401 protein-coding genes, 3 tRNA genes, 1 other RNA gene, 5 pseudogenes and 2 riboswitches (2 of these 412 only partly in view) are annotated in these 460,234 nt (G+C 60.9%); of the genes and pseudogenes, 216 read left to right on the forward strand and 194 right to left on the reverse strand.

Annotated features, from left to right (window positions below; translation table 11 throughout):
- Positions 1–1,345, reverse strand: partial view of an ABC transporter permease gene (locus SGN16_RS08510; protein ID WP_210643529.1) — the 5' portion only. 1,160 nt of this gene lie to the left of the window's left edge; the window shows 1,345 of its 2,505 coding nt (coding positions 1–1,345); the start codon lies at positions 1,343–1,345; its stop codon lies off the left edge, out of view.
- A complete protein-coding gene (locus tag SGN16_RS08515; protein WP_210643530.1) occupies positions 1,345–2,028 on the reverse strand; it encodes an ABC transporter ATP-binding protein in 684 nt (227 codons plus the stop codon). The genes SGN16_RS08510 and SGN16_RS08515 overlap by 1 nt, the downstream gene beginning before the upstream one ends.
- A gap of 10 nt (positions 2,029–2,038) precedes the next feature.
- Between SGN16_RS08515 and SGN16_RS08520 the strand changes: the two genes are divergently transcribed.
- From SGN16_RS08520 to SGN16_RS08530, 3 genes are all read left to right on the forward strand, one after another.
- Positions 2,039–2,644 carry an arylesterase gene (locus SGN16_RS08520; protein ID WP_210643531.1) on the forward strand — a complete coding sequence of 202 codons (606 nt, stop codon included), beginning with the start codon at positions 2,039–2,041 and terminating at the stop codon, positions 2,642–2,644.
- Between the two features lie 55 nt (positions 2,645–2,699).
- A complete protein-coding gene (locus SGN16_RS08525; RefSeq protein WP_003183788.1) occupies positions 2,700–2,993 on the forward strand; it encodes a hypothetical protein in 294 nt (97 codons plus the stop codon).
- 227 nt (positions 2,994–3,220) lie between these two features.
- Positions 3,221–4,192, forward strand: a complete 972-nt coding sequence (locus SGN16_RS08530) for a L,D-transpeptidase family protein (protein ID WP_210643532.1) — start codon at positions 3,221–3,223, stop codon at positions 4,190–4,192.
- Positions 4,193–4,314: 122 nt separating this feature from the next.
- Here SGN16_RS08530 and oprI read toward each other — a convergent pair whose 3' ends face one another.
- A complete protein-coding gene (gene oprI, locus SGN16_RS08535; protein ID WP_003199355.1) occupies positions 4,315–4,566 on the reverse strand; it encodes an outer membrane lipoprotei OprI in 252 nt (83 codons plus the stop codon).
- 636 nt (positions 4,567–5,202) lie between these two features.
- Between oprI and SGN16_RS08540 the strand changes: the two genes are divergently transcribed.
- Positions 5,203–5,484 carry a GNAT family N-acetyltransferase gene (locus tag SGN16_RS08540; RefSeq protein WP_003183779.1) on the forward strand — a complete coding sequence of 94 codons (282 nt, stop codon included), beginning with the start codon at positions 5,203–5,205 and terminating at the stop codon, positions 5,482–5,484.
- 80 nt (positions 5,485–5,564) lie between these two features.
- Here SGN16_RS08540 and SGN16_RS08545 read toward each other — a convergent pair whose 3' ends face one another.
- Entirely contained in the window at positions 5,565–6,641 is a 1,077-nt protein-coding gene (locus SGN16_RS08545; protein WP_210643533.1) for a 3-deoxy-7-phosphoheptulonate synthase, read from the reverse strand.
- Between the two features lie 268 nt (positions 6,642–6,909).
- On the opposite strand from SGN16_RS08545, the gene SGN16_RS08550 reads away from it, so the two are divergent.
- The 4 genes from SGN16_RS08550 (at position 6,910) to cysB (ending at position 10,472) form a co-directional block, all read left to right on the forward strand.
- Entirely contained in the window at positions 6,910–7,863 is a 954-nt protein-coding gene (locus SGN16_RS08550; RefSeq protein WP_210643534.1) for a putative 2-dehydropantoate 2-reductase, read from the forward strand.
- A 21-nt stretch (positions 7,864–7,884) separates the two neighbouring features.
- A complete protein-coding gene (locus SGN16_RS08555; RefSeq protein WP_210643535.1) occupies positions 7,885–8,790 on the forward strand; it encodes a 5'-nucleotidase in 906 nt (301 codons plus the stop codon).
- A 96-nt stretch (positions 8,791–8,886) separates the two neighbouring features.
- Positions 8,887–9,387: a universal stress protein gene (locus tag SGN16_RS08560; RefSeq protein ID WP_210643536.1), complete on the forward strand. Its 501-nt coding sequence runs from the start codon at positions 8,887–8,889 to the stop codon at positions 9,385–9,387.
- A 110-nt stretch (positions 9,388–9,497) separates the two neighbouring features.
- Positions 9,498–10,472, forward strand: coding sequence for an HTH-type transcriptional regulator CysB (cysB, locus tag SGN16_RS08565; RefSeq protein WP_210643537.1), 975 nt, complete (start codon positions 9,498–9,500; stop codon positions 10,470–10,472).
- 11 nt (positions 10,473–10,483) lie between these two features.
- Here the strand turns inward: cysB and SGN16_RS08570 are convergent, their stop codons facing one another.
- Positions 10,484–10,966: a GreA/GreB family elongation factor gene (locus SGN16_RS08570; RefSeq protein ID WP_210643538.1), complete on the reverse strand. Its 483-nt coding sequence runs from the start codon at positions 10,964–10,966 to the stop codon at positions 10,484–10,486.
- 2 nt (positions 10,967–10,968) lie between these two features.
- Positions 10,969–11,355, reverse strand: a complete 387-nt coding sequence (locus SGN16_RS08575; RefSeq protein WP_210643539.1) for a hypothetical protein — start codon at positions 11,353–11,355, stop codon at positions 10,969–10,971.
- 121 nt (positions 11,356–11,476) lie between these two features.
- On the opposite strand from SGN16_RS08575, the gene earP reads away from it, so the two are divergent.
- Both earP and SGN16_RS08585 read left to right on the forward strand, forming a co-directional pair.
- Positions 11,477–12,610 carry an elongation factor P maturation arginine rhamnosyltransferase EarP gene (gene earP / locus SGN16_RS08580; RefSeq protein ID WP_210643540.1) on the forward strand — a complete coding sequence of 378 codons (1,134 nt, stop codon included), beginning with the start codon at positions 11,477–11,479 and terminating at the stop codon, positions 12,608–12,610.
- A 48-nt stretch (positions 12,611–12,658) separates the two neighbouring features.
- Positions 12,659–13,228, forward strand: coding sequence for an elongation factor P (locus SGN16_RS08585; RefSeq protein WP_003199385.1), 570 nt, complete (start codon positions 12,659–12,661; stop codon positions 13,226–13,228).
- A 107-nt stretch (positions 13,229–13,335) separates the two neighbouring features.
- Here the strand turns inward: SGN16_RS08585 and SGN16_RS08590 are convergent, their stop codons facing one another.
- The 3 genes from SGN16_RS08590 to SGN16_RS08600 all read right to left on the reverse strand — a co-directional run bounded on the left by SGN16_RS08590 (position 13,336) and on the right by SGN16_RS08600 (position 15,643).
- Positions 13,336–14,349, reverse strand: coding sequence for an alpha/beta hydrolase (locus tag SGN16_RS08590; RefSeq protein WP_210643541.1), 1,014 nt, complete (start codon positions 14,347–14,349; stop codon positions 13,336–13,338).
- A 27-nt stretch (positions 14,350–14,376) separates the two neighbouring features.
- Complete coding sequence (locus SGN16_RS08595; protein ID WP_335945343.1) at positions 14,377–14,796, reverse strand: organic hydroperoxide resistance protein; 420 nt, start codon at positions 14,794–14,796, stop codon at positions 14,377–14,379.
- A gap of 385 nt (positions 14,797–15,181) precedes the next feature.
- Positions 15,182–15,643: a MarR family transcriptional regulator gene (locus SGN16_RS08600; protein ID WP_335945344.1), complete on the reverse strand. Its 462-nt coding sequence runs from the start codon at positions 15,641–15,643 to the stop codon at positions 15,182–15,184.
- Positions 15,644–15,790: 147 nt separating this feature from the next.
- On the opposite strand from SGN16_RS08600, the gene SGN16_RS08605 reads away from it, so the two are divergent.
- Complete coding sequence (locus tag SGN16_RS08605; protein ID WP_210643544.1) at positions 15,791–16,540, forward strand: sulfite exporter TauE/SafE family protein; 750 nt, start codon at positions 15,791–15,793, stop codon at positions 16,538–16,540.
- Here the strand turns inward: SGN16_RS08605 and SGN16_RS08610 are convergent.
- Positions 16,530–17,384 (reverse strand): LysR substrate-binding domain-containing protein, encoded by an 855-nt coding sequence (locus SGN16_RS08610; protein ID WP_185045843.1) that lies wholly within the window; start codon positions 17,382–17,384, stop codon positions 16,530–16,532. The genes SGN16_RS08605 and SGN16_RS08610 overlap by 11 nt on opposite strands.
- 97 nt (positions 17,385–17,481) lie before the next feature.
- On the opposite strand from SGN16_RS08610, the gene SGN16_RS08615 reads away from it, so the two are divergent.
- Positions 17,482–17,700: a DUF1127 domain-containing protein gene (locus tag SGN16_RS08615; RefSeq protein WP_210643545.1), complete on the forward strand. Its 219-nt coding sequence runs from the start codon at positions 17,482–17,484 to the stop codon at positions 17,698–17,700.
- Between the two features lie 64 nt (positions 17,701–17,764).
- On the forward strand, positions 17,765–18,994 hold the full coding sequence (locus SGN16_RS08620) for a winged helix-turn-helix domain-containing protein (protein ID WP_335945345.1): 1,230 nt from the start codon (positions 17,765–17,767) through the stop codon (positions 18,992–18,994).
- Between the two features lie 133 nt (positions 18,995–19,127).
- Here SGN16_RS08620 and SGN16_RS08625 read toward each other — a convergent pair whose 3' ends face one another.
- Positions 19,128–20,474, reverse strand: coding sequence for a 3-deoxy-7-phosphoheptulonate synthase class II (locus SGN16_RS08625; protein ID WP_335945346.1), 1,347 nt, complete (start codon positions 20,472–20,474; stop codon positions 19,128–19,130).
- A gap of 154 nt (positions 20,475–20,628) precedes the next feature.
- Between SGN16_RS08625 and SGN16_RS08630 the strand changes: the two genes are divergently transcribed.
- Positions 20,629–21,384, forward strand: coding sequence for a spermidine synthase (locus SGN16_RS08630; protein WP_210643548.1), 756 nt, complete (start codon positions 20,629–20,631; stop codon positions 21,382–21,384).
- A 489-nt stretch (positions 21,385–21,873) separates the two neighbouring features.
- Positions 21,874–23,547 (forward strand): DEAD/DEAH box helicase, encoded by a 1,674-nt coding sequence (locus SGN16_RS08635; RefSeq protein ID WP_210643549.1) that lies wholly within the window; start codon positions 21,874–21,876, stop codon positions 23,545–23,547.
- Between the two features lie 184 nt (positions 23,548–23,731).
- Here the strand turns inward: SGN16_RS08635 and SGN16_RS08640 are convergent, their stop codons facing one another.
- Positions 23,732–24,499 (reverse strand): class III extradiol ring-cleavage dioxygenase, encoded by a 768-nt coding sequence (locus SGN16_RS08640; protein ID WP_335945347.1) that lies wholly within the window; start codon positions 24,497–24,499, stop codon positions 23,732–23,734.
- A 103-nt stretch (positions 24,500–24,602) separates the two neighbouring features.
- Between SGN16_RS08640 and SGN16_RS08645 the strand changes: the two genes are divergently transcribed.
- On the forward strand, positions 24,603–25,256 hold the full coding sequence (locus SGN16_RS08645; protein ID WP_335945348.1) for a thiopurine S-methyltransferase: 654 nt from the start codon (positions 24,603–24,605) through the stop codon (positions 25,254–25,256).
- Positions 25,257–25,449: 193 nt separating this feature from the next.
- Here the strand turns inward: SGN16_RS08645 and htpX are convergent, their stop codons facing one another.
- Together htpX and SGN16_RS08655 are read right to left on the reverse strand one after the other, a co-directional pair.
- Positions 25,450–26,337, reverse strand: a complete 888-nt coding sequence (htpX, locus tag SGN16_RS08650) for a protease HtpX (protein ID WP_186636836.1) — start codon at positions 26,335–26,337, stop codon at positions 25,450–25,452.
- 302 nt (positions 26,338–26,639) lie between these two features.
- A complete protein-coding gene (locus SGN16_RS08655; RefSeq protein WP_210643552.1) occupies positions 26,640–27,851 on the reverse strand; it encodes a pyridoxal phosphate-dependent aminotransferase in 1,212 nt (403 codons plus the stop codon).
- A gap of 220 nt (positions 27,852–28,071) precedes the next feature.
- Between SGN16_RS08655 and msrB the strand changes: the two genes are divergently transcribed.
- From msrB to SGN16_RS08670, 3 genes are all read left to right on the forward strand, one after another.
- The gene (gene msrB, locus SGN16_RS08660; protein ID WP_210643553.1) at positions 28,072–28,467 is read left to right on the forward strand and encodes a peptide-methionine (R)-S-oxide reductase MsrB; all 396 of its coding nucleotides are present in this window, start codon (positions 28,072–28,074) and stop codon (positions 28,465–28,467) included.
- Between the two features lie 150 nt (positions 28,468–28,617).
- Positions 28,618–29,103, forward strand: a complete 486-nt coding sequence (locus SGN16_RS08665; RefSeq protein ID WP_210643554.1) for a glutathione peroxidase — start codon at positions 28,618–28,620, stop codon at positions 29,101–29,103.
- A complete protein-coding gene (locus tag SGN16_RS08670; RefSeq protein WP_335945349.1) occupies positions 29,100–29,564 on the forward strand; it encodes a MarR family transcriptional regulator in 465 nt (154 codons plus the stop codon). The genes SGN16_RS08665 and SGN16_RS08670 overlap by 4 nt, the downstream gene beginning before the upstream one ends.
- Here the strand turns inward: SGN16_RS08670 and SGN16_RS08675 are convergent.
- Positions 29,545–31,866 (reverse strand): response regulator, encoded by a 2,322-nt coding sequence (locus SGN16_RS08675; RefSeq protein ID WP_335945350.1) that lies wholly within the window; start codon positions 31,864–31,866, stop codon positions 29,545–29,547. The genes SGN16_RS08670 and SGN16_RS08675 overlap by 20 nt on opposite strands.
- Positions 31,867–32,029: 163 nt before the next feature.
- On the opposite strand from SGN16_RS08675, the gene SGN16_RS08680 reads away from it, so the two are divergent.
- Both SGN16_RS08680 and SGN16_RS08685 read left to right on the forward strand, forming a co-directional pair.
- Positions 32,030–32,920 carry an ATP-binding protein gene (locus SGN16_RS08680; protein WP_335945351.1) on the forward strand — a complete coding sequence of 297 codons (891 nt, stop codon included), beginning with the start codon at positions 32,030–32,032 and terminating at the stop codon, positions 32,918–32,920.
- Positions 32,917–33,399, forward strand: coding sequence for a GAF domain-containing protein (locus SGN16_RS08685; protein WP_210643558.1), 483 nt, complete (start codon positions 32,917–32,919; stop codon positions 33,397–33,399). Before SGN16_RS08680 ends, SGN16_RS08685 begins: the two co-directional genes overlap by 4 nt.
- Here the strand turns inward: SGN16_RS08685 and SGN16_RS08690 are convergent, their stop codons facing one another.
- The 7 genes from SGN16_RS08690 to SGN16_RS08720 form a co-directional block, all read right to left on the reverse strand.
- Positions 33,400–36,348: an HD domain-containing phosphohydrolase gene (locus SGN16_RS08690; protein ID WP_335945352.1), complete on the reverse strand. Its 2,949-nt coding sequence runs from the start codon at positions 36,346–36,348 to the stop codon at positions 33,400–33,402. It lies immediately after the preceding gene.
- Positions 36,349–36,464: 116 nt separating this feature from the next.
- Positions 36,465–40,085, reverse strand: coding sequence for a transporter substrate-binding domain-containing protein (locus SGN16_RS08695; RefSeq protein WP_335945353.1), 3,621 nt, complete (start codon positions 40,083–40,085; stop codon positions 36,465–36,467).
- 11 nt (positions 40,086–40,096) lie between these two features.
- Positions 40,097–40,723 (reverse strand): response regulator transcription factor, encoded by a 627-nt coding sequence (locus SGN16_RS08700; RefSeq protein WP_123342045.1) that lies wholly within the window; start codon positions 40,721–40,723, stop codon positions 40,097–40,099.
- Between the two features lie 459 nt (positions 40,724–41,182).
- Positions 41,183–42,511, reverse strand: coding sequence for a deoxyguanosinetriphosphate triphosphohydrolase (locus tag SGN16_RS08705; RefSeq protein WP_210643561.1), 1,329 nt, complete (start codon positions 42,509–42,511; stop codon positions 41,183–41,185).
- 148 nt (positions 42,512–42,659) lie between these two features.
- Positions 42,660–42,995, reverse strand: coding sequence for a hypothetical protein (locus tag SGN16_RS08710; RefSeq protein WP_210643562.1), 336 nt, complete (start codon positions 42,993–42,995; stop codon positions 42,660–42,662).
- Complete coding sequence (locus SGN16_RS08715) at positions 42,992–43,381, reverse strand: phage holin family protein (RefSeq protein WP_025212640.1); 390 nt, start codon at positions 43,379–43,381, stop codon at positions 42,992–42,994. The genes SGN16_RS08710 and SGN16_RS08715 overlap by 4 nt, the downstream gene beginning before the upstream one ends.
- Positions 43,382–43,383: 2 nt before the next feature.
- Positions 43,384–43,698, reverse strand: a complete 315-nt coding sequence (locus tag SGN16_RS08720; RefSeq protein ID WP_210643563.1) for a YqjD family protein — start codon at positions 43,696–43,698, stop codon at positions 43,384–43,386.
- 339 nt (positions 43,699–44,037) lie between these two features.
- Here SGN16_RS08720 and SGN16_RS08725 point away from each other — a divergent pair, with 339 nt between their 5' ends.
- Positions 44,038–45,246 (forward strand): ammonium transporter, encoded by a 1,209-nt coding sequence (locus SGN16_RS08725; RefSeq protein WP_335945354.1) that lies wholly within the window; start codon positions 44,038–44,040, stop codon positions 45,244–45,246.
- On the opposite strand, the gene SGN16_RS08730 is transcribed toward SGN16_RS08725, so the two are convergent.
- Complete coding sequence (locus SGN16_RS08730; RefSeq protein ID WP_210643565.1) at positions 45,243–46,955, reverse strand: monovalent cation:proton antiporter-2 (CPA2) family protein; 1,713 nt, start codon at positions 46,953–46,955, stop codon at positions 45,243–45,245. The two genes, SGN16_RS08725 and SGN16_RS08730, sit on opposite strands and share 4 nt — an antisense overlap.
- 188 nt (positions 46,956–47,143) lie before the next feature.
- On the opposite strand from SGN16_RS08730, the gene SGN16_RS08735 reads away from it, so the two are divergent.
- From SGN16_RS08735 to SGN16_RS08745, 3 genes are all read left to right on the forward strand, one after another.
- Entirely contained in the window at positions 47,144–47,380 is a 237-nt protein-coding gene (locus tag SGN16_RS08735; RefSeq protein WP_210643566.1) for a glutaredoxin family protein, read from the forward strand.
- A gap of 95 nt (positions 47,381–47,475) precedes the next feature.
- Positions 47,476–47,796 carry a transcriptional regulator gene (locus tag SGN16_RS08740; protein ID WP_135844442.1) on the forward strand — a complete coding sequence of 107 codons (321 nt, stop codon included), beginning with the start codon at positions 47,476–47,478 and terminating at the stop codon, positions 47,794–47,796.
- Between the two features lie 71 nt (positions 47,797–47,867).
- Positions 47,868–48,758 carry a pseudouridine synthase gene (locus tag SGN16_RS08745; protein WP_335945355.1) on the forward strand — a complete coding sequence of 297 codons (891 nt, stop codon included), beginning with the start codon at positions 47,868–47,870 and terminating at the stop codon, positions 48,756–48,758.
- A gap of 78 nt (positions 48,759–48,836) precedes the next feature.
- Here SGN16_RS08745 and SGN16_RS08750 read toward each other — a convergent pair whose 3' ends face one another.
- Together SGN16_RS08750 and mobA are read right to left on the reverse strand one after the other, a co-directional pair.
- Entirely contained in the window at positions 48,837–49,058 is a 222-nt protein-coding gene (locus tag SGN16_RS08750) for a YgdI/YgdR family lipoprotein (protein WP_210643568.1), read from the reverse strand.
- A gap of 75 nt (positions 49,059–49,133) precedes the next feature.
- Positions 49,134–49,736 carry a molybdenum cofactor guanylyltransferase MobA gene (gene mobA, locus SGN16_RS08755; RefSeq protein WP_335945356.1) on the reverse strand — a complete coding sequence of 201 codons (603 nt, stop codon included), beginning with the start codon at positions 49,734–49,736 and terminating at the stop codon, positions 49,134–49,136.
- Positions 49,737–49,814: 78 nt separating this feature from the next.
- Between mobA and moaB the strand changes: the two genes are divergently transcribed.
- On the forward strand, positions 49,815–50,354 hold the full coding sequence (moaB, locus tag SGN16_RS08760; RefSeq protein WP_210643570.1) for a molybdenum cofactor biosynthesis protein B: 540 nt from the start codon (positions 49,815–49,817) through the stop codon (positions 50,352–50,354).
- Positions 50,355–50,376: 22 nt separating this feature from the next.
- Positions 50,377–51,564: a gephyrin-like molybdotransferase Glp gene (glp, locus tag SGN16_RS08765; RefSeq protein ID WP_210645161.1), complete on the forward strand. Its 1,188-nt coding sequence runs from the start codon at positions 50,377–50,379 to the stop codon at positions 51,562–51,564.
- A gap of 61 nt (positions 51,565–51,625) precedes the next feature.
- On the opposite strand, the gene SGN16_RS08770 is transcribed toward glp, so the two are convergent.
- On the reverse strand, positions 51,626–51,934 hold the full coding sequence (locus SGN16_RS08770; protein WP_246883089.1) for a hypothetical protein: 309 nt from the start codon (positions 51,932–51,934) through the stop codon (positions 51,626–51,628).
- A gap of 345 nt (positions 51,935–52,279) precedes the next feature.
- Between SGN16_RS08770 and yegS the strand changes: the two genes are divergently transcribed.
- Positions 52,280–53,197: a lipid kinase YegS gene (yegS, locus tag SGN16_RS08775; protein ID WP_335945357.1), complete on the forward strand. Its 918-nt coding sequence runs from the start codon at positions 52,280–52,282 to the stop codon at positions 53,195–53,197.
- On the opposite strand, the gene SGN16_RS08780 is transcribed toward yegS, so the two are convergent.
- From SGN16_RS08780 to SGN16_RS08790, 3 genes are all read right to left on the reverse strand, one after another.
- Entirely contained in the window at positions 53,181–53,840 is a 660-nt protein-coding gene (locus tag SGN16_RS08780) for a response regulator transcription factor (protein WP_210643572.1), read from the reverse strand. The genes yegS and SGN16_RS08780 overlap by 17 nt on opposite strands.
- Entirely contained in the window at positions 53,837–54,730 is an 894-nt protein-coding gene (locus tag SGN16_RS08785) for a sensor histidine kinase (protein WP_210645165.1), read from the reverse strand. The genes SGN16_RS08780 and SGN16_RS08785 overlap by 4 nt, the downstream gene beginning before the upstream one ends.
- A gap of 234 nt (positions 54,731–54,964) precedes the next feature.
- Positions 54,965–55,435: a hypothetical protein gene (locus SGN16_RS08790; protein ID WP_335945358.1), complete on the reverse strand. Its 471-nt coding sequence runs from the start codon at positions 55,433–55,435 to the stop codon at positions 54,965–54,967.
- A gap of 481 nt (positions 55,436–55,916) precedes the next feature.
- Here SGN16_RS08790 and SGN16_RS08795 point away from each other — a divergent pair, with 481 nt between their 5' ends.
- The gene (locus SGN16_RS08795) at positions 55,917–56,840 is read left to right on the forward strand and encodes a chemotaxis protein CheV (protein WP_053120553.1); all 924 of its coding nucleotides are present in this window, start codon (positions 55,917–55,919) and stop codon (positions 56,838–56,840) included.
- 71 nt (positions 56,841–56,911) lie between these two features.
- Positions 56,912–57,721 (forward strand): MOSC domain-containing protein, encoded by an 810-nt coding sequence (locus SGN16_RS08800; RefSeq protein ID WP_335945359.1) that lies wholly within the window; start codon positions 56,912–56,914, stop codon positions 57,719–57,721.
- 106 nt (positions 57,722–57,827) lie between these two features.
- Here SGN16_RS08800 and SGN16_RS08805 read toward each other — a convergent pair whose 3' ends face one another.
- From SGN16_RS08805 to SGN16_RS08830, 6 genes are all read right to left on the reverse strand, one after another.
- A complete protein-coding gene (locus tag SGN16_RS08805) occupies positions 57,828–58,112 on the reverse strand; it encodes a pyrimidine/purine nucleoside phosphorylase (protein ID WP_053120557.1) in 285 nt (94 codons plus the stop codon).
- A gap of 83 nt (positions 58,113–58,195) precedes the next feature.
- On the reverse strand, positions 58,196–58,738 hold the full coding sequence (locus SGN16_RS08810) for an exonuclease domain-containing protein (RefSeq protein ID WP_335945360.1): 543 nt from the start codon (positions 58,736–58,738) through the stop codon (positions 58,196–58,198).
- A 62-nt stretch (positions 58,739–58,800) separates the two neighbouring features.
- Positions 58,801–60,771, reverse strand: a complete 1,971-nt coding sequence (locus SGN16_RS08815) for an acetyl/propionyl/methylcrotonyl-CoA carboxylase subunit alpha (protein ID WP_335945361.1) — start codon at positions 60,769–60,771, stop codon at positions 58,801–58,803.
- A 130-nt stretch (positions 60,772–60,901) separates the two neighbouring features.
- The gene (atuD, locus tag SGN16_RS08820; RefSeq protein ID WP_335945362.1) at positions 60,902–62,059 is read right to left on the reverse strand and encodes a citronellyl-CoA dehydrogenase; all 1,158 of its coding nucleotides are present in this window, start codon (positions 62,057–62,059) and stop codon (positions 60,902–60,904) included.
- 33 nt (positions 62,060–62,092) lie between these two features.
- The gene (atuC, locus tag SGN16_RS08825) at positions 62,093–63,709 is read right to left on the reverse strand and encodes a geranyl-CoA carboxylase subunit beta (protein WP_335945363.1); all 1,617 of its coding nucleotides are present in this window, start codon (positions 63,707–63,709) and stop codon (positions 62,093–62,095) included.
- Between the two features lie 142 nt (positions 63,710–63,851).
- On the reverse strand, positions 63,852–65,642 hold the full coding sequence (locus SGN16_RS08830) for an acyclic terpene utilization AtuA family protein (protein WP_335945364.1): 1,791 nt from the start codon (positions 65,640–65,642) through the stop codon (positions 63,852–63,854).
- Positions 65,643–65,822: 180 nt separating this feature from the next.
- Here SGN16_RS08830 and SGN16_RS08835 point away from each other — a divergent pair, with 180 nt between their 5' ends.
- The 3 genes from SGN16_RS08835 to SGN16_RS08845 all read left to right on the forward strand — a co-directional run bounded on the left by SGN16_RS08835 (position 65,823) and on the right by SGN16_RS08845 (position 68,422).
- On the forward strand, positions 65,823–66,449 hold the full coding sequence (locus SGN16_RS08835; protein ID WP_210643580.1) for a TetR/AcrR family transcriptional regulator: 627 nt from the start codon (positions 65,823–65,825) through the stop codon (positions 66,447–66,449).
- 113 nt (positions 66,450–66,562) lie between these two features.
- Positions 66,563–67,339, forward strand: coding sequence for an ABC transporter substrate-binding protein (locus SGN16_RS08840; RefSeq protein ID WP_210645167.1), 777 nt, complete (start codon positions 66,563–66,565; stop codon positions 67,337–67,339).
- A gap of 69 nt (positions 67,340–67,408) precedes the next feature.
- Positions 67,409–68,422, forward strand: coding sequence for a GNAT family N-acetyltransferase (locus tag SGN16_RS08845; protein ID WP_210643581.1), 1,014 nt, complete (start codon positions 67,409–67,411; stop codon positions 68,420–68,422).
- A gap of 130 nt (positions 68,423–68,552) precedes the next feature.
- Here SGN16_RS08845 and SGN16_RS08850 read toward each other — a convergent pair whose 3' ends face one another.
- On the reverse strand, positions 68,553–69,101 hold the full coding sequence (locus SGN16_RS08850; protein WP_025212663.1) for an RNA polymerase factor sigma-70: 549 nt from the start codon (positions 69,099–69,101) through the stop codon (positions 68,553–68,555).
- Between the two features lie 271 nt (positions 69,102–69,372).
- On the opposite strand from SGN16_RS08850, the gene SGN16_RS08855 reads away from it, so the two are divergent.
- Both SGN16_RS08855 and SGN16_RS08860 read left to right on the forward strand, forming a co-directional pair.
- On the forward strand, positions 69,373–82,359 hold the full coding sequence (locus SGN16_RS08855; protein ID WP_335945365.1) for a non-ribosomal peptide synthetase: 12,987 nt from the start codon (positions 69,373–69,375) through the stop codon (positions 82,357–82,359).
- 199 nt (positions 82,360–82,558) lie between these two features.
- Positions 82,559–83,365, forward strand: coding sequence for an alpha/beta fold hydrolase (locus tag SGN16_RS08860; RefSeq protein ID WP_210643583.1), 807 nt, complete (start codon positions 82,559–82,561; stop codon positions 83,363–83,365).
- Positions 83,366–83,469: 104 nt separating this feature from the next.
- Here the strand turns inward: SGN16_RS08860 and dsbG are convergent, their stop codons facing one another.
- The 3 genes from dsbG to dsbD are packed head-to-tail and all read right to left on the reverse strand — an operon-like array spanning position 83,470 to position 86,821.
- On the reverse strand, positions 83,470–84,237 hold the full coding sequence (dsbG, locus tag SGN16_RS08865) for a thiol:disulfide interchange protein DsbG (protein ID WP_210643584.1): 768 nt from the start codon (positions 84,235–84,237) through the stop codon (positions 83,470–83,472).
- Positions 84,213–85,082 carry a TlpA disulfide reductase family protein gene (locus tag SGN16_RS08870; protein WP_339102086.1) on the reverse strand — a complete coding sequence of 290 codons (870 nt, stop codon included), beginning with the start codon at positions 85,080–85,082 and terminating at the stop codon, positions 84,213–84,215. Before SGN16_RS08870 ends, dsbG begins: the two co-directional genes overlap by 25 nt.
- Positions 85,082–86,821: a protein-disulfide reductase DsbD gene (gene dsbD / locus SGN16_RS08875; RefSeq protein WP_339102087.1), complete on the reverse strand. Its 1,740-nt coding sequence runs from the start codon at positions 86,819–86,821 to the stop codon at positions 85,082–85,084. The genes SGN16_RS08870 and dsbD overlap by 1 nt, the downstream gene beginning before the upstream one ends.
- Before the next feature lie 175 nt (positions 86,822–86,996).
- On the opposite strand from dsbD, the gene SGN16_RS08880 reads away from it, so the two are divergent.
- From SGN16_RS08880 to SGN16_RS08900, 5 genes are all read left to right on the forward strand, one after another.
- Positions 86,997–87,677, forward strand: a complete 681-nt coding sequence (locus SGN16_RS08880) for a response regulator (protein ID WP_210643586.1) — start codon at positions 86,997–86,999, stop codon at positions 87,675–87,677.
- A complete protein-coding gene (locus tag SGN16_RS08885) occupies positions 87,674–89,005 on the forward strand; it encodes an ATP-binding protein (RefSeq protein WP_339102088.1) in 1,332 nt (443 codons plus the stop codon). The genes SGN16_RS08880 and SGN16_RS08885 overlap by 4 nt, the downstream gene beginning before the upstream one ends.
- 167 nt (positions 89,006–89,172) lie before the next feature.
- The gene (locus SGN16_RS08890; protein ID WP_339102089.1) at positions 89,173–89,679 is read left to right on the forward strand and encodes a GNAT family N-acetyltransferase; all 507 of its coding nucleotides are present in this window, start codon (positions 89,173–89,175) and stop codon (positions 89,677–89,679) included.
- 117 nt (positions 89,680–89,796) lie between these two features.
- Positions 89,797–91,209 carry an aspartate aminotransferase family protein gene (locus tag SGN16_RS08895; protein WP_339102090.1) on the forward strand — a complete coding sequence of 471 codons (1,413 nt, stop codon included), beginning with the start codon at positions 89,797–89,799 and terminating at the stop codon, positions 91,207–91,209.
- An 85-nt stretch (positions 91,210–91,294) separates the two neighbouring features.
- Positions 91,295–91,522, forward strand: coding sequence for an MbtH family protein (locus tag SGN16_RS08900; RefSeq protein ID WP_339102091.1), 228 nt, complete (start codon positions 91,295–91,297; stop codon positions 91,520–91,522).
- A gap of 74 nt (positions 91,523–91,596) precedes the next feature.
- Here SGN16_RS08900 and SGN16_RS08905 read toward each other — a convergent pair whose 3' ends face one another.
- On the reverse strand, positions 91,597–92,415 hold the full coding sequence (locus SGN16_RS08905) for a pyruvate, water dikinase regulatory protein (RefSeq protein ID WP_014337326.1): 819 nt from the start codon (positions 92,413–92,415) through the stop codon (positions 91,597–91,599).
- A gap of 176 nt (positions 92,416–92,591) precedes the next feature.
- Here SGN16_RS08905 and ppsA point away from each other — a divergent pair, with 176 nt between their 5' ends.
- From ppsA to SGN16_RS08945, 8 genes are all read left to right on the forward strand, one after another.
- Entirely contained in the window at positions 92,592–94,967 is a 2,376-nt protein-coding gene (gene ppsA, locus SGN16_RS08910; protein ID WP_210643591.1) for a phosphoenolpyruvate synthase, read from the forward strand.
- A gap of 219 nt (positions 94,968–95,186) precedes the next feature.
- The gene (locus tag SGN16_RS08915; protein ID WP_210643592.1) at positions 95,187–96,176 is read left to right on the forward strand and encodes an alpha/beta fold hydrolase; all 990 of its coding nucleotides are present in this window, start codon (positions 95,187–95,189) and stop codon (positions 96,174–96,176) included.
- 126 nt (positions 96,177–96,302) lie between these two features.
- Positions 96,303–96,794, forward strand: coding sequence for a ribonuclease E activity regulator RraA (gene rraA / locus SGN16_RS08920; protein ID WP_210643593.1), 492 nt, complete (start codon positions 96,303–96,305; stop codon positions 96,792–96,794).
- Positions 96,795–96,819: 25 nt separating this feature from the next.
- Positions 96,820–97,815 (forward strand): zinc transporter ZntB, encoded by a 996-nt coding sequence (locus SGN16_RS08925; protein WP_339102092.1) that lies wholly within the window; start codon positions 96,820–96,822, stop codon positions 97,813–97,815.
- Between the two features lie 63 nt (positions 97,816–97,878).
- Positions 97,879–98,124 carry a hypothetical protein gene (locus SGN16_RS08930; RefSeq protein WP_014337331.1) on the forward strand — a complete coding sequence of 82 codons (246 nt, stop codon included), beginning with the start codon at positions 97,879–97,881 and terminating at the stop codon, positions 98,122–98,124.
- A 2-nt stretch (positions 98,125–98,126) separates the two neighbouring features.
- Positions 98,127–98,951, forward strand: coding sequence for a mechanosensitive ion channel domain-containing protein (locus SGN16_RS08935; RefSeq protein WP_047227144.1), 825 nt, complete (start codon positions 98,127–98,129; stop codon positions 98,949–98,951).
- 91 nt (positions 98,952–99,042) lie between these two features.
- Positions 99,043–99,633: an RNA polymerase sigma factor SigX gene (gene sigX, locus SGN16_RS08940; protein WP_042729583.1), complete on the forward strand. Its 591-nt coding sequence runs from the start codon at positions 99,043–99,045 to the stop codon at positions 99,631–99,633.
- Positions 99,634–99,740: 107 nt separating this feature from the next.
- The gene (locus tag SGN16_RS08945) at positions 99,741–100,775 is read left to right on the forward strand and encodes an OmpA family protein (protein WP_210643595.1); all 1,035 of its coding nucleotides are present in this window, start codon (positions 99,741–99,743) and stop codon (positions 100,773–100,775) included.
- Positions 100,776–100,989: 214 nt separating this feature from the next.
- Here SGN16_RS08945 and cobA read toward each other — a convergent pair whose 3' ends face one another.
- From cobA to SGN16_RS08985, 8 genes are all read right to left on the reverse strand, one after another.
- Positions 100,990–101,745 carry a uroporphyrinogen-III C-methyltransferase gene (gene cobA, locus SGN16_RS08950; RefSeq protein ID WP_339102093.1) on the reverse strand — a complete coding sequence of 252 codons (756 nt, stop codon included), beginning with the start codon at positions 101,743–101,745 and terminating at the stop codon, positions 100,990–100,992.
- A gap of 10 nt (positions 101,746–101,755) precedes the next feature.
- Positions 101,756–104,473: a molybdopterin-dependent oxidoreductase gene (locus tag SGN16_RS08955; RefSeq protein ID WP_339102094.1), complete on the reverse strand. Its 2,718-nt coding sequence runs from the start codon at positions 104,471–104,473 to the stop codon at positions 101,756–101,758.
- A complete protein-coding gene (gene nirD, locus SGN16_RS08960) occupies positions 104,473–104,790 on the reverse strand; it encodes a nitrite reductase small subunit NirD (RefSeq protein WP_018605256.1) in 318 nt (105 codons plus the stop codon). The genes SGN16_RS08955 and nirD overlap by 1 nt, the downstream gene beginning before the upstream one ends.
- Entirely contained in the window at positions 104,787–107,240 is a 2,454-nt protein-coding gene (nirB, locus tag SGN16_RS08965) for a nitrite reductase large subunit NirB (RefSeq protein ID WP_210643598.1), read from the reverse strand. The genes nirD and nirB overlap by 4 nt, the downstream gene beginning before the upstream one ends.
- A 428-nt stretch (positions 107,241–107,668) precedes the next feature.
- On the reverse strand, positions 107,669–109,339 hold the full coding sequence (locus SGN16_RS08970; RefSeq protein WP_210643599.1) for a bifunctional protein-serine/threonine kinase/phosphatase: 1,671 nt from the start codon (positions 109,337–109,339) through the stop codon (positions 107,669–107,671).
- A 9-nt stretch (positions 109,340–109,348) separates the two neighbouring features.
- A complete protein-coding gene (locus SGN16_RS08975; RefSeq protein ID WP_003199537.1) occupies positions 109,349–110,560 on the reverse strand; it encodes a nitrate/nitrite transporter in 1,212 nt (403 codons plus the stop codon).
- 490 nt (positions 110,561–111,050) lie between these two features.
- Positions 111,051–111,626, reverse strand: coding sequence for an ANTAR domain-containing protein (locus SGN16_RS08980; RefSeq protein WP_025212689.1), 576 nt, complete (start codon positions 111,624–111,626; stop codon positions 111,051–111,053).
- Between the two features lie 14 nt (positions 111,627–111,640).
- The gene (locus tag SGN16_RS08985) at positions 111,641–112,852 is read right to left on the reverse strand and encodes a CmpA/NrtA family ABC transporter substrate-binding protein (protein WP_210643600.1); all 1,212 of its coding nucleotides are present in this window, start codon (positions 112,850–112,852) and stop codon (positions 111,641–111,643) included.
- 246 nt (positions 112,853–113,098) lie between these two features.
- Here SGN16_RS08985 and SGN16_RS08990 point away from each other — a divergent pair, with 246 nt between their 5' ends.
- From SGN16_RS08990 to SGN16_RS09120, 27 genes and pseudogenes are all read left to right on the forward strand, one after another.
- Positions 113,099–113,830, forward strand: a complete 732-nt coding sequence (locus SGN16_RS08990) for a helix-turn-helix domain-containing protein (protein WP_210643601.1) — start codon at positions 113,099–113,101, stop codon at positions 113,828–113,830.
- A gap of 4 nt (positions 113,831–113,834) precedes the next feature.
- Complete coding sequence (gene sctC / locus SGN16_RS08995; RefSeq protein WP_335944908.1) at positions 113,835–115,490, forward strand: type III secretion system outer membrane ring subunit SctC; 1,656 nt, start codon at positions 113,835–113,837, stop codon at positions 115,488–115,490.
- Positions 115,487–116,593 carry a type III secretion system gatekeeper subunit SctW gene (sctW, locus tag SGN16_RS09000; protein ID WP_335944907.1) on the forward strand — a complete coding sequence of 369 codons (1,107 nt, stop codon included), beginning with the start codon at positions 115,487–115,489 and terminating at the stop codon, positions 116,591–116,593. The genes sctC and sctW overlap by 4 nt, the downstream gene beginning before the upstream one ends.
- A gap of 23 nt (positions 116,594–116,616) precedes the next feature.
- Positions 116,617–118,668, forward strand: coding sequence for an EscV/YscV/HrcV family type III secretion system export apparatus protein (locus SGN16_RS09005; RefSeq protein WP_335944906.1), 2,052 nt, complete (start codon positions 116,617–116,619; stop codon positions 118,666–118,668).
- A 39-nt stretch (positions 118,669–118,707) separates the two neighbouring features.
- Positions 118,708–119,994, forward strand: coding sequence for a type III secretion system ATPase SctN (gene sctN, locus SGN16_RS09010; RefSeq protein ID WP_335944905.1), 1,287 nt, complete (start codon positions 118,708–118,710; stop codon positions 119,992–119,994).
- A pseudogene (locus tag SGN16_RS09015) lies at positions 119,978–120,433 on the forward strand (type III secretion protein). The gene sctN and the pseudogene SGN16_RS09015 overlap by 17 nt, the downstream one beginning before the upstream one ends.
- Positions 120,430–121,323, forward strand: a complete 894-nt coding sequence (locus tag SGN16_RS09020; protein WP_335944904.1) for a type III secretion effector protein — start codon at positions 120,430–120,432, stop codon at positions 121,321–121,323. Before SGN16_RS09015 ends, SGN16_RS09020 begins: the two are co-directional and overlap by 4 nt.
- Positions 121,320–122,243 (forward strand): FliM/FliN family flagellar motor switch protein, encoded by a 924-nt coding sequence (locus tag SGN16_RS09025; RefSeq protein WP_335944903.1) that lies wholly within the window; start codon positions 121,320–121,322, stop codon positions 122,241–122,243. Before SGN16_RS09020 ends, SGN16_RS09025 begins: the two co-directional genes overlap by 4 nt.
- The gene (locus tag SGN16_RS09030) at positions 122,236–122,892 is read left to right on the forward strand and encodes an EscR/YscR/HrcR family type III secretion system export apparatus protein (protein ID WP_335944902.1); all 657 of its coding nucleotides are present in this window, start codon (positions 122,236–122,238) and stop codon (positions 122,890–122,892) included. Before SGN16_RS09025 ends, SGN16_RS09030 begins: the two co-directional genes overlap by 8 nt.
- A gap of 10 nt (positions 122,893–122,902) precedes the next feature.
- A complete protein-coding gene (locus tag SGN16_RS09035; protein ID WP_210643611.1) occupies positions 122,903–123,157 on the forward strand; it encodes an EscS/YscS/HrcS family type III secretion system export apparatus protein in 255 nt (84 codons plus the stop codon).
- 4 nt (positions 123,158–123,161) lie between these two features.
- Positions 123,162–123,968, forward strand: coding sequence for a type III secretion system export apparatus subunit SctT (sctT, locus tag SGN16_RS09040; protein WP_335944948.1), 807 nt, complete (start codon positions 123,162–123,164; stop codon positions 123,966–123,968).
- Positions 123,943–124,977 carry an EscU/YscU/HrcU family type III secretion system export apparatus switch protein gene (locus SGN16_RS09045; protein WP_335944901.1) on the forward strand — a complete coding sequence of 345 codons (1,035 nt, stop codon included), beginning with the start codon at positions 123,943–123,945 and terminating at the stop codon, positions 124,975–124,977. Before sctT ends, SGN16_RS09045 begins: the two co-directional genes overlap by 26 nt.
- Positions 124,978–125,166: 189 nt before the next feature.
- A complete protein-coding gene (sicA, locus tag SGN16_RS09050; RefSeq protein ID WP_210643613.1) occupies positions 125,167–125,649 on the forward strand; it encodes a type III secretion system translocator chaperone SicA in 483 nt (160 codons plus the stop codon).
- 2 nt (positions 125,650–125,651) lie between these two features.
- Positions 125,652–127,421, forward strand: coding sequence for a type III secretion system translocon subunit SctE (gene sctE / locus SGN16_RS09055; RefSeq protein WP_335944900.1), 1,770 nt, complete (start codon positions 125,652–125,654; stop codon positions 127,419–127,421).
- Positions 127,422–127,517: 96 nt separating this feature from the next.
- Positions 127,518–128,819: an IpaC/SipC family type III secretion system effector gene (locus SGN16_RS09060; RefSeq protein ID WP_335944899.1), complete on the forward strand. Its 1,302-nt coding sequence runs from the start codon at positions 127,518–127,520 to the stop codon at positions 128,817–128,819.
- A gap of 13 nt (positions 128,820–128,832) precedes the next feature.
- Positions 128,833–129,930 (forward strand): IpaD/SipD/SspD family type III secretion system needle tip protein, encoded by a 1,098-nt coding sequence (locus SGN16_RS09065; protein ID WP_335944898.1) that lies wholly within the window; start codon positions 128,833–128,835, stop codon positions 129,928–129,930.
- 170 nt (positions 129,931–130,100) lie between these two features.
- On the forward strand, positions 130,101–130,328 hold the full coding sequence (locus tag SGN16_RS09070; protein ID WP_339102107.1) for a phosphopantetheine-binding protein: 228 nt from the start codon (positions 130,101–130,103) through the stop codon (positions 130,326–130,328).
- Between the two features lie 111 nt (positions 130,329–130,439).
- Positions 130,440–131,681, forward strand: a complete 1,242-nt coding sequence (locus tag SGN16_RS09075; protein WP_335944896.1) for a methyltransferase domain-containing protein — start codon at positions 130,440–130,442, stop codon at positions 131,679–131,681.
- 298 nt (positions 131,682–131,979) lie between these two features.
- Positions 131,980–133,239, forward strand: coding sequence for a winged helix-turn-helix domain-containing protein (locus SGN16_RS09080; protein WP_339102095.1), 1,260 nt, complete (start codon positions 131,980–131,982; stop codon positions 133,237–133,239).
- On the forward strand, positions 133,236–133,709 hold the full coding sequence (locus SGN16_RS09085; RefSeq protein ID WP_335944894.1) for a transglycosylase SLT domain-containing protein: 474 nt from the start codon (positions 133,236–133,238) through the stop codon (positions 133,707–133,709). Before SGN16_RS09080 ends, SGN16_RS09085 begins: the two co-directional genes overlap by 4 nt.
- A gap of 117 nt (positions 133,710–133,826) precedes the next feature.
- Entirely contained in the window at positions 133,827–135,005 is a 1,179-nt protein-coding gene (locus SGN16_RS09090; RefSeq protein ID WP_335944893.1) for a PrgH/EprH family type III secretion apparatus protein, read from the forward strand.
- A 3-nt stretch (positions 135,006–135,008) separates the two neighbouring features.
- Entirely contained in the window at positions 135,009–135,272 is a 264-nt protein-coding gene (gene sctF / locus SGN16_RS09095) for a type III secretion system needle filament subunit SctF (protein WP_281728960.1), read from the forward strand.
- 59 nt (positions 135,273–135,331) lie between these two features.
- Positions 135,332–135,640: a type III secretion system inner rod subunit SctI gene (sctI, locus tag SGN16_RS09100; RefSeq protein ID WP_210643620.1), complete on the forward strand. Its 309-nt coding sequence runs from the start codon at positions 135,332–135,334 to the stop codon at positions 135,638–135,640.
- Positions 135,637–136,359, forward strand: coding sequence for an EscJ/YscJ/HrcJ family type III secretion inner membrane ring protein (locus SGN16_RS09105; RefSeq protein ID WP_335944892.1), 723 nt, complete (start codon positions 135,637–135,639; stop codon positions 136,357–136,359). The genes sctI and SGN16_RS09105 overlap by 4 nt, the downstream gene beginning before the upstream one ends.
- Positions 136,346–136,912, forward strand: a complete 567-nt coding sequence (locus SGN16_RS09110) for a secretion system protein (protein ID WP_335944891.1) — start codon at positions 136,346–136,348, stop codon at positions 136,910–136,912. The genes SGN16_RS09105 and SGN16_RS09110 overlap by 14 nt, the downstream gene beginning before the upstream one ends.
- Positions 136,884–137,591 carry an oxygen-regulated invasion protein OrgB gene (locus SGN16_RS09115; RefSeq protein WP_335944890.1) on the forward strand — a complete coding sequence of 236 codons (708 nt, stop codon included), beginning with the start codon at positions 136,884–136,886 and terminating at the stop codon, positions 137,589–137,591. The genes SGN16_RS09110 and SGN16_RS09115 overlap by 29 nt, the downstream gene beginning before the upstream one ends.
- A complete protein-coding gene (locus SGN16_RS09120) occupies positions 137,581–138,018 on the forward strand; it encodes a hypothetical protein (protein ID WP_335944889.1) in 438 nt (145 codons plus the stop codon). Before SGN16_RS09115 ends, SGN16_RS09120 begins: the two co-directional genes overlap by 11 nt.
- A gap of 86 nt (positions 138,019–138,104) precedes the next feature.
- On the opposite strand, the gene SGN16_RS09125 is transcribed toward SGN16_RS09120, so the two are convergent.
- Positions 138,105–139,598 carry a hypothetical protein gene (locus SGN16_RS09125; RefSeq protein WP_335944888.1) on the reverse strand — a complete coding sequence of 498 codons (1,494 nt, stop codon included), beginning with the start codon at positions 139,596–139,598 and terminating at the stop codon, positions 138,105–138,107.
- Positions 139,599–139,819: 221 nt separating this feature from the next.
- Between SGN16_RS09125 and SGN16_RS09130 the strand changes: the two genes are divergently transcribed.
- On the forward strand, positions 139,820–140,839 hold the full coding sequence (locus SGN16_RS09130; RefSeq protein WP_210643626.1) for a quinone-dependent dihydroorotate dehydrogenase: 1,020 nt from the start codon (positions 139,820–139,822) through the stop codon (positions 140,837–140,839).
- A gap of 195 nt (positions 140,840–141,034) precedes the next feature.
- Here SGN16_RS09130 and SGN16_RS09135 read toward each other — a convergent pair whose 3' ends face one another.
- On the reverse strand, positions 141,035–141,250 hold the full coding sequence (locus tag SGN16_RS09135; RefSeq protein ID WP_003223300.1) for a ribosome modulation factor: 216 nt from the start codon (positions 141,248–141,250) through the stop codon (positions 141,035–141,037).
- Between the two features lie 531 nt (positions 141,251–141,781).
- Between SGN16_RS09135 and rlmKL the strand changes: the two genes are divergently transcribed.
- Positions 141,782–144,052, forward strand: a complete 2,271-nt coding sequence (gene rlmKL / locus SGN16_RS09140; RefSeq protein ID WP_210643627.1) for a bifunctional 23S rRNA (guanine(2069)-N(7))-methyltransferase RlmK/23S rRNA (guanine(2445)-N(2))-methyltransferase RlmL — start codon at positions 141,782–141,784, stop codon at positions 144,050–144,052.
- Between the two features lie 143 nt (positions 144,053–144,195).
- Complete coding sequence (locus SGN16_RS09145; RefSeq protein WP_335944887.1) at positions 144,196–146,580, forward strand: diguanylate cyclase; 2,385 nt, start codon at positions 144,196–144,198, stop codon at positions 146,578–146,580.
- 90 nt (positions 146,581–146,670) lie between these two features.
- Here SGN16_RS09145 and dacB read toward each other — a convergent pair whose 3' ends face one another.
- Positions 146,671–148,137, reverse strand: coding sequence for a D-alanyl-D-alanine carboxypeptidase/D-alanyl-D-alanine-endopeptidase (gene dacB / locus SGN16_RS09150; protein WP_210643629.1), 1,467 nt, complete (start codon positions 148,135–148,137; stop codon positions 146,671–146,673).
- 232 nt (positions 148,138–148,369) lie between these two features.
- Here dacB and SGN16_RS09155 point away from each other — a divergent pair, with 232 nt between their 5' ends.
- Positions 148,370–148,714 carry a YggL family protein gene (locus SGN16_RS09155; RefSeq protein WP_025212695.1) on the forward strand — a complete coding sequence of 115 codons (345 nt, stop codon included), beginning with the start codon at positions 148,370–148,372 and terminating at the stop codon, positions 148,712–148,714.
- A gap of 168 nt (positions 148,715–148,882) precedes the next feature.
- Here SGN16_RS09155 and SGN16_RS09160 read toward each other — a convergent pair whose 3' ends face one another.
- Positions 148,883–150,073 (reverse strand): benzoate/H(+) symporter BenE family transporter, encoded by a 1,191-nt coding sequence (locus tag SGN16_RS09160; protein WP_210643630.1) that lies wholly within the window; start codon positions 150,071–150,073, stop codon positions 148,883–148,885.
- Positions 150,074–150,316: 243 nt separating this feature from the next.
- Here SGN16_RS09160 and SGN16_RS09165 point away from each other — a divergent pair, with 243 nt between their 5' ends.
- Positions 150,317–151,081 carry a GntR family transcriptional regulator gene (locus tag SGN16_RS09165; RefSeq protein WP_003183531.1) on the forward strand — a complete coding sequence of 255 codons (765 nt, stop codon included), beginning with the start codon at positions 150,317–150,319 and terminating at the stop codon, positions 151,079–151,081.
- Between the two features lie 135 nt (positions 151,082–151,216).
- On the opposite strand, the gene guaD is transcribed toward SGN16_RS09165, so the two are convergent.
- The 4 genes from guaD to xdhA form a co-directional block, all read right to left on the reverse strand.
- A complete protein-coding gene (gene guaD, locus SGN16_RS09170) occupies positions 151,217–152,521 on the reverse strand; it encodes a guanine deaminase (RefSeq protein WP_335944886.1) in 1,305 nt (434 codons plus the stop codon).
- A gap of 19 nt (positions 152,522–152,540) precedes the next feature.
- A complete protein-coding gene (gene xdhC / locus SGN16_RS09175; RefSeq protein WP_335944885.1) occupies positions 152,541–153,383 on the reverse strand; it encodes a xanthine dehydrogenase accessory protein XdhC in 843 nt (280 codons plus the stop codon).
- Between the two features lie 123 nt (positions 153,384–153,506).
- Complete coding sequence (gene xdhB / locus SGN16_RS09180; RefSeq protein ID WP_335944884.1) at positions 153,507–155,906, reverse strand: xanthine dehydrogenase molybdopterin binding subunit; 2,400 nt, start codon at positions 155,904–155,906, stop codon at positions 153,507–153,509.
- Positions 155,899–157,353, reverse strand: coding sequence for a xanthine dehydrogenase small subunit (gene xdhA, locus SGN16_RS09185; RefSeq protein ID WP_335944883.1), 1,455 nt, complete (start codon positions 157,351–157,353; stop codon positions 155,899–155,901). Before xdhA ends, xdhB begins: the two co-directional genes overlap by 8 nt.
- A 392-nt stretch (positions 157,354–157,745) precedes the next feature.
- Here xdhA and SGN16_RS09190 point away from each other — a divergent pair, with 392 nt between their 5' ends.
- The 7 genes from SGN16_RS09190 to ffs all read left to right on the forward strand — a co-directional run bounded on the left by SGN16_RS09190 (position 157,746) and on the right by ffs (position 167,803).
- Positions 157,746–158,405 (forward strand): GntR family transcriptional regulator, encoded by a 660-nt coding sequence (locus tag SGN16_RS09190; protein ID WP_210643635.1) that lies wholly within the window; start codon positions 157,746–157,748, stop codon positions 158,403–158,405.
- Positions 158,406–158,407: 2 nt separating this feature from the next.
- The gene (smc, locus tag SGN16_RS09195; protein ID WP_210643636.1) at positions 158,408–161,896 is read left to right on the forward strand and encodes a chromosome segregation protein SMC; all 3,489 of its coding nucleotides are present in this window, start codon (positions 158,408–158,410) and stop codon (positions 161,894–161,896) included.
- Between the two features lie 257 nt (positions 161,897–162,153).
- Positions 162,154–162,999, forward strand: coding sequence for a cell division protein ZipA (gene zipA / locus SGN16_RS09200; protein ID WP_210643637.1), 846 nt, complete (start codon positions 162,154–162,156; stop codon positions 162,997–162,999).
- A gap of 157 nt (positions 163,000–163,156) precedes the next feature.
- The gene (ligA, locus tag SGN16_RS09205) at positions 163,157–165,514 is read left to right on the forward strand and encodes an NAD-dependent DNA ligase LigA (protein WP_335944882.1); all 2,358 of its coding nucleotides are present in this window, start codon (positions 163,157–163,159) and stop codon (positions 165,512–165,514) included.
- A gap of 99 nt (positions 165,515–165,613) precedes the next feature.
- Positions 165,614–166,774 carry a putative zinc-binding metallopeptidase gene (locus SGN16_RS09210; RefSeq protein WP_335944881.1) on the forward strand — a complete coding sequence of 387 codons (1,161 nt, stop codon included), beginning with the start codon at positions 165,614–165,616 and terminating at the stop codon, positions 166,772–166,774.
- Between the two features lie 148 nt (positions 166,775–166,922).
- Entirely contained in the window at positions 166,923–167,273 is a 351-nt protein-coding gene (locus tag SGN16_RS09215) for a hypothetical protein (protein WP_210643640.1), read from the forward strand.
- 433 nt (positions 167,274–167,706) lie between these two features.
- Positions 167,707–167,803: signal recognition particle sRNA small type (gene ffs / locus SGN16_RS09220), an RNA gene on the forward strand.
- 186 nt (positions 167,804–167,989) lie between these two features.
- Here the strand turns inward: ffs and SGN16_RS09225 are convergent.
- Both SGN16_RS09225 and SGN16_RS09230 read right to left on the reverse strand, forming a co-directional pair.
- Positions 167,990–168,553 (reverse strand): DUF4823 domain-containing protein, encoded by a 564-nt coding sequence (locus SGN16_RS09225; RefSeq protein WP_335944880.1) that lies wholly within the window; start codon positions 168,551–168,553, stop codon positions 167,990–167,992.
- A 183-nt stretch (positions 168,554–168,736) separates the two neighbouring features.
- On the reverse strand, positions 168,737–169,051 hold the full coding sequence (locus tag SGN16_RS09230; protein WP_210643641.1) for a helix-turn-helix transcriptional regulator: 315 nt from the start codon (positions 169,049–169,051) through the stop codon (positions 168,737–168,739).
- A 339-nt stretch (positions 169,052–169,390) separates the two neighbouring features.
- Between SGN16_RS09230 and SGN16_RS09235 the strand changes: the two genes are divergently transcribed.
- Positions 169,391–171,133 (forward strand): GGDEF and EAL domain-containing protein, encoded by a 1,743-nt coding sequence (locus SGN16_RS09235; RefSeq protein ID WP_210643642.1) that lies wholly within the window; start codon positions 169,391–169,393, stop codon positions 171,131–171,133.
- Here SGN16_RS09235 and SGN16_RS09240 read toward each other — a convergent pair.
- Entirely contained in the window at positions 171,085–171,849 is a 765-nt protein-coding gene (locus SGN16_RS09240; RefSeq protein WP_210643643.1) for a transporter substrate-binding domain-containing protein, read from the reverse strand. The genes SGN16_RS09235 and SGN16_RS09240 overlap by 49 nt on opposite strands.
- Before the next feature lie 143 nt (positions 171,850–171,992).
- Between SGN16_RS09240 and dnaX the strand changes: the two genes are divergently transcribed.
- The 4 genes from dnaX (at position 171,993) to recR (ending at position 176,344) form a co-directional block, all read left to right on the forward strand.
- Positions 171,993–174,062: a DNA polymerase III subunit gamma/tau gene (dnaX, locus tag SGN16_RS09245; RefSeq protein WP_210643644.1), complete on the forward strand. Its 2,070-nt coding sequence runs from the start codon at positions 171,993–171,995 to the stop codon at positions 174,060–174,062.
- 64 nt (positions 174,063–174,126) lie between these two features.
- Complete coding sequence (locus tag SGN16_RS09250) at positions 174,127–174,465, forward strand: YbaB/EbfC family nucleoid-associated protein (RefSeq protein WP_025212712.1); 339 nt, start codon at positions 174,127–174,129, stop codon at positions 174,463–174,465.
- A 172-nt stretch (positions 174,466–174,637) separates the two neighbouring features.
- Complete coding sequence (locus SGN16_RS09255) at positions 174,638–175,675, forward strand: NADP-dependent oxidoreductase (protein ID WP_335944879.1); 1,038 nt, start codon at positions 174,638–174,640, stop codon at positions 175,673–175,675.
- Positions 175,676–175,741: 66 nt separating this feature from the next.
- Positions 175,742–176,344, forward strand: coding sequence for a recombination mediator RecR (recR, locus tag SGN16_RS09260; protein ID WP_210643646.1), 603 nt, complete (start codon positions 175,742–175,744; stop codon positions 176,342–176,344).
- 65 nt (positions 176,345–176,409) lie between these two features.
- Here the strand turns inward: recR and SGN16_RS09265 are convergent, their stop codons facing one another.
- The 20 genes from SGN16_RS09265 to ccoN (SGN16_RS09360) all read right to left on the reverse strand — a co-directional run bounded on the left by SGN16_RS09265 (position 176,410) and on the right by ccoN (SGN16_RS09360) (position 198,603).
- Positions 176,410–176,958, reverse strand: coding sequence for an adenine phosphoribosyltransferase (locus SGN16_RS09265; protein WP_335944878.1), 549 nt, complete (start codon positions 176,956–176,958; stop codon positions 176,410–176,412).
- An 87-nt stretch (positions 176,959–177,045) separates the two neighbouring features.
- The gene (gene fnr, locus SGN16_RS09270) at positions 177,046–177,780 is read right to left on the reverse strand and encodes a fumarate/nitrate reduction transcriptional regulator Fnr (RefSeq protein ID WP_210643647.1); all 735 of its coding nucleotides are present in this window, start codon (positions 177,778–177,780) and stop codon (positions 177,046–177,048) included.
- Positions 177,781–177,874: 94 nt separating this feature from the next.
- A complete protein-coding gene (gene hemN / locus SGN16_RS09275) occupies positions 177,875–179,257 on the reverse strand; it encodes an oxygen-independent coproporphyrinogen III oxidase (RefSeq protein ID WP_210643648.1) in 1,383 nt (460 codons plus the stop codon).
- 259 nt (positions 179,258–179,516) lie between these two features.
- On the reverse strand, positions 179,517–180,200 hold the full coding sequence (locus tag SGN16_RS09280; RefSeq protein WP_025212718.1) for a sulfite exporter TauE/SafE family protein: 684 nt from the start codon (positions 180,198–180,200) through the stop codon (positions 179,517–179,519).
- Positions 180,193–180,411, reverse strand: coding sequence for a cbb3-type cytochrome oxidase assembly protein CcoS (gene ccoS, locus SGN16_RS09285; RefSeq protein WP_092166649.1), 219 nt, complete (start codon positions 180,409–180,411; stop codon positions 180,193–180,195). The genes SGN16_RS09280 and ccoS overlap by 8 nt, the downstream gene beginning before the upstream one ends.
- 24 nt (positions 180,412–180,435) lie before the next feature.
- Complete coding sequence (locus SGN16_RS09290; RefSeq protein WP_335944877.1) at positions 180,436–182,886, reverse strand: heavy metal translocating P-type ATPase; 2,451 nt, start codon at positions 182,884–182,886, stop codon at positions 180,436–180,438.
- A gap of 140 nt (positions 182,887–183,026) precedes the next feature.
- The gene (locus SGN16_RS09295; protein ID WP_210643650.1) at positions 183,027–183,566 is read right to left on the reverse strand and encodes a FixH family protein; all 540 of its coding nucleotides are present in this window, start codon (positions 183,564–183,566) and stop codon (positions 183,027–183,029) included.
- Between the two features lie 11 nt (positions 183,567–183,577).
- Positions 183,578–184,993, reverse strand: coding sequence for a cytochrome c oxidase accessory protein CcoG (gene ccoG, locus SGN16_RS09300; protein WP_210643651.1), 1,416 nt, complete (start codon positions 184,991–184,993; stop codon positions 183,578–183,580).
- A gap of 375 nt (positions 184,994–185,368) precedes the next feature.
- Entirely contained in the window at positions 185,369–186,379 is a 1,011-nt protein-coding gene (locus tag SGN16_RS09305; protein ID WP_335944876.1) for a hypothetical protein, read from the reverse strand.
- A gap of 4 nt (positions 186,380–186,383) precedes the next feature.
- Positions 186,384–190,781: an RHS repeat-associated core domain-containing protein gene (locus tag SGN16_RS09310; protein WP_335944875.1), complete on the reverse strand. Its 4,398-nt coding sequence runs from the start codon at positions 190,779–190,781 to the stop codon at positions 186,384–186,386.
- A 100-nt stretch (positions 190,782–190,881) separates the two neighbouring features.
- A complete protein-coding gene (locus SGN16_RS09315) occupies positions 190,882–191,292 on the reverse strand; it encodes a type II toxin-antitoxin system VapC family toxin (protein ID WP_335944874.1) in 411 nt (136 codons plus the stop codon).
- Positions 191,293–191,547: a type II toxin-antitoxin system Phd/YefM family antitoxin gene (locus SGN16_RS09320; RefSeq protein WP_210643654.1), complete on the reverse strand. Its 255-nt coding sequence runs from the start codon at positions 191,545–191,547 to the stop codon at positions 191,293–191,295.
- 150 nt (positions 191,548–191,697) lie between these two features.
- On the reverse strand, positions 191,698–192,681 hold the full coding sequence (gene ccoP, locus SGN16_RS09325; RefSeq protein WP_210643655.1) for a cytochrome-c oxidase, cbb3-type subunit III: 984 nt from the start codon (positions 192,679–192,681) through the stop codon (positions 191,698–191,700).
- Positions 192,678–192,863: a CcoQ/FixQ family Cbb3-type cytochrome c oxidase assembly chaperone gene (locus SGN16_RS09330; RefSeq protein ID WP_003175465.1), complete on the reverse strand. Its 186-nt coding sequence runs from the start codon at positions 192,861–192,863 to the stop codon at positions 192,678–192,680. Before SGN16_RS09330 ends, ccoP (SGN16_RS09325) begins: the two co-directional genes overlap by 4 nt.
- Before the next feature lie 5 nt (positions 192,864–192,868).
- On the reverse strand, positions 192,869–193,477 hold the full coding sequence (gene ccoO, locus SGN16_RS09335; RefSeq protein ID WP_022643327.1) for a cytochrome-c oxidase, cbb3-type subunit II: 609 nt from the start codon (positions 193,475–193,477) through the stop codon (positions 192,869–192,871).
- A complete protein-coding gene (ccoN, locus tag SGN16_RS09340; protein ID WP_210643656.1) occupies positions 193,477–194,919 on the reverse strand; it encodes a cytochrome-c oxidase, cbb3-type subunit I in 1,443 nt (480 codons plus the stop codon). Before ccoN (SGN16_RS09340) ends, ccoO (SGN16_RS09335) begins: the two co-directional genes overlap by 1 nt.
- Before the next feature lie 483 nt (positions 194,920–195,402).
- A complete protein-coding gene (ccoP, locus tag SGN16_RS09345) occupies positions 195,403–196,356 on the reverse strand; it encodes a cytochrome-c oxidase, cbb3-type subunit III (protein WP_210643657.1) in 954 nt (317 codons plus the stop codon).
- Positions 196,353–196,556, reverse strand: coding sequence for a CcoQ/FixQ family Cbb3-type cytochrome c oxidase assembly chaperone (locus tag SGN16_RS09350; protein ID WP_210643658.1), 204 nt, complete (start codon positions 196,554–196,556; stop codon positions 196,353–196,355). Before SGN16_RS09350 ends, ccoP (SGN16_RS09345) begins: the two co-directional genes overlap by 4 nt.
- A gap of 3 nt (positions 196,557–196,559) precedes the next feature.
- Positions 196,560–197,168, reverse strand: a complete 609-nt coding sequence (gene ccoO, locus SGN16_RS09355; RefSeq protein WP_003183469.1) for a cytochrome-c oxidase, cbb3-type subunit II — start codon at positions 197,166–197,168, stop codon at positions 196,560–196,562.
- 10 nt (positions 197,169–197,178) lie between these two features.
- Positions 197,179–198,603 (reverse strand): cytochrome-c oxidase, cbb3-type subunit I, encoded by a 1,425-nt coding sequence (gene ccoN, locus SGN16_RS09360; RefSeq protein ID WP_210643659.1) that lies wholly within the window; start codon positions 198,601–198,603, stop codon positions 197,179–197,181.
- A 96-nt stretch (positions 198,604–198,699) separates the two neighbouring features.
- Between ccoN (SGN16_RS09360) and SGN16_RS09365 the strand changes: the two genes are divergently transcribed.
- Positions 198,700–199,392, forward strand: a complete 693-nt coding sequence (locus SGN16_RS09365) for an alpha/beta family hydrolase (protein ID WP_335944873.1) — start codon at positions 198,700–198,702, stop codon at positions 199,390–199,392.
- Between the two features lie 171 nt (positions 199,393–199,563).
- Here SGN16_RS09365 and SGN16_RS09370 read toward each other — a convergent pair whose 3' ends face one another.
- The 3 genes from SGN16_RS09370 to acnA all read right to left on the reverse strand — a co-directional run bounded on the left by SGN16_RS09370 (position 199,564) and on the right by acnA (position 205,116).
- Positions 199,564–201,129 (reverse strand): PAS domain-containing methyl-accepting chemotaxis protein, encoded by a 1,566-nt coding sequence (locus tag SGN16_RS09370; protein WP_210643661.1) that lies wholly within the window; start codon positions 201,127–201,129, stop codon positions 199,564–199,566.
- 90 nt (positions 201,130–201,219) lie between these two features.
- On the reverse strand, positions 201,220–202,008 hold the full coding sequence (locus tag SGN16_RS09375) for a CPBP family glutamic-type intramembrane protease (protein ID WP_335944872.1): 789 nt from the start codon (positions 202,006–202,008) through the stop codon (positions 201,220–201,222).
- Between the two features lie 366 nt (positions 202,009–202,374).
- A complete protein-coding gene (gene acnA / locus SGN16_RS09380) occupies positions 202,375–205,116 on the reverse strand; it encodes an aconitate hydratase AcnA (protein ID WP_210643663.1) in 2,742 nt (913 codons plus the stop codon).
- Positions 205,117–205,288: 172 nt separating this feature from the next.
- Here acnA and rlmM point away from each other — a divergent pair, with 172 nt between their 5' ends.
- Together rlmM and tusA are read left to right on the forward strand one after the other, a co-directional pair.
- Entirely contained in the window at positions 205,289–206,362 is a 1,074-nt protein-coding gene (gene rlmM / locus SGN16_RS09385) for a 23S rRNA (cytidine(2498)-2'-O)-methyltransferase RlmM (RefSeq protein WP_210643664.1), read from the forward strand.
- Positions 206,363–206,546: 184 nt separating this feature from the next.
- Positions 206,547–206,798: a sulfurtransferase TusA gene (gene tusA, locus SGN16_RS09390; protein WP_003183455.1), complete on the forward strand. Its 252-nt coding sequence runs from the start codon at positions 206,547–206,549 to the stop codon at positions 206,796–206,798.
- Here the strand turns inward: tusA and SGN16_RS09395 are convergent.
- Positions 206,795–208,198: an MATE family efflux transporter gene (locus SGN16_RS09395; protein ID WP_281728961.1), complete on the reverse strand. Its 1,404-nt coding sequence runs from the start codon at positions 208,196–208,198 to the stop codon at positions 206,795–206,797. The genes tusA and SGN16_RS09395 overlap by 4 nt on opposite strands.
- A 284-nt stretch (positions 208,199–208,482) precedes the next feature.
- Here SGN16_RS09395 and pdxB point away from each other — a divergent pair, with 284 nt between their 5' ends.
- A complete protein-coding gene (gene pdxB, locus SGN16_RS09400; protein ID WP_210643665.1) occupies positions 208,483–209,625 on the forward strand; it encodes a 4-phosphoerythronate dehydrogenase PdxB in 1,143 nt (380 codons plus the stop codon).
- Positions 209,626–209,725: 100 nt separating this feature from the next.
- Here the strand turns inward: pdxB and SGN16_RS09405 are convergent, their stop codons facing one another.
- Positions 209,726–209,905, reverse strand: coding sequence for a PA1571 family protein (locus SGN16_RS09405; RefSeq protein WP_003199629.1), 180 nt, complete (start codon positions 209,903–209,905; stop codon positions 209,726–209,728).
- Positions 209,906–210,162: 257 nt separating this feature from the next.
- Here SGN16_RS09405 and SGN16_RS09410 point away from each other — a divergent pair, with 257 nt between their 5' ends.
- A complete protein-coding gene (locus tag SGN16_RS09410; RefSeq protein ID WP_335944871.1) occupies positions 210,163–211,935 on the forward strand; it encodes an ABC transporter transmembrane domain-containing protein in 1,773 nt (590 codons plus the stop codon).
- 111 nt (positions 211,936–212,046) lie between these two features.
- Here SGN16_RS09410 and SGN16_RS09415 read toward each other — a convergent pair whose 3' ends face one another.
- Positions 212,047–213,975, reverse strand: coding sequence for a transglycosylase SLT domain-containing protein (locus SGN16_RS09415; protein ID WP_210643667.1), 1,929 nt, complete (start codon positions 213,973–213,975; stop codon positions 212,047–212,049).
- 213 nt (positions 213,976–214,188) lie between these two features.
- On the opposite strand from SGN16_RS09415, the gene SGN16_RS09420 reads away from it, so the two are divergent.
- The gene (locus SGN16_RS09420) at positions 214,189–216,102 is read left to right on the forward strand and encodes an ATP-binding cassette domain-containing protein (RefSeq protein ID WP_210643668.1); all 1,914 of its coding nucleotides are present in this window, start codon (positions 214,189–214,191) and stop codon (positions 216,100–216,102) included.
- A 107-nt stretch (positions 216,103–216,209) separates the two neighbouring features.
- On the opposite strand, the gene SGN16_RS09425 is transcribed toward SGN16_RS09420, so the two are convergent.
- Entirely contained in the window at positions 216,210–216,650 is a 441-nt protein-coding gene (locus tag SGN16_RS09425) for a universal stress protein (protein ID WP_210643669.1), read from the reverse strand.
- 109 nt (positions 216,651–216,759) lie between these two features.
- On the opposite strand from SGN16_RS09425, the gene SGN16_RS09430 reads away from it, so the two are divergent.
- From SGN16_RS09430 to SGN16_RS09460, 7 genes are all read left to right on the forward strand, one after another.
- On the forward strand, positions 216,760–217,197 hold the full coding sequence (locus tag SGN16_RS09430) for a hypothetical protein (protein WP_210643670.1): 438 nt from the start codon (positions 216,760–216,762) through the stop codon (positions 217,195–217,197).
- Positions 217,198–217,803: 606 nt separating this feature from the next.
- Positions 217,804–219,951, forward strand: coding sequence for a fatty acid oxidation complex subunit alpha FadB (gene fadB, locus SGN16_RS09435; RefSeq protein WP_335944870.1), 2,148 nt, complete (start codon positions 217,804–217,806; stop codon positions 219,949–219,951).
- A gap of 30 nt (positions 219,952–219,981) precedes the next feature.
- The gene (fadA, locus tag SGN16_RS09440) at positions 219,982–221,157 is read left to right on the forward strand and encodes an acetyl-CoA C-acyltransferase FadA (protein ID WP_210643672.1); all 1,176 of its coding nucleotides are present in this window, start codon (positions 219,982–219,984) and stop codon (positions 221,155–221,157) included.
- Between the two features lie 108 nt (positions 221,158–221,265).
- Complete coding sequence (locus SGN16_RS09445) at positions 221,266–221,502, forward strand: DUF1653 domain-containing protein (RefSeq protein ID WP_135844527.1); 237 nt, start codon at positions 221,266–221,268, stop codon at positions 221,500–221,502.
- A gap of 115 nt (positions 221,503–221,617) precedes the next feature.
- The gene (gene topA / locus SGN16_RS09450; protein WP_210643673.1) at positions 221,618–224,230 is read left to right on the forward strand and encodes a type I DNA topoisomerase; all 2,613 of its coding nucleotides are present in this window, start codon (positions 221,618–221,620) and stop codon (positions 224,228–224,230) included.
- Positions 224,231–224,439: 209 nt separating this feature from the next.
- The gene (locus tag SGN16_RS09455; RefSeq protein ID WP_210643674.1) at positions 224,440–224,964 is read left to right on the forward strand and encodes a DUF6586 family protein; all 525 of its coding nucleotides are present in this window, start codon (positions 224,440–224,442) and stop codon (positions 224,962–224,964) included.
- A 106-nt stretch (positions 224,965–225,070) separates the two neighbouring features.
- A complete protein-coding gene (locus tag SGN16_RS09460) occupies positions 225,071–225,304 on the forward strand; it encodes a hypothetical protein (RefSeq protein WP_122568400.1) in 234 nt (77 codons plus the stop codon).
- A gap of 72 nt (positions 225,305–225,376) precedes the next feature.
- Here SGN16_RS09460 and sulA read toward each other — a convergent pair whose 3' ends face one another.
- Together sulA and lexA (SGN16_RS09470) are read right to left on the reverse strand one after the other, a co-directional pair.
- Positions 225,377–225,850, reverse strand: a complete 474-nt coding sequence (gene sulA / locus SGN16_RS09465) for an SOS-induced cell division inhibitor SulA (RefSeq protein WP_210643675.1) — start codon at positions 225,848–225,850, stop codon at positions 225,377–225,379.
- Between the two features lie 10 nt (positions 225,851–225,860).
- Entirely contained in the window at positions 225,861–226,469 is a 609-nt protein-coding gene (gene lexA, locus SGN16_RS09470; RefSeq protein WP_003199651.1) for a transcriptional repressor LexA, read from the reverse strand.
- A gap of 241 nt (positions 226,470–226,710) precedes the next feature.
- Between lexA (SGN16_RS09470) and SGN16_RS09475 the strand changes: the two genes are divergently transcribed.
- The 3 genes from SGN16_RS09475 (at position 226,711) to SGN16_RS09485 (ending at position 229,342) form a co-directional block, all read left to right on the forward strand.
- On the forward strand, positions 226,711–227,418 hold the full coding sequence (locus SGN16_RS09475) for a TetR/AcrR family transcriptional regulator (protein WP_210643676.1): 708 nt from the start codon (positions 226,711–226,713) through the stop codon (positions 227,416–227,418).
- Between the two features lie 162 nt (positions 227,419–227,580).
- The gene (gene nagZ / locus SGN16_RS09480; RefSeq protein ID WP_335944869.1) at positions 227,581–228,591 is read left to right on the forward strand and encodes a beta-N-acetylhexosaminidase; all 1,011 of its coding nucleotides are present in this window, start codon (positions 227,581–227,583) and stop codon (positions 228,589–228,591) included.
- A gap of 10 nt (positions 228,592–228,601) precedes the next feature.
- On the forward strand, positions 228,602–229,342 hold the full coding sequence (locus SGN16_RS09485; protein ID WP_335944868.1) for an S-methyl-5'-thioinosine phosphorylase: 741 nt from the start codon (positions 228,602–228,604) through the stop codon (positions 229,340–229,342).
- A 205-nt stretch (positions 229,343–229,547) separates the two neighbouring features.
- Here SGN16_RS09485 and SGN16_RS09490 read toward each other — a convergent pair whose 3' ends face one another.
- The 3 genes from SGN16_RS09490 to mfd are packed head-to-tail and all read right to left on the reverse strand — an operon-like array spanning position 229,548 to position 236,279.
- Positions 229,548–232,241, reverse strand: a complete 2,694-nt coding sequence (locus tag SGN16_RS09490; RefSeq protein ID WP_335944867.1) for a DEAD/DEAH box helicase — start codon at positions 232,239–232,241, stop codon at positions 229,548–229,550.
- Between the two features lie 11 nt (positions 232,242–232,252).
- Positions 232,253–232,819, reverse strand: a complete 567-nt coding sequence (locus SGN16_RS09495) for a CsiV family protein (protein ID WP_335944866.1) — start codon at positions 232,817–232,819, stop codon at positions 232,253–232,255.
- 10 nt (positions 232,820–232,829) lie between these two features.
- Positions 232,830–236,279, reverse strand: a complete 3,450-nt coding sequence (mfd, locus tag SGN16_RS09500) for a transcription-repair coupling factor (protein WP_335944865.1) — start codon at positions 236,277–236,279, stop codon at positions 232,830–232,832.
- A 168-nt stretch (positions 236,280–236,447) separates the two neighbouring features.
- On the opposite strand from mfd, the gene SGN16_RS09505 reads away from it, so the two are divergent.
- The gene (locus tag SGN16_RS09505; protein ID WP_210643682.1) at positions 236,448–237,911 is read left to right on the forward strand and encodes a glyceraldehyde-3-phosphate dehydrogenase; all 1,464 of its coding nucleotides are present in this window, start codon (positions 236,448–236,450) and stop codon (positions 237,909–237,911) included.
- A 153-nt stretch (positions 237,912–238,064) separates the two neighbouring features.
- Here the strand turns inward: SGN16_RS09505 and SGN16_RS09510 are convergent, their stop codons facing one another.
- Complete coding sequence (locus SGN16_RS09510; protein WP_210643683.1) at positions 238,065–239,363, reverse strand: MFS transporter; 1,299 nt, start codon at positions 239,361–239,363, stop codon at positions 238,065–238,067.
- Positions 239,364–239,598: 235 nt separating this feature from the next.
- On the opposite strand from SGN16_RS09510, the gene SGN16_RS09515 reads away from it, so the two are divergent.
- Positions 239,599–240,588 carry an FAD:protein FMN transferase gene (locus SGN16_RS09515; RefSeq protein WP_335944864.1) on the forward strand — a complete coding sequence of 330 codons (990 nt, stop codon included), beginning with the start codon at positions 239,599–239,601 and terminating at the stop codon, positions 240,586–240,588.
- Between the two features lie 211 nt (positions 240,589–240,799).
- Complete coding sequence (gene sthA, locus SGN16_RS09520; protein WP_041020652.1) at positions 240,800–242,194, forward strand: Si-specific NAD(P)(+) transhydrogenase; 1,395 nt, start codon at positions 240,800–240,802, stop codon at positions 242,192–242,194.
- 42 nt (positions 242,195–242,236) lie between these two features.
- On the opposite strand, the gene SGN16_RS09525 is transcribed toward sthA, so the two are convergent.
- Together SGN16_RS09525 and SGN16_RS09530 are read right to left on the reverse strand one after the other, a co-directional pair.
- Positions 242,237–242,959: a glycerophosphodiester phosphodiesterase family protein gene (locus tag SGN16_RS09525; protein ID WP_018604880.1), complete on the reverse strand. Its 723-nt coding sequence runs from the start codon at positions 242,957–242,959 to the stop codon at positions 242,237–242,239.
- On the reverse strand, positions 242,956–243,552 hold the full coding sequence (locus tag SGN16_RS09530) for a PilZ domain-containing protein (protein ID WP_335944863.1): 597 nt from the start codon (positions 243,550–243,552) through the stop codon (positions 242,956–242,958). Before SGN16_RS09530 ends, SGN16_RS09525 begins: the two co-directional genes overlap by 4 nt.
- A gap of 94 nt (positions 243,553–243,646) precedes the next feature.
- Between SGN16_RS09530 and SGN16_RS09535 the strand changes: the two genes are divergently transcribed.
- The 3 genes from SGN16_RS09535 (at position 243,647) to SGN16_RS09545 (ending at position 246,896) form a co-directional block, all read left to right on the forward strand.
- Positions 243,647–244,897, forward strand: coding sequence for a lipoprotein-releasing ABC transporter permease subunit (locus tag SGN16_RS09535; RefSeq protein WP_210643687.1), 1,251 nt, complete (start codon positions 243,647–243,649; stop codon positions 244,895–244,897).
- A 7-nt stretch (positions 244,898–244,904) separates the two neighbouring features.
- Positions 244,905–245,588 carry a lipoprotein-releasing ABC transporter ATP-binding protein LolD gene (lolD, locus tag SGN16_RS09540; RefSeq protein WP_162843734.1) on the forward strand — a complete coding sequence of 228 codons (684 nt, stop codon included), beginning with the start codon at positions 244,905–244,907 and terminating at the stop codon, positions 245,586–245,588.
- Between the two features lie 63 nt (positions 245,589–245,651).
- Complete coding sequence (locus SGN16_RS09545; RefSeq protein ID WP_335944862.1) at positions 245,652–246,896, forward strand: lipoprotein-releasing ABC transporter permease subunit; 1,245 nt, start codon at positions 245,652–245,654, stop codon at positions 246,894–246,896.
- 105 nt (positions 246,897–247,001) lie between these two features.
- Here the strand turns inward: SGN16_RS09545 and SGN16_RS09550 are convergent, their stop codons facing one another.
- Both SGN16_RS09550 and SGN16_RS09555 read right to left on the reverse strand, forming a co-directional pair.
- On the reverse strand, positions 247,002–248,354 hold the full coding sequence (locus SGN16_RS09550; RefSeq protein WP_335944861.1) for a heavy metal sensor histidine kinase: 1,353 nt from the start codon (positions 248,352–248,354) through the stop codon (positions 247,002–247,004).
- Entirely contained in the window at positions 248,351–249,031 is a 681-nt protein-coding gene (locus tag SGN16_RS09555; protein WP_025212766.1) for a heavy metal response regulator transcription factor, read from the reverse strand. The genes SGN16_RS09550 and SGN16_RS09555 overlap by 4 nt, the downstream gene beginning before the upstream one ends.
- A gap of 152 nt (positions 249,032–249,183) precedes the next feature.
- Between SGN16_RS09555 and SGN16_RS09560 the strand changes: the two genes are divergently transcribed.
- A complete protein-coding gene (locus SGN16_RS09560) occupies positions 249,184–249,705 on the forward strand; it encodes a cupredoxin family protein (RefSeq protein WP_210643690.1) in 522 nt (173 codons plus the stop codon).
- Between the two features lie 61 nt (positions 249,706–249,766).
- The gene (gene queF, locus SGN16_RS09565) at positions 249,767–250,597 is read left to right on the forward strand and encodes an NADPH-dependent 7-cyano-7-deazaguanine reductase QueF (RefSeq protein WP_210643691.1); all 831 of its coding nucleotides are present in this window, start codon (positions 249,767–249,769) and stop codon (positions 250,595–250,597) included.
- Positions 250,598–250,692: 95 nt separating this feature from the next.
- Here queF and SGN16_RS09570 read toward each other — a convergent pair whose 3' ends face one another.
- Together SGN16_RS09570 and SGN16_RS09575 are read right to left on the reverse strand one after the other, a co-directional pair.
- A complete protein-coding gene (locus SGN16_RS09570; RefSeq protein WP_210643692.1) occupies positions 250,693–250,956 on the reverse strand; it encodes a DUF4404 family protein in 264 nt (87 codons plus the stop codon).
- A 109-nt stretch (positions 250,957–251,065) separates the two neighbouring features.
- On the reverse strand, positions 251,066–251,686 hold the full coding sequence (locus tag SGN16_RS09575; protein WP_210643693.1) for an HAD family phosphatase: 621 nt from the start codon (positions 251,684–251,686) through the stop codon (positions 251,066–251,068).
- Positions 251,687–251,888: 202 nt separating this feature from the next.
- Between SGN16_RS09575 and SGN16_RS09580 the strand changes: the two genes are divergently transcribed.
- The 3 genes from SGN16_RS09580 (at position 251,889) to rssC (ending at position 254,575) form a co-directional block, all read left to right on the forward strand.
- On the forward strand, positions 251,889–252,578 hold the full coding sequence (locus tag SGN16_RS09580) for a VacJ family lipoprotein (protein WP_210643694.1): 690 nt from the start codon (positions 251,889–251,891) through the stop codon (positions 252,576–252,578).
- 333 nt (positions 252,579–252,911) lie between these two features.
- Complete coding sequence (gene rssB / locus SGN16_RS09585) at positions 252,912–254,093, forward strand: two-component system response regulator RssB (RefSeq protein WP_210643695.1); 1,182 nt, start codon at positions 252,912–252,914, stop codon at positions 254,091–254,093.
- Entirely contained in the window at positions 254,093–254,575 is a 483-nt protein-coding gene (gene rssC, locus SGN16_RS09590; RefSeq protein WP_134923527.1) for an anti-sigma factor antagonist RssC, read from the forward strand. Before rssB ends, rssC begins: the two co-directional genes overlap by 1 nt.
- 146 nt (positions 254,576–254,721) lie before the next feature.
- Here the strand turns inward: rssC and tal are convergent, their stop codons facing one another.
- The 6 genes and pseudogenes from tal to SGN16_RS09620 all read right to left on the reverse strand — a co-directional run.
- A complete protein-coding gene (tal, locus tag SGN16_RS09595; protein WP_210643696.1) occupies positions 254,722–255,648 on the reverse strand; it encodes a transaldolase in 927 nt (308 codons plus the stop codon).
- A gap of 178 nt (positions 255,649–255,826) precedes the next feature.
- On the reverse strand, positions 255,827–256,822 hold the full coding sequence (gene dusA, locus SGN16_RS09600; RefSeq protein WP_335944860.1) for a tRNA dihydrouridine(20/20a) synthase DusA: 996 nt from the start codon (positions 256,820–256,822) through the stop codon (positions 255,827–255,829).
- Positions 256,823–256,931: 109 nt separating this feature from the next.
- The gene (locus tag SGN16_RS09605; RefSeq protein WP_335944859.1) at positions 256,932–257,603 is read right to left on the reverse strand and encodes a metallophosphoesterase; all 672 of its coding nucleotides are present in this window, start codon (positions 257,601–257,603) and stop codon (positions 256,932–256,934) included.
- 144 nt (positions 257,604–257,747) lie between these two features.
- Positions 257,748–258,347: a putative adenosine monophosphate-protein transferase Fic gene (locus SGN16_RS09610; protein ID WP_335944858.1), complete on the reverse strand. Its 600-nt coding sequence runs from the start codon at positions 258,345–258,347 to the stop codon at positions 257,748–257,750.
- A complete protein-coding gene (locus tag SGN16_RS09615; RefSeq protein WP_335944857.1) occupies positions 258,347–258,517 on the reverse strand; it encodes a YhfG family protein in 171 nt (56 codons plus the stop codon). The genes SGN16_RS09610 and SGN16_RS09615 overlap by 1 nt, the downstream gene beginning before the upstream one ends.
- Before the next feature lie 136 nt (positions 258,518–258,653).
- Positions 258,654–258,836: pseudogene (locus SGN16_RS09620) on the reverse strand (BrnA antitoxin family protein); the annotation flags it as partial.
- Positions 258,837–259,498: 662 nt separating this feature from the next.
- Here SGN16_RS09620 and SGN16_RS09625 point away from each other — a divergent pair.
- The 3 genes from SGN16_RS09625 to SGN16_RS09635 all read left to right on the forward strand — a co-directional run bounded on the left by SGN16_RS09625 (position 259,499) and on the right by SGN16_RS09635 (position 261,314).
- Positions 259,499–259,774, forward strand: a complete 276-nt coding sequence (locus SGN16_RS09625; protein ID WP_103308880.1) for a hypothetical protein — start codon at positions 259,499–259,501, stop codon at positions 259,772–259,774.
- 381 nt (positions 259,775–260,155) lie between these two features.
- Positions 260,156–260,443, forward strand: coding sequence for a metal-sensing transcriptional repressor (locus tag SGN16_RS09630; RefSeq protein ID WP_335944856.1), 288 nt, complete (start codon positions 260,156–260,158; stop codon positions 260,441–260,443).
- Positions 260,444–260,450: 7 nt separating this feature from the next.
- Positions 260,451–261,314 carry a nickel/cobalt efflux protein RcnA gene (locus SGN16_RS09635; RefSeq protein ID WP_335944855.1) on the forward strand — a complete coding sequence of 288 codons (864 nt, stop codon included), beginning with the start codon at positions 260,451–260,453 and terminating at the stop codon, positions 261,312–261,314.
- 16 nt (positions 261,315–261,330) lie between these two features.
- On the opposite strand, the gene SGN16_RS09640 is transcribed toward SGN16_RS09635, so the two are convergent.
- A complete protein-coding gene (locus SGN16_RS09640; RefSeq protein WP_335944854.1) occupies positions 261,331–262,281 on the reverse strand; it encodes a LysR substrate-binding domain-containing protein in 951 nt (316 codons plus the stop codon).
- A gap of 228 nt (positions 262,282–262,509) precedes the next feature.
- Here SGN16_RS09640 and SGN16_RS09645 point away from each other — a divergent pair, with 228 nt between their 5' ends.
- Positions 262,510–263,805: a dicarboxylate/amino acid:cation symporter gene (locus tag SGN16_RS09645; RefSeq protein WP_210643711.1), complete on the forward strand. Its 1,296-nt coding sequence runs from the start codon at positions 262,510–262,512 to the stop codon at positions 263,803–263,805.
- Positions 263,806–263,815: 10 nt separating this feature from the next.
- Complete coding sequence (locus tag SGN16_RS09650) at positions 263,816–265,303, forward strand: amino acid racemase (protein ID WP_335944853.1); 1,488 nt, start codon at positions 263,816–263,818, stop codon at positions 265,301–265,303.
- A 128-nt stretch (positions 265,304–265,431) separates the two neighbouring features.
- On the opposite strand, the gene SGN16_RS09655 is transcribed toward SGN16_RS09650, so the two are convergent.
- On the reverse strand, positions 265,432–266,349 hold the full coding sequence (locus tag SGN16_RS09655; RefSeq protein ID WP_335944852.1) for an AraC family transcriptional regulator: 918 nt from the start codon (positions 266,347–266,349) through the stop codon (positions 265,432–265,434).
- Positions 266,350–266,598: 249 nt separating this feature from the next.
- On the opposite strand from SGN16_RS09655, the gene SGN16_RS09660 reads away from it, so the two are divergent.
- Both SGN16_RS09660 and SGN16_RS09665 read left to right on the forward strand, forming a co-directional pair.
- A complete protein-coding gene (locus tag SGN16_RS09660) occupies positions 266,599–267,621 on the forward strand; it encodes an alpha/beta hydrolase (RefSeq protein WP_335944851.1) in 1,023 nt (340 codons plus the stop codon).
- A gap of 125 nt (positions 267,622–267,746) precedes the next feature.
- Positions 267,747–268,970, forward strand: coding sequence for an MFS transporter (locus SGN16_RS09665; RefSeq protein ID WP_210643715.1), 1,224 nt, complete (start codon positions 267,747–267,749; stop codon positions 268,968–268,970).
- A gap of 9 nt (positions 268,971–268,979) precedes the next feature.
- Here the strand turns inward: SGN16_RS09665 and SGN16_RS09670 are convergent, their stop codons facing one another.
- Complete coding sequence (locus tag SGN16_RS09670) at positions 268,980–269,723, reverse strand: SDR family oxidoreductase (RefSeq protein ID WP_210643716.1); 744 nt, start codon at positions 269,721–269,723, stop codon at positions 268,980–268,982.
- 48 nt (positions 269,724–269,771) lie between these two features.
- Between SGN16_RS09670 and SGN16_RS09675 the strand changes: the two genes are divergently transcribed.
- Both SGN16_RS09675 and SGN16_RS09680 read left to right on the forward strand, forming a co-directional pair.
- Positions 269,772–270,191: a helix-turn-helix domain-containing protein gene (locus SGN16_RS09675; protein ID WP_335944850.1), complete on the forward strand. Its 420-nt coding sequence runs from the start codon at positions 269,772–269,774 to the stop codon at positions 270,189–270,191.
- 108 nt (positions 270,192–270,299) lie between these two features.
- Positions 270,300–270,557 carry a hypothetical protein gene (locus tag SGN16_RS09680; protein ID WP_210643717.1) on the forward strand — a complete coding sequence of 86 codons (258 nt, stop codon included), beginning with the start codon at positions 270,300–270,302 and terminating at the stop codon, positions 270,555–270,557.
- A 48-nt stretch (positions 270,558–270,605) separates the two neighbouring features.
- On the opposite strand, the gene SGN16_RS09685 is transcribed toward SGN16_RS09680, so the two are convergent.
- Positions 270,606–271,091 (reverse strand): hypothetical protein, encoded by a 486-nt coding sequence (locus tag SGN16_RS09685; RefSeq protein WP_335944848.1) that lies wholly within the window; start codon positions 271,089–271,091, stop codon positions 270,606–270,608.
- Between the two features lie 136 nt (positions 271,092–271,227).
- On the opposite strand from SGN16_RS09685, the gene arsN2 reads away from it, so the two are divergent.
- Entirely contained in the window at positions 271,228–271,659 is a 432-nt protein-coding gene (gene arsN2, locus SGN16_RS09690) for an arsenic resistance N-acetyltransferase ArsN2 (protein WP_210643719.1), read from the forward strand.
- Here arsN2 and chrA read toward each other — a convergent pair.
- On the reverse strand, positions 271,656–273,014 hold the full coding sequence (gene chrA / locus SGN16_RS09695) for a chromate efflux transporter (RefSeq protein ID WP_210643720.1): 1,359 nt from the start codon (positions 273,012–273,014) through the stop codon (positions 271,656–271,658). The genes arsN2 and chrA overlap by 4 nt on opposite strands.
- A 182-nt stretch (positions 273,015–273,196) precedes the next feature.
- Here chrA and SGN16_RS09700 point away from each other — a divergent pair, with 182 nt between their 5' ends.
- From SGN16_RS09700 to SGN16_RS09720, 5 genes are all read left to right on the forward strand, one after another.
- Entirely contained in the window at positions 273,197–273,856 is a 660-nt protein-coding gene (locus tag SGN16_RS09700; protein ID WP_335944847.1) for a ribonuclease T2, read from the forward strand.
- 235 nt (positions 273,857–274,091) lie between these two features.
- Positions 274,092–275,663, forward strand: coding sequence for a GGDEF domain-containing protein (locus tag SGN16_RS09705; protein WP_210643722.1), 1,572 nt, complete (start codon positions 274,092–274,094; stop codon positions 275,661–275,663).
- A 220-nt stretch (positions 275,664–275,883) separates the two neighbouring features.
- Positions 275,884–276,678 carry an exodeoxyribonuclease III gene (gene xth, locus SGN16_RS09710; RefSeq protein ID WP_335944846.1) on the forward strand — a complete coding sequence of 265 codons (795 nt, stop codon included), beginning with the start codon at positions 275,884–275,886 and terminating at the stop codon, positions 276,676–276,678.
- A 101-nt stretch (positions 276,679–276,779) separates the two neighbouring features.
- Positions 276,780–277,604 (forward strand): arylamine N-acetyltransferase, encoded by an 825-nt coding sequence (locus SGN16_RS09715; RefSeq protein WP_210643724.1) that lies wholly within the window; start codon positions 276,780–276,782, stop codon positions 277,602–277,604.
- A 135-nt stretch (positions 277,605–277,739) separates the two neighbouring features.
- Complete coding sequence (locus SGN16_RS09720; protein WP_335944845.1) at positions 277,740–279,260, forward strand: nucleobase:cation symporter-2 family protein; 1,521 nt, start codon at positions 277,740–277,742, stop codon at positions 279,258–279,260.
- A gap of 86 nt (positions 279,261–279,346) precedes the next feature.
- Here SGN16_RS09720 and SGN16_RS09725 read toward each other — a convergent pair whose 3' ends face one another.
- Positions 279,347–279,697, reverse strand: coding sequence for a hypothetical protein (locus tag SGN16_RS09725; protein WP_210643726.1), 351 nt, complete (start codon positions 279,695–279,697; stop codon positions 279,347–279,349).
- Positions 279,698–279,955: 258 nt separating this feature from the next.
- On the opposite strand from SGN16_RS09725, the gene SGN16_RS09730 reads away from it, so the two are divergent.
- Positions 279,956–280,774 carry a shikimate 5-dehydrogenase gene (locus tag SGN16_RS09730; protein ID WP_210643727.1) on the forward strand — a complete coding sequence of 273 codons (819 nt, stop codon included), beginning with the start codon at positions 279,956–279,958 and terminating at the stop codon, positions 280,772–280,774.
- Positions 280,775–280,779: 5 nt separating this feature from the next.
- Here SGN16_RS09730 and SGN16_RS09735 read toward each other — a convergent pair whose 3' ends face one another.
- Positions 280,780–281,427: a DUF480 domain-containing protein gene (locus SGN16_RS09735; RefSeq protein ID WP_210643728.1), complete on the reverse strand. Its 648-nt coding sequence runs from the start codon at positions 281,425–281,427 to the stop codon at positions 280,780–280,782.
- Between the two features lie 132 nt (positions 281,428–281,559).
- Here SGN16_RS09735 and SGN16_RS09740 point away from each other — a divergent pair, with 132 nt between their 5' ends.
- Positions 281,560–282,069 (forward strand): DUF1993 domain-containing protein, encoded by a 510-nt coding sequence (locus tag SGN16_RS09740; RefSeq protein WP_210643729.1) that lies wholly within the window; start codon positions 281,560–281,562, stop codon positions 282,067–282,069.
- 210 nt (positions 282,070–282,279) lie between these two features.
- Here SGN16_RS09740 and sstT read toward each other — a convergent pair whose 3' ends face one another.
- The gene (gene sstT, locus SGN16_RS09745; protein WP_210643730.1) at positions 282,280–283,512 is read right to left on the reverse strand and encodes a serine/threonine transporter SstT; all 1,233 of its coding nucleotides are present in this window, start codon (positions 283,510–283,512) and stop codon (positions 282,280–282,282) included.
- Between the two features lie 285 nt (positions 283,513–283,797).
- Between sstT and SGN16_RS09750 the strand changes: the two genes are divergently transcribed.
- Positions 283,798–284,958: an MFS transporter gene (locus tag SGN16_RS09750; RefSeq protein WP_210643731.1), complete on the forward strand. Its 1,161-nt coding sequence runs from the start codon at positions 283,798–283,800 to the stop codon at positions 284,956–284,958.
- Here the strand turns inward: SGN16_RS09750 and nhaR are convergent.
- Entirely contained in the window at positions 284,955–285,851 is an 897-nt protein-coding gene (nhaR, locus tag SGN16_RS09755; RefSeq protein WP_210643732.1) for a transcriptional activator NhaR, read from the reverse strand. The genes SGN16_RS09750 and nhaR overlap by 4 nt on opposite strands.
- Before the next feature lie 138 nt (positions 285,852–285,989).
- Here nhaR and SGN16_RS09760 point away from each other — a divergent pair, with 138 nt between their 5' ends.
- Together SGN16_RS09760 and SGN16_RS09765 are read left to right on the forward strand one after the other, a co-directional pair.
- A complete protein-coding gene (locus SGN16_RS09760) occupies positions 285,990–286,241 on the forward strand; it encodes a hypothetical protein (protein WP_210643733.1) in 252 nt (83 codons plus the stop codon).
- 26 nt (positions 286,242–286,267) lie between these two features.
- Entirely contained in the window at positions 286,268–287,017 is a 750-nt protein-coding gene (locus tag SGN16_RS09765; RefSeq protein WP_210643734.1) for a TerC family protein, read from the forward strand.
- Positions 287,018–287,093: 76 nt separating this feature from the next.
- Here the strand turns inward: SGN16_RS09765 and SGN16_RS09770 are convergent, their stop codons facing one another.
- The gene (locus tag SGN16_RS09770; RefSeq protein WP_210643735.1) at positions 287,094–287,255 is read right to left on the reverse strand and encodes a hypothetical protein; all 162 of its coding nucleotides are present in this window, start codon (positions 287,253–287,255) and stop codon (positions 287,094–287,096) included.
- 222 nt (positions 287,256–287,477) lie between these two features.
- Here SGN16_RS09770 and SGN16_RS09775 point away from each other — a divergent pair, with 222 nt between their 5' ends.
- Positions 287,478–288,155, forward strand: coding sequence for a peptidase C39 family protein (locus tag SGN16_RS09775; protein WP_335944844.1), 678 nt, complete (start codon positions 287,478–287,480; stop codon positions 288,153–288,155).
- Positions 288,156–288,255: 100 nt separating this feature from the next.
- Positions 288,256–288,462: a DUF6021 family protein gene (locus tag SGN16_RS09780; RefSeq protein WP_210643737.1), complete on the forward strand. Its 207-nt coding sequence runs from the start codon at positions 288,256–288,258 to the stop codon at positions 288,460–288,462.
- A gap of 51 nt (positions 288,463–288,513) precedes the next feature.
- Here the strand turns inward: SGN16_RS09780 and pbpG are convergent, their stop codons facing one another.
- Positions 288,514–289,452 carry a D-alanyl-D-alanine endopeptidase gene (pbpG, locus tag SGN16_RS09785; protein ID WP_210643738.1) on the reverse strand — a complete coding sequence of 313 codons (939 nt, stop codon included), beginning with the start codon at positions 289,450–289,452 and terminating at the stop codon, positions 288,514–288,516.
- 356 nt (positions 289,453–289,808) lie between these two features.
- Positions 289,809–290,663, reverse strand: coding sequence for a bifunctional methylenetetrahydrofolate dehydrogenase/methenyltetrahydrofolate cyclohydrolase FolD (gene folD, locus SGN16_RS09790; RefSeq protein WP_210643739.1), 855 nt, complete (start codon positions 290,661–290,663; stop codon positions 289,809–289,811).
- A 281-nt stretch (positions 290,664–290,944) separates the two neighbouring features.
- On the opposite strand from folD, the gene SGN16_RS09795 reads away from it, so the two are divergent.
- The 10 genes from SGN16_RS09795 to SGN16_RS09840 all read left to right on the forward strand — a co-directional run bounded on the left by SGN16_RS09795 (position 290,945) and on the right by SGN16_RS09840 (position 301,255).
- Positions 290,945–291,021 (forward strand) — tRNA-Arg (locus SGN16_RS09795).
- A gap of 40 nt (positions 291,022–291,061) precedes the next feature.
- Positions 291,062–291,137: transfer RNA gene (locus tag SGN16_RS09800), tRNA-His, on the forward strand.
- A 58-nt stretch (positions 291,138–291,195) separates the two neighbouring features.
- A tRNA-Leu gene (locus SGN16_RS09805) sits at positions 291,196–291,280 on the forward strand.
- A gap of 422 nt (positions 291,281–291,702) precedes the next feature.
- A complete protein-coding gene (gene tig, locus SGN16_RS09810; protein ID WP_210643740.1) occupies positions 291,703–293,013 on the forward strand; it encodes a trigger factor in 1,311 nt (436 codons plus the stop codon).
- A 93-nt stretch (positions 293,014–293,106) separates the two neighbouring features.
- Positions 293,107–293,748: an ATP-dependent Clp endopeptidase proteolytic subunit ClpP gene (gene clpP, locus SGN16_RS09815; protein WP_003183177.1), complete on the forward strand. Its 642-nt coding sequence runs from the start codon at positions 293,107–293,109 to the stop codon at positions 293,746–293,748.
- 107 nt (positions 293,749–293,855) lie between these two features.
- Entirely contained in the window at positions 293,856–295,139 is a 1,284-nt protein-coding gene (gene clpX, locus SGN16_RS09820) for an ATP-dependent Clp protease ATP-binding subunit ClpX (RefSeq protein WP_013692650.1), read from the forward strand.
- A 160-nt stretch (positions 295,140–295,299) separates the two neighbouring features.
- Positions 295,300–297,696 (forward strand): endopeptidase La, encoded by a 2,397-nt coding sequence (gene lon / locus SGN16_RS09825; protein WP_210643741.1) that lies wholly within the window; start codon positions 295,300–295,302, stop codon positions 297,694–297,696.
- Positions 297,697–297,844: 148 nt separating this feature from the next.
- Entirely contained in the window at positions 297,845–298,117 is a 273-nt protein-coding gene (locus SGN16_RS09830; protein WP_003183171.1) for an HU family DNA-binding protein, read from the forward strand.
- A gap of 224 nt (positions 298,118–298,341) precedes the next feature.
- Positions 298,342–300,213 (forward strand): SurA N-terminal domain-containing protein, encoded by a 1,872-nt coding sequence (locus tag SGN16_RS09835; protein ID WP_210643742.1) that lies wholly within the window; start codon positions 298,342–298,344, stop codon positions 300,211–300,213.
- 226 nt (positions 300,214–300,439) lie between these two features.
- Entirely contained in the window at positions 300,440–301,255 is an 816-nt protein-coding gene (locus tag SGN16_RS09840) for a DUF2242 domain-containing protein (RefSeq protein WP_210643743.1), read from the forward strand.
- 302 nt (positions 301,256–301,557) lie between these two features.
- Here the strand turns inward: SGN16_RS09840 and SGN16_RS09845 are convergent, their stop codons facing one another.
- Together SGN16_RS09845 and SGN16_RS09850 are read right to left on the reverse strand one after the other, a co-directional pair.
- Entirely contained in the window at positions 301,558–302,595 is a 1,038-nt protein-coding gene (locus tag SGN16_RS09845; protein ID WP_210643744.1) for an AraC family transcriptional regulator, read from the reverse strand.
- A 2-nt stretch (positions 302,596–302,597) separates the two neighbouring features.
- Complete coding sequence (locus tag SGN16_RS09850) at positions 302,598–303,728, reverse strand: carbon-nitrogen hydrolase family protein (protein WP_335944843.1); 1,131 nt, start codon at positions 303,726–303,728, stop codon at positions 302,598–302,600.
- A 205-nt stretch (positions 303,729–303,933) separates the two neighbouring features.
- On the opposite strand from SGN16_RS09850, the gene SGN16_RS09855 reads away from it, so the two are divergent.
- Both SGN16_RS09855 and SGN16_RS09860 read left to right on the forward strand, forming a co-directional pair.
- Positions 303,934–305,973: an NADPH-dependent 2,4-dienoyl-CoA reductase gene (locus tag SGN16_RS09855; RefSeq protein WP_210643746.1), complete on the forward strand. Its 2,040-nt coding sequence runs from the start codon at positions 303,934–303,936 to the stop codon at positions 305,971–305,973.
- 202 nt (positions 305,974–306,175) lie between these two features.
- The gene (locus SGN16_RS09860) at positions 306,176–307,084 is read left to right on the forward strand and encodes a pyridoxal-phosphate dependent enzyme (protein ID WP_335944909.1); all 909 of its coding nucleotides are present in this window, start codon (positions 306,176–306,178) and stop codon (positions 307,082–307,084) included.
- Positions 307,085–307,091: 7 nt separating this feature from the next.
- Here the strand turns inward: SGN16_RS09860 and SGN16_RS09865 are convergent, their stop codons facing one another.
- Complete coding sequence (locus SGN16_RS09865; RefSeq protein WP_210643748.1) at positions 307,092–307,640, reverse strand: cytochrome b; 549 nt, start codon at positions 307,638–307,640, stop codon at positions 307,092–307,094.
- Between the two features lie 190 nt (positions 307,641–307,830).
- Positions 307,831–309,237, reverse strand: coding sequence for a type VI secretion system tip protein TssI/VgrG (gene tssI / locus SGN16_RS09870; RefSeq protein ID WP_335944910.1), 1,407 nt, complete (start codon positions 309,235–309,237; stop codon positions 307,831–307,833).
- A 219-nt stretch (positions 309,238–309,456) separates the two neighbouring features.
- Here tssI and SGN16_RS09875 point away from each other — a divergent pair, with 219 nt between their 5' ends.
- On the forward strand, positions 309,457–310,161 hold the full coding sequence (locus SGN16_RS09875; protein ID WP_003199952.1) for a YebC/PmpR family DNA-binding transcriptional regulator: 705 nt from the start codon (positions 309,457–309,459) through the stop codon (positions 310,159–310,161).
- 56 nt (positions 310,162–310,217) lie between these two features.
- On the opposite strand, the gene SGN16_RS09880 is transcribed toward SGN16_RS09875, so the two are convergent.
- From SGN16_RS09880 to SGN16_RS09915, 8 genes are all read right to left on the reverse strand, one after another.
- The gene (locus SGN16_RS09880; RefSeq protein WP_335944911.1) at positions 310,218–311,543 is read right to left on the reverse strand and encodes a leucine-rich repeat-containing protein kinase family protein; all 1,326 of its coding nucleotides are present in this window, start codon (positions 311,541–311,543) and stop codon (positions 310,218–310,220) included.
- Positions 311,544–311,751: 208 nt separating this feature from the next.
- Positions 311,752–312,813: an ABC transporter substrate-binding protein gene (locus SGN16_RS09885; RefSeq protein ID WP_335944912.1), complete on the reverse strand. Its 1,062-nt coding sequence runs from the start codon at positions 312,811–312,813 to the stop codon at positions 311,752–311,754.
- Positions 312,814–312,831: 18 nt separating this feature from the next.
- Entirely contained in the window at positions 312,832–313,947 is a 1,116-nt protein-coding gene (locus SGN16_RS09890) for an FAD-dependent oxidoreductase (protein WP_335944913.1), read from the reverse strand.
- Entirely contained in the window at positions 313,944–315,299 is a 1,356-nt protein-coding gene (locus SGN16_RS09895) for an FAD-dependent oxidoreductase (RefSeq protein ID WP_335944914.1), read from the reverse strand. The genes SGN16_RS09890 and SGN16_RS09895 overlap by 4 nt, the downstream gene beginning before the upstream one ends.
- A gap of 49 nt (positions 315,300–315,348) precedes the next feature.
- A complete protein-coding gene (locus SGN16_RS09900; protein ID WP_210643754.1) occupies positions 315,349–315,639 on the reverse strand; it encodes a (2Fe-2S)-binding protein in 291 nt (96 codons plus the stop codon).
- A 7-nt stretch (positions 315,640–315,646) separates the two neighbouring features.
- Positions 315,647–316,441, reverse strand: coding sequence for an ABC transporter permease (locus tag SGN16_RS09905; RefSeq protein ID WP_210643755.1), 795 nt, complete (start codon positions 316,439–316,441; stop codon positions 315,647–315,649).
- A gap of 6 nt (positions 316,442–316,447) precedes the next feature.
- Positions 316,448–317,317 carry an ABC transporter permease gene (locus tag SGN16_RS09910; RefSeq protein WP_335944915.1) on the reverse strand — a complete coding sequence of 290 codons (870 nt, stop codon included), beginning with the start codon at positions 317,315–317,317 and terminating at the stop codon, positions 316,448–316,450.
- Positions 317,314–318,339, reverse strand: coding sequence for an ABC transporter ATP-binding protein (locus SGN16_RS09915; RefSeq protein WP_210643757.1), 1,026 nt, complete (start codon positions 318,337–318,339; stop codon positions 317,314–317,316). Before SGN16_RS09915 ends, SGN16_RS09910 begins: the two co-directional genes overlap by 4 nt.
- 243 nt (positions 318,340–318,582) lie before the next feature.
- On the opposite strand from SGN16_RS09915, the gene SGN16_RS09920 reads away from it, so the two are divergent.
- Entirely contained in the window at positions 318,583–319,419 is an 837-nt protein-coding gene (locus tag SGN16_RS09920) for an IclR family transcriptional regulator (protein WP_210643758.1), read from the forward strand.
- A gap of 119 nt (positions 319,420–319,538) precedes the next feature.
- Here SGN16_RS09920 and SGN16_RS09925 read toward each other — a convergent pair whose 3' ends face one another.
- Together SGN16_RS09925 and SGN16_RS09930 are read right to left on the reverse strand one after the other, a co-directional pair.
- On the reverse strand, positions 319,539–320,291 hold the full coding sequence (locus SGN16_RS09925) for an anti-sigma factor (RefSeq protein ID WP_335944916.1): 753 nt from the start codon (positions 320,289–320,291) through the stop codon (positions 319,539–319,541).
- Complete coding sequence (locus tag SGN16_RS09930) at positions 320,288–320,794, reverse strand: sigma-70 family RNA polymerase sigma factor (RefSeq protein WP_210643760.1); 507 nt, start codon at positions 320,792–320,794, stop codon at positions 320,288–320,290. The genes SGN16_RS09925 and SGN16_RS09930 overlap by 4 nt, the downstream gene beginning before the upstream one ends.
- Positions 320,795–320,950: 156 nt before the next feature.
- On the opposite strand from SGN16_RS09930, the gene SGN16_RS09935 reads away from it, so the two are divergent.
- Together SGN16_RS09935 and SGN16_RS09940 are read left to right on the forward strand one after the other, a co-directional pair.
- The gene (locus SGN16_RS09935; protein ID WP_335944917.1) at positions 320,951–322,033 is read left to right on the forward strand and encodes a catalase family peroxidase; all 1,083 of its coding nucleotides are present in this window, start codon (positions 320,951–320,953) and stop codon (positions 322,031–322,033) included.
- A complete protein-coding gene (locus SGN16_RS09940; RefSeq protein ID WP_210643762.1) occupies positions 322,030–322,566 on the forward strand; it encodes a cytochrome b in 537 nt (178 codons plus the stop codon). The genes SGN16_RS09935 and SGN16_RS09940 overlap by 4 nt, the downstream gene beginning before the upstream one ends.
- Before the next feature lie 101 nt (positions 322,567–322,667).
- On the opposite strand, the gene SGN16_RS09945 is transcribed toward SGN16_RS09940, so the two are convergent.
- A complete protein-coding gene (locus SGN16_RS09945; RefSeq protein WP_335944918.1) occupies positions 322,668–323,819 on the reverse strand; it encodes a M14-type cytosolic carboxypeptidase in 1,152 nt (383 codons plus the stop codon).
- A gap of 493 nt (positions 323,820–324,312) precedes the next feature.
- On the reverse strand, positions 324,313–324,651 hold the full coding sequence (locus SGN16_RS09950; RefSeq protein WP_210643764.1) for a DUF3077 domain-containing protein: 339 nt from the start codon (positions 324,649–324,651) through the stop codon (positions 324,313–324,315).
- A gap of 129 nt (positions 324,652–324,780) precedes the next feature.
- On the opposite strand from SGN16_RS09950, the gene SGN16_RS09955 reads away from it, so the two are divergent.
- Positions 324,781–325,428, forward strand: a complete 648-nt coding sequence (locus SGN16_RS09955; protein WP_210643765.1) for a S24 family peptidase — start codon at positions 324,781–324,783, stop codon at positions 325,426–325,428.
- A gap of 29 nt (positions 325,429–325,457) precedes the next feature.
- Here the strand turns inward: SGN16_RS09955 and SGN16_RS09960 are convergent, their stop codons facing one another.
- Genes SGN16_RS09960 through SGN16_RS09975 form a run of 4 tightly spaced genes read right to left on the reverse strand, consistent with a single transcriptional unit; the run spans position 325,458 to position 331,018 of the window.
- Entirely contained in the window at positions 325,458–327,407 is a 1,950-nt protein-coding gene (locus SGN16_RS09960; protein ID WP_335944919.1) for an acetyl/propionyl/methylcrotonyl-CoA carboxylase subunit alpha, read from the reverse strand.
- A complete protein-coding gene (locus SGN16_RS09965) occupies positions 327,404–328,222 on the reverse strand; it encodes a gamma-carboxygeranoyl-CoA hydratase (RefSeq protein WP_210643767.1) in 819 nt (272 codons plus the stop codon). The genes SGN16_RS09960 and SGN16_RS09965 overlap by 4 nt, the downstream gene beginning before the upstream one ends.
- 13 nt (positions 328,223–328,235) lie before the next feature.
- Positions 328,236–329,843, reverse strand: a complete 1,608-nt coding sequence (locus SGN16_RS09970) for a carboxyl transferase domain-containing protein (protein ID WP_335944920.1) — start codon at positions 329,841–329,843, stop codon at positions 328,236–328,238.
- 11 nt (positions 329,844–329,854) lie between these two features.
- The gene (locus tag SGN16_RS09975; RefSeq protein ID WP_210643768.1) at positions 329,855–331,018 is read right to left on the reverse strand and encodes an isovaleryl-CoA dehydrogenase; all 1,164 of its coding nucleotides are present in this window, start codon (positions 331,016–331,018) and stop codon (positions 329,855–329,857) included.
- 199 nt (positions 331,019–331,217) lie between these two features.
- Here SGN16_RS09975 and SGN16_RS09980 point away from each other — a divergent pair, with 199 nt between their 5' ends.
- Positions 331,218–332,915 (forward strand): AMP-binding protein, encoded by a 1,698-nt coding sequence (locus SGN16_RS09980; protein WP_335944921.1) that lies wholly within the window; start codon positions 331,218–331,220, stop codon positions 332,913–332,915.
- Between the two features lie 641 nt (positions 332,916–333,556).
- On the opposite strand, the gene SGN16_RS09985 is transcribed toward SGN16_RS09980, so the two are convergent.
- The 3 genes from SGN16_RS09985 to SGN16_RS09995 all read right to left on the reverse strand — a co-directional run bounded on the left by SGN16_RS09985 (position 333,557) and on the right by SGN16_RS09995 (position 336,005).
- Complete coding sequence (locus tag SGN16_RS09985) at positions 333,557–334,456, reverse strand: hydroxymethylglutaryl-CoA lyase (protein WP_335944922.1); 900 nt, start codon at positions 334,454–334,456, stop codon at positions 333,557–333,559.
- Positions 334,457–334,546: 90 nt separating this feature from the next.
- Complete coding sequence (locus SGN16_RS09990) at positions 334,547–334,948, reverse strand: MerR family DNA-binding transcriptional regulator (RefSeq protein ID WP_063322105.1); 402 nt, start codon at positions 334,946–334,948, stop codon at positions 334,547–334,549.
- Positions 334,949–335,075: 127 nt separating this feature from the next.
- The gene (locus SGN16_RS09995) at positions 335,076–336,005 is read right to left on the reverse strand and encodes a LysR family transcriptional regulator (protein WP_063322104.1); all 930 of its coding nucleotides are present in this window, start codon (positions 336,003–336,005) and stop codon (positions 335,076–335,078) included.
- Positions 336,006–336,182: 177 nt separating this feature from the next.
- Here SGN16_RS09995 and SGN16_RS10000 point away from each other — a divergent pair, with 177 nt between their 5' ends.
- Entirely contained in the window at positions 336,183–337,412 is a 1,230-nt protein-coding gene (locus tag SGN16_RS10000; protein WP_210643772.1) for an acyl-CoA dehydrogenase, read from the forward strand.
- 230 nt (positions 337,413–337,642) lie between these two features.
- Here SGN16_RS10000 and SGN16_RS10005 read toward each other — a convergent pair whose 3' ends face one another.
- The 8 genes from SGN16_RS10005 to SGN16_RS10040 all read right to left on the reverse strand — a co-directional run bounded on the left by SGN16_RS10005 (position 337,643) and on the right by SGN16_RS10040 (position 345,901).
- Positions 337,643–338,512 (reverse strand): oxaloacetate decarboxylase, encoded by an 870-nt coding sequence (locus SGN16_RS10005; RefSeq protein ID WP_210643773.1) that lies wholly within the window; start codon positions 338,510–338,512, stop codon positions 337,643–337,645.
- A 157-nt stretch (positions 338,513–338,669) separates the two neighbouring features.
- On the reverse strand, positions 338,670–339,704 hold the full coding sequence (astA, locus tag SGN16_RS10010) for an arginine N-succinyltransferase (protein ID WP_210643774.1): 1,035 nt from the start codon (positions 339,702–339,704) through the stop codon (positions 338,670–338,672).
- Between the two features lie 58 nt (positions 339,705–339,762).
- The gene (locus SGN16_RS10015) at positions 339,763–340,779 is read right to left on the reverse strand and encodes an arginine N-succinyltransferase (protein WP_335944923.1); all 1,017 of its coding nucleotides are present in this window, start codon (positions 340,777–340,779) and stop codon (positions 339,763–339,765) included.
- Positions 340,780–340,889: 110 nt separating this feature from the next.
- Positions 340,890–342,239 (reverse strand): APC family permease, encoded by a 1,350-nt coding sequence (locus SGN16_RS10020; protein ID WP_210643776.1) that lies wholly within the window; start codon positions 342,237–342,239, stop codon positions 340,890–340,892.
- Between the two features lie 75 nt (positions 342,240–342,314).
- Positions 342,315–343,067 (reverse strand): N-formylglutamate amidohydrolase, encoded by a 753-nt coding sequence (locus SGN16_RS10025; RefSeq protein WP_335944924.1) that lies wholly within the window; start codon positions 343,065–343,067, stop codon positions 342,315–342,317.
- Positions 343,051–344,403, reverse strand: coding sequence for a glutamine synthetase family protein (locus SGN16_RS10030; protein ID WP_210643778.1), 1,353 nt, complete (start codon positions 344,401–344,403; stop codon positions 343,051–343,053). The genes SGN16_RS10025 and SGN16_RS10030 overlap by 17 nt, the downstream gene beginning before the upstream one ends.
- The gene (locus SGN16_RS10035) at positions 344,400–345,044 is read right to left on the reverse strand and encodes an isochorismatase family cysteine hydrolase (RefSeq protein ID WP_335944925.1); all 645 of its coding nucleotides are present in this window, start codon (positions 345,042–345,044) and stop codon (positions 344,400–344,402) included. The genes SGN16_RS10030 and SGN16_RS10035 overlap by 4 nt, the downstream gene beginning before the upstream one ends.
- 2 nt (positions 345,045–345,046) lie before the next feature.
- Positions 345,047–345,901, reverse strand: coding sequence for a MurR/RpiR family transcriptional regulator (locus SGN16_RS10040; protein WP_335944926.1), 855 nt, complete (start codon positions 345,899–345,901; stop codon positions 345,047–345,049).
- 289 nt (positions 345,902–346,190) lie between these two features.
- Between SGN16_RS10040 and SGN16_RS10045 the strand changes: the two genes are divergently transcribed.
- Together SGN16_RS10045 and cobF are read left to right on the forward strand one after the other, a co-directional pair.
- A complete protein-coding gene (locus SGN16_RS10045) occupies positions 346,191–346,757 on the forward strand; it encodes a histidine phosphatase family protein (protein ID WP_335944927.1) in 567 nt (188 codons plus the stop codon).
- Entirely contained in the window at positions 346,754–347,509 is a 756-nt protein-coding gene (gene cobF / locus SGN16_RS10050; protein WP_210643782.1) for a precorrin-6A synthase (deacetylating), read from the forward strand. Before SGN16_RS10045 ends, cobF begins: the two co-directional genes overlap by 4 nt.
- A gap of 60 nt (positions 347,510–347,569) precedes the next feature.
- Here cobF and ftrA read toward each other — a convergent pair whose 3' ends face one another.
- Entirely contained in the window at positions 347,570–348,529 is a 960-nt protein-coding gene (gene ftrA, locus SGN16_RS10055) for a transcriptional regulator FtrA (RefSeq protein WP_210643783.1), read from the reverse strand.
- A 102-nt stretch (positions 348,530–348,631) separates the two neighbouring features.
- On the opposite strand from ftrA, the gene SGN16_RS10060 reads away from it, so the two are divergent.
- The 4 genes from SGN16_RS10060 (at position 348,632) to SGN16_RS10075 (ending at position 352,207) form a co-directional block, all read left to right on the forward strand.
- Complete coding sequence (locus tag SGN16_RS10060) at positions 348,632–349,066, forward strand: rhodanese-like domain-containing protein (protein ID WP_210643784.1); 435 nt, start codon at positions 348,632–348,634, stop codon at positions 349,064–349,066.
- Between the two features lie 364 nt (positions 349,067–349,430).
- Positions 349,431–350,210 carry an ABC transporter substrate-binding protein gene (locus SGN16_RS10065; protein WP_335944928.1) on the forward strand — a complete coding sequence of 260 codons (780 nt, stop codon included), beginning with the start codon at positions 349,431–349,433 and terminating at the stop codon, positions 350,208–350,210.
- A gap of 103 nt (positions 350,211–350,313) precedes the next feature.
- Positions 350,314–351,426 (forward strand): M14 family metallopeptidase, encoded by a 1,113-nt coding sequence (locus SGN16_RS10070; RefSeq protein ID WP_335944929.1) that lies wholly within the window; start codon positions 350,314–350,316, stop codon positions 351,424–351,426.
- A 64-nt stretch (positions 351,427–351,490) separates the two neighbouring features.
- Positions 351,491–352,207 carry an alpha/beta fold hydrolase gene (locus tag SGN16_RS10075; RefSeq protein ID WP_335944930.1) on the forward strand — a complete coding sequence of 239 codons (717 nt, stop codon included), beginning with the start codon at positions 351,491–351,493 and terminating at the stop codon, positions 352,205–352,207.
- 125 nt (positions 352,208–352,332) lie between these two features.
- On the opposite strand, the gene SGN16_RS10080 is transcribed toward SGN16_RS10075, so the two are convergent.
- Positions 352,333–352,920: a hypothetical protein gene (locus SGN16_RS10080; protein ID WP_335944931.1), complete on the reverse strand. Its 588-nt coding sequence runs from the start codon at positions 352,918–352,920 to the stop codon at positions 352,333–352,335.
- A gap of 35 nt (positions 352,921–352,955) precedes the next feature.
- Complete coding sequence (locus SGN16_RS10085; protein WP_335944932.1) at positions 352,956–353,903, reverse strand: LysR substrate-binding domain-containing protein; 948 nt, start codon at positions 353,901–353,903, stop codon at positions 352,956–352,958.
- 142 nt (positions 353,904–354,045) lie between these two features.
- On the opposite strand from SGN16_RS10085, the gene SGN16_RS10090 reads away from it, so the two are divergent.
- Complete coding sequence (locus SGN16_RS10090) at positions 354,046–354,648, forward strand: NAD(P)-binding domain-containing protein (protein WP_210645179.1); 603 nt, start codon at positions 354,046–354,048, stop codon at positions 354,646–354,648.
- 14 nt (positions 354,649–354,662) lie between these two features.
- On the opposite strand, the gene SGN16_RS10095 is transcribed toward SGN16_RS10090, so the two are convergent.
- On the reverse strand, positions 354,663–355,595 hold the full coding sequence (locus SGN16_RS10095; RefSeq protein WP_210643790.1) for a LysR family transcriptional regulator: 933 nt from the start codon (positions 355,593–355,595) through the stop codon (positions 354,663–354,665).
- A 145-nt stretch (positions 355,596–355,740) separates the two neighbouring features.
- Between SGN16_RS10095 and SGN16_RS10100 the strand changes: the two genes are divergently transcribed.
- Positions 355,741–356,205, forward strand: a complete 465-nt coding sequence (locus SGN16_RS10100; RefSeq protein WP_210645181.1) for a DMT family transporter — start codon at positions 355,741–355,743, stop codon at positions 356,203–356,205.
- Positions 356,206–356,207: 2 nt separating this feature from the next.
- The gene (locus SGN16_RS10105; RefSeq protein ID WP_335944933.1) at positions 356,208–356,660 is read left to right on the forward strand and encodes a DMT family transporter; all 453 of its coding nucleotides are present in this window, start codon (positions 356,208–356,210) and stop codon (positions 356,658–356,660) included.
- Positions 356,661–356,665: 5 nt separating this feature from the next.
- Here SGN16_RS10105 and SGN16_RS10110 read toward each other — a convergent pair whose 3' ends face one another.
- The 3 genes from SGN16_RS10110 to SGN16_RS10120 all read right to left on the reverse strand — a co-directional run bounded on the left by SGN16_RS10110 (position 356,666) and on the right by SGN16_RS10120 (position 359,085).
- The gene (locus SGN16_RS10110) at positions 356,666–356,947 is read right to left on the reverse strand and encodes a hypothetical protein (RefSeq protein WP_135844638.1); all 282 of its coding nucleotides are present in this window, start codon (positions 356,945–356,947) and stop codon (positions 356,666–356,668) included.
- A gap of 128 nt (positions 356,948–357,075) precedes the next feature.
- Positions 357,076–358,092, reverse strand: coding sequence for a purine nucleoside permease (locus SGN16_RS10115; RefSeq protein WP_335944934.1), 1,017 nt, complete (start codon positions 358,090–358,092; stop codon positions 357,076–357,078).
- A 42-nt stretch (positions 358,093–358,134) separates the two neighbouring features.
- Positions 358,135–359,085 carry a nucleoside-specific channel-forming protein Tsx gene (locus SGN16_RS10120; protein WP_210643793.1) on the reverse strand — a complete coding sequence of 317 codons (951 nt, stop codon included), beginning with the start codon at positions 359,083–359,085 and terminating at the stop codon, positions 358,135–358,137.
- A 309-nt stretch (positions 359,086–359,394) separates the two neighbouring features.
- Here SGN16_RS10120 and selD point away from each other — a divergent pair, with 309 nt between their 5' ends.
- Positions 359,395–360,429: a selenide, water dikinase SelD gene (gene selD / locus SGN16_RS10125; protein WP_335944935.1), complete on the forward strand. Its 1,035-nt coding sequence runs from the start codon at positions 359,395–359,397 to the stop codon at positions 360,427–360,429.
- Positions 360,429–361,532, forward strand: coding sequence for a tRNA 2-selenouridine(34) synthase MnmH (mnmH, locus tag SGN16_RS10130; protein WP_335944936.1), 1,104 nt, complete (start codon positions 360,429–360,431; stop codon positions 361,530–361,532). Before selD ends, mnmH begins: the two co-directional genes overlap by 1 nt.
- Before the next feature lie 133 nt (positions 361,533–361,665).
- Here mnmH and SGN16_RS10135 read toward each other — a convergent pair whose 3' ends face one another.
- Entirely contained in the window at positions 361,666–362,340 is a 675-nt protein-coding gene (locus SGN16_RS10135) for a histidine phosphatase family protein (RefSeq protein ID WP_210643796.1), read from the reverse strand.
- Positions 362,341–362,660: 320 nt separating this feature from the next.
- Between SGN16_RS10135 and SGN16_RS10140 the strand changes: the two genes are divergently transcribed.
- The 3 genes from SGN16_RS10140 (at position 362,661) to SGN16_RS10150 (ending at position 365,878) form a co-directional block, all read left to right on the forward strand.
- Positions 362,661–363,359: a glutathione binding-like protein gene (locus SGN16_RS10140; protein ID WP_210643797.1), complete on the forward strand. Its 699-nt coding sequence runs from the start codon at positions 362,661–362,663 to the stop codon at positions 363,357–363,359.
- Positions 363,360–363,587: 228 nt separating this feature from the next.
- On the forward strand, positions 363,588–364,562 hold the full coding sequence (hemB, locus tag SGN16_RS10145; RefSeq protein ID WP_210643798.1) for a porphobilinogen synthase: 975 nt from the start codon (positions 363,588–363,590) through the stop codon (positions 364,560–364,562).
- A gap of 221 nt (positions 364,563–364,783) precedes the next feature.
- Positions 364,784–365,878 carry a DUF1615 domain-containing protein gene (locus tag SGN16_RS10150; protein WP_335944937.1) on the forward strand — a complete coding sequence of 365 codons (1,095 nt, stop codon included), beginning with the start codon at positions 364,784–364,786 and terminating at the stop codon, positions 365,876–365,878.
- 98 nt (positions 365,879–365,976) lie between these two features.
- On the opposite strand, the gene SGN16_RS10155 is transcribed toward SGN16_RS10150, so the two are convergent.
- Positions 365,977–366,801, reverse strand: a complete 825-nt coding sequence (locus tag SGN16_RS10155) for a phage infection protein (RefSeq protein ID WP_339102096.1) — start codon at positions 366,799–366,801, stop codon at positions 365,977–365,979.
- A 193-nt stretch (positions 366,802–366,994) separates the two neighbouring features.
- On the opposite strand from SGN16_RS10155, the gene SGN16_RS10160 reads away from it, so the two are divergent.
- The gene (locus SGN16_RS10160; RefSeq protein WP_210643800.1) at positions 366,995–367,624 is read left to right on the forward strand and encodes a glutathione S-transferase family protein; all 630 of its coding nucleotides are present in this window, start codon (positions 366,995–366,997) and stop codon (positions 367,622–367,624) included.
- A gap of 109 nt (positions 367,625–367,733) precedes the next feature.
- On the opposite strand, the gene SGN16_RS10165 is transcribed toward SGN16_RS10160, so the two are convergent.
- From SGN16_RS10165 to SGN16_RS10185, 5 genes are all read right to left on the reverse strand, one after another.
- Positions 367,734–368,270 carry a PqiC family protein gene (locus SGN16_RS10165; RefSeq protein WP_335944938.1) on the reverse strand — a complete coding sequence of 179 codons (537 nt, stop codon included), beginning with the start codon at positions 368,268–368,270 and terminating at the stop codon, positions 367,734–367,736.
- A 17-nt stretch (positions 368,271–368,287) separates the two neighbouring features.
- Positions 368,288–369,946 carry an MlaD family protein gene (locus SGN16_RS10170; RefSeq protein WP_335944939.1) on the reverse strand — a complete coding sequence of 553 codons (1,659 nt, stop codon included), beginning with the start codon at positions 369,944–369,946 and terminating at the stop codon, positions 368,288–368,290.
- Positions 369,927–370,571, reverse strand: coding sequence for a paraquat-inducible protein A (locus tag SGN16_RS10175; protein WP_210645183.1), 645 nt, complete (start codon positions 370,569–370,571; stop codon positions 369,927–369,929). The genes SGN16_RS10170 and SGN16_RS10175 overlap by 20 nt, the downstream gene beginning before the upstream one ends.
- A gap of 11 nt (positions 370,572–370,582) precedes the next feature.
- Entirely contained in the window at positions 370,583–371,179 is a 597-nt protein-coding gene (locus tag SGN16_RS10180) for a paraquat-inducible protein A (RefSeq protein ID WP_210643803.1), read from the reverse strand.
- Between the two features lie 111 nt (positions 371,180–371,290).
- Entirely contained in the window at positions 371,291–371,731 is a 441-nt protein-coding gene (locus tag SGN16_RS10185; RefSeq protein WP_210643804.1) for a CBS domain-containing protein, read from the reverse strand.
- 347 nt (positions 371,732–372,078) lie between these two features.
- Here SGN16_RS10185 and SGN16_RS10190 point away from each other — a divergent pair, with 347 nt between their 5' ends.
- Positions 372,079–374,442: a DNA polymerase II gene (locus tag SGN16_RS10190; RefSeq protein ID WP_335944940.1), complete on the forward strand. Its 2,364-nt coding sequence runs from the start codon at positions 372,079–372,081 to the stop codon at positions 374,440–374,442.
- Positions 374,443–374,636: 194 nt separating this feature from the next.
- Here the strand turns inward: SGN16_RS10190 and SGN16_RS10195 are convergent, their stop codons facing one another.
- Positions 374,637–375,458, reverse strand: coding sequence for an aldo/keto reductase (locus tag SGN16_RS10195; protein ID WP_210643806.1), 822 nt, complete (start codon positions 375,456–375,458; stop codon positions 374,637–374,639).
- 161 nt (positions 375,459–375,619) lie between these two features.
- Positions 375,620–376,771 (reverse strand): aldose epimerase family protein, encoded by a 1,152-nt coding sequence (locus SGN16_RS10200; protein WP_210643807.1) that lies wholly within the window; start codon positions 376,769–376,771, stop codon positions 375,620–375,622.
- Positions 376,772–377,092: 321 nt separating this feature from the next.
- Here SGN16_RS10200 and SGN16_RS10205 point away from each other — a divergent pair, with 321 nt between their 5' ends.
- From SGN16_RS10205 to SGN16_RS10215, 3 genes are all read left to right on the forward strand, one after another.
- On the forward strand, positions 377,093–377,818 hold the full coding sequence (locus tag SGN16_RS10205; RefSeq protein WP_335944949.1) for a hypothetical protein: 726 nt from the start codon (positions 377,093–377,095) through the stop codon (positions 377,816–377,818).
- A gap of 113 nt (positions 377,819–377,931) precedes the next feature.
- The gene (locus SGN16_RS10210; RefSeq protein ID WP_210643808.1) at positions 377,932–378,717 is read left to right on the forward strand and encodes a sulfite exporter TauE/SafE family protein; all 786 of its coding nucleotides are present in this window, start codon (positions 377,932–377,934) and stop codon (positions 378,715–378,717) included.
- 299 nt (positions 378,718–379,016) lie between these two features.
- Positions 379,017–379,565 carry a DUF4174 domain-containing protein gene (locus SGN16_RS10215; RefSeq protein ID WP_335944941.1) on the forward strand — a complete coding sequence of 183 codons (549 nt, stop codon included), beginning with the start codon at positions 379,017–379,019 and terminating at the stop codon, positions 379,563–379,565.
- 220 nt (positions 379,566–379,785) lie between these two features.
- On the opposite strand, the gene ampC is transcribed toward SGN16_RS10215, so the two are convergent.
- Positions 379,786–380,934, reverse strand: coding sequence for a class C beta-lactamase (ampC, locus tag SGN16_RS10220; protein ID WP_335944942.1), 1,149 nt, complete (start codon positions 380,932–380,934; stop codon positions 379,786–379,788).
- 267 nt (positions 380,935–381,201) lie between these two features.
- On the opposite strand from ampC, the gene SGN16_RS10225 reads away from it, so the two are divergent.
- Positions 381,202–382,080, forward strand: a complete 879-nt coding sequence (locus tag SGN16_RS10225; RefSeq protein WP_210643811.1) for a Dyp-type peroxidase — start codon at positions 381,202–381,204, stop codon at positions 382,078–382,080.
- A 79-nt stretch (positions 382,081–382,159) separates the two neighbouring features.
- Complete coding sequence (locus SGN16_RS10230) at positions 382,160–382,906, forward strand: SDR family oxidoreductase (protein WP_210643812.1); 747 nt, start codon at positions 382,160–382,162, stop codon at positions 382,904–382,906.
- 64 nt (positions 382,907–382,970) lie between these two features.
- Here the strand turns inward: SGN16_RS10230 and mapR are convergent, their stop codons facing one another.
- From mapR to SGN16_RS10245, 3 genes are all read right to left on the reverse strand, one after another.
- Entirely contained in the window at positions 382,971–384,380 is a 1,410-nt protein-coding gene (gene mapR, locus SGN16_RS10235; protein ID WP_210643813.1) for a GntR family transcriptional regulator MpaR, read from the reverse strand.
- A gap of 153 nt (positions 384,381–384,533) precedes the next feature.
- Positions 384,534–385,946 (reverse strand): cytochrome c oxidase accessory protein CcoG, encoded by a 1,413-nt coding sequence (gene ccoG, locus SGN16_RS10240; RefSeq protein WP_335944943.1) that lies wholly within the window; start codon positions 385,944–385,946, stop codon positions 384,534–384,536.
- A 204-nt stretch (positions 385,947–386,150) separates the two neighbouring features.
- The gene (locus SGN16_RS10245; protein ID WP_210643815.1) at positions 386,151–386,387 is read right to left on the reverse strand and encodes a DUF3203 family protein; all 237 of its coding nucleotides are present in this window, start codon (positions 386,385–386,387) and stop codon (positions 386,151–386,153) included.
- A 136-nt stretch (positions 386,388–386,523) separates the two neighbouring features.
- Here SGN16_RS10245 and SGN16_RS10250 point away from each other — a divergent pair, with 136 nt between their 5' ends.
- Positions 386,524–387,024 (forward strand): MgtC/SapB family protein, encoded by a 501-nt coding sequence (locus SGN16_RS10250; protein WP_335944944.1) that lies wholly within the window; start codon positions 386,524–386,526, stop codon positions 387,022–387,024.
- 159 nt (positions 387,025–387,183) lie between these two features.
- On the opposite strand, the gene SGN16_RS10255 is transcribed toward SGN16_RS10250, so the two are convergent.
- Positions 387,184–387,348 (reverse strand): hypothetical protein, encoded by a 165-nt coding sequence (locus tag SGN16_RS10255; RefSeq protein ID WP_335944945.1) that lies wholly within the window; start codon positions 387,346–387,348, stop codon positions 387,184–387,186.
- A 211-nt stretch (positions 387,349–387,559) separates the two neighbouring features.
- Here SGN16_RS10255 and SGN16_RS10260 point away from each other — a divergent pair, with 211 nt between their 5' ends.
- The 3 genes from SGN16_RS10260 (at position 387,560) to glgB (ending at position 395,343) form a co-directional block, all read left to right on the forward strand.
- A complete protein-coding gene (locus SGN16_RS10260) occupies positions 387,560–389,557 on the forward strand; it encodes an alpha-1,4-glucan--maltose-1-phosphate maltosyltransferase (protein ID WP_335944946.1) in 1,998 nt (665 codons plus the stop codon).
- A gap of 195 nt (positions 389,558–389,752) precedes the next feature.
- Positions 389,753–393,097 (forward strand): maltose alpha-D-glucosyltransferase, encoded by a 3,345-nt coding sequence (gene treS / locus SGN16_RS10265; protein WP_210643819.1) that lies wholly within the window; start codon positions 389,753–389,755, stop codon positions 393,095–393,097.
- A gap of 11 nt (positions 393,098–393,108) precedes the next feature.
- Entirely contained in the window at positions 393,109–395,343 is a 2,235-nt protein-coding gene (gene glgB, locus SGN16_RS10270) for a 1,4-alpha-glucan branching protein GlgB (protein WP_210643820.1), read from the forward strand.
- A 185-nt stretch (positions 395,344–395,528) separates the two neighbouring features.
- On the opposite strand, the gene gudD is transcribed toward glgB, so the two are convergent.
- Entirely contained in the window at positions 395,529–396,872 is a 1,344-nt protein-coding gene (gene gudD / locus SGN16_RS10275) for a glucarate dehydratase (RefSeq protein WP_335944947.1), read from the reverse strand.
- Between the two features lie 28 nt (positions 396,873–396,900).
- Positions 396,901–398,247: an MFS transporter gene (locus SGN16_RS10280; RefSeq protein ID WP_210643822.1), complete on the reverse strand. Its 1,347-nt coding sequence runs from the start codon at positions 398,245–398,247 to the stop codon at positions 396,901–396,903.
- 337 nt (positions 398,248–398,584) lie between these two features.
- On the opposite strand from SGN16_RS10280, the gene SGN16_RS10285 reads away from it, so the two are divergent.
- Positions 398,585–399,295 (forward strand): FadR/GntR family transcriptional regulator, encoded by a 711-nt coding sequence (locus SGN16_RS10285; RefSeq protein WP_210643823.1) that lies wholly within the window; start codon positions 398,585–398,587, stop codon positions 399,293–399,295.
- A 517-nt stretch (positions 399,296–399,812) separates the two neighbouring features.
- Here the strand turns inward: SGN16_RS10285 and SGN16_RS10290 are convergent.
- Genes SGN16_RS10290 through SGN16_RS10300 form a run of 3 tightly spaced genes read right to left on the reverse strand, consistent with a single transcriptional unit; the run spans position 399,813 to position 402,405 of the window.
- Complete coding sequence (locus SGN16_RS10290; RefSeq protein ID WP_335943937.1) at positions 399,813–400,994, reverse strand: acetyl-CoA C-acetyltransferase; 1,182 nt, start codon at positions 400,992–400,994, stop codon at positions 399,813–399,815.
- 11 nt (positions 400,995–401,005) lie between these two features.
- Positions 401,006–401,671, reverse strand: coding sequence for a CoA transferase subunit B (locus SGN16_RS10295; RefSeq protein ID WP_003180355.1), 666 nt, complete (start codon positions 401,669–401,671; stop codon positions 401,006–401,008).
- A gap of 35 nt (positions 401,672–401,706) precedes the next feature.
- Positions 401,707–402,405, reverse strand: a complete 699-nt coding sequence (locus SGN16_RS10300) for a CoA transferase subunit A (protein WP_003200117.1) — start codon at positions 402,403–402,405, stop codon at positions 401,707–401,709.
- 142 nt (positions 402,406–402,547) lie between these two features.
- Here SGN16_RS10300 and SGN16_RS10305 point away from each other — a divergent pair, with 142 nt between their 5' ends.
- Positions 402,548–403,438, forward strand: coding sequence for a LysR family transcriptional regulator (locus tag SGN16_RS10305; RefSeq protein ID WP_210643825.1), 891 nt, complete (start codon positions 402,548–402,550; stop codon positions 403,436–403,438).
- Between the two features lie 120 nt (positions 403,439–403,558).
- Here SGN16_RS10305 and SGN16_RS10310 read toward each other — a convergent pair whose 3' ends face one another.
- Positions 403,559–404,398, reverse strand: coding sequence for an NAD-dependent protein deacetylase (locus SGN16_RS10310; protein WP_335943938.1), 840 nt, complete (start codon positions 404,396–404,398; stop codon positions 403,559–403,561).
- A 194-nt stretch (positions 404,399–404,592) separates the two neighbouring features.
- Between SGN16_RS10310 and SGN16_RS10315 the strand changes: the two genes are divergently transcribed.
- From SGN16_RS10315 to SGN16_RS10345, 7 genes and pseudogenes are all read left to right on the forward strand, one after another.
- Positions 404,593–405,102, forward strand: coding sequence for a DUF892 family protein (locus tag SGN16_RS10315; protein ID WP_210643827.1), 510 nt, complete (start codon positions 404,593–404,595; stop codon positions 405,100–405,102).
- Between the two features lie 64 nt (positions 405,103–405,166).
- The gene (locus tag SGN16_RS10320) at positions 405,167–405,439 is read left to right on the forward strand and encodes a hypothetical protein (RefSeq protein ID WP_210643828.1); all 273 of its coding nucleotides are present in this window, start codon (positions 405,167–405,169) and stop codon (positions 405,437–405,439) included.
- A 30-nt stretch (positions 405,440–405,469) separates the two neighbouring features.
- On the forward strand, positions 405,470–405,718 hold the full coding sequence (locus SGN16_RS10325) for a metallothionein (protein ID WP_210643829.1): 249 nt from the start codon (positions 405,470–405,472) through the stop codon (positions 405,716–405,718).
- A 453-nt stretch (positions 405,719–406,171) separates the two neighbouring features.
- Positions 406,172–406,402: pseudogene (locus tag SGN16_RS10330) on the forward strand (general stress protein); the annotation flags it as partial.
- Positions 406,403–406,404: 2 nt separating this feature from the next.
- A pseudogene (locus SGN16_RS10335) lies at positions 406,405–406,549 on the forward strand (general stress protein); the annotation flags it as partial.
- A 260-nt stretch (positions 406,550–406,809) separates the two neighbouring features.
- Positions 406,810–407,691 carry a manganese catalase family protein gene (locus tag SGN16_RS10340; protein ID WP_210643830.1) on the forward strand — a complete coding sequence of 294 codons (882 nt, stop codon included), beginning with the start codon at positions 406,810–406,812 and terminating at the stop codon, positions 407,689–407,691.
- Positions 407,692–407,762: 71 nt separating this feature from the next.
- Positions 407,763–408,692: a ZIP family metal transporter gene (locus tag SGN16_RS10345; RefSeq protein WP_210643831.1), complete on the forward strand. Its 930-nt coding sequence runs from the start codon at positions 407,763–407,765 to the stop codon at positions 408,690–408,692.
- A gap of 27 nt (positions 408,693–408,719) precedes the next feature.
- Here the strand turns inward: SGN16_RS10345 and SGN16_RS10350 are convergent, their stop codons facing one another.
- Positions 408,720–409,127: a YkvA family protein gene (locus tag SGN16_RS10350; protein ID WP_335944283.1), complete on the reverse strand. Its 408-nt coding sequence runs from the start codon at positions 409,125–409,127 to the stop codon at positions 408,720–408,722.
- A 291-nt stretch (positions 409,128–409,418) separates the two neighbouring features.
- On the opposite strand from SGN16_RS10350, the gene SGN16_RS10355 reads away from it, so the two are divergent.
- Positions 409,419–410,438 carry a hypothetical protein gene (locus tag SGN16_RS10355; RefSeq protein WP_210643832.1) on the forward strand — a complete coding sequence of 340 codons (1,020 nt, stop codon included), beginning with the start codon at positions 409,419–409,421 and terminating at the stop codon, positions 410,436–410,438.
- 10 nt (positions 410,439–410,448) lie between these two features.
- Here the strand turns inward: SGN16_RS10355 and SGN16_RS10360 are convergent, their stop codons facing one another.
- Positions 410,449–410,640: a hypothetical protein gene (locus tag SGN16_RS10360; protein WP_210643833.1), complete on the reverse strand. Its 192-nt coding sequence runs from the start codon at positions 410,638–410,640 to the stop codon at positions 410,449–410,451.
- 210 nt (positions 410,641–410,850) lie between these two features.
- On the opposite strand from SGN16_RS10360, the gene glsB reads away from it, so the two are divergent.
- Positions 410,851–411,759, forward strand: a complete 909-nt coding sequence (gene glsB, locus SGN16_RS10365) for a glutaminase B (protein ID WP_210643834.1) — start codon at positions 410,851–410,853, stop codon at positions 411,757–411,759.
- 58 nt (positions 411,760–411,817) lie between these two features.
- On the opposite strand, the gene SGN16_RS10370 is transcribed toward glsB, so the two are convergent.
- Together SGN16_RS10370 and SGN16_RS10375 are read right to left on the reverse strand one after the other, a co-directional pair.
- Positions 411,818–412,147, reverse strand: coding sequence for a hypothetical protein (locus SGN16_RS10370; RefSeq protein ID WP_210643835.1), 330 nt, complete (start codon positions 412,145–412,147; stop codon positions 411,818–411,820).
- A 633-nt stretch (positions 412,148–412,780) separates the two neighbouring features.
- Positions 412,781–414,727, reverse strand: coding sequence for a DNA topoisomerase III (locus SGN16_RS10375; protein ID WP_210643836.1), 1,947 nt, complete (start codon positions 414,725–414,727; stop codon positions 412,781–412,783).
- Positions 414,728–414,970: 243 nt separating this feature from the next.
- On the opposite strand from SGN16_RS10375, the gene SGN16_RS10380 reads away from it, so the two are divergent.
- From SGN16_RS10380 to SGN16_RS10395, 4 genes are all read left to right on the forward strand, one after another.
- The gene (locus tag SGN16_RS10380; RefSeq protein WP_210643837.1) at positions 414,971–415,378 is read left to right on the forward strand and encodes a response regulator; all 408 of its coding nucleotides are present in this window, start codon (positions 414,971–414,973) and stop codon (positions 415,376–415,378) included.
- A 103-nt stretch (positions 415,379–415,481) separates the two neighbouring features.
- Complete coding sequence (locus tag SGN16_RS10385) at positions 415,482–416,003, forward strand: sigma-70 family RNA polymerase sigma factor (protein ID WP_210643838.1); 522 nt, start codon at positions 415,482–415,484, stop codon at positions 416,001–416,003.
- Entirely contained in the window at positions 416,000–416,959 is a 960-nt protein-coding gene (locus SGN16_RS10390; RefSeq protein ID WP_335943939.1) for a FecR domain-containing protein, read from the forward strand. The genes SGN16_RS10385 and SGN16_RS10390 overlap by 4 nt, the downstream gene beginning before the upstream one ends.
- A 95-nt stretch (positions 416,960–417,054) precedes the next feature.
- Positions 417,055–419,532, forward strand: a complete 2,478-nt coding sequence (locus tag SGN16_RS10395; protein WP_335943940.1) for a TonB-dependent siderophore receptor — start codon at positions 417,055–417,057, stop codon at positions 419,530–419,532.
- Positions 419,533–419,573: 41 nt separating this feature from the next.
- Here SGN16_RS10395 and SGN16_RS10400 read toward each other — a convergent pair whose 3' ends face one another.
- Positions 419,574–421,196 carry an MFS transporter gene (locus SGN16_RS10400; RefSeq protein ID WP_210643841.1) on the reverse strand — a complete coding sequence of 541 codons (1,623 nt, stop codon included), beginning with the start codon at positions 421,194–421,196 and terminating at the stop codon, positions 419,574–419,576.
- Positions 421,197–421,401: 205 nt separating this feature from the next.
- Positions 421,402–423,045, reverse strand: a complete 1,644-nt coding sequence (locus SGN16_RS10405; RefSeq protein WP_335943941.1) for a GMC family oxidoreductase N-terminal domain-containing protein — start codon at positions 423,043–423,045, stop codon at positions 421,402–421,404.
- Between the two features lie 129 nt (positions 423,046–423,174).
- Between SGN16_RS10405 and SGN16_RS10410 the strand changes: the two genes are divergently transcribed.
- The 7 genes from SGN16_RS10410 (at position 423,175) to SGN16_RS10440 (ending at position 432,618) form a co-directional block, all read left to right on the forward strand.
- Positions 423,175–424,059 (forward strand): LysR family transcriptional regulator, encoded by an 885-nt coding sequence (locus SGN16_RS10410; RefSeq protein WP_335943942.1) that lies wholly within the window; start codon positions 423,175–423,177, stop codon positions 424,057–424,059.
- A 116-nt stretch (positions 424,060–424,175) separates the two neighbouring features.
- Positions 424,176–424,793, forward strand: a complete 618-nt coding sequence (gene lexA / locus SGN16_RS10415) for a transcriptional repressor LexA (protein ID WP_210643845.1) — start codon at positions 424,176–424,178, stop codon at positions 424,791–424,793.
- Positions 424,793–425,416, forward strand: coding sequence for a translesion DNA synthesis-associated protein ImuA (imuA, locus tag SGN16_RS10420; protein WP_210643847.1), 624 nt, complete (start codon positions 424,793–424,795; stop codon positions 425,414–425,416). The genes lexA (SGN16_RS10415) and imuA overlap by 1 nt, the downstream gene beginning before the upstream one ends.
- Before the next feature lie 7 nt (positions 425,417–425,423).
- Positions 425,424–426,845 carry a DNA polymerase Y family protein gene (locus SGN16_RS10425; protein ID WP_210643849.1) on the forward strand — a complete coding sequence of 474 codons (1,422 nt, stop codon included), beginning with the start codon at positions 425,424–425,426 and terminating at the stop codon, positions 426,843–426,845.
- Entirely contained in the window at positions 426,842–429,919 is a 3,078-nt protein-coding gene (locus SGN16_RS10430; protein ID WP_335943943.1) for an error-prone DNA polymerase, read from the forward strand. Before SGN16_RS10425 ends, SGN16_RS10430 begins: the two co-directional genes overlap by 4 nt.
- Before the next feature lie 210 nt (positions 429,920–430,129).
- Positions 430,130–432,241, forward strand: a complete 2,112-nt coding sequence (locus tag SGN16_RS10435; protein ID WP_335943944.1) for an ATP-binding protein — start codon at positions 430,130–430,132, stop codon at positions 432,239–432,241.
- Positions 432,242–432,336: 95 nt separating this feature from the next.
- Positions 432,337–432,618: a hypothetical protein gene (locus tag SGN16_RS10440; protein ID WP_210643856.1), complete on the forward strand. Its 282-nt coding sequence runs from the start codon at positions 432,337–432,339 to the stop codon at positions 432,616–432,618.
- A 93-nt stretch (positions 432,619–432,711) separates the two neighbouring features.
- On the opposite strand, the gene SGN16_RS10445 is transcribed toward SGN16_RS10440, so the two are convergent.
- Entirely contained in the window at positions 432,712–433,365 is a 654-nt protein-coding gene (locus SGN16_RS10445) for a Pr6Pr family membrane protein (protein ID WP_335943945.1), read from the reverse strand.
- A 285-nt stretch (positions 433,366–433,650) separates the two neighbouring features.
- A complete protein-coding gene (locus SGN16_RS10450) occupies positions 433,651–434,172 on the reverse strand; it encodes a DUF4142 domain-containing protein (RefSeq protein ID WP_210643860.1) in 522 nt (173 codons plus the stop codon).
- A gap of 217 nt (positions 434,173–434,389) precedes the next feature.
- Between SGN16_RS10450 and SGN16_RS10455 the strand changes: the two genes are divergently transcribed.
- Positions 434,390–434,623, forward strand: a complete 234-nt coding sequence (locus SGN16_RS10455) for a DUF465 domain-containing protein (protein ID WP_335943946.1) — start codon at positions 434,390–434,392, stop codon at positions 434,621–434,623.
- A gap of 129 nt (positions 434,624–434,752) precedes the next feature.
- Here SGN16_RS10455 and SGN16_RS10460 read toward each other — a convergent pair whose 3' ends face one another.
- The 4 genes from SGN16_RS10460 to SGN16_RS10475 form a co-directional block, all read right to left on the reverse strand.
- Entirely contained in the window at positions 434,753–435,616 is an 864-nt protein-coding gene (locus SGN16_RS10460; RefSeq protein WP_335943947.1) for a LysR family transcriptional regulator, read from the reverse strand.
- Between the two features lie 63 nt (positions 435,617–435,679).
- Entirely contained in the window at positions 435,680–437,398 is a 1,719-nt protein-coding gene (locus SGN16_RS10465; protein WP_335943948.1) for a hydrogenase maturation protein, read from the reverse strand.
- Positions 437,399–437,616: 218 nt separating this feature from the next.
- Complete coding sequence (locus SGN16_RS10470) at positions 437,617–437,931, reverse strand: SCP2 sterol-binding domain-containing protein (protein ID WP_210643867.1); 315 nt, start codon at positions 437,929–437,931, stop codon at positions 437,617–437,619.
- A 51-nt stretch (positions 437,932–437,982) separates the two neighbouring features.
- Complete coding sequence (locus tag SGN16_RS10475; RefSeq protein WP_335943949.1) at positions 437,983–438,693, reverse strand: histidine phosphatase family protein; 711 nt, start codon at positions 438,691–438,693, stop codon at positions 437,983–437,985.
- 264 nt (positions 438,694–438,957) lie between these two features.
- On the opposite strand from SGN16_RS10475, the gene sohB reads away from it, so the two are divergent.
- Positions 438,958–439,989, forward strand: coding sequence for a protease SohB (gene sohB / locus SGN16_RS10480; RefSeq protein WP_335943950.1), 1,032 nt, complete (start codon positions 438,958–438,960; stop codon positions 439,987–439,989).
- Between the two features lie 270 nt (positions 439,990–440,259).
- Here the strand turns inward: sohB and SGN16_RS10485 are convergent, their stop codons facing one another.
- A complete protein-coding gene (locus SGN16_RS10485) occupies positions 440,260–440,754 on the reverse strand; it encodes a DUF934 domain-containing protein (protein ID WP_053121484.1) in 495 nt (164 codons plus the stop codon).
- Positions 440,738–442,396 (reverse strand): nitrite/sulfite reductase, encoded by a 1,659-nt coding sequence (locus SGN16_RS10490; protein WP_210643873.1) that lies wholly within the window; start codon positions 442,394–442,396, stop codon positions 440,738–440,740. The genes SGN16_RS10485 and SGN16_RS10490 overlap by 17 nt, the downstream gene beginning before the upstream one ends.
- A 504-nt stretch (positions 442,397–442,900) precedes the next feature.
- On the opposite strand from SGN16_RS10490, the gene SGN16_RS10495 reads away from it, so the two are divergent.
- Entirely contained in the window at positions 442,901–444,040 is a 1,140-nt protein-coding gene (locus SGN16_RS10495; protein WP_335943951.1) for an ABC transporter substrate-binding protein, read from the forward strand.
- A 54-nt stretch (positions 444,041–444,094) separates the two neighbouring features.
- Here the strand turns inward: SGN16_RS10495 and SGN16_RS10500 are convergent, their stop codons facing one another.
- Positions 444,095–444,313 (reverse strand): DUF2970 domain-containing protein, encoded by a 219-nt coding sequence (locus SGN16_RS10500; RefSeq protein WP_135844707.1) that lies wholly within the window; start codon positions 444,311–444,313, stop codon positions 444,095–444,097.
- A gap of 54 nt (positions 444,314–444,367) precedes the next feature.
- Positions 444,368–448,078 carry a methionine synthase gene (metH, locus tag SGN16_RS10505; RefSeq protein WP_210643877.1) on the reverse strand — a complete coding sequence of 1,237 codons (3,711 nt, stop codon included), beginning with the start codon at positions 448,076–448,078 and terminating at the stop codon, positions 444,368–444,370.
- A gap of 156 nt (positions 448,079–448,234) precedes the next feature.
- Between metH and SGN16_RS10510 the strand changes: the two genes are divergently transcribed.
- The 3 genes and pseudogenes from SGN16_RS10510 to SGN16_RS10520 all read left to right on the forward strand — a co-directional run.
- On the forward strand, positions 448,235–450,526 hold the full coding sequence (locus SGN16_RS10510) for a fatty acid cis/trans isomerase (RefSeq protein ID WP_335943952.1): 2,292 nt from the start codon (positions 448,235–448,237) through the stop codon (positions 450,524–450,526).
- Between the two features lie 116 nt (positions 450,527–450,642).
- Positions 450,643–451,227: a Fe-S biogenesis protein NfuA gene (gene nfuA / locus SGN16_RS10515; protein WP_109751793.1), complete on the forward strand. Its 585-nt coding sequence runs from the start codon at positions 450,643–450,645 to the stop codon at positions 451,225–451,227.
- A gap of 61 nt (positions 451,228–451,288) precedes the next feature.
- Positions 451,289–451,399: pseudogene (locus SGN16_RS10520) on the forward strand (metal ABC transporter ATP-binding protein); the annotation flags it as partial.
- 29 nt (positions 451,400–451,428) lie between these two features.
- Here SGN16_RS10520 and cobM read toward each other — a convergent pair.
- From cobM to SGN16_RS10540, 4 genes are all read right to left on the reverse strand, one after another.
- Complete coding sequence (gene cobM / locus SGN16_RS10525) at positions 451,429–452,175, reverse strand: precorrin-4 C(11)-methyltransferase (protein WP_335943953.1); 747 nt, start codon at positions 452,173–452,175, stop codon at positions 451,429–451,431.
- 77 nt (positions 452,176–452,252) lie between these two features.
- The gene (locus SGN16_RS10530; RefSeq protein WP_335943954.1) at positions 452,253–452,657 is read right to left on the reverse strand and encodes a cobalamin biosynthesis protein; all 405 of its coding nucleotides are present in this window, start codon (positions 452,655–452,657) and stop codon (positions 452,253–452,255) included.
- On the reverse strand, positions 452,654–453,349 hold the full coding sequence (locus tag SGN16_RS10535) for a CbtA family protein (RefSeq protein ID WP_210643885.1): 696 nt from the start codon (positions 453,347–453,349) through the stop codon (positions 452,654–452,656). Before SGN16_RS10535 ends, SGN16_RS10530 begins: the two co-directional genes overlap by 4 nt.
- Before the next feature lie 11 nt (positions 453,350–453,360).
- Entirely contained in the window at positions 453,361–453,549 is a 189-nt protein-coding gene (locus tag SGN16_RS10540; RefSeq protein ID WP_014338677.1) for a CbtB-domain containing protein, read from the reverse strand.
- A gap of 100 nt (positions 453,550–453,649) precedes the next feature.
- Positions 453,650–453,873, reverse strand: a riboswitch (cobalamin riboswitch).
- 214 nt (positions 453,874–454,087) lie between these two features.
- A riboswitch (cobalamin riboswitch) is annotated at positions 454,088–454,302 on the forward strand.
- A 96-nt stretch (positions 454,303–454,398) separates the two neighbouring features.
- Here SGN16_RS10540 and cobW point away from each other — a divergent pair.
- From cobW to SGN16_RS10555, 3 genes are all read left to right on the forward strand, one after another.
- Complete coding sequence (gene cobW, locus SGN16_RS10545) at positions 454,399–455,463, forward strand: cobalamin biosynthesis protein CobW (protein ID WP_210643887.1); 1,065 nt, start codon at positions 454,399–454,401, stop codon at positions 455,461–455,463.
- Positions 455,464–455,466: 3 nt separating this feature from the next.
- A complete protein-coding gene (gene cobN, locus SGN16_RS10550; protein WP_335943955.1) occupies positions 455,467–459,240 on the forward strand; it encodes a cobaltochelatase subunit CobN in 3,774 nt (1,257 codons plus the stop codon).
- 86 nt (positions 459,241–459,326) lie between these two features.
- Positions 459,327–460,234, forward strand: the 5' portion of a protein-coding gene (locus SGN16_RS10555) for an AAA family ATPase (protein WP_210643890.1). 94 nt of this gene lie beyond the right edge of the window; the window shows 908 of its 1,002 coding nt (coding positions 1–908); the start codon lies at positions 459,327–459,329; its stop codon lies beyond the right edge, outside the window.

The raw sequence follows: 460,234 nt of genomic DNA on the forward strand, positions 1-460,234 counted from the left end.
GCCGCAGGCTCTGGAGCAGCAGCAACAGCAGGCCGCCGAGCACCAGCGCGGCAACGACGCCGCCACCGAGCAAGGCAAAGGTCAGCACCAGGTCCAGGCTCAGGCGCCACATGATCAGGCCAAGGGCACCCAATGCCGCGCCGTAGACCACCCAGGTGCTGGAGGGGATGGGCAGCATGTCCCGGCGCAGCACGCGCAACGGAGGTACCCGGCCCAGCGCGGCCAGCGGCGGCAGGGCGAACCCCGCCAGCGCTACCAGTCCGGTACCGATCCCGGCAATTGCCGGTAGCAGGCCGCCCGGTGGAACGGTGGTGGGCAACAGATCATGCAGCAGCGCGAACAATCCCAACTGGGCGATCCAGCCGAGCAGGGCGCCGCTGATGCTGGCCAGCAGGCCCAGCACCGTCAATTGCAGGCTGAACAGCACCATGGTTTCCCGGCGCGACAGGCCCAGGCAGCGCAGCAGGGCGCTGGCATCGAAACGGCGGGTAGCAAAGCGATTGGCCGAGAGGGCGACGGCGACGCCGGACAGCAACACTGCCACCAGGCTGGCCATGTTCAGGTAGCGCTCGGCCTTGCCCAGGGCGCCCCCGATCTGCCGGTTACCGTCGCGGGCATCCTGCAGGCGCTGGTTGGGCTCAAGGCCCGGTTTGATCAGGTCGCGGTAGGTTTGCAGGGCTGACGCCGGGCCGCGCCACAGGTCGCGATAGCTGACGCGGCTGCCAGGCTGTACCACGCCGGTGGCGTCCAGGTCCTGGAGGTTGATCAGGACTCGGGGCGTGAGGCTGTAGAAATTGCCGGCGCGATCTGGTTCGTAGGTCAAGACCCGGCTCAGGCGCAGGGTTTTGTTGCCGACATCGATGCTGTCGCCGATTTTCAGGTCCAGTGCCGTCAGCAGCCGCGCTTCGACCCAAGCCTCGCCGGGGTTCGGTCGGCCACCGGTTTCTTCCGGGGCGAATGGGGCAGGGGCGCTTTTGAGTTCGCCACGCAGCGGGTAGATGTCATCGGCGGCCTTGACGCTGGAAAGCTGGATGCCGTTGTCGGTGGCGACGACGCTGGAGAACTCCACCACCCGGGCATGTTCCAGGCCCAGCTCGGTGCCACTGCGAATTTGTTCGGGACGGGCAGGCGAGCTGCCTTCGAGTAGCAGGTCGGCGCCGAGGAATTCGGTGGCACGCATCATCATCGCGCCGTTGAGGCGGGCGCCGAAATAACCGATGGCGGTACTCGCCGCCACCGCCACCAACAGAGCAAAGAACAGCACGCGCAACTCACCGGCGCGGGCGTCGCGTAGCAATTGGCGGACAGCGAGACTGAACAGGCGCAACAGCGGCAAGCGTGCCATCAAGGCTCCAGGGGCGCGACCATCTGGCCCGCTTCAAGTCGGATCAGGCGCCGGCAGCGATGGGCCAGGCGTTCATCATGGGTGACCAGCACCAGGGTCGTGCCGCTTTCCTTGTTCAATTCGAACAGCAGATCGCTGATGCGCTCACCGGTGTGGCTGTCGAGGTTACCGGTGGGTTCGTCGGCAAACAGTACGTCGGGTTCGGCGGCAAAGGCGCGGGCGATCGCCACGCGTTGTTGCTCGCCGCCGGAGAGCTGGCGAGGCGAGTGGGTCAGGCGCTGGCCCAGGCCGACCCGTTGCAGCAATTCCGTGGCGCGTTCACGGGCATCCCCACGACCGTCCAGTTCCAGCGGCAGCATGACGTTTTCCAGTGCGTTGAGGCTGTCGAGCAATTGGAACGACTGGAAGACAAAACCGACATGCTCGGCACGAATCCGCGCCCGCTGATCCTCATCCAACGCACTGAGGGCCTGGCCGGCGAGGGTCACTTCGCCGCTGCTGGGCAGGTCGAGGCCGGCCAGCAAGCCCAGCAGGGTGGATTTGCCGGAGCCTGATGCGCCGACGATCGCCAGGCTATCGCCTTTGTTCAGTTCCAGGCTGAGTTCGTGCAGGATGGTCAGTTCACCTTCCGCGCTGGGAACCACTTTGCTAAGGTCCTTCGCGGTGAGAATGCTTGAGCCCATGGAGAATCCGATGCGTGTGTGGTTTTTGAGTGCCGGCCTGGCCCTAATGTGCATGGCCCAGAACGCAGCGGCGGGTACAGTCCTGATCGTTGGCGATAGTATCAGCGCGGCTTTCGGCCTGGATACCCGGCAAGGTTGGGTATCGTTGCTCGAGCAACGGCTCAAGGCCGAGGGTTTCGATGACAAAGTGATCAATGCTTCGATCAGTGGCGACACCAGTGCAGGAGGCCAGGCGCGCCTGCCGGCGCTGCTTGCAGCCCATAAGCCGGACCTGGTGGTCCTTGAGTTGGGAGGCAACGATGGCTTGCGTGGACAGCCGCCAACACAATTGCAACAAAACCTTGCTGCGATGATCGACAGCTCCCGCGCCAGTGGTGCCAAGGTACTGCTGCTGGGCATGCAACTGCCGCCCAATTACGGGCGCCGATACACCGATGCCTTCGCCCGGGTCTACAGCAGCCTGGCCGAGGAGAAACAAGTGCCGCTGGTGCCGTTTTTCCTCAAGGACATCGGTGGTGTTCCCGGGATGATGCAAGGCGATGGCCTGCACCCGTCCGTCGCGGCCCAGGGCAAGTTGCTGGAAAATGTCTGGCCGACGCTAAAACCGCTGCTTTGACCTTTTCTACAGGCGGGCTTTCGGCTAATGTGGCGCCCCCGATTTGGAGCCCCCGATGCCGCGCCCAGCCTGGTCCCTGTTTGCCTACCAACTGATCGAGCCTGACGAACAGCTGGATCTGTTCGCCTGCCAGGAAGTGCGGGTGCATCTGGTGACCCGGCAGTTGGAACTTGGCGGCTCGGCCGACCGAACCCTCTGCGGCAGCTTGCTACCGGCCCAGCCGCGTTGGTCGGGGGTTGATCGCAAGATATTCCAGGACCATCGCCTGTGTTCATTGTGCCGGGCGATCCTGGAGTCGCAGAAACGCGGCACCTCGCCGATCTGGCCTGAGCTGCGCTTCGAGTTGTAATCCTCCAGATTCGCAGCGTGCGCACCTCAGGCTTCAATGCTGGCTGACCCACCGCTTTCGCGAGCAAGCCCGCCCCCACAGGGGATTTGCGTTGAATGCCAATCCGGTGAGCACCTCAAAAAATGCTGCGCATCGGACGTCTTATTGGCACTCTCCCCGAAATAACAGGTGGCAGTGTACAATCGCGGTTTTCATACCCCTCTGTTCGATCTGCGAAGGATTTCTGGATGTTGCCGCGCTTGCCTGCCGTCACCCGCTGCTTGTCTCTCGCCGCCCTGTGTATGGCTGGCCCCGTTGCAGCACTGGAGTTGCCCCTGCCACCGCCGGGTGAAGACATCGTCGGCCAGGTGCAGGTCATCAAGGCCAAATACGAAGACACCTTCGCCGACCTGGGCACTACCTACGACCTGGGCTACACGGAGATGGTCGCCGCCAACCCGGGGGTTGATCCCTGGTTGCCGGGCGCAGGCACCGAGATCGTGCTGCCGACCCGGTTCATCCTGCCTCCGGGACCGCGCGAGGGCATCGTGATCAACCTCGCCGAGTACCGTCTCTACTACTTCCCCAAAGGCCGCAACGTGGTCTACACCTTCCCACTGGGGATTGGTCGGGAAGGCTGGGGATCGCCGATCGCCCACACCAGCATCATCGCCAAGACACCCAACCCGACCTGGACCCCGCCGGCCTCGATCAAGGCCGAGCATGCCGCCGACGGTGATCCGCTGCCCAATGTAGTGCCAGCCGGCCCGGATAACCCGCTGGGCCCGTTCAAGTTCACCTTGGGCACCCCGGGCTACCTGATCCATGGTTCGAACAAAAAGTTCGGTATCGGCATGCGTACCAGCCACGGTTGCTTCCGGATGTTCAACAACAACGTCCTGGAAATGGCCGGCATGGTGCCGGTGGGCACGTCGGTGCGAATCATCAACGATCCGTACAAGCTCGGTCTGAGCGGCGGCAAGGTTTACCTGGAAGCCCATACACCGCTGGACGACAAGGGCAACCCGTCGGTGGTGGACAAGCACACTGCGGTGATCAACGCGATGCTCAAGCGTGAGGACATTACCAATAACCAGCGCATGGACTGGGATGTGGTGCGTGACGTGGTGGCTGCCGAAGACGGGCTGCCCGTGGAGATCGCGGTTCCGAGTACTTCTGCGCCGATGGTATCGAGTGCACCGATCGACCTGCAGCAATAACGGTTGATTAGAACCCGCCGATGTTTCGCTACGTCGGCGGGTTTTTTATCGCCTGGGAAAACACCGGGCAAAAAAAAGCCGACCCAAAAATGGGTCGGCTCGATAACAATCCCGAAGGACTATTACTTGCGGCTAGCTTTGTCCAGCATGCGCAGAGCACGCTCGTTAGCTTCGTCAGCAGTCTGTTGTGCTTTTTGAGCAGCAGCCAGAGCTTCATCAGCTTTACGGTAGGCTTCGTCTGCACGAGCCTGGGAGCGAGCTGCTGCGTCTTCGGTAGCAGTCAGACGTGCTTCGGTTTCTTTCGATGCGCTGCTGCAACCGGTAGCCAGAACTGCGGCCAGGGCCAGAGCAGAGAATTTCAGAACGTTGTTCATCGTGTTCCCCTTCAAGGACTTTCTATTAGTGACTGTCTCCTCAGACTGAGGAGTTAGCCGGCGTACATACTACCCATTACTTGTAGTAAGTAAACTGACGTAGCGCAAGAAGCAAAAAAATTGTAGGCGGTGATTCTTTTTCGAGCAACTTTTCTTAGGGTTGTTTAAAAAATATACAGCCTCGAACCCTTGCCTGGAGCGTGCCGGTGAAGAAAAGTTCCGCTCGCAGGAGCACACTTCGAGCCAGCGCTAACGTCGTTGTTTATTGATTCGGCTACACTTTTGTACAAAATTTGCTCAATGCCCCAGGCATCTTTATTGATTATTGGCGGTGACTTTAATAACGCGCGCTCGTCTCAAGACTCAACAACTGGCGATGTTCAGCTATTGCGCCTTGGCCGACTACGGTGCGACAGCGGCGCTCAATCGATAAACCTGACAGGGTTTGCCCCTGTAATGACAGGCGTGCCTTGAGCATTTGCGTCATTGGTGCCTACTATTCACGACGTGCTCGGGTTTGAGCGGTTGGTTTTTTTGCGCTCGGTGACCAGACAGGCACGGGGTGGCGTAGATGTTCCTTCGCCGGAAAAACATCGGTAAGGTAGGGGTCAGCATTCAGACCCGCGAGGAGTAGTGATGAGCGAGGCGTTGTCCATCCACCATGACCAGGCTGGTCATCAGTTCGAGACCAATGTGGACGGTCATCGTGCCTATCTGACCTATATGGACCTGGGTAAACAGACCCTGGATATCTATCGCACCTTCGTGCCCAACGCCTTGCGCGGCCGGGGTATTGCGGCGGCGTTGACCGAAAGGGCGTTGCAGTACGCCGAAGAAATGGGTTACACGGTGATCCCGTCCTGCTCCTACGTGGAGCGCTACATGGAGCGTCACCAGCGGCACGCGGCGAAGCTCTGAGATAACGGATTCCATAAAAAACGCCGGGCTGAAAAGCCCGGCGTTTTTTTATGCGTTGCTTATGTGTCGAAGCAGGCCGATCAGTTGCGCTGGCGCTTAGGCAGCACGTCCTTGAGTTTGGCGTGCATGCTGCGCAGGGTGTTTTCGGTCGTGCTCCAGTCGATGCAGGCATCGGTGATGGAGACGCCGTACTGCAAGTCGGCGAGATCTTTGGGGATCGCCTGGCAGCCCCAGTTCAGATGGCTTTCGACCATCAGGCCGATAATCGACTGGTTGCCTTCCAGGATCTGGTTGGCCACGTTCTCCATGACCAGTGGTTGCAGCGCCGGATCCTTGTTGGAGTTGGCGTGGCTGCAGTCGACCATGATGTTCGGCTTGATCTTCGCCTTGTTCAGCGCCTGTTCACACAGGGCGACGCTGACCGAGTCGTAGTTCGGCTTGCCGTTGCCGCCACGCAGTACCACGTGACCGTAGGCGTTGCCCTTGGTGGTGACGATCGATACGCCACCTTCCTGGTTGATACCCAGGAAACGGTGCGGGCTGGAGACCGATTGCAAGGCGTTGATCGCCACGGTGAGGCCGCCGTCGGTGCCGTTCTTGAAGCCCACGGCCGAGGACAGGCCGGAAGCCATTTCACGGTGGGTCTGGGATTCGGTGGTGCGGGCACCGATGGCCGACCAACTGATCAGGTCCTGCAGGTATTGCGGCGAGATCGGGTCCAGGGCTTCGGTCGCGGTGGGCAGGCCCATTTCGGCCAGGTCCAGCAGCAACTGGCGACCGATGTGCAAGCCATCCTGGATCTTGAAGGAGTCGTCCAGGTACGGATCGTTGATCAGGCCTTTCCAGCCGACGGTGGTCCGCGGCTTTTCGAAATACACTCGCATCACCAGGTACAGGGTGTCGGAAACTTCCGCCGCCAGCACCTTCAGGCGCTCGGCATATTCGTGGGCGGCCTTGATGTCATGGATCGAGCAGGGCCCGATGACCACGAACAGGCGATGGTCGGTGCCGTCGAGAATGTTGCGAATGACTTCCCGGCCTTTGGTCACGGTGCGCAGGGCAGCGTCGCTCAGGGGGATATCGCGCTTGAGCTGGTCAGGCGTGATGAGGGTCTCGTTGGAGGCGACGTTAAGGTCATTGATCGGTAAATCAGCCATCGTGTTACTCGTCAGGTCACGGGTGCCGGCCGCCAGCGATCCCCGCGCGGCGGTGCACAGCGAATGTTAAGCGCGTCGGGGAGCCGAACCTTATCGCGTTACGAGGTGGCTCGACAATGGGCTGAGACCGGTTTAATGCCCTACAGGCTGGGGAAAAGCCTTGAAGAGGGGAGCAGCAACAGATTCGTGACCAGATGTAATGAAGATTGCATGCCATGCCACTCGCGCTGATAGTGTGCAGGGGCCGTTTACCAGAGGAGTTGCAAAGATGCAGGCAGGCGTTAAACCGCGGATCGGGATGATCGGGACCGGTGCGATCGGCGGATTCTATGGGGTGATGCTGGCTCGTGCCGGTCATGACGTGCACTTTTTACTGCGCAGCGAATTCAGTGCCGTGGCCGAAAACGGCTTGCATGTCGACAGCGCGGTTCATGGCGCGCTGACCCTCAACCCGGCCCAGGCGTATCGCTCGGCCGCCGACATGCCGCCTTGCGACTGGCTGCTGGTTGGCGCCAAGACCACCAGCAATGCCGACTTGGCCCCAGCCATCATCCAGGCTGCCGCGGACGGTGCAAAAGTCCTGTTGCTGCAGAACGGCCTCGATGTCGAAGACGAACTCCGTCCCTTGCTGCCTGATTCGCTGCATCTATTGGGTGGCCTGTGCCTGATCTGCGTGCACCGTGTCGGCCCCGGCGTCATCGCCCATCAGGCCCTTGGCGCCGTCAACATGGGTTACCACAGCGGTCCTTGTAACAGCCAGGCGCAACGCATGGCGATTGTCGAGGAGGCGGCGACGTTGTTTCGTGATGCCGGTATCGATTCCCAAGCCATGCCGGACCTGCAACAGGCCCGTTGGCAGAAACTGGTGTGGAACGTGCCGTACAACGGCCTTTCGGTCCTGTTGGGGGCCAGTACTACGCCGTTGATGGCCAACGATCATAGCCGTACGTTGATTCAGGCGCTGATGGGCGAGGTGGTGCGCGGCGCCCAGGCTTGCGGCCACCATATTGCGCCCGGCTACGCCGAGTATCTGTTCGCGATGACCGAGAAAATGCCCGACTACTGGCCGAGCATGTATCACGATTATTCCCACAAGCGTGCGCTGGAGCTGGAGGCGATCTACGGCCGGCCGTTGGCGGCGGCGAAAGCGGTGGGGTGTGAGTTGCCGAAAATCGAAGCTCTGTATCAGGCGTTGGCGTTTATGGACCGACGCAACCGCTGATCGGGCGAAAGGGGGAATGCCGTGGCAAATAACATCGACGACAAACTGGTGCTGGCAATTTCGTCGCGAGCGCTGTTCGACCTGAGCGAAAGCCACAAGGTGTACCTGTCGAGTGGCGTCGAGGCCTATCGGCAATACCAGATCGAGCATGAAGACGAAGTCCTCGCGCCAGGGGACGCCTTCGCCCTCGTGCAAAAACTGCTGAACCTCAACGAACACCTGGGGCGGGCCCGGGTCGAGGTGGTCCTGGTCTCGCGCAACAGTGCCGACACCGGTCTTCGCGTGTTCAACTCGATTCATCACTATGGCCTGGCGATTTCCCGTGCCGCCTTCGTTGGCGGCCGCAGTCCTTACCCTTATCTCAAGGCGTTCGGCTGTGATCTGTTTTTATCCACCCATGCTGAAGACGTGCGCAGCGCGCTGGACGCCGGGTTCGCTGCGGCGACCATTCTGTCGGGCGGTGCCAGCCGCGCCGCCAGCGAAGAACTGCGCATTGCCTTCGACGGCGATGCGGTGCTGTTTTCCGATGAGTCCGAGCGCGTCTATCAGGCCAGTGGTCTGGAGGCGTTCCAGGCCAGCGAGCGCCAGGCTGCCCGCGAGCCGCTGCGAGGCGGGCCGTTCAAGGGCTTCCTGGCCGCACTCAATGCGTTGCAGCGCGAGTTTCCCGAGGACGCCTGTCCGATCCGCACGGCCCTGGTTACTGCCCGTTCGGCGCCGGCTCACGAACGGGTTATTCGTACCTTGCGCGAATGGGATATCCGTCTGGACGAGTCACTGTTTCTCGGCGGCCTGACCAAATCGGCATTCCTGGAAGCCTTCGCTGCCGACGTATTTTTCGACGATCAGACCGGCCACTGCGAACTGGCCCGTGAGGTGGTCGCCACGGGGCATGTGCCCCATGGCATCAGTAATGAAGTGAAGCTCTAACTGCCCGCTGTTCAGGACGTTACACCGCACGTCACGCTCCTCAAGGCACTGCTAAGCTGAATCAATCTCCGCCATCTTGGCACGCGAGGAGGTCACATGATTCGTTCGATGCTGTATGCCACAGACCTGGGGCTCTACGCCCCCTATGTGATGCAGCATGCCTTGGCGCTGGCACGGACGTTCGAAGCCGAGTTGTATGTAGTGCATGCGGTAGAGCCGATGGGGCTGTTCGCCGAATCGGTGTTGCAAAGCTATCTGGATGAACAGGCGCTGAACGAATTCCATCGCCAGGGTCTGAATACGGTGATGGCCAATATCGAGCAGCGGGTACTCGACAGTTTTCGCGAGGAGTTGGGAGAGGGGCAGCAGGACTTGAAGCTGATCAAGTCGGTGAGGGTGTACCAGGGCGATCCTTCGCAAGTCATTCTCGAGCAGGCTGCGAAACTCTCCGTCGACCTGCTGATCCTTGGCAGTCATTGCCAGGGTGCAAGCGTAGAGAGCCCCTTGGGTAGGACCGCCGCACGGGTATTGCAGTTATCCCGGGTGCCGGTCTACCTGGTGCCATTGGTGCAGCGCCGACGGCAGGGTGAGGCTTGAAGCTAAATGATGGCTTCTTATAAAAAGTTCTAGATTTATTGTCGAAACCTTTCATATAGTTATATACCGTCGCTGATGCCCGTGGCGTCCAACTGCTTTGAGGGATACATATGAAGCTTCAACAACTGCGCTACATCTGGGAAGTGGCGCACCACGACCTCAACGTTTCCGCTACTGCCCAAAGCCTCTACACGTCGCAACCCGGCATCAGCAAGCAAATCCGCCTATTGGAAGACGAACTGGGCGTCGAAGTCTTCGCCCGCAGCGGCAAGCACCTGACCCGCGTGACCCCGGCTGGTGAGCGCATCATCACCACCGCTGGCGAGATCCTGCGCAAGGTCGAAAGCATCAAGCAGATCGCTCAGGAATTCTCCAACGAGAAAAAGGGCACCCTCTCGATTGCAACCACCCACACCCAGGCCCGTTATGCGTTGCCTCCGGTGATCAGCAACTTCATCAAGCAATACCCTGATGTGGCACTGCACATGCACCAGGGGTCACCGATGCAGATCGCCGAAATGGCTGCCGATGGCACGGTGGATTTCGCCATTGCCACCGAAGCCCTGGAGTTGTTCGGTGACCTGGTGATGATGCCGTGCTATCGCTGGAACCGCTGCGTCGTCGTGCCTCAGGGGCATCCGCTGGCCAAGCTGCCCAAGCTGACCCTCGAAGCCCTGGCCGAATACCCGATCGTAACCTACGTGTTTGGTTTTACTGGTCGTTCGAAACTCGACGAAGCCTTCAGCCATCGCGGCCTCACTCCGAAAGTGGTGTTCACCGCCGCCGACGCCGACGTGATCAAGACCTATGTTCGCCTCGGGCTGGGTGTGGGCATCGTGGCGAAAATGGCCGTCGACACCAAGCTCGACAGTGACCTGGTGGTGCTGGATGCCAGCGAGTTGTTCGAGTCCAGCGTGACCAAGATCGGCTTCCGTCGTGGCACCTTCCTGCGCGGTTTCATGTGCGACTTCATCGAGAAGTTTGCCCCGCACCTGACCCGGGAAGTCATGGCCAAGGCCATCCAGTGCCACAACAAGCAGGAACTCGAAGAGCTGTTCGACGGTGTCGAACTGCCGGTGCACTAAGCCCCGCCTTTCTAGATCGCCTCGGTGACAGCGAACTGTTGCCGGGCGCCCGCTACGACGATCTCCACTTCATCCCCTTCGAATTTTCCCAACAGGCCTCGGCCCAGTGGCGAGCGAGGGGTGATGACCGTGATCGGCTGGCCCACTAGCGAAACCTTCAGTCCCGCCGCATCCGGTCCCAGGAACAGCCATTGCTGGCGACCGTCCTCATCCTCCAGCCCGATCAGCGTGCCCACCTGAATGCCACGCTGTGCGTCGTATGGCCTCAGCGTCAGGTTTTGGCAGAGGGCCAGGGCCTGGCGGATTTCTTCCACGCGCCTGGCTTGCCCGGCGGCGAGGTAAGACGCTTCCAGGCCCAGCGTGTCGTACTTGTTCTCGGCAATGTTTTCTTCGTGGGTCGCGGTTTCGTAGGCGGTCTGCGCGGCGCGTTCGGCGATGTCGAGATCAATCTTGAGCTTGTCGAGAATCAACTGGTGGACGGTCTGTTTGTTCATGATCATTCACAGAACTGCAAAACGTTGGCGCGGCTTTTTTCGCTGGGCGCGTTCTGGTCCTGTTGCAACCAGAACTGGCACTTGGGGTTGGACAGGTTGCGCGGGTTGCTACGGGCTTGGTCGAGGGCCTGGCGCTGCTCGTTCCTTTGCAGGTTCTGCTGATACTGCTCGAACATCGGCGTTGGCGGCTCGGGGGGCGGTTGCACGGCCGGTGGTTGCGCCAGTTGATGGACGGCGGCGGCCATTGGGGCCAGTTGTTCGTTGAACAGGAATCTGGACAGCAGCCAGCCGGTCAACACGATGGCGAGGAACCCCAGCCACAGCCCCAGGGCAATGCTGACGGTCAATTGCAGGGCCGTAAGGCGCGAGGGAGTCGAGTGATCAGGCATGGCTGCTTCCTGGCAGGGGCACGGGGAGGCGGTGATTGTCGCATGAAGATTAATCGCCGTCGGCTCTTCTGCATCATCGCTTTATTCGGGACAATCGGGCCTTTGCCACAGGGAGTCGGGAATGACCGTGCGTTGGGATATTTTTTGCACCGTCGTCGATAACTTTGGCGACATTGGCGTTACTTGGCGCCTGGCTCGGCAATTGGTGGCCGAGCATCGTTGCTCGGTGCGGTTATGGGTCGATGATCTGCGAGCCTTCGAACGGTTGTGCCCGCAAATCGACGTCAGCCTCGGCGAGCAATGGCAGCAGGGCGTGCAGGTGCGTCACTGGCCCAAGGACTGGTTGCCTACCGAAGCGGCCGATGTCGTGATCGCTGCGTTTGCCTGCCAGTTGCCGAGCGCGTACATGGATGCGATGGCCGAGCGCCAGACAACGCCGTTGTGGATGAACCTCGATTACCTGAGTGCCGAGGACTGGGTGGTCGGCTGTCACGGCTTGCCATCGGTCAAATACAAGCATGTGCAGAAATACTTCTTTTTCCCCGGCTTCCAGACGGGGACAGGTGGCCTGCTGCGTGAAGCAGGTCTTCTGGAGCGCCGTCGGCAATTTCAGCTGGATGCCGAGGCGCAACGAATGTTCCTGCAAGGGTTGGGCGTCGAGCGGGCGCCGGACACCTGCCTGATTTCTCTGTTTGCCTACGAAAACGCCGGGCTGGCAAGTTGGTTCGACGCCATGGCAGCCGATACCCAGGCATTTCACGTGTTGGTTCCCGAAGGGCGGGTGCTGGGGGATGTCGAGCGTTGGCTCGGGGTCGACGGTCTGAAGGCCGGTGCGCTGCATAAACGGGGCGCCTTGACGGTGCAGGTGCTGCCATTCGTCCGACAGGACCAGTACGATCAGCTGTTATGGTGTTGTGATTTCAACGCCGTGCGTGGCGAAGATTCTTTCGTGCGTGCCCAGTGGGCTGCTCGACCGCTGCTCTGGCACATCTACCAGCAGGAAGAAGACGTTCATCTGGAAAAGCTCGAGGCATTTCTCAGGCTCTATACCCAGGGGCTTTCGCAGGCGACGCAAAAAGCGATCAGCGGTCTTTGGCGAGCCTGGAATGCCGGGCAGGACATGACCGAACACTGGAAAGACACCCGTCAACAGCACCAGGAACTGGCTGAACATGCCCAGGCGTGGTGTCTGGAGCAGGCCTCGCGACCCGATCTTGCCGCAGCGCTGGTGAAGTTTTATGGAAATTGGATATGATACGCGGCCTAGATTTTTGTAAATCCCATCCAAATTCGGATATTCGCAATGAAAACTGGTAAAGAACTGAAACCCGGGACCGTGATCCGTCTCGAAAACGATCCTTGGCTGGTTCAGAAAGCTGAGTTCACCAAGTCGGGTCGTAACAGCGCGATCATGAAGACCAAGCTGAAGAACCTGCTGACCGGTTACAAGACCGAGATCGTCTACAGCGCCGATGACAAACTGGACGACGTGATCCTCGACCGCAAAGAAGCGACCCTGTCCTTCATCAGCGGCGACACCTACACGTTCATGGACACCACTGACTACACCATGTACGAGCTGAACGCCGAAGACATCGAAAGCGTTCTGCCGTTCATCGAAGAAGGCATGACCGACGTCTGCGAAGCCGTGTTCTTCGAAGAGCGCCTGGTTTCCGTAGAGCTGCCGACCACCATCGTGCGTCAGGTTGACTACACCGAAGGTTCCGCTCGCGGTGACACTTCCGGCAAGGTGATGAAGCCTGCCAAACTGAAGAACGGTACCGAGCTGTCGGTTGCTGACTTCATCGAAATCGGTGACATGATCGAGATCGATACCCGCGAAGGCGGTTCCTACAAAGGCCGCGCTAAATAAGCGAAGTCTTGTGTATGAAAAAGCCCGACCATTGAGTCGGGCTTTTTTATTTCCGCTGGATCAGGTTGGTTCGCTGCAATGCCAGAGCCTGTGGCGAGGGAGCCCAGTCATTTCAGGTGCTGCTTGAGCTCTTCGGACGCCTGCAACATCGCCGAACGCACCGCCGGCACCTGGCTCACCACGTTAAGCAGACCGTAGTCGTGGATCATGCCGTTGTAGCGCACAGCGGTGACGGGCACCCCGGCCGCGTCCAGTTTGCGGGCGTAGGCTTCGCCCTCATCGCGCAATACATCAGCCTCGGCGGTCTGCACCAGCGCCGGCGGCAGGCCTTTGAGTTGTGCTGTCGTAGCGCGCAGAGGCGAGGCATAGATCTCGTTACGCTGCCCGGCATCGGTGGTGTAGTTGTCCCAGAACCACTTCATCATGTTTTTGCTGAGGAAATGCCCTTCGGCGAACTGGTTGTAGGAAGCGGTCTCGAAACTGGCGTCGGTCACCGGCCACAACAGCGCCTGGAAGCGGATCGCCGGCGTGCCTTTGTCCTTGGCCATCAGCGCCACGACCGCGGCCATGTTGCCGCCGACGCTGTTGCCTGCCACGGCCAGGCGCTTGCCATCGACATTGATTTGCTTGCCGTGCTCGGCCACCCATTTCGTCGCGGCGTAAGCCTGGTTGATCGCCACCGGGTAATGCGCCTCGGGTGAAGGCGTGTAGTTGACGAACACGGCAACAGCGCCCGATCCCGCCACCAGATCCCGAACCAGTCGTTCGTGGGTCGGGAAGTCACCCAAGACCCAGCCACCGCCATGGAAGAACATGAACGCGGGCAGCTCACCCTTGACCCCGGCCGGCCGGACGATGGTCAGGTTGATCGATTGGCCATCGACCTGGATGGTTTTCTCGCTGACGTCGGCCTTGGGCAAGGTCAGTTTCACCCCTGCTTGGGCACCGACCAGTACGGCGCGGGCGTCCTTGGGCGATAACTGCTCCAAGGGTTTGCCAGTGCCGGCATTCAGCGCATCGAGAAACGCCTGGGTGTTGTGTTCGACGATTCCGTCGGCGAAGGCGCTGCTGACGCTGAGCGCCAGAAGAGTGCCGGTCAGGGCTTTGCTGAGCGTGTTCATGTTCATCTCCTTAAATTTGGGGGGGGGTTAGACGGTGACGTGCAGGCGCACGTCAACGTTGCCGCGAGTGGCGTTGGAGTACGGGCAGACCAGGTGAGCCGCGTCCACCAGGCTTTGTGCGTCGGCCTGGTCCAGGCCTGGCAGGCTGATGTGCAGATCGATGTCGAGGCCGAAACCGCCGGGGATCTGGCCGATGCCGACATGGGCGGTAATCGACGCGTCATCCGGGATCTTGCGTTTGCTCTGGCTGGCAACGAATTTCAGCGCGCCGATGAAGCAGGCCGAATAACCGGCGGCGAACAGTTGCTCAGGGTTGGTCGCCGCACCGCCGGCACCGCCGAGTTCCTTGGGCGTGGCGAGTTTCACGTCGAGAACGTTGTCGCTGGAAATGGCACGACCGTCACGGCCGCCAGTGGAGGTTGCGATTGCGGTGTAGAGCGTTTGCATGGTGAGCGCCTCGGTTTCGGGTTGGTTTTCTGCGCTAAATGTTTGCGTGCTAAGTAGGTGTGAAGAGAATGTATAGCGCTAATATTTTGCGCGCAAGATAAATTTTTGAGGCGAATGGGATCTGCGAAGCTGAAAGGGCGTGGAACCCTTGAGCTAGAGCGTTTCAATGAAGTAAAAAATTTTTTGAGGCGGTAGGTTAACGGGCGATAGGACTGCCGCCATCGCGAGCAAGCTCGCTCCCACACTTGATCTTCAGTGGCTCTAAAAGCTGCGCTCGACGCAATCTAATGTGGGAGCGAGCTTGCTCGCGATAGCGGTGGGCCAGATGGCGGTGATGTTGGCTGTGCTGCCGTCTTCGCGAGTAAGCTGCTCCCACAGAAGGAAGTCAGAGACTGTCCTGCAAATGCCCGCGCAGTGCCTGCAGATCAAGCTGCAGCTTCTTCAACTGCTCCAGGGTCTGGCCGCTGGCGGCGAGGATGCACTGGGGGATGTCGAGGGCTTTTTCGCGCAGGGTACGGCCCTGTTCGGTGAGTTCGACAATCACCACGCGCTCGTCTTCACGGCTGCGGGTGCGGCTCAGCAGGCCTTCGGCCTCCAGGCGCTTGAGCAGTGGTGTCAGCGAACCGGGGTCTGTGAGCAGGCGCGTGCTGATTTCACCGACGGTCAAACCATCCTTTTCCCACAACACCATCATCGCCAGGTATTGCGGATAAGTCAGGCCCAGGGCCTGAAGCAGCGGCTTGTAGACTTTGGTCATCAGCAGCGATGTGGAGTGCAAGGCGAAACAGACCTGGTTGTCGAGCAGCAGGGCTTCGCAGGCTTCGGGGGTATTGCGCTGGGTGCTCATGGCAAAAACCTTCAATCAATGATCGTGACAAATCTAGCGGGCAAACCTTTAATGCGCCAGATAATTCTTGTGTTCTGATCAGATGTTGCGTTCCCCCGCTGGCGTCGACTGCGTAGGATAAGCGTCCTGATGAAAGGGGAATCGTCTGTGATTGAATTTGTAATTTTTGTGGCGTTCGGTGCCGTGTTAGGCACCCTTGGGGGATTGTTCGGCATTGGTGGCGGGTTGATTGCAATTCCGGTGCTGGGCGTATGGTTCGGCCTCGACCAGCAACTTGCCCAGGGCACGGCCCTGGTCATGGTGGTACCCAACGTGATGCTCGCGTTGTGGCGCTATCACCAGCGCAATCGCATCGAGTTGCGCCATGTGCTGCCGTTGGCTTCCATGGGTTTTTGCTTTGCCTGGTTGGGTTCGATCTGGGCCGTGGGTATTGACGCAGAAAGCATGCGTATCGGCTTCGTGGCGTTCCTGATTGCGTTGACGATCTACAACCTTGTGCGAATGTTCGCGGCCGCTGGCCCCGTGTCGGCGCAGATGCGTTATGGCTGGCCATGGCTCGCGGTGTTGGGAGCGGCATCCGGGACCATGGGCGGTTTGTTTGGTGTGGGTGGGGCCGTTGTCGCGACACCGATCCTGACCAGTGTGTTCGGCACCACCCAGGTGGTTGCCCAAGGCTTGTCCCTGGCGCTGGCCTTGCCTAGTACCGGTGTGACCCTCGCTACTTATGCGTTTCACCACGAGGTGGACTGGAGCATCGGCCTGCCGCTGGCCGTGGGTGGCCTGCTGAGCATCAGTTGGGGGGTGAAAGTCGCCCACGCACTGCCGGAGCGGCTGCTGCGCGGGCTATTCTGTGGTTTCCTGGTGCTGTGCGCGGTGTTGCTCGCCCTTAAAGTTTGAAGCCTTCGACGATGTGCTCGGCCAGGCATTCGGTGATCGGCGACGGATTATGCAGGTTGCGGATCAGCATGATGCTGGCCTCGGGCAGTTCCGGCAGGTCTTCGGCTTCGCCCAGCACGCGCATGTCCGGCGGCAGCAGGCTTTCCAGTTGCGCGGTGATCGCCAGGCCCGCGCCAACCACCGCCATGAGCGCCGAGAGGCTGGAGCTGTTGTACGCCACGCGATAATCGCGGCCCATGGCATCCAGCGCGTTGCAGGCCCATTGCCGGCAGAAACAGTCACTGTTGAACATCGCCAGCGGCAGCGGTGTTTTTTCATGGACGTTGAAACACGCCGCTTCAGCCCAGACAAAGCGCTCCTTGCGCAATAACTGGCCAATTTCGTCCCCTGGCTTGCGAGTGACGATGGACAGGTCCAGGTCCTGGCGCAGCAACAACTGTTTGGACGATTCGCAGTGCACTTCAATTTCGATCAGCGGATAGAACTGGGCGAAGCGCTGCAGGATCCCCGGCAGGAACCGCATCACATAATCGTCCGGCGTGCCAATGCGTACCGTGCCGACCATGTGCGGTTCGCGTAGGGTGTTGAACACCTCGCTGTGCAGCTTGAGGATCCGCCGGGCGTAACCCAGCAACACCTGGCCTTCAGCGGTGAGCTTGACCTGGCGCCCGTCACGCTCGAACAGCCGTCGCTGCAATACATCCTCTTCCAGCCGCTTCATCTGCATGCTGACGGCCGACTGCGTGCGATTGACCAACTCGCCAGCCCGAGTGAAACCGCCTTGGTCAGCGATGGCGACAAAGGTGCGCAGCACTTCGGTATCGATACTCGGGTAACTCGACAATTGATCAATCTCCGAGATGTATTGCATAAGAAACATTCGTTGGATTGATCTTAGCGTTGGCGTGAGACTTGAGCCATCCCCAACGGAGGACATCACGATGAAAGGTCAAAAAGGATATTTACTGATAGACAAGCTCTCCCACGGTTTTTCCATCAGCGCCCTGATGCACAAGTTTAGTCGCTGGTACGAATTGCACCATGAACGCGAACTACTTGCTGGAATGAGTGACGAGGCGCTCAAGGATATCGGCGTCAGCCGTGCCGACGTGGAGCAGGAAGTGGTTCGGCCATTCTGGGATGACCCAATGCACAAATGAGCCATCCTTTCCTACACAAACCCCTTATTGGTGAGGTAGGTTGCGAGCAGAGAAGGAGATCTCCATGCCCGCGACTCTGTCCTTTACCCTCAAACAGGCCCGGCGTCTGGCGTTGGCCGCCCAAGGATTCGATGGGCGGTCGCCGCCGGCTTCGGTGCAACCCTCGCGTCTCAACCGTCTGATCGAACGCCTTGGCGTCCTGCAGATCGACTCAGTCAATGCATTGGTGCGCTCGCACTACCTCCCACTGTTTTCCCGTCTCGGTCACTACAACCCCGATTTGCTCGATCAAGCCGCCTGGAGCCAGGGGCGCCGTCGCACGTTGTTCGAATATTGGGGCCATGAGGCGTCGCTGCTACCCATCTCAATGTACCCGCTGATGCGCTGGCGCATGAATCGTGCGTCCCGTGGTGAAGGTATCTATCAGCAGTTGGCGCGGTTTGGTCATGAGCGTCAGGACGTTATCCGCCGCGTTTTGGCTTCGGTGCAGGAGCAGGGCGCCATTGGTGCGGGCAGCTTGTCCACGCGCAAGGAAAAGGCCGGGCCCTGGTGGGACTGGAGTGTCGAAAAACATGCGCTGGAATGGCTGTTCGCCGCAGGTGAAGTCACGGTAGCGGGGCGGCGGGGGTTCGAGCGGCTCTACGATTTGCCGGAGCGGGTACTCCCGGCCTCGGTCCTGCAACAAGCGTTACCGGATGAGGCCCAGGCCCAGCGCGGCTTGTTGCTGCATGCCGCCGACGCCTTGGGTGTTGCTACCGAGAAAGACTTGCGCGACTACTTTCGCCTCGATCTGGCTGACTGCCGTGGGCGACTGGCCGAGCTGGAGGAGGCCGGTGATCTGTTGCGTTGCCAGGTGCAGGGCTGGAAGCAACCGGCGTGGTGTCGGCCCTGCGTGAAAATCCCGCGCAAAGTGACGGCCAGCGCCTTGTTGTCGCCGTTCGACTCGTTGGTCTGGGAGCGCAGCCGTACCGAGCGGCTATTCGATTTCCGCTATCGATTGGAGATATACACCCCAGCCGACAAGCGGGTGTATGGCTACTATGTCTTGCCGTTCCTGCACAACGAACGCATCGCAGCGCGGGTGGATCTGCGGGCGGAACGAGCCTCGGGGCGACTGGCGGTGCATGCTGTGCATGAGGAGGCGCCGGGGCTGGACGAGGAGGGGATACAGGCGTTGGCGATCAACCTGCGGCGCATGGCCGACTGGTTGGGGTTGGAGCGGGTCCAGCTCAATTGCCAGCGGGTGGGTGGGGTTCGGTTGGCGGTGGCGTTGGCCCAGTCAAGTGGTGACTGACCCGACGCTATCGCGAGCAAGCTCGCTCCCACATTGACTGCGTCGTTCACAAATATTGTGTTCACCAGAGATCAAATGTGGGAGCGAGCTTGCTCGCGATAGCAGTCCAACAGTCGACGAATGCCTTACTGACTCAGCGCCGAACCTGCTTCAACGTCTCGGCAATCAAGAACGCCAATTCCAGCGACTGATCGGCGTTCATCCGCGGGTCGCAGTGGGTGTGGTAGCGGTCCGACAGTCCATCTTCGGTAATCGGCCGTGCACCGCCGATGCATTCGGTGACGTTTTGCCCGGTCATTTCGATGTGAATCCCTCCGGCGTATGTGCCTTCGGCGGCGTGGACCTGGAAGAACTGTTTCACTTCGCCGAGGATCTGCGCGAAGTCCCGGGTCTTGTAGCCGCTGCTGGCCTTGATGGTGTTGCCGTGCATGGGGTCGGAGCTCCACAGCACCTGCTTGCCTTCGCGCTGCACGGCGCGCAACAGCGGCGGCAGGTGCTCGCCGACCTTGTTCGCGCCCATCCGCGCGATCAGGTTCAACCGGCCCGGGTCGTTGTCCGGGTTGAGCACGTCGATCAGGCGGATCAGGTCGTCAGGGTCCATGGTCGGCCCCACCTTGACCCCGATCGGGTTGTTCACCCCGCGCAGGAATTCGACGTGGGCACCGTCCAACTGACGGGTGCGGTCGCCGATCCACAGCATGTGGGCCGAGCAGTCGTAGTAGTCGTTGGTCAGGCTGTCACGGCGCACGAAGGCTTCTTCGTAATTGAGCAGTAGCGCTTCGTGGGCGGTGAAGAAGCTGGTTTCGCGCAGTTGCGGCGAGCTGTCCATGCCGCAGGCGCGCATGAAGGCCAGGGTTTCGTCGATGCGGTCGGCCAGGTGGCTGTACTTTTCCGCCAGGGCCGAATTGGCGATGAAATCCAGGTTCCACTTGTGCACCTGGTGCAGATCGGCGAACCCGCCCTGGGCGAAGGCACGCAGCAGGTTCAAAGTAGCGGTGGACTGGTGGTAGGACTGCAACAGCCGCTCAGGGTCCGGCACGCGGCTCTTTTCGTCGAAACCGATGCCGTTGACGATGTCGCCCCGGTAGGCCGGTAGGGTCACGCCATCAATGGTTTCATCGTTGGCCGAGCGCGGCTTGGCGAACTGCCCCGCCATGCGTCCGACCTTGACCACCGGGCAACCGGCGGCAAAGGTCATGACGATCGCCATTTGCAGTAACACCTTGAAGGTGTCGCGGATCTTCGCTGCCGAGAACTCGGCAAAGCTTTCGGCGCAGTCGCCGCCCTGCAGCAGGAAGGCCCGGCCCTGGGTCACCTCGGCGAACTGACGGCGCAACTCCCGGGCTTCGCCGGCAAACACCAGTGGCGGATAACTGGCCAGGGTCTGCTCCACCCGCAGCAGGTGCGCCGCGTCGGGGTAGCGGGGTTGTTGCTGGATCGGCAGGGCGCGCCAGCTGTCAGGGCTCCAGGGTTGGCTCATCATGATCTCTAGGTGGTTTACGCTCGGACCGCCATGTTATCAGCAAATTGTGCGTGACCTGTTTGCGTCGCTTCGCGGACAATTGCTCCTTTGCCCAGTTTGCGCACAGGTTCAGCGCGTTGCCGCAGCCGTTTGGCGGCCATCAGGAGATGAAATGACAGAGGAGCGCGTCGAGCATCTGCTCGCCGAAGTGCATGACGAGTTCGGCATGATCCGAGTACTCGAAGTGGCCGACTACCGGTTTCTTGAATTCGGCGATGCCATCGAGCAGAGCTGCGTGTTCACGGCTGATCCGAGCTGGCTCGAGTATGACTACACCCGTGCCATGCTGATCGGTGCGTTGTGCCACGAGCAGCCGGAGAGTGCGCTGTTCCTGGGCTTGGGGGCCGGGACATTGACCCAGGCCTGTCTCAAGTTTCTGCCGCTGGAAGACGTCGAGGCCATCGAACTGCGCCCGGATGTACCGCGCCTGGCCATCGAATACCTGGGGCTGGACGACGATCCTCGGCTGTACATCCGTGTCGGTGATGCCCTGGATCTACTTGAAACCGCCGAACCTGCGGACCTGATATTCGTCGACCTTTATACCGATGTCGGCCCAGGCGTCGGGCACCTGGCCTGGGGTTTCCTGGAAAACTGTCAGAAACGGCTCAACCCGGGCGGTTGGCTGGTGATCAACCAATGGGCCACCGACGACGGCAAACCGTTGGGCGCGGCGCTGTTGCGTGGCCTGTACCATCGCCATTATTGGGAGCTGCCGGTGAAGGAGGGCAATGTGATCCTGATCGTGCCGGCGGACCTGGATCAGGAACTGGACATGCAGGGACTGGTCGCCAGGGCCGAAGGGCTGGCACCGCGATTGGGTTATTCGTTGCAGTCGTTGATCAAGGCGATCCGTCCGGCGACTTGAAACACGTCCAGGGTGAGACAACCCCACTGTGGGAGCAAAGCTTGCTCGCGATGAACTCAACTCAGTACTTGCGGGAATCGCAGTGTCTGCATCGCGAGCAAGCTTGGCTCCCACAGGTAAAGATGAACCGTTTTAGCATCCCGCCCCCGCAGCGCCGGGCCTTTGCGAAACAGACCATTTTGCAGTGATACACAAAGCCAGTGGCAGAGAGCCACGTACTGGTGCTTTGCGATAAAAAAAGCTCCCTTTTTGGGCGAATTCCGGTATAGTGCGCGCCGGCCTTTAGCCGGGCCGCGTCAAGGTAGCGCAATTCCCCGAAGCCAGCTTCGGTTGCATGTCCGCACAACGGATGCTTCCACGACGTTCTTTTTCATTCATTCGTTTTCGCAAATCCCCGCCGACAAAGCAGCCAGGGCGACTCTTGAGTCTCAACACGGCACGCGCAGCTTTGGAGCATGGGTCTTTGCGGATGCACTTAGAGGCAGACCCATGACCCAGGAAACCGGCGGCTTCGCCGCTTTTAATCTTAATCCGAACATTCTTGCAGCCGTCACAGCGACCGGCTACGAAGAACCTTCGGCTATTCAGCAGCAATCGATCCCGATCATCATGGCCGGCCACGACATGATTGGCCAGGCGCAAACCGGTACGGGTAAAACCGCTGCGTTCGCTCTGCCGATCCTGCATCGCATCGATCCTGCCAAGCGCGAGCCGCAAGCCCTGATCCTGGCGCCAACCCGCGAGTTGGCGCTGCAAGTAGCAACCGCTTTCGAAACCTACGCCAAGCAAATGCCCGGCGTTACCGTTGTGGCCGTCTACGGTGGTGCCCCGATGGGCCCACAACTGAAAGCCATCCGTAATGGCGCCCAGATCGTGGTCGCCACTCCGGGCCGTCTGTGCGACCACCTGCGTCGTGACGAAAAAGTATTGGCTACCGTGAACCACCTGGTTCTCGACGAAGCCGACGAAATGCTCAAGCTGGGTTTCATGGATGACCTGGAAGTCATCTTCAAGGCCCTGCCAGCGACCCGTCAGACTGTATTGTTCTCGGCCACCCTGCCGCAGTCGATCCGTGCCATTGCCGAGCGCCACCTGCGCGATCCGCAACACGTGAAGATCCAGACCAAGACCCAGACCGTTACCGCGATCGAGCAGGCTCACCTGCTGGTTCACGCTGACCAGAAGACCTCGGCTGTATTGAGCCTGCTGGAAGTCGAGGATTTCGACGCCCTGATCATGTTCGTACGCACCAAGCAAGCGACCCTGGACCTGGCCAGCGCCCTGGAAGCCAAGGGCTACAAAGCCGCTGCGCTGAACGGTGACATTGCCCAGAACCAGCGTGAGCGCGTGATCGAATCCCTCAAGGATGGCCGTCTGGACATCGTTGTGGCTACCGACGTCGCTGCCCGTGGCCTGGACGTTCCGCGCATCACCCACGTGTTCAACGTGGACATGCCGTACGATCCGGAATCCTACGTTCACCGTATCGGCCGTACCGGCCGTGCCGGTCGCGAAGGTCGTGCACTGCTGCTGGTCACCCCGCGTGAGCGCCGCATGCTGCAAGTGATCGAGCGTGTGACTGGTCAAAAGGTTGCCGAAGTTCGCCTGCCGGATGCCCAGGCCGTTCTCGATGCGCGCATCAAGAAACTGACCAACAGCCTGTCGCCGCTGGTGGCTGACGCCGAATCGACTCACGGTGATCTGTTGGATCGCCTGACCGCCGACATCGGTTGCACCCCGCGTGCCCTGGCCGCTGCACTGTTGCGCAAGGCCACCAACGGCCAGGCGCTGACCCTGGCGGCGATTGAGAAGGAACGTCCTCTGGTGCCGAACAGCGCGCCGCGTGGCGACCGTCCTGAGCGTACCGGTGATCGTCCGGACCGTGGTGATCGTGAGCGTCGTGCGCCGATCCCGCTGGCCGAAGGCCGTGCTCGCTGCCGTACCGCGCTGGGCGCTCGTGATGGCATCGCTGCCAAGAACCTGCTGGGGGCCATCCTCAACGAAGGCGGTCTGGCGCGTGAAGCCATCGGTCGTATCCAGGTGCGTGACAGCTTCAGCCTGGTGGAACTGCCGGAAGATGGTCTGGAGCGTCTGCTGACCAAGCTGAAGGACACTCGCGTGGCCGGCAAGCAGCTCAAGCTGCGTCGTTATCGCGAAGATTGATCGGCTTGCGGGCTGATTGATCGAACATAAAAAATCCCCGACTGGTTCGGGGATTTTTTATGCCTGTCGTTTGATGTTTTTTCAGGGAGAGCGGGGGGAGTCCAATCGCGAGCAGGCTCGCTCCCACAGGGGTTCAGGTCCAATGTGGGAGCGAGCCGCTCGTGATTGAGGACGACTCGGTCCATCAGTCAAACCGATAGATGTCCATCCCCAGCGTCCCCATCGTGAACCCTGTATGGGCAACGCTGAATTTCCCACCCGCCCCCCGGGCGAAATACAGCGGCAACAAATGCTCGTCACTGGGGTGGCTGCGCACAGCGTTCGGCGCCTGGTGCCGGTAGTCATGCAGCGCGGCCTCATCGTCGGCGGCCAGCTTCTCAACCATCCAATCGCGAAAGGCTTTCGCCCAGGGCTCGATGTTTGCGGGGCTGGCGTGCCAGTCCAGATCGCGCAAGTTATGGGTGATGCTGCCGGAGCCGATCAGCAGGACACCCTGCTGGCGCAGGCTCGCCAGGGCATGGCCAACCTGCGTCTGCAATGTCGGCCCCTGGCGACTGGGCAAGGAAACCTGCACCACCGGGATGTCGGCTTCGGGGTACATCAAGGACAGTGGCACCCAGACGCCATGATCGGACGGCCGTTGAGGGTCGAGGCGGGCCGGTAGATGTGCGGTATTAAGCAGGTCTGCCACTTGCGCCGCCAGTTGCGGATTGCCTGGCGCGGGATACTGCACCTCGTACAGTGCCGGTGGGAAGCCGCCGAAGTCGTGCCAGGTGGACGGTTGCGGGTTCGCGCTGACCAACAGTTCACTGCTTTCCCAGTGGGCGGACACGATGACGATGGCGGTGGGGCGGGGCAGTTGAGCGGCTAGGCGAGCCAGTGCCGGGCCGCTGTCGCCGGGTTCCAGGGCCAGCATGGGTGAACCATGGGAGATAAACAGGCTAGGCAGCATGAACGGACTCCTGAGCGTTAAGATGTGGTCATCTTCCATCAGGGCAATGATCTAAATCTAATATAAGTTTTAACCCGTTTTGATCGAATTTTTGGAGTGAATCATGGAGCCTGAGTTCTGGCACAAGCGCTGGTCATCGAACCAGATTGGCTTTCACTTGCCGCAGGTGAACCCCTACCTGCAACGTTTCTGGCCATCATTGGGGTTGGAGCGGGGCAGTCGAGTATTGGTGCCCTTGTGCGGGAAAAGTCTGGATTTGTTGTGGCTCGCCCATCAGGGATATTCGGTGCTGGGCGTGGAACTGTCGGAAAAAGCCACGGCTGATTTTTTCCTTGAGCACCAGCTTGAGCCGAGCGTGAGTGAAGAAGGTGCGTTCAAGGTGTTTCGGGCCGGGGATATCGAAATCCGCTGCGGTGATTTCTTTGCCTTGGGTGCTGCGGACGTGGCCGATTGCGCGGCGTTGTACGACCGCGCTGCATTGATCGCCTTGCCTGTGACGATGCGAGAGCGGTATGCGGCCCATTTGCAGAAGATCTTGCCCGCGTGCGTTGGGCTGTTGATTACCCTGGATTACAACCAGGATGAAATGCCCGGGCCACCTTTCTCCGTAGGAAATGATGAGGTGCTACGGCTGCTGGGTAATGCCTGGCGGCTGGAGGTATTGCAGGAACAGGATGTGCTGGGAGAAAGCTGGAAGTTCTTGCAGGCTGGGGTGACGAGGCTGGATGAGCGGGTGTATCGGGTTTCCAAAGGTTGAAACGTTGTTTGTACTGGCACCATCGCGAGCAAGCTCGATCCCACAGTTGATCGGCTGTGAACAATGAACCCGTGTCCACCGAAGATTCCTGTGGGAGTGAGCTTGCTCGCGATGGCGTCAGGCCAGGCGCACCTAAACCAGCAGACAAAAAAAGCCCGCATTTCTGCGGGCTTTCTCTTGATGCTAGAGCCTGTCAGCCGCGACGACGCAGGGCGTCGATGCGCTCTTCCAGTGGCGGGTGGCTCATGAACATGCGAGCCAGGCCCTGCTTGACGCCGCCGTTGATGCCAAAGGCGTTCAGGGTGTCGGGCATGTGAACTGGCAGGCCTTGCTCGGCACGCAGGCGTTGCAGGGCGCCGATCATGGCGCTGGTGCCAGCCAGGCGTGCGCCGGCGTCGTCAGCCCGGAACTCGCGCTTGCGCGAGAACCACATGACGATGGCGCTGGCGAGGATGCCCAGTACCAGCTCGGCAAAGATGGTCGCCACGTAGTAGGCGATCCCCTGGCCTTCTTCATTCTTGAAGATCACCTTGTCGACGAAGTTGCCGATGATGCGGGCAAAGAACATTACGAAGGTGTTCACCACGCCCTGGATCAATGCCAGGGTCACCATGTCGCCGTTGGCGACGTGGCCGATCTCGTGGGCCAGCACGGCCTTGACTTCATCGGGTGAAAACCGCTCGAGCAGACCCTGGCTGACTGCGACCAGTGCGTCGTTCTTGTTCCAGCCGGTGGCGAAGGCGTTGGCCTCGTAGGCCGGGAAAATCCCGACTTCCGGCATTTTGATACCGGCTTCGCGAGACAACTGTTCGACGGTCTGCAGCAGCCATTGTTCATGGCGAGTGCGCGGCTGGCTGATGATCTGGGTGCTGGTGCTCATCTTCGCCATCCACTTGGAGATGAACAGCGAGAACAGGGAACCGGCGAAACCGAACACCGCACAGAAGATCAGCAGCTGATTGAGGTTGAGGTCAACCCCGTTGGCCGCCATGAACCCGTTGAAGCCAAAAAGGCTCAGGGTGATGCTGGCAATCAGCACGACCGCCAGGTTAGTGGCCAAAAACAGCAGGATGCGCATCATGGTGGTGGAAATCTCCTCATGCTAAAAATGTAGCGTTATGCGGGGTATATAAGGTGCTGCCGCAGGCTATTCAACTCGTCGACTATTTCAAACTGTGTCCTACAGGCGTCCTAAATGATTGAAAGACTTTTCTGAAAGTGACCGTGGAAAAGAAATATGGCGCCTATCCCCCGTGAACGTTGAGCCCGGATGCCCGGCGGCTGCTCAGCCCCTAGTGTAGAAGGCTTGCCAAAAGCGGCGCAGCGGATATGTTGCTGAATCAAACAGCGTGCGAGGCGAGGACTTCTCGCACGCTGCCCGGCTTATTGGCGATAGGATTTGAGGAAGTTGCCGATCCGGCCGATGGCCTGGTCCAGGTCATCGACCCGCGGCAGGGTCACGACGCGGAAGTGATCCGGCCACGGCCAGTTGAACGCGGTGCCTTGGACCACCAGCAGCTTCTCGGACAGCAGCAGGTCGAGTACGAATTTTTCATCGTTATGGATCGGGCAGATCTTCGGGTCGATCCGCGGGAAGGCATACAGCGCGCCCATCGGCTTGACGCAACTGACACCGGGAATGTCGTTGAGCAGTTCCCAGGTGCGATTACGTTGTTCCAGCAGGCGGCCCTGGGGCAGGACCAGGTCATTGATGCTTTGGTAGCCGCCCAGCGCCGTCTGGATCGCGTGCTGGCTCGGGACGTTGGCGCACAGGCGCATGTTGGCCAGCATGTCGATGCCTTCGATATAGCTCTGGGCGTGATGCTTGGGGCCGGTAATGACGATCCAGCCTGAGCGGAACCCCGCTACCCGATAGGATTTGGACAGACCGTTGAAGGTCAGGCACAGCAGGTCCGGCGCCAGGGATGCGGTGCAGATGTGCACGGCATCGTCGTAGAGGATCTTGTCGTAGATCTCGTCGGAAAACACCACCAGGTTGTGCTGACGGGCCAATTCCAACATGCCCAGCAGCACTTCCCTGGAGTACACCGCGCCGGTCGGGTTGTTCGGGTTGATGATCACCAGCGCCTTGGTATTGGGCGTGATCTTGGCCTTGATGTCCGCCAGGTCAGGAAACCAGTTGGCTTGTTCATCGCACAGGTAATGCACCGGGTTGCCGCCGGACAGGCTTACGGCGGCGGTCCACAATGGATAGTCCGGCGCCGGCACCAGCACTTCATCGCCGTTGTTGAGCAGGGCCTGCATCGACATCACGATCAGCTCGGACACGCCGTTACCCAGGTAGATGTCCTCGATGCCGACGCCTTCGACCTGCTTCTGCTGGTAGTACTGCATCACGGCCTTGCGGGCGCTGAACAGACCCTTGGAGTCGCTGTAGCCCTGGGCGGTCGGCAGGTTGCGGATGACGTCCTGGAGAATTTCATCGGGCGCTTCGAAACCAAAGGGTGCCGGGTTGCCGATGTTCAGCTTGAGGATGCGATGGCCTTCCTCTTCCAGGCGTTTGGCGTGCTTGAGCACCGGGCCGCGAATGTCGTAGCAGACGTTGGCGAGCTTGTTCGATTTGCTGACCTGCATGGCGATGTGTTCCCGAAAATGAACGATCCAGGCGGCGTATGAACTACCGTACTGGGGATCCTGCGTCTGTGCCCAGGCCTGACGCGGTACATGCGTCACAATCCGTTTGAATGCGCATGACGTGACTGCCAGACTGGCGCCTGACGAGGCGCAATCATACGTGCCGCCCGATCTGCGGAAAAGCGTCGGATCGGGCTTTTTCAATTGCCGAGGTAGGACGATGGAAAAGTTGCAGAAAACCCTTGAAGAATGGCGGGACATGCTCGACCCGGAGCAGTACAACGTCTGTCGGTTGAAGGGCACTGAGCGGCCATTTTCCGGTAAATACAACGCGACCAAGACCGACGGTGTATACCACTGCATCTGCTGCAACGAGCCGCTGTTCGATTCGCAGACCAAATTCGATTCCGGCTGTGGCTGGCCGAGTTTCTACGCGCCGATCGAAGGCAGAGCGGTGGTGGAAGTGCGCGATGTCAGCCACGGCATGATCCGCACTGAAGTGGTCTGCGCCAAATGCGATGCTCACTTGGGCCATGTCTTCCCAGACGGCCCGCCGCCTACTGGGCTGCGTTACTGCATCAACTCGGTATGCCTGGACCTCGTGCCCCGCGATTGAGCCCTGTGGCGAGGGGTAAAGCCCCTCGCCACAGGTTTGTGTTGGTCGGCAGATCAACGGAGCCAACGCTGTCGCTTCAAACAATTAAATTGCACGCAATTGAATCGTTCGCTATCTTCGGCGTCCATCCCATGACTGCCGAGCCTTGCCATGAGCGACAACCTGCTGAGCATCCCGTGCACCACCATCACCGGTGAGCAAAAGACCCTCGCCGATTTCGCCGGCAAGGCTGTACTTGTCGTCAATACCGCCAGCCAGTGCGGGTTCACCCCTCAATACAAGGGCCTGGAGGCGCTGTGGCAGACCTACAAGGACCAGGGACTGGTCGTGCTGGGCTTTCCCTGCAATCAGTTCGGCAAGCAGGAGCCGGGCAACGAAGGGGCGATATCCGAGTTCTGTGAACTGAACTTCGGCGTGAGTTTCCCGCTGTTCAAGAAAATCGAGGTCAACGGGGCCAATGCCCATCCCCTGTTTGTCCAGTTGAAGCGCCGGGCGCCGGGCGTGCTGGGCTCCAAAGGGATCAAGTGGAATTTCACCAAGTTCCTGATTGGCAAGGACGGCCAGGTGGTCAAGCGTTTTGCCCCAACCACCAAGCCTCAGGAACTGACTGGCGAGATCGAAGCGCTGCTCAAATGAATGAGATGTCAGTCGATTCGCTAAAGCTTGACAGCCAATTGTGCTTCAAGCTGTACGCCGCGTCCCGGGCGGTGATCCGTGGCTACAAGCCGATGTTGGATCAGCTCGGCCTGACTTATCCGCAATACCTGGCGATGCTGGTGCTGTGGGAGTGGCAGGAGATCGCGCCGGAACAACCAACGGTCAAGGCCCTGGGCGAGCGGTTGTCGCTGGATTCTGGCACGTTGACGCCGCTGCTCAAGCGCCTGGAACAACTGGACCTGGTGCAGCGCCAGCGTTCGGCCCGCGACGAGCGGGAGGTGCACTTGAGCCTGACGGATGCGGGGCGGGCCTTGCGTGAGCAGGTTGGCCCGCTCAAGGCGCGTCTGTTGTGCGACAGCGGGATCGATCTGGACCGTCTGGGGAGTTTGCGCGACGGTCTCGATCATCTGTTGGGGCAGATCAAAGCGCTGACGTTGTAGGTACCCACTGGTCCAGCAATGCTGCCAGTTCTTCGCGACGGAACGGCTTGGACAAATAGTCATTCATGCCGGCCACCCGGCAGCGCTCGCGTTCTTCCGGCATTGCGTTGGCCGTCAGTGCGACAATCGGCAAGTCCGACCAGCGCCCGCTGCGGCGGATCTGCCGGCTGGCTTCGTACCCGTCCATCACTGGCATGTTGCAGTCCATCAATACCAGGTCGAAAACCCGCTGCTCCAACTGATCCAGGGCTTCGACACCGTGGGAAGCGACGCTGACTTCGCAGCCCAGTTTCACCAACATGCCCTTGGCCACCAGTTGGTTGACCGGATTGTCCTCCACCAGCAATACCCGCCCGCGCTTGGACGGTGCCAGGGTTTCGATCTGTGCGTCATTGATGCTGGTCGTCTCGCTCTGCAGGGCACGGCGCAAAATCTGATGCAGTGCATGGCGCGCCAGTGGCCGGGCCTGTTGGATCAGGGGGGCGAGGGCGGCGGCTTCTTCGCTGGGCATGAAACTGCCGTAAGCGGTCACCAGCAGGATCGGGGCGTCGAAGGTTGGCCGCAGGTGGAACAGGCATTCCGGGCAATCGGTGATCAACACATCAGGCTTGAGGCCCAGCAGGCTGTCATCCACGGAGCGTCTTGAATAGTCCAACCCCCAGCCTGGCAGCAACATGTTCAGCAACTCGGCCAGGCCGCTGCTGCCGGCAGTAATGGCCACGACGTTGCCGCGCAGGGGTTCGAGCGCTACTGCGGGGGTATGGCACGGCAGGGGCAGGTCGGCGCAGAACTGGCTGCCGAAACCGGCTTCGGAGCTGATGGTCAGCCGGCCCTGCATGACTTCGCAAAGGTTGTAGGTCAGCGCCAGGCCTAGCCCGGTGCCACCAAACTGGCGAGTAATACCGGCGCCGGCTTGGGTGAACGGCTGCAAGATTCTCGCTTGAGCCTCCTGGGGGATACCGATGCCTGTGTCACAGACCTCGATACGCACGCCTCCTTCGTAATGGCTCAGTTTCACATCGACCCGGCCGAAGCGCGTGAACTTGAGGGCGTTGGACAGCAGGTTGCTGACGATCTGGCGTACTCGGGTCGGGTCGCCCAGTACCTGCGCCGGGAACCGCGGATCGATCAGGCAGGCCAGCTCGACGCTGGGTGCGGCGTTCTGGGAAAGCAGGTTGGCGGTATCCTCGACCAGCGAGCCGAGGTCGAACGGGATGCGTTCGAGTTCCAGTTGACCGGCATCGAATTTCGACAGGTCGAGAATGTCGTTAAGCAGCTCGACCAAGACTTTGCCCGAGTCATGGGCAATCGATAGCTGCTGCTGTTGTTCGGCTGTCAGGGGCCCATCCAGGGACAGTGCGATCATCCCCAGCAAACCGTTGAGCGGCGTACGGATCTCATGGCTCATGTTGGCCAGGAACGCGGAGCGGGCTTCGGCCATGTCCAGGGCCGTGCGCCGCGCCACTTCCAGTTCTTCGTTGGAATGGCTGAGGCGAGCATTGATCGCCTTGAGTTCAGCGGTGCGTGACGAGACGATGTTTTCCAGTTGCGCCAGGTATTCGGTGAGGCGATTTTCGGCCGTGCGCCGCTGCTGGATTTCAGTGGAGATATTTTCGAACTGCTGGTTGGCGACCGACACCAGTACACCGATTTCATCGGACTGGTGGCCGGAAGGGCATTCCAGGCGATTCTGTTCGCTGCTGCTCGGATCGCGGCTGCTCAGCTCGCGGATGACCCGCACCAAGGGCTTGGTCAGCATCACGTAGAACAGTGCCAAAAGGATACCGGTCAGGATCAGGCTACGGGCAAAACCGTTGAGCAACGTGACCTCGGCGCGCCGCAGGAAGCGGCTGCCGAACGCGTAGGTATCGACATCCAGGCGCAGCACGCCGAGGGATTCGCCGGGCAGGTGGTCCAGGTAAAGTCGATCTTCGAACTGACGCTGGGCGCCAAACAGGAAGTCGCTGATGAATCGGTAACTGCTTTGGAGTTCGGGCCGCTTGACGCTGGCCAGCACGGTATTGTTGTTGTCGATCAGCTCGGCACCAATGATGGCCGGCGAACGCAACAGGCCCATGGACAGTTCCTGGGCAAGTTCGGCGTCGATGTTGTAGGCAATGCGCGAGGCCGGGTTGTGGCTGATTTCCAACAACGAGAGGATTTCACGGTTGATCGAAGCGTCTTCGCTGGCATAATCGATGCCGATCTGCATCAGGCTGAGCAAGGTGCCCAGCACGAAACCCACCAGGACGGTCAGGCGGGCCTGCTTGTAGGACAGCCGTTGGGTGAATCTGATGTCCATTGAGTGATGAACCACTTACGTTTCCCTTCGCCGGTCAAGCATAGCTGATCATCTCTGAATACCGGTGCAACCGGTTTGTGTCGTGTGGGGTAGACCCGCCATTGGATACGGCGTTTCGTTGCTGTAGCGCCATCATTACTGTGAACCTGCCCGAGGAGAAGACGTGGACTCGCGATTGAATGCTTTTCTTGAGCGTGCCGATGCGGTGCTGGCCCGGATCGAGCCTCTGTTGCCGGCTCTGCGGCCCGACATCGATTGGACCCAGACCCTGGCCGCCCGCTGGCAACGTGACGGGCGCAGCGGTTATTTGCTGCCGCTGCAGGTCAGCCTCGACATGCGCCTGTCGGACCTGATTGGCGTGGATCGCCAGGTCGAACAATTGGGGCGTAATACCCGCCAGTTCATCGACGGCATGCCCGCCAACCATGCGCTGCTCTGGGGTTCGCGTGGCACCGGCAAATCGTCCCTGGTGCGGGCCTTGCTGGCCGAACATGCCCGGCATGGCCTGCGGCTGATCGAGATCGAGCGCGATCACCTGGCGGATCTGCCCCGGGTGGTCGAGCAGGTCGCGAAACTGCCGCAACGCTTCGTGGTGTTCTGCGATGACTTGTCGTTCGAGTCCGGTGAAGGTGATTACCGCGTGCTCAAAAGCGTGTTGGACGGTTCCCTCGAGCAAGCGCCGGATAACGTGCTGTTGTATGCCACCTCCAACCGCCGCCATCTGGTCCCGGAAAAGGAAAGCGACAACGAGAACTGGAAACGGGTGGACGGCGAGCTTCATCCCAGCGAAGCGGTGGAGGACAAGATTGCCTTGTCCGACCGCTTCGGCTTGTGGCTGTCGTTCTATCCGTTTACCCAGGAGCATTTCCTCAACGTGGTGGAGCACTGGATTGGTGAGCTGGCGGCCAAGGCTGGCCTGGCCTGGCAGCGCGACGAGGCGCTGGACATCCAGGCGGTGCGTTGGGCCACCGGACGGGGCAACCGCAACGGGCGTTGCGCTTATCAGTTTGCCCGTTATTGGGTAGGCCTGAAACTGTTGGAGGAAAAGGCATGATCGATTTGAAGAGTACCGGCGAAGGCCTCGATGGCTACGGTTTGTTATCGGCACAGCTTGAGTCCTTGCTGGCCGATGAGCGTGATTTCATTGCCAATGCCGCGCAGTTCTCGGCCTTCCTGTTCAGTCAGCTGGATGATCTGAATTGGGCCGGTTTCTACCTCAATCGCAACGAAGAACTGGTGCTGGGGCCGTTTCAGGGCCAGATCGCCTGTGTGCGGATTCCTTTCGGTCGTGGTGTCTGCGGCACCGCTGCGCAGACCCGCCAGACCCAGCGCGTCGAAGATGTGCATGCCTTCGCAGGCCATATTGCCTGCGACAGCGCGTCGAACAGCGAGTTGGTGGTGCCGCTGGTCAAGGACGGGCGCCTGATCGGCGTGCTTGACCTGGACAGCCCGAAACTGGCGCGCTTCACCGAGCATGATCAGGCCGGCATTGAACAGTTGGCCGCGATTTTCCTGCGCCTGAGCGATTGCTGATCATGCCTTCAGTCCCGCTTTGACCAGCAGGCTGTCCGGGTCGACGTCGTCGATCTGGTGCGGGTCGAGGAACTGGCTGGCGTAATCGAGATAGACCTGCGCTTGGATGAACAACCCGAACAGCTCGGGATCGATGTGGGCGTCACGGCACATGGTGGCCATGATGCCCAGGGCTTCGCTGAGTTTCTTCGCTTTCTTGTAGGGACGGTCGGCCGCCGTCAGCGCTTCGAAAATATCTGCAATCGCCATCATGCGTGCCGGCAGGCTCATCTCCTCGCGTTTGAGGCGCTTGGGGTAGCCGCTGCCATCCATCTTCTCATGATGACCGCCGGCGATCTCCGCCACATTCTCCAGATGGCTGGGGAAGGGCAACTGGCTGAGCATCAGGATGGTTTGCACCATGTGATGATTGATGACATAGCGCTCCTCGCGGGTCAGCGTGCCTCGCTTGATGCTGAGGTTATAGAGTTCGCCCCGGTTGTATTTCCACAGCGGCACGTCGAGTTGGAAGCCCCAGGGGTTGTCCGCCGGAATCAGTTCGGCTTCGTGGCGCTCCAGCAGATGCTCGGGTTTGTCCGCCAACAACATTTCGGTGACCGGCAGGGTGGGCTTGGGCGTGCGCGCCTGGCGCCGGTTTTCCTCCCAGGACACCCCCAGGCGATCATCGAGGGTTCGGGTCCATGGGCGACGGGCGATGTGTTGCAAGCGCTGCAGGTCGGCGTCGGCCATGGTTTCGGAGCCCAGATTGCAGCGGGCGACAAAAGCAAAGTCGTCATCCAGGCTAGCCAGTGCCGCGTCGCGCCGCTGGGCCAAGACTGACGGCTCGCCACCCGTCGCGATGGCCTGCCAGTACTCGACCCAGGTGTCGCGCTTGAGCACCTCGAAACGGGTGCGGATCTCGTGGATCCGGTCGTTCAGGGTTTCCAGTTTGGTGGCTTTATCCACGACATATTCGGGCGTGGTGACCTTGCCGCAATCGTGCAACCAGGCGGCGATGTGCAGCGCTTCCCATTCATCCTCCGTCGGCCGGTAGGCTTGGAACGCTGGCGCCTGGCTGGCAGCGGCGGCTTGGGCGAGCATCAGCGTCAAGGCTGGCACCCGCTGGCAATGGCCTCCGGTGTAGGGGCTCTTGGCATCGATCGCGCCGGCCAGCAATTGGATGAATGAATCGAGCAATTGCTTTTGCCTGGCTTGCAGGCGCTGGCCTTCAATGCTCACGGTGGCGGCACCGGACACGGCCTGCAGGAAGGCGATGCGGTCCGGTTGCAGCTTTTCCAGATCGGCTTCGGTGCCGCTGTCGGTAATCAGTAGTACCAATACGCCGACGGTTTCCTGATGACGATTGCGCAGGCGGATACCGATCAGGTGAACCCGCGGAGAATCCAGGGCCAGCAGGACACTGCGCAGGTCGCCGGCCTGCTCGAAGCCCAGGGAGGTCACGAGGTTTTCTGAAACGGTCAGTTGCTGGAGCCAGGGCGGACTGTCGTCAGCGTCAAGCGCATAACTTTTCAGCTCGAAGGCCTGGAGGTCGCGAGGCGTTCCATCGATCACCAGCCCGTACGGCTTGACCCGATCTTCGTCGTTTTCCCGCAGGTAGATCAAGCCGGCCTGGGCCTGGCCGATTTTTACAGTCTCGAACAGCACTCGCTCCAGCAAGGGGGCAAAGCGGGTTTCGGCGCGCAGGCTTGCAGTGATTTCAAAGAAACTCGCCAAGGTGTCTTTCATTCGAGCCATCGAGAGGCTCAACTGATCGACCTCCAGCACGGGGGAGCGACGCGACACCGGGTAGTTGAAATCAAAGCTGCGAATGGCATCGGCCTCCTGCACCAGCTCGCGCAGGGGTTTGACCAGGATCCTTGAGGTCAGCCAACCCAGGGGCAGGCACAGCAGCAAGGTGGTGAGGGTAACGAGCGCGCCTTGCCAGCGCATGCGATAGGCATCGGCCAGCAACTCATCTTCAGGAACCAGCAGTGCCAACTCCAGGCCCTGCGGCCCACCCTCCTGCATGTGGCTGCGAGAAACGATCCACTGGCGCCCGGCGGCCGTCAGGCGTGGGGTATCTGCGTTGTTGTCGAGCGCGGCGGCGATCGCCGGGCTGAGGTCGCGGGCCTTGATCAGGCGTGCCGACTCGCTGTCGGCAATCAGCCGGTCGCTGTCGGGATAGCCCACTGCATTGCCTTGGGGGTCGAGCAATACGATCTCGGTGCCGGCGGTCACTTTGTGTTTGGCCAGGGTCTGGGACAGCGCCGCCAGGGTCAGGTCGGCACCGATGACCGCGTGCTCACCGCTGCGCCGGGCCAGGGTGGTACCGATATGACGGGTGGAAAAAAATGCGTAGGGTTCGGTGGTGATCTGGCCTGCGCTGTCCAAAGCACTGCGAAACCAGGCGCGACTGCGCGGATCGTAGGTTTCGTCGGCGATGTCCTGGCGGGCGATGAGCACCAGGGCCTCGTCGTAAAACAACGACTGGGAGATAACCGGGCCTTGGTTGTTCGCTCGTTCCACGGTCCAGACCTGATAGGCCGCATTGGCCGGCGCCTTCAGGATGGCTTTCAGGGCCGCCGTGCGCAGGGGCCGGACCATCAGAAAGTCGCCGTTGCTGTCGCCCAGGTACAGCGACGCCAGGTTCGGGTTGTCCCGCAGCGCCTGGCTGAAAGGGGGGAGCAGGGCCATGCGCCCGGCCATCTGGGGCGTGCGTGTCGCCGGGTAGTCGGCCAGCAGGCCCAGCAGGTGGCGGATCGGTTCGTAGGTGTCGTACAAATCCAGGCGCACATCCTGTTCAATCCGGTTGAACAGCTTTTCACTGCTGGACAGGATGATTTGCGTGGTTTGTTGGTAGTTGAAAATGCCCAGTACCACCCCGGTCAGCAACAGAAGCAGGGTAAACATCATGCTGATGTGGACGTGAAGGGGAAACCGGCGTTTTTCCGGAGGCGGTGCGCTGGGCATTGCAGTCACTCCAAGTGATAGGGCGCGTTCTCAATCAGTTTTCCGGTGCGTTGAGGCAACTGATTGAGAACGCCCCTGATACGCACTGCTGAGCGAACAGCATAGTAAACGCTGGATTATTTTGCCTTGGCGATCTCTGTTTCCAGGGCCCGTTCCAGTTCCGTCATGGCTTGATCGAGGGCCTCGGCGCATTCGCTCGTTCGCTCAGGCGCCTGTGCCTGATGACACGCTTGTTCCAGTGCCTCACAGCGCTGGATCAACGAGCTCGCCTGCACAATTCGGGCGACGCCTTTTATTTTGTGCGCCGCTTCGATCAATGCCTGCCGGTTGCCGCTGCGGGCGATGCCAAGCAGTTCTTGGCGGTCCGAACGGTTGCTGCTGAGTAACTCGGCCAGCAGGCGTCGTGTGGAGTGTGGGTCACCGCCGGTCAAGGCCTTTAGACTCAGTACATTGAAAACACGTGGTCGGTTGATGGGTTTGACCGTCCTCATCCATTGGCTCAGGGCGCTCAGGCTGATCGGTTTGAACAGGCAGTCATCCATGCCGGCGTCCAGGCAGTGTTGTTTTTCCTCGGGCTGCGCATTGGCGGTAAACCCCAGGATGGTGCAGGGCGGCAGTTGTTGTTCGGACTCTCGTTGCCGAATCGACCTGGCCAGTTGATAACCGCTCATGATGGGCATGTTGCAATCGGCGATCACCAGGTCGAAATGCCCTTCATGCCAGGTCTCGAGCCCTTGTGCGCCATCGAGGGCCACCTGATAGTGATGGCCCAGATATTCCAGCTGTTGTGACATCAACAAACGATTGGCCGGATGATCGTCCACGACCAGGACGTTCAGCGCGGTAGCGGCCGTGTCGATCTGCGGTTCGGCGGGCGCGATAGCCATTGTCGGGGGCAGGACGGTCAGTTGCAGGCGGACCTGGACTTGCGTGCCAGTGCCCGGCTGGCTGCTCATATGCAGGCTGCCGCCCATCATCTGGCACAGGTTGCGACTGATCACCAGCCCCAGCCCGGCACCCTTGCGGGCCATCCGGCCGGTATTGTCGACCTGGGCAAAGGGTTCGAACAGACGTTGCAGGTCCGTCGGGCTGATGCCAATGCCGCTGTCACTGACCTCCAGTTGCATGTGCACGACGTTGTCCTGGGCGGTGCGTGACAGGTGCACCTTGATTTGTACCCGACCTTGTTCGGTGAATTTGAGGGCGTTGCTGATCAGGTTCGAGAGCACCTGTTTGAATCGCAAGGGGTCAATCAATACGTCCGGGTTGCCTTCGCAAGGGTCAAACTGCAGTGACAGCGCCAGGTTTTTCTGTCGGGCCAAGCCTTCGAAGACTCGTATGACCGATTGCAGCATGGCCCTGAGATTGACTCGCTCGGGCGCCAGGCTCAGATGACCTGATTCGATCCGCGCGATGTCCAGGATATCGCCTATCAGTTCCAGCATGCCGGAAGCCGACTCGTACGCGACTTCTATGGCCGAGCGGTCCAAATGCCCCTTTTCGGCATGTTTCAAGGCCAGTTCCAGCATGCCGATCACGGCGTTCATGGGGGTACGGATTTCATGGCTCATGGTCGCCAGGAACGTGCTTTTGGCCCGGTTCGCGTCATCAGCCTGTTTCTTGGAAGCACGCAGCTCCTCGAAGAGCTGGCGCCGCTCGCTGATGTCGATCCAGCCGCCAATGATGCCTTGCACTTCTGCGGTGGAGTTACGGTAGGGGAGGATCCAGTGATAGATCGTCAGCTTTTTGTCTCCAATGTGCAGCGGCCGGTCCACGATCAGGGCGGTGCCTTCGGCCATGACGCGCTGATAGTCCGCCTGGTACTCCTGCGCTTCGAAAGCATTGCTCATGGACCCGGGCATGACATTCTTGCCGATGACGTCTTCGCGTTTGGCCCCGAACGTTTCCAGGTAGCTGTCGTTGCAGCTTTGCAGGAAGCCGTGGCGATCTCTCACGTAAATGGGGTGAGGGGTGCCGTTGAGCAGCGAGTGCATGAACTCGAGCTGGTCGTTGAGGGCCAGTTCGGCCCGTTGCCGTTGTCTGATCTGGCGCTGCATGTAGGCATTCCATGCCAGAGAAAGCAGCAGCAACAGGCCGACGCCTGCGACGATCTGGAAGAACAGACGGTTATAGGTGCGCCAGGTGTATTGCGATGCCGAGACGTAGCCGCGCCATCGGTTGTTGATGACGCCCAGCTCGTCGGGGTCGATGCTGGTCAAGGCCTTGTCGAGAATGGAGTTCAGCTCGATGGCATTTTTCCCGGTGGCCAGTGAGAACATGGCCTGCTGAGTGCCGACGGTGCTGCTGATTTGCAAGGTGTCGCGCAGCGAGTGAGACGAGATGAAATAGTTGGCCATGACCAGGGAATGCACGCTGCCGTCGACCTGGCCCTGGGCGAGCATTTCAATGGCATGCGAGGCGTCGATGGTTTCGATTATCTTGAGGCTCGGGTACTGGTTGCGCAGCCATTCGATGACCGGATTGCCCTTGGCGATCGCCAGGCTCCGGGCCCCGAACTGGTCGAGTGTCGCCGGTGTATCGGATTGCCTGCGGGTCAGCAGCACAAACGAGCTGTCGATGTAGGGACGGCTGAATTTAAGTTGTTGCTGGCGTTCGCTGCTCGGCAAAAGTGCAGCGATCATGTCGGCTTCACCATTCAGCACGGCGGCAATCATTTCGCTGTCGTTCTGGCGCCGCTGGATGTCCAGGCGCAAGCCGGTATGCAGCCGGATCAGCTCCAGCAGGTCGGCGCTGATTCCGCGCAAATCACCGTCCGAATCAAAGAACGTGAAGGGGGCCGCCGTTTCGTTCACGGCCACCCGAACCACCGGGTGCCTGGCCAGCCAGCGTTCCTCCCGTTCAGTCAGTTGTATTTTGTGCTCCGTGAGGAACAGGTCGCTGCCCGCGCTCCAGCGCTTGAAGATGGCCGCTTGCTCGGCGACGGAAATCTGGTTCAGCGTGGCGTTGATGATTTCCAACAACCGGGTGTCGTCGCGCCGCACTGCGAAACCGAACCCGTAGGACTCATGTTTCCCGAAACTGGCCATGCGGATATTGCTCAAGTACCCCTTGCTGATCATGTAATGGGTAGAAATGGTATCGCCGAGAAATACATCGGCCTGGCCGAAGGCAACGGCGTTTATGGCGTTCTGGTAAGAGGGATAGGTGGTGATGAGCGCCTGGGGGTAGAGTTTTTCGATTTCCGGTAGCGGCAGGTAGTGATAGACCATGCTCAGCCGCAACCCCTTGAGGTCTTCAGTCAAGGATCGGCTTTCATTTGTCCGGGTGACGAGCACGGGCTGGTCCACTGCATATGGCATCGACAGGACAATGCCGGGGTTGCGGGCTTCGAAACCGTTGGCGGTCCCCAGCAGGTCGATTTGCCCGTTCTGGAGCGCAATGATGGCCGCCTCACGGGAAGCGAATCGCAGGACCTTCATGGGCAGGCCGGTCGCTTGGGCGATGATACCGGCGTAGTCGGCGGTCATGCCCTCATAGTCGCGCCCGCTGGTGGAAAGATCGAAGGGCGGATAGTCCGGCGCAGAGGTGCCTAGAACCAACTCCCGCCGGCTCTGCAGCCAGGCGCGGTGGGCGTCATCCAGCCTGATCTCGCTAGGAGCCGGGGTTGAACGCCCTAGAAGCGTATAGGCTTCGGGCTCATTCGCTGCCGCCGCGAGGCCCCCTGCATATAATCCGGCGCTCAGCAGCAGGAGACATGCCTTTATGCACTTGAGCATCCTGTTCTTTCTCATACCAGCGCGTTGCGCTTCGCCATTTCAATCAGTTCTACCAGGGATTTGACTTTAAGTTTTTGCATCAACCGTTTTTTATAGGTGCTGACGGTTTTATTACTTAGGAACATACCTTTGGCTATTTCTTTGTTGGTACGGCCCTGGGCAAAAAGTTGCAGTACCATCAACTCCCGATCATTGACACTCTTGAACAGATCCAACTCGATACTGCGCGGGTCATCCTGGCGGACCGGGTTCAGCGCTTGGCTGGGGAAATAGTTGTAGCCGGACAATACGGCTTTGATCGCGCTGACAAGCTCACTGAGGTCTTCTTGTTTACAAACGTAACCAGAGGCGCCGGACTGCATGCATCGGATACCGAACAGCGTGGGAGACTGTGCCGTGAGCACCAGCGTTTTGAGCGGTGTGGTCATGGCGTTGAAGCGTGACAGGATTTCCAACCCGTCAAGCTTGGGAATGCTGATGTCCAGGATCACCAGGTCTGGCATGCATTCGCGCACCATTTGCATCGCGTCGACGCCGTTGTCAGTTTCCCCTACGACCTTATAGCCCTCATGCTCCAGAAGCATGCGAACGGCGAGGCGGATGACCGGATGATCGTCGACAATGAAAACGGAGTTCATGAATAAAGTATCCCTACGAGCTTAAATAAAGCGCGCACCTTAGCCCAGTTAAAGCCAGGGCCGTACGAGGAGAAAGGCATGCCTTCGTAGTTTCAGACGTTTCCTACAAAAAAAGAGGCAGGGTACTACGGTGTGATTGGGTTTTTAGTAGGTGGATGAAATAGGAAGGGGGATCTGATAGCAGTTTATGAAAGGATGTTTCCTTCAATGAGTTGTTTATAAAAATAAGTGAGAAGTGGGAAGGGGGATTCAATATTGCGGGCAGGTTTCACATTTCTTCCTGATGTGAAACTTGCCCGAAAGCCCATTGTTGGAGGGGGCACAGAACCTCGGTACGCAGCGCAACTCATGTGGGAGCGAGCCTGCTCGCGATAGTGAGCGGGCGCATCGCGAGCAGGCTCGCTCCCACAAGTTTTTGTGGCTGGAAGGAACCCCGGCGCACCGCAGCACCCACACAGCTTATTGCCGGGTGCGGCCCGTCATTTCCTGGGCCATTTCGCTGGCGTAACTGTCGGTCATTCCGGCGATGAAATCGATCATTCGCAGGAATGCACCATGCAACGGGCCGTTGGGGTCGGGTGCGTTGTTGCCCAGCAGATCGAGGATGCGGCGATTCTTGAACGAAGGCGTACGGCCCCCGTGCTGTTCCAGAGCCGCGCCACAAAATCCATTGAGCAAGATTTCCAGCGTCGTGTAGGCGCCGATTTCGTGAAGGGTCTTGCGCTTGTCCTGGAATATTTTCTTGCGGGCCATGTCCTTGGCATTCAGTACGCAGCGTTTGGCCGGGCCATGCATGTGCTCCACCAGGTCGCCTGGCAGCGTGCCGGCCAACAACGCCTCCTGCTGCTCGACGAACGCCCTGGCGGCGGCGTTGGTCAGGTGTTCGATGGCCTTGCCCCGCAGGATCGCCAGCTTTCGCCGTCGGGAATCCAGTGGCCCCAGTTGGCGATAGGTGTCTGGAAGATCGTCTCCCACCAGATCCAGGAGCAGCGACTCTACCTGCGGATACTCCAGCAGATCCATCTCCACGCCGTCCTCCAGGTCGATCAGCGCATAGCAGATGTCATCGGCGGCTTCCATCAGGTACACCAGAGGGTGCCGTGCCCAGCGCTGGTCTTCGATTTGGGGCAGGCCAAGCTTGTGGGCGATCTGTTCCAGTAGCGGCAGTTCGCTCTGGTAGCAACCGAACTTGTGCTTCTTATAACCCAGGGAGTCGGCGTGGCGGGCGGTCCAGGGGTATTTCAGATAGGTTCCGAGGGTGGCATAGGTCAGTCGAGTACCGCCGTCGAACTGATGATATTCAAGTTGTGTCAGGACCCGGAATCCTTGGGCGTTACCTTCGAAGTTGAGGAAGTCGTTGCGCTCGGCTTCGCTCATGGCGTCAAGCCAACCGCGGCCTGCGGCTTGCTGGAACCAGTAGCGAATAGCGTCTTCACCGGAGTGACCGAACGGCGGGTTACCGATGTCGTGGGCCAGGCAGGCCGATTGCACGACCATGCCCAAGTCGCTGGGTTCGCACCAGTCGGGCAGGGCGCTGCGGATGGTCTCTCCCACACGCATGCCCAGGGAACGTCCGACGCAACTGACTTCCAGGGAATGGGTCAGGCGCGTGTGGATGTGATCGTTACTGGAGACCGGGTGCACCTGTGTCTTGCGGCCGAGGCGGCGAAAGGCACCGGAAAAGATGATGCGGTCGTGGTCTTTGTGAAACGGGCTACGGCCCAGCTCTTCCGGGCTGTGCAAGGTTTTTCCGAGACGTTCGCGAGTCAGCAGGGTATGCCAATCCAAGGCCGGTTACTCCGTTTGATGAGATCGATACCCTAGCTTCCCGGTTCGTGGCGCGCCCTGCAAGGGCCGTGGGTTCGTGCACAGAGGAGGATGGTCAAGCACAACACCCCTGTGGCGAGGGAGCTCGCTCGCCACAGGGTGTGGGGCTTCAGGGCTTGCGCACGCTTTTGGCCAATTTGATCAGTGGCAGCAGCGTCGTCGCCAGGCGTATCAGGCTTGTCACGCCGCCGGCGCCACCGCTGCGGCTGCGTTTGCCCGTGATGAAGCCTAGCAAGGTCACCGCGGCCACGCCCCAAAGCGGCGCATGCTTGATGCCGAAGCCTTCATGCCAGCTTTGCGTCAAGCCGCGAACCCGTTGCAGCGGTTGCAGCAACTGGCGCGTTTCCTGGCGGATTTCCTGGCGGTGCATTTCCATACGCAGACGCACCAGCGCCTTGCGCATTTCCTGGCGGGTCCGGGCTTGAGGAATATCAGGCAAGCTCATGGCAGCAGGCGCTCCCGATCATTGGCCAATTCTTCGAGGGTGGCATGGAAGGGAGACGATTCGTCATAGATCGCTGCCTTGAGCCGAAGACCACAGAACAGCGCCGCCAGCAGATAAAACAGGCACAGACCGATGATGCCCGCCAGGCGATAGGTATCCCATACCAGGATCAGCACCAGCGCCGAAAGCCCGACCAGCAGCAGCAAACCGAACACCAGCGCAAGCCCGGCGAACAGCAGCAGGCTGACGGTGCGGGCCTTTTGTTCCTGCAATTCGATGCCGAACAGTTCGACATGGCTGTGCAGCAGGCCAAGGAATGCCGCGCCCAGGCGGCGCGCTGTTGGTTGTGTGCCCGCTTCGGACGAGCCCGGTTGTTCGATCCCCATGATCAGCGCCGCGTTGCCAGCAGACCGATCAAAAAGCCCACGCCCGCTGCAATGCCGACGGACTGCCAAGGGTTGGCCTGTACGTATTCCTCGGTGGCGGTGACTGCGGCCTGGCCCCGTTCGCGTACCGAGTCTTCGGTCAATTTGAGGGTTTCACGGGCGCGCAAGAGCGTTTCGTGAATCTGGCTGCGCAATTCATCCGCCTGGTCACCTGCCAGCGTCGCGGTGTGATCCAGCAACCGTTCGGTGTCGCTGACCAGTGTCTGAAAATCTTCCATCAGGATTTCTTGAGCGGTCTTTGCCTGGGTTCTGGCCATGGGGTGAATCTCCGTAAGTGACGTCTGAAGCGTTCGAGTATGAGCCTTGTCGGAAGGTTCAGTGAAAGTGGCTGGTACAACTTTTGCTCAGGCATTGCCATGTACTGGTGCGACACCCTGCACCAGTGCGCTGAAGCTGGGCACAACCCCGCAAAACCTTAACCTAAATAATCAAAACCCGCGAAGCACCTCAAAGCGGGATGTCGTGTTGTCAGTTTGCGCGCACCAAAGCGGGTCATGAGCCTTCGGTAGGCTGGTGAGTCGTTTCAATTTGGTGCGCCGGCAGGGCGGGCGAACCGGTTTGGTGCTTTTTTTAACTTTTTCAGGTCTGCCAACACCATGGAAAATATGCAAAGCGCTGTGGAGAGTCTCCTCCATAGCTCCAACACGTTGTTCATTCTGCTGGGTGCGGTGATGGTTCTGGCGATGCATGCCGGTTTTGCGTTCCTTGAAGTGGGAACCGTCCGGCAAAAGAACCAGGTCAATGCACTGTCCAAGATCCTCAGCGATTTCGCTGTCTCGACCCTGGCCTATTTCTTTATAGGCTACTGGATTTCCTACGGTGTGACCTTTCTGCAACCGGCAGCGGTGCTCAGCGCCGATCATGGTTATAGCCTGGTGAAGTTCTTCTTCCTACTGACATTTGCCGCCGCGATTCCGGCCATCATCTCCGGTGGGATTGCCGAACGTGCCCGGTTTGCGCCGCAGTTGTGCGCCACGGTGCTGATCGTGGCGTTTGTTTATCCATTCTTCGAAGGCTTGGTCTGGAACGGCAATTTTGGCCTGCAAGCCTGGTTACAGGCTCGGTTCGGTGCCGGCTTCCATGACTTCGCCGGTTCCGTGGTGGTGCACGCCATGGGCGGCTGGCTGGCGTTGGCCGCCGTGCTCTTGCTCGGGCCGCGCAACGGCCGCTACCGGGACGGCCGCCTGGTGGCGTTCGCGCCCTCGAGCATTCCGTTCCTGGCCCTGGGGTCGTGGATCCTGATTGTCGGCTGGTTCGGTTTCAACGTGATGAGTGCCCAGACCCTGCCTGGGGTAAGCGGGCTGGTGGCGGTCAACTCGTTGATGGCCATGGTGGGCGGTACCGTGGCGGCATTGATTGTCGGGCGCAATGACCCAGGCTTCCTGCACAACGGCCCGTTGGCTGGCCTGGTGGCGGTTTGTGCCGGATCCGACCTGATGCATCCGGTCGGCGCGCTGGCGACCGGTGTCATCGCCGGCGCCTTGTTTGTCTGGTGTTTCACCGCCGCCCAGGGCAAGTGGAAGATCGACGATGTGCTGGGGGTGTGGCCGTTGCATGGGTTGTGTGGCGTCTGGGGCGGTATCGCCTGCGGCATCTTCGGCCAAAGCGCCTTGGGTGGGCTGGGAGGAGTCAGCCTGATCAGCCAGCTGTTCGGCACGGCGCTGGGCGTTGTCATCGCCCTGGCCGGTGGGTTCGCGGTCTATGGAGTGATCAAGGTCTTGCTGGGGCTGCGGTTGACGCAGGAAGAGGAGTACTACGGCGCCGACCTGTCGATCCACAAGATCGGCGCGGTCAGCCAGGACTAAGGCTCTTTGTCCTGATTGCCCGGATAAAAGCCGTGTAGCAAGCGATAGCGGTCATGCCGGACCTGATCCACATGATGCCGGACCTGCTGCTCGGGCAGGCCGAGCATGATCAAGGCGTGGGAGGCCAGCATGAGGCTCGACTCCAGCAGCTCCGGGACCACTTCGCTGGCCCCGGCCGCCTGCAACTCGGCCAGTTGGCTGTCATCGCGGGTGCGTACCAGGATCGGCACCTGAGGGTTGAGTCGCCGGGCTTCCCTGAGGACGGTGATGGCGATGTCGGTCTTGTCGACCGCAATCACCAGCAACCTGGCGCGGCCCAGGCCGACGGCGACCAGCAGGTCGCCGCGTCGCGAATCACCGTAATGCACGCAGTGCTCCCCGACGGTGGCTTCCCGGATGATCACCGGGTCATCATCCAGGGCGACGAACGCCTGGTTTTCCCGACGAAGAAAGCGCCCGATGGACTGGCCGACACGCCCATACCCGCAAATGACCACGTGGCCCGACAAGCCAGCGTTAAGCGCGCTGATCTGGTCCAGTTGCGCCTCTTCGTTGGGTTTGCGATGCAGGCGCGCGGCGATGTGGGGTGCGGCGCGCAGCAACAGCGGGGTCAGCAGCATGGAACAGAAGGTCGCCGCCAGCAGCAGGCCACTGATATCGGCCGGCATGAGGCGGTTCTGCTGCATCTGCGCCATCAAGGCAAAACAGAATTCGCCACCCTGGGCCAGGGCCAGGCCACTGCGCCAGGCGGTTTCACCGTCGCTGCCGCGCCATTTCACCAGCACGGCGACCACGCAGCCCTTGATGAGCATCAGCGCCAGGGTCAAACCAAGGATCAGCAGACCGTCATCGATGAACAACTGCAGATCGATCAGCATGCCGATGCTGACGAAAAACAGCCCCAGCAGGATGTCGCGGAACGGGCGGATATCGGCCTCGATCTGATGCCGGTAGTGGCTTTCCCCCAACAGCATGCCCGCCAGAAACGCCCCCAGGGCCGGTGACAGGCCGAGCAGGTGTGTCAGCCATGCCGTCAGCAACACGATCACCAGGGCCAGCAGCACGAACAGTTCTGCGGACCGGGACGCAGCCACTTCATGGAACAGTCGGGGCAGTAGCAGGCGGCTGGCTAGCAGTAGGCCACCGAACAAGACCAGGGTCTTGCCCAAAGTCAGGGGCAGCGCCCAATACCAAGGGTGCTCGCTGCTGCCGGCGAATACCGGTACCAGGGTCAGCAACAGCACCGCGACCACATCCTGGAACAGCAGCACGCCGATGGCGTTCTGGCCGTGACTGCTGAAAATCTCCCCCAGACTCGTCAACTCCTTGCTGACAATGGCGGTGGACGACAAGGCCAATCCTGTGCCGAGCAACAGTGCGGCTATCACTGGCGCACCGCAGAATGTCAGTAATGCCGCCAGGAGCGCACCCGAACACACCACCTGCAGGCTGCCAAGGCCGAACACGACCCGACGCAGTTCGAGCATCTTCGACAGAGAGAACTCCAGTCCCAACGAAAACAACAGGAAAACCACGCCGAGCTCGGCCAGGTCTGGCAGTTCTTCGCTGTCATTCACCCAGTTCAGCGCGGTCGGCCCCACCGCCAACCCGACACAGAGGTAGCCCAGTACCGGTGGCAGGCGCAGTCGCCTGAACAAGGCGATGACCACCAGGGACGAGGCAAGAATGATCAGCAGGTTGGCAAACAAGGGGCACTCCGGTTCAAGGTTCTGAGACACAGCGTAGAGGGAAAAAAGTGCTAAGCATCGCCGGAAAAACTTTCGCGTTCAGTGATTTGCATCAGCGTTTTACCGAGACACCCTCAAGAGAGACAGCGGCTCGACGGTTTCCTGGGGCAGGCCTAGAATGACCGTCTCTCTTTTGTGGGTCTACCGTCATGCCTCCTGAATGCAAGCTGTTCAGCACCCTGGGTTGCCACCTCTGTGAAGTGGCCGAAGCGGAGTTGATGCCTTTGGTTGAACATGGACTGTTGGTGGAGCTGGTGGATATCAGCGAAAGCGAAGCGATGGCTGAGGCCTATGGGCTACGAATCCCGGTCCTGCGCAGAATCGATACTGGCGCAGAGTTGGACTGGCCTTTTGATGCCGAACAGGTTGTCGCGTTTCTGCGCTGATAGCCTTTCCACTCATCGTATCTACATGCAGGTCATTGGCGAAAATCGCATTCTTCGGTTACTGTATGCCCATACAGCTATCTGGAGTGCACCCCTTGGTCAATGTCGAACAATTGAAGAACAGCGTGAACCGGATGTCCGTGGACGTTGTGCGCGAGGCTGTCCAGGAGTTACGCCTGGACGGGCTGGTGACCGAAGGCAAGACCCCCTTCAACAAACTGCATTTCAACACCTGCTTTGCCGAGATTGAAGCGTTGTTCCAGCGTGCCGGCTACCATAAGCAGCTGGATGTGGTCGGTTACCAGGGCCTGTTGTACGCATTGTACGATCCGGGGCGCTGGGAGGCGGTGGAAGTGCTGCGCTGGTTGAAAGAATTCACCGAGGCGGCGGCGAAGCCAACGTCGATCCCGGCCTGAAGCAATCACTACTGGGCTGGCTGGCGCGACTGGCAGATAATGCTGCCCTGCAAAATGGCTAAGAGTCTTCAATGTCCGGTTCCTCGTTTTCCGCTGCCCACCATCAAGCCAGTACGTTGTATCTACCCCCCGGTTCCTGGCAGACGGTATTGGAGTGCCTGTGTGAGCATTTCAGTGCTATCAGCCGCGAGCAATGGCTGGACCGCATCGCCCGGGGGCGGGTGCTGGATGGGGAGGGCAAGGCGATCGGTGTCGACTTGCCCTACCGTGAAGGCCTGCGCATCCACTATTTTCGTGAAGTGCCCGACGAGAAGCCGATCCCCGTGCTGGAGTCGATCCTGTATGCCGACGAGCATTTGGTGGTGGCGGACAAACCGCATTTTTTGCCGGTCACTCCGGCAGGCGAATATGTCGAGCAAACCCTGTTGCGACGACTGATCCGGCGACTGGACAATCCCCATCTGGTGCCGTTGCATCGTATCGATCGGCACACGGCCGGGCTGGTGCTGTTTTCAGCCAACCCGCACACTCGTTCGGCTTATCAATCGCTGTTTCCCACCCGGCAGATCGACAAGCGCTACCAGGCCATTGCTCGCGCGCTGCCTGAATTAACCTTTCCTAGGGTGCATAAAAGCCGAATGATCGATGGCGAACCGTTCTTCCGGATGCAGGAAGGTCCGGGCGAACCCAATACCGAGACGACCATTGAGGTGCTGGAAAGAAACGGCGAGCTGTGGCGCTATGGCCTGTATCCGGTTACGGGCAAGAAGCACCAGTTGCGGGTTCACATGAACGCCCTTGGCGCCGCCATCTGTAACGATCCGTTTTATCCTGATGTGCTGCGGGACGCCGATGACGACTACGCCAATCCACTTAAGCTGCTGGCCCAAGGGCTGCGTTTCATCGATCCCGTCACTGGCCAGGAACGTGTTTTTGAAAGCGGCATTACGTTGCAGTGGTAACCGACCTGGCTTTCTGACCGGCACAAAAAAGCCCGCAAATATTGCGGGCTTTTCTGTATCTGGTCGTGGCGTTGAAGATTACAGGTCTTTAACGGTACGAACCTGATCCTTGTTCACGCGAGTGTGCTTGCCGTCCAGTTGCTCGAATTCGTAGAAGCCGCTTTCTTCGTCGTACTTGGGCGTGTCGACGGCCTGGATTTCGCGACCGTCATTCAAGGTGATCACTGTTGGCGATGCGCAACCGGCGAGAGTGGCAAGGCCCAGTGCGAGCATGAAAGTGGCGAGGGTCCGTTGAGTCATGGTGTTTCTCCGAAATGGATTCTTCAAGTTACTAACCTTCAGACGTATACATTGCACGCAAGTTCCTGGCTAGTGTCAATCTGACACGCCATTGTGTTGGGCCAGTAATTCCGGGGTATTCAGATTCGCCAGCCGAGGATCGTTGGCGGGGCATGGCAACGCAACGGCGTGGAGCGTGCGCATGATGCGGCCGGGGCTTCGTTCGCCTTCGCACCAGGCCTGTTCGAAGGCACCTGCCAGCGCCCGCGGAATGACGCACAGCAGCGGTTCCCAATGCTCGCCGTGACGCACCATGAGCGGTCGGTCGGGATGCCGGCTGGCTGTTTCGCGCATGCTGTCGAGCAGGCTTGAGTCGATTTGTGGAACGTCGCATGGCAGCACCAGCAGATATGGATGCCTTGCCGCCTTGAGGCCGGCGCGGATACCTGCCAGCGGGCCGGGAAAATCGCCTTCGTCGTCATGTACCAATTGATCGGCATACAACGCATAGCGTTCCAGATTGCGGTTGCAAGAGATGATCAAGTCATCGCTCAGCGCCCGGGTCTGGCGATGGAGATGGGCAATCAGTGGTTCGCCCTGCCATTCCAGCAGGCCCTTGTCTTGCCCGCCCATGCGTTGCCCGCGCCCACCCGCCAATAGCAGAATGGAACATGATGGCAGAGGAGTGTTCGTGGTCATGGCGTGTCTCCGCACAGGCGAAAAAATGAAGCGCTGTGATATAACACCGGGCTGTTTCCCCTACAACTGGACGAGCCTATGAAAGCCAAGGCTGATGTACCTTTCGTGCCGCTCAATATTGCGGTGCTGACTGTCAGTGATACCCGTACCCTGGAAACCGACACCTCTGGGCAGGTTTTTGTCGACCGGCTCACTGCGGCCGGCCATAACCTGGCGGCGCGGGTCCTGCTCAAAGATGATTTGTACAAGATTCGGGCACAGGTCGCGACCTGGATTGCCGAAGACGTGGTGCAAGTGGTGTTGATCACCGGTGGCACAGGATTTACTGGTCGCGACAGTACCCCGGAAGCCGTCGCATGCCTGCTGGACAAGCAGGTTGACGGTTTTGGTGAGTTGTTCCGGCAGATTTCCGTGGCGGACATCGGCACTTCCACGGTCCAGTCCCGGGCGTTGGCCGGCTTGGCCAACGGCACGCTGGTTTGCTGCCTGCCAGGTTCCACCAATGCGGTGCGCACCGGGTGGGATGGGATCCTCGCCGAACAACTGGACGCGCGGCATCGTCCATGTAACTTCGTGCCCCATTTGAAACAGGCCGCTGCTTGTGAATCCCGTGGGTAAACCGGGCAAGGCTGGCGCCTTGATGGCCGTCGAGGTCGCGTTGGAGCGATTGCTCGAAATGGCGGCGGCCACGCCGATTGTCCAGCGCGAACGCCTACCCTTGGCCGCCGCACAAGGGCGGGTGCTCGCCGAGGATTTGGTGTCGACCCTTGATTTGCCGCCATGGCCCAACAGCGCCATGGATGGCTATGCCTTGCGGCTGGCTGACTGGGACGCAGAACCCTTGGTGGTCAGCCAGCGAATTTTTGCCGGGCAGGCACCGCAGCCATTGGCCTTTGGAACCTGCGCACGGATCTTCACGGGAGCACCTGTCCCGCCCGGCGCCGATTGCGTGCAGATGCAAGAAAACGCTGTGGTTGAAAGTGATCAGCGGGTACGGTTTACCGAACCCATGGTCAGCGGGCAGAACATTCGCCCTCAAGGACAGGAAGCAACCGTTGGCGAGCAGGTCCTGCCTGCAGGTACTCGTCTGGGGCCAATCGAGCTGGGGCTGGCGGCCTCCTTGGGCTGCGCGTCGCTTGAAGTGGTGCGCAAGGTGCGCGTTGCCGTCCTGTCCACCGGCGACGAGTTGGTCGAGCCGGGGCAAGCACTGGGCCCGGGCCAGATCTATAACAGCAACCGCGTGCTGCTCTGTGGCTGGCTACAGCGCCTGGGCTGTGAAGTTGTGGATGCGGGTATCCTGCCTGACGACTTGCCGGCTACTCGCGAACGCCTGGCGAAGTTATTGGATGTCGACTTGATCCTGTCCACGGGCGGCGTATCGGTGGGGGAGGCAGACTTTCTAGGCATCGCATTGCGCGAGGAGGGAGAGTTGGCGCTTTGGAAGCTCGCCATCAAGCCCGGGAAACCGCTGACCTTCGGGCATTTCCGTGGCGTGCCGGTGATAGGCCTGCCTGGAAACCCCGCTTCGACACTGGTGACATTCGCATTGCTGGCAAGGCCCTACCTGCTGCGACGCCAGGGCGTCCAGTCGGTGGCGCCGCTCAAGTTCACTGTGCCGGCTGGGTTTGCCTGGCCGAAGGCAGGCGGGCGACGAGAATACTTGCGAGGTCGCATGGAGAATGGTCGTGCGATCATCTACCGCAATCAAAGCTCCGGTGTCCTGCGTAGCGCAGCCTGGGCTGAAGGGCTGGTCGAGGTGATCGAGGGGCAAACACTGGTCGAAGGTGACCAAGTAGGTTTTATCCCCTTGAGCGAAGTCCTGGGTTAACGCTGCAGCGATAACGTGTTCCGGCCCGAGTCGAATACCCGGGCCTTCATATCCGTTGCCTTTATCGCGAGAGCAGCATCACCACCTGGTCGAAACGACTGTTCGCAATCCACCCCAGCAGACCGAGGACCACCGCTGCCGCGCCGGCCGAATAGGCTAGCCTGTGGCGGATCACCTTGACGTCGGTGCGGATTTCATCCATGTCTTTGCGGATGTATTTGAGGTGGGTTTCCAGTTCAACGACGCGCGGTTCCAAATCAATTCCTCCAGCGGGATTACTGCAACTTTTGCATTCGTTTTGAGTATCTGCCTGCTCGCTTCCAAAGGATGCGAACTGCCGAGGCGAGAGCATGTATTCATGGCTACGCATGGGACGCTTCATCCCTTTGGCCATTACTGTTCGAATCGCTGATCAGGCCCTCGCGAGCCCTGATGTGTCCATCCATGAGTAAGTACATCCTTGTGTAATGAGCGTTTTAACGGTCCAGCACAACAGAATGCCAAGGTGTCTTAATACAGCCAGGGGGTCAATTGACCTGATTCGCCGGGGCTCGTAAGAAAATTCTTCGAATGGAGACGTATGGGTGGATGGGCTGCTTCGCAGTGTCTCCTTGGGGCGCTAGATCGTGTTTTTTTATTGAAATTGAGACGGTCAGGGCTTTTTCGGATGAATGAGCGGTCCCATTTCCAGAACCTTCCAATGACGGAGACAACGATGAGCAAAGGCAAGGCGCTGATGATTTTGCATGGCAAGCAAGCCCTCAACGACGAGGTTCGCGCCGCAGTGATGCTCAAGCGTGAGCAGGGCTGGGACCTGGCGGTACGGTTGACCTGGGAGGCAGGCGATGCCCGGCGATGTGTCGAAGAAGCACTGGATGCCGGCTACACGCAATTGATCGCCGGTGGCGGTGACGGCTCCTTGCGTGATATCGCCGAAGCTATCGTCCACCAGTCGAGCGACGCCAGTCTGGTACTGCTGCCGCTGGGCACTGCCAATGACTTTGCCCGGGCGGCCGGTATCCCGCTGGAGCCGGCCCAGGCACTGGACTTGCTGGACATTGCACCACAGGCTGTTGATGTGGGTGAAGTCGGCGGCCAGATTTTCCTGAACATGGCCACGGGCGGTTTTGGCAGCCAGGTGACGGCGAACACCTCCGAGGACTTGAAGAAGGTCCTCGGAGGCGCCGCTTACCTGTTCACCGGCTTATCGCGCTTCAGTGAGCTGAGTGCGGCCTACGGCGAATTGCAGGGGCCTGGCTTTCAGTGGCAGGGCGATTTGCTGGCGCTTGGCATCGGTAACGGCCGACAGGCCGGGGGTGGTCATGTGCTGTGCCCGCAGGCGCTGGTCGATGACGGATTGCTGGACATCAGCATCCTGCCAGCGCCGCAGGAAGTGGTCAGCACGCTCAAAGACCTGTTGGCTGGAGGCTTGGGTATCGACAATATGTTTGTGCGCGCGCGCTTGCCCTGGGTGGAAATCAAAGTCGCCCAGGGCCTGGATATCAATCTTGATGGCGAACCGTTGCAGGTCGACAGTCTGCGTTTCACTGTGCGGCCAAAGGCATTGCGGGTGCACCTGCCGCACGATTCGCCGCTGCTTGGCGCTTCGACGAGGCTCAATCGTCCAGGCTGATGATCTGTTCGCGCACGGCGAACAGCACGAGCCCGGCCACGTCATGGATTTGTAGCCGCTTCATGATTTGTGCCCGGTGGGTTTCCACGGTCTTGATGCTCAGGCTCAGGCCGTTGGCAATTTCCCGGGTGGACTTGCCGCGTACGATCAGGCGCAGTATTTCCAGTTGACGTGCAGTCAGGTTGTGGGTCTGGGCAGGGTCGGGCAGGTGCTTTTGGACGCGGGTCAGCGCCTGGTTGATCACGGTGTGGGCGATGGCCGGGCTCAGGTAGCGTTCGTTGTTGCGCAATGCCTCCAGGGCGTGCTCCAGCTCGGTGGGCGTGGTGTCCTTGAGCAGGTAGCCATGGGCTCCGGATTCGAGGGCCTGCATGATCAACGCCGGATCGGTGTGCATCGACAGGATCAACACTTTGCTGTGAGGACGCACCTGCTTGAGTTGCCGCAAGGCGTCCAGGCCGTTGGTGTTTTTCATGGAAATGTCCAGCAGCACGATATCGGGGTTCAGTCGCTCTACCAGCTCCAGTAATCGCGTGCCGTCATTGGCTTCGCCGATGACGGCGTAGCCGGGAAGATCCATGACCAGGGCGCGCACGCCGGCCCTGATCAGCGAGTGGTCGTCTACCAGGAGCAGATTACAAATCAATGGAGAACCTTATTCTTACTGGCTCGTTCCAGGGCTCGGGGCGCCCAGGGAAAGCGTGCTTCGATGTGCGTGCCTTTACCGGCTTCGCTGATGACCTTGAGGGTGCCGCCCAGTTGCTCAGCCCGCTCCGACATGCCGGCCATGCCGCGTTGCCCTTCGCGAGCGGGGTGGGCGGCGGGAACAAACCCCTGGCCATCGTCGCTGATCAGCAGCATCAGGCCTTCGGGCAGGCGCTGCAGGCGCACCAGCAGATTCTTCGCCTGGGCATGACGCAAGATATTGGTGACCGCTTCCTGGGTGATTCGAAAGACCGCGACGGTCATTTCCTCGGGAATGCCCGCCATGCGCTGTTGGCAATCGAGGCTCCATTTCACCGGGGTGTTGGCCAGAGTCTTGAGCAGGTGCGCACGCAGGCTGGCTTCCAGGCCCAGGCTGGTCAATTGCCTCGGGTTGAGGATCGCCGACACATCGCGGACTTTGTTGAGGGTTTCGTCGAGGGTTTCGCACAGTATCGTGCATTGCCCCTGCAATTCTTCCGGTATCCGGCGCTTGAGCCATTCGCTTTGCAGTTTCGCCGCGGTCAGCAACTGGCCGATGTCGTCGTGCAATTCGCGGCTGAGCCGGTGGCGCTCGTTCTCCTGGACCTCAAGCAACCGGTTGGCCAGTTCGTGAGGCTGGAACTTGATGGATTTGCGCGACAATCGATGGTGGATCCAGACACAGGTCATGGCCGCGACATTCAGTGCCAGCAGGCCCAGCGGCACCGTGTGGGCAAACAGGTAAGTCAATAGGCAGCCGAGGGCCGAGCAGATGCACAGTAATAATGTGAAGCGGCGGGCATTTTCTCGGGAGGGAGGCCAGGTGATGAATGACTTGAGGCTGGCGTACATAGCGGATGGAGCCAATGAATGTTCGCTGCGGGCAAGCCGGTCAGCGCATCTGACGGGCCGGGTCGGGTAAACGTTTGAGGTCGAAGGCATATTTCAGGTGGCGGCTTTTGCGCCGCAGTCTGAAACAACTGACGCGGGAGATAGTACCACTTCGCAAATCGTTGGTCGCGCTCGGCATGGCAGCAAGAAAGCGCTATGAGGCACGCATATCATCCTGGGCCGGCATCCTCGACATCAGGCTTGTTTTTGGGGATAAGGCACCAGTGTCATTGGGCGCGAGGCTGGCAGTTCCTGGCACGGACTCTGGCCTACCTGGAATGCAAAAGCTTCGATCAGCGAGGTTTGCTCGCTGGTGTCCAGGCCGAGTTGGCCGGTGGTGTGATCGACCAGTTCAAGTTGCCAAGCCATCAAAGTGAAACAATCCTTTAGCGCACCCAAGGCCTGTTCATGCAGTTCCATGTGGTTTTGCGCGTGGCTGAGCAAGCCATGGATATGCAACGAGAACTCCGAAACAGCTTCCAGCGCCAGGGCATCGGCCTTGTTTGCCAGCTTCAACAAAGTGCTGAGCATGCAATCGATGGCGTCTTTGTCGTTGCTGATCAGTTGCAAGTGGCTCAGGCATTCCTCGGACTTGGCCAGAAGCGTCTCGGCTTCGGTCAGAAACTCAGGAAGGCGCTGATTCCAGTTCGTATCGTCGTTCGGCATGCTTATCTCCACAACATCGTGTCAGGCGAAAGAAAATCGCATGTGGCGAACGGCTGGACTTCACCGCCGGTTACGAACGAAGACGCGTCGGCACATCGTTGCCGTTGGGCAATGACTGAATCGCCAACGGTTGCGTTGGCGAGATCGGCCCAGAGGCTGGAAGTCCGAAGTCCTGCGGTCGCGCACAAAGGCCTGACTCCATTCAGCAATGAGAATGGCGTCACATTAATGGCTATTGGATAGCGGGAATATCAGGTTGGACCTGATTGTGCCTAGGGGAATCCCTTACACAGGGGAACCTTGTGCGCAAACCGAGGTCGCGCAGCGGGGAAAAATCACGGATGAAACCGTGAAGCCAGTAAAGCATGATGTTAATGTGACATCAATGCCCCTCGGTCATATTTCATACAGGGGTCAAGATCCGACTGACGCAGCCGATATCCCTTTATAAGATTTATTCGAACAAGCCCAGGAGTCATCGATGGCCGGCATTCTCGATACAGTAGATCAGCGAACCCAACTGGTGGGTGAGAATCGCCTGGAAATTCTCATGTTTCGCCTGGCGGGGCGACAGTTGTTCGCCATTAACGTATTCAAGGTCCAGGAAGTGCTGCAACTGCCGAAACTGACGTTGATGCCACAGCGCCACCCATTTGTATGTGGCGTGGTCAATCTGCGGGGCCAGACGCTGCCGGTGATCGATCTGTCCCAGGCCATCGGCATGCGTCCGCTGGTGCCGGGGGCCAACAGCACCATCATCGTCACCGAATACAACCGTTCGGTTCAGGCATTCCTGGTGGGTGGTGTGGACCGCATTGTCAACATGAACTGGGAAGCCATCCTGCCGCCTCCGACCAGCGCCGGTCGCGAGCACTACCTGACCGCCATCAGCAAGGTGGACGATCAGTTGGTGGAAATCATCGACGTGGAAAAAGTCCTGGCCGAAATCGTGCCATATAACGCCAAGGTCTCCCGGGACAAGCTCGAAGACCCGGTGCTGGAGCGTGCCCGCGGGCGTGAAGTGCTGCTGGTGGACGACTCCAACGTTGCGCTCTCCCAACTGCGCGACACCCTGGGGCAATTGGGTGTGAAAATGCACATCGCCAGTGATGGTTTGAAAGCCCTGAACATGCTCAAGGCCTGGGCCGATACCGGCGAGGTGATGACCGACAAACTGTTGATGATCTTCACCGACGCGGAAATGCCCGAAATGGACGGCTACCGCCTGACCACCGAAATTCGCAACGACCCGCGTCTGCGTGGGCTCTATGTGGTACTGCACACCTCGCTGTCGGGCAGCTTCAACGATTCGATGGTCAAGAAGGTCGGTTGCGACAATTTCCTCTCCAAATTCCAACCGGACAAACTGGTCGATGTGGTACGTCAGCGGTTGATGCTCGACTGAGGCTGATGGTGGTTTGCTTCAATGGCCGGCTCGTATAAGGTGGCATTTTTTCGCCACCAGGGAAGTTGACCATGTTGCGGCTGAGTGCGCTGTATCGCTATCCGTTGAAGTCCGGCAAGGGCCAGGCCCTGCAAGGGATTGGCCTGGATAAGCTCGGGTTGGACGGTGACCGGCGCTGGATGCTGGTGGATGAGGGCACCGGTCGCTTCCTGACCCAGCGCGCCGTGGCGAAGATGAGCCAGCTCTCGGCATTGTGGAACGAAACGGGCGGCCTGACGCTCAGCGCCCCAGGCCACGGTACCATCGACGTGCCGCTACCGCCGGCCGTTGAAGAACAGCGGCGCGGGGTGATCATCTGGCGCGACACCTTGCGCGTGCCGGATGCCGGTGACGAGGCGGCTGCCTGGGTCAGCGAATTCATCGGCAACCCCACCCGCTTGGTGCATGTGCCGGTCGAGCTGGCGCGTACCACCGCCGCCGGTTATGGCAAGGATGACGACAAGGTCGCCTTCGCCGATGGCTTTCCATTGCTGCTGATCGGCCAGTCCTCTTTGCAGGACCTGTCCAGTCGAGTAGGGCGCTCGCTGGAAATGCTGCGCTTTCGTCCCAACCTGGTGGTCGAAGGCAGCGAAGCATTTGCCGAGGACGGCTGGAAGCGTATTCGTATCGGCGATGTGGAGTTCCGGCTGGTCAAGCCCTGCTCGCGCTGCATCATGACCACGGTCGATCCGCAAACTGGCGAGCGTGATCCGAACCGCGAACCCTTCGCGACGCTGCAGCAGTATCGTTCGACACCGGACGGTGCGATGTTTGGCCAGAACCTGGTCAATGACAGCAATGGTCGACTTGAAGTCGGCATGCCGGTAGAAGTGCTCGAATAAGAGACCCTTGAATAAAAATGCCCGTGTCGTTGGACACGGGCATTTTTATTTTCACACAACAGCTCTTGGTCCCGCTGGGCTGCGCAGCAGCCCCTATATCTCAGGCTCAGCCGCGGTATTCACACAGGTAGGCGGTGTCGACGGCGACCTTGAGCTGGAACTTGCTGTTGGCCGGTACATTGAATTGGCTGCCAGCCTGGAAGGTTTCCCAATCAGTGCTGTCAGGCAGTTTCACGGTCAGGGCGCCGGAGACGACGTGCATGATTTCCCGCTGGGCCGTACCGAATTCGTATTCGCCCGGGGCCATGACGCCGATGGTCGCAGGGCCTTCGGCGGTGCCAAAAGCGATCGACTTGACGGTGCCGTCGAAGTACTCGTTGACTTTAAACATGGGCGATTCCTCGAAAAAGGGGCTGAAAAGGGCCGGCCAGTATGCACAAGGCTTCAACATTCGTCATCTGCCGCACCTGCGGCTCACCCTGGAAGCACCAAGGGCAGCAACCGCGCCGTATTGCGCGCATCCTCCAGGGCTCGGTGCTGCTGACCACAAAATTGCAACCCGGCCAGTTGCAGCGCGCCATTGAGACCCAGCGGTCGTTCCAGGCGACGGGCCTTGGCGAAACGCTGTTTGAGGTTCATGTGCGGTATTTGGCCAAGGACACTTTGTAACTGCTGATGTTGCCATTCCTGAAGCAATTGCTTGCGGTCGTAGTCGCCCCAACTGACCCAGCTTTCCAGGTTTGAGTGATACGGCGCCAACCAGCGCTCGAACACGGGCCAGACTTCAGTCAGGGGCGCGGCACCGTCGATGTTGGCCTGGGTGATGTGGGTCAACTCGCGACAGAAAGATGTAAGCAGTGGTCGCCTCAAGGGCCGCACGAAACGCTGGAAATGATCCACCTCGCGACCGTCGCGGTTCACCAGCGAGGCGCCGATTTCGATAATTTCCATTTCGGTTACTGGCCAACCACCTTCATCGGTAGTGGCCTCCAGATCAATCACCAGCCAGTGAGGCATTGCAAGGTTCCCGGTATCGGCGCGCTGATGGATTTGAGCGTAGTCAAACCCGGCGCATCCGCCTAGTGCCCTGTTTCGACCCGCAACAAAACCTGGCGGTTTTTCACCTGGTCGCCTGGCTTGACCTGTAATTGCCTGACGATCCCGTCGATGCCTGCCTTGAGTGGGTGCTCCATTTTCATCGCCTCCAGCACTATCAGCAGTTGGCCCTGGCGTACCGGACTGCCTTCGCTGGCCAGCAGCTCGACAATGACGCCGTCCATGGGCGCCTTGAGCGTGCCATCACTGGTACTGGCCGTGGGGATGCTGGCGGCCTGGGTCCGGTCTTGCAGGTGCAGGCAGCCGGGGCGAGTGAACAGCCATAGGTCGTTGCCGTCGAGGCGCCAGGTATGGCGTTGGCGAAGGCCGTTGATCATCAGCGTGGCACCACATCGATCCATGTCGAGCAGCTTCAGTTCGGTCAAGCCCTCGGTGCTGCGAATGTTTAGCGTCCCGTCGATTTCGGCAGCCAGGGTCAGCGTCCAATTCCGTTCCCCCGCGCCGATCCGATAGTGCAGTGCCGTGCCGGCATTGTTGCGCCATCCGGCCAGACCGGAGGCATGTCGTGCGTGCGAGGCCTGATAAAACAGGGCCGTGGCAATAGCGAGCTGTTCGGTCGAGGGCTCGTGGGGTTGAAGGGCCGCATGACCGGCAAAATGCTGGCCGATGAACCCGTTGTCGAAGTCAGCATCAATGAACCGCGGATGCGCCAGCAACCCCGCCAGCAAACGCTGATTGCTCTGGACGCCGAGCAGCACGCAATCCTCCACTGCTCGCAGCAGTTTGCGTCGGGCCTCTTCGCGGGTGGCACCATGGGCGATGAGTTTACCCAGCAGTGGGTCGTAGAACGGCGTAATGGCCTGGCCTTCCAGCAAGCCATGGTCGATTCGCACGCCGTCGCGGGGGGACGGTTGCCAGCCGATCAGCCGCCCGGTCTGAGGCAGGAAGTCCGCGGCCGGGTCTTCTGCACAAAGCCGAACTTCCATGGCATGGCCGTTGAGCACGAGGTGCTCCTGGCGCAGGGGTAATGGCAGGCCGGCGGCGACCTCCAGTTGCCAGGCCACCAGGTCCAGGCCGGTGACGAGTTCGGTCACCGGGTGTTCGACCTGCAGGCGCGTGTTCATCTCGAGGAAATAAAACCGGCCGTCCGGGGTGAGCAGAAACTCCACGGTCCCGGCACCGACGTAACTGACCGTGCGGGCTGCCTTGAGCGCCATGTCACCCATGGCCTGGCGCAGCTCGGCGGTCATGATTGGGCAGGGCGCTTCCTCGATGATTTTCTGGTGGCGCCGCTGGATCGAGCAGTCGCGCTCGCCCAGATGGATGAGCTGGCCATGGTGGTCGCCGAAAATCTGTACCTCCACGTGCCGCGGATTGATCAAGGCCTGTTCGAGAATCAGTTCGTCGTTGCCGAAGCCGTGCAATGCTTCGGAGCGCGCGGTGCGCAACTGTTCCAGCAGATCCTCGGCCCGCGATACCAGACGCATGCCACGGCCCCCGCCGCCGGCGCTGGCCTTGATCATCAGCGGGTAGCCGATGCGCGCGGCTTCGCGGCGCAGGGTGTCATCGTCCTGGGCGGCACCTTGGTAACCGGCGATGCAGGGGACGCCGGCTTTGATCATGGCGATTTTCGAGCGACGCTTGCTGCCCATCAGGTCAATGGCCTCGGGGCTTGGCCCGATGAACACCAGACCGGCTTCGGCGCAGGCCTTGGCGAAAACGGCGTTTTCCGACAGGAAGCCGTAGCCGGGGTGGATGGCATCAGCGCCGCTGCGCCGGGCCGCATCGAGAATGGCCGACAGGTTGAGGTAGGACTGCTGCACCGCCGCCGGGCCGATCAACACGGCTTCGTCGGCCATGCGCACATGCAGCGCGTCGGCATCGGCCGCGCTGAATACCGCCACCGTGCGATAACCCAGGGCCTGGGCGGTGCGCTGGATCCGGCAGGCGATTTCGCCGCGGTTGGCGATGAGGATTTTGCTGAAGGTGGGCATGGGGTCGCTCCTGGGTTTTGCGGTGGCTGTCAGGGCCTCATCGCGAGCAAGCTCGCTCCCACATTGACTGCGTCCACCGTCCAGTGTGGGAGCGAGCTTGCTCGCGATAGCGGCCAGTCAGGCAAGAAACTCACTTGTTCTTCCCCGGCAAAATCCCCATGAGTTTGCAGATGATGCCCAGCATGATCTCGTCCGCACCGGCGCCGATGGACACCAGGCGCACATCGCGATAGGCCCGTGCCACCGGGTTGTCCCACATGAACCCCATGCCGCCCCAGTATTGCAGGCAACTGTCGGTGACTTCCCGAGCCAGGCGCCCGGCCTTGAGCTTGGCCATCGACGCCAGTCGCGTGACGTCCTGGTCGTTGATGTACTGTTCGGTGGCCTGGTAGACCAGCGCCCGCAGGCACTCGATTTCACTGGCCAGTTCCGCCAGGCGAAAGTGAATCACCTGGTTATCGATCAGGGCGGTGCCGAAGGTCTGGCGTTCCTTGCAGTACTCGATGGTGCGGTCGATGCAATGCTCCAGGCCCTTGATCATGTTCGCCGCGCCGAACAAACGTTCTTCCTGGAACTGCAGCATCTGCATCATGAACCCGGCGCCTTCCTGGCCAATGCGGTTGCGTTGCGGCACCCGCACGTCATCGAAGAACACCTGGGCGGTTTCCGAGCTACGCATGCCGAGTTTGTCCAGGCGCGCGCCAAGGCTGATGCCGGGGCTGTGCATCGGCACCACGATCAGCGATTTGTTGACGTGCGGCTTGTCCTCCGAGGTATTGGCCAGCAGGCAAATGAAATCGGCGCTCGGTGCGTTGGTGATCCACATCTTGCTGCCGTTGATGACGTAGTCGTCGCCGTCCTTGCGGGCCGTGGTCTTGAGCCCGGCGACGTCTGAGCCGGCGCCGACTTCCGAGACGCCGATGCAGCCCACCTGCTCGCCGCGAATGGCCGGACGCAGGAATTCTTCCCGCAACTCATCGGAGCCAAAGCGCGCCAGGGCCGGGGTGCACATGTCGGTTTGCACGCCGATGGACATTGGCACTCCGCCGCAATGGATGGTGCCAAACTCCTCGGCCGCCACGATCGAATAGCTGTAGTCCAGGCCCATGCCGCCAAATTGTTCCGGCTTGGAAATGCCCAGCAACCCCAGCCCGCCGGCCTTGCGGAAAATCTTGTGGATGGGGAAACGCCCGGCCTTCTCCCATTCCTCGACGTTAGGGTTGATGTCGTGGTCGACGAACTGGCGAACGGTACGCCGCAGTGCTTCGTGTTCCTGGGTGAAGATCATGTTCAGTGTTCTCCTGTGAGCCGTGGAGCGTCCTCAGAAACGGGCCACGCCGAAGCTGTTGGGTTGCAGCGGCCGGACCTCGGCCTCGTGACAGATGTCCAGCAGATAGCCCACCAGCGTGCGGGTTTCTCGCGGATCGATCAGTCCGTCGTCCCACAGGTTGGCGCTGCCATAGAGGGCGCTGGACTGGCTGTCGATTTTCTGTGCGGTGGTGTGCTCCAGCAGGTCCAGCATCTTCGGGTCGGGGGTCAGGCCACTCTTGAGCTGTGTGGCCTCGGTGACGATGCGCAAGACCTTGCCGGCCTGGGCGCCGCCCATCACCGCCGTGTGGCTGTTGGGCCAGGCGAAGATGAAGCGCGGGTCCAGCCCACGACCGCACATGGCGTAGTTGCCGGCGCCGTAGGAGCCGCCCACCACGACGGTCAGCTTGGGTACACGGGCGTTGGCCACGGCCTGGATCATCTTGGCTCCATGCTTGATCACGCCTTGGCGTTCCGCCTCGGTGCCGACCATGAACCCGGTGGTGTTGTGCAAGAACAGCAGCGGCGTGCGGCTCTGGTCGCACAACTGGATGAACTGCGCGGCCTTGCTGGCGCCCTTGGGCGTGATCGGGCCGTTGTTGCCGATCAGGCCGCAGGCATGGCCGCGAATGTGCAAGTGGCCGCAAATCGTCTGCGTGTCGAACCCACTCTTGAATGCCAGGAAGTTCGAGCCATCGGCGATGCGGGCAATGATTTCTTGCACGTCGTAGGGTTTCTTCGGATCGTCCGGGATCAGCCCCAATAATTCGTCGGCGGGGTAGAGCGGCTCTGTCCAGCTGCGTTGTGGCAGCGGCGGCAGTTGCGCGTTCCAGGGCAGCAGGCTGACGATTTCCCGGGCCAGGCGCACACCGTCGGCGTCGTTTTCCGCCAGGTATTCGGCGGTGCCCGCCACCTGCGCGTGCATCTGCGCGCCGCCCAATTCCTCTTCGCTGGCGACTTCGCCGGTGGCGGCCTTGAGCAACGGTGGTCCGGCCAGAAACAGCCGCGCCTTGTCGCGCACCACCACCACGTAATCCGACAGGCCCGGCTGATAAGCGCCGCCGGCGGTGGCTGAGCCATGCACCACGGTGATCTGCGGCAGGCCCATGGCCGACATCCGCGCCTGATTGGCGAAGCTGCGCGCTCCTTCGACGAAAATCTGCGCGGCATAATTGAGATTGGCGCCGCCGCTCTCGGCCAGGGTGATGACCGGCAGTTTGTTCTCCATGGCGATCTGTTGCAGGCGCAGGGTCTTGTGCAGGCCGCTGGGGGAAATCGTCCCGCCCTTGATCGCGCTGTTGTTCGCCACCACCAGTACCCGCACCCCGGACACGTAGCCAATTCCCGCGATCAGGCCGCCGCCGGCCTGGCTGCCATCCTTGTCGTCATGCAGTTTGTAGCCGGCCAGGCTCGCCAGTTCGAGGAACGGTGCGCCGGGGTCCAGCAGCAGGTTCAGGCGCTGGCGCGGCAGCAATTGGCCGCGCTGGTCGAATTTAGCCTGGGCCTGGGCGGCTTCGACCAACACGGCCTGTTCGAGTTGGCGCAGGTGTTCGACACCCGCCAGCATCGCCGCGTGATTGCGGGCGTAGTCGGCGCTGTGTGGGTCAAGCTGCGATTCGATCACTGGCATGAGGATTCCTCTTGCTCGAACGGATTAGCGCTACCCCTGTGGCGAGGGGATTTATCCCCGCTGGCTGCGCAGCAGCCCCTAAGCAGTTGATTCAATTTGCCTGACACACCAGATCGCAGGCATTTAGGGCCGCGACCGTCTCCTAGTTGAGCTGATCAGCGATGCTTTGCGGCACCGGTATCTGGATCTCCAGCAACTGCTGGGCGAACGCCTTGCCTTGGGGATCGATGCGCAGGCTCGCGACACCCCCGCCGCCGAGGGCGTTTTCCAGCAGGAAATTCAGGCTATGGGTGCCCGGCAAATACCAGCGTTCGACGCGGCCCAGTAGTGGGTCGAGCACGTGGCTCATCCAGTCGACCATCACCTCCGGCGTCAGCGCCTCGGCGATCCATGGCAAGTATTCGGGCTCTCGGGCGATCACGCCTATATTGCTGTGATTACCCTTGTCGCCGGAGCGTGCCACCGCCAGTTTGACCAGCGGCACACTGGCATCGGCCCGACCTTGGGGCTTGGGCAGATCCGGGGCGCCCGGTAAATCGGCGGTCTCCAGCGGCTCGATGGCGGGCAGGGCGCAAGGATGGTGCTGGCCATCGAGTTCGATATCGAGCCGACAGGCGGTTTTGTCGATCAGGAACGAGAACAGGCGGATCAGCGGCGACACCGTTGGCCGGCCGCCGACCAAACCGGTCAACCCCGGTGCCATGCCAGTGGCGGCCTGGGCGATCTCCTTGGAAAACAGCACCAGCGCCGCTCTCTGCGGGTGTCGCACGGCGATTTTGATCAGCACCTCGCGGCTGTCCTGGCGCCGACCGTGCTGGCCGTAAGTGGCTTCGCTGCCCAGCAGTTCGATGTTCACCTCGCTGAAGGGCGCCCAGCCGCGTTGGCTGAACATTTGCGAGGTCCTGTTGATGATCGCTTGGCTGACCCGTTCGGCCTTGGCCACGGCATCGATGCCCGCGATCAGGCAGGTAGCCGTGCAGCGAAAGCCATCCAGCCAGGTGGCACAGACCTTGTATTGATCGCTGGGCGGCAAGCCCTTGGCGCCGTGGACGCGCACCGTGTGCTTGCCTTGCTGGATCAACTTGACCTGGCTGAAGTCACAGGTCACGTCGGGCAAGAGGTAGCTTTGCGGGTTGCCGATTTCGTACAGCAATTGCTCGCCGACGGTCAGTGGCGTGACCAGCCCGCCGGTGCCTTCGGCTTTGGTGACAATGAACTGGCCGTCGGCGCTGACTTCAATGATGGGGAAGCCGATGTGCTCGTAATCCGCGACTTCCCGCCAGTCGGTGAAATTGCCGCCGGTGCACTGGGCGCCGCACTCGATCAGGTGGCCGGCCAGGGCGGCCTGGGCCAGTTTGTCGTAGTCGTGCCAGGCCCAGCCGAACGCGTGCACCAAGGCGGCGCTGACCACGGCGCTGTCCACCACGCGCCCGGTGATCACGATATCGGCCCCCAGACGCAGGGCTTCGACAATGCCGGGCGCGCCGAGGTAGGCGTTGGTGGACACGCAGGCGGGCGGTAGGGGCTCGCCGCTGAACATCTCGCGGATGCCTTGGCTGGCGAGTTGTTGGAAGTGCGGTTGCAGGTCATCGCCCAGCAGCACGGCGATCTTCAAGGGTACGCCAGCCTGATCGCAGGCGGCTTGCAGCGCCGCGGCGCAGGCTTGCGGATTGACCCCGCCGGCGTTGCTGATGACGCGGATCCGGCCGTCATGCAGGCGCTGGAGCAGTGGCGTAAGTACCTCGACGAAGTCCGTGGCATAGCCGCCCAAAGGGTTCTTCATGCGCGCTGCGGCCATGATCGACATCGTGACCTCGGCCAGATAGTCGAACACCAGGTAATCCAGCGCCGCGGCTTCGACCAGTTGCGCCGCAGCGCTGCAGGTATCGCCCCAGAAGGCGCTGGCGCAGCCGATTCGGATCGTTTTTGGCATGGAGTTCCCTCCCACAAACGAGGTTCGAGACTACCAAGCAAGCGCTTGGTCTGTAAACGACCGTTGGTTCTTCTTCCCGAGCGCTTGCTAGGTTGTTCCGACCAGCTTAAATTGCCCGCGTCACCCCGCCGCTTTGGTGCAGTGGCTGCACGTTGATTGATCGACTGTAGGAGAGAACGGGTGGACGAGCAAAAAGCCCTGAGCGTGATGCGTGAGCTGGTCGATCACGGGCAACTGACCGACCCGGACAGCGCTCGTGGCAAGCTGCTCCAGAGCGCCGCTCACCTGTTTCGCAACAACGGCTTCGAGCGCACCACGGTGCGCGACCTGGCGAGCGCCGTGGGTATTCAGTCGGGCAGCATCTTTCATCACTTCAAAAGCAAGGACGACATCCTGCGGGCGGTGATGGAAGAAACCATCCGCTACAACACCGCATTGATGCGCGCGGCCCTGGCCGAGGCGGGCAGTGTGCGCGAGCGCGTGCTGGCGCTGATCCGCTGTGAATTGCAGTCGATCATGGGCGGCAGCGGCGAGGCGATGGCGGTGCTGGTCTATGAGTGGCGCTCGTTATCCCAGGAAGGCCAAGGGCAAGTGCTGGCTTTGCGTGATATTTATGAGCGCTTGTGGCTTGAGGTCTTGGGCCAGGCCAAGGAGGCCGGGTATATTCGCGGGGACGTGTTCATTACCCGGCGCTTCCTCACGGGCGCGTTGTCCTGGACCACCACCTGGTTTCGCGCCGAAGGCAGCCTGAGCCTCGATGAGTTGGCCGAACAAGCCTTGATCCTGGTGCTTGAAGAAAAACGATGATCCAGCGGCGTCTTTTAGGGGCCGCGCTGGCTAAGCGGCTGAAACCGCCTAGCTTGATGGTATTGACGGGTACTTTTGGGGAGTGGGTTATCTTGACGTTTTCACAGATGGGGATGACCTCGCGTATCGTCTTGGCCGCACTGGCCATGTTCCTGACGTTGCCGGCCAGCGCGGCGCAATTGGTCCGGATCGGCGCCGCTCATTTTCCGCCCTACACCGTTCGCCCCGAGAACGGTGCCGACACCGGCCTGCTGCCGCAAATGGTGGAAGCCTTGAATCGATCGCAAACCGACTACCAGTTCGTGCTGGTACCGACTTCGATTCCGCGCCGTTTCAATGATTTCAAGCAAGGCCGGGTCGATATGGCGATTTTCGAGAATCCGGAATGGGGCTGGCAGGATGTGCCTCATACCTCGGTAGACATGGGCCTGGAAGACGCGGAAATCTTTGTCACCCAGCGCCAGCCGGATCGTCAGCAAGACTATTTCACGGATCTGAGGGGCAAGCGCCTGGCGCTGTTCAGCGGCTACCACTACGCCTTTGCCCAATTCAATGCCGACCCCAAGTACCTGGCCGGGCAATACAACGCCACGCTGACCTATTCCCATGACAGCAACCTGCTGATGGTGCTGCGCGGGCGTGCGGATATTGCGCTGGTTACCCGTTCGTACCTCAGCGACTACGTGTTGCGCAATCCCGAAGTCGGCCCGCAGTTGCTGGTATCCGAACGGATCGATCAGATTTACCACCATTACGCGCTGATCCGGCCGCAGGCGCCGATCTCCGCCGAAGCGTTTGGACAGTTGCTGCAAAAACTCCGGGACAACGGTCAGTTGCTGGCGATTTTCAAACCCTATCAAATTGACCTGGTACCGGCGCACGCCCATTGAGGGCGGCACTAAATTTCCCTTCCTGGCTCACGTCACACGTTGACTACCGACGAATACGTGAGCCCCTTCATGTCCAACCTCAATCACCCGACGACGCTGCCCTTGCCTGGGGGGCGTCGCCTCGGCGCCGATGAAACCGAACGTCACCTGAGCCTGATGCTTGAAGGCGCGCCGCTGATCCGGCTGCGCCTGGAGCGTGGTCCCGAGCTGCATGTGCATTTGCAGGACATCCACGATCGCCCCGTCGGACCGGCGTTATGGGCGGCCTGCTATTGGCTGTTTGCCCGCGATGGCAGCTGTCAGCGCCTGACCTGGCACCTCGACGAACGTCCCGGCGAAGCCTTGCTCAGCGGCCTGCTGACGGGCTCGGAGCGTGCCGGCGAATACGTCTGCGAGCGCACGATGTTCTGGCAATTGCCGCAACCGTGGCTGGGAGAGTCATTCAGCGGCAGTTATCCGCAACAGATGATCATCACCGACGGCAAGCGCCATCCGCGTCGGCCCATGAAACCGCGCGGGGAAGTGTATCGGCGCTTCGATGCACGGTTGGGGGCCTGGGTATCCTTACGCACCTTGGAAATCGAGCAGGACCTGACGCGTTTCAATCGCTGGCAGAACAGCCCGCGGGTGGCGAGTTTCTGGCAGGAGGAAGGCAGCCTGGAACAGCATCGCGAGTATTTGAGCAAGCTGCAGAGCGATCCCCGGGTCTTGACCTTGATCGGTTGCTTCGACGACCAACCATTTGCCTATTTCGAAGCCTATTGGGCCAAGGAAGATCGAATCGCGCCGTTCTATGACGCTGAGAACTACGATCGCGGCATTCACATGCTGGTGGGTGAAGAACAGCACCGGGGCCCGCACAAGGTGGCGAGCTGGCTGTCGGCGCTGGTGCATTACCTGTTTCTCGATGACCCGCGTACCCAGCGCGTGGTGGCCGAGCCTCGGGCCGATAACGCGCGGATGATCGGTCATCTGCACAACCAGTGTTTCCATTGTGCAAAGGAGTTCGATTTCCCTCACAAACGGGCGGCGCTGATGATTCTGGGGCGGGAGCGGTTTTTTGATCGGTGTGGGTTGATGTGAGGGCAGGGGGCGGTCATCAGGCCGCCATCGCGCGCAAGCTCGTTCCCACAATGGATTTGGGTGTTCACCCCCCCTGTGGGTGCGAGCTTGCTCGCGCTGGGACCAACCAAACCACCAAGCCATCGCAAAATCAGCGCCGGGCGAAGGTATCCCCACGCACCCCCGATACCTTGCGGCAATGCACCAGGGCGTCGCGGATCATGAAGTTCACCAGGGTCGGCGAGACCCCCAGTTCCTTGGCGATGTCCTTCTGCGGCACGCCGTGCAGGCGGTACATCTCGAAAGCGTAGCGGGTGCGGCTGGGCAATTCGGTCAGCGCGTCGGCGATGTGTTCCAGCGTGGAAAAGTTGATGTGTGACGTTTCTGGCGAAGCACCCTGGATCACCACGTTCAACCCTTCCTCTTCCGGCCCCGAGTATTTCTGTTCCAGCGCCTGCTTGCGGTAATGGTCGATGGCCAGGTTGCGCACGATCTGGAACAGATAGCTGAGCTGAGCCTTGAACGAGGAGGTGATCTGCGGCGCCGATTGCAGCCGGAAAAACGCGTCCTGCACTACGTCTTCCGCGCGGGACCGGCAGCCGGTGATGCGCGCCGCGATCTTGACCAGGATCATTCGATTGTCGACGAATGCCTGAAGTAACGGTGAGTCGCACCTGCTTGTGGATACTTGTTCCGTCATGGAATTCACCTTGCTGCAAAAAGTTAGCAGGGCGGCCGGATTGCCGGACGCGTCCTACATATCGAGCGACAAATTAGGCTGAATGATAATGATTGTCAATTGAGAAGAAGAATTATTGATGCGCCAAAGTCCAGCATGAGAGGCGCGGCCCATTGCCGCGGGCCGTGGCCGTCAAACGCTTGGGTGCGGGAGGTTGCCGACTAATTATTTGCCGGTGTTATCCGTTCCCATGGGTGACCACTTGCAAGCCGAATTTCAGGCAGGAAACCCCATGACCGACGCGTTCGAACTCCCCAGCACCCTGGCCCATGCCCTCCAGCGCCGCGCCGCGTTGACGCCGGATCGGGTGGCCTTGCGCTTCCTTACCGACACTGCGGAGCGGGGCGTGGTGTTGAGTTATCGCGAATTGGACCTGCGTGCCCGGACCATTGCCGCCGCCTTGCAGGCCGAAGCGGCATTTGGCGAGCGTGCCGTGCTGCTGTTCCCCAGCGGCCCGGATTATGTCGCGGCGTTCTTTGGCTGCCTCTACGCTGGGGTGATTGCCGTACCGGCCTATCCACCGGAGTCCACCCGTCGCCATCATCAGGAGCGCCTGCTGTCGATCATTGCCGACGCCGAACCGCGCCTGTTGCTCACCAGCAGCGATCTGCGCGAGCCGTTGCAAGCCATCGAATCGGCACCGCCGGTGTTGTGCGTCGACACCCTCGACCCGGCCATTGCCGGGCAATGGCTGGCGCCGACCCTGCAGGACGATGACATCGCCTTCCTGCAATACACCTCCGGTTCCACCGCATTGCCCAAGGGCGTGCAGGTCAGCCACGGCAACCTGGTGGCCAACGAATCGTTGATTCGTCACGGTTTCGGCATTGATGTGAACCCCGACGACGTCATCGTCAGTTGGCTGCCGCTGTACCACGACATGGGTCTGATCGGTGGCTTGCTGCAGCCGGTCTTCAGCGGCGTACCCTGCGTGTTGATGTCGCCGGCGTACTTCCTCGCCCGGCCACTGCGTTGGCTCGAAGCGATCAGCGAGTACGGCGGCACCATCAGCGGCGGCCCGGACTTCGCCTATCGGCTGTGCAGCGAACGGGTCAGCGATTCAGCCCTCCAGCGTCTGGACCTGAGTGGTTGGCGCGTGGCTTATTCCGGCTCCGAGCCGATCCGCCTCGACACCCTGGAGCGTTTCGCCGACAAGTTTGCCCCGTGCGGCTTCACACCAGACAATTTCATGGCCTCCTATGGCCTGGCTGAAGCGACCCTGTTCGTCGCCGGTACGCCGCGCCGCCACGGTATAACTTCGCTACGGCTGGATGACGCGGCACTGGCGCAAAACCGCGCCGAGCCGGGGCAGGGCTGCGCGGTGATGAGTTGCGGTGTCAGCCAGCCCGGGCACGCGGTGCTAATCGTCGAGCCGACTACGTTGCAGCCATTGGCCGACAATCAAGTGGGCGAACTCTGGGCCAGCGGGCCAAGCATCGCCCATGGCTACTGGCGCAACCCCGAAGCCAGCGCCAAGACCTTTGTCCAGCATGACGGCAGCACTTGGCTGCGCACCGGCGACCTGGCGTTCCGGCGGGACGGCGAGCTGTTCGTCACTGGTCGCCTGAAGGACTTGTTGATCGTGCGCGGTCATAATCTCTATCCCCAGGACATCGAACAAACCGTCGAGCGTGAAGTAGACGTTGTGCGCAAGGGCCGGGTGGCGGCGTTCGCGGTCAACGACGGCGGTGAAGAAGGCATTGGCATCGCAGCGGAAATCAGCCGCAGCGTGCAGAAGATCCTGCCGCCCGAGGCCTTGATCAACGCCATTCGCCAGGCCGTGGCCGAAGCCTGCCAGCAGGCGCCGAGCGTAGTGGCGCTGCTCAACCCCGGCGCGTTGCCCAAGACCTCCAGCGGCAAGTTGCAGCGCTCGGCTTGCCGCACCCGGCTGGCGGATGGCAGCCTCGACAGTTATGCGCTGTTCCCGTTCGCCGACGTTGAAGGGGCCCGTAAAGCGACCCCGTCTTCGCCGTTGCAAGCGCTGATCGGTCAGGTCTGGTGCGAGCAATTGCAGGTCCAACAGGTCCAGGCTGACGATCACTTTTTCCTGCTGGGCGGCAACTCTATCGCCGCCACCCAAGTGATCGCGCGCCTGCGGGAAGCCCTGGGCCTGGAGCTCAACCTGCGTCTGTTGTTCGAAGCCCCGACCCTGGCCGAATTTGCCGCCGCGGTGGCGAACCAACAGCAGGATGGCGGTCAGGCCCAGGGCGCGATCAGCCTCTTGCCGCGCCACGAAGCCTTGCCGCAATCCCTGGCCCAGAATCGTTTGTGGATTACCTGGCAGCTCGATCCGACGAGCCATGCCTACAACATTCCCGGCGCCTTGCACCTGCGTGGCGAGCTGGACGAAGCGGCCTTGCGCGCCAGTTTCCAGCAGCTGATCGAGCGCCACGAATCCCTGCGTACGCGCTTTCTGGAACGTGAAGGTGTGGCCCTGCAACAGGTCGACCCGGCTGGCGAGTTCAAGCTGCAAGTGATCGACCTGCGCGATGTACCGGCCGACCAGCGTGAAGCCCGGGCGCGGCAGGTTCGGGAAGATGAAGCGGCCATACCGTTCGATCTGGAAAAGGGGCCATTGCTGCGGGTCAGCGTGTTGCGCCTCGATGACGACGACCAGCAGTTGCTGGTGACGCTGCACCACATCATCGCCGACGGCTGGTCGATGAACCTGCTGATCGATGAGTTTTCCCGGTTGTACGCCGCAGCCTGCCAAGGGCAGCTCGCCGTGCTGGCGCCCTTGCCGTTGCAGTACGCCGACTACGGCAGTTGGCAGCGCCAGTGGCTGGCCCAGGGGGAGGCCGGGCGTCAGCTGACGTATTGGAAACAGCAGCTGGGTGACGACCATCCAACCCTGGCGCTGAGCACGGATCATCCCCGTAGCGCGCAACACCTGCGCAGCGCCGCGCGGCATAGCTTGCGCTTGGACAAGGGGTTGGGCGATGCCTTGCGCCAAGTGGCCCAGGCCCATGAGGCCACCCCGTTCATGCTGTTGCTGGCAGCTTTCCAGGCGCTGTTGCAACGTTACACCGGCCAGTCCGACATTCGCATTGGCGTGCCCAACGCCAACCGTCCGCGCCTGGAAACCCAGGGGCTGATCGGCTTTTTCATCAACACCCAGGTGCTGCGCGGGCAGGTCGATTCGCGCCAGCCGTTCGCCGCGCTGCTGGCCCAGGCCCGGGAAGCCACGCTCGGTGCCCAGGCCCATCAGGACCTGCCGTTCGAACAACTGCTCGAAGCGTTTCCCGAGGCGCGTGAGCAAGGCCTGTTCCAGGTGATGTTCAACCACCAGCAGCGTGACCTGGGCGCCTTGCGCCGCTTGCCGGGGCTATTGGCCGAAGAGTTGCCGTGGCACAGCCGCGAAGCCAAGTTCGACCTGCAACTGCACAGCGAAGAGGATCGCAACGGCCGGCTGACGCTGTCGTTCGACTATGCCGACGAGCTGTTCGAAGCAGCGACCATCGCCCGGTTGGCGACGCATTACTGCAACCTGTTGCGGGCCGTCTGTGCCGATCCGCAGCAGGCCATCGGCGATGTGCCGTTGTTGAGCGTCGATGAATACACCCAACAGCAGCAGTGGGGCGCGGCCCCGTGCGCGCCGGCCTGCCAGTGGTTGCCGGAGCTGTTGAACGAGCAGGCCCGGCGTACACCGCAGCGTACCGCGTTGCAGTGGGACGATGGTCGCCTGGATTACGCCGAGCTGCACACCCAGGCCAATCGCCTGGCCCATTACCTGCGGGACAAAGGCGTCGGCCCGGACGTTTGCGTGGCGATTGCCGCCGAGCGTTCGCCGCAGTTGCTCATTGGCGTGCTGGCGATCATCAAGGCCGGCGGTGCCTACGTACCGCTGGATGCCGACTATCCGGCCGAACGCCTGGCCTACATGCTTGCCGACAGCGGCGTCGATCTGTTGCTGACGCAAACCGCGTTGCTTGAACGCTTGCCGGCCTGCGAGGGCGTCAGCGTCATCGCCATGGACGCCTTGCATTTGGAGCAATGGCCGAGCAACCCGCCGGGCCTGCACTTGCACGGCGATCACCTGGCTTACGTGATCTACACCTCCGGCTCCACCGGCCAGCCCAAAGGCGTCGGCAACACCCACGCGGCCCTGGCCGAGCGCCTGCAATGGATGCAGGCCACTTACGCGCTGGATGAAACCGACGTGCTGATGCAAAAAGCCCCGATCAGCTTCGACGTGTCGGTGTGGGAATGCTTCTGGCCGCTGATCACCGGCAGCCAATTGGTGCTGGCCGGCCCGGGTGAACACCGCGACCCGCACCGCATCGCCCAGTTGGTCCAGCAATTTGGCGTGACCACGCTGCACTTCGTACCGCCGCTGCTGAGCCTGTTTATTGACGAACCCTTGAGCGCCCACTGCACCAGCCTGCGCCGGCTATTTTCTGGCGGCGAAGCCTTGCCGGCCGAGTTGCGCAACCGGGTGCTGGCGCAGCTGCCGTCGGCGCAACTGCACAATCGCTACGGCCCGACCGAAACCGCGATCAACGTCACCCATTGGCATTGCACCGAAGCCGATGGCGAGCGTTCGCCGATTGGTCGACCGCTGGGCAATGTGCTGTGTCGGGTACTCGACAGTGAGCTCAGTCCCGTGCCGGTGGGTGTGCCAGGAGAGTTGTGCATCGGCGGCCAGGGCCTGGCCCGGGGTTATCTCGGGCGGCCGGGCTTGAGTGCCGAGCGTTTTGTCGCCGACCCGCTGGGCGCGGCGGGCGCGCGCTTGTACCGCACTGGCGACTTGGTGCGCTGGAGCGCCGATGGGGTGATCGAATACCTCGGCCGCCTCGACCAGCAGGTCAAGCTGCGTGGCTTCCGGGTCGAGCCGCAGGAAATCGAAGCGCGCCTGCTGGCTCAGGACGGTGTCGCCCAAGTGGCGGTGCTGGTGCGCGACACCTCGGCCGGCCCGCAGTTGATTGGCTATTACACCACTGCGCAGGTCACTGAAAGCGAGGATGCCCAGAGTGTTCGGCTGAAAACCGCCCTGGCCGCCGAACTGCCGGAATACATGGTGCCCGCGCAATTGCTGCGTCTGGACGCCATGCCCCTGAGCCCGAGTGGCAAGCTCGACCGCCGCGCCTTGCCCGAACCGCAATGGCTGGTGCGCGAGCATGTCGAGCCGGTCAGTGCCCTTGAGCAGCAGATCGCGGGTATCTGGCGCGATGTGCTGGGTCTTGCGCGGGTGGGCCTGCGGGATGATTTCTTCGCGTTGGGCGGCCATTCGCTACTGGCGACCCAGATCGTTTCCCGCACCCGCCAGGCTTGCGACGTCGAGCTGCCGCTGCGCACCTTGTTCGAGGCCAGTGAGCTTGGCGCGTTTGCTGAACAGGTGCGCTTGATCCAGGCCAACGGCCAGACCAACCGCCAGCCGCCCATCGAGCCGGTCGATCGTAGCCAACCGGTGCCGCTGTCCCATTCCCAGCAACGCATGTGGTTCCTTTGGCAGATGGAGCCGGACAGCCCGGCCTACAACGTCGGCGGCATGGCGCGCTTGCGCGGGGTGCTGGATGTCGGGCGTTTCGAGGCCGCGTTGCAGGCGTTGATCCTGCGCCACGAAACCCTGCGCACCACGTTCCCGAGCGTCGATGGTGTGGCCCGCCAGCAGGTGCACAGCGAGACAGGCCTGCGCATGGACTGGAAGGACTTCTCCATGCTGGCCGCCGACATTCGCCAGCAGCGAGTGCAACAACTGGCGGACAGCGAGGCCCACCAGCCCTTCGACCTGGAAACCGGGCCGCTGCTGCGAGCCTGCCTGGTCAAGACCGCCGAGCAGGAGCACTACTTTGTGCTGACCCTGCACCACATCGTCACCGAAGGCTGGGCGATGGACATTTTCGCCCGCGAGCTGAGCGCACTGTACGAAGCCTTTATCGACGACCGCGAATCACCGCTGGCACCCTTGCCGGTGCAGTATCTGGACTACAGCGTATGGCAGCGCCAATGGCTGGAATCCGGTGAGCGTCAACGGCAACTGGACTACTGGACTGGGCAACTGGGTCGTGAACACCCATTGTTGGAATTGCCCGGCGACCGCCCGCGTCCACCCGTGCAAAGCCATCGCGGCGAGCTGTTGCGTTTTGACCTCAGCGATGACCTGGCAGCCCGGGTCCGCGCCTTCAACGCGCAACAGGGCTTGACCCTGTTCATGACCATGACCGCCGCCCTGGCTGTTTTGCTTTATCGCTACAGTGGCCAGACCGACCTGCGCATCGGCGCGCCGGTGGCCAACCGCATTCGCCCGGAAAGCGAAGGGCTGATCGGTGCGTTCCTCAATACCCAGGTGCTGCGTTGCCAGCTCGACGGACAAATGTCGGTGGGCGAGTTGTTCGAGCAGGTGCGCCACACGGTGATCGAAGGCCAGTCCCACCAGGACTTGCCATTCGATCATCTGGTGGAAGCCCTGCAACCACCGCGCAGTGCCGCCTATAACCCGCTGTTCCAAGTGATGTGCAACGTGCAGCGCTGGGAGTTCCAGCAGAGCCGCATGCTGGCCGGCATGACCGTCGAATACCTGGTCAACGACGCCCGGGCGACCAAGTTCGACCTCAACCTGGAAGTCACCGACCTCGACCATCGCCTGGGTTGCTGCCTGACCTACAGCACCGACCTGTTCGACGAACCGCGCATCGCGCGCATGGCCGGGCACTGGCGCAATCTGTTGGAAGCCTTGCTGGTCGATCCGAGCCGACGGCTGAGCGAGCTGCCATTGCTGGACGCTGGCGAACAGCAACAACTGCTCGACAGCCTCGGTGTCGAACCCGGTGAACATCGCCTGGATCAATGCATTCATGAACTGTTCGACAGACAGGTCCAGGCTCGACCCGACGCGCCGGCCCTGACGTTTGCCGGGCAGACCCTGACTTATGCACAACTGAACAGCCGCGCCAATCGCCTGGCCTGGATGTTGCGCGAGCGGGGTGTCGGGCCGCAGGTGCGGGTCGGCCTGGCTCTGGAGCGTTCGCTGGAAATGGTCATCGGCCTGCTGGCGATCCTCAAGGCCGGCGGTGCCTACGTGCCGCTGGACCCGGAATATCCGTTGGACCGCCTGAGCTACATGATCGAGGACAGCGGCGTAGGCTTGCTGCTCAGCGACCGGGCGATGCTCCAGGCCCTCGGTGCGTTGCCCGCGGGTGTGGGATGCTGGTGCCTGGAAGATGATTCGGCGGCCCTGGCGCAATATCCGGATCACCCACTGCCGTTGATCAACCTGCCGCAGCACCAGGCGTACCTGATCTACACCTCCGGCTCCACCGGCAAGCCCAAGGGTGTGGTGGTGTCCCACGGTGAAATCGCCATGCATTGCCAGGCGGTGATCGAGCGCTTTGGCATGCGAGCGGACGATTGCGAGCTGCATTTCTATTCCATCAACTTTGACGCCGCCACCGAGCGCCTGCTGGTGCCGCTGCTCAGCGGTGCCCAAGTGGTGCTGCGGGCCCAGGGACAGTGGGATGCCGAGGAAATCTGCGGGCTGATTCGCCAGCATGGCGTCAACATCCTGGGTTTCACCCCCAGCTATGGCAGCCAATTGGCGCAGTGGTTGGCGACCCAAGGCCAAACCCTGCCAGTGCGCATGTGCATCACCGGCGGTGAAGCCCTGACCGGCGAGCACTTGCAACGCATTCGCGCTGGGTTCAGTCCGAGCCTGTTTTTCAACGCCTATGGTCCGACTGAAACCGTGGTCATGCCGTTGGCGAGCCTGGCCCCGGAGCAGTTGGAGACGGGCGCGGCCAGTGTGCCGATTGGCAGTGTGATTGGCGCCCGGGTCGCCTACATCCTCGATGCTGACCTGGCGCTGGTGCCGCAAGGTGCCACGGGTGAGTTGTACGTCGGTGGCGCGGGATTGGCCCAGGGTTATCACCAACGCCCGGGCATGACCGCCGAGCGTTTCGTCGCCGACCCGTTCGCCGTCGCTGGTGGACGGCTCTATCGCACTGGCGACCTGGTGCGCCAGCGTGCCGACGGTTTGGTGGAGTACCTGGGACGCATCGACCATCAGGTAAAGATCCGCGGTTTCCGCATCGAACTGGGAGAGATCGAAACCCGCCTGCTGGAGCACGATGGGGTGCGCGAGGCCGTGGTATTGGCCCTCGACATGCCGGGGGGCAAGCAACTGGCTGGCTACCTGCTGACCGACATCGCCGAACAGGACGCCGACCGACAAGCGGCCCTGCGCGAAGCACTGAAAAACCACCTCAAGGCCCAACTGCCGGACTACATGGTGCCCACGCACCTGATCCTGCTGGCGAGCATGCCGCTGACCGCCAACGGCAAGCTCGATCGCCGCGCCTTGCCGATGCCCGATCCCGGACTCAATCGCCAACACTACGTGGCGCCGAGCAATGCCCTGGAACAGACCCTGGCGACGATCTGGTGCGAAGTGCTGAACGTGGGGCAAGTGGGCCTCAACGACAACTTCTTCGAGCTGGGCGGCGATTCGATCCTGTCCATCCAGGTGGTCAGCCGCGCCCGGCAGCAGGGCATCCATTTCACCCCCCGCGACCTGTTCCAGCATCAGACCGTGCAGACCCTGGCCGCTGTTGCCAGCCACAGCCAGCAGGTGAGTGCCGAGCAGGGGCTGTTGGACGGTGAGGCCGCGCTGACGCCGATCCAGCACTGGTTCTTCGACAGCCAGATGCCCAACCGGCATCACTGGAACCAGGCATTGCTGCTGGAACCGGCCATCACCCTCGACCCTCATCTTCTGGAGCAGGCACTGCGCACGGTCTTCCAGCAGCACGATGCCTTGCGCCTGGGCTTCGACGAGCGCGCCGGCCACTGGTGCGCCGAGCACCAACCATTGTCCGAAGCGGCGCTGTTGCAGACAGTATCCGTGGCGAGTGAGCAGGCCAGTGAAAGCGTGTTCGCCGAGACGCAGCGCAGTCTGAATCTGTCAACCGGCCCGCTGCTGCGCGCGGTACTGGCGCAGATGCCCGATGGTCGGCAACGGCTGCTGATCGCCATCCATCACCTGGTGGTCGACGGTGTGTCGTGGCGGGTGTTGATGGACGATTTGCAAACCGTCTACCGCCAGATCGCCGCGGGGCAAGCTGCCCGACTGCCGGCCAAGACCAGCCCGTTGCGGGACTGGGCCGCGCGCTTGCAGGCTTACGCCGGCAGCGAATCCCTGCGCGAGGAGCTGGGTTGGTGGCAGGCTCAGTTGAAAGGCCCGCAGGTGACGCTGCCTTGCGCGCGTCCTGACGGCGGGCTTCAGGAGCGTCACGCTGAAACGGTCAGCGTGCGCCTGGACGCTGAGCGCACCCGGCAGTTGTTGCAACAAGCGCCAAGTGCCTATCGCACTCAGGTCAACGACCTGCTGCTCACGGCGTTGGCCCGGGTGCTGTGCCGCTGCAGCGGCCAGGAGTCGGCCCTGGTCCAGCTTGAAGGCCACGGCCGCGAGGCGCTGTTCGAGGACATCGACCTGACCCGCACCGTGGGCTGGTTCACCAGCGTCTACCCGCTGCGCCTGAACCCGGTGGGTGACGACTTCAGCGCGTCGATCAAGGCGATCAAGGAGCAACTGCGCGCGGTGCCCCACAAGGGCCTGGGCTATGGCGTGCTGCGCTACCTGGCTGATTCGGCCATTGGTGAGGCGCTGGCCGGTCTGCCGTCAGCGGCGATCACCTTCAACTACCTGGGCCAGCTCGACCAGACCCTGGGGCAGGATGCGCTGTTCCAGCCGCTGGATGCGCCGTTGGGCGCAATCCATGATCCCGACGCGCCGCTCCCCAATGAGCTGAGCGTCGACAGCCAGGTCAGCGGTGGCGAGCTGGTGCTGCGCTGGACCTTCAGTGCCGAGCGCCATGACCGACAAGCCATTGCCACGTTGGCCGAAGCCTACCTCGATGAGCTGCAACGCCTGATCGAACACTGCCTGACGGAGGAGGCGGGTGGGCTGACGCCTTCGGACTTCCCCCTGGCGAAGCTGACCCAGGGCCAGCTCGACAGCCTGCCAGTGCCGGCCGGGCAGATCGAAGACGTCTATCCGCTGACGCCGATGCAGGAAGGCATGCTCCTGCACACGCTGCTGGAGCCGGGCACCGGCCTGTACTACATGCAGGATCGCTACCGCATCAACAGTGAGCTCGATCCGCAGCGTTTCGCCCAGGCCTGGCAAGCGGTCATCGCCCGTCACGAAGCTTTGCGCGCCTCGTTCTGCTGGAACGTCGGTGAAGACATGCTGCAAATCATCCACAAGCCCGGTAGCACACCGGTGGATTATCTCGACTGGTCGCAAGTACCCGAAGACGCGCAGGAAGCCAAACTTCAGGCGCTGCTCAAAAACGAGCGCGAGGCCGGTTTCGATCTGCTGAACCAGGCGCCGTTTCACCTGCGGCTGATCCAGATTGGCGCGGGGCGCTACTGGTTCATGATGAGCAACCACCACATCCTGATCGATGCCTGGTGCCGTTCGTTGCTGATGGATGACTTCTTCGAGCTCTACACCGCCCTGGGCGAAAACCGCGAAGCGCAACTGGCCGTGCCGCCGCGTTATCGCGACTACATCGGCTGGTTACAGCGCCAGAGCCTGGCCGAAGCCCGGCAGTGGTGGCAGCGCAACCTGCAAGGCTTTGCGCGGACCACGCCGATCCCCAGCGACCGGCCGTTCCTGCGCGAGCACGCCGGTGACAGCGGCGGAATGATTGTCGGCGACTGTTACACCCGCCTCGATGCCCGGGACGGTGCGCGGTTGCGGGAGCTGGCCCAGGCCCATCAACTGACGGTCAACACCTTCGCCCAGGCGGCGTGGGCCCTGGTACTACGGCGAGTCAGCGGTGAGCGCGACGTGCTGTTCGGCGTCACCGTCGCCGGGCGTCCGGTGGAGTTGCCGCAGATGCAGCGCACGGTGGGGCTGTTCATCAACAGCATCGCCTTGCGGGTGCAGATGCCCGAGGACCACCAGCCATGCAGCGTGCGCCAGTGGCTCAGCGCCTTGCTCGACAGCAACATGCAACTGCGCGAGTACGAATACCTGCCGCTGGTGAGCATCCAGGAGGTCAGCGAACTGCCCAAGGGCCAGCCGTTGTTCGACAGCTTGTTCGTGTTCGAGAACGCGCCGGTGGAAGTCTCGGTGCTGGACCGCGCCCAAAGCCTCAATGCCACTTCGGACTCGGGCCGCACCCACACCAACTTCCCGTTGACGGCGGTCTGCTATCCAGGGGATGACCTGGGGCTGCACCTTTCGTATGACCAGCGTTACTTCGATGAGTCCACCGTCCAAGGCTTGCTCGGCGAGTTCAAGCGCTTGCTGCTGGCGCTGATGGAAGGTTTCCACGGTGATATGGCCGAACTGCCGCTGATTGGCGCCGAAGAGCAGGCTTTCCTGATCGACGGCTGCAACCAGAGTGAGCACGTCTATCCGCTGGAGCAGAGTTACGTCGAGCTGTTCGAGGCCCGGGTGGCGGCCCATCCGCACCGCATCGCCGTCAGTTGCCTGGACACGAGCTACAGCTATGCCGAGTTGAATGCCCGCAGCAACCGCCTCGGCCACGCCTTGATCGCTTCCGGCGTCGGGCTCGATCAGCCGGTGGCGCTGCTGGCCGAACGAGATGCGGACCTGCTGGGCATGATCATCGGCAGCTTCAAGGCCGGTGCCGGTTACCTGCCACTGGATCCGGGCCTGCCGAGCCAGCGCCTGAGCCGCATCATCGAACTGAGCCGCACGCCGCTGCTGGTTTGTTCCCAGGCCTGTCAGGCCCAGGCGCTGGCGCTGCTGGAGGAGTTCGCCTGTGCCGGGCGGCCGAAGTTGCTGGTGTGGGAAGCCATTCAGGCCAGCGCTGTGTCGCAGGAAAACCCCGGCGTCTACAGCGGGCCGGACAACCTGGCCTACGTGATCTACACCTCCGGCTCCACCGGGCTGCCCAAAGGCGTGATGGTGGAGCAGCGCGGCATGCTCAACAACCAGCTCAGCAAAGTGCCGTACCTGGCGCTGAGCGAGGCGGATGTGATCGCCCAGACCGCGTCTCAGAGTTTCGATATTTCCGTGTGGCAGTTCCTCGCCGCGCCGTTGTTCGGCGCCCGGGTCGACATCGTGCCCAACGCCATAGCCCACGACCCGCAAGGGTTGCTGGAGCATGTACAGCGCCAGGGCATCAGCGTGCTGGAAAGCGTACCGTCGCTGATCCAGGGCATGCTCGCCCAGGAGCGTATCGGCCTGGATGGCCTGCGCTGGATGCTGCCCACCGGCGAAGCAATGCCGCCGGAGCTGGCCCATCAATGGCTGTTGCGTTACCCGGACATCGGCCTGGTGAACGCCTACGGTCCGGCGGAGTGCTCGGATGACGTGGCGTTCTTCCGGGTCGACCTGGCCTCGACCCGTGGTACGTATCTGCCGATTGGCACACCCACCGACAACAACCGTTTGTACCTGCTCGACGGCGCGCTGGACCTGGTGCCGTTGGGTGCGGTGGGTGAGTTGTGCGTGGCGGGCACCGGGGTTGGGCGCGGTTATGTCAGCGATCCGTTGCGCACCGCACCGGTGTTCGTGCCCAATCCTTTCGGCGCGCCGGGGGAGCGTTTGTACCGTACCGGCGACCTGGCACGGCGGCGCAGCGACGGGGTCTTGGAGTACGTCGGGCGCATCGACCATCAGGTGAAGATTCGTGGCTACCGCATCGAATTGGGAGAGATCGAAGCGCGACTGCATGAACAACCCGAGGTGCGCGATGGAGCGGTGGGTGTGCAGGAGGGCGTCAACGGCAAACATCTGGTGGGTTACCTGGTGGCCGCCGACACGGCGCTGAACCCGAGCGAACGCCTGGAGCGTATCAAGCAGCGCCTGCGCAGCGAATTGCCGGAATACATGGTGCCGCTGCACTGGTTGTGGCTCGATCGCCTGCCCCTCAACGCCAACGGCAAACTCGACCGCAAAGCCTTGCCGGCCCTGGAGATCGGCCAGTTGCAAAGCCACGACTACCAGGCGCCTGCCAACGAACTGGAGCAGACCCTGGCGGACATCTGGGCCCAGGTGCTGAAAGTCGAGCGAGTGGGGGTGCGGGACAACTTCTTTGAACTGGGTGGTCATTCCCTGCTGGCGACGCAAATCGCCTCGCGGGTGCAAAAAGCCCTGCAACGCAACGTGCCGCTGCGGGCGATGTTCGAATGCAGCACGGTGCAGGAACTGGCCGACTACATCGATGGCTTGGCGGCCAGTGAGATCACTGAGGAGAAGGTGGATCGGTTGAATGATTTGATGGCGGAATTGGAAGGATTGTAGTTTTGCGGCGTCTATAAGGGGCCTCATCGCGAGCAGGCTCGCTCCCACAAGGGATTTGTGATCACTGCGAACCCGGTGTGGGAGCGAGCTTGCTCGCGATGGCGTCATGACTAACACCGCAAAGCCCTAGGTTGACGCCTCACCCTGTACGGCTCAGTCTTCCCAAGGCTTTCCCTCACTCAAAACAAGGAGGTCATCAATGCCCTTTTCAATTATTGACGGACAACCGCTTCATTACCTGGACCAAGGCCAGGGCCCGGTGGTGTTGCTGGGCAGCAGCTATCTGTGGGACCACACCATGTGGGCGCCGCAGATCGAGGTGTTGTCCCGGCATTATCGGGTCATTGCCCTGGATCTATGGGGCCACGGCCAGTCCGGGCAGTTGCCTGAGGGCACGGCTTCCCTGGACGACCTGGCCCGCCAGGCATTGACGTTGATGGACCGCCTGGACATCGACTGCTTCAATCTGGTCGGGCTCTCGGTCGGCGGGATGTGGGGCACGCGCCTGGCGCTGGCTGCGCCGAATCGGATCAAGTCCCTGGTGCTGATGGACACCTACGTGGGCGTCGAGCCGGAGCCGACCCGTCAGTATTATTTCTCGCTATTCGACAAGATCCAAGCCAGCGGCAGCGTTCCCGAACCATTGCTAGACATCATCGTGCCGATCTTCTTCCGGCCGGGCATCGATCCGCAGTCGGCGCTCTACCAGCAGTTCCGCGCCACGCTGGCCGCGCTGCCGGCCGACCGCCTGCGCAACAGCATCGTGCCCCTGGGGCGGATCATTTTCGGTCGGGACGACATCCTGCCACGCCTGCATGAACTGGATGCCAAGCGCACAACGGTGATGTTCGGCGACCAGGACAAACCGCGCCCACCGTCCGAGTCGCTGGAAATGGCCGAGCTGATCGGTTGCCCCCATATACTGATCCCGGAGGCGGGGCATATCTCCAACCTGGAGAACCCGGAGTTCGTGAATCGGACATTGCTGGGGTTATTGCGCAGCTGATCCACCGTCATCGCGAGCAAGCTCGCTCCCACATTGGGTCTGCGTCGATCACAAGTACCCTGTGGGAGCGAGCTTGCTCGCGATGAGTCCCATCCTTGATGGGCTCACTTCGGCCCGAGAATCTTCACCAGTTTGTCTGGCGATGGCGCGCCTTGTTGCTGTTGCAGTTCGCCTTTGTCATCCAGATAGAAAATCGCCGGGGTGGCGGACAGTTCCAGCTCGTCCATCAACTGTTGGTTGGCGTCGAGTTTGGCCTGGATGGCCGCCGGGATGTCCTTGAGGGGCTTGAGCACGCTGCCCTTGCCGGCCTTTTCATGCTCCGCCAGGGCTTTTTCCGGGTCCTTGGCGGCCAGTAAGGCGGCGGATTTACCAGGGCTGTCTTCGCGGATGATGCCGACCATGATGTGGCGTAACTGCACCTTGCCGGCCTTGACCCATGGCCGCGCCTGTTCCCAGAACATGTTGCAGTACGGGCAGTTCGGGTCACTGAACAGGTACACCGTGCGCGGTGCGTCCTGGTTGCCGTCGGCGATCCAGTTGCTCGTCTGCATCTTTGCCCAGACTTCCTTGGCCATCGGCGCATAGACCAGCTTTTGCAGCGGCTCCACGCTCAGGTCCTTGCCGTCGGCATCGTACAGGTTGCCCAGCAGGACGTGCTGGCCATCCGGCGTCAGGTACAGCGCCATGCCGCGGTTCTGGTATTGCGCCGCGTAACCGCGAAGGCCGTCCGGTGCCTCGAAGGTGCCGACGATTTTCGCGCCCTTGGCTTCGATCTTCTTGATGGCCGCAGGCAGTTCTTCGGCCTGTAGCAGCGGGGCCTGCGACAGCGTGGCGGCGACGGCCAGGGTCAGCAGGTGGCGGAGGCGGGGCATGGCGGTTTCCTTGTGGCGGGGTGGGGCGCCGTGGTCGAGCCCGGCGTTTCAAAGTTTTCCAGGGCGCGGGCCAGGCTCGCTTCCGACAGTTCGCCCAGGTGGCTGCCCAGCAGGCGGCCATCGGCGCTATAGAACAGGGTCGTCGGCAGGGCCATGGAGCCGACGGCCTGGCCGAGACGACCACTGCCATCGAACAACACGTTGTCCAGGCTCAGGCCCTGGGTGGCGAGGTAGGTGCTGACGCTTTGCATGCTTTCGGCCTGGTTGACGAACAGGAAGGTCAGGTCCGGGCGCTGTTGTTGGGCTTCTTCGAGCACCGGCATTTCCCGTCGGCAGGGCGGGCACCAGGTGGCCCAGAGGTTGATCACCAGAGGGCCGCCCTGATAATCGGTGAGTTTCACGGTTGCGCCGTCGGCGGTGCGCAAGTTGATGTCCGGCAGCCGAGTGCCTTGCTCATAAATCGTCAACGACATTGTCGCCAGCAGCCAGAACAGCAAGCCGCTGCCAACCCCGAAGCCCAGTGGCTTACGCAAAGCCGGTCGGCGCCGGGCCCAGAGCAGTGCGCCGATCACCAGCACCACGACACCCGGCCAGGCCAGGAAACCTCCGTCGCGCAGGTCGACAATCTGCCACGGGTCATCCTGGTAATGCTGCCAGTAGGCGGCGACAAAGCCGACCCGTGCCGCCAGCAGGCCGAGTAAAAACAGTACGAACAGCACCGATTCGGGGTTCTCGCCACCGCCCTTGGCCACTCGCCAGCCCACGAACGTTGCCAACGCCAGGGCGCTGATCAGCAACAGATGATTGAGGGCGATGGCAAAGGTGCCGAGGGTGAACGTCAGCATCAGCGCGCGTCCCGGGTGATATTCCAGCGCTCCAGGAACACCTTGGCACTGACTTCCCCGGTGATCCGCTGGCTGCGCCGCTCGGTACCGTCCGCGCCGACCCACAGCAGGCTTGGGGGCCCCGGTACTTGGTAACGGCTCAGCAGTTCGCGGCTGGCGGCGTTGTCGGCGGTTACATCGAGGCGCACCAGGCGCACGTCTTTCAAGGCGTCGAGCACCTCGGCGCGGCCGAATACCTGTTTTTCCATGATCTTGCAGGACACACACCAGTCGGCGTAGTAGTCCAGCAGCACCCATTGGCCCTGGGCCTTGGCGGCGTCCAGTTCCCGTTGCAGCGCGGCGGGCTCGCTGACTGTGACGAAGGCCTCGTGGGCACTCACGGGCGCGCTGCCCTCGGTACCGGCGTACACCTTCAGGGGCTGGAAGAAATCATCGCCACCGCCGGCGGCGCCGATCACCAGCAGGCTGCCCCACAGGCCAAACAGCAACGACGCGCTGCCGCAGACATAGGCGATGCGGCCGAAGCCTTCGGTCTGGCGCCAGGCGCTGTAGGCGGCAATCAACAACAGCACGCCCCACAGGCCGACCCACAACGAACCGTCGATGACCGGACGGATCATCAGCAACGCGGTGCCCAGGAACAGGAAGCCGAACACGCCTTTGAGCAGGGTCATCCAGGCACCGGGCTTGGGCAGAAAGCGATTACCCACAGTCACCAGCAGCAACAGTGGCAGGCCCATGCCGATGCCCATGGTGAACAGGATCAGCCCGCCATGCAGCGCATTGCCGCTCTGGGCGATGTACAGCAGCGCGCCGGCCAGCGGGGCGGTCATGCACGGGCCGACCAACAGGCCGGACAGGGCCCCGAGAACGCCAGCACCCAGCAGGCTGCCACCGCGCTGTTGGCGTCCGGCGTTTTCCAGGCGATCGCGCAGGGCGGCGGGCAATTGCAATTCGAAGAAACCGAACATGGGCAACGCCAGCACCACGAATACGGCTGCGAAGGTGCCCAGCAGCCATGGTTGCTGCAACAAGGCTTGCAGGTTGGCCCCCAACAGCGCGGCGAGCACGCCCATGGCGGCGTACACCAAGGCCATGCTGATTACGTAGCTGCCGGCCAATGCCAGGCCGCGCCGCGGCCCGGCACCGCTGCCCACCACCAGCCCGGCCAGGATCGGCAGCATGGGCAGCGAACACGGCGTGAATGCCAGCAACAGGCCCAGGCCGAAGAACACCAGCAGGCTCCAGGCCAGTGCCCGTTGTTGCAGGCCGCTGGCCAGGGCCTGGTCCGGCGCCTCGCTGCTATTGGCGGTTGTGGCTGTTGCGGGTGCGTTGCCGCCCAGGTCGACCACCTGGGTCTGGGGGGGATAACACAGGCCGGCGTCGGCACAGCCTTGGAAGCCGACCTTGATCTTGCCGCTGGCCCCGGCCGGAATCTTCAGCTCCAATGCCTGGCGATAGACTTGCTGATCGCCGAAAAACTCGTCGCTGTGGGCTTCACCCGCTGGCAACTGCGGTTTTTGCGCCTCGGCAAGGCCTTCGAACCTGAGCCGTTTCTGATACAGGTAATAGCCATCGGCGATCTGCCAGAACAGCTGCGTCTCACCGGAGTCCAGGCGTTCGGAGGTAAACACGAACGCTTTTTCCACCGGCAGGAAATCGGGTTTGGTCTCGAAGGGATTGGCGGCCTGGGCCAGGCCCGACATCAGGAGCAGCCACAGCAAAAGCAATCGACGCATGGATAAAGCCTTAGAACGGAGCAAGTGGAAAACACAATGGCGACTGGCGATTAACGGTCGATTAACCCAGCGACGATCGGCAGGCCGCAATGATCGCCCATGTTCGCCGTACTCGTCGCATAATGTCGGCTTAATCGGCCAGCGGCCTAATGTACCTTTTTCCACGGGGCTTACCATGCACGTACTGGTCTGCGAAGACGATGAGTTGATCGCCAGCGGGATCGTCGCCGGGCTCACGGCCCAGGGCCTGACCGTCGAACACGTTGCCACGGCATCGGCGGCGCGGGCGATGGTCGGCGTGGCTGAGTTCGACGTGATGGTGCTGGACCTGGGGTTGCCCGACGAGGACGGCCTCAAGTTGCTCAAGCAACTGCGCCAGCAAGGCCTGGAGATACCGGTGCTGATTCTTACCGCCCGGGATTCGGTGACCGACCGGGTCGACGGCCTGCAGGCCGGCGCCGATGATTATCTGCTCAAGCCTTTCGACCTGCGCGAACTCGCTGCGCGCCTGCACACGTTGCTGCGGCGTGTAGCAGGGCGCAGCGTCAATCTGATCGAGCATGGCCGGTTGACCTACGACCCCAGCAGTCGCGAAACCACGTTGGGCGGCCAACCGGTGGATCTGTCCCGTCGGGAACAGTCACTGCTGCAAGCACTGCTGCACAACCGTGGCCGGGTGCTGTCCAGCGAGCAACTCAAGGACAGCGTCTACGGGTTCAACGACGAGCTGGAAAGCAACGCCCTCAACGTCCATATCCACCACCTGCGACGCAAGCTCGGCAACGGGATTGTCGAAACGGTGCGCGGGCTGGGTTATCGCCTGGGGCCGGCCGATGGCGGGGAATCTTCCAAGTGATGAGCCTGCGACTGCGCCTGAGCCTGACCCTCGGCGCGGCCTTCGCCCTGATCTGGGCCCTGGCCGCGGCATGGATGCTCAGCGACCTGCGCAACCAGATGATGTTTTCCCTTGATCAGCGCCTGGTGGCTTCGGCGCGGATGGTCGCCGGCCTGCTGGAACAGCTGCCGCCATTGTCCAGCAAGGGCGAGGGCACGCATTTGAGCGCTGAGCAATTGAGCATTCCCGGCGGCATGGCCTGCCAGGTCAGCTCCCTGCGCGGCGAGATCCTGGCCCGTAGCCACGGGACCCCGGAGCAAACCCTGGAAGCCGAGAAGATGGGCTTTCATGACCAGATGATCGACGGCGCGCCCTGGCGCAGCTTCACCCTGGCCCGGGGCGATCTGCGCATCACCACCGCCGACCGCCAGATCGAACGCGAAGCCCTGAACATGTCGATACTGCTGGCGGCCTCGGTGCCGGTGGGCGTGGCGCTGCTCGGTTGCCTGTGCTTGTTGTGGCTGGGCATCGGTCAGGGCCTGGCGCCGCTCAATCGTATGCGCGATGCGTTGATGCGGCGCAATGCCGACTCTTTGGAACCCTTGCAGATTCACCCGCTGCCCAGTGAGCTGCGGCCCTTGCTGGAAACCCAGAACCAGCTGTTCCAGCGTATCGGCAAGACCATCGAGCGCGAGCGCCGGCTGACCGGCGATGCCGCTCACGAGTTGCGCAGCCCGCTGACGGCGATCAAGACTCACCTGCAAGTGGCGCGCATGACCGAAGGCGCCGCCCGCGACCAGTCCCTGGCCCGGGCCGAGGAGGGCGCCGACCGCCTGCACCGCACGCTCGAACAGTTGTTGCTGCTGGCCCGGGTCGAAGGCAGCCTGTCGTTCGACGATGGCGTGCAGTGCAACGCCGAGCAGGTCGCCCGGCTGGCGATCCAGGACGCTGCCAGCAGCGATTCCTGGCGAATCAAGCTACATGTAGCCCCAGGGCTGTCCGACGCACCGGTGCAGATGCCCGCGGTGCTTTCCATCGCCGCCTTGCGCAATCTGTTGGACAACGCCCTGCGGCATACCCCGGTGGATACCGATGTGGAATTGAGCCTGGAGATGATCGGCCAGCGCGTGCGTTTCCAGGTCCGTGACCACGGCCCTGGCATCGCTGCCGACGATATCCAGCACCTGACCCAACGCTTCTGGCGCAACGGCCAGAGCACCGGCTGTGGGCTGGGGTTGGCAATCGTCCAGGCCATCGTCCAGCGTTGCGGCTGCGGCCTGCATTTCGACAGCCGTCCGGACGGGTTGCGGGTCGAGTTGACGATGCCGGTGCAGGTAATGCCCGGCTAGATGGATGCATTGTGGCGAGGGGATTTGTCCCCTCACCAAAGGTTCAGGCAAATCCTGAGGGCAGTGCACTTGCGTACATCTGCTGTAACGACCTGCCATTGGCGCGCCCACCTGATCCGGGTCTATGTTTTTTTCAGCTCGACTCAAGGACTGAGGAAAACCGCGCCATGGATACCTTCATTGAAATCAGCACAGCCACGCCCAGCGACGCCGGCATCATCAGCCGCATCGCCGAGCGCTCGATCCGGGTGGGGTGTGCCGCTGAACACCGTAACGACCCGCACATCGTGGCCGCCTGGACCCGCAACAGTGCCCTTTCCCGGATTCAACCGTGGTTGGCCGACCCAAGCCTGCGCCTGACCCTGGCGCGCTTGCAGGGGCGGCCGGTGGGCACGGCCATGGCCTCGGCCGATGGCCGGATCGCGTTCTGCTACGTGCAGCCGGAATGGTTTCGCCGCGGTGCCGGGCAGGCGCTGGTGCGCGACATCGAGGCTTGGCTGCATGAGCGCGGGGTGGTCCAGGTGCGCCTCAACAGCACGCGCACCAGCCATGCGTTCTATCGGCACCTGGGCTTCGAGCAAAGTGTCGAGGCCTTTGCCATTGGCGGCGTCACGGCCATCGCGATGCACAAGTCACTGGTCCGGCCCGTCAGGGAATGTTCGGCCCGAGAGTAAATCCTTGCCGCGTTGATGCGTTTCCACAACAGGAAACCTGCACGTGCGCCCCGACCGGATGCGCACCTGCCCGGTGTGTCATGGGGTCATTACTTCAACGTATTGCGGGGTCGAGAGATGTCAGTCGCCAATAGCCTTATCGAAGCACAGCCGGCCCGGGCCTGCGCCGCGCCGATCGAGACGCTCTACCAGTTCAATGAATCGCCGCTACTGGCCCGCCAGAACCGCCAGGAGTCCAACGCCCGCAGCTATCCGCGGCGTATTCCCCTGGCCCTCAAGCGTGCCCAGGGGCTGTACGTCGAGGACGTCGAAGGGCGAACCTTCATTGACTGCCTGGCCGGCGCCGGCACACTGGCGTTGGGGCATAACCACCCGGTGGTAATCGAGGCGATCCAGCAAGTACTGGCCGATGAGCTGCCCTTGCATACCCTGGACCTGACCACGCCGGTCAAGGACCGTTTCGTCCAGGACCTGTTTGGTTTGTTGCCGGCGGATTTCGCCGCTGAGGCGAAGATCCAGTTCTGCGGCCCCACCGGCACCGACGCGGTGGAAGCGGCGCTCAAGCTGGTGCGTACCGCCACCGGGCGCAGCACCGTGCTGTCGTTCCAGGGCGGTTATCACGGCATGAGCCAGGGAGCGTTGAGCCTGATGGGTAGCCTGGGGCCGAAGAAGCCCTTGGGCGCCTTGCTCAGCAATGGCGTGCAATTCATGCCGTACCCTTACGATTACCGCTGTCCATTCGGGCTTGGCGGGGCAGAGGGGGTGAAAGCCAATCTGCATTACCTGGAAAACCTGCTGAACGACCCCGAGGCCGGCGTGCAATTGCCCGCGGCGGTGATCGTTGAAGTGGTGCAGGGCGAGGGCGGGGTGATTCCGGCTGATCTGGATTGGCTGCGCGGCCTGCGGCGCATTACCGAGCAGGCCGGTGTGGCGCTGATCGTCGACGAAATCCAGAGCGGCTTCGGCCGTACCGGCAAAATGTTCGCGTTTGAGCATGCCGGGATCATTCCGGACGTAGTCGTGCTGTCCAAGGCCATCGGCGGCAGCCTGCCACTGGCGGTGGTGGTCTATCGCGACTGGCTCGACACCTGGCTGCCGGGCGCCCATGCCGGGACCTTCCGTGGCAATCAAATGGCCATGGCCGCCGGTTCTGCGGTGATGCGCTATCTGCTGGAGCACAACCTGCCGGCCCACGCCGCCGCCATGGGCGAGCGCCTGAGCGAGCACCTGCACATCCTGCAGCGGGATTTCCCGCAGTTGGGCGATATTCGTGGTCGCGGGCTGATGCTCGGCGTCGAACTGGTGGACCCGGCGGGTGAACCGGACGCCCTGGGCCATTGGCCGGTGCATGCACGCCTGGCGCCTCGGCTGCAACGTGAATGCCTCAAGCGTGGGCTGATCCTGGAATTGGGGGGGCGGCAGGGCGGTGTGGTGCGTTTCCTGCCACCGCTGACCATCACCGCGGCGCAAATCGACCGGGTCGCCGAGATCTTCGGACGCGCCTTGAAGGCTGCCGTAGCCGACGCCTAATTTTCACCCGGGCCCATACGTTCCTTTACATATCCTGGCTGCGCATATGCCGCAGCGAACCTCGAGCAAAGATGGAGAAACACCCATGACTTCAGTATTCGACCGCGAGGACATCGTCTTTCAGGTCGTGGTCAACCACGAAGAACAGTATTCGATCTGGCCCGACTACAAGGCCGTTCCCGAAGGCTGGCGTACCGTTGGCAAAAGCGGGTTCAAGAAGGACTGCCTGGCCTACATCGAAGAAGTCTGGACCGACATGCGCCCGTTGAGCCTGCGCAAGAAGATGGAAGAGCAGGCGGCTGTGGCTCATTAATGCAGACATTCTGAAAAAACTAATCCCTGTGGGGGCGAGCTTGCTCCCACAGGTTTTGGCGCTAGGCCTCTACATCACTTGAATCGCCGCTCCACCCCTTTCTCCACCAGGATCTTCGCCGAAATCTCTTCCACGGAAAAATGCGTGGAGTTGATGTGGGGAATGTTCTCCCGCCGGAACAGGTTTTCCACCTCGCGCACTTCGAATTCGCACTGGGCATAGCTCGAATAGCGGCTGTTGGGCTTGCGCTCGTTGCGGATCGCGGTGAGGCGGTCCGGGTCGATGGTCAGGCCGAACAGCTTGTGCTGGTGGGCGCGCAGGGCGCTGGGCAGCTGCAGGCGCTCCATGTCGTCTTCGGTCAGCGGGTAATTGGCCGCGCGGATACCGAATTGCATCGCCATGTACAGGCATGTCGGCGTCTTGCCGCAGCGCGACACCCCCACCAGGATCAGGTCGGCCTTGTCATAATAATGCGTGCGAGCGCCGTCATCATTGTCCAGCGCGAAGTTGACCGCCTCGATCCGCTCCATGTAATTGGAGTTGTGGCCAATGGAATGGGACTTGCCGACCGAGTAGGAAGAATGCTCGCTCAGCTCCTGCTCCAGGGGCGCCAGGAAGGTGGAAAAAATGTCGATCATGAAACCATTGGACGTTGCGAGAATCTCACGGATGTCCTGATTGACGATGGTATCGAAGATAATCGGACGAAAACCGTCGGTTTCGGCGGCTTTATTGATTTGCTGTACCATGGCCCGCGCTTTGTCGACATTGTCGATGTACGGGCGTATGAACTTGGCAAAGGTAATGTTTTCGAATTGCGCCAACAGGCTTTGGCCTAGCGTCTCGGCCGTGATGCCGGTGCCGTCGGAGATAAAGAAAGCAGATCGTTTCATTTGCGCCTTGGGCCTTAAGCTAATAACGATTCTTGGATATGATAGGCGCGATTTGCTGGCCGCCAGTGGCCCGCATTCTCACTTATTTTCCAGGTCCAGGCCATATCGCCGACAATCGCTCCCCTGGAGCCGTCGGTGCCCTGAGCTTTTCCAACACAGTTAGTGGAGAGATCACCTTGGTAGAGTACGTAGTTTCCCTCGATAAGCTCGGCGTCCATGATGTGGAGCATGTGGGGGGCAAGAACGCATCCCTGGGCGAGATGATCAGTAACCTCGCCGGTGCCGGCGTATCGGTGCCAGGTGGCTTCGCCACGACCGCTCAGGCTTATCGTGATTTCCTGGAACTGAGCGGCCTGAACAAGCAGATCCACGATGCGCTCGATGCCCTGGACGTCGATGACGTCAATGCCTTGGCCAGGACCGGTGCCCAGATCCGCCAGTGGATCATGGAAGCCGAGTTCCCCGAGAAGCTGAACGCCGAAATCCGTACCGCGTTCGCCAAGTTGTCCGAGGGCAATCCTGACGTCGCCGTTGCCGTGCGCTCCTCGGCCACCGCCGAAGACCTGCCGGATGCCTCCTTCGCCGGCCAGCAGGAGACTTTCCTGAACATCCGTGGCGTGGAAAACGTCATCCGTGCCGCCAAGGAAGTCTTCGCCTCCCTTTTCAACGATCGTGCCATTTCCTACCGCGTGCACCAGGGCTTCGACCACAAGCTGGTTGCCCTGTCCGCGGGTGTGCAGCGCATGGTCCGCTCCGAAACCGGCACCGCCGGCGTCATGTTCACCCTCGACACCGAGTCGGGTTTCCGTGACGTGGTGTTCATCACCGGCGCCTACGGCCTGGGTGAAACCGTTGTGCAGGGCGCGGTGAACCCGGATGAATTCTACGTCCATAAAGGCACGCTGGAAGCCGGTCGCCCAGCCATCCTGCGGCGCAACCTGGGTAGCAAGGCGATCAAGATGGTCTACGGCGACGAAGCCAAGGCCGGTCGTTCGGTGAAGACCGTCGACGTGGACAAGGCCGATCGCGCGCGTTTCTGCCTGACCGACGCCGAAGTCAGCGAGTTGGCCAAGCAGGCGATGATCATCGAGAAGCACTACAAGTGCCCGATGGACATCGAATGGGCCAAGGACGGTGACGACGGCAAGCTCTACATCGTGCAGGCCCGTCCGGAAACCGTGAAGAGCCGCACCCAGGCCAACGTCATGGAGCGCTACCTGCTCAAGGAAACCGGCACCGTGCTGGTGGAAGGCCGCGCCATCGGCCAGCGCATCGGCGCCGGCAAGGTACGGATCATCAAGGACGTCTCGGAAATGGACAAGGTCCAGGCCGGTGACGTACTGGTCTCCGACATGACCGACCCGGATTGGGAACCGGTGATGAAGCGCGCCAGCGCCATCGTCACCAACCGTGGCGGGCGCACGTGCCACGCGGCGATCATTGCCCGTGAACTGGGTATCCCGGCGGTGGTGGGTTGCGGCAACGCCACCGAATTGCTCAAGGACGGCCAGGGCGTGACCGTTTCCTGCGCTGAAGGCGATACCGGCTACATTTTCGAAGGCGAGCTGGGCTTCGACATCAAGAAGAACTCCGTGGACGCCATGCCGGACCTGCCGTTCAAGATCATGATGAACGTCGGCAACCCGGACCGTGCCTTTGACTTCGCGCAGTTGCCGAACGCCGGCGTGGGCCTGGCCCGCCTGGAATTCATCATCAACCGCATGATCGGCGTGCACCCCAAGGCACTGCTGAACTACGACGGCCTGCCGCAGGAAATCAAGGACAGCGTCGACAAGCGCATTGCCGGCTACAACGATCCGGTCGGTTTCTACGTCGAGAAGCTGGTGGAAGGCATCAGCACCCTGGCGGCCGCGTTCTGGCCGAAAAAGGTCATCGTGCGCCTGTCGGACTTCAAGTCCAACGAATACGCCAACCTGATCGGCGGCAAGCTCTACGAGCCGGAAGAAGAAAACCCGATGCTGGGTTTCCGTGGGGCCTCGCGCTACATCAGTGAAGCATTCCGCGACTGCTTCGAACTCGAATGCCGTGCCCTCAAGCGCGTGCGCAACGAGATGGGCCTGACCAACGTCGAGATCATGGTGCCGTTCGTCCGGACCCTGGGCGAAGCGAGCCAGGTCGTCGACCTGCTGGCGGAAAACGGCCTGGCCCGTGGCGACAATGGCCTGCGCGTGATCATGATGTGCGAGCTGCCGTCCAACGCGATCCTGGCGGAAGAATTCCTCGAGTTCTTCGACGGTTTCTCCATCGGCTCCAACGACCTGACCCAGCTGACCCTGGGCCTGGATCGCGACTCCGGGATCATCGCCCACCTGTTCGACGAGCGGAACCCGGCGGTCAAGAAGCTGTTGGCCAACGCCATTGCTGCCTGCAACAAGGCCGGCAAGTACATCGGCATTTGCGGCCAGGGCCCTTCGGACCACCCGGACCTGGCCAAGTGGCTGATGGAGCAGGGCATCGAAAGCGTTTCGTTGAACCCGGACTCCGTGCTGGAAACCTGGTTCTTCCTGGCTGAGGGACAGGCTGCGGTCTGATTGAGTGAAGGGACCTCACCGGTAATGTAAGCCGGGCGACCTTGTGGGAGCGAGCTTGCTCGCGATAGCGTTGGATCAGCAAGATTAGTCTCGGCTGACACTCTGCTATCGCGAGCAGGCTCGCTCCCACAGGTCCGTGGCTATCAAACACCCCGATCCCTTTTGATTGAAGTAGGGCGGGCTCCTCATGGATGCCGCCCTTTTTTGTGCAAGAGCATTATGCAAAGCAGCAGCAACCTTTTTCCTGTCGCTCTGATCAGCGCCGAACGGCGGGGTGATCTGAGCGAAGACGTCTATCGCTTGAAACCTGGCAACAGCCCGGACTACAGCGTTGAGCTGGCCGTCACCCGCCTGGGCATGGCCGACGCCAGCGAAACCCGTGGCGTGCCCGTGATCCTCTTGCACGGCAGCTTTTCCAACCGGCGTTTCTGGTATTCGCCCAAGGGCCTGGGCCTGGGGGCGTACCTGACACGCCTGGGGTTCGATGTCTGGATCCCCGAGATGCGTGGGCATGGGCTGTCCCTGCGCAACCAGGGCTACCGCAACAATCGCGTGGCCGACTATGCTCGCTACGACTTGCCGGCCATCGGCGCCTTCGTGCGTGAGCAGAGCGGCCAAGTGCCGCACTGGATCGGCCATTCCCTGGGTGGCATCACCCTGGCGGCAGCGTTGGGTGGCCACTACCTGGGTGAGCCGGCCGTGGCGTCGGTGGCGTTTTTTGGTACCCAGGTCAGCCGCACCTACTGGCCGCTGAAGATTCCGCCAGTGGAGTGGAGCGGTCGCTTCATCCTCAAGCGGTTTGCCCAATTGTCCGGTTCAAGGCTCAAGCGCGGCCCCGAGGACGAGCCCATCGGCCTGGCCCTGGAGAGCATGCGTTGGTATGGCTTGTTCGGTCGTTTCGGCGATGCCGAGAAGAACTGGTGGGCGGGCCTTGCCGAAGTGCAGGTGCCGGTCCTGGCAGTGAGTGCGGCAGGGGATCACCAGGACCCGACCTGGGCCTGTCGCAAGCTCTTCGAGCAGATCGGTTCCGAGCACAAGCAGTTTGTCTGCCTGGGCCGGGAGCAGGGCTTCAATGGCGATTTCGGCCACGTCGAGATGCTGGTCAGCAAAGCCGCACAGGCAGAGGTCTGGCCTTTGGTGGCGCGTTGGCTGGAGGATCAGCACACCGCGCTGCTGGCAGAACAGCCCCGGCTGGCCGAGGCGGTTTGAAGCGAAGGCTCTGACAAGGGCATTTCGCTCTGGTCGGCTTGCGGCTAAGATATGACGCGTTACGCGGTTCCGGTCACAAACGGTTGCTCTTTCAGTCTGACGTTCCAGCCTTCCAGGAGTTGTTCGATGAACCATTACCTCACGCCCGACCTGTGCGACGCCTACCCGGAGTTGGTGCAGGTGTTGGAGCCGATGTTCAGCAATTTTGGCGGCCGCGATTCCTTCGGCGGCGAAATCGTGACCATCAAGTGTTTCGAAGACAACTCGCGGGTCAAGGAGCAGGTTGAACTCAAGGGCAATGGCAAGGTGCTGGTGGTCGACGGTGGCGGCTCCCTGCGTCGGGCATTGCTGGGCGACATGCTGGCGGAAAAAGCCGCGAAGAATGGCTGGGAAGGGCTGGTGGTCTACGGTTGCATCCGCGACGTCGACGTCATTGCCCAGACAGACCTCGGGGTCCAGGCCCTGGCCAGTCACCCGATGAAGACTGATCGACGCGGCGTCGGCGAACTCAATGTGCCGGTGACCTTTGCTGGCGTGACGTTTCGTCCGGGCGAATATGTATACGCGGACAACAACGGCGTGATCGTCTCGCCGAGCCCGCTGAAAATGCCTGAATGAAGCGTCACAGCTATAAGGGATGAGGATGTTCGAGGAAGAAAACGCGCAATGGGGGCTGGTGCATGCCCTGGTGCTGGACGGTAAAGGCGGCGCGCGTTCCATAGCCCGGACCGAACTCGACGATTTGCAGCTGCAGGCCCACGAAAGCCTGTGGCTGCACTGGGATCGCAGTCATCCGCAAACCCACACCTGGCTACGCAAATCCAGCGGCCTGAGCGAATTCAACTGCGACCTGTTGCTCGAAGAGAACACCCGCCCGCGACTATTGCCGTTGCCCAACGCCGAGCTGCTGCTGTTCCTTCGGGGGATCAACCTCAACCCGGGCGCCGAGCCTGAAGACATGGTTTCGGTGCGGATCTTTGCGTCCGCCCAACGGGTGATTTCCCTGCGTCTGCGGCCGTTGCGCGCCACCGATGAGCTGCTGGTGCAGTTGGCCGAGGGCAAGGGGCCGAAGACCGCGTCGGAACTCATCCTTTATATGGCGCAATACCTCACCAACAAAGTGCAGGATCTGGTCACCTGCCTTTCCGAAATCGTCGATACCGAGGAAGAAAAACTTGATACCGACGAACGGTATACCCCCGAGCACGACGCCATCTTGCATATCCGTCGCAGGGCCGCCGGGCTGAAGCGATTCCTGGCACCGCAACGGGACATCTTCGGTCAGATGACCCGACTTAAATTGCCGTGGTTTGTCGATGACGACGGCGATTACTGGAATGAATTGAACAACAGCCTGACCCGTTACCTCGAGGAGCTGGAATTGACCCGAGAGCGCGTGGGGCTTGTGCTGGAGGCCGAAGACCGGCGTCTTTCGGTGCGCATGAACCGCACCATGTACCGCTTCGGCATCATCACCGGGATTTTCCTGCCGATGAGTTTTCTCACGGGGCTTTTGGGTATCAACGTCGGCGGTATTCCGTTTTCCGCGAGCCCTTATGGTTTCATGGTCGCCTGCCTCTTGATGGTCGGCGTGGCCCTGGGGCAGTGGTGGTTATTCCGTCGTTTGCGCTGGGTGTGATGGGGTTTCATGTGACCCGACGAAATTTGATCGCGTCTTCCACAGACATTACGAGAGGTGCGTATGCACGATCCGTTCGAACAGTCTTTGCGCGATATGCTCAAGGCTTCGCCGTCCAGCCGGGACGACGATGCATGCCTGGGACGCGTGCTCAAAACCGCCAATCGCCAGGTCGGCGCCGGCGATCTGTTCAGCCTGCTGGGCCGTTGGTTGCCCGCGCTGATGATCGCCTTGAATAACGGCTCGGCCCACGTCTCGCCGGTTTCCCGTCGTAAACCTGTTACTCGCACCGCTGATAAGGCTGATTGAATATGGAACTTGATCTCTGGACCCAGAGCCTCGTCACGGCAATGACTGCGTTGTGGACCAAGGTGGCTAACTTCATTCCGAACCTTTTCGGTGCGCTGGTCGTGCTGTTGCTGGGTTTTGTCGTGGCCAAACTGCTGGATACGCTGCTGTCCAAGCTGCTCGCCAAACTGGGCCTCGACCGCCTGATGGGCGGCACCGGCCTGACCAAGCTGTTGTCCCGTGGCGGCATCCAGGTGCCGATTTCGACCCTGGTCGGCAAGATTGTCTACTGGTTCGTTTTGCTTATTTTCCTGGTTTCTGCGGCTGAATCCCTTGGTCTTGAGCGAGTTTCAGCTACGCTCGATATGCTTGCACTGTATTTGCCGAAGGTTTTCGGGGCGGCACTGGTGTTGCTGGTTGGCGTTCTGCTGGCGCAACTGGCCAACGGGCTGGTGCGCGGCGCTGCCGAAGGCGTCGGGTTGGATTATGCCCAGGGCCTGGGGCGAATTGCCCAGGGCCTGGTGATCATCATCAGTATTTCGGTCGCGATCAGCCAGTTGGAGGTCAAGACTGACCTGCTCAACCATGTGATTGTGATCGTATTGATTACCGTTGGTCTGGCGGTTGCGCTGGCAATGGGATTGGGAAGCCGGGAAATTGCCGGTCAGATTCTTGCGGGAATCTATGTGCGTGAATTGTATGAGGTTGGGCAACAAGTGCGTGTTGGCGAGGTCGAAGGCCAGATCGAAGAGATCGGCACGGTGAAGACCACATTGCTGACCGAGGAGGGCGAGCTGGTGTCGCTTTCTAATCGGATCCTGCTGGAACAGCATGTGAGTAGCCGCTAACCCGGCAAACCCTGCTAATGTATGCCGCCGCAAAATGCCCGATATCGCAGGCTGCGGCGCACATTGACCTAGACTGTCGGCCCGACTTGTTTTGAACAAACCCCAATCGCTATCTACGCGCTATGACCCCCGTGATCTCTCCGATGAGGAGTTGGTCGCGCGCGCGCATACGGAGCTGTTTCACGTAACACGCGCGTACGAAGAGTTGATGCGGCGTTACCAGAGAACATTATTTAACGTTTGTGCACGGTATCTTGGGAACGATCGCGACGCTGACGATGTCTGTCAGGAGGTGATGTTGAAGGTGCTGTATGGCCTGAAGAACTTCGAGGGGAAATCGAAGTTCAAGACATGGCTCTATAGCATCACGTACAACGAATGCATCACCCAGTATCGCAAGGAACGGCGAAAGCGTCGCTTGATGGACGCCTTGAGCCTGGATCCTCTGGAAGAAGCGTCTGAAGAAAAGGCGCCCAAGCCCGAGGAGAAGGGTGGACTTGATCGCTGGCTGGTTCATGTGAACCCGATCGATCGGGAAATTCTGGTGCTACGATTTGTCGCAGAGCTGGAGTTCCAGGAGATCGCAGACATAATGCATATGGGTTTGAGCGCGACAAAAATGCGTTACAAGCGCGCTCTTGACAAATTGCGTGAGAAATTTGCAGGCATTGCCGAAACTTAGTTTGGCGCAAATATCTCTTACGTGTAGGCAAGTTCTGATAGACTTGCCGCCGAGTTGTCCCCCGGTTTGCGGGACTGCTTCACAATCACCAGATGGGGATTTAACGGATGAAACTGAAAAACACCTTGGGCTTTGCCATTGGTTCTTTGATTGCTGCCACTTCGTTCGGCGCTCTGGCACAAGGCCAAGGCGCAGTTGAAATCGAAGGCTTCGCCAAGAAAGAACAATTCGACAGCGCTCGTAACTTCAAGAACAACGGCAACCTGTTCGGCGGTTCGGTTGGTTACTTCCTGACCGACGACGTTGAACTGCGTCTGGCCTACGACGAAGTGCACAACGCACGTTCCGACGATGGTCGTAACATCAAGGGCGCTAACACCGCTCTGGATGCTCTGTACCACTTCAACAACCCAGGTGACATGCTGCGTCCATACGTATCGGCTGGCTTCTCCGACCAGAGCATCGGTCAGAACGGCTCCAGCGGTCGTAACCGTTCCACCTTCGCCAACGTTGGTGGCGGCGCCAAGCTGTACTTCACCGAGAACTTCTACGCCCGTGCCGGCGTTGAAGCTCAGTACAACATCGACCAAGGCGACACCGAGTGGGCGCCAAGCGTCGGTATCGGTGTGAACTTCGGTGGCGGCTCCAAGCCTGCTGCTGCTCCAGTTCCAGCTCCGGCTGAAGTCTGCTCCGACAGCGACAACGATGGCGTGTGCGACAACGTCGACAAGTGCCCTGACACCCCAGCCAACGTAACCGTTGACGCTGATGGCTGCCCAGCAGTTGCTGAAGTCGTACGTGTTGAGCTGGACGTCAAGTTCGACTTCGACAAGTCGGTCGTCAAGCCTAACAGCTACGGCGATATCAAGAACCTGGCTGACTTCATGAAGCAGTACCCATCCACCACCACTACTGTTGAAGGTCACACTGACTCCGTCGGTCCTGACGCTTACAACCAGAAACTGTCTGAGCGTCGTGCAAACGCCGTTAAGCAAGTTCTGACCAACCAGTACGGTGTTGAGTCGTCCCGCGTTCAGTCTGTTGGCTACGGCGAATCCCGCCCAGTTGCTGACAACAAGACTGAAGCTGGTCGTGCAGTTAACCGTCGCGTAGAAGCGCAGGTTGAAGCTCAAGGTAAGTAATTACCCCGCAGCTGTAGAAAAGCCCGGCTTAGGCCGGGCTTTTCTTTGCCTGGGATTTATGAAAATGAGAGGCTTTGCCGCAAAACAGTTGGTTAAACACAAACCCTGTGGGAGCGAGCTTGCTCGCGATAGCGGTGTGTCAGCCAGTATTGATGCTGCTGATCCGACGCTATCGCGAGCAAGCTCGCTCCCACATTAGGTTGGGTGTTATTTGTTACTGCGCCGAAGCCTGGACCCAGGCAGGCTGCGACCCTGCGAGTTCAGCGGCCGCTGCAACCGCACCAATCACCAGGATCGCCGGGCTCTTGAGTTGAAAGGTGCCTGCATCGGTCTCCATCGAGGCCAGGTCGCTGCGGCAGTCACGCTGATGGGGCAGGGAAGCATTTTCGATCATGGCCACCGGCGTGTCCGCCGCCAAGCCGCCGGCCAGCAACTGCTCGCGGATCTCGCTCAGCTTCGCTACACCCATGTACACCACCAGGGTGGTGCCGCTTTGGGCCAACGCTTGCCAGTTCAGGCTGCTACCGTCCTGGGTGTGGGCCGTCACCAGCGTCACGCCCCGGGCTATCCCGCGCAGGGTCAGCGGAATATCGCACTGGGTCGCCCCCGCAAGCCCGGCGGTGATGCCATTGACCAGCTCCACCTCGACACCATGTTCGCGCAGCCACTGCGCCTCTTCACCACCGCGACCGAAGATGCACGGGTCACCGCCCTTGAGACGTACCACGCATTTGCCCTGGCGCGCATACCGCAGCATCAGGCGATGGATGAAGGCCTGGGGTGTAGAGCGGCATCCGCCGCGCTTGCCCACGGCAATGATGCGTGCAGCGGGGCAATGCTCCAGCACTGCGGCATTGACCAGATCATCGATCAGCACCACGTCGGCTTCGCCCAAGGCGCGCACGGCTTTGAGGGTCAGCAATTCAGGGTCGCCGGGACCCGCACCCACCAGCCAGACTTTTGCGTTCATAGTGTTTTCCTCACGAGATAGCCGCCAGCGGTTGCGCAGTGGCGACCAGCAGGCGCTTGATTTCTGGTACGCAGGAGCCGCATTGCGTACCACAGCCCAGTTCCTGTTTGAGCCCCTGCAAGTCCAGGCCACGTTCAATGCCCGCGCAGATCGCGCGTTGGCTGACGTTCATGCAGTTGCATAGGGTTTTACTGCCGCCAAGCGCAGCGCCGACGTTGCCCGGCGGCGCGCTCAAGGGCGCCAGCAACCAGCGGCGCAATTGCTCATCGGCACGACCTTCCTGCCACAGGTTCTGCAACCAGTGTCGGGCCAGGGTTTCGCCGGCCAGGCGAATCGCGGTGATGCGGCCGTTTTCGATGCGCACCCGTTTACCAATGGAGCGCCGCGGATCGTCATAAGCCAGTACCGGCCCCTCGATCAGCCCCAATTGCTCGTCGATCGCCTGGAGCACTTGTGGTGCGGGGGCAACAGCGCTGGCAGCGCGAATCAGCAGTGCGGGACGCTCTCGGCCGGTCAGGCTGAGGCTGACGTAGGCAAACGCCTCACACAGCGGCCGTAAAGCCTCCAGGTGCTGTTGAACATCGCCCTCGATCAGGGCGAAAAGTTGCCAGGGCAGGTTCACCGGCTCCAGGCGCACGCCGCTGTGCTTGAGTTCCGGTTGTTTCGACAACGGATCGAAGGCCGGTTGCGTCAGGGTATTGACCCCACCCTTGAGGAACCGGTCGCCCCAGTGCATGGGCAGGAACGCCTGGCCAGGGCGCACGCTGTCGTCGCTGTCCACCGCCACGATCACGCTGCCGCGGCGGCTTTTGAGGCTGACCAGGTCGCCTGCTTGCAGACGATGTCGGAGCAACTCGTCAGGATGCAGGCTGAGTACGGCTTCGTTCACATGGCCGAACAATTGCGCGGCGGTGCCGGTACGGCTCATGCCGTGCCATTGGTCCCGCAGCCGACCGGTGTTCAGGGTCAGCGGGTAGCGGGCATCCCGCAGTTCCTTGGCGGCGCGATAGGGTTCGGCTACAAACCGGGCGCGGCCGCTATCGGTAGGGAATATCCCATCCATGTACAGGCGAGCCGTTCCGACCTTGGCACCCTCGGGGAAGGGCCATTGTTGAGGGCCGAGCTGATCGATCAATGCATGGCTGATGCCGGACAAGTCCAGGTCACGGCCACGGGTCAGCTGTTTGTATTCATCGAACAGTTGGGCCGGGTTATCAAAGGCGAACAGGCTTGGCTGGCCGGGCCGCAGGCGTGTCTCCAGGCGCTGTGCGAAATCCACGGTAATCGCCCAGTCCGCTCGTGCTTGACCCGGTGCGTTAATTGCCCGACGGACGTGGGAAATCCGCCGTTCGGAGTTGGTCACCGAGCCTTCTTTCTCGCCCCAACTGGCCGCCGGCAGTAGCAGGTCGGCAAATGCGGCGGTCTCGGTGGTCCGGAAGGCTTCCTGCAACACCACGAACGGACAGGCTTGCAGCGCTTCACGTACCGCCGTCTGGTCTGGCATCGATTGGGCTGGGTTGGTGCAGGCGATCCACAAGGCCTTGATCTTGCCGCTGCGAACCTGCTCGAACAGCTCGATGGCGCTCAAACCGGTGGTGGCGGGCAGTTGCTCGACGCCCCAGTAGCGGGCGACTTCGGCGCGATGCTCCGGGTTGGCGGCTTCGCGATGGCCTGGCAGCAGGTTCGACAGGCTGCCGGTTTCCCGTCCGCCCATGGCATTGGGTTGGCCGGTCAGCGAGAACGGACCCGCGCCCGGACGACCAATTTGCCCGGTGGCCAAGTGCAGGTTGATCAACGCGCTGTTCTTGGCGCTGCCGGCGGTGGACTGGTTCAAGCCCATGCACCACAGCGACAGGAAGCTCGGCGAGGTGCCGACCCATTCGGCGCACTGATGCAGTTGTTCGACGCTGATGCCACACAACTGGGCGACCATGCCCGGGGTGTAATCGCGCACCAGGTTCTTCAGCTCTGCCAAGTCTTCGGTGTGGGCCTTGATGAAGTCGCGGTCAACCCAGTCTTCCCACAGCAACAGGTGCAAAATCCCATGGAACAGGGCGACATCGGTGCCCGGCAGGATCGCCAGGTGCAGGTCCGCCAGATCGCAGGTGTCGGTGCGCCGAGGGTCGATGACGATGATTTTCATCTGTGGCCGGCGGGATTTGGCTTCCTCGAGACGGCGAAACAGGATCGGATGGGCGTAGGCCATGTTACTGCCGACGATCATCACGCAGTCACTCAGTTCCAGGTCTTCATAGCTGCAGGGCGGGGCGTCGGCACCGAGGCTGCGCTTGTAGCCCACCACAGCGGAGGACATGCACAGGCGGGAATTGCTGTCGATGTTGTTGGTGCCCACCAGTGCCCGGGCGAGTTTATTGAAGGCGTAGTAATCCTCGGTCAGCAGTTGGCCGGAGATGTAGAACGCTACGCTGTCGGGGCCGTGCTCGGCGATAGTCTCGGCGAAGACACTGGCGGCGTGATCCAGGGCGCTGTCCCAGTCTGTGCGCGCTCGGGCCAGGCCTTTGCCCAGGCGCAGTTCGGGGTAGAGGGCGCGTGCGGCGAGGTCGCCGGTCAGGTGCAGGGTCGAGCCCTTGCTGCACAGTTTGCCAAAGTTGGCCGGATGGGCGGGATCGCCACTGACGCCGAGGATGCGCTCGTCGTCATGTTCGATCAGCACGCCGCAACCGACCCCGCAATAACAGCAGGTCGAGGCCGTGGTCTGGCGGTTCATCAGCTTGCGTCCCGTAGGGCCAGTTGCACCCGGCCGTTTTCGACCCTGGCCGAATGATGATGGGCGCAGCCGACATCCGGGGCCTGGGCCTGGCCGCTTTCCAGGTCGATCTGCCAGTTGTGCAGCGGGCAGGCCACACGCTTGCCGTAGACCAACCCTTGGGACAAAGGACCGCCCTTATGCGGGCAGCGGTCATCGAGGGCGAACACTTCATCGTCGCTGGTGCGGAAAATCGCGATATCGCCTTTCGGGCCATTGATGATGCGCGAACCGAGGATATTGATTTCTTCCAGCGCGCAGATATCCAGCCAGTTCATGCCGACACCTCCAGGTTTTTCACGGGGATGACTTCAAACTCTTTTTTCAGCAGTGGCTGTTCCAGGCGCTGTTTCCATGGATCTTGCTCCAGCGACAGGGAAAACTTCAGGCGCTCATGAAGGGCCTTGCGCCGCGCCGGGTCTTCGAGCACGGCTTTCTTGATGTGCTCCATGCCGACCCGCTGCATGTAATGCACGGTGCGTTCGAGGTAGAAGGCTTCTTCGCGGTACAGCTGCAGGAAGGCGCCGTTGTATTCGCGCACTTCTTCGGCGGTCTTGAGTTTGACGAAGAACTCGGCCACTTCGGTCTTGATCCCGCCGTTGCCGCCGATGTACATCTCCCAGCCGGAATCGACGCCGATAATGCCGACGTCCTTGATGCCCGCTTCCGAGCAGTTGCGTGGGCAACCAGAGACGGCCAGCTTCACCTTGTGCGGCGACCACATGTTGAACAGGTCATGTTCCAGCTCGATGCCCAGTTGGGTCGAGTTCTGCGTGCCGAAGCGGCAGAACTCGCTGCCCACGCAGGTTTTCACGGTGCGGATGGACTTGCCATAGGCGTGCCCGGAGGGCATGTCGAGGTCTTTCCAAACGCCGGGCAGGTCCTGCTTCTTGATCCCCAGCAAGTCGATACGCTGGCCGCCAGTGACCTTGACCATCGGCACGTTGTACTTGTCGGCCACGTCGGCGATGCGCCGCAGCTCCGACGGATTGGTCACGCCACCCCACATCCGTGGCACGACCGAATAAGTGCCGTCTTTCTGGATGTTGGCGTGGGCGCGTTCGTTGATCAGGCGCGATTGCGGGTCGTCCTGGGCTTCGCCGGGCCAAGTGGAAATCAGGTAGTAGTTCAGCGCCGGGCGGCAGGTGGCGCAGCCGTTGGGGGCGCGCCAGTTCAGGTAGCTCATGGCGTCAGCGATGGTCAGCAGGTGCTGGTCGCGGATCGCCTGGCGGATCTGGCCGTGGTTGAGGTCGCTGCAGCCGCAGATGGCTTTTTCGCTTTTCGGCTTGACGTCCGCCGCACCGCCCACGGTGTTGATCAGGATCTGCTCGACCAAGCCGGCGCAGGAGCCGCAGGAGCTGGCGGCCTTGGTGTGTTTTTTCACGTCGTCGACGCTGAACAGCCCGTGCTCCTGGATCGCCTTGACGATGGTGCCTTTGCACACGCCGTTGCAGCCGCAGACTTCGGCGCTGTCGGCCATGCTCATGGCTTTGTCCTGGCCCTGGTGTCCTACGTCACCCAAGGCGTTTTCGCCGAACATCAAGTGATCGCGGATCTCGCTGATGCCGTGGTTCTCACGGATCTGGCGGAAATACCAGCCACCATCTGCCGTATCGCCGTACAGACAGGCGCCGACCAGCACGTCATCCTTGATCACCAGTTTTTTATAGACGCCGCCAATCGGGTCGGAAAGGGTGATGGTCTCGGTGCCTTCGCCGCCCATGAAGTCCCCGGCGGAAAACAGGTCGATGCCGGTGACTTTGAGCTTGGTCGAGGTCACCGAGCCCTTGTACGTGGCGAAGCCCAATTGTGCGAGGTGGTTGGCGCAGACCTTGGCCTGTTCGAACAGCGGGGCCACCAGGCCGTAGGCGGTGCCACGGTGGTTGGCGCATTCACCGATGGCATAGATGCGCGGATCGTAGGTCTGCATCGTGTCGTTGACCAGGATCCCGCGGTTGCACGGGATGCCGGATTTTTCCGCCAGTTCGGTGTTGGGCCGGATACCCGCGGCCATCACCACCAGGTCGGCGGGGATGATGTCACCGTTCTTGAACTGGACCGAGCCGACCCGGCCGTTGCCAGCGTCGTGCAAGGCTTGGGTTTGTTCGCTGAGGCGGAATTTCAGGCCACGGTTTTCCAGGGCGGTTTGCAGCAGTTGGCCGCTGGTCTTGTCCAGTTGCCGTTCCAGCAACCATTCGCCCAGGTGCACCACGGTCACGTCCATGCCTCGCAACTTCAGGCCATTGGCGGCTTCCAGGCCGAGCAGGCCGCCGCCGATCACCACCGCATGCTTGTGGGTCTTGGCGGTGTTGATCATGGCCTGGGTGTCGGCGATGTCGCGGTAGCCGATCACGCCTTCCAGGGTGTTGCCGGGGATCGGTAGGATAAAGGGTGTGGAGCCGGTGGCGATCAACAGGCGGTCGTATTCGGCCTCGCTGCCGTCTTCGGCGATGACCCGGCGCTTGACCCGGTCGATCTCCACCACCTTGCGGTTGAGCAGTAGCTTGATGTTGTTGTCCAGGTACCAGCTCAGGTCGTTGAGCACGATCTCTTCGAACGTCTGCTCACCGGCCAGTACCGGCGAGAGCAGGATGCGGTTGTAGTTGGTGTGGGGCTCGGCACCGAACACCGTGATGTCGTACAGCTCGTTACTCAGTTTGAGCAGTTCTTCGAGGGTTCGAACCCCGGCCATGCCGTTGCCGATCATTACCAGTTTGAGTTTTTTCATCAGGGTTCTCCGCAAGTTCAGGCCCGTTTCATCACGGTGATCGGGCTGGCTCGGCAATTTTTTCGAAAACAAAAAAAGGCGTCCCGCTAGTTGCCTAGCGAGGACGCCTTTGTCCTGGTCCCGTTCTCTCGGGAAGCACCGCCTTCATCGTTGGAGGCGTTGCTTTATGTATGGTGAGAGAGGTTATGCAGTGGTTGTGCCAAGTGGCTCTGGGGCGCGGATTTATTGGGGGAGCGGCTGATGGCACGCAGGGAAGAGGGATTTATTGCACCGAATCAAAGCGTGTTGCCCGGTAATGGAGCGTGGTAGCCGATAGCTTGGTAGTGGCAGATAGGCCGCCATCGCGAGCAAGCTCGCTCCCACATTGGATCTGTGGTGGCCACAAAACCTGTGGGAGCGAGCTTGCTCGCGATGGGCGCGACTGGATCTCAGCCATGAAACACCAAAAACAGCAGCACGATGTTCACCACCAAAGACGCCAGCGCCAACGTCCGCCAGACCTTCAGCGGTTCTCTTTCCAGCAGCGGCCGGGGCCTTACGCCCAAGCTGCGGCGTTCGCCCTGTTCCAGCAGCAACAACCATTCCTCGGCGGTTTCAAAGCGCTGCTGCGGATCGGCCTCGACGGCACGTTCCAGGCTTTGCCCGAGCCATTCGGCCAGGTCTGGCCGATAGCGACTGGCATTGACCGGCACGCCAAAGCGCGGGCGCTGGAATGCTTCGATTTCGCCGTAGGGATAATGCCCAGTCAGCAGAAAATACAAGGTCACGCCGACGGCATATAAATCCTGTTGCGCGGTCGGCGCGGTGCCACCGAAGGCTTCCGGCGCTATATAGCTGGGTGTGCCGGGCAGCACGTTGGCCTGGTCTTCGGACAGGCCCGGGCAGTACGCCAGGCCGAAATCCAGCAAACGCAACTCCCCGTCATCGCCCAGGTGCAGGTTTTCCGGCTTGATGTCGCGGTGGTAGATCTGCCTTCGATGCAGCAGGCCCACCGCCCGCACCAGCCGTTGCGCCAACTCCAACCATTGGGCGAGAGGTAGTGGCCCGTCCTGGTTGAACAGCTCGGCCAGGGTCATGCCCGAGTATTCGCGCATCACGTAGTACAAATGCTGACGCTGGGGAACGCCATGGACCTCGGGAAACTGTCGCCCCGCGACCCGTTTGAGAAACCATTCTTCCGACAGCAATGCCTGGCCAGCCCGGGTGTCGTCCCGTAGCTGCCCGGGCAAGGTTTTCAGCAGCCACGGCTGGCCCTGACCGTCGTGTACCCGGTAGAGCAATGATTGTTGGCTCTGGCCGAGCAGGCCTTCGATCTGCCAGCCTTCGAACACCTGGCCCGGTTTCAGCGCCGGCGGCAGGGGCCATTGCTGCAATTGGATCAGTGCATCGCCGATGCTCGCTTCACCCAACGCATCGACTCGCACCAACAGGGCGCTGGCGTTGTCCTGGCTACCGGCCAGGTGCGCGGCGTTGACCAGTGTCTGCGCTGCGAGGTCGAGGTCCGGCTGGTCGCGAAGGATGCCGGCGATGGCCGTGTCCCCCAGGACCGCCCAGACCCCGTCGCTGAGCAGGACGAAGGTTTCGTCGGTGCGCAGTTCGCCGTCGAGAAAGTCCAGGATCAGGTGTTGATCCAGGCCCAGGGCACGCTTGAGCACATGTTGCATGCCCTGTTGTTCCCAGACGTGGTCTTCGCTGACCCGTTGCAACTGGTCGGCGTGCCAGCGGTAGACCCGGCAATCACCGACATGCGCGAGGGTGAAGCGCCGACCGCGCAGGACCAGGGCGCTGACGGTGGTGAGCAGCGGCTGCCCGCCACCGTTGGCCTGCAACCAGCGATTCTGCGCCAGCAACAAGCGGTCCAGCGCTTGGGCCACGCCCCAGGTCTGTGGCGTGGCGTAGTAGTCCAGGGCCAGGGCCTGCAAGGTCGAACGGGCGGCCAGCCCGCCATCGGCGCATTGGCTCACGCCGTCGGCGATGGCGAACAGGTATCCCTTGCTGGCGGCCAGGGCCGGGGCCGGGGTGACCAGGCGCAAGGCGTCCTGGTTCTCTTCCCGTGGGCCGATGGCGCTGGCTTCGGCGAAACTCAGTTGCAGGCTCATGGTTGCAGGTTATACCCGAGCAGCGGTGACAGCGGCCGAACCCCAAGTGGTCCTCCAGCGACGCTTTACACCGTGCAGGCCGAACCAGGCCAGGACACCGAGGCTGGCGAACAACCACAGCGCCAGTTGATAGCTGCCGGTGCTCTGCTTGATCGCGCCCATGCCCGCCGCGAGGGCGAAGCCACCGATGCCGCCGGCCATGCCGATCAGCCCGGTCATCACGCCGATTTCGCGGCGGAAGCGTTGTGGCACCAGTTGGAACACCGCGCCGTTGCCTGCACCGAGACCGAGCATGGTGCAGACGAACAGGGCCAGGGCCGCATAGGAACTTGGCAGGTTGAAGCCCACCGCCGCGATGCAGACTGCCGCTACGGTGTACATGCCGAGCAAGGTGCGGATGCCGCCGAAACGATCGGCCAGGGCGCCGCCTAGTGGCCGCATCAGGCTGCCACCGAAGACGCAGGCGGCGGTGTAGTAGCCGGCGGTTACCGGGCTCAGGCCATATTGGTCGTTGAAGTAGCCGGGCAGGGCACTGGCCAGGCCGATGAAACCGCCAAAGGTCACGCTGTAGAAGAACATGAACCACCAGCTGTCACGGTCGCCCAGGGCCTTGAGGTAGTCGGCCATGGATTTGGCTTTCGGCCGCTCGGGGGCGTTCTTGGCCAGCCAGGCGAAGAGCACCAGGGTCAGCACCAGCGGGATCAGCGCGAAGCCGAACACGTTGGTCCAGCCGAAGGCCACCGCCATGACCGGGGCGATCAACGCGGCGAGCACGGTGCCCGAGTTACCAGCACCGGCAATACCCATGGCCTTGCCCTGATGCTGTGGCGGATACCACTGGGACGCCAGCGGCAGGGCCACGGCGAACGAAGCACCGGCCACGCCCAGGAACAGGCCCAGCAGCAGGGCTTGTTCATAGCTGTGGATGCCCAGTTTCCAGGCGCAGAACAGCGCGCTGATCACAATCACCTGGCCCACCATGCCGGCGGTCTTTGGTGAAATCCGATCGGCCAGCAGGCCCATGAACAAGCGCAATACGGCGCCAGCCAGGATCGGCGTCGCCACCATCAGGCCGCGTTGTTGGGTGGTCAGGTGCAGGTCGGCGGAGATCTGCACCGCCAGTGGGCCGAGCAGGTACCAGACCATGAAACTCAGGTCGAAATAGAGGAAGGCCGCGAACAGTGTCGGGGTATGGCCGGATTTCCAGAAGCTTGAATTCATCGCGCACCTCAGCTGTAAAAGTCTCGAGAAATGAGTCAGTGCTTTGAGCAGTGCGCCGTCTGTGGTCGCACCACCGGCCCCGAGGGGCCAAAACAAAAAAACGCCGCAACCCGGATCGCCAGAGAGGCAAGGAGGGTGTGCGACGTCTTTGTCGTAGGTGGGGCAACCGCCGTTGGTTACCTGTGGGTTTGCTTAAGCGAGATCTGTGCCAACCCGAGAGATTGGGGGGGAGCCTTATCGCGAGCAGGCTCGCTCCCACAGTTGATCGGAGGTGTTCGCAAATATCGTGTTCACCCCCGCAAACCTTGTGGGAGCGAGCTTGCTCGCGATGGCGGCGGGTCAGTCGATATTGATGTTGGATGCACAACCGCTATCGCGAGCAAGCTCGCTCCCACAGTTGATTGGGGGCGTTCGCAAATCTTTTATTTACCCCGTACCCTGTGAGAGCGAGCTTGCTCGCGATGGCGCCAGCCCAGGCGCTACAGGGCTTTCAGCCCAGCAACTCATTCATGGCAATGATCTGTTCCGCCACCTGGATCAGCTTCTGCTGGCGGCTCATGGCCTGGCGGCGCATCAAGGTGTAGGCCTGCTCCTCGTTGCATTCCTTCATTTTCATCAGCATGCCCTTGGCCAGTTCGATGCGCTTGCGTTCGGCCAATTGCTGGTCCCGGGCCAGGAGCTGGGCGCGCAGGGCCTGGTCGCTTTCGAAGCGGGCCATGGCCACATCGAGGATCGGTTGCAGGCGCGCGGCGTGGATGCCTTCGACGATGTAGGCGCTCACGCCCGACTTGATTGCCTGGCGCATCACATCCGGGTCGTGCTCGTCGGTAAACATGACGATCGGTCGTGGTTGGTCGCGGCTGACCAGCACCACTTGTTCCATCACATCGCGCCCGGGTGACTCGGTATCGATCAGAATCACGTCCGGACGCACCGTTTCGACGCGTGCCGGCAGGTCAATGGTCAAGCCGGATTCGTCGATGACTTCGAATCCGGCCTCAATCAGGGCGGCCTTGAGGCGGCCGACTTTTTTCGCCGTGTCGTTGATCAGCAGGATACGCAGCATGGTCGAGGCTCCTGTCAGCGGCTGGCGAGAAGGGGAGCCGCATCGCTCAAGGCGTGCAGTTTGAAGCTGCGGGCGTACCCGGCCGGATCCGAGCCGTCCCAGGTGATGCCGTCGATCAGTTGGCTGCTGCGCATGTTCAGGTGTGGAGCCGCGATGTCCAGCGCCGCGCAGGCTTCACGGTACAGCTTGAGTTGCTGGACCTGCTGCGCCACGGCCAGGTAGTCCGGGTCTTCGCGCAGCAGGCCCCAACGACGGAACTGCGTCATGAACCACATGCCATCGGACAGATACGGCAGGTTCACCTCGCCGTTGCCATGAAAGCGCATCGCGTGAGGGTCCTGCCAGCTGTTGCCCAGGCCATCGGCGTAGATCCCCAGCAGCCGGGGTTCGATGCAATCCAGTGGCGCGTCGAGGTATTCGGGCGCACTCAACAGTTGCGCGGTGCTGCGACGGTTCTCGGGGCTTTGTTCGATGAAGCGGCTGGCTTCGAGGATCGCCATCACCAGTGCCCGGGCGGTATTGGGGTACTGCTCGACGAACGCGCGGGTGCAGCCGAGGACTTTTTCCGGGTGATCGGGCCAGATGGTCTGGGTGGTCGCCAGGGTGAAGCCCAGGTTCTGTTTCACCGCGCTGGCGCACCAGGGTTCGCCGACGCAGAACCCGTCGATACGCCCGGCTTGCAGGTGGGCGATCATTTGCGGCGGCGGCACCACCACGCTGTCGACATCCGTCAGGGGGTGGATGCCCTGGGCGGCGAGCCAGTAATAGAGCCACATGGCGTGGGTGCCGGTGGGGAAAGTCTGGGCGAAGGTCAGTTTCGGGCGAGTTTGGTGCACGTGGTGCTCCAGTGCCTCAGGACTGGTCACGCCCTGGGCCTGGAGGCCATGGGACAGGTTGATGCTCTGGCCGTTCTGGTTCAGGCCCATCAGTACAGCCATGTCGGTCGGTGCCACGCCGCCGATGCCCAGGTGCACCGCATAGATCAGGCCGTACAGGCTGTGGGCGGCGTCGATTTCACCGCTGACCAGCTTGTCCCGCAGGTTGGCCCAGGACGTCTGGCGCTTGAGGTTCAGGGTCAGGCCGTAAGGTTGGGCGAAACCCTGGGTGGCGGCCACCACCACCGGCGCGCAATCACTCAAGGCCATGAAACCAAGGTTGACCGCGCTCTTTTCCGGGGCATCGCTGCCGTTGACCCAGGCCAGGGGGTTGGCTGGAACTTCATTCATCGCGCATCACCTTCTACATAAAAAAGCGCCGTACCCGGACGGCTGCCAGAGCAGGGCCGGATGACGACGCCGTTGTCCCTAAAAACTAGTGTGGCACGCATTCCGCCGTTGGTATGGGCGCCGATGAACTCTAATGGTGCAAGGCATATGCCAGCCCGACGCCTCATCACCTTTCCATCAGGATTCAAGGCGCCGTGTCTTTCATCCTGTCGCTCCTTGAACCGCCACGTAACAAAGGAGACGGCTGTGCAAAACAAATCATTTCGCGCCACGGCATGGCCTGATCTGCGCGAACGCGTGCTGCACCTGCGTGTCGCCCAAAGCCCGGTTCAACTGAGCGCCGCGGGACTTGGGCTCGATCGCTGCCTGCCGGTCGGTTGGCAAGGGCTGGTGGTGCTGCGCGATTCGCTGGCGTTCACGGGCGGCGAGCTGCATGTATTGCCTGTGTGCGCCGCGTCGCTGGTGAAGCTGCAGGCTTTTTTCGACATGAGCGATGCCTTCGCCGAACAAAGGGCTGAGGTTGCGCCGTGGGCGGTGTTGCCGGTGGCGGATGAGATCGTCCGATCCGGGGAACGGCTCGAGCGCTGGTACATCGAGCAAGCGATGGGCGGTACCTCGGATTATCACGCGGTCGCCAACCTGTTGCGTCATCACGAGAGCTACGGGCTCGTGCGGTTTTTGTTGGAACAAGGCACTCGCAGCGAAAAACTCAACACCCTGGCGCAGCGCTACGGCGTATCGGTTTCGCATTTTCGAAGGCTTTGCCGACAGGCCCTGGGCAGTGCGGCCAAGCCGGCCCTGCGTGGCTGGCGCACCGCCCAGGCGTTGTTGAACATGAGCCTTCAGGACGGCTCGCTGACCGATGTGGCACTGGAGTTCGGCTTTGCCTCTTCTTCGCATTTCTCCAAGGAAGTCCGCGAATTGGTGGGCTTCGCGCCGAGCAATCTCGCCGACATCACCTACCTTTCCGGTCATTGATCCGATGAGCCGCCGATGGGTATCCCTGCCCCTGTTGTCCGTCTGCTTGAGCACGGTGTTGCTGCTCGCACCCATTGTCGTGCGAGCCGATGTCTATACCTTCGAAGCCCGTGAACAGAGCGCGCGGACCTTCTTCAGTGAACTGTCCGGGTCGTTGGGCAAGCCGGTCGTTGTCAGCAAGGCCGCCGCGACCAAGCGGATTGGCGGTACGTTCGATCTGCGCACGCCACAACGGACTTTTGAACGAGTCAGCGCGCAGATGGGGCTGATCTGGTACAGCGATGGCCAGGCGATTTATCTGTATGACGCCTCGGAAATCAAAAGCTCCATGGCGTCCTTGCAGACCTTGACCGTGGCCAAGCTGCTGGGGTTTCTCAAACAGTCCGGGCTGCATGATGCCCGCTATCCGCTACGCAATGATGGATTGCGCACGTTTCACGTCTCCGGACCGCCCATCTACGTTGATCTGGTGCTGCAAGCGGCCGGGTTGATGGACAACCAGCGCTCCGAACTGTTGCTCGGCAAGCAGCAGATTGGCGTGATCCATGTGCGCAATACCTTCGTCAGTGACCGCAAATATGAGCTACGTGATGACAAAGTGATCATCCCCGGACTGGCGACCGTGATCGAGCAACTGTTGCGCGGTGAAAAGCACGAGGTCGAGCCGGCGGTGGCGCAAGCTCCTGGTCAGCGACCGCCCGGGTCGATGCCGGTGTTTCCCCTGGAGGGCCTGGCGAACACAGCCTCGGAGCAAGATCCAATGGCGCCGCGCGTCATTGCCCGAGAGGTGGCCGCCGGCAATATCCGGGTGGTGGCCTACCCGGACACCAACAGCCTGTTGGTCAAGGGGCTGCCGGAGCAGGTGCGTTTTATCGAAAACCTGGTCGATGCCCTGGACACGCCGAAACGCCACGTCGAGTTGTCGTTGTGGATCATCGATCTGCACAAGGATGAACTCAATCAGTTGGGCATCAACTGGCAAGGCGCCGTGAAATCCGGGGGCACCTTCAGCGCATCCCTCAACGCTGGCTCGGCGACCACCCTCGATGGCGCGTCGTTCGTGACCCAGGTCATGGCGATGGAGCGGACCCAGCGAGCGAACGTGGTCTCGCGCCCGGTCATCCTGACGCAGGAGAACGTGCCGGCGATTTTCGACAACAATCGCACGTTTTATGCCCCGCTGGTCGGGGAGCGCAGCGTCGACTTGCAGCATGTGACCTACGGCACGCTGGTGAGCGTACTGCCCCGGTTCGCCCAGGCGGACGAGATCGAAATGTCGCTCAATATCGAGGACGGCAACGAAGTGGAGAATCCCGGCCAGGGGGAGCACCAGGGCGCGTTGCCGACGGTCGGCCGTACCCGCATCAGTACGGTGGCGCGGGTGCCCCAGGGCAAGAGTCTGCTGGTGGGCGGCTTCACCCGCGATGACCACGGCGAGCAAATCGGGCGCGTACCGGTGTTGGGGTCGATTCCGTGGATCGGACGCTTGTTCAGCTATCGCCAGAGCCGCTCGGCCAACACCGTGCGGGTGTTCCTGATCCAGCCCAAGGAGATTCGCGACGGTTTTGAACCCGCCACCGTCGAACACGGCGCGCAGTTGCTGAGCCCGGAGCAGTATGAGCGTCTGCGCCGCTCCTATTTTCGACTGTCAGAACCATGATCCTGCCGCCGATCTCCCTGGGTGGCCGAGCGGCCCAGGCCCGGCTGAATACCGAGAAGGCCGCCGAACATCCGCAGCCGCCGATAGAGGCCGAGACAGGGCTGGATGACGGCGCGACGGCGGCGGTGGCGCAGCGCCTCGTGCAGATCAGCGACGAGTTGTCAGCGGCGCTGACGCAATTTCGAGGCCGGCGCTTGTTCGAGCAAAAGTCGGAGGGGCTGACCGATACCTTCGAGCGCGTGCTGGAGGACGACACCGTGCCCAAGGCGCGGCAGGTACTGAGCCTGGCGCGGCTGGCGGATAAACCCGTCACCTGGTTGCTGCAAATGGCGCGACAACTGTTCCCCGATGACAGCGACCTGGCGCTGGTGCTGCGGGCGTTGTTGCGCCGAAGGACATTGGAAACGCGCACACGGCAGCGACTCGAAACGCTCTTGCAGACGGTGATTGCCCAAGGCTCTCCCAAGCGTATGAACGCCGGGATCAACGCCGCGCTCAAGGCCAGGTTGTTCGGTGCGGCCATGGCGGTGCGTGCCGGGCTGTTGCGCGAGACTTACCGGGATTTCCTCGAGTCCGACGACGGTCCGCTCAGTTGTTACCAGGACTGGATTGCCCTGTACGGCCCGGCACAACGCATGAATGTGCTGGCCTTCATCGAAGCCGCGCTGCTCACCGATATCAGCGCCCAGGACCCCAGTTGCTCGCGCGCCGAGTTCGGCCAACTGCTGGCCCGGGTGATCGACCTCAAACGCCTGCGTTCAGCCGATGAGTTGTTTATCGGCGCACTGCTCGGCGATGCACTCATCTGTCGGCACAACCCCGATGAGTCCGACTGGCTGGTATTCCTGTTCGGCGTGTTGACCTACCCCGATGAACTCGACCAGCTGTTACTCGGGGTGTTGGGGGAGGGTGTGCTGCTCAGTGCCCACCGTGAGCGTTCGATGCTGCTCCAGACCGTGCGCCGGCTCAGCCTGCAATTGCCACCGCCCCTGTTTGCCGACGAAGACGCGCCGTTGCGCCTGGCCACGCAATTCACCCGCCTGGCGGACGTGGCCTATGCCCACGAGTGCATCGACCAGCTCCGCGCCGGCGGCCATCCATGATGTTGTCCCGGAGCCAGGCCTGAATGCTCAATGTATTTCTGCGCAACGTCGGTGCTCGCCCGGAGCTGCTGATCCTGACATTGATGGTGATGATCATTGCCATGCTGATCATCCCGCTGCCGACGGTGCTGGTGGATTTTCTCATCGGCCTGAACATCGTCATCTCGCTGTTGGTGTTCATGGGCTCGTTCTACATCGAGCGCATCCTCAGCTATTCGACGTTCCCGGCGTTGCTGCTGTTGACGACGCTGTTTCGCCTGGCGCTGTCGATCAGCACCAGCCGCTTGATTCTCAGTCAGGCCGATGCCGGTGAGATCATTGCGTCGTTCGGTGACTTCGTCATCGGCGAAAGCCTGGTGGTGGGCTTCGTGATTTTTTCCATCGTCACCATTGTCCAGTTCATCGTCATCACCAAAGGCTCGGAGCGGGTCGCCGAAGTAGCGGCGCGTTTCTCCCTGGACGGCATGCCCGGCAAGCAGATGAGCATCGACGGTGACCTCAAGGCCGGCGCCATCGACGCGGCCCAGGCCCGGGAAAAGCGCAGCGTGCTGGAGCGTGAAAGCCAGTTGTACGGGTCTTTCGACGGGGCGATGAAATTCATCAAGGGCGATGCCATCGCCGGCATCATCATTATCTTCGTCAACTTCATCGGCGGCATGGCCATCGGTGTCGGGCAACTGGGCATGGACATGTCCACGGCCCTGTCGACCTACACCCTGTTGACCATCGGCGATGGTCTGGTTGCGCAGATCCCCGCGCTGCTGATCGCCATCGGCGCCGGCTTCATCGTCACTCGCGTCAATGGCGATGACAGCAACCTGGGGCGCAACATGCTCGCCCAGATGCTGGGTAACCCGTTCGTCCTCGGCGTCACCGCGTTGCTGGCGGTGGGCGTGGGCCTGTTGCCGGGTTTTCCGCTGCTGACCTTTTTGTCGATCGCCAGTGTGCTGGGGCTGGTGGTGTTTGTGCGCCATCGCCGATCCTCGCGTCCGGCCGGCTCGGGGGAAAGCCGTGCCGCACCCGCCGAGCAGGACGCGTTGCCGAGCGATTCCGGGTTGCTGGAGGATATCGACAACATTGCCACCGAAACCGTCGCCCTGATGTTGCTGGTGCCCACCGCGCGCCTGCAAGCGTTGGAGAAGGACCGTTGGGCCGCGCGCTTTCGCAGCCAGTTCTTCGTCGATTACGGACTGCGCATTCCCGAACCGCAGCTACGGGCCAGCGAAGCACTGCCGGCCCATCAAGTGGCGGTGCTGATCAATGAGGTGCGCGCCGAGCAGTTCGATATTCATTTCGAGCACTGGCGCCTGCTGGACTATTCCCCGGAACTGGAACCCTTGGGTTTTGCCCTGGTGCGCGGCAACGACAGCAATCGCCTGGGCGGCGTCTGGGTCAGCGCGGCCGACCGCGAGCGGGTGCAACAGTTGGGCTATCACCTGCGCCCGGCGGACGAGGAATGCTATCGCTGCCTGGTCACGCTGCTGGCGCGCAACATCCAGGAATTCTTCGGCGTGCAGGAAACCAAGCAGTTGCTCGACGAAATGGAGGCGCGCTACCCCGACCTGCTCAAGGAAGTCTATCGCCACGTCACGGTGCAGAAGATCGCCGAAGTACTCCAACGCCTGATTGGCGAGCGTATTTCCGTGCGCAACATGAAGCTCATCCTCGAATCCCTCGCCCATTGGGCCTCCCGGGAAAAGGACGTGCTGGCGCTGGTCGAGCACGTACGCGGCGCGATGGCCCGCTACATCAGCAACAAGTTTGCCCAGGGCAATGACCTGCGGGTGCTGTTGCTGTCGGCGGAGTTCGAAGACGTGGTGCGCCGGGGCATCCGGCAAACCTCGGGCGGCAGTTTCCTCAACCTGGAACCGGCCGAGTCCGAGGACCTGATGGACCGTCTCAGTGTCGGTCTGGACAGTGTGCACATCGCCCACAAGGACATGGTGCTGCTGTGTTCGGTGGATGTGCGGCGCTACATCAAGAAACTGATCGAGGGACGCTTCCGGGAGCTGGACGTGATGTCGTTCGGCGAAATCTCCGAGACCGTCTCGGTCAATGTCATCAAAACCCTGTGAGGAAACCCTGTAAATGGTACCGATGGATATCGCCGCTCGATGAGCCTGCGACTGGAAAGGCAGGCCGTCCACCCCTTGCGTTTGAGCGGGCCCTTGATCGAAGCGGCGCTGGACGGGGTGGTGATCGGCGAAGTCTGTGACGTGCGCCGGCATTGGCGCTCGCCCGAGGTCACTGCGCGGGCGCAGGTCATCGGCTTCAAACCCGGCGTGGTTTTGCTCAGTTTGCTGGGCGATGCCAAAGGCTTGTCCCGGGAGTCGATGATCGTGCCCACGGGCGCGATCCTGCAGCTGACTTGTAGTGATGCCTTGCTCGGCAGCGTGGTGGATCCCCAGGGCATGATCGTCGAGCGCCTGGCACCGTCGACGGCGGTGGCGCAACAGAACCGCCCGGTGGATGCCGACCCGCCGACGTACCAGCAACGGCGCCCGGTGGCGGAACCCTTGAGCACCGGTATTCGCGTGATCGACGGCTTGCTGACCTGCGGTGTCGGCCAGCGCATCGGCATTTTTGCCGCCGCCGGCTCCGGCAAGACCACCTTGATCAATATGCTGATCGAACACACGGATGCGGATGTGTTCGTGATCGGCCTGATTGGCGAACGCGGCCGTGAAGTGACCGAGTTCATCGAGCATTTGCGCCAGTCGCCCAAGTGCGCCCGGTGCGTGGTGGTGTACGCCACTTCGGATTTTTCCTCGGTGGACCGCTGCAACTCGGCGCTGCAAGCCACGGCCATCGCCGAATACTTTCGCGACCAGGGAAAGCGCGTGGTGTTGCTGCTGGACTCGTTGACCCGCTACGCCCGCGCCCGCCGCGACCTGGCCTTGGCGGCTGGTGAAGCGCCGGCGCGGCGCGGCTATCCGGCTTCGGTGTTCGATGCCTTGCCGCGCTTGCTGGAACGGCCTGGCGTGACGGCGAGCGGCAGCATCACCGCCTGGTACACGGTGCTGTTGGAAAGTGACGATGAACCGGACCCGATTGCCGAGGAGATCCGCTCGATTCTCGACGGCCACGTCTACCTCAGCCGGGCCCTGGCGGCCAAGGGGCACTATCCGGCCATCGATGTATTGCGCAGCGTCAGCCGGGTGGCGACGCAAGTCACCACGCCGCAGGTCCAGCAACTGGCGGCGTCGACCCGGGAGACCCTGGCGCGTCTTGAGCAACTGCAGGTCTTTCTCGACATGGGCGAGTACAGCCCGGGCGCGGACGCGGCCAATGACCATGCCATGCAGCGTCGCGAGGCCCTGAGCCAGTGGTTGCGCCAGCCGACAGGCGAGTGTTGCGCGCCGGACGAAACCTTGCGGAGTCTGCATGAAATCATTGCCTGACCAGCGACGCCTGTTGGCTTTCAGTCAGTTCCGCCGGCAACGCGGCGAACAGGCCGTGCTGCGGGTCCAGCGCCAGTTGCAGCCGCTGCTTGCCGAGCGCGGTGGCTTCGAGGAACAGGAGGCTGCGCTGCAACGCCTGTTGGCCAGTCATCGGGCCAATGACTGTGTGCTGGAGCACGGGCAACTGTTGGCGCTGTTGCGCACCCAGGCGGTGATCCGGCGGCGGATCGATCTGCTGCGTGTCGAGCGCGACCGCGTGGAGCAGCAATGACGGCAGGTCGAGCAGCAGTTGCAGGCGCAGCATGAACACCTGCGCTTGCTCCAACGCAAGCACGACAAGTACGTGCGCTCGGTCCAGCAACTGTTGCGTGCGCAGCGGCTTGAAGCGGTGCGCCGGGAAGAACGAGAACTGGAAGAGATGATCGGGGTTCGGCGATGAAAGAAATATCTGTGGTGCCTGCTCGACCGGTGCAAACCCTGGACCCCGTCGATGAAGGCCCAATCGATGAGCTGCAAGACCCACTCGTCCCGGTGCAAGAGGATGAGCTGCCGCAAGGTGTGCTGGATCTTGTGGTTGCGCTGATTCGGCAGCGACAACCGACGATGGAAATCGCTCGGGCAGTGACGGGGCATTCGATGAACATGGCCCAGGCGGCGATGGAGGTCGATCACGATGAAGCACGATCGATTGTCCCGACAACGACGGACCTGGAACCTGATAGAGCACCACCGACAGCCCGCAACGCGATGCCTTTTCCACACGCCGATCTGCTGTTCAACAAAGCGATACAACAGGCGTTACCCCAACGCCTGGAGCCTGTTGCTTCCGCCCGCGATCACCTGGCGGCGCCGACATCCCCAGCGTCGATCGAGCCGATGACGCTCGAGCCTTTCACCGCTCCCGATACGCGCTCGATGCCGCGCTTAGATGAGCCGTTACCCCAAGCGCCGCAGAGCTTTCACGGCACGCGCCATGCTCCTTCGGTTGCCCCTGCATCGATCCCGCCAGCGGCAACATCGGCAGCGCTGCCAGCGCCCGAGGTCATGGTCGAGCCCTTGTCGGGTGCCGACCGGGGCTTGCTGCAAGTGCCTTTCAACAGAGGGGCGGCCAGCGGGCAAGTGACGATCAGTCGGCTGCCCGAGGAACCCACTCGGCAACTGACGCTCAGCCCCAGCAATGCCCTGGTGTTCGAGCAACTCAAGGCGCCTTTCGAACTGGCCCGGGAACCTGCCTGGCGGCTGGCTGACAGCGGTGGCGAGCAGCAGCGCCAGGGTTCACAGCAGCAGCCGGATGAAGATCAGGACGAACAGTCCGGGTTTGAAGCGTGAGCGCATTGCGGCTCCGTCGGATCGATTCTGTCGTCCATGCCCACGCACAGGCGATTCAACGCTGGCGGCGCGCCGGTCGGGACGCGGGTTCGGCCAAGGTGCCGGTGCGCCCCGGCTACCTGGGCTTTTGCGCAGAAGGTGACGGCACGCATTGGCAGGGGCTGATCCTGGCCCGTGACTGGTTGCATCACACGCTCCCGACCTTGCAATCGTTGCTGGTGCTCGAGTGCCCGTTACCGAGCATCGTCGAGTTGTTTCGGACGGTGTCGCGGCCCCTGCTACTGGAGGTGGACGAATTGCATTACCGCACGCTGACGGACATCGAATGCGTGGCCCCGGATCGATTGCCGACGCATGACTTGCCATGGCTCGACGCCCCTCGGGGGCGCGTGTGGTTGACCCAATTGCCGTCCCGCACCGCTATGCGAGGTCCGTTGGAACCCGGCTCATGGTTGAACGATTTGCCCTTGCGCCTGGCGCTGGTGCTCGGCGTCAGTCACCTGAGTCTTGCCAGTCGGATACGCCTGAGTGAAGGCGATGTCTTGCGTATCACCCAGCGGACTCAACGCTGCTTTTTGGCGGACCGCTGCCTCGGCGTTTTCACCTTTACCGAAGAGGGTTTACACATGCAACCGACCGTGGCCGACGCCAATCTGGAGAACACGCCTGAGCCCGACGTTGATATCGACCTGGGTACGCTGCCGGTGCGCCTGGAGTTCCTGCTCGCGACCCATGAAACCGACCTGGCGACGCTGTCGCAAGTCATCGCGGGGCAATTGATCCCGTTGGCCGACGACGCGGTGCGACACATCGAGGTGCGTGCCAACGGCAAGCCGATTGCCCAGGGAGAGTTGGTGCAGTTGGACGGCCAGTTGGGTGTTGAATTGCTCAAGGTCTATCGGAACGACGGCGATGAATGACGTCTCGCTGATCGCGCTGCTGGCATTCGCTTCGCTGTTGCCGTTCCTGGCGGCGGCGGGCACCTGCTACCTCAAGTTCTCCATCGTCTTCGTCATCGTGCGCAACGCCTTGGGCCTGCAACAAGTGCCGTCGAACATGGCGCTCAATGCGATTGCGCTGATGCTGGCGATTTTCGTCATGACGCCGGTCATGAAGCAGGGCTATGACTACTACAAGACCGAGGCGGTGGCCTTCACCGATATCGAGTCGGTGGTGAATTTCGCCGAGAACGGCCTGGGCAGCTACAAGGACTATCTGCGCAAGTACACCGACCCGGAACTGGCGCTTTTTTTTGAACGGGCCCAGGTGGTCCAGGATGAAACCGACGCCGACTGGCCCGCCGATGAAGAACTGGCGCCGTCGTTGTTTTCGCTGCTGCCGGCCTATGCCCTGAGCGAAATCAAGAGCGCCTTCAAGATCGGTTTCTACCTGTATCTGCCCTTCGTGATCGTCGACCTGGTGATCTCCAGCATCCTGCTGGCGCTGGGCATGATGATGAGCCCGGTGATCATTTCGGTGCCGATCAAACTGGTGCTGTTTGTCGCCCTCGACGGCTGGGCGCTGCTGTCGACCGGGCTGGTCAAGCAATACCTGACCCTGCTGGCATAGGCCCACGTCCATGAACGAGCTGGTCTATGCCGGTAACAAGACCCTGTACCTGATCCTGCTGATGGTGGCCTGGCCGATCATCGTTGCCACGGTGGTCGGCCTGGTGGTCGGGTTGATCCAGACCGTGACCCAGTTACAGGAACAGACGCTGCCGTTCGGTTTCAAGCTGCTGGCGGTCGCCGCGTGTCTGTTTCTGCTCTCGGGCTGGTACGGCGAAACCCTGCTGGATTTCAGTCGTGAAGTCATTCGCCTGGCGTTGGGTTAGCCCGATGTCGGTGACGTTGTTCTTCGAGCTGTACGCCTGGTTCGCGGCGGCGGTATTGGGCGTGGCGCGTCTGGCGCCGATTTTCTTCATGTTGCCGTTTCTCAACAGCGGTGTGCTGACAGGCGTGGCGCGCCAAGCGGTGATTGTGTTGGTCGCGCTGGGGTTCTGGCGCTATGTCGGCGTGCCCGCGCCGGCCCTCGACAGCGTGGCCTTTCTTGGCCTGGTGTTGCGTGAGGCGGGTATCGGCGTGCTGTTGGGGTTGCTGTTGTGCTGGCCGTTCTGGGTGCTGCACGCGATGGGCAATCTGATCGACAACCAGCGCGGGGCCATGCTCAGCAGCACGGTGGATCCGGCCAACGGTGTCGATACGTCGGAGTTGGCGAATTTCCTCCAGCTGTTTGCGGCGGCGGTTTATCTCGAAGGTGGCGGCATGTTGTTGATGCTCGAAACCGTCGGTCACAGTTATCGCATCTGCGCGCCGGCCCAAGGCTGCGAGCTGCATCTGTCGGCCCTGCATGGTGTGCTCGACGGGCTGGTGAGCAAGACCCTGGTGATCAGCGCGCCGGTGGTCGCCACCTTGCTGGTCAGCGAAGCGTTGCTCGGTTTGCTCTCGCGGTATGCGCCGCAGATGAACGCTTTCTCGGTGTCGCTGACGGTCAAGAGCCTGGTGGCGCTGGTGGTGTTGATGTTGTATTTCGGCGTGCATCTGCCGGATGAAGTCCTGCGCATGGGCATGAGGTCCGAGGCGCTGGCGGATTATCTGGGTGACGGCGGGGAGGGCGGGCATGTCGTCCAGCGCCTCGAAGACTGAAAAACCTACCGCCAAGCGCCTCAGGGATGCGGCCCGCAAAGGCCAGACGTTCAAGGCCAAGGACCTGGTCATCACCTGCCTGACTTTGTGTGGCATCAGCTACATGGTTTTCAACAGCTCGCTGGGCGAGATCATGGAAGTCTACCGGCGCATCATCGCCAGCGATTTTGACACGGACCTGCAAGCGTATTCGGCGATGCTGGTGCAGGTCGGCCTCAAGGCGTTGCTGCCGTTGTTGTTGGTGTGCGTGCTGACCAGTGCCTTGCCGGCCCTGCTGCAAAGCGGTTTTGCCCTGGCCAGCGAAGCGCTGAAGCTGAATCTTGGCGCGTTGAACCCGATCAATGGTTTCAAGAAATTGTTCAGCCTGCGCACCGTCAAGGACACGTTCAAGGCGTTGTTGTACCTGGGCAGTTTTGCCATGGCGCTGTGGCTCGTCTGGGTCACCCAGCGGCAATTGCTGTTTGCCCAACTGTTCGTCCAGGCGCCGGACTTGTTCGCGATCTGGGGGCATCTGTTGCTGGTGCTGGTGCTGGCATTCCTGGCGTGCGTCCTGCTGATCGTCGTGCTCGATGCCCTCAGCGAATACTGGTTGTTCATGAAAGACCAGATGATGGACAAGGATTCGGTCAAGCGCGAACACAAGGAGCAGGACGGCAACCCGCAGATCAAGGGCCGCCGCCGTGACCTGCATATGGAGCTGTTGTCGGAGCAGGTCAAATCCGATGTGCGCAGCTCACGCATGATCATCGCCAACCCCACTCACATTGCCATCGGCGTGTATTTCCGCCCGGAAATCACGCTGCTGCCGTTTATCTCCCTGATGGAAACCAACCAGCGTGCCCTGGCCGTGCGGGCGTATGCCAAAGAGGTCGGGGTGCCGGTGATCAACGACGTCGCACTGGCCCGACGCATCTTCAAGACCCACCAGCGCTACAGCTTCCTCCAGGTGCAGGAAGTCGAGCAAGTGCTGCGGTTGCTGATCTGGCTGGAGCAGGTTGAACAGGCTTGAGGTCCAGCCCAACCCTGGTAGCAAGCCTTGCTCCCACAGAAATCCCCTCGCCACAAAAGCATTCTCGCCAGGCAGGAGGTTCTTGCGCGTTTCAACAACAGCATGAGCGCAATTTGGCAGCGTGCCCTCCGACGTTTTGGCTCAATGGCATCGGTCAGCGACGCTGGCGTTTTTTCAGGAGTGTGGCTGATGAGTCGCGACAACAAACAAGACGAGCAGGTGGCCCAGGACGTCGTCGACGCGATGCTCGGCGGTGCGGCGTTGAAAGATGTGCAAGGCATCAGTGACGAGCACATGGACAGTCTCTATGCCTTCGCTTTCCAGTTCTACGAACAAGGGCGGCTGGATGATGCCGAGAAGTTCTTTCACTTCCTGTGCATCTACGACTTCTACAACAGCCATTACTGGATGGGGCTGGCTGCGGTGCACCAGCTCAAGCAAAACCACCAGAAGGCCATCGACCTGTATGCCATCGCTTTTGCCCAAGGCAAGAACGACTACCGACCGATGTTTTACACCGGCCAGTGCCATCTGGCCCTGGGCAAGATCGGCAAGGCCCGGTTGTGTTTCGAATACGTGCTTGAGCAAGCCACGCAAGACGATCTGCGCGAGCAGGCCAAGGTGTATCTCGACACCTTGGCCCACATGGAACAGCAATGTTCGGAGGATTGAACATGAGTGAAATCAGAAACACCCCAAGCCCCGCATTCCAGGGGGTAATGAGTCGCAGCGAGGCCTTTGAAAAATACGGTGCGGCGGCCAGCAGGGCTGCCAGGACCGCCGATTTTCAAGAGGCCGGCAAGCAAGCCCTGGCGGACCTGATGTCGGTGAAATACGAAGGTCAGAATGGCCCGTCCGCCGCCGCTACCGGCCGGCCCGTGCTGCATGCGCCAGCGCCGCGCGTCGATGGCAACAAACAGGAAACCGACGGCGATATGTTCACGTTATTGATGGCGATGATCTGTGAACTGATCGGTGAGGTCGACGTCAAGAAACTGAAAAACCGCCTGGCGATGCTGCAAAGCATGGCCGGCGCCAAGCAGCAGGGCTATGCCAACCTCTCTTCTGAATATACCGCCGCCGTCCAGGCCTTGGAGGCTGCCGAGGGCCAGGTCGGCAGCAGTCAGGAACACCTCGAACAGCTGCGTGAACGCGTCCAGCAGGTCCAGGGCCTGCTGGAAGAAAGCGAAGCGCGCCTGGCGCAGTTGGATCCTGAATCGCCGGAATACGCCCAGGAGCTGGCCCGTCGCGACCAGCTCAAAGGCGAACTGGCGAGCCATACCCAAGCCTTCAATGGGGCGACCGACGCTCACTTGAAGTTGATCGAGATCGCCAATGCCTTTGCCAAAGCCCTGAGCGGGGTGGTCGCGAAAGTGGTGGTGTCCGGCGACAGCGGCCCGGCCCGCAAGGAAACCGACGAAAAAGCCCTCAGCAGCAGTGCACTGGCATTGCTCAATCGCTTGAGGATCATCGAATTGCTCGGCGAGGCGGCGCAGAACAAGGAGGAACTCAGCCAGGAGCTGTTCCAGGCGTTGCAGGTCAAGCTTCAGGAACACATGAAGCGGGAGTCGGATAAATACCTGGAGGAAGTCCGCAAGGCCGAGGCTTTGCAGAAAACCATGGGCTGCATCGGCAAGATCGTCGGCGCGATATTGTCCGTTGCAGTCATCGTTGCCGGGGTCCTGACCGCCAACCTGCCGCTGATCGTGGTAGGGGTGGTTGGCATGGGGATCATGATTGCCGATGTGGTGGTGGAGGAAAAAACCGGCAAGTCGTTCATGGCCGAGGCCATGAAGCCGCTGACCGTCGTCATGCAGGAAGCCATCAAGCGGTTCACCGAGCTCTACACCCAGATACTGATAGACCTGGGTGTTGATGAAGACAAGGCCAAGGAAATCGGGCAGATCGCCGGCATGATCCAGGGCGTCGTTGCGACGCTGGCCGCCGTTGCCTTGGCGGCCGTCATCGGGGCGACGGTGATTGGTCCGATGATCAGCACCCTCGCTTCGAAACTGGCCTCGATGGCCGCCCAGGCCGCGCCTGCCGCGATGCAAGCCATGAAGCAGATGGCAACGTCGGTGGGCAACTCGCTGACCCAGATACTCACGCAGTTGCGCGGATTCATCACCAACGGCGCCGATGCGGTGTCACTGGCCCGTTATGCCGCCAACCTGGAGATCGCCCAGGCCGTCACCGAGTTCGGCAATGTGGCGGCGCAGGGCGTGCTGCAAATCGAAAGCGGCCGGCATACCGCCCAGGCTGCCGTGCTCCTGGCTAGCGTGCGGGTGCGCATGGCGATCAGCGAGGAAATCAGCAAGTACCTGACCCTGGTAGTCGAGAACTACGGCCAGGCCATGCACGAGCGAACCCGGCAGATCGAGCAGTTGTTTGCCGACATGCAACGCAGCCATTCCGTCAGCCTGCAAATGGTTCGGCATGTTTGAAATCACTGAGAACAGGTATCTACGATGAATGCTATTCACGCTCCAATCAGAATCGCCCCCGTTGCCATTGACCACGATTTGACTAACGACGCAGGGTTGAGCGAGTTAGTCGCTCAAGAGCAGTTTTCAAAGGATCTCAAAGCCAAGCCACTTGTGGGCTCTCGGATTTCCGACAATCGCATCACCAGGCAAGTGCTCCAGAACGACGGCTTCCCAGCGCCCTCAGCTGCGGAGCTCGAGAGTGAGATCAACGCCTACCAACCCACCGAATCGGACTGGCAGGACTTCCTTTCAGCCACGATGATGCTCAGCGATGAAGTACGCAACGACCTGATATTCGACCCCGGCGCCTGGGAAAAACACGCCAACGTACTGGTGGCGGCGATCATTGCGCTGAACATCGCTCGAGTGGCCAACGCGCAACTGCGCGGGCATTTCAGCGTCATGGCCTCCGATGCGGCCGAGGCTCAGGGCGCGGCAATTGTCGAGTCCGGCAAGGCAGCGATGTACAGCGCCATCGCCGGGGCAATCGTGTCTGGAGCAGTTTCCGGATTCGCCCTGCTCAAGACCTTTCAGGGCCAGAAGTTGAAGCACGCGGACATCAACCTGCACAAGCGTAACGCCATGGACGCTCGCAATATCGAACGCGACCTCAAGCTTGAGCGCAGTCGCAACGAGTGGAATCCGCAGACCACCTACAAGATCAAGACCGTGGATGACTTCGGTCGCCCGACGACGGTCGATTTCAAACTCAGCGGTTCACCTCGGCCGCCCGAGGATCTGGCCTGGTTCGACAAGGAAATTCTCAAGGCGCAGGAGGTCGGTCGTAACGCCAAGTGGCTGAGTGAGACAGACCCCCAGAACAGGTTGAACCTGCACAAGCCTAACGCCCTGAACGCCAGGAACATCGAGCGCGACCTCAAGCTTGAGCGCGACCGCACCGACTGGAATTCGGACGTCACCTCTAAGGTCAGGACCTTCGACGAGTTCGGTCGTCCGACACTGGTCGATTTCAAACCCAAGGCATCGTCCCTGTCAGCCCCGGATCAAGCCTGGTTCGACAAGCAAATCCTCAACGCGCAAAAGGTCAGCGAGACCTCCGACTGGCTGAGCCAGATGGGCAGCAAGGGCATCGAAAGGAAGCTGGAAATCAGTCGCGCGCTCAGCGCCATGTCGATGAGCTTGAGTCAGGTGGTGGCGAGCATCGTGCGCCTGGCCGAGCACGCCGCGCGGGAAAAGGAAGTGCTGCTGCAAAGTGCGCAGAACAGCCAGAAGAGCCTGAGCGACGAAGTCAGCCAGAAAGACGCGGCCGATGCGGCGTTCTTGCAAAAACTGATGGACATGGTGATGCAACTTTTTCAATCGCGCAGCGATGTCATTCGCGCCCTGACGGCTTGAGGAGAAGAGACTCATGGAAATCACCCAATTTGCTCGTTCGCCCATTGTGTTGCTGCCGAACGTGGAGGCCATCACTGATACAGCGCCGCCTCCCGAGGTACCCGTTGAGGAACAAACGGTCAGCTCCCTGACGCATCTGGTGGACAGGTCGATGAACGCAATGAACCGCAGCCTTGGCAATATGCTCAAGTGCCCGGCAATCACCGCCGAGCAGAAGGAGGGCATGGCCGCCGAGGCGACAGCGCAGCAGTTCATCGCGGAGGTTGTCGAACAGATCCACGGCAAGCGTGACCGCGCACAAATGTTGGCCATGCAACTGCGCCAGTGCTGCGCCGTGATGGCCCACAGCTTGAAGACCGGGCTGTTGGACGAAAGCCAGCTCCAGCAGGTCGATGACGAACACAACCAAATCATCTGCACCCTCGAACGACATCTGCAAGAGCACAAGCCTCTCGATATCGCAGAGGCTTTGGATGCATCGATAAATTCATCGAATGACTTCTTCGAAAAACTCCTTGAACTGATCGACCTGATCAAGAACGGCTACCTCGCCGGCTACGAACACATCATCTCGGCCTATACGAACTTCTTCGCCGCCTTCAACGCCCGAATCACTGCAATGATGAGTAAGTGGGTCGATGGGGCGAACGATGGTAAAGACGTGAAGTTGAAAGCGGGTGAACTGCACGCTGCGTTGACACAATTGATCAACGATTTCAGCCATCCAAACCCGGATTCCATTCTTTTTCCAAAACCGGGGGAAGGTGGAGCCAGCGAGGAAGAAGCAGACAAATGGCGTCAAGCGCTGGGCCTGCCTGACAGTTGCCTCAAAAAAAACGCTGACGGTACCTGGTGCGTGGTCATCGATACCGGGCCGCTGACGTTAATGAAAAAAGACCTGCCGTCCAGCGGCACGGTGACCTGGAACACCGCCAAGTACAACCAATGGCAAACCGGTTTCAACGCTCAGGAGGAACGCCTGAAAAACATGCTGCAGTCGTTGACGCAGAAATATTCGAATGCCAATTCGTATCATGACAATTTTAATAAGACGTTGTCGGCGCATTTGAATCAGTTTGCGGATATGTTGAGGGCGATGTTGAATTTTTGATGCAAATGTTAGAGGTGTGAGGTTTTTATCTAAAAGATGAGTGTTGTCGCTGGTTGGTTTGATTCAGAGTTGTGCTTGGGTTTTGCCCTGTTGGATAGGTTATGTGTAAGAATTTTAATGCTGGGAATGAAGTTGAGTTGCAGGTGGTAAGGGTGTTATCAAATTTTTCAATGGGAGGCCGGAATGTTGAGGTTGGTTTACGGTTGATTGAGGATCTATATATTGATTCGATGAGTTTGGTTGAGATCGTTATGATGCTGAATGAAATGTTTAGCATTGAGTTGCCGGCGGAAGGGGTGGGGATGTGCAGGACGGTTAAGGATATATGTGATTTGGTGGAAAAAAGCAGGGTATGGCGAAGGGGTGTTTACTCTGGTGTAAATGAATCAAGGATGTAGTTAGGGGATGCCTGACTGGATTTGGAGTGAATGTCGAGTTGATACCCAAGCATGCCAATAAGCATGTCTTGAGTAAATCTGGGCGTGATAAATATTTAAAGGATTTGGAAAATGGTTGCAAGTGCTGGTTTGAATTCCCCGACTTCTATCTCGTTTCGGCCTTCTATGATGGAGTCCATACCTTCTGTTGGGACGAGTCAACAGGAAAACTTGGATGTTAAAAGTGAGTATTTTATAGGGGATTTTTTAAGGCTGCATGGGGCGAAAATAGAAAGAAATGGCGATGTAAGACAAATCATGACCTATCATGCTGATAATAATGAATGGTCTATAAAATCAGAATGTAAAGAACAGTTATTGAGCAAGCTTATGGAGGTTGTGAAGAGTGGTGGAGAGCAAATTCACAATCGGGTCTTTTTGGATGTGATTCGTGATTGGTATCATGGGTTGGATGCGGCCAGTAAAATTGAAAATACCGTTGTAGCTAATGATCATCTGAATGCCAAGGGGCAAAGTATTGCAAGGATGATATTGGAGGCTAATCACAATCTTGGACAAGGCGCAGAATCTATTCGATTGCTGGATGTGGGGGGTAATGATGGGAAACTAACTTCGTACGTTGCTTCTCATGTTGCAGATTACTCGAACTCACCTGTGCATCCTTATGTTCTTGAAGTGGAAACCGGTGTGAGTTGGGATCATAACTGTCATGAGGTTTCTACTGCTCATAATGATAAAAATCAACCTGTGAAAACCATCTATTATGATGGTCACGATATGGCGTCTGGCAGGGTGTTTGGCGAGGATGGCAGCAATCCATTGTCGGACGGTCTTGGCTTTGATTGTGCTATGTACCAACACTCTCTTCATCATTTTCCAAGCCCCGAGATCCAGCAGCAAAGTCTTGCTCAGATTGCTGGCCTTTTAAAGGAAGGGGGAGTATTGACCATTTCCGAACATAGCAGTGCTTTAGGTGGGCACGAGCTTGATTTAATGCATATGGTGACGGAAGTGTACTCGGATCTTTATCGGTATCCGGAGATTTCAGGTGATGAACTTGAAGGTCGATATAATTCATACGTTGAGAAGGAAACACCCTCCAACTATTTCTCTCAGGCTCGTTTGTTGGATATGGCTCAAAAAGTTGGGTTGACTCCAAGTAGCTCTACTGCTATTAGTGAAAAAACAGAGAGAACTTATTCTATGACATTCGTGAAAATGGAAGGATTTGATTTGGATCGTGATCGCTCGTTAGAGGCGCTTTTAGATTTGGATGCTTTAAAGGCTGGAACTAAAAAATATGAAACTACATCCCTCGGTCCATTGACGAGGTCTTTGGATGGAGGGTTCTAGTTGGCTGCTCGTATGAGTTCAAGTGTGTCAGTTAAGTTTTTATTTTTTGTCTGGAAAATATTGAATAAGCTCTGATGTTTTGAGTGATGCCTTGTATCTTAGATGCAAGGCATTTTTTATGAGGTCACTTTTCTGCTTTTTCCTACACTGATAGATGTGCTTTCCTCAATTAATTAGCGCGTCGTCCTACGGAATCCCCCCACACATCTTCCTATAGTCACGCAGCCCGCCATCCCGAGCCTGTCCCCCCACAGGCTCAATCGCGCTTCAGTAACTTTCTATAGAGAAATCCCAGAGTATGGACAGTGCAACTGATCAACCGCTGGTGAAGTCGTTCGTTTTTGACCACTGGCTATTGCAAAGCGATGGAACGCTGATGCGAGATGGACAAGGAGTTCATGTTCCCCCCAAAGAACTACACGTACTGCGCCTGCTGCTGAAATCGGCGGGCGCGGTCGTGAGTAAGGATTATCTGCTGGACCATGTCTGGCCGCGGATGGATGCGGCGGAGGAGTCGTTGACCCGTTGTATCTATGCCTTGCGCAAGTTGTTCAAGGAGAACAAGGGCTACATTGCGACGGTTTACGGCCAGGGTTATCGGTTCACCGGTCCCGTGGTTGAGCTCGACGTGACGAACCAGGCGAGGGCGGTGGCACCTTCGTTGGCGGTGTTGCCTTTTCGCAATCTGGACGAGATCGCGGCGCTGGATCTGCAGGATCTGATGATCCGCCAACTGACCACGGCGTTCGGTGAGGCATTGCACATCATTCCCTCGGGGCTGATCGCGGCCTGCAGGGCGTCGGGCGATGTGCCGTCGTTGGCCGGGCGGCTGTCGGCGGATTATTGCTTGAACGGTCGTTTTATAGGCGCGGGCGGGCTGCAACACTGGTCGATCGAGTTGATTCGTGGACGCGACCAGGCGTTGCTGCATGGGCAGACGCTGGATGCCTGGGATCCGGGGGAGGCGCTGGGCGCATTGACTTGCCTGGTTGCTCAACGCGTACCCGGGTTGCGTCCGGTCGGTGAGCGCTGTGGGTCTTACGCGGTGGCGGTGGCGTATCTCAATGGCTTGTGCAATGTGCAGCAGCACACGGTACAAAGCCTGCGCGATGCCCAGGTACTGTTCAGGCAATGTTTGAAACTCGATCCCGGCTACGCGCCGCCCTGGTGCGGTTTGGCGGATGTGTGGCTGGGACAGGCGATGATGGGCCTGGGTGATCCCGAGCGCGCCATCGAAGAAGCTCATTCGGCGGTTTCCAAGGCCTTGGCGCTGGACCCCGGCAGCATCCCGGCATTGACGCGCCTGGCGTTGCTCACCAGTTTGCGCGGTTGTGAGGAGGCGGCCCAGGTGTTATTCCGGCAGTGTCTGTTTTCGGCCGATCAGGCTGATGTGCTGTATTTCCATGCCTGGCATCACTGGTTCTGGCGGCGCAACGAACAGGCGGCGGACATGATCGACCGATGCCTGGAACATGATCCGGGTTGTGTACGGGCGCAGATTATGCGGGCGCGTATTCACGAGCAACTGACGTGGATCCGCGAGCGGCGCCTGGCATGAAGCGGCGCAGGAGCAAATGGTTGTGCTGGCCGGTGTGTCTTGGCCTGGGGCTTGGCATGGCCCAGGCGCACGCCTGGTGCTGGAGCAGGGCGGGGCAGTTGCATGCCATCGAACCCGAACTGCTGCAAGCGATTGCCGATGTCGAATCCGGGCAGCGGCCAGACGCGATCAACCACAACCGCAACGGCACCCGCGATATCGGGCTGATGCAGATCAACAGCATTCATCTACCCCGATTGCGTGCCCGAGGCATTACCGAGCAACGCCTGCTGGATGAGCCGTGCCTGTCGGTGGAGGTCGGTGCGTCGGTGCTGGCCGAGTTTATCGCCCGTCATGGCTACAACTGGACGGCGGTCGGCGCCTACAACGCCGGCAACTCACCCAACCGGCAAGCCGCGCGGCTTCGCTACGCGCGCAAAGTCTGGCAACGCTATCGAGTGCTCACCCAGGCTCGACAAGCGGCGCATTGAACAGGCCGGCGCGGGATTCTGATCGTTTGCCCCTGGCAATCGGCAGAATTCGATCAGGAATCCTGCCGCCGGCCTTCCTACCCTGTGTGCTCATTCGACTGCCCTGGAGTTTGGACGGTGACAGTCCCGACGGCCCCCACCCTACAGCCCTGCGTCTTGCGGATCCTCAACGGTCCGTTGCAGGGCTGCGAATTTGCGCTTGGCCAAGGCACCACCTTGTTCGTGGTCGGTGCGGTGGATGTGCTCGGGGACGGTGCGTTGTCGGCCAGTGTTCCGGCGGATGCCATCTTCGTGCCCCTGGAGCAAGGCGGATGCAATTTTGAGGTGCTGGCCGATCAGGCCGCGCTGGACGGCTTGCCGTTGCGACTGCTCGGCGATCCAGTGGAAGTGCGCCACTGTGCCTTTCAAGCCAGGGTGCAGGTCGGTGGTCTGCACATCGCCTTGCGTCCCGAGGATCAATCCTGGGCGCCTGAGGTTTTCGACCTGTCACACGGCGTGCCTTCCGATGCAGCCGTTTTCATGCCCTGGCGTGGCCCTTGGACTCGTTGGATCGCTGGTGGTCTGGCGCTGGTGGCGTTGATCACTGTGATTGGCCTTTGGTCGATGCCCGGGCCGAGGCCGGAAACCGATATCCGCGCGATGATCACTGGCGCCAGTGCCCAGGTCCAGGTGCTGCGCGGTCGTGATCATTCGGTCTACGTCTTGGTGTCTTCCGAGCGGGATGCCGGTTGGAGTCGCCAGGTGTTGACCCGCCACAACACGCTGAACGGCCAGGTGCTGATGATCGATCAGGAGCGTCGCCGGCTGGAGCAGGTGCTGGTGGACCATGACCCGCAGCTGGCCTGGCATTTTCTGGACCTCAAGGACCCGTCGGTGCCGCGACTGTTGCTCAGCGCCCAACGCAATCTACTCACGCCCGACAAGCAGGCACAACTGCTCGATACGCTGCTCGCGGCGGCGCCTTATGCCCGTGACGTCGTGGTGCAGATGCAGGATGACAGGCTGCTCGCCGATCTCGCCCAGGGCGGTTTGCAACGTCTTTCACTGGCCTTCAGCCGGTTCGAACACCAAGGCAGCGTGACGTTTGCCGTCGAGGGCAACCTGCAGGATTCCGAGCTGGCCGCCGCTCGCCAGTATGTCGACAGTTTCTACCGGCAGTGGGGTGATCGCTACGTGCACTTCGCTGTCGAGCTCAAGGACGACGCGCTCAAGGGCAAGTCGTTTCAAACCGGCCCCCAGGGCTACGTCAAGACGAGTCCTTCGTCCTGGCTTTTTTCAAACAAACAGAGCAGGTGACATATGGCTGGTATCCCGATCATGTTTCCCGATTTTCCCGATGACTTTCTCGGAGAGCAGGCCGCTGCGTTCGAGCGCGGCGCTCAGAGCCTCAAAGAGGCCCTGGATAAAGCCCTCGATGAGCTCAAAATCGATGCGTCGGACCCTGGAAAGCTCGCCGCCTACCAGACCGCATTTTCGTCCTACACGGTATTCCGAAACGCCCAGACCAACACGGTCAAGGGCTTCAAGGATATCGACATGGCGATCATCCAGGCGGCTCGCTGACGCTTGCTCTTTCGGCTGGCCATTGCTCGTGACAATGGCCATTTTCATGAGTGCCTCGTATGTCTATCCCAAGTATTTCCCCGTCGCTTATCGCGCGCTCTGCCTTCGTTGAATTGCGTGGCCCGCAGGAAGGCCCGACCGTTTCCCTGGAATCGCGCCTGATCGAAGCGTTTGCCGGTTCTGCCGTCGACAGCGCGCAAGACGTCTCGGCGATCAACCAACTGATCCAGCGCCCGGATATCACCGACCCTGAAGTATTGGCCCAGTTGCAGGAGCTGACCGGGCAATACAACGTCGACATCAACTTGCTCAACGTACTGGTGCGCAAAGCGGTGGGCACGGCAGAAACCCTGTTGCGTGCGTCATGAGGTCCGGCCTGTTGTTGCTGCTGATGTGCCTGGCGCTGACGGGGTGTCGCCAGCCGAGTCTGCTGGAAGGGCTGGATCAGCAGCAGGCCAACGAAGTGCTTGCGGTGCTGCAACGCAACAACATCGCGGCGGTGAAAGTCGACGGCGGCAAAGCCGGCTATGCGGTGAAAATCGATCAGCTGGATTTTTCCGCCGCGGTCGATCTGCTCAACCTCTATTCCTTACCGTCCCGGCCACGCCTGCAAGTCGCCGAGATGTTTCCGTCCGACTCCCTGGTGGCTTCGCCCCGCGCCGAAAAGGCCCGGTTGTATTCGGCGTTGGAGCAACGCATCGAGCAGTCGCTGGCGGTGCTCGAAGGTGTGGTTTCCGCACGGGTCCATGTCAGTTACGACCTGGATGCCGGCGAGGGCGGGCGCAAGTCGGCACCCATTCATCTTTCGGCGGTGGTGTTGCATGAGCGTGATGTCGAAGCGCAATTGCTGATCACTGACATCAAGCGTTTTCTCAAGAACAGTTTTGCGGCGGTGGAGTACGAGAACATCTCGGTGGTGCTGTCCAAGCGCTCGCCGATACAGCATGTCGCGCCGTCGGTGGCCGCACCGCAGGGGAAGTCATCCTGGCCTTGGTTGTTCGCCGTGATCGGCGGGTTACTGCTGGCCGGCGGTGCAGCCTGGGTTTACCACCAGTCAAACGCAGGGCGACGTGATGTCGGACATTGAGGGGCTGCAGCGGATCCTCGCCGAGCCCCTGGGTTATCTGCATCCTCAACGTTTGGTGATACCGGCGGGATTCGAGGGGGAGGCGGCACGCAGCCTGCTCAACCGCATCGTGCTTGAGGGGCTGGCACTGCACGGGCCGTGGCCATCGACGCCGCTGACCGGTGTGGCGAAACAATGGGTTCGTCATTGGCGCCGATTGCCCTATATCGCCTCGCTGTTGGGCGCCTATCGCTTGATGCCCGACCTGGCGCGCGGTGCGGCGCTGCGCTGCTTGCCGGTGTCGGTTCGGCGCTTCGCCGGCTACAGCCTCGGCGCGCGAAGCGGCCCGCCAATCGAGTGCTCGCCCGTTGCCATGGAGCAGGTCGAAGCCGCCGGCCTCAATGCGTTATGGAGCTGGCACGGGCAAGTTCCGCCGATGTTGCTTGAACGCCTGGCCTTGCAATTCTCCGAGCCGGTGGTTCGTTTGCACCGGCAATGGCCCCTCTTGAAACCTGATCCCACGCTTTTCTTTTTGGCGGTGCAGCATGCTCGATTCCATCCGCGCCCTGAGTGACCTGCCGGCGTCTGCGGACGTACGCCTGGCCCGCGAGGACGTCGTTGCCGCGCGCCGCCGTCACGCCTTGCAGCGCGAGGCCCAGCGTCGGGCGCGCGAGTGTGTCGAGCAGGCCCAGCGCGAGGCCGACGCGGTCCAGGCGCAGGCATTTCAACAAGGTTATGCCGAGGGCATCCTGCGGGCGACCGGCCACCTGGCTGACGGCCTGCTGAAGACGCAAACCCTGGCGCTGCAATTACGCAACGAACTCGCCCGAGCCGCGGATGACGTGCTCGCACAGGCCTTGAGCCGCCCGCAATGGTTGGACGAAATGCTTGAACGCTGGCTGGCCGGGCAAGCGGGCGATTCAGAGGCGGTGCTGCACGTATTGCTGCCGCTGCATTGTCGCCCGCGTGGCGATGAACTGCGCGTCAGCTTGCGCGAGCGTTGGGCTGGCGAGCTGATTGTCGAGTATCACCCGCAAGACCGCTATGTGCTGCGGCTGGCGGATCAACTGCTGGAGTTCGATGTTGGAGCGACCCGGGAACGGCTGGCGCCAAGGTTATTGGCGAGCATCGCTGATCTGCCGGAGTCGGTCCGTACCCTGGACCAAGCCTCGCTGCAGGCACTGACCGAGCTGTGTTCGAGCTTTGCCGTTACCACGCAGACCGCCCCCGGAGAAGTCCGTCATGAAGATTGAATCAATGAGCGCTTCCAGTCCCGTTGAGCACGGCGCCAGTGCGTCGGTCGAGACGCTGGAATCACGCTTGCTGGCCGCTCGCCAGGAAGCGTCTGGCAACAAACGCCCGGACCCTGAGTTCGAGCACTTGTATCAATTGCTGCTGGCCATGGAAGGGCAAGGGGAGAAGGCGATTCATGAGTTTCTCCGCACCCTGCGGGGAGCGGATGGAGCAACCGCTGCGTACCCCACCGCCAAGGCGTTGAAGGCGATCACGCAACAGGTTCTGTATCGATTGAAGGACGAGGGCCTGGAAAAGTCGCAGCTCTATAAGGAAGTCCTCGGGGCCAATGGCCTGGCGTTCGCCATGGAAGTCTTTGTCTTGGGCGTGATGCGCGATGTGATGCAGCCGATGGGGGATGACGCTTGGGAGAAGAGTGAGTGGTGAGGTAGTGCCGGCCATTATGCACAACAGAGACTGATTGCTTGTGGTGAGGGAGCAAGCTCTCTCGCCACGGTGAGCGTGTATTCAGGTCAGGAATTGGATGCCGGGTTGGTGCGCTCACTGATGTAGGTCGTGCCGGGACGGACAGCTAACACGGCGATGGCGACCGCTACATTGGCCATATGGTCGACCATTTCCTTGGGAATGGACAGGCTCGAAAAGAATCGGGATGCTGCGATGACGGTGCCCATGATGATCTGGCCTATGGAGGTTCGTATTGCATTGGTGGACAGCAGTTGGTTGCCCGCCTGCTCGGCAGTGGGTATTCGTACCGAGATCGGGTTGATCCGAAAACCCTCTCCAGAAGGTTTTTCCTGTAAGGCGTGCATCGCTTCGCCCATGAGCACTTGGCCGAGGACATCGGCTCCGGCGTTGTAGGCCCCCCGCAATACATCGTCTCCCAGTATCGGGCGCAGGGACTCGACAATGTGCTCGGCCTGGGCTTCGATCGGCAGATTCGCATCGTGCGGGGTATTGGCCTGTTGTTCCACCCAGGTCGACAGCTGGAAGGCAAAGCTCTCCAATTCGGAGGCTGGGGGCGTGTTGCCCTGCGCCATGACGTACCCGGGGCCGGAGTGCGGCGCGGTGTAGTTCATGCCGGTGAAGGACAGGAACTGGAGCACTCCGTTCAGCGCGCCAGCGGCTGCCGTACCGCCGGGGTTGGGTTTTGCATTGTCCCCCGTGGGGAAGAACAGACTCACCAGGTCCTGGGCAAACGTGTAGAACGCCATTTGCGAGCCGAAGGATGCCAAGGCCGGCAGCGCGGTTGGAACGGTTACGGCGGCTGTCAGGGCGAGAGCCGATACTATGAGGGTGATGAGACGAGCCATGCGTGTTTCGGTGTTCGCGGTTCCATTGCACTCGTCCCTGATGGCGCCGAGGATGTTCAGCAGTGGGCCGATGCACTGGGCAACTGCACCCATCACGCTGCGGGTCAGTGGCGAAGCAGCATTGGATTGGAGGTTTTTTTCCAGGGCGAACCCCACCAGTTGCCTGAGCACCGTGAGTGTGCCGGTGACCAGGCCGGTGCGCAGGCCGGAAATGGTCAGGTTGCTGGCCCAGCGTCCGAGATCGCCTTCGAATTCGTTGTTGACCAGTTTGCCCAGTTGTTCGCCGAGGTATCCCAGGATGATTTGGCCGCGTTGTATGAACGAGTCGGAATCTGACGAATGGCTTGAGTTTTCGAACAGCGCCAGATCGTGAATGTCCAGATAAAAATCGTTGGTGAGGTCGTTAGAGTCGCCGTTTAGCTGTACTGCGATGGCGTCGATGAATCGCTGGGTAGGGTTGTCTGCCTTACTCCTTTGCTCAGAGATGAATGCGTTGAATGCCTCGTCGACGCTCATCAGCCCAAACTTAACCTGTTCCGCTGAAAGCGAGCTTCTTTGCTCGGCAGGGATGATTTCATCGAGCATCTCGATAATGGTGTGGGATGAGCGCTCTTTGCTATCAAGGTTGGCGACCGGGGTGGATTCATTTGGAGTGGATCGAGTGATAGGTGAAGCTGGGGACGAGATATGCATTGTTGATCCTGCGTGACGAATGGCTACTGGGTTGCTGTCGTTGCAGCTGCATCGCTCTTTTGCAGGCTTTTGGCGCTTGCAACTATCAAATAACGCTCCGAGGCAAAGAGGCGCGGCGCGTCGGTGCAAGGATGGAACCCGGAATCAAAGCGCTTCTCGCCGCTAGCGCTCCTGCTCGGTATAATCCCGTCACTTTTTATTGCCCTGAGTCAAACCCACCCATGTACACCCTGGCCCGTGAGCTGCTGTTCAAACTTTCCCCGGAAACCTCCCACGATCTGTCCCTGGACCTGATCGGCGCGGGCGGGCGTTTGGGCCTCAATGGGTTGCTGTGCAAGGCCCCGGCGAAATTGCCGGTGACGGTCATGGGCCTGGAATTCCCCAACCCGGTCGGGTTGGCGGCGGGGCTGGACAAGAATGGCGCGGCCATCGACGGGTTCGCCCAGCTGGGTTTCGGTTTCGTGGAAATCGGCACCGTCACCCCACGCCCGCAGCCGGGCAACCCCAAGCCACGGCTTTTCCGCCTGCCACAAGCCGAGGCGATCATCAACCGCATGGGCTTCAACAACCTGGGTGTCGACCATTTGCTGGCCCGGGTGGCGGCGGCCAAGTACAAGGGCGTGCTGGGCATCAATATCGGCAAGAACTTCGACACGCCGGTGGAGCGGGCCGTCGACGACTACTTGATCTGCCTGGACAAGGTCTACGCCCATGCCAGCTACGTGACCGTCAACGTCAGTTCGCCGAACACCCCGGGCCTGCGCAGCCTGCAATTCGGTGATTCCCTCAAGCAACTGCTCGCCGACCTGGCCCGCCGCCGCGCCGAGTTGGCCGTGACGCATGGCCGGCATGTGCCGCTGGCCATCAAGATCGCCCCGGACATGACCGACGAAGAGACCATCCAAGTCGCCCAGGCCCTGATCGAGACCGGCATGGACGCGGTGATCGCCACCAACACGACCCTGGGTCGCGAAGGGGTCGAGGGGCTGGAACACGGTGACGAGGCGGGCGGGTTGTCGGGTGCGCCAGTGCGTGACAAGAGCACCCACACCGTGAAGGTGCTGGCCGCCGAACTGGCGGGGCGCTTGCCGATCATCGCGGCGGGAGGCATCACCGAAGGCCGGCATGCCGCCGAGAAAATCACCGCCGGGGCGAGCCTGGTGCAGATTTATTCGGGCTTTATCTATAAGGGGCCGGCGTTGATTCGTGAATCAGTGGATGCAATTGCGGCGTTGCGTTGATTGATCTTTTGAAGGCTACGCAGACCCACAATGGTGTTCACAGTCAGAGTTAGAAACCCTGTTCAGAGAACCCAGGCATTAAAAAGGGCTCCTCGAAGGAGCCCCCTGGGCCGAAGCCCGCCGTCCGGATGGGACGCGCGTGGTTAAATCGATGTGAGTATCAAATTGTCGAGTTCTTGAGTGTTGAGCCCTGTGTCAGCCGACGGCGTGAAGTTCGTTGAGTCTATGGATACCCGCAGTGCCGGTCATACCGTCCCAGTTGTCGCCGCGTCCTTCTCGCCAGCCATTGATCCAGGCTTGACGTACCGACGGTAGAGTAAAGGGGCAAAGCTCACGGGATTTACCACCAACGCCATATTGGTAACCGCGTAAAAATGCTCTTTCCAACGGATCACGCTTAAGTCTTCTCATAGGGTGTTTCCCTCACTTGTTGACTGTTGCTTCGCGTCGACCTCTATCGAGGCCGGGGCAGAATCATTCTGCCGTTGGTGGCTCGTTGCCGGCGTGACGAGCCGAGGTGTTGACGCCGTTGCGACGTCAACCTGTGTTGAGTTCTAACCAAAGCGTCACATGGATGGAATGATCGTTTTGTCATAAGCACGTAACAATAAAGACGTTAGGGCGATAAGTAACATGCTGTTCGATGCCCGCTAATGAGCAAGACCCCTGTATGATCGGCCCTGCGCCGAAAGGCGCTGGCTTGGCCCGGATGAGAATGTCCTCCCGTTGCACTCGGGTACTATTCGACGAAAGGGACAAGTTTTCACAATTTGTTGTACAGAATTTTTTATCTGCCTTCGCATCCAAGCTCTTCTAACCTGAGCCGCGAGGGCGGAATGGCACACTTTCGTGCCACGCGGGTGCTCTTGAGAAAAGCACCTGATTGAACCCGGCCCGGCAATGCGTTGCCCGGTCCACTTAGCCAAAGGCTCTGGAAATCCCATGTCCGATCGTTTCGAACTCTTCCTCACCTGCCCCAAGGGCCTCGAAGGCCTGCTAATCGAGGAAGCCGTCGGGCTTGGCCTTGAAGAGGCGCGCGAACACACCTCCGCCGTGCGCGGCATGGCCGACATGGAAACGGCGTATCGCCTGTGCCTGTGGTCGCGCCTGGCCAACCGCGTGTTGCTGGTCCTCAAGCGCTTCCCGATGAAGGACGCCGAAGACCTGTACCACGGCGTGCTGGACGTCGACTGGCAAGACCACATGCTCGCTGATGGCACCTTGGCGGTGGAGTTCAGCGGCCATGGTTCGGGCATCGACAACACCCACTTCGGCGCCTTGAAGGTCAAGGACGCCATCGTCGATAAACTGCGCACGCCGTCGGGCGAGCGACCGTCCATCGACAAGCTCAACCCGGACCTGCGCATTCACCTGCGCCTGGACCGCGGTGAAGCGATCCTTTCCCTGGACCTCTCCGGCCACAGCCTGCACCAGCGCGGCTATCGCCTGCAGCAAGGCGCTGCACCGCTGAAGGAAAACCTCGCCGCCGCGATCCTGATCCGTGCCGGCTGGCCGCGCATCGCCGCCGAAGGCGGGGCGCTGGCCGACCCGATGTGCGGCGTGGGTACGTTCCTGGTGGAAGCCGGGATGATCGCTGCCGACATGGCGCCGAACCTGCGTCGCCAGCAGTGGGGCTTCACCGCCTGGCTCGGCCATGTGCCGGCGCTGTGGAAGAAGCTCCACGAGGAGGCCAGCGAGCGTGCCGCCGCCGGCCTGGCCAAGCCACCGTTGTGGATTCGCGGCTACGAGGCCGACCCACGGCTGATCCAGCCGGGCCGCAATAACGTCGAGCGGGCGGGCCTGAGCGAGTGGATCAAGATCTATCAAGGCGAAGTCGCCACCTTCGAGCCGCGCCCGGACCAGAACCAGAAAGGCCTGGTGATTTGCAACCCACCGTACGGCGAGCGTCTGGGCGACGAAGCCAGCCTGCTTTACCTCTACCAGAATCTGGGCGAACGTCTGCGCCAGGCCTGCCTGAACTGGGAGGCCGCGGTGTTCACCGGCGCGCCGGACCTGGGCAAGCGCATGGGCATTCGCAGCCACAAGCAGTATTCGTTCTGGAACGGCGCCTTGCCGTGCAAGTTGCTGCTGATCAAGGTGTTGCCGGATCAGTTCGTCACCGGCGAACGTCGCACTCCGGAACAGCGTCAGGCCGAGCGTGAGCAAGCGGCATATGATCAGGCTCCTGAAGTCCCGCAAGAGCGCCAGTACAACAAAAATGGCAACCCGATCAAGCCAACTCCGGCTCCGGCCCCTGTGGTCGAGCAGGCCCGTTTGAGCGAGGGCGGGCAGATGTTCGCCAATCGCCTGCAAAAAAACCTCAAGTTGCTGAGCAAATGGGCCAAGCGTGAAGGCGTGGACTGCTACCGAGTCTACGACGCTGACATGCCGGAATACTCCATGGCCATCGACCTGTATCACGATTGGGTGCACGTCCAGGAATACGTCGCGCCAAAATCCATCGATCCGGAAAAGGCCTCGGCCCGACTGTTTGACGCCTTGGCGGCGATCCCGCAGGCACTGAACGTCGATAAGAGCCGCGTGGTGATCAAGCGTCGTGAGCGCCAGAGCGGCACCAAGCAGTACGAGCGCCAGAGCGCCCAAGGCAAGTTCACCGAAGTCAACGAAGGCGGCGTGAAGCTGCTGGTCAACCTCACCGACTACCTGGACACCGGCCTGTTCCTCGACCACCGGCCAATGCGCCTGCGGATCCAGAAAGAGGCGGCCGGCAAACGCTTCCTCAACCTGTTCTGCTACACCGCGACCGCCAGTGTCCACGCGGCCAAGGGCGGCGCGCGCAGCACCACCAGCGTCGACCTGTCGAAAACCTACCTGGATTGGGCGCGCCGCAACCTGTCGCTCAATGGTTTTTCCGACAAGAACCGCTTGGAGCAGGGCGATGTGATGGCCTGGCTCGAAGCCAGTCGGGACGAGTACGACCTGATCTTCATCGACCCACCGACCTTCTCCAACTCCAAGCGCATGGAAGGGGTGTTCGATGTGCAGCGCGATCACGTCCAGTTGCTGGACCTGGCCATGGCTCGTCTGGCGCCGGGTGGCGTGTTGTATTTCTCGAATAACTTCCGCAAGTTCCAGCTCGAGGACAATCTCAGCGAGCGTTATGCGGTGGAAGAGATCACGGCCAAGACCATTGATCCGGATTTTGCGCGCAATAGTAAGATCCACCGTGCCTGGAAGATCATGGCCCGTTGACCCGTAGCTGATTGGATCCACGAAGCCTTGTAATTCAAGGCTTCTGGCCTCTTTTTAGGGCTGGTCAAAGTAATGGCTAATAGCTATAACTTAGGCTGTGCCCAGGGCTGTGCCTATGCCTGGCTCCTTTCTGAGTTGTATTTATGGCATTGCATCAGGTGCGTCCCAGAATCTTGGGCTTTATCAGCGAAGATGTGTCGGCCTGGCTGGTGGCTTCGCTGGTCTTGCTGGCCGGTACGTTCCTGACCGGGTTGCTGACCTGGGCGATGATGAATCTGTTCAATCAGCAATTGCGCCAACGCTTCGAGCTGCAGGCCGAGGAGCGTTTCAGCCGCATTGAGGAGCGCTTCCAGGGGCAGGAGCAACGCCTCGATAGCCTGAGGCTTTTCTTCGCCAATTCTGACGGGGTTTCCCTCAGCGAATTCCGCGGCTACGCCGAAGCGCTGTTGCGGCGCACCCGTGCCTTGGCCTGGGCGCCACGGGTGCGTCGGGACGAACGGCCGTCGTTCGAGCAACGGGCGCGGGCCGAAGGGGCAGATAACTTTGCCATCCGTGAGCCGGATGCCACCGGTGGCCTGCGACAGGCCGCTGAACGGGACGAGTACGCGCCCGTGGTCTACCTCCAGAGCCAGGCCCCCAACGGGGTACCGTTGGGACTGGATCTGCTTGCTGACCCACTACGCCGTGCTGCGCTCGAGCGGGCCCGTCAACGTGGCGAACTGGTGGTCTCGCAGCCATTGGACCTGTTGGGCGTCGACCCGGCCTTCAACCGTGGAGTTTTGCTGGTGGCGCCGGTCAGTCGGGCGTCTGCTAAGGAGCCGTTCGGTTACGTGGTGGCGGCCATCAGCATGCGTCAGTTGGTAGGCGATGGCCTGCCGGAGCCTGATCATGACAACCTTTCGATGCGCGTCCTGGATCTGTCCTCTGATGATGGCGAGGAAGTGCTGTTCGAGTCCCTCGACCCACCGGTCGACAGTAATTTGTCGGCGATCCGCCTGCTACGCCTGGCCGATCATGACTTTCGGGTGGAATTGCGGCCCAGTGGCACCTTCCTGGCGAGCAACCATTCCACGGTGGTAAGCCTGGTGGTGTTGGGCGGCTTGCTCAGCCTGTTACTCAGCGTCCTGCTTTACGTGTTGGTCAGCCAGCGGCAACGGGCCTTGAAACTGGTGGATCAGCGTACCCAGGAACTGCGCGCCCGTGAGCAGGAATTGCGCGGAACCCATGGGCAGTTACGTGGCGTGCTGGATGCCGCGACCCAGGTCGCGATCATCGCCACGGACCTGCGCGGCGTCATCACCACGTTCAACGCTGGCGCCGAACAGATGCTTGGCTATGCCAGTTGCGAGGTCCTGCAGAGCATGACCCTCGAAGGCCTGCACGTCCCCCGCGAACTCCAGGCCCGGGCCACACAGCTTGGCGCGCGCTATGGCAAACCGATCCCTACGTGCCACGCCATGCTGGTCGAAGGCGGCGAACAGGGTGGCCAGCAGGCACGGGAATGGACACTGGTGCGTCGCGATGGCAGCCATCTGACGGTGAATATGCTGGCCACGCCGATGTTGGATGACCAAGGGCTGTGGGTCGGCCACCTGGCGATCTGCATCGATATCACCGAACGCAAACGTGTCCATGAGGCCCTGGCTGCCCGGGACCTGTTACTGAAAAAGCTCAGCGCCCATGTTCCTGGCGGCATCTACCAATTCAAGATGGATTTCAACGGTCGTTTCAGCGTGATTTATGCCAGTGATGGCATTCGTGACATCTACGAGTTGGAGCCAGATGTACTGGTCCAGAACGCTGAAGCGATTTTCTCGCGCATTCATCCATTGGACGGCACGCGGGTCCGCGCTTCAATTCGTGCTTCGGCCGCGACGTTGAGCCCTTGGCGTGAAGAGTACCGCGTGCAACTCCCGGTGCGTGGTGTGCGCTGGGTGCGTGGTGAGGCCACGCCTGAGGAGTTGCCCGGGGGCGGTGTGTTGTGGCACGGCTATATCTCGGATATTTCCGATCTCAAGCGGGTGGAAGAAGAGTTGCGGGCATTGTCCGTGACCGATGCCTTGACCGGCATTCGCAACCGGCGCTATTTCCAGGAACGCCTGACCTCGGAAATGGCCCGGGTCGAACGGGGTTCCGGCGAACTGGCGGTCATCATGCTCGATATCGATCACTTCAAGCGGATCAACGATCAGCACGGCCATGCCGTGGGTGACCGTGTGTTGCAGGCGGTCTGCCAGCGGATCGCCCAGCGGCTGCGGCGTACCGACGTGTTCTGTCGGCTGGGCGGGGAAGAGTTCGTGGTGCTGTGTCCTGACACGGACGGTACCAGTGCTCATGCACTGGCGATTGGGCTGTGGGAAGGTTTGCGTGGTGCGCCGATCGATGACGTGGGCATCGTCACTGCCAGTTTTGGTATTGCCAGCTGGCGGGTCGGGGAGGGCGCGGATGCGCTGCTGTTGCGGGCCGATTCAGGGGTGTATGCGGCCAAGCAGGCTGGGCGGGATCGGGTCGATGTGCAGTTGGGATAGCTGGCTAGGTATACGCGGTCAAGTGTGGGAGCGAGCAAGCCCGCTCCCACACGGTTCTCTGTGCCGCTGAAGTTGCGGCGAATCGAAGAATTAGAGCACCGAAGCCGTCTGCGGCAGTTTTGGCTGGCGGTACAAGTCCAGCAGCACCTGGTCCAGCACCGATGACGCACCCCATGGTTTTGGATCATTGAGGATCGCCACCACCGCCCAGGTGTTGCCATTGATGTCACGGCTGAAGCCGGCGATGGCGCGGACGGTATTCAGGGTGCCGGTCTTGATGTGGGCTTCACCGGCCATGGCGGTGGTCTTGAGGCGTTTGCGCATGGTGCCGTCGGTGCCGGCGATTGGCATCGAGCTGATGTACTCCGCCGCATACGGGCTGTTCCAGGCGGCTTGCAGCATCGCCGCCATTTCCCGGGCGCTGACTCGTTCGGCGCGGGACAGGCCGGAGCCGTTCTCCATCACCAGGTGCGGCGCAGTGATGCCTTTCTTGGCCAGCCACTGGCGCACCACCCGCTGCGCCGCCTTGGCGTCATCACCGTCGGCTTCGTTACGGAACTGCGCGCCAAGGCTCAGGAACAGTTGCTGGGCCATGGTGTTGTTACTGTATTTGTTGATGTCGCGGATGATCTCCGCCAGGTCTGGCGAAAACGCCCGGGCCAACACCTTGGCGCTGCTCGGGGTCGGGGCCAGGCGGTCCTTGCCCTGGATGCTGCCACCGAGCTCTTTCCAGATCGCCCGCACGGCTCCGGCGGTGTAGGTAGCGTGATCGAGCAGCGACAGGTAGGTCTGGGAACTGCAACCGTCACCGAGCTGACCGCCCACGGTCACCGTCACGCTGCCGTCTGCCTGGGTCACCGGGTTGTAGCGCACGCCGCCGGCGCATTGCTTGGAGTTGACCGCCTTGACCTGGTTCTCGATACGAATGCTGGCGATCGGCGGCTCCACCGACACCAGGACCCGACCGCCGTCATTGCGGGCGACGAAGCGCAGGGCCTTGAGGTTGACCAGCAGCGAGTCGGGCTTGACCAGGAACGGTTTGTTTTCGTCGTTGCCGTCGTCGTTGAACTCGGGCAGTTGTGGCTGGATGAAGAAACTGCGGTCCAGCACCAGGTCGCCGGTGACTTGTTGCACGCCGTTGGCCCGCAGGTCACGCATCAGCAGCCAGAGTTTTTCCATGTTCAACTTGGGATCGCCGCCGCCCTTGAGGTACAGGTTGCCGTTGAGGATCCCGCCGCTGAGGGTACCGTCGGTGTAGAACTCGGTTTTCCACTGGTGATTGGGGCCGAGCATCTCCAGGGCCGCATAGGTGGTCACCAGTTTCATGGTGGAGGCCGGGTTCACCGAGACGTCGGCGTTGTGCAGGGTCGGGGTGCCGGGGCCGTTGAGCGGGACCATCACCAGGGACAGGGCATCGTCTTGCAGCTTGCTGGCCTTGAGGGCCTTTTGCACGTTGGGCGACAGGGCGGTGTTGATGGTGGCGGCGCTGGTGGTGACAGGCAGCGCCAAAGGAAGAAGAAGGCTGGCCAGAAGCAGTGGACGCAAAGATTTGATCATGTGAAATAAAACCCTACGGGCGAGGGGGAAAAGACGAGGACATGGAAATGAACGTCCTCAACGGTCATGAAAGTGTCGGCATTATGCCCCAAGGTACAACGGCTTGTGCCGTGCTTGAGCCCTTCGGGGTGGTATTTTTTTACCGACGGTAGGTCGACTCACCGATCAGTCGGGCAATCGATGCACCAAACTGGTAAAGTGCCGGCCGTTATTACTTATGAGGATTGTTCCAATGGCGACTAACCGTTCCCAGCGTCTGCGCAAAAAACTGTGCGTGGATGAATTTCAAGAGCTGGGTTTCGAACTGAACCTGGATTTCAAAGAAGATCTGGCTGATGAGGCTATTGACGCTTTCCTCGACGCTTTCCTCAAAGAAGCCATGGAAGCCAACGGCCTGGGCTATGTAGGCGGCGACGACTATGGTCTGGTTTGCCTGCAGAAGCGTGGCTCGGTCACCCAAGAGCAGCGTGCAGCCGTTGAAGCCTGGCTCAAGGCGCGTCCTGAGCTGACCAGCGTGGAAGTCAGCCCGCTGATGGACGTCTGGTACCCGGAAAAGCCGATCAATCCGGTCGCTTGATGTTCAAAAACCGGCAGCCCGTTTGGGTGCCGGTTTTTTTGTGCCTGTCTGTTGGGTATGTGTTGTCCTTCAGGCCGCTATCGCGAGCAAGCTCGCTCCCACAATGGTGATGTGAACGACACAAATCCCCTGTGGGAGCGAGCTTGCTCGCGATGCTCTTGAAGGCTGTCAGGCGCTACGCCAGTTCAGGATCAGCAAGGTCAACACTCCCGCCACAATCCCCCAGAACGCCGAACCGATGGAAAACAGCGTCAGCCCCGATGCCGTGACCATGAAGGTGACCAGCGCCGCCTCCCGTTCCCGGGCTTCGCTCATGGCGATGCTCAAGCCATTGATGATCGAGCCGAACAGTGCCAGCGCCGCGATGGACAGCACCAGTTCCTTGGGCAGCGCGGCGAATAACGCCGCCAGTGTCGCGCCGAACACCCCGGCGACCCCGTAGAAAATCCCGCACCAGACCGCCGCCGTATAGCGCTTGCTGCGATCTTCGTGGGCATGCGGTCCGGTGCAGATGGCGGCGCTGATGGCCGCCAGGTTGATGCCATGGGAACCGAAAGGCGCCAGCAGCAACGAAGCGATGCCGGTGCTGGTGATCAACGGCGAGGCTGGCACGGTGTAACCGTCGGCCCGCAGCACGGCGATGCCGGGCATGTTCTGTGAGGTCATTGCCACCACGAACAGCGGGATGCCGATGCTGATAGTGGCCGCCAGGGAAAAGTGCGGCGTGGTCCAGACCGGTGTCGCGACTTCCAGGGCAAAACTGCTGAAATCCAACAGCCCCAGCAGGCCGGACAGCGCGGTGCCCATCAACAGTGCCGCCAGTACCGCGTAGCGGGGCGACAGGCGCTTGACGATCAGGTAGGTGAAAAACATCCCCAGCACCAGGCCGGTGCGATGTTGGGCGGCGATGAAGATCTCACTGCCGATCTTGAACAGGATGCCCGCCAGCAGCGCTGCCGCCAGCGAGGCGGGAATGCGCTTGACCAGGCGCTCGAAGCTGCCGGTCAGGCCGCAGATCGTCACCAGCAGCGCACAGGTGATGTAGGCGCCGATGGCCTCGCCATAACTCACACCGCCCAGGCTGGTGATCAGCAACGCCGCCCCGGGTGTCGACCAGGCGATGGTGATCGGCGTGCGATAACGCAATGACAGGCCGATGGAACACACCGCCATGCCGATGGAAATCGCCCAGATCCACGAGGAAATCTGGCCACTGGTCAGCCCCGCTGCCTGTCCGGCCTGGAACATCAGCACCAGGGAACTGGTGTAGCCGGTCATCATCGCGATGAACCCGGCGACGATGGCCGAGGGAGAAGTGTCAGCCAGTGGGCGAAGTGGCGTGGTCGTGACTTCGGTCATGGTGGGCGGTGGTCCTTGTTGTAGATTTGACTGGCTTGGTGGAGCCACAGGTTGCGGGTTTAAGCCTAAACTCAACGAAGTCACCGATTGCAATACAGCCGTGCCCGCAAACAGCCGTACAGTCGTGTTGCCATCAGAGGTTGTGTACAATCGAGGTGTTTTTTACGCGATACTTGCCAGCGCCCCGCTGTGCCGTATTACAGTCACGGTCAATTCGCCGCAGTTCTCCCGACTCGAGTGCCCATGAACGAACAGTTGCAGCCCCTCAAGAAACAACCGCGCGCAGGTAAAGCCGGCCGCAGCGGAACCCAGGACGATATTGTCTATGCGCATATCTTCGAGGCCATCCTCGAACAACGCCTGGCGCCCGGTACGAAGTTGAGCGAAGAGGCGCTGGGGGAGATTTTCGGGGTCAGCCGCACCATCATCCGCCGGGCGCTGTCACGCCTGGCCCATGAAGGGGTGGTGTTGCTGCGGCCCAATCGCGGTGCCGTGGTGGCCAGCCCAAGTGTCGAAGAGGCGCGCCAGGTGTTCATGGCCCGCCGCCTGGTAGAGCGGGCGATCACCGAACTGGCGGTGCAGCATGCCACTGCCGAACAGCTGGCTGAACTGCGGCAGATGGTCAGCGACGAGCGCGACAGCTTCTCCCGCGGCGACCGCGGCGCCGGCATCCGCTTGTCGGGCGAGTTCCACCTCAAACTGGCCGAAGCGGCGAAAAACGCCCCGCTGATCAGCTTCCAGCGCAGCCTGGTGTCGCAGACTTCGCTGATCATCGCTCAATACGAAAGCGGCAACCGTTCCCACTGTTCCTATGACGAACACACCCAGTTGATCGACGCCATCGAGGCTCGCGACGCCACGCTGGCGGTGGACCTGATGATGCATCACATGGACCACATCGACAGCAAGCTCAACCTCGACGAAGAAAGCGCTTCGGATGATTTGCATGCGGTGTTTTCGCATTTGTTGCAGAGCAAGAAGCCTGGACGGTCGACGGCCAAGCTGTAACCCTACCCCGATCATTCCCACGCTCCGCGTGGGAATGCCTCAACGGACGCTCTGCGTTCGGCTCTTGGGACGCGGAGCGTCCCGGGCTGCGTTCCCACGCAGAGCGTGGGAACGATCAATACAGACGCTGAAACTTTAGCGCTGATGCACCAACCGGCCAGCCGCATAAGTCTGCGCCACCGTCCGGTCATCCCCCAGCGTCATCAACACAAACAACTTCTCGGCAATATTTCGGGCCTGCTTGAGGCGATAGCCCAGCAGTGGTGTGGCGTTGTAGTCCAGCACCAGAAAGTCCGCGTCGGTACCCGGCTGCAACGTCCCGATCTTGTCCTCCAGCCGCAAGGCCCGGGCGCCGCCGAGGGTCGCCAGGTACAGCGATTTGAATGGGCTCAGCCGCGCCCCCTGTAGCTGCATCACCTTGTAGGCCTCGTTCAAGGTTTGCAGCAGCGAAAAACTGGTGCCGCCACCCACATCGGTGCCCAATCCCACGTTCACCTTATGCCTTTCGGCCATCGGCAGGTTGAACAGGCCGCTGCCCAGGAAAAAGTTCGACGTCGGGCAGAACGCGATGGCCGAACCGGTCTCGGCCAGGCGTGCACATTCGTCGTCGCACAGGTGCACGCCGTGGGCAAACACCGAACGCTCGCCAAGCAACTGGTAATGGTCGTAGACGTCCAGATAACCTTTACGCTCCGGGAACAGTTCCTTGACCCACTGCACCTCCTGCAGGTTTTCACTGATGTGGGTCTGCATGTACAGGTCTGGATATTCCCCCAGCAGTTGACCGGCCAGGGTCAATTGTTCCGGCGTGCTGGTAGGCGCGAAACGAGGGGTCACGGCGTAATGCAGGCGGCCCTTGCCGTGCCAGCGCTCGATCAGCGCCTTGCTTTCGCTGTAACTGGATTCGGCGGTGTCGACCAGGTAGTCCGGGGCGTTGCGGTCCATCATCACTTTGCCGGCGATCATGCGCAGGTCGAGCTTCTGGGCCACTTCGAAAAACGAATTCACCGATTGCGGGTGCACGCTGCCGAACACCAGCGCCGTAGTGGTGCCGTTGCGCAGCAGTTCCTTGACGAAAATGTCGGCCACCGCATCGGCGTGGGTCTTGTCGGCGAACTGGCGTTCGCAGGGGAAGGTGTAGGTGTTGAGCCAGTCCAGCAACTGCTCGCCGTAGGCGCCGACCATGCCGGTCTGCGGCAGGTGAATGTGGGTGTCGATGAAGCCGGGGGTGATCAGCGCATCCGGGTAATGATTGATTTCGATGTCCGCCGCCAGGCTCGGCAGTAAATCGCAGGCGTGACCAATAGCGCTGATCTGGCCGTTCTCCACCACCAGCAAACCGTCTTCGAAATACTCATAGGATGCTTCGATGCCAACTTCGGCGGGGTCGGCAAGGCTGTGGAGCAGGGCCGCGCGGTAGGCTTTGCGTGTCAGGGGCATGGGAATTCTCAACGATTGTTCAACGGTTCGCCTGGCTGCGGCGCGAGGCTGGCAGCAGCTTGGCAATCGGTTCGGAGCGGGCGGTGTGCTGGCCGAAATCAGCGTTATAGGTGGCGATGATTTCGCCGGCGATGGAGATGGCGATTTCCACCGGCAACTTGCCTTTGACTTCGCCGATGCCCATGGGGCAACGCATACGTTGCAATGTGCTGCTGTCGAAGCCGCGGTCGCGCAGGCGATGTTCGAACTTGACCCGTTTGGTCTTCGAGCCGATCAGGCCGAAGTAGGCGAAGTCGTTGCGCTTGAGGATCGCGGCGCTCAGTTCCAGATCGAGCTGGTGGTTGTGGGTCATGACAATGCAGTAGCTGCCGGCGGGTAATTCGTCGACCTCATCCAGCGGGTCTTCGCTGACGATCTTGCGCACACCGTGGGGCAGTTGTTCGGGAAACTCGGCTTCCCGCGCGTCGATCCAGCGCACCTTGCAGGGCAGGCTCGCCAGCAGCGGCACCAAGGCGCGACCGACATGGCCGGCGCCGAATACGGCGATCTGCGCCTGGACCTGGCCCATGGGTTCGAACAGCAAGACGGTCACGCCGCCGCAGCACTGGCCCAGGCTGGCGCCGAGGCTGAAGCGCTCCAGATGCGTGCTTTGCTGGCCGCTGGCGAGCATTTGCCGGGCGAGCTCCATGGCCTTGTATTCCAGGTGCCCGCCACCAATGGTGTCGAACGTCTGGCTGGCGCTGATGACCATTTTCGAACCGGCGTTGCGCGGTGTGGAGCCAAGCTCTTCGATGATCGTCACCAGTACGCAGGGTTCACCGCGATCTTGCAGGTCGGCGAGGGCGCTGATCCAGTTGTACATATTCACCTCGACATCTCTGTTGTCTGTTCCGGCCTCATCGCGAGCAAGCTCGCTCCCACATTGGGTCGGTGTTCACAAATCCCCTGTGGGAGCGAGCTTGCTCGCGATTGGCCGCGCCGCGGTCTAAAGTGGAGCCAACTCGGCCTCGGCTTGCGCAGGCTTCACAGTCTTCAACTGTCGCATCTGCTCACACCCCCACAACACCCGCTCCGGTGTCGCCGGCGCATCGATTTTCGGCTGGTGCTGGTAATCCCCCAGGCTCGCCACGGCGTCCTTGATGGCGCACCACGCAGCGATGCCGAGCATGAACGGCGGCTCGCCCACGGCCTTGGAGTGGAACACCGTGTCTTCGGGGTTCTTGCGGTTTTCCACCAGTTTGACCCGCAGATCCAGCGGCATGTCGGCCACGGCGGGGATCTTGTAGCTGGCCGGGCCGCTGGTCATCAGCTTGCCCTTGTCATTCCACACCAGCTCTTCCATGGTCAGCCAACCCATGCCCTGGATGAAGCCACCCTCGACCTGTCCGATGTCGATGGCCGGGTTCAACGAGGCGCCGACGTCGTGAAGGATATCGGTGCGCAGCATCTTGTATTCACCGGTGAGGGTGTCGACGATCACCTCGGCACACGCCGCGCCGAAGGCGTAGTAGTAGAACGGCCGACCCCGGGCCTGGCTGCGGTCGTAGTAGATTTTCGGAGTCTTGTAGAAACCGGTGCTCGACAACGAAACCTGGGCGAAATATGCCTGCTGGACCAGCGCCTCGAACGTCAAGATGTGATCGCGCACCCGCACATGGCCGTTGTGAAACTCCACGTCTTCTTCGCTGACCTTGTAGTGCCGCGCGGCGAATTCCACCAGACGCTGCTTGATGGTTTGCGCGGCATTCTGCGCGGCCTTGCCGTTCAGGTCGGCGCCACTTGAGGCTGCAGTGGGCGAGGTGTTCGGCACCTTGTCGGTGTTGGTCGCGGTGATCTGCACCCGGTCCATTTCCACCTGGAACACCTCGGCCACCACTTGCGCGACCTTGGTGTTCAAGCCCTGGCCCATTTCGGTGCCGCCATGGTTCAGGTGGATGCTGCCGTCGGTGTAGATGTGGATCAAGGCACCTGCCTGGTTGAGGAAACTGGCAGTGAATGAAATGCCGAACTTCACCGGGGTCAGCGCCAGGCCTTTTTTCAGGATCGGGCTGTTGGCGTTGTAGCGGCGAATCGCTTCGCGGCGCTCGGCGTACTGGCTGCTTTGCTCAAGTTCGGCGGTCATTTCCTCGAGCATGTTGTGCTCGACGGTCTGGTAGTAGTGGGTGACGTTGCGCTCGGTCTTGCCGTAGTAGTTGGCCTTGCGCACCGCCAGCGGATCGAGCCCCAGGTACCGGGCGATGGCATCCATCACCTCTTCGATGGCGACCATTCCTTGCGGCCCGCCGAAACCCCGGTAGGCGGTGTTCGAGGCGATGTTGGTCTTGCAGCGATGGCCGTTGATGGTCGCATCGCCCAGGTAATAGGCGTTGTCGGCATGGAACATCGCCCGGTCGACAATCGAGGCCGAGAGGTCCGGCGAGCAACCGCAGTTGCCAGCCAGTTCCAGGGCGATGCCATGCAGGCGCCCGGTGCTGTCGAAGCCGACGTCGTATTCGATGTAGAACGGGTGGCGCTTACCGGTCATCAGCATGTCTTCGACGCGGGGCAGGCGCATCTTGGTCGGCTGGCCGGTGAGGTGGGCGATGACTGCGCACAGGCACGCCGGGCTGGCGGCTTGGGTTTCCTTGCCGCCGAAGCCGCCGCCCATGCGGCGCATATCCACCACGACCTTGTTCATCGACACGCCCAGCACTTCGGCCACCAGTTTCTGCACTTCGGTGGGGTTCTGGGTCGAGCAGTAGACGAGCATGCCGCCGTCTTCGGTGGGCATCACTGAGGAGATCTGGGTTTCCAGGTAAAAATGTTCCTGGCCGCCAATGTGCAGCGAGCCTTGGATACGGTGCTCGGCACTGGCCAGGGCCGTGGCCGAATCACCCCGTTGGTGGGTGTGGCTGTCGAGCACGAAATGCCGTTTGCGCAAGGCTTCGACCACGTCGAGCACCGGTTCCAGGTCTTCATATTCGACAATCGCCGCCATCGCGGCCTTGCGCGCGGTTTCCAGGTCCTTGGCGGCGACGGCCAGCACCGGTTGGCCGACGAACTGCACGTCATCGATGGCCAGCAGCGGGTCGCCGGGCAGCAACGGGCCGATGTCCTTGAGGCCCGGAATGTCTGCATGGGTGATGGCGATGCGCACACCTTCGAAGGCGTAGCAGGGCGCGGTGTCGATGCGCAGGATCCGGGCGTGGGCGCGGTCCGACAGCCGGGCGTAAACGTGCAGTTGGTTAGGGAATTCCAGGCGATCATCAATGTACTGGGCTTCACCGGACACATGCTTGGCGGCGCTGTCATGCTTGACGCTGCGGCCCACGCCAGTGGTCAGATCGCGGGCGAACAGCTCGGCCAGTTCGGCTTGAGTCTTCTCTACGGCGTGATGGTTAGACATAAGCGGTCACCCGAGTCTCGATGTGCGGCGTTTGCAGTTCGATGAAGTATTTGCGCAACAGGTTGCGGGCGCTGAGCAGGCGATATTCCTTGCTGGCGCGGAAGTCCGACAGCGGCGTGAAGTCCTCGGCCAGGGCCGCGCAGGCGCGCTCGACCGTGCTGTCGTTCCACTGCGCGCCGATCAAGGCGGCTTCACAATGCGTGGCGCGCTTGGGCGTAGCAGCCATGCCGCCGAAGGCCACGCGGGCGTCGCGGACCACGCCGTTGTCGATGCGCAGGTTGAACGCCGCACACACGGCGGAAATATCGTCGTCCAGGCGCTTGGACACCTTGTAGGCGCGGAACGCCTGTTCGGCGCTGGCTCGCGGGACGATGATCTTCTCGATGAATTCGCTTTCCTGGCGGGCGGTGACCCGGTAGTCGATGAAATAGTCTTCCAGCGCCAGGGTGCGACGGGTCTGGCCCTTGCACAACACGATCTGCGCACCGAGGGCGATCAGCAGGGGCGGGGAGTCGCCAATTGGCGAGGCGTTGCCGATGTTGCCGCCCAGGGTGCCCTGGTTGCGGATCTGCAGCGAGGCGAAACGCTGCAGCAGTTCGCCGAAGTCCGGGTACTCGGCTTTCAAGGCCTCGTAGCAATCGGACAGCGCCATGGCGGCGCCGATCTCCAGGCGATCGTCGAAGCGCTCGATGCGCTTGAGTTCGGCGACGTTGCCCACGTAGATCATCACCGGCAGGGTGCGGTGGAACTGTGTGACCTCCAGGGCCAGGTCGGTACCGCCGGCCAACAGCCGTGCTTGAGGATACGCGTCATAGAGATCGGCCAGATCGGCCACGGTCAGCGGCACCAGGCAGCGTTTGTCGCCGCTGTTGAGCTCGCCAGTCTGGGTCGGGGTGATGGCTTTGAGACGGGCGACGGTCTCGGCCTCGCGGGCGTCGAACTGGTCCGGCTGCTTGCCGCAACAGGCCTGCTGGGCGGCGGCCAGGATCGGCCGATAGCCGGTGCAGCGGCACAGGTTGCCGGCCAAGGCTTCGTGGGCTTTGTGGGCGTCGGCTTGCTCGCTGTTCTTTTGCAGGGCGAACAACGACATGACAAAGCCTGGTGTGCAGAAGCCGCATTGCGAACCGTGGCAATCGACCATCGCCTGCTGGACGCTATGCAGTTGACCTTGGTGCTTGAGGTCTTCGACGCTGATCAGTTGTTTGCCGTGCAGGGCCGAAACGAAGGTCAGGCACGAATTAAGGCTGCGATAGCGCATGCGCTCGTGGCCGGTTTCGTCCGTGTGCAACTCGCCCACCACCACGGTGCACGCACCACAGTCACCACTGGCGCAGCCTTCTTTGGTACCGGGTTTGCCGACATGCTCGCGCAGATAATTGAGCACGGTCAGGTTCGGGTCCAGGGCGTGCTCGCTACGGAGTTCCTGGTTGAGTAAAAACTGGATCACGGAAGGCCTCGCAGACTCATTATTGTTGTATCGACTTGGGCTGAATTTATCAGTTCTGACTTTTCGGTCAACGATTTTCTGACTTAAGGGTCAGGAAAATTCGTTTTGTCGATGAACAATGGGGTTTGGGTATTGGTCCTCGGGCGATCTCCTACCTCTATCAGTTAAGCGCAAATCCCCGTGGGAGTGGGCTTGCTCGCGAAGACGACGCTTCTGTCGGAAATTTCTCGCGCGTGACTGGCCTCTTCGCGAGCAAGCCCGCTCGCACAAGGTCCGCACCGCTGAAAAAATTGCTTATATCGTGCCAAAACCCGGTGCAGGCCCTGCGCCATGACGTATCGAGTGCGCTACACTGCGCCGCTTGTGCAGATCGAAGAGTTTGAAGGACAACCATGACGTTCAAGGCCCCGGACAGCCTCGCCGAGCAAATCGCCCATTACCTCGCCGAGCGCATCATTCGCGGCGAAATGAAACCGGGAGAGCGCATCCAGGAGCAAAAGGTCACGCTGGCGCTCAATGTCAGCCGCGGCTCGGTGCGCGAGGCCCTGTTGATTCTGGAGCGGCGCCACCTGATCGCCATCCTGCCGCGCCGTGGTGCACACGTCACCGAGCTCAGCGAACATAATGTGCGCAGTCTCTGTGCGCTGATGAGCGAGCTGTACATCCTGCTGGGCAATGCCGTGGCCCATGGTTGGCAGGATCAGGCCGACATGGCACCGTTCGTGGCCATCCAGCAGCGACTCAAGGACGCCTTTGCGCGCCAGGACATCCGCACCTTCGTCGATGAAAGCTTCAGCGTGATGCGCGCTGCGTATCCTTTTGCCAACAACCCGTATCTGCAGGAAACCGTCGAGAACCTGCAACCGGCCATGAGCCGTGCCTATTTCCTCGCCCTGGAACAGCGTAAGGCCGAGATGAGCGAGTTCCTCGACCTGTTCCAGCGCCTGCTCGTTGCCGTGCTGGCCCGTGATTTGCCGCAGATCCGCATCGTGCTGACGGCCTATGCCCAGCGCAGTTGCGATCTGGTGGTCTCTGCCCTGACGAAGGCCTGAACGTGCGGCTCAAGTGCATCAAGCTGGCGGGGTTCAAATCCTTCGTCGACCCGACCACGGTGAACTTCCCCAGTAACATGGCGGCGGTGGTCGGGCCCAATGGTTGCGGCAAGTCGAACATCATCGATGCCGTGCGTTGGGTGATGGGCGAGAGCTCGGCCAAGAACCTGCGCGGCGAGTCGATGACCGACGTCATCTTCAACGGCTCCACCAGCCGCAAACCGGTGAGCCAAGCCAGCATCGAACTGGTGTTCGACAACTCCGATGGCACCCTGGTAGGCGAGTACGCGGCCTATGCGGAAATCTCCATTCGTCGCAAAGTGACCCGCGACAGCCAGAACAGTTATTTCCTCAACGGTACCAAGTGTCGGCGTCGCGATATCACTGATATTTTCCTCGGCACCGGCCTGGGCCCGCGCAGCTACTCGATCATCGAGCAGGGCATGATCTCCAAGCTGATCGAGGCCAAGCCCGAGGACCTGCGCAACTTCATCGAAGAGGCCGCCGGCATCTCCAAATACAAGGAGCGCCGCCGCGAGACTGAAAACCGTATTCGTCGTACCCACGAAAACCTCGCGCGCCTGACCGACCTGCGCGAAGAACTCGAGCGCCAGCTGGAACGTCTGCACCGTCAGGCCGAGGCTGCCAAGAAGTATCAGGAATACAAAGGCGAAGAGCGGCAGCTCAAGGCCCAGCTCTCGGCCCTGCGTTGGCAGGCGTTGAATGAGCAGGTCGGCCAGCGCGAAGCGATCATCGGCAACCAGGAGGTCAGCTTCGAGGCCCTGGTGGCCGAGCAACGCAACGCCGATGCTGCCATCGAGCGCCTGCGTGACGGTCACCACGACCTGTCCGAACGCTTCAATCTGGTGCAAGGGCGCTTCTATTCGGTGGGCGGCGACATCGCTCGGGTCGAGCAGAGCATCCAGCACGGCCAGCAACGACTGCGGCAGTTGCAGGATGATTTGAAGGAAGCCGAGCGGGCGCGCCTGGAAACCGAATCCCACTTGGGCCACGACCGCACTTTGCTGCTGACCCTCGGCGAAGAGCTGGACCGGCTCACGCCGGAGCAGGAAATCACCAGCGCCGCCGCCGAAGAGGCTGCCGCCGCCCTGGAAGAGGCCGAGCTGACCATGCACGGCTGGCAAGAGCAGTGGGACAGTTTCAACCTGACCTCGGCCGAGCCGAGGCGTCAGGCCGAGGTCCAGCAGTCGCGCATCCAGCAGCTGGAAACCAGCATGGAGCGCCTGGCCGACCGTCAGCGCCGCCTGGCCGAAGAGCGTGCCTTGCTCGCGGCGGATCCGGAAGACGCGGCGATCCTCGATCTGAGCGAACAACTGGCGACCAGCGAAGCTACCCTCGAAGACTTGCAAGCCAGTGAAGACGCCCAGGTCGAGCGGCTTGAACAACTGCGCCAGGCCTTGCAACTGGCCTTGCAGAACCAGCAGCAGGCCCAGGGCGAATTGCAGCGGCTCAATGGGCGCCTGGCGTCGCTGGAGGCCTTGCAGCAAGCCGCGCTGGACCCGGGCACCGGCACCGCCGAATGGTTGCGCGACCAGCATCTGGCCGAACGTCCACGACTGGCCGAAGGTTTGAAGGTCGATGCCGGTTGGGAGTTGGCGGTGGAAACTGTGCTGGGCGCCGACCTGCAAGCGGTGCTGGTGGATGACTTTGCCGGTTTCGACCTGTCAGGTTTCACCCAGGGCGATCTGCGTTTGCTCAGCCCGGCTGGCGACGGGGTACGAATTCCCGGCAGTTTGCTGGACAAGGTCGAGGCCCAAGTCGACCTGTCGCCGTGGTTGGGGCAGGTCAAACCGGTGGAAAGCCTCGAACAGGCCTTGGCCCTGCGCGGGCAATTGGCCGCCGGTGAAAGCCTGATCAGCCGCGACGGTTACTGGGTTGGCCGGCATTTCCTGCGGGTGCGCCGGGCCAGCGAAGCCGAGAGCGGCATGCTCGCCCGCGGCCAGGAAATCCAGCGCCTGAGTGCCGAGCGCGAAGAGCGCGAGGCCAGTGTCGAAGCCCTGGAAACCGAATTGCAGAACCTGCGGGCGCAACAGCGCCAACAGGAGAATGGCCGTGAACACTTGCGTCGGCTGTTGCAGGACGAAGCGCGCCAGCAAGGCGAGCTCAAGGCGCAGTTGTCGGCCGGCAAGGCCAAGGTCGAACAACTGGCCCTGCGCCGCACCCGCCTCGAAGAAGAGATCGCCGAGCTGGGTGAGCAGCGGGCGCTGGAACACGAACAGATCGGCGAGGCGCGCCTGCAATTGCAGGAAGCCCTCGATGCCATGGCGCTGGACACCGAACAGCGCGAGCTGCTGCTGGCCCAACGCGACAGCCTGCGCGAACGCCTGGACCGGGTGCGCCAGGAAGCGCGACAGCACAAGGACCATGCCCACCAGTTGGCGGTGCGCCTTGGCTCGCTCAAGGCTCAACACGATTCGACGCGCCAGGCGCTGGAACGGCTGGAAATGCAGTCCGAACGCCTGACTGAAAAACGCGAGCAGTTGAGCCTCAATCTGGAGGAGGGTGAAGCGCCGCTGGAAGAGCTGCGCCTCAAGCTCGAAGAGTTGCTCGACAAGCGCATGAGTGTCGATGAAGAACTCAAAACTGCACAAATTGCCCTGGAGGACGCCGACCGTGAACTGCGCGACGCTGAGAAGCGCCGTAGCCAGGCCGAGCAGCAATCCCAGCTGATCCGCGGCCAGATGGAACAGCAACGCATGGAGTGGCAAGCACTGACCGTGCGCCGCAAAGCCTTGCAGGACCAATTGCTCGAAGATGGCTACGACCTCGACGGCGTGCTCGCCACCCTGGTGGCCGGGGCAAACGAGAAGGAAGCCGAGGAGGAACTGGAGCGGATTGCCCAGCGCATTCAGCGCCTGGGGGCAATCAACCTGGCGGCCATCGATGAGTACCAGCAGCAGTCCGAGCGCAAGCGCTACCTGGATGCCCAGAACGACGATCTGGTGGAAGCGCTGGAGACCCTGGAAAACGTCATTCGCAAGATCGACAAGGAAACCCGTAACCGTTTCAAGGATACCTTTGATCAGATCAACGGCGGTTTGCAGGCACTTTTCCCAAAAGTTTTCGGTGGCGGCAGCGCCTACTTGGAACTGACGGGCGAAGATTTACTCGATACAGGGGTGACAATCATGGCGCGTCCTCCTGGCAAGAAGAACAGCACCATCCATTTGCTCTCCGGTGGCGAAAAGGCGCTGACCGCGCTGGCCCTGGTATTTGCCATCTTCAAATTGAACCCGGCGCCATTCTGCATGCTCGACGAAGTCGATGCGCCGTTGGATGACGCTAACGTAGGTCGTTACGCACGGCTGGTGAAGGAGATGTCCGAAACGGTGCAATTCATCTACATCACCCACAACAAGATCGCCATGGAAATGGCCGATCAACTGATGGGCGTGACCATGCATGAGCCGGGTTGCTCACGGCTGGTGGCGGTGGATGTGGAGGAAGCCATGGCGATGGTAGATGCCTGACACACGGGTTGTAGGGCATCTACTGGGAGTGCTGTAGGTATTTTTTACCCTTGGGCTTGTTGTTCAATTCACAGATTGGCACGAGCCTATGCGACAGACGGTGTAAAGTTATCTTTGGTCGTGCTAGTTTAATGTCAATTTTTCGTGTGCGTGGGCAAAACGCCATTCAGAACATAGAGTTGGCGCCACGTTTTAAAGCGGTTTGCAAATAGCTAAACCCCTTATTTTTCAGCATTTTTATAGAGGCACGGGATTACATGGAAATCGGTCTGCGCGAGTGGCTGATCGTCATCGGCATCATTGTCATTGCCGGTATTCTTTTCGACGGCTGGCGGCGCATGCGCGGCGGCAAGGGCAAACTCAAGTTTCGCCTTGATCGCAGCCTGTCGAACCTGCCGGACGACGATGGCAATGCCGAGCTGCTGGGGCCGCCCCGGGTGTTGGACACCCATAAAGAGCCGCAGTTGGACGAGCATGACTTGCCGTCGATGAGCGCGCCTGCGCGCGAGCCACGGGAGTCGGGTTCCAAGCGCGGCAAGCGCAACAGCGAGCCGTCCCAGGGGGACCTGAACCTCAACCTGGACCTGGATGGTGGCCCGAGCTTCAGCAGTCGTGACGACGACTTCCCGGACGAGAACAAGACCTCCGGTGCCGACAAAGACCAGGCCCAAGCCGAAGAAGTGCTAGTGATCAGCGTGATTTGCCGCGACCCGGCCGGCTTCAAGGGCCCAGCGTTGTTGCAGAACATCCTGGAAAGCGGCCTGCGTTTTGGCGAGATGGACATTTTCCACCGCCACGAAAGCATGGCCGGCAATGGCGAGGTATTGTTTTCCATGGCCAACGCGGTCAAGCCGGGCGTATTCGACCTGGACGACATCGACCATTTCAGCACGCCAGCGGTAAGCTTTTTCCTCGGCCTGCCAGGCCCGCGTCATCCCAAGCAGGCCTTCGACGTGATGGTGGCCGCGGCGCGCAAGCTGTCCCAGGAGCTCAATGGCGAATTGAAGGATGACCAGCGCAGCGTGCTGACCGCCCAGACCATCGAACACTACCGCCAGCGCATCGTCGAATTCGAACGCCGGGCGTTGACCCAGAAGCGCTGAAGTCGGCAGCGCTTTTGTGGCGCAGGGGCTTTTTGTGACGAGGGGATTTATCCCCTCGCCACAGGCTCTGCATTCGGCCGGTATAGGCTCGACATTGCCAATGTTTTGAGAAAATTGAGCAGCCTCGGCTGCTCTTTTGCTTTATGAGAGAACATCCATGACTGCCGTCAAAACCCGCATCCAACAGCTGCGCACCGAGCTGGACCAGCACAACTACCGCTACCACGTCCTCGATGAACCGAGCATCCCGGACGCCGAGTACGATCGCCTGTTCCATGAGCTCAAGGCCCTGGAAGAGCAGTATCCGGAACTGGTGACCAGCGACTCCCCGACCCAGCGGGTCGGCAGTGTGGCGCTGTCGGCGTTCAGCCAGGTGCGGCACGAGATCCCGATGCTCAGCCTGGGTAACGCCTTTGACGAAACCACCATGCGCGAATTCGACCGGCGGGTGACCGAAGGCCTCGACCTGCCCACGGGCGACTTGCTCGGCGGTGGCGCGGCGGTGGAATACAGCTGCGAGCCGAAGCTCGATGGCCTGGCGGTCAGCCTGCTGTACCAGGACGGCATGTTGGTACGGGGTGCCACTCGCGGTGACGGCACGACCGGCGAAGACATCAGCGTCAACGTACGCACCGTGCGCAACATCCCCCTCAAATTGCAGGGCAGTGGCTGGCCGCCGCTGTTGGAAGTGCGCGGCGAGGTGTACATGTCCAAGGCTGGCTTCGAGCGCCTCAATGCCACGCAGTTGGAGGCAGGCGGCAAGACCTTCGCCAACCCGCGCAACGCGGCGGCCGGCAGTTTGCGCCAATTGGATTCGAAGATAACCGCCAACCGTCCCTTGGAGTTCTGCTGCTACGGCATCGGCCAGGTGACCGCGGACATCGCCGATACCCACATCGGCAATCTCAAGCAGCTCAAGGCTTGGGGCTTGCCCATCAGCCGTGAACTGAAATTGGCCCACGGTATCGATGAATGCCTGGACTACTACCGCGACATTGGCGAGCGGCGCAGCGCGTTGGCTTATGAAATCGATGGGGTGGTGTTCAAGGTCAATAGCATCGCCTCTCAGCGCGAGCTGGGTTTTCGCGCCCGGGAACCGCGCTGGGCCATCGCTCATAAATTCCCGGCCAGCGAAGAGCTCACCGAACTGTTGGACGTAGAGTTCCAGGTCGGTCGCACTGGCGCCGTGACACCCGTCGCACGGCTCAAGCCGGTCAAGGTTGCTGGCGTGACCGTGGCCAACGCCACCCTGCACAACATGGACGAAGTGGCGCGCCTGGGCCTGATGATCGGCGACACCGTGATTATCCGCCGCGCCGGGGACGTGATCCCGCAAGTGGTGCAAGTGGTCACCGAGCGCCGTCCGGACAATGCCCGGCCGGTGGAGATCCCGCAAGAATGTCCGGTCTGCGGCTCCCATGTGGAGCGTACGCAACTGATCAAGCGCAGCAAAGGCCGCGAGACCATCAGCGAAGGTGCGGTGTACCGCTGCGTCGGTCGCCTGGCCTGCGGCGCGCAGCTCAAGCAGGCGATCATTCATTTCGTGTCGCGCCGGGCCATGGACATCGAGGGCCTGGGCGAGAAGAGCGTCGAGCAGTTGGTGGACGAGGGCCTGGTGGGCTCGCCTGCCGACCTGTATGCCCTGACCTTCGAGCAAGTGGTCGACCTGGAAGGCTTCGCCGAACTGTCGAGCAAGAACCTGCTGGCGGCCATCGTCGACAGCAAGAAGCCGAGCCTGGCGCGCTTCATCTACGCTCTCGGCATCCCGGACGTGGGCGAGGAGACCGCCAAGGTCCTGGCTCGTTCTCTTGGTTCGCTGGAGCGTGTACAGGCGGCTTTGCCTCAGGTGCTGACGTATTTGCCGGACGTCGGCCTGGAAGTGGCCCATGAGATTCACAGCTTCTTCGAGGACCCGCATAACCGTCAGGTGATCAAGGATTTGCTGCGCCATGGTCTGGATATCCAGGACCAGGGCGAGTTGGGTGCCGAGTTCTCCGCCAGCACCACCCTGGGCGGTTTTCTGGACAAACTGAATATTCCGTCGGTCGGGCCGGGCGGGGCGCAGAAACTGGCGGACAAATTCGGTTCACTCGAAGCGGTCATGAGTGCCGACTGGCTCGACATGCGCCAGGCGCTGCCGGAAAAACAGGCCAACGCCGTGCGCGAGTTCTTTGCTGTGGCCGCCAACCGGCAGCAGGCCGAAGCTGCCGAGAAGCAGCTGCAGGACTTTGGCATGCATTGGCAAAGTGAGAAGAAAGTCGTCGAAGGTCTGCCTGAGGCGGGTCATACCTGGGTGTTGACCGGTTCGCTGGAGTTGATGAGCCGCGATGTCGCCAAGGACAAGCTGGAAAGCCTGGGGGCCAAGGTCGCCGGTTCCGTGTCGGCAAAAACCTATTGCGTGGTGGCCGGGCCGGGGGCGGGCTCGAAGCTGACCAAGGCCAACGAGCTGGGGCTCAAGGTGCTGGATGAAGAGGCGTTTGTGGCTTTTTTGAGCGAGCATGGCATCACGGTTTAATCGGGAGCGCTCCCGCGCCTATCCGGCGCTATGACGCAAAGCGTGGGAACGATCATGTACCAGGGGGGATCTAGTGCTTCAGGCTCCAGGGAGATCGCCATGTACCGCTTCTTTGAACAACTGAGCTCACGCATCGCCGCGCCGTTCATGGGCGATCGCTCACGCAATAGCAAGATCTGGTCGTGCCGCTGCGGTCAGTCGCTGTTTTTTCGCAACAGCCAATGCCTGGCCTGCCTGGCTGCGTTGGGCTATCAGCCTGAACAGAGCCGCCTGTCGTCCTTGCAACCCGGCGAGCAAGCCGACACCTGGACACTGGATGCGGACCCGCAGGCCGGGTTGTTCCGCCGCTGCGCCAACCTCGACACCCCGGCGGCGTGCAACTGGCTGCTTGCGGCCAATGACCACGATGCCTTGTGCGTCGCCTGCAGCCTGAACCGCACCATTCCCGATTTGTCGATCCCGGAAAACCCCGAGCGCTGGCGCAAGGTCGAAACCGCCAAGCGCCGGCTGGTGGCGCAACTGATCACCCTCGGCTTGCCGGTGATTCCGAAAACCGTCGACGAAAACATCGGCTTGGCTTTCGACTTCATTGGGGTCGATCCCGATGGCACGCCGCCGACCACCGGTCACGCCAGTGGACTGGTCACCCTCGACATCAAAGAAGCCGACGATGCCCATCGCGAATACGTGCGCCAGCAGATGCGCGAACCGTATCGCACCTTACTCGGACATTTCCGGCATGAGGTGGGGCACTACTACTGGGATCGGCTGATCGCCAACAGCCACTGGCTCGAGGCGTTTCGTGAACTGTTCGGCGATGAGCGTGCCAGTTATTCCGACGCCCTGGAGCGGCATTACCAGCAAGGGGCGCCGCTGGACTGGCAGACCCATTACGTCAGCGCCTACGCCACCATGCACCCCTGGGAAGACTGGGCGGAAACCTGGGCCCACTACCTGCACATGATGGACGCGGTGGATACGGCGCTGGGTTTTGGCATGAGTGCTCGGGAAATGGATATCGACTACCAGCCTTTTCCGCCCGAGACCTTGTACGACCCCGAGCACACCGGGGGGACGGCGTTCCTGTCATTCGTCAACGCCTGGATCGAACTGGCCGGCATGCTCAACGAACTGTCCCGAAGCATGGGCCAGCCGGACTTCTATCCGTTCGTCGTACCCGCCGCCGTCATCACTAAGCTGCATTTCATCCATTTGGTGATTCAGGAAGAGGGTGGTCGGGCGGATGAGGTGCTGATGTAACTTTGCTCCCGCTTTAAGTTTGCTTGCCTCGATAGAGATCGGGCAGCGTTAAAGTGATGCCATTTATTTTGATAGTGGTTTTGTATTCAGGCTTTCCTTTACTCTAAGGCCGCCATGGATGATGGCTATATTTATTATGGAAAATACTATGAAACATGATGAAGTGGATAAAGCGACAACCATTCCCAATGCGCCTCGGCGGCTTTCCCAGGCCGGTCAAAGCCAATACACCATTATATTGGCCTGGCAAATCTCGGATAATGTTCGGCCCGATCAGATTGCGGGTCACACGTTTAAAGTGACTGCGGTGGCTACTGGGCAGGCGCAGTTCGTTCCTGCAACCCAAGTGAAACCGGACGGGCGTGGTTGGTACCGACATGAGATAGGCGTCAGTGGCGGCTCCCGGCCTGTCTATTTCAATGTTCAAGTTCGGGCGCAAGCTTCCAATGGTGAGTATGGGCCGTTCTGTCCAGTGGTAGTTTGTAATACTTCGTCATGACCGGCTATTTAATGTCAACCATGATTCAAGGCCGTAGTTGCTCATTGGTAGTTGTTTGAAAGATTCAATCTATTATGACTCGTTGCAGGTTCCCTGTGGGAGCGAGCCTGCTCGCGATGGCGGTGGATCAGCTTGCATTGATGTTGAATGAGCCTCCGTCATCGCGAGCAAGCTCGGTTCCCACATGGGTTCTCTAGTGTCCGCAGATCCAGTGTTCGCTCCAGATCCCTTGTGGATGCGAGCTTGCTCGCGAAAGCGGTGGGTCAGCTTGCACCCAGGTCGAATGTGCCGAAGCCATCGCAAGCACGCTTTGCCTCCACAGCAAGTGCTTGAACATCTTCAGTTTTTTTATCCGGCGCGAACGGTTGTAACTTCTCGTCAGATAGGTACAATGGCGCGGCTCGCCGTCAGGTGAGCGTCGTTATGGTGACCCCATCGGTCCCCCCGCAACGATTACCCGTGAACCTGGTCAGATCCGGAAGGAAGCAGCCACAGCGGGAACATTGTGTGCCGGGGTGTGGCTGGTGGGGTTGCCTCCATAACGCCCAAGCCTTCGTTCGCAAGGTTTGTCAATTTCCAAGCATTTTTTATTTCGCTGATCGCTATCGATCGTTGCGTTCTGCTGTCCGGATTCTGGCTGGGGCAGGGGCGTCGAGTGCTGGAAATCCGGTCCGTCCTGCATCGACGGACCGAGCGCCTATCGCAGGTCGCTTGGATCAGTACTGCGCTTTCACATACTCGGCTATCGGCTCATGCAGCAGATCCTGCGGGTGATCCCCGCCGAAGGTCGCCCATTTGCTTTTGCCGGACAGGATCGTAGAGCCCAGTGGTTGCGTTCCCGTCGGGCCATAAATGGCGAGCTTTACCTCAATCTTGTCAGGCAGGCCCGACCATTCTGTGGCGCGATCTTCCCAGTGGAGGATTTCCGGGATGACGTAATAGCCCGAAGGGCTGTTCTGCCTCAGGCAACCCAATTCCCGGCACGCGTCCACGACCGTCACATGATTGGCGTAATGAGAGAAGGCCGTTTTAGCAGCGGCGGCTGTCATGTCGCCGGACGCAGGGTAGACGGTCGTTTCGTAACGGCCATCGACAGGTGTGGCAATAGTGACTGGCATTTGTCGATCAAGTTTTGCCTGGCTGGGAAATACATCTTGTTGTGCATATTTGGCGGTACAGCCGGTGGCGAGTATCGAAACAAGAAGGATCGAGAGTTTATGCACGGTATGCCCTTGGAGTTCTATTGATGTCAGCGAGTCGAAGGCATCACGGGGATGCAAGATAGGCTCTGATAGTCGGGGGCCGCGGCAGACGATGTCAACGTGACATTATTTTATTCGTGTCGCCCACGCAAACGAATGGCAGTGGCGCCGTGTTCAGATTGCCAGTCGGACAAGCGAACGCCCAAGAGGGGGCTGGTCTGGCGTGCATCGGCAGGCCGGATTGCTCTTTTCATGCCTGCCTCAAGGCTTGGACAAGGCCTGGTCAACCGCTGCGATCAGCTTTCCCAGATCCTTCGGGGTGGCTCTGTGTATGACACCGAACAAATACGCCCGCTGTTCGTCTTCATCGCCCATGTCGACAAAAAAGGCTTTCAGCTGCACATCCAGCACGTCGGCAAGCAGGAACAAGGCTTCGATGCTGGGGGTGTAGGTGCCGGTTTCGAAGCGGCTGATGGTTTTGGGGTCAAAACCGGTTTTTTCGCCAAGTTCAGCCTGAGTAAGCCCCGCTACTTTGCGATAGCGTCTGATGGCCGCACCCAAACTTGAAATTTGCATCGCTCAATTCCCATTTAGAATCAAGAACTTAACGATAGATTTTTGCATTAGGCAACTGCATGATCCATCACCTTGCTTTGCAAAATGTGATGTGTTTCGTAGAATCGGCCTTTGGCACGGGTATTTGGTGACCTGCTTCAGAAGCCGGGATGTGCGAAAAGAGTGGGCCTTGCGTTTCTTGCCGCGACACAAGGGGCAGGGGCCTACCCCCTCAGGTAGCGCTGCCAGGGCCCGCGCTCCAGCTTATCTCAAGGTGTTTGAGCCTAGTTGATTTTCGCCTTTGCAGAGGCGGTGCAACCGCGCGCGACAAATGAGCCTGACTCATGGATGACTGCTTCGATGGATAAGAAGTACCGCAGAGCCGTTGACGCCGCCGCGATCTTTTCCGAAACCGATCTGAGCGGGCGCATCACCTACGTCAACGATCAATTTTGTACCCTTTTTGGCTACCAGCGTGAGGAGTTGCTGGGCGCCGATCATCGCCTGCTCAATTCCGGCCAGCACCCCGACGAGTTCTTCAGCGGCATGTGGCGCACCATCGGCTTGGGGCAGGTATGGAAAGGGGAAATTTGTAATCGTGCCAAAGACGGTACGCTGCACTGGGTCGATACCACCCTGGTACCGGTGATCGACGATGAGACCGGGCAAATCGAACGCTACCTGGCGATTCGCTTCGACGTCAGCGAAAAGCGTCGGCTGCTGCACTCGTTGCAGTGGCGGGTCGGTCACGATGTGCTGACCGGCTTGCCCAACCGTACCTACCTCTCTGATCTGCTGGACCAGGCACTGGCGTTTTCCCGTGCGGAAAACCTGCCCCTGGCGGTGTGCATGCTCGACCTCGATGGTTTCAAGGCCGTCAATGACGGTCACGGTCATGCCAGCGGCGATCGGCTTCTGGTGGAAGTCGCCAGGCGATTGCGCAGTATTGTGCGGGGTGAAGACGTCGTGGCGCGACTGGCGGGGGACGAGTTTGTGCTGGTGCTGCGTCATGTGCGTGGCATGGATGAATTGAATGCCGCGCTCAACCGCGTATTGGTCGGCGTTTCAATGCCATATGTCATCGATGGCAAGGGCATCAAGGTCTTCGCCAGTATTGGTGTCACGCTGTTTCCATGGGACAACGAAAACGCTGAAACCTTGTTGCGCCACGCCGATCAGGCAATGTACGTGGCCAAGCAAAGTGGCCGTAATCGTTTCCATCTGTTCGATGTGTCCCGGGACCAGGAGGTCCGGGTCACTTACCAGACGGTCGAGCGGGTCCGGCAGGCGCTAGCGGGTAACGAGTTGCGCCTGCACTTCCAGCCCAAGGTCAATATGCGCAACGGTACGGTGGTTGGTCTGGAGGCATTGCTGCGCTGGAAGCATCCGCAACGTGGCCTGGTGCCGCCTCGCGAGTTCCTGCCGCTGGTGGAGGAGACTGACCTGATCGTCGAGATCGGTGAGTGGGTCATGGAGCAGGTACTGACTCAGCTGCAGCAATGGCAGCAGATGGGGCAGGGCTGGCCGGTGAGCATCAACATATCGGCGCGGCATTTCCAGCGAGAGGATTTCGTCGAGCGGCTGCAACAGGTGTTGGAGCGACATCCGGCGGTGTCACCGAGCATGCTGGATTTGCAGATCGTTGAGTCCGTCGCCGTGGAGAACCTTCAACACGTCAGTACGTGCCTGCAGTCATGCCAGGCATTGGGCGTAGGATTTTCACTGGGTGGTTTTGGCACCGGCTATTGCTCGCTCAACGACCTCAAGCACCTGCGCACGCAAACCATCAAGATCGACAAGACTTTTGTCCGCGATATTCTCGATGACCGGGACGACCTGGCGCTGACGGAGGCGGTGATCGGCCTGGCCCGGGCGTTTGGCCGCCAGGTGGTCGCCGAGGGGCTGGACAGCCTTGAGCATGGGCTCCTGCTGCTGCGCCTGGGCTGCGAGGTGGCTCAAGGCTATTTCATTGCCCGTCCCATGCCTCCCGAACAGGTCCCTGGCTGGGTGATGGGGTTTGTCCCGCCGTTGCAATGGCAGCAGCGAGCCGGCGTTCAGGGAGAGCCGGCGTCGGCCTCCGACGCGTCCCTGCGGCCAGTGTAAAGCTGGATGATGGCGTCAATTTCTCCTGATGCTTTCATTTTCTGCAAGGTGAGCAGAATGTGTTGGGCTGGAATTCTCGGGTCATCGCGTACGTAGCAGCCCAATTGCTGTTCCTGGAGAACAGCCACTTCGTGCAGTTGCCGGTCGGCGGAATGCCGTTGGTTGAACCAGTCCAGCGCCCACTGGTTGCTGACCGCATAGCGATAACGGCCGGCCAGCAGCTTGGCCAGCACTTGTTCCTGGCTGCGCGCATCGTCGCGCCGCAGGTGCCCCTCGTTGAACAGGGGCTGCAAGGTCGGATAGGTATAGCCGAGCACGGTGCCGATGGGTTGTTGCGCCAGTGTCGCTGGCGTCACCGCGGCGGTACTGTCTGCCATGCCGACGAGCAGGTCGCGTTGGAAAAACAGCGGGACACTCCACAGGTACTTGCCGCCCTTATCCACCCAATCGGGGCTGACATAACAGCGCATATCGATTTCACCATGTTGCATGGCGCCGTCCAGGCGGGCACGGGACAGGACGTGAAATTGCGCTGGCATCCCGACCTGGGTCGCCAGGCTGGTCATTATGTCGGGGAGTATGCCCTGCGTCGGGCGGCCTCGTTCGATCTGCACCATGGGCATGGCCCAGCCGTCGGTAACGGCAAAGCGCAAAGGTACTTCGTCGGCAAAACACGCGGTACCGAACAACAGCAAAGCCCCCATGGCTGAGCGCATAAACTCTCCTGACTGTACAAAACCCTGTCGACAACCGAGCCCCTGAGACCATCTTAGTCAGATTAGACGAGCACACCGGATGCAATTTCGCCCCTGCTCCGCTAGCATTAGCCGCTTATGTTCCTTCGTTGCGACGGTTTTCGATGAGTTATCAGGTTCTTGCACGTAAGTGGCGTCCGCGCTCGTTCCGCGAAATGGTCGGCCAGACCCATGTGCTCAAGGCCCTGATCAATGCCTTGGACAGCCAGCGGCTGCACCATGCCTATCTGTTCACCGGTACCCGCGGTGTGGGCAAGACCACCATCGCGCGGATCATCGCCAAGTGCCTGAACTGCGAAACCGGCATTACCTCCACACCTTGCGGCGAGTGTTCGGTCTGCCGGGAAATCGACGAAGGCCGTTTCGTCGACCTGATCGAGATCGACGCCGCCAGCCGCACCAAGGTCGAAGACACCCGCGAGCTGCTCGATAACGTGCAGTACGCGCCGAGCCGTGGGCGCTTCAAGGTCTACCTGATCGACGAAGTGCACATGCTCTCCAGCCATTCCTTCAATGCGCTGCTCAAGACCCTCGAGGAGCCACCGCCCTACGTCAAGTTCATCCTGGCGACCACTGACCCGCAGAAACTTCCGGCAACGATTTTGTCGCGTTGCCTGCAGTTCTCCCTGAAGAACATGACCCCGGAACGGGTCGTCGAGCATCTGACCCACGTGCTGGGTGTGGAAAACGTCCCGTTCGAAGACGATGCACTGTGGCTGCTGGGCCGCGCCGCCGATGGTTCGATGCGCGATGCCATGAGCCTGACCGACCAGGCCATTGCTTTCGGTGAAGGCAAGGTCATGGCCGCCGATGTGCGGGCCATGCTCGGTACGCTCGATCACGGCCAGGTCTATGACGTGTTGCATGCGCTGATCGAAGGTGACGCCAAGGCGCTGCTCGAAGCGGTGCGTCACCTCGCCGAGCAGGGGCCGGATTGGAACGGCGTGCTCTCGGAGATCCTCAATGTGCTGCACCGGGTCGCCATCGCCCAGGCCTTGCCGGAGGGTGTCGACAACGGCCACGGCGACCGTGACCGCGTACTGGCCCTGGCCCAGGCACTGCCGGCCGAGGACGTGCAGTTCTATTACCAGATGGGCCTGATCGGTCGTCGCGACCTGCCCCTGGCGCCGGATCCGCGCGGCGGCTTCGAGATGGTGCTGCTGCGAATGCTGGCGTTCCGGCCGGCCGACACGGCGGACGCCCCGAGGCAACCGCTAAAGCCAGTGGGGATCAGCCAGGCCACAGCTGATTCCGCCAAGCCAGTGGCTGCCGCGCCCATCGTTGCGCCGGCAGTGGCTTCTGCTCCGGTGATGCCTTTGGCTGAACCGGCTCCGGCGCCTGTCAGTGCGCCGATTGAACCCGAGCCTGAAGCGGTCGCCGAGGCGTTGCCCGAGCCGGTGGCCGAAGCGGTCATCGACTTGCCCTGGAATGATCCGGTCGAACCTGAGATCGTCCAGCAGCCCGCTGTGGAGCCCGTGCTGGAAACCACTGCCGAGCAGCCCGAGCTGCCACCCATGCCCTTGCCCACGCCCGACAGCGTGGTGCCCGATGCGCCCGAATGGGTGGCGGCCCCAATGCCTGAGCCGACCGTGGCCGACGTTGATGTCGCCACGCCGGGCATTGACCTGGACGATGAGCCCCCGCTGGACGAGGACTACATCGAGCCGGACATCGATTCGGCCTACAGTTATCTGGACGATCTGGCCAGCGAGCATGCCGCCGAGCCGGCCCCGGAGCCCGAGCCGGAACCGGCGGCAATGCCAGCCACCGGGCTGGCCCTGCAATGGCTGGAACTGTTTCCGAAACTGCCAATTACCGGCATGACCGGCAGTATTGCCGCCAACTGCACGCTGATCGCCGTGGAGGGTGACCACTGGCTGCTGCACCTGGACCCGGCCCACAGCGCGCTGTTCAACGCGACCCAGCAGCGTCGCCTCAACGATGCGCTTAACCAGTACCACCAGCGCACCCTGACGCTGAGCATCGAGCTGATCAAGCCTGAGCAGGAGACCCCGGCCCAGGCCGCGTCCCGTCGCCGTGCCGACCGTCAGCGCGAAGCCGAAGAGTCGATCCACGGTGACCCGTTCATCCAGCAAATGATGCAACAGTTCGGCGCGGTGGTCCGTCACGATACTATCGAACCTGTCGAGGCCCCGGTTACCCAGGGCCCATAACTGAAAGCGTCGGGCCGAACGGGCCGGGCGCGATGTTTATCCAAGTACTTTCGAGGTGATTCCCATGATGAAAGGTGGCATGGCCGGCCTGATGAAGCAGGCGCAGCAGATGCAGGAAAAAATGGCCAAGATGCAAGAAGAGCTGGCCAACGCCGAAGTCACTGGCAAGTCCGGCGGCGACATGGTCACGGTGGTCATGACCGGTCGCCATGACGTCAAGCGTGTCAGCATCGATCCGAGCGTGGTCGAAGGCTTGAGCGAAGATGACAAGGAAATGCTCGAAGCCCTGTTCGCCGCCGCCGTCAACGACGCCGTGCGCAAGATCGAAGCCAACAGCCAGGACAAGATGTCCGGCATGACGGCCGGCATGCAACTGCCGCCGGGCATGAAACTGCCGTTCTGATTCGTCATCCCGGTCGGGATGGGCTACACACAATGCCAGGCATCGCGCCTGGCATTTTTGTTTGTGCTCGGGAAAGCGGGCGCCACGGTCCAACGGCAAAGACATCGAACACACCCCCTTCAAAAGAGTCTGCTTCCTATAGGTCCCACTCAACGATCAAGGAGAAGCTTCCATGTCACAAGCATCGACCTCCAACCAGCGCATCGTCCTCGCATCCCGCCCCAAAGGCGCTCCCACCGCGGACAATTTTCGTATCGAGCAAGTCAACCTGCCGGACCTGACGGACGGGCAGATCCTGCTCAAGACGCTGTTCCTGTCCCTGGACCCCTACATGCGCGGACGAATGAGCGATGCGCCTTCCTATGCCGCGCCGGTAAAGATCGATGAGGTGATGACCGGCGGCGCTGTCAGCCGCGTGGAGCGTTCGATGCATCCGAAATTCCACGCAGGCGACCTGGTGGTGGGTGCCACAGGTTGGCAGAGCCACAGCATCAGCGATGGGCGCAATGTGATTCCAATCCCGTCCGGGCTGCCCAGCCCGTCGATGGCCCTGGGAGTGCTGGGCATGCCGGGCATGACCGCTTACATGGGGCTGATGGACATCGGTCAGCCCCAGGCCGGGGAGACCCTGGTGGTTGCGGCGGCATCAGGGGCCGTGGGCTCGGTGGTCGGCCAGGTGGCAAAGATCAAAGGGTTGCGAGTGGTTGGCGTGGCTGGCGGCCACGAGAAATGCAAATACGTGGTCGATGAGTTGGGTTTTGACGCTTGCGTCGATCACAAGAGTGAACACTTTGCAGAGGAGTTGGCCCAGGCTTGCGACCAGGGCATCGATATTTATTACGAAAATGTCGGCGGCAAGGTCTTCGACGCGGTGCTCCCGCTGCTCAATGCCAAGGCGCGTGTCCCACTCTGTGGTCTGATCGCTTCCTACAACGATGGCGAGCAATCGTCGAGCGGTCCGGATCGCTTGCCGCAATTGCAGCGCACCTTGTTGACCAAGCGGGTGCGGATCCAGGGTTTTATCGTGTTCGACGACTATGGTGATCGTCAGCCGGAGTTCATCAGCGCCATGGCGCCCTGGGTGCGTGATGGCAAGGTCAAGTTCCGCGAAGACGTGGTCGATGGCCTTGAGAATGCACCGCAGGCCTTTATCGGTCTGTTGGAAGGGCGCAACTTCGGCAAGTTGGTGGTCCGGGTGGCGCAGGATTGAGTATTTGACGCTAATCGGAGGCGCGGGTATAAACCGCGTCTCGTTGTTATGTCGGACATTTCCTCCATGAGCTTCAGCCCTTTGATTCGCCAACTGATCGATGCCCTGCGAACGTTGCCAGGTGTGGGTCAGAAAACTGCCCAGCGCATGGCGTTGCAATTGCTCGAGCGTGATCGCAGCGGCGGTTCGCGCTTGGCCCAGGCCTTGAGCCAGGCCATGGAAGGGGTGGGGCATTGCCGTCTATGCCGTACCCTTACCGAAGACGATCTTTGCCCGCAATGCGCCGATCCGCGTCGTGACGACAGCCTGCTGTGCGTCGTGGAAGGACCGATGGATGTCTATGCGGTGGAGCAGACGGGGTTTCGCGGTCGCTATTTCGTGCTCAAGGGGCATTTGTCACCCCTCGACGGCTTGGGGCCGGAAGCCATTGGCATTCCACAGCTGATTGCGCGGATCGAAGAGGCCGGCACGTTCAAGGAAGTCATCCTCGCCACCAACCCGACGGTCGAGGGTGAAGCCACCGCCCACTACATCGCCCAACTGCTGAGCAACAAAGGCCTGATCGCCTCGCGCATCGCCCATGGTGTGCCGCTGGGTGGCGAGCTGGAGTTGGTGGATGGCGGGACGCTGGCGCATTCGTTTGCAGGGCGAAAGCCGATCGCCTTGTAACCGCCACACAAAAATCCCTGTGGGAGCGCGCAAGCTCGCTCCCACAGGTTCGGCGTTTGCGCCAATTACCTTTCGCTGAGCGAGAACTGCGTCAGGCAGAAGGTAGCAATCCCCATGTCTTCCAGGCGCTGGGAACCGAGCAGTTCCGGCAAGTCGATGATCGCCGCGGCCTCGTGGACCTTGGCACCCATGCGATGGATCAGGTTGGCGGCGGCAATCAGTGTGCCGCCAGTGGCGATCAGGTCATCGAACATCACCACCGAATCACCCTCGCACAGGCTGTCGGCATGCACTTCAAGGAAGGCTTCGCCGTATTCGGTCTGGTAACCCTCGGCCAGCACATCCGCTGGCAGCTTGCCTTGCTTGCGGAACAAAACCAGCGGTTTGTTCAACTGATAGGCCAGGATCGAGCCGATCAGGAAGCCCCGGGCATCCATCGCACCGATGTGCGTGAATTCGGCCTCGACGTAGCGGTGGGCGAAACTGTCCATGACCAGCCGCAGGGCGGTCGGGGATTGGAACAGTGGGGTAATGTCGCGAAAGATTACGCCTGGCTTGGGGAAATCGATCACGGGGCGGATCAGGGATTTGATGTCGAAGGAGTCGAAGACCATCGTCGAGGTGTCCTGGCAGGGCTGCAAACGCGGCAGTATAGCGCGGCTGGGACGATTCCTCAGCCGCCCCTCAGCCGCGTGTATACATCAGCCTTCGAGAGAGCCGCCGGCCAGAGCGCAAAGCTGGATCGGGTCGAGAATGTGAATTTCCTTGCCTTCGGCGGCAATCAACTCGTTCTGCTGGAAGCGGGTGAATACCCTGGAGACGGTTTCCACCGCCAGCCCCAGGTAATTACCGATTTCGTTGCGCGACATGCTCAGACGGAACTGGTTGGCCGAAAACCCACGGGCGCGGAAGCGGGCCGAGAGGTTGACCAGGAACGTGGCAATGCGCTCGTCGGCGGTTTTTTTCGAGAGCAGCAGCATCATTTGCTGATCGTCACGGATCTCCCGGCTCATCACTCGCATCAATTGACGACGCAGTTGCGGCAGTTGCAAGGCCAGTTCGTCCAGACGATCAAAGGGTATTTCGCAAACCGAGGTGGTTTCCAGCGCCTGGGCCGAGACCGGATGGCTCTCGGTGTCCATGCCGGACAAGCCCACCAGCTCGCTGGGCAGGTGGAAACCGGTGAGCTGCTCTTCGCCGCCGTCGCTCAGGTTAAAGGTTTTCAAGGCGCCCGAGCGTACGGCATAGACGGAATCGAAGGCGTCGCCCTGGCGAAACAGGAATTCACCTTTTTTTAACGGTCGACCCCGTTTAACGATTTCGTCCAGCGCGTCCATGTCCTCCAGATTCAATGAAAGTGGCAGGCAGAGAGGGGCCAGGCTGCAATCCTTGCAGTGGGCCTGGTTGTGGGCGCGCAGTTTGACTGGCTCGGACATTTCTTAAATCCTTGTGGGAAATCACGCATAAGGCGTAAGGGTACCCCAGAGATGGCACTCCGACCAGTGTGGTTTCATCGTCAAATTGTCGCGCTTAAATGACTCGGGAGAAGCGTTGTCGATTGTGCTGCTCCAGATAGGCGTCGAAGACCATGCATACCGATCGCACCAGCAGACGCCCGGCCGGCAGGACCTTGATGTGCATGTCGTCGAGCTCGATCAGCCCGTCTTGGGCCATGGCCTGCAATTGCGGCCATAACGGCGCAAAGTAGCCACGAAAATCGATATTGAAGGTTTGCTCTATCTGGGCGAACTCCAGATGGAAATGGCAGATCAACTGCTGGATCACCGCGCGCCGCAGCCGGTCATCGGCATTGCAGATCAACCCGCGACTGGTCGCCAGTTGCCCGTCGGCGAGGGTGTTCTGGTAATGATTCAGGTCGCTGCTGTTCTGGCAGTACAGGTCGCCGATCTGGCTGATCGCTGACACGCCGAGGCCGATCAGGTCGCAATGACCATGGGTGGTGTAGCCCTGGAAGTTGCGTTGCAGCGTGGCTTCTTCCTGGGCGATCGCCAGTTCGTCGTCGGGCAGGGCGAAATGGTCCATGCCGATGTAGCGGTAGCCGGCGGCAGTCAGTTGTTCGATGGTGCCTTGCAACATTGCCAGTTTCTGCGCCGGGCTTGGCAGGTCCTGGCTGTTGATGCGCCGCTGCGGCATGAAGCGTTCCGGTAGGTGGGCGTAATTGAACACCGACAGGCGGTCCGGCTGTAATTCGATGACCTCTTGAATCGTGCGGGCGAAGTTTTCCGGGGTCTGTTTTGGCAGGCCATAGATCAGGTCGATGTTGATTGAACGGTACTGCAAGGTCCTGGCGGCTTCGATCACTGCGCGGGTTTCTTCCAGGCTTTGCAGGCGATTGACGGCGCGCTGGACCGCTGGGTCGAGGTCTTGCAGGCCGATGCTGACCCGGTTGAAACCCAGTTCCCGCAGCAGGCCCATGGTTGACCAGTCGGCCTCACGAGGGTCGATTTCGATGCCGTAGTCGCCTGAGTCGTCGTCCAGCAAGTTCAAATGCTTGCGCAGTTTGGCCATCAACTGGCGCAGTTCGTCGTGGCTGAGGAACGTCGGAGTGCCGCCGCCCAGGTGCAGTTGTTCCACGCGCTGGGCGGGGTCCAGGTGACAGCCGATCAGTTGGATCTCCTGCTCCAGGCGTTGCAGGTAGGCGTGGGCGCGGCCGCGGTCCTTGGTGATCACCTTGTTGCAGGCGCAGTAGTAGCAAATGTTCGCGCAAAACGGCACGTGCACATACAGCGACAATGGCCGCTGGGCCTTGCGGCTCTCGCGCAGGGCATGAAGCAGGTCGAAGGTGCCCACCTGGCTGCCGAACTGCGCTGCGGTCGGGTACGAGGTGTAGCGTGGGCCCGCCAGGTCGTAACGGCGGATCAAGTCTGTGTCCCAACGAATGGCGTCGAGCATGCGGGCGTTCCCCGGATAGGCTGGCATGGGTCCGAGTCTAGGGGCGGGGGCGTCGGAGCGTGTTGATTTGCGTCAACGGGGCTGGAGGCCCCACCGCGAGCAGGCTTCCACAGGCGTACTGTGATCGGTACGAATTCTTTGTGGGAGCGGGCTTGCTCGCGAAGACGGCGGCACATCAACACCGTGGACTTGGTCGGATCGCTTTCGCAAGCAAGCCCGCTCCCACAAAAGACTTGTGGTGGATATGAGACCTACTCGGTCAATGCCCCATGAGCCAATGCTGGTGTGGCCCCGGCAGTGTCCAGAGCCCAAAGACGATCACCAACAAGCCACCAGCCATACGCACGCTGCGTTTGCGCAGCAGGGCGGTGACGCGTTCGGCGGCCAGGCCGGTGGCGAGCAGTACCGGCCAGGTACCGAGACCGAAGGCGAGCATCAGCAGTGCGCTGTCCAGGGCATTGCCCTGGCTGGCGGACCACAGCAGGGTGCTGTAGACCAGGCCGCACGGTAGCCAGCCCCATAGCGCGCCGAGCAGCAAGGCCCGGGGCAGGCTCGACACGGGCAGCAAGCGGTTGGCGACGGGCTGGATATGCCGCCACAAGCCCCGGCCAACGCTTTCGATGCGGGTCAGGCCGCTCCACCAACCCGCCAGGTACAGGCCCATGGCAATCAACAGCAAACCGGCCAGCACCCGCATGATCATCGCTGCCGGGCTATTGGCCACGGCCCAACCGGCCAGGCCGATCAACAAGCCGGCGGTGGCGTAGCTCAGGATCCGTCCCAGGTTGTACGCCAGCAGCAGCCGGAAGCGCCGGCTGCGCTGTTCCTTGGGGATTGCCAGGGTCAGGGCGCCCATCAGGCCGCCGCACATGCCCAGGCAATGGCCACCGCCCAGCAGGCCAAGGATGACCGCCGAGACCAGCAATGGCGCCAGATCAAGCATGGGGTGGGGCCTTGTCGTCCGGTTCGTGGGCCTGGCCACTGGCTTCGTCCACCGCTGCCTTGTGGTTCGGGTCCTGGTCGTCGAACAGGATGCTGTGGGCCGGACCGTCGAGATCATCGTATTGGCCGCTGTCCACCGCCCAGAAGAAAATGTACACGGCGATGGCCACGATCAGCAGCGCGGCCGGAATCATCACGTAGAGAGCTGGCATGTCGGAACTCCATGCCCGCGCGGCTCAGGCCGGCAGCGGACGGGTATCGGGCGTGGCGTCGAACACCTGCACCTTGGGCTGACGGGTCAGCCTCAGCGCATTCAACACCACGGTCAACGAACTGATGGACATGCCGACCGCCGCCCACACCGGGGTAATCCAGCCGAGGGCGGCGAACGGCAACATGAGGCCATTGTACAGCCCGGCCCACACCAGGTTCTCAATGATTACCCGGCGGGTGCGTCGGGCCAGGCTGAAGGCATGAATCAGGGCGTCGAGACGGTTGGACAGCAGCACCGCGTCGGCACTGGTCTTGGCCAGGTCGGTGGCCGAGCCCATGGCGACACTGATGTCCGCCGCTGCCAGCACCGGCACGTCGTTCACCCCATCGCCGAGCATCAATACCTTGCGGCCCTGCTGGTGCAATTGCTGCAACACCGCCAGTTTGTCGTCCGGGCGCAGACCGCCGCGGGCCTCATCGATACCCAGTTCGGCAGCGACGCTGGCCACCATCGGCGAACTGTCGCCCGACAGCAGCAGGGTCCGCCAACCTCGCGCCTTACAGGCCGCCAGCAGGGCTGGCGCATCGGCGCGCAAACGGTCGTCGAGGACGAACCAGGCCAGTGGGCCAATATCATCGCCCAGTAATAGCCATTGTCCGGGTTCGTCCGGCATTACTGGTATCGCCGCACCGCTGAGTTCACACACGAAACCGGGCTGGCCGATGCGCAGGCGTTGTGCGTTCACTAAACCTTCGAGCCCCAATCCCGGGCTGCTTTGTACCTGTTCGGCGGCCAATGGCGCACGACCAAAGGCGCGAGCGATAGGGTGTTCGGAACGATTTTCCAGGGCTGCGGCCAATCCCAGGCATCGATCGCTGTCCAGGGACGCCAACGGTCGAATGGCGCGCAATGCCAGGCGGCCTTCGGTGAGGGTACCGGTCTTGTCGAAGATCACCGTGTCAATCTGGTTCAGGCCTTCCAGCACATGACCGCGCGTCAGCAGCAGGCCAAGCTTGTGCAAGGTGCCGGTAGCCGCGGTGAGGGCGGTTGGCGTGGCCAGGGATAGCGCGCAAGGGCAGGTGGCGACCAGCATTGCCAAGACAATCCAAAAGGCGCGAGAGGCATCCAGTTGCCACCACACCAGCCCGATGACGGCGGCGGCGAGCAAGGAGAACAGCAAGAACCACTGGGCGGCACGGTCGGCGATTTCCGCCAGTCGCGGCTTCTCGGCCTGGGCGCGTTCCAGCAGCCGCACGATGGCGGACAAACGGGTGTCTTGCCCAAGCGCCAATACCTCGACCGTGAGGGCGCCTTCGACGTTCAGCGTGCCTGCGGTGACCGCGTCGCCCACTTGGCGAGGTTGTGGCAGGTATTCGCCGGTCAACAGCGATTCGTCGATGCTGGATTGGCCGTCAAGGATCCTGCCATCGGCCGGCAGGACGGCCCCGGGATGCACCAGTACGCGGTCACCGGTGCGCAACTCGCTGAGCAGGATGCGCTCGCTCTGGCCGTTATCCTCCAGGCGCAGGCACGAGGCCGGTAGCAGGTTGACCAATTGGGCGGTGGCGGCGGCGGTGCGCTCCCGGGCGCGGCGTTCCAGGTAGCGGCCGGCCAACAGGAACAGGGCGAACATGCCCACGGCGTCGAAATACAGTTCGCCGACGCCAGTGATCGACGTCCAGATCCCGGCGACGTAGGCGCTGCCGATGGCCAGGGACACCGAAACGTCCATGGTCAGGTGCCGGGTGCGCAGGTCGCGCATTGCGCCTTTGAAGAACGGTGCACAGCTGTAGAAGACGATCGGCGTGGTGAGGAACAGTGCAACCCAGCGCAGGATGGTGTGCATCTCCGGGCTCAGGTCGATATTGAATTCCGGCCAGGTGGCCATGGTCGCCATCATCGCCTGGAACCACAGCAGCCCGGCCACGCCCAACTGACGCAGGGCCAGGCGGTTTTGTGCGGCAAGTTGCTCGCAGGCCTGGTCGGCCTGGTACGGGTGGGCGACGTAGCCGATCTGGCGCAGCTCAGCGAGCAGCGTGCTGAGCGGCAACTGAGCATCAGCCCAGCGCACATGCAGGCGATGATTTGACAGGTTCAAACGCGCCTCGGCAACGGCCGGCAGGCTGCGCAATTGTTTTTCGATCAGCCAGCCACAGGCGGCACAACTGATGCCTTCCATCAACAGGGTGGTTTCGGCCAGTTCGCCTTCATGACGCACGAATGATTGCTGCACGTCAGGACGATCGTACAGCGCCAGTTCGTCGGTCAGTTGGACGGGCAGGGTTTCGGGGTTAGCCGACGCTTCGCTGCGATGTTGGTAGTAACTCTCCAGGCCCCCGGCGACGATGGCTTCGGCCACCGCCTGGCAGCCCGGGCAACACAGCTCGCGGGTTTCACCCAGGACAACGGCGGTGAAGCGACTGCCCGGAGGAACGGGCAGGGCGCAGTGGTAGCAGGGCTGTGGAGTGGTCATGAGGTATTCACATATCGAAACTTGCTGGCATCTGAAGGCCTCTTCGCGAACAGGCTCGCTCCCATAGTCGATTGCGGTAAGTCATACACCGCAATCTCCTGTGGGAGCGAGCTTGCTCGCGATTGCGCGAAGCGCAGCCGCTATTTCTTCAGGTCTTCGGCGCCTTGCAGCGGTTCATCGCCGAGCAAGAGGTCCTGGCCGTGATTGATCTGCTCTTCTTCGAACAGTCGCCAGGTTTTGTTGTTCTCCACGCCCAGCAACTCGACAAAGCGCCGGCCTTCGACCTTGTCCGTCAACTGGCCAACGTACCGCCCTGGTTCGCTGTCGTTACGTGTCAGGACGATCTTGCGGTCCTTCTCCGGCTGGGTCGGCGAGATCAGGCTCAGCTCCAGGGTCTGAGGGCGGCTGTTGCCGTTCAGGCGCAGGTTCACTTCACCGGTGAGCTCGTCCAGTTGCACGTTGGCCCGCAGCTGCAGGGTCTGGGCCAGCAGTTCGCGCTCCAGCGAGCGATTGATGCCTTTGCCCGCTTCGTAATAGTTGTCGTTGACCAGGTTGTCCGGGTTCTTCACGGCAATGGTCACCATCGTCAGGCTCAGTGTCACCGAACAGGTCAGGATCGCAATGATGATCCATGGCCAGAGGTGCTTGTACCAGGGGCTGGTGGCGGTTGCTGCAGGCATGTTCAATTCTCTCAACGCGTTTGTGGGCCGATGAACCGGCTCTTGGCTTCGACATGTACGCTTTCGTCATCGGCATCCTTGAGGATGAAGGTCACCTCGTTGGTGCTCGATGGCAGTTGGTCCGGTGCACTGGAAAGCTCGACCGGCTGGCTGAAGATTTCGCCGGCCGCCACCTTGATTTCTCGCCGACCCTGCAACTTGAGATCGGGCAGGCCGGCGGCTTCCAGGACGTAGGTATGGTCGCGCTGGTCCTTGTTCATGATCTTCAGGCTGTAGACGTTCTCGATCCGACCTTCGGCGTTTTCGCGGTACAGCACGCGGTCTTTGCTGACATCGAAACCCACCAGCGAACGCATGAAGAACGCCGTTACCAGCAGGCTGATCATGGTCAGCAAGACCAAGGCGTAACCGATCAGGCGCGGACGCAGTTTATGGGTTTTCTGCCCCGACAGGTTGTGTTCGGTGGTGTAGCTGATCAGGCCGCGTGGATAATCCATCTTGTCCATGATGTTATCGCACGCGTCGATGCACGCCGCGCAGCCAATGCACTCGATCTGCAGGCCGTCGCGAATGTCGATGCCGGTCGGGCAGACCTGGACGCACATGGTGCAGTCGATGCAATCCCCCAGGCCCAGAGCCTTGTAGTCAACGCCCTTCTTGCGCGGGCCACGGCTTTCACCGCGACGCGGGTCGTAGGAAACGATCAGGGTATCTTTGTCAAACATCACGCTCTGGAAACGGGCGTAGGGGCACATGTAGATGCACACTTGCTCGCGCAGCCAGCCGGCGTTGCCGTAGGTGGCGAGGGTGAAGAAACCCACCCAGAAATACGACCAGCCATCGGCCTGGCCGGTAAAGAACTCGAACACCAGTTCACGGATCGGCGTGAAGTAACCGACAAAGGTCATGCCGGTGACGAAGCCGATCAGCAACCACAGGCTGTGCTTGGCGAACTTGCGCAGGAATTTGTTGGCGCTCAGAGGGGCCTTGTCGAGCTTGATGCGCTGGTTGCGGTCGCCTTCGGTGACCTTCTCGCACCACATGAAGATCCAGGTCCACACGCTCTGCGGGCAGGTATAGCCGCACCAGACTCGTCCGGCATAGACCGTGATGAAAAACAGGCCAAAGGCGGCAATGATCAACATCCCGGAGAGCAGGATGAAGTCCTGGGGCCAGAAGGTGGCGCCGAAAATAAAGAATTTACGCTCCGGCAGGTTCCACCAGACGGCCTGATGACCACCCCAGTTCAGCCAGACCGTACCGAAATACAGCAGGAACAATAGCGCGCCACCCACCATCCGCAGGTTGCGGAACAGGCCCGTGAAGGCGCGGGTGTAGATTTTTTCCCGAGAGGCATACAGGTCGACGCTTTTGTTCGCGTCCTTGGCAGGCGGGGTGACGTCATGTACCGGAATCTGGTTACTCATCAAATGCATCCCACGGCAGTGGAAAAGTGCCGGGGCCAGTACGTGCCGACCACGGTCAGAAAGGGTGTTGCGGTGGCGCAATGATACGCCTGTCGCTCTAGCCCAAGGGTGCGACCTTTGGTCGCGTTGGGGGTCTGCATAGAATGGTGTAGTGGATGTAACAAGTCATGACCCAGATCAATTGACTATAGACATTCCATGGCGTTGGCGAAAATCGAAGGGTGGTAACGGTGTGCAGTCAGTAGACCGGCAAACCCAACGAAAATCCGGGGTGTGCTCGAAGGTGCCATGTGCACAGCCACCGCCAAGGGCAGGCAAATGCCTGGATGAGATTCATGCGGCCTCCTGTCGGCTAGCGCTATCGAGTTGTGGCTGCTACTGGCTATACAAAATGTTGTAGAACGAGGTTGGATCGTCCCGGATCAAGGACAGATCGTGTCCCGTGGGGATTTTGTCGAACAGCGCCTTGTTGACTGCCATTCGGCGCGTGATTATTGCCTCCAGCAGTTTGCCGAACAAGGCGTCATCATTGACGTACTTTTTCAACTTTAGAATTTCGCGAGGCTTGTTCTTCAGGATATGGAAGGAATAGTTCATCAAGATAATATTGGAGACAAACAGGTTTTCCGTTGACTGGCGCGGGTTGGTTGTGTCGGCCAATGCCCCGAGTACCTGCTTTTCGTCGTGCTCATAGGCGTGCAGAAATACATCGGGGTACATGAGTTCGCTGAACCGATCATTGAGCCTGAAACGGTAACTTGTGTTGTCGGGTTCCACCAGTAACTTGACGATGCTGGCTTGATAGCTTTTCAGCGTCCTGAACAACGCATGTTCTTTTCTACTGGCGAACTTGATCACGTCATAAGCCAAGTCGATCGCATCCAGAAAACTCACAGGTCCCAACGCGTCGGTCGCCATCATCAGCTGATGATCTTCAATGCTGAACCGACGATACGCCTCGTCATCGATGCTCAATTCGAAGAGCAGGAACCTGAGCATGTGGTTCCTGAGCTGTGCATCCGCATCGAGAGGGCTGTTCTTCAAGCTGATCAACTGAATCAGATAGAAAAAAATAAAATAGTCTTTGTTGGTGCGTTGACGGTTGTCGATTTCAAGCAAATAGCCAAAACGCGACAGGACCAGGACAAGGGCATAGCAGTCCGCTTCCGTGAAGCCGTTTTTCGACATGGATTTTTCGAAGGTACGCATGGAAAACAAATCCTGCCAGCGACTCACGCTGAAGGCTGAGCCGTTGTGTTTTCTGGCAACAACACGGAGCAGTGACGGCTCATCCTCTTTGTAAAAAACAACGTCCAGCTCCTTTGGATACGGCCGGGCATTCAGGAAATGTTCAAGCTTGTATGAAAGGAGATTGAATATGTCCATACCGTTATCCGCACGTTTTCCATTTGCCGTTCGGGCCTTTTTTCTCGACACGGAACGATGTGATGGTTTTATTGAATTTATCCAGTAACCGGAAACCGATACCTCTGGCCTTGGGTTCATTCGTTTTGGACAGCACGCCATCCTTAAGGCCCGTCTCCTTATAGTCAACGGTAGAAATATCCTTGTGACTGTTGAGCATGCTGACCCCTTCATTATTGACGGTGGCTACTACTCGATACTTCTCGTTGCCCGGATTGAAGCCGGGGTTGCTGTCCTGATTCACCCAGACGGCTTTCTCACCTCTGATATTAGGAACCAACCCCCCTTTGCCGCCGTTGGCTGCCTTGGATGAGACCGTTTCGCTTTCGCCCATGTAACGAATAATCTCATTCTCTTTCAATCCCAGCGGATCGATCCAGGTGAATGGATTTGGTGAGTAGCGGTAGAGGTTCAGGCTACCGGTCAGGCCCAGTGGGTCGGGGGTGGTAAAGCGTCCAACATCGGGATCATAAAAACGGAAGGTGTTGTAGTGCAGACCCGTTTCCCGGTCCAGGTACTGTCCCTGAAACCTCAGGTTCTGTTCTTCGATGTAGTACGGCTCACGTACCTCATCAATGGTGTTGCCCCACACCTGATAATGGGCGTGCCATAGCGGGTGGCCGTCACTTTCCGTCAAGACTTGTGGAAGTCCGTTGAGGTCGTTGTGGTAATAGCGCACGCGTTGATTTTCATCGAGGCCATCGACTCTGGCCAAGGGCGCGTGATCGTTACCGATGTAGAGGTACAGACTGGTCAGACTGTTTTTATGCTCCTTGAGTAGTTGCAGGCCATCCCAGTCGAAGCGTGTACAGGCAATCAGCTGCCCATTGTGGTTATGTTCGGTTTTCTCAATCCTTCGGCCCAAGGGGTCATAGCGCATTCTGACTACGCTTTCACCCTCGGTTTTTTGTGTTCTAACTTCAATCAAGCGATGGTCCGAGTCGTAACTGAAACGCTGCAAGCCATGCCGCCTGCTGCGTTTTTCAATCATTCGTCCAAATCCGTCGTAGCGATAACGTTTGTCTTGATAGGTCAGCACTTGGTTATGCACAACCCGTCCAATTGCGCCGCAGGGACCGTCGAGCAGATTAGCTGCCGCGTCGAAGGAAAAGGTTTCATTCTGACCTTGGCGACTTCCCTGGCTTGCCAGGATCCGACCTGTCACGTCGTAGTGCAGCAGTTGGCGTTGTTGACTTTGTGGTAGTCGTTCGAGACGTCCTACAAGGTGATCGCCGGGATCGAATTCAAAATGGATTTGTTCGGCAGCCGCCATTAACGAAGGGTGGCTGATATGCCGACGCTGGCGGCTACGTAAGCGTCCGCTACGGTCGTATTCGCTGCGGGTACTGATCTGCCCTTGGGTGCGCAGCACTTCCCGGTGCAGCCGATCGCGTTCGAAGTCGCTGATGACTTGGCCATCAAGGTTGATTTGATGCAGGTGACCACTGCCGTAGTAGAGGCGGTTGATCCAGCGTCCGTCAGGTAGTTGGGTCTGGATCAGGTTACCGAGTTCGTCGTAATGATGCTTCAGATGGCCCGTCGAACTTTGCTCTTCAATCAGATAGCCCAGAGCGTCATAGGCGAAGCCAAGTCTCTGCTCGTTGCCTTCGTTATCGATAACGATGGCTTCGATCAACTGGTTCAATGGGCTATAGCTGTACAGGGATCGTCCGTCAGGTGTGATTCGGGTGGTCAGCCGACCAATCGCATCGCGCTCCAGATGCTGGACGATAGTTTTTTCGTTGGGCTGGCGATCATTTCGCGGCGCTGCGAGGGTCTCGACTTGTCTTACGTTATCGAGGGCGTCATAGGTATAACGTTTGGCGCTGCCATTGAGGTCCTGTTGTTCCGCCAGCCGATCCCCGGCATCCCAGGCAAACCGATAACTCTCGCCATTCTCGTTGGTCAGCGCTTGCAGTCGGCCGAAGCTGTCGTATGCAAATTGCACTTGGCGACCCTGGGCGTCGGTGCGTTGGCGGACCTGGCCGCGGCGGTTGTGTTGGTAGCGCGTGGTGTGCCCGGCGGGGTCGGTGTAGCCGGTCAACTGGCCGGCGATGTCGCGCTGGTAGTGCTCGGTGCGGCCGTCCGGCAGTTGGCTGCTGAGCAGGCGGCCTTGGGCGTCGTAGCTGAAGTGCGTGCGTTCGCCGAGGGCGTCGGTGATGGTTTGCAAGTAGCCGCGGTGGTCGTAGCTGAAACGCGTCGGGTAACCCGAACAATCCACATGCTCGACCAATTGCCCGAACGGGTTCCAGCGCAGCTTTTTGCTCTTGCCGGTGGCGTCGATGATTTCCACCACCTGGCCGTGGGCGTCGTAGCGGTAGCGGGTGACGTGGCCCAGTGGGTCGGTTTCCGCCGTGCAGTTGCCGCGCTGATCGTAGCGGTATTGCCAACTGTTGCCGGCGGCGTCGGTGTCCACCAGCGGCAGGGCCCAGTGTTCGAGCCAGAGGGTGGATTCGCTGCGGCCCAGCGGATCGGTTTCGCTGAGCAGGTTGCCGGCTTCGTCGTAGCTGAATTGGTACTGGCCGCCTTGTGGATCGGTGGCGCTGAGCAACTGGCGCTCGTCGTTCCACTCGAACAGCCAGGTCTGGCCGAGGTTGTCGGTGAACTGAGTGATCTGGTGTTGGTTGTTCCATTGCCGGGTGCTGACGCGTTGCAGGCTGTCGCTGATGCGGGTGATGCCGGCCTTGAGGTCGTAGTCGAACTGATAGGCATCGCCCTCGTCGGTCCAGTGCCGGACCACGCGCCATTCCTGATCCTCGATCAAGGCCCATTCGTAGAAGCAGTGCAGCCCGGTGGGCAACTGGTGCTCGACCATCCGTTGCCCGGCGTCGTAGCTGAAGCGCCGTTGTACCTGGCCGCTGGCATCGCGTACTTCGGCCAGGTTGCCTGCTGCGTCGTAGGCATAGCTGACGAGCACTTCGCGCTGCTGGTCGGAGTAGAGGCGTTCTATCCGAGTGACGCGTTCGCCTTCGCGGATCAGTTCGACCTGCACCAGATCGAAGGTGTCGCGTAGCCGCACTAACCGTCCGACGTCGTCGTAGTCCAGGTAAATACGGTTGTCGTTGCGGTCGCCCAGTTGGTTCAGGCGCAGCAGCGATGCATTGGCTGGTGTGGGTTCGAACAAACGGTACAGGCCGTCTTCGCTTTCAATCAGCAACTGCCCGTTCACATGGCGCCGCACGGCGAGGCCTTCGCCGGCACTGAACACCGCACCGCCCAACGGGATGGAGCCCATGTCAATGGGCCGGCCCTGTTCGTCGGTGTAGACCAGGGTTTCGCCGCCGTCCGGGTGAGGGCGGATTTCGACCTGCACCTCATAAGACACACTCCAGCCGGCGCCGAACAGGCTATCGCGGCGCTCATCGCGGCTGTTGTAGACGCGTTGCCAGCCGATGGGCAGCAGGCCGGGCAAGACGAAGTCCAGCTCTTCAGCACCGCCCAGCACCTTGGCCCCGGTGGCGGCATGCACCGGGTTCGACGAACCTAGGGCGGCGTTGGCCGCCGCGTTCGCTGCGCTGCTGGCGGCCATGGACACCGCGCCGCCCACCAGCATGCATGGCAGTTTGCTGAAGAATTTGCCCTTGCCGCCCTTGAGCATCAACAGCGCCGTGACCGCCAACCCGACGCCCGGGGTCTTGCCGCTGCGGATCTCGCGCACCACCACCGAACCGCCACCGATGGTCACGTTGGACGAAATCAGCCCGGCCGACACCACCGTCGCGTCGCAGGTGCTGCGGTCGCCGCTGCGCACGGCGGGTTGGCCGTTGATGGTGACCTTGTCCGAACCTTCGGCCATGAACTGCGGCGGCATGGGCGGGTGCTTGGTGCAGATGACCAGGTCTTCCGGCTTTGGCACCGCGCCGGGTGCGGGCATGGCAACGGTGGGCCGCCACATCTGCGAAAAGAAATTCCCGGCCATGTCCAGGTAGCTGGGTTCTTCTTCAGGCTCTGGGGCTTCAAGCTCGGTGCCGGCCGGGGCGACGTGGGATTCAATCGCCCCAGCGGCGCGGGCGGCAGGGATGTTGTTGGTGAGGGTGTTGGTGGAGCCGGTGAGAATGTTCGCCTGCACCGTGGGCGGAAAGAGGGCGTTGCCGATGCCCTCGCATATATTGCTCAACCCCTTGTCGGCCCCGGTCTTGCTCATGGCCAGGCCAACGACGGTGCCCACCACCAGGCCGAGGACGAAGCAGCCCAGGCCGCCGGTGGCGACGGTGATGCCAGTGGCCGCGACCACGGCGGCGGTCGCCAGGGCGGTGATCGCGATATTGGCCGCCACCTCCAGCACGCCGCCGAGGATGTCGGCCATCATTGAAGTGTGGTTGAGTGCATCGCCCAGGCGGGCCGCCCAGAGCGCGTCAGACATGCCAAAGGCTCATGCAAACGCCTGTGTGCTCAAGTGGTTTGATACTTTCCATTGCGCCTATCTCCTTGGCGGTGAGTTGAGGGGGCGTCGCGACGTTATATTAGCTTGACCAGGGATTGAACAGCGCCACGCCGCTGCCTTGGAAATCACTCACGTTGCGGGTCACCACGGTCAGGCCATGGACCAGCGCGGTAGCGGCAATCAGTGCGTCGCACTCATTGCTGCGGTCGGGTACATGCAGGCGCGCGCAACGCAGTGCGACGGCGCGGTCCACGGCCAGGATCCTGCCGGCAAAGGCGGGTATCACATGATTATCCAGCCAGGCCCGCAGGCGACTGCCTTGCGTCGGGTCCTTGCGTTCGAAGCGTAATACGCCGGTTTCCAGTTCCAATACGGTAATCGCTGAGACATACAGGCTGGGAGCGGGGACGCTGCGCGCCCAGGCTTGGACGTTTTTGTCTGCCTGGGGTTTACGCAGTTCCGAAATGACATTGGTATCGAGTAAAAACATTCAGGACAGGTCCACCGAACGGGGAGTAATGACGGCACGCTCGGTATCGAAATCGATATCCGGCGCATCGGGCATGACCAGCAACTCGACAATACTGGGGCCAATGCCGGTCAGTTTCTGGTACTCCTCAATGCTTAGCAGCACATGGGCCGGCTTGCCACGGTCGGTGATGATAACCGGGCCTTCACGCGTAGCTTTTTTGGCACCACTTGTGTCGTGGTTGAATTCGCGGCTGGAGATGGTCGTGATGGACATGGAAGTGCCCTCATTGAGCTCGAATGTAGGCACGTTACTACTGGAGTGAGTGGCCGGCAAGCGAAACAGATTTGCTCAGGTTTCGGACCGCTAACAAGAAAGGCCCCGCCAATCAGATTGGCGGGGCCTTTCGTGTATCAGCTACTGGTTTTACTGGGCGTCAGAGGCCGGAGCCTTTTCGCCATGAGACAGGCTGTAGACATAGGCGGCCAGCAAGTGGACCTTGTCGTTGCCTTGCAGGTCAGCTTGGGCAGGCATCTGGCCCTGGCGGCCGTAGCGGATGGTCTGCTGCAACTGAGCGAAGCTCGAACCATAGATGAACGCAGCCGGATGCGTCAGGTCAGGTGCGCCCATGGCGGGCGTGCCCTTGCCAGCTGGACCGTGGCAGGCCACGCAGTTGGCCGCGAACAGTTTCTGGCCGTTGGCCGGATCGGCCTTGGCGCCTTCCGGCAGCTTGCGGCCGTGCAGGCCGGTCACCAGGTAGGAAGCCACGTCAGCGACGCCTTGCTCGCCGACCACGGCAGCCCAGCCCGGCATCACGGCGTGACGACCGCCCATGATGGTGGTCTTGATGGTTTCCGGCTCGCCGCCCCAGCGCCAGTCGGCGTCGGTCAGGTTGGGAAAACCATAGGCACCCTTGGCGTCGGAACCGTGGCAGACCGAGCAGTTGGAGGCGAACAGGCGGCCACCCATCTTCAGGGCTTGCGGGTCCTTGGCGACTTCTTCGATCGGCATGGAGGCGAACTTGGCGAAGATCGGACCGAACTTGGCGTCCGAACGCGCCATTTCCTTTTCCCACTCATGAACGCCGGTCCAGCCGGTCTGGCCGTTGGCGAAGGCGGTCTGCTTCTCGGTGTCCAGGTAGTTGTAGCCTGGCAGCAAGCCTTTCCAGTTGCCCAGGCCAGGGTAGAGCGCCAGGTAACCGAGGGCGAACACAATGGTGCCCACGAACAGCATGAACCACCATTTTGGCAGTGGGTTGTCATATTCCTCGATGCCATCGAACGAGTGACCAACGGTCTCGTCCGTTTGCTCGGCGCGCTGGCCCTTGCGGGTCGACAACAGCAGCCAGGTCAGGGCGAAGATTGTTCCCAGACTGAGGACTGTGACGTACAGACTCCAGAACGTAGTCATTCTTTGTTACTCCTAGAAGCTTGCTCGACGTGCTTGATGGCTTCGGGATCATCCGCGAATGGCAGCAAGGTCGCGTCTTCAAACTCCGACTTGCGCTTGGGGCTGAACACCCACAAGGCCAGACCGATAAAGGCCACCATCACGACGACGGTGCCCAGGCCACGAATCATCCCGATATCCATCTAAATCACCGTTTGCTTTTGATGATGGTGCCCAGGCCTTGCAGATAGGCCACCAGCGCGTCCATTTCGGTCTTGCCCTTGACCGCATCCTTTGCACCGGCGATGTCTTCGTCGGTGTAAGGCACGCCCAGGGTACGCAAGACTTCCATTTTCTTGGCGGTGTCTTTGCCGTCGAGCTTGTTTTCTACGAGGAACGGGTAGGCCGGCATTTTCGACTCAGGTACCACGTTGCGCGGGTTGTACAGGTGCGCACGTTGCCAGTCGTCGGAGTAGCGGCCGCCAACGCGGGCCAGGTCCGGACCAGTACGCTTGGAACCCCACAGGAACGGGTGGTCCCAGACGCTTTCACCGGCCACCGAGTAGTGGCCGTAGCGTTCGGTCTCGGCGCGGAACGGACGGATCATCTGCGAGTGGCAGCCGACACAGCCGTTGGCGATATAGATGTCGCGGCCTTCCAGTTCAAGGGCGGTACGCGGCTTCATGCCTTCGACCGGCTTGTTGGTCACGTCCTGGAAAAACAGCGGAACGATCTGGGTCAGGCCGCCGATGCTGACGGCGATGACCATGAAGAAGGCCAGCAGGCCTATATTCTTCTCTACTACTTCATGCTTCATCAGTGAGCTCCAACTACGGCGATCTTGGCGGCGGCTTCAGCTTCAGCCGGGTCAGAGGCACGAACGGTGCGATACACGTTGTAGGCCATGAACAGCATGCCGCTGGCGAAGAACGCGCCGCCCAGGGCTCGCACGATGAAGCCAGGATGGCTGGCTTGCAGCGCTTCTACGAACGAGTAGGTCAGGGTGCCGTCGTCGTTGATTGCACGCCACATCAGGCCCTGGGTGATGCCGTTGACCCACATCGAGGCGATGTAGAGCACGGTGCCGATGGTCGCGAGCCAGAAGTGCGCGTTGATCAGGCTGGTGCTGTGCATCTGCGCACGACCGAACAGTTTCGGGATCATGTGGTAGATGGCGCCAATGGAAATCATCGCTACCCAGCCGAGTGCGCCGGCGTGTACGTGGCCGATGGTCCAATCGGTGTAGTGGCTCAAGGAGTTGACGGTCTTGATGGCCATCATCGGCCCTTCGAAGGTCGACATGCCGTAGAACGCCAGGGATACCACCAGAAAGCGCAGGATCGGGTCGGTGCGCAACTTATGCCAGGCACCCGACAAGGTCATCATGCCGTTGATCATGCCGCCCCAGCTTGGTGCCAGCAGGATGATCGACATCGCCATGCCGAGGGACTGCGCCCAGTCCGGCAGCGCGGTGTAGTGCAGGTGGTGTGGACCAGCCCAGATGTACAGGGTGATCAGTGCCCAGAAGTGCACGATGGACAGGCGATAGGAATAGATCGGACGCTCGGCCTGTTTTGGCACGAAGTAGTACATCATCCCCAGGAAGCCGGTGGTCAGGAAGAAGCCCACGGCGTTGTGGCCGTACCACCACTGGATCATCGCATCGGTCGCGCCCGAGTAGGCCGAGTACGACTTGAAGAAGCTGACTGGCAGGGAGGCGTGGTTGACGATGTGCAGCATGGCTGTCACGAGGATGAAGGCACCGTAGAACCAGTTACCGACATAGATATGCTTGGTGTTGCGCTTGACGATGGTGCCGAAGAACACCAGCGCGTAGGTCACCCAGACGATGGCCAGCAGGATAGCCAGGGGCCATTCCAGCTCTGCGTATTCCTTGGTGGTGGTGTAACCCAGTGGCAAGGTTACGATCGCCCCGACGATCACCGCTTGCCAACCCCAGAAGGTGAAGGCGGCGAGGCTGTCGGAAATCAGTCGCGTTTGGCAGGTTCGCTGCACGACGTAATAGGAAGTGGCAAACAATGCACAACCACCGAAGGCGAAAATCACCAGGTTGGTGTGCAGCGGGCGCAGGCGTCCAAACGTCGTCCATGGCAGACCGAAATTCAACTCCGGCCAGACCAGTTGCGAGGCGATGAAGACACCTAGCCCCATGCCAAGGATCCCCCAGACCACCGTCATGATGGCGAACTGGCGGACTACCTTATAGTTATAAGCAGTCGGACTGATTGCTGTGCTCATTCTAAGGTTCCACGGTTTGGGTGTTTTATTAGGATAAAAATCGGTCGCAAGTATGGAGAAAGCGGGGGGTCATTGCAACGCGCCATGACCTGGGTCAATGCTTTCTAAAGCTGATTCTGCGGCCTTTCCATGTTCCGTGTAGGGACAAAATTGGCCCTTGGTAAAATGTCGCAACGAAGGAAAGAGACGAGGGGGTCGGGTCGGTTGTAACGGGGTGTGTTCGAACACGACGTTCGGGAGATGCAAGGCAATTGTCACAACAGCCGGTATCTACCTGCCTTTGCGGCCTTTTTTACCGAACGGATTGTCGAACACAACGGGTCGGGTCGACCTGAAACCGGCATTCGCCAGTGCACGCAGAGGCAAGCTTAGACCCGATTGGGTAGAACCGAAAGGCAGACCATGGAAGGGTGCGACAATGCGTCGCGCAGGGGCACGGAACCGCCGCACCCGGATGGATGCGGCTGTTCGTGTGGTCAGGATTTATTCGCTTTTGCTTTGCGCTTGCAGGCGTTCGGCGCCCGCGTTGTGGGACAGGCTGTAGACGTAGGCGGCCAGCAATTGCACTTTGTCGTTGCCCAGCAGTTCATTCTGCGCTGGCATATGGCCTTGGCGGCCATGTCGAATGGTTTGCTGCAACTGTGCCAGGCCGGTGCCATAGATGAAGCCGGCTGGTTGCGTCAGGTTGGGCGCGCCCATGGCTTCGGTACCCTGGCCGTTGGCGCCGTGGCAGGCGACGCAGGTGGTGTTGAACACCTGCTGGCCAGCTTGCAGATCGGCACCGCTGTCCGCCGGCAGAGGCAGGCCGGCCAAGTCGTGGCGCACATAGGCCGCCACGTTCTTGACTCCAGCGTCCCCCAGCACTTCGCCCCAGGCCGGCATCGCGGCCATGCGGCCGCCCATGATGGTGGCCTTGATGGTGTCGGCCGCGCCGCCCCAACGCCAGTTGCTGTCGGCCAGGTTCGGGAAGCCGAATGCACCCTTGGCGTCCGAGCCGTGGCAGACCGAGCAGTTGGAGGCGAACAGACGGCCACCCATCTTCAAGGCCTGCGGGTCCTTGGCGACTTCTTCCACGGGCATCGCGGCGAACTTGGCGAAGATCGGCCCGAACTTGGCGTCGGCCTTGGCCATTTCCTTTTCCCATTCATGGGCGCCGGTCCAGCCATTCTCGTAGCCCGGCAGGATGCCTTTCCAATTGCCCAGGCCCGGATACAGGACCAGGTAGCCGACGGAAAACACCAGGGTGCCGGCAAACAACAGGAACCACCACTGCGGCAGCGGGTTGTCGTATTCCTCGATGCCGTCGAAGCTGTGGCCCATGGTCTGGTCGACGCTGCCTTTGGTTTCGCCCTTGCGGGTGCCGATCAGCAGCCAGGTCAGGCCGATCAGGCTGCCGATGGTCAGTACGCAGATCCACGTACTCCAGAAGGTGGTCATGGCCGGGTACTCCTTGTTGCAGGGTCTTGGGGATTGGCGATGTCGGTGGGTGGCTCGTCGGCGAACGGCAGCAGGCGCGCCTGGGCGAACTCCGGACCGCGCTTGCTGCTGAATACCCAGAGGGTCAGGCCGATGAAGGCCACGAACACCACGACCGTGCCCAGGCCGCGGATCATTCCTGTACTCATTTCAAGAACCATGGCTCACCTCTTGCTCTTGATGGCAGTGCCAAGCACTTGCAGGTAGGCCACCAGTGCATCCATTTCGGTCTTGCCCTTGAGCGAGGCTACGCTGCCGGCGATGTCGTCGTCGGTGTAGGGCACGCCCAGGGTGCGCATGGCGCGCAGCTTGCCTTCGGTGTGGCTGCTGTCCACCGCCTGCGTGACCAGCCATGGGTAGGCCGGCATTTTCGACTCAGGCACGACGTTGCGCGGGTTATACAAGTGCGCGCGGTGCCAGTCATCGGAGTAGCGGGCGCCGACCCGGGCCAAGTCCGGTCCGGTACGCTTGGAGCCCCACAGGAATGGGTGGTCCCAGACGCTTTCACCGGCTACCGAATAGTGGCCGTAGCGCTCGGTCTCGGCGCGGAACGGGCGGATCATCTGCGAGTGGCAGCCGACGCAGCCTTCGCGAATGTAGATGTCGCGGCCTTCCAGTTGCAGGGCGGTGTAGGGCTTCATGCCGTCCACCGGTTTATTGGTCACATCCTGGAAGAACAGCGGCACGATCTGGGTCAGGCCGCCAATGCTCACGGCCAGGACCATCAGCAGCATCAGCAGGCCGACGTTTTTTTCGATTGTCTCGTGTTTCATGGCGGACTCCTCAGGCCATCTGCGCGGCAGCGGCGGCTTCGGCAGGCTGGTAGGCCCGCACGGTGCGCCAGGTGTTGTAGGCCATCAGCAGCATGCCGATGAGGAAGATCGCCCCGCCTGCCAGTCGCACGACGAAGCCCGGGTGGCTGGCCGCCAGGGTTTCGACGAAGGAGTAGGTAAGCGTGCCGTCCTCGTTTACCGCGCGCCACATCAGGCCTTGGGCGATGCCGTTGACCCACATGGAGGCGATGTACAGCACGGTGCCGATAGTCGCGAGCCAGAAGTGCGCGTTGATCAGGCCGATGCTGTGCATCTGCGGCCGACCGAAGACTTTCGGGATCATGTGGTACAGCGCACCGATGGAAATCATCGCCACCCAGCCGAGTGCGCCGGCGTGTACGTGGCCAATGGTCCAGTCGGTGTAGTGGGAGAGGGCGTTGACGGTCTTGATCGCCATCATCGGACCTTCGAAGGTCGACATGCCGTAGAACGCCAGGGATACCACCAGAAAGCGCAGGATCGGGTCGCTGCGCAACTTATGCCAGGCCCCCGAGAGCGTCATCATGCCGTTGATCATGCCGCCCCAGCTTGGTGCCAGCAGGATCAGTGACATCACCATGCCCAGGGACTGAGCCCAGTCTGGCAGCGCGGTGTAGTGCAGGTGGTGCGGGCCCGCCCAGATGTACAGGGTGATCAGTGCCCAGAAGTGCACGATGGACAAGCGATAGGAGTACACCGGGCGCTCGGCCTGTTTCGGCACGAAGTAGTACATCATCCCCAGGAAGCCTGCGGTGAGGAAGAAGCCCACGGCGTTGTGGCCATACCACCATTGCACCATCGCGTCGGTGGCCCCGGCGTATACCGAATAGGACTTGGTGAAGCTCACCGGCAGTTCCAGGTTGTTGACGATGTGCAGGATCGCCACGGTCAGGATAAACCCGCCGAAGAACCAGTTACCGACGTAGATGTGCTTGGTGTTGCGCTTGGCTACGGTGCCGAAGAACACAATGGCGTAAGCGACCCAGACAATGGTGATCAGGATGTCGATCGGCCATTCCAGTTCAGCGTATTCCTTGGAACTGGTGTAGCCCAGTGGCAGGCTGATAGCCGCCAGCAGGATCACCAGTTGCCAGCCCCAGAAGCAGAACGCGGCGATTTTCGGCGCGAACAGCTGGGTCTGGCAGGTGCGTTGCACCGAGTAGAACGAACTGGCGAACAGGGCGCAGCCGCCGAAGGCGAAGATCACTGCGTTAGTGTGCAGTGGGCGCAAGCGGCCGAAGCTGGTCCATGGCAAATCGAAGTTGAGTTGTGGCCAGACCAATTGGGCCGCGAGAAAAACCCCGAGCCCCATGCCGACGATGCCCCACACCACCGTCATAATGGCGAATTGGCGGACCACCTTGTAGTTGTAGGCGGTACTGATAGAAGTGTTCATGGTTCCCCATCCACGGTTCAGCCGAAGTGAGCGCCTGCGCAAGGCAGTGCGGCGTTCTTCGCCTGGAGTTATAGGCAGACTAAAAGCGAGGTCAGCATGGACAAACAGCACAAGGCCAGTATTGACGGGGATCAATGGGCGCGATGTGTGGCCGAACACGGCTGGTTATGGACAGCCGGACAAACGGTTGCCAGCGCCAAGGCGCCGACCCTGGTCCTGGCCCATGGTGCCGGTGCGCCGATGGACAGCGGCTTCATGGAAGAAATGGCTGCGCGCCTTGCCGCGCATGGCGTCAACGTGTTGCGTTTCGAGTTTCCCTACATGGCCCAGCGGCGCCTGGATGGTGGCAAGCGCCCACCCAATCCGGCACCGAAGCTGCTGGAATGCTGGCGTGAGGTTTACGCCACGGTGCGGCCTTATGTCGCTGGGCGGCTGGCCATCGGCGGCAAGTCCATGGGTGGGCGCATGGCGAGTTTGCTCGCCGATGAGTTGGGCAGCGATGCGCTGGTGTGCCTGGGCTATCCCTTCTATGCGGTGGGCAAACCGCAGAAACCGCGGGTCGAACACCTGGCGGCGTTGAAGACCCGAACCTTGATCGTCCAGGGAGAGCGCGATGCGCTGGGCAATCGTGAGGCAGTGCAGGGATATGCCCTGTCACCGAGCATCGAGGTGATGTGGCTGGTGGCGGGGGATCATGACTTGAAGCCGTTGAAGGCTTCGGGGTTCAGTCATGAGCAGCATCTGGAGGCGGCTGCGGGCAAGGTGGCGGCGTTTCTTCTTCAGGATTGATAGCGCCTGTCCCGGCCTCTTCGCGAGCAAGCCCGCTCCCACAATTGAAAATGCATTTGAATGAGCAACCTTGCTCCCCTGTGGGAGCGAGCTTGCTCGCGATGGCGGCCTGCCAGGCAATAAAAAACCCGGAAGCTTTCGCCGTCCGGGTTCTATGGAAGCAGACCTCTATCAGCGGTTAAACCGCTCCACCAACGAATACTGCGTATTGGCTGTTCGGGTCAGTTCTTCGCTCAGCAGCGCCGAGCTGTGGGCCTGGCCCGAGGTCTGGTCGGCCAGCTCCGAGATGTTGCTGATGTTGCGGCTGATCTCTTCGGCCACCGAACTCTGCTCTTCGGTAGCGGCAGCGATCTGTGTGGTCATGTCGGTGATGTTGGCCACTGCTTCGCTGATTCCCACCAGCGCCGCGTCCGCCTCCATGACCCGCGCCACGCCTTCTTCGGCCTGGCGGTGGCCGGCGTCCATGGTCTGCACGGCATTGGTGGCGGTTTGCTGGAGCTTGGCGATCAGGGCGTGGATCTGCCCGGTGGATTCGCTGGTGCGTTGCGCCAATTGCCGCACTTCATCGGCAACCACGGCGAAGCCACGGCCCATCTCCCCGGCTCGGGCCGCTTCGATGGCAGCATTGAGGGCGAGCAGGTTGGTCTGGTCGGCGATGCCTTTGATCACATCCACCACGCCACCGATCTCGTCGCTGTCCTTGGCCAGTTGGGTCACGGTCTGGCCGGTCTCGCCAACCACCACCGACAGGCGCTCGATGGCTTCGCGGGTTTCCCCGGCGATATCGCGACCACGACTGGTCAGGCGATTGGCTTCCTGGGTGGCATCGGCCGTGCGCTGCACATGGCTGGCGACTTCCTGGGTGGTCGCGGCCATCTGATTGACGGCGGTGGCGACCTGTTCGGTTTCCACCCGTTGGCGCTCCAGGCCACTGGAGCTGTCGTGGGCCAGCTTGTTGGATTGGCGTGCCTGAGCGTTAAGATGCTCGGCGGTGTCCTGCAGACGGGTCAGGCAGGTTTTCAGGCGAGCTTCCTGGCTGAGAATCGACATCTCCAGGCGCGCCTGGGCACCGCGGCTGTCGGTGTACATCCGGGCGATCAGCGGGTCGGAAGTGGTTTGCTCGGCCAAGCGCAGCAGTCGCTTGAGGCCGCGTTGCTGCCATTGCAGGCCCATCAGTCCCAAGGGTACCGACAACACGGCGGCCAGGGCAAAGCCCCAGTGGGAGTTCAAGAACGCGCCAACGACGAAGCTCAGTTGGCTGACCAGGATAAACGGCAGCCAGTCCTGCAGCATGGGTACCCATTTGTCGCTGCGCGGGACCGCGGACTTGCCTTGGTTGATGCGTTGATAGAGCGCTTCGGCCCGGGCGATCTGCTCGGCGGTGGGTTTGACCCGCACTGACTCGTAGCCGACCACCTGATTGCCTTCGAAAACAGGCGTGACGTAGGCGTTGACCCAGTAATGGTCACCGTTCTTGCTGCGGTTCTTGACGATGCCCATCCATGGCAAGCCTTGCTTGAGCGTGCCCCACATGTGCGCGAACACAGCTGACGGGACATCGGGATGACGCACCAGGTTGTGTGGTGAACGGATCAGCTCTTCCTTTGAAAAACCACTGATCTCTACGAACGCGTCGTTGCAGTAGGTGATCACGCCCTTGGTATCAGTGGTGGAAATCAAGCGTTGCTGGGCCGGAAAGGTCCTTTCGCGTTGTGTGACAGGTTGATTGTTGCGCATGGTGTGTATAGATCCGAAAGGCTTTGAAAGGCTATGAAAAGGTTGTCGGCGTTGTCAGGTTTTAGTTGAAGTTATTTTTCCCTGTCGCTATCACGCCAGCATCGGGTAGGTAAATAGGGCGAAATGAAGCAGGTTGAGGCCGAAATGGGTGGCAATCGCGGCGCCCAGGCCGCCAAAACGATAAGCCAGGCCGTAACCGATCCCTGCCAGGCCCGACAGCAGCACCCATTGCCAGCCTGCGCCGACGTGCACCAGGCCGAACAGCAGCGATGTCAGCAGTAACGCCAGGTTGTCGCCGTAACTCAGGTGTTTGAAGTAACGGCTCAGGCCTCCCTGAATGTAGCCACGAAACAGCGCTTCCTCTACCAAGGTCACCAATAAAAGATTATTCAGCACCCACAACCAGGCGTGATCCGGCCATTTCGGTGCCCAGTGGATCATGCCCAGCAACATCGCCCCACCGAGGGCCAGTACCGCGCTCAGCGCCAGACCCAGGGCCGTGACATAGACCGACAGGCGAAATGATCGCCGGCCGACGATCCAGGGGCAGGCCAGCAGCAGCCAGAATCCGATCAGTGGTTTGTCCTGGTTCAGGTACATGGCAAATGGCGCGGCATCATCGGTCAAGCGTTGCGCAGCGATTGCCCGTCCATTGAAAAAACCTGGCATCCAATGCAAGGCCAACGCCAGGGCCATGACCACGAACAGAAGATGACCGAGAAACCGGCCGATTGGCATGGGTTGCTGGCGAACGGCATACCCGGCGAACAGCAGTAGCGCGACTGAGATGACGGCGGTCCAGGCCAACTGGCCGTAGGCCAGGGCCAGGCAATAGCCGATGGAAAGCAGGGCCAGGTATGGCCAGGGTAGAGCGGGCATACAACATCCTTTTAGGCGGTAGAGCTTTGGGCGAAAGTGGCCGCCGCGTCTATGACGCTGCCATATCGCGCAAAGAGCACGTTTTGTATCCATGCAGATTTATGCGTAGGGGGGCAGACCGTTGGCTGACTCTGTTCCGTGAGTGCCGGCGGGATTATAGGCAGACCGATACAAAAACGCCGCCTGTTTAGAGGGCGATAACGGTCAGGAAGCCGCAGAACCTGTGGGAGCGGGCTTGCTCGCGATAGGGGCTTGTCAGTCAACATCGATGTTGGCTGATCTACCGCTATCGCGAGCAAGCCCGCTCCTACAGGGGAGGGGCTTGTCTTTCACTGACTTGCATTCGCCATAAGAGGCGGGTCTTTTTTAACCGGCAATCAATTGCCGCAACACATAATGAAGAATCCCACCGGCCTTGAAATATTCCACTTCATTCAAGGTGTCGATCCGACACAACACTTCAATCCGCTCCTGGCTGCCGTCCTCGCGGGTGATGACCAGAGGTAGGTTCATGCGCGGCGTCAGTTCGACATCGTTCAGGCCCAGGATGTCCAGGGTTTCCTTGCCCGTGAGGTTCAGGCTCTTGCGGTTCTGGTCGAGCTTGAACTGCAACGGCAGCACGCCCATCCCCACCAGGTTGGAGCGATGGATGCGCTCGAAGCTTTCGGCGATCACCGCCTTGACCCCCAGCAGGTTCGTGCCCTTGGCTGCCCAGTCCCGACTGGATCCGGTGCCATATTCCTGGCCGGCGATCACCACCAGCGGCGTCCCGGCGGCCTGATACGACATGGCGGCGTCATAGATTGGCATTTTTTCGCCGGTGGGGATGTAGATCGTATTGCCGCCTTCTTCGCCACCGAGCATTTCATTGCGAATGCGGATGTTGGCGAAGGTGCCGCGCATCATCACCTGGTGGTTGCCGCGCCTTGAACCGTAGGAGTTGAAGTCCCGCGGCTCGACGCCCTGCTCGCGCAAATAGCGGCCGGCCGGGCTGTCGGTCTTGATGTTGCCGGCGGGGGAGATGTGGTCGGTGGTCACCGAGTCCCCCAGCAGGGCCAGGACTCGGGCGCCCTCGACATTCTTGACGACCGGTGGCGGCCCGCCGATGTCGTCGAAGAACGGTGGGTGCTGGATGTAGGTCGAGTCGGCCTGCCAGACGTAAGTCGCCGCTTGCGGCACCTCGATGGCCTGCCATTGCTCGTCACCGGCAAACACGGCGGCGTATTCCTTGTGGAACATGCTGGTGTTCACCTGGGCCACGGCCTCGGCCACCTCCCGGCTGCTGGGCCAGATGTCGCGCAGGTACACCGGGTTGCCGTCCCGGTCGTTGCCCAGCGGCTCGCTGCTGATATCGATGCGCACGGTGCCGGCCAGGGCATAGGCGACCACTAGCGGCGGCGAGGCCAGCCAGTTGGTCTTCACCAGCGGATGCACCCGGCCTTCGAAGTTGCGGTTGCCCGACAATACCGAGGCCACGGTCAGATCGGCTTGCTGGATGGCTTTTTCGATCGGCTCCGGTAACGGCCCGGAGTTACCGATGCACGTCGTGCAACCGTAGCCCACCAGGGCGAATCCCAGTTTGTCCAGGTACTCGGTCAGGCCGGCGGCCCTGTAGTAATCGGTGACCACCTTGGAGCCTGGCGCCAGGGAACTCTTGACCCAAGGCTTGCGAGTCAGGCCTTTTTCCACGGCTTTTTTCGCCAGCAGCCCGGCGGCCATCATCACGCTGGGGTTGGAGGTGTTGGTGCAGGAGGTGATGGCGGCGATCACCACCGCGCCGTTTTTCAGGCGGTGGGTGTGGCCTTCGAATTCGTACTCGGTTTCTCCCACCTGGTCGGCGTTGCCCACCGCGACGCCACCGCCACCTTCGCTTTCCAGGCGACCTTCTTCTTTGCTGGTAGGTTTGACTTGCAGCCCCAGGAAGTCACTGAAAGCCTGGCCGACATTGGGCAGCGAAACCCGGTCCTGAGGGCGTTTCGGCCCAGCAAGACTGGCCTCGACGCTGCCCATGTCCAGCTCCAGGGTGTCGGTGAACACCGGTTCCTGGCCGGGCAAGCGCCACAGGCCCTGGGCCTTGCAATAAGCTTCCACCAGTTTCACGGTTTCCGCTGGCCGCCCGGACAGGCGCAAGTAATCCAGGGTCACGTCGTCCACCGGGAAGAAGCCGCAGGTGGCGCCATACTCAGGGGCCATATTGGCGATGGTGGCACGGTCGGCCAGAGGCAGATCGGCAAGGCCATCGCCATAGAACTCGACGAATTTGCCCACCACGCCTTTCTTGCGCAGCATCTGTGTGACGGTCAGCACCAGGTCGGTGGCGGTGATGCCCTCGCGCAGTTTGCCGATGAGCTTGAAGCCGATGACCTCGGGAATCAGCATCGACACGGGCTGGCCAAGCATCGCCGCTTCGGCCTCGATCCCGCCCACACCCCAGCCCAGCACTCCGAGGCCGTTGATCATAGTGGTGTGGGAGTCGGTGCCCACCAGGGTGTCCGGGAAGGCGTAGGTGCGACCGTCTTCTTCGCGGGTCCACACAGTACGGCCCAGGTATTCGAGGTTGACCTGGTGGCAGATGCCAGTGCCCGGCGGCACCACGCTGAAGTTGTCGAAGGCGCTCTGGCCCCAGCGCAGGAAGGCGTAGCGTTCGCCGTTGCGCTGCATTTCGATGTCGACGTTCTGCTCGAACGCCTGGCTGCTGGCGAACTTGTCCACCATCACTGAGTGGTCGATCACCAGGTCCACCGGCGACAGCGGGTTGATCCGCTGAGGGTCGCCCCCGGCCTTTTCCACCGCGGCGCGCATGGCAGCCAGGTCGACCACCGCAGGAACGCCGGTGAAGTCTTGCATCAGCACCCGTGCAGGGCGGTATTGAATTTCGCGGTCGGAACGACGTTCCTTCAGCCAACCGGCCAGGGCCTTGAGATCGGTGCCGGTGACGGTTTTTTCATCTTCCCAGCGCAGCAGGTTTTCCAGCAGCACTTTGAGCGACATGGGCAGTTTGTCCAGGTCGCCCAGGCTTCGGGCGGCGTCGGGCAGACTGAAGTAATGGTAAGTCCTGGCATCGACTTGCAGCGTTTTAAGGGTTTTCAGGCTATCGAGAGACGGCATTGAAATCACTCCTTTGAGTCCGCACGGCTACGGACTGAGGGGACGGACAGAGCCTTTAACCTAGCCCTGTTTTGAGCGGATGACTAATCACTGGACTCTATGGGCAGGTTCGGGGTTCCGAAGTCCGCTATCATGCGGCGGTTTTCGTGACAGGCTTTGCTACGGAGTTTCAATGAACACGCTTTTCATGCACTGCCGACCAGGCTTCGAAGGCGAGGTCTGCTCCGAGATCGCCGAACATGCCGCCCGGCTTAACGTGGCCGGCTACGCCAAGGCCAAGGCGGCCAGTGCTTGCGCTGAATTTGTCTGCACCGAAGACGACGGCGCCGAGCGGCTGATGGCTGGCCTGCGTTTCGCCGAACTGATTTTTCCGCGCCAATGGGCGCGCGGCACTTTCATCGATTTGCCGGAAACCGACCGCATCAGCGTCATCCTGGCCCACATGGCCGCTTTCCCGACCTGCGGCAGCCTGTGGCTGGAAGTAGTGGACACCAATGACGGCAAGGAACTGTCGAACTTCTGCAAAAAGTTCGAAGGCCCCTTGCGCAAGGCGCTGGTCGGCGCTGGCAAGTTGGTGGACGACCCGCGCAAGCCGCGTCTGCTGCTGACCTTCAAGAGTGGCCGCGAGGTGTTCCTGGGGCTGGCGGAATCCGATAACTCGGCGATGTGGCCCATGGGCATTCCCCGCCTGAAATTTCCACGGGAAGCGCCGAGCCGTTCCACCCTCAAGCTTGAGGAGGCCTGGCACCACTTCATCCCTCGGGATCAGTGGGACGAACGCCTGCACAGCGACATGACCGGCGTGGACCTCGGCGCGGCGCCGGGCGGCTGGACCTGGCAGTTGGTCAACCGTGGCATGCTGGTGACCGCCATCGACAATGGACCGATGGCCGAAAGCCTGATGGACACCGGCCTGGTGCAGCACCTGATGGCGGACGGTTTTACCTTCAAGCCCAAGCAACCGGTGGACTGGATGGTTTGCGACATCGTCGAGAAGCCCGCGCGCAACGCAGCGATGCTCGAAGAATGGATTGGCGAAGGGCATTGCCGTGAGGCAGTGGTCAATCTCAAGCTGCCGATGAAACAACGCTATGCCGAGGTCAAGCGCCTGCTCGAACGCATTGCCGATGGCTTCAAGGCCCGGGGCATCAAGGTCGAGATCGGTTGCAAGCAGCTGTACCACGACCGTGAGGAAGTGACGTGCCATCTGCGACGGTTGGACAGCAAAAAGCCCAAGTCCCGCTAGCGCCCGAAAGGCAATGAAGTCCTCCTGTGGGCGCGAGCTTGCTCGCGATGACGTCGGCACATTCAATATTGATGCAAGCTGACCCACCGCCATCGCGAGTGACCTCGCTCCCACAGGCGTTAAGCCAGAGGGTGACCGAACGCCGACATTGCGCGACAATGCCGGCCAGTTTCAGGAGTAGAACATGAGTGAAATGAACGACACGCCGGTCGACGGCACGCTGGATGCCACCGGCCTCAATTGCCCGGAACCGGTGATGATGCTGCATCAGCACATCCGCGACCTGGCGCCTGGCGGGCTGCTGAAGGTGATTGCCACCGACCCCTCGACCCGCCGCGACATCCCCAAGTTTTGCGTGTTCCTGGACCACGAACTGGTGGCGCAGCAAGAGGAAGCTGGCACTTATCTCTACTGGATCCGCAAGAAACTCGCCTAACCCGTCGAGCGACTGATACGGATCTGCTTGCGCGCACTGCGGGTCAGGCGGATCGACAGCATCAGCGCCGCGCAGCTCAAGCCTACGATCAAGCCCTGCCACAGCCCGCTCGGGCCGCTGGCCGCGCCGAGCCAGTCGGTCAGGCCCAGGGTGTAGCCCACCGGCAGGCCAATGCCCCAGTAGGCGAATAACGTCAGGATCATCGTCACCCGCGTATCCTGGTAGCCACGCAACGCGCCCGCCGCCGTGACCTGGATCGCATCGGAAAACTGAAACAGCGCCGCGTAGACGATCAGCATCGACGCCACGTTGATGACCACCGGATCGGCGGTATAGATCGCGGCAATGGGGCCACGCAGGCTGAACATCAAACTCGCCGACAGGCAGGCGTACGCCAGGGCCGTACCCATGCCCACACCCGCTGCGAAGCGTGCTTCACGAGGCTGGCCACGCCCCAGCGCCTGGCCGACCCGCACCGTCACGGCCATGCCCAGGGAGTAGGGGATCATGAACACCAGGGAACTGAAGTTCAGGGCGATCTGGTGCCCGGCCACCACGGTGGCGCCGAGGCTGCCGATCAGCAGCGCGATTACCGCAAAAATACTCGACTCGGCAAACACCGCGATGCCAATCGGCAGGCCGATGCCCAGCAAGCGCTTGATGACCGCCCACTGCGGCCAGTCGAAACGGACGAACAAGCGGCTTGACTGATAGGCCGGTGCCCACCGGGCCCACCCGGCCATGCCCAGGACCATGACCCACATGACGATGGCTGTTGCCCAGCCGCAACCGACGCCGCCCATGGCGGGCACGCCCAGGTGCCCGTAAATGAAGATGTAATTGAGCGGGATGTTCAGCGCCAGCCCACACAAGCCCAACACCATCGCCGGGCGCGTACGACCCAGCCCGTCACTGAAGCAGCGCAGCACGTGATACAGCGCCACCGCCGGCAGGCCGGTGCCGATGCCGTGCAGGTATTCCATGCACGGGCCGATCAGCTCAGGATCGACATTCATGATGTGCAGGATCGGCTCGGCGCAGAACAGCGCCAGTGTCGCGATCAACCCCACCACCAGCGCCAGCCACAGTGCCTGGCGCACCAGCGGGCCGATCTGGTCGAACGTACCGGCACCGAAGCGCTGGGCGACTTTCGGTGTGGTGGCCAGCAGCGTGCCGGTCATCAACAGGAACACCGGCACCCAGATCGAGTTGCCCAATGCCACTGCCGCCAAGTCACGTGGGCCAACGCGACCGGCCATCACCGCATCGACAAAACCCATGGCGGTGGTCGCCAGTTGCGCCACCATGATCGGCAGCGCCAGGGCCAGCAGCGTCCTGAACTCCAGGCGAATCCGGGCAGGGCGGGAGAGGGTGGTGGGGGTGTCGATCACAGGGTTCACAAGGCAAGCGTCCGAAAAGATTAAGCGCAAGGCGGCGGATTCTACGCCTTGACGCGGTGGTCAGGAAAAAACCTGTGTTGTGGATTTGTAATCGTTCAACTGGCTTGCGAATACTTTGTGGCGAGGGGATTTATCCCCGCTCGACTGCGCAACAGTCGTAAAGTCGCAGGGGGTGCTGCGTACCCAACGGGGATAAATCTCCTCGCCACAACATCATTCGTTTCGGGTAATGCACAGGCCCAACGGAACGCCTACACTGCCCACCCGGCCAAAGGAGCTCTGCCATGCTGATCGTCGCTGACGAAAACATTCCCCTGCTTGATGCGTTTTTCCAAGGTTTCGGCGAAATCCGCCGAGTACCCGGGCGGGGCATCGACCGGGCGATGGTCGAGCAGGCCGATGTGCTGTTGGTGCGTTCGGTCAGCCAGGTCAATCGGGCGCTGCTGGAAGGCAGCAAGGTGCGCTTCGTCGGCACCTGCACCATTGGCACCGATCACCTGGACCTGGATTATTTCGCCGAGGCCGGCATCCGCTGGGCCAGTGCGCCGGGCTGCAATGCCCGTGGCGTGGTGGACTATGTGCTGGGCAGCCTGATGACCCTGGCTGAAATCGAAGGCGCGGACCTCAAGCAACGCACCTTCGGCGTAGTCGGTGCCGGCCAGGTGGGCGGGCGGCTGATCGAGGTGCTCAAGGGGCTTGGCTGGGCCGTGAAAGTCTGCGACCCACCGCGTCAGGCCGCCGAGGGGGGCGATTACGTAAGCCTGGAGCAGATCATCGAACAGTGCGACGTCATCAGCCTGCACACCCCGTTGACCCGCGACGGTGAGCAACCGACCTGGCACTTGTTCGACGAAGCGCGTCTGAACCAGCTCAAGCCTGGCACCTGGCTGATCAACGCGGCTCGCGGACCGGTGATCGATAATGCGGCCCTGCGTGAGGTGCTGCTGGAGCGTGAAGACCTGCAAGCGGTGCTGGATGTCTGGGAGCAGGAGCCGACCGTGGATGTCGACCTGGCGGACCTGTGCGTGATCGCCACGCCGCACATTGCCGGTTACAGCCTCGATGGCCGCCAGCGTGGCACGGCGCAGATCTACGAAGCCTTGTGCGGTTTTCTGGATCAGCCAGTTGAAGTCAGCCTCAGCGACTTGCTGCCGCGACCCTGGTTGGGCGGTATTACCCTGGACGCCGAAACCGACCCGGCCTGGGCCCTGGCGACGCTGTGCCGTGGCGTGTACGACCCGCGCCGTGACGACGCGGACTTTCGTCGCAGCCTGGTGGGGACGGTCGGCGAGCAGCGCAGTGCCTTCGATGCCCTGCGCAAGCACTATCCGCCACGCCGGGAAATCGACAGTTTGAAGGTTCGCATCGAAGGGGCGTGCCCGGCCTTGCAACAGATCGTGATCGCGCTGGGTGCCACTATCGTCTAGAGGCCGCCTTTGTGGCGAGGCCAGGGATCGCTGGCAGCCTCGTTCTTTCAGGCATAAAAAACCCGACATCAAGGTCGGGTCCAATTGAAGACGGGCTGTATCACTTTTGTTCGGCAGGTTTGACCAGTCGTTTCTCCAGTTCGCTGCACGCCTTCTGGATCATGTCTTCAGTGATCGGTACTTCGCGTCCTTGGGCATCGATGAACGAGCAGCCCAGGGACTGGTCCGGTTGTGTGCGGATCACTTGAATCTTGTCGTCGCTGCTGTGTTGCAAGGACATGGCCTGTCTCCTCATCAGGTTGTGTGCCTACTTTAATGTCGCCAGGTGACCGAGCCATGACACTCCTTGTAGGTTCATGGCGACAGCTCCACTCAATCAGAAACACAGTTGCGTTTCCAGTCAGACTTTAGACCGATAACATCTAGCCCCTAGTCGTTGCGGTCATATTTAACCTGACTCATTCTGATTCACGATGGTTCCGCTACGCTTCGTTGTCGCTGGTCGGCCTTTTCCTGCTGCATTATCGGATGTCCTTGATGCTCTCTTCCCAACAACGCCGGGCCATTCGCCTGGCCACTGGTTTCATTGCCCCTTATCGCAAGCAGGTAGTGGGTGCTTTACTGGCGCTGATTGTTACCGCCGGGATTACTTTGTCCATGGGCCAAGGCATTCGGTTGCTAGTGGATCAGGGCTTCATGACCCGTTCCCCGCACCTGCTCAATCAGTCCATCGGCCTGTTCATGGTGCTGGTGGTGGGCCTGGCGATCGGGACGTTTTCCCGTTTCTACCTGGTGTCGTGGATCGGCGAGCGGGTGGTGGCCGATATCCGCCGGCAAGTCTTCAATCACCTGGTGTACTTGCACCCGGGCTTCTACGAAAACAATCGCAGTTCGGAGATCCAGTCGCGCCTGACCGCCGACACGACGCTGTTGCAGTCGGTGATCGGTTCGTCGCTGTCGTTGTTTTTACGCAATGCCTTGATGGTGATTGGCGGCATCGTGCTGCTGTTCATCACCAATCCTAAGCTCACCAGCATTGTCGTGATCGCTTTGCCGCTGGTGTTGGCGCCGATCCTGGTGTTCGGCCGGCGGGTGCGCAGCCTGTCGCGCCAGAGCCAGGACCGCATTGCCGACGTCGGCAGCTATGTCTCCGAAACCTTGGGCCAGATCAAAACCGTGCAGGCCTACAATCATCAGGTCCAGGACGAACAACGTTTTTCCGTGACGGTGGAGCAGGCCTTTGACACCGCTCGCAAGCGCATCGCCCAGCGGGCCTGGCTGATCACCCTGGTGATCGTGCTGGTGCTGGGGGCGGTGGGCGTGATGCTCTGGGTCGGCGGCATGGATGTGATCGCCGGGCGGATTTCCGGTGGTGAGCTGGCGGCTTTCGTGTTCTACAGCCTGATCGTCGGCAGTGCCTTCGGCACCCTGAGCGAAGTGATCGGTGAGTTGCAACGAGCGGCCGGTGCGGCCGAGCGCATTGCCGAATTGCTCCGTTCGCAAAACATCATCCAGGCGCCGACCTCAGGTCTCGTGACGTTGCCTGAGCGGGTCCGGGGCGATCTGCGCCTTGAAGGCGTGCGTTTTTCCTATCCGTCCCGACCCGACAGCTACGCGGTCGATGGCCTCGACCTGACCATCCACGCAGGCGAGACCCTTGCCCTGGTTGGACCTTCCGGCGCCGGTAAGTCAACGGTGTATGACCTGCTGCTGCGGTTCTACGACCCGGTACAAGGGCAGATTTTCATCGACGAGGTGCCGCTGACCCAACTTGATCCGCTGGACCTGCGTCGCCATTTCGCCCTGGTCTCGCAAAACCCGGCGCTGTTTTTCGGCACGGTCGAAGAGAACATCCGCTATGGCAACCCTGGCGCGACGTCCGAGCAGGTGCGTGAGGCGGCGCAGATCGCCCACGCCCACGACTTCATCGAAAAAATGCCCGACGGCTACCAGACCCACCTGGGCGACGGTGGCCTCGGGTTGTCCGGCGGCCAACGCCAGCGCCTGGCCATCGCCCGGGCGCTGCTGGTGGACGCACCGATCCTGCTACTGGACGAAGCCACCAGCGCCCTCGACGCGCAAAGTGAACACCTGATCCAGCAAGCCTTGCCCAACCTGATGAAAAACCGCACCACCCTGGTCATCGCCCACCGCTTGGCCACGGTGAAGAACGCCGACCGGATTGCTGTGATGGACCAGGGCAAAGTGGTTGCCGTGGGTACCCATCAGGAGCTGGTTGCCAGCAACCCGTTGTATGCGCGGTTGGCGGCGTTGCAGTTCAATGTGGGGCTGGAGTCGGTAACTGACTGAGGACTGTGCGCTCCCACAAGGTCCAGTAACCGACCAAGTAATCGAGCAAAAAAAATGCCCGCATCTTTCGATACGGGCATTTTGCTTTCAGGAGCAGCTTGTCGCTAACACTCACTGATCATCGAAGTACCGCTCATGCCAGTCCACCAGCGGTTGCGGTGAGTTGAGCTTCTGGCCGTAGATCACCGAGTATGACAACACGTTCTGCACATATTGGCGGGTTTCGTCGAACGGGATGCTTTCGACCCATACGTCGAAGCTCAGGTGATCGGCGCCACGCAGCCACTGGCGCACTCGAGCGGGGCCGGCGTTGTAGGCGGCGGAGGCCAGCACGCGGTTGCCGTTGAACTGGCTGTGGACCTGACTCAGGTAAGCCGCGCCGAGCTGGATGTTCTTGTCGGGGTTCAACACTTGCTGCGGCGAGGCCAGGGGAATGTTGAATTTGCGCGCTGTGTCCTTGGCGGTGCCGGGCATCAACTGCATCAGGCCGGCGGCGCCGACGCCAGAGCGGGCGTCGTCCATGAAGGCGCTTTCCTGGCGGGTGATGGCGAACACCCAGCTTGAGTGCAGGCCGCGGACCTTGGCTTCACGCACCAGGGTTTCGCGGTGGGCCATCGGGAAGCGGATATCCAGGTCGTCCCAGTATTTGGCCTGGCTGATGGTGCGGATGGCCGGGAAATACCACTTCAGGTCATAGGCCAGCTTCGCCTGGGCGACCATTTCGTCCCGGTTGAAATGACGGCTGACGTGATACCACTCGCGGCGTCCGTCGACGATTTCCCCGCGGGCATGAAACTCCAGGGCCCGACGTACTCCCGGCGTATTGCGAACCTTGTTGATCAGCGCCTGGCTCATCACCAGCGGCTGGTTAACCAGTGAGTACGGCGACTGGGAACGGTCGGCGGCGAGGAAACCATAGAAGTCTCGTTCGCGGGCCAGATGCTTGTAGAGCGTCAGCGCTTCGGGATTCTGTGGCTGTGCCAACTCCAGCGTGCGGGCCTGCCAGTAGCGCCAGCGGTTGGTGGTGGCCAGCGACTCGGGCAGGCGACGGGTCAACTGGTAGGCGTCATCCCAGCGGGCCAGGCGTAGCAGCAGGCGCAGGCGCCACTCCGAAACGGTGTCATCCCGCAGTTCCGGGTCGTATTTGGTCATCACGTCCAGGGCGCGACCGTCGAAGCGCTTGGCCAGGGTCAGGCCGATTTCCCGGGCAATCGCGACTTTTTCATCCCGGGAGAAATGCATGGTGCTGGCATAGCCGTCCAGCAACGCCATGGCTTTGTCCGGGTCCTGGCGGGCCAGGCGGCGCAAGCCGAGACTGACGATATCGGACATCGGCTCATCGGCGGGGATGAAGCGCGATGGTTGATTGAGCAGTTCGGGCTTTTGCGCGACGTCCACCAGCAGTTTGCCGCGGGGGGCGAGGGTGGTCAGGCCGCTGGCCAGGCTGTTGGCCAATGGATAATTACGTGCCTGGGCGGCCAGTTTCGCCCGCTCCCAGCGCTTCTGTTCGGTCAACTGGCCCTGGGATGCCCACAGGCCGAACAACGCATCGCAGGCCTGCGGTTGGGATTTTCCGGTGAGCCACAACTTCTCGGTGTTGGCGTAACCTTCGGCCTTCAGCCCGTGGGTGAGCTGGTACTGGGCGTTGAGGCAGTCCAATTCGGTAAAATTGAGCTTGGGATCGTAGTACTTGACGAAGGTGTCCCAGTCGCCACGCTCGGTCAGCCAGCGCAACCAGCGCAGCTTCATCCAGTTGGCCTGGGGCAGGTCGCCGTGCTCGGCGAGGAATTTCTCGATCTCGGCGTTGCTCGCCGTCTTTAGGCGGGCGGTCAATTCGTCATAGGCCAGGTACGGCTCCAGCGGGTAATCGCGCAAGGCCTGGCTGTAGCGGAAGTAAGGGCCGGAATCACCCTTGGCCAAGGCGCGCTTGGCCTCGTCGTAATACTGGCGCTGGGTTGAAATATCCACCGCCTGAGCGGTTTGAACGGCAGTGGCACAGATGAAAAGGCAAGATATGGCACTGAAAAGGCGACTGCGCATGATACGTCCGGGCAGAAAAAACATGACAAGCCCAAGGGTTAACCCAGGGTAACTGTCTGTAGCTTAGCCTTTTGCCAGCAACCGGCGAAAGCTTTGCAGGGCCGTCTACGCAAGTTCGCAAGATTTGTTGTGCAGAGTGCTTCGGTGACGAAATTGGCGGACTCCTGAGGCCGCATCTCAGGTAGAATGCGCGCCCGGTTTTTGGAGAAGCTCATGACCCTGCTCAAATTCAGCGATGTGTCCCTTGCTTTCGGCGCTATGCCGTTGTTGGACAAGGTGTCCTGGCAGATCGCCCGTGGTGAGCGGGTGTGCATCATCGGTCGCAACGGCACTGGCAAATCCAGCATGATGAAGCTGGTCAAGGGCGATCAGAAGCCCGATGACGGCTCGGTCTGGCGCGCGCCAGGCCTGAAAATCGGCGAATTGCCCCAGGAACTGCCGGTGGCCGACGAGCGGACCGTGTTCGACGTGGTCGCCGAAGGCCTGGACGGTGTCGGCGCGCTGCTGGCCGAGTATCACCACCTGAGCCAGAACATCGTCACCGACGCTGACCTGGACAAGTTGATGCACGTGCAGCACGACCTCGAAGCCCGCGATGGCTGGCGTCTGCAGCAACTGGTCGACAGCACCCTGAGCCGCTTGCAACTGCCGGCCGACAAGACCCTCGCCGAGTTGTCCGGCGGCTGGCGTCGCCGCGTCCTGCTGGCCCAGGCCCTGGTGTCCGAGCCAGACCTGTTGCTGCTCGACGAACCGACCAACCACCTGGATATCGGCGCCATCGCCTGGCTTGAAGAAGCCTTGAAGGATTTCCAGGGGGCGGTGCTGTTCATCACCCACGACCGTTCTTTCCTGCAAAACCTGGCGACCCGCATCCTCGAACTGGACCGCGGCGGCCTGATTGACTGGAACGGCGACTACGCCAGCTTTCTGGTGCACAAGGAAGCGGCGCTGGCGGCGGAAGAAACCGCTAACGCGCTGTTCGATAAGAAACTGGCCCAGGAAGAAGTCTGGATTCGCCAGGGTATCAAGGCGCGCCGTACCCGCAACGAAGGTCGCGTACGGGCGCTCAAGGCCTTGCGCATGGAACGCAGTGAGCGTCGCGAGCGCACCGGCAAGGCCAACATTCAGTTGGATACCGCTGACAAGTCCGGCAAGCAAGTAATGGTGCTTGAGAACGTGAGTTTCGCGCACCCTGGCGGCCCGTTCCTGATCAAGGACTTTTCCATGGTGCTGCAGCGTGGCGATCGCATCGGCCTGCTGGGCGCCAACGGTACCGGCAAGACCACCTTGCTCAAGCTGATGCTCGGCGGCCTGGTACCGACCAGCGGCACGGTGGAAGAGGGCACGAAGATCGACGTCGCCTACTTCGACCAGTTACGCCATCAGCTGGACCTGGAAAAGACAGTGATCGACAACGTTGCCGAAGGTCGCGATTTCATCGATATCGATGGCCAGAGCCGCCATGTGCTGAGCTACCTTGGCGATTTCCTCTTCAGCCCCCAGCGTGCCCGTACGCCGGTCAAGGCGCTGTCCGGTGGTGAGCGTGCTCGTCTGTTGCTCGCCAAGCTGTTCAGCAAGCCGGCGAACCTGCTGGTACTCGACGAACCGACCAACGACCTGGACGTGGAAACCCTCGAGCTGCTGGAAGAGGTGCTGTTGACCTTCAATGGCACCGTGCTGATGGTCAGCCACGACCGGGCATTCCTCGACAACGTGGTCACCAGCACCCTGGTGTTCGAAGGCGAAGGCCTGGTTCGCGAATACGTGGGTGGTTATCAGGATTGGCTGCGCCAGGGCGGTTCGCCGCGTCTTCTGGGTGTGACCGAGAGCAAGTCCGGCAAGGCCGACCTGAATTCGGCCGTGGTCAAGGCCGAGCCTGCCCCGGTTGCAGCTGCGGCGGCCCCGGCGAAAAAGAAGCTCAGCTACAAGTTGCAGCGCGAGCTGGAAGCGTTGCCGGGTGATATCGACGCGAAGGAACAGCAGATCGCAGCGGTGGAGGCCGAAATGGCCGATTCCGGGTTCTACCAGCGGCCCGCCACCGAAACCGCCAAGGTGATCGCGCACCTGGAGCAGTTGCAGGCCGAGTTGGATGCACTGGTCGAGCGCTGGGCTGAACTGGACGCTTGATCTGCCGGTGCAAGGAGTCCCGGCATTCAGCGATGAATGCCGGGATTTCCATTTGTAAACGCTATGCCTTGTGGGCGCGAGCCTGCTCGCTCCCCCAGGGTTAGGTTTTATGTGCGCTTGACCAGATGCACCGCCAGCACATCGCAAGGCGCGCCGTGCAATACATCGTTGGCGGTAGAGCCCAGCAACAGGGCCAAGCCGTGGCGGCCATGGCTGCCGACGACGATCAGGTCGCAGCCCTGTTCCTTGGCCAGGTGATGGATCTCCTGGCGTGGCTGGCCGTAGGTCAGGTGGCAGTTTTCCTTTTTCAGGTCGGGGTACTTCACGATCAATCGGTCCAGGCGCTCCTTGGCTTGATCGAATTGTTGTTGCTGCAACTGGGAAAGGTCCATCGGCACGTCACCGCCGAAAGCCATGGCCATGGGTTCGACGATATGCACCAGCGACAGTTTGGTGTCTCTGTCGTCGCACAGGGCGCGAGCACGTTTGACGACGGGATCGCATTCTTCAGTGAGGTCGACGGCGACCAGGATGTGTTGGTAGTACATGGGAAACACTCCAGAGAATTGCGATACGGTAAGTATGGCTGGTTTCAAGCGCATTGACGGCGACGCGGGTCAACGTTCAATGGGCTCATCAGAATTCGGGAATACGAATATGACGGTCTGGATAGTGGTGTCAATCCTGTTGGTGGTGTTAAGCCCCCTGGCATGGTTGCGGCCGTCGCGTGTCCAGAGCGGTCGCATGGCCTTGCGCATGGAGGCGCGACGCCTTGGGCTGGCTATGCAACTGGCGCCGCAGGAGTGGCCGCACTGGCTAGGACAGCAGCCTCCAAACCCCTGTGCGCAGTACCACCGGCCCCGGCGCGGCAAGCAACCGGCGGTCTGGAGTTATTGGCAGACTGCGCCGGGCGTGTGGGTCAACCAATGGCGGGAAGTCTGTCAGGAGGAGGCATTGCTCAATCATTTCGAAAAATTGCCGGCTAACGTCTACAAGGTCGAAGCCGACCGGCAAATGATCGCCTTGTATTGGGGCGAGAAGGGTGAAGCCAGTGTTTTGCAGGACATTGCCGAGGTTTTGAAGGCGCTGGCCTGAATCTTCTGGCCTGAACTCTCCGGTAGGCGCTGTCGAGCCAAGCGAGGTTGCGATCTTTCTACGCTCGATTGAGTCTCAAGTGAAAATCAAAGATCGCAGCCTTCGGCAGTTCCTACGGGCATAAAAAAGCCCGACAGTCTCATCGGGCGGGTTGGCCAGGCAGGCCGGTAACCAGTTTGATGTCCGGGGCGTTCGTTCGCAACGTCCCTTGCTCCGAATATCCAGTTGCACTCCGGACAGCGTAGTCGGCTGAATCAGTTGTGCCTGGAATTAGGGCGACTTTTCTAATTATTGATTCTATGAATGGCTGCTCATGCAGCGCCGTGTTGCGGATCCGTGCAGTACGGAAATGACCGGAAAGTCGCGTTCAAGCCCCTGTTTAGGGCGATTGACAATTGTCGGAAATTCCGTGAAGGTGACGTACCCAAATCAAACGGGCGTATGAATTGAGCGTTTGTATTTTCAGAATGCTCCTACAGAACCCCGACTATCGCGTTGACGGGTGTGCCTGGCGGATTGGCGTAGCATCGGCGGTAACGTCAATGCCGAACCAGCAGTCAGCGTTCAACGTGTACTGTTCAGCTTCCATATCGTGGAGATCAGTTGATGATTTACGAAGGTAAAGCCATCACGGTTAAGGCTCTTGAAAGTGGCATCGTCGAACTGAAGTTCGATCTCAAGGGTGAGTCCGTCAACAAGTTCAACCGTCTAACCCTGAATGAATTGCGTCAGGCTGTGGACACTATCAAGGCAGATGCTTCGATCAAGGGTGTGATCGTCAGCAGCGGCAAGGACGTCTTCATCGTCGGCGCCGACATCACCGAATTCGTCGATAACTTCAAGCTGCCCGATGCCGAACTGATCGCTGGCAACCTCGAAGCCAACCGTATTTTCAGCGATTTCGAAGACCTCAACGTACCGACCGTCGTGGCCATCAATGGCATCGCCCTGGGTGGCGGCCTGGAAATGTGCCTGGCGGCGGATTACCGCGTCATGTCCACCGTGGCCAAGATCGGCCTGCCGGAAGTCAAGCTGGGCATCTACCCGGGCTTCGGCGGCACCGTGCGCCTGCCGCGCCTGATCGGTGCCGACAACGCCATCGAATGGATTGCCGCTGGCAAGGAAAACCGTGCTGAAGACGCGCTGAAGGTCGGCGCCGTGGATGCGGTGGTCGAGCCAGGCAAACTCCAGGAAGCGGCCCTTGAAACGATCAAGCGCGCCATCAGCGGCGAGTTCGACTACAGGGCCAAGCGTCAGCCGAAGCTGGAAAAGCTCAAGCTCAACGCCATCGAACAAATGATGGCCTTCGAAACCGCCAAAGGTTTCGTCGCCGGTCAAGCAGGCCCGAACTACCCGGCGCCGGTCGAAGCGATCAAGACCATCCAGAAAGCTGCGAGCTTCGGTCGCGACAAAGCCCTGGAAGTCGAGGCCGCTGGTTTCGTCAAGCTGGCCAAGACCTCGGCAGCGCAAAGCCTGATCGGTCTGTTCCTCAATGACCAGGAACTGAAGAAAAAGGCCAAGGCCTACGACGAAATCGCCCGTGACGTGAAGCAGGCCGCCGTACTTGGCGCCGGCATCATGGGAGGTGGTATCGCCTACCAGTCGGCGTCCAAAGGTACGCCGATCCTGATGAAAGACATCAACGAGCACGGGATCGAGCAGGGCCTGGCCGAAGCCGCGAAGCTGCTGGTGGGCCGCGTCGACAAAGGTCGCATGACCGCTGCGAAGATGGCCGAAGTGCTCAATGGCATTCGTCCGACCCTTTCCTACGGCGATTTCGGCCATGTCGACCTGGTGGTCGAAGCGGTTGTCGAAAATCCGAAGGTCAAGCAAGCGGTACTGGCTGAAGTCGAAGACAAGGTCAAAGAGGACACCATCCTCGCGTCGAACACCTCGACCATTTCCATTTCGCTGCTGGCCAAGGCCCTCAAGCGTCCGGAAAACTTCGTCGGCATGCACTTCTTCAACCCGGTGCACATGATGCCGCTGGTAGAAGTGATCCGTGGCGAGAAGTCCAGTGAGCTGGCGATTGCCACCACCGTGGCCTACGCCAAGAAAATGGGCAAGAACCCGATCGTCGTCAACGATTGCCCGGGCTTTCTGGTCAACCGCGTGCTGTTCCCGTATTTCGGCGGCTTCGCCAAGCTGGTCAGTGCCGGTGTGGACTTCGTGCGCATCGACAAGATCATGGAAAAATTCGGCTGGCCGATGGGCCCTGCGTACCTGATGGACGTGGTCGGCATCGACACCGGCCACCACGGTCGCGATGTCATGGCGGAAGGCTTCCCGGACCGCATGAAAGACGACCGTCGTTCGGCCGTCGACGTGCTCTACGAAGCCAAGCGCCTGGGCCAGAAGAACGGCAAGGGCTTCTACGCCTATGAGACCGACAAGCGCGGCAAGCAAAAGAAGGTGGCCGACTCGTCGGTGCTGGAAGTGCTCAAGCCGATCGTCTACGAGCAGCGCGAAGTCACCGACGAGGACATCATCAACTGGATGATGATCCCGTTGTGCCTCGAGACCGTGCGTTGCCTGGAAGACGGCATTGTCGAAACCGCCGCCGAAGCCGACATGGGTCTGGTCTACGGTATCGGTTTCCCTCCATTCCGTGGCGGTGCGCTGCGCTACATCGATTCGATCGGTGTGGCCGAGTTCGTTGCCCTGGCTGACCAGTACGCTGATTTGGGCGCGCTGTACCACCCAACCGCGAAGCTGCGTGAGATGGCCAAGAACGGCCAGAGCTTCTTCGGTTAAGCGCCCAACGACTAGAGCGAGAGAACATTTATGAGCTTGAATCCTAGAGACGTCGTGATTGTCGACTTCGGTCGTACACCGATGGGCCGCTCCAAGGGCGGCATGCACCGCAATACCCGCGCCGAAGACATGTCGGCGCACCTGATCAGCAAGCTGCTGGAACGCAACGTCAAGGTCGACCCCAACGAAGTCGAAGACGTGATCTGGGGCTGTGTGAACCAGACCCTGGAGCAGGGCTGGAACATCGCCCGCATGGCCTCGCTGATGACCCAGATTCCTCACACCGCGGCCGGCCAGACTGTCAGCCGCCTGTGCGGTTCGTCCATGAGCGCGCTGCACACCGCAGCCCAGGCGATCATGACCGGCAACGGTGACGTGTTCGTCGTCGGCGGTGTCGAGCACATGGGCCACGTGAGCATGATGCACGGTGTCGATCCGAACCCGCACATGTCGCTGTACGCGGCGAAAGCCTCGGGCATGATGGGTCTGACTGCGGAAATGCTCGGCAAAATGCACGGTATCACCCGCGAACAGCAGGACGCCTTCGGCGTGCGCTCCCACCAGCTCGCTCACAAGGCGACCGTGGAAGGCAAGTTCAAGGATGAGATCATCCCGATGCAGGGTTACGACGAGAATGGCTTCCTGAAGCTGTTCGACTACGATGAAACCATTCGTCCGGAAACCACCCTGGAAAGCCTGGCGGCCCTCAAGCCGGCCTTCAATCCCAAGGGCGGCACCGTGACAGCGGGTACCTCGTCGCAGATCACCGACGGCGCGTCGTGCATGATCGTGATGTCGGCCCAGCGCGCCCAGGACCTGGGTATCCAGCCGATGGCGGTGATTCGTTCGATGGCCGTGGCGGGTGTGGACCCGGCGATCATGGGCTATGGTCCAGTACCGGCCACGCAGAAAGCCTTGAAGCGTGCAGGCCTTGGCATTTCCGATATCGACTTCTTCGAACTCAATGAAGCTTTCGCTGCACAGGCCCTGCCCGTGCTGAAAGATCTGAAAGTGCTCGACAAGATGAACGAGAAGGTTAACCTGCACGGCGGCGCGATCGCCCTGGGTCACCCGTTCGGTTGCTCCGGTGCGCGTATCTCCGGCACCTTGCTCAACGTCATGAAGCAGAACGGCGGCACCTTTGGGGTGTCCACCATGTGCATTGGCCTCGGCCAGGGCATCGCCACTGTCTTCGAACGCGTCTAAGCGTTGCGTTGATGGAAGCCGGGGCCAAGTGCCCCGGTTTTTGTTTTTCCGGGTTTAGTAGAAAAGATTTTGTTTTTATTTTGAAAAGATTTCAGTGAGGGCCAAAGCATGCCGATACAACCTGGGCTCTACCAACATTACAAAGGTCCGCAGTACCGCGTATTCAGTATCGCGCGGCACTCCGAGACCGAGGAAGAAGTGGTCTTCTATCAAGCCCTGTATGGCGATTACGGCTTTTGGGTGAGGCCCTTGAGCATGTTCGAAGAGTCCGTCGAGGTTGACGGCGAACAGGTGCCGCGCTTTGCTTTGGTGCAGGCCGAAGAGAGCCTTTTTTCCAAGCCTTGAGGGCAGTCTGCGGGAAACCCTGCGCTTGACCTCACCTTGTAGCCACTATATATAGCGGTGCCGCGTCAGGCGCCAACCGCCTTTCACTTTTTAGAATTCAGGAATTTTCTGATCCATGGGCAAATCGCTGGTCATTGTGGAATCCCCGGCTAAGGCCAAGACCATCAACAAGTATCTGGGCAACCAATACGTGGTGAAGTCGAGTATCGGCCATATCCGAGACCTGCCCACCAGCGGTTCGGCTAGCGCCAGCAAGGAGCCTGCCGCCAAGCGCGGCAAGGCTGCTGCCGGTGAAGCGCCGGCGCTGTCGCCCAAGGACAAGGCGCGCAAGCAGCTCGTCTCACGCATGGGTGTCGATCCGGAACATGGCTGGAAAGCCAAGTACGAGATCCTCCCGGGCAAGGAAAAGGTCATCGAAGAGCTGCGTCGGCTCGCCAAGGATGCCGACACCATCTATCTCGCGACGGACTTGGACCGCGAAGGGGAAGCCATTGCCTGGCACCTGCGCGAAGCCATCGGTGGGGATGACAGCCGCTATAAGCGCGTGGTGTTCAACGAAATCACCAAGAAGGCTATCCAGGAAGCCTTTTCCCAGCCAGGCGAGCTGGACATCGATCGGGTCAACGCCCAGCAAGCGCGTCGCTTTCTCGATCGCGTGGTGGGTTACATGGTTTCGCCACTGCTGTGGGCCAAGATCGCCCGCGGCCTGTCTGCCGGTCGCGTGCAATCGGTCGCGGTGAAGCTGGTGGTGGAACGCGAGCGGGAGATCCGCGCGTTCATCCCTGAAGAGTATTGGGAAGTCCACGCCGACCTCGGTACCGCCAAGGGCGCCACCGTGCGCTTCGACGTGGCTCGGGAGAAGGGCGAAGCCTTCAAACCGCTCAACGAAGCCCAGGCCATGGCTGCCCTGGAGAAGCTCAAGGCTTCCAGCTACAGCATCGTCAAGCGCGAAGACAAACCGACCAGCAGCAAGCCGTCCGCACCGTTCATTACTTCCACGCTGCAACAGGCCGCGAGCAACCGCCTGGGCTTTGGCGTAAAGAAAACCATGATGATGGCCCAGCGTCTGTACGAAGCCGGCTACATCACCTATATGCGTACCGATTCGACCAACCTCTCGGCTGATGCCGTGACGATGGCGCGCACTTATATAGAAAGCGAGTTCGGCAAGAAATACCTGCCGGACACGCCGAACGTCTACAGCAGCAAGGAAGGCGCACAAGAGGCTCACGAAGCGATTCGTCCGTCCGACGCCAACACCGAGCCAAGCAAATTGTCGGGCATGGAGCGCGATGCTGAGCGCCTCTACGAACTGATCTGGCGCCAGTTCCTGGCCTGCCAGATGCTGCCGGCGCAATACCTGTCGACTACCGTAAGCGTCGGTGCTGGCGACTTCGAGCTGCGCGCCAAGGGCCGCATTCTGAAGTTCGACGGCTACACCCGCGTGATGCCGCAAATCACCAAGCCTGGGGACGACGACGTTCTGCCGGACATGGCCCAGGGCGATGTGATGAAGCTGATCAAGCTTGATCCGACCCAGCACTTCACCAAGCCGCCGGCCCGTTATTCGGAAGCCAGCCTGGTCAAGGAAATGGAAAAGCGTGGCATCGGTCGTCCTTCGACCTACGCGGCGATCATTTCCACCATCCAGGATCGCGGTTACGTGGCGCTGCACAACCGTCGTTTCTATTCGGAAAAGATGGGTGACATTGTCACTGAGCGTCTGTCCGAGAGCTTCTCGAACCTGATGGACTACGGCTTCACCGCCGGTATGGAAGAGAACCTCGACGATGTGGCCCAGGGCGAACGGGACTGGAAGAATGTCCTCGACGAGTTCTACGGCGACTTCAAGAAAAAACTCGAAGTGGCTGAAAGCCCTGACAACGGCATGCGGGCCAACCAGCCGGTCATGACCGACATTCCGTGTCTGACCTGCGGTCGTCCGATGCAGATCCGCACGGCATCGACCGGTGTCTTCCTCGGTTGCTCGGGCTACAGCCTGCCACCCAAGGAGCGCTGCAAGGCGACAGTCAACCTGGTGCCGGGCGACGAAATCGCTGCGGACGACGAGGGCGAGTCGGAATCCCTGGTATTGCGTGGCAAGCACCGCTGCCCGATCTGCAGCACGGCGATGGATGCTTACCTGCTGGATGAAAAGCGCAAGTTGCACATTTGTGGTAACAACCCGGACTGCGCCGGCTACGAGATTGAAGAGGGCAGCTATCGCATCAAGGGCTATGAAGGCCCGAGCCTGGAATGCGATAAGTGCGGCAGCGAGATGCAGCTCAAGACTGGTCGCTTCGGCAAGTTCTTCGGCTGCACCAACCCGACCTGCAAGAACACCCGCAAACTGCTCAAGAGCGGTGACGCGGCACCGCCGAAAATGGATCCGGTGAAGATGCCGGAACTCAAGTGCGAGAAGGTCAACGACACCTATATCCTGCGTGACGGGGCATCTGGCCTGTTCCTGGCGGCCAGTCAGTTCCCGAAAAACCGCGAGACTCGAGCGCCGTTGGTGATGGAAATCCTGCCGCATAAGAGCGAGATCGATCCTAAGTACCATTTCCTTTGCGAAGCACCGCAAAAGGATCCGGAAGGGCGCCCGGCGGTCATTCGCTACAGCCGCAAGACCAAGGAGCAGTACGTGCAGACCGAAGTCGACGGCAAGCCTACCGGCTGGAAGGCGTACTACGACGGCGGTAAATGGACGGTTGAAGACAAGCGCTGATCGCCTAGGCTTGTCTGAGGTAGGGAGGCTTCCTGTGGCGAGGGAGCTTGCTCCCGCTGGACGGCGTAGCCGTCCCCAACAAGCCCCAAGTGAACAGAAGGCCGCATGTTTTCATGCGGCCTTCTGGTTTTTGGCTTGCAGTGGCCTCGGTTGATCCACGACACTGTCGCACCTGCGTGAAGCTTTTATTTCGTTGGGGAGAAGCCACCATGGCCCACGAACTCTACACCCGCACCAATCAGAAAATTTATTTCGCCGGCTTGTCGCTCGAGGCGCTCGCCAGGGCGGAGGATGGGCGTGCGATGAATTCCCCTGCGCTGATCCAGGCAGGACGTGAGTCCGCGCTGTTTCATCTGTACGGTGCGTTGTTGGGGTTGTGCCATGAAATTGCCGGTTTCTATCGTCTGCCACAAGCGAATGCGCCACGGGCCGAGCTGCTGTTGACCCGGGAAGTGCTGGATACCATCGCCATCCCCGAGCTGGCCGAGATGGTCGAGCTGGCCCACAATCCGGAAACCTGGCTGGCCAGGCTGCTGGCAGCCCACGCGGCGCTGTTCGAGCCGCCGCGGGCCCCTCGCAAACCCAAGGGCGATGTGACCCAACCGTTGATCGTTGCGGTCAATCTGGATGAGCAGGAACCCGAGCAGGAGCTGAGCCAGGAGGAGCTGGAGAGCTGGCGCCAGAACCTGAAAAGCCTGGCGATTCGCTTTCGTGAAGGGTTGAACGAGTGCTGAGTTTTCCTTCAACCCGTTCTGATCGTTGATAACGCTTGGTCAAGATCCCGAGCGAAGCCTGACTGATGGCTATATAATCCTCGCCTTTGGTGGAGAACAGACTTTTATGCCTACGTCCTTTCTAGAAATTGTCGAACTTCCTGATGGCCGCATCGAGCTGCGCAGGGCTGAGGACGAAGGTTCTCTGGTTACCCTGAACTTCTCAGAAGATGCCAAGGTATTCCTTCAGGGCCAACATGTCGAAGTCGCCAAGGCGATGCTGAGCGTGGGCGTTCAGATGGCCGGTCGATTGGTTGAAGGCGAATTCAGCAAGGAAGAAGGGCCGCGGGTTCTTCATTGATCCCGTCTGTCGGTTTTTTGGACGTTAGTATAGCTGACCGGCTTCTCTGTCCTGGAGAAGCCCCGCGTTTGTTTAGCCCAATCGAATATTCAGGCTTTGTGCGTCCCCGGTGCGAGCGGCGCTGATCAACTGTTGCCGTGCGGTTGTGGTCAACGGATTGAGCCAGCTGACCACCGTATGGCTGCGACCCAAGCGCAAGGCTTCACACGTCAGCTGTTGGGCGCTTTGGGTGCCTCGTGGTTGCAGTAGCAGGATCCGTTCACGGTTCAGGCCCGCATCCCGCAGCCAGGCCTGGGTGACACTGGCTGGCGGCGCGATCAGCGTCAACCAGCGAGCGTCTTGGTCCTGGCTCAGTTCTCGCAGAATCGGCGCCAACAGGTTCAGGCAGTTTCCAGCCGCACCACGTAACGACAGCTCGCTGAAAGCCTCCGGCTCGACGCCCCAGGGCGATTCGATGACCTCTTTCAGGACTGGAACCAGCGGTTGGGCCATGAATGCCTCGAACAGCGGAAGTTGTGTGTGCTGTGGTGTGTGTGGGAACTGCATAAAGCCTCCTTTAGCGGCGAATGACGCCGACACTCAAGCCTTCGATGACCAGATCCTGATCTTTCAGGTTCACTTCGATGGGGGCGAACTCGGGATTCTCGGCGATCAGCCAGACCTTGCTGCCGTCGCGCTTGAAGCGCTTGACGGTCACTTCATCACCGATTCGTGCCACAACGATCTGGCCGTTACGGGCCTCACGCGTGGTGTGGACCGCCAGAAGGTCGCCGTCGAAGATGCCGATGTCTTTCATGCTCATGCCGTGCACGCGCAGAAGGTAATCAGCCCGTGGATGGAAGAATGAAGGATTGATATTGCAGGACTCCTCGACGTGCTGCTGGGCGAGGATCGGGGCGCCTGCTGCGACCCGGCCAATGATTGGCAGGGTGGTTTCGTCGGCCTTGGCTTCGAAGCCAGGAATGCGAATGCCGCGGGAAGCGCCCGGCGTCATTTCGATCGCACCTTTGCGGGCCAGCGCCTTGAGGTGTTCTTCAGCCGCGTTGGGCGACTTGAAACCCAGTTCCTGAGCGATTTCCGCGCGGGTCGGCGGGTAGCCGTTGTCTTCGAGGCAGCGTTTGATGAAGGCCAGAATCTCTGCTTGGCGTGGCGTCAGCTTTAGCATATTGATCGCTCTGTCTTTTTATACAGTGACTGGGATTATATACAGTGGACAGCGCTTGGCAATCCTCCTTTTTTCACCGCCCGCTGGACGGTCGGTCGTGCCGCTGGAAGCGACATGGCTACAGCCTGTTTAAAGGTGTGGTTAAATAACTGACCGGGCGTTCGCAAAACGTCCCGGCAGGCTTGACAACCCCAAGGCTGAAACGTATGTTTCAAACAAGTGTTTGTCAGGCGGAGTAGCCATGGCCCAGTCGGAAACCGTTGAACGCATTCTCGATGCTGCCGAGCAGTTGTTCGCGGAAAAAGGTTTCGCCGAAACCTCGTTGCGTCTGATCACCAGCAAGGCCGGGGTCAACCTGGCCGCGGTGAATTATCACTTCGGTTCGAAAAAAGCCTTGATCCAAGCGGTTTTTTCGCGCTTCCTCGGGCCTTTCTGCCTCAGCCTCGATCGCGAGCTGGAGCGGCGCCAGGCCAAGCCTGACGTCAAGCCTACCCTGGAAGAATTGCTGGAAATGCTGGTCGAGCAAGCGCTTGCCGTGCAGCCACGCAGCGGTAACGATCTTTCCATTTTCATGCGCTTGTTGGGCTTGGCATTCAGCCAGAGCCAGGGCCACTTGCGGCGTTATCTGGAGGACATGTACGGCAAGGTGTTCCGCCGCTACATGCTACTGGTCAATGAGGCCGCGCCGCAGATTCCGCCGATCGAGCTGTTCTGGCGCGTGCACTTCATGCTTGGTGCCGCCGCGTTCAGCATGTCGGGTATCAAGGCATTGCGGGCCATCGCGGAAACCGATTTCGGTGTGAACACGTCGATCGAGCAGGTGATGCGCCTGATGGTGCCATTCCTGGCTGCCGGCATGCGAGCTGAGAGCGGGGTCACCGATGAGGCCATGGCCGCCGCACAATTGCGTCCGCGCAGCAAATCAGCCCCGGCACTCGCCAAGGCTTGAGTGCACGGGTGGGCGCGGCTGTCTACATCCGCTAAGCTAGCCGCCCATGCCGACTCTCGTTTCGAACCCGCTTCATATTTCATCGCGCAACCGTGATCTGCCGGGCCTGGAGCTCGGTGGCGCGGTCGTGTCTGTGAGGTTCATCGTTATTAAGGAAGTGCTATGACTGCTGGCCTGCAAGGCTCGTTGATGGTGGACGTCGCCGGTACCTGGCTGACGGCTGAAGATCGCCACTTGTTGCGCCAGCCCGAAGTGGGTGGGCTGATTATTTTCGCGCGCAACATTGAACATCCGCGGCAGGTGCGCGAATTGAGTGCCTCGATCCGCGCTGTCCGTCCCGACCTCTTGCTGGCGGTCGATCAGGAAGGCGGCCGCGTGCAGCGCCTGCGCCAGGGTTTTGTGCGGTTGCCGGCGATGCGAGCGATTGCCGACAATCCGGATGCCGAATACCTGGCCGAGCAGTGCGGCTGGATCATGGCCACTGAAGTACTGGCGGTTGGCCTCGACTTGAGCTTTGCCCCGGTGCTGGACCTCGATTACCAACGCAGTGCGGTGGTTGGCAGTCGTTCCTTCGAGGGCGACCCCGAGCGTGCCGCGTTGCTGGCCGGTGCCTTCATCCGCGGCATGAACGCCGCCGGGATGGCAGCCACCGGCAAGCATTTCCCCGGGCACGGTTGGGCCGAGGCTGATTCCCATGTAGCCATTCCCAACGATGAGCGCAGTCTCGAGCAGATCCGCGCCAACGACCTGGTGCCATTCGCCAGGCTGAGCAAACAGCTCGCGGCGGTGATGCCGGCCCATGTCATCTACCCGCAGGTCGATGCCAATCCCGCGGGTTTTTCCCGACGCTGGCTGCAGGACATCCTGCGAGGCGAGTTGCACTTCGACGGCGTGATCTTCAGTGATGATCTGTCGATGGCCGGTGCCCATGTGGTCGGTGATGCTGCCAGTCGTATCGAGGCCGCTTTGTCGGCCGGTTGCGACATGGGCCTGGTGTGCAACGATCGCGCTGCGGCAGAGCTGGCCTTGAGTGCCGTCCAGCGGCTGAAGGTCCAGCCATCGACGCGGATTGCCCGTATGCGCGGCCAGGCCTTCGCCTCCACAGAATATCGCCAGGACCCGCGCTGGCTGACGGCGATCGGTGCGCTTAAAGCCGCTCAATTGATCGATTAAGGACTTTTTCATGACCGTTTACGCAATTATCGGCGGCACTGGCCTGACCCAGCTCGAAGGCCTGACCATTCGCCAGTCTCTGGCGGTTGAGACGCCCTACGGCGCGCCATCGGCTGAGGTGCAGATCGGTGAGTATGCCGGGCGCGAAGTGCTGTTCCTGGCTCGCCATGGCCATCCCCATCGTTTTCCACCCCATCAGGTAAACTACCGCGCCAATCTCTGGGCCCTCAAGCAGGCCGGCGCCGAGGCGATCCTGGCGGTCAACGCCGTGGGTGGCATTCATGCTGCGATGGGGACCGGGCATTTCTGCGTGCCCCATCAACTGATCGATTACACCAGCGGCCGTCAGCACACCTATTTTGCCGATGACCTGGAAGCGGTGACCCACATCGATTTCAGCTACCCCTACACGGAGTCTTTGCGTCAACAATTGATCGCAGCCCTCGCCGCCGAAGGCTGCGGCTACAGCAGCCATGGCGTATATGCCTGCACTCAAGGACCTCGCCTGGAAACCGTGGCTGAAATTGCCCGCCTGGAGCGCGACGGTTGCGACATTGTCGGCATGACCGGCATGCCGGAAGCGGCGCTGGCCCGTGAACTGGGCCTGGAGTACGCCTGCCTGGCCCTGGTGGTCAACCCGGCGGCAGGCAAGTCCACGGCAGTGATCACCATGGCCGAGATCGAGCAGGCGCTGCATGACGGGATGGGGAAGGTGAAGTCGACCTTGGCGCGGGTGTTGATGGCTGGCTAGTGGATGATTAAGTCCGTTGTCTGATAGTCAGCTATCGCGAGCAAGCTCGCTCTCACGAGGGGTTTTGGTGAGCACTCGTTCTGCCACCGCCTCGGAACAGTGTGGGAGCGAGCTTGCTCGCGATGACGGCGGCACAGTCAACATCTGCATGAACTGAACCACCGCTATCGCGAGCAAGCTCGGCTCCCACGGGGATCGGTGTGGATCAGCGCTTCTCCAGCTTATCCGGCAACGGCGCAAACAGTGCCTCGATATCGTCGCTCTGCAGTTTCCAGTCTCCGGCCACGCGTCCGTCCAGCACGCCGGCCGCCAGGTCGGATTTTTCCTTCTGCAGCAGTTGGATCTTCTCTTCCACCGTGCCACGCGCAATCAGTTTGTAGACGAAAACCGGCTTCTCCTGGCCGATGCGATAGGCGCGGTCGGTTGCCTGGTTTTCGGTGGCCGGGTTCCACCACGGGTCATAGTGAATCACCGTGTCGGCCTCGGTCAGGTTCAGGCCTACGCCGCCGGCCTTCAGGCTGATCAGGAAAATCTGCCGCTTGCCGCTTTGGAATTCCTTGACGGGCGTGCGTCGATCCCGGGTCTGGCCGGTCAGGATCGCGTAATCGACGCCGCGCTTTTTCAGCTCATCTTCGATCAGCGACAACATGGAGGTGAACTGGGAAAACAGCAGCACCCGGCGACCTTCTTCAAACAGTTCTTCGAGCATTTCCATCAGGCTGTCGAGCTTGCCGGAGGTGCTGCCCCGGGCGGGCAGGGTTGCATCGTTGATCAGGCGCAGGTCGCAGCACACCTGGCGAAGCTTGAGCAGCGCCTCGAGAATGATGATCTGGCTGCGGGCCACGCCTTTGCGGGTGATTTCATCGCGGACTTTCTTGTCCATGGCCAGGCGCATGGTTTCGTAGACGTCCCGCTGGGCATCGCTGAGTTCCACCCAATGGATGATTTCGGTCTTGGGTGGCAATTCTGTCGCCACTTGCTCCTTGGTCCTGCGCAGCAGGAACGGTTTTATCCGGCCGTTGAGGTGTTGCAGGCGTACGTCGCTACCGCGTTTTTCAATCGGTACGCGGTAGTCGCGGTTGAAGCTCTTGACGTCCCCGAGCCAGCCCGGCAGCAGGAAGTGAAACAACGACCACAATTCGCCCAGGTGGTTTTCCAGGGGCGTGCCGGACAGGCACAGTCGCTGCCGGGCATTGAGTTCACGGGCCGCCTGGGCGGCTTTGCTGGTGGGGTTCTTGATGTACTGGGCTTCATCCAGGATCAACACGTGCAGCGGCTGTGCTGCGAGGCGCTCGACATCCTTGGGCAGCAGCGCGTAGGTGGTAAGGACCAGATCGTATTCGGCCAACCGTTCGAAATGTTTCTTGCGCCCGGCGCCATACAGGGCCAGCACCTTGAGCTGCGGCGTGAAGTGGGCTGCCTCGTCGAGCCAGTTGGGGATCAGGCTGGTGGGCATGACCACCATGCACGGCCGGTCGAGGCGCCCGGCGTTTTTTTCGCTGAGAATGTGCGCCAGGGTCTGTAGGGTTTTACCCAGGCCCATGTCGTCCGCGAGGATGCCGCCGACTTCCAGCTGTCGCAGCGATTGCATCCAGCTCAAGCCTTCAAGCTGATAAGGCCGCAGCGTCGCGTTCAGGCCTTCTGGTGCGGTGGTGGTGTAATCCTTGATGTCCCGCAGACGCTGGGCCAGGCCCCGAATGTGTTCGCCACCCTCCCAGCTCAATGGCATGTCCTGCAACGGGTTCAGGCGCAAGGCGTCCGCGCTGTTGAGGCGCAGCTTGGTGGTGCCGGGCTCTTGCAGGTAAAACTCGCCCAGGGTCGCCAGCACCGGTTTCAGCCGGCCGTAGGGCAGGGCCACTTGCTGGGGGCCGAACTCGGAGTTCGGGCGGTTCGGCAAGTTGACCAGGATCAGTTCGTCGTCACGGCGCCGGGCCAGGCGTTCGGGGTTGAACAATTCGATGTGCGAGCGCATCAGGTTCAGCAGGATCGGCAGCAGACTCAGGCGTTCACCGTTGACGATGATCCCCAGTTCCAAGTCGAACCAGTCCCGTTCCGGCGTTTCCTCCACCGTGGCGTACCAGTCGTCCACGGCGGTCAGGTCGAAACCGAAGTCCTCGTCGATCTGCAACTCCCAACCTTGGTCGCGCAGTTTTGGCAGGTCGTTGAGGGTGAACGTCAGCCAGGCGCTGTCATTGACCATTTCGTACAGCTCGCCGGCACTTTCCGGCAGGGCCTTGCTTTGCCGGGTCGCAATCTTGAAGCCGAGGATTCGTAGCTGTTCGCGGTAGGACTGTTCCACATCTGTATGGCGTTTGATCCGCAGTGTCTGTGTTTCCTGGCGAATCAGCACGTCTGTATTGCGCTGGCCGCTGACGTATTCGTCCAGGTAGCTGAAGGACAGGGCGGCGCGGTGCTGAATGTAGCGCTGCATCTTGCCGTTGCGCGGTTCAAAGGCACTGAATTCGATGCTTGCCAGCCACAGGCGCGGCACCGGTTGCACGTTATCCACCAGCACCTGCGGCGGGGCCTTGGGGCTGCGGTTGTCCAGCACTGCCTGGAGTTTCTCCAGCAACTGCGCGTCTTTCTCGGCGGCAGGGTAGGACAGGGTTTCCTGGACTTGCAGCAGCACCGCCGCGCAATGCTTGCAGTTGATACGCACCGGGCAGGAACACGCGGCCTCGAGCAGAATCAGCGTGCCCTTGGCTGACTCTTTAAGGCGAATGGTCTGACGGTAGACGTTACCGCCAGAGCCTTCGCAACTGGCGGTGATGGTGCTGTCGCCGGCCTCGACGATCCTGACGCGGTTTTCCAGCGCATAACGGCGCCCGCGCTCCAGGCTCTGTTCCTTGAATCGATTGACCCAGGAAGGTGCCAGGGGTTTGCTCAGGGGCGAGGGCATAGGCGCGCCGATCAGTCCGGAATGGTTTCAGGCACCTGCCGTGGCGCGGGCGCGGTCAGCGAGGTGATCTTGATCAGCAAGCCGAGATGGCCGTTGTCGAGGAAATTCAACTGGCCGTTCTTGGTATGGCTCTGCTGTTTGAGGCGTTCGCTGGCCGTCACCAGGCCGTTGGCGTCGATCTGGTTGATCCAGAAATCGGCATCCACATCGGTGAAGCGGCCCAGTTTCAGTTCCAGGGTGCCCTCGATAGGGAATTGACCAAACTGTTCAGTGCCATCGCTGAGGGCGACTTTTCTGCCCTGTTCGCCCAGGTTCTGCTGCCAGGCCTTGTGCATCAAGACTGTGTACTGGCCGCTGGCATTGAGTTTCTCCACGATGGCACCAAGCGCTGGCGTGCGTTGGCTGTTCGCGTCCAGACGCTGCGCGCCGGCGTCCCAGTCCTCTGGTGCAGCGCGGCTGATAATCGCCGGTTCGGCGTTCTGGCGCACCAGAATCATTTCAACCTGATACAGGTCGTCGGCAAACGCCAGGGGAGTGACCAGGGTCATCAACAAGGTCAGTGAGCGAAACAGGCGCATTTGGCGTCCTTCAAGCAGTGGTCGGAGTGAGGCGCTCGAACAGCGCTTCTACGGTATTGAAACGCTCTTCCGGGCGTTCCATGGGCACCATGAATTTGAACATCGTGGCCCCTTCGAACTTGTAGCGTTTGGGCTGGCCCTGGATCAGTTTGATCAACACCAGCGGATCGACCGGGGTCTGGGCCTCGAACTCGATGCGACCGCCGTTGGGGCCGCCGTCGACTTTCTTGATGCCCAGCTGTTCGGCCTTGAGCTTGAGCAGCGTCGTGCGCACCAGGTTCTTGGTCGGTTCCGGCAGCAGGCCGAAGCGGTCGATCATCTCCACTTGCAGGTCCTTGAGGCCTTCCTCGTCGCTGGCCGAGGCGATGCGTTTGTAGAGAATCAGTCGCGCGTGGACATCCGGCAGGTAATCTTCCGGGATCAGCGCCGGCACCCGCAGGTTGATTTCCGGCCCGCCGCCCAGCGGCTGGTCGAGGTTTGGCTGTTCGCCCTTGCGAATCGACTTGACCGCGCGTTCGAGCATCTCCATGTACAAGGTGAAGCCGACGGCCTGGATCTGGCCGCTCTGGCCATCACCCAGCAATTCGCCAGCGCCACGGATTTCCAGGTCGTTGGTGGCCAGCACGAAACCGGCACCGAGGTCCTGGGTGTTGGCGATGGCCTCCAGGCGTTTTTCCGCATCCGGAGTGATCTGCTGGCGTGGCGGGGTCAACAGGTAGGCGTAGGCCTGGTGGTGACTGCGCCCGACCCGGCCGCGCAACTGGTGCAATTGGGCCAGGCCGAACTTGTCGGCGCGCTCGATGATGATGGTGTTGGCGCTCGGCACGTCGATGCCGGTCTCGATGATGGTCGAGGCAATCAGCACGTTGAAGCGCTTGTGGTAGAAGTCGCTCATCACCTGTTCGAGCTCACGTTCGCGCATCTGCCCATGGCCGATGCCGATACGAGCTTCCGGCACCAGCTCGGCCAGGTCGGCGGCGCATTTCTCGATGGTCTTCACGTCGTTGTGCAGGTAATAGACCTGGCCACCACGCAGCAACTCACGCAGCAAGGCTTCCTTGATCGTGCTTTTGTTCTGCTCCATGACGAAGGTGCGCACCGACAGGCGCCGGGCCGGCGGTGTGGCGATGATCGACAGGTCGCGCATGCCTGACACCGCCATGTTCAGCGTGCGCGGGATCGGCGTGGCGGTCAGGGTCAGGATGTCGACTTCGCTGCGCAGGGCCTTGAGTTGTTCTTTCTGGCGCACCCCGAAGCGGTGCTCTTCGTCGATGATCACCAATCCCAGGTTTTTGATCTTCACGTCGTCTTGCAGCAATTTGTGCGTGCCGATGACGATGTCGATCTTGCCCTCGGCCAGGTCGGCGACGGCGGCGTTGACTTCCTTGGTGGATTTGAAGCGGCTCATCACCTCCACGGTCACCGGCCAGTCGGCGAAACGGTCGCGGAAACTGTTGTAGTGCTGCTGGGCGAGCAGGGTGGTCGGCACCAGGATCGCCACCTGCTTGCCGCCGTGCACGGCAATGAACGCGGCGCGCATCGCCACTTCGGTCTTGCCGAACCCCACGTCGCCGCATACCAGGCGGTCCATCGGCTTGGGCGCGAGCATGTCGGCGCGCACGGCTTCGATGGTGGTTTGCTGGTCGACGGTTTCTTCGAACGGGAAACCGGCGCTGAAGGTTTCGTAGTCGGCTTTCGGGTCGGCGAAGGCGTAACCCTCGCGGGCGGCGCGGCGAGCGTAGATGTCCAGCAGCTCGGCGGCCACGTCGCGCACCTGTTCGGCGGCCTTGCGCTTGGCTTTCTGCCAGGTTTCCGAGCCCAGGCGATGCAGAGGGGCCAAGGCGTCGTCGCTGCCGGTGTAGCGGGCGATCAGGTGCAGGTTCGCCACTGGCACGTAGAGCTTGGCGCCCTCGGCGTATTCCAGTGTGAGGAATTCGGCCGCCTGGTGGTCGATCTCCAGGGTCGCCAGGCCCAGGTAGCGGCCCACGCCGTGGTCGATGTGCACCACCGGCGCGCCTTCGCGCAGCTCGGTGAGGTTCTTGATCACCGCATCGTTGGCGGCGTCGGCGCGTTTCTCACGACGGCGGCGCTGCATGACACGTTGGCCGAACAGCGGGCTCTCGGCCACCAATGCCAGGGCCGGGTCATCAAGTACAAGGCCGTCGTTCAATGGCGCGATGGTAATCGCCAGGCGATCCTTGCCGGCGACGAAGTCCGGCCAGTTGTCCACCGTCTTCGGCCGTAGTTTCAGGCGCTCAAGCAACTCCAGCAGCACTTCGCGACGACCTGCGGATTCCGCGGTGAACAATACGCGGCCGGGGAACTTGTCGAGAAAACCAGCCAGCGCCGCCAAGGGTTGCGTGGCCTTGGCTTCGATCGCCAGGTCTGGCAAGGGGCTGGCCGCAAAGCGTTCACGCCCGACCCCGGTCTCCACGTCCTGCTGGCTCGCCACCACTCGTGGCCAGCTCTTGAGGCGGGCGAAGCAGTCTTCCACCGGCAAGAACAGTTCGGCCGGTGGCAATAAAGGACGGGAAGGATCGACGCGACGCTCTTCGTAGCGGTTGCGCACGTCGTTCCAGAAGTTTTCCGCAGCCTGTTCGATGCCCGGCAAGGAAAACACTTGGGTGTCCTGGGGCAGGTAATCGAACAGAGTGGACGTTTCTTCGAAAAACAGTGGCAGGTAGTACTCGATACCGGCGGGAGTAATCCCGCTGCTCAGGTCCTGAAAGATCGGGCAGCGGCGGAAATCCACATCGAAACGCTCACGAAAGCGCGCCTTGAAGCGGGTCACGGCGTCTTTTTGCAGTGGGAATTCCTTGGCCGGCAACAGGCGGACCGACTGTACTTTGTCGATAGAACGCTGATTTTCCGGGTCGAAGGTGCGCAGTGTCTCGATTTCGTCATCGAACAGGTCGATGCGATACGGCAGTTTGCTGCCCATCGGGAACAGGTCGATCAGGGCGCCGCGTACCGCGAACTCGCCGTGCTCGTACACGGTGTCGACGCAACGATAGCCGCTGGCCTCCAGGCGGGTGCGCATCTGTTCGACGTCGAGCTTCTGGCCGATGTCCAGCACCAGGCTGCTGCCGAGCAGGAATTGGGTCGGAGCCAGGCGATGTAGGGCTGTGGTGATCGGCACTACCAAAACGCCATGACTGAGCTCCGGCAGCCGATAAAGGCTGGCGATTCGCTGGGAAATGATGTCCTGGTGAGGCGAAAACAGATCGTAAGGCAGGGTTTCCCAGTCCGGAAAATGCAGCACGGGCAAATCCGGGGCGAAGAAACTCAGCTCCTGTTCCAGCCGCTCGGCGCTTTGGCTGTCGGCGGTCAGCAGCAGGGTGAAACGCTTTGCAGCGCTGGCAGCCTCGGCAATGGCCAGGCTCAGGGCGGCACCGGGCAGGTTGCCCCAGTGCTGTTTACCTGCCGCGGCAGGGAGTAGCGGAAGACGCAGAACGGGCACGGAAGGTTGAGCTCCAGCGTTGCGACAAAGTCGACAATTGTAGCGGGGGAAGGGGGCGGCTGTCAGTCGCAGACTACCGTGACAGACAGGAAAACCACGGTGCGACAGGCGCGCATTGCTCCGCAGTGGACTCGGCGGCATAATGTAGCCCCTTTTTTCAGTCCCTACATGTGGAAGGTTCCCGTGACTCAGAAGCCCGACCAGTGTCTTGGTGAATGGATCGATCGTGAAGCACTCGCAGAAGCGATGATCCCTCTCATCGGTCAGCTCTACCGCAATAACAACGTGGTGAGCTCGATCTATGGCCGCAGCCTGATCAACCAGTCTGTCATCGCGATTCTCAAAGCACATCGCTTTGCCCGCCACCGTCAGTCCGACGACAGCGAATTGTCCGTCCACGAAACTTTCCCCCTGCTCAAGGCGATGAGCGAGCTCAAGCTCGGTGCCGCTTCGGTGGATCTGGGCAAGCTGGCCGTCAAGTACAAGGCCCAGGGTAATGGCCGCACGGCCGAGCAGTTCGTTCGCGAAGAACTCGCCGATGTGGTCGGTCAGCAGAACGTTTCGGCCCGTAAAGGCACTGACGTCGTGCTGTACGGCTTCGGTCGTATCGGTCGTCTGCTGGCGCGCATCCTGATCGAGAAAACCGGTGGTGGCGACGGCCTGCGCCTGCGCGCCATCGTGGTGCGCAAAGGCGCCGAGAATGACCTGGTCAAACGCGCCAGCCTGCTGCGCCGCGATTCGGTCCACGGCTCGTTCAACGGCACCATCATCATCGACGAAGAAAACAACACCATCCTCGCCAACGGCAACCTGATCCAGGTGATCTACGCGAAGAACCCGACCGAGGTGGATTACACCCAGTACGGTATCAAGGACGCCCTGCTGGTGGACAACACTGGCGTATGGCGTGATGCCGAAGGCCTGGGCCAGCACCTGTCCTGCCCGGGTATCGACCGCGTTGTCCTGACCGCGCCTGGCAAGGGCAAGCTGAAGAACATCGTTCACGGTATCAACCACGGCGAAATCACCGCTGACGACAAGATTGTCTCCGCCGCTTCCTGCACCACCAACGCCATCGTGCCGGTGCTCAAGGCTGTGAACGACAAGTTCGGCATCGTCAACGGTCACGTTGAAACGGTTCACTCGTACACCAACGACCAGAACCTGATCGACAACTTCCACAAGGGCGACCGCCGTGGCCGCAGCGCCGCGCTGAACATGGTGATCACCGAGACCGGTGCCGCCACCGCCGCTGCCAAGGCCCTACCTGAGCTGGCGGGCAAGCTGACCGGTAACGCGATCCGTGTGCCGACGCCAAACGTGTCGATGGCTATCCTCAACCTGAACCTTGAGAAAGCCACCACCCGCGAAGAGATGAACGAGTACCTGCGCTACATGGCGCTGCACTCCGACCTGCACAAGCAGATCGACTTCGTTAACTCGCAGGAAGTGGTTTCCACTGACTTCGTGGGCTCGCGTCACGCCGGTGTGGTCGATGCTGAAGCCACCATCTGCAACGATAACCGCGTTGTGTTGTACGTCTGGTACGACAACGAATTCGGTTACAGCTGCCAGGTGGTTCGCGTGATGGAAGACATGGCCGGTGTAAACCCGCCAGCATTCCCACGCTAAGCTTTAGCTGCAAATGAAAAACGCCCCGACTTGTCGGGGCGTTTTTTTGTCTGGGTTTTGTGGTGACTGGGCGGGCCTCATCGCGAGCAAGCTCGCTCCCTCAGGGTATGCGCGGTCAACTGTGGGAGCGAGCTTGCTCGCGATAGCGATCTCTCAAGCGCCGCCGACCACCGAGGCCTGTGCTGTGCGCAGCGCATGCCGATTACCCTTGAACAGCACCAAGGTCGCAATCAACCCCAGCACCGCTGCGCCACTGAGCCAGATCCCCGGCGCTGCCTTGTTATCCAATACATGAATCAGGTAAGTGCAGGCCGCCGGGGTAAATCCACCAAAGGTCGCCGTCGCCAGGCTGTAGGCCAGGGAGAAGCCGGTGGTGCGCACCTCGACCGGCATGATTTCCGTCAAGGCCACCACCATGGCACCGTTGTACGATCCATACAGGAACGATAGCCACAGTTCGACGATCAGCAGATGGCTGAAGCTGGGGTTCATCACCAGCCAGGACAGTGCCGGATACGCGGTGAGGATTGCCAGGATAGTTGCGCCGAGGAGTAAGGGCTTGCGTCCGATTTTGTCGGAAAATGCCCCCATCACCGGCAGCCAGAAAAAGTTCGACAAGCCGATGCACACTGTGACCAGCAACGCGTCCAGGTCCGACAGGTTCAACTCGGCCTTGCCGAAGGTCGGCGTGTATGCGGTGATCAGGTAGAACGACACCGTGGTCATCACCACCAGCGCCATGCCAGCCAAGACGATGCCAAAGTTCTGACCGATGGAGCGGACAATTTCCGACAGGGTAGGGCGATGTTTTCTTGCCTGGAATTCAGGTGTTTCCTCCAATGAACGACGGATCACGAATATCGCCGGCACGATCATGCAACCCACCAGGAACGGTACGCGCCAGCCCCAGTCGCCCATCTCCTGAGGACTCAGCCAGTGATTGAGGCCCACCCCCAGCAGGCCGGCAAATACCACGGCGGCCTGTTGGCTGGCCGATTGCCAACTGACAAAGAAACCCTTGCGTCCCGGCGTGGAAATTTCCGCCAGGTACACCGAAACACCGCCCAGCTCCACACCGGCGGAGAAGCCTTGCAGCAGCCGACCCAGCAGCACCAGCAGTGGTGCGGCCACGCCCAGGCTGGCGTAGCCCGGCACGCAGGCGATCAGTATGGTGCCCATGGCCATCAGCGCCAGGGTAATGATCAAGCCTTTGCGGCGACCGTGACGGTCGATGTAGGCACCGAGGAAAATCGCCCCCAGGGGGCGCATCAGGAACCCGGCACCGAACGTGGCCAGGGACAACATCAGCGAGGCGAAAGCACTGTCGGTGGGGAAGAACGTCTTGGCGATGGCCGTGGCGTAGAAGCCATAGACCATGAAGTCGAACATCTCCAGGAAGTTGCCGCTGACAACGCGAAAGATCGCCTTGCCGTTGCTCGTGGTGGAAGGCATAGGTAGGTACTCACTCTGACAATCTTGTATGAAAGCGCTGCACTTTCTGTGGGAGCGAGCCTGTTCGCGATAACGTCGGATCAATCGGCATAGCGATTGGCTGACGCGCCGCCATCGTGAGCAGGCTCGCTCCCACAGTTTTTTGTGTCTGGACTGACTGGCGCTGAAGCCCATAATGGCTGGCGCGGTTTTGAGGGGAGATGAAGATTTGTTAACTGGACGATGGATTGCGCTTGTGGTGCTGGTCAGTGTGTTGTCCGGATGTGGCAACGACGGCACCCTGGAGCGCTTCGACGGTCCGACCATGGGCAGTCACTATTCGATTCAGTACGTCAGGCATTCCGCTACACCTGGACCGAAAGCGGTACAGATCGAGGTGGAAAGCATCCTCGCCGACGTGGATCGGCAATTCTCGACCTATCGCAGCGATTCGGACATTGAGCGTTTCAATGCGTTGCCGGCCAATAGCTGCCAGATCATGCCTGGCCCTGTTCTGGAATTGGTCCGTGTGGGTGAACAGTTGTCCTCACAAAGCGGCGGCTCCTTCGATCTGACGGTGGAGCCGCTATTGAACCTGTGGGGCTTCGGTCCCCAGTCCCGAGAAGAGAAAGTACCGACCGCAGAATCCCTGTCCCTGGCGCGCGAGCGCGTCGGGCACAGTCATTTGCGCATCGACGGCGACCGGTTGTGCAAGGACGCCGCAGTGGAGGTCGACTTCAACAGTATCGCCGCAGGCTATGCCGTCGACCGCATCGCCACCAGGCTCCAGGGCTTGGGCATCGACAGCTACCTGGCCGAAGCCACTGGCGAGCTCAAGGCTGTCGGGCGCAAACCCGATGGTTCGGCCTGGCGCATTGCCCTGGAGGAACCACGGGACGACCGGCAAGTGGCCGAGCGAGTCATCGAGGTCAACGGCTATGGGGTTTCGACGTCCGGTGATTACCGTCGTTATTTCGAGCAGGATGGCGTGCGCTATTCCCACGCCTTCGATGCGCGCACCGGTGCGCCGGTCCTACACAACCTGGCGTCAGTCACAGTGATTCATCCTTCGGCGTTGATGGCCGATGGACTATCGACGCTGTTGCTGATTCTCGGCCCTGAACGGGGTTGGGACTATGCCCAGGAACATGGCATCGGGGTATTTTTCGTGCTGCGTGATGGCGATCGGTATGTCACCCGTACCAACGATATGTTTGAACGGATGAGCAACGGAAAAAGCCAATGATGACAGTGTTACGAAAGCGTACCTGTGGCGAAATAGCGCAGGCAAAACTAGCCTCCGACGCGACCAAGGGGTAATGTGCGCGGCGTTGACGCTTCTATAGACTGTGGCCGGGCTCGTGAACCGGCCCCAAATTGTTCCTTCATGCCGCAAGCCGGCATGATTTAGCCGTCGGTGCCAAGTGAGGCGCCACGGCCTGTTCTGAGGAGTACGCATGGCTGTCTACAACTACGACGTGGTGGTACTGGGTTCCGGCCCGGCGGGTGAAGGCGCGGCAATGAACGCCGCCAAGGCTGGGCGCAAGGTGGCGATGGTCGACAGCCGTCGGCAGGTCGGCGGCAACTGCACTCACTTGGGCACCATCCCGTCCAAGGCCTTGCGTCACTCGGTCCGGCAGATCATGCAGTTCAACACCAACCCGATGTTCCGGGCCATCGGCGAGCCGCGCTGGTTCTCCTTCCCGGACGTGCTCAAGAGCGCCGAGAAGGTGATCTCCAAGCAGGTCGCCTCGCGCACTGGCTACTACGCCCGCAATCGCGTTGACGTGTTCTTTGGCACCGGCAGCTTTGCCGATGAGCAGACCGTCGAAGTGGTCTGCGGCAACGGCGTGGTCGAGAAACTGGTAGCCAAGCACATCATCATCGCCACCGGCTCGCGCCCGTATCGCCCGGCTGACATCGATTTCAACCACGCCCGTATCTACGATAGCGACACCATCCTGAGCCTGGGCCACACCCCGCGCAAACTCATCGTCTACGGCGCTGGCGTGATCGGTTGCGAATACGCCTCGATCTTCAGCGGCTTGGGTGTGCTGGTGGAACTGGTGGATAACCGCGGCCAGTTGCTGAGCTTCCTGGACTCGGAAATTTCCCAGGCCCTGAGTTATCACTTCAGCAACAACAACATCACGGTTCGCCACAACGAAGACTACGACCGCGTCGAAGGTGTGGACAACGGCGTGATCCTGCACCTCAAGTCCGGCAAGAAGATCAAGGCCGACGCCTTGCTCTGGTGCAACGGTCGCACGGGCAACACTGACGCCCTGGGCCTGGAAAACATCGGCGTGAAGGTCAACAGTCGTGGCCAGATCGAAGTCGACGAGAACTACCGCACTTGCGTGCCGAACATCTACGGCGCCGGTGATGTGATTGGCTGGCCGAGCTTGGCCAGTGCCGCACACGACCAGGGCCGTTCGGCCGCCGGCAGCATCGTCGATAATGGCAGCTGGCGTTTCGTCAATGACGTGCCGACCGGTATCTACACCATTCCGGAGATCAGCTCGATCGGTAAGAACGAGCAGGAACTGACCCAGGCCAAGGTGCCTTATGAAGTGGGCAAGGCCTTCTTCAAGAGCATGGCGCGGGCACAGATCGCCGGTGAGCCGCAAGGCATGCTGAAGATCCTGTTCCACCGCGAGACCCTGGAGGTGCTGGGTGTGCACTGCTTCGGCTACCAGGCCTCGGAGATCGTTCACATTGGCCAGGCGATCATGAACCAGCCGGGTGAGTTGAACACGCTGAAGTACTTCGTCAACACCACGTTCAACTACCCGACCATGGCCGAGGCCTATCGGGTAGCGGCCTATGACGGGCTCAACCGGCTTTTTTGAGCGGCTCCGGCCGGTGGCCTGAGCCGGCCGGGGAGACCGATTTCAGCAATTCTCGAGCGTGGCAGTGGCCAAACCGGGAAAGTCTGTAATCAGGCTGTCAGCGCCAAAGTCGGCGAGCCTGCGCATCAGCGCGGGCTCGTTGACGGTCCACACCGACACATGCAGCCCCTGGCGCTGGGCCTTGACCAGGCGTTCGGGTGTGCACAGCGTCCAGTTCAGCGCCAGAATCTCACAGCCATAGCTCTGGGCCACCTTCAGCGGGTCGAGCCAGGCGTATTCGGCCACCAGACCGCGTGAGATGTCCGGCGTCAGGTCCAGGGCCGCCTTGAGCACTTCCCTGGAGCTGGAAGTGATGGTGATTTTGTCCAGCAGCCCGAAACGCTGGGCCATTTCACGGATCCCCAGTACGGTGGCTGCGGCACGGGTACGTGAAGCGCTTTTGACTTCCAGTTGCCAGTGCTCGAAATCACACTTTTCGAACAGCTCTTCCAGGCGTGGGATCGGGCACGGCTTGATCCAGCCCGGGCCGCCCTTGCGCGCATCGTAGGTCACCAGTTCGGCGGCGGTGTGCTCGACCACCTTGCCCCTGCGATCGGTGGTGCGCTTGAGGGTCGGGTCGTGGATCACCATCAACTCGCCGTCCATGGACAGGTGCAGGTCCAACTCGCAACGGCGCACGCCGTGCTTGAGGCACTCCTGAAAGCCGGTCAGGGTGTTTTCCGGTGCTTCGCCCTTGGCGCCGCGGTGGCCATAAATGAGGGTCACGGTTCTTCCTTATTGATACCTGATTCGTTCTGTTCCCGGGCCAGGCGACGTTCTTGCGCCTGTTTCTGCAGGATGTAGCGGGCCAGTAGCTGACGCTGGGCGTCGGTCGGGCGCTCGAACTCGGTGCCCACGTCGTAGCCGTCGCCCTTGGGATCGCAGTGGGTGACACGTGCCCGAAGCAGCAAGCCCAGGGCTTGCGGCATCAGTACCAGCTTGATCGACAGGTGCGCGCCCACAGCGATAGGGGTGGGGGACTGGAAGTCGATGCCGCCTTCGGAAATGATCACCGGTTGCGGTTTGCCGATTTCACCGAGCACCGTGAGGGCAATGACCTGGCTGAGCAGGTCGATGCGTTTGTTCATCGCCTTGAGGTACGCCGCGATGCTGCGTTCGCGCTCGCTGATCTGGCGCAGCAGGTGCTGTGACTCGAATTCGCTCAGGTGCAGTTCACTGAGCAGATTGAACAGTGGAGAAGCATCCTGCAACACTTCCTGGCCAGCAGCTTCAGGAATGGAGAGGGGCCGAATTTCCAGTGCGATCGTGTCCTCGATACGGTAGTATTCGCGGCGATCTTCTTCATCTAATGTCGACATGGCGAACCCATGGTAGCGGCGGTGGTCTGAGTGTAAAGCTGGTTTGTGACCCCCGCCACAAGGACGTTCCTTTTCCCTCCGAACAAGCCCCGACATGTTCAGACCTCTCTTCGTATTTATCGGCACGCGTTATACCCGTGCAAAACGTCGCAATCATTTTGTATCGTTCATTTCCCTGACTTCCATCATCGGACTGGCCCTTGGCGTGGTCGTGATGATCGTCGTGCTTTCGGTGATGAACGGCTTCGATCATGAGATGCGCACCCGCGTGCTGGGCATGGTGCCCCACGCGACCCTCGAATCCGGCGAAGCCATCAGCGACTGGCCGAGCCTGGCCGCCAAGGTCAAGCAGAACCCGCAGGTGCTGGCCGTTGCGCCATTCACCCAGATGCAGGGGCTGCTGACCAACAACGGCAAGGTTTCCAAGGTCTTGCTCAATGGCATCGATCCTGCGCTCGAGCGGCAGGTGTCGATCATCGACAACTTCATGCAGCAGGGAAAACTCGATGACTTGACGCCAGGCAGCTTCGGCATCGTCATCGGTGACAAGGCCGCGGCCAAGCTCGGCGTGGCCATCGGTGACAAGCTGACCTTCGTTGCCCCGGAAGTCACCGTGACCCCGGGCGGCATGTTTCCGCGCATGAAACGCTTTACCGTGGTCGGCATTTTTCATGTCGGTGCCGGCGAGCTGGACGGTTACCTGGGCGTCACCAACCTCCAGGACCTGGCGCGGCTGCATCGCTGGAAGCCGGATCAGGTCCAAGGCCTGCGGTTGAAGTTCGACGACCTGTTCCAGGCACCGCGCGTCGCCTGGACCCTCGCCCAGCAGCTCGGCGAAGACCGCTACTACGCCCGGGACTGGACCCGTACCCACGGCAACCTGTACCAGGCGATCCGTATGGAAAAAGCCATGATTGGCCTGCTGCTGTTGCTGATCGTCGCCGTCGCGGCGTTCAACATCATCTCCACGCTGGTGATGGTGGTGAACGACAAGAAAGGCGACATCGCCATCTTGCGCACCCTCGGTGCCACGCCGGGGCAGATCATGCGGATCTTCATGGTCCAGGGCACGGTCATTGGTGTGATCGGTACGTTCGTCGGCGCCTTGGTCGGGATGTTCGCCGCGCTGAACGTCAGCGCTGCGATTGCCGCTCTCGAAGGCCTGATCGGGCACAAGTTTCTCAACGCCGACGTGTATTTCATCGACTACCTGCCGTCGCAATTGCAGGCCGATGACGTGTTGATGGTCTGCGGCGCCGCGTTGGTCCTGAGTTTCCTCGCCACCCTGTATCCAGCCTGGCGTGCCGCGCGCACCCAGCCTGCGGAGGCGTTACGTTATGAGTGAGTCGGGCATGAGTGAAAAAGCGATCTTGAGTTGCCGCAACCTGGGCAAATCCTACGAGGAAGGCCCTGAGTCGGTGGTGGTGTTGTCGGGCCTGCAACTGGAGTTGCATCCTGGCGAGCGCGTGGCGATTGTCGGCACCTCGGGGTCGGGCAAGAGTACCTTGCTCAACCTGCTGGGTGGCCTCGATACACCGACCGCCGGCAGTGTCTGGCTGGCGGGCGAAGAGCTGTCGGCACTGAATGAGAAGGCCCGCGGTCTGCTGCGCAACCGTTCCCTGGGCTTTGTGTACCAGTTCCACCACTTGCTGCCTGAGTTCACTGCACTGGAAAACGTCTGCATGCCGCTGTTGATCGGCCGCACCGCGATTCCTGAAGCCCGTCAGCGCGCCACGGCGTTGCTGGAGCGGGTAGGGCTGGGCCATCGCCTGGAGCATAAGCCGGCGGAACTGTCCGGTGGTGAGCGCCAGCGCGTGGCGATTGCCCGGGCCCTGGTGAACAAGCCTGGCTTGGTGATGCTCGACGAGCCGACCGGCAACCTCGACTCCCACACCGCCCAAGGCATCCAGGATTTGATGCTGGAACTCAGCACCTCGATGCGCACCGCGTTCCTGGTGGTGACCCACGATATGAACCTGGCCCGGCAGATGGACCGCGTCCTGCACTTGCAGGAAGGTTGCCTGACGCCCATCTGACCGACCGAAACCCGGCGCTTGCTACACGCGCCGGGTCTTTTATTTTTATACGGTGCCCCGCGAATGTTCAGACCGTTATCGATCTTTATCGGCACGCGCTATACCCGCGCCAAGCGCCGCAATCGCTTTGTTTCGTTCATCTCCATGACCTCGATGATCGGCCTCGCCCTGGGTGTGCTGGCGATGATCGTGGTGCTGTCGGTGATGAATGGCTTCCAGCGCGAAATGAGTTCGCGCATCCTCGGCATGGTGCCCCATGCCACTATCGTTGGCGTCAATCCGATCGACGATTGGCAGCCGGTGGCCGCCGCAGCGCTGAAAAACCCCGAAGTAACCGCCGCCGTCCCGTTCACCGAGATGGAAGGCATGCTTAGTCATAAGGGTTCGATGCAGCCGGTCCAGATCAGCGGTGTCGACCCTGCCCAGGAAGGCAAGGTGTCCATCGTCGCCCAGCACATCGTCCAGGGGCGTCTCGATGCCTTGAAACCGGGCGAATTTGGCGTGGTGATCGGTGAAATCACTGCTCGACGCTTTCGTCTGAACGTCGGCGACAAAATCACCCTGATCGTGCCGGAAGTCAGCACCGCGCCGGGTGGTATCACCCCGCGGATGCAGCGACTGAATGTCGTGGGCGTGTTCAAGGTAGGCGCCGAGCTGGATGGCTCCATGGCCCTGATCCACCTTGCCGATGCCGCGCAGATGCAGCATTGGCAGCCTAACCAGGTGCAGAGCGTGCGCCTGGCGGTCAAAGACCTGTACGCGGCGCCGAAGGTTTCCGGTGACATTGCCACGAGCCTTGGCGCGAACTTCAAGGCCGATGACTGGACCCATACCCAGGGCAGCCTGTTCAGTGCCATGAAAATGGAAAAAACCATGATCGGTTTGCTGCTGTTGATGATCGTCGCGGTGGCGGCGTTCAACATCATCGCCACCCTGATCATGGTGGTGAACGACAAGGGCGCGGATATTGCGATCCTGCGTACCATTGGCGCCACGCCGCGGCAGATCATGGCAATCTTCATGGTTCAAGGCACGGTGATCGGTGTCGTCGGCACTCTGATCGGCGGCGTCCTGGGGGTGATTGCGGCATTGAATGTCAGTGATCTGGTGGGCTGGCTGGAGAGAGTGAGTGGCCAGCACATCTTCAGTTCCGACGTGTACTTCGTCAGCAACCTGCCGTCGGAGCTTCAGCGCGGCGATGTGCTGCTGATCTGTTCCGCTGGCTTCATCCTGAGTTTCCTCGCCACCGTCTATCCGGCGTGGCGTGCGGCGAAGATCGAGCCGGCGCAGGCGTTGCGTTATTCCTGAGCAACTACACAATGGGTTTGCTGAGCCACTGCAAGCTCTCTGGCAAGTGGCGATTGCCCCTGTGGCGAGGGAGCTTGCTTCCTCGCCACAGGGGCTTGTGTCGCCTTAATCCCCCTTCGGCAACTCGATCAGGAAACGCGTCCAGCCATCGGCCGAGTCACAGCGAATCTGGCCGCCATGGGCGCGGATGATCGAGCGAGTGATGGCCAGCCCCAACCCGGCGTGTTCGCTGCTGCCCTCCTGGCGGGCTGGGTCGGCGCGGTAGAAACGGTTGAACAGGCGCGGCAACAAGTCTGCCGGAATCCCTTCGCCACTGTTTTCCACGCTTACGCTCACCATGTGAGCCTCATCGACAATTCGTACCCACACTTCGCCGCCAATGGGGGTGAAGCGCAAGGCGTTGTCCAGCAGGTTGGAGAGCGCCCGACGCAACATGTTGCGGTCACCCTCGATGCGACCGTCGCCCTCGCGGCTCAAACGGACATTGGCGTCTTCGGCCAGGGGGGCGAAGAAGTCCAGCAGCACGTCCACTTCCTTGGCCAATTGCAGCGGCTCGCGGTTGGGCGTCAACAAGCCATGGTCGGCCTTGGCCAGGTACAGCATGTCGTTGACCAGTTGTGCCATCCATTGCAGTTCTTCGAGATTGCTGTGCAGCGCCTCGCGATAATCCTCTAGCGAACGCTCGCGGGTGAGGGTGACCTGGGTGTGGGTCAGCAGGTTCGACAGCGGTGTGCGCAGCTCATGGGCGATGTCGGCGGAGAACGCCGAGAGTCGTTGAAACGCATCGTCGAGACGTCCGAGCATGGCGTTGATGCTGTGGGCCAATTCCGCCAGCTCTGCGGGCATTTGCTCTTCAGGTAGTCGGGCGTTGAGGGAGCGGGCCGAGACATTGCCGGCAATGGCGCCCATGCGTCGCAGGGGGCGCAGCGCGCGGCGGGCGGCCCAGGCGCCGAGCAGGGCGGTGGCCAGGGCCGAGAGGCCGACGGTCAGCCAGATCAGGTGCTGCATGCGTTGCAGGAAGTGTTGGTGGTGGGTGATGTCCAGCAGCAGCGTCAGTTGCGGCGAATTGGGCTGGTCGGGATACAGCGGTGCGTTCAACACGCGGTAATCGGTGTCGCCATCGCTGAGGGTCGACAGACCGGCTCGCTCCGGTAATTGCGCCGGAATCCGAATCGAACTGTCATACCAGCGCGCCCCATCGCTGCCTTTGATGCGCAAGGCCAGGTCGGCTTGACGGCTCAGTTCATCCTCCAGGCGGATCTGGGTCTGTTCGGCGTCGAGATCCTGCAGGGCACGGCGCAGGCCGATCAGCTTGCCTTCCAGCAGTTGCTGGTCCAGCTCGACAAAATGAGCTTCGCTGCCGCGGCTGAACAACACCCCGGCAAACAACGACACCACGGCGGTGCAGGCGGCGAATAGCAGCGCCAGGCGACTGCTCAGCGACCACTGGCCCCTCACAGGCTGCGCTCTTCAAGGACATACCCCATGCCCCGCACGGTGTGGATCAGCTTGCTGGGGAAGTCATCGTCAATCTTGATTCGCAGGCGCCGTATCGCGACTTCGATGACATTGGTATCGCTGTCGAAATTCATGTCCCAGACCTGGGAGGCGATCAGGGATTTGGGCAGTACTTCGCCCTGGCGACGCAGGAGCATTTCCAACAAGGCGAACTCCTTGGCGGTGAGGTCGATGCGCCTACCGCTGCGTTCGACGCGGCGGCGGATCAGGTCCAGGCGCAAGTCGGCCAGTTGCAGGCTGGTTTCCTGGGGCGTCGAGCTGCCCCGGCGCAACAGGCTTCGCACCCGCGCCAGCAATTCGGAAAAAGCGAAGGGTTTGACCAGGTAATCATCGGCACCCAGCTCCAGGCCATGCACCCGATCCTGGACCGCATCCCGTGCTGTGAGGAACAGCACCGGTGTATCCAGGCCGGCGCCACGTACGGCTTGCAGAATCTGCCAGCCATCGCGGCCGGGCAACATGACGTCGAGGATCAGTAACGCATATTCCCCGCTCAGGGCCAGTTGTTGGCCGGTGATGCCGTCGGCCACCAGGTCGGCATTGAACCCGGCTTCGCTCAGGCCCTGGCGCAGGTATTGGCCAGTCTTGGTTTGGTCTTCGACGATCAGCAATTTCATGGGCAGCTCAAGGCATGGTTTGAACGTGGGCGTTATACCGTGGCGGGCGGGGTCGTGGCGCAAGCTGACAAAGTTGTAATCAAGATGTCAGCCGACTGGCAGCTGCACACCGATAGAGTTCCCCACAAGCCGAATCTGATAGGAGTATGGACATGTTGATGGGAAACCGCTTGATCCTGGCCGCTTTTGCACTGGTGCTGAGTACGCCGACCTGGGCGTCGCCGGGCCATTTTGATTTCGGCCAGCCAGCACCGGCGGCCAAGGCCGGTCGTAGTATCGATGTGGTAATGGGGGACATGACGTTCGATCCCGCTGCGCTTGATATCAAGGCCGGGGAGACGGTTCGGTTCGTGCTGATCAATAAAGGGCAGTTGCTCCACGAATTCAATTTGGGCGACGCCGCGATGCACGTCGAGCATCAGCAGGAAATGCTCAAGATGCAACAGAGTGGGCAACTGATGCCGATGGCGATGAAGCCGGGGATGGATCATGCTGCCATGGGACACGGCCAGGCCGACATGCGCCACGACGACCCCAATAGTGTGCTGGTGGAGCCGGGCAAGACCGCCGAACTGACCTGGACATTCACCAAGGCCACGCGCCTGGAATTCGCCTGTAATGTCCCCGGCCATTACCAGGCCGGGATGAAGGGTGAGCTGACAGTCAGTCAGTAAGCACTCAAAGGCTGCGGCAAAGGCTGGTAGAATCGACTGATTCTTCAGTCAGGTTTCCGCCATGCATCCCGCAGCCGAACATTCGCCGCTGGGCAAATCCAGCGAATACATTGCCACGTACACGCCTTCACTGCTGTTTCCGATCCCGCGCACCGCGAAATGGGCGGAGCTGGGCCTTACGGCCGAGACCCTGCCGTACAAGGGCGTGGATTTCTGGAATTGCTTCGAACTGTCGTGGCTGTTGCCGTCCGGCAAGCCAGTGGTCGCCATTGGTGAATTCGCGATCCCGGCGGATTCGCCGAACATCATCGAATCCAAATCCTTCAAGCTGTACCTCAATTCCCTGAACCAGACCCCGTTCGCCGATATCGCGAGCCTGGAAGCGACCCTGCGCCAGGACTTGTCGACCGCCGCCGGCAAACCGGTGGGCGTGCGAATTCGCAGTCTCAAGGATGTGGAAAGCGAAGGCATCGTGGCGCTGCCGGGTACGTGCATCGACGATTTAGACATCAGCGTCGACTCTTACGCGCACCCACGCCCGGAACTGCTGCGCTGCGATGATTCGCGCATTGTCGAGGAAAGCCTGCACAGCCATCTGCTCAAGTCCAACTGCCCGGTGACCAGCCAGCCGGACTGGGGCAGCGTGGCGGTGCAATATCGGGGTGCGGCCCTGGACCATGCCAGTTTGCTGGCCTATATCGTCAGTTTCCGCCAGCATTCGGATTTCCATGAGCAGTGCGTGGAGCGGATCTTTCTCGACTTGCAACGCTTGCTAAAGCCGGAGAAGTTGACGGTATATGCGCGGTATGTGCGCCGTGGCGGGTTGGACATCAACCCGTATCGCAGTACTGAAACGGTGCAGTTGCCAAATCACCGTTTGGTCCGCCAATGAGTGTCTAATGTGGGAGCGAGCAAGGGATTGCATTTCAGATTGCCGACATTAAAAAGCCCCGCTATCGACAGCGGGGCTTTTCGCATCTGACGGGTTCAGATCCCCATATTGCCCAAGGCTTGCACGATATTGCGCAAGGTCCCGGCAAGGGTGGGGTGCTCCACTTCGAAGCGTTCGACAGCCAGGTTCACATTGTCGGCCAGGTTGTTGTCCGGTGTTTTGGTTTCCAGCTCAAGTTCAAATTCGATCTGTTTCATCAGCGCGTGCAGGTCTTCGCGCTCGACTTCGGAAAGTGGTGGATTCTGTTCCAATTGCTCGCGCAGGTTATTGAGCTGTTCTTGCAGTTCGCGGGCAGGCATTGGCGTACTCCCTTTATTGATAGGCACAGCCATGGACCGCGACGGCTGGTCAAAAGTCCATGGCTTGCCTTAAGAGTAATCCACCCTCACGCACCCTGCATGATCCCGGTCATGGCTTCTCGCCTTTGAGTCGACGCAGGCTGATATCCGCCAGGCAAGTGTCGAGTTCGCCCAGGTGATCGATGACCGAATGCACCCCGAGGCCGAACAATTGCACGGTGGCCTTGGCGCGCTTGGTTTCTCGCTCCTGTTGGCTCAGCGCTTGCCATTCATCTGGCGTCAGGCCACACAGCGAGCCGCAGGACGCCAGCCCGATCGTCCACAAACCGGCGTTGAGCCCCGACTGCAACAGCCTGGGTTCGCCACTGACCAACACGCAGCCGTCCAATTGCTGGACGTTCAGCGCCATCAAGGCCTGCCAGCAGGCATGCGGCGCCGGCCACGGATAATTTGTTGCTGGAAGTTGCGGCGGCTTGATCCACGTTGGCAACGAGGCTGCCAAGGTATGACTGACGGCGGGTGGCAACTCGTCGAGCCAGGCGCAGGGGATTTCCTGGTGCTGCAAGTGAAGCAAGCTTTCAACGGCGCCAGGCGTCGGCTGCGCGTGCTCGAGCGGCGCAGCCCCAGGCTGGCGAATGCGTGCCCCGAAATCCACCAGGCATCCACTCAGGCCAAACAGTACGGCGGTCAGGCTCGGAGCGGGGAGGGGCAGGGTTTCGGCGCGGGGCATGGGAACGTCCTTGAAATAACCGGCAGCCTAACGTGCATCAGTGACAGTCCAGTGACAGTGACATGAAGGCGCCCGCTCGCGGAAACGTCCTACGGCTCGCTTCTTTTTTCGGTGCTGCCTATCCAAGCGTTCCGCCTTATACTAACCACCTTACCGCCTGGGCTCGGCGCCCTTGCCTGATTAATCCAAGGAGTTCTCCCTTATGCGCTGGAGCCATCGTCTAGCTCAGCTGTGTTTATCTACCAGCGTCCTGCTGGTTCCGTTCGCTGCCCAGGCCGCCACGGAAGAAGACCCTTGGGAAAGCATCAACCGTCCGATCTTTACCTTTAACGACACTCTTGATACCTATGCGCTCAAGCCATTGGCCCAGGGTTATCAGTATGTGACGCCGCAATTTCTCGAAGACGGCATCCATAATATGTTCCGCAACATCGGTGACGTGGGCAACCTGGCCAACAACGTGCTACAGGCCAAGCCGGCCGCCGCCGGAGTCGACACGGCTCGCTTGATCTTCAACACCACCTTCGGCTTGCTGGGCTTCTTCGATGTGGGCACCAAAATGGGCTTGCAGCGTAGCGATGAAGATTTTGGCCAGACCCTGGGCTATTGGGGCGTAGGCAGCGGTCCGTATGTGATGCTGCCAGTGTTGGGTCCAAGCACCGTGCGTGACGCGCCGGCCAAGCTGGTCGATGACTACACGGCCCCGTATCGCTATATCGATAACGTTTCGGTGCGTAACTCAATTCGCGGCCTGAACGTCGTCGATACCCGCGCCAGCCTGCTGTCGGCCGAGAAGATGGTGAGCGGCGACAAGTATGTCTTTATCCGCAACGCCTACCTGCAAAACCGCGAGTTCAAGGTCAAGGATGGCCAGGTTGAAGACGATTTCTGATTTCGTCTCATAAATCTGGAAGGCGGCCCGAAAGGCCGCCTTCTGTGCTTTGGAGCGGGTTTGATCCTTCCATTGAGTTACGCTTCGCTCGGTTCTTATAACTCTCTGTACTTTGACAAATAAAGACGGCAAGCGGCTATCTGCCTGAGCTTGAAACGCCCCGCGGATGGGAGTACCGTCTGCGCCTTAGAAGGGCACCTCTGATGTAGCTGTGTGTAGGGCATAGGCCTGAAGCCGGTACGACAGAGAGGCTAGAAAGCGAATCCAGTAGTGCGTGCCAGGCCAATTGCCTCAGCCCGCTACGCCAACCTAATTCTGGCGCCGTTTGCCCACATGCCAAAAACCAGTGCCACGCTGCTGATAATCGATGATGACGAAGTGGTGCGAGCCAGCCTCGCGGCCTACTTGGAAGACAGTGGTTTCAGCGTCCTGCAGGCCAGCAATGGCCAACAGGGTCTTCAGGTATTCGAGCAAGACAAGCCCGACCTGGTCATCTGCGACCTGCGCATGCCGCAGATGGGCGGACTCGAACTCATTCGCCAGGTCACCGAGATCTCCTCGCAGACCCCGGTGATCGTGGTTTCGGGCGCGGGCGTGATGAACGACGCGGTCGAGGCGTTGCGCCTGGGTGCGGCGGATTACCTGATCAAGCCCCTGGAAGACCTGGCTGTGCTCGAGCACTCGGTGCGCCGGGCCTTGGACCGTTCGCGCCTGTTGGTGGAAAACCAGCGTTATCGCGAAAAGCTCGAAACCGCCAACCGCGAACTGGAAGCCAGCCTGAACCTGTTGCAGGAAGACCAGAACGCCGGGCGCCAGGTGCAGATGAACATGCTGCCGGTCAGCCCCTGGACTGTCGACGGTTTCCGTTTTGCCCACCAGATCATCCCGTCGTTGTACCTGTCGGGAGACTTCGTGGACTATTTCCGGGTCGACGAGCGACGAGTTGCGTTCTACTTGGCCGACGTTTCCGGTCATGGCGCTTCCTCGGCGTTCGTGACGGTGTTGTTGAAGTTCATGACCACGCGCCTGCTGTTCGAATCCAAGCGCAATGGCACATTGCCGGAGTTCAAGCCATCAGAAGTCCTTGGGCATATCAACCGAGGCCTGATCAGTTGTAAGCTGGGCAAACACGTCACAATGGTCGGTGGAGTCATCGACGAGGAGACGGGTTTGTTGACCTATAGCATCGGCGGTCACCTGCCGTTGCCTGTGTTGTACACGCCAGACAGTGTTCGTTACCTGGAAGGGCGTGGTTTGCCAGTGGGCCTGTTCAACGAGGCCACCTATGAAGACCACGTGCTGGAACTGCCTCCGACATTCAGTTTGACGCTGATGTCTGATGGCATTTTGGACCTTTTGACGGAACCTACACTCAAAGAGAAAGAAGCGGCCTTGCCTGAACGGGTGAGCGCAGCGGGCGGCAGCCTGGAAGGCTTGCGTCAAGTGTTTGGATTAGCCACGCTCGGGGAGATGCCGGATGATATCGCCCTGTTAGTGTTGAGCAGGAACCTTTGATGAGTACTGGTAGAATCCAGTTCGCCGAGCAGGACGGCACCTTTGTCCTGAAGTTTGTCGGTGAAGTGCGCCTGACCCTGTGTTCGGCGTTGGATGCGACTATTGAGCGGATCTTCACAGCGCTGAATTTCAACGCCATCGTGATTGACCTGACCGAAACCCGTAGCATCGACAGCACTACGTTGGGCCTGCTGGCCAAGCTGTCGATCCTGTCGCGGCAGAAGGTCGGCTTGCTGCCGACCGTCGTCACCACCCACAACGACATTACCCGGCTGCTGCAGTCCATGGGCTTCGATCAGGTGTTCAACATCGTCGGCGATCCCGTGCCATGCCCTGAATGCCTGGACGACCTGCCTGACCAGGACCAGTCTGAAGAAGAAGTGCGGATCAAGGTGCTTGAAGCCCACAAGATCCTCATGGGGCTCAATGACTCCAATCGTGAAGCGTTTCATGACTTGGTGAATGCGCTGGAGCGGCCTTGAGCCTTGGGCTTTATGTAGGCTGCACCGGCCTCATCGCGAGCAAGCTCGCTATAGCGTTTGGCGAGCCGCCACATCGCTTAAGCCAAACCGCATAAAAAAAAGGGCGAACCCACCAAGGTTCGCCCTTTTCACATCCGTGAATCAGCTCAAAGCTTGGCTTGCAGCAACGCCTCCAGCTTCTCCTGGTCCCGGGCAAACTGACGAATACCTTCGGCCAGTTTCTCAGTCGCCATGGCGTCCTCGTTGGACAACCAGCGGAACTGCGCTTCATTGAGGTTCAAGCGTGCTTCCCCAGCTTGCCCTGGCGCCAGCTTGCGCTCCAGCTTGCCTTCGTCTGCGGCCAGTTTCTCCAGCAGTTCCGGGCTGACGGTCAAGCGGTCGCAGCCGGCCAGTTGTTCGATCTGGTTGAGGTTGCGGAAACTCGCACCCATGACCACGGTCTTGTAGTCATTGGCCTTGTAGTAGTTGTAGATGCGCGTTACCGACTGCACGCCCGGGTCATCGGCACCGGTGTAGTCGTTGCCATTGGCCTTTTTGTACCAGTCGTAGATTCGGCCCACGAACGGCGAAATCAGGAACACCCCGGCGTCGGCACAGGCCGCGGCCTGGGCGAAGGAGAACAGCAGGGTCAGGTTGCACTGGATGCCTTCACGCTCCAGCTTCTCGGCGGCGCGAATACCTTCCCAAGTGGAAGCAATCTTGATCAGCACGCGATCACGGCCAACGCCGGCCTTTTCGTACAGATCGATCAGACGATGCGCACGCTTCAACATGGCTTCGGTATCGAACGACAGGCGCGCATCCACTTCAGTGGAAATACGTCCCGGAATGACCTTCAGGATCTCTTGTCCAACCGCCACGCCGAAACGGTCGCTGGCCAAGCCTACATCACCCTTGCAGTCCGCGACGCAGGCGTTCAGCAGCTCGGCATAGCCTTGGATGGCCGAAGCCTTGAGCAGCAGGGAAGGGTTGGTGGTGGCATCCACGGGTTTAACGCGGGCGATGGCTTCGAAGTCGCCGGTATCGGCCACTACGGTAGTGAATTTTTTGAGTTGTTCCAGCTTGGAAGTCATGGGCGTGCTCTGTCCTATGGGTCTGTTGACATTACCCGAGGGCCGGCAGCCACTCAAGGGTGTGAAGAGGTATCAACGGCCCCGGCGGCAACAACCTGAAAACGGCTGTTTGAAAGGCCGGAGCGGGTATCGGTAAATACGATGCCAAAACCGGCCGCAGGTTCAAAGCAACTGACAGTCAGCGCCCTTCCAGCAACTGCCCCGCCTGATCCAGCAACGCCAACGGGTCCTTGGTCTTGTGAATATCCACCGACAACAACTGCCGAAACCGCCGTGCTCCCGGAAAACCGGTGCCCAGGCCGAGTACGTGACGGGTGATGTGATGCATCGCGCCCCCGGCGGCCAGATGATTGGCGATATAAGGCCGCAACTGCGCCAGGGCTTCGGCCCGCGTAATGATCGGCGCATTGCTGCCAAACAGTTGTTGATCCACCTCGGCCAGCAGATACGGATTGTGATATGCCTCGCGGCCCAACATCACGCCATCGAAGGTCTGCAAATGCTCATGGCACGCCTCCAGCGTCTTGATCCCGCCGTTGAGCACGATCTCCAACTCCGGAAAATCCGCCTTCAACCGCGCGGCCACGTCATAACGCAGCGGCGGGATGTCCCGATTTTCCTTCGGCGACAACCCCTCCAGAATCGCAATCCGCGCATGCACGGTAAAACTCGTGCACCCGGCCTCACGCACCGTTCCGACAAACTCACACAACTGCTCGTAACTGTCGCGCCCATTGATCCCGATCCGATGCTTGACCGTCACCGGAATCGACACCGCGTCACGCATGGCCTTCACACAATCGGCCACCAACCCCGGATGCCCCATCAGACACGCGCCGATCATGTTGTTCTGCACCCGGTCGCTGGGGCAGCCGACGTTGAGATTGACCTCGTCGTAGCCGTGCTCCTGGGCCATACGGGCGCAGGCGGCCAGGTCAGCGGGAACACTGCCGCCCAGTTGCAGGGCCAGCGGGTGTTCAGACTCGTGGTGGCGCAGGAAGCGTTCGTGGTCACCGTTGAGCAAGGCGCCGGTGGTGACCATTTCGGTGTAGAGCAGGGCGTTTTTGGAGAGGATGCGTAGGAAGAAACGGCAATGGGCGTCGGTCCAATCCATCATCGGCGCGACGGAGAAGCGTCGAGAGATGGGCTGAGGTGGAATTTTTTGTAGAGGCATGGGAGATCTGGGATGCAAATTGCGGAGGGGGCACAGTTTATCAGGTATGGGATAGAGTGAACGCGACTGATCTCGCGTTGGGGGGCAAAATAACAAACTGGGCCTTACGTCACTGGCTCATGCTTAAGCTAATAATGGTTTCGGTTTGAATTTCTACCAGGCTTAACGCACCATCAGAAAATGAGCAGCCGGTGTCGATATAGACAACATTGCCCAAGTGTATAACACCGGGTACTGAAGAGTGCCCTACATAGAGCCGGTCTATTCCTTTAATGGAAGTGTGATCTTGTTGCTCGATCTTCTCTCTTGCATACAGCGCAGTTTTCAAGGCTTGCCGCTGATGTTGCTCTCCAAAACTTCCAGTGATAGCGTCCTTGGCTTCCTGCCATCCATCGTTACTCCTGATGACAGGGGCTTCGGCATGGACTATTCCGATTGTTTGATCGCTTGATAAATTGATTTCAATGATCAGTGGGAGTGCTTGCAAGGCTTTCAAGAGTTCATGTTGGACGGGGGGTTGTAGCTCGTAGAGCCAGGCGCCACCGTTTCGGATATGTCGGGGTATGTCCCCTTGGCCGGAGATACAGTCAATAAGCATCTGCTCATGATTGCCACGCACGGCATGGAACCACGGCTTCTCGAGCCAGTTCAATACATCTATGGAGTCGGGGCCGCGGTCGATGAGGTCTCCCACGGAAAAAATACGATCCAGCTCAGTGTCGAAGTCTAGTTTGTCTAAGGCCGTTGTTAGAAGTTTGAAATGTCCATGAATGTCGCCCACTACAAAGTCGCGACCTTTTTTGTTGGGTGGGAAAGATCTCGTTCTGTACATTTTCAGTGCTTCAGCAGATGTTGATTGGCGGTGACTGTATCACTTGGCGAAATAAACAGTAAGCCGCTGAGCGGGGGGAATAACGTCGTACGGTCAAGCTTGAATCACCTGCCCAATACACTTCTCAAAAACCTGCTCCATAGGCTCCATGACGCCGTTATAAGCCGCGATATTGGCGTAGATCCACTCGTCCTTCTCAATCCCCCACCAACTGATTTCAAACCCGGCATTCATGATGAGGTGTTCAAACAGGATGCGTTGCGCACGGCCATTGCCTTCGCGGAAGGGGTGTACGACGTTGATGTCGGAATAGGCCTCTGCCACAGCAGCTATCAGCTCAGCTCGCTCCATGCCCTCGAACCAGTTTGCCGCAGCCATGACCATGAAGATCTTGCTGGCTTCTTTCTCCATGTATTCGGGTTGGCAAAAGCGGGTGGCTTGTTTGGACATGCCGACGGTGCGCAGTTCTCCGGCCCATTCGAACAGGTCAGAAAAGAGGATTCGATGAATGTTTTGAAGGTAGGCCAGGCTGTAGGGAGGAGGGCTGAATTCGACGTTGTCCGCTGCAATGGCCGAGAGCTGTTGTTCGGCTTCGCTCAGGGTCGGTTCGTCACGGATATCGAGTTTGTTGCGAAGGACGGTGGAGCCGGGATAGCAATAAGCGTCTTCACCGACTCCATATTTGTCAGCCATCAGGTTCTGGTCTGGGTGAAGGCCTTCAAGACCTCTTCACGCGTTGGCATTTTGCGTTCGCCGTCCGCAAGGGTCGTTTTGAAACCTTCCAGACGGAGGCTAGCCGCGTAGTTGGATCTACGCGTCCTGGCGGCATAGGCCTTTTTGGTTTCAAGGCTGACATTGCCCATGGGCTGGACCTCAAATCGCGCTGGTGGGCGGATTATAGCCGATCCTGTTGGCATGGCCTACGTCGCGCCTGGACGAATCAAGTTTGACTGTGCGGGGCTGCTTTCGGGCTGACTATTCCAGATTGTGAGCAGTCTTTGATAGCAGGCCTCGGCGCAGTAGATGGTTGATGACGGTTTGATATCCAGTGCCGGCACTTTCGGCGTACTCGCAAGCGGCCTTGATCACTTCATCATCAAGCATGATGGTTATGTGGGTTTTTCCTTCGCTGCTCGTAACGGGACCCCGCTTGGCCGTGCTGAAGTCGTATTCTTCTCTCATAAGCTATCCTTGGGTATTGCGCAGTTCATTTTTAAAGCTATTCGTGCGCCCATGGCTGCGCTTCACCGTACGATAGAATCTTTGATGATGCCAAAGCGTTGAGCACTCATTCGTTTCGAGATTTGTCCTTGTCACCCCTAGCTGCGCAGCTCAATCCATCTCCGGACACCCCATCGGAAATTTCCCTCAAACTGCGTCGCTCCCCGCTGACTATCCACCCAATTACCCCGTGAGCTAAGTTTTCTCCGTCGCTGCAAATTCAGCGAGAGGGTGTGGAAGCCCTCACGAAAACCTAGCGCGTTGCACCGCTAAATTAAAAAGCAGACGCTTTTCCTAGGTCTGCTGTTAAATTACGGCGGCTGTACGCGGGGCGCCTTCGGGTGCGCCGGGTCCTAGGTTCTCGGTCTTCCACACCCGCGTACAGCTGCCACCCACCAGGTGGAAGTGGTGAAGGCAGTTCCTTTACATAACCTAGGTACAAGCCAATGAAAAAGCTCACCCCCAACCCTCCGAAAACCACTGCCAATCCAAGGTGGCTTTCGTCTAGCGTCACCCAAGAATATCTCCTGCCAAATATCCGAATCTCGATCCCGGATTCGCTCCCTTTGCCAGCGGCATCCCAATCCGCCACTGACCTACCATCCCCGCAGGAGTAACCCCTCATGTCTCGCTACATGCCCATCACCGGTATCGAAAACAATTTCCACGCGCTCCTGATCGACACGGAAGCGCCGCTGGACGTGCTGCACGACACCGCCGCTTACCGCATCGCCGCCGTCACCCAGTTACTGGAAAACCTCGCCATGCGTTCCGACATCAGTACGGACGCGGTGGTACTCCATGATTTCGCCCAAGTGCTAGCGATCCCTCTGCGCGATGGGTGTGATTTGCTGGATGTGATTGGGCGGCGATTGCAGGCGCAGGTTCTGGCGTTGTAATGAAAGTGGGCGACCTCACGAGGTCGCCTGCATTGCCTTGCTCATCATCGTGTGCAGCCTGGAACCCCGTGGGAGCGAGCCTGCTCGCGATAGCGGTGGGTCAGTTGATGGAGATGTTGGATGTGCTGCCGCTATCGCGAGCAAGCTCGCTCCCACAGTTTTTCCGAGTTGTTCATAGATATTACGTTCACATCAAATCCCCTGTGGGAGCGAGCTTGCTCGCGATAGCGGTGGGTCAGTTGATGAAAATGTCGGATGTGCTGCCATCATCGCGAGCAGGCTCGCTCCCACAGCTTAGTCAACGTTTCGATGGGTTTGCTTATATCCTCCCAGGGGGGATAGGATGGCGGCGTTAATTCACCGAAATCCAGGGCTCAAGTCATGAGTGCGCACGACCACGAACATCCCCACCAAAGCCATGCTGCGATCATCAAGCGTCTCAAGCGCGCGGACGGCCATTTGCGCAGCATTATCACGATGATTGAAGAGGGGCGTGAGTGCGTGGATATCGCCCAGCAGTTGCATGCGGTGGAAAAAGCGGTGTGCCAGGCCAAGCGCACATTGATCCAGGATCACATCGATCACTGTCTGGAGGACACTGTTTCGTCGATGAATAAAGGCGAGCGCGCGCCCCTGGAAGCTTTCAAACAAATCACCAAGTACCTCTAGGCCCGGCATGCCCAATTTTGCTGAATTGCTGCAACAGGGGGGCGCTCACGCCTGGCTGTATTTTCCCAGCGCTATCTTGCTGGGCGCCTTGCATGGCCTGGAGCCTGGCCATTCAAAAACCATGATGGCGGCGTTTATCGTGGCCATCCGTGGCTCGGTAAAACAAGCGGTTTTGCTGGGCTTGGCAGCTACGCTTTCCCACACGGCCGTGGTGTGGCTGGTCGCCATCGGTGGCATGTACCTCGGCCAAGGGTTGGATGCCAAGACCACCGAACCCTATTTCCAACTGGCATCTTCCGGGCTGATCATCGCAATCGCGCTGTGGATGTTGTGGCGTACCTGGCGTGGCGAGCAGGTGTTCAAGTCCGAGCATCGCCATGACCATGACCATCACGAGCATCACGAGCATCACGAGCATCACGAGCATCACGAGCATCACGAGCATCACGACCATCACGAGCAGCAAGACCTGGCGCCGTCCCTCGATGGCTATCAGGATGCCCATGAAAGGGCGCACGCCAACGATATCCGTAAGCGCTTCACCAATCGGGAGGTCACCACGGGCCAGATCGTCGTGTTCGGCCTGACAGGCGGTTTGATTCCTTGCCCGGCGGCCATTACCGTCTTGCTGCTGTGCCTTCAGGTCAAGGAGGTCGCGCTGGGCGGCATGCTGGTGCTGAGCTTCAGTATCGGCTTGGCAATCACCCTCGTGACCGTGGGCGCTGCTGCGGCCATAGGGGCAAGGCAGGCCTCCAACCGCTGGCCTTGGTTGAGCAGTGTTGCGCGGCGCGCACCTTACCTGTCCAGCGTGTTGATCATAGGTGTTGGTTTGTACGTCGGTATCCACGGCTGGAACGGTTTGAACGCGTAGCCTGAGCGCAGATCGTTCATCCGTTGGTTCCCTCTGGCGCCGCAGACGCACTGCCAGGTCGATGGAGTGAAGCTCCCTCCAAGGTCTTCCAAAGCTTGCGCATCGTAAGATTGCGATTGGCAATTGCACAATACGAGCGAATCTCCAGCCGCGTGCTCCATTCCTCGCCGCCGGCCCGGACCAGCAACCCTCGCTCCAGTTCATCGGCTACCGCGCTCTGCGGCAACCAGGCCACGCCGTAGCCTTCGATCGCCATGCGCATCAGCAGCATCGCCATGTCGGCTTCATAGCAGCGTTCCAATGCGGTTGATGCCGGGCCGTTCTTGATGACGATATCCGCCACGCGCCCCAGGAATGTCGTGGCGGTGTAGGCCAGGTAAGGGACTGGTTTACCGGGGCGACCCGGTAAGGGAAACAGCGGTTGGCCTTTCGGGTTGGGGGCACACAGAGGGATGAACGCGTCGTGGCCGAGGGTCAGGCTGCCGAAGCGCTCGGCGTCCAACAGGATGGGCGCCAGCGGATGGTGGTAGACCATCATCAAATCGCAACTGCCTTCCTCCAGCGCGATGACGGCGTCATGGATATTGGCGGCGACCACCCGAGCATTGAACTGCTCAGTGTTTTGTTGGAACTGCGAAAGCCATTTCGGCAGGAAGGTCATCGAGAGGCTGTGACCTGCGGTGATCTGGATGGAGCGTCCCGGCATCCGCTCTACGTCACGCAGCGTCGAACGCAACCTCAGTAAGCCGGCGAGCGCTTCTCTGCTTTCGTCGCAGAAGGTGATGCCTGCGGCCGTGAGCTGGACAGGGTAGGTACCACGGTCCACCAGCTTGACCCCCACCCATTCCTCAAGGCACTGGATTCGCCGCGACAAGGCCGATTGAGTCACGCAGCGGACTTCGGCGGCGCGGGAGAAATTTTTCCATTCGGCGATCGCCAGAAGATCGTCCAACCATTTGAGTTGCATATCGGGATCTCCCGCAATGAGTGCGTCATTTTATGTCGCAACTCCCAGGCCTGGCGCGGCTTTTCGCTAACTATTCCAAAAGCGCATGGGGCTAGGAGGATTACTCATCGTCTCCCCGGATCCGCTCCTTAGAATCCTTACCGTAGTACCCATGCCGCCAAGAGTATCGGTACATCCACTTGATCCCTGCCAAGTAAAAAAATCCAATAACTACTTGAGGACAGCACCGTGAAGAAGAATAAGCTCCCACGTCGAATTGCAATGGGCATCGCCCTCGGCGTGCTGGTGGGTTGGGCGTGTCACCATTTCGCAGGGAGCGAACAAAGTGCCAAAGAGATAGCGGGTTACTTCTCGATGGTCACCGATATTTTCCTGCGCATGATCAAAATGATCATCGCACCGCTGGTTTTTGCGACGCTGGTCGGTGGTATCGCCAGCATGGGCAATTCACGTTCCGTCGGCAGGATTGGCGCACGGGCGATGGCCTGGTTCGTCACCGCTTCACTCGTGTCGCTGCTGATCGGGATGGGCCTGGTCAACCTGTTTCAACCCGGTGCCGGGCTGAACATGGATGTGGCCCAGCATGCAACGGCTGCGGTGCCAGTCAATACCGGCGATTTCAGTCTCAAGGCGTTCATTGGCCATGTGTTTCCGCGCAGCATTGCCGAAGCGATGGCCAACAACGAGATCCTGCAGATCGTGGTGTTTTCGCTGTTCTTCGGCTTTGCGCTGGCCGGCGTCAAACGTGCGGGCTACACCCGGATTACAGACTCCATCGAGGAGCTGGCCAAGGTGATGTTCAAGATCACCGACTACGTCATGGCCTTCGCGCCGATTGGGGTTTTCGCCGCTATCGCCTCGGCCATTACCACTCAGGGGCTTGGCTTGCTCGTCGATTACGGCAAGCTGATTGCCGAGTTCTACTTGGGGATTCTGATTCTCTGGGCGCTGCTGTTCGGCGCCGGATACCTGTTTCTTGGTCGCTCCGTTTTTCACCTTGGCAAGCTCATTCGTGAGCCGATCCTCCTGGCGTTTTCCACCGCCAGCAGCGAGTCCGCCTACCCGAAAACCATCGAAGCGCTTGAGAAGTTTGGCGCACCCAAACGTGTGTCCAGCTTCGTCTTGCCCCTGGGGTATTCGTTCAACCTGGACGGCTCCATGATGTACCAGGCGTTCGCCATCCTGTTCATAGCCCAGGCCTACAACATTGACCTGAGTTTCACCCAGCAACTGCTGATTCTTCTGACGCTGATGATCACCAGCAAGGGTATGGCCGGTGTCGCACGCGCTTCGGTCGTCGTGGTCGCCGCCACGCTGCCGATGTTCAATCTTCCCGAGGCGGGACTGTTGCTGATCATCGGCATCGACCAGTTCCTCGACATGGCCCGCACGGCCACCAACGTAGTGGGCAACAGCATCGCGACGGCGGTGGTCGCCAAGTCCGAGCCTCTTGAAGAAGCCGCTGAAGACGAGGGCGCGCGTTCCCCCGTGCGGTCCCGATCTGAACCGGTTCCGGCTGTTTGAGGAGAGGGTCATGAAGGTTAAAGCGAAGTGGAGCCAGCAAGCCTCTGTCGCCCGCAAGCTGGGCATCGTCGGTGGGCTTGGGTCGCTGGCCGGGGGCGATCTGTTCTACAAGTTGGTCAAGTCCCGGGCGGTGCTCGAGGATCAAGGCCGCTACCACTTTTTGTTCGAGCAGCACCCGTTCAAGGATGTGCTGTTACCCTTGGACCAGGGTGCGAGCATGACCTCGCGCAAGTTCTATGTGTTCCAGGTGTGCAAGTCGTTCGAGGAAAGTGGTTTCGATGCGGTGATGCTCCCGTGCTTCGCCAGCCAGACTTTCCGCGCGGAAATAGAAGAGGAACTGGGCATTCCCGTGTTGGACATGATGGCTGCCTTGGCCCGGCACGTCAGCCATACAGTGCCACCCCAGACGACCCTGGGCGTCATCGCCTCTGACTTCGTGCGTCATTGCGGATTGTTCGAGCGACATTTTGGGAAAGACTTCCAGATTGTCTACCCCGACGCAGAAGCTCAAGCAGGGTTGATGGACGCCATGTACGGCCTCAATGGCATCAAGGACGGTCACCTCGAAGGCGTACCGTTTGAAGCGGTCTACCAGGCGTGCCTCTCGTTGCAAGCCCAGGGCGCAACGGTGATCCTGCCTGGCATGACTGAGCTTTCGCTGGTGTGTGCCGACTTGCAGCGCCGTGGGATTGCGGTGCTGGACATCAACGAGATCTACGCGGATTTCGCGACGTTGGATCAGCAGCAACCCAGGCGGCCGCCGTTCAAATTGGGCATCGTCGGCGGCGTCGGGCCTGCCGCTACGGTGGATTTCATGGCCAAGGTGGTGGCCAATACACCGGCGGGAAAGGATCAGGACCACATCAAGATGGTGGTCGAGCAGAATCCGCAGATTCCAGACCGGACGGCGAACCTGCTGCGCGATGAAGCCGACCCGACCATGGCCATGTACGCCACCTGCAAACGTCTCGAAAGTGCGGGTGCCAATGCCATCGCGATCCCTTGCAATACCGCCCATGCTTTTGTCGAGCGCATCCAGGCACACCTGAGGGTACCTATCGTCAATATGCTGACCGAGACGGTGGAGTGGGTCGTGCACCAGTACGGTTCGGGCAAGGCCATTGGTCTGTTGGCGACCTCCGGTACCGTGCAAAGCCAGGTCTATCACCAGGCGGCACGCCGCGCCGGGCTGCAAATCCTTACGCCGGGTGTCGATTATCAGGCGATGGTCATGGACGCCATCTACGGGCCGCGGGGGATCAAGGCCGGGTTTACGCAAGGGCTCTGCAGGGAACAGCTGCTGCTGGCGGCCGAGCACCTGTGTGAACTGGGGGCGGGGGTGTTGGTCCTCGGGTGCACGGAGCTGCCCCTGGTGCTCGAGCATTGCGAGGCGTTCGACCTCAATGGGCACACCGTGGCGCTTGTCGATCCGACGATGATCCTGGCGTTGAAGTGTGTCGGGTTGGCGGAAAAGACCGATAAGCCGATGGGTATTTAAACCCGTGGCGAGGGAGCTTGCTCCCACTGGGCTGCGCAACAGACCCATTTCATGAGTACTGCGCACTCAAGCGGGGGCACGCTCCCTCGCCACATTACAGTCCAAAAACTGAATCAAACCACCATGGCTCAAACCACCTCGTTGCCACTGACCGGGCTGCGCAACGCCGCAATATTCCGCTTGGGCGGTACGCCAAACAGGCGGGCATATTCGCGACTGAACTGCGAGGGGCTTTCATAGCCCACTTTGAAGGCCGCACTTGCCACGTCCATATGCTCGTTGAGCATCAGGCGTTTCGCTTCGTTCAGCCGAAGCCACTTCTGGTATTGCAGCGGGCTCATCGCGGTGAGTTGGCGGAAGTGATGGTGAAACGTAGCGGCGCTCATTTGCACCCGTGCCGCGAGGTCGTCAACGCGGATTGGCGCGGTGTAGTTCAGTTTCAGCCAGTCGATGGCTTTGGCGATCCGATAACCCTGGCTGTCCACGGAGGCGATCTGTCGTAGGCGGGTGGCCTGGTCGCTCATCAACAGCCGGTAGTGAATCTCGCGTTGGATCAACGGCGCCAGTATGGGAATCGCTTCGGGTTCATCCAGCAACCCCAGCAGGCGCGTGAATGGCGCCAGCAGGTCGGGCGTCGCGGTACCGATTCCTGCACCGAGTCCGGCAACCCGATCCCGAAGCGGCGGCATGCCGCCCTGGGCAATCAGGTCGGCCACCATCCGCAAGTCGAGCTTCATGACCAGGCCCAGGCAGGGCTGTTCCAGGCTTGCCACCATCACTTCGGAGTTGGCGGGGATATCCAGCGAGGTCATGAGGAACCGCCCGGTATCGTATCCGTAGGCCTTGCCCCCTACCCATACCTGCTTCACGCCTTGGGCCACGAGCACAATGCTCGGTTCGATCATGCAAATGACGGGCGCCGCCGGGGCTTCACGACGGAAGAAGCTGAGTCCGGCAATCGGCATTTCAAAGTCGCCCGTCTGCGTGGTCCGGGCGCCAATGATATCGGCGAGCGTCTCTTGCAGGGATCTGCGTTGGTTTGTCATGGCGGGTTCGATGTCATCTGCGGTTAAGAGCTATAGGCAGAACATTAACTCGCCAAGCGAAGCGTTGCCTACGCGAAATGGGTTAACTCATAGGATTGGGCAAGAAATCCAGTGCAATGCGCTACCTGCGATCCGGCCTGAGCCTTGAAAATGCAATCCAACCTGATTCAGGAGGGCGTTACTTGATACCTGTTCGAGTCTGCGCGGGCGACAACCCCCTCGAACCACTTCCAACAGAAGGACTATCCAGTGAAAAGAATGCTGCTGGCCCTCGGGCTGCTTATCGCCTCTTTCTCAACCATGGGAGCTGACATGTCGAACGGCGCTGACAACTTCTACAAAAGCGACAAGGTGACGGTGGAAAAGGTCACCTTCAAGAATCAATACGGGATGAAGGTGGCGGGCAACCTGTTTATCCCAAAGGGCCTGGACCCGAAGGCGAAGAGCGCCGCCATTATCGTGGGTCATCCGATGGGCGCGGTGAAGGAGCAGAGTTCCAACCTGTACGCGACGAAAATGGCCGAGCAGGGTTTTGTTACGCTCTCCCTGGACTTGTCCTTCTGGGGGGAGAGTGAGGGCACGCCGCGTAACGCCGTGTTGCCGGATATGTACGCGGAGGATTACAGCGCGGCTGTGGACTTCCTCGGCACTCGGCCATTCGTGGACCGTGAGCGCATCGGCATCATCGGTATCTGCGGCAGTGGCGCCTTTGTCATCAGTGCCGCCAAGATCGACCCGCGGCTCAAGGCAATCGCGACGGTCAGCATGTACAACCATGGCGACTTGTATCGTAAAGGCTTGGGCAATTCGGCGACGGCGCAGCAGAAGAAGCAGTTCCTCGCCACGGCAGCCGAACAACGTTATGCGGAATTCATCGGTGGCCAAACCCAATACACCGCAGGCTCGCCGATGAAGCTGACCGGTAACGCGATTGGCGACGAGTTCTTTGATTTTTACCGGACTCCACGTGGCCAAGTCATTCCTGCCGGTGCTTCGCCGCAGACGATCACCATGCCGACGCTGAGCAGCAACGTGAAGTTCATGAACTTCTACCCGTTCGATGACATTGAAACCATCTCACCCCGTCCGCTGCTGTTCATTACCGGCTCCGAGGCTCATTCGCGTGAGTACAGTGAGGATGCCTACAAGCGGGCCGCACAACCCAAGGAGCTGTTGATCATCCCGGGTGCCAATCATGTGGACCTTTACGACCGAGTCAACCTGATCCCTTTCGCCAAGTTGACCGAGTTCTTCCGCAACAACCTGAAGTAAACCCGTGATGACGCCGTCGCTCGGCGTTGCTTTCTGCGGCATCGACATCGGTGCCGCAGCTCTTTGCTTTGGGCCTTGAATGGCCCGACTTTCATGTACATCAAGAAACCCAAGGTTTATATCCCATGACCGAAAGCTCATTGCCGAAATCCCCGAACCAAGCCGCTTGGGGCGCGGTGCTCGCCATGTCGCTTGCCGCATTCGCCCTCGTTGCATCGGAGTTCATGCCGGTCAGCCTGCTGACGCCGGTCGCGGCCGCTTTGCACGTCAGCGAAGGGCAGGCCGGCCAAGGCATTGCCGTCTCCGGCGCCTTTGCCCTGATCACCAGTCTGTTCATTGCTTCGCTTGCCGCCCGGGTTGACCGTAAGTGGCTGCTCTCAGGATTGACCCTGTTGATGATTGTTTCTGCAACGGTGGTCGCACTGGCACCCAACTACGCGACATTCATGGTGGCGCGCGCGTTGATCGGTGTTGCGATTGGTGGCTTCTGGTCGCTGTCGGCGGCCACGGCCATGCGGCTGGTGCCGCACGACCAAGTCCCGCGCGCATTGGCCATCGTCAATGGCGGCAACGCCTTGGCGACCGTGATCGCTGCGCCGTTGGGCAGCCTCTTGGGGTCGATCATCGGTTGGCGTGGCGCGTTCTTTTGCATCGTGCCTGTTGCGGCGGTGGCGTTGGTCTGGCTGCTGTTACGCCTGCCCTCCATGCATTCGCAGGCGAACAAAGGCAGTGCCAACGTCTTCACGCTGATGACCCGGGCACCGGTCGCGCTGGGCATGCTGGCTGTCAGCACGTTCTTCATGGGCCAGTTCATGCTGTTCACGTATCTGCGACCGTTCCTTGAGACAGTGACGCAGGCGAGCGTGTCCATGATTTCCGCCATGTTGCTGGTGATCGGAGTGGCAGGTTTGCTGGGGACCTTCCTGATTGGCGCATTCCTGAAAAACGCTTTGCATCGGACGCTCGTCGTCATCCCGCTGTTGATGGCGGCCATCGCCATTGCCTTGGTGTGGTTCGGCGGATCAGCGACGATCACGACCCTGCTGCTCGGCCTCTGGGGACTGGTGGCCACGGCTGCCCCCGTAGGCTGGTGGACCTGGCTGGCGCGAACGCTGCCGGACAATGCCGAAGCCGGGGGCGGATTGATGGTGGCGATCGTCCAGCTCGCCATCGCGGCGGGGGCAACGGTGGGCGGCATTCTGTTTGACCTGAGCGGCTATCAAGCGACCTTCGAAACCAGCGCGGCCGTGCTGTGCGTTGCTGGCGGTTTTTCTATGCTGGCTGCGCGCGTGGCACTTCGAGACTCTTCAGCGACTTCGAGCTCAGTCGCATGCAGCACGGCCGGCTGACAAACCGCTTCAACGGGCGCTGTCGATGATCGCGCCGCCGTCTGGCGTCAGGCTGTAGCCGGTCAGGAACTGAGCGTCTTTGGACGCGAGGAACAGCACGACGGGGGCAACGTCTTCTTCCGGTGAACCGAAGCGGGCGAGGGCGTTGGTCGGCGCTGGCACGTCAACCGTGTCACCCCATGTGTGGGCCAGGGGCAGCAGATTGTTCACCGTGATCTTGTCGGCGGCCCACTCGCGGGCGGCGGTTCGGGTCAGGGCGCGCACGGCTTCCTTGGCCATGTTGTAGGGACCATAGCCGTTCAGGCCGATGACACCGGCCATCGAGCCGAAGTTGATGACACGACCTTCGGTGCTGGCCTTTAGGTATGGATAGCAGGCTTGCATGGTTCTCAGGTAGGCGATGGGGCCCATCTCAAAGTTGCGCTGCAGTTGCTCCACCGAAAGATCGATGATGGAGGAGAACGGTGCGGTGGGATCGAACGCGTTGTTGATCAGGATATCGATCCCGCCAAAGGCCGCTACGACCTCGTTCACCGCCGCCTCGATCTGATCGGCGTTGCCGATGTCACAGACGACACCGAGGGCGGTGCCCCCAGCGGCTTCAATGTCGGCGACCACGCTGTTGACGTTTGCCGGTGTCAGTGAAAGTACGGCCACCTTCGCACCTTCTGCTGCGAACAGTTTCGCGGTGGCGCGACCGATGCCGCGACCGGCACCTGTGACAATGGCAACTTTTCCTGTGAGTCGGTTCATGTTGATCCCCATCGGTTGTGAATGACCGGGGCGAGAGTGTCGCCTAACATGAAAGCCCGCAAGAAGGATGAAAAAGTGACGGTTAGTATGGAAAACCAGACTAGTGAAGGTGCCGAGGTCAACATGCACGAGGAAATGCGCCGTGCATTTGCGTTGCTCTCGGGCAAGTGGAAGCTGGAAATCATGTGGTTGCTGCACCAGCGGATCTATCGCTTCGGGGAGCTGCGCAAAGCCATTCCCGGCGTTACTCAGCACATGCTGACGGCACAACTTCGTGAGCTGGAGAGGGATGGCCTGGTGTCGCGTACTGTCTTCGCCGAAGTACCGCCACGCGTTGAATATGAGATCACGCAAAAGGCCCGCGGGCTCGGGCCGACGATGGAGGCATTGATGGCATGGTGGAATGAATATGGCAAAAGCGTGCCTGTGAATTCGAGCCCGCGCGGGCGCAAAGCCAAAGGCAATTGAAAGGATGACCGTTGAGCGCCTGCGGTTGGTGGCACAGTGATATCTTGGTAAGCTTCGCATAATGATCTGTCGAGTTGGTTAGCAGTGACTACCGAGCGAATTTCCCAGTTGGAACAAGCCCTTATGGCCGTGATCGCTGCTGCAGGGAAGATGGGTATCAACAGCGATGAGCTGTGTGCGCAGGCGGTGGGCGGGCTGATGTCCGATCATTACTGGTGTTGGGCAGATGCCCGATACGCACAGGGCGCGGCTGACGAGATCGACAACGCCTTGCACACCCTTGTGGGACGGCAGGCGGTAGGACTGGCGCTACCGGAATCCGGGACCGATCCCGTACTCGAATCGGCGGCCCGGATCGGCGTCTAGTCAGTTCTGCTGCGGAAAATGGGCGACCTTGAGGGGCGCCCATTTGCGTTATAGCCCAAGACCTTCTTCTATCAGTGAAAGCAAGGCGTCCTCGTCCAATATCACGGCGCCAGGCTGTTGTCCGGTCGAGCGGCGCGCATGCAGCTGCCACAGCGATTCGCCATGCTCGCCAAGTGTCCGCACAATGCAGTGCTCCTGTCCCTTCATATGGACTTCTATGCATCCTTCTCCCAGGGGAGAAAAACGGGCAATCGGGTCGAATGAAATGCGCCGGTGGTTGCCTTCAATTACCAACTGATCGATGGCGTAGTTGTACGTCGAGCCGCTGGAATGGCTTTCGAATACGTGGGTAGGGTTGCGTCGGATGTCCAGGCCGGCCTCGCAGACCGGGGCCAGCCAGGTTTCTACCTGGCGATACAGTTCATAGACCTGGGCGGGCCAATGTTCGATTGCCAGGTCGGCGCAGTTGTCGGTGTCGGCGCGGGTCTGCTGGTTTTTCCTCAGTTTGGCCGCTAACTCGTCTGCCTTGCTCATGTCGATTCCCTGTCGTGATGATAGGTTGAGCTTAGCTGAAGGGCCGGAGGGCTCATTTGCGCTGGGTCATGAGAGGATGTGTTGTCGGATATCGGCGCCCATGGAGATTACTGAGACACTTACGAGGAGGCGAGTCATGCACATGACAGCGCTGAGCAATAACGATCTGGCACCGTTGCGTGACGCACTCACCCTGGCCAGTCTGCCAGTGGATGACCTGACGCATCCTGGCCGGCAGTTTTTCAGCTTCAGCCAACAAGGCGTCGTCGTGGCGTTTGGAGGCATTGAGGGGGGGGGCGCCGAGCGGTTGCTGCGCTCGTTGGTGGTCCTCGAGGGGCACCGGGGGCGAGGCACTGGTGCGGCAGTGCTGGCTGCTCTTGAGGCGTTTGCAAAAAACGAAGGGGTAGAGCGGCTTCACTTGCTCACGCAAAGCGCCGCCGCGTTTTTTGCCGCCCATGGCTATCAGGTGCAGGAACGCTCGCTGGCGCCTGTTTCGATCAGCGCAACGGCGCAATTCAAGACCTTGTGTCCGGCCTCGGCGACCTACCTGAGCAAGCGCCTCGCCTAGCGCAGCAGATGCACCGCCAGGCCTGTCAGCCCGCACGCGAGCAACACCTGGATCACCCCTCGTTTGTAGCGAAACAGGGCAATGGCCGCTGTGACCGCGATGATCGCCGACGGCCAATCGAGGGCGCCTGAAAAACCCTTGGGCCAGAGCACGTGGTAACCGAAGAAGCAGGCCAGGTTGAGGATCACCCCGACTACGGCGGCAGTAATTGCTGTCAGCGGGGCGGTGAACTTCAGTGCGTTGTGGGTCGACTCCACCAATGGGCCGCCGGCCAGGATGAATAAAAACGAAGGCAGGAACGTAAACCAGGTCACCAGCGTGGCCGCGACCGCGCCTGCGAGAAAGGCCTGCTCAGGGCCGAAGACTTGCATCACGTAGCCACCGACGAAACCGACGAACGCCACCACCATGATCAGCGGCCCGGGCGTGGTTTCGCCCAAGGCCAGGCCGTCGATCATTTGTGTCGGTGTCAGCCAGCCGAAATGTCCGACGGCGCCCTGATAGACGTAAGGCAACACCGCGTAGGCGCCACCGAAAGTCAGCAATGCGGCCTTGGTGAAGAACCAGGCCATTTGCGTCAGGGTGCCTTCCCAGCCGAACGCCACGGTCAGCAGCCCCATCGGCAATGTCCACAGCAAGGCGCCGATGAGCGCTAGCCGAGCGAGTCGCAAAGCGCTGAACCGGGCATGGTCCGGGGGCGGGGTGTCATCGTCGATCAATGCCGGGCCAAAGGATCGGTGCTTGGCGTGTTGACTGCTCTGGCTGAATTTTTCCGGTGCCCAGCGACCGCCCAGGTAACCGATGACAGCCGCGCCCAGTACGATCAGCGGGAAGGGTACGTTGAAGGCAAATATTGCGGTGAACGATGCGGCGGCGATCGCCCACAGCCAATTGTTCTTGAGCGCCCGCGAGCCTATCCGGTGAGCGGCGTGCACGACGATTGCAGTCACGGCCGGTTTGATGCCGTAGAAAATACCCGCCACCACCGGCACTTCGCCAAAGGCGACATACAGCCAGGACAACGCAATGAGGATGAACAGCGAGGGCAGCACGAACAGTGCCCCGGCAATGACGCCGCCCCAACCGCGATGCATCAGCCAGCCCAGGTACGTCGCCAGTTGCTGGGCTTCGGGCCCTGGCAGCAACATGCAGTAGTTCAGGGCATGCAGGAAACGTCGCTCGGAAATCCAGCGTCGGCGTTCCACCAGTTCCTGATGCATGATCGAGATCTGTCCGGCCGGCCCACCGAAACTGATAAAGCCCAGTTTGAGCCAGAACCAGAAGGCTTCCCGCAGGCTGACGGTGCAGGGGCTGGCGAGGGCCTGTTCGTCGACGATTCGGGTGGGTTCATTCATGGTCGGCGGGTACTTATAAGTCAGGGGCGATCTACGTTAGGGGGCGTTACGCAATTTAGATAGCCCCCGGCAAGGTTTGCTTGTAAAAACACTGCCCTTCAAATACTTGAAATACAACGTAGCAACAATCATCGGTCGGATCGTCATCACGGTTTTGCACATCCGCCCAAAGGAGTGGGTCAATGAAACAACGTTTTGCAATGCTCGTGCTGATCGCCCTGACGGTAGGCGTCATTGGGATCGGCAATGCCCGTGAGCCCCGTCAGGTACGAGCGGAACCCGTGGCGGGGGTGTTTGATTACTACGTGTTGTCGCTGTCCTGGTCACCGACTTTTTGCCTGACTCACCAGGACGATGTGCAGTGTTCCGGCAAAGGTTATGGCTTTGTGCTCCATGGCCTTTGGCCGCAATACGCCAAGGGCGGCTGGCCGCAGTCCTGTGCACCGAGGGTGCCGTTGACGACTGCTGAGCGGGAGAAGGGCCTGACCCTGTTTCCGACCCGCAAGTTGCTCGAGCATGAATGGTCCAAGCACGGTACTTGCAGTGGCCTCGGCGCCGTGGAGTATCTGGAGGTTGCCGACAAGGCGCTTGGCTCGGTGGAGATTCCAGCGAAGCTGCAACCGTTCAGTTCTTCGCACTATTTCGAAGCCGAGGAGATCGCCCAGCTGTTTCGCCAGAGTAATCCAGGTATCGCCGATGACGGCATCGCGGTGATTTGCAGTGGGCCGCAGTTATCGGAGGTGCGTGTGTGCATGGACAAGGACCTGTCGTTCGCCAGGTGTGGCAAGGGAGTCAAGGGCCAGTGCCGGGCCGGGGAAATCCGGGTGCCGCCGGTACGCTGAGCCGGCAACTCCATTGCCTTGTGGCAAGGGCGCAGACTTCCCTTGCCACAAGGTGCGTTCCCCCGCCATGAAGAGGGTGGTTTTACCCGGCGTTGGACAGGTTTTTGGATCCACTGAGCCGCCCATCGGCTGCGCAATACGGGCAAATTGCCGGCCCCCCGGACGGTAGGCTAAGCTCACGAATATTGGGGGCTTTGAGCGATTTGCTCATGAATTGCCCTCTTCAGGAATTCGCTTGCCAATCCCCATCCTCGATCCGTTCCATGCCCCCGGCGGTACCCTCAAACGCCTCCCTCTGCTCAAGGCAGCGGTGATGTTTATTGCGGCGGTCTGCGTGTGCCTTTGTGGTTTGCTGTACCTGCAATTGGAACAGTCCCGTCGCCACGACCTGGAGTCGGCCCGCATCGCCTCGGCCAACCTGACCCGAGCCATGTCCCAGCAGGCCCAGGACACTTTCCTGCAGACTGATCTGGTATTGGCCAGTCTCGCCGATTGGATCCAAATTGATGGCTTCGGTCCGGCACTGCAATCGCGACTGCAGAGTACGTTTGCACGGCGAGTGCAATCCCTGGAGCAGTTGCATGGTCTGTTTCTTTTCGACAAGCACGGTCAGTGGGTCATCACCTCCTTTGAGAGCCTGCACAGAGGAGCGGGGGTTGCGGATCGGGAGTATTTTGCTTTCCACCAGCAAAACGCCTCGCTGATCGCGCATATCGGCCCGGCGATCCGCAGTCGGCAAAATGGCGAATGGATCATCCCGGTTTCCCGGCGTGTGAATGATCAGGACGGCAACTTCCAGGGCGTGCTGCTGGCCGGGATCAAAATGTCCTACTTCGATCGGTTCTTCAAAAGTTTCAGCCTCGACGATAAAGGCGAGATGGCCCTGGCCTTGTCTGACGGCACGCTGTTGGCCCGTCGGCCTTTTGAAGAGGGGCGGATCGGTCATCCTCTGGCCGAAGAGCAAATCTTCAAGCACGACTCGGTAGGCGGGATGTCCGGTGAAGCCATCATCCGTTCCGCCGTCGATGGCGTTGTCAGGCTTTATGGTCACCAACATTTGCAGGCCTATCCACTGGTGGTCACCGCGGCGATGTCCGAAGAGGCGATCCTGGCGGGCTGGCATGACAGGGCTTTCCAATCCAGCCTGATCGTGGCCCTGGTGGTCCTGGGAATTTGCCTGTTCGGCTGGGTATTCGTGCGTCAGGTGCGCAACAGCGAGCGAATCGAAGCGGACCTGCGCAAGGCCCAGGAAGCGCTGGAGCTGATTGCCACCCACGATAGCCTGACCGGGCTGGCGAACCGGCGGTTGTTCGAGCGGGCCCTGGACATCGAGTTCGGCCGAGGCGCCCGCCAGCGCAGCCCCCTGAGTCTGGTTATGGTCGATATCGATTTCTTCAAGCGCTATAACGACACCTACGGCCATGTGGCAGGGGACCATTGCCTGGCGGAAGTGGCGACGGTGCTCAAGGACTGCTGCCACCGCAAGGCTGATCTGGCGGTGCGTTATGGCGGTGAAGAGTTCGCGGTACTACTGCCCGATACCAATCTGCAGGGGGCCATGGCCCTGGCTGAACAGATCCGTCACAGAGTCATCGACAAACACATCACTCATTCCGGCTCGCCGACCGGCTACCTGACGGTGAGCCTGGGTTGCTACGCCTTTGTACCCAGCAGCCTGGACAGCATCGAAGTTTTCATCCAGCGGGCCGATGCGGCGCTTTATCAGGCCAAGCACGGCGGTCGTAACCGGGTGGCGGCGTTGTCGACTGAGGGCGGACTCGATGCGCTGGAGCGCTCGGATCGTTGAGATCGGTTGGAATCATCGCCATTGGCAGAGCAAACCGAGCTGATAGTCCCGCTGTCGCGGTGGGTGTTGCGCCAGGCCTGCGAAACCGCACTGCCCTGGCCGGGTGAGCTGATGGTTTCGGAGTCGAGCCTTGTCGAAAACCGGTTCCTGAACACCTGTGCAACCACCGCGAGCGGTTGTTGGTCACAGTTAGTGTCTTGGCACATCGAGTTCAGGCCCCATGAAAAACCTGCGGATCGCGACCTTCAATATCAATGGCATCCGGGCCCGGCTGCCTAACCTGCTGGAGTGGCTGGAGCGGGAGAAACCCGACATCGTCTGTTTGCAGGAGCTCAAGGCGGCGGACAAGGACTTTCCTGCGGCAGAGCTGGAGTCGGTGGGGTATGGTGCGATCTGGCATGGGCAGGCGTCCTGGAACGGTGTCGCGATCCTGGCCCGTGATGCAGAGCCGCTGGAGAGCCGCCGAGGCCTGCCCGGCGGGAATGAAGACAGCCACAGTCGTTATCTGGAGGCAGCGGTGCATGGCGTGCTGGTGGGTTGCCTTTACCTGCCCAACGGCAACCCGCAGCCGGGCCCCAAGTTCGACTACAAGCTGGCGTGGTTCGAACGGCTTATCGACTATGCCCAAGGGCTGCAGGCCAGCGATCACCCGGTAGTGCTGGCCGGTGACTACAACGTGGTGCCCACCGACATGGACATCTACAACCCGCGTTCCTGGCTCAAGGATGCGCTGTTGCAGCCCGAAAGCCGTGAGTGCTACCAGCGCCTGCTGGACCAGGGCTGGACAGATTCTTTGCGCCATCTGTATCCGCAGGAGCGTATCTACACCTTCTGGGACTATTTCCGTCAACACTGGCAGAAAAATTCCGGGTTGCGCATCGATCATCTGCTGCTCAACCCAGTGGCAAGCCCTTACTTGAGCGAGGCGGGCGTCGACGCCTGGGTCAGGAACCAGGCGCACCCCAGTGACCATGCCCCCACCTGGATCCGGCTGGCCTCGCGCAAGCGGCGTTGAAGGGGGCATATTGTCTCCGCAAGGGGAATGCCTTATATCTGGCGCCCCAACAGCAGCGAGCGTTACGCATGCGCTGCACCGGACCAGGAAAGGACACCTTCATGAGCCAACCCCGACTGAGCGATACCGGTCGATATCTGCAACGGCTGGGCTTCGATAAGCCGCCAGCCCCGACCCTTGACACGTTGCGTCAGCTCCAATGGCGTCATACGGCCGAATTTCCCTTTGAAACCCTCTCGACATTGTTGCGCCAGCCCGTGCCCATCGACCTCGAATCGGTCGAGCGCAAAGTCTTCGAGCAAGGGCGCGGCGGCTATTGCTACGAACTCAACCAGCTGTTCCTGGCGCTGCTGCAGGAGCTGGGTTTCCAAGCCCGAGGCATCACCGGGCGGGTGGTGATGAATGCCCCTGAAGGCGCCTGGACGGCTCGCACGCACCGCCTCAGCCTAGTGACGTTCGACGGTGTGCGCTACATCACCGACGTCGGCTTTGGCGGCATGGTGCCCACTGCGCCGCTGCTGCTGGACAGTCGTGACATCCAGCTCACCCCACACGAACCGTACCGCATCGAGCTCCACGAGGATGGCTACCTGCTGCGGGCCAACGTCGCCGACGAATGGCGACCGATGTACCTGTTCGACCTGCAGCGCCAGCAAGACATCGACTACACCCTCGGCAATTGGTACGTCTGTAGCCACCCTGAATCGTCCTTTATGGGCCGGTTGATGGTGGCCCGCACCGGTGATGGGTTCCGCAAGACCCTTAACGGCAACAGCTATGCCGTGCACCGGATGGGGCAGGAGAGCGAGCGACGCTTGATCACTGACGCCGATGAGTTGATCGATCTGCTGGAAAATGAGTTCAGCCTGCGGGTGCCGCCCAGGGAGCTCTTGCGGCCTGCGGTGGAGGGGCTGTTGCAGCAATGAAGTAGTGTTTTCTGGTGGCGGAGCCGTCCTCTGCTCGTGGCGTAATGGGTGATAACTTGTATACAACTCTATGGACATTTGTCTTGAGTTTTGAATACAGTGTGCCCATAACAAAAAACAGGGAACTCCCGAACCATGAAAACGCCCCATGTTTCACTCCCACGGCCCGAGGATGAAAACCTTGGCGTCGGCGCGAATATGGCTTATGGCCTGCAACATGTGTTGACCATGTACGGCGGTATCGTTGCGGTACCGTTGATCATCGGCCAGGCGGCCGGGCTTTCACCCGCGGACATTGGTTTGTTGATTGCTGCGTCATTGTTTGCCGGGGGCTTGGCGACCTTGTTGCAGACCCTCGGCCTGCCATTCTTTGGATGTCAGCTGCCGCTGGTCCAGGGGGTTTCGTTTTCAGGCGTCGCCACCATGGTGGCGATTGTCGGCAGCGGCGGGGAGGGGGGCTTCCAGGCCATTCTCGGCGCGGTGATCGCCGCGTCCTTGATCGGTTTGCTGATTACCCCGGTGTTCTCCAGGATCACCCGATTCTTTCCACCGCTGGTCACCGGCATCGTGATCACCACCATCGGCCTGACGCTGATGCCAGTCGCGGCGCGCTGGGCAATGGGTGGCAACAGCCACGCTGCCGATTTCGGCAGCATGGCGAACATCGGCCTGGCGGCCGTCACGTTGGTGCTGGTGCTGCTGTTAAGTAAAATGGGCAGTGCAACCATCTCTCGCTTGTCGATTCTGCTGGCGATGGTCATCGGCACAATCATCGCGGTGTTCCTGGGCATGGCGGATTTTTCATCTGTCAGTGAAGGCCCGATGTTCGGCTTCCCCACACCCTTTCACTTTGGTATGCCGACCTTCCACATCGCCGCGATCCTGTCGATGTGTATCGTGATCATGGTGACCCTGGTGGAAACCTCCGCCGACATCCTGGCGGTGGGCGAGATCATCGACACCAAAGTCGACTCCAGGCGCTTGGGCAATGGCTTGCGGGCCGACATGCTGTCGAGCATGATCGCGCCGATCTTCGGCTCTTTCACCCAAAGTGCCTTTGCCCAGAACGTCGGGCTGGTGGCGGTGACCGGGATCAAGAGCCGTTTCGTGGTGGCTACGGGTGGGGTGTTCCTGGTGGTGCTCGGCCTGCTGCCGTTCATGGGTCGGGTCATCGCCGCCGTGCCGACTTCCGTACTGGGCGGGGCCGGTATCGTGCTGTTTGGCACCGTTGCTGCCAGTGGTATCCGAACGCTGTCGAAAGTCGATTACCGCAACAACGTGAATCTGATCATTGTCGCCACCTCAATCGGCTTCGGCATGATTCCTATCGCTGCACCGAATTTCTATGATCATTTCCCGAGTTGGTTCGCGACCATCTTCCATTCCGGCATCAGTTCTTCGGCAATCATGGCGATCATGCTGAACCTGGCGTTCAACCACTTCACCACGGGTAACTCCGACCAGCAGTCAGTCTTTGCCGCCGGCACCGAGCGAGTCTTGCGTTACCAGGACCTGGCAGCGCTGCGCGAAGGGGATTATTTCAGTGATGGCAAGCTGCACGACTGTGATGGCAATGAGATCCCCGTGGTGGCGGAGCCTTCGCATGCATCGATAGAACACGGCCCGGTGCGCCTCAAAAGCAGTGAGCACGTCTGACACTGGCAAACCAATGCCTGCCCAATGAAAAAGCAGCCTGTGATCCTCGATCAAAGGCTGCTTTTTTGTGTCACCTCAGAGGCTGGTTACCAGCGTCCGTAATGACCACGGGGTGGGCCATAGTAGTAGCCCCGTGGTGGCCCGTAATACACCGGCGCCGGGCGATAGTAGATAGGTTGCTCTACATACACCGGCTGCGGCTGATAGTAGACCGGTGGCGGTTGCTGCACGTAGACCGGCTGCGGCTGGACGTAGACCGGTTGCTGCACATACACCGGCCGATCACGGTTGATAATGGCCGAGCCGACGATGGCCGAACCGACGATTGCGCCAAACACTGCGGGCCCCTCCCAACCACCATGACCATGGGCGGATGCCTGGCCGGTGACCGCGAGTGCCCCCACGAGCAGGGCGATGATGGGAAGTTTACGATTCATGGCTGTTCCTCGTTTCGGCCCCGGCGCCTGTGGTCTGCAACAGACCCAATGAGGGTCGCGGGGATACTTGCTCTGACAGCGATTTTTCCAGAATTTACCGCGCCGTTGGGTAAATATTGTGTAAGGTCTGTACCGTTTTCATGACCGCGCCGCGCAACTCAACTGGCCAGAGGCCTGGCTGGGCCTGGCCGTATCATTGAATAAAACCTGCCGGGACGGTGACTCCGTCTATCTGAATGTGCCTGCAAGGAGACGAACATGCAGATCAATCCCAACAAAGACACCCAACTGTGCATGTCGCTGTCGGGGCGCCCGGGAAATTTTGGCCTGCGCTTTCATAATCATCTGTATGAACAACTGGGCCTGAACTTCTATTACAAGGCGTTCAGCAGCCAGGACTTGCCGGGGGCAGTGGGTGGTATCCGCGCTTTGGGCATCCGTGGGTGCGGTGTGTCGATGCCGTTCAAGGAGGCCTGCATTGCCTTGGTCGATGAACTGGATCCTTCCGCTGCGGCGATCCAATCCATCAATACGATCGTCAACACCAACGGCCATTTGAAGGCCTACAACACCGATTACATTGCCATCGCCCAATTGCTGCAAACCCACGCTGTGCCTCAGGACTCGACCTTTGCCCTGCGCGGCAGCGGCGGCATGGCCAAGGCCGTGGCCAGTGCCTTGCGCGACGGTGGTTACAAGAATGGTTTGATTGTTGCCCGCAATGAAACGGCCGGCCGGGCCCTGGCTGGGTCACTGGGGTACGAATGGCAAGCCGAACTGGGTAAGCGACGGCCACAGATGCTGATCAACGTGACGCCGATCGGCATGACCGGCGGCCCGGAAGCCGACCAACTGGCATTCGCCTCCGACGCCATTGCGGCGGCCGAGACTGTGTTCGATGTAGTGGCGATTCCCTCGGAAACGCCATTGATCGTGCGCGCCCGGGCTGAAGGAAAACGAGTCATCACCGGCCTGGAGGTGATTGCGATCCAGGCCCTGGAGCAGTTCGTGCTGTACACCGGCGTGCGGCCGAGCCCGGAGCAGTTCGACAAAGCCGTGGCGTTCGCCCGGGCCTGAGGCGGTTATTCCAGGCGCGCCAGACGCTCCTCCAGCGCCGCGATCCGCGCTTCGAGCTCTTCGATGCGTTCTGGTGACACGCCGCTGCCGGCGCTGCGTTCCATAGGATGCTGGCGCGCGGCGAGGATCGCCTCGATGTCCGCCGGGTCGCCCATGGCGTGCATGTAGCGATCTTCACGCTGGCCGGCCTGGCGCGGTACCAGCAATGCCAGCCCGCGGGCGATCAGGCGTTCAAGCTGATGCACCACTTGTTCGGTATCTTCGAAGTCGTGCATGCGGCCGCTGCGGGTCAACAGTTCATTGACGGTTTGCGGGCCGCGCAGGAACAACAACCCCATCAGAATCACCTGGGCCGGCACCAACTCCAACGCCTTGTCGACCCGATGCTCCCAGCGGTCGGCGCGACTGCCCATCACCAGTTTGGTAAAGCCGCGACCTTCCAGCGCTCGCAGGCTTTGGCCAACCTGGCCCGGGTTGAGGTTCATCACCGGTTCACGGCTGGTTTTCTGGTTGCAGGCCAGTACCAGGGCGTTGAGGGTCAGCGGGTAGGTCTCGGGATTGGTGGCCTGCTTCTCGACCAGCGCACCGAGGATGCGGATTTCCGTGCTATTGAGCCGTGGTTCTTCAGCCTGGCTTTGTTCTTCGATGCTCATCGCGCGTTCCCTATGCTGTGGAAGCCGCCTAGCGTAATCCTTGCGCAATAAAAGACAAGCTGCGCAACAGCCATGGCTATAATCGCTCCACGTTTTGATTCGTCCTTTTTCCACCACCTGCATGAGATCGCCATGACTATTTCCCTGTACGCCGCTTCCGTCCCGGTTTTCAAGCAGATGCTCAACGCCCTGAGTGATGTCCTGAACAAGGCCGAAGCCCACGCCAGCGCGAAAAACATCGACCCCAACGCCTTCCTGCAAGCTCGCCTGTACCCAGACATGTTCCCGCTGGTGCGCCAGGTACAGATCGCCGTGGACTTCGCCAAAGGTGTGTCCGCGCGTCTGGCCGAGGTTGAAGTGCCAAAGTATGACGACAGCGAAACCACTTTCGCTGAGCTGCAAGCGCTGATCACCAAGGTACTGGCCTTCATCGACGGCATCGGCCCCGAGCAGATCGATGGCAAGGAAGGCATCGAAATCGTCACCCGCCCAGGCACGCCGAAGGAAAAACGCTTCACTGGCCAAAACTACCTGCTGACCTACGGCCTGCCGCAGTTCTTCTTCCACGTCACCACCGCCTACGCATTGCTGCGCCACAACGGTGTGGAAGTGGGCAAGCGCGACTACATGGGCGCGTTCTAAACCCGCAGGCATGAAAAAGCCCGGGACGGTGTGGGCCGTTCCGGGCTTTTTTGTGGCTGTCTGTCACGTCGTCGGTGAATGTACCGACGCTATCGCGAGCAAGCTCGCTCCCTCATGGGATTTGTGGTGTAACGCCCATTGCGTGAGCACCTTAGCCCACCTGTGGGAGCGAGCTTGCTCGCGATGACGAGCGAACAGCCACCGCAGTTGCTATGCCGTACGCGCGAGCTTCTCTTCCTCACCCAAGCAAGCCGCCGCCGTAAACAGCACATCCGTGGACGAGTTCAACGCCGTCTCGGCCGAGTCCTGCAAGACACCAATGATGAACCCCACCGCAACCACTTGCATGGCGATTTCGCTGGGAATGCCGAACAGGCTGCACGCCAGGGGGATCAACAGCAGCGAACCGCCGGCCACGCCGGACGCGCCGCAGGCGCAAATGGCGGCGACGACACTCAGCAGCACAGCCGTCGGCACATCCACCGCGATACCCAGGGTATGCACGGCGGCCAGGGTCAGTACGGTGATGGTGATGGCGGCGCCGGCCATGTTGATGGTCGCGCCCAGTGGGATCGATACCGAATAGGTGTCTTCGTGCAGGCCCAGGCGCTTGCTCAGCTCCAGGTTCACCGGAATGTTGGCTGCCGAGCTGCGGGTGAAGAACGCGGTGATGCCGCTTTCGCGCAGGCAGGTGAATACCAGCGGGTAGGGGTTGCGACGCAGCTTCCACAGCACAATGAGAGGGTTGACTACCAACGCCACGAACAGCATGCAGCCGATCAGCACGGTCAGCAGATGCAAGTAGCCGAGCAGGGCTTCGAAACCGGAAGTTGCCAGGGTCGAGGCTACCAGTCCAAAGATCCCCAGCGGGGCAAAGCGGATCACTAGTCGCACGATCACGGTCACGCCATTGGACAGGTCTTCGAGCACGGTGCGTGTGGTCTGGCCTGCATGGCGAATAGCGATACCCATGCCGATGGCCCAGGCCAGGATGCCGATGAAGTTACCGTCCATCAGCGCTCGGATCGGGTTGTCCACCACGCTCAGCAACAGGCTTTGCAGCACCTCGCTGATGCCACCGGGCGCTGTGACCGCGACGTCTTGGGTCGTCAGCACCAGGCTGGATGGAAACAACGTACTGGCAACCACCGCGACCACGGCCGCTGCGAAAGTACCCAGCAGATACAGAAACAAGATCGGCCGGATGTGGGTTTCCTGGCCGTGCTTATGGTTGGCAATCGATGCCATCACCAGTACGAACACCAGGATCGGCGCCACGGCCTTGAGCGCGGACACGAAGACCTTGCCGATGAATGCGGTGGACTTCGCCGCGTCCGGCGCCAGCCATGCCAAGACGATACCGGCGATCAAGCCGATGACGATTTGTGTGACCAGGCCGGTGCGTTTAAAGCGTTGCAAAAGGGAAGGGGACACAGCAGTCATAACGGCATCTCTGATTTTTTATGTGCAACGGTCGACGAGTCAGGGCAACAAGCGGGCAGGCCACATGAGCGGGACCGAAAAGGAGTACAGCGTTTGCAGGCCGCGGACTTTATCACAGACCGATGAAAAATCTGACGGACCTGTGACGATCCGTCACCCATATCCGGGTCATCCGGCGCGCTTGTCTGGTGCGCACATTCTGTTAGGCTTTGCCCCTCTCACCTTTCTATTGCGCCAGCGAGCCCTTCGGCTAACGCTGGTGTCGTCGTTTTGCTGGAGTTCTGCATGTTGTTGCCCATTTTCCTGTTGTCAGCCGCTGGTTTCACCGTGCTGACCACAGAGTTCATCATTGTTGGCCTGCTGCCATCCATCGCCCGCGACCTGCACGTCACCATTGCCCAGGCCGGTTTGCTGGTGACATTGTTCGCGTTTACGGTGGCGGCGTTCGGGCCGTTTCTGACCGCCTGGTTCGCCCGCTTCGAGCGGCGCAAACTGTTTATCAGCGTGCTGGTGATGTTTGGCCTGGCTAATACGTTGGCTGCCCTGGCTCCCAATATCTGGGTGATGGCCATCGCTCGGTTGATTCCCGCCCTGGGCCTGCCGGTGTTCTGGGCGTTGGCCAGTGAAACGGCGGTGGACATCGTCGGGCCGCAATACGCCGGGCGAGCGATTGCCCGGATTGGCTTCGGCATCGTCTGCGCCACGGTGTTCGGCATTCCGGTGGGTACGCTGATTTCCGACGCGCTTGGCTGGCGCAGCGCTTTTGCGATCCTGGCGGTCATTGCCTTCGCCAAGGCGTTGCTGCTGTTTATCTACCTGCCGAAAACCAACCTGCACCAGCATCAGGTGAGCTTGCGTTCACAACTGAAGATATTGCGCAGCCCATTGATGCAGGGGCACGTGCTGCTGTCGATCCTGGTGTTCAGCGGCATGTTCACCGCCTATACCTATCTGGCGGACATCCTTGAGCGCCTGGCCGGGTTCGATGGCACGCTGGTGGGCTGGTGCCTGATGGGCTTCGGTGCCGTGGGGCTGTTGGGCAATTCCCTGGGCGGCCGCGCGGTGGACCGGCATCCGTTGATGGCGTCGATGGTGTTCTGCCTGTTCATGATTGGCGGCATGGTGGCACTGGTGCCTAGCATTCATTCGACTCTCGGGCTGGCAGCGGCGATGGGCATCTGGGGCGTGACCCAGGCCGCATTGTTCCTGGTCAGCCACGTGCGGCTGATGAAAGCGGCGCCCGAAGCCCCGGCCTTTGCCGCATCGCTGAACATCGCCGGTGCCAACCTGGGGATTGGCCTGGGCGCGATGGTGGGTGGGCGAGTCATCGATACCCTGGGCCTGGGCAGCGTCGGTTTTGCCGCGGCCGGGTTCATCCTTGTCTCGATCCTGCTGGCGTTGTTGCTGATGACCTTCAAGCCTCGTGTCACCTGCGCGAACAGTTAAGAGCTGAACAGTTCGCGACGTGCCCCTTCGGCGATCGCGACGATGCCAGGATGGCTGACCTTGCGCTCCACGGAAATGGCGTAGAACGACTCGCTCACCGCATCGGTCTGGCCGATCACCTCTACGCCGTACTGTTGCTTCACCTCATCGGCGATCACGCTCGGGCCGATGAAAATCCCACTGCCTGACTGGCCGAAAGCCTGCATCAATGCGCTGTCGTCGAACTCACCGACGATGCGCGGCTGGATTTGCTGCTCGGCGAACCAGCGTTGCAGGCGGCTGCGCACCACGGTTTCCGGGCCTGGAATCAGTAGCGGGGCGTCATGCAGGCCGTGGGGGAAATCCTTTCCATAGCGTTCGGCCAGGGCTGCGGTGGCGAAAAAACTGATCCCGCATTCCCCCAGTTTCTGGCTATAGCCCTTGATGTCCAAGTGGCTGGGCATCGGGCTGTCGGAAATCACCAGGTCCAGACGCTGGATTGCCAAGTCCGCCAGCAGTCGTTCGAGTTTGTCTTCGCGACAGGTGATACGCAGCGGTTCACTCAGCTCCATGGTTGGTGCCAATAGCCGGTAGACGATGGACTTGGGCACCACGTCCGCCACGCCGACCCGAAACAGCGTCTGCTGCGCGTTGGGCTGGGCCCGCAGCATCAGCTCAAGTTCGCCGCCCAACTGGAACATGTGTTCGGCGTAGGGCAGCGTTTGCCGGCCGGCCTCGGTCAATTCCAGCTGCCGCCCGACGCGGCGGAACAGCTTGATGTTATAGGTCTGCTCGAACAGGGAAATCTGGCCGCTGATGGTTTGCGCCGTGAGGTTCAGTTGCTCGCAAGCTCGAACGATGCTGCCCGTTTTTGCCACCACCCAGAAGTAATGCAGTTGTCGGTAATTGAGCATGGGTTCACATTGCTTCGTAAAAACCGAAGTATAGCTGCTAAAAATACGAATTTTCCTGAAGTATTCTCCTCTCTAGAATGCCTCGCCATGGGTGGGCCGCCTTTCGCGTTCCTTCTTCTCTTATGAGGCATTGACTCCATGACGTACAAAACCCTGGGACTTGCAGCTTTGTTAGTGATGTCTTCAATGGCACTGGCGGGTTGTGAACAGGCTGAAAAAAGCGCCCAGCAACTGATGGGGCAGGCAGCGGAAACTGCCAAGCAGGCAATCGACGAGACCCACAAGGCCGCCGAACAGGCCATCAGCGAAGCCACTGGTGGGTTGATCAGCCCCAAGAAGAAGTCGGAGGACGACGCTAACGCATCCGAATCCTCTACCCAAACCATCTAACTCGTCACATCAGTCAGGACTGAACCATGGATTATCTTTTACAGCTCGCCGCCAGCCCCACCGCGTGGATCGCCCTGGCTACCCTGGTTGTCATGGAAATCGTGCTCGGCATCGATAACCTGATCTTCATTTCGATTCTGACCAACAAGCTGCCCGAACAGGATCGTGCCAAGGCTCGGCGGATCGGTATCGGCATGGCGTTGATCCTGCGCCTGGGCTTGTTGAGCACCATTGCCTTCATTGTGCAGTTGACCGAACCGGTCATCGAGATCCTTGGCCAGGCGTTCTCCTGGAAGGACATGATCCTGATCGCTGGCGGTCTGTTCCTGTTGTGGAAGGCCACCACTGAAATCCACCACAGCATGGACCCGGAACCCAATGATCCGAAATCGGCAACCTCTGGCGTGACCTTGGGTTTTGCCGCCGCAATCGGTCAGATCCTGATGCTGGACCTGGTATTCTCCATCGACAGCATCATCACCGCCGTGGGCATGACCGAGCATTTGCCGATCATGATCATTGCCGTTGTGGTGTCGGTACTGGTGATGCTGCTGGCGGCCGAACCGCTCGCCAAGTTCATCAATGACAACCCGACGGTGGTCATGCTGGCCCTGGGCTTCCTGATCATGATCGGTATGACGCTGATCGCCGAAGGCTTCGGGGCCCATGTGCCGAAGGGCTACATCTACGCAGCCATGGCGTTCTCGGCGGCGATCGAGGTGTTGAACATGCTGTCCCGTCGTGCCAGGCAGAAGGCGTTGGCCGACAACGCCTGATTCCAGGTAGATAAAAACAAGCCTCCCGGGTCTAGGGCCCGGGAGGTTTTTTTATGAGTTTTGAACGGTGGATGGTTCAGTGCGCGGCAGCGTGGCCTCTTGAGGATTTTGCGGTTTTTTCCACTTGTGCAGGCGCGTGATGATGGCGGCGGGTGATCCGCAGCACGCCCCACAGCATGGCCATCGCTACGCTCAGCCAACCGAATATCAGCATCAGAATTGTCGTCGTCAGGCTCATCTGTGCCTCCTAGCACCCAGGTTCAGGGCGCGCAATCAGTACAGTAGACAGTCTAGTCGACCAAGTGTTGCAGGCAGTCGATCGGGAGCACCGAGGACGGAGCGGTTCGTTCTATCACGCGGGGGCGACTGTTGTTTAAGGCTATACCCAGGCCTGTGCGCGCCTTATGATCGACGGCCCAAGCATGGCCCGAATATCGGGTGCCTGAACAAGAGAGTCATAATGTTGCCGGTAATTTCCTCTTTTCGATCACTGGTACTGGCGACGGCTTGCCTGGCGGCCCTGGCGGGCTGCGCGGGCAGCATGTCGCCACAGATCAAGCGTCTGCCCGAGCGGGTGGAACTCAACAGCGTGCCGTTCTTTCGTGGCGAAATGTACCAGGGCGCTCCACAGTCGCTGGCCGCCCTGCTGACGCTGCAAGGCACCGTGATTACACCGGGGCTGTTGGAGAAACCGTTGCACCTGCCAGGAGGCGAGGCCGCTTTGCAGCAGAATATACAAACCCTGGCGCGGGAGTATGGGCTGGTGGTGTATCCCCTCGACGACACGCTGCCAGCGCTGTTGGAGCAGGTTGCCGCGGGTTATCCCGTGTTGCTGCGCTACACCGGTGGGACGGCGTTCTGGTCCGGGCCGCGCTACGGGATTCTCGCCGGTTATAACCGGCAGAAGCAGACGGTCTTGCTGCGCTCAGGGATGAACCGGCGACAGCTGATGAGCTTCAGCGCGTTCGAATCGGCCTTCAAAAGCGCAGGCGGTTGGGCGGTTCTGCTCCAGCGTCCTACGCAGTTGCCGGCCAATGTCAACTCACAGCGCTGGCTGAAAGCGGCGGATGAGCTCGCCGGGGCAGGGCAGGAGCAAGAAGCGGCCCGGGCTACCAAAGCCCTGAACACCGTCCACTGATCGCTCGCCCCGTTCGTCACCTGTCGGGCACGACCCGGCACGCCTGAGGCTCCTATCTTCAGGGTCCGGAGTTTCCGGGCCATGATTCGAGGAGGCAGGCATGGCACAGTCGAAAACACCTACAGGGCCCCATTCTTCAGAGCATTCTTCCGGTGACGATGAATTGGGGTTCGATCCCGATTCCCCGGATCTCGGCGACCCGCAAGTCGATCCGATAGGACCGGCCAAGGCGCCCCGGGATGATGAGGATAAGCAGCAACAGCCTCGTTCCGAGGCCTATGATCCGCTGGGTAACCTTAAGCCTTGATGAACAAAAAAGCCCCGACGAATCGGGGCTTTTTTTAGGGCGACGCGCGGTTTACTGCGACGCTTCTACCACACCGCTCTGGCGGCTCTTGAGGTTCTTCGCTGCTTTGTATTGAAGGGCAACAGCCGGCACGTTGGCGCTTTTGCCGGTTTCTACCCAACTACGAATGCGGCTGGCATCGGCGAAGTGGGTGTATTTGCCGAAGGCGTCAAGGATCACCAGCGCCATCGGACGATTACCCATTTTTGTCACCAGCACCAGGCAGTGGCCAGCCTGGTTGGTGAAGCCGGTCTTGGTCAGCTGGATGTCCCAATTGGCCTTGTGGATCAGGTGATCGGTATTGCGAAAGCCCAGGCTATACACCGGTTTGCGGAAGGTGACGGTTTTTTCCTTGGTCGTGCTCAGCTCGCTCAGCAGCGGATACTTACGGGCGGCGATCAGTAGCTTGGTCAGGTCCCGGGCGGTGGAAACGTTGTGGATCGACAGGCCGGTGGGCTCGACATAATGGGTGCTGGTCATGCCCAGCGACTTGGCCTTGGCGTTCATGGCTGCGATGAATGCCGCATACCCGCCTGGGTAATGATGCGCGAGGCTCGCGGCGGCGCGGTTTTCCGAGGACATCAGGGCGATCAGCAGTACGTCCCGGCGTGACAGTTCACTGTTGAGCTTGACTCGGGAAAACACACCTTTCATCTCTGGCGTGTTGGCAATAGTGATGGAGATATATTCATCCAGGTTCTGTTTGGCATCCAGCACGATCAGGCCGGTCATCAACTTGGTGACCGAGGCGATCGGTACCACCACGTCCGGGTTGCTGGAATAAACGACTTTATCTGTCTGCAGATCAAGCAGGATCGCACTGCCCGAGGCGACTTGAAGTTTTGAAGTGTCTCGTGGGGCCGCGATGGTTTCCTGCGCGTCGACATTTTGCGTGATAAAGGTGCCTGTGAAAGCGATGAACAGGCTAAGGATCGAAAGACGGATTTTCACGCGAGTAGGCTCGATGGAGTTGAAGGTGCCGTTGGCGACGGTTTTCTAAAAAACGTCGCATTTTATGAGTATGGGCGACAGCAGCGCTATATGCCTGTGCCGCAGGGGCTTGTGAATAAATAAAGTTTAATGAAGGGAGATTCTGGCGAATCGAATCTGAAAAATTTGTAATTTGGGGGATTTCAGTAACAACCACCGACGGTTGTCTGTCGATTCAAGAGCGGACGACCAAAGCACCTGTGGGAGCGAGCTTGCTCGTGATAGCGGTATGTCAGCCACCATTGATGCTGGCTGATCCGAGGCTATCGCGAGCAAGCTCGCTCCCACAGGGGGGGCGGCTGGATTGAAGCGGTGTATCAGCTATGCAGCGTTTCGGCCGCGTAGAGCGTGTTTTCCAGCAGGCACGCGCGGGTCATCGGGCCGACGCCGCCTGGTACGGGTGTGATCCAGCCGGCGCGGGGCAGGGCGGTCTCGTAGACTACGTCACCCACCAGCTTGCCGTCTTCCTGGCGGTTGATGCCCACGTCGATGACGATGGCGCCTTCCTTGATCCATTCACCTTTCACCAGGCCGGGCTTGCCGGCGGCGACTACCACCAGGTCGGCGCGCCCAACGTGGCCCGCCAGGTCCTTGGTGAAACGGTGGGTCACCGTGACTGTGCAGCCGGCCAGCAGCAACTCCATGGCCATCGGTCGGCCAACGATGTTGGACGCGCCCACGACGACTGCATCAAGCCCATAAAGGTCCACGCCGGTGCTTTCCAGCAGGGTCATGATGCCTTTGGGGGTGCAGGGGCGCAGCAACGGGATGCGCTGGGCCAGACGGCCGACGTTATAAGGATGGAAACCGTCGACGTCTTTGTCCGGGCGGATACGCTCCAGCAGTTTGGAGGCGTCGAGGTGTTCGGGCAGGGGCAGCTGGAGCAGGACGCCGTCGATATTCGGATCGTCGTTCAGGCGATCAATCAGCTCGGCCAGCGCTTGTTGAGTGGTTTCGGAAGGCAGGTCGTAGGCCTGGGAAAGGAAGCCGACCTCTTCACAGTCTTTACGCTTGTGCGAGACATAAACCTGAGAGGCAGGATCGCTGCCGACCAGAATCACCGCAAGGCCAGGCGTGCGCAAGCCTTGCTGGCGGCGCTCGGTGACGCGTTGGGCGATCTGCTGGCGCAGGCTGGCGGCGATCGATTTGCCGTCGATAAGTTGTGCAGTCATTGCGCGTGGTTAACCATCGAGAGGGGAAAAAAAGAGAACGCATTCTCGCATGCCGAGGCGTGAGGGCAAAGGCGCTTGGTCTGCAAATTCCCCTAAGCCCTTTAATTAAATGAATTTTTTTTAAAAAAGAGTTGACGACCTATCAGGCCGTCTATAACATTCGTCGCACTTGTCGGGCACAGCCTAGCACTGGTTAAGAAGGTGGAGCGGAGTTAGTTGTTTGAACTCGGCAAAGCTGAAAGCACTTAGTTTGTAATCGTCCAAGAATACAGATTAAAAAGGCGCCCGTAGCTCAGCTGGATAGAGCATCCGCCTTCTAAGCGGATGGTCGCAGGTTCGAGTCCTGCCGGGTGCGCCATTAGGCAGCTTTGGCACAAGTAACGCAACAAGGCAATATGGTGGGCGTAGCTCAGTTGGTAGAGCACGGGATTGTGACTCCCGTTGTCGTGGGTTCGATCCCCATCGTCCACCCCATATTCTAGAAAGGCGCCAGATTTAACGGTCTGGCGCCTTTGCTTTAAAAGCTTGATACGCGGATGTGGTGGAATTGGTAGACACACTGGATTTAGGTTCCAGCGCCGCAAGGTGTGAGAGTTCGAGTCTCTCCGTCCGCACCATACAAGTCGCTATTTAAATAGCAGAAAACGGCGCAGTACCTGAAAAGGGCTGCGCCGTTTTTGTTTTCAATGGTTCTGTGTTGTTCGTCAGCCCCGGTTTTGGGGGCGTGCGCAGTGATCGGTTCGTCGCGATTGTGTTTCGTGATGATGCGCGGGGTGCCCGTCGGTCTCCTTGCGGGGCCGGGAGCTGCGAGTTCGGATACCGTGCTTCTATATATAGGCGCGTTGGTGCAGAGCCTTGGGCTGATCGACTGTATTTGCAATCCGGGCGGGGCATGAGCGTTTGTCCCGTCCTTAAATTCGGCGCTTGTTTCCTGCGCGTTTTCAGTAGGGTGACTTCTTGAGTTTGACCTACTAGAATGCATGCCCTTGATTCTGGGGTCGGAAACGCCCGGCCAACGTCTGTGCAACGAGGAATATCCATGCAAGTTTCTGTTGAAAATACTTCTGCTCTTGAGCGCCGCATGAGCATCACCGTGCCGGCTGAGCGCATCGAGACTCAGGTCAACAAGCGTCTGCAGCAGACTGCCCAAAAGGCCAAAATCCCAGGTTTCCGCCCAGGCAAAGTGCCAATGAGCGTGATCCGTCAGCGTTACGAGGCTGATGCGCGTCAGGAAGCCGTGGGTGACGTGATCCAGTCTTCGTTCTACGAAGCGGTTGTCGAGCAGAAGCTGAACCCGGCTGGCGCTCCATCCGTCGAGCCTAAAGTGCTGGAAAAGGGCAAGGATCTGGAGTTCGTCGCCACGTTCGAAGTGTTCCCTGAGTTCACTGTTGCCGGTTTCGAGTCCATCGCCGTCGAGCGTCTGAGCGCTGACGTTTCGGACGCTGACCTGGACAAGATGCTGGACATCCTGCGTAAGCAGAACACCCGTTTCGAAGTGGCTGATCGTGCTGCCCAGAACGAAGATCAACTGAACATCGATTTCGTCGGCAAGGTCGACGGTGAAGTGTTCGCTGGCGGTTCCGCCAAGGCTACCCAGCTGGTACTGGGTTCCGGTCGCATGATCCCTGGCTTCGAAGACGGCCTGGTCGGCGCCAAAGCCGGTGAAGAGCGCGTTCTGAACGTGACCTTCCCTGAGGACTACCAGAACCTGGACCTGGCTGGTAAAGCCGCCGAGTTCACCGTGACTGTCAACAGCGTTTCCGAGCCGAAACTGCCGGAGCTGAACGAAGAGTTCTTCGCCCAGTTCGGTATAAAGGAAACCGGTCTGGAAGGTTTCCGCACCGAAGTTCGCAAGAACATGGAGCGTGAGCTGCGTCAGGCCATCAAGTCCAAGGTCAAGAATCAGGTTATGGACGGTCTGCTGGCCTCCAACCCTATCGAAGTGCCAAAGGCTCTGCTGGACAACGAAGTGAATCGTCTGCGTGTGCAGGCTGTTCAGCAGTTCGGCGGCAACATCAAGCCGGACCAGCTGCCTGCCGAGCTGTTCGAAGAGCAAGCCAAGCGCCGCGTTGTGCTGGGCCTGATCGTTGCCGAAGTGGTCAAGCAGTTCGAACTCAAGCCTGACGAAGCCCGCGTTCGCGAGCTGATCCAGGAAATGGCCTCGGCCTACCAAGAGCCTGAGCAGGTTGTGTCCTGGTACTACAAGAACGACCAGCAACTGAACGAAGTCCGTTCGGTTGTGCTGGAAGAGCAAGTTGTGGATACTGTTCTGCAGAAAGCTAGCGTGACCGATAAAGCGGTCTCTTACGAAGAAGCGGTCAAGCCGGTGGAAGCTCCACAAGCCGATTGATTGTTCTGCGGTAAGAAATACACACCCATAAGCCAGCCTTCGCGCTGGCTTATGCGTATTCAAGACATAACTATTTGGGAGTGACTGCGAGACATGTCCCGCAATTCTTTTTATCAGCAGAGCTCTGACATCCAAGCCGCAGGCGGCCTGGTCCCGATGGTTATCGAGCAGTCCGCCCGTGGCGAGCGTGCCTATGACATCTACTCGCGTCTGCTCAAGGAACGCGTCATCTTCCTGATCGGCCCCGTTGAAGACTACATGGCCAACCTGGTCGCGGCGCAATTGCTGTTCCTTGAAGCGGAAAACCCGGACAAGGATATCCATCTGTACATCAACTCACCTGGCGGTTCGGTGACTGCGGGCATGTCGATCTACGACACCATGCAATTCATCAAGCCAGACGTTTCCACCATCTGCATCGGCCAGGCCTGCAGCATGGGCGCGTTCCTGCTCGCCGGTGGCGCAGCGGGCAAGCGTCACTGCCTGCCTAACTCGCGCATGATGATTCACCAGCCACTGGGCGGTTTCCAAGGCCAGGCGTCGGATATCGATATCCATGCCAAGGAAATCCTCCATATTCGTTCGCGCCTGAACTCGCTGCTGGCCCATCACACCGGGCAAAGCCTCGAAACCATTGAGCGTGACACCGAACGTGACAACTTCATGAGCGCAGAGCGTGCGGCCGAATACGGTCTGATCGACTCCGTGATCAACAAGCGTCAAATGCCTGCCTAAGCCGCTCAAAATGCAGGTGGTTGGGATGACCGGCCGCCTGCGGGCTTGAAAAAGCCCGCAATTGCCTTCATCTTGTGTTGCAAGCCTATCGGATTTGGATCGATCGAATGACTGACACCCGCAACGGCGAGGACAACGGCAAACTGCTTTATTGCTCCTTCTGTGGCAAAAGCCAGCATGAAGTACGCAAATTGATTGCCGGTCCCTCGGTCTTCATTTGCGACGAGTGCGTCGACCTGTGCAATGACATCATCCGCGAGGAGGTGCAGGAAGCCCAGGCCGAAAGCAGCGCGCATAAATTGCCTTCGCCTAAAGAAATCAGCGGCATCCTTGATCAGTATGTGATTGGTCAAGAACGTGCGAAAAAGGTACTGGCCGTAGCGGTGTACAACCACTACAAGCGCCTGAACCAGCGTGACAAAAAGAATGACGACGTCGAACTCGGCAAGAGCAATATCCTGCTGATCGGCCCGACAGGCTCGGGTAAGACCTTGCTTGCCGAAACCTTGGCTCGTTTGCTGAACGTTCCGTTCACCATCGCCGACGCAACCACCCTTACCGAGGCGGGTTACGTAGGTGAAGATGTCGAGAACATTATTCAGAAGTTGTTGCAGAAGTGTGATTACGATGTGGAGAAGGCCCAGATGGGCATCGTCTACATCGATGAAATCGACAAGATTTCCCGCAAGTCCGACAACCCGTCCATTACCCGGGATGTTTCCGGTGAGGGCGTGCAGCAGGCCTTGCTCAAGTTGATCGAAGGCACGGTCGCTTCCGTTCCGCCCCAGGGTGGTCGCAAGCATCCGCAGCAGGAATTCCTGCAAGTCGACACCCGTAACATCCTGTTCATTTGTGGTGGTGCGTTCTCCGGTCTGGAAAAGGTTATCCAAAACCGTTCCACCCGCGGCGGCATTGGTTTCAACGCCGAAGTGCGCAGCAAGGAAGAGGGTAAGAAGGTTGGTGAGTCCCTGCGTGAAGTCGAGCCTGACGATCTGGTCAAGTTTGGTCTGATCCCAGAGTTCGTGGGGCGTCTGCCGGTTCTGGCGACGCTGGACGAGCTGGACGAAGCCGCGTTGATGCAGATTCTGACCGAGCCGAAAAACGCTCTGACCAAGCAATATGCCAAGCTGTTCGAAATGGAAGGTGTAGACCTGGAGTTCCGTTCCGACGCGCTGAAATCGGTCGCCAAGCGTGCCCTGGAGCGTAAAACCGGTGCCCGTGGCCTGCGTTCGATTCTTGAAGGTGTATTGCTCGACACGATGTATGAAATCCCCTCGCAGTCCGAGGTGAGCAAAGTCGTGATCGATGAAAGCGTTATAGAAGGCAAGTCCAAGCCATTGTATATCTATGAAAACAATGAGCCGGCTGCCAAGGCTGCACCGGACGCTTAAGCGTCCTGTTGCGGTAACAAAGGAGGGGCCTTCGGGCCCCTTTGCTTTTAGCGCGTTTTAGACGTGTCTTGCGCTTGTTTTTTTTCAAGGCTGCCCCCATCTTGGTTTCAAGCTTACTTCCATCTGTTTCCGGCCTTGTGGCCGCCGTAGAGGCGAAATCATGAAGACAACCATCGAATTGCCTCTCCTGCCATTGCGTGATGTCGTGGTGTATCCGCACATGGTTATCCCGCTGTTCGTGGGGCGCGAGAAGTCCATCGAAGCTCTCGAGGCTGCGATGACGGGTGACAAGCAGATTCTCCTGCTGGCTCAGAGAAACCCTGCTGACGATGATCCTGGCGAGGACGCGCTTTATCGCGTAGGTACGATTGCAACGGTTCTGCAACTGCTCAAGCTGCCTGATGGCACCGTCAAGGTCCTGGTCGAAGGCGAGCAGCGCGGTACCGTTGAGCGTTTCAGCGAAGTGGACGGCCATTGTCGGGCCGAAGTATCGCTGATCGAAGAAGTCGATGCGCCTGAGCGCGAATCAGAGGTGTTTGTCCGCAGCCTGCTGTCTCAGTTCGAACAATACGTTCAGTTGGGCAAGAAGGTGCCCGCCGAGGTCCTGTCGTCGCTTAACAGCATCGACGAGCCCGGACGCTTGGTCGATACGATGGCGGCCCACATGGCCCTCAAGATCGAGCAAAAGCAGGAAATTCTCGAAATCATCGATTTGTCCGCCCGTGTCGAGCACGTACTGGCATTGCTCGACGGCGAAATCGATCTGCTGCAGGTCGAGAAACGCATTCGTGGTCGCGTCAAGAAACAAATGGAGCGCAGCCAGCGCGAGTACTACCTGAATGAGCAGATGAAGGCCATTCAGAAGGAGCTCGGCGACGGCGACGAAGGCCACAACGAAATCGAAGAGCTGAAAAAGCGCATCGATGCCGCAGGTTTGCCCAAGGACGCACTGGCCAAGGCCCAGGCGGAGCTGAACAAACTCAAGCAAATGTCGCCGATGTCGGCCGAAGCTACCGTGGTGCGTTCCTACATCGACTGGCTTGTCCAAGTGCCTTGGAAAGCCCAGAGCAAGGTACGCCTGGACCTGGCTCGCGCCGAAGACATCCTCGACGCCGATCATTACGGTCTGGAAGAAGTCAAGGAACGCATCCTCGAATACCTCGCCGTACAAAAGCGCGTGAAGAAAATTCGTGGCCCGGTTTTGTGCCTGGTTGGCCCGCCAGGGGTCGGCAAGACCTCTCTGGCCGAGTCGATTGCCCACGCCACCAATCGTAAATTCGTCCGCATGGCCCTCGGTGGTGTGCGCGACGAGGCGGAAATCCGTGGTCATCGGCGTACCTACATCGGGTCCATGCCAGGAAGATTGATTCAAAAGATGACAAAGGTGGGTGTGCGCAACCCGTTGTTCCTTTTGGATGAAATCGACAAGATGGGCAGCGATATGCGTGGCGATCCCGCCTCTGCGTTGCTCGAAGTGCTCGATCCTGAGCAGAATCACAATTTCAACGATCACTATCTGGAGGTCGACTACGACCTGTCAGACGTGATGTTCCTTTGCACCTCCAACTCCATGAACATTCCGGCGGCGTTGCTGGACCGGATGGAGGTGATTCGTCTGCCGGGCTACACCGAGGACGAAAAGATCAACATCGCCGTCAAATACCTTTCGCCCAAGCAAATCCAGGCCAACGGCTTGAAAAAGGGCGAACTGGAATTTGACGCCGACGCGATTCGCGACATCATCCGCTACTACACTCGCGAGGCTGGTGTGCGTGGCCTGGAGCGGCAAATTGCCAAGGTCTGCCGCAAGGCGGTCAAGGAGCATGCGCTGGAAAAACGCTTCGCGGTCAAGGTCACTTCGGACCTGCTGGAGCACTTCCTGGGTGTGCGTAAATTCCGCTACGGCCTGGCCGAGCAGCAGGATCAGATCGGTCAGGTGACCGGTCTTGCGTGGACTCAAGTGGGTGGTGAGTTGCTGACCATCGAAGCGGCAGTGGTTCCGGGCAAGGGGCAGTTGATCAAGACCGGTTCCCTGGGTGACGTGATGGTCGAGTCGATCACCGCAGCGTTGACGGTGGTTCGTAGCCGCGCCCGGAGCCTGGGCATCCCCGTGGACTTCCACGAGAAGCGCGACACGCATATCCATATGCCTGAAGGGGCGACGCCCAAGGACGGCCCGAGCGCTGGCGTAGGCATGTGCACGGCCCTGGTATCGGCACTGACGGGCATTCCGGTGCGCGCCGATGTCGCCATGACGGGGGAAATCACGCTGCGTGGCCAGGTATTGGCGATCGGTGGCCTGAAGGAAAAACTGCTGGCGGCGCACCGTGGCGGGATCAAGACCGTGATCATTCCTGAAGAGAATGTTCGCGATCTGAAGGAAATTCCTGACAACATTAAGCAGGATCTTCAGATCAAACCGGTTAAATGGATTGACGAGGTCCTGCAAATTGCGCTGCAATACGCGCCGGAGCCCTTGCCGGATGTGGCTCCGGAGATAGTCGCGAAGGACGAAAAGCGCGAGTCTGACTCTAAGGAAAGAATTAGTACGCATTAATACGCATTTGCCTGGGGGGCTTCCTTGACAGTTTTTTAGAGCCCTTGTTATAAAGCGGCTCTTAAGTGTCTGTAGGCCATTCAGCACTCGTTTTTGCTTTCACCAAAAAAACTTAGAATCATCTCAAATAGATATAAGGGGACTTAGAGTGAACAAGTCGGAACTGATTGATGCTATCGCTGCATCCGCTGATATCCCGAAAGCTGCTGCTGGCCGTGCGCTGGACGCTGTAATCGAATCCGTCACTGGCGCTCTCAAGGCCGGCGACTCCGTGGTTCTGGTAGGTTTCGGCACCTTCTCCGTGACCGACCGCCCAGCTCGTACCGGTCGCAACCCGCAGACTGGCAAGACGCTGGAAATCCCTGCTGCCAAAAAGCCGGGTTTCAAAGCTGGTAAAGCACTGAAAGAAGCCGTTAACTAAGGTTTCATTGAGTTTATCCGGGTCGGGGTCATGCCTGGCTTGGCAGCGGAGCGGTAATACGACCGGTTGCTACCGGTGTGTGACGCCAGGGCTTGCGGGTTCGAGCCCGGTCCGCTCCGCCAGTTACGAGAAGGCGCATCCTCGGATGCGCCTTTCTTCTATCCGGATTCTACCCACGCTCCACGGTTGCCTAATTTTGAAGTTCAACCGTTTCTGGGGGACGCATGCTGCAGAATATCAGGGACAATTCACAAGGCTGGATTGCCAAGACCATCATCGGGGTCATCGTCGCGTTGATGGCGTTGACCGGTTTCGATGCCATTTTCAAAGCCACCACCAACAGCAACGAAGCGGCCAAGGTCAACGGCGAAAACATCAGCCAGAACGAGCTGAGTCAGGCGGTCGATATGCAACGCCGTCAGCTCATGCAACAGCTGGGCAAGGATTTTGACGCCTCCCTGCTGGACGAAAAGATGCTGCGTGAATCGGCGCTCAAGGGCCTGATCGATCGCAAGCTGTTGCTGCAAGGTGCACACGACGCGAAATTCGCTTTCTCCGAAGCCGCGCTGGATCAAGTGATCCTGCAAACGCCTGAGTTTCAGGTCGATGGCAAGTTCAGCCCCGAGCGTTTCGATCAGGTGATCCGCCAGCTGGGTTACAACCGCCTGCAATTCCGTCAGATGCTGGCTCAGGAAATGCTGATCGGTCAGCTGCGTGCCGGCCTGGCTGGCAGCGGTTTCGTCACCGATGCGCAGGTCCTGGCATTCGCCCGCCTGGAAAAGCAGACCCGTGATTTCGCTACCTTGAACATCAAGGCTGATCCGTCGGCCGTGAAGCTGACCGATGACGAGGTCAAGGCTTACTACGACAAACACGCCAAGGAATTCATGACGCCCGATCAGGTGGTCATCGATTACCTTGAGCTGAAGAAGGCCTCGTTCTTCGATCAGGTCAGCGTCAAGGACGAAGACCTGCAAGCGGCCTATCAGAAAGAAATCGCCAACCTGTCCGAACAGCGTCGGGCTGCGCACATTCTGATCGAGGTGAACGACAAGGTCACCGAAGCCCAGGCGAAGGCGAAGATCGAGGAGATCCAGGCGCGTCTGGCCAAAGGCGAGTCGTTTGAAGCCCTGGCGAAGGAGTTTTCCCAGGACCCGGGTTCGGCAAGCAACGGTGGCGATCTCGGTTATGCCGGTCCAGGCGTCTATGATCCGGAATTCGAAAAGGCACTGTATGCCTTGAACAAGGATCAGGTATCGGCACCGGTGCGCACCGATTTCGGTTTGCACCTGATCAAGCTGCTGGGTGTTGAAGCGCCTGAAGTCCCGACGTTTGCCAGCCTCAAGGACAAGCTGACCCGCGAGCTGAAAACCCAACAGGTGGAGCAGCGTTTCGTGGAGGCGACCAAGCAACTGGAGGATGCCTCGTTCGAAGCGTCCGACCTGGCGCAGCCGGCCCAGGACCTGAAGCTGACCGTCCACACCTCGGCACCGTTCGGGCGTGAAGGCGGAGAGGGCGTTGCGGCCAATCGTGCCGTGGTTACCGCCGCGTTCAGCCCGGAAGTGTTGGATGAAGGGGCCAACAGCGCCGCCATCGAACTGGACCCGGAAACTGTCGTGGTGTTGCGTGCCAAGGAGCACCGCAAGCCTGAGCAGATGCCGCTCGAAAGCGTCGCAGGGCCCATTCGGGCTCAACTGGCCAAGGAGCACGCCAGCGAGGCTGCCAAGGCCCGTGGGGATGAGTTGATCGCTAGCCTGCGTGATGGCAAGACTGCGCTGGATAAACCGGTCGTCGGTCAAAGCTGGAAAGTCAGCGAAGCGGCAACCCGCAACCAGGAAGGTATCGACCCGGCGGTGCTGCAGGCACTGTTCCGCATGCCCAAGCCTGAGTCCAAGGACAAGCCGACGTTCACCAGCGTGACCTTGCCTGACGGCAGCGTGGTGGTCGTGCGTCTGAACGGCGTGAACGAAGCAGCGGCACCAACCGACGAAGAGAAGGCGCAGTACCGTCGCTACCTCGCTTCGCGTATCGGCCAGCAGGACTTTGCGGCTTATCGCAAGCAGTTGGAGAGCCAGGCGGACATCAAGCGTTTCTAAATGCCTTGATGGCTTGCTGATCGAAGACCCCGGCCGAAAAGCCGGGGTCTTTTTTTATGTCTGGTTGTTGCTAATGGCAGGGTGTTCGTCGATCCATCGGGATTGCTTCTTTTTCCTGCAAACAACCCCCAGTAGACTTGTAACCCGTTTAAGTCGTGATTACTCACGCTGCCGAGCCGCGTTCTGTTGCACAATACGCCCCGGACTGTTTTTCTCAGGATGTTCAATGTTCATATCACCTCACATGCGCACCATCGGGCTTGCGTTGGCGTTGGCCGCCGCAGCCGGTTGCTCGTCCAAGAAAGCCGCCATTTACGAGCATGAAAACTTCGATGATTCCGGTACGTTCTCGCGCACTTATCCAGTGAGCGATGCGGCGACCTGTGAAGCCGGGCGTCGGGCGTTGCTCAGTCAGGGCTACATCATCACCAGCAGCGATGCGAAACTGGTCAGCGGTCACAAGAGCTTTCAGCAGACCGGCGAAACCCACATGGAGATCAGCTTCAACCTGGTCTGTGCCGAAGACGGCGGTGCTGGACACCGTGCGACCATGTTCGCCAACGCCCTGCAGGACCGCTATGCCCTGAAGAAGACCAACAACTCCGCCAGCCTGGGTGTGGGAGTGCTGGGCTCGGTGTCGATGCCGATCGGCTCCTCAGATGATTCGATGGTCAAGGTCGCCAGCGAAACCGTATCGGCGGCCAAGTTCTACGAGCGGTTCTTTGCTCTAGTGGAGCTGTTCTTGCCACCTGAAGCGAAAAAGGCTGTCGAGAACGTCGAGAAGCCAAAAGCTGAACTGGGCGTCCCGGAAACCAAGCTCGAACCGGCGGCGCTGGTGCCTGCTCCTGAGCCCGCCGCACCGCAGGCCGCGCCAACGCCAGTGGAAGCCGCTCCCGCAGCCTCGGAGCCGATCACCCCGCCAGCCGAGCCGGCACCGATTGCTCCCGAGTCGTCCGAGCCCGCGCCGGCGACAGAAACCATCACTGCGCCACCGCCCAGTACGTTGGCGCCTCCGAGCGAGCCAATCCAGCCACTCCCTTGAGGTCCGGCAAGAGGATAATCCCTTGCCACACCTTCACAGGGTAATTTCCCGACGCTGTGCTACGTTTAATTCATGAAGCTTTTGCTTCATGTTTTGTTCATAAAGCAGCTTTATGCTGATTCCAACGCCATCAGGCATCGGTTTCAACGACAGGGGAAGGACTCGTAATGGATGATTATCAGGAAGAGCTGCTGGAATACCAGGCGTATGAACTGGACCCGCTGGAACCCGCCGAGGACGCGACGGAGTTGTAGGGGGAAAGTTGCCTGCACGCCTCAAGTTGCAAGCGGCAATCTTTAAGCTCAGTAACTCCTATGACTGCGCCGAAACTCTCCAGGCGTCTGGTCGTTCCAGCGCTTGAAGGCACGTTGGAACGCTTCGGCTGAGGCGAAGCCCAACAGGTAGGCGATTTCGCCGAACGCCAGTTCAGTCTCGCGGATGTAGGTCATGGCCAGGTCGCGGCGAGTGTCATTGAGGATTGCGCGATACTGCGTACCCTCTTCGGCCAGTTTGCGGCGTAGGGTCCAGGTCGGCAGCTTCAAGCGTGCCGCCACTTCTTCCAGGTCGGGTTCCCGACCGCCATTGAGCAACGGCCCCAACAGTTGGATGATGCGCTCGCGCAAACTGCGGGTGCGGGTCAACTGTTCCAGCTCCTGTTCACACAACTTAACCAGATGCCGCCAGGTACTCGGGCAATGTTGCCGGTTGCGCCGGGCGAGACTGTCCAGGCCCAGGCGCAGCTGATTCTGCTGGGCGCCAAACTGGATCGGACAATCACCGAGCGTGCGGTAGGCTTCCACGTACGCCGGTTCTTCGAATTCGATCTCTATGCGTTCGGCCCTTAGCGCGATGTCGCTCACACTGGAGAGCTGCGTCAGCCAGCCAGCGATGATCGAGTCTACGACGAAGCGGTTGTAGGCGTTATACGGACTGATGGAGTAAAACCGCAGCCAAGCGCCCCGGGCGTCCTCATGAAAACTCGACTGGCCGCGATAGTTGGAACCGTATAGGGGCTCGAAGCGGATCATGCAGCGCGCGGCTTCGCGTACTGTCGGCGCCTGGGCGGCGGTGACGCCCGCCAGCCCAGCCTGGCTCAAACGGCTGAGTTGACCCATACGCAGGCCCAGTGCCGGGTCCTGGGTCTGCTGGATCGCCGCGTGGCCCAGGCGCATGTAGCGTGGGATCGACAGTCGAGCCCCGGGTTCGGCCAGGCGCGCGGCATCCAGACCGTACTGCTCAAGCAGGGGTTGAGGGTCCTGCCCATGGCTGGCGACCGCATCCGCCAGGCTATGGACGAAGCCTACTGACAGATCCCCCAAGCGCATCGGTTGCGGTTTCATGTTCACAACCAAAGGTTCAGCAGACGGGCGCCACGAGCCTCGCCGTCGGGGAAGTGTTCGCCGTTGTGGCTGATGAAACTCTGGCCTGCGCTGGCGCTGTCCCAGAACTGGCCCCGCAGGAAGACGCTGACGCCAGCTGTGGCCCGGCTGGTGGGCAGTTGGCTAGTCAGCGTCAGGCGATGCCAGGCCTGGCCTTCGCTGACTTCGCCTGGCTTGAGGCTCACTTCGCTCGGCGTGGACAGGCCTTTGTAACCACCCCAGGGCTTGTTCCACGTGTCGCGACCGATGATGAAGGCGGGCACGGCGATCAGTTGTGCGCCTTGGTCATCGAGTTGCCGATAGTGGCGGGGGTACCAGCTGTCGCTGCCGATCAGCACGCCCAGGCGCCCGGCAGGGGTATCGATGACGCGGGTTGCGTTCGGGGGGGCGGCCCCCAGTACGTCTCGTTGTTCGAACACGGGATGTTGTTGGCGCTGGGGCTGGCCGATTGGTCGTCCGTCGCGACCGAACACCAGGCTGCTGTTATACAGCGCGCCGCGGCCAATCTTCAGTTCACCTTCGCTGACGCTGGGTTCAGGCAGCACGATGGAGCCGGCCACCAGAGTCACGCCGAATTCCTTGGCCAGCCCGCCAAACAGTGCCTGATAGTCATGGGCCATGGTATCGGCCTTCATGCGCAGGTAGGCATCGTCCAGTCGGTTGTCACCTTGAGCACTGAACAAGGCGCGGGTAAACGCCAGCGGATTGCTGACCGCCAGCCAGTTCATGGCGTCCTTCAATGTGGCAGCCTGATACAACTCGTCTTTTTCACCGCTGACCATCAGCCAGGTGCCGATGTGCTCGGGCAAGACCACGATGGTTTTGTCATTGAGAAAGCCCAGGTCGCGAGCGTTTTGCAAATAGGCCGCCAGTTTGCGACGCAGGTGCTCGGGGCTCTGGTAGTCGGTGGGAAATAACTCGGGTTGGATGCCCAACAAGTTGCCCCGGTCGGCGGGTGTGCCCTGGTCGACCGCCAGGTTGATGCGAAGGTCTGACAGGTAATGGCCCGCCGGACGGTCCATCGTCCACAGTGCGTAGGTGATCAGGGCGGCAATCAAGGCCAGTGAAAACAGCAGGTACAGAAATTTGCGCATGGGGACAGTCAGCGGCCGTGTGCGGATTCAATGACTAGGGTAGGGCCCACCGTGGGCGTTGCCAAGGGGCGCTGCGCATTTGGATCATTAAGTTGTCAGTTACGGTCATTGAGTGAGCGCATCCTGGCTCTTAGGCTGTCGGTCATGACAGAGGGAAGCCGCAGAGCTTCCGTATTTCCCGTGATTGCCCGTTGTGGAGTGACCGATGACCGCCTCTCATTACCCGCACCTGTTGGCCCCGTTGGACCTGGGTTTTACCACGTTACGCAACCGTACCCTGATGGGGTCGATGCACACGGGGCTGGAAGAAAAGCCCGGCGGTTTCGAACGCATGGCGGCCTATTTTGCCGAGCGGGCCCGAGGCGGCGTGGGCCTGATGGTTACTGGTGGTATCGGGCCGAACGACGAGGGCGGCGTGTACTCCGGTGCCGCCAAGCTGACCACTGAAGAAGAGGCCCGCAAGCACCAGATCGTCACCCGCGCCGTACACGAGGCCGGTGGCAAGATCTGCATGCAGATCCTCCATGCCGGGCGCTACGCCTACAGCCCCAAGCAAGTGGCGCCGAGTGCGATCCAGGCGCCGATCAACCCGTTCAAGCCCAAGGAACTGGACGAGGAGGGTATCGAAAAGCAGATCAGCGACTTCGTCACTTGTTCGGTACTGGCTCAGCAGGCCGAATATGATGGTGTCGAGATCATGGGCTCGGAGGGTTATTTCATTAACCAGTTCCTGGCAGCCCACACCAACCACCGTACCGACCGCTGGGGCGGCAGCTATGAAAACCGCATGCGTCTGCCGGTGGAAATCGTGCGACGGGTGCGCGAGGCGGTCGGTCCGAATTTCATCATTATCTTTCGCCTGTCGATGCTCGATCTGGTGGAGGGTGGCAGTTCCTGGGACGAGATCGTCCAATTGGCCAAGGCCATCGAGCAGGCCGGCGCGACGATTATCAACACCGGTATCGGTTGGCACGAAGCGCGAATTCCCACTATCGCCACCAAGGTTCCGCGAGCGGCGTTCAGCAAGGTCACGGCCAAGCTGCGCGGTTCGGTGAATATTCCACTGATCACTACCAACCGTATCAACACTCCGGAAGTGGCCGAGCGGATCCTGGCCGAAGGCGACGCCGACATGGTCTCCATGGCGCGGCCGTTCCTGGCCGATCCGGACTTCGTCAATAAGGCCGCGGCGGGCCGTAGCGATGAAATCAACACCTGCATTGGCTGCAACCAGGCCTGCCTGGACCATACCTTTGGCGGCAAGCTCACCAGTTGCCTGGTGAACCCGCGGGCCTGTCACGAAACCGAACTCAACTACTTGCCGGTGACCCAGGTGAAGAAAATCGCCGTGGTCGGTGCCGGCCCGGCCGGGTTGGCTGCCGCTACGGTGGCGGCCGAGCGGGGTCACCAGGTGACGCTGTTCGATTCGGCCAGCGAAATCGGCGGCCAGTTCAATATCGCCAAGCGTGTGCCAGGCAAAGAGGAGTTCTTCGAAACCCTGCGTTACTTCAATCGCAAGTTGCAGACCACGAATGTCGAGCTGTGCCTCAACACCCGGGTGGATGTGGCGCGACTGGTGGCGGGCGGTTACGACGAGATCATCCTTGCCACCGGCATCGCGCCGCGTGTGCCGGCGATTGCTGGAGTGGAGCATGCCAAGGTGTTGAGCTACCTGGACGTGATCCTGGAGCGCAAGCCGGTAGGCCATAGCGTAGCGGTAATCGGTGCCGGCGGTATTGGCTTCGACGTATCGGAATTCCTGGTCCATCAGGGCGTTGCCACCAGCCAGGACCGTGAAGCGTTCTGGAAGGAGTGGGGGATCGACACCCAGCTCCAGGCGCGCGGCGGCGTGGCCGGGATCAAGGCCGAACCCCACGCACCGGCACGCCAGGTGTTCCTGCTGCAGCGCAAGGCATCCAAGGTCGGTGACGGCCTGGGCAAGACCACTGGCTGGATTCATCGCACGGGCCTGAAGAACAAGCAGGTGCAGATGCTCAACAGCGTCGAGTACCTGAAGATCGACGACGAAGGCCTGCACATTCGCATTGGTGAAGCTGGCGAGCCGCAAGTGCTGGCAGTGGACAACATCGTGATCTGCGCCGGCCAGGATCCGCTGCGCGAGTTGCAGGAAGGCTTGGTGGCGGCGGGGCAGAATGTCCACCTCATTGGCGGTGCCGACGTGGCGGCGGAGCTGGACGCCAAGCGGGCGATCAACCAGGGTTCGCGGTTGGCGGCGCAGTTGTAAGGTACAGCCCAAGGACAACCTGGTCCTCTGTGGGAGCGAGCTTGCTCGCGATGACGGCATTACATTCAACATCCATGTTGACTGGTCCGACGCCATCGCGAGCAAGCTCGCTCCCACAGAGGGATGGGGGGGAATTCAGATCCTGAAGTCACCTGCGACCGAGCTGTTAAGATGCCGGCATATTTTCGACCGGCCTGCCGCAATGCTTCTCCCCGCCCTCGATTGGCACCCCCAACCCCGCCTCGAACCCCTTCATCTGGACTGGCTTGCCCGTGCTGCAGTTGAAGTGGCGGTGTTGCGTCTGGACCGGATCGATCCGCTGATCAGCGGCAACAAGTGGTTCAAGCTGATTCATCATTTGCGCGCTGCCCACGCGGCGGGTGCCGAGGGGGTCATGAGCCTGGGCGGTGCCTATTCCAATCATCTGCATGCGCTGGCGGCGGCCGGTAAGCGCTTCGGTTTTCCAACGGTCGGGCTGCTGCGCGGCCATCCCCAGGAAACGCCAACGGTGCTCGACCTCAAGGCGTTCGGCATGACGCTGCACTGGTTGGGTTATGGCGGATACCGCGAGCGGCACGCAGCGGATTTCTGGGAGCCGTGGCAGACCCGCTACCCACATTTGCATCCGGTACCCGAGGGCGGTTCAGGATTGCCCGGCGCCCAGGGTTGCATGAGCTGGGTGACCCGTGCCCGTGAGCAACTGGCGGCGTTGGGGTGGACGGATTATCACGGCTGGTGGTTGGCCTGCGGTACCGGCACGTCGTTGGCGGGGTTGGTATTGGCCGAAGCGGGAGAGCGCCCGGTCTACGGTGTGCTGGCGGTGCCTCAGGACCATGGCGTGGCGCAGCAGGTCGAAAGCATCGTGGAGGCGGCGGGACTAGCCCATCCGCTTTATGAATTGTTCGACGGCAGCCGAGGCGGTTTCGCCCGGGTCGATGCCCAACTCAGCGCCTTCATCGGCGCCACCGACGCTATCGAGCTGGAACCGTTGTACACCGGCAAGGCACTGATGTTGCTCAGGGCGCAGGTCGAGGCAGGGCGGTTTGCTCCTGGCACTCGCTTGATCTTCGTTCACACCGGCGGCTTGCAAGGCCGCCGGGGTTTCGAATAGCCGGCGATCAACCGCGTTTGGGCATCATCCGCAGCAGCGTGTTATCGCGCACTATGTAGTGGTGATACAGGCCCGCCAGGGCATGCAGGCCAATCAACCAATAGCCGATGGTCCCGCCCAGCACATGCCAGCCTTCCAGCTGTTTGGCAAAATCCTTGTCTTGATTGATGAGCAGCGGCAAATCGAAACCGTAGAACATCACTTGATGCCCTTCGGCGCTGGTGATCAGCCAGCCCAGCAGCGGCATGGCGATCATGAACAAGTACAGTGCCCAGTGCATCAAGCGTGCAAGGAGGGTTTGCCACGCAGGCGACGCCGGGAAAATCGCCGGTGCCTTACCCATGCTGCGGGCGAACAGGCGCAGCCAGACCAGCACAAACACCGTCAGGCCGAGCATGAAATGCGCTTCCTTGATCAGGGTTCTTCCGCCACTGCCCTTGGGAAAAATCCCTCGGAACTCGATGCAGGCATAAACCACGGCCAGCAAAACCAGCATCAGCCAATGCAAGGTGACTGTGACGGTACTGTAGCGGCTTTCTGAGTTTTTCCAGGGCATTGCAGGTATCTCCAGCATCAGGGTAAAGCGCCGTCTTGAGCGGCGTTGTGCTTTTACTGTAAGCCCGTTTCGCTGGGTTTGCATGAGCCAAATCAGTTTTACCGGCACGAAGATCCGGAAAGTGCTTTCGCAGGAGCGCGCAGGCTGTGCAGCCGAGTGGGCGCAGGCCCCTTGCTACCGAACAGGCAGTTCAGGACGTTGTGTCCGGTGGGTTCAGGAGCCAGTCAAGCAACAGACCCGCGTCATCGTTGCCCGGTGCTGATTTCGGTGACGCAGCGGCCTGCCCGCCACCGCTGTCGATAATCCCGGGGCACAGCACGGGTCGATCGGGGTCGCCATCGAGAAAACTCACCAGTACTTCACTGCCGGCCATCAGGGTGGGGCTGGCGTCCAGCGTCAGTCGCGACACGGGCAGCCTGATGCCTTCCTCATCCGGGGTCCATAGGCTGACTTGGACTTGGCCGCGCTCATCCGGCCTGGCCGGTTGGCCGGCAGGGCCGAGCACACGGGCGATGTGATAGCCGGGGATGCGGGGCTTGAGATGCTTGAGTGTCGGCCTGAACACGGTGGACCAGGCAATGGCTGAGAATCGGTTGCGATAGTCCTGGGCTGGCGGTGTGGGCGGCAAATGGGTTTCAAGGATGGAAAATTGCCGCCCGCGATGCTGGACCTCGGTGATCAGCCATTGGTCATTGAAGGTCGATACCGGATGTTCGCAGATCTGCGCGATATGACCACTGCGCAGGGCCGACTGGCTGCTGTGGCCGTGTATCTCCTGTTGCCGACAACGCAGCCGTTCAAGGTTTCGGCGACCGACCTGGTAACGATGCGCCAGCGACGGGTTGTCGCGCAGTGTCTCGTGGTCGACACCGTCAAAGGCATGATTCGCCGCCAGATCCCCGGCTTCGCTGCTTGCCCGGTCGCTGAAGCCGGCTGGCGAGCCAGGCGCCATTGAACGGTGACGCTGGTAGAGCCGCTGTACGGCCGATGGCAGACTGGCGTCTTGGCGCAGGGTCAGTTCGACCGGCCGCGCCGGGAAGCTTCCAGGGTCTTCGGCGAACACCAGGACATGCCCATGGAGGGCATGTTCAAAGTGATAGTGGATGCCTTCTTCCTCGCATAAGCGCTGCAGCAGATCCAGATCGCTTTCCTCGTACTGGATGCAGAAAGGCCGGCTCGGGTACTGCCCATGGGGCAGCTCGAAACGGTAGCTGTGGGCGGGCAGCGCGTTGTCCTCCAACAGCCGCTGCAGCACCTGCACAACGCTGAGTCGATAGAAAACTCGCCGCTGCGGGCCTTGCTCCAGGCGCTGGAGGTAAGGAACCAAGGTCAAGCGGTAGCCAATGCGATGCGAGTCATGCGCGTTCAGGCTGACGCTGTGGACAATCCCATGGATGCCCGCTTCGGCGTCCAGGCGCAGGAAGGCCGGTTGCCCCAGCAGGGTGTCGGGGTTTAGTGGCGGCGCCAGGCCGATCAGTTCGAGGTCAAAGCGGTAAGGCTGGTTGAGGGCTTCACGACCATTGAACCGCAATACTTGCAATTGCAAGTCGCTTTGCGTGAGGGTCAGGCTGAAGGGACTTTCCGTGTCGTTGCGCATCGCCGTTCTTACTTGCAGAGAGAGAAGCGCAGAGGGTACGAAACCCCAGGGTGAAACGGTGCTAGCGAATCGCTATTTCAGAAAACCCCTACAACATCCTGTGGAAATGTCGATTCAATAGCGTGAATTTTTTGGTCGATCAGCCGGTTTAGGCCGTATAAACTTGCGCCACAGCGCCGGCCGGCAGATGTCTCGGCGCGTCAGACAAGAGAGTGAGTAATGGGCGCACAGTGGAAGGTTAAACACAAAGAAGCGGCTGCCAACGCCAAGGGCAAGATCTTCGGCAAGCTGGTGAAAGAAATCACCATTGCCGCGCGCAACGGCGCCGACACCGCAACCAACGCGCACTTGCGCCTGGTGGTCGAGCAGGCGAAGAAGGCCTCCATGCCCCGCGAGACCTTGGAACGTGCGATCAAGAAAGGCTCTGGCCAGCTCGGCGAAACCGTGCAATACCACCGCGTCACCTACGAAGGCTTCGCACCGCATCAGGTGCCGCTGATCGTGGAATGCGTGACCGACAACATCAACCGCACCGTTGCCGAGATTCGTGTGGCGTTCCGCAAGGGCCAACTGGGTGCCTCGGGTTCGGTTGCCTGGGACTTCAACCATGTCGGCATGATCGAGGCCGCACCGGACAGCCCGGATGCCGATCCGGAAATGGCCGCCATCGAGGCTGGTGCCCAGGACTTCGAGCCGGGCGAAGAAGGCGCGACATTGTTCCTTACCGATCCTGCCGACCTCGATGCCGTGCAGAAGGCGCTGCCGGAGCAGGGCTTTACTGTGTTGTCGGCCAAGTTGGGCTATCAGCCGAAGAACCCGGTCAGCGGCCTGACCGACGAGCAGATGGCTGAAGTCGAAGCGTTCCTCGAAGGCCTCGACAACCATGATGATGTGCAGGATATGTTTGTCGGGTTGGCGGGTTAAGCAGTACGACTCCCTTGTGGCGAGGGGATAAATCCCCTCGCCACAAGGGTGCTGGCTCAACCGGTGTACTTGAACTCGCTCAGCAACCCTTCAATCTCCTCGAATCCCGGTCGCGCCAGCACCTCTGGCTGACAACAACGCACCTGCAGATCCCGCAACCTCGCCAGGTCCATAGCACCGAGCGGCGGTTCAATCCGCGCCATCAATTCCTCCAGCAGAATCCCGAAGGCCCGCACCTCGATGCGCTGTAGTACGCGGGTTTGCAGGGTGTCCGTGGTGGCGTGAAACGACGCCGCGCCAAAGTCCCCCAGCAGGCAATCGCCTTGGTCGTTGCAAAGAATGTTGTGCCCGTACAAATCCCCATGGGTGATCCCCTGGCGATGCAGGTGCGCCGACACCGAGGCGATGCCCCGGGCGATGCGCAAGGCCACCGGGGCGCTCATGCGCAGCGCGTCGGCGTACACGTCGCGGGTGCACGACGCCAGGCTCGGCAGCCCGGCGAGGTTGCGATAACTGGGCTCGATCAGCGCCATCACCAGCCCGGTCTGTTCCTCGGGATGCCCGACAATCTGGCCCAGCACTTCAATCAGGTTCGGATGCCGACCTGCAGTGATGCAGGCATGCATTTCATGCAGGGGGGAGCCGTCGCTGGTCATCTGGCCCTTGTACAGCTTCACCGCGACTTTTCGAACCTCCTGGCCCGGCGGCTGCCACAGCGCCTGATGAATCACTCCCGACGCACCTTCGCCCAGTTGTTGTTGCAGGCTCAGTTGCGACCAATCGATGGGCGTTGTGGTATCCAGGGCTGCCGCCTCGGCCTGGGTTTCCAGCGGATTACCCGCGTAGGCGAGCCAACTGAGGCTTGGCAGCGCCAGCAACTCTTGCGGCAATTCGGTCAGTTGGTTGGCGGCGATGCGCAGCAGTTCGAGGCGATGGCACTGACCCAGGCTCGCAGGCAGCTGGCGCAGGCGGTTACCGGCCAGCATCAGCTTTTGCAAAGGCGGGCGGTGGCCCAGCTCATCGGGTAATTGGCTGATGCAGTTATCGGTCAGGATCAGCCAGCGCAGCTGCGGTGGCAGGGCGGCAGCCGTGACGCGTTCGATGCGGTTGGCCTTGAAGCCGACCATGGTCAGCGCAGCACAACGGCCCAAGGCTTCGGGCAGCTCAGTGAAGCGGTTGTCCGAACAAAACAGCACGCGCAGGCGGCTCAGCCGATGCAGGTCGTCGGGTAGCGAATCCAGTTGATTGCCGCTGAGGTTGAGAATTTCGAGGGAGTCGGCCAGCTCGAAGATTTCCCGGGGAAACTGCGTCAGGCCGCAGGCCAGGTCCAGCCGGGTGATGCCTGAGAGCTGGCCGGCGCGCAGTTGGGCGAGGGTATCCATGGAGGGGGTCGCTGTTGATCAAGGGGCGGACGCACAGTCCGAAGCCAGACAGTTAACCAATAATCAGCCCAACACAAAACCCTGTGGCGAGGGATTTCTCTGTGGGAGCAAGGCTTGCACGCGATGCAGGCGTCTCTCTTTCTCTACGAGCGCGCTGTTTTCATCGGCTCCCGCAGCAGTGTTCCTCCCCTCACCACAGTCGATCGCTCTAGCGCTCGATGCTGCGGTTCCACCGGGCATTCCAGGCTGGGCGTTGTTCGTTGACCTGGTCCCAATCCACTGCAATCGCCGTTTCCAGGTAGTGCTTCATCGCTTCCACCTGGCCCCGGGTCTTGTCGGTGGTCGGGGTATTGGGGTTGGACGGGATCTGGTCGCCTTCTTCCAGGGCTATGGCCTGGGCTTCGGGCGTCAGCAGGAAGGCGGCGAGCTTCTGTGCCAGCTCCGGTTGGGTATTTTGGGCGATGGCGCATTCGGCGACGTTGAGCACCACGGCGCCTTCCTTCGGCTGCGCGTATTCGACCGGCATGCCCTTGAGTTTCAGCGCAGTCACCTGGGTGGGTGTCAGCGGGAACAGCGCGGCTTCATCGGTCTGCAGCATTTCGGAAATTTTCGCCGAGCTCGGGATGTATTCCAGCACGTTGCGTCCGACGGTGTTCGGCCAAGCCTTGAAGCCCGGCTCGACGTCGGCCTCGCTGCCGCCCTGGATCCGGTTGAACATTAGGAAACCGTGCAAGCCAAACGTGGATGAGGCCATTGACTGGAACACCACTTTGTCCTTGAAACGTGGGTCGGCCAGGTCCATCCATGATGTCGGCGCGTTCCAGCCTTTTTCCTTGAACAGCCGTGTGTTGTAGGCCAGCCCGGTCACGCCGAGGCTGACCGCCACGGCCTGTTCCTTGATGCGGCCCTTGGCCGGGATCTGTGCCAGGGGCGGGCTGTCCTCGAGCTTGTCGCACAGCCCCATGGTGATGGCGCGGTACATGATGCCGTCATCGAGGAACATCACGTGCATCTGCGGGTTGCCTTTACTGGCCTGGACTTTGGCCAGGATGTCGGCGGAGGTGCCAGGCACGATCACCACTTTGACGTTGTTGGCTTTCTCGAAGGCCGGCAAGACCTTGTCGGCGTAGAGCCGCTCCATGGTGCCGCCGTTCATGCCCAGGTAAAGCGTCGGCTCGGCCAACGCCTGGCTGACCGGGAGCAGGGCGCCCAGGCAAGCGCAACCCAGCGAGCAGAAACCGAACAGTGCACTGCGTTTGACGTTATTCATTGGCGCGACCTTCCTCTATCAAGCAACGGAGATGGAGTGAAACCGGGTGATGGAAAACGCATCCAGCGGTGTGGTTGATGCACCGCTGCAGATGATCTCGGTGAGTGCCTGGCCCACCGCCGGGCCGATCTGGAAGCCCGCGCCGGCGAAGCCGAACGCATGCAACAGGCCAGGTTGAGTGCCGCTGTGGCCGATCACCGGTTGGCGATCGGGCAGGTAACCTTCGGTGCCGCTCCAGGTACGAATCGCCTGGGCACCCTGCAAAAACGGATAGAGTTCGACCGCCTGGCGCAGGATGTCGATCACGGCGTTCTGGCCGGGGCGGGCGCGTGCGTCGTCCAGGGCAAAACCTTGACCGCCCCCCAGCACGCAGTTGCCGCGAGCGACTTGGCGCGCATAGATGCCGCCGCCCTCCACGCCGGTGCTGGCGTTCATCACCAAGGGCAATGGCTCGGTCACCAGCATCGCCGGGTGGCCGGCGTGCATGGGCACGGCTTCGCCGAACTGCGCGGCGAAATGGTTGGCCCAGGCGCCGGCGCAGTTCAGCAACCAGGGGGCGCGAAATGCCAGGCCTACCTCGGTGTGTACGCCAAATTGCTGGCCGTCATGTTCGACGCCGCTGACCGGGCATTGTTCGCGGACCTGTGCGCCATGCCTGCGGGCAGCCTGGGCAAAGGCCGGTGATACCAGGCGCGGGTTGGCATGGCCGTCATCCGGGCACAGCGATGCTCCGACCGCAACCGCACCGACCCATGGGAAACGGGCGCGCAACTCATTGCGATCCAGCAGTTGCAAATCGAGGCCGAAGCCCTGGCAACTGGCGGCGTAATCGTGCAACGCTTGCAGATCTTGCGCACTCCGGGCCAGTTTCAGGTGACCGCTGCGCTGGTACTCACCGTCGATGCCGATCAATCGAGGCAACTGGCCCCAGATTTCATGAGCCCGTTGCGACAGGGGCAGTTGCGACAACGGCCGCCCCTGTCGACGCACGCCTCCGTAGTTCACGCCGCTGGAGTGCGAGCCGCAAAAGTCCCGCTCCAGCAATGCCACCCGTCGTCCGGCCTGGCTCAGGAACAACGCGGCCGAGGCGCCGACGATGCCGCCGCCGACGATCACCACATCCACCTCGATCATGGCTCGACCTCCAGGCCGAACGGCACGGGTTTGATCGGCGCCTGGGCCCGCAAGCGGCCGATGCTGGAGACCGGCCGGCCACTCTCGTGGGCGATGATCTCCGCTGCCGCAGCACCGCACATCCGTCCCTGGCAACGGCCCATGCCGACCCGGCAATGAGCCTTGACCCGGTTGATCTCCCAATGGCCTTCGCCCACCACCTGGCGGATGTCACCGACGCTGACTTCTTCGCAGCGGCAAAGCATCAGGTGGTCAACGGCTTCGGCGGCCCAACCTTCGGGGAAGGCAAACGCGTGTTCCAGGCCCTGGCGGAAATGGCCGATGCGTTCGAGGGCTTGTTCCAACTGCGTGCAACGCTGCGGGTCGATCAAATAACCGATGTCTTCGAGCAGCGCCAGGGCCGCCCGTTCACCGGCTATTTCAGCGGCATCGGCGCCCATGATCCCTGCACCGTCACCCGCCAGGTAGACCCCGGGCACGCTGCTACGACCGGCGCGATCTCGCTTCGGCAACCAGGCGCGATTGAGCGGGTTCCAGGTGAATTCGCAGCCCAGCAGGTCGGCCAATTGGGTTTCGCTGCGCAAGCCGTGGGCGAAGGCCAGCGCGTCGCAGTCAAGGGATTGCTCGCCTTTCGCGCTGCGCCATTTGAGCGACTGCACCCGGCGTTCGCCATCGATACGCGACAGGCTTGCCCCTTGTTGTACGGTGATGCCGCGGGCGGTCAACCAGGTGCGGTAATAGAGGCCTTTGGCGAGGGTGATCGGTTGGGCCAGCAGGCCGGGCAGGGCACGAACCTGGGCGCTGAAGGGCGAGCTGTCGAGCACCGCGACCACGTTGGCACCGGCCCTGGCGTATTGATACGCCACCAGATAAAGCAACGGACCGCTGCCGGCGAACACCACCCGTTCACCAATGGCGCACCCCTGGAACTTCAAGGCGATCTGCGCCGCGCCCAGGCTGTAAACCCCGGGCAGGGTCCAACCGGGCACGGGCAGGATCCGATCAGTGGCGCCGGTGGCGACGATCACCTTGGTGTACTCAAGGCGGTCGGCGCGGCCCTCATGCAAGGTGTCCAGCAAACCAGCCTCGGCGTTCCACACCAAGGTGTCGGGACGGTAATCGAGCTGTTCGCGCAGTTCGTCGAGGGCCTGGTGGATGGCGTTGGCCTTGTGCGCTTCGAAGCCATATAGCTTGGCTGGCGGGCGCTTGAAGTTGGGCGGTTGCCGTCGATAGATCTGCCCGCCACCGCGGGCGGCCTCGTCCAGCAGGATTGGGTAAACGCCATGGGCGACCAGCGTCTGCGCGGCACGGATACCGGCGGGGCCGGCGCCGATGATGGCTATCGATTTCATCGCCACCTCATAGGCAGGGCCGGGGGATTTGTGATGCTGTCGACAATGTTCATACCTGACGCCCCGGTTCGCGGCTGATGTGCAGCCCTGCTTCGAGCAGGGTCGAGCAGGCGCGTACGCGGCGGCCATCGCCCAGGCGGACCCAGCAGTCCTGGCAGGCGCCCATCAGGCAGAAACCGGCCCGGGGTTCGGCGCTGAAGTCGCTGCCGCGCAGGTGTTCGCTGCTGGTCAGCACGGCGGTCAGCAGCGTGTCGCCCAGCAGGCCGCTGGCAGGTACGCCGTCGAGGGTAAAGTCCAGGGCCGGGCGGTCGCCTTCGGCCAGTCGTTTCAGCAGAGCCATGGCGCCCTCATTGTTTACCGACCAGGACCCGATCCAGGCCATAGACCCGGTCGAGCAGAATCATGGTCACCGCCGTCAACCCAATGACCAGCGCTGACACCGCCGCCATCATCGGGTCGATGGATTCGGTGGCGTAGACATACATGCGCACTGGCAGGGTTTGCGTGGCCGGTGACGTGACGAAGATCGACAGCGTGACTTCATCGAAGCTGTTGATGAACGCCAGCAACCAGCCCCCGGCCACCCCTGGCAGGATCATCGGCAAGGTGATTTTTCGAAACAGTGTGAAACGCCCGGCCCCCAGCGATTGCGCGGCCTGTTCGGCGCTGCGATCCAGGCCGATGGCCGAGGCCAGCACCAGGCGCAGCACATACGGGGTGATGACCAGCACATGGGCGAAGATCAGCCAGGCAAAGCTGCCGTTCACCCCCATCAGCGCAAACAGGCGCAACAGCGCCACCCCCAGTACCAGGTGCGGGATGATGATCGGCGACAAAAACAGGCCGTTGAAAAAGTCCCGGCCAGGGAACTCGAGCCGAGTGATCGCCAAGGCCGCCGGCACCGCGATCAGCGTCGCCAGCGAGGCTGCGCAGAACGCCAGGACCAGGCTGTTGTAGAACGCATCAACAAAATCCGCACGCTCGAACACAGCACGGAACCAGCGCAGGGAAAACTCGCTGGTCGGCAGGCTCAGGGTGTTTTCCGGGGTGAAGGCGACGAGGCAGACCACCACCAGCGGCGCCAGCATGAACACTACCACCAGGGTATGAAACAACAGGGCGAAAGGACCGTTCCTGGACATGACGAGTTACCCCAATGACTTCTTGTAGCGGCCTTCGATCATCCGGTTCCACGACAGCATGATCAGCAGGTTGAGCAGCAGCAGTGCGACGGCAATGGCCGCGCCCATGGGCCAGTTGAGTTCCGACAGGTATTGGTCGTAGATCAGCGTGGCGACCATTTTCAACCGACGCCCACCGAGCAGGCCGGGAATCGCGAAGGAACTGGCGGCGAGGCCGAACACGATCAAGGTGCCCGACAGCACGCCGGGCATGATCTGTGGCAACACGACCTTGCGAATCACCGTGAACTGGCTCGCGCCCAGCGACAGCGCAGCCTGTTCGGCGGCCGGGTCGAGTTTCTGCAACGAGGTCCAGACCGGAATGATCATGAACGGCAGCATCACGTGGACCAGGGCGATGACCACGGCGAACGGCGTATACAGCAACTTCATCGGTGAGCCGCCGAAGGCTTGCAGCGTCTGGTTGACCAGGCCGTCGGCGCCGAGCAACAGGCTCCAGCCGAAGGCCCGCACCACCACCGAAATCAGCAGTGGCGTGAGGATCAGGATCAGGAAAATCGAACGCCACGGCGCCCGCATGCGACTGAGGACATAAGCCTCGGGCACGCCGATCAGTACACACAAGAGCGTGGTCAGGCCGCTGATCCAGAACGTGCGCAAAAAGATCTCGTAGAAGTACGGGTCACCCAGCAGGTTGGCGTAGTGGTCGAAGGTGTACGCCTCGTCGTTGATGCCCGAGCCGTAGTCAAAGACGTTGAACGACAACACCAGCGTCAGGCCGAGCGGAATGACCAGCAGGCCCAGGTACAAGGCCAAGGCCGGTGCGGACATCAAGTAACCTTGCCGGCCCCGGCGCATCCCGGCGATCAGCTTCATGCCGGCACCTCGTCCACGCTCAGCACTCGCAGCAGCGCCGGGTCCCAGTCAAGGCCCACCGCCGTGCCTTCGGTCATGGGCGCCGAGCCGTCGTTGCGACGCACCACACAGAGTTCGCCCAGGCTGGTCGAGACGCCGTACAGCCACTGGCTGCCAAGGAAGAAGCGGTTGACGAGAGTGCCTTGCAGTCGCCCTGAACCGGCCTCGCACAGGTCGATTTTTTCCGGGCGCAAGCTCAAGGTCAGGTCACCATTGCCGTGGCTGCAGGCTTGAACGACGCCCGCACTGTCCCGCACGCCGGGCAGCAGGTTGGCTTTGCCGACGAAGCCGGAAATGAATTCGGTGCGCGGGTGTTCGTAAAGGGTGTACGGCGCGTCGATCTGCGTGATGCGTCCGGCTTGCATCACTACGACGCGGTCACTGATGGACAGCGCCTCGGACTGATCGTGGGTGACCATCAAGGTGGTGATTCCGACTTCACGCTGGATGCGGCGGATTTCGTATTGCATCTCCTCGCGCAAGTTGGCGTCGAGGTTGGATAGTGGTTCGTCGAGCAACAGCACCGGCGGTTCGATCACCAGCGCCCGGGCCAGCGCCACGCGTTGGCGCTGACCGCCGGAGAGTTCCCGTGGGTAGCGTTCGGCGTGTGGGTCCAGGCGTACCAGCTTCAACACACGACCCACTCGTTGTTGCAGCTCGGCATTGGCCACTTTGCGCATGCGCAGGCCGAAGGCGACGTTGTCCTTGACGGTCATGTGGGGGAACAGTGCGTAACTCTGGAACACCACGCCCAGGCCACGGCTGGCGGGCTTGGCGTGGGTGATGTCGCGGCCGTCCAGCAGGATGCGTCCGCTGCTGGCTTCGACGAAGCCGGCGATCATCTGCAAGGTTGTGGTCTTGCCGCAGCCGGAGGGCCCCAGCAGCGAGACGAACTCGCCTTTCTCCACCGACAGGTTGGTGGCGACCACCGCATCGATGTCGCCGTAACGTTTGCCAAGTCCTTCAAGTCGCACAAAAGCCATAGCTGCGCTCCACCTGGGATTGTTATGCGTCGCCATGAGGCGCGCTTTTTTATGGGCAGATACGAAAGGATGCCGCTGGGTGCGTTGGCGCTCGAGCTTGAGTCGGCTGCCGTTGTTGTTCGAATCGCCCCTGTCTGGACGCAGAGTAGGACGAAGAATAGGATGGGCTCAATGGGCTATTTCACTGAAGCGAAGACTATTTTCAGTTTCATTCAGTGAGCAAATTTTATGACGAGAAATAACATGTCAGATTCCACTGATCGGAATGATAGCAAGGGTAACGTCGGGGTGGGCGCCGTCTCCAGGTTGTTCGCCGTGTTGCGCAGCCTGGGAGACACCGTCGAAGGCGGGGAGCGGGTGACGCAGTTGGCCCAGCGCATCGGCCTGTCCCAGCCGACCACCCATCGTTTGCTGCGCAGTCTGATGGACGAGGGCATGGTCGAGCAGGACGCACGCAGCAAACGCTATCGGCTGAGCCTGGATTTCTTTGCCTTGGCTGCCCGTGCCGGCAACTCTGGCAACCTGCGTGATCTTGTGCGGCCAGCGATGCTGCGGCTGTCGGCTTCCCTGGGGGATTCGTTGTTTTTGCTGGCGCGCAGTGGTTTCGATGCGATCTGCCTGGACCGCAGTGAAGGGCCATTCCCGATCCGCACGTTCACCGGCGACATTGGTGGGCGAGTGGCCTTGGGCGTGGGGCAGGGCAGCCTGGCCATCCTGGCGTTCTTGCCGGAGGAGGAGCGCGACACGGTGATTCATTACAATCTGCCGCGGCTCAAGGACTTCCACCTGTACGACGAAGTCTTCCTGCGCACGGAGGTGGAGAACGTGCGCGCACTGGGCTATGCCGGACGTAATACGGGCGTGTTGCAGGGCATGGCCGGGGTGGCCGTACCCATCCTGGATCGTGAAGGCCGGGCCGTGGCGGCCCTGAGTGTGGCAACAGTGAGTGATCGGCTGGGCCCTGATCGCCTGCCGACGGTGGTGGAAATGCTCAAGCGCGAGGCGGCTCTGATCGGACCGCGGGTCAACCCGTTCGACCCACTGCTGCGCAGGCCTTCACAGGTGTTTGGGCAGGGATGAGAGCCCCGGATCCCTTGTGGAAGCGAGCTTGCTCGCGATAGCGGTGTGCCAGTCAACATCGCTAGTGACTGAACCACCGCTATCGCGAGCAAGCTCGCTCCCACAGGGAACCGTGGTGCTCAGAAGTTGAGGGTCTGCTGGAGCTTTTGTGCTGCCGGCGTATCACTGGGTATGACCATCGCATAGTTGTATCCCGGTCCGGACCAGTACTCGGCCTGCAGCTCGCCGTCGCGACGGCTGCCACGGGGCAGCAGGAAGTTTTTCGGGCCTGGTGGGCGCACGTAGAAGCTGATCTTCTGACCGTTTTGATCCTGGTAAACCACCATGGCCGCCGCCCCCTGCTCGGTGCTGAGCAAGCGGCCGCTGACTGGCTTGAAACCTGCGCCAGACAGGTCTGGCAGCCGGTTGGCCTGGGTGAAGTAACGGTCGAGCCAGTCTTGCATGCTCTGCTCGTCACCGGTTTGGTAATCGGCCGGGAGGATGCCTTGCTGGGCAAATAACCGGTACGCCTGCAGGGCGTCCGCCATGGGTGCTGCCGCGCGCAGGAGGGTCATTTCCCGCGCCTGCCAACCGCTGATGCCGCCCACACTGACCGCCAGCAGCAACACCGCGGCGCTGGCCAGGTGGCGACGAGATCGATATTTCAGGCGCTGGCGAATCATGGCCGGGTCAAGATCCGGATTGGTTGGCTGATGCAAGGCCCCACTCAGGGCCGTGCGCAAGTGTTGTGCGTCCTGTTGCCAGGCCCGGACCCGGGCGGCGACCTCGGGATGGGTGCGAAGGTAAGTTTCTATCAAGTGCTGGTCGGCTTCACTCAGTTGGCGATCGATGTAGGCGTGCAGGTCGCTCTCATTGGGGGGCATGCTGATCATTTGAGTATCCGCAGGGTAGGGCGGGTGATTTCGCCTTCGCTGAGTTGGCGCAGGGCCTGGCGGGCGCGGGATAGGCGTGACATGACGGTGCCGGTCGGCACACCGAGGATGTCGGCGACTTGCTGGTAACTCAAACCCTCCACCGACACCCACAGCAAGAGTGCTCGTTGTTCAGTGCTGAGTTGGTCGAAGGCCTGGAGGGACGACTGCGCGATTACGCTACGTTCGGCCGAAGGATGGGCATCGTCGCGACCGGTGAAAAATTCCAGCATGCGCGCATAACGCCGGGAACGGCGATGGGCGTCGAGAAACTGCCGATAAAGAATTGAAAACAGCCAGGCTCGCAGGTCGCCGTCCGGGCGCTTGTCGTTCCATTTGGACAGCGCCCGCTCCAGGCATGCTTGGACCAGGTCATCGGCATTGCTGGGGTTGCGCGTCAGCGACACGGCAAAGCGTCGTAGCCGGGGGATGAGCATGCGCAGCTGTTCGTCGAGTTCGTTCATGGGAGTGGGCTTCTTGGGGCAGTCACTGCGCCTGGACTGGAAAGACGATCCGAGAACGAGATTATTCCAGTGCGGGAAAAATAAATACGAGGCGTGGGAATAAACCTGTCAGGCCTTCGTCTGACGGATTCTTTCCGCAAGCCCTGGAGCTTTTTTATGGTTGACCCTTCCTCTTCGCCGAGTCGGCCGCCACTGAGCACCGCCAGCCTGACGCTGCGCCTGGCCGGCATCGCGGTGATCGTCGCCGCCCTGGCCGGGGCATTTGCCTACGTCAACGGCACCTTTGACCCACAACGTCTGACGCCGAATGCGCTGGTCAACGTGTTGGAAAAAAATAACGGTGTGCACCCGGGCTTCCGGCGCAATCACTCGAAAGGTGTCTGCGTCGCCGGCTATTTCGAGAGCACCGAGCAAGCCCGCGCCTATTCCCGCGCGCAGGTGTTTAGGGATGCACGAACACCGGTGGTTGGGCGTTTCGCCCTGCCCAGCGGCAACCCCTACGCACCGGACGGTAGCGTACCGATCCGCAGCCTGGCGCTGCGCTTTACCCAGGCCAACGGCCAACAGTGGCGTACCGGCATGAACAGCATGCCGGTGTTCCCGGTGGGCACGCCCGAAGCGTTCTATCAATTTCAACAGGCTCAATCACCCGATCCGGCCACCGGGAAGCCGAACCCGGCAGCCGTGCCAGCATTCTTTGCCGCGCACCCGGAAGCCGTGCCGTTCCTGCAATGGATCAAGACCGCCAAACCGTCGGCCAGCTATGCCACTGAAACCTACAACGGCATCAATGCGTTCTATCTGGTCAACCCGGCAGGGCAACGCCAGGCGGTGCGCTGGAGTGTGGTGCCGATGAGCCAGGACGCCGGGGGCGCGCCGTTACCCCAGGGCGCTGATTTCCTTGAGCAAGACCTGGTCAAGCGCCTTGCCGCTGGGCCATTGCGCTGGCAGTTGAACATCACCCTGGCCAATCCGGGTGACCCGGTTAACGATGCCAGCAAGCCCTGGCCTTCTGATCGCAAGGTGCTCAATGCCGGCACGTTGGTACTGGAGCGTACCCAAGCGCAGGACAACGGCGAGTGCCGCGATATCAACTATGACCCGCTGATCCTGCCCAATGGTATCGAAGGTTCCGAAGACCCGCTGCTGGCCGCGCGTTCTGCCGCTTATGCCAGTTCCTACCTGCGGCGCACCAGCGAAGTCAGCCAACTGCCCGCCACCCAGGAGTCCCGCCCATGAGCGCGCCCCGTCACTTCGCACCGCTGGCCCGGCTGCTGCACTGGTTGATGGCATTGATGGTCATCGCCATGCTGTTTATCGGCGCGGGCATGGTCGCTTCGGTGTCCGAACGCCATGAATGGTTGCTGCAACTGCACAAGCCACTGGGTATAGCGATTCTGCTGCTGGTGATCGTTCGCCTTGTGGTGCGCTTGAACACCCGACAGCCGCCGCTGCCGGCCGATCTGCCAGGCTGGCAGGTGTTGGCGGCTAAAGCCTCGCACATCCTGTTGTATGCCTTGATGCTGGTCCTGCCGCTATTGGGCTGGGGCATGATTTCGGCGGCGGGGGACCCGGTAATGCTCAGCCATTCGCTGCAACTGCCCGCTATCCTGCCGGCGCACGCCCAGACCTTCGCACTGCTGCGCAAGGCCCACGGGTACCTGGCTTATCTGTTGTTCCTGACCGTGCTGGTGCATTTGGCCGCAGCGTTGTTTCACGCGTGGGTGCGGCGGGATGAGGTGTTGGACAGTATGTTGCGCGGGCGGGGTTGATGTCCTTGATATCTGAGGGCGAGCGATAACGTCGGGCGAGGGGATTCATCCCCTCGCCCGCAGGGCGTTCATCCTGACAGGTCCAAGTCTTGGATTGAGTTTCAGCGCAATTCGTCGACCATGTCTGCAACGGTGCTCAATATGTCCTTGCCCAATTGCATCGAGCGTTTGCCGGACCAGCCGGTGAGCGGGTTCGGATGATCGTCGTGGTCTTTGAACGGCATTTCCAGGGTCAGGGACAAGCAATCGTAATTCTGCCCGACCGCGTTGCAGGCCAGGGTCATGTTGGCTTTACCCGGTTCGTCGCGGGTATAGCCGTAAGTGGTCTGGAAGTCCTTGGTCTGATGCTTGAGATGGTTGCGAAAGCGTTCTTCGAGTTTGGCAATCCTTGGCGTGTAGCCAGGATTGCCTTCGCAAGCGGCGGTGAAGACGTGGGGGATTTCCTCATCGCCATGCACGTCGATGAACAGGTCGACGCCGTACTTTTCCATTTGCTGCTGTACGAAAAACACTTCAGGGCTGACTTCCGGGCTGGCGCTCTGCCAGGCACGGTTGAGGTCCTGGCCCATGGCATTGGTACGCAGGTGCCCGTGGAATGCACCGTCCGGGTTCATGTTCGGCACCAGATATAGATCGGCCTTGTCGAGCAGTCCGTTCAGTTGCGCATCATCATGATGCTGCAAGCGTTCGATCACACCCTCCATGAACCACTCGGCCATGTGCTCGCCGGGATGCTGTTGGGCGATGATCCAGATTTTGCGCCGACCTTCGGCGCCGCTGCCCTTGCGCAGCAGTTGAATGTCACGGCCTTCCACGCTTTTACCGATAGCCAGCAATTGGGTACCGGCCTTGTGCAACGCTTGCTCGATCAACCAATCGTGACGGCCACGGCTGTAGGGTTCGAAGTAGGCGAACCAGACATGAGGTTGTTCGGTTTCCAAGTAAAAGCGCAGGGCGTCGCCTTCAAACTGAGTAGGGATGCGGAACCAGTTGACATGATCGTAGGAGGCGACGGTTTGGTAGCCGGTCCACGCCTTGTTATAGGTCGATTGACTGGCATTGAGCAGGCGGAAGGAATATTCCTGGCCGACGTGCAGGCCGCTGGCCTTGAAGTGGAACCATTGGAAGTGGGCGCTGCGGGTGTCGGGTCTGATTTTCAGCAGCGATTGCAACGGGTTGCTGATGTCGACGACTTCAATGTTGCCACTGTCGAAATCGGCGCTGATATCAAAAGAAGATTTAGCCACGGTCACAGCTCCTGCAAAGGACTTTTATGGCCGTTACTTTACACGCAAGAAAGGGGAATCAGACGATTTGCGTCAATGTGAAGAAGGGGGCGCCCTCCCTGGACGCCAAGGCAGCTTAGAGAGTCAGCACGGGATTCTCAAGTAGCTGCCTATCGATCGTTTTCACCGGCGTGGCGGTGGGGAACCCTTGTAAATGGATATTCATTTGCTATCATCGCCGCCACCGAATTAGCGACACCCAAAGACTTCATTAGCCTGAAGCCATAAGCCGAAAAAACGGCAAAAAAAGACCCGGCAAAAAGCCGGGTCAAAAACCGTGATTAGCCTGATGAGGAGATATTCCAGAAGTCCGACCTAAGGTCTTCTGGGCTATCGACTGATCTCGCGATCAGCTGATGCAATAATAATCATTATCATTTGCAAGTCAAATGGTTTTATCGCATCGATTGGAAAATATTTCCTGTTGCCCGCATTCGCGGCGCCATTCCCATTGCTACGCCTAGCGGGTAGGGTAGCTATCCAGGGATCGGTCAATCATCACCTTGACCAGATCAATCATATGCACCACTGAAAACGCCAGGTCGCGGCTCGAGCCCTGTAGTCGGTTGGCGGACTCATGGGCGGTGGCCGCTGCGCAGCGCAACAGATCGCAAGCATGAACCAGGGCTTCTTCGCCGCTGATATTGCGGTTTACGTCGAAGAAGCGATGTTCTGCCTGGTCCGAAACACCCGGTTTCAAGTAGTAGTCCAAGGCACGCTGAGCCGCCGGGCAATCCTGCAGCGAAGGAAACGTGACATCGAAGGGGCTGTTGGGCGCATCTTTGTTGGGTATGTCCATGGTGTCGAGATTCTCCGTGTGGGGTATGAATGCCTGAGTCCAGAATAGTACCTATCGTAATTGTGACGATAATTTAAATACTACAATTTGTGTTTTGATGGCCGGAGCCAGCCACGTATCGTGCCGCACATGGATAAATGGATAGAGTTGGTCAAGGCCAAGATGAAGGAACTGCGCGTCACGCAAGTGGTGCTCGCAGAACGTTTGGGTATGTCCCAGGGCGGTGTCGGCCATTGGCTGACCAAGCGTCGGCAGCCCAGTGTCGAAGACATGAATCGGGTCCTGCAGGAACTGGGGATGGAGTTTCTGGAAGTGGCGATGGTCATTCGCGAGCCGGACACCTCGACCGACGAAGGCATGGCCCTGGCGCAGAAGTACAACCCGTACTTCCGCTACCCAGTGAGCGATTGGAGCGAGGTGGGTGAAATCCGCGAAGGCGAGCTCACGTCCTACGACAAGGGGCGCTATGAGCTGACGGATTACCACGCCCAGGGGGACGCGTTCTGGCTAGTCGTGGTTGGCGATGCGATGACGGCCCCGAGTGGGTTGAGCATTCCCGAGGGGATGTCGATCCTGGTCGATCCAGCCATCGAAGCGGTGCCCGGCAAACTGGTGGTTGCGCAACTGCCTGGCAGCAGCGATGCGACCTTTCGCAAATTGATCGAAGAGAGCGGCCAGCGTTACCTGGTTCCACTCAATCCGACTTACCCGAAAAACCTGTACACCGAACAATGCCGCATCATTGGTGTGGTCGTACAGGCCACCATCAGGTTCTAACTGGATCGGCCCGGCAGACGGGCCGATGCCTATTCTTCGAATGCCACCAGTGCGCTGCCTTCACTGACCATTTCACCTTCCTGGCAATACAGCGCCTTGATCACGCCGGCCTTGGGCGCACGAATGCTGTGCTCCATTTTCATGGCTTCCAATACCACCAGTTGTGCGCCGGCTTCCACCGTTTGGCCGACGCTTACCAGTACTCGGACGATGCTGCCGTTCATGGGCGCGCTCAGGTCGCCTTGATGGCTATGGCTGGCTTCGGCGGCGGCCAACGGGTCGTACTGGTCGACTCGGTGCAGGTCTCCTTTCCATTGCAGATACAGGCTGTCGCCCTGGCGGATGGCCCGATGTCTACGGCGCAGACCGTTGTGCTCGATCTCCAGTTGCTCGCCGTTGAGCTGCGCACAACCGGCTGTAACGTCCAGTGTCATCGCGCGATCCTGTCCTTCGCAGCTCAAATGCAGGGTGGTTTCTCTTGGCAGCCCCAGACGCAGCCCGGCGGTGTCGGCCCAGGGTGAGTGGGCGTCATCGGCTCGTAAATGCGGCGTCAGACTCAAGGCGAAACCTTGGGTCGCTGCGCGCCAGAAGTCGTCATCCAATTCGCCAGGCTCTGGCAGTAATTGCGCTTGGTAACGTGGGATAAATCCGGTATCCAGTTCCGCCGCCGCGAAGGCGGGGTGCGCCACGATGCGCCGCAGAAAACCGATGTTGGTTTTCAGTCCGCCAATGGCAAATTCGTCGAGCATGCCCAACAGCCGCAGGCGCGCTTGTTCACGGTCCTCACCCCAGGCGATCAACTTGCCGAGCATAGGGTCGTAGAATGGCGAGATCTCATCGCCTTCGGCCACACCGCTGTCAACTCGCCGTCCCGGCCCTTCGACTGACTCGCGATACAGTGCCAGGCGCCCAGTGGCCGGCAGGAAATCATTGGCCGGGTCTTCGGCGTACAGCCGCACTTCGATGGCGTGGCCCAGCAGCGGCACCTGCTCCTGGGTAATCGGCAGCCGCTCACCGCGCGCCACGCGAATCTGCCAGGCCACCAGATCGAGGCCCGTGATGGCTTCGGTCACCGGATGTTCAACTTGCAGGCGCGTGTTCATCTCCATGAAGAAAAATTCGCCGCGCGCATCCAGCAAAAACTCCACGGTACCGGCGCCGACATAACCAATGGCCTGCGCCGAGCGCACCGCGGCTTCGCCCATGGCTCGTCGCAGTTGCGGACTCAGGCCCGGTGCAGGGGCTTCTTCGACAACCTTCTGGTGCCGACGCTGAATCGAGCAATCGCGCTCGTTGAGGTACAGGCAGTTGCCGTGTCGATCGGCGAACACCTGGATTTCGACGTGACGCGGCTTGAGCAGGTATTTCTCCACCAGCATCCGTGAATCGCCGAACGACGATTGTGCTTCACGCTGGGCCGAGGCCAGGGCTTCGGCCAGTTGGCTGACGTCCTCGACCACTTTCATGCCTTTGCCGCCACCCCCGGCAGTGGCCTTGAGCAGCACCGGATAACCGATGCGCTCACAGGCGTCGCGGAAGGTCTCGAGGTCCTGTGCTTCGCCGTGATACCCGGGCACCAGGGGCACGCCGGCGGTTTCCATCAAGGCCTTGGCCGCGGATTTGCTACCCATGGCGTCGATGGCCGAGGCGGGGGGGCCGAGAAAGATCAACCCGGCGTTTTCGATGGCGCGGGCGAATCCAGCGTTTTCCGAGAGGAAACCATAACCGGGATGGATCGCCTGGGCGCCACTGGCCAGGGCGGCCGCGATCAGCTTGTCGATTTGCAGGTAACTGTCGGCGGCCTTGCTGCCGCCCAGGTCGACGCGCATGTCGGCTTCGCGGCTGTGGCGCGCATCACGGTCGGTGGTGCTGTGCACGGCGACGGTAGTCAGGCCCATGGCCTTGGCGGTGCGCATCACGCGGCAGGCGATTTCGCCGCGGTTGGCCACCAGCAACGTGGTGAGGACTGGGGCGCTCATCGACGCGGCTCCTTATGATTCGACTCGGCTTGCCAATTCGGCGCGCGTTTTTGCAAGAAGGCCCGCAGACCCTCCTGGCCCTCCGGACTGACGCGGATGCGGGCGATGGCATTTTCGGTGTAGCGCCGCAATGCGGGCGTGAGGGCGCCGTTGCCGACTTCACGCAACAGTTCCTTGCTGGCGCGCATGGCCGCCGGGCTGTTGAGCAGAAGGTTGTCGATCCAGTGTTCGACCTGCTGATCCAGTGCTTCGGCCGGGTAACTTTCCGACAGCAAACCGATTTCTTTCGCACGCTGCCCGCCGAAGCGTTCAGCGGTCAGGGCGTAACGTCGCGCCGCTCGTTGGCCAATGGCTTGCACCACGAACGGGCTGATCACGGCGGGCGCCAGGCCAATACGTACTTCCGACAGGCAGAACTGCGCTTCATCGGCGCCAATGGCCATGTCGCAGGCGCTGATCAACCCCAGCGCACCGCCAAACGCCGCGCCCTGGACGACCGCCAACGTAGGGATTTTCAACTTGGCGAGGTTGTACATCAGCTCCGCCAGTTCCCGGGCGTCGTCGAGGTTGGTGTGGTAGTCGAGCTCGGCCGATTGCTGCATCCAGGCCAGGTCGGCACCAGCGCTGAAGTGTTTGCCACGCCCGCGGATCAGCAGGAAGCGCAGGCTCGGATCGCCACTGACCTGGTCCAGGGCAAGGATCAGTTCACGGATCATTTCGGCATTGAACGCGTTGTTTTTCGACTCGCGGCTGAGCCACAGGGTGGCAACGCCGCGCGGGTCGGTGAGCAGTTCGAGGGTGTTGAAGTTATCCATGGGCATTTCCCGTTTACATCCGGAACACGCCGAAGCGGCTCGGTTCGATGGGCGCGTTCAGTGACGCGGACAAGGCCAGGGCCAATACATCGCGGGTCTGGGCCGGGTCGATGACGCCGTCGTCCCACAGCCGTGCGCTGGAATAGTAGGGGTGACCCTGTTCTTCGTATTGATCGAGAATCGGTTGCTTGATCTCGGCTTCCTGGGCGGCACTGAAAGGATGGCCGCTGCGTTCGGCCTGTTCGCGCTTGACCTGTACCAACACGCCGGCCGCCTGTTCGGCACCCATCACGCCAATCCGCGCGTTCGGCCACATCCACAGGAACCGTGGGTCGTAGGCCCGGCCGCACATGCCGTAGTTACCCGCGCCGAAACTGCCGCCGATGATTACGGTAAATTTCGGCACCTTGGCGCAGGCCACGGCAGTCACCAGCTTCGCGCCGTGCTTGGCGATGCCACCGGCTTCGTATTTTTGCCCGACCATGAAGCCGGTGATGTTCTGCAGGAACAGCAAAGGGATGCCACGCTGACAGGCCAGTTCGATGAAGTGCGCACCCTTCTGCGCCGCTTCGGCAAACAGAATGCCGTTGTTGGCCAGGATCGCGATCGGATAGCCGTGCAGGTGGGCGAAGCCGCACACCAGCGTCGTACCGAACAGCGCCTTGAATTCGTCGAACACCGAACCATCCACCAGGCGTGCGATCACTTCCCGCACATCGAACGGCTGCTTGGCGTCGGCCGACACCACGCCGTACAGCTCATCGCTCGAATACAGCGGGGCGATGGGCAGGCGTTGTTGCACGTCACCGAGTTTGCGCCAGTTGAGGTTGGCCACGCTGCGGCGGGCCAGGGCCAGGGCATGTTCGTCGCTGTCGGCGTAATGGTCGGCCACGCCGGAGATCTTGCAGTGCACATCGGCACCGCCCAGGTCTTCGGCGCTGACCACCTCACCGGTGGCGGCTTTCACCAGGGGGGGGCCGGCGAGGAAGATCGTGGCTTGCTGGCGGACCATGATCGCTTCGTCAGCCATCGCCGGTACGTAGGCGCCACCGGCGGTGCAGGAGCCCATGACCACGGCGATCTGCGGGATGCCCAGGGCACTCATGTTGGCCTGGTTGAAAAAGATCCGCCCGAAGTGCTCGCGATCCGGAAACACTTCATCCTGACGCGGCAGGTTGGCGCCGCCGGAGTCCACCAGGTAAATGCACGGCAGGCGATTCTGCTGGGCGATGGCCTGGGCGCGCAGGTGTTTTTTCACTGTCAGCGGATAGTAGGAGCCGCCTTTGACCGTCGCATCGTTGGCGACAATCATGCATTCGACGCCCTCCACACGGCCGATACCGGCAATCACGCCGGCCGCCGGTACGTCTTCGCCATAAACGTCATAGGCCGCCAGCGGGCTGATTTCCAGAAACGCTGAACCCGGGTCCAGCAAGCGGTTGATGCGTTCACGGGGCAGCAGTTTGCCCCGTGAGGTGTGGCGTTCCTGGGCCTTGGGGCCACCCCCTTGCTGCACTTGTGCGAGCAGGGTATGCAGGGCGTCGACCTGTTTGAGCATCGCCTCGCGGTTGGCGATGAACTCCGGTGAGCGCGGGTTGAGCTGAGTGTGCAGCGTGGCCATGGTCAGCTCCGTTAGCGGGTTTCGTTGAACAGTTCGCGGCCGATCAACATCCGACGAATCTCACTGGTGCCGGCACCGATTTCGTACAACTTGGCGTCGCGCAGCAGACGGCCGGCCGGGAATTCATTGATATAGCCGTTGCCCCCCAGGATCTGGATCGCGTCGAGGGCCATTTGTGTGGCGCGTTCGGCGCTGTAGAGGATGACCCCGGCGGCGTCCTTGCGGGTGGTTTCGCCGCGCTCACAAGCCTGGGCCACCGCGTATAGATAGGCCCGGCTGGCGTTGAGCTGGGTGTACATGTCGGCGACCTTGCCCTGGATCAACTGGAACTCGCCGATGCTCTGGCCGAACTGCTTGCGGTCGTGGATGTAGGGCACGATCAGGTCCATGCAGGCCTGCATGATCCCGGTCGGGCCGCCGGACAACACCACGCGTTCGTAGTCGAGGCCGCTCATCAGCACTTTCACGCCGCCATTGAGCGCACCGAGGATGTTTTCTTCCGGCACTTGGACGTCATCGAAAAACAGTTCGCAAGTGTTCGAGCCGCGCATGCCGAGCTTGTCGAATTTATTGCTGCGGCTGAAGCCTTTCCAGTCGCGCTCGACAATGAACGCGGTGATGCCGTGGGCACCTTTTTCCAGGTCGGTCTTGGCGTAGATCACATAGGTGTTGGCGTCGGGGCCGTTGGTGATCCAGGTCTTGCTGCCGTTGAGTACGTAATGGTCGCCACGTTTGTCGGCACGCAGCTTCATCGAGACCACGTCCGAGCCGGCGTTCGGTTCGCTCATGGCCAGGGCGCCGACGTGTTCGCCGCTGATCAACTTGGGCAGGTATTTGGTTTTCTGCTCATGATTGCCATTGCGGTTGATCTGGTTGACGCAGAGGTTGGAATGGGCGCCGTAGGAGAGGGCGACCGACGCCGAACCGCGGCTTATTTCTTCCATCGCCACCACGTGGGCCAGGTAGCCCAGGCCAGCGCCACCGTATTCTTCCGGGACGGTGATGCCCAGCAGGCCCATGTCACCGAACTTGCGCCACATGTCGGCGGGAAACAGGTTGTCGATGTCGATCTGTGCTGCGCGAGGCGCCAGCTCGGCCTTAACGAAGGCTTGCACCTGGTCGCGCAACATGTCGATGGTTTCGCCGAGGGCAAAGTTCAGGGATGGGTAGCTCATGGGACACCTTTTCGCTTTTTTATCGGGTGCGGAGAGCTGAGGAATGGCTCTCACCTTTACGTTAACGTAAGCCTGTGACGGATGGCTGTCAATCGCCCTTTACGTTAACGTCAACTTGGGCCAGAGTAAGTGCCCACAAAGGCATGTCGCTGCAGCAGGTTCACCGATACACCCACTAATAAAGACAAGAGGGGGCGTCATGGATCAACCCGGTTCGCATTCGCAAGTCAGCTACACCCGTGGCTCCCAGGCCAAGGCGTTATTGGCGCAGACCATTGGCCAGGCTTTCGACCAGACCGTGGCCCGCTATCCGAAGGGCGAGGCGCTGGTGGTTCGCCATCAATCACTGCGTTACACCTGGCGACAGCTGGCCGAAGCCGTCGATCTGCACGCCCGGGCCTTGTTGGCGCTGGGTTTGAAAACCGGTGATCGCCTCGGGGTGTGGGCACCCAATTGCGCCCAGTGGTGTATCAGCCAGTTCGCCAGCGCGAAGATCGGTGTGATCCTGGTCAACATCAACCCTGCCTACCGCGCCTCGGAGCTGGAATACGTGCTTAGACAATCCGGCTGCCAATGGTTGGTGTGTGCCGGGGCGTTCAAGACCTCGGATTATCACGCCATGCTGCAAGCGCTGGTGCCGGAGCTGGCGCAACAGTCGATCGGCCAGTTGCAGAGTGAGTGTTTGCCGGACCTGCGGGGTGTGATCAGTCTCGATCCCCAAGCGCCTTCAGGCTTTCTGCCCTGGGTGCAATTGGCAGCCCTTGGCGCGGCGGTTACGCCTGAACAACTGGCCGAGCGCCAGGCGAGCCTGCAGTTCGATCAACCGGTCAATATCCAGTACACCTCCGGCACCACCGGTTTCCCCAAGGGCGCGACCCTCAGCCACCGCAATATCCTCAACAACGGCTACATGGTCGGTGAAAGCCTGGGCCTGGGCGCCACCGACCGGCTGGTGATTCCGGTGCCGCTCTACCATTGCTTTGGCATGGTCATGGGTAACCTGGGCTGCATGACCCACGGCAGCACCATGATCTACCCCAACGATGCCTTTGACCCGTTGCTGACACTCAAGACCGTAGCCGAGGAACACGCCACGGCGTTGTATGGCGTGCCCACGATGTTCATCGCCATGCTGGATCAACCGCAGCGGGGCGAGTTCGACCTGTCCAGCCTGCGTACCGGGATCATGGCCGGGGCCACGTGCCCGATCGAAGTGATGCGACGGGTCATCAGCGAGATGCATATGAACGAGGTGCAAATTGCCTACGGCATGACCGAAACCAGCCCGGTGTCATTGCAGACCGGGCCTGCGGATGAACTGGAGTTGCGCGTCACCACTGTCGGGCGCACCCAGCCGCAACTGGAAAGCAAGATCGTCGATGAGGCTGGCAAGATCGTCCCCCGGGGCACCATCGGCGAGTTGTGTACTCGCGGCTACAGCGTGATGCTTGGCTACTGGAACAACCCCAAGGGCACCGCCGACGCCATCGACCAGGACGGCTGGATGCACACCGGCGATCTGGCGACCATGGACGAGCAGGGTTACGTCTGCATCGTTGGACGCAACAAGGACATGATCATCCGTGGCGGTGAGAATGTTTACCCGCGTGAGCTGGAAGAGTTCTTCTTCACTCATCCGGCCGTGGCGGACGTGCAGGTGATAGGCATCCCATGCTCGCGCTATGGAGAAGAAATCGTCGCCTGGATCAAATTCCACCCCGGCCACAGCGCCACCGAGCAGGCGTTGCAAGCCTGGTGCAAGGACCGCATCGCCCACTTCAAGACGCCGCGTCATTTCAAGTTTGTCGAAGAGTTTCCGATGACTGTCACCGGCAAGGTCCAGAAATTCCGCATGCGCGAAATCAGTATCGAAGAACTGCGCAAAGAAGAAGACTAGCCAAAAGGCCTGTGGGAGCGAGCCTGCTCGCGATGCGGTGTGTCGGTCAAAGCGCTGCGGCTGACACACCCGCTTCACAAAACAACCGAAAAAATCCCAAACCCCAGACAGCACAAAGGGGAGCCGAAGCTCCCCTTTAATTTTGTCGTCGCGTGCTCTTTTTTTATTATTGAGGGGCGGCCTGTTGTTGTTTTTGGTAGCCGTGACCCTTTACCGCTGTTTTTGGCGATCCCCATCCGGGATCAAGAGCAAACGTATTTTTTTGAGCGCTGATCTGCTTTTTCGCCTGGCGATCCAACCGATTCGGGAGCTACCTGAAGGTAGTTTTATTGTTCTCTGCCCGGTTGCGGGTTGCTTCTGAAAGCACCCTGAAAAGCACATCCTCTCCAAAAAAATCTGTTAGCTGCGTCTCTGCCGTGTTGTTTTTGTTATGTCAGAGTCGTTTCGTCTTGTTTTTATTTGGTTTGCTGCGTTTTTTTATTCTTGTTATGTCAGAGATATAGCAGGTGGCGTGCCAACTTTTTAAATTCTATGTAAATCAATGGGTTATGTTTTTGTGCTGAAAATCATGACGCCGCAAACCTGACAAATTGTTTCCGTGTTACTCGTTTCGCTGCCGTTACAGAGGCAGCGGTAACACCTCACTGTGCGGCACGGGCCTTGGCGACCCGTGAACCGGTCGGTCGGCCAAGCACGTCGCAGATCTGCCGTCCCGCGCCGATCAAAGCGTCCAGGTCGACGCCGGTTTCGATGCCCAAGCCGTTGAGCAGGTACAGCACGTCTTCGGTAGCGACGTTACCGCTGGCGCCCTTGGCATAGGGGCAGCCGCCAAGGCCGGCGACGGAACTGTCGAACACGGCGATGCCTTCCAGCAGGCTGGCATAGACGTTCGCCATGGCCTGGCCATAGGTGTCGTGGAAGTGCCCGGCGAGCTTGTCCCGAGGCACGTCATCCGAAACCACCTCGAACATCTTGCGCGTGGCGCCGGCGGTGCCGGTACCGATGGTGTCGCCCAAGGACACCTCATAGCAGCCCATCGCATACAGCTCCCGGGCGACCCAAGCTACCTGCTCGGGCTTGACCGCACCTTCATACGGGCAGCCCAGCACACAGGAGACATAGCCGCGCACGCTAACGCCGTGTTGCCTGGCCGCCTCCATGATTGGTGCGAATCGCTCCAGGCTTTCCTTGATGGAGCAGTTGATGTTGCGCTGGGAGAACGCCTCGGACGCGGCGGCGAACACTGCGACTTCTTTTACGCCGGCCGCCAATGCGTCTTCAAAACCCCGCAAGTTTGGCGCCAGGGCGCCATAAGTGACGCCGGGCTTGCGCTGGATCTGCGCGAACACCTCGGCCGAGCCAGCCATTTGCGGCACCCACTTGGGCGAGACAAAACTGCCGACCTCGATGTAGCCCAGGCCGGCGGCGCTCAAGGCATCCACCAAACGCACCTTGTCGGCGACGCTGATGGGCTGTGCTTCATTCTGCAGCCCGTCGCGGGGGCCGACTTCGATCAGGCGTACAAAGGAGGGGAGGGACATGGGGAATTGACCTGTAGTGGGTTGCCAATGATGTCGAGAGCGATGATGAGCCTGTTGTGGGAGCAAGCTCGCTCCCACAAGGGGAAAGTGTTACTGCACGATTTCCTCGCCCTTGAGCGTCTGCTCCAGCGCCTGGATGCAGCGTTCTTCGGCGGTGTCGAGTTCCAGCTTCATCTGTTCGATGTCCAGCAACTGCTGTTCGAGTTGTTCGCGGCGCTCGGCGATTTTCGCCAGCATGCTGTGCAGCTGCTTTTGATTGCCGCTGGTGGGGTCGTAGAGTTCGATCAGCTCGCGACACTCGGCCAGGGAGAAACCAATGCGCTTGCCCCGCAGGATCAGCTTCAGGCTGACCTTGTCCCGCGGCGAGTAAATACGTTCCTGGCCACGTCGCTCGGGGCTCAACAGGCCCTGTTCCTCATAGAAGCGGATGGCCCGGGTGGTGATGTCCAATTCGCGGGCGAGGTCGGAGATGCTGTAGGTCTGGCTGCTCATGGAAGCGCTCGAAACGAAGGGGGCTGGCGCTAAGCTAATGGCAGGTTGACGTGCGCGTCAAGCAGCCCGGTCTTGAACCGGGAACACAAAACCTGTGGGAGCAGCTCACTCCCACAGTCTTGGTCGCCTAAACCTTATCGAGCTTCTTCTCATGAGCGGTCACCTGCTGGCACAGCTCGATCATCTGCTCGCGCATCCAGCGGTTGGCGGGGTCCTGGTCGGTGCTTTCGTGCCAGTACAAGTGGGTTTCCACCGGTGGTACATCGTTGACCGGCAACAGGAAGGCATGCAGATCGTGGCGACGGGCGAAGCGTTCGGGAACGGTCATGACCATGTCGGTTTGTTGCAGTACCTGGGAGGCCATCAGGTAATGCTGGGAGCGCAAGGCGATCTTGCGCTGGATGCCCATTTTGCCTAGGGCCAGGTCGACATAACCCAGCCCGTTGCGGCGGCTGGAGATATGCACGTGGGTCTGGGCCAGGTAATCGTCGAGGCTGATTTTTTCCTTGCCCGCCAGCGGATGCCCCTTGCGCATGGCGCACACGTAACGGTCTTCCATCAGCTTGACGTGGCGCACCTGCGGGTCGGTGTTGAGCGGCGCGTCCACGGCGAAGTCGAGGCGCCCGGCGGCCAGTTCCTTGGTGGTTTCACGGCGCTTGGACAGGAAGCTTTCGATGGCCACGGTCGGCGCCAGGCGGCGCAGGCGTTGGAACAACGGCGGCAGGATCACGCCTTCGGTGAGGTCGGTCATGCTGATGCGATAGGTCTTGACCGCCTGCAGGGGGTTGAAAATCCGGCTTTCCTGCACCGACACCCGCAGCAGCGACAAGGCATTGCGCACCGGGCCGATGATGTTCTGGGCCATGGGCGTGGGCACCATGCCTTGGGCAGTGCGCACGAACAATGGGTCGTTGAAGGTCTCCCGAAGGCGCGCCAAGGCATTGGACACCGCCGGCTGGGTAATGCCGACGATCTGCCCGGCGCGAGTCAGGTTGGCTTCGGTGTAGATCGCATCGAAGACAATGAATAGGTTGAGGTCGACCTTGCTCAGATTCATGGCGCTGCACTCTTATTCTTGGGCTTGTTGTGAGGTGCCGGGTGGCGATGCGAATCAGTGAAACATATATCGGTGATGAATGTTAATACACGCCGAGAATAGGTTAGGTAAATTTTCGTAGCTGAACTAGCATCGATTTCATGACCTAAACAACCTCTGCCCAAGAAGGTGCTGCTCATGGATTTTGCCTATTCCCCCAAGGTTCAGGAACTGCGTGAACGCGTCACGGCGTTCATGGATGCCTACGTTTACCCGGCCGAAGCCGTGTTCGAACGGCAAGTGGCCGAAGGCGATCGCTGGCAGCCCACGGCCATCATGGAAGAGCTCAAGGTCAAGGCCAAGGCTGAAGGCCTGTGGAACCTGTTTTTACCTGAGTCCGAGCTGGGTGCCGGCCTGACTAACCTGGAATACGCACCACTGGCGGAGATCATGGGCCGTTCGCTGTTGGGGCCGGAGCCGTTCAACTGCTCGGCACCGGACACCGGCAATATGGAAGTGCTGGTGCGTTACGCCAATGAAGAACAAAAGCAGCGCTGGCTCGAGCCGCTGCTGCGCGGCGAGATCCGCTCGGCTTTCGCCATGACCGAGCCGGACGTTGCCTCCTCGGATGCCACCAACATGGCCGCGCGTGCTGAACGCAACGGTGACGAATGGGTGATCAACGGCAAGAAGTGGTGGACTTCAGGAGCCTGCGATCCGCGCTGCAAGATCCTGATCTTCATGGGCCTGAGCAATCCCGATGCACCACGGCATGCCCAGCACTCGATGATCCTGGTGCCGGTGGACACCCCCGGGGTAAAAATCGTTCGGCCGCTGCCGGTGTTCGGTTACGACGATGCGCCGCACGGGCATGCCGAAGTGCTGTTCGATAACGTGCGGGTGCCGTACGAAAATGTCCTGTTGGGTGAAGGCCGCGGTTTTGAAATTGCCCAGGGTCGCCTCGGCCCAGGCCGTATCCACCATTGCATGCGCTCCATCGGCATGGCCGAGCGCGCCTTGGAGTTGATGTGCAAGCGGGCCGTCAGCCGCACCGCATTCGGCCAACCATTGGCGCGCCTGGGCGGTAACGTCGACAAGATTGCCGACTCGCGGATGGAGATCGATATGGCGCGCCTGCTGACGTTGAAGGCGGCGTACATGATGGACACCGTCGGCAACAAAGTGGCGAAGAGCGAAATCGCCCAGATCAAGGTCGTCGCGCCGAACGTGGCCCTGAAGGTCATCGACCGGGCGATCCAGATCCATGGTGGGGCGGGGGTTTCCAACGACTTCCCATTGGCCTACATGTACGCCATGCAGCGCACCCTGCGCCTGGCCGACGGCCCGGATGAAGTCCACCGCGCCGCCATCGGCAAGTTCGAGATCGGCAAGTACGTGCCCAGGGAAATGCTGCGTAGCAAGGGCTGAAGGCCTGCTTCACCCCTGGCAACGCCATCGCGTTCACCATAGAACCCTGTGGGAGCGAGCCTGCTCGCGATGACGTAGGGACATCCAACACTATGTAAACGGAACCACCGCTATCGCGAGCAAGCTCGCTCCCACAATTGATGCGGGTGGCCACTCAATGTGTGTTCACCACATGGAGCGAGCCTGCTCGCGATGACGTCCTTGAATGTCACTGCAGGCTGGAGGTCAACTCACTCCTTGACGCTCATGTACTCCTCGGCCCAACGGATGTACTCCTCGGGCTGGGTGTAGGTGTGGGTCAGTTCGGTGGCGCTGAGGTCCGATGCCTGGGTGAAGATCTGCCGTTGTTCGCGAAGGCTGTCGTAGGTGGCCTTGATCGCGGCGAAATAGGCGCCGTGGCCGTCGATGGTGACTCGCACGCCCAGTTCGGCCAGGCGCTTGTCGTCGCGCAATTTCGGGTTGCCATAGGTGACGAGCATCAACGGCAGCGTCAGGTTTTCGCTGATCTGCTCCAGGTGCTCGAAGTCCTGCACGCCCACCATGCAAATCCCGTCCGCTCCGGCCCGTTCGTATTGCTGGGTACGGCTGATGATTTCCTGGACCGGCAAAATCCCAGCGTTGGTACGGGCAATGATCGCCATTTCCGGATCGACTCGTGCTTCCAGCGCCGCGCGAATCTTGCCGACGCCTTCGGCTACACCGATCAGGTCGGTGGATTTACGGCCGAACTGGGCTGGCAGCAAGGTGTCCTCGATGGTCAGCGCCGCCACGCCGGCCCGCTCCAATTCGATGATGGTGCGCATCACGTTCAGGGCATTGCCGTAGCCGTGGTCAGCGTCGGCTATCACTGGCAGTTGGGCCACACGGCCGATGCGGGTGGCCTGTTCGGCGAATTCGCTGAGGGTGATCAGGGCGAAGTCCGGCGCGCCCAATACCTGCAATGACGCGACCGAGCCGCCCAGGATCCCCACTTCAAACCCCAGGTCGGCGGCGATGCGCGCCGACATTGGGTCAAACACCGAGGCGGTGTGATAGCAGGTTTTGGAAGCCAGCAGTTGACGAAAATTGCGACGCAAATCTTGATGGGAAAGCCTGGACATATGAGTTCCACCAATGGAATGGAAAGGCTTGAGCAAAAGTGTCAACGCCGAAGGAACAAAAGGCTATCACGTGGGAGATACAAAGATGATGACGAATGCGCATGGGCGATGTCTTCCCTGCATCGAGAAAAGGCGACATCAAGGTCCAACCCGGGGCCTACGCCGCCACCGCTTGTCGCCCCTGTTTGAGCAGCGCCACGGCGCGCACCATGTCGCCCGGTTGTACTTGCAGGCGTTTGGCGGTGAGCCGGTCGACCAGCAGGCTTTGGCCATGCAAACGTGCCCGGGCACTGGTTACGCGGCAGTTGGCCAAGCGTCGATTATGGATCAACCAGACCGGTGCCTGATCGTCCGGCGTGCCGATGGCCAGAGTCAGCGACTGGCTGTCGCGCACGGTGCGGATTTTCGAAACCGGCGCCTCGATTACCGGGCCCGCGTCGAAGATGTCGATGTAACCCTTATGGGTAAACCCCTCGGCACCGAGAATCTTCATGGCCGGCTCGGTGTTCGGGTGGGCCTTGCCGATCACCGCCTGGGCCTGTTCGGTGAGCAGGCAGGTGTACAGCGGCTGGCGCGGCATCAACTCGGCAATGAATGATTTGTTGCCCATGCCGGACAACTGGTCGGCGTAGCTGAAATCCTTCTTGAAAAAGTGCCGCCCCAGACTGTCCCAGAACGGTGAGCAACCTTGCTCGTCGGCGTGGCCGCGCAGTTCGGCGATCATCTTTTCACCGAACAACTGCGAGAACTCGGCCACGAACAGCAGGCGTGCCAGGGACAACAGGCGCCCGTTGTGGCCGCGGCGCTGGTCAGGGTGCAGGAACAACGAGCAGATTTCCGATTGCCCGGTCATCTCGTTGTTGAGAAACAGCGTCGGGATCTGTCGCTGGATACCCAGTTCCGGCGCCGAGCTGACGGTCACCCCGACCCGATAGTTGTACCAGGGCTCGCGCAGCCCGACCGCACCGGTCAGTGCGCTGATGCCCACGACCTGTCGATCATCGTCCTCGAGCACGAACAGGTAGTCGGCATCGGCACGTTCGACTTGCCCGGCAAAGGTACGCTGGGCCCAGCGAACGCGATGGGCCAGGCGCTCTTCGTTGGCCGGCAGGCTGGTGAACCCAGGGCCCGCGCAGCGGGCAAGGTCCAGCAGCGCGGGCAGGTCGGTGATGGCGACCGGGCGGACAATCATGATGCAATTCCTTCATGTCGGTTGAAGCGCTGATGCGGGGCAGGAAATCGAATGAGGTTCATAAGGCAACCACCCGGACTTGCTCGCCATCCCTGACGCCCAGGGCTGCCAGCCCGTCAGGCGGCACGGCCAGGGGCCCTTCGGCATTGACGTCCAGTTCGACGACGATTGCCCGGTAGTTCCCAAGGCCGTCGTTGCTCACCAGATAACGGCCCCGCGCGTCGATCTGCGGGGCTTGCCGGGCTACGGCGATACGGCTTTGCGTGATTGAGCGGATGTTGGTGATGCGGGCATGCAATGTCGGCCCACCGTCGAAGATGTCCACGTAGTTGTTGGTTTCGAAACCCTCGCGTTCCAGGATGTCGAAGGCTTCCTGGCCGTCGGGATGCACCCGGCCGATGCAGGCCTGGGCCGCCGCCGGCAGCATGGGCACGTAGATCGGATACTGCGGCATCAGCTCGGCGAGGAAGGTACGGCTCTGCAGGCCGCACAAGCGTTCGGCTTCGGTGTAGGGCAGATCGAAGAAATGCTGGCCGATGGCATCCCAGAAGGGCGACTGGCCATCTTCACTGCTGAAACCGACGATTTCGGTGATCACCGATTCGGCAAAGCGCTGAGGGTGGGCGGCGATAAACAGCAGCCGGGCCCGGGACAGCAGTTCTGACTCCGGCGTGCGTACGCGCTCGGCGTCGATGTGAAAGCCGCGCAGCAGCGTCTGGCCATTGAGGTCCTGGCACAACGACAGCGCCGGCACGCCATGCTGGATGTTCAACTCCCGGGATTCGCTGGAGAACGGCCGGTTGCGCAAGCTGTAGAACGGTTCATTGCAACCGGTGCTGGCGAGAATCTCCGAGCAGCCGACCAAGCGCCCGGATACCAGGTCCTGCAGGACGAAAAAATAATTCTCGCCGCCAGGGTTTTGTACGTCGGCCGCGAACGAGGCGCACGAGTCGAGGATTTTCTCCCGCAGACGCTCGGTATCGTCTGGCAGCGAGGTGACCCCCACCAGGCTGTCACGGGCCAGCTGCTGCAGTTGCGGCAGGTCGGTTAATTGGACTGGACGTAAAGCCAGCATGGATTGCACTCCTGTTCCAGGGAACCCGGTGCCAGGCACCGGGCTTGACGATCACTGTCGATGTCCACGCGTACTCACCACGGCGGGTCGAACCCTTCGACCGCCGAACCTCACTGAGCGGCCGGGTCGGGCAGCGCCGTGGGGCTGCCGAATTTATTCAGTACACACAGGTAGACCACACCCGCGGCAATCCAGATCAGGCCGAGCTTCTGCGCATCCACGCCCATGTTGTACATGATGGCCGCCACAATCACGAAGCCGACCAACGGGCAGATCAGATGACGAATCACCTGGCCGGAGCGCTGGCGGCGCCAGTAATGGTTGATCACGGTGATGTGCAGCAACATGAAGCCGCTCAGGGCGCCGAAGTTGACCAGGGAGGTCAGGGTGTCCACGGCGTTGATGAACAGGTAGCAGATCAGCAGGGACAGCAGCGCCACCAGGTAAATGCTCAAGTACGGCGTGTTGTGTTTCGGATGGACCTTGGCCAGCACTTTGGGCAACTTGCCGTCCCGGGCCATTCCGAACAACAGGCGCGACACCGCCGCTTGCGAGGTGATGGCCACCGCCACGCCCCAGGCCAGTGCGGTGGCGACAGCGGTCAAGGTTGCCAGCCAGCTGCCAGCCGCCAGTTCGGCGATTTCATAGAACGCGGTGTCGGCGGACTTGAAACCCATGCCGGCCGCCAGGTCAGTGGCGATCCAGGTCTGCACCACGAAAATCGCCCCCATTACCAACAAGGTCACCAACGCGGCCTTGCCGACGCTGCGGCCAGGGTCGCCCTTGATTTCCTCGGCCAGGGTGGAAATGGCGTCGAACCCCAAGAACGACAGCACCGCGATGGACACGGCTTGCATCAGCAGGGCGAAGTTGAAGTGTTCCGGGCTGTACAGCGGCGCCAAGGTCAGTTGGCCGTTACCGCCGCCGCTGTGCAGGGCATTCCAGGCATAGAACAGGAAGATCCCCAGCACCACCAGCTGCGCCAGCAGAAAAATGATGTTCATCCGCGCGGTGAAGGTAATGCCCCGCAGGTTGACGAAGGTCGCGCTCACCAGGAACGCCAGGATGAAACCGACCTTGGGAATCTCCGGGTAAAGATGATTCAGCGCCATGGCCGCATAGACGTAGAGCAGAGGTGGGATCAGCAGGTAGTCCAGCAGCATCAGCCAGCCGGCGATGAACCCGACGTGGGGGTTCAGTCCCCGTTGCGCGTAGGAATAGACGGAGCCGGCCACCGGGAAAGCCCGAGCCATGCTGCCGTAGCTCAACGCGGTGAACAGCATCGCGACCATGCCGATGATGTAGGCCAGCGGCACCATCCCCGGCGCTTCGGCGTTGACGTAGCCATACACGCCAAACGGGGCGATGGGGATCATGAAAATCATCCCGTACACCACCAGGTCCGTCAGTGACAGGCTGCGTTTCAATTCCTGTTTATAGCCAAATGCCTCGATACTCATGAGCCGTTCTCCTTCTCAGCTGTGTGTGGGTGTGTCCTTGCTGGCCGCGTGTCGCTAACCGCGGGTGCTGCTTTGCTAGAGCAATGGGGCCAGGTAAGCGCTCCAGGTCCGTACCGCCTCGGGGCTGCGCAGCAAATCGTTGCGTACTTCGATCAACACCGAGTCCAGGCCACGTCCATCGCCGTGTTCCGGGACCGTCATGTCGGTCAGAGGGTTGATCTTGTAGGGCTGATTGCCCGCGGCCCGCAGCGAATGCCGGCTCAGCCCGTCGACGATGCGCTGGGCATAGTCCTTGGCCTCGCCAAACAGCACGCCCGCTTCCAGGGCCCGTGGTTGGCCGTAGAACACGGGGGTGAAACTGTGGATGCCCACTACCCGCACCGCCCGGTTGGCGGCCAGGCGCTGGTCGATCAGCGCCCGCAGCCGATCATGGAACGGGTGGAACAGGCGTTGCTGGCGATAGGCCCGAGTGGCCTCGTCCAGGGAATGGTTGCCCGGGACCTGGTAGATCTCGCTCTGGGCCGGGATGCTGTCGGCCACGTGCAGCGGGCGGTTCAGGTCGATCAACAAACGTGAATAATTGGCCGACAGCAAGGTCGCGCCCAAGGTCTCGGACAGGCGTTCGGCCAGCGCCAGGGCGCCGATGTCCCAGGCGATGTGCTCCTGTGCGGCCGTTTCATCCAGGCCCAGCGCATTCAGGGCCGGGGGAATGAAGCGGCTGGCGTGTTCGCACACCAGCACCAGCGGGTGCTCGGAATCTTCCCGGACCAGTCGGTAGGCCGGCCCGGAGTAGAGGCCCGATTCAGCACATTCAATAGATTCGCGCATAGTGCTCGCAACGCTCGGCAGGTGACAGCGCCTGGGTCAAGGCCAGCTCCTGGGCCTTCAAGGCGAAGTAGGTTTCGACCAGGGGGCCGGGCAAGGCCTCGAGCAGCGCCCCACTGTGGCGCAGGCAATCCAGTGCCTGGGCCAGGGTCGTTGGCAGAGCGATAATGCCACGGGCGCGACGTTGTTCTTCATCCAGGTCATCGGGTATTTCATCGGTCACGGCAGTCAACGCCAGCCGCTGCTCGATACCCAGCCGTCCGGCGATCAACAATGCCGCCATCGCCAGGTGTGGCGAGGCGGTGGCATCCATGGCGCGAAATTCCAGGTTGTACTGGTTCGCTACCGGTTTGCCGCCCAGGCTTACGGTTGGGCAGATGCGCAGCGCCGCTTCGCGGTTGCGCTGTCCCAGGCAGGCATACGACGCGCTCCAGTGATGGGGTTGCAGGCGCTCGTAGGACACCGGCGTCGGTGCGGTCAGCGCGCACAGCGCCGGCAGGTAGTGCAGCACACCGGCGGCCCAGTGCCGGCCGAGGCTGGACAGGCCATGGCTGCTGGCGGCGTCATGGAGTACGGGATCACCGCTCAGGTTTTGCAGGCTCAGGTGCAGGTGCACGCCGTTGCACACGGCATTTTCCGAGACCTTGGGAGCGAAGCTTATGTCCAGGCCCATTTGCCGGGCGATCTCGCGGGTGATTTCCCGCACGTTCACCGCGCGGTCAGCGGCGGCCACGCCCAGGGTCGGGCGGCAGGTGATTTCGTACTGATGCTTGCCGTATTCGGGCAGGAACATTTCCGGTTCGACGCCGCCGGCCCGCAGCGCACTGAGCAGCCACCCGGCGAACCCGGCCTGCTGGCGCTGGGCCTGGAGGCTGAAGGCCGGGCGATCGGGTTGGGCTGGCGCGGTGTTGAGGCTCAATTCATGTTCGAACGCGGCGAATACCTGCAAGCCCAGTTCGGCGCGATAACGCGCCACTTCGTCATGCAGCAGCGTGCGCGGGCAGGCGCCCCAGGGCCGGCCGTCGGTCTCGCGGATGTCGCAATGGATGAAGTCCAGGGCTGGGGCCTGGGCGTCAGGGCCGTTGCAGACGGTCACCCGGCTGGACAGGTCCGGGATCAGCCGCAGATCGCCGTAAGCCCCCCAAGGGTTGACCGACGCGATGATGTCCTGGGGCGTCAGCGCGCTATTGGCTGGCACCCAGCCACAACCGGCAGTGACGTAGTGGGGCAGTTCATCGCTGGGGAACGAGCGCCCGCGGGTCACGCCGATCAGGTCGGTGCTCACCAGCGTTGTGACCGGCAATGGTGCCAGCGGCGTTGCAGCATCGAGGCGGCTCATGGCTGCATCTCCTGCAAGCGACCGAGTACGGTGTCGGTATCGGTGATCCAGCAATAACCCTTGATCGCGTTCAGGCACGCCAGATGACGTTGTTCGGTGTAAGTGGCGCAGGCATCTTCCACCAGGGTGACCAGGTAGCCGCGGTCGGCGGCGTCGCGCACGGCCATGTCGACGCATTGGTCGGTGACAATACCGGCGATGATCAGGTGGCGGGTCTGCAGGTTGCGCAGCACGTAGTCGATGTTGGTGGAATTGAAGACCCCCGAGGAAGTCTTGGGCAAGACGATCTCGTTTTCCTGTGGCGCCAGCTCGGCAATGATCTGCGCTTCGGGGCTGCCCTTGGGCAGGTGCATGTCCGACAGTTTGTGATCCAGGGAGCGGTCACGGCCGTCGGCGGTGAGGCTTTCGATGTGGGTGTGCAACACATTTTGCTGTGCCATCCGCATCGCATCGAGCAGGCGCTGCTGGTTGGGAATCACCTGCTGGCGGGCGCGACGAATGAAGTACTCGGCTTCGGCAGTGTCCAGATGAGCGTCGAATTGCGGCTCCAGCCAGGCGCGTTGCATGTCCACCAGCAGCAATGCGGTGTGGCCGCGGGTGAACGGTAAATCCCGAGGGGAGCGATGGGGGAGCGAGAACATCCTTATTTTTCCTCCAACAGGTGCGTGTTGAATTCCGTGCGCAAGGCGTCGATACCTTCCAGGCGTTCGGCCAGGTCAGGGCATTGCAGGGTCATGCAGGCGATCAGCGCTTCGACCTGGGCCAGCGCCGGCACCAGGCTGTCGAAGGCCGAGACCGATTCCACTGGCGCGCTGATGATCAAATCGGCCAGCTCTCGCAATGGCGAGGCATAGACATCGCTGAACAATACGACCCGGGCGTGGCGTGCCTTGGCCGCGCTGGCCACGCGCAGGGCCTGGGCCTGGTAGCGACGATAATCGAAGATCAGCACCACGTCCTGGCGTTGCACGTCGAACAGCCGGTCGGGCAACTGGGCGTTGTCTTCCAGGGCAAAACAGCCGGCCCGCAGCAGGCGCAAGTGATTGAGCAGGTAGTGGGCAAGAAAACTGCTGAAGCGCCCACCAAAGCAATGCACCTGGTGGCGGCTGTCCAGCAGCCACTGGACAAGAATGCGCACGTCTTCAGGCTGGGTCAGGGCCTGGGTGTCGTTGAGGGTGCGTTGGCTGGCTGCCAGGTACTGGCTCCAGGTATCGCCTTGGGGCAATTTGGCCCGCGGTTGCAACAGTGTGCGGGGCGAGCGCAGGCGATGGTCCATGTCACTGAGCAGCGCATCCTGGAACTCGGCATAACCGCCAAATCCGAGCTTTTTCACCAGCCGCACGATGGTCGGGTCGCTGACGCCGGCATGGTCCGCCAGGCGCGACATCGGGCCGAGGCCGTTGCGTGGATAATGATCGAGCAGGGCACGTACGACCTTGCGTTCCGACGGCGTCAAAACCAAGCCGGGATCGGTAATCAGGTCTCTGAGAGGCGGCATCCGTGCTCCTTGCCTGGATGGGTGTTGGATTTCTTTCATAACTCCTGAAAATAGTATTTATGTAGCTGGTGCTACATGTCCAGCGGTTTTTACGTTCCGTTTAAAATGCTCGATGGCGGTGCGAAACCCCTGTAGGACTTGGGCTTGGCTGCCTGGAACGGATATGTCAGGCCAGTGCCTCAGTCGGTGTCAGATAAAACGTCTTTTTGTCTCAGTTATTTGATTTCATATAAGGTGGCGTACAAGAAAAAGCCTAATGTCCTGTCCACTGATTGCCTGAGTATGCCGCGTGCAAGCCACCCGTCTGACCCTGATCTGTCACGCCCGTACCGTCGCCCAAAAGCAGGCGCGTTTTGGCCTGGAAGAACCGCTGGACGCAACTTGGCTGGCGCAGCGTCCAGATGCCGGCCATGGCTACCCAAATGTTCGGCAGCTGTTATGCGGGCCTGAGCTGCGTACTCGGCAGACGGCGGCGTTGTTCGGCGATGAGCCACAGGTTGTCCAGGTCCTGGCCGATTGTGATTTGGGGCGCTGGCGCGGTTTGTCCATCGACGACTTGCTCAAGCGCGAACCGCAACAACTGCAGGCCTGGCTCGACGACCCCGAGTCAGCACCCCATGGTGGTGAATCCGTTGCCCGGCTATGTCGTCGGGTCGGGGATTGGCTTACCAGCCTGGAAGACCAGCCGGGACATTTGCTGGCCGTCACCCACCCGTTCGTGATCCGCGCGGCGCTGGTGAATGTATTGCACTGCCCGGCAGCCACCTTCAACCGGATCGACATCGAACCGCTGTCGGCCATCGAGTTGCGTTTCAATGGGGTGTGGCGACTGCGCGCCCAGGAGTCGCAGGCATGAAGACGTTATCTGTCATTGGCATCGGTGCCGGCGATCCGGATTACCTGACGATGCAGGCGGTGAAGGCCTTGAATCGGGTGGATGTGTTTTTTCTCATGGACAAAGGCCCGGCCAAGAACAAGCTACTGGATCTGCGGCGCGAAATCTGTCGGCGCTACATCGTTGATCGCACGTACCGTTTCGTCGAAGCCTACAGTCCTGAGCGTCAACGCGGCGACCTGGACTACAAGGCCAGCGTCGAAGAGCTGAACCGAGCGAAGCAGGCCACCTTCGAACGGTTGATCAATGAAGAACTGTCTGACGGTGAGTGTGGTGGTTTTCTGGTGTGGGGCGATCCGGCGTTGTACGACAGCACCGTGCGCATCCTGCAGACGATTCTTGACGCCGGTCGCTGCACCTTTGAGTTTGAGGTGATTCCCGGCATCACCAGTGTCCAGGCCCTTGCGGCCCAACATAAAGTGCCGTTGAACAGCATCGGCGGGGCGCTGGAAATCACCACGGGCCGTCGGTTGGCGGCGGGGCAGGCGGGAGACGCTGCCAGTGTGGTGGTAATGCTCGATGCCGAGGATGCGTACCGCCAGGTGAGCGATCCGGATACGCATATCTATTGGGGCGCCTATCTGGGAACGCCGGATGAGATCCTCATCGCTGGCCGGCTGGGGGACGTGGCCGATGACATCGAACGCACCCGCAAGGCCGCGCGGCAGGCGAATGGGTGGATCATGGATACCTATTTGCTGCGTAAGCCGTGACTTGATGACTTAAACCGAACCGTGGCGAGGGATGTGAAGTTGCCAGGTGTTTTGGCATTTTCACCCCCGCCCAAACCGCTCCCGATACACCGACGGCGCCAACCCCACCACGCTGCGAAACGCCACGCGAAAGCTTTCCACCGAACGGTAGCCACACAGTTGCGCAATGTTGTCGGTGTTGTCTTCGGTGCTCTCCAGCAGCTCGCGGGCCCGCGCCAGGCGTTCATGTTGCAGCCAGGCCTTGGGCGACAGGCCGCAGGCTTGGGTAAAACGTCGTAAAAAGGTCCGTTCGCTCATGGCCGCCTGGCTGGCCAGTTCGCGCACGCCGAGGGGTTCATGCAGGTGTTCGCGGGCCCATTGCATGACGCCAGACAGGTCGCTGCGTGGCGTGCGGCTGACCGGCGACGGAATGAATTGCGCCTGGCCGCCCGTGCGTTGCGGCGACATTACCAGCCGGCGCGCCACGGCATTGGCGACCTGGACTCCGAAGTCCCGCGCAACCAGATGCAGGCAGGCATCGATGCCCGCTGCACTGCCGGCCGAGGTGATGACCTGTCCCGAGTCCACGTACAGCACGTCCGGATCAACCAGGATGGTGGGGAAGCTGTTCGCCAGTTCGTCGGTGTAGCGCCAGTGGGTGGTGGCGCCCAGCCCGTCAAGCAGCCCGGCGGCGGCCAGTACGAACGCGCCGGAGCAGATCGACAGCAGGCGTGCGCCTCGGGCATGGGCCCTGCGCAGTGCCTCGAGCAGGGCTTCGGACGGTGGCTCGCTGCGGCTGCGCCAGCCGGGCACGACAATGGTCCGAGCGGTTTCCAGCAGCTCCATGCCGCCATCGGCCAATACCTGGAAGCCACCCATGGCACGCATCGGGCCGTCATCCACGGCGACGATCCGATGCTGGTACCAGGGGAAATCGAATTCGGGCCGCTCCAATCCGAAGATCTCGACGGCAACGCCGAATTCGAAGGTACACAGGCCGTCATAGGCGAGAATCGCGACCAGACCGGGAGTAGGCTGCATTTGGCGGAAAATTCCCACAGAGTGTCTTGTCCGCCACTGTAGCGGTAAGCGTCGGGCGGATAAAGTCTGCTCACGCCCTCATCTACCTTGGAGTACACCCCGATGACTAGCCTGGTTCGCGAAGTGCCTGCTGCCCCGTCCGAGATCGCCCTGCAGCATTTCAGTCAGCGTCTGACATTCGAAACCGATTGCTCTGACGTTCACGCCAGCCAACAGGCTGGTGATGTCGATTTTGTGCTGGTGGATGTGCGGGGGCCGGTGGCTTACGAGCGGGGGCATGTGCCCGGGGCGATCAACCTGCCAACCCGCACGCTCACCGCGCAAGCGCTGGCGGCCTACCCCCAGACCACCTTGTTCGTGGTGTATTGCGCCGGCCCGCACTGCAACGGCGCGAACAAAGCGGCAGTCCGCCTGGCGACCTTGGGTTACCCGGTCAAGGAAATGATCGGCGGCGTCATGGGCTGGCTCGATGAGGGGTTTCGCTTGAACGGCCTGGTAGAGCGCGTGGCGGACAAGGCGATCAGTTGCGACTGCTGATGACCTTCCGCAACCAGGCTTTTGTGGTGAGGGAGCTTGCTCCTGTTGGGCTGCGCAGCAGCCCCTTGGCGGCCGTCTGATACAGACGGCATCGCTGGCCTAACTTGCGCCCGCTGCGTGCCCCAGCGCAAGCAAGCTCCCTCGTCACAGGGGACCTGCCGCAGGATGTTTATCTGTCAGGTTTTTCGCAAACCCGGTGAATGCCGAATACACCTGGCTGTTTTTATAACTATTTGTCGCCTCGACACAATTCCCCTCCTGAGCGCCCCTCTAGACTCCGGCCACTTCGGTCTTCACTGACCGGATGCTGCCTACGAATCTGCCCATAACGATCAAAAGAATCCCTGCGCACTCAGGAGCAAAAATGAAGAAGCTAGCCATGTTCGGTGCCCTGGCACTGTCCGTATTGTCCCTGTCGGCCATGGCCGAAGAAGCCAAGCCGATCCGCCTCGGGATCGAAGCCGGTTATCCTCCTTTTTCGATGAAAACCCCCGACGGCAAACTGACCGGCTTCGATGTCGACATCGGCGATGCGCTGTGTGAGCAGATGAAGGTCAAGTGCACTTGGGTCGAGCAGGAGTTCGATGGCCTGATCCCTGCGCTGAAAGTGAAGAAAATCGACGCAATCCTGTCGTCCATGACTATCACCGACGACCGCAAGAAAAACGTCGATTTCACCATCAAGTACTACCACACCCCGGCGCGCTTCGTGATGAAGCAAGGTTCCGAGGTCAAGGACCCACTGACCGAACTCAAGGGCAAGAAGGTCGGTGTACTGCGCGCCAGTACCCACGACCGTTTCGCCACTGAAGTACTGGTGCCCGCGGGTATCAACCTGGTGCGCTACGGCTCCCAGCAGGAAGCCAACCTGGACATGGTCGCCGGGCGCCTCGACGCGATGCTGGCCGACTCGGTCAACCTCGACGACGGTTTCCTGAAGACCGACGCCGGGAAAGGTTTCGCGTTCGTGGGCCCGACCTACGAAGACCCGGAATACTTCGGCGGTGGTGCCGGCATTGCGGTGCGCAAGGGCGATAAGGCCCTGGCCGATCAATTCAACGCGGCCATCACCGAAATCCGCGCCAACGGCACCTACAAGAAGGTGCAGGACAAATACTTCGCCTTCGACGTCTACGGGCATTAATCGCTGAACCCAAGGTGGCCCGCCGTTGACCCGGCCGGCCACCTTTTTCATGGGCGATTGCTTTACCCTGCGCCTATCGAGATACCGCCATCCGGAGTTCCTCATGCAACGCATCGACCATACCCTGCCATGGAGCCACCTGGGCACCGAGCGCCGGCTCAGTGTGTTTCGTTACGGCCATGGGCCGCGCAAGGCCTACATCCAGGCCAGCCTGCACGCTGACGAACTGCCGGGCATGCGCACGGCCTGGGAGCTGAAGCTGCGGCTCAACGACCTGGAGGCCCAGGGCTTGCTCAAGGGCGTGGTCGAGCTGGTGCCGGTGGCCAATCCCATCGGCCTGGATCAACATCTGCAAAGTGCCCACATGGGGCGTTTCGAGCTGGGCAGCGGCAAGAATTTCAACCGCGCCTTCGTCGAACTCAGTGCCCCGGTGGCGCAACGCATCGGTGATCGCCTGGGTGACGACCCGGCCGCCAACATCACCTTGATCCGCCAGACCATGGCCCAAGTCCTCGATGAATTGCCGGCGCCACCGTCACAACTCGAAGCGCTGCATCGGCTGCTGCTGCGCCATGCCTGCGATGCCGACATCACCCTGGACCTGCATTGCGATTTCGAGGCAGCGATCCACTTGTATGCCTTGCCGCAACAGTGGCCGCAATGGCGTTCCCTTGCCGCACGGTTGAAGGCAGGTGTGGCGTTGCTGTGCGAGGATTCGGGCGGCAGTTCGTTCGATGAATCCTGCTCCACGCCCTGGTTACGCTTGGCCAAAGCCTTTCCCTCGGCGGCGATTCCACCGGCCAACCTGGCGACGACGCTGGAGCTGGGTAGCATGGGTGATACCCGGGTCGAGCAGGCCCAGGCCAATTGTGAGGCCATCCTCGGCTTCCTCGCTGAGCAGGGTTTCATCGCCGGGGATTGGCCACCCGCGCCGGAGCAGTGCTGTGATGGCTTTCCATTCGAAGGCACTGAGTACCTGTTTGCGCCACACCATGGCGTGGTGAGCTTTTTGCGTGAGGCGGGCGAGTGGGTGGAGCGTGGCGATCCGTTGTTCGAAGTGGTCGATCCGTTGAACGATCGGGTCACTACCGTGCGGGCCGGTACCAGCGGCGTGCTGTTTGCCCTGGACCGCGGGCGCTACACCCAACCGGGGATCTGGCAGGCAAAAGTCGCCGGGCGTGAGCCGATTCGCAAGGGGAAATTGATCAACGACTGATAAGTGCTGTCTACCTCACCGCACGGTCGTTGCCGTGCGGCTATCGAACGATGGAGGAAGATTGATGTTTAAAGCGCTCGCCCTGTTTCTGTTGCTGGTTTCGTCCGGGCTGCAGGCTGAACCTTCGCTGCACACGGACTTGCCGCTCAACTACCTCGCCCATGCCGATGAACAGGCCAGGAACCGGCCGCTGGTGATCTTCCTGCATGGCTCCGGCAGCAACGAACAGGACCTGTTCGAGCTCAGGGACGAACTGCCCAAGCACTACAATTACCTCTCGGTGCGGGCTCCAAAAGTGATGGAGCCGGGGCATTACCAGTGGTTCGCCAAAAAGGGCGAGGGGGCCTATGACGGCGACACCTCAGACCTGAAGGCCAGCGGCCAGATGCTGCTGGATTTCATCGAGAAAGCCCGGGCCAAGTACCCGACCGACGCGAGCAATGTGTATCTGGTGGGCTTCAGCCAGGGTGCGATGATGAGCTATGAAGTGGCCTTGCGACACCCTGAAGCGGTTGGCGGTATTGCCGCGATGGGCGGGCGGGTGCTGCCAGTGCTGCGCTCTGAGTTGACCCCCGACGAGTCGCGACGAGCACTGGCGGTGTTCATCGGCCACGGCACGGTTGACTCGATCATTCCCTACCACGACGGTACCGAGGCCAACACATTTCTGAAGACCCTGGCGCTGGAGCCCGAATTCCATGCCTACCTGGGCCTGGGCCACAGCATCAGTGCGCAAGAGGTGCAGGACCTGCGAGCCTGGCTGGAGCGGCTCAATCCCTGACTACTGTAAATCCCTGTGGGAGCGAGCATGCTCGCGATAGCGGTGGGTCAGTTTGCATCAAGGCTGGATGTGCCGACGCCATCGCGAGCAAGCTCGCTCCCACAGGGTAATCAGTGCGGTGCTGATCACTTGCCACTGACGATCTGTTTTACCAATGCCTCATGACCGGCCTTGTCACTGGCCCGGGAGATGATCTGCACCACGGCCATGCGCGTGCCGGAGGCGCCTATCAACGTGGTATCCAGGGTTGGCCCGCCGCCCTGGGTGGCGCTGGTGTCGAGCTGGCGCAGACCCAGGCCTGTGCCTTTCTGGGTCAGGCTTTTTTCGCCGAGGATCTTGGCATCCGGCAGGGCCTTGGTTTTCTGAACGGCGAAGTCGGCGAAGGTGGTATCGAGAAAGGCATTGTCGTTGTCCATCACATTCGCGCCGTTGACGATGGTGTTTTCAGCGGTGATCACCACGGTTTTACTGGTGGCATTGCTGTACATCGTACCCGTCGCCCCGGCAGTGCCCTGAGCCACCTCACCGGCGGGCAGCGGCGTCGCCGTGAAACCCTTGGGCAGGGTGAAGTTGAGCTTGCCACCCAGCATCGAAACCTTCTGTGCCGCTGCATCGCCAGCGGTTTTGGCCGGGGCGGCATGGGCCGGTACCACGACCAGGCTGGCGATGGCCGTCAGCAACAGGGCGGCGGCTTGTTTACTCAGCAATGACATTGAACGCTCCACGGATGATCGTGCTCGGAGGCCGATCATCCCATGGGCGCTGCCCTGGATTCCAGCGCGCAGAAACGTCTGGCCAGGCCCTCGCGTTCGAAATGCTCGGTGATCAAGTCAATAAAGACCCGGGTCTTGACAGGCATCAATGTGCGGCTGGGGTAATACAAGGAGATCGCGCCAAGGTCCATGTGCCAGTCCGGCAGCAACCGCACCAGTTCGCCACGTTCCAGCCAGGGCAGCACGTCCGGGACAGTCAACAGTGAGATGCCCAGGCCCAGCAGGGTGGCTTCGCGCATGGCGACGGGATCGTTGAGGACGATGGATTCGGGCAGCCGAAGCGCCGATTCAAGCCCGGCAGCGTTGCGCATTACGGCCTGGCGCACGCGACCGGTCAGGCTTGAGCGCAGCACGATGTTGTCGAAGTGGGCCAGGTCTTCCGGATGCGCGGGCCGGGGGCGTGGGGCCAGGTAGGCTGGGCTCGCCACTGCGATCAGATGGGCCGGTGCCAAGGCTCGCGAAACCACGCCGGGCATCAGTTCGAAGCCGCCACCAATCGCTGCGTCGAAGCCTTCGGCGATCAGGTCTACCCGGCGGTTTTCGAAATGCCATTGCGGCCGGATCAGCGGATAGCGAGCCAGGAGTTGCGGCATCAGCGGCAACACATGCCCGATGCCGAAACTCGGTGACAGGCTGACTCGCAATACCCCGGCCGGTTCACCCCGTTCCGTGGTCACGGCGCCGATGGCCGTCTGCAAGGCTTCGAGGTGAGCGCCGATACTGGTAAGGAAGTGTTCGCCGTTTTCGGTCAGGGACAATTTTCGGGTCGAGCGCTGGAACAGGCGCACGCCCAGGTTGCGCTCGAGCATCGCTACGTTGCGGCTGACGGCGGCAGGCGTCAGGCCCAGCAACCTGGCGGCAGCGGAAAAACTCCCCGTCTCGGCACTGCGGGCGAAGCATTCAAGGTTGGCGAGGGTTTCCATGGCGTTCTACCTGATAGCAATGCTTGAAAATGATTCAAGCTATTACCGGCTAATCAGGCGTGAATGACAAGGGCAATATGCACCTCAACGGCGGACATCACCGCCAGGCTTATCCCAACCTTTGAGGACAGACGACATGAGTATCGAAACCATTGGCATCATCGGTGCCGGCGCCATCGGCAGTGCTTTCGCCCGCGCACTGGCCCGCCAGAACATCAATGTGGTGATTGCCAACAGCCGTGGCCCGGACAGCCTGGCCGGGCTGGTCGCCGATCTGGGGCCCACCGTGCGTGCCGGCACCGTGCAGCAAGCCGCGGCCCAGCCGATGGTATTGGTGGCCGTTAACTGGTCGAGGCTGCCCGAGGCGTTGAGTGGTTTGCCTGACTTTGCCGGGCGCATCGTGATCGATGCCAACAATGCAATCAAAGTCCCGGAGTTCGAGGCGGTTGATTTGCAGGGCCGGGCTTCCACCGAGGTGTTCAGTGAATGGGTGCCGGGCGCGCGGGTGGTCAAGGCCTTCAATCACTTGCTGGCGCGCCTGCTGGAGGCAGACCCGACGTCCGAAGGCGGCAAGCGGGTGCTGTTCCTGACCGGTGACGATGTGCAGGCACGCGATGAAGTCGCGCAGTTGATCGAGCGCTTGGGGTTCTTCGCCGTGGACCTGGGGCCCTTGAGTGTGGGCGCACGCTTGACCCAGTTCCCGGGCGGCCCTCTGCCGGTGCTGAACCTGGTCAAGTTCGACTGAGCCCCACAGTGCGGTCAGCGATCCCAGTAGGGCACTTCGCCAAAACATTCCAGGAAAAAATCGATGACCGTGCGCACCTTCACCGACAGGCGTCGGCTGCCCGGCCAGAGAATGGCGATCTGCTGGGGTTCGAGGCTGTTGGAGGCCTGGTAATCCTGCAGTACCGGGACCAGGGTGCCATTGCGCAGCGCTTCGCCGATCAGCCAGGACGGAAACATCACCAACCCCAGGCCTTGTTCGGCGGCCTGGGTCAAGGTGTCGGCGTGGTTGCCGGTGATCGGGCCCTTGACGCTATAGGGCGTCCAGGCCTGGCCCGGGCGGCGGAAGAACCAGCGCTGTTGGCCAGTCACGCCTTTGTAGGCCAGGCATTGATGGGCCGCCAGATCCTGGGGTTTGAGCGGCGTGCCGTGGCGAGCCAGGTAAGCAGGGCTGGCCGCGATCTGGAAACGATGGGGGGCGACAACCCGCGCCTGCATGCCTGAGTCATGCAACGGGCCGATCCGAAACAGTAGGTCGGCGCCTTCCTGCAGTGGGTCGACGTAACTGTCGGTCTGCTGGATCTCCAATTGCAGCTTTGGGTAGCGTTCGCACAACTGGCCCAGCCATGGTGTCAGGTGGCGCTGGCCGAATACCACTGGGGCGTTGATCCGCACCAATCCGGAAGGCTCGCTGTGCTGTTCCTGCAAGGCTTGTTCGGCTTCCTCCAATTGCACCAGTAGCAGCCGCGCATGATGCCCCAGCAGGCGGCCGGCTTCGGTGGGGGAGACGGCGCGGGTGTGGCGATAAAGCAACTGCTGGTTCAGGGCCTGCTCCATCAGCTGGATCTGCCGGGAAATCGATGACGGAGCCAGGCCTTCGCGTCGGGCCACCTCCGAGAAGCTGCCGTGATCGAGCACCGCGACAAACAGGCGCAGCGCCTTAAAGCCAAGTTCATTGAGGCCGTGCATGGGATGGCTGTCCTGTGCGTATTGCGCAAAAGTGTTGTCGGGATGCTCCCATTTATCGCACAGAGACGCCAGCCGATAATGCCGGCCATCCTTTTCCAGACAGGTTCTGACTATGCAGGTTTCCTCATTGAACGAGGCCGGTCCGATGACGGCTGTCAGCCAACCGCATTCGTTCTTGCGCTGGCTATTGCTGCCCCTGGTGATCCTGGCCGGTATGGGCTTGTCAGTAGAGGCCGGCCTGCTGGGGCCGCTCGGGGGGCAGGTCGGGCATTTGTGGGCCACCCTGAGCATCTTTGGCGTCGGCTCGGCGATTCTGTTCCTGCTGTTACTGCTCAGCGGTCGGCAACAAGGCCCGGCCTTGCATGAGTTGCCGCGCTGGCAACTGATCGGCGGTTTCCTGGGGCCGGTCTACGTGGTGGTGCTGACGCTCGCCACGCCCCACATCGGCATCGCCATGACCATGGTCGCGATCCTTTCCGGTCAGGTGGGCAAAAGTGTGTTGATCGACCATTTCGGCTGGTTCGGTGCGAGCCGCAAGCGGGTCAACGGCGAACGTTGGCTGGCGTTGGCGCTGATCGTCGTGGCCCTTGTCCTGATTGCCCGAGGTTGAACATGAGTCTGTTTATTCTATTGCTGGTGGTCGTCGCTGCGGGTGCGGTGCTGAGTGTGCAGGCGGCCATCAACGGCCGCCTGGGCCAGACGGTCGGTGTGCTGCGCAGCAGCCTGCTGACGTTTACGGTAGGGACTGTGGTGACCGGGTTGCTGATCGTATTTTTCGAACCGGCCCATGCTGTCACCTTGCTGGATGTGCCGAAATGGCAACTCAGCGGTGCGTTGTTCGGCGTCGTCTACATGATGGTGATGGTCGGTGCGGTGCCGCGGGTAGGGACTGGCGTGGCGACGGTGGCGGTGATCGTCGGGCAATTGGGCATGGGCATGTTGATCGACAACTTCGGCTGGCTGGGCAACCCGGCCATCGGGTTGTCCGGTAGCCGGGTCCTGGCCATGGCCTGCCTGGCCTTGGCGCTGGTGTTCATGTATCGCAGCAGTGTGCAGCAGGCCTGAAGGTCTCAGTTGCTTTCGACGTTCAGTCGCAGGCTGCCATCGTCCAGGCGCTCGGTGCTTCGGACGATGCCACTGGTTTGCCGGCCTTCGGCGCTGAATACTACGATCTGGGCTTTATCCAGGTCGTCCGGCATCGGTGGGCGTACGTGCAGTACGAACCATGGCGGTTCGGCGTCGTCGAAGCGTTTGACGTCGAACTGGCAAGTGGCATTTTGGGTCTGGTGCCCAAGCAGCGCGTCCAGGCCGTAATAGAAGTGAGTGCTGTCGGCAGCAAGGGGCATGTGCATCGGCGGTCTCCTGGGGACGCTCGGTGGATGTTCAAGTGATCCTGCCTGGAATGGAAAATTCCATCGGGTGAGCTATGGAAATTAGCTCACCACCCCTGCACATTTCCTGTGACGTGGGCTTCGATAGATCATAAAGCAGGCACTCCGTCTTTCCACGCCGACCAGTTTTTCACGATGTCCTGTACCACCGGGTTGCCGGTGCGGTAGAGGTTTTCCAGTGCAGGAACGAACGCGCCCTGGTCAGCGTATTTGAGCAGGTTGTCCACTTCGTTGCCGCCGGGTTCGGGACGGTCGAAGTCGGAGCCGGCCCGCAGCACGGCCAGTCGGTTGATATCCACCCGACCTTCGCGGCTGGCTCGCAGCAAGGCCTCGTAGGTGGAATTGTCCTCCTGTTGGGTGGTGCAGTAGACGCCTTTGTTATCCGTGAGCAGGCGGGTCCAGACTTCGGCGCGTTCGCTCAGGCGCGTACCGGAGAACCAGGTGTTGCCGGCCAGGGTGTCACATCGGGTTACCACCGGTGGCTGGTTGGCCGGTGCATACGGATATTTCAAGCGCCAGGCGGCTGACTCCTTGCTTTCAGCCAAGGCCACTTTCTGGCTGAGCGCAAATGCCTTGGCTTGCAGCGCCGGGTTGAGTTCGAAGACTTCGGTCTTGTAGTCCAGCGGCGGCTTCTCATTCGGCCCCTTGGTGTTGATGCCCAGGTAGCCGGTGGGCCACTCCTTGGGAACATCGCGCGAATCCAGCTCCCATTGGGTGCCGAACTCCACCAGGTAATGGGCCCAGGCCGTCGTCCCGAGGGTGCCGTGGTGCGGGTTGATCCCGGCGATCCCGGCCACCAGGAAATAGCTTTTGCGCAGGTCGACGGTTGGCGAGAGCGCCAGGGCCAGTGTCGAGGCTGCGGCGTTGGTCTGGCCCATGCCGGTGATCAGCAGGCAGACCCGCTCGGTATTGCAACGGATAGTCGGATATTCAGCGGACAGCCCTGGTATGCGGATCTCATTCTTGAGCTGCAGGCGTTCGATCCAATTCTGCGCCTCGGGAGCAAACATTGTGATCAGCATGACTTTGGGTTGAAGCGGCACTGTGGCCCCGGCGGTCGAGCAGAACAGGGCCAGGCCGATTGAAGTAAGCAGGCGGTTGGTCATGAGTCGTTACCTCCATGGATTTAAAAAGGGGCGAGCAGGGGCTCAGAATTGATAGCCGACACCCGCGTAGTATCCCCACCCATCGGAGCGGGCGCGGAAGTTGCCGTCGCCAAAGTTAAGCTCACTGCCGTCCTGCCAGTTGCCGCCGTTGTGGAAGTAACGGCCCACCAGCGTGAAGCGCAGGTGCGTGAAGGAATACAGCAAGACGTTGGTGGCGACCGTGGCGTTGGCGGTGCGAGCCGGGTTGTCCTTGTGCAGGTCTGAACCGAAATCGAAGTTGGTAAAACCGATGTAAGTCAGCGAAGCGCCGTTGCTGAACTGGCTGATCGGCACGATGTATTTGAGTTGGGCGCGATAGCCATCCCAGGAATATTCATTGCTGGCGCCATAGTTTTCCCATTGATAACGCCCGTAGAAGTTGGCCGACAGGTTGACCCGCGAATGGGTGTCGATGTCGGTGCCCAGGCCGCTGTACAAAGTATTCGCGCGATTGGCGGAGTTGCTGCCGTGATCGTAGATCCAGTCGAACGCCACATACCATTCCTTGAATGGCCCGACGGCCAGGCTGCGGCCGGCCAGGTAGTCGATGGAAATACGCGGTTCATGCTCCATGAACACCGGCGAGCCGTGATCCCACACGCCTTTGTCGTGGCTGTTGCCGATGTCGAAGATCTTCGGGATGTCGATATAGCCATACAGCTCGAACGGCCCCTTGCGCCCGAAATATTCGTATTCCAGATAGACGTCATCGACGGGTTGCGGGCCGAAGCTGATGTCCTTGCTGCCGATGATCGTCAGGTCCTGGTTGTACCAGTCGGACAGGTAGACACTTTTTTTCGAGGACGTGGCTTCAGGGCTGAGCGTTTCACCTTGGGCGGATGCTTCGCTCGCTTGGGCTTGGCTGATGGTGCTGAGTAATCCGGTAACGGCGGTCAGTAGCACGGCGGCTGCAAATACGCGGGGCGCGGCGTAACACCGAGGATTGAAGTCCATGGAAAGTCCTTGTTCGTGCGGGTCGAAACCCGGGGTCCGTGATAGAAAAAACGCGGTTCGCTGCGGGGCTGCGATCGATTTCGCAAACGTTTGCACATCCTGTACCAGATTTTCGTACTGGCTTTAAAAACATGTGCTTGGGAAGTTTTTCCTGTCCTTATGGTCAGGCATCGTGCACGACCTATCGCCCTGTCCCTTGAAGGGGCACCAAAAGGTGGCAGGGCGTAGGGTGGTCGCTGTCTTGCCGCGACACAGGACCGTCGGCGTTGCTGGTAGACTCGTTCCAATTGACTGACACGAGGTATGCCCATGAGCGAGCCGATTCGCCTGACCCAGTACAGCCACGGTGCCGGTTGTGGCTGCAAGATTTCGCCCCAAGTGCTGGAAGTGATCCTGGCTGGCAGCGGTGCGCAGAACCTCGACCCCAAGCTGTGGGTCGGCAACGCCTCCCGGGATGATGCTGCGGTATACGCCATCGATGAGGAGCGCGGGGTGGTCTCGACCACCGATTTCTTCATGCCGATTGTCGATGACCCGTTCGATTTCGGCCGCATCGCCGCCACCAATGCCATCAGCGATATCTACGCCATGGGCGGTGACCCGCTGATGGCGATTGCGATTCTAGGCTGGCCGGTCAATGTCCTGGCTCCGGAGATTGCCCGGGAGGTGATTCGTGGTGGCCGTTCAGTGTGCGACGAAGCGGGCATTCCCCTGGCCGGCGGGCATTCGATTGACGCGCCTGAGCCGATTTTCGGCCTGGCGGTCACCGGCCTGGTGCAAAAGCGCCACATGAAACGCAACGACACCGCCACCGCCGGTTGCCGCTTGTACCTGACCAAGCCCCTGGGCATCGGCATCCTCACCACCGCAGAAAAGAAAGGCAAGCTGCGCGCCGCCGACGTTGGCCTGGCCCGTGACTGGATGTGCACCCTCAATAAACCCGGCAGCCGCTTCGGCAAACTCGACGGTGTGACGGCGATGACCGACGTCACCGGTTTCGGTCTGCTCGGGCACTTGGTGGAAATGGCCGATGGCAGCCAACTGACGGCGCGGATCCGCTACGACGCGGTGCCGCGTCTGCCGGGCGTCGAGTACTACCTTGACCTGGGTTGTGTGCCGGGCGGTACGTTGCGCAACTACGACAGCTACGCCACCAAGGTCGGTCGTGTCCAGGAACTGCACAAGCGCGTGCTGTGCGACCCGCAGACCAGCGGCGGGCTGCTGATTGCTGTCACCCCCGAAGGCGAGGGCGAATTCCTGCGAGTTGCCGCTGAACTCGGCCTGGCACTGGAGCCGATTGGTGAACTGGTCGAGCGACAGACCTACGCGGTCGAGGTGTCTTGATGGCCAATGACATCACCGATTACCGCGACATCTTCCTCAATGACCGGCCGATGATGGACACCCGCGCGCCGGTCGAATTTCTCAAGGGTGCATTCCCCGGCGTGGTCAATTTGCCGCTGATGACCGACCTCGAACGACAACGCGTCGGCACCTGCTACAAACAGCAGGGGCAACAAGCGGCCATTGTCCTGGGGCATCAGTTGGTGTCCGGCGAGATCAAGGCACAACGCATCCAGGCCTGGGCCGAGTTCGCCCAAACCCATCCTGAAGGTGTGCTGTATTGCTTTCGCGGTGGCTTGCGTTCGCAGATCGTCCAGCAATGGCTCAAGGACGAAGCCGGCATCGACTACCCCAGGGTCGGTGGCGGCTACAAGGCCATGCGCACATTCTTGCTGGACACCGTCGAACAGGCGGTCAGCCAATGTGACCTGGTGCTATTGGGCGGCATGACCGGCACCGGCAAGACCGAAGTGCTGACCCAGTTGAGCAACAGCCTGGACCTGGAAGGCTATGCCAACCATCGTGGTTCGAGTTTCGGCAAGCGCGCCACTGGGCAGCCTTCCAACATCGATTTCGAGAACCGTCTGGCGGTGGACATGCTGAAAAAGCGCGCCGCCGGTATTGAACAGTTTGTGCTGGAAGATGAAAGCCGCATGGTCGGCAGCTGCGCCTTGCCGTTGCCCTTGTTCCAGCGCATGCAGCAGGTTCCGATGGTCTGGCTTGAAGACAGCCTGGAGCGACGGGTCGAGCGGATCCTGCGCGATTACGTCATCAACCTGTGCGCCGAATTCATTGCCGTCCATGGCGACGAAGGCTTCTCACTGTTTTCCGAGCGATTGCTGGCGAGCCTGGACAACATTCACAAACGCCTGGGTGGCGACCGTCATCGGCGTTTGATGGACATCATGGAAGCCGCCCTGGCTGAGCAGGCTGCCAGCGGCGCCGTCGATCTGCATCGCGGCTGGATCGAAGGCTTGCTGCGTGAGTACTACGACCCGATGTATGTGTTCCAGCGGGAAAAGAAGGGCTTGCGCATCGAGTTTGCCGGGGAGCGCGCGGCGGTGTTGGAGTATTTGCGGGAGCGAGCGGTTCGGGGCGGGTGATAGCCCGGGAACCGAATCAAATGTGGCAGCGAGCCTGCTCGCGATAGCGTTGGACAACCGACATCCATGTTGACTGACACCCCGCTATCGCGAGCAAGCTCGCTCCCACAGGTGTTTTGTCGCTGCAGACAGGCTACGTCGGACAGGCTTCCTTGCCATTGTCCAACCCTTGCTTGTAACTCTGGCTGGTGAGGCTGGCCTTGCCGTTGTGCCAGGTCAGGGTCAGCACATACAGCGAATCGAAGTCCCCCGAGGCCCAGTCTTCGGTAATGGTTTGCTTCTTGCCCACGGCCTCACCGGCGACCTTGTTGATCAGCTCCGGCAGGTAGCCATGGGACCAGGCGGTATAGATGGTCGAGTTGTGGTACTTGTCATGCAGCAATTCGTCCGCCAGGTCGCTGGTATCGTTGGCCGAAAAATTGATATTCACCGGCAGTCCGAGCTTGATGGCACTGGGGCTGATGGTCATCAGCGGGCGAATGTAGCTGTAGGAGTTGTCCAGCTCACCCTCTTCGACGTTGCGGGTCGGGTTGGCCGCGAACACGTAGTCGGCCTTGCCGAATTTTTCCGGCAGCAGGGTGGCCAGGTCGATGGCGCGGTTGAGGCCCTGGCAATTGAGCTGGCCCAGGCCGCCGGCGGGTTTCTCGGCGTGGCGCAGGAACACCAGGGTCTGGATGCCGTCGACTGGCTGGGCGCGACTGACGCTCGACTCCAGCGACAGCACCAGGCCACAGGTCACAAGCAGCGTCGGCAGCAACAGCCACGAACGGTGTTTGAAGCGTCTGGCGAAATTCAGTGGGTTCATCATCGAATAAATGTTCTTTTGAACTCTCTAGTCAGGCTGACAAACCTAGGCACCGCGAGGCATTTGGCCTTGGGTGTTTTTCCGTGTCGTTACGCCGCTTCGATTCCACGGGGGCATTGCTCAGAGTCGCTTGGCGCCCGTTGGTTCGATCTCGGCTGATCCTGTGCACTGTAAGGCCTCCAGCTTGGAGGTCAGTCGAATGTTAGCGACAGGATGTTGCGGAATTAAGAACGGCCGGTGTGAATCCCGTGACGTGCTTGTGGTGCTGTCCCGCACATCTTGGATTATTCTCAGGCCTTTCCTTAATTGCCGAGCCTGTCCCCATGCCCGACTTGACCTCATTTCCCATTACCCAAAAATGGCCCGCCCAGTACCCGGAGTGGCTGCAGCTCTACTCCCTGCCAACCCCCAACGGCGTCAAGGTCTCGATCATGCTGGAAGAGATCGGCCTACCCTACGAACCCCACAAGGTGGACTTCGGCAGCAACGATCAACTGTCTCCCGAGTTTCTGTCCCTGAACCCCAACAACAAGATCCCGGCGATTCTCGACCCTCATGGGCCGGGGGACCAGCCGTTGGCGTTGTTCGAGTCGGGGGCGATTCTGATGTATCTGGCCGACAAAAGTGGCCAGTTGCTGGCCCAGGAGTCGGCGGCGCGCTATGAGACGATCCAGTGGCTGATGTTTCAGATGGGCGGGATCGGGCCGATGTTCGGGCAGTTGGGATTCTTCAACAAGTTCGCTGGCAAGGACTACGAGGACAAGCGGCCTCGCGATCGGTATGTAGAGGAAAGCAAGCGCCTGCTCAAGGTGCTCGACGGTCGTTTGCAAGGACGGGACTGGATCATGGGCGAGCGCTACACCATTGCCGATATCGCCACCTTTCCCTGGGTTCGCAACTTGATCGGTTTTTATGAAGCCGGGGATCTGGTGGGTATCCAGAACTTCCCCAATGTGACACGGGTGCTGGAGCGCTTCCTGGCGCGGCCGGCGGTAGCACGTGGGTTGAAGATTCCGGAATGAGCGAGCCGATGGCCAGCCGATTCAATTTCAACCAACCGGCCGTGTTCAGCAACGTGTCGCTCAGGGGAATCCGCTGGCGGTGGTGACTTGCATCAATGGTGCGCTGACCTTGTGAAGCGATTATTGCCGCGCCGGTAACACTCTGTTTTCCTGCCGGCGTTTGTGCCTTGGTCGACCAGGGCATAAGCTTTGCCCCTTGTGATCGAGCACCCATTTGCCAGGAGTCCCATGTCCAGCCAGTTCCCCGAAGCCCGCCCACGCCGTCTGCGCCGCAATGCAAGCCTGCGCAGTCTGTTCCAGGAAACCGAATTCACCCTGAACGATCTGGTGCTGCCGATTTTCGTCGAAGAAGAAATCGATGACTTCGTGCCGATCAAGAGCATGCCGGGCGTAGTGCGCATCCCTGAGTCGAAACTGGCCGGCGAGATCGAGCGCTATGCCCGTGCCGGCATCAAGGCGGTGATGACCTTTGGTGTTTCCCATCACTTGGACAGCGACGGTAGCGATACCTGGAACGAGCGCGGCCTGGTGTCGCGCATGGCCGGAATCTGCAAGGACGCGGTGCCGGAAATGATCGTGATGTCTGACACTTGCTTCTGTGAATACACCGATCATGGTCATTGCGGGGTACTCCACGGGCACGAAGTGGATAACGACCGGACCCTGCTCAACCTTGGCAAGCAAGCCGTGGCAGCAGCCCGTGCCGGTGCCGATGTGATCGCTCCGTCGGCGGCCATGGACGGGCAGGTCCAGGCCATTCGCAAGGCCCTGGACGAAGCCGGCTTCAGCCAGACGGCAATCATGGCCTATTCCACCAAGTTCGCCTCGGCGCTCTATGGGCCGTTCCGTGAAGCGGGCGGCAGTGCGTTGAAAGGCGACCGCAAGAGCTACCAGATGAACCCGATGAACCGTCGCGAAGCGCTGCGCGAATCCTTGCTCGATGAGCAGGAAGGTGCCGATGCGCTGATGGTCAAACCGGCCGGGGCCTACCTCGACATCATCCGCGACATTCGCCAGGCTTCGAACCTGCCGCTGTCGGCCTATCAGGTCAGTGGCGAATACGCGATGATCAAGTTCGCTGCCCAGGCCGGCGCCATCGACGAAGCCCGCGTGGTGCGCGAAAGCCTCGGCGCGATCAAACGGGCGGGGGCGGACCTGATCTTCACTTATTTCGCGATGGATTTGGCGCTTGGCGGGATCTGATCCCGCGCCCCTGCCGCATTGGCTGTCTGGGTTGGATCGCGAATCCCGGTACGCCGCCATTCTGCTGTGGGAGCGAGCTTGCTCGCGATAGCGGTGGGTCAGTTTCGGTGATGTTGGATGTGCCGCCGGCATCGCGAGCAAGCTCGCTCCCACATTGGGCATAGCCCGTGCCCGCTTTTGATCGTATGGTTGCTCCGGAATAACGAATCCGATGGAGCACCATGCAATTCAACCGATTGATGATCAGCCTTGCCGCGTTGCTGGCCCTGGCCGGTTGCGGCAGCCGCCAGGTTCAGGAGCCTGAACGTCAGCCCGCCGAGGTCAAGGCGCAGATCGTGCGATTGCTGCCGGCAAAGACTACGGATCGCGAAGGTTGGGCGACGGACATCTACGTGGCCTTCGCGGCTCAACAGATCCCAACCACGACGCAGAACATCTGTGCTGTCCTGGCGGTGACCGAACAGGAGTCGACGTTCCAGGCCGACCCGCCGGTGCCGGGGCTGGGCAAGATCGCGCGACAGGAGATCAACCGCCGTGCGGCGAAGGTGCACATTCCGCAGCTGTTGGTCAGTGGTGCACTCCAGGTGCGTTCGCCCAACGGCAAAAGCTACAGCGATAGGCTCGATGCGGCGCGTAGCGAGAAGGCATTGAGTGAGATTTTCGATGATTTCATCGGCACGGTGCCGTTGGGCAAGACGCTGTTCGACGGCTTCAATCCGGTACACACGGGTGGGCCAATGCAGGTCAGCATTGCTTTTGCCCAGGCCAATGCACGGAATTATCCCTACACGGTAGATGGCTCGATTCGTCGCGAAGTGTTCAGTCGTCGGGGGGGGATGTATTTTGGTATCGCGCATTTGCTGGGCTATCCGGTGAGCTACACCGACCCGTTGTATCGTTTTGCCGATTTCAATGCCGGCTGGTACGCCAGTCGTAACGCGGCTTTCCAGCATGCGGTGAGCCGGGCCTCAGGCATTTCCCTGGCGCTGGACGGGGATTTGATTCTGCCGGGTTCCATCATGCCGGGCAGCACGGAACTGGCGGTGCGCACGCTGGGCAAGTCGCTGGGAATGCGTAACCCGACCATTCGCGACCAGTTGGAGCAGGGCGACAGCCTTGGGTTTGAAGACAGCAAGCTCTACAAGCGGGTGTTCGAATTGGCTGAGCAGGCTGAGGGCAAGGCGTTGCCGCGAGCGGTATTGCCGGGGATCGTGCTCAAGAGCCCGAAGATTACGCGCAATCTCACCACGGCGTGGTTTGCCAAGCGGGTGGATGAGCGTTATCAGCGGTGCATGGCGCGGGCGTCGGGGCGTTAGCCAAACGCAGGCAAGTAAAAGCCCGGCGGATAAGGCCGGGCTTTACTGGGATGGTATGGGTTCGGGAGCTATCTGGAGCGCTATGACGACGGAACACCTCATGCGCGGTTTTCGATCAGGCGATCAGAGCCACCCTCGGCGACGCGACGTTCCAGCAGACGATCAGCACCGCCTTCGGCGACGCGGTTTTCGATCAGGCGATCAGAGCCACCCTCGGCGACGCGACGTTCCAGCAGACGATCAGCACCGCCTTCGGCGACGCGGTTTTCGATCAGGCGATCAGAGCCACCCTCGGCGACGCGACGTTCCAGCAGACGATCAGCACCGCCTTCGGCGACGCGGTTTTCGATCAGGCGATCAGAGCCACCCTCGGCGACGCGACGTTCCAGCAGACGATCAGCACCGCCTTCGGCGACGCGGTTTTCGATCAGGCGATCAGAGCCACCCTCGGCGACGCGACGTTCCAGCAGACGATCAGCACCGCCTTCGGCGACGCGGTTTTCGATCAGGCGATCAGAGCCACCCTCGGCGACGCGACGTTCCAGCAGACGATCAGCACCGCCTTCAGCGACGCGGTTTTCGATCAGGCGATCAGAGCCACCCTCGGCGACGCGACGTTCCAGCAGACGATCGGCACCGCCTTCAGCGACGCGGTTTTCGATCAAGCGATCAGAGCCACCCTCGGCGACGCGACGTTCCAGCAGACGATCAGCACCGCCTTCAGCGACGCGGTTTTCGATCAGGCGGTCAGAGCCACCCTCGGCGACGCGACGTTCCAGCAGACGATCGGCACCGCCTTCGGCGACGCGGTTTTCGATCAGGCGATCAGAACCGCCTTCGGCGACGACGGGTTGGGAGGAAGCGGCAAATACGTTGGTGGCCAGTACAGAGAAAGCGAGGCTGAGGATGACTTGGCGTTTCATGATGGTGTGCTCCGGGGTGCAGTAGGTTTGTGTGGGGCCATTGTTGTCCCGGGCGATCATCAAGAGAACTTCATTGACATGATGGTGAACATCGACGGCAGTGATGGCTCGTTGGCCCGTTACCGGTCAGCTTGATGGAACACCGACGGGCTCGCGGGCTCTACCGGCTAACCCTTATGCAGGAGGCACGTTCATGTATCAGTTATTTGGCCACAGACAATCCGGCTCTTCGGCGGTGGAGATTGCCCTGTGTCTATGTGACGTGGCTTATCGCCGGATCGACGCCTATTCCACCGAAGACAGCGATGCGGCGAAAGAGCTCGAGGCGTTGAACCCTCAAAAGCAGGTCCCGACCCTGCAGTTGCCGGACGGCTCGGTGCTGACCGAAGCCGCAGCGATCCTGATTCATCTCGGGCTGACCTATCCGCAATCGAAGTTGCTGCCTGAAGGGCCTGCCCAGCGCGCGCAAGCCATACGTGGCCTGGTCTATATCGCCGCCAATTGCTATACGCCCATCGGTATCATCGATTTTCCGGAGCGCTGGCTGGCCAATGCGGACGAAGCGACCCGACAGCAATTGGTCGCAGGTACCCGGCAACGGCTATACCGCAACTGGGCACTGTTTGCCGACCAGTTCCCGGCCCGGCCTTTTCTCAGCGGTGCCGAGCCGGGCGCGCTGGATATCCTGGCCGCCGTGATCACCAAATGGAGCGGCACACGGGAGGCGCTGCTAGGCGCCCGGCCTGAGTTCTACGGCCTGCTGGAACGCATCGACCATCACCCGCGTGTAGCACCGGTGCTGTCGCTGCATTGGCCTTCGTAAGAGCTGTCGAGTGGAGCGAGGCTGCGATTTTTCCACTGACACTTGAATCCCAAGCGAAAGATCAAAGGATCGTCCGAACGCGGCCCAAGCCTTCGGCAGCTCCTACAGGTCAAGGGCAGGCGTTGCGTGCGGCGGCCTGTTCAACTAAGCCGACAAATTGTCGGACATTGTTCTGATGCGCCGTCACCAGCGCGTCGATGCTCTCTCCCGCCGGGGTTTGCAGGCTGCTGCGGCAGGAGAGGGGATGGGTTTCGTTGCCCAGGTTGCGCAGGCGCCATTGCACATCCATGCGGGCGTAGCGGCCCGGGATGGAATCGAAGCGTTGTACGTCGACTCGCAGCAACCGCTTCGGTGCGCCGGGGTTGTTCAGTTGTTCGTCCAGGCTGCTGTGCAGTTCATCGGCCAGGCTTGCCGCCCACCATTGTGTTTCCAGGATCGCCAGCCCGCTGTTGCCTTGGCGAATAACCATCTGGGTGCGATCCACCTGGGGCGGAACGCTCACTTGTTCGATCTGGATGTCCAGGTTGGAGCGCGACTGGCCGGCCGGTTGGGCCGGGCTCAAGGTGTGATAGTGGATCGGGTCGCTGCGGCAGGCGCCCAGTAGCAATGTCACGGTAACCAGGGTGAGTTTCAGCGTCATTGGCATGGGGCGGGCTCCTGTGATCATTCTGTCACCGGCAATGTGAGGTTCTGTGCCGGTGCGTCCTTGGGACGACCGCGAAGCAGCGATTCGGGATGGCGACTCAGGTAGTCCGACAGTTCGCGCAGCGAGCGCGACATGCGTCCCAGGTCATCCAGGGTCTGGGTCAGTTGTTCACGCTGTGGCGAGTCTTCGGCCAGGGTTGAGTTGGCCGATTGCAAGGTCTTGCTTACGTCTTGCAAGGTGCTTTGCACGCCCGGCAGGGTCTTGCTGTTGAATTGGGCCAGGCCTTTGCGCAACTCCACCAGGTTGCCATCCAGGTTGCTGGCGATGCTTTCCAGCGGCAGCTTGTTGATCCGCTCGACCATCGCCTGCAGTTGTTCCTGCAGTTGCTGGAGGCTGCCCGGGATAGTCGGTATACGGACCGGTCGGGCAGCAGGGTCGAAGGCGACTTTTTCCGCCTTGGGGTAGAAATCCAGCGAAATGTACAACTGCCCGGTCAGCAGGTTGCCGCTGCGGGCCTGGGCGCGCAGGCCGCGTTCGACGAAGCTGCCGACCAGGCGGGCACCGGCGGCTTCGTCGTCTGGGTTGTGATTGAGCGTCTTGAGCAGTTTCTCATGGGCCTTGCCCAGGCGCTGAGGGTAAATCACCACGCCGACGTTGACTGGAAAACTGCGCTGCTTCTCATCGAAGTCCAGGTTGATGGCGACCACCCTGCCGATTTCCACGCCGAGGAACTCGACAGGCGCGCCGACTCGCAACCCGCGCAGTGCCTGATCGAAACGCAACGCCAGGTACTGCGCCTTGCCATTGGGCGGGGCGAGGGCGCTCTGCTGGTCGGCAAACAATTCGTAGGTCTTGTCCTCGCTGGCGGGGACGTCGTTGGGGTTGTATTCCGGTGCCCGGAACGCGATGCCGCCCAGCAGCAGGGCCGAGAGTGATTCGGTCTTGACCGCGAAGCCGTTGGCACCAACGTTCACGTCCACGCCGCTGACGTTCCAGAACCGGGTGTTTTCGGTGACGTACACATCGTTCGGCGCATTGATGAACACGTCGATGTTGACGCCTTTACCCTCGGCATCCAGGGCGTAGGACACCACCTGGCCCACCGGAATCTTGCGCAGGTACACCGGCGAGCCGATGTCCAGTGAGCCAAGGTCCTGGGAGTGCAGGGTGAAGCGCTTGCCCGGCTCGCCGTAGGTGATCGGCGGCGGCGCTTCCAGGCCGGTGAAGGACTTGGCGCGCACCTTCGATTGGCCGGCATCGGCACCGATGAAGTCCCCCGACAGCAGGGTGTCGATCCCCGAGATACCACCTGCGCCGATACGCGGCCGCACCACCCAGAATACCGAGTCTTCGTGCGTGAACGTATCGGCTGTCTTGGCCAGCTTTACCGTGGCGGTGACGTTCTTCTGGTCGTCGCTCAGTTGCACGTCGGTGACTTGGCCGATCACCACGTTGCGATATTTCACCTGGGTCTTGTTGGCGGTCAGGCCTTGGCCGGTCTTGAAGGTGATGGTGATGGTCGGGCCTTCCTGCAGCCAGTTGTGAACCACCAGGGACAGGCCCACCAACACCGCGATGATCGGCACGATCCACACCAGCGACACCGTCCAGCGGCGGCTGGTGACCTTGGCGCGACCAGGTGTGGGTTGCCGCCCGTCAGTGGCTTGCGACTTCATCCATGAGCTCCTCGGATGGTTGGGTGTCCCAGATCAGTCGTGGGTCGAAACTCATGGCCGACAGCATGGTGAACAGCACCACGAGGCCGAAGAACAGGATCCCCGGTCGTGGTTCGATATCGCTCAAGGCCTGGAATTTGACCAGTGCCGCGACCAAGGCCACCACCAGCACGTCGAGCATCGACCAGTAGCCGATGACTTCCACCAAGCGGTACAGCTTCGCTCGCTGGAGCTGGGCCCAGGTGCTGCGCCGCTGGGCGGTGACCAGCAGCAGGGTCAGCACCACGAACTTGATGCCCGGCACCGCGATGCTGGCGATGAAGATGATCAGGGCGATGTCCCAGGCACCGCTTTGCCAGAACTCGATGACGCCACTGATGATGGTGCTGTCGGCGCCATTCCCGAGCATCTGGGTGTTCATGACCGGTAGCAGGTTGGCCGGAATGTAGAACACCAGCGCGGCCAGCATGTAGGCCCAGGTACGGGTGATGGCGTCGGGTTTGCGCCGATGCAGGGCGGCGTCGCAACGGGGGCAGGTCGACGGCTCGTCGGTCATGTCGCAGGCCAGGCCGCAGCTGTGACACAGGCACAGGTTCAGGTCGCGGGCCTCTGGCGGGGTGTCCAGCGGCTGGCTGTTCACTGGCTGTCCCACAGGTCGCGGACATCGCGCCCGGCAATGCGGATCATCATCAGGCTCAAGGCCGCCAGGGCGAACAGGCCCACGCCCGGCAGAACGTCCAACAGCCCGGCGAGCTTGATCACGGCCACCAGCGCGCCCAACAGGCACACCTCCAGCATGCTCCAGGGCCGCAGAGTTTCCAGGCTGCGCATGCACAGGTTGAACCCCGGTGCCCGCTGGTTGGCATAGGCGTAGGCCAACACCCAGATCAGGAGCGCCAGTTGGAATGCCGGAGCGATGATGATCGCCACCGCAGCCACCAAGGCGATGAAAGTGATCGGCCCCAGGCTCAGCGCCACGATGGAGTCCCACAGTGTGGCGCTATTGCTCAGGCCCTGGAGGCGGATGCTCATCACCGGGTAGATATTGGCGAAGGCCCACAACACCGCTGCCGTGACGCTCAAGGCCAGGCGCTGCTCGATGCTCAGGCCGTTGTAGCGTTGGATCACCGCGTGGCAGCGCACGCACGAGGCCTTCTGGTGCGGGGCGAGCACAACCGGCTCGTACACCGCATCGCAATGTTCACAGATGATCAGTCGGTCGGTGGCGGCCATCGGGATGCTCGGCGGAACAACCTCTTCAATATAGAAGCACGTTGAGAATGAGCAACCCGCCCGGCAGGCAGTGGGGAAACTTGCTAGGTTTGCACACCGCCCGCGGGACGATCATTCACCGCGAATGTATTGCTCAAGTTGTCGGATCAGGTCCGCCTGCTCGGCAATGGCTTCCTTGACCAGGTCGCCAATGGACAGCAGGCCGACGAGTCTGCCGTCCTCGACCACCGGCAAATGCCGCAGGTGCTTTTCGGTCATGATGCTCAAGCAGGTCTCGACGTTCTGGTGCGGGTCTATCGTGATCACGGGGGAGACCATGATCTCACTGACCTTCGTGCCCACCGACGAGCGACCGTGCAAGACCATTTTGCGCGCATAGTCACGCTCACTGATGATCCCCAGTACTTCATCGTTTTTTACCACCAACAAGGCACCGACATTTTTCTCGGCCATGCGCATCAGGGCCTGCAATACCATGTCGTCCGGTGAGATGGTGTGCACTTGCTGGTTTTTTTCATCTTTTATCCGGAGCAACTGCGCGACGGTTTTCATGGGGGAGCCTCAGGTGTTGTTTTTGCGGGTAGTTAAAGAATCGTAGACCCAACGGCGCAGAGCAAGCGGTAAAGCGGCGGCCAGTCGTCCAAAAGCGTCATTGCCGATGAGTTTCCCTTCGATGTGATGTCATCCACCCCTGTGGCGAAGGCGCTTGCTCCCGCTGGGTCGCGCAGCAGCCCCCGGTTGCTGGCATTCGCCCAATATACCGAGAGGACCGGTTTTAGGGCTGCTTCGCAGCTTGAGCGGGAGCAGGCTCCCTCGCCACAAGAGCATGTCAGTTGAGCGGGTGAAGTGCCCTCGCCACAGGTAGAATCACCGCTCACGTACATTTCGAGGTTGCAGCGGTGGATTTACAGCAGGGCTTCGTCCTGACCCGGCATTGGCGCGACACCCCGGCCGGCACCGAAGTCGAGTTCTGGCTGGCGACCGATGCCGGTCCCCGACGCTTGCGCCTGCCGGTGCAGCCGTCGGTGGCGTTTGTGCCGCAGATCCAGCGCGGCCAGCTCGAGGCCCTGTTGCAAGGGGAGAAGGACATAGAACTACGTCCCCTGGACCTGCTGGATTTCGAACATCGTCCGGTGTTGGGGCTGTATTGCCAGCAACACGCCCAGTTGATGCGCCTGGACACCACCTTGCGCCGTGCCGGTGTGGAGGTGTTCGAGGCTGACATCCGGCCACCGGAACGCTACCTGATGGAGCGCTTCATCACCGCCCCGGTCTGGTTTGGCGGTACACCGACTGCAGACGGCTTGCTGCTCGACGCCCAGATGAAACCGGCGCCCGAGTACCGGCCACCGTTGCGCCTGGTGTCTCTGGACATTGAAACCACCGCCCAGGGCGATTTGTACTCCATTGCCCTTGAAGGCTGTGGCCAGCGTCAGGTCTACATGCTCGGCCCGCCCAATGGCGACGACAGCAGTGTAGATTTCCAGCTCGAATACTGCGACTCGCGCACGGCGCTGCTGAAAAAACTCAACGACTGGTTCGCCCGTTTCGACCCCGATGGGATCATCGGCTGGAACCTGGTGCAATTCGATCTGCGGGTGTTGCACGAGCATGCCCGGCGCCTGGCCGTGCCATTGCGCCTGGGGCGTGGTGGGGAGGAGATGCAATGGCGCGAGCACGGCGCGCGCAATAACCACTTTTTTGCCTCGGCTGCCGGCCGGCTGATCATCGACGGCATCGAGTCCCTGCGTTCGGCGACCTGGAGTTTCCCGTCATTCAGCCTGGAGAACGTCGCCCAGACGCTGCTCGGGGAGGGCAAGTCCATCGACAACCCGTACCAGCGCATGGACGAGATCAATCGCATGTTCGCCGAGGACAAGCCGGCCCTGGCCCGCTACAACCTCAAGGACTGCGAGCTGGTGACGCGGATCTTCGCCAAGACCGAGCTGCTCAAGTTCCTGCTGGAGCGGGCCAGCGTCACCGGCCTGCCGGCGGACCGCAGCGGTGGTTCGGTAGCCGCCTTCACGCACCTGTACATGCCGCTGATGCACCGCCAGGGTTTCGTCGCGCCGAATCTAGGCCAGCGCCCACCCGAGGCCAGCCCGGGCGGCTTTGTCATGGACTCCCAGCCAGGGCTCTACGAGTCGGTGCTGGTGCTGGACTACAAGAGCCTCTATCCGTCGATCATCCGTACTTTCCTCATCGACCCGGTGGGTTTGATCGAAGGCCTGCGTCATCCCGACGACCAGGCGTCGGTGCCAGGCTTTCGCGGTGCGCGGTTTTCCCGTACCCGGCATTGCCTGCCGGCCATCGTGGCGCGGGTCGCCGAAGGCCGGGAAACCGCCAAGCGCGAACACAACGCACCGCTGTCCCAGGCGTTGAAAATCATCATGAACGCCTTTTATGGCGTGCTTGGCTCCAGTGGGTGCCGCTTCTTCGATACACGGTTGGCCTCGTCCATCACCCTGCGTGGCCACCAGATCATGCAGCGCACCCGGCAACTGATCGAAGCCAAGGGGCATGTGGTGATTTACGGGGATACCGATTCCACGTTCGTCTGGTTGCGCCGGCCCCACGGCCAGGAAGAGGCGGCCAGCATCGGTCGCGAGCTGGTGGCGCACGTCAACCAGTGGTGGCGCGAGCACGTGCGCGACGAATTCGGCCTGGAGAGCGCGTTGGAGTTGCAGTTCGAAACCCACTTCAAGCGTTTTTTGATGCCGACCATTCGTGGCGCCGAGGAAGGCAGCAAGAAACGCTACGCCGGACTGGTGACCCGCGCCGACGGCAGCGACGAAATCGTCTACAAGGGCCTGGAAACCGTGCGCACCGACTGGTCGCCCCTGGCCCGGCAATTCCAGCAGGAGCTGTATGGACGGATCTTCCACCGCCAGCCTTATCAGGATTACGTACGCGATTATGTGCAGCAGACCCTGGCCGGTGCGTTCGATGATCGGCTGGTCTACCGCAAGCGCCTGCGCCGGCCACTGGAGGACTACGAACGTAACGTGCCGCCCCATGTGCGCGCCGCGCGCCTGGCCGATGAATTCAACCAGCGCCAGGGCCGTCCGCGGCAATACCAGAATGGCGGCTGGATCAGCTACGTCATCACCGTCGCCGGTCCCGAACCGCTGGAAATCCGTAGCGCACCGATTGATTACGACCACTACGTGACCAAGCAGCTACAACCGGTGGCGGACGCGATCCTGCCGTTTGTGGATGATGATTTCTCGACGTTGGTGGGGGGGCAGATGGGGTTGTTCTGAACCCACAGGTCGGTGTGAATTCCAGGATCGATCGTTCCCACGCTCCTGCGTGGGAATGTCGCCAGGGACGCTCCGCGTTCCGCTTCTGGAAAGTGACGCAGAGCGTCACGGGATGCATTCCCACGCAGAGCGTGGGAACGATCAAATGGGGTTGTTCTGAACCGACAGGTCGGTGTGAATCCCTGGATTGGGTGTCAGACCATCGCCAGCCGCTGCTTGCCCTGAGGCTGCGGAAACATCAGGTCCAACGCCGCCAGATCCTGTGGTTCAAGTGTCAGGTTCGCCGCTTCGGCATTCAAGCGCACATGTTCAGGCTGCACGGCCTTGGGAATCGCAACCACGTTATCCTGGCGCAACAGCCAGGCCAGGGCGATTTGCGCCGGTGTGGCGTGATGGCGTTCGGCGATTTGTCCCAGGGTGTGATCCTTGAGCAGGTGCCCGCCCTGGCCGACCGGGCAGTAAGCCATGACTGGCATGCGCTGTTTCTGGCACCAGGGCAGCAGGTCGAATTCGATACCGCGTTCTTGCAGGTTGTATAGCACCTGGTTGGTCGCGCAGGTCGGCGCGGCCAGTTCTTCAAGGTCCGCCACGTCGAAGTTCGATACGCCCCAACGGCCAATCTTGCCTTCTTCGCGCAGACGCTCGAAGGCTTCGACGGTTTCCGCCAGCGGGTACTGGCCGCGCCAATGCAGCAGGTAAAGGTCGATGTAATCGGTGTCGAGCCGGCGCAGACTGCGTTCGCACGCCAGGGGAATGCCTTTGCGACTGGCATTGTGGGGGTAGACCTTGCTCACCAGGAAAACCTGATCCCGCAGGCCGGTGATCGCCTCGCCAACAACGGTCTCGGCACCCCCCTCGGCATACATTTCCGCCGTGTCGATCAGGGTCATGCCCAGCTCGATGCCCAAGCGCAAGGCTGCAACTTCTTTCTTGTGATGGGATGGTTCTTCCCCCATGCGCCAGGTGCCTTGGCCAATCACTGGTACGGACACGCCGGCCAATTCCAGAGTCCTCATGCCTACCTCCTGTTTTTTCAGACCGATAATGCTGTGGCAGCAGGATAGACCAGGTGTTCACCTAATGATCATTCCCACGCTCCGCGTGGGAATGCCGCTCGGGCAGCTCCGCTTCCCAAAAGCGTAACGCGGAGCATGGGAACGATCAGTCGACGGGAAGGTTATTTGGCCGAGAACTTCAACACCATGGTCTGGGTGTAGGTCTGGCCTGGATCAAGTCGCGTCGAGGGGAAGTTCGGCTGGTTGGGCGAATCGGGGTAGTGCTGGGTTTCCAGGGTAAACGCACCCCAATGCGGGTAGACCTTGCCTTGCTTGCCCTTGACCGTGCCATCGAGGAAGTTGCTGGTGTAGAACTGCACGCCAGGCTCGCTGGTATAGAGCTGCAGGCGTCGTCCGGACTCCGTGTCATACACCTCGGCAGCCAGTTTTTTCACGTCGCCCTTGGCGTCCAGCGCCCAGTTGAAATCGAAGCCGCCCTGTTTCGGTTCGGCGAATTTGAGTTGTGGATGATCAGCCTTGATATGCGTGCCGATGGCGGTGGGTTGGGTGAAATCCATCGGTGTGCCGGCTACGGGGGCCAGCTCGCCGGTGGGGATGAGCTTGCCGGTGACCGGTGTGTAATGGGCCGCGTGCAGGGTCGCGATCTGCTCGAGTATGTCGCCATTGCCGGCGCCGGCCAGGTTGAAATAGCTGTGGTTGGTCAGGTTCAGCACCGTGGGTTTGTCGGTGGTGGCCTTGTAGTCGATACGCAACTCATTCTGTTCATTGAGGCTGTAGGTGACGTCAGTCTTCAACGCACCGGGGAAGCCCATCTCGCCATCTGGCGACAGGTAGGTCAGGGTGACGCCGACCGAGTCCTTGCCATCATGGGGTTCGGCCTTCCATACGCGCTTGTCGAAGCCTTGTGGCCCGCCGTGCAGGGAATTGCCATGGTCATTTTGCGGCACCTGGTAACGCTTGCCATCGAGCTCGAATGCACCGTCGGCCAGGCGATTGCCGAAGCGGCCGATGGTCGCGCCGAAATACACGCTGCCGTTCTTCTGGTAACCCTGCACATCGTCGAAACCGAGCACGATATCGGCGACCTTGCCGTTTTTATCCGGCACGCTCAACGACTGGAGGATACCGCCGTAAGTGATGACGGTGGCCTCCATGCCGTGGCTGTTGCGCAGCACAAATTTTTCCACCGCCGTGCCGTCGCTGGTCTTGCCGAACGCACCGCGTTCGTTGGTCAGGCCGGCAGCCTGGGAAGCCGAGGTGGCGATCATCAGAGACACTCCGAGGGCCGTGAGCAGATGTCTGGATTCAAGCATGGTATGACCTTCCTTCCTGTTGTTTTGTTGTTGTTTTTAACGCGGGTCGAGTCAGTTGTTGGTCGGACTGCGGTGAAGGCTTTTCTGTTCAGTAGTCTTTCTATTTAAAGGTGGAGAAGGGATTTATAGCCATAAACGGAGAATTATCAATTAAAAAGTAATACTAATTAGGTGTGGCGAGTCTATCCCGAGCCAGAGGTTTTTGGCCGGACACTGCACTTTTGCGGTTTTTGCTGCTCTATCCATGGCCTGGAAGCGACGATTCCCATCGCTTCCCCATGCCCAGACCGAGGCTCGATGGCCGGTGCTTTTTATTCCGTGATGATGTTGAGACGTCGCTGTGCCGCGCTGTTGGTCGGCGGGTTGATGCTGTTCAGCGGCGGTTGCAGCCACCAGCAGGGGCAGGACATGGTCACTCAGTTCAGTAACGCCAGGCCCCAGGAATTCCTGCAAACCAGCGTCGACCGCATGGCCACGTTGTCGATGCGCGACAATCTGCAAAGCCTTTACCTGCTGATGAGCAAGCTGTACCTGCGCAACCCTCAGGAACTGCGCAAGTCAGGCTTTCTCGACGCTCGCACCGCCGAGAAGCAGGTGCGCCTGGCCATCGAGCAGCAACAGCCGTTGCCCACCCTGGGTGGCAAGAAGGACCTGGCCGCCCTGAGCTATGCCATGAGCCCGGAGTTCCTCGGCGATCGGGTTGGCGCGTTCATTTATGCCATCGGCAGCATGCTGGTCACGGCCCATGGCAATCGCCTTGAGTTCTACATGACCGATGCCATCGACCCGCGCTTTGTCAACAACGCGGCACGTAATATCGAAAAGGCCACTTGGCTGCTGAGCCAGCGGCAGAACAAGGACGGCCAGCCGTTGCTGTTTTCCAACGAGATCTCGGAGGAGGGCAGCAACCTGAGTTTCGCCGTGGAGTTCGGGAAAATCGTCGCACGCCTGGACCTGTTGACCCAGATGCTGGACGAGCGCTACCGGCGGATCGGGCTCAATTACGCCCAGAGCCTGCTGTTCCTCAACTTCCTGCCGGTTCAGTGAAGCAATGGTTAAAAAAAAGGAATAAAGATAGATCACATCGATATAGGGGGTTATAAGAAAAATCGCTATGCTCGCGGCCAGATTTTCCACGTGGTCGCGCTGAGACGGGTTTAATGGATTTCGGTAATGTCGGTTTGGTCGTAGCAGGCTTGGTGGTCGGTTTCATCGTCGGGATGACCGGCGTGGGCGGCGGTTCGCTGATGACCCCCATCCTGTTGTGGTTTGGTATCAACCCTGCGACTGCGGTAGGTACGGACCTGCTGTACGCGGCCATCACCAAATCCGGCGGTGTCCTGGTTCACGCCAGGAACCGCAACATCGACTGGGCCATCACTGGCTGGCTGACCTTGGGCAGTGTGCCAGCGGTCGGATTGACGCTGTGGTTTCTCAGCAGCCTGCACAGTTCGCCCGACGCCATGAACGCGGTGATCAAGCAAGCCTTGGGCGTTGTGTTGTTCGTCACCGCCCTGGCGATCCTGTTCAAGAAGCGCCTGCTGCAATTCGCCCATGACCGCGCAGGCGGTCACTACAACCCCACCGGTTCGCGACTCAACGTGCTCACGGTCATCACCGGCCTCGTGCTCGGTACCATGGTCGCGTTGACCTCCATCGGCGCCGGCGCCTTGGGCACTGTCGCGCTGTTCATCCTCTATCCGTTCCTGGTCACCAAGCGCCTGGTGGGCACCGAAATCGCCCACGCCGTGCCGCTGACCCTGGTCGCAGGCCTGGGTCATGCGAGCATGGGCAACATGGACTGGCACATCCTTGGTTTCCTGCTGGTAGGTTCGTTGCCAGGGATCTACCTGGGCAGTCATTTGTCTGGGCGCATCTCCGACGAGTTGCTGCGTCCGTGCCTGGCGGTGATGCTGGCGATGATCGGGTTCAAGTTGGCGTTCTGAGTTCCAAGCTTGAAAATAAATATGTGAGTTCTCACCGATCCAATGTGGGAGCGAGCTTGCTCGCGATAGCGATGAGTCAGCTAAATTGATGTCGACTTGTAAATCGTCATCGCGAGCAAGCTCGCTCCCACAATAGTCCCCGCCAACTCTCGCACCGAAATTGCTCCTTCTTTTCTAGTGGTTGCGCAATGAACCCTCTAGCCTAAGCTTCAAGGCAGGCAGGCGTAGTATTGGGCGAGTCGCGGAACAATCGCCGCCATGCGCAATCAGTACAGCGTAGATATCAATAGGAGAGGCGCATGCTCATTCGGTCGTTGACCTTCGCTACCTTGCTGGCTGTCGCCGGCCCCCTGTTCGCCGCTGATGGTGATTCACCTCTGGTGGCGGAGACCGGCAAGACCCGACCCCTGATCGTCATTGCTCCCAGCACTGTCGACCCAGCGTGGGTCAGCCTGAAAAAAGCGTTGGATGAGCCGGCAGGCAAGCAGGGTTTTTCCGAGCGCAACATGGTGCTCTACACCGTCCTCAACACCATGGGCCAGCGCGATGGCAAAGACCTCGACCCGCAAAGCACCATGGCGTTGATCCGTTCCCTCAGGTTGGGAGCCGGCGCCCAGACCAAGATCATCCTGGTGGGTAAGGACGGGGAAAAGAAGCTTGAGCATTCCGGGGCTATCGAACTGAAAGACCTGTTTGACACCGTCGATAAACTGCCAGCAGCCGAAAAAGAAGCGACACCTCCAGCCCCACCTCCCGCACCGGAGCCTGTGCCGGCCAAGGATGCGAAGGGCACCAAGCCTGGCAAGGCCGCCAAACCGTCGGCTGCGCCGAAGCCGCTGGATGATTGAGCCTCAAGGCTGATGAGGTCTTTGTGGCGCGGGGGCTTGCTCCCGCTGGGCTGCGATCTTTCCACTACCGATTGATTGAAATACCTATCGATCGTTCCCACGCTCCTGCGTGGGAATGTCGCCAGGGACGCTCCGCGTTCCGCTTCTGGAAGGTGACGCAGAGCGTCACGGGATGCATTCCCACGCAGAGCGTGGGAACGATCAATTGATCCCTAGCGAGTTATTGCCCCTCCAGCGTCGTCAGGATCTGGTGCGCGACTTTCACCCGCTCCTCGATCGGATAGTTCTTGTTTGCCAGCAGCACAATCCCCATGTTCTTCCCAGGCACGAACGCCGCGTAGGCGCCAAAACCGCCGGTCGAACCGGTCTTGTTGATCCAGGCATTGTCCGGTGCAGGACGGGGAGGGTTGAGCGGTTCTACCTTGTTTGGCGTCAGGGCCATCTGCGGCGCATTGCCGGCCAGCAACTCATCCAGGCTGATGGGGTAAGGATAGAACTCCCAGCCCAGCCCCTGGGTCATTCCACCGACCGTGTAGAACCCGGTGTGGGTGGTGGCGATGGCTTGGCGCAGGTCAGCGTCCAGTTTTTCAGGCCGCAGGTTGGCTTCGACGAAACGAATCAGATCCGATGAACTGGTTTTCACCCCGTAGGCTTCGGAGTCCAGCGCGCCAGGGCCGACGCGGACTGGCTTGCCGTCCTTTGCGTAGCCCTGGGCGTATCGGTCCAATTGATCCTTCGGTACTCGCACATAACTGTGCTTGAGGCCCAACTTTGGCATTAGCGTGTGTTCCATCAGCTCATCGAATGGCTGGCCCAGGCTGCGGGCTGCCAGATAGCCGAACAAGCCGATGCTCGGGTTTGAATAAAGTCGATGGGTGCCGGCCGGGTAGAGCGGTTTCCAGGTCTTGTAATAACTGAGCATCCGGTCTGGATGATCCGCGTCCTCGGGAAACTGCAAAGGCAGGCCACCCGGGGTATAGGTGGCGAGGTTGAGCAGGCTGATGCCCTCGAAGGCGCTCCCGCGCAGCTCGGGGGCGAAGCGACTGGCCGGGTCTGACAGGGACAGTTTGCCCTGGGCCTGGGCATAGGCCCCGAGCGTCGCGGTGAAGGTCTTGCTGATCGAGCCGATTTCGAAGAGGGTCTGGTCGGTGATCGGTTTTTTCGTGTCCTTGGAGGCCTCGCCGTAGTTGAAGAAATGGCGTTGGCCGTTGTAGGTGACCGCCACGGCCATGCCGGTGATGTCCTGTTGTTTCATCAAGGGCTGGATCGCGGCATTGACCGTGACCTCCAGGCTGTCCTGGGCCAAGGCCGGCGTGAGGCTACAGCCTAGAAAGAAAGTACCCGCGAGTATCGATTTGGCGATGTGCATGTCTGACCGCTCTCCATGGATGGTTCCAGCCGCTCTGCATCCGGCAGTTCTTGGCGCCTGGGGCACCTGAGGGGAGCTCAATCTAGGGAGTTTTCTGTGGCCTGGCAATTGGCTGCGGTCCGCTCCAGATCAGGTTCCGAGTCATCCGACTGGGGCGCCGGAGAGTTCCTACGAAAATCTTTGGCTGTCGGGCATTCGACGTCGCTTGGCAAACCACACAAACCCATGGCCGCCGGGTAAACTTGCGTTCTTTCTAAAGGAGTTCACATGAGTTACTACCAGTCCGGCATTCTCGCCACCCCTGTTCCGCCTCAGGCCCGTCATTTGTTTTTTGCCTTGGAATCGGTCGAGGCGTTGCCGGCTGCGATAGACAGGCTCCTGTTGCTGTTGAATGACCGGGCCGTGATTGGCTTCGGCGAATCGTTGGTCCAGGCGCTGGGCGCACAGGTCGAAGGCCTGCGGGCGTTTCCGGCGCTGGCCGGCGTCGGCGTGGACAATCCCTCGACCCAGCACGCGCTGTGGTGCTGGTTGCACGGCGAGGACCGTGGCGAGCTGTTGCACCGCAGCCGCGCCATCGAGGCGGCACTGGCCCCGGCGTTGCACCTGGTGCAGATGAACGAAACCTTTCGCCACATGACCGGCCATGACCTGACGGGTTATGAAGATGGCACCGAAAACCCTCACGACGAAGCAGCTATCGCCGCGGCCCTGGCCCAAGGCGTTGATGGCGTGCGTGGCGGCAGTTTCGCCGCGATCCAGCAGTGGCAACACGACCTGGACGGTTTCGCGGCGATGCAACCCCACGAACGCGACAACATCATGGGCCGACGCCTGAGTGACAATGAAGAAATCGACGATGCGCCCGAGTCGGCCCACGTCAAACGCACGGCTCAGGAAAGCTTCGCGCCGCAAGCTTTCGTCGTGCGCCGCTCCATGCCGTGGATCGAAGGCGATCGCGCCGGCCTGATGTTCCTGGCGTTTGGTTTCTCCCTCGACGCTTTTGAAGCGCAACTGCGGCGCATGAGCGGCCTGGAGGACGGCATCACCGACGGCCTGTATCGCATGAGCCGGCCGATCACCGGCGGTTATTACTGGTGCCCGCCGCTGCTGGATGGGCGCCTGGATCTGCGCGCCCTGGCCCGATAAGCGCAACGGTTTGTGCAAAGCGTGACGTGAACGCTATTCTTGGGAGCGCACGTCTATCCGTGGAACGGGGGAAGCAAACGTGGATAAAGTCATCGTCATCACCGGTGGCGGCCGCGGAATCGGGGCGGCCACGGCGCTGTTGGCCGCTGAGCTGGGTTACCGGATCTGCATCAACTACCAATCCGATGAAAGCGCCGCGCAGGAGGTGCTTGAGCATGTCCGGGCCAAGGGGGCGCAGGCGATTGCTGTGCGCGCCGACGTGAGCATCGAAGACGAAGTGATCGCGCTGTTCCACCGGGTGGACACCGAACTGGGGCGCGTCACGGCGCTGGTGAATAACGCCGGTACGGTCGCTCAGAAGTCCAGACTCGATGAAATGTCCGAATTCCGTATCCTCAAGATCATGAAGACCAATGTGCTGGGGCCGATTCTTTGCGCCAAGCACGCGGTCCTGCGCATGTCGCCTCGACATGGCGGGCAGGGCGGCAGCATCGTCAACGTCTCGTCGGTGGCTGCTCGCCTGGGGGCCCCGGGTGAATACGTCGATTACGCGGCGTCCAAGGGCGCGCTGGATACCTTCACCATCGGCTTGTCCAAGGAAGTGGCCGGCGAAGGCATCCGCGTCAATGCGGTGCGTCCTGGCTACATCTACACCGACTTTCATGCCCTGAGTGGCGACCCGGATCGGGTCAGCAAACTGGAATCGGCGATTCCCATGGCCCGGGGCGGTCGTCCGGACGAGGTGGCCGAAGCGATCATCTGGCTGCTGTCGGACAAGGCTTCGTATGCGACCGGGACGTTTGTGGATTTGGGCGGCGGGCGCTGAGCCTCGAAATGTAGGTTGTCTGTTCTGCCACCATCGCGAGCAGGCAATAACAGGCACTCCATTATCAAAACGATCGAATGATCCGCCCCAACGTCTCCATGGCCTTTTCCGATGCCTCGGTCCACGGGCTGCCGTAATTCAAGCGGATGCAATTCCTGAAACGCCGGGTCGGTGAAAAGATCGGTCCCGGGGCGATGCTGATGCCCTGGGCCAAGGCCATCTGGAACAGCTTCAGCGAATCCATCTGCTCAGGCAGTTCCAGCCACAGGAAGTAACCGCCTGCCGGTTGGCTGACGCGGGTCTGGGGTGGGAAATAGCGGGCGATGGCGGCGAGCATCGCGCTTTGCTGTTCTTCCAGGGCGTAGCGCAGTTTGCGCAGATGACGGTCGTAGCCGCCGTGTTGCAGGTAGTCGGCGATGGCGGCCTGGGCCGGCATCGAGGCGCATAGCGACGTCATGAGTTTGAGCCGTTCGATCTTCTGCGCATAGCGCCCGGCGGCGACCCAGCCGATGCGATAGCCTGGCGCCAGGCTCTTGGCAAATGACCCGCAATGCATCACCAGCCCTTCGGTGTCGAACGCCTTGGCGGGCTTGGGTGCCTGTTGGCCGTAATAGAGCTCGGCGTAGACGTCGTCCTCGATCAGTGGCACCTGATGATGGCGCAGTAGTTCAACCAGTGCCCGTTTGCGCTCCTCGGGCATGGTCGCGCCCATGGGGTTCTGGAAGCTGGTCATGCACCAGCAGGCCTTGATCGGGTGGCGTTCCAATGTCTGTGCCAACACGTCCAGGTCGATGCCGTCGCGCGGGTGAACGGGGATTTCCACGGCCTTGAGCTTGAGTCGTTCCAGTACTTGCAGGCTGGCGTAGAACGCTGGCGCTTCGATCGCCACCAGGTCGCCGGGCTCGGTCACGGCTTGCAGGCACAGGTTCAAGGCTTCCAGGGCACCGTTGGTGACCAGCAGTTCCTCCATGGGCAGCATCAGCCCGCCGACCATGTAGCGCAGGGCGATCTGCCGGCGCAATTGCGGGTTGCCCGGCGACATGTCCGTGACCACCACGCGTGGGTCCATGTCCCGTGTGGCGCTGGACAGCGAGCGGGACAGCCGCTGCAGCGGAAACAGCATCGGGCTGGGGAATGCCGAGCCGAACGGTACGGTGGTCGGATCCTTGATCGATTCCAGCACTGAAAATACCAGTTCGCTGACATCGACTTCCGTGGATTCGTGCACCTGGCTGCTGATGGCCGGCTCGGAAAACGGGCTGGGCGCATGGGTGTTGACGAAGTAGCCCGAGCGCGGCCGGGCACGGATCAGGCCTCGACGCTCCAGCAGGTAATAGGCCTGGAACACCGTGGACGGGCTGACGCCGTAGGTTTGGCTGGCATAACGCACCGACGGCACGCGCTGCCCCGGTCCCAGCATGCCGGAGCGGATCAGTTCAGCGATGTCGTCGGCGAATTTTTCGTAGCGTTTCATAGCGGGCCCAGCCTTGAGTGACACATGGTTTGCGCTTTTAAACTGTGGGAGCGAGCTTGTTCGCGATGGCGTTGGCACATACAACATTGAGCAAGCTGACCCACCGCTATCGCGAGCAAGCTCGTTCTCACAAGTGCCCGGCATCTTAAAGCTTCACCGGTTCATTGGTGCGACAAAACGGCTCTTGGCCTTGCTGTAGATACTCGGCTCGTCACTGTCGGCCACCTTGAAGGTCATTTCCCGGGAGCCGCGTTCAGGTCGTTCGCTGAGCATCGCCACCGACACCGGCACATCGACGATTTCCCCCGGCGCCAGGCTCAGTTGCGTCTTGCCTTGCAGGACGAAGCCGTCGCCGTCCACCAGGGAAAGCTGGTAATCCTGACGCTGTTGGGTCTTGTTGATGATTTTCAGGCTGTAGATGTTCTCGATCTGGCCTGCGCTGTTTTCGCGGAACAGTCCACGGTCCTTGCTCACGTCCAGGGACACCATGGGGCGCTCCACCAGCGCCAGGGCCAGTGCGCCGATCATCACCACCAGCACGGCGGTATAGCCCACCAGCCGAGGCCGCAGCAGGTGCGTCTTGCCGCCCTGCAACTGGTGTTCGGAGGTGTATTTGATCAGCCCGCGGGCGTAGCCCATCTTGTCCATGATCGAATCGCAGGCGTCGATGCACGCTGCGCAGCCTATGCATTCCATTTGCAGGCCATCGCGAATGTCGATGCCGGTGGGGCAGACCTGCACGCACATCTGGCAGTCGATGCAATCGCCCAGGCCAATATTGGCCGGATTCACATCGCGTTTGCGTGGGCCGCGGATCTCGCCGCGGGCGCTGTCATAGGAAATGGTCAGCGTGTCCTTGTCGAACATCACGCTCTGGAACCGTGCGTAGGGGCACATGTGCATGCACACCGCTTCGCGCAGCCAGCCGGCATTGAGGTAGGTGGCTGCAGTAAAGAAGAGTACCCAGAACAGGCTGACGCCGGCCATTTGCAAGGTCAGCAGCTCTTCGGCCAGTGGCCGTATCGGCGTGAAGTACCCGACGAAGGTCAGGCCGGTGAGCAAGCTGATGGCCAGCCACAATGTGTGCTTGGCCGAGCGGCGCAGCAGTTTGTTCAGGCTCCAGGGCGCCGCTTGCAGCTTGATCCGCTGGTTGCGTTCGCCTTCGGTGATTTTCTCGCACCACATGAAGATCCAGGTCCAGGAGCTTTGCGGGCAGGTATAGCCGCACCACACGCGCCCGGCGAACACGGTGATGGCGAACAGGCCGAAGGCGGCGATGATCAGCAAGGCCGACAGCAGGATGAAATCCTGGGGCCAGAAGGTCGCGCCAAAGATGTGGAATTTGCTTTCGGAAAGGTCCCAGAGCACTGCCTGCCGGCCACCCCAGTTCAGCCAGACTGTGCCGAAAAACAGCAGGAACAGAACGCCCGCACCGCTCATGCGCAAGGTGCGAAACAATCCGGTGAAGCTGCGGGTGTGGATCAGGTTGTCGGTGGTCCGGGCCTTGATCTTCTGCGGCGAGGGTTCGAAGGTCTGTATCAACTGGACGGGGATTCTATCGCTCATGGTCGGTCGCTCATCAGCCTCTATCTGGCCGGCGCACTATGACCATGGAACTGTTTGCATAACAGACTCAGGTGTTTTGATAAAAACCGGATCAGATGCCAGAAAGCCCCGGCCCTGCGACACTTTGATGCACTCGGGGATAGGCGAACAAGCCTTTGTGGCGAGGGGCAAGCGCCCTCACCACGGATATCCGTGAGAGTAGATTCAGATCACCGAGCCGCTGTCAGTGGCCTTGAGATTCTGGCGCTCGTCACTCGCCCCGGCCACGGTCAAGGCATCGACTTCGGCCTCGGTGAGGTAGATCCGTTCGCCGTTGACATCCACGGCAGACATGGCTTTGTCCGAATCAGTGATCACGGTCAGTTGCCGAGCAGGGCACTGTTGCGAGCCGTCGGCGGTCTCGAAGTGGCAGATTTGGTTGGCATCGATACGCAGTGTCATGGTTGCACTTCCTTCTGAATGTCCTGAACGTTAGGCGTCGCCCCATCGCCAGGGTTCGTCGCGGCTGATCAGCGGTCAAGCGCACCTCTGTCGCCGCTTGCGGTCCATCGTTTATCGACTGAAAAGAGGACGACTCATGGAAGCCTGGTGGCATGAGGTCTGGATGACCCTGCAAGCGGAATTCGCCGACATCACCGATGCCCAGCAGATGACCAGGGTCACGGTGCGCTTGCTGATGGCGGCGCTGCTGGGGGGCATCCTGGGTTTCGAGCGCGAACACAAGGGCAAGGCTGCTGGCGTGCGTACCCACATGCTCGTGGCCCTGGGGGCTGCGTTATTCGTGCTGGTGCCGCAAATGTCCGGCTCCCAGGCCGACGCCATGAGCCGGGTGATCCAAGGCGTTGTCGCCGGCATCGGTTTTCTCGGCGCCGGCACGATCCTGAAAAACAATGACGGCGACGAAAGCCATGTCAAAGGCCTGACCACCGCCGCCGGTCTGTGGATGACCGCCGCCATCGGCGTCGCTGCCGGGCTGGGCCGGGAGGCGACGGCGGTGCTGAGTACGATACTGGCGCTGGTGATCTTCAGTGTGATGCCGGTGATCGTCCGGGCACTGGAGAGGCAAGACAAGTCGTGACCTGGCTTTCAGGCAAAACGCAGGCACCTGTGGGAGCGAGCTTGCTCGCGATGGCGGTTTGTCTGCCAACGTCTATACAGACTGATCCAACGCTATCGCGAGCAAGCTCGCTCCCACAGGTTTTTTGCCATTCGGATCCTTTATTTCTACGCTGTTGGATCAAGCCCGCTCCGGCGGCGCCTCGCTCGGCGGGTCGCCCAACGGTGGCTGTGGATCGAGCGCAGGATCTTTCTCCGGAATCGGTTCCGGATCAGGGCCGGGCGGTGGCAAGGTGGGGTCGTCGATGTTCGGATCGGGTGTTTCGGCCGGGATGGGAATATTCATCGGGACGGGTCTCCGTGACGCACATGGCTTGAGTCGTGCTTATTGTTGTTGACCACCTTGCGCCGGGTTCGATCCCCGGGAAGCATCGGGGCAAATCCCTCTGAACTTTTAACCGCTGATTCGGTTCGGAGTTTAAGTGAGTTTTTTCAGGGACCCGTTGGGCCTTTACCGCCACAAGCGCGTCCATGGGGCGTAAAAGGAGTGATGCTCGATGACTGCTGAACACCCGACTGACTTGGCCTATAACCCGCATCTGCCGTTGTCCCAGGCCCTGTTGTTGCCGCGTATCGCGATTGAAAGCACCATGCCGGTGATCGACGGCGGGCAATTCGCGGCCAAGGCCGTGGCCGGGCAGGACGTGACGGTGACCAGCAAAGTGTTCGCCGATGGTCATGACAAACTGGCCGTACGCATTCGTTGGCATGCGCTGGACGATGAGGTATGGAACAGCGAGGTCATGACTGACCTGGGCAATAACGGTTGGCAAGGTCAGATCCACGTGCCGAAACAGGGCCGCTATGGGTTTTGCATCGAAGCCTGGATCGATCAGTTCGCCAGTTTTTGCTATGAGCTGGAAAAAAAGTTTGGCGCCGGGGTGCCCATCAGCCTGGAGCTGCAGGAAGGGCGCACCCAGGTGCAAATGGCCGCCGAGCGCAGCGACGGTGAACTGAAGGAGCAATTGAGCGCGTTGCACCATGAACTTTCCGGCCTGTTGCCGGCCGAGCAGGTGGCGCTGTTCCTGGCACCGCGCAGCGCCAATCTGATGTCCCTGGCCGATCATCGGCCCTACTTGAGCATCAGCCCCGAATACCCACTGGATGTGGAGCGTGAGCTGGCCGAGTTTGCCAGTTGGTACGAACTGTTCCCGCGCTCGATCACTGATGATCCCGCCCGCCACGGCACCTTCAACGATGTGCATTCACGCCTGGCGGTGATCCAGGACATGGGCTTCGACGTGTTGTACTTCCCGCCGATCCACCCCATCGGTCGCAGTTTCCGCAAAGGCCCGAACAATTCCCTTACCGCCGGCCCCGACGATCCGGGCAGCCCTTATGCCATCGGCAGCGAGGAGGGCGGGCACGAGGCGATTCACCCACAATTGGGGTCGCGTGAAGACTTCCGGCGCCTGGTAGCGGCAGCGGCTGACCATGGCCTGGAGATCGCCCTCGACTTCGCCATCCAGTGTTCCCAGGACCATCCATGGCTCAAGCAGCATCCGGGCTGGTTCAGCTGGCGGCCAGACGGCACGATCAAGTACGCGGAAAACCCACCGAAGAAATACCAGGACATCGTCAACGTCGACTTCTATGCGGCGGATGCGATTCCCAGCCTGTGGCTGGAGCTGCGGGACATCGTGGTGGGCTGGGTGAATGAGGGCGTGAAGATATTCCGCGTCGACAACCCCCACACCAAGCCGTTGCCGTTCTGGCAGTGGTTGATCGCCGATGTGCGGGCCCAGCACCCCGAAGTGATTTTCCTCGCTGAGGCCTTCACCACTCCGGCAATGATGGCGCGTCTGGGCAAGGTCGGTTATTCCCAGAGCTACACCTATTTCACCTGGCGCAACAGCAAAGCCGAACTGGCGACCTACTTCACCGAGCTTAACGAGTCGCCCTGGCGCGAATGCTACCGGCCGAATTTTTTCGTCAACACGCCAGACATCAACCCGGCCTTTCTCCATGAGTCAGGGCGTGCCGGCTTTCTGATCCGCGCGGCGCTGGCGACCATGGGTTCGGGTCTGTGGGGCATGTATTCGGGCTTCGAGCTGTGCGAGTCGGCCCCGGTGCCGGGCAAGGAGGAATACCTCGACTCGGAGAAGTACGAAATCCGCCCGCGGGACTTCACGGCGCCGGGCAACATCATTGCCGAAATCGCCCAGCTCAACCGCATCCGGCGGCAGAACCCAGCGTTGCATACGCACTTGGGCCTGAAGGTCTACAACGCCTGGAACGACAATATTCTCTATTTCGGCAAGCGCACGCCCGACGGCAGTAATTTCATTCTGGTGGCGGTGAGTCTCGATCCACACCAGCCGCAGGAAGCCAATTTCGAACTACCGCTGTGGGAGATGGGCTTGCCGGACGACGCCCAGACCGAGGGCGAGGATTTGATGAGCGGCCATCGCTGGACCTGGTATGGCAAGTATCAGTTCATGCGCATTGACCCGGCGAACCAGCCGTTCGGGATTTGGCGGATCAGCGTGGCGTGACGCAGCGAGATTTCGAGTGAGGGACGCTGTGTGGAGGGAGCTTGCTCCCGCTCGGCTGCGAAGCAGTCGTGCTTTCGGGGGGCGCTTCGCGTCCCAGCGGGAGCAAGCTCCCTCGCCACCAAAAGTCCTGCTCACATAAAAAGACCTCACAAGCCTGTATCCCCGCGGCTTTATTGAATTCATCAGGAGTTGCAAATGGCGAAGAAACCCCGGTCTGCCACCTTTATCAAAGACCCGCTCTGGTACAAGGATGCGGTGATTTATCAGGTACACGTAAAATCCTATTTCGACTCCAATAACGACGGGATCGGTGACTTTCCCGGGCTGATCGAGAAACTCGACTACATCGCCGATCTGGGCGTCAACACCATCTGGCTGCTGCCGTTCTATCCCTCGCCCAGGCGCGACGATGGTTACGATATCGCCGAATACCGTGGCGTCAGCCCCGACTACGGCACCATGGCCGATGCGCGGCGCTTCATTGCCGAAGCCCACAAGCGCAACCTGCGGGTGATCACCGAGCTGGTCATCAACCATACCTCGGACCAGCATCCCTGGTTCCAACGCGCGCGCAAGGCCAAGCCGGGTTCGAAGGCGCGGGATTTCTACGTGTGGTCCGACGACGACCACAAGTACGATGGCACGCGGATCATTTTCCTCGACACCGAAAAATCCAACTGGACCTGGGACCCGGTGGCCGGCCAGTATTTCTGGCACCGTTTCTACTCCCACCAGCCCGACCTCAATTTTGATAATCCGCAGGTCATCAAGGCCGTGCTGTCGGTGATGCGCTACTGGCTGGACATGGGCATCGACGGCCTGCGCCTGGACGCCATTCCGTACCTGATCGAGCGCGACGGCACCAACAACGAAAACCTGCCTGAGACCCACGACGTCCTCAAGCAGATCCGTGCCGAGATCGACGCCAACTACCCCGACCGCATGTTGCTGGCCGAAGCCAACCAGTGGCCGGAAGACACCCAGCTGTATTTCGGCGATGTCGATGCCCAGGGTATGAACGGTGACGAATGTCACATGGCGTTCCACTTCCCGCTGATGCCGCGCATGTACATGGCGCTGGCCCAGGAAGACCGTTTCCCCATCACCGATATCTTGCGTCAGACCCCGGAGATCCCGGCCAATTGCCAGTGGGCGATTTTTCTGCGCAACCACGATGAGCTGACCCTGGAAATGGTCACCGACAAGGAGCGCGACTACCTGTGGAACTACTACGCGGCCGACCGTCGGGCACGGATCAACCTGGGGATTCGCCGGCGCCTGGCGCCGCTGATGGAGCGCGATCGTCGCCGCGTGGAATTGCTCAACAGCCTGCTGCTGTCGATGCCTGGCACGCCGACCTTGTACTACGGCGATGAAATCGGCATGGGCGACAACATCTATCTGGGCGACCGCGATGGCGTACGCACGCCGATGCAGTGGTCCATCGACCGCAATGGCGGCTTCTCCCGGGCTGACCCGGCCAGCCTGGTGCTGCCGCCGATCATGGATCCGCAATACGGCTACCAGTCGGTCAACGTCGAGACCCAGGCCGGTGACCCGCATTCGCTGCTCAACTGGACCCGGCGAATGCTGGCGGTGCGCAAGCAGTCCAAGGCCTTCGGTCGGGGCACGCTGAAGATGCTTTCGCCGAGCAATCGCCGGATCCTGGCCTATACCCGTGAATACACCGGTGCCGATGGCAAGCACGAAATCATCCTGTGCGTGGCCAACGTGTCCCGCAGCGCCCAGGCCGCCGAGCTGGACCTGTCGGCCTACGCCGGCATGGTCCCGGTGGAGATGCTTGGCGGTAATGCCTTCCCGCCCATCGGCCAGCTGAATTTCCTGCTGACCCTGCCACCGTATGGCTTCTATTGGTTTGCCCTGGCGGCCGAAAACCAGATGCCGAGCTGGCACGTTGAACCGGCCCAGAGCCTGCCGGACTTCACCACCCTGGTGCTGAAGAAACGCCTGGAAGAGTTGCTCGAAGCACCGTCGCGCACCACCCTGGAGCAGACCATCCTGCCAAGCTGGCTGCAGAATCGTCGCTGGTTCGCCGGCAAGGACAGCGCGATCGAGAAGGTCAACATTGTCTATGGCGTGCGCTTCGGTGACCCGCAGCATCCGGTGCTGCTCAGCGAAATCGACGTCACCAGCGCTGGCCAGACCCTGCGCTATCAGCTGCCGTTCGGCCTGTTGCCTGAAGATCAGGTGGGCGCGGCGTTGCCACAGCAATTGGCATTGTCTCGCGTGCGTCGGGTTCGCCAGGTCGGTTTGATCACTGATGCGTTCAGCTTGGAACATTTCATACGGGCCGTGCTGCAAGGCATGCAGGCCGGCACGGTGCTGCCATGCACCGAAGGCGAATTGCGTTTCGAGCCCACCGAAGGCTTGACCGCGTTGAACCTGGGGGCCGAACCAGAGGTTCGCTACCTGTCCGCCGAACAGTCCAACAGTTCGGTAGTGGTCGGCGGTAGCCTGGTGCTCAAGCTGATCCGCAAAGTCGCCTCGGGCGTGCATCCGGAACTGGAAATGAGCGCCTATCTGACGGCGGCAGGCTTCAGCAATATCTCGCCGCTGCTGGGTTCGGTGATCCGTCGCGACGCCCAGGGCGAGGATGCGCTGCTGATGATTGCCCAGGGCTACCTGAGCAATCAGGGCGATGCCTGGGAATGGACCCAGAACAACCTTGAGCGCGCCTTGCGCGACGAGTTGGCCGATGCTGTTTCCGAGCAGGAGCAGCACTACAACGCCTTGGGCGAGCTGAAGGATTTCGCCGGCATGCTTGGCCAGCGCCTGGGGGAAATGCATCAGGTGCTGGCCCAGGCCAACGACGATCCGGACTTCGCTCCCCAGGCCACCAATGCCAAGGAGGCCCAGGCCATTGGCAAGGACGTGGCCGCGCAGGTGGAAAACGCCTTGCGCCTGCTCAAGCAGAACCAGGGCCAGTTGAACCCGGCGGACCAGGCCATGGTCGCACGTTTGCTGGAGCACAAGAAAACCGTCCTGGCCCACATCCAGGAGTTGGCCGGCAAGGCTGCCGGTGGTTTGCGTATCCGCGTCCACGGCGACCTGCATTTGGGGCAGGTGCTGGTGATCAAGGGCGACGCCTATTTGATCGACTTCGAAGGCGAGCCGGCGCGGCCGCTGCATGAGCGTCGAGGCAAGCACAGCCCGTACAAGGACGTCAGCGGTGTGTTGCGCTCCTTCGATTACGCGGCGGCCATGGCGATCCATTTGAACACCGTCGACAGCACCGCCGATGCCGATGCGGCGCGGCAACGGGTGGCCGATCGTTATTTAAAAGAGGCCCGCGAGGCATTTGTCCAGGCATATCGACTGGCGGCAGCTAGTCTTGCTCATGAATGGAAGGATGCTGAAGGCGAAAACGCTGCGCTGGCGTTGTTCGGCCTGGAGAAGGCGGCCTATGAAGTGGCCTATGAAGCCGAGAATCGCCCCGCCTGGCTGCCCGTGCCCTTGCACGGTCTGTACGGGTTATTGAGTGGGCTGAAACCCTTTTCCGACTTAGCCGGACCGATTTAGTGGAGAGAATCATGAGTGTCTCGAACAAAGAATCCCAGGGGCAGGCCAAAGAGTCATTGCTGCCGGCGCCCCATGACATCGACGCGCTGGTGCGCGCCGAACATCACGATCCGTTTTCTATCCTCGGCCCCCACGATGATGGGGCCGGCGGGCAGTTCATCCGCGCATACCTGCCCGGTGCCTTGAGTGTGCATGTGCTCGCCCGCGATGGCGGTGAAGAGCTGGGTGAACTGCAAGCCACCCAAACCCCGGGCCTGTTCGTCGGCCATTTCGACCGTGCCCAGGCGTATCTGTTGCGCACCCGTTGGGCCGGCGGTGAGCAAGTAGCGGAGGACCCGTACAGTTTCGGGCCACTGCTGGGGGAAATGGACCTTTATCTGTTCGGCGAGGGTAATCACCGCGACCTCAGTTCCTGCCTTGGTGCGCAACTGACCACCGTCGATGGTATCGACGGCGTGCGCTTCGCCGTGTGGGCGCCGAATGCCCGACGCGTCTCAGTGGTTGGCGATTTCAACGTCTGGGACGGGCGCCGGCATCCGATGCGCATCCGCTATCCGTCCGGCGTTTGGGAGCTGTTCATTCCGCGGCTTGGCGCGGGTGAAGGCTACAAATATGAAATCCTCGGTGCCCACGGCATCTTGCCGCTCAAGGCCGACCCGGTGGCCCTGGCCACGCAGATGCCGCCAGACACGGCGTCGAAAGTCGCCTCGCCCTTGAAGATCGAGTGGCAGGACGATGAGTGGATGCAGCAGCGTCGCGAGCGCCAGCTCCCTGGCGCGCCGCTGTCGATCTACGAATTGCACGCCGGCTCCTGGCAGTGCGAAATCGACGAGGCGGGGGAGGTGGCCCGGCAGTACAACTGGCATGAAATGGCCGAGCGGCTGATTCCCTATGTCAGGGATCTGGGTTTCACTCACATCGAACTGATGCCGATCATGGAACACCCGTTCGGCGGTTCCTGGGGCTATCAGCCGTTGTCGCAGTTCGCCCCGACGGCGCGTTTCGGCTCTCCCGACGACTTTGCCGCGTTCGTCAACGCCTGTCACCAGGCCAACATTGGCGTGATCCTCGACTGGGTGCCGGCGCATTTCCCCACCGACGCCCACGGCCTGGCGCAGTTCGACGGCACCGCGCTGTACGAATACGGCAATCCGCTGGAAGGGTTTCACCAGGACTGGGACACACTGATCTACAACCTGGGACGTACCGAAGTTCACGGCTTCATGTTGGCTTCGGCGCTGCACTGGTTGAAGCATTTCCATATCGACGGCCTGCGTGTGGATGCCGTGGCTTCGATGTTGTACCGCGACTATTCGCGCAAGGCGGGCGAGTGGGTGCCCAATCGCCACGGCGGGCGCGAGAACCTGGAAGCCATCGATTTCCTGCGACACCTCAACGACGTGGTGGCGCTGGAGACCCCTGGCGCGTTGGTCATTGCCGAAGAGTCCACGGCCTGGCCGGGCGTCAGCCAGAGCACGCAACAAGGCGGCCTGGGCTTCGCCTATAAATGGAACATGGGCTGGATGCATGATTCGCTGCACTACATCCAGCAGGACCCGGTGTACCGCGCCCACCACCACAATGAATTGAGTTTTGGCCTGATGTACGCCTGGTCCGAGCGGTTTGTCCTGCCGATTTCCCATGACGAGGTGGTTCACGGCAAACGCTCGCTGATCGACAAGATGCCGGGTGATCGCTGGCAGAAATTCGCCAACCTGCGGGCTTACCTCAGCTTCATGTGGGGACATCCGGGCAAGAAGCTGCTGTTCATGGGCTGCGAGTTCGGCCAGTGGCGCGAGTGGAACCACGATCAGCAACTGGATTGGTACCTGCTGCAATACCCTGAGCACCGTGGGGTACAGCGATTGGTGAGCGACCTGAACCGGCTCTATCGCGAAGAGCCGGCGCTGCATGATCAGGACGACGCGCCCCAGGGCTTCCAGTGGCTGATTGGCGATGATGCGGTCAACAGCGTCTATGCCTGGCTGCGCTGGAGCAAGGAAGGCCGGCCGGTGCTGGTGGTGGCCAACTTCACTCCGGTGCCGCGTGAGGCGTACCGGGTTGGCGTGCCGTTCGCCGGACGTTGGGTGGAACTGCTCAATAGCGATGCCGACACCTACGCCGGTTCCAACTACGGCAATGGCGGCGGTGCCTCCACCGAAGAAGTCCCCAGCCATGGGCAGAACCTGTCGCTGGAACTCAATCTGCCGCCGTTGGCGGTGTTGATCCTGCGACCGGAGGGCTAGCTCACGCCGCCCCTTGTGGGAGCAGGCTCGCTCCCACAAGGGGTCGTGGGTGACTTCAAGCTCAAGGACGTGATCGACCAAATGTGGGAGCGAGCTTGCTCGCGATAGCGGGGCACCAGTCGATATCGATGTGACTGGTCCACCGCAATCGCGAGCAAGCTCGCTCACACAGGTTTTTGCAATTGTCAGCGCACCAGGCACGGCCGCTTGTTGTTGAACGTCCAGCCCGGAATCAGGTACCGCATCGCCACCGCATCGTCCCGCGCCCCTAGCCCCATGCCTTTGTACAGCTCATGGGCCTTGGCCAGTTGATCCGTGTCCAGCTCAATCCCCAGCCCCGGTTTTTTCGGCACCTGCACGCAACCGCCCTGGATCTGCAAGGGTGCCTTGGTCAACCGCTGGCCGTCCTGCCAGATCCAGTGAGTGTCGATGGCCGTGATGTCGCCGGGTGCGGCGGCGGCCACGTGGGTGAACATCGCCAGGGAAATGTCGAAGTGGTTATTGGAGTGCGAACCCCAGGTCAGGCCCCATTCATTGCACATCTGCGCCACCCGCACCGAACCCTGCATGGTCCAGAAATGCGGATCGGCCAAGGGGATGTCCACTGACTGCAAAGTGATGGCGTGGCCCATCTCGCGCCAGTCGGTGGCGATCATGTTGGTGGCAGTCTTGAGGCCGGTGGCGCGGCGGAACTCGGCCATGACCTCGCGACCGGAATAGCCGTTCTCGGCGCCGCAAGGGTCTTCGGCGTAGGCCAGCACTTTGTGCTGGTCGCGGCACAAGCGGATCGCTTCCTTGAGTGACCAGGCGCCGTTCGGGTCCAGGGTGATGCGCGCCTGGGGAAAGCGCTCGGCCAGTGCGGTGACCGCCTCGATCTCCGCATCGCCCTGGAGCACGCCGCCCTTGAGCTTGAAGTCCTGGAAGCCGTAGCGCGAATGGGCGGCTTCGGCCAGGCGCACCACGGCGTCGGCGTCCAGGGCCTTTTCGTGGCGGATGCGGAACCAGTCGTTGTCGGCGTCCGGCTCGCTGCGGTAGGCCAGGTCGGTCTGCTGGCGATCACCGACATAAAACAGATAACCGAGCATCTTCACTTCATCGCGCTGCTGACCTTCGCCGAGCAGGGCCGCGACTGGTACATCCAGGTGTTGGCCAAGCAGGTCCAGCAACGCCGCTTCCAGGCCGGTCACCGCGTGGATGGTGATGCGCAGGTCGAAGGTCTGCAGGCCACGGCCGCCGGCATCGCGGTCAGCGAACGCCTGGCGCACCGTGTTGAGGATTTTCTGGTACGTGCCGATGGGGCTGCCGACCACCAGCGAGCGGGCGTCTTCCAGGGTCTGGCGAATGCGCTCGCCACCGGGGACTTCGCCCACGCCGGTGTGCCCGGCGTTGTCCTTGAGGATAACGATGTTGCGGGTGAAGAACGGGCCGTGGGCGCCGCTGAGGTTCAGCAACATGCCGTCATGGCCGGCCACGGGCACGATCTGCATGCTGGTGATGATCGGGGCTTTGCTGGTTTCTGAGAGGCTCATCTGTACTTATCCTTGAACAATCGAATGATCAGACGTGGCTGGCGGCCGGATCGGCTGAGGTTGTCACGGTTTTGGGCTTGGGCGTATTGCGCGCGGCAAACACAATGATCGCGGCAATGATCGAGGTGGCCGCCAGGCCATAGAGGCCACCCTGGATCGAGCCGGTGTGCTCTTCCAGCAGGCCGAAGGTGGTGGGGGCGACGAAGCCGCCAAGGTTGCCCACCGAGTTGATCAACGCAATCACCCCAGCGGCGATCCGCGCGTCCAGGTAGGCCTGGGGGATCGGCCAGAACAGCGACGACGCCGACTTGAAGCCCAGGGCCGCGAAACAGATGGCGACGAAGGCGAAGATCGGCCCGCCGGTGGTGGACATGAACATCCCGGCCGCAGCGATCAACAGGGCAGTGGCCACCCAGGCCTGTTGGAATTTCCATTTGGCCGACAGCGAGGCGAAGGCGTACATGCCGACAATCGACAGCAGCCAGGGGATCGAGTTGAACAGCCCGACTTGGATATCGCTGAGCTCGCCCATCTTCTTGATGATGCTCGGCAGCCAGAACGTGGCGGCGTAGATCGTCAGCTGGATGAAGAAATAGATCAGGCAAAACAGGATGATCTGGCGATCCTTGAGCAACTGACCAATGGACAGCTTTACCGGTGTGGCGGCTTCACGGGCCCGCTGTTCATCGTCAATGGTCTTGACCAGCGCGTCCTGTTCCTCACGGCTCAGCCATTTGGCGTCGTGGGGCTTGGAGTCCAGCCAGAACCAGACGAAGACGCACAGGCAGACGGAGAACATCCCTTCGATGAAGTACATCCACTGCCAGCCGTGCATGCCCAGGCCGTTGATTTGCAGCAGCAACCCCGACAGCGGTCCGGAGATCAACGACGCAATGGCCGAGCCACTGAGGAAAATGGCGATGGCTTTGCCGCGTTCAACCCCCGGCAACCAGCGGGTGAAGTAATAAATCACCCCTGGGAAGAACCCGGCTTCGGCCACCCCCAGCAGGAAGCGCAGGATGTAGAAGTGGGTTTCGTTCTGGATGAACGCCATGCCGGCTGCAACCAGGCCCCAGGTGAGCATGATGCGGGTGAGCCAGATACGTGCACCGATTTTCTGCAGCAGGATGTTGGAGGGGACTTCGAACAACGCGTAGCCGATGAAGAACAGGCCGGCACCCAGGCCGTACGCGGCTGCGCCGATGCCCAGGTCGTGCTCCATATGGGCGCGCACGAAGCCGATGTTCACGCGGTCGATGTAGTTGACGATAAACATGATGACGAACAGCGGCAGGATGTGGCGCTTGACCTTGGATATGGCCGACAGCAGCACGGGATCCGCGCCGGCATTCGCCTTGAGGCTGGATGTGTTCACTGGTTTTTCTCCCACTCGTTATTTTTATGCGGGGCATCGTGCAGGTGCCGATGTTGATAGACATCATACAACTTGATTTTTTTGAGTGACAAGACTTTTTTGAGCGCGATTGGATGGGCGGTTAGGCTTTGTTGCACTGTGTTTATGGGGTGGTGTGGGTATATGTGAGGACGCGGAGGGAAAGTGGTGCGGCAGGTAGCGAGTCTGTCATGGCGTTGATATTCGAGATAAATCGCCAAAAGCGGTGTGTTGTCATACAAGTTGAGTGTTCAGTAATGCTCACTCTCAAGCCTGCTGATGGTAGGATCGATCAGCCTGTTTTCGAGGATCCCTGGCGATGCAAGACACCGAAGCGCCGCTGCGCAAACGTACCCATAACCTGGCCCATGACTTGGTGGCGAAGCTGAGCCAGAGCATCTTGCTGGGGCAGTTGAAACCTGGGGAAAAGCTGCCATCGGAAGGTGCCATTGTGCGTGAGCATGGCGTCAGTCGGACGGTGGTGCGCGAGGCGATTTCCAAGTTGCAGGCGTCGGGACTGGTGGAGACCCGTCACGGCATAGGCACCTTTGTGCTGGAGCAAACCGGCGAGCCGGGGTTACGGCTCAATGTCGATACTGCGGCGGGGGTGCGGGGCATCCTGGAACTGCGCCTGGGCCTGGAAACCCAGGCGGCTGCGTTGGCGGCTCAGCGCCGTAGTGAGCGTCATTTGCAGCAGATGCGTCAGGCGCTGGATGACTATCAGCACTCATACAGCAATAACGACAGCTGCGTCGAAGCCGACCGGCGTTTCCATCTGCTCATCGCCGAAGCCACGGACAACACCTGTTTTGTCGAAATCATGCAGCACCTGGGCAGTGCGATGATCCCCAGGACCCGGGTGAACGTGGCCGAACGCGGTCAGGCAGACCTCGGGAAACTGGCGCAACTGGCCAACCTGGAACATGAGGCGATCTTCAACGCCATCAAGCGCCAAGACCCGGACGCCGCCCGCGCCGCCATGTGGCTGCACCTGACCAACAGTCGCGACCGGTTTGGCGCGGGGGCCTGAGGGCTCATCGTCGCCTGACCTGTCGCTATCGCGAGCAGGCTCGCTCCCACAATGGATCGATGGTGTTCTCCGATTTTGTACCCAACCCAGTCCCCTGTGGGAGCGAGCCTGCTCGCGATGGCGGCGTTACATTCAACATCGATGCAAGCTGACCCACCGCCTTCGCGAGCAAGCTCGCTCCCACACTTGATCTGTGGTGGACGCCGCATCTGTGAACACCCCCATCCCCTGTGGGAGCGAGCTTGCTCGCGATGACGGCGTTACATTCAACATCGATGCAAGCTGACCCACCGCCTTCGCGAGCAAGCTCGCTCCCACACTTGATCTGTGGTGGACGCCGCATCTGTGAACACCCCCATCCCCTGTGGGAGCGAGCTTGCTCGCGATGAGGCCGGCAGGCCATGCTCAAAACCGGCAGGCAAAAAAAACCGGCGCAACCCAGGTTGCGCCGGTGGTGTTGCCAGTGGCTGCGCGGATATTCGTGGGTCCGCACAAGCACTGTTGAACCCTTTGCCGGTTAAGCTCGTTCCAGCGCCAAGGCCACGCCCTGACCGCCGCCGATGCACAGCGTTGCGAGGCCTTTCTTGGCGTCGCGCTTGATCATTTCATGCAGCAGCGACACCAATACCCGGCAACCTGAAGCACCGATGGGGTGACCCAGGGCGATGGCGCCGCCATTGACGTTGACCTTGTCCATGTCCCATTTCAGCTCCCTCGCCACGGCCAGTGACTGGGCGGCGAAGGCTTCGTTGGCTTCGATCAGGTCCAGTTGCTCCAGCGACCAACCGGCCTTGTCCAGGCAGCGGCGGGTGGCCGAGACCGGGCCAATGCCCATGATGGCCGGGTCGACGCCAGCGTTGGCGTAGGCACTGATTTTCGCCAGTACCGGCAAGCCCAGCGCCTTGGCTTTCTCCGCGCTCATCAGCACGACCGCCGCAGCGCCGTCATTGAGCGACGAAGCATTGCCGGCGGTGACGCTGCCGTCCTTCTTGAAGGCGGGCTTGAGCTTGCCCAGGGATTCGGCGGTGGTGCCGTCCCGCGGCTGTTCATCGGTGGCGAATGCTACGGGATCACCCTTGCGCTGCGGAATCAGGATCGGCGTGATCTCATCGGCAAACCGACCGCCTTCGATGGCGGCCACGGCTTTCTGCTGGGACGCGGCGGCAAAGGCGTCCTGCTCTTCGCGGCTGATGCCGTACTTGTCCACCAGGTTCTCGGCAGTGATGCCCATGTGGTAGTCGTTGAAGGCATCCCACAGGCCATCGGTGATCATGCTGTCGATCATCTTCGCATGGCCCATGCGCAGGCCGGTGCGGGCGGCCGGCAGTACGTACGGGGCCAGGCTCATGTTCTCCATGCCGCCGGCGATGATGACCTCGGCATCGCCACAGCGAATCGCCTGGGCGCCCAGGTGCAAGGCCTTGAGCCCCGAACCACAGACCTTGTTCAGGGTCAGTGCCGGCACCGCGTGGGGCAGGCCGGCGAGGATCGACGCCTGGCGGGCCGGGTTTTGCCCGGAGCCCGCGGTCAGCACCTGGCCGAGGATCACTTCATCGACCTGCTCGCCGGACAGGCCGGTCTGTTCCAGCAGGCGACGAATCACCGCTGCACCGAGTTCCGGTGCGGGAATGGAGGCCAGCGAACCCTGGAAACTGCCAATGGCAGTACGGGTGGCGGCGACAATCACGACTTCTTGCATCGAATCTCTCCTCACTGGGCAGCAAACTGCATTTCAGGCACATGGTCCGGCACGATAAGTTTGCCGGCGGTCTTGGCGACGATTTCCTCGACGCTGACGCCCGGGGCCCGTTCTTTCAGGATGAAGGCGCCGTCCTGGATTTCCAGATAGGCCAGGTCGGTCAGCACCCGCTTGATGCAGCCGGCACCGGTCAGCGGCAGGCTGCAACGCGGCAGCAGCTTCGACTCGCCGTCCTTGGACGCGTGGGTCATGGTGACGATGATGTTTTCGGCACCGGCCACCAGGTCCATTGCACCGCCCATGCCCTTGACCAGCTTGCCAGGGATCATCCATGAAGCAATGTTGCCTTCGACGTCCACCTCGAACGCGCCGAGCACGGTCAGGTCGATGTGCCCGCCACGGATCATGGCAAACGATTCGGCCGAGGAGAAGATCGAGGCTCCGATGCGTGCGGTGACGGTCTGCTTGCCGGCGTTGATCATGTCGGCATCGACCTCGGCTTCGGTGGGGAACGCGCCCATGCCGAGCAGGCCGTTTTCCGACTGCAGCATGACTTCCATGCCTTCGGGGATGTAGTTGGCGACCAGGGTCGGAATGCCGATGCCCAGGTTCACGTAGTAGCCGTCCTGCATTTCGCGGGCGACGCGTTGAGCCATTTGTTCGCGGGAAAGTGCCATGTTGTTATTCCTTCATTCGGGCCGGAGGCAGGGGATCACTTACGCACGGTGCGCTGTTCGATGCGCTTCTCGAACGTGCCGCAAATGACCCGGTCGACGTAGATGCCAGGGGTGTGGATCTGTGTCGGGTCCAGCTCGCCGGGTTCGACGATTTCTTCGACTTCCACCACGGTGATCTTGCCGGCCGTGGCGGCCAGCGGGTTGAAGTTCTGGGCGGTGTGGCGATAGATCACGTTGCCGAAATGGTCGGCTTTCCAGCCTTTGACGATGGCGAAATCGCCGGTGATGGATTCTTCCATCAGGTACTGGCGGCCATGGAATTCACGCACTTCCTTGCCTTCGGCCACTGGCGTGCCGACGCCGGTGGCGGTGAAGAAGGCCGGGATGCCGGCGCCACCGGCGCGCATTTTTTCGGCGAGGGTGCCTTGGGGGGTAAGTACGACTTCGATTTCGCCACTTAGCAGTTGCTTCTCGAAGAGGGCGTTTTCACCCACATAAGAGGCCACCACCTTGCGGATCTGTCGGTCTTCGAGCAGCACGCCGAGGCCGAAACCGTCGACGCCGCAGTTGTTGGAGACCACCGTGAGATCGCGAATACCCTTGCGCTTGATCTCGGCGATCAGGTTTTCCGGAATGCCGCAGAGGCCGAAACCACCGGCGATGACGGTCATGCCGTCCTTCAAGCCTTCCAGCGCTTCTTCATAAGAACTCACGCGTTTGTCGAAACCTGCCATAGACACCTCTTTTATTCTTGATGGGGTCGCAATGAGATGCAGTGTTGCGCCAACTCATATATTTGTTAAGTTGATTTTTAGATTGGATTGATTGATAAAACTCAATAGTTATCCCTTCGACGCAACCGGACACAGAACGCCCATGACCCTTAAGCAAGTACGCGCCTTCCTCGCCGTGGCCCAGAGCCTGAGCTTCGCCGTGGCTTGCGAGCGATTGCACCTGTCCCAGTCGGCCCTGAGCCTGACCATCAAGGCTTTGGAAGAAGGCCTGGGTGGACGCTTGTTCAGTCGCAATACCCGCAACGTTGCACTGACACCTGAAGGTGAGTCCTTGTTGCCACTGGCCCGGCGGTTGGTTGCCGACTGGGACAACGCCGAGGATGAAATGCGCCAGCGCTTCACTTTGCAGCGCGGGCGTGTGACGTTGGCGGCGATGCCGTCATTTGCCGGCAACCTGCTGCCGCCGATCCTCAAGACCTTCCGCGCCCGCTATCCGAATGTCAACGTCACGGTCAACGACGTGATCAACGAACAGGTGCTGGAAATGGTGCGTGACCGACATGTCGAATTGGGTGTGGCATTCGAGCCGATGCAGGGTTCGTCCCTGACCTTCACCCCTTTGTATCTGGATCGCTTTGTTGCGGTGGTGCCGCTGGATTCACCGCTGGCCCAGTTGCGTGACATCCACTGGCAGACCTTGCTGGAACAGCCGTTTATTACCTTGCAACGGCCATCCACCGTGCGTGTGATGCTTGAAGAGCATTTGCAGGCCCGGGGCATGAAGCTGCCCGTGGAGTTTGAGAGCCATCAGCTGGCGACCGTCGGACGGATGGTCGCCAGCGGCTTGGGGGTGAGTGCAGTGCCAGCCCTGTGTGTGGGGCAGATGCATGAACTGGGCGCCCGTTGCATCACCTTGAGCGATCCGGTGATCGAACGGGCCATCGGTGTACTGACCAAGCCGGGGCATGAACTGTCGGCGGCGGCGCAGGCGTTGTTCGATACACTCAAGGAGCAGGACTTGGCCGCGCGTTAACCACCAATCCCCCTGCGCGAGCGAGCTTGCTCGCGATAGCGTCGGATCAGCAGCGTTGATATTGACTGACACACCGCCATCGCGAGCAAGCTCGCTCCCACAGGGAGGTGGGTGGTGTGACTAGAACGGGCGCTGTGTCAGCAATGGCAACAGCTGTTCACAAGGCGCCTCGAGCTTCAAATCCAGTAACTCATCAGCCCGGGTCTTGCCCCGGTTGATCGCCAGCAGCGGCTTGCCCTGGTCCTTGATCGCCCGGCACAAGCGAAACGCCGACCAGGCCATCAGCGACGAGCCCACCACCAGCAGGCCGTCCGCTTCCTCGACGGCCCGGGTGGCGCGCGCGGCGGTGCCGGCGGCGACGTTTTCGCCGAAAAAAACCACGTCGGGCTTCAGCCGCTCATTGTCGCAATGAGGGCATCGAGGCACCTGGAAGCGCGCCTCGAACGCCGGGTCCAACAGGGTGTCGCCGTCGGGCGCCTGCACTGCATCGACTCCGGCCAGGTAGGGATTCTGCGCTTCCATCAATAACTGGATCTGCTGCCGTTCGCTGCGCTGCTCACAATCCAGGCAGAGCACGCGGTGCAGGCTGCCATGGAGTTCGATCACGTCCTGGCTGCCGGCCTGGTCGTGCAATGTGTCGACGTTCTGGGTGATCAGGCCGCTGATGCGCTGTTCGGCCTGCAGCGTCGCCAAGGCCTCGTGGGCTGCATTCGGCCGCGCCTGTCGCACCCGTGGCCAGCCCAGCATGGCCCGCGCCCAATAGCGTCGCCGCGCCTCGGGTTTGGCGAGGAACTCCTGGTACATCATGGGTTGTCGACCGCGGCGCACACCGTCGCTGTCGCGGTAGTCGGGGATGCCCGATGGCGTGCTGATGCCGGCACCGGTGAGGACCAGGAAATGGCGCCCGGCCATGTATTCCACCAACTGATCGATCGGTTCACGGTGAAGATCGTCGGGCATGTGGGTGTCTCCGCTGGCCTGGAACCGTTGAGATTAGCACTGCGGTTGTGCAGGGAAAACGCGCTAACGCCTTTCGTCGCCCTGCGCGGTGGTTTCTTCAAACTTTCCCCGCTCCGGCGACATCCACTTCTATGTGCGGTACTTCAGAACCGTCGCGCTGCGATGCAGTGGCGACCACGGCTAAGGAGAAGGGAATGGCAACGCCAAAAGAGAACCTGTTGGACTGGCTCAACGATGCCCATGCCATGGAGCAGCAAGCGGAAAAAATGCTCAAGGCCCAGGCTGAACGTCTGGAGCATTATCCAGCGCTCAAGGCGCGGATCGAGGAGCACTTGCAGGAAACCCTCGGCCAGCAGAAGTTGGTGGAACAATGCATACAGCGTCTGGGTGGGAGTACCTCGACGCTCAAGGACCTGGCCGCCAAGCTCATGGCCTTCGGCCAGGCGGTCGGCGGCATGACGATGAGCGATGAAGTGGTCAAGGGCGCCATGAGTGGCTATGTGTTCGAGAATCTGGAAATCGCCTCCTACACCGTGCTGATCGAGGCAGCGAAAGTAGCCGGCGATGTGGAGACACAACGAGCCTGCGAACAGATCCTGCCGCAGGAAATCGCCATGGCCGAGTGGTTGCGCGAGCACCTGCCGCAGATCACCCAAGCGTTCCTCGAACGTTCGGCCAGTCCGCATACCGAGGCTAAGCGCTGAGTGTGAAAGAGCGTTCGCACGCTTGTTTGCGGACGCTTGTGGCGCTGCCGATAAAAGGAGAAGTATGAAGCGAACCACCGGTGAAGTACGAGCCATCAATCGACAGAGTTCGATGGTGGGCGTGTATGTGGACCAAGAGGATGGGCATACCGTGCTTGAGCTGAGTTCGGCCAATGACATCGATATTGGCGACGTCATCGCGTGGGACAGCGGCACCGCCTTGGGCACCCAGTCCTATCGCAACTTGACCAAGGGCTGGACCGCTGACGTGTATGTAGCGAACCACGGCGTGGCGGCGGCAAATCTGGAGGTTCAGTTGCTGGCGGGGTCTTCTTGAACGCACCGTCGATCCATTCAGGAGAAGGACATGAGCGAATTGAAGTGTGGCTGTCCCGAGTGTCATTGTGATGTAGATCCACAGCAGGTCTTCAATCACGACGGCGAGGCTTACTGCAGCCAGGCGTGTGCCGAGCAGCACCCCAACGGTGAGCCCTGTCCGGCACCAGGCTGCCATTGCGAGCGCAGTGGCAAAGTTGGTGAGCGCGATATCACCAACAGTCAACTGGATGATGCACTGGAGGAAACCTTTCCGGCGAGTGATCCGATTTCTCCTTGAGCATTGCGGCATTTTCGCTATCCGGGTCTCGGCGACAGGGTATCCGGACACCGCAAGCCGGTCAGTGTGGTGGTGCAGGACAACACCGGCAGCCCGCGCGTTTTGGCTTCCTGGGACGGCGCGGGGCCAGGGTGACGAGACCGGTGCAATAGGGTGCTGGCGGCGCCCGGCCTTTGGCGGACAGCGTGGAAAGACACGCACTGTTTTATTCGATTGCTTGCGCGCGCGTTATCGCAAGCGAAGCGGGACCGATAAATACGGAGTTTAAAATAATTTATTGCGTGCCAGTTACTGGATAGGCCGTGGTAATGGACGCGTGTTATTTAAAGTGTCTGAAAGAGTTTGACCGTTCGTCGCGCTTTAGCGGTTTTCGTTAAAACCTTATCCGCTGCAGCTTCTCCCAATAAGACGAACCAGCGAGGTTCGTTAATTTTAACTAACGAGGTGAATGAAATGGCTAACACAGGAAATAACAATCCTGGCAATTTCGCTAACGATCGTGAGAAGGCATCGGAAGCCGGAAAAAAAGGCGGCCAAGCGTCGGGTGGTAACTTCGCCAATAATCCAGAACGTGCATCCGAGGCCGGCCGTAAGGGTGGGCAAGCATCGGGCGGTAATTTCGCCAATGACCCCGGGCGTGCCGCAGAGGCTGGCCGCAAAGGCGGGCAAGCTTCGGGGGGCAATTTTGCCAAGGATCCGGAGCGCGCCTCCGAAGCCGGTCGCAAAGGGGGGCAAGCGTCCGGTGGCAACGTTGCCAACGACCGTGAGCAAGCTTCTGAGGCCACTCGCAAAGGCAGTGGAAACAGTCAGGGTGGCGGACGTAATTCATAATGTCCGGCTCGGCAGGCCCTGTGCCATTCGCATGGGGCCTGCCCCGACCTGATATAAATTACTTAATGCGCCACTCTTGTTTTTACGCTCAATAGTTTGCTTAGTTGTTAAATCGCACAGTGGTCAGTGTTTGATGAGGATTGCCGTGCCGCTCGTCTGTTGTATAGAAGATAGATTTTAATCCTTTAGCTTTTTCAGAAGTTATGGGCCTGCCGTCGGCAGTGTCCCCATTGGCTTGTGTCCTGATCGAGAGGTTTAATATGTTCCTGCATAACAAAAGATTGCAGTACACCGTACGTGTTGCTGAACCTAATCCTGGACTCGCCAACCTGCTGCTTGAGCAGTTTGGTGGTGCCCAGGGTGAATTGGCGGCGGCATCGCGTTACTTCACACAGGCGCTGTCCGAGGACGATCCAGGTCGCAAGGACTTGCTGATGGACATTGCCACCGAAGAGCTCAGTCATCTGGAGGTGATCGGTTCGATCATCGTGATGCTGAACAAGGGCGCCAAGGGCAAGATGGCCGAAGGCGTGGAGAAAGAGGGGCAGTTGTACCGGGACATCAACGGTGCGGGTAATGACTCGCACATCACCAGCCTCTTGTATGGCGCCGGCTCGCCGCTGACCAACTCCGCCGGTGTGCCCTGGACTGCCGCTTATGTCGACACCATCGGCGAACCAACGGCGGACATGCGCTCAAACATTGCTGCTGAGGCTCGGGCGAAAATCATCTATGAACGGTTGATGAACCTTACCGATGATCCCGGGGTAAAAGAAGCGCTGGGCTTTTTGATGACACGTGAAATCGCGCACCAGTTGTCGTTCGAAAAAGCCTTGCACTCGATCCAGCCCAATTTCCCTCAAGGCAAATTGCCGGGCATGCCGGAATTCAGTCATGTGTATTTCAACATGTCCCAGGGCGAACCTAGCGTGCGCGGTCCGTGGAACCAGGGTGACGACTGGGAGTTCGTGGAAAACCCAACGCCAGCGGTGGATGGTGGCGATGGACTGGCCAGCGTTCAGTTGAGTAAAAAAGACGAAGCGCTGTTGATGGACATGAAGGCGCGGACGATGTCTAACCCCGAAAGCGACCCCACCACAGGCGCCGACTTGGGTTCAGGGATGCAAGGTGACAAACTGTAGGAAACCGGCGAGGGGGCTCGGCTCCCTCGCCTGAGGATTCTGTTCGATCGTTCAACCAGTAAGGACTCTCAATGGACCAGCCCACCTCCCGGATCCGATCGCCCTGGCGTACCTGGCTGGATCCTGTGCAAAACAATCTAGTGCTAGGGGTGAGCTTCTGGCTGGGGTTGGCGGTGATTGCCGCGTTGTTGCTCTACAGCGGCTACAACGCTCTGGTGGGCGCTGACCGGCAAAACCTGGGTTATGCGGTGCTGGGCGGCACGTCCGGCTTCGCCGCCACCGCGCTGGGTGCCGTGATGGCGGTGGTGTTGCGGGACATCTCGTCCCGCACCCAGGACATCATGCTGGGGTTCGCCGCGGGCATGATGCTCGCTGCCAGTTCCTTCTCACTGATTTTGCCGGGGATCGAAGCGGCACAGGTCATTTGTGGCAATCAGTTGCTTGCTGCGTTTGTCGTCGTGGTGGGACTGGGTCTGGGTGTCGCCTTGATGATCGGCCTCGACCGTTTCGTCCCCCACGAACACGAGTTGAGTGGCCGGCGCGGTCCGCAAGTCGAACGCATCAATCGTGTCTGGTTGTTCGTACTCGCCATCACCTTGCATAACTTGCCAGAGGGTATGGCCATCGGCGTCAGTTTTGCCGACGGCGATTTCAAGGTCGGCCTGCCCCTGACCACCGCCATTGCCATCCAGGACATTCCCGAAGGCCTCGCCATTGCCATGGCGCTGCGGGTCACCGGCATCAGCACCTTGCGTGCCGCGCTGATTGCCGTGGGTTCTGGGCTGATGGAACCGCTGGGGTCGGTGATCGGCCTGGGCATGTCTTCGGGTGTGGCCGTGGCCTATCCCATCAGCCTGGGCCTGGCAGCCGGGGCGATGATCTTCGTGGTGTCCCACGAAGTGATTCCCGAAACCCACCGCAACGGCCATGAAACACCGGCTACCTTGGGGTTGATGATGGGGTTTGCGGTGATGATGTTTCTCGACACGGCGTTGGGGTGAGGGCCCGCTGAAACCGAGCGCGTGGTTTCAGCCGGTTTTGCCGGTACCGTCGTAAAACATGAACCAGGCTCCTGCCAGTGTCGCCAGCCAGGCCAGCACAATCAATGCCGCCGCTATCTTGTTCACCGGGCGCTGGCCATCGTTCTCCTGCCATTGCCGGGCCTTGGCTTCACATTCTGCCAGCGCTGCAGACGGCATCAGGCGAATAGCCAACCAAATCCCCGCGGGCAGCAAAATCACATCATCCAGATAGCCCAGCACCGGAATGAAATCCGGGATCAGGTCAATGGGGCTCAGGGCATACGCCACCACGATAATGGCGATCCCTTTGGGTAACCAGGGCGTCTGCGGATGGCGATAGCAGAACCACAGCGTCATGGTCTGGCGTTTCAGGGTCCTGGCCCATTGGCGAAGACGTTCGAGGAGTGCGGTCATCAAAACCTGCAAGGGGTTGGGATAGGCAAGGGTAACCGCAAACTGCGAAGACAATGTACCTCGCATGTGGCGATGGGATTCTTCAGAAACGTCGCACGGAAAACCGCTCAAGCCATTCTGGCGCGGTGCAGGCCAAGCACGCGTTGTTCGTAAGGTATCTGAGCGACGCAGATCCTTGTGGGGGGCGAGCTTGCTCGCTCCCACATGAGTTTTGTGTGTTTGCTCTAAGCCCCTGTTTCTCGCGGCCTATACTCAACCTCGTGGGTGACTTGAACCCGGGGTGGCGCGATCGTGCTGCGTTCGCTGATGTTGGCCGTTTTGCTCGTTCTGGCGGGGTGCGCCACGTCACAGCGCGGTCAACAGGCCGCCACGGTGGTGATTTCCCAGGACACTTGGCGGCAGGTTGACCAGCAGATCATCGCGGCGTCGAAAAGCGCCCTCGAACAGGCCGGACTCTATGCCCGCGGGTCGATGGAGCATTGGCGGGCGCTGGTGTACGAACGCACCGAGGCCCAATTCATTCCCTGGTTCAGCAGCTACTGGACCCAGGAGTGGTTGGCGATGAAGGTCAGCTGGTATTCCGCCAGTGCCAAGGGCGATGAGGACTCCTCGGCCAAGCGCCTGGCGGTTTACCTGCAAGAACAGTATCGCGAGCAGGTGTTGGAGCCGGTGGCGGTGGAGATCGATCCCGAGGCGATCAGGGCCAGCGCGACGAGTTATTACCTGCGGCTGCTCAGTCAGCAGGTCGAGGTGATCGCCCAGCGCCATCAAATCCCGACCGAGTTGATGAACCGGCGCTTGTACGGCATTCCTGCCATCACCCTGGGGCCGCCGGCGGCGCGCAACGCTTCGTTGTATGAGATGGTCCATACCGAACCGCTGAATGCACTGCCGGCCTATGCCGCGCTGATTGACCACGTCAATAAGGCCGCCGCCACCGGTTCGGGCCCATCGGACGCGGTGATCGCCACGGTGGCACAACGCACCAGTGAAAAAATCGAAGCGCAGTTCGCCACGCGAGGCGCGGCTGGTGCGGCCGCTGCCGTGGCCGGAAAGGCAGTGGGGGCGATGATTTCGGTGGGCGTGGCGGGTATTCGCGCCATGATCCACGAAGGTGAGCGGCCGGAAATGGAAGCGCAGATCCGCAAAAGCCTGAGCGCCGCGTTCGACGAGGCCTGGTTCAAGTCGCTCAAGCATCCCCTCAGCGGGGTGATGGCACCGGTGTACTACCTGGATGAGGAAATCGAAGGCAACCTGGTGGAGGCGGACCTGGCTAATCGGGCGGTGATGCTGCCGGACCTCAAGCCGTGACGGAGTGGACTCATTCTCCGAGTGTGACGCGGCAACCCTTGCGATGGCGAATCTGTTCATCCGTGGGACGTTCTTTTACGAATTCGAAGCGCGGCTCACCTTCGCTGTAAATCACCAGCCAGCCCCATTCCAACTCATTTTCATCCTGCCCGGGCTTGGGCGGCGAGGCCCACCAGGGTTCTTTTTGCATGATCTGGCGCATTGTGTACCTCCTGCCGATTGATCCTTTGAACTATAGACCGCTCGATTTTGTGAGATGCGCCTGTGAAACCTTTTGAGGTTCATAGGGCAAACACATCTTGTGGCGAGGGGATTTGTGCAGTTTGATGCAGCAGTGTGCTCTGAGGCCGTCCATTAGCGTCTAGCGTCTGTATCCCCGCACTCGAACGGGGAATGACTGGACCCCGCGCATATGCAAGCACTGTTGAACGAGATCCTCGATGCGGTTCGCCCCCTGATCGGTCAGGGCAAGGTAGCCGACTACATTCCGGCCCTGGGCACCGTGGCGCCCAATCAGCTGGGCATTGCCGTGTATGGCAATGACGGCGAGATGTATTGTGCCGGTGACGCCGACACGGCGTTTTCGGTGCAGAGTATTTCCAAGGTGTTCAGCCTGGTGCAGGCCATCGGGCATTCCGGCGAAGCGATCTGGGAACGCTTGGGGCACGAGCCGTCCGGCCAGCCTTTCAATTCCCTGGTACAGCTGGAATTCGAACGCGGTCGGCCACGCAACCCGTTCATCAACGCCGGCGCCTTGGTTATCTGCGATATCAACCAGTCGCGTTTCGCCGCTCCAGCCTTGTCGATGCGCGATTTCGTACGGCGCTTGTCGGGCAACCCGCAAGTGATGGTGGACGGCAAGGTCGCCGAGTCGGAATACCAGCACCGCGCCCGCAACGCCGCGATGGCCTACTTGATGCAGTCTTTTGGCAACTTCCATAACGACGTGGAAGCGGTGCTGCGCAGCTATTTCAGCCATTGCGCCCTGCGCATGAGCTGCATCGACCTGGCCCGGGCGTTCTGCTTCCTGGCCAACGACGGGTTCTGCAAGCACAGCGGCGAACAGATCCTCACTGCCCGACAGACCCAGCAGGTCAACTCCATCATGGCCACCAGCGGGCTGTATGACGAGGCCGGCAATTTCGCTTATCGCGTCGGCTTGCCTGGCAAGAGCGGTGTGGGCGGTGGGATTGTCGCCGTGGTGCCAGGGCGGTTCACGGTGTGCGTCTGGTCGCCTGAACTCAACGTCGCCGGCAACTCCCTGGCCGGCATGGCAGCGCTGGAATTGATGAGCCAGCGGATCGGCTGGTCGGTTTTCTAGATACAACAAAAAGGGCCCGTTCCTGGTTGAGGAACGGGCCCTTTTTATTTAAGTGCAATCAGCAGAAGCGGTCGATGACCTGCACTTGCGAAGTGTTTTGCATCGACTGCCAGGCCTGGGTCAGCGTTTGCAGCACGCGACCGATGAAGTCTTTGTCGGCGGCGGCCTTCTTGCCAACGTAGCCCTGGCCACGGCGGTACATCTTCAGCCGGGCACACAGCTCTTGCGTGTTCTTTTCGAACTCGTCTTCACCGGCAAAAGGTGACAGGCAGTCCATATGCACCTGGCCATTCTTGCTGATCCACAGGATATGGCTGTCGAGAGTGTCTTTGTGTGCTGCGAATATGCGAGCCAGTTCATCAATAGATGGTTGATTATTCAGATTCATGTGTAAGCCCCTTGACCATTTGGTTGATCTGTCTGGTGGTTCGCAAAAACTTCGCTTCTCGGTAAGTGCCACCTGGTACCGAAACCAGGCCGTCAGCGTTCGTCCGTCGAACTTCGACGGGGTCGTGCCTCGGTTGTGTAGTGTTATCGAAGGGCTGCTACGCAAATGCGCTACAACGAAGAGAAACAGCGAAGAATCTTCAGCCAGTGTCAACTTTCGAGGGTCGACCACGTGCGTCATGAGGATCTTCGCCGACGTTTCTCGTCCTTGTTACCGGACGGTCATGCCAGGTCAGCACCTTCAATCTGCCTTGTGGGCAGTCCCTTATCCAAAAAACAGCTCGGCGGTCAGACGAGCTTGCTCAAACAGTTGCCTGTACTCCCGATCGGGGAGACGTCTGCATCATGCAAGGGCAAATCGGAGGCGTCAACGGTTTTGTAGTGATTATTTTTGGTCACTACATATTGTCGGACAAAACGGTTTGGGTATGAGGATTTCCAGTCAGACCTCATCAGTGTGGGAGCGAGCTTGCTCGCGATAGCGGTAGATCAGCCAACAGATAATTGACTGACATGCCGCTATCGCGAGCAAGCTCGCTCCCACAGGAGGAATCAGGGTGGGCCTGATTTTTGTTCAGGTCGCCTTGGCTTTGCTCGCCTTGCGCGGTGCGCCGCCAGCCTTGCGCTTGGCCGGCTTGCGCTTGTTCTTCCACGGTGTGGCGCCGCGCCCGGCGGGGCTGGCCGGGCCGTTGATGGTCAGGCTCATGCCCTGGCAGCGAGCGATGTGTTTGCTCATCCACGCGGCTTGTCGGGTGACGAATTCTTCCAGGCTCATCTCACCGCTTTGCACCATGTCCAGCGCCTGCTCCCAGATTGCGGTGGTGCCGGGATCGGCGATGGCCCGGGGCACGGCATCGATCAGGCTGAAGGCTGCCGGGGTCGCAGACAGGGCCTTGCCGTTTTTCACCAGGTAACCGCGGTCGAGCAGCCCCTGGATGATCGAGGCCCGGGTCGCTTCGGTGCCGATACCGGTGGTGTCCTTGAGTTTTTGCTTGAGCAGCGGATCCTCCACCAGTTTGGCGACGTTCTTCATCGCCTTGATCAGGTCGCCCTCGGTGAACGGCTTGGGCGGCTGGGTCCACAGGTCTTTGAGTTTCACCTCGTCCACGGCGCAATCGCGCCCCTCGGCCAGCGCCGGCAGGGTTTGCGGCACCGGTGCTTCTCGGCCCCGAGCGGGGGCCAGCGCTTCGGGCAGGGCGCGTTTCCAGCCGGGTTCGACGATCTGCTTGCCCACCGCGCGCAACGCCTGTCCGGCACAGTCGAAGTCGGCCTGGGTCCGGTCGTATTCGTGGTTGGGCAGGAATTGCGCCAGGTAGCGCGCGCGAATGAGCGTATAGACGGCTCGTTGCTTGCTGGCGAGCTTGTCGAGGTTCTTTGCGGCGGCGGTGGGGATGATGCCGTGGTGGGCGCTGACCTTGGCGTCGTTCCAGGCCCGGGATTTACGTTGTGGCTGCAGGTGCTCGCGCAGCGGCGCCAGGCCCGGGTCGGCCTGGGCGAGGGCGGCGAGGATGGCCGGGGCTTCGCTGTGTTGGCTCAAGGGCAGGAAGCCGCAATCGCTGCGAGGGTAGGTGATGAGCTTGTAGGTCTCGTAGAGCGACTGGGCAATGTCCAGGGTTTCCTGGGCACCGAGGCCGAGCTTCTTCGAACAGACTTCCTGCAATGTGCCCAGGTCGAAAGGTAATGGCGCCGCTTCGCGCAGGCGCTCGGTGCGCACTTTCATCACCCGGGCGGTGGCGGCATTGCCCATGGCTTGGGCGGCCTCCTGGGCGAGGGCCTGGTTCAAGCAACGTTCCTGGTCGTCGCAAGCATCCGGATCGGCGCGCCACTGAGCGAGAAAGGCGGTGCCTTCATGGCTGAGCTGCACGTCGATGGCCCAATAGGCGACCGGCACGAAGTCGGCGATGCTGCGGTCGCGATCCACCACCAGCCGCAGCGTCGGGGTCTGCACGCGGCCCACCGGCAGCACGCCCTGGTAGCCGGACTGGCGCCCCAGCAGGGTAAACAGGCGACTCATGTTCATGCCGATCAACCAGTCGGCCCGGGAACGGCCCAAGGCTGAATGATACAGGTTGAAGGTTTCGGCCCCCGGCTTGAGGGTGGCGAGGGCCTTGCGGATTGACGCTTCGTCCAGGGCCGACAGCCATAGCCGCCGGATCGGCCCGCGATAGCGGCAATGTTCCACCAGCTCCCGAGCGATCATTTCGCCTTCACGGTCGGCGTCGGTGGCGATTACCAGCTCTTTCGCTTCCCCCAGCAAGCGCTTGACCGCTTTGTATTGGCTGGCGGTTTTCGGCTTGACGGTCATTTTCCATTGCGCAGGAACGATGGGCAGGTCGGCCAACACCCAGCGCTTGTAGCGCGCATCGTAGGCGTCCGGTGGAGCGGTTTCCAACAGATGACCTATGCACCAGGTGACCGTGACGTTCGCGCCCAGCCAGCAACCGTCGCCACGACGCGTGGCGCCGAGCACGGCGGCGATGTCCTTGGCCTGGGACGGCTTTTCACACAGGTACAGCTGCATAGCACCCTATTCCTAAGCAGATTGCGTGGGGCTGTAGCATGGTCATGGATGCGTGCCGGGGCAAGTTTTATCTGTATGGATATACAGATAAAAGCGTTGCTCTGCGTTGCAATGGAGTGTCTGGCGCAACGTTCGGCGGTGTATTTGCACGCAGAATGAATTTTCTCGCCAGGGTATCGCTCATAACTTGCAGAGCGGCTGATACCGCAAAGAACGTTTATGGGGTCAAGGAGAGTCACTTACATGAATTCGATGCCAAAGGGCAACGGACAGGCGACCGCACGTTTGATTCTCGTTGTTGAAGATGATCAGACCATTCTGGAATTCCTGTGCGAGATCCTGCAGGACGAAGGGTTTGTCGTAGAGCCTCGGGAGAGCGCCGACGAGGCACTGAAGTTTCTTGAGAATAACGCTCGCGATGTAGATCTGCTGCTCACTGATATCACCATGCCAGGGATGCTGAACGGTGCGGACCTGGCCAACGTCACCGGAGATCGTTGGCCGCAGATACCGTTGTTGATCATGTCCGGTTTCGAGACGCCGGAAAGCGCGGGGATCAAGCACCACGCTTCGTTCATCGCCAAGCCCTGGGCGCTGGGGCAGATGTTGGACCTGGTGGAAAGCACGGTGAAAAATCACTCTGTGCACTGAGCAATGATGGGGGGCTGGCCAGTCCCGCGCATGTTTGGGTTGCAAGCAGCGATGCGCTCCATGACAATGCGATTCATTATCAGTCGCGAATTATTCCATTGCCATGCCCGCCAATGATCTGTCCTTACGCAGTGCTGTCGACGTTCTGTACAGTGATCATCACAGTTGGCTCCAGGGCTGGCTGCGCAAGCGCTTGGGCAACACCTTCGATGCCGCGGACCTGACCCAGGATACTTTCGTGCGCGTCATCAAGGCTCGCTCCGCATTGGATATTCGTGAGCCGCGACCGTATCTGTCGATGATCGCCAAGGGGCTGTTGATCGACCTGTTTCGCCGCCGTTCGCTGGAACAATCCTACCTGGAAGCCTTGGCCGCCATGCCGCAGGAGCAGCACCCGTCGCTGGAAGAGCAGGCCATCCTGCTTCAGGCCCTGATGGAGATCGATCGCTTGCTCCTGGGGCTGGGGCCGCGAGTCAGGCAGGCGTTCATCCTGTCGCAGTTCGATGGCCTGACCTACCCGCAAATTGCCGAGCGCCTGGGCGTCAGCGTACGTACGGTCAATAACCACATGGCCAAGGCCATGGAGCATTGCTGCCTGATGCAGATCCAATTGCAACTTTCATGAACCTGCCAGCCGAAGAGTTGCAAGCCATCCGTGTGGCGGCGCAGTGGTACGCCAGGCTTCATTCCGGCATCACGACCGACGCGGATCGGGCCGGGTGGAATGCCTGGCTGACTGCAAGCCCGTTGCATAGCCAGGCTTGGCAAAGAATGATGGCGGTGGCCGAACAGATGGCGAGTGTGCCGGGTGCCCTGGCGGCACCGACCTTGAGCGAACGCCACAATCGATCTCGTCGCCAGGTATTGCGCAGCGCGTTATTGCTGACGTCCGCCAGCGGCCTGGGTTGGTTGGGCTGGCGCAGCCAGACTACACAGAACCTGCTTTGCGATTACCGCACCGCAGTGGGCGAGCGCCGCGAGTTTCAGCTGGTGGACGGCAGCACCGTGCTGCTCAATACCGACACCTCGGTCAACGTTCGTTTCGATGGGCGCCAGCGGCTACTGGAGCTGTTGTGGGGGGAGATCATCGTCACCACGGCGGTCGATCCCTTGCAGCGGCCTTTCAAGGTCATCACCGGTCATGTCGAGGTACTTGCACTGGGCACGCGTTTTATCGTTCGTGGCCAGGCGCAGGGCGGCGAGGTGGCGGTGCTTGAAAAAGCGGTCGAGGTCAGTTTGCCGGCGATTGGCTCAAGGATGCGGGTCGAAGCCGGCCAGCGCCTGGATTTCAATGATCGGTCGCTGGGTACGCTGCGCGGCAACGATGTGTCGGTCGGTGCCTGGCAGAAGGGCAGTATCATCGCCATTGACCGTCCTCTGGCGGCGCTGCTGGATGAACTCTCGCGTTACCGCAACGGCGTGCTGCGTTGTGATCCGGCCATTGCCGACTTGAAGGTTTCCGGCGTGTTTCCCGTCGACAACACGGATCTCGCCCTGGCGGCGCTGGAGAGTGGCTTTTCGTTGCGCGTGACCCGCTACAGCCGATTCTGGGTCCGGGTATCGAGCAGCGCTCAGCGCTGAGACACACATAAAGAATTCTTGCCCTGCACTTTTTATCCCCATCGTTCGGCTCTTCCTCAGTGAGTTTTTATCGACCGTTTTTGGGGAGGGGAAGCATGTCTTGGATGAGCGTGCCAGGTCATCTGGTGTCTGCAGTGAAAATCGGCTTGTTGGTCGTCACGACCGCCAGCGTCGGGGTCGTGAATGCCAGCCCGATTCCAGGGCCCTCGGCGCAGCAGCGTTCGGTGCAGGCTTACGATATCGGGGCCGGTAGCCTGGTGGATGTCCTGACCCGGTTCTCCAGCACCGCCGGTGTCGCCATTTCGTTTGATACCCGGCAACTCCAGGGTCTGCAATCGCCCGGCCTGAGAGGTTCGTTCGGTGTAGGTGATGGGTTTGCCCGCATTCTTGGCGGTAGCGGCCTGCAAGCCGAGCTCCAGGCCAACGGCGCCTACGTGCTTCGCCCCGTGCCCGCCAACGGTTCGGTCATGGAGCTTGGGGTGACCACCATCGACGCGCCGATGCTCGGAGCGACCACCGAGAACAGTGGCTCCTATACGACGGGTGCGGTCACCATCGGCAAGGGCGAGCATTCCCTGCGCGAAACGCCGCAATCGGTGACGGTGATCACCCGCAAAATGCTCGATGACCAGAACCTGAATACCATCGATCAAGTGATGGAAAAGACGCCCGGCATTACCGTCTACGACTCGACTATGGGCGGCAAATATTTCTATTCCCGTGGGTTCCGGATGTCCGGCCAGTATCAATACGACGGTGTTCCGCTGGACATGGGCAACAGCTATGTCCAGGCCGACAGTTTCAGCAGCGACATGGCCTATTACGACCGGGTCGAAGTCCTGCGCGGTGCCGCCGGGATGATGAAGGGGTCGGGCGGTACCTCTGGCGGCGTCAATTTCGTCCGCAAGCGCGGCCAGGCCACGGCCCAGACCGAACTCAGCCTGTCGGGCGGCACTTGGGACAACTACCGTGGGCAGGTCGATACCGGTGGCCCGCTGAATGACTCCGGCACACTGCGGGGCAGGGCGGTGATTGCCGAGCAGAGCCGGCATTATTTCTACGACGATGCCCGGCGCAAGGACCAGATCTATTACGGTGCCCTGGACTTCGACCTGACGCCCGACACCACCCTCGGCCTGGGCCTGGCCTATGAGGATGTCGATGCGAGTCCTTGCTGGGGCGGGCTGCCGCGCTACAAGGATGGCAGCGACCTGAAACTCAGTCGTTCCACTTGCCTGGATCCGTCGTGGAATACCTGGCGCAGCCAGCGGACCACAGTGTTCAGCGATCTCAAGCACCAGCTCAATGACGACTGGGCCGTGAAGGTGGCCGGTGTCTATACGAAAAACACCCAGGACATCAAATATGCGTTTTCATCGGGCTCGGTGACGCCGGGCACCTCGACCACCAACGTGCTGGGCAGCATGTACGACTATGACCAGGTCGATTACGGCCTCGACGCCTACCTGGATGGCAAGTTCGAAGGCTTTGGGCAGCAGCATGAATTGACCGTCGGCTTCAACGCCAGTCGTTCGGACAAGGATGATTTTTTCTCGGTCGCCTTCCTGCCGCAGAAGCAGAACGTATTCGATCCGGATCGACATATTCCAGAACCCGACGACAGTTACTTCATCGAGAATTCAACGCGCGGAGGCCCGGTGAAAACCGTCACCCGGCAACAAGGCCTGTATTCGACGCTGCGCCTGAAACTGGCGGACCCCTTGACCTTTGTCGTGGGCAGCCGGGTGAGCTGGTACAACTCCAAGACCGACTCGGTGTTCCTCACCGGCGGTTCGGAACACGCCAAGAGCACGGAGACCGGTCAGGTCACCCCGTTTGCCGCCGTGTTGCTGGACCTCAACGAACACCTGACGGCCTACGCCAGCTACTCGGACATTTTCACGCCCCAAGGCAACTACCGCTCCGAAAGCGGGTCGGCACTCAAGCCTCTGGTGGGTGAAAGCTATGAGCTGGGGATCAAGGGCGAGTGGTTCGAGGGACGCCTGAACAGCGCCTTCAACCTGTTCCGCACGCTGCAGAAAGACCAGGCCCAGACCGACTACACCTCAAGCTGTGCGTCCTCGGACGGTTACTGCTATGAGAACGCTGGCAAGGTACGCGCCCAGGGCTTCGAAGCCGAGATCAGCGGTGAAGTCATCGAGCGCCTGCAGTTGCTTGCCGGCTACACCTACACCCAGACCAAGACCCTGGATGACATTGACACCAGCCTCAACGGCGGCTCGTTCAACAGCTACGTGCCGCGTCATGTGTTGCGCCTGTGGGGCGATTACGCCTTGGGTGGGGCGTTCGAACGGTTCAGCGTCGGCGCCGGGGTCAATGCCCAAAGCGACAATTTCCGGGTGTCGCCGACTAGCGGCGAAAAGATCACCCAGGCCGGTTATGCCGTGTGGAACGCTCGCGTCGGCTACCGCATCGATGACACCTGGTCGTTGGCCCTCAATGGCAACAACCTGTTCGACAAGCGCTACTACACCACCATCGGCACCGAGAGTTTCGGTAACTATTACGGTGAGCCGCGCAACTTAACCATGAGCATGAAGGCGCGCTTCTGATCCGCTGGCGAGGGAGCAAGCGCCCTCGCCACGGTTTGCCCTCAGTTTTTATCCAGGTCCACGTTCCGGGTTTCCCGCAGGCAGATCATGCCCACCACCAGGCTTACCCCGGTAATCACCACCGGGTACCACAGCCCATAGAAAATGTCCCCGGTGTAGACCACCAGGGCAAACGACACGGTGGGCAGGAAGCCGCCGAACCAGCCGTTGCCGATGTGGTAGGGCAGGGACATGGAGGTGTAGCGGATCCGCGTCGGGAACAACTCGACCATCAACGCCGCCAGCGGCCCGTAGCACATCGCTGAGATGATGATCAGCGCCACGATCAGCGCAACAATCATCGGCCGGTTGATCTGCTGGGCGTCGGCCTTTTGCGGGTAGCCTGCCAGGGTCACCGCGCCGCGCAGGGCGGCTTCGTCATAGCCTTCGAGTTTCACGTCACCGACGCTGACCTGCACATCGCTGCCCGCTGGGGCCGCGACGCTGCTGTAGGGCAGGCCTTGCTTGACCAGGAAGGTCTTGACCTTGTCGCAAGGGCTGTCGAAACGCGCCTTGCCCACCGGGTCGAACTGGAAGGTGCAGGTGGCCGGGTCGGCGAGCACGGTGATCGGCGCCTGGCGGCTCGCCTGGTCGATGGCCGGGTTGGCATAGTGGGCCAGGGTCTTGAAGATCGGGAAGTACAGCGCCGTGGCCAGCAGCAGGCCGATCATCAGCACCGGTTTGCGCCCGACCTTGTCCGACAGCCAGCCGAAAAAGATGAAGAACGGAGCACCGATCACCACGCTGACAATCAGCAGGCTGTTGGCCAGGGCCGGGTCCATCTTCAGGAACTGAGTGAGGAAAAACAGCACGTAGAACTGCGCGGCGTAGAAGGTCACCGCCTGCCCGGCGTTGATGCTGAACAGGGCGATCAGCACCACTTTCAGGTTTTCCCATTTGCCGAAGGATTCGCGGATCGGCGCTTTGCAGCACTTGCCTTCTTCTTTCATTTTCACGAAGGCCGGCGATTCGTGCAGGCTCAGGCGAATCCAGGTGGATATGCCCAACAGCAGGATCGACAACAGGAACGGAATGCGCCAGCCCCAGACTTCGAACTGATCGCCGGTGAAGTAGCGGCAGCCCAGCACCACCAACAGCGAGAGCAACAGCCCCAGAGTGGCGGTGGACTGAATCCAGCTGGTATGGAAGCCGCGCTTGCCCATTGGCGCGTGCTCGGCGACGTAGGTCGCCGCGCCGCCGTACTCACCGCCCAGGGCCAGGCCCTGGAGCATGCGCAGCAGCACCAGGATGATCGGCGCGGCGATGCCGATGCTGGCGTAGTTGGGCAGCAGGCCGACGCAGAATGTCGCCAGGCCCATGAGGACGATGGTCGCCAGGAAGGTGTATTTGCGCCCGATCATGTCCCCCAGCCGACCGAACACCAGCGCACCGAACGGCCGCACGATGAAGCCGGCGGCGAACGCCATCAGGGCGAAGATGAACGCCGTGGTGTCGTTGACCCCGGCGAAGAACTGCTTGCTGATCACCGCCGCCAGGGCGCCGTAGAGGAAAAAGTCGTACCACTCGAACACCGTCCCCAGGGACGAGGCGAAGATGACTTTCTGGGTTTCCTGGCTGGTGCCGGCGCTGCGTATGGCTTCCAGGGGCTGAACATGTTCAGACATAGCGGTATCCCTCACAGTGATTGTTTTTGTTGTTCCACTGTCGACGCCGGGGTGGCGTCTCCTGCTTTGATGCTTTCCTTCTGCTCACATATTTTCCCTGTGGGAGCGAGCTTGCTCGCGATAGCGGTCTGCCTGTCACACATGTGTTGAATGTGCTGCCGTCATCGCGAGCAAGCTCGCTCCCACAGGGGGACTTACTTGTTCTTCAGACCGTGGCAGCCTCCTTCTGGATCGTGGTACTCCTGGTGTCCTGTTCAAGCATCAGCTGCGCCGCCTTCTCGGCAATCATCAGCGTCGGCGAGCAGGTGTTGCCCGAGGTGATGCGCGGCATGATCGAGGCGTCGGCGATGCGCAGGCCCTTGACACCATGGACGCGCAATTGCGTATCCACCACCGCATCGCCGTCCTGGCCCATGCGGCAGGTGCCCACCGGGTGGAAAATCGTTGTGCCGATGCGGGCGGCGGCCTGGTGCAGTTCTTCTTCGGTTTGCAGGCTGGGGCCCGGCAGGTATTCCACCGGTTTGAAGGCGCTCAGGGCCGGGGACGCGACGATGCGTCGGGTCAGGCGAATGGCGTCGGCGGCGACCCGCAGGTCTTCGGGATGACTCAGGTAATTGGGCTGGATCAGCGGCGCTTCGTGCGGGTCGGCTGAGCGGATATCCACTCGGCCACGGCTTTGCGGACGCAGGTCGCAGACCGACGCGGTGAACGCCGGGAAGCTGTGCAGCGGTTCGCCAAAGCGCTCCAGGGACAATGGTTGCACGTGGTATTCGAGGTTGGCCGAGGTCTGTTCCGGCCCTGATCGAGCAAATGCGCCGAGTTGGCTGGGGGCCATGGACAGCGGGCCGCTGCGGTCGTACAGGTAGCGCAGGCCCATGCCCATCTTGCCCCACAAGGAGCCTGCGATCTGGTTCAGGGTCCGGGCGTTTTCCAACTGGTAGATCAGCCGCAGCTGGAGGTGATCCTGCAAGTTGCCGCCCACGCCGGGCAGTTCATGCACTACGCCAATGCCCAGGCGCTGCAGCAGGCTGCGCGGGCCGATCCCGGAGCGCTGCAGGATCCCCGGCGAGCCAACGGCTCCGGCACACAATACGATTTCCTTGCGGGCCTTGAAGGTCATGCCCTTGCCTTGCCAGCGGGCGCTGACAGCGTGGGCCCGGTCATCACGCAACAACACACGGTCGACTTCGACGTCGGTCAATACCGTGAGGTTGGGGCGCTGGCGAATCGGTTTGAGAAAGGCCTTGGCCGCGTTCCAGCGTACCCCGGCTTTCTGATTGACTTGGAAGTAGCCGCAGCCCTCATTGTCGCCGCTGTTGAAGTCATCGACGTTGGGAATGCCGCTCTGCTCGGCGGCGCTGCGAAATGCATCGAGAATCGGCCATGACAGGCGCTGGCGTTCGACCCGCCATTCTCCGCCGGCACCGTGGAATTCGGACGCTCCGGCAAAGTGATTTTCGCTCTGGCGAAACAGCGGCAGGACGTCCTTCCAGGCCCAGCCAGGATTGCCCTCGGCGGCCCAGCCATCGTAATCCGCAGCCTGGCCGCGCATGTAGATCATGCCGTTGATCGAGGAGCAGCCGCCCAACACCTTGCCCCGTGGGTAACTCAGGGCGCGCCCTTGCAGGCCTGGTTGTACTTCGGTCTTGAAGCACCAGTCGGTGCGTGGGTTGCCGATGCAGAACAGGTAGCCGACTGGGATGTGAATCCACGGGTAGTTATCGCGCCCGCCGGCTTCGAGCAGCAGCACCCGGTGTTGCGGGTTGGCCGAAAGCCGGTTGGCCAGCAGGCACCCAGCAGGGCCGGCGCCCACGATCACGTAATCGTATTCATCGACGACAGGTTGCATTCGCGACCTCATTTTTGTTTTTGTGGGATCCATCCTAGTTGTTAGTTTTCGTCAAAAGAATGTTAGTTTTTGCGCAGCGGCTGTGCGTTTTTAAACAATCATGCCTTCAGGCGTGTTCAAGGATGGTCCATGTTCGATTGGAATGACCTGCGCTATTTTCTCGAACTGCAACGCAGTGGCCGTTTGCTGACGGCTGCACGACGCCTCAACACCACCCATGCCACAGTGGCGCGGCACATCGAATCCATCGAAAAGAGCCTGGGCACCGCACTGTTCGTCCAGCACGCCCAGGGGTATGAACTGACCCCGGCGGGTGAAACGTTGCTCAAGCACGCCGAAGCCATGGAGAACGTGGCGTTGCTGGCCCAGGAGGACATCACCCAGTCCAGCGCACCGCTGGGCAAGATTCGCCTGGGAGTGACCGAAGGGTTGGGCATCATGTTCCTGGCCAGCCGCATGGACGGGCTGTTCCAACGTTATCCGGGGCTGGAGGTGGAACTGGTGGCGGTGCCGCGATTTGTCAGCATCCTCAACCGTGAAGCGGAAATCAGCATCCACCTCGAACGTCCGGCGGCCGACCTGCTGGTGACCCGCAAGCTCACCGACTACAGTCTGGCGCTGTATGCCAGCCAGGCCTATCTGGACCGTTCGCCAGCGCTACGCAGCCGCGAGGACCTGGCCCGCCACGCCTGGATCGGCTACGTCGATGACCTGCTGTTCAGCCAGGAACTGATGTTCCTCAACAGCTTTTGCCGCAACCCTCGCGTGGTGTTCCACAGCACCAGCGTCATCGCCCAGCAACAGGCCGCGCGTTCGGGGCTGGGCATCGCCGTGCTGCCTTGCTACATGGCCAGCGGTGACCCGGCGCTGGTGCCCTTGCTGCCGGATGAAACCATCCGCCGCAGCTACTGGATCAGCACCCGCCGCGAATTGCACAAGTCTGTGCGACTGCGGGTGTTGTGGGATTACGTGGTGCAGTTGTGCGAGCGCGAGCAAGGGTTGCTGCTTCCTTAGTAGCGCTACCGAATTCACTGTCGGCCCAACCCTTGCGGTGAGCAAGGATTGTCGGTGGGCTATGAGTCTGTGAGCTGACTGGTGGTGCTTGTCAGAAAAAACCGACAGGAGTACAAATGTACTCCATGACGACTCTCACCCCACGCCGTGCCGCCATCCTGTCCTTCATCCGCGAACGCATCGCCGACCAGGGCCAGCCTCCCAGCCTCGCTGAAATCAGCGAGGCGTTCGGTTTTGCCTCGCGCAGCGTGGCGCGCAAGCATGTGTTGGCGCTGACCGAAGCCGGGTTTATCGAAGTCAATCCGCATCAGGCCCGGGGTATCCGCTTGTTGAACCAGCCTCCGCGTCCCGAACTGCTGGACGTGCCGGTGCTGGGGCGGGTGGCCGCTGGCCTGCCGATTGGTGCCGACGCCGAGGTTCACAGCCGCTTGATGCTGGACCCGGCAATGTTCACCAAGGCGCCGGATTACCTGCTGCGGGTCCAGGGCGACTCGATGATCGAGGACGGTATTCTCGATGGTGATCTGGTGGGGGTGCAGCGCACGCCTCAGGCCTCCAACGGCCAGATCGTCGTGGCGCGCCTGGACGGGGAAGTCACCATCAAGCGCTTCGAGCGAATTGGCGAGCGTGTACGTTTGCTGCCACGCAATCCGGCCTATCAACCGATCATCGTCGAAGCCGATCAGGACCTGGCGATAGAAGGGGTGTTCTGCGGCCTGTTGAGGCAAGGCTGATGGGCGCCGTCGTTGCATTGGACACGCTGTTCAACGGCGGCCAGGTCTGGAAGGGCCGGCCTGCGCCGCCAGCCGCCAGCCCGCAACCCACCGGCCATGCTGCACTGGACGCTGCGTTGCCCAGCGGTGGTTGGCCGGAAGCGGCGTTGACGGAATTGCTCATCGCCGCGCCCGGCATAGGCGAATTGCAACTGGTGTGGCCGACCCTGGCACGACTGTCGGCGGCAGGGGAACGAATCGTGCTGGTGGCGCCACCGTTCGTGCCTTATCCCCAGGCCTGGCAGAGCGCCGGGGTCGATCTGAGCCAGTTGTCAGTGATCCGTGCCGATGAGCGCGATGCCTTGTGGGCCACCGAACAATGCCTGCGTTCGGGCAGTTGTGGCGCGGTGCTGTGCTGGCCTCGCCAGGCGGACGACCGGGCCTTGCGCCGCCTGCAAGTGGCTGCGGAAACCGGCCAGACCCTGGCGTTCGCCTGGCGCTCGATCCAGGAAGCTATCAATCCGTCACCTGCGGCCCTGCGCATCGCCATCGATACCCGGCCGGCGCAATTGCGTGTGCTCAAGTGCCGGGGCGGGCTGGCCCGTTCGGCACCGATCGCTTTTTCCCCACAGACAGGGCATTGAGGTTGCGATGCGCTGGGTGTGTATTCTTTTCCCGCAATTGGCGCTGGACGCCGCGCTGCGTCAGCGTCCCGATCCCGAACAGCCCCTGGCTTTGTTGAGCGGCCCGGCCCAGCGCCGGGTGTTGCAAGCGGTGAACGCGCCGGCACGGGCCCTGGGCTTGCGTCCCGGCCAGACCATGACCGCCGCCCAGGCCTTGAGCAAAGGCTTTGCCACCGCCGAATACGACGCGGCGCAGATCGAACACTGGCAACAGTTCCTGGCAGCCTGGGCCTACCGTTTCAGTTCCCAGGTCAGCGTGCATTATCCGCGTACGCTGCTGTTCGAGATCGAGTCGAGCCTGGGCCTGTTCGGGCCCTGGCCGGTGTTCGAGGCGCGCCTGCGGGCCGAGCTGACCGAGCTGGGCTTTCGGCATCGCATCGTTGCAGCGCCCAATCCGGTGGCGGCGCGGGTGTTGGCCAATGCCTATGACGCTTTGGTGGTGCCCGACGCCGAGACCCTGCAACAGTACCTGGGGCACATGCCCGTGGAGCGGATCGGCCTGGAACCCGACGTCGCCACGGCGTTGTCGCGCATGGGCCTGCGCCGCCTGAGCCAGGTCCAGGCTTTGCCCCGCCATACCCTGGCACGGCGCTTCGAAGCCCAGGTGCTCAAGCACCTCGACGCGTTGACCGGCAGTCGCAGCCTGGCGCTGTCGTTCTATTTGCCGCCGGACCGTTTCGATGTGCGCATCGAACTCAACTACGACGTCCAGTCCCACCAGGCGTTGCTGTTCCCGTTGCGCCGGTTGACCGGTGATCTGTCGGCCTTCCTGTGCGGTCGCGACAGCGGCGTGCAGCGCTTTGACCTGCATTTGGAGCATGCCGGGTTACCGGACACGCTGATCAAGGTCGGCCTGCTCAGCGCCGAACGGGATCCGTCGATGCTCTTCGAACTGGCCCGTGGCCGCTTGGAGCAGGTGCAGGTCGCGGCACCGGTGCGCGGCTTTCGCTTGTGTGCCGAAGACTTGCCAAGTTTCGTGCCTCAGCGCTTGGAGCTGTTCGATGAGCGTCCGCAACAGACCTTGCCCTGGGAGCAACTGCGCGAGCGCTTGCGGGCGCGACTGGGGGATGACGCGGTGCAGGGCCTGGGGTTTCGCGACGATCATCGGCCGGAGTGCGCCTGGCAGATGACCCCCCAGCCCCCGCCCCAGGCCTGTCCGGTGCGCGCCGGCGTGCAGCGTCCCGGCTGGCTGCTCGGTGAGCCCCAAGCGTTGCCGGAAGGCCACACGCGTATCCTCATGGGGCCGGAGCGCATCGAGACCGGTTGGTGGGACGGCGCCGACGTGCGCCGCGATTACTACCTGATCGAAACCCGCACCGGGCAACGCGGCTGGGCCTATCGACCGGTGGGCGAAGGCGGGCCGCTGTGGCTGCAGGGCTGGTTCGCATGAGCGTCGACTATGCCGAGCTGCATTGCCTGTCGAACTTCAGCTTCCAACGTGGCGCCTCCAGCGCCCTGGAGTTGTGCCGGCGAGCCAAGGAGCAGGGTTATCAGGCCCTGGCAATCACCGACGAATGCACCCTGGCCGGAATCGTCCGGGCCTGGCAGGCGGCCAAGGAACTGGAGCTGCAACTGATCGTCGGCAGCGAGATCCAGGTCGAAAACGGTCCGAAACTGGTGTTGCTGGTGGAGAATCTGGAGGGCTATCAAGCTTTGTGCCGGCTGATCACCCGCGCCCGGCGACGCAGCGAGAAAGGTCGCTATCGCATCGTGCGCGAGGACTTCGCTGAGCCCTTGCCGGGATTGCTGGTGTTGTGGGTAGCCGAGGGCAAAGACGCCGAGGAGCACGGGCGGTGGCTCCAATCGATTTTTGCCGAATGCCTGTGGCTGACAGTCCAGTTGCACTGCGGGCAGGACGACCGTCGTCGGTTGGCAGACTCACTGGTGCTGGCCGAGCGCTTGGGTCTTCCAGCCGTGGCCAGTGGCGATGTGCACATGCACGTGCGTGGTCGTCGTGCCTTGCAAGACACCATGACCGCCATCCGCCACCACGTCACAGTGGCCGAGGCCGGCCAGCGCCTGCACCCCAACGGTGAGCGCCACTTGCGCAGCCGCAAGGATCTGGCCGATCTCTACCCGCGGGCCTTGCTCGACGAAACCCTGAACATCGCCCGGCGTTGTACCTTTGACCTCGGCCAACTGCGCTATCAATACCCCCGTGAACTGGTGCCCGAGGGACATGATCCGGCGTCCTGGCTGCGGGTACTGACCGAGCGTGGCATGCGTGAACGCTGGGCGGACTGTGTGGAAGAGAAGGTCCGGCGGCAAATCAACGATGAATTGGAGCTGATCGCCGAACTGGGCTACGACAGTTATTTCCTCACCGTGCAGGACGTCGTCAACTTCGCCCGCAGCCGAAAAATCCTTTGTCAGGGACGTGGTTCGGCGGCGAACTCGGCGGTGTGTTACGCCTTGGGCATCACCGAAATCGATCCGAGTCGTACCAACCTGCTGTTCGAGCGATTCCTGTCCCGGGAGCGCAACGAGCCGCCGGACATCGACGTCGATTTCGAACACGAGCGTCGCGAGGAAGTGCTGCAGTACGTGTTCCAGCGCTACGGTCGCCATCGTGCGGCCTTGACGGCGGTGGTCAGCAGTTATCACGGCGCCGGGGCGGTGCGCGATGTCGCCAAGGCCCTGGGCCTGCCGCCGGATCAGGTCAACGCCCTGGCCGATTGCTGTGGCCGCTGGAGTGACGAGGCGCCGCCGGTGGAGCGCTTGCGTGAAGGCGGCTTCGACCCGGACAGCCCGGTGTTGCGCCGGGTATTGAGCCTGACCCAGCAACTGATCGGCTTCCCACGGCACTTGTCCCAGCACCCTGGCGGTTTCGTGATTTCCGAACAACCCCTGGACACCCTGGTGCCGGTGGAAAACGCCGCCATGGCCGAGCGCACCATCATCCAGTGGGACAAGGACGACCTGGATGCGGTGGGCTTGCTCAAGGTGGACATCCTGGCCCTGGGCATGCTCAGTGCGATTCGCCGGTGTTTCGATTTGATCGAGCGCTACCGGGGCGAGCGCTATGCCCTGGCGTCGTTGCCCAAGGAGGATCGGGCGACCTACGAAATGATCAGTCGCGCCGACACCATCGGTGTGTTCCAGATCGAATCCCGGGCGCAGATGTCGATGTTGCCTCGTTTGAGACCCAAGACCTTCTACGATTTGGTCATCGAAGTGGCGATCGTGCGGCCCGGGCCGATCCAGGGTGGGATGGTGCACCCGTACCTGCGACGCAGAAACAAAGAAGAGGCGGTGACTTATCCCTCTGAAGCGCTGGAAAAAGTGCTCGAGCGCACCTTGGGTGTGCCCTTGTTTCAAGAGCAGGTCATGCAGATCGCTATCGTCGCGGCCGATTACACCCCCGGCGAAGCCGACCAGTTGCGGCGCTCCATGGCCGCCTGGAAGCGTCACGGCGGCTTGGAACCCCACCGGGAGCGTCTGGCCGCCGGGATGAAGAAAAACGGCTACACCGCTGAATTCGCTGCGCAGATTTTCGAACAGATCAAGGGCTTCGGCAATTACGGTTTCCCCGAATCCCACGCCGCCAGTTTTGCCTTGCTGACCTACGCCAGCAGCTGGCTCAAGTGCCACGAACCGGCAGCGTTCGCCTGTGCCCTGATCAACAGTTGGCCCATGGGTTTTTATAGCCCGGACCAGATTCTCCAGGACGCCCGCAGGCATCAATTGCAGATCCGTCCGGTGGACGTGCGCGCCAGCGACTGGGATTGCAGCCTCGAACTTCTGGAAGGCCGCCAACCTGCGATCCGCATGGGCCTGCGTCTGGTCAAGGGCTTTCGCGAAGAGGATGCCCGGCGTATCGAAGCGGCCCGCCGGCAGCGGGTTTTCAGTGATGTGGCCGACTTGGGCGAGCGCGCGCAACTCGATGCCCGGGCCCAGGCGCAACTGGCCGATGCCGGGGCCTTGCAGGGGTTGGCCGGTGATCGCCACCGTGCCCGTTGGGAAGTGGCCGGGGTGCAGAAACAACTGGGTTTGTTCGCCGGTCTGCCCAGCCAGGAAGAACCGCCCATAGACCTGCCAAGGCCCACGGTGGGAGAAAACCTGTTCGCCGATTACGCCACGCTCGGCACGACATTGGGGCCCCATCCGTTGGCCTTGCTGCGTCCCGAACTGCGCGCCCGCCGTTGCCGCAGTTCACGGGAACTGCAGGAGGTGGAACATGGCCGCAACGTCAGCGTCGCCGGGCTGGTCACTGGCCGCCAACGCCCGGGCACGGCCAGCGGTGTGACGTTTGTCACCCTGGAGGATGAATTCGGCAACCTCAACGTGGTGGTCTGGCGCGACCTGGCCGAACGCCAACGCAAAACCCTGGTGGGCGCGCAATTGCTCAGGGTCGACGGGCGCTGGGAAAGCGTCGGCGAGGTCCGCCACCTGATCGCCGGGCGCTTGAGTGACTTGAGCGAATTGCTGGCGGGTATCAATGTTCGCAGTCGTGATTTCCACTAACTCTGGTAGCCATACCGCAACCCCTCGCCACAAATAAATCCTCATCACAGACAAATCCCTTGGCAACAGAATAAGGGCCCCAGTCCTGACAAGTTGTCGTCATGGCCCCCCCATGAAACCAAACGCTAACGCAACGCTCGAAGCTCTGAGCGCAAGGCACTCGTGGTATACCAGTTCCCTGCAAGCATTTTTGAGGTTCAGAGTCGACCCATGCAGTTCTTATCCCAGAATCACGGCTGTCCCGGTTGGGGCGGTGAGATGGCCGGGCGTATCCGGGCGTTTGATTGGAGCCAGACCGAACTGGGCGCTATCGAGCACTGGTCCGCCAGTTTGCGCAACGCTGTCCAGATGCTGCTGGCTTCACCCCTGCCGATGGTCATGCTGTGGGGGCGCCAGGGCTTCATGATCTACAACGATGCTTATGCCGAGTTCGCTGGCGGTCGTCATCCGTACCTGCTGGGGTGTGCAGTGGAGTTGGGCTGGCCGGAAGTGGCCGAGTTCAATCGCCATGTCCTGGACGTCTGCCTGGCCGGTGGCACCTTGTCCTATCGCAGCAAGGAGTTGGTGCTGCTACGCAACGGCAAGCCCGAAGATGTCTGGATGGACCTCTATTACAGCCCGGTGCCTGGTGAAGACCAATCCCCAGCGGGTGTGTTGGCGGTGGTGGTGGAGACCACCGAGCATGTGTTGACCGAGCGGGCCCGGCAAGCAGCCGAGCGCAGTTACCGCGCCGTCAATGAGCGTATCCAGCTGGCCCTCTCGGCCGGGCCCTTGCTGGGATCGTTTGTCTGGGATATCCAGGCCGACACACTGTCCGGCGATGAGCGTTTCGCCCGGACCTTCAATTACCCGCCAGACGCTCCACTGGACGCACTGCCGATCGAGATCGCCCGCCAGAGCATCCATCCGGATGACCTGGAGGAGGTGAACCAGCGGGTCGAACTGACCTTGCGTACGGGCACCCCCTACAGCGCTGAATATCGGGTGCGTCGCCTGGGCGGGGATTACCTTTGGGTACAGGCCAGCGGACGGTGTGAGTTCGATGCGTTGGGCAAACCCCTGCGTTTCCCGGGGGTACTGATTGACATCAACGAACGCAAGACCGCCGAAGCATCGCTGCTCAAATTCACCCGCGACCTGGAACAGCGCGTTGCCGACGAGGTGCAAGCACGGCTGACGGCCGAAGAGCAGTTGCGCCAGTCGCAGAAACTCGAGGCCATCGGTGGTCTCACCGGCGGTGTGGCCCATGACTTCAACAACCTGCTGCAAGTAATTTCCGGCAACCTGCACTTGCTGGCCCGCCACGAGCGGGACAATGCCAACGTGCAACGGCGGGTCAGTGCCTCCCTTGAAGCCGTGGAGCGTGGCGCCAAGTTGTCATCGCAACTGCTGGCCTTTGCCCGCCGCCAGCCGCTGTCACCGGCGGTCTACAACCCACGGCGCATCTACGACGGCTTGGGCGAATTGCTGCAACGGGCCCTGGGTGAAACCATCCAGATCGAAATGACTTTGCCCGATGAACCCTGGTGCATCCATGTTGATCGCAATCAATTGGAAAACGCCCTGTTGAACCTGGCGATCAATGCTCGTGATGCCATGGGCGGCGAGGGCACCATCGGCCTGATTGGCGAGAATATCGTGCTCGATGAGTCGTCCTGTGTCGGCAAGGGCATCCTGGCGGGCGACTATGTGCGATTGTCAGTGATCGATCGCGGCGCAGGCATGCCGCCCGATGTCCTGAATCAGGTATTCGAGCCGTTTTTCACCACCAAGACTGACGGCCAGGGCACTGGGCTGGGGCTGAGCATGGTGTTCGGGTTCGTCAAGCAGAGCGGCGGCCATATCGAGATTTCCAGCAGCCTGGGGGAGGGCACGCGGGCGCAGATGTATTTCCCCCGCAGTCTCCAGCCAGAAGCCGGTGAAGAGACGCAACACGACCCGCTCCAGCTGGGTGGGCACGAGACTATTCTAGTGGTGGAGGACAACGAAGAGGTGCGCAGTGCCTCGGTGGAGTTGCTCGAGCAGTCCGGTTACCGGACCCTCACCGCCGCCAATGGCGACGAGGCCATGAAACTGCTACTGGAGGGCGCCTTGGTGGATCTGATCTTTACCGATGTGGTCATGCCCGGGTTGATCAAGAGCTCCGACCTGGCCGCCTGGGCCAAGGTGCAGTCTCCACCGGTACCGGTGCTGTTTACCTCGGGCCACACCCGGGACATCATCTCCCGCAACCACCAATTGAGCCCCGACACCCATTTGCTGAGCAAACCCTACGGCCCGGACGCGCTGACCCGGATGGTGAGAACCGTGCTGGGGCGTTGAGCGCGTCAGCGTAAACAAATGGAACCGAAGCCGTTGCGTCACCTTCGAATGACAAGACCGGTCATCCATCCGGCCCTGCCATGAACGAGGTGCCTATGAACGACGATCCTGCAAACACCCAGCAACAAGGCCAGACACAAGACCCGACCCCACGCAACGATCCGGCCATCGATCCCCAGGTACCGACCACTTCGGCCGGCACCCAGCCCGTCAGCCCCGCCGGTACGGACCAGGCCCAGAGCGCCGACAGTGAGGTCGATCAGAAGCATCATCATCAAGACAATGACAATACCTTCAGCCCCGGCTTCAAGCCTGATCCGGACCGGCCAAAATCCGATGACAGCACTGACGCTGATATCGACACAGACGGTGGCTAGCCGTTAACCGAATCGTGGAAACATTGAGTACGCCCCGTCCAGATCGATGAGGCCCCTGGGCGGATGGGGATGGAGCAATTTTTCTGCGGCGCCTCAGCGCTTGCCTTTCCAGCGATCCAGGGCAATCAGTACCAGCGACACCCCCACGAATCCCAGCAGCACCATCACCGCGTTGATGAACACCCGTGGATAACCCAGTGTGTCCACTTCGATAAAGGGATAGGGGTAGGAGCCGACAAAGTGACCACGCACCAGGGCATAGATGAAATAGGCCAGTGGATAGATCAGCCATGGCCAGACATCCCGCCATTGCAAGGTGCCCTTGGGCACGCAGAACCACCAATAGATCACAAACAGTATGGGCATCACGTCATGCAGCAATTCATCCGCCACCCATTGCAGACCCTGGGGGTTCCAGATATTGCGCAACAACAGGTTGTACGCCAGCCCGACCAGCACAATGGCAGCGGCTACACCGCCCTGGACTGTGGGTTTGAGAAAGAACCGCCGCAGCGCCGAATCTCCTGAGGTGGCCGCGCAGGTCAGCACCACGGCCACCAGGATATTGGTCAGCACCGTAAAGTAACTGAAGAAGATGTCGACTCCGCCCAGCAGGCTCTTGTCGCCCTGCCAGCGCGAAGTCAGGATCAGGTAGAGCTGGAGGATCAATGCGAACCATCCCAGCAGTGCGGCGATTTTCACCGCAATCCCACCAGCGCTTTGCGTTAACACCTGTTCATCGCTCATGACTTGGCTCCTGCTGCGCGGCGCCTGCGACTGCAAAGCCCAAGCGGTTGGCGCTTAAGCAGGAGCGTCTGTTGAGCAAGACCCTAGGAGAGCGCGGTACAAGATTCTACTGTCAGAAATGACAGTGCCGACGAGCGGTCGACGTGCCGCTTGCCGCTACGTGACGAACCCGAAAACAGGCGACTCGAGAGTGCTGGCGCTTCGGCGGATGCGGGTGACTGGAGGTGTTGTTAAACCTTGAACAAGGCCATCTTCAGGGAGACGGCCTTATTCGGTACTTCAGGATTACTTGCTTGGGTGAGCCGCCTGAAGTTTCTTGGCCGCTTCCAAGTGATGCTCCAGGTCCGGCAGCATCTTCTGGGCGAACGCCTTCAGTTCGGTATTGCCAGCTTTTTTATCGTCGGTGACGGTACCGGCTTCTTTCTTGAACAGGGCAATGGTTTCTTCGTGAGCCTTGACCTGGTTGTTGGCATAGGCTGCATCGAAGGACTCGTCCCGCAGGTCGAGGATTTTTTCCTTGGCCTTCTTCATCAGCGTGGTGTCGTCTGGCACTTCGATGTCGTGTTTTTTCGCCAGCGCTTTCAACTCTTCATTGGCCTTGGTGTGATCGGTGATCATCTTATTGGCGAACTCTTTGATGTCCGCCGAAGCGCTTTTTTCCAGGGCCAGTTTGCTGGTTTCGATTTCCGCGATGCCACCGGCTGCCGCGTTGTCGACGAAGTCGTTGGAAGTCGCGGCCCAGGCCACGCCCATGCTGGTGCTCAGAACAACTGCCAGGCCGAGTTGACGCAAGGTAAATCCGTCCATTGATAAGTCTCCACACAGGTTGAAAGAGCGATTCGTTTCGTCTCTGTTCAATGGAGAGCGGCGCGCCGGCAAAGGTTTGATTGGAAGATATCCCGTTACGACGAACGGTCACCGCTGGTCGGATTGGCGGTCGACAGAACCCCGTCAACGAGGCCATTCTGATAATCGACGAGCGCCGTAAAGGCGTCTGCCACCGACCCACTGAAGGAGGTGTTCCATGCCGGTGTCCCACGATTTGTGCCAGGATCTCAACTGCACAAAAGACCATATCCAGCAAAAGCGCAGCGAGGATCCACGGCTCGATTCGTTACTTCAAAAATATTCCCAACTTGATGCCGAGGTGGTCGACGCCGAAAAACCATCATCGGCGGCGCTGTCCGACGATGCCCTGGAGACACTCAAGAAGAAACGCTTGCTGATCAAAGATGAGATCGCGGAGAAATTGAGGTAGCCGTCAGGCTGGCCTGCTTGTGAGGGGCCCTTCATGACGGGCCCTGGACTATGGCGATGCCGATGATTCTGTGGCGTGGGCGCAAGCGCCCTCGCCACAATGAGTTTTACAACACCATTCGAACATCCATCAGGTCAGCGGATCCCAGCGCTGGGACCAGTCGCTGCCGGCCTTGACGATCTCGCGCAGCACTTCGAACGCCTGCTGCAGCGCCGCTGAATCGCGGTCCCGGGAATAGACCAGGTAGGTCGGATAATTGAACTCCGGTGCCTTGGGCACTCGCTCCAGAATGCCGCTGTCCAGGTAACTCTGCACGACACGAGTGCGGAAGTAGCCGCTGCCGCCATTCTCCAGGATGTACTGCAAGGCCAGGGGGCCGAGGTTGAAGGTCACGGCGGCCTTGGCCTTTTCCGGTAGCGCGGTGTCGTGCTGGCGCCGGAAGTCGGCGCTCCAGTCGATGTACACGTAGGGTTCGGGACGGGTGGCCAGGCGCACCAGGATGAGCTTTTCTTCCAACAGCTGTTCTACTTGCAGGCGCGGCCAATATTCGGGCTGGTACACCACCGCCGCATCCAGCAGGCCCAGTTCCAGCTGTTGCAGCAGCTTTTCACCGTCGCGGATGTCCATGCGCAGGGCATGGCCGGGGATCTTCTGGCGCAGCTCGCCGGCCCAGGCGAGCATCAAGGGGTTGCACAGGCTGACCTCGCCACCGAGGTGCAAAACATTGCGGTAGCCCTCAGGTAACGGCAGGTCTCGGCGGGCCGCTTCCCAGGTTTGCACAAGTTGATTGGCGTAGATCACAAAGGCTTCGCCATCGGCGGTCAACCGCGCACCGGCGCGGTTGCGCACGAACAGCGCGCAGCCGAGCTGGCTTTCAAGCTTCTGCACCCGCGCGGTAATCGCTGTCTGGGTGACGTGCAGCTTGTCGGCCGCGGCGGCGAGGCTGCCGTGGCGGACGATTTCCAGGAAGGTGCGAGCGAGGTCGATGTCCATGGTCAGGCCGATGCGGGGGAAGCGGGCATTGTAAGAGCTGCCAGGCCTCCCCGATACCGGGAATCATGGAATGGCTTGCGCTTCAGCCACTCGCGCCCAAGGGGCGATCAGGCGCTCGGGTGTGCGGCAGGCCTTGTGCTTGAGCACAAAGCTGCGGCACTTCTGGGCGAAGCCATGGCGATTGTCCACCATATCGCGGCGCATCTGCGCCAGTTCGCCGTCGCGACACGCCTGGATCGCCGGCAGGCTGCGTTCGGCCTTGCGAACCCGAAGGGTTTCATAGGCTGGATCGAGCAGCGCGCTGTTGGCCCGTTGCAACAGCCATAGGCCGAACTCGTCAGGACAACGTGGCCCGATCTCCTGGACCATGCCGTAGCGCAACGCCTGCAGGGCGCTGATGGGCAGGCAGTCTTGGGTGAGTTTCCACGCCTGGTCCGGGCCGACCGCCCGGGGCAGGCTGTAGGTCCAGTACTCGGAGCCATACAGGCCCATGGTTGCGTAATGGGGGTTGAGCACGATGTCACTGCGCGCCAGCACGATATCGGCCGCCAGGGCCAGCATGACCCCGCCAGCCCCGGCGTTGCCCGTCAGGCCACTGACCACCAGTTGCCGGGCGCTGAACAACTCAAGACAGACGTCATCGATGGCCTGGATGTTGGCCCAGGCTTCCAGGCCGGGATCGGTGGCGGCCTGGATCACGTTCAGGTGCACGCCGTTGGAAAAGCTGCCGCGTCCACCGCGAATCAACAGCACCTGGGTGTCCCGGGACTTGGCCCAGCGCAGCGCCTGCACCAGACGCTGGCATTGCTCGGTGCTCATCGCGCCGTTATAGAATTCGAACGTCAGTTCCCCCACATGGCCGCATTCGCGGTAGCGAATGGGCTGATAGGCCTCATCGCTGAACGGATGCCGGGCCAGGGAGCTGTCGAGCACCGGCACTCCGTTGAGTCGCTGTGAGAGCACATGGCGTGCCGGTTGCTTGAAGGTCTGTTCGCCGGATTGCGGCTTGTGGCGCAGGGCGCCGATCCACAGGCTTGCATCACCGGTCGCGACTAACACCGCATCGTCACGCACGGCCAGCAATTCGCCGGGCAGGCCGCGGCGTACATCTGGATGGGCGTCGTACAGGTAAAACTGGCCACCGGCCAGGCTTGCGAGCACACCGGGCTGGCCGTCGGCGGCGTCGATGCAGCGCTTGATGAAACTCGTGCTGTCGTGCCAGCTGAAGGTGCGATCGTCTTGGGTCATGTTCGGTTGCAGGCGCCCGATCACCTCATGACGGCTGTAATCCAGCGGCACCGGGACGAAGCCGGCACGGAATTTTTCCACCACTTCGCGAATGCAGCGGATGGCCGCGTCGCTGACCGGGCCGTTATACAGCTCCGATTTGCGCAGGCCTTCGGGCAGGTTGAACTCGCAGGTGGCCCACACGGGCCCGGCGTCCATTTCCTCCACCGCCTGCAACGCCGTGACGCCCCAGCGTTCGGGTTGTCGAGTGATGGCCCAGTCCAGGGCACTGGCCCCGCGATCGCCGACGATCCCCGGATGAATGATCACCACCGGACGCCGAGGATTGCGCCACAGTTGCTCAGGCACGCGGTCCTTGAGAAATGGGCAGATCACCAGGTCAGCGTTGCTCTCTTCGATTTGCTGGCAGACCGTGGCTGGGTCGGTGAACAACACCACGCTGGGGCGATAACCGGCCTCGCGCAGGTCCAGCCAGGCGCGTTGGGTCAGGCCATTGAACGCGGTCGATAGCAGAATGATCTTCAGTGCGGGCATGAAAGTCTCTTCCTTGAGATGAGCGGGCGCAGGCTCCCGATGAGCCGTCCCTGGCTTTGATGGAGGCGCTAAGTTAGCGGTTGTGGGGCAAGCGGCTACTGACGAGGGTCAAGGTTGTGTGTGCAGGGCGAAATCCCTGGAGGGCAGAAACACGAATCCCGCCACGGGGGCGGGATTCGTTTGCAGCCAGAAGGCTGGCGAAGAGCGCGAGCGCTGTCTCAGCCAGGGAACAGCTCGGACAGTTTCATGGCCAGCATCATGTCGCCTTCGGCGCGCAGCTTGCCGCCCATGAACGCTTGCATGCCGTCGGTGCTGCCGTCGACGATGCCTTGCAGGGTCTCGCCGTCCATCACCAGGGTCACCTGTGCGTCCGGGTTTTCACCTTCCAGCAGTTCGCAGGTCTTGTCCTTGACGATCAGCGAGAAGTTCTTGGTATCGTCGATGCGGAAACCGAATACCAGGTCCAGGCCGGCAGCGGCGTCTGGGTTGAACTTGGCTTTCATGGCTTGTACGGCGTCGGCTACGGAGGTCATGGTTTCGATCCTTATTTGGGTGATACAGCAAGGGTCTACAGTAATCCGGACTCAGCGAAAGGTGATGAGGTCCGGGGCCTTCAGCAGTTGCAAGTGGGCATGACTGTTGAAGGAAGCCAGGGCCACCTCGCGGCCCCTGAATTTCAGGTGGTTGAGCGAGGTGTTGACGATTTGCCAGTTCAGTTCGAAGGCCTGTCGGGCCGGTATTCGGGTGATCAGGTGGAGCAGGGCGGTGATGGTGCCGCCGGAGGTGAACACGGCGATTTTCTGGGTGTTGTCGGCTTGTTCCAGGATGCGCTGCAGGCCGGCCTGGACCCGCTCGACAAAACCCAGCCAGCTTTCCAGCCCGGGTGGGTCGTACTGGCCGCTGAGCCAGCGCTCGACGATCAGTGCGAAGATGCGTTGGAACTCGGCGCGGTTCTGCGCGGCGTTGCGCAGGATCTCCAGGGCTTCGGGTTCCTGGGGGAGCATGTCTGGCAGCAGGGCGCGGATCACCGCATCGGCATCGAACTCGTTGAACGCAGAGTCGATTTCCAGCCCGGGGACCGGCAGCCCGGCAGCGGACATCTGGCCTAGCGCGCCGTTGGCGGTATCCTGTTGGCGACGCAGGTCGCCCGAGAGGCAGCGATCGAACACGACACCGAGCTCCGCCAGGTGGCTGCCGAGCACTTGCGCCTGGCGCACCCCATTGGGCGAAAGGACATCGTAGTCGTCCGCACCAAAGGAGGCCTGGCCATGTCGAATCAGATAGATGCTGCCCACGTCCGCGTCATCCCGGTACGTTGAAGGTTTGGCGAGGTTATGAGGAAGGCGGTGAGCTGTCAATGAAAAAACATACGCTTGTTTGAAATGCCCGTTACAGCCTGTGGCGAGGGCGCTTGCCGCCGCTGAGTGTGCTGTGGGCATTGCAAGGCGCGCCAAGGTAACCGCAGGTTTCATGGCTGGCCGCGAGGCAGGCGCATGGGTATGCTGGGAGCGTTAAGTGCCGGCGTTTGCGCGGCGTTTTTGAATTGACTAGGAGCCATTGTGGAGTTCTTCATCGAATACGCCAGTTTTCTGGCCAAGACCGTGACGCTGGTGATCGCCATTCTGGTGGTGCTGGCCAGTTTTGCTGCGCTGCGCAGCAAGGGGCGGCGCAAGGCGGCCGGCCAGTTACAGGTGAGCAAACTCAACGATTTCTACAAAGGCCTGCGCGAGCGCCTGGAGCAGACACTGCTGGACAAGGACCAGCTCAAGGCCCTGCGCAAGACAGAAGGCAAGGCTGAAAAGGCCGAGAAGAAGCAGAAGGGCAAGCCGGCGACCAAGCCGCGAGTGTTCGTGCTGGATTTCGACGGCGACATCAAGGCTTCGGCCACCGAAAGCCTGCGTCATGAAATCACTGCCCTGCTGACCCTGGCGACGCCGAAGGATGAAGTGGTGCTGCGCCTGGAAAGCGGCGGCGGCATGGTCCATAGCTACGGCCTGGCTTCGTCGCAACTGGCACGGATCCGCCAGGCCGGCGTGCCGTTGACTGTATGCATCGACAAGGTCGCGGCCAGCGGCGGCTACATGATGGCGTGCATTGGCGAGAAGATCATCAGCGCACCGTTCGCCATTCTTGGCTCCATCGGTGTCGTCGCACAGTTGCCCAACGTCAATCGCCTGCTGAAGAAGCACGACATCGATTTCGAAGTGCTGACGGCGGGTGAATACAAACGCACCTTGACGGTATTTGGCGAAAACACCGAGAAGGGCCGGGAGAAATTCCAGGAAGACCTGGATATCACCCATGAGTTGTTCAAGAACTTCGTCTCCAATTACCGTCCGCAACTGGCCATCGATGAAGTGGCGACCGGTGAAGTCTGGCTAGGTGTCGCGGCACTGGGCAAGGGGCTGGTGGACGAACTGAAAACCAGCGACGAATACCTTGCCGAACGAGCCAAAGGCGCCGAGCTGTATCACCTGCACTACGCCGAACGCAAAAGCCTGCAGGAACGCATCGGCATGGCGGCCAGTGGTTCGGTGGACCGCGTCTTGCTGAGTTGGTGGAGCCGCCTGACCCAGCAGCGGTTCTGGTAACGGCTAACCCCTCTGTGGGAGCGAGCCTGCTCCCACAAGGGAATTGGACATGTACATGGATTCTGTGACCATCGGAGATCCCCTGTGGGAGCGAGCTTGCTCGCGATGACGGCGCCACATCCACATTGATGCCAGCTGCCCCCCATCGCGAGCAAGCTCGCTCCCACATTGGTTTCGAAGTGGTTGCGGGATTTCGACATAATTCATGCCCCAATAAAAAAGCCCTGAACCGGTACAACCCGGGTCAGGGCTTTTTTCATGTCTCAGGTTTCAGCGACGACGAAACAGCGGCAGCGGCTCGTCGGTGGCAGCCTGGTAAGTCACCGAAAAGTCCTTGAGGCTTTCGAGGGCTTCATAGGGGTCTTTGTCGGCCCGCAAGGCAAAGGCGTCGAAACCACAGCGGCGCATGTAGAACAGCTGGTCGCGCAGCACATCGCCAATTGCCCGCAATTCACCCTTGAAACCGTAGCGATCACGCAACAGGCGAGCGTTGGAATAGCTGCGCCCGTCGGTAAAGGCCGGGAAGTTCAGGGCTATGACCTGCAACTGGTTGGCGTCATCACCAATCTCTTCCGCTTCTTCGTCGGCGTCCAGCCACACACCCAGGCCACCGTCGCGGGCCTTGAGCGCGTGAGCATGGTCGCGCCACAAGGCCAGGGGCACGATCAGGTCGTCGCAGTTGGAGATGCCATCGAAGGTCGCGTCCTTGGGCAACAGGTGCCAGGTTTCGTCGATGACCTCGTTGTTCTTAATGATTCGCTGCATAGACGCGTTCCTTGAAGAGGTCGATGCCAATACGTTGATAAGTGTCGATGAAGCGCTCGTCTTCGGTACGTTGTTCGATGTACACGTCGATCAGCTTCTCGATCACGTCAGGCATGTCGTCCTGGGCAAAGGACGGGCCGAGGATCTTGCCCAGGCTGGCGTCACGGCTACCGCTGCCGCCCAGGGAGACCTGGTAGAACTCTTCGCCTTTCTTGTCCACGCCCAGGATGCCGATGTGGCCAACGTGGTGGTGACCACAGGCGTTCATGCAACCGGAAATGTTCAGGTCCAGCTCGCCGATGTCGAACAAGTAGTCCAGGTCGTCGAAACGACGCTGGATCGATTCGGCGATAGGGATCGACTTGGCGTTGGCCAGGGAGCAGAAATCGCCGCCTGGGCAGCAGATCATGTCGGTCAACAGGCCGATGTTCGGGGTAGCGAAACCTTGTTCGCGCAATTCGCCCCACAAGGTGAACAACTGGCTCTGTTCAACGTCCGCCAGGATGATGTTCTGTTCGTGGGAAGTGCGCAGCTGACCGAAACTGTAGCGCTCGGCCAAGTCGGCCACGGCATCCAGTTGCTTGTCGGTGATGTCGCCCGGGGCGACGCCGGTCGGCTTCAGGGACAGGGTCACTGCGACATAGCCTGGCTTCTTGTGGGCCAGGGTATTGCGGGTGCGCCAGCGGGCGAAGCCTGGATGCTCTTTGTCGAGCGCCGCCAGTTCGGCGTCCTGATTGCTCAGGGCCTTGTAGGCGGGGTCGACGAAGTGCTTGGCCACACGATGGACTTCGGCTTCGGTCAGGGTGGTCTGGCCGCCGCGCAGGTGAGCCATTTCGGCCTCGACCTTCTCGGCGAACACTTCAGGCGTAAGGGCCTTGACCAGGATCTTGATCCGCGCCTTGTACTTGTTGTCACGACGGCCATAGCGGTTGTACACCCGCAGGATGGCGTCGAGGTAACTCAGCAGGTCCTGCCAGGGCAAGAACTCATTGATGAACGCGCCGACCACCGGCGTACGGCCGAGGCCGCCACCCACCAGCACACGGAAGCCCAGCTCGCCGGCGGCGTTGTAGACCGTCTCCAGGCCGATGTCATGGACTTCGATGGCGGCACGGTCCGAGGTCGAGCCATTGATGGCGATCTTGAACTTGCGCGGCAGGTAGGCGAATTCCGGGTGGAAAGTGGTCCACTGGCGGACGATCTCGCACCATGGTCGTGGGTCGATCAGCTCATCGGCCGCGACCCCGGCAAATTGATCGGTGGTGACGTTGCGCAGGCAGTTGCCGCTGGTCTGGATCGCGTGCATCTGCACGGTGGCCAGTTCAGCCAGGATCTCAGGCACATCTTCCAGGGCCGGCCAGTTGTACTGGACGTTCTGCCGGGTACTGATGTGGGCGTAGCCCTTGTCATAGTCGCGGGCAATCTGGGCCAGCTTGCGCACCTGGCGCGAAGTCAGTTGGCCATAAGGCACGGCCACGCGCAGCATCGGGGCGAAGCGCTGGATATACAGGCCATTCTGCAAGCGCAGAGGGCGGAATTCTTCTTCGCTCAGCTCGCCTGCCAGATAGCGTCGGGTCTGATCACGGAACTGCTTTACGCGGTCCTCGATGATCCGCTGATCGTACTCGTCATATACGTACATATAAGTCTCGTTCTCAGGCTTGGGCCGACTCAGAAACAGCTGCGTGTTGGCTCGCTGAAATCGGATTCTGCCTCGGCAATTCTGCGCGCACGGCCGCGCACTCCTAGAGGAGCCGGTGCAAGATACCTGTTTTGAGTTATGCGCAAAAGTGATGTTTGAGTATATGTAAAGAACCAAAACGACTAATGAGATTGATTATTGCCTAACCCACATTTGTCGTGCGGGCAATCATCGTCTTAACTGTGGTCGAGTCCCGATGCAATCACCTACAAAACCGACAAGAGGCGATGCAATGAGCAATCCGACCAAAGCAAGGAAAAGCGACAGTACTGTTGATGCCTGGGCCATTTTGTTCCTGATTATTCTGGTGGTGGGCACCGCAGTGTTCTGGGTCAGTCATCAATAACGTCGAGCCGCCGCAGGCCACATGAAGCTCTCGAGTTCATGTGCCCGTTCGCCACCCGGGTCGTTATACTGGGTGGCGTATTATTTGGGGCGGGCGGGATGTCGAAGTTTATCTGCAGGCTACTGGCGTGGTTATGCCTGTCATTCTGGGCACAGGCCCAGGCCGCTCATACGGTTTCCTCTTCGACCGGCGCTTTGGCTGCCAGGTCGGCTGCTCCTTCGGTGGTATTTCTCAACCCGGGGTATTCCACGGAGCCTTTCTGGGTCAGCTATACCGAGTTCATGCAAGCGGCGGCAAGCGAGCTGGGCCTGCGGCTGCGTGTGGAATATGCCGAGCGCGATCCCCAGCTCATGATCCGCCTGGCGCGCGAGGCGGTTACGGCGACTGATCGTCCGGACTATCTGGTGTTGGTCAATGAGCAGTATGTCGCCCCGCGAATCCTGCAATTGGCGCAGGGCAGTGGGATCAAGCTATTCCTGGTGAACAACACGTTGACCAGCGATCAGAGTCACCTGCTGACCGAGAACGGTGCCCTGCCTTCCGAGCTGCTCGGTAGCCTGGTGCCCAACGATGAGCGCAGTGGCTACCTGATGCTCAAGGAACTGTTGCGTCAACACGGGCCGCTGGCACCTGGGCAGACCCTTGATTTGCTGGCATTTTCCGGGAAAAAGCTCACCCCTTCGGCGCAGCTGCGTGAGAAAGGCCTGCTTCGGGCACTGGCCGAGTATCCGCAAGTGCGTCTGCGCCAGTTGGTCTATGGCGAATGGAATCGTGAACGGGCTTATGAGCAGGCGAGCCAATTGGTCAAACGCTATCCGCAGACCGCGCTGGTCTGGTCCGCCAATGATGAAATGGCCCTGGGTGCCATACGAGCGTTCGAGGAAGCAGGGCGCCAGCCAGGCAAGGATGTATTGTTCAGTGCAATGAACAGCTCCAGGCCGGCGCTTGAGGCACGTATCGACGGGCGCTTGAGCGTTCTGTTCACTGGGCATTTCAGCCTGGGCGGCTGGGCCATGGTCATGCTCCATGATCATGCCCAGGGCGTCGACCTCGCGCGTCATGGCGGCTACAACCAGCAGCTCGATCTGATGCAGTCGCTCGACCCGGCCCAGGCTCGCGCCTGGTTGAAAATGGATCCCGCCAAGGACTATCGCTTGGGCTTCAAGCGCTTCAGCCTGGTGTCCCACCCGGATGGCGAGCGTTATGCCTTCTCGCTCGATGGGCTGGGGCGTCGCTAGCCTCAGTCCGGATTGCAGGCAAGCTGTCCATAATGATCTGTGGGTACTGAGTGTTCACACACCCGCAAAGTACAACACCAAATTAACGATCCCATACAACGTCAACCCGAAAATCACCGTAAACAGGATGCCGAGGATCACGAAGTGACTCGGCTTGCCGTGGGTAAAGTCCCGGGCGCGGTTTTTTCCGCTTTGCACGCCAAAGGCCGCCGCTCCCACGCTGTGCAGCATTTGCCAGAGGGTTGGCGCCTTATTTTCGGTTGGTTCGTCCATGATGCTCTCCATACACAAGGTCATGTGTGGAGAGCATAGTCAATCGCGCCGAACTTAGCTGTCGTATCCCAGGTTCGGCGACAGCCAGCGCTCCGTCACGCTCAGGTCCTGGCCCTTGCGGGCGGTGTAGCTCTGGACCTGATCCTTGTCGATCTTGCCCACGGCAAAGTACTGCGCCTGGGGATGGGCGAAGTACCAACCGCTGACCGCCGCCGCCGGGAACATGGCGTAGTGTTCGGTCAGGAATACGCCGCTGCGTCCGGCCTTCAGTTCGCTGGCTTCGGGGTCGAGCAGGCGGAACAGGGTGGCTTTCTCGGTATGGTCCGGGCAGGCCGGGTAGCCGGGGGCAGGGCGGATGCCGGTGTATTGCTCCTTGATCAAGGCGTCGTTGTCCAGGCTTTCGTCCTGGGCGTAGCCCCAATACTCTTTGCGTACCTGCTGGTGTAGCCACTCGGCGCAGGCTTCGGCCAGGCGGTCGGCCAGAGCCTTGACCATGATCGAGTTGTAGTCGTCGCCAGCCTCTTGGTAAGCCTTGGCGACTTCTTCGGCACCGATGCCGGCGGTGGTGATGAAACCGCCGACGTAGTCGGTCACGCCGCTGTCTTTGGGGGCAACGAAGTCGGCCAGGGAGAAGTTCGGCTTGCCGTCGGTCTTGATGATCTGCTGGCGCAGGTGATGCAGGCGGGCCAGCGGCTTGCCGTCGTCGCCGTAGACTTCCAGGTCGTCGTCATGCACCTGGTTGGCCGGCCAGAAGCCAAACACGGCGCGGGCGCTGATGAGTTTCTCGTCGATCAGCTTGCGCAACATCGCCCGGGCATCGGCGTACAGCGCGGTGGCCGCTTCGCCGACCACTTCGTCGGTGAGGATGCGCGGGAACTTGCCGGCCAGGTCCCAGGAAATGAAGAACGGCGTCCAGTCGATGTATTCGGCCAGGACGTTGAGGTCAATGTTGTCCAGCACCTTGGCGCCGGTAAAGGTCGGCTTGACCGGCTGGTAGCTGCTCCAGTCGAACTGCGGCTTCTTGGCCACGGCGGCGGGGTAGCTCAGGCGCTCGGTGCGGGCACTGCGGTTGGCGGTGCGTTCGCGCACGTCCATGTATTCCAGGCGGGTCTTCTCGACGAACGCCGGCTTGAGTTCCTTGGACAGCAACTGCGTGGCCACGCCCACGGCGCGGGAGGCGTCGGTGACGTAGATCACCGCGTCGTTGCTGTATTTGGGCTCGATCTTCACCGCCGTGTGGGCCTTGGAGGTCGTCGCGCCGCCGATCATCAGTGGCAGGTGGAAGTCCTGGCGCTGCATCTCGCGCGCCACATGCACCATCTCATCCAGGGATGGGGTGATCAGGCCGGACAGGCCGATGATGTCGCACTTCTGCTCCTTGGCCACCTGCAGGATTTTCTCCGCCGGGACCATCACGCCCAGGTCGACAATGTCATAGCCGTTGCAACCGAGCACCACGCCGACGATATTCTTGCCGATGTCATGGACGTCGCCCTTGACCGTGGCCATGAGGATCTTTCCTTTGGCCTCTGGCTTGTCGCCTTTCTCCGCCTCGATGAACGGAATCAGGTGGGCCACGGCCTGTTTCATCACCCGGGCGGATTTCACCACCTGGGGCAGGAACATTTTGCCGGCGCCGAACAGGTCGCCGACGATGTTCATGCCGGCCATCAGCGGGCCTTCGATGACCTCGATCGGACGGGCGAAGGACTGGCGCGACTCTTCGGTGTCTTCGACGATGTGCGTGGTGATGCCCTTGACCAGTGCATGTTCCAGGCGCTTGTTCACTTCCCAACCGCGCCATTCCTCGGTTTCCGCTTCCTTGACGCTGCCGTCGCCCTTGTACTTGTCGGCGATGGCGAGGAGGGCGTCGGTGCCTTCGGGGGTGCGGTTGAGGATCACGTCCTCCACGGCATCGCGCAGCTCCACCGGGATCTGGTCGTAGATCTCCAGTTGGCCGGCGTTGACGATGCCCATGGTCAGGCCCGCGCGGATCGCATAGAGCAGGAACACCGAGTGGATCGCTTCGCGCACCGGGTTGTTGCCGCGGAACGAGAACGACACGTTGGACACGCCGCCGGAAGTCAGCGCGTACGGCAGTTCGTCGCGGATGTAGGCGCAGGCGTTGATGAAGTCCACGGCATAGTTGTTGTGCTCTTCGATACCGGTGGCGACGGCGAAGATGTTCGGGTCGAAGATGATGTCTTCCGGTGGGAAGCCGACTTCATTGACCAGGATGTCGTAGGAGCGCTTGCAGATTTCCTTCTTGCGCGCCTCGGTGTCGGCCTGGCCGGCTTCGTCGAAGGCCATCACCACCACGGCGGCGCCGTAGCGCTTGCACAGTTTGGCGTGGTGGATGAACTGCTCGACGCCTTCCTTCATGCTGATGGAGTTGACGATGCCCTTGCCCTGGATGCACTTGAGGCCGGCTTCGATCACTTCCCATTTCGACGAGTCGATCATGATCGGTACGCGGGAGATGTCCGGTTCGCCGGCGATCAGATTGAGGAAGGTCACCATGGCCTTCTTCGAGTCGAGCATGCCCTCGTCCATGTTGATGTCGATCACCTGCGCGCCGGCCTCGACCTGTTGCAGGGCCACTTCCAGGGCTTCGGTGTAGTTGTCCTCGCGGATCAGCCGGGCGAACTTGGCGGAACCGGTGATGTTGGTCCGCTCGCCGACGTTGACGAACAACGAGCTGCGATCGATGGTGAACGGTTCCAGGCCCGACAGGCGGCACGCCCGGGGGATCTCTGGAATCTGCCGCGGTGCGTAGCCGGCCACGGCCTTGGCGATGGCTTCGATGTGCGCCGGGGTGGTGCCGCAGCAGCCGCCGACGATGTTCAGGAAGCCGCTCTGGGCGAACTCCTCGATGACTTTGGCGGTCTGGGCGGGCAATTCGTCGTATTCACCGAACTCGTTGGGCAGGCCGGCGTTCGGGTGGGCCGAGACGTGGGTGCTGGCCTTGTTCGACAGCTCTTCCAGGTACGGGCGCAATTCGCTGGCGCCCAGGGCGCAGTTCAAGCCCACGGAGATTGGCTTGGCGTGGGCCACGGAGTTCCAGAAGGCTTCGGTGGTCTGCCCGGACAGGGTACGGCCGGACGCATCGGTGATGGTGCCGGAGATCATGATCGGCAGTTCGACGCCCAGCTCTTCGTAAACCCCTTGTACGGCGAAAATCGCCGCCTTGGCGTTCAGTGTGTCGAAAATGGTTTCGATCAGGATCAGGTCGGCACCGCCTTCGATCAGGCCCTTGGTGGCCTCGGTGTAGTTCTCCACCAGTTCGTCGAAGGTCACATTGCGGTAACCGGGGTTGTTCACGTCCGGCGACAGTGAGCAGGTGCGGCTGGTCGGGCCGAGCACGCCGGCGACGAAGCGCGGCTTGTCCGGGGTCTCCAGGGTCTTGGCGTCGGCCACTTTACGGGCCAGGCGCGCGCCTTCCAGGTTCAGCTCGTAGGCCAGGCCCTGCATGCCGTAGTCGGCCTGGGACACTTGGGTGGCGTTGAAGGTGTTGGTTTCCAGGATGTCGGCGCCGGCATCCAGGTAGGCTTTTTCGATGGCGCCGATCACGTCGGGACGGCTCAAGACCAGCAAGTCGTTGTTGCCCTTGACGTCGCTCGGCCAGTCGGCGAAACGCTTGCCCCGGTAGTCCTGCTCCTCGAGCTTGTAGCTCTGGATCATCGTGCCCATGCCACCGTCAAGGATCAGGATGCGTTCCTTGAGAGCTTGCTGGAGAAGATAGAGGCGAGCGCTGCGATCGGACATAGGACTACCTGGGGAAAAAGACCATTACGAAGGCCGGAATGATAACAAACCTGTGTGGGATTTGAGCGTGGGTGGCTTTTGCATGAATATCGCTCATGTTTGCAAGGCGATGCTGGCCCGGTAGAATCGCCGGACTATCTCTTAGGGACCCGAGACATGCCGTACCGCGTCTTATTCGGCAGTCTGTTGCTGTCGTTGTCTTTTAGCGCAGCCGCCGGGAATCCCATTCCGGCGATCTCCTACACCCGCGACATCCAGCCGATCTTCACGGAAAAGTGCGTGGCCTGTCATGCCTGCTACGACTCCGCCTGCCAATTGAACCTGGGCAGTGCTGAGGGCGCGACCCGCGGCGCGAGCAAGTTGTCGGTATACGACGGCGAACGCCACCAGGCTGCTGCCCCGACCCGCTTGTTCTATGACGCTTCTGGCCCGCAGGCCTGGCAGCGCAAGGGTTTCTATTCCGTGCTCGATGCCCAGGGTAGCCAGGCCGCACTGATGGCGCGGATGCTTGAACTGGGGCATCGCACGCCGCTGCAGCCTAACGCCAAGCTGCCGGAAGACATCGTGCTCGGGCTCAACCGGGATAACAGTTGCCCGATGCCCGGGCAATTCGACGAATATGCTGCTGCGCATCCCAAGGAAGGCATGCCCCTGGCCGTTACCGGCCTGACTGACCAGCAATACCAGACGTTGCAGCGCTGGCTGGCGGCCGGCGCGCCCATCGATCAGCAAGCCCTGGCCCCGAGTGCCGCCGAAGCTTTGCAGGTGGTGCAGTGGGAGAGTCTGCTCAACGCCCCCGGTGCCCGGGAAAGCCTGGTGGGCCGCTGGTTGTTCGAGCACTGGTTTCTGGCGCACATCTATTTCAAGGATGGCGAGCCGGGGCATTTCTTCCAATGGGTGCGTTCGCGCACGCCCACCGGTCAGCCGATCGACCTGATCAACACCCGTCGCCCGAACGACGATCCCGGCACCCGTGTGTATTACCGGCTCTGGCCGGTGCAAGGGGTGATCGTGCACAAGACCCATATCACCTATGGCTTGAGCGCGGCGAAGATGGCGCGGATCAAAAGCCTGTTCTACAGCGGTAAATGGCAAGTCACCGCGTTGCCGGGCTATGGGCCGGAGCGGCGAGCCAACCCGTTTTCCACCTTCGAGGCGATCCCGGCCCAGGCCCGCTATCAGTTCATGCTCGATAACGCCGAGTATTTCGTGCGCACGTTCATCCGTGGCCCGGTGTGCCGCGGTCAGATCGCCACGGACGTGATCCGCGACAACTTCTGGGCGCTGTTCCAGGCCCCCGAGCATGACCTGTACATCACCGACCCGAACTACCGCGGCCAGGCCACGCCGCTGCTGGCGATGCCGGGGCAGAACGACGACGTGGGCAGTGTCGTCAGCCTGTGGCTCGACTATCGTGACAAGCGCAACGAGTACGAAGCCTTGCGTCGCGACGTCTACGCCGATGCGCCAGCGCCGAGCTGGTCGACGCTGTGGGCCGGGAATGACAACGCGTTGCTGAGCATTTTCCGCCACTTCGACAGTGCTTCGGTCAACAAAGGCCTGATCGGCGAAGTACCGCAGACGATGTGGCTGTTCGACTTCCCGTTGTTGGAACGCACCTACTATCAGTTGGCGGTGAACTTCGATGTGTTCGGCAACGTGTCCCACCAGGCCCAGACCCGGCTGTACTTCGACCTGATCCGCAACGGCGCGGAGCAGAATTTCCTGCGCCTGATGCCGGCCGATTCCCGCGAGGGCTATCTCGACGACTGGTACCAGTCCGGTGGCAAGTTCAAGATGTGGCTCGATTACGAGGCCATCGACGACGACAAGCCGACCGCGCTCAAGCTGGATGAACGTGACCCCAAGCGTGATTTTGCCGAGCAATTGCTGGCCCGCTATGGCGATCTGAATGCGCGGCCCGATCCGATCAATCGTTGCGCCGGTGCCTATTGCTCGCGGCCGAACATCGACCCGGCCCTGCAGAACGCCGAACAGGCCCTCAGTCGCCTGGTGTCGCGGCCGGCGGCGGGGCTCAGGGTGATCGACCAGTTGCCGGAAGCGACCATGCTGCGCATCGAAACCGCCGGCGGTCGGCGTGAGGTCTACAGCCTGTTGCGCAACCGTGCCCACAGCAACGTCGCGTTTCTGTTGGGTGAAGCGCTGCGTTACCAGCCGGGGCTGGATACGTTGACGGTGTATCCGGGGGTGATGAGCAGCTACCCGAACTTCATCTTCAACATCCCCGCCGGCCAGGTGTCGGCGTTTGTCGATGCCATGGAGAACGCCCAGGACGCCGCGGCGTTCGAGCGGATCGTCGAGCGTTGGGGGATTCGTCGCAGCCACCCGCAGTTCTGGGACTACTTCCATGATCTGGACCGTTATATCCAGGAAACGGAGCCTCTGGAGGCCGGTGTGCTGGACATGAATCGCTACCAGAACCTCTGATCGGGAGCCCCGGCGACGGAACCCGTCGCCGTTGGCTGCTTTCCCGACAAAAATACTGGGACTTTGTCCGGCGCGTTGATTGGCGTAAACTGCCGGCAAGCCTGCGAGGAGTTCCCATGACCGCTATTACGATTACCGATGCCGCCCACGATTACCTGGCTGACCTGCTCTCCAAGCAGAACACCCCGGGTATCGGGATCCGCATCTTCATCACCCAGCCCGGCACCCAGTACGCTGAAACTTGCATTGCCTACTGCAAGCCGGGGGAAGAGAAAGCCGAAGACACTGCGTTGGGGCTCAAGAGCTTCACCGCCTACATCGACTCGTTCAGCGAAGCGTTCCTGGACGATGCGGTGGTCGATTACGCCACCGACCGTATGGGCGGCCAGTTGACCATCAAGGCGCCGAACGCCAAGGTGCCGATGGTCAATGCCGACAGCCCGGTCAACGAGCGCATCAATTACTACCTGCAAACCGAAATCAACCCGGGGCTGGCCAGCCACGGCGGCCAGGTTTCGCTGATCGACGTGGTGGAAGACGGCATCGCCGTGCTCCAGTTCGGCGGCGGCTGCCAGGGCTGCGGCCAGGCTGACGTGACCCTGAAGGAAGGTATCGAGCGCACCTTGCTCGAGCGCATTCCGGAACTCAAGGGCGTGCGCGACGTGACCGACCACACGCAGAAAGAAAACGCCTACTACTGATAGGTGTTCGCTGCGGATATAAAAAACGGTGCCCGTGAGCACCGTTTTTTTATGGGCGCAGATCCGACCGCCGCCAATCCCTGTGGGAGCGAGCTTGCTCGCGAAGGCGTCGGCACATTCAACATCGCTGCTGGCTGATCCACCGCTATCGCGAGCAAGCACGCTCCCACAGGGGATCCCGGTTGGCTCTTGCTGAATGAGTCAGGGCCTGTAGAGATGTGCATGCCCGGCGCGGTATAGCGACGATTCGCTGAACACATCGTTACCCAGTACACGTCCCACCAGAATCAGCGCCGTGCGGCGAAAGCCCTTGGCCTGCACCTTCTCGATGATATCAGCCAGCGTCCCCGTCACCCAATCCTGATCCGGCCATGTCGCCCGATGAATCACTGCGATCGGGCAATCGACGCCGTAGTGGGGCAGCAGTTCGCCGACGATTTTTTCCAGATGATTGACCCCCAGGTGAATCGCCATGGTCGCCCCGTGTTGCGCCAGGCTGCTCAGTTCCTCACCAGCGGGCATCGCGGTTTTGTCCGCGTAACGGGTGAGGATCACGCTCTGGGAGATGTCCGGCAGGGTCAGTTCTGCGCCTAGTAAGGCGGCGCAGGCTGAGGTCGCGGTCACACCCGGGATGATCTCGAAAGGGATGCCCAATTCCCGCAGGCAACGAATCTGCTCACCAATGGCGCCGTACAGGCTCGGGTCACCGGAATGCACCCGGGCCACGTCCTGGCCGTTGAGATGAGCGGCCTTGATCAACTCGATGATTTGTTCCAGGTGCAGCTCGGCGCTGTTGACCACTTGTTCGGCACGATGGCCTTCCAGCACGGCGGCCGGTACCAGGGAGCCGGCGTAGATAATCACCGCGCAGCTGCGGATCAGCCGTTGGCCCTTGACGGTGATGAGTTCCGGGTCGCCGGGGCCGGCGCCGATGAAGTAAACGGTCATGACCGGCTCCTGTGAAAGATGGGTGAGCGTCGTCCAGATGAAGATCGCTCATGATCCTGGGCGCGGATTATCGGGATTTACGACGTGCGCGCCAATGCCAACGTGCTCATGGGGCCTTTTTGACGGGGAATCAGCAGCATCGCGGGCGTCGTGCCCATTTGGTCGGCCAGAGCCAGGGCGGCGCTTTCGGCGATGCCGTAGCACCCAGTCCGCTCGAAAGCGATCTCGGAGCGGTGACTGAGCCGCTCCCGATAATCGGCCAACTGCTCGGCGCTGAAGCAAGTCAGCGGCAGCGCCAGTTGTTCGGCCAGTTCCAGCAGGCCCGGTTCGTCACGCTTGAGGTCGATACTGGCCAGGGCTCGCACCTGATCAAGCGCAACACCGTGGGCCAGCAACGCCTGATCGAGCAATGCCCGTAACGTGCTGGCCGGGCAGCCGCGCTGGCAGCCAAGGCCGACCACCAGGATCGGCTCGCGGCTCATGCGTCGTGCTGGGCTTGACCGTCACGGCGAAACAGCCAGGCGCTGATCAGGCCGAGGGCCAGCCAGAACGCGACGTTGGTTACTTGCGAGGCGATCTTGAATTGGCTTTCCAGTGCTTCGGGCGCCAGCATCGAGTGGACTTCCGGCTGCGGTGCGCCGATGACATGGGGCACCAGCAACGTCGCCACCCCCAGCAACTTGAGCAGCCAGTGTTTGCCGAAGGCGATCAGGGCGATGCCCACCGCTGTGGACGCTGCGGTGCCGATCCACCACATCTGCCGCTGGGCCAGATCGGCCGCGGCGGTGCCGGGCAGCTCCGGTGGCAGACCGAGGGTCGGCGCCAGGACGAAGGTGGCATAACCGGCCAGGCCCCAAAGCAGGCCCTGGGAAGTGCGAGTCGGTGCGCGCAAGGTATACAGACCCGCCAGCATCAGGGCGAAACCCACCGCCACCACCAGGTTGCCGCCTGTGGTAGACAGTACGCGCTGCCAGCCGTCTTCCGGCTCCCAGGCTTCGGCATCGTGGGTATGGGCCACGCCGTCGGCGTGTTCATGGACCTCAGCCGCCGGGGCTTTTTCAAAGGTTTCGGCTTGAAGAATCAGCGGCGACACCCAGAAGCTTTGCAGGAGCGTCAGCAGCAGGGCGGCCAGCAAGCCGCTGAAACCAGCGGTCTGCGCGATACGCTTGATCATGTTGTCAGGTCTCAATGGCACGGGAAGGCGGCGCTGTGGCGGGTGTCGTGGGCGGCGTTGTGCACCGCTTCGATGTGGGAGAAACCGGCGAAATAGACCAGGCCGGCACCCAGGATCGAGGCCAGGATCGCGGCGCTCAGGCGTTGGCTCAAGGTGGTGGTGCTGCTGGCGGTGCGGGCGGTGCTGCTGATGGTCGACATGGCGCTTCCCTCTGTTCTTGTTCAGTGGGTTATTCGAGCGCAATGAAACCCCGGGCGAAAACCCGCCAAGGTTCGAACAGCGCCCGCCCACCGCGGGTTTGTTGATGCATGAGTCATGGGCCGGTCTCCGGGCTTGCGAGGGGCCGGGCTTGTGCCTGGCCTGCAAGCGTCACCTTCCCATGTCGACAGACACAGTGGTTCAGACGCTTCGCTCGCTTACCGTTGCGGGGGCAGCACCGGACTGACGTGGCTTTGAAGTAAAGCACACGATTCACCGGTTTCCCGTTTCACCCTGTGAAGGGCACCCGTAACTAGGCGCACAGGAGAGCATGAGCGGGGGCGGGGCGTCAATTGGCATGGGGTTTCCAGATTGACATCGAGTTGAACCCATCGCGAGCAGGCTCGCTCCCACAATGAATCGCGTCGGACACAACAGTTATGTTCAACAAGGATCAACTGTGGGAGCGAGCCTGCTCGCGATGGGGCCTATACATACACCGCTGAACGCTCTGGACATTGACCCGCCCCCACACCCTGCGTAGCCTTGCGCCTTCGAGGTTCTTCGGCATGCGCCGAAGCTAAGAAGGGAACGCGGTCCAAGCCGCGGCTGCCCCCGCAACTGTGAACGGTGCTGTTTCTGCAAGGCCACTGTGCATGCCCTGTTCCATCGGGCGCACGGGAAGGCGCAGCAATTGCCAGTCAATGACTGGCCCGCCGTCAGCCAGGAGACCTGCCTCGACACAGATTCTCACTACAACCGGGCGGGGTGATCCGGTGGCGAAATCTTCCGCGCACGCCTTGCCTGCGGTTGTCGTCCCGTTTGCCCGCCACTTTGCCAAGGGGCATCGGATGAAAACACTGGCCAAACTTCCCGTCACCATCGTCACCGGTTTCCTCGGCTCGGGTAAAACCACCTTGCTGAGGCACATGCTCGACAACGCCCAGGGCCGCCGTATCGCGGTGATCGTCAACGAGTTCGGCGAGTTGGGCATCGACGGCGAGATCCTCAAGCAGTGCTCCATCGGTTGCACCGAAGAAGAAGCCAACGGCCGCGTCTACGAACTGGCCAACGGTTGCCTGTGCTGCACGGTGCAGGAAGAGTTCTTCCCGGTGATGCGCGAGCTGGTGGCCCGGCGCGGCGACCTCGACCATATCCTCATCGAAACCTCCGGCCTGGCCCTGCCCAAGCCGCTGGTCCAGGCTTTCCAATGGCCGGAAATCCGCAGCGCCTGCACTGTCGATGCGGTGATCACCGTGGTCGACAGCCCTGCCGTGGCCGCCGGCACCTTCGCCGCGTTTCCCGACCAGGTCGACGCGCAGCGCAAGCTCGACCCGAACCTGGACCATGAATCGCCGCTGCACGAACTGTTCGCCGACCAGCTGGCCAGCGCCGACCTGGTGATCCTCAACAAAGCCGACCTGATCAGCCCTGAAGACCTGGCCAAAGTCCGCCTGGAAGTGGCCGAAGAGTTGCCACCGGCGGTCAAAGTCATCGAAGCCAGCAGCGGTCGCTTGCCATTGGACGTGCTGATTGGCCTGGGCGCTGGTTCCGAAGAACACATCGACAGCCGCCACAGCCATCACGATCATCACCATGACGGCGACGAAGACGACCATGATCATGACGCCTTCGACTCCATTTCCATCGAATTGCCCCAGGCCGACGAAAGCCTGCTGCTGGACGCACTGACGCAATTGGTGGTCCAGCACAGCGTACTGCGGGTCAAGGGTTTCGCGGCGATCCCGAACAAGCCGATGCGCCTGCTGATCCAAGGCGTTGGCACGCGGTTCGACAAGCATTTCGACCGCCAGTGGGGCGCCGATGAAGCACGGGTCACCCGTTTGGTGCTGATTGGCCAGGCACTCGATGCCGGGCTGCTTGAAGCGCAGTTGCGCGCCGCCCTCAGCGTCTAAGCCATGCACCTGCTCAGGACCCAGCCCGGTGGCTTTGTATCGGACGACAACATTGCCGACCTGGGGCAAACCCCCGCCGAGCTGGTGATCCTGTGCAGCGGCGATTCCAGCCTGGCGCTGCTGGCCGAAGCGGCCAGGCAGTTGCCGGACGACTACCCGCAGTTTCGCCTTGCCAACCCGATGCAGGTGCAGAACCACGCGTCGGTGGACCTGTATTTCGAAGACGTGCTGCGCCACGCCAAAGTCATCCTGTTGTCGCTGCACGGTGGCATCGGCTATTGGCGCTACGGCATCGAGCGTCTGATGGAGCTGGCCGGGCGCGGGGTGAAGCTGATCCTGGTGCCGGGGGACGATCGTCCGGACCCGGAACTCAGCGACCTGAGCAACGTGCCTTTCGAGGACCGCGACCGGCTCTGGCAGTTCTTGCGCCAGGGCGGGCTGGGCAATGCCCTGGACCTGTTTCATAACCTGGGCAGCCAATGGTTCGGTCGCGATTATCCGTGGGGGGAACCGCAAACCCTGCCGCGCACGGCGATCTACCATCCGAAAAAAACCAGCGCCGCCCTCGGCGACTGGCAAGCCGACTGGCAGGCCGATCGACCGGTGGCGGCGGTGCTGTTCTATCGCTCCCACCTGCAAGCGGCAAACACCGCGTTCATCGACGTGTTCTGCCAGCGCCTGCAAGTGGCGGGGCTCAATCCACTGCCGATTGCCGTGGCCAGCCTCAAGGAGCCCGGTTGCCTGGCATTGGTTGAAGATCGGTTGGATGAGGTCGAAGCCGCGGTGATCCTCAATACCACCGGCTTCGCCCAATCCAGCCCCGAAGCGCCGCATCTGCGGCCGTTTCGCCGCAATATCCCGGTGATCCAGGCGATCTGCGCCCAGGACAACGAACCCGGCTGGCGCGCCAGCGAGCAGGGCCTGGGGCCGCGGGACCTGGCGATGCACATTGCCTTGCCAGAACTGGATGGGCGGATCATCAGCCGCCCCATCAGTTTCAAGGACCTGGCTTGGCGCAGCGAGCGCAGCCAGAGCGATGTGGTCTGCTACCGGGCGGTGCCCGAGCGCATGGATTTTGTCGCCGAACTGGCCCGGCGCTGGACCACCCTGGCGCGCCTGCCCAACGCCGAAAAGCGCGTGGCGCTGATCCTTGCCAACTACCCGACCCGGGACGGGCGAATCGGCAACGGTGTCGGCCTGGACACCCCGGCGGCGGCGCTGAACATCCTGCGGGCCATGCAGGCCGAGGGTTATCCGCTGCCGGGCGAACTGCCGGCCAACGGCACTGCGTTGATCCAGCAATTGCTCGGCGGGGTCAGCAACGACCTGGACAGCCTCGACTTGCGCCCCTGTCACCAAAGCCTGGCCCTCGACGCTTATCAGGCCATGTTCGACGCGTTGCCGGAGGCCAATCGCCAAGCGGTGCTTGCGCGCTGGGGGGCACCGGACAAGGACCCGATGTATCGTGACGGTCGCTTGATGGTCGCCGGCCTGCGCCTGGGCATGACCTTCGTCGGTATCCAGCCGGCCCGTGGTTATCAAGTCGATCCGAGTGCGGTCTACCACGACCCGGACCTGGTGCCGCCGCACGGTTACCTGGCGTTTTATTTCTGGTTGCGCCATACCTACGGCGTCCAGGGGGTGATTCACGTCGGCAAGCACGGCAACCTCGAATGGCTGCCGGGCAAGGGCGTCGGGCTCTCGGAGAGTTGCTGGCCCGATGCATTGCTGGGGCCGCTGCCGAACATCTATCCATTCATCGTCAACGACCCGGGTGAGGGCGCCCAGGCCAAGCGTCGGACCCAGGCAGTGATCATCGACCACTTGATGCCACCGCTGACCCGCGCCGAAACCTACGGGCCGCTGCGTAACCTCGAGTTGTTGGCGGACGAATACTACGAGGCGCAGTTGCTCGATCCGCGCCGCGCCCGGGAACTGCAACGGGACATCCTGAACCTGGTGCGTGAGACGCACATCGACCGTGAGCTGCAACTCGATGCCGCGCTCGACAGCGATGCCGACGCAGCGATCTGGCTGCCGCGCCTGGACACCTATCTGTGCGATTTGAAGGAGTCGCAGATTCGCGACGGCCTGCATATTTTTGGTGAGTCGCCCAGTGGACGCCTGCGCATCGACACCTTGCTGGCGTTGTTGCGCATTCCCCGTGGCGACGGCAAGGGCGCGCAGTCGAGCCTGCTGCGGGCGCTGGCCAAGGCGTTCGGGCTGGGTTTCGATCCGCTGGATTGTGCCTTGGCCGAGCCTTGGACTGGCGACTGCCCCGAGGCGTTGCGCCTGGCCAGCGCCGAACCTTGGCGAACCGCCGGTGATACCCGCGAGCGCCTGGAGTGGTTCGCTGCACAGTTGATCGAGCAAGCGCTAAACGGTGAAGTGCCGCAACTCGATGCACCGGGCTGGGAGGTAGTCAACAGTATTATCGCGAGCCTGCGCAGCGTCGTGGCCCCGCGCCTGGACGCCTGCGGTCCGGCGGAAATGCGCGGCCTGCTCGATGCCTTGAGCGGGCGCTTCGTGCCGGCCGGGCCCAGCGGCGCGCCGAGTCGAGGGCGCCTGGATGTGTTACCCACCGGGCGCAATTTCTTCTCCGTGGACGTGCGCAACCTGCCTACCACCACGGCGTGGCGCATCGGTTTCCAATCGGCGAACCTGATTCTTGAGCGGCATTTGCAGGACCATGGCGATCACCTGCGTCAGCTCGGCCTGTCGGTGTGGGGCACTGCCACCATGCGCACCGGTGGCGACGACATCGCCCAGGCCATGGCGTTGATGGGCGTGCGCCCGGTGTGGGCCACCGGCAGCCAACGTGTCGATGACTTCGAGATTCTGCCGTTGAGCCTGCTGGACCGGCCTCGGGTCGATGTCACATTGCGCGTGTCAGGTTTTTTCCGTGACGCCTTCGCCAACCTGATCCGCTTGTTCGATGCAGCGGTGCAGGCCGTCGCCGCCCTCGATGAGCCGGACGACATGAACCCCTTGGCGGCCAAGGTGCGCAGCGAGCGCGAGGCCCTGCTGGCCTCGGGTCTCGAACCTGAGGTTGCGGCCCGCCAGGCCGGTTGGCGGATCTTCGGCGCCAAGCCTGGTGCCTATGGTGCGGGCGTGCAGGGCGCGATTGACGGTCGCTTGTGGCAGAGCCGCGAGGATTTGGCCGAGGTGTACCTGAACTGGGGCGGCTACGCCTACGGCGCCAGTGATGAAGGCAGCATCGCTCGGGATCAATTCTCCCGGCGCTTGAGCCAGGTGCAAGCGGTGTTGCAGAACCAGGACAACCGCGAGCACGACCTGCTCGATTCCAACGATTACTACCAGTTCCAGGGTGGCATGCTGGCAGCCGTGGAGACCCTCAGCGGTGCGGCGGCGGCCAGTTACCATGGCGATCACAGCCAGCCGGACCTGCCGAAGATCCGTACCCTGAAGGAAGAGCTCAACCGTGTCATCCGATCCCGCGCGGCGAATCCGAAGTGGATCGACGGGGTCAAGCGTCACGGCTATAAAGGCGCGTTCGAACTGGCGGCGACGGTGGACAACCTGTTCGCCTTCGACGCCACCACGCGGTTGATCGACGATCACCAGTACGCTTTGCTGGCTGATGCTTACCTGCTCGACCCGGATACCCGGGACTTCGTCCGCCAGCACAACCCCGATGCCCTGCGGGACATGACCGAGCGCATGCTCGAAGCGCAGCAGCGAGGGATGTGGCAGGAGCCGGGCGAGTATCGCCAGGCGCTGGAGAATTTGTTGTTGGACATCGAAGAAGATGGCTGACCTGCCTACTCGGCAGGCGAGACACAACCCCCCGCCACAAGTACTTTGTTCACATTGACGTTACCGACCACCCTTGAGAATTAGATATGACTGACACCCCGCATTTCCCGCTCTCCGCCGTGGTCGGCGCCGATGACTTGAAACTCGCCCTGTGCCTGGCCGCCATCGATCCGAAAATTGGCGGTGTGCTGATCGAAGGTCCGCGGGGCATGGCCAAGTCCACGTTGGCCCGGGGCCTGGCGGATCTGTTGGCCAGTGGTCAGTTCGTCACCTTGCCCCTCGGTGCCACCGAAGAGCGGCTGGTCGGCACCCTCGACCTGGACGCGGCCCTGGGAGAAGGGCGTGCGCAGTTCTCCCCGGGGGTGCTGGCCAAGGCCGACGGCGGCGTGCTGTATGTCGATGAAGTGAACCTGCTGCCCGATCACCTGGTGGACCTGTTGCTCGATGTGGCCGCCAGCGGCACCAACCTGATCGAGCGCGATGGCATTTCCCACCGGCATCCGGCACGCTTTGTGTTGATCGGCACGATGAACCCGGAAGAGGGTGAGTTGCGCCCGCAGTTGCTTGATCGTTTCGGTTTGAACGTGGCTCTCGACGGTCACACCGTTCCGGCTGAGCGCGGGCAGATCATTCGGCGCCGCTTGGATTTCGACAGTGCCCCGGCGGCGTTCTGTGCAGAGTGGGAGGTGGCCCAGCAACAGTTGCGCGAGCGTTGCCAGCAGGCGCGCAACCGCTTGGCCGCGATTGCCCTGGATGATGCGGCGCTGGCGCAGATTACCGAACGCTGTTTTGCCGCCGGGGTCGATGGCTTGCGCGCCGATCTGGTCTGGCTAAGGGCTGCCCGGGCCCATGCGGCCTGGCGCGGCGCCAGTGCGATTGCCGATGAAGACATCGATGCAGTCGCCGAGTTTGCCTTGCGTCACCGTCGACGCGGGCATTCTGCACCGACACCGTCCCAGGCGCCGCAAACGCCTGCCAATGCAACGGCTCAGCC

The organism is Pseudomonas sp. G166, from assembly GCF_037027455.2.
Lineage (GTDB): Bacteria > Pseudomonadota > Gammaproteobacteria > Pseudomonadales > Pseudomonadaceae > Aquipseudomonas.

Coding starts and splice junctions, on each gene's coding strand:
- SGN16_RS08515 (WP_210643530.1), bottom strand. CDS start 2,028: ATGGGCTCAAGCATTCTCACCGCGAAGGACCTTAGCAAAGTGGTTCCC.
- SGN16_RS08520 (WP_210643531.1), top strand. CDS start 2,039: ATGCGTGTGTGGTTTTTGAGTGCCGGCCTGGCCCTAATGTGCATGGCC.
- SGN16_RS08525 (WP_003183788.1), top strand. CDS start 2,700: ATGCCGCGCCCAGCCTGGTCCCTGTTTGCCTACCAACTGATCGAGCCT.
- SGN16_RS08530 (WP_210643532.1), top strand. CDS start 3,221: ATGTTGCCGCGCTTGCCTGCCGTCACCCGCTGCTTGTCTCTCGCCGCC.
- oprI (WP_003199355.1), bottom strand. CDS start 4,566: ATGAACAACGTTCTGAAATTCTCTGCTCTGGCCCTGGCCGCAGTTCTG.
- SGN16_RS08540 (WP_003183779.1), top strand. CDS start 5,203: ATGAGCGAGGCGTTGTCCATCCACCATGACCAGGCTGGTCATCAGTTC.
- SGN16_RS08545 (WP_210643533.1), bottom strand. CDS start 6,641: ATGGCTGATTTACCGATCAATGACCTTAACGTCGCCTCCAACGAGACC.
- SGN16_RS08550 (WP_210643534.1), top strand. CDS start 6,910: ATGCAGGCAGGCGTTAAACCGCGGATCGGGATGATCGGGACCGGTGCG.
- SGN16_RS08560 (WP_210643536.1), top strand. CDS start 8,887: ATGATTCGTTCGATGCTGTATGCCACAGACCTGGGGCTCTACGCCCCC.
- cysB (WP_210643537.1), top strand. CDS start 9,498: ATGAAGCTTCAACAACTGCGCTACATCTGGGAAGTGGCGCACCACGAC.
- SGN16_RS08570 (WP_210643538.1), bottom strand. CDS start 10,966: ATGAACAAACAGACCGTCCACCAGTTGATTCTCGACAAGCTCAAGATT.
- SGN16_RS08575 (WP_210643539.1), bottom strand. CDS start 11,355: ATGCCTGATCACTCGACTCCCTCGCGCCTTACGGCCCTGCAATTGACC.
- earP (WP_210643540.1), top strand. CDS start 11,477: ATGACCGTGCGTTGGGATATTTTTTGCACCGTCGTCGATAACTTTGGC.
- SGN16_RS08585 (WP_003199385.1), top strand. CDS start 12,659: ATGAAAACTGGTAAAGAACTGAAACCCGGGACCGTGATCCGTCTCGAA.
- SGN16_RS08590 (WP_210643541.1), bottom strand. CDS start 14,349: ATGAACACGCTCAGCAAAGCCCTGACCGGCACTCTTCTGGCGCTCAGC.
- SGN16_RS08595 (WP_335945343.1), bottom strand. CDS start 14,796: ATGCAAACGCTCTACACCGCAATCGCAACCTCCACTGGCGGCCGTGAC.
- SGN16_RS08600 (WP_335945344.1), bottom strand. CDS start 15,643: ATGAGCACCCAGCGCAATACCCCCGAAGCCTGCGAAGCCCTGCTGCTC.
- SGN16_RS08615 (WP_210643545.1), top strand. CDS start 17,482: ATGAAAGGTCAAAAAGGATATTTACTGATAGACAAGCTCTCCCACGGT.
- SGN16_RS08620 (WP_335945345.1), top strand. CDS start 17,765: ATGCCCGCGACTCTGTCCTTTACCCTCAAACAGGCCCGGCGTCTGGCG.
- SGN16_RS08625 (WP_335945346.1), bottom strand. CDS start 20,474: ATGAGCCAACCCTGGAGCCCTGACAGCTGGCGCGCCCTGCCGATCCAG.
- SGN16_RS08630 (WP_210643548.1), top strand. CDS start 20,629: ATGACAGAGGAGCGCGTCGAGCATCTGCTCGCCGAAGTGCATGACGAG.
- SGN16_RS08635 (WP_210643549.1), top strand. CDS start 21,874: ATGACCCAGGAAACCGGCGGCTTCGCCGCTTTTAATCTTAATCCGAAC.
- SGN16_RS08640 (WP_335945347.1), bottom strand. CDS start 24,499: ATGCTGCCTAGCCTGTTTATCTCCCATGGTTCACCCATGCTGGCCCTG.
- SGN16_RS08645 (WP_335945348.1), top strand. CDS start 24,603: ATGGAGCCTGAGTTCTGGCACAAGCGCTGGTCATCGAACCAGATTGGC.
- htpX (WP_186636836.1), bottom strand. CDS start 26,337: ATGATGCGCATCCTGCTGTTTTTGGCCACTAACCTGGCGGTCGTGCTG.
- SGN16_RS08655 (WP_210643552.1), bottom strand. CDS start 27,851: ATGCAGGTCAGCAAATCGAACAAGCTCGCCAACGTCTGCTACGACATT.
- msrB (WP_210643553.1), top strand. CDS start 28,072: ATGGAAAAGTTGCAGAAAACCCTTGAAGAATGGCGGGACATGCTCGAC.
- SGN16_RS08665 (WP_210643554.1), top strand. CDS start 28,618: ATGAGCGACAACCTGCTGAGCATCCCGTGCACCACCATCACCGGTGAG.
- SGN16_RS08670 (WP_335945349.1), top strand. CDS start 29,100: ATGAATGAGATGTCAGTCGATTCGCTAAAGCTTGACAGCCAATTGTGC.
- SGN16_RS08675 (WP_335945350.1), bottom strand. CDS start 31,866: ATGGACATCAGATTCACCCAACGGCTGTCCTACAAGCAGGCCCGCCTG.
- SGN16_RS08685 (WP_210643558.1), top strand. CDS start 32,917: ATGATCGATTTGAAGAGTACCGGCGAAGGCCTCGATGGCTACGGTTTG.
- SGN16_RS08690 (WP_335945352.1), bottom strand. CDS start 36,348: ATGCCCAGCGCACCGCCTCCGGAAAAACGCCGGTTTCCCCTTCACGTC.
- SGN16_RS08695 (WP_335945353.1), bottom strand. CDS start 40,085: ATGCTCAAGTGCATAAAGGCATGTCTCCTGCTGCTGAGCGCCGGATTA.
- SGN16_RS08700 (WP_123342045.1), bottom strand. CDS start 40,723: ATGAACTCCGTTTTCATTGTCGACGATCATCCGGTCATCCGCCTCGCC.
- SGN16_RS08710 (WP_210643562.1), bottom strand. CDS start 42,995: ATGAGCTTGCCTGATATTCCTCAAGCCCGGACCCGCCAGGAAATGCGC.
- SGN16_RS08715 (WP_025212640.1), bottom strand. CDS start 43,381: ATGGGGATCGAACAACCGGGCTCGTCCGAAGCGGGCACACAACCAACA.
- SGN16_RS08720 (WP_210643563.1), bottom strand. CDS start 43,698: ATGGCCAGAACCCAGGCAAAGACCGCTCAAGAAATCCTGATGGAAGAT.
- SGN16_RS08725 (WP_335945354.1), top strand. CDS start 44,038: ATGGAAAATATGCAAAGCGCTGTGGAGAGTCTCCTCCATAGCTCCAAC.
- SGN16_RS08735 (WP_210643566.1), top strand. CDS start 47,144: ATGCCTCCTGAATGCAAGCTGTTCAGCACCCTGGGTTGCCACCTCTGT.
- SGN16_RS08745 (WP_335945355.1), top strand. CDS start 47,868: ATGTCCGGTTCCTCGTTTTCCGCTGCCCACCATCAAGCCAGTACGTTG.
- SGN16_RS08750 (WP_210643568.1), bottom strand. CDS start 49,058: ATGACTCAACGGACCCTCGCCACTTTCATGCTCGCACTGGGCCTTGCC.
- mobA (WP_335945356.1), bottom strand. CDS start 49,736: ATGACCACGAACACTCCTCTGCCATCATGTTCCATTCTGCTATTGGCG.
- moaB (WP_210643570.1), top strand. CDS start 49,815: ATGAAAGCCAAGGCTGATGTACCTTTCGTGCCGCTCAATATTGCGGTG.
- glp (WP_210645161.1), top strand. CDS start 50,377: ATGGCCGTCGAGGTCGCGTTGGAGCGATTGCTCGAAATGGCGGCGGCC.
- SGN16_RS08770 (WP_246883089.1), bottom strand. CDS start 51,934: ATGCGTAGCCATGAATACATGCTCTCGCCTCGGCAGTTCGCATCCTTT.
- yegS (WP_335945357.1), top strand. CDS start 52,280: ATGAGCAAAGGCAAGGCGCTGATGATTTTGCATGGCAAGCAAGCCCTC.
- SGN16_RS08785 (WP_210645165.1), bottom strand. CDS start 54,730: ATGTACGCCAGCCTCAAGTCATTCATCACCTGGCCTCCCTCCCGAGAA.
- SGN16_RS08790 (WP_335945358.1), bottom strand. CDS start 55,435: ATGCCGAACGACGATACGAACTGGAATCAGCGCCTTCCTGAGTTTCTG.
- SGN16_RS08795 (WP_053120553.1), top strand. CDS start 55,917: ATGGCCGGCATTCTCGATACAGTAGATCAGCGAACCCAACTGGTGGGT.
- SGN16_RS08800 (WP_335945359.1), top strand. CDS start 56,912: ATGTTGCGGCTGAGTGCGCTGTATCGCTATCCGTTGAAGTCCGGCAAG.
- SGN16_RS08805 (WP_053120557.1), bottom strand. CDS start 58,112: ATGTTTAAAGTCAACGAGTACTTCGACGGCACCGTCAAGTCGATCGCT.
- SGN16_RS08810 (WP_335945360.1), bottom strand. CDS start 58,738: ATGCCTCACTGGCTGGTGATTGATCTGGAGGCCACTACCGATGAAGGT.
- SGN16_RS08815 (WP_335945361.1), bottom strand. CDS start 60,771: ATGCCCACCTTCAGCAAAATCCTCATCGCCAACCGCGGCGAAATCGCC.
- atuD (WP_335945362.1), bottom strand. CDS start 62,059: ATGATCTTCACCCAGGAACACGAAGCACTGCGGCGTACCGTTCGCCAG.
- atuC (WP_335945363.1), bottom strand. CDS start 63,709: ATGCCAGTGATCGAATCGCAGCTTGACCCACACAGCGCCGACTACGCC.
- SGN16_RS08830 (WP_335945364.1), bottom strand. CDS start 65,642: ATGCCAAAAACGATCCGAATCGGCTGCGCCAGCGCCTTCTGGGGCGAT.
- SGN16_RS08840 (WP_210645167.1), top strand. CDS start 66,563: ATGACCTCGCGTATCGTCTTGGCCGCACTGGCCATGTTCCTGACGTTG.
- SGN16_RS08845 (WP_210643581.1), top strand. CDS start 67,409: ATGTCCAACCTCAATCACCCGACGACGCTGCCCTTGCCTGGGGGGCGT.
- SGN16_RS08850 (WP_025212663.1), bottom strand. CDS start 69,101: ATGACGGAACAAGTATCCACAAGCAGGTGCGACTCACCGTTACTTCAG.
- SGN16_RS08855 (WP_335945365.1), top strand. CDS start 69,373: ATGACCGACGCGTTCGAACTCCCCAGCACCCTGGCCCATGCCCTCCAG.
- SGN16_RS08860 (WP_210643583.1), top strand. CDS start 82,559: ATGCCCTTTTCAATTATTGACGGACAACCGCTTCATTACCTGGACCAA.
- dsbG (WP_210643584.1), bottom strand. CDS start 84,237: ATGCCCCGCCTCCGCCACCTGCTGACCCTGGCCGTCGCCGCCACGCTG.
- SGN16_RS08870 (WP_339102086.1), bottom strand. CDS start 85,082: ATGCTGACGTTCACCCTCGGCACCTTTGCCATCGCCCTCAATCATCTG.
- dsbD (WP_339102087.1), bottom strand. CDS start 86,821: ATGCGTCGATTGCTTTTGCTGTGGCTGCTCCTGATGTCGGGCCTGGCC.
- SGN16_RS08880 (WP_210643586.1), top strand. CDS start 86,997: ATGCACGTACTGGTCTGCGAAGACGATGAGTTGATCGCCAGCGGGATC.
- SGN16_RS08890 (WP_339102089.1), top strand. CDS start 89,173: ATGGATACCTTCATTGAAATCAGCACAGCCACGCCCAGCGACGCCGGC.
- SGN16_RS08895 (WP_339102090.1), top strand. CDS start 89,797: ATGTCAGTCGCCAATAGCCTTATCGAAGCACAGCCGGCCCGGGCCTGC.
- SGN16_RS08900 (WP_339102091.1), top strand. CDS start 91,295: ATGACTTCAGTATTCGACCGCGAGGACATCGTCTTTCAGGTCGTGGTC.
- SGN16_RS08905 (WP_014337326.1), bottom strand. CDS start 92,415: ATGAAACGATCTGCTTTCTTTATCTCCGACGGCACCGGCATCACGGCC.
- SGN16_RS08915 (WP_210643592.1), top strand. CDS start 95,187: ATGCAAAGCAGCAGCAACCTTTTTCCTGTCGCTCTGATCAGCGCCGAA.
- rraA (WP_210643593.1), top strand. CDS start 96,303: ATGAACCATTACCTCACGCCCGACCTGTGCGACGCCTACCCGGAGTTG.
- SGN16_RS08925 (WP_339102092.1), top strand. CDS start 96,820: ATGTTCGAGGAAGAAAACGCGCAATGGGGGCTGGTGCATGCCCTGGTG.
- SGN16_RS08930 (WP_014337331.1), top strand. CDS start 97,879: ATGCACGATCCGTTCGAACAGTCTTTGCGCGATATGCTCAAGGCTTCG.
- SGN16_RS08935 (WP_047227144.1), top strand. CDS start 98,127: ATGGAACTTGATCTCTGGACCCAGAGCCTCGTCACGGCAATGACTGCG.
- SGN16_RS08945 (WP_210643595.1), top strand. CDS start 99,741: ATGAAACTGAAAAACACCTTGGGCTTTGCCATTGGTTCTTTGATTGCT.
- cobA (WP_339102093.1), bottom strand. CDS start 101,745: ATGAACGCAAAAGTCTGGCTGGTGGGTGCGGGTCCCGGCGACCCTGAA.
- SGN16_RS08955 (WP_339102094.1), bottom strand. CDS start 104,473: ATGAACCGCCAGACCACGGCCTCGACCTGCTGTTATTGCGGGGTCGGT.
- nirD (WP_018605256.1), bottom strand. CDS start 104,790: ATGAACTGGCTGGATATCTGCGCGCTGGAAGAAATCAATATCCTCGGT.
- nirB (WP_210643598.1), bottom strand. CDS start 107,240: ATGAAAAAACTCAAACTGGTAATGATCGGCAACGGCATGGCCGGGGTT.
- SGN16_RS08970 (WP_210643599.1), bottom strand. CDS start 109,339: ATGAGCCTGCAACTGAGTTTCGCCGAAGCCAGCGCCATCGGCCCACGG.
- SGN16_RS08975 (WP_003199537.1), bottom strand. CDS start 110,560: ATGAATTCAAGCTTCTGGAAATCCGGCCATACCCCGACACTGTTCGCG.
- SGN16_RS08980 (WP_025212689.1), bottom strand. CDS start 111,626: ATGCTGCGTATCCTGCTGATCAACGACACGGCGAAAAAAGTCGGCCGC.
- SGN16_RS08985 (WP_210643600.1), bottom strand. CDS start 112,852: ATGAATGAAGTTCCAGCCAACCCCCTGGCCTGGGTCAACGGCAGCGAT.
- sctC (WP_335944908.1), top strand. CDS start 113,835: ATGAGCCGCCGATGGGTATCCCTGCCCCTGTTGTCCGTCTGCTTGAGC.
- sctW (WP_335944907.1), top strand. CDS start 115,487: ATGATCCTGCCGCCGATCTCCCTGGGTGGCCGAGCGGCCCAGGCCCGG.
- SGN16_RS09005 (WP_335944906.1), top strand. CDS start 116,617: ATGCTCAATGTATTTCTGCGCAACGTCGGTGCTCGCCCGGAGCTGCTG.
- sctN (WP_335944905.1), top strand. CDS start 118,708: ATGAGCCTGCGACTGGAAAGGCAGGCCGTCCACCCCTTGCGTTTGAGC.
- SGN16_RS09020 (WP_335944904.1), top strand. CDS start 120,430: ATGAAAGAAATATCTGTGGTGCCTGCTCGACCGGTGCAAACCCTGGAC.
- SGN16_RS09030 (WP_335944902.1), top strand. CDS start 122,236: ATGAATGACGTCTCGCTGATCGCGCTGCTGGCATTCGCTTCGCTGTTG.
- SGN16_RS09035 (WP_210643611.1), top strand. CDS start 122,903: ATGAACGAGCTGGTCTATGCCGGTAACAAGACCCTGTACCTGATCCTG.
- sctT (WP_335944948.1), top strand. CDS start 123,162: ATGTCGGTGACGTTGTTCTTCGAGCTGTACGCCTGGTTCGCGGCGGCG.
- SGN16_RS09045 (WP_335944901.1), top strand. CDS start 123,943: ATGTCGTCCAGCGCCTCGAAGACTGAAAAACCTACCGCCAAGCGCCTC.
- sicA (WP_210643613.1), top strand. CDS start 125,167: ATGAGTCGCGACAACAAACAAGACGAGCAGGTGGCCCAGGACGTCGTC.
- sctE (WP_335944900.1), top strand. CDS start 125,652: ATGAGTGAAATCAGAAACACCCCAAGCCCCGCATTCCAGGGGGTAATG.
- SGN16_RS09065 (WP_335944898.1), top strand. CDS start 128,833: ATGGAAATCACCCAATTTGCTCGTTCGCCCATTGTGTTGCTGCCGAAC.
- SGN16_RS09070 (WP_339102107.1), top strand. CDS start 130,101: ATGGGAGGCCGGAATGTTGAGGTTGGTTTACGGTTGATTGAGGATCTA.
- SGN16_RS09075 (WP_335944896.1), top strand. CDS start 130,440: ATGGTTGCAAGTGCTGGTTTGAATTCCCCGACTTCTATCTCGTTTCGG.
- SGN16_RS09080 (WP_339102095.1), top strand. CDS start 131,980: ATGGACAGTGCAACTGATCAACCGCTGGTGAAGTCGTTCGTTTTTGAC.
- SGN16_RS09085 (WP_335944894.1), top strand. CDS start 133,236: ATGAAGCGGCGCAGGAGCAAATGGTTGTGCTGGCCGGTGTGTCTTGGC.
- sctF (WP_281728960.1), top strand. CDS start 135,009: ATGGCTGGTATCCCGATCATGTTTCCCGATTTTCCCGATGACTTTCTC.
- sctI (WP_210643620.1), top strand. CDS start 135,332: ATGTCTATCCCAAGTATTTCCCCGTCGCTTATCGCGCGCTCTGCCTTC.
- SGN16_RS09105 (WP_335944892.1), top strand. CDS start 135,637: ATGAGGTCCGGCCTGTTGTTGCTGCTGATGTGCCTGGCGCTGACGGGG.
- SGN16_RS09110 (WP_335944891.1), top strand. CDS start 136,346: ATGTCGGACATTGAGGGGCTGCAGCGGATCCTCGCCGAGCCCCTGGGT.
- SGN16_RS09115 (WP_335944890.1), top strand. CDS start 136,884: ATGCTCGATTCCATCCGCGCCCTGAGTGACCTGCCGGCGTCTGCGGAC.
- SGN16_RS09120 (WP_335944889.1), top strand. CDS start 137,581: ATGAAGATTGAATCAATGAGCGCTTCCAGTCCCGTTGAGCACGGCGCC.
- SGN16_RS09125 (WP_335944888.1), bottom strand. CDS start 139,598: ATGCATATCTCGTCCCCAGCTTCACCTATCACTCGATCCACTCCAAAT.
- SGN16_RS09130 (WP_210643626.1), top strand. CDS start 139,820: ATGTACACCCTGGCCCGTGAGCTGCTGTTCAAACTTTCCCCGGAAACC.
- SGN16_RS09135 (WP_003223300.1), bottom strand. CDS start 141,250: ATGAGAAGACTTAAGCGTGATCCGTTGGAAAGAGCATTTTTACGCGGT.
- rlmKL (WP_210643627.1), top strand. CDS start 141,782: ATGTCCGATCGTTTCGAACTCTTCCTCACCTGCCCCAAGGGCCTCGAA.
- SGN16_RS09145 (WP_335944887.1), top strand. CDS start 144,196: ATGGCATTGCATCAGGTGCGTCCCAGAATCTTGGGCTTTATCAGCGAA.
- dacB (WP_210643629.1), bottom strand. CDS start 148,137: ATGATCAAATCTTTGCGTCCACTGCTTCTGGCCAGCCTTCTTCTTCCT.
- SGN16_RS09155 (WP_025212695.1), top strand. CDS start 148,370: ATGGCGACTAACCGTTCCCAGCGTCTGCGCAAAAAACTGTGCGTGGAT.
- SGN16_RS09160 (WP_210643630.1), bottom strand. CDS start 150,073: ATGACCGAAGTCACGACCACGCCACTTCGCCCACTGGCTGACACTTCT.
- SGN16_RS09165 (WP_003183531.1), top strand. CDS start 150,317: ATGAACGAACAGTTGCAGCCCCTCAAGAAACAACCGCGCGCAGGTAAA.
- guaD (WP_335944886.1), bottom strand. CDS start 152,521: ATGCCCCTGACACGCAAAGCCTACCGCGCGGCCCTGCTCCACAGCCTT.
- xdhC (WP_335944885.1), bottom strand. CDS start 153,383: ATGTACAACTGGATCAGCGCCCTCGCCGACCTGCAAGATCGCGGTGAA.
- xdhB (WP_335944884.1), bottom strand. CDS start 155,906: ATGTCTAACCATCACGCCGTAGAGAAGACTCAAGCCGAACTGGCCGAG.
- SGN16_RS09190 (WP_210643635.1), top strand. CDS start 157,746: ATGACGTTCAAGGCCCCGGACAGCCTCGCCGAGCAAATCGCCCATTAC.
- zipA (WP_210643637.1), top strand. CDS start 162,154: ATGGAAATCGGTCTGCGCGAGTGGCTGATCGTCATCGGCATCATTGTC.
- ligA (WP_335944882.1), top strand. CDS start 163,157: ATGACTGCCGTCAAAACCCGCATCCAACAGCTGCGCACCGAGCTGGAC.
- SGN16_RS09210 (WP_335944881.1), top strand. CDS start 165,614: ATGTACCGCTTCTTTGAACAACTGAGCTCACGCATCGCCGCGCCGTTC.
- SGN16_RS09215 (WP_210643640.1), top strand. CDS start 166,923: ATGAAACATGATGAAGTGGATAAAGCGACAACCATTCCCAATGCGCCT.
- SGN16_RS09230 (WP_210643641.1), bottom strand. CDS start 169,051: ATGCAAATTTCAAGTTTGGGTGCGGCCATCAGACGCTATCGCAAAGTA.
- SGN16_RS09235 (WP_210643642.1), top strand. CDS start 169,391: ATGGATAAGAAGTACCGCAGAGCCGTTGACGCCGCCGCGATCTTTTCC.
- SGN16_RS09240 (WP_210643643.1), bottom strand. CDS start 171,849: ATGCGCTCAGCCATGGGGGCTTTGCTGTTGTTCGGTACCGCGTGTTTT.
- dnaX (WP_210643644.1), top strand. CDS start 171,993: ATGAGTTATCAGGTTCTTGCACGTAAGTGGCGTCCGCGCTCGTTCCGC.
- SGN16_RS09250 (WP_025212712.1), top strand. CDS start 174,127: ATGATGAAAGGTGGCATGGCCGGCCTGATGAAGCAGGCGCAGCAGATG.
- SGN16_RS09255 (WP_335944879.1), top strand. CDS start 174,638: ATGTCACAAGCATCGACCTCCAACCAGCGCATCGTCCTCGCATCCCGC.
- recR (WP_210643646.1), top strand. CDS start 175,742: ATGAGCTTCAGCCCTTTGATTCGCCAACTGATCGATGCCCTGCGAACG.
- SGN16_RS09265 (WP_335944878.1), bottom strand. CDS start 176,958: ATGGTCTTCGACTCCTTCGACATCAAATCCCTGATCCGCCCCGTGATC.
- fnr (WP_210643647.1), bottom strand. CDS start 177,780: ATGTCCGAGCCAGTCAAACTGCGCGCCCACAACCAGGCCCACTGCAAG.
- hemN (WP_210643648.1), bottom strand. CDS start 179,257: ATGCTCGACGCCATTCGTTGGGACACAGACTTGATCCGCCGTTACGAC.
- SGN16_RS09280 (WP_025212718.1), bottom strand. CDS start 180,200: ATGCTTGATCTGGCGCCATTGCTGGTCTCGGCGGTCATCCTTGGCCTG.
- ccoS (WP_092166649.1), bottom strand. CDS start 180,411: ATGCCAGCTCTCTACGTGATGATTCCGGCCGCGCTGCTGATCGTGGCC.
- SGN16_RS09290 (WP_335944877.1), bottom strand. CDS start 182,886: ATGACCACTCCACAGCCCTGCTACCACTGCGCCCTGCCCGTTCCTCCG.
- SGN16_RS09295 (WP_210643650.1), bottom strand. CDS start 183,566: ATGCCTGCAGCAACCGCCACCAGCCCCTGGTACAAGCACCTCTGGCCA.
- ccoG (WP_210643651.1), bottom strand. CDS start 184,993: ATGAGTAACCAGATTCCGGTACATGACGTCACCCCGCCTGCCAAGGAC.
- SGN16_RS09305 (WP_335944876.1), bottom strand. CDS start 186,379: ATGGACATATTCAATCTCCTTTCATACAAGCTTGAACATTTCCTGAAT.
- SGN16_RS09310 (WP_335944875.1), bottom strand. CDS start 190,781: ATGTCTGACGCGCTCTGGGCGGCCCGCCTGGGCGATGCACTCAACCAC.
- SGN16_RS09315 (WP_335944874.1), bottom strand. CDS start 191,292: ATGTTTTTACTCGATACCAATGTCATTTCGGAACTGCGTAAACCCCAG.
- SGN16_RS09320 (WP_210643654.1), bottom strand. CDS start 191,547: ATGTCCATCACGACCATCTCCAGCCGCGAATTCAACCACGACACAAGT.
- ccoP (WP_210643655.1), bottom strand. CDS start 192,681: ATGACTACGTTCTGGAGTCTGTACGTCACAGTCCTCAGTCTGGGAACA.
- SGN16_RS09330 (WP_003175465.1), bottom strand. CDS start 192,863: ATGGATATCGGGATGATTCGTGGCCTGGGCACCGTCGTCGTGATGGTG.
- ccoO (WP_022643327.1), bottom strand. CDS start 193,477: ATGAAGCATGAAGTAGTAGAGAAGAATATAGGCCTGCTGGCCTTCTTC.
- ccoN (WP_210643656.1), bottom strand. CDS start 194,919: ATGAGCACAGCAATCAGTCCGACTGCTTATAACTATAAGGTAGTCCGC.
- ccoP (WP_210643657.1), bottom strand. CDS start 196,356: ATGACCACCTTCTGGAGTACGTGGATCTGCGTACTGACCATCGGCAGC.
- SGN16_RS09350 (WP_210643658.1), bottom strand. CDS start 196,556: ATGGTTCTTGAAATGAGTACAGGAATGATCCGCGGCCTGGGCACGGTC.
- ccoO (WP_003183469.1), bottom strand. CDS start 197,168: ATGAAACACGAGACAATCGAAAAAAACGTCGGCCTGCTGATGCTGCTG.
- ccoN (WP_210643659.1), bottom strand. CDS start 198,603: ATGAACACTTCTATCAGTACCGCCTACAACTACAAGGTGGTCCGCCAA.
- SGN16_RS09365 (WP_335944873.1), top strand. CDS start 198,700: ATGGACAAACAGCACAAGGCCAGTATTGACGGGGATCAATGGGCGCGA.
- SGN16_RS09370 (WP_210643661.1), bottom strand. CDS start 201,129: ATGCGCAACAATCAACCTGTCACACAACGCGAAAGGACCTTTCCGGCC.
- SGN16_RS09375 (WP_335944872.1), bottom strand. CDS start 202,008: ATGCCCGCTCTACCCTGGCCATACCTGGCCCTGCTTTCCATCGGCTAT.
- acnA (WP_210643663.1), bottom strand. CDS start 205,116: ATGCCGTCTCTCGATAGCCTGAAAACCCTTAAAACGCTGCAAGTCGAT.
- rlmM (WP_210643664.1), top strand. CDS start 205,289: ATGAACACGCTTTTCATGCACTGCCGACCAGGCTTCGAAGGCGAGGTC.
- tusA (WP_003183455.1), top strand. CDS start 206,547: ATGAGTGAAATGAACGACACGCCGGTCGACGGCACGCTGGATGCCACC.
- pdxB (WP_210643665.1), top strand. CDS start 208,483: ATGCTGATCGTCGCTGACGAAAACATTCCCCTGCTTGATGCGTTTTTC.
- SGN16_RS09405 (WP_003199629.1), bottom strand. CDS start 209,905: ATGTCCTTGCAACACAGCAGCGACGACAAGATTCAAGTGATCCGCACA.
- SGN16_RS09410 (WP_335944871.1), top strand. CDS start 210,163: ATGCTCTCTTCCCAACAACGCCGGGCCATTCGCCTGGCCACTGGTTTC.
- SGN16_RS09415 (WP_210643667.1), bottom strand. CDS start 213,975: ATGCGCAGTCGCCTTTTCAGTGCCATATCTTGCCTTTTCATCTGTGCC.
- SGN16_RS09420 (WP_210643668.1), top strand. CDS start 214,189: ATGACCCTGCTCAAATTCAGCGATGTGTCCCTTGCTTTCGGCGCTATG.
- SGN16_RS09425 (WP_210643669.1), bottom strand. CDS start 216,650: ATGTACTACCAACACATCCTGGTCGCCGTCGACCTCACTGAAGAATGC.
- SGN16_RS09430 (WP_210643670.1), top strand. CDS start 216,760: ATGACGGTCTGGATAGTGGTGTCAATCCTGTTGGTGGTGTTAAGCCCC.
- fadB (WP_335944870.1), top strand. CDS start 217,804: ATGATTTACGAAGGTAAAGCCATCACGGTTAAGGCTCTTGAAAGTGGC.
- fadA (WP_210643672.1), top strand. CDS start 219,982: ATGAGCTTGAATCCTAGAGACGTCGTGATTGTCGACTTCGGTCGTACA.
- SGN16_RS09445 (WP_135844527.1), top strand. CDS start 221,266: ATGCCGATACAACCTGGGCTCTACCAACATTACAAAGGTCCGCAGTAC.
- topA (WP_210643673.1), top strand. CDS start 221,618: ATGGGCAAATCGCTGGTCATTGTGGAATCCCCGGCTAAGGCCAAGACC.
- SGN16_RS09455 (WP_210643674.1), top strand. CDS start 224,440: ATGGCCCACGAACTCTACACCCGCACCAATCAGAAAATTTATTTCGCC.
- SGN16_RS09460 (WP_122568400.1), top strand. CDS start 225,071: ATGCCTACGTCCTTTCTAGAAATTGTCGAACTTCCTGATGGCCGCATC.
- sulA (WP_210643675.1), bottom strand. CDS start 225,850: ATGCAGTTCCCACACACACCACAGCACACACAACTTCCGCTGTTCGAG.
- lexA (WP_003199651.1), bottom strand. CDS start 226,469: ATGCTAAAGCTGACGCCACGCCAAGCAGAGATTCTGGCCTTCATCAAA.
- SGN16_RS09475 (WP_210643676.1), top strand. CDS start 226,711: ATGGCCCAGTCGGAAACCGTTGAACGCATTCTCGATGCTGCCGAGCAG.
- nagZ (WP_335944869.1), top strand. CDS start 227,581: ATGACTGCTGGCCTGCAAGGCTCGTTGATGGTGGACGTCGCCGGTACC.
- SGN16_RS09485 (WP_335944868.1), top strand. CDS start 228,602: ATGACCGTTTACGCAATTATCGGCGGCACTGGCCTGACCCAGCTCGAA.
- SGN16_RS09490 (WP_335944867.1), bottom strand. CDS start 232,241: ATGCCCTCGCCCCTGAGCAAACCCCTGGCACCTTCCTGGGTCAATCGA.
- SGN16_RS09495 (WP_335944866.1), bottom strand. CDS start 232,819: ATGCGCCTGTTTCGCTCACTGACCTTGTTGATGACCCTGGTCACTCCC.
- SGN16_RS09505 (WP_210643682.1), top strand. CDS start 236,448: ATGTGGAAGGTTCCCGTGACTCAGAAGCCCGACCAGTGTCTTGGTGAA.
- SGN16_RS09510 (WP_210643683.1), bottom strand. CDS start 239,363: ATGCCTTCCACCACGAGCAACGGCAAGGCGATCTTTCGCGTTGTCAGC.
- sthA (WP_041020652.1), top strand. CDS start 240,800: ATGGCTGTCTACAACTACGACGTGGTGGTACTGGGTTCCGGCCCGGCG.
- SGN16_RS09530 (WP_335944863.1), bottom strand. CDS start 243,552: ATGTCGACATTAGATGAAGAAGATCGCCGCGAATACTACCGTATCGAG.
- SGN16_RS09535 (WP_210643687.1), top strand. CDS start 243,647: ATGTTCAGACCTCTCTTCGTATTTATCGGCACGCGTTATACCCGTGCA.
- lolD (WP_162843734.1), top strand. CDS start 244,905: ATGAGTGAAAAAGCGATCTTGAGTTGCCGCAACCTGGGCAAATCCTAC.
- SGN16_RS09545 (WP_335944862.1), top strand. CDS start 245,652: ATGTTCAGACCGTTATCGATCTTTATCGGCACGCGCTATACCCGCGCC.
- SGN16_RS09555 (WP_025212766.1), bottom strand. CDS start 249,031: ATGAAATTGCTGATCGTCGAAGACCAAACCAAGACTGGCCAATACCTG.
- SGN16_RS09560 (WP_210643690.1), top strand. CDS start 249,184: ATGTTGATGGGAAACCGCTTGATCCTGGCCGCTTTTGCACTGGTGCTG.
- queF (WP_210643691.1), top strand. CDS start 249,767: ATGCATCCCGCAGCCGAACATTCGCCGCTGGGCAAATCCAGCGAATAC.
- SGN16_RS09570 (WP_210643692.1), bottom strand. CDS start 250,956: ATGCCTGCCCGCGAACTGCAAGAACAGCTCAATAACCTGCGCGAGCAA.
- SGN16_RS09575 (WP_210643693.1), bottom strand. CDS start 251,686: ATGCCCCGCGCCGAAACCCTGCCCCTCCCCGCTCCGAGCCTGACCGCC.
- SGN16_RS09580 (WP_210643694.1), top strand. CDS start 251,889: ATGCGCTGGAGCCATCGTCTAGCTCAGCTGTGTTTATCTACCAGCGTC.
- rssB (WP_210643695.1), top strand. CDS start 252,912: ATGCCAAAAACCAGTGCCACGCTGCTGATAATCGATGATGACGAAGTG.
- rssC (WP_134923527.1), top strand. CDS start 254,093: ATGAGTACTGGTAGAATCCAGTTCGCCGAGCAGGACGGCACCTTTGTC.
- tal (WP_210643696.1), bottom strand. CDS start 255,648: ATGACTTCCAAGCTGGAACAACTCAAAAAATTCACTACCGTAGTGGCC.
- dusA (WP_335944860.1), bottom strand. CDS start 256,822: ATGCCTCTACAAAAAATTCCACCTCAGCCCATCTCTCGACGCTTCTCC.
- SGN16_RS09610 (WP_335944858.1), bottom strand. CDS start 258,347: ATGGCTGACAAATATGGAGTCGGTGAAGACGCTTATTGCTATCCCGGC.
- SGN16_RS09615 (WP_335944857.1), bottom strand. CDS start 258,517: ATGGGCAATGTCAGCCTTGAAACCAAAAAGGCCTATGCCGCCAGGACG.
- SGN16_RS09625 (WP_103308880.1), top strand. CDS start 259,499: ATGTCTCGCTACATGCCCATCACCGGTATCGAAAACAATTTCCACGCG.
- SGN16_RS09630 (WP_335944856.1), top strand. CDS start 260,156: ATGAGTGCGCACGACCACGAACATCCCCACCAAAGCCATGCTGCGATC.
- SGN16_RS09635 (WP_335944855.1), top strand. CDS start 260,451: ATGCCCAATTTTGCTGAATTGCTGCAACAGGGGGGCGCTCACGCCTGG.
- SGN16_RS09640 (WP_335944854.1), bottom strand. CDS start 262,281: ATGCAACTCAAATGGTTGGACGATCTTCTGGCGATCGCCGAATGGAAA.
- SGN16_RS09650 (WP_335944853.1), top strand. CDS start 263,816: ATGAAGGTTAAAGCGAAGTGGAGCCAGCAAGCCTCTGTCGCCCGCAAG.
- SGN16_RS09655 (WP_335944852.1), bottom strand. CDS start 266,349: ATGACAAACCAACGCAGATCCCTGCAAGAGACGCTCGCCGATATCATT.
- SGN16_RS09665 (WP_210643715.1), top strand. CDS start 267,747: ATGACCGAAAGCTCATTGCCGAAATCCCCGAACCAAGCCGCTTGGGGC.
- SGN16_RS09670 (WP_210643716.1), bottom strand. CDS start 269,723: ATGAACCGACTCACAGGAAAAGTTGCCATTGTCACAGGTGCCGGTCGC.
- SGN16_RS09675 (WP_335944850.1), top strand. CDS start 269,772: ATGAAAGCCCGCAAGAAGGATGAAAAAGTGACGGTTAGTATGGAAAAC.
- SGN16_RS09685 (WP_335944848.1), bottom strand. CDS start 271,091: ATGAGCAAGGCAGACGAGTTAGCGGCCAAACTGAGGAAAAACCAGCAG.
- arsN2 (WP_210643719.1), top strand. CDS start 271,228: ATGCACATGACAGCGCTGAGCAATAACGATCTGGCACCGTTGCGTGAC.
- chrA (WP_210643720.1), bottom strand. CDS start 273,014: ATGAATGAACCCACCCGAATCGTCGACGAACAGGCCCTCGCCAGCCCC.
- SGN16_RS09700 (WP_335944847.1), top strand. CDS start 273,197: ATGAAACAACGTTTTGCAATGCTCGTGCTGATCGCCCTGACGGTAGGC.
- xth (WP_335944846.1), top strand. CDS start 275,884: ATGAAAAACCTGCGGATCGCGACCTTCAATATCAATGGCATCCGGGCC.
- SGN16_RS09715 (WP_210643724.1), top strand. CDS start 276,780: ATGAGCCAACCCCGACTGAGCGATACCGGTCGATATCTGCAACGGCTG.
- SGN16_RS09720 (WP_335944845.1), top strand. CDS start 277,740: ATGAAAACGCCCCATGTTTCACTCCCACGGCCCGAGGATGAAAACCTT.
- SGN16_RS09725 (WP_210643726.1), bottom strand. CDS start 279,697: ATGAATCGTAAACTTCCCATCATCGCCCTGCTCGTGGGGGCACTCGCG.
- SGN16_RS09730 (WP_210643727.1), top strand. CDS start 279,956: ATGCAGATCAATCCCAACAAAGACACCCAACTGTGCATGTCGCTGTCG.
- SGN16_RS09735 (WP_210643728.1), bottom strand. CDS start 281,427: ATGAGCATCGAAGAACAAAGCCAGGCTGAAGAACCACGGCTCAATAGC.
- SGN16_RS09740 (WP_210643729.1), top strand. CDS start 281,560: ATGACTATTTCCCTGTACGCCGCTTCCGTCCCGGTTTTCAAGCAGATG.
- sstT (WP_210643730.1), bottom strand. CDS start 283,512: ATGACTGCTGTGTCCCCTTCCCTTTTGCAACGCTTTAAACGCACCGGC.
- SGN16_RS09750 (WP_210643731.1), top strand. CDS start 283,798: ATGTTGTTGCCCATTTTCCTGTTGTCAGCCGCTGGTTTCACCGTGCTG.
- nhaR (WP_210643732.1), bottom strand. CDS start 285,851: ATGCTCAATTACCGACAACTGCATTACTTCTGGGTGGTGGCAAAAACG.
- SGN16_RS09760 (WP_210643733.1), top strand. CDS start 285,990: ATGACGTACAAAACCCTGGGACTTGCAGCTTTGTTAGTGATGTCTTCA.
- SGN16_RS09765 (WP_210643734.1), top strand. CDS start 286,268: ATGGATTATCTTTTACAGCTCGCCGCCAGCCCCACCGCGTGGATCGCC.
- SGN16_RS09770 (WP_210643735.1), bottom strand. CDS start 287,255: ATGAGCCTGACGACGACAATTCTGATGCTGATATTCGGTTGGCTGAGC.
- SGN16_RS09775 (WP_335944844.1), top strand. CDS start 287,478: ATGTTGCCGGTAATTTCCTCTTTTCGATCACTGGTACTGGCGACGGCT.
- SGN16_RS09780 (WP_210643737.1), top strand. CDS start 288,256: ATGGCACAGTCGAAAACACCTACAGGGCCCCATTCTTCAGAGCATTCT.
- folD (WP_210643739.1), bottom strand. CDS start 290,663: ATGACTGCACAACTTATCGACGGCAAATCGATCGCCGCCAGCCTGCGC.
- tig (WP_210643740.1), top strand. CDS start 291,703: ATGCAAGTTTCTGTTGAAAATACTTCTGCTCTTGAGCGCCGCATGAGC.
- clpP (WP_003183177.1), top strand. CDS start 293,107: ATGTCCCGCAATTCTTTTTATCAGCAGAGCTCTGACATCCAAGCCGCA.
- clpX (WP_013692650.1), top strand. CDS start 293,856: ATGACTGACACCCGCAACGGCGAGGACAACGGCAAACTGCTTTATTGC.
- lon (WP_210643741.1), top strand. CDS start 295,300: ATGAAGACAACCATCGAATTGCCTCTCCTGCCATTGCGTGATGTCGTG.
- SGN16_RS09835 (WP_210643742.1), top strand. CDS start 298,342: ATGCTGCAGAATATCAGGGACAATTCACAAGGCTGGATTGCCAAGACC.
- SGN16_RS09840 (WP_210643743.1), top strand. CDS start 300,440: ATGTTCATATCACCTCACATGCGCACCATCGGGCTTGCGTTGGCGTTG.
- SGN16_RS09845 (WP_210643744.1), bottom strand. CDS start 302,595: ATGAAACCGCAACCGATGCGCTTGGGGGATCTGTCAGTAGGCTTCGTC.
- SGN16_RS09850 (WP_335944843.1), bottom strand. CDS start 303,728: ATGCGCAAATTTCTGTACCTGCTGTTTTCACTGGCCTTGATTGCCGCC.
- SGN16_RS09855 (WP_210643746.1), top strand. CDS start 303,934: ATGACCGCCTCTCATTACCCGCACCTGTTGGCCCCGTTGGACCTGGGT.
- SGN16_RS09860 (WP_335944909.1), top strand. CDS start 306,176: ATGCTTCTCCCCGCCCTCGATTGGCACCCCCAACCCCGCCTCGAACCC.
- SGN16_RS09865 (WP_210643748.1), bottom strand. CDS start 307,640: ATGCCCTGGAAAAACTCAGAAAGCCGCTACAGTACCGTCACAGTCACC.
- tssI (WP_335944910.1), bottom strand. CDS start 309,237: ATGCGCAACGACACGGAAAGTCCCTTCAGCCTGACCCTCACGCAAAGC.
- SGN16_RS09875 (WP_003199952.1), top strand. CDS start 309,457: ATGGGCGCACAGTGGAAGGTTAAACACAAAGAAGCGGCTGCCAACGCC.
- SGN16_RS09880 (WP_335944911.1), bottom strand. CDS start 311,543: ATGGATACCCTCGCCCAACTGCGCGCCGGCCAGCTCTCAGGCATCACC.
- SGN16_RS09885 (WP_335944912.1), bottom strand. CDS start 312,813: ATGAATAACGTCAAACGCAGTGCACTGTTCGGTTTCTGCTCGCTGGGT.
- SGN16_RS09890 (WP_335944913.1), bottom strand. CDS start 313,947: ATGATCGAGGTGGATGTGGTGATCGTCGGCGGCGGCATCGTCGGCGCC.
- SGN16_RS09895 (WP_335944914.1), bottom strand. CDS start 315,299: ATGAAATCGATAGCCATCATCGGCGCCGGCCCCGCCGGTATCCGTGCC.
- SGN16_RS09900 (WP_210643754.1), bottom strand. CDS start 315,639: ATGGCTCTGCTGAAACGACTGGCCGAAGGCGACCGCCCGGCCCTGGAC.
- SGN16_RS09905 (WP_210643755.1), bottom strand. CDS start 316,441: ATGTCCAGGAACGGTCCTTTCGCCCTGTTGTTTCATACCCTGGTGGTA.
- SGN16_RS09910 (WP_335944915.1), bottom strand. CDS start 317,317: ATGAAGCTGATCGCCGGGATGCGCCGGGGCCGGCAAGGTTACTTGATG.
- SGN16_RS09915 (WP_210643757.1), bottom strand. CDS start 318,339: ATGGCTTTTGTGCGACTTGAAGGACTTGGCAAACGTTACGGCGACATC.
- SGN16_RS09920 (WP_210643758.1), top strand. CDS start 318,583: ATGTCAGATTCCACTGATCGGAATGATAGCAAGGGTAACGTCGGGGTG.
- SGN16_RS09925 (WP_335944916.1), bottom strand. CDS start 320,291: ATGATCAGCATGCCCCCCAATGAGAGCGACCTGCACGCCTACATCGAT.
- SGN16_RS09930 (WP_210643760.1), bottom strand. CDS start 320,794: ATGAACGAACTCGACGAACAGCTGCGCATGCTCATCCCCCGGCTACGA.
- SGN16_RS09935 (WP_335944917.1), top strand. CDS start 320,951: ATGGTTGACCCTTCCTCTTCGCCGAGTCGGCCGCCACTGAGCACCGCC.
- SGN16_RS09940 (WP_210643762.1), top strand. CDS start 322,030: ATGAGCGCGCCCCGTCACTTCGCACCGCTGGCCCGGCTGCTGCACTGG.
- SGN16_RS09950 (WP_210643764.1), bottom strand. CDS start 324,651: ATGGACATACCCAACAAAGATGCGCCCAACAGCCCCTTCGATGTCACG.
- SGN16_RS09955 (WP_210643765.1), top strand. CDS start 324,781: ATGGATAAATGGATAGAGTTGGTCAAGGCCAAGATGAAGGAACTGCGC.
- SGN16_RS09960 (WP_335944919.1), bottom strand. CDS start 327,407: ATGAGCGCCCCAGTCCTCACCACGTTGCTGGTGGCCAACCGCGGCGAA.
- SGN16_RS09965 (WP_210643767.1), bottom strand. CDS start 328,222: ATGGATAACTTCAACACCCTCGAACTGCTCACCGACCCGCGCGGCGTT.
- SGN16_RS09970 (WP_335944920.1), bottom strand. CDS start 329,843: ATGGCCACGCTGCACACTCAGCTCAACCCGCGCTCACCGGAGTTCATC.
- SGN16_RS09975 (WP_210643768.1), bottom strand. CDS start 331,018: ATGAGCTACCCATCCCTGAACTTTGCCCTCGGCGAAACCATCGACATG.
- SGN16_RS09980 (WP_335944921.1), top strand. CDS start 331,218: ATGGATCAACCCGGTTCGCATTCGCAAGTCAGCTACACCCGTGGCTCC.
- SGN16_RS09985 (WP_335944922.1), bottom strand. CDS start 334,456: ATGTCCCTCCCCTCCTTTGTACGCCTGATCGAAGTCGGCCCCCGCGAC.
- SGN16_RS09990 (WP_063322105.1), bottom strand. CDS start 334,948: ATGAGCAGCCAGACCTACAGCATCTCCGACCTCGCCCGCGAATTGGAC.
- SGN16_RS09995 (WP_063322104.1), bottom strand. CDS start 336,005: ATGAATCTGAGCAAGGTCGACCTCAACCTATTCATTGTCTTCGATGCG.
- SGN16_RS10000 (WP_210643772.1), top strand. CDS start 336,183: ATGGATTTTGCCTATTCCCCCAAGGTTCAGGAACTGCGTGAACGCGTC.
- SGN16_RS10005 (WP_210643773.1), bottom strand. CDS start 338,512: ATGTCCAGGCTTTCCCATCAAGATTTGCGTCGCAATTTTCGTCAACTG.
- astA (WP_210643774.1), bottom strand. CDS start 339,704: ATGATTGTCCGCCCGGTCGCCATCACCGACCTGCCCGCGCTGCTGGAC.
- SGN16_RS10015 (WP_335944923.1), bottom strand. CDS start 340,779: ATGCTGGCTTTACGTCCAGTCCAATTAACCGACCTGCCGCAACTGCAG.
- SGN16_RS10020 (WP_210643776.1), bottom strand. CDS start 342,239: ATGAGTATCGAGGCATTTGGCTATAAACAGGAATTGAAACGCAGCCTG.
- SGN16_RS10025 (WP_335944924.1), bottom strand. CDS start 343,067: ATGCGCGAATCTATTGAATGTGCTGAATCGGGCCTCTACTCCGGGCCG.
- SGN16_RS10030 (WP_210643778.1), bottom strand. CDS start 344,403: ATGAGCCGCCTCGATGCTGCAACGCCGCTGGCACCATTGCCGGTCACA.
- SGN16_RS10035 (WP_335944925.1), bottom strand. CDS start 345,044: ATGTTCTCGCTCCCCCATCGCTCCCCTCGGGATTTACCGTTCACCCGC.
- SGN16_RS10040 (WP_335944926.1), bottom strand. CDS start 345,901: ATGCCGCCTCTCAGAGACCTGATTACCGATCCCGGCTTGGTTTTGACG.
- cobF (WP_210643782.1), top strand. CDS start 346,754: ATGAAGACGTTATCTGTCATTGGCATCGGTGCCGGCGATCCGGATTAC.
- ftrA (WP_210643783.1), bottom strand. CDS start 348,529: ATGCAGCCTACTCCCGGTCTGGTCGCGATTCTCGCCTATGACGGCCTG.
- SGN16_RS10060 (WP_210643784.1), top strand. CDS start 348,632: ATGACTAGCCTGGTTCGCGAAGTGCCTGCTGCCCCGTCCGAGATCGCC.
- SGN16_RS10065 (WP_335944928.1), top strand. CDS start 349,431: ATGAAGAAGCTAGCCATGTTCGGTGCCCTGGCACTGTCCGTATTGTCC.
- SGN16_RS10070 (WP_335944929.1), top strand. CDS start 350,314: ATGCAACGCATCGACCATACCCTGCCATGGAGCCACCTGGGCACCGAG.
- SGN16_RS10075 (WP_335944930.1), top strand. CDS start 351,491: ATGTTTAAAGCGCTCGCCCTGTTTCTGTTGCTGGTTTCGTCCGGGCTG.
- SGN16_RS10080 (WP_335944931.1), bottom strand. CDS start 352,920: ATGTCATTGCTGAGTAAACAAGCCGCCGCCCTGTTGCTGACGGCCATC.
- SGN16_RS10085 (WP_335944932.1), bottom strand. CDS start 353,903: ATGGAAACCCTCGCCAACCTTGAATGCTTCGCCCGCAGTGCCGAGACG.
- SGN16_RS10095 (WP_210643790.1), bottom strand. CDS start 355,595: ATGCACGGCCTCAATGAACTTGGCTTTAAGGCGCTGCGCCTGTTTGTC.
- SGN16_RS10100 (WP_210645181.1), top strand. CDS start 355,741: ATGACGGCTGTCAGCCAACCGCATTCGTTCTTGCGCTGGCTATTGCTG.
- SGN16_RS10105 (WP_335944933.1), top strand. CDS start 356,208: ATGAGTCTGTTTATTCTATTGCTGGTGGTCGTCGCTGCGGGTGCGGTG.
- SGN16_RS10110 (WP_135844638.1), bottom strand. CDS start 356,947: ATGCACATGCCCCTTGCTGCCGACAGCACTCACTTCTATTACGGCCTG.
- SGN16_RS10115 (WP_335944934.1), bottom strand. CDS start 358,092: ATGACCAACCGCCTGCTTACTTCAATCGGCCTGGCCCTGTTCTGCTCG.
- SGN16_RS10120 (WP_210643793.1), bottom strand. CDS start 359,085: ATGGACTTCAATCCTCGGTGTTACGCCGCGCCCCGCGTATTTGCAGCC.
- selD (WP_335944935.1), top strand. CDS start 359,395: ATGAGCGAGCCGATTCGCCTGACCCAGTACAGCCACGGTGCCGGTTGT.
- mnmH (WP_335944936.1), top strand. CDS start 360,429: ATGGCCAATGACATCACCGATTACCGCGACATCTTCCTCAATGACCGG.
- SGN16_RS10135 (WP_210643796.1), bottom strand. CDS start 362,340: ATGATGAACCCACTGAATTTCGCCAGACGCTTCAAACACCGTTCGTGG.
- SGN16_RS10140 (WP_210643797.1), top strand. CDS start 362,661: ATGCCCGACTTGACCTCATTTCCCATTACCCAAAAATGGCCCGCCCAG.
- hemB (WP_210643798.1), top strand. CDS start 363,588: ATGTCCAGCCAGTTCCCCGAAGCCCGCCCACGCCGTCTGCGCCGCAAT.
- SGN16_RS10150 (WP_335944937.1), top strand. CDS start 364,784: ATGCAATTCAACCGATTGATGATCAGCCTTGCCGCGTTGCTGGCCCTG.
- SGN16_RS10155 (WP_339102096.1), bottom strand. CDS start 366,801: ATGAAACGCCAAGTCATCCTCAGCCTCGCTTTCTCTGTACTGGCCACC.
- SGN16_RS10160 (WP_210643800.1), top strand. CDS start 366,995: ATGTATCAGTTATTTGGCCACAGACAATCCGGCTCTTCGGCGGTGGAG.
- SGN16_RS10165 (WP_335944938.1), bottom strand. CDS start 368,270: ATGCCAATGACGCTGAAACTCACCCTGGTTACCGTGACATTGCTACTG.
- SGN16_RS10170 (WP_335944939.1), bottom strand. CDS start 369,946: ATGAAGTCGCAAGCCACTGACGGGCGGCAACCCACACCTGGTCGCGCC.
- SGN16_RS10180 (WP_210643803.1), bottom strand. CDS start 371,179: ATGGCCGCCACCGACCGACTGATCATCTGTGAACATTGCGATGCGGTG.
- SGN16_RS10185 (WP_210643804.1), bottom strand. CDS start 371,731: ATGAAAACCGTCGCGCAGTTGCTCCGGATAAAAGATGAAAAAAACCAG.
- SGN16_RS10195 (WP_210643806.1), bottom strand. CDS start 375,458: ATGAGGACTCTGGAATTGGCCGGCGTGTCCGTACCAGTGATTGGCCAA.
- SGN16_RS10200 (WP_210643807.1), bottom strand. CDS start 376,771: ATGCTTGAATCCAGACATCTGCTCACGGCCCTCGGAGTGTCTCTGATG.
- SGN16_RS10205 (WP_335944949.1), top strand. CDS start 377,093: ATGATGTTGAGACGTCGCTGTGCCGCGCTGTTGGTCGGCGGGTTGATG.
- SGN16_RS10210 (WP_210643808.1), top strand. CDS start 377,932: ATGGATTTCGGTAATGTCGGTTTGGTCGTAGCAGGCTTGGTGGTCGGT.
- SGN16_RS10215 (WP_335944941.1), top strand. CDS start 379,017: ATGCTCATTCGGTCGTTGACCTTCGCTACCTTGCTGGCTGTCGCCGGC.
- ampC (WP_335944942.1), bottom strand. CDS start 380,934: ATGCACATCGCCAAATCGATACTCGCGGGTACTTTCTTTCTAGGCTGT.
- SGN16_RS10225 (WP_210643811.1), top strand. CDS start 381,202: ATGAGTTACTACCAGTCCGGCATTCTCGCCACCCCTGTTCCGCCTCAG.
- mapR (WP_210643813.1), bottom strand. CDS start 384,380: ATGAAACGCTACGAAAAATTCGCCGACGACATCGCTGAACTGATCCGC.
- ccoG (WP_335944943.1), bottom strand. CDS start 385,946: ATGAGCGATAGAATCCCCGTCCAGTTGATACAGACCTTCGAACCCTCG.
- SGN16_RS10245 (WP_210643815.1), bottom strand. CDS start 386,387: ATGACACTGCGTATCGATGCCAACCAAATCTGCCACTTCGAGACCGCC.
- SGN16_RS10250 (WP_335944944.1), top strand. CDS start 386,524: ATGGAAGCCTGGTGGCATGAGGTCTGGATGACCCTGCAAGCGGAATTC.
- SGN16_RS10255 (WP_335944945.1), bottom strand. CDS start 387,348: ATGAATATTCCCATCCCGGCCGAAACACCCGATCCGAACATCGACGAC.
- SGN16_RS10260 (WP_335944946.1), top strand. CDS start 387,560: ATGACTGCTGAACACCCGACTGACTTGGCCTATAACCCGCATCTGCCG.
- treS (WP_210643819.1), top strand. CDS start 389,753: ATGGCGAAGAAACCCCGGTCTGCCACCTTTATCAAAGACCCGCTCTGG.
- glgB (WP_210643820.1), top strand. CDS start 393,109: ATGAGTGTCTCGAACAAAGAATCCCAGGGGCAGGCCAAAGAGTCATTG.
- gudD (WP_335944947.1), bottom strand. CDS start 396,872: ATGAGCCTCTCAGAAACCAGCAAAGCCCCGATCATCACCAGCATGCAG.
- SGN16_RS10285 (WP_210643823.1), top strand. CDS start 398,585: ATGCAAGACACCGAAGCGCCGCTGCGCAAACGTACCCATAACCTGGCC.
- SGN16_RS10290 (WP_335943937.1), bottom strand. CDS start 400,994: ATGCAAGAAGTCGTGATTGTCGCCGCCACCCGTACTGCCATTGGCAGT.
- SGN16_RS10295 (WP_003180355.1), bottom strand. CDS start 401,671: ATGGCACTTTCCCGCGAACAAATGGCTCAACGCGTCGCCCGCGAAATG.
- SGN16_RS10300 (WP_003200117.1), bottom strand. CDS start 402,405: ATGGCAGGTTTCGACAAACGCGTGAGTTCTTATGAAGAAGCGCTGGAA.
- SGN16_RS10305 (WP_210643825.1), top strand. CDS start 402,548: ATGACCCTTAAGCAAGTACGCGCCTTCCTCGCCGTGGCCCAGAGCCTG.
- SGN16_RS10310 (WP_335943938.1), bottom strand. CDS start 404,398: ATGCCCGACGATCTTCACCGTGAACCGATCGATCAGTTGGTGGAATAC.
- SGN16_RS10315 (WP_210643827.1), top strand. CDS start 404,593: ATGGCAACGCCAAAAGAGAACCTGTTGGACTGGCTCAACGATGCCCAT.
- SGN16_RS10320 (WP_210643828.1), top strand. CDS start 405,167: ATGAAGCGAACCACCGGTGAAGTACGAGCCATCAATCGACAGAGTTCG.
- SGN16_RS10325 (WP_210643829.1), top strand. CDS start 405,470: ATGAGCGAATTGAAGTGTGGCTGTCCCGAGTGTCATTGTGATGTAGAT.
- SGN16_RS10340 (WP_210643830.1), top strand. CDS start 406,810: ATGTTCCTGCATAACAAAAGATTGCAGTACACCGTACGTGTTGCTGAA.
- SGN16_RS10345 (WP_210643831.1), top strand. CDS start 407,763: ATGGACCAGCCCACCTCCCGGATCCGATCGCCCTGGCGTACCTGGCTG.
- SGN16_RS10350 (WP_335944283.1), bottom strand. CDS start 409,127: ATGACCGCACTCCTCGAACGTCTTCGCCAATGGGCCAGGACCCTGAAA.
- SGN16_RS10360 (WP_210643833.1), bottom strand. CDS start 410,640: ATGCGCCAGATCATGCAAAAAGAACCCTGGTGGGCCTCGCCGCCCAAG.
- glsB (WP_210643834.1), top strand. CDS start 410,851: ATGCAAGCACTGTTGAACGAGATCCTCGATGCGGTTCGCCCCCTGATC.
- SGN16_RS10370 (WP_210643835.1), bottom strand. CDS start 412,147: ATGAATCTGAATAATCAACCATCTATTGATGAACTGGCTCGCATATTC.
- SGN16_RS10375 (WP_210643836.1), bottom strand. CDS start 414,727: ATGCAGCTGTACCTGTGTGAAAAGCCGTCCCAGGCCAAGGACATCGCC.
- SGN16_RS10380 (WP_210643837.1), top strand. CDS start 414,971: ATGAATTCGATGCCAAAGGGCAACGGACAGGCGACCGCACGTTTGATT.
- SGN16_RS10385 (WP_210643838.1), top strand. CDS start 415,482: ATGCCCGCCAATGATCTGTCCTTACGCAGTGCTGTCGACGTTCTGTAC.
- SGN16_RS10390 (WP_335943939.1), top strand. CDS start 416,000: ATGAACCTGCCAGCCGAAGAGTTGCAAGCCATCCGTGTGGCGGCGCAG.
- SGN16_RS10395 (WP_335943940.1), top strand. CDS start 417,055: ATGTCTTGGATGAGCGTGCCAGGTCATCTGGTGTCTGCAGTGAAAATC.
- SGN16_RS10400 (WP_210643841.1), bottom strand. CDS start 421,196: ATGTCTGAACATGTTCAGCCCCTGGAAGCCATACGCAGCGCCGGCACC.
- SGN16_RS10405 (WP_335943941.1), bottom strand. CDS start 423,045: ATGCAACCTGTCGTCGATGAATACGATTACGTGATCGTGGGCGCCGGC.
- SGN16_RS10410 (WP_335943942.1), top strand. CDS start 423,175: ATGTTCGATTGGAATGACCTGCGCTATTTTCTCGAACTGCAACGCAGT.
- lexA (WP_210643845.1), top strand. CDS start 424,176: ATGTACTCCATGACGACTCTCACCCCACGCCGTGCCGCCATCCTGTCC.
- imuA (WP_210643847.1), top strand. CDS start 424,793: ATGGGCGCCGTCGTTGCATTGGACACGCTGTTCAACGGCGGCCAGGTC.
- SGN16_RS10425 (WP_210643849.1), top strand. CDS start 425,424: ATGCGCTGGGTGTGTATTCTTTTCCCGCAATTGGCGCTGGACGCCGCG.
- SGN16_RS10430 (WP_335943943.1), top strand. CDS start 426,842: ATGAGCGTCGACTATGCCGAGCTGCATTGCCTGTCGAACTTCAGCTTC.
- SGN16_RS10435 (WP_335943944.1), top strand. CDS start 430,130: ATGCAGTTCTTATCCCAGAATCACGGCTGTCCCGGTTGGGGCGGTGAG.
- SGN16_RS10440 (WP_210643856.1), top strand. CDS start 432,337: ATGAACGACGATCCTGCAAACACCCAGCAACAAGGCCAGACACAAGAC.
- SGN16_RS10445 (WP_335943945.1), bottom strand. CDS start 433,365: ATGAGCGATGAACAGGTGTTAACGCAAAGCGCTGGTGGGATTGCGGTG.
- SGN16_RS10450 (WP_210643860.1), bottom strand. CDS start 434,172: ATGGACGGATTTACCTTGCGTCAACTCGGCCTGGCAGTTGTTCTGAGC.
- SGN16_RS10455 (WP_335943946.1), top strand. CDS start 434,390: ATGCCGGTGTCCCACGATTTGTGCCAGGATCTCAACTGCACAAAAGAC.
- SGN16_RS10460 (WP_335943947.1), bottom strand. CDS start 435,616: ATGGACATCGACCTCGCTCGCACCTTCCTGGAAATCGTCCGCCACGGC.
- SGN16_RS10465 (WP_335943948.1), bottom strand. CDS start 437,398: ATGCCCGCACTGAAGATCATTCTGCTATCGACCGCGTTCAATGGCCTG.
- SGN16_RS10470 (WP_210643867.1), bottom strand. CDS start 437,931: ATGACCTCCGTAGCCGACGCCGTACAAGCCATGAAAGCCAAGTTCAAC.
- SGN16_RS10485 (WP_053121484.1), bottom strand. CDS start 440,754: ATGCAGCGAATCATTAAGAACAACGAGGTCATCGACGAAACCTGGCAC.
- SGN16_RS10490 (WP_210643873.1), bottom strand. CDS start 442,396: ATGTACGTATATGACGAGTACGATCAGCGGATCATCGAGGACCGCGTA.
- SGN16_RS10495 (WP_335943951.1), top strand. CDS start 442,901: ATGTCGAAGTTTATCTGCAGGCTACTGGCGTGGTTATGCCTGTCATTC.
- SGN16_RS10500 (WP_135844707.1), bottom strand. CDS start 444,313: ATGGACGAACCAACCGAAAATAAGGCGCCAACCCTCTGGCAAATGCTG.
- metH (WP_210643877.1), bottom strand. CDS start 448,078: ATGTCCGATCGCAGCGCTCGCCTCTATCTTCTCCAGCAAGCTCTCAAG.
- SGN16_RS10510 (WP_335943952.1), top strand. CDS start 448,235: ATGCCGTACCGCGTCTTATTCGGCAGTCTGTTGCTGTCGTTGTCTTTT.
- nfuA (WP_109751793.1), top strand. CDS start 450,643: ATGACCGCTATTACGATTACCGATGCCGCCCACGATTACCTGGCTGAC.
- cobM (WP_335943953.1), bottom strand. CDS start 452,175: ATGACCGTTTACTTCATCGGCGCCGGCCCCGGCGACCCGGAACTCATC.
- SGN16_RS10530 (WP_335943954.1), bottom strand. CDS start 452,657: ATGAGCCGCGAGCCGATCCTGGTGGTCGGCCTTGGCTGCCAGCGCGGC.
- SGN16_RS10535 (WP_210643885.1), bottom strand. CDS start 453,349: ATGATCAAGCGTATCGCGCAGACCGCTGGTTTCAGCGGCTTGCTGGCC.
- SGN16_RS10540 (WP_014338677.1), bottom strand. CDS start 453,549: ATGTCGACCATCAGCAGCACCGCCCGCACCGCCAGCAGCACCACCACC.
- cobW (WP_210643887.1), top strand. CDS start 454,399: ATGAAAACACTGGCCAAACTTCCCGTCACCATCGTCACCGGTTTCCTC.
- cobN (WP_335943955.1), top strand. CDS start 455,467: ATGCACCTGCTCAGGACCCAGCCCGGTGGCTTTGTATCGGACGACAAC.